The organism is Anaerolineales bacterium, from assembly GCA_015075725.1.
In the GTDB taxonomy this organism is placed as follows: Bacteria; Chloroflexota; Anaerolineae; order Anaerolineales; family Villigracilaceae; genus Villigracilis.
The window spans coordinates 980,418-1,441,790 of record JABTTV010000001.1 but is presented as its reverse complement, the minus strand read 5'-3'; the positions used below and the strand labels follow the sequence as shown (position 1 = coordinate 1,441,790).

At 53.5% G+C, this 461,373-nt stretch carries 429 protein-coding genes, 4 tRNA genes and 1 pseudogene (1 of these 434 cut by a window edge); 223 read left to right on the top strand and 211 right to left on the bottom strand.

Annotated elements, in window-relative coordinates; translation table 11 throughout:
- The 9 genes from HS100_06895 to hypE all read left to right on the top strand — a co-directional run.
- Positions 1–228, top strand: partial view of a hypothetical protein gene (locus HS100_06895; protein MBE7433625.1) — the 3' portion only. 24 nt of this gene lie to the left of the window's left edge; only the last 228 of its 252 coding nucleotides appear in the window; its start codon lies off the left edge, out of view; the stop codon is at positions 226–228.
- Positions 229–291: 63 nt separating this feature from the next.
- The gene (locus HS100_06890) at positions 292–1,758 is read left to right on the top strand and encodes a Ni/Fe hydrogenase subunit alpha (protein ID MBE7433624.1); all 1,467 of its coding nucleotides are present in this window, start codon (positions 292–294) and stop codon (positions 1,756–1,758) included.
- Positions 1,759–1,800: 42 nt separating this feature from the next.
- On the top strand, positions 1,801–2,304 hold the full coding sequence (locus tag HS100_06885; protein MBE7433623.1) for a hydrogenase maturation protease: 504 nt from the start codon (positions 1,801–1,803) through the stop codon (positions 2,302–2,304).
- 49 nt (positions 2,305–2,353) lie between these two features.
- The gene (hypA, locus tag HS100_06880; GenBank protein ID MBE7433622.1) at positions 2,354–2,686 is read left to right on the top strand and encodes a hydrogenase maturation nickel metallochaperone HypA; all 333 of its coding nucleotides are present in this window, start codon (positions 2,354–2,356) and stop codon (positions 2,684–2,686) included.
- Between the two features lie 15 nt (positions 2,687–2,701).
- The gene (gene hypB, locus HS100_06875) at positions 2,702–3,367 is read left to right on the top strand and encodes a hydrogenase nickel incorporation protein HypB (protein ID MBE7433621.1); all 666 of its coding nucleotides are present in this window, start codon (positions 2,702–2,704) and stop codon (positions 3,365–3,367) included.
- A gap of 2 nt (positions 3,368–3,369) precedes the next feature.
- Positions 3,370–5,721: a carbamoyltransferase HypF gene (gene hypF / locus HS100_06870; protein ID MBE7433620.1), complete on the top strand. Its 2,352-nt coding sequence runs from the start codon at positions 3,370–3,372 to the stop codon at positions 5,719–5,721.
- 48 nt (positions 5,722–5,769) lie between these two features.
- Positions 5,770–6,012, top strand: coding sequence for a HypC/HybG/HupF family hydrogenase formation chaperone (locus HS100_06865; protein ID MBE7433619.1), 243 nt, complete (start codon positions 5,770–5,772; stop codon positions 6,010–6,012).
- Positions 5,999–7,099 carry a hydrogenase formation protein HypD gene (gene hypD / locus HS100_06860; GenBank protein ID MBE7433618.1) on the top strand — a complete coding sequence of 367 codons (1,101 nt, stop codon included), beginning with the start codon at positions 5,999–6,001 and terminating at the stop codon, positions 7,097–7,099. The genes HS100_06865 and hypD overlap by 14 nt, the downstream gene beginning before the upstream one ends.
- Positions 7,092–8,147 (top strand): hydrogenase expression/formation protein HypE, encoded by a 1,056-nt coding sequence (gene hypE, locus HS100_06855; GenBank protein MBE7433617.1) that lies wholly within the window; start codon positions 7,092–7,094, stop codon positions 8,145–8,147. Before hypD ends, hypE begins: the two co-directional genes overlap by 8 nt.
- A 134-nt stretch (positions 8,148–8,281) precedes the next feature.
- Here hypE and HS100_06850 read toward each other — a convergent pair whose 3' ends face one another.
- Entirely contained in the window at positions 8,282–8,881 is a 600-nt protein-coding gene (locus HS100_06850; protein ID MBE7433616.1) for an isoprenylcysteine carboxylmethyltransferase family protein, read from the bottom strand.
- Positions 8,882–8,946: 65 nt separating this feature from the next.
- Entirely contained in the window at positions 8,947–9,537 is a 591-nt protein-coding gene (locus tag HS100_06845) for an ankyrin repeat domain-containing protein (GenBank protein ID MBE7433615.1), read from the bottom strand.
- Positions 9,538–9,794: 257 nt separating this feature from the next.
- Between HS100_06845 and HS100_06840 the strand changes: the two genes are divergently transcribed.
- The 59 genes from HS100_06840 to HS100_06550 all read left to right on the top strand — a co-directional run bounded on the left by HS100_06840 (position 9,795) and on the right by HS100_06550 (position 75,310).
- Entirely contained in the window at positions 9,795–11,420 is a 1,626-nt protein-coding gene (locus HS100_06840; protein MBE7433614.1) for a hypothetical protein, read from the top strand.
- Positions 11,421–11,454: 34 nt separating this feature from the next.
- Entirely contained in the window at positions 11,455–12,423 is a 969-nt protein-coding gene (gene gmd / locus HS100_06835) for a GDP-mannose 4,6-dehydratase (protein MBE7433613.1), read from the top strand.
- A gap of 90 nt (positions 12,424–12,513) precedes the next feature.
- Positions 12,514–14,358, top strand: a complete 1,845-nt coding sequence (locus HS100_06830) for a glycosyltransferase family 39 protein (GenBank protein ID MBE7433612.1) — start codon at positions 12,514–12,516, stop codon at positions 14,356–14,358.
- Complete coding sequence (locus HS100_06825; protein ID MBE7433611.1) at positions 14,355–15,308, top strand: glycosyltransferase family 2 protein; 954 nt, start codon at positions 14,355–14,357, stop codon at positions 15,306–15,308. The genes HS100_06830 and HS100_06825 overlap by 4 nt, the downstream gene beginning before the upstream one ends.
- Positions 15,301–16,200, top strand: coding sequence for a flippase-like domain-containing protein (locus HS100_06820; GenBank protein ID MBE7433610.1), 900 nt, complete (start codon positions 15,301–15,303; stop codon positions 16,198–16,200). The genes HS100_06825 and HS100_06820 overlap by 8 nt, the downstream gene beginning before the upstream one ends.
- A 45-nt stretch (positions 16,201–16,245) precedes the next feature.
- Complete coding sequence (locus HS100_06815; GenBank protein MBE7433609.1) at positions 16,246–18,279, top strand: hypothetical protein; 2,034 nt, start codon at positions 16,246–16,248, stop codon at positions 18,277–18,279.
- Position 18,280: 1 nt separating this feature from the next.
- Positions 18,281–19,408 (top strand): glycosyltransferase family 4 protein, encoded by a 1,128-nt coding sequence (locus HS100_06810; protein MBE7433608.1) that lies wholly within the window; start codon positions 18,281–18,283, stop codon positions 19,406–19,408.
- 84 nt (positions 19,409–19,492) lie between these two features.
- Positions 19,493–19,957: a winged helix-turn-helix transcriptional regulator gene (locus HS100_06805; GenBank protein ID MBE7433607.1), complete on the top strand. Its 465-nt coding sequence runs from the start codon at positions 19,493–19,495 to the stop codon at positions 19,955–19,957.
- Between the two features lie 14 nt (positions 19,958–19,971).
- Complete coding sequence (locus HS100_06800; GenBank protein MBE7433606.1) at positions 19,972–20,910, top strand: Gfo/Idh/MocA family oxidoreductase; 939 nt, start codon at positions 19,972–19,974, stop codon at positions 20,908–20,910.
- Positions 20,911–20,912: 2 nt separating this feature from the next.
- Positions 20,913–21,494, top strand: a complete 582-nt coding sequence (locus HS100_06795; protein MBE7433605.1) for an N-acetyltransferase — start codon at positions 20,913–20,915, stop codon at positions 21,492–21,494.
- Entirely contained in the window at positions 21,491–22,591 is a 1,101-nt protein-coding gene (locus tag HS100_06790; protein ID MBE7433604.1) for a DegT/DnrJ/EryC1/StrS family aminotransferase, read from the top strand. The genes HS100_06795 and HS100_06790 overlap by 4 nt, the downstream gene beginning before the upstream one ends.
- A gap of 21 nt (positions 22,592–22,612) precedes the next feature.
- Positions 22,613–23,455 (top strand): ABC transporter permease, encoded by an 843-nt coding sequence (locus HS100_06785; protein ID MBE7433603.1) that lies wholly within the window; start codon positions 22,613–22,615, stop codon positions 23,453–23,455.
- A gap of 3 nt (positions 23,456–23,458) precedes the next feature.
- Complete coding sequence (locus tag HS100_06780) at positions 23,459–24,751, top strand: ABC transporter ATP-binding protein (GenBank protein MBE7433602.1); 1,293 nt, start codon at positions 23,459–23,461, stop codon at positions 24,749–24,751.
- On the top strand, positions 24,748–26,139 hold the full coding sequence (locus tag HS100_06775; GenBank protein MBE7433601.1) for a hypothetical protein: 1,392 nt from the start codon (positions 24,748–24,750) through the stop codon (positions 26,137–26,139). The genes HS100_06780 and HS100_06775 overlap by 4 nt, the downstream gene beginning before the upstream one ends.
- Positions 26,132–27,154 (top strand): N-acetylneuraminate synthase family protein, encoded by a 1,023-nt coding sequence (locus tag HS100_06770; protein ID MBE7433600.1) that lies wholly within the window; start codon positions 26,132–26,134, stop codon positions 27,152–27,154. The genes HS100_06775 and HS100_06770 overlap by 8 nt, the downstream gene beginning before the upstream one ends.
- A gap of 5 nt (positions 27,155–27,159) precedes the next feature.
- On the top strand, positions 27,160–28,320 hold the full coding sequence (gene neuC / locus HS100_06765) for a UDP-N-acetylglucosamine 2-epimerase (hydrolyzing) (GenBank protein MBE7433599.1): 1,161 nt from the start codon (positions 27,160–27,162) through the stop codon (positions 28,318–28,320).
- Positions 28,321–28,329: 9 nt separating this feature from the next.
- The gene (locus tag HS100_06760) at positions 28,330–29,037 is read left to right on the top strand and encodes an acylneuraminate cytidylyltransferase family protein (GenBank protein ID MBE7433598.1); all 708 of its coding nucleotides are present in this window, start codon (positions 28,330–28,332) and stop codon (positions 29,035–29,037) included.
- Positions 29,034–30,044: a class I SAM-dependent methyltransferase gene (locus HS100_06755; GenBank protein ID MBE7433597.1), complete on the top strand. Its 1,011-nt coding sequence runs from the start codon at positions 29,034–29,036 to the stop codon at positions 30,042–30,044. The genes HS100_06760 and HS100_06755 overlap by 4 nt, the downstream gene beginning before the upstream one ends.
- Positions 30,045–30,047: 3 nt before the next feature.
- Entirely contained in the window at positions 30,048–30,731 is a 684-nt protein-coding gene (locus HS100_06750; protein ID MBE7433596.1) for an acylneuraminate cytidylyltransferase family protein, read from the top strand.
- A 5-nt stretch (positions 30,732–30,736) separates the two neighbouring features.
- The gene (locus HS100_06745) at positions 30,737–31,693 is read left to right on the top strand and encodes a hydroxyacid dehydrogenase (GenBank protein ID MBE7433595.1); all 957 of its coding nucleotides are present in this window, start codon (positions 30,737–30,739) and stop codon (positions 31,691–31,693) included.
- A gap of 30 nt (positions 31,694–31,723) precedes the next feature.
- A complete protein-coding gene (locus HS100_06740) occupies positions 31,724–33,100 on the top strand; it encodes a hypothetical protein (GenBank protein MBE7433594.1) in 1,377 nt (458 codons plus the stop codon).
- 25 nt (positions 33,101–33,125) lie between these two features.
- Entirely contained in the window at positions 33,126–34,178 is a 1,053-nt protein-coding gene (locus HS100_06735) for an N-acetylneuraminate synthase family protein (GenBank protein MBE7433593.1), read from the top strand.
- Positions 34,179–34,276: 98 nt separating this feature from the next.
- Positions 34,277–35,803 carry a glycosyltransferase family 39 protein gene (locus HS100_06730; protein MBE7433592.1) on the top strand — a complete coding sequence of 509 codons (1,527 nt, stop codon included), beginning with the start codon at positions 34,277–34,279 and terminating at the stop codon, positions 35,801–35,803.
- 276 nt (positions 35,804–36,079) lie between these two features.
- Positions 36,080–36,679 carry an N-acetyltransferase gene (locus HS100_06725; protein MBE7433591.1) on the top strand — a complete coding sequence of 200 codons (600 nt, stop codon included), beginning with the start codon at positions 36,080–36,082 and terminating at the stop codon, positions 36,677–36,679.
- A 4-nt stretch (positions 36,680–36,683) separates the two neighbouring features.
- On the top strand, positions 36,684–37,760 hold the full coding sequence (locus HS100_06720; GenBank protein ID MBE7433590.1) for a DegT/DnrJ/EryC1/StrS family aminotransferase: 1,077 nt from the start codon (positions 36,684–36,686) through the stop codon (positions 37,758–37,760).
- Positions 37,754–38,755: a Gfo/Idh/MocA family oxidoreductase gene (locus tag HS100_06715; GenBank protein MBE7433589.1), complete on the top strand. Its 1,002-nt coding sequence runs from the start codon at positions 37,754–37,756 to the stop codon at positions 38,753–38,755. Before HS100_06720 ends, HS100_06715 begins: the two co-directional genes overlap by 7 nt.
- Position 38,756: 1 nt before the next feature.
- Positions 38,757–39,509: a class I SAM-dependent methyltransferase gene (locus tag HS100_06710; GenBank protein ID MBE7433588.1), complete on the top strand. Its 753-nt coding sequence runs from the start codon at positions 38,757–38,759 to the stop codon at positions 39,507–39,509.
- 60 nt (positions 39,510–39,569) lie between these two features.
- Complete coding sequence (locus HS100_06705) at positions 39,570–40,316, top strand: glycosyltransferase family 2 protein (protein ID MBE7433587.1); 747 nt, start codon at positions 39,570–39,572, stop codon at positions 40,314–40,316.
- Between the two features lie 30 nt (positions 40,317–40,346).
- Positions 40,347–41,420, top strand: coding sequence for a UDP-N-acetylglucosamine 2-epimerase (non-hydrolyzing) (gene wecB / locus HS100_06700; protein MBE7433586.1), 1,074 nt, complete (start codon positions 40,347–40,349; stop codon positions 41,418–41,420).
- Positions 41,421–41,491: 71 nt separating this feature from the next.
- Positions 41,492–42,952: an aldehyde dehydrogenase gene (locus HS100_06695; GenBank protein ID MBE7433585.1), complete on the top strand. Its 1,461-nt coding sequence runs from the start codon at positions 41,492–41,494 to the stop codon at positions 42,950–42,952.
- Positions 42,949–43,698: an acylneuraminate cytidylyltransferase family protein gene (locus HS100_06690; protein ID MBE7433584.1), complete on the top strand. Its 750-nt coding sequence runs from the start codon at positions 42,949–42,951 to the stop codon at positions 43,696–43,698. The genes HS100_06695 and HS100_06690 overlap by 4 nt, the downstream gene beginning before the upstream one ends.
- A 66-nt stretch (positions 43,699–43,764) precedes the next feature.
- The gene (locus HS100_06685; protein MBE7433583.1) at positions 43,765–44,631 is read left to right on the top strand and encodes a methyltransferase domain-containing protein; all 867 of its coding nucleotides are present in this window, start codon (positions 43,765–43,767) and stop codon (positions 44,629–44,631) included.
- Between the two features lie 25 nt (positions 44,632–44,656).
- Positions 44,657–45,640, top strand: coding sequence for a hypothetical protein (locus HS100_06680; protein MBE7433582.1), 984 nt, complete (start codon positions 44,657–44,659; stop codon positions 45,638–45,640).
- The gene (locus HS100_06675) at positions 45,628–47,604 is read left to right on the top strand and encodes a 1-deoxy-D-xylulose-5-phosphate synthase (protein ID MBE7433581.1); all 1,977 of its coding nucleotides are present in this window, start codon (positions 45,628–45,630) and stop codon (positions 47,602–47,604) included. Before HS100_06680 ends, HS100_06675 begins: the two co-directional genes overlap by 13 nt.
- Before the next feature lie 3 nt (positions 47,605–47,607).
- On the top strand, positions 47,608–49,017 hold the full coding sequence (locus tag HS100_06670; protein MBE7433580.1) for a hypothetical protein: 1,410 nt from the start codon (positions 47,608–47,610) through the stop codon (positions 49,015–49,017).
- A gap of 30 nt (positions 49,018–49,047) precedes the next feature.
- Positions 49,048–49,683, top strand: a complete 636-nt coding sequence (locus HS100_06665) for a hypothetical protein (GenBank protein MBE7433579.1) — start codon at positions 49,048–49,050, stop codon at positions 49,681–49,683.
- Positions 49,680–50,666: a glycosyltransferase family 2 protein gene (locus HS100_06660; GenBank protein MBE7433578.1), complete on the top strand. Its 987-nt coding sequence runs from the start codon at positions 49,680–49,682 to the stop codon at positions 50,664–50,666. Before HS100_06665 ends, HS100_06660 begins: the two co-directional genes overlap by 4 nt.
- A 55-nt stretch (positions 50,667–50,721) precedes the next feature.
- On the top strand, positions 50,722–52,494 hold the full coding sequence (locus HS100_06655; GenBank protein MBE7433577.1) for a hypothetical protein: 1,773 nt from the start codon (positions 50,722–50,724) through the stop codon (positions 52,492–52,494).
- Between the two features lie 18 nt (positions 52,495–52,512).
- Complete coding sequence (locus tag HS100_06650; GenBank protein MBE7433576.1) at positions 52,513–53,190, top strand: class I SAM-dependent methyltransferase; 678 nt, start codon at positions 52,513–52,515, stop codon at positions 53,188–53,190.
- Between the two features lie 13 nt (positions 53,191–53,203).
- Positions 53,204–54,037, top strand: coding sequence for a glycosyltransferase family 2 protein (locus HS100_06645; protein MBE7433575.1), 834 nt, complete (start codon positions 53,204–53,206; stop codon positions 54,035–54,037).
- Positions 54,034–54,822 carry a class I SAM-dependent methyltransferase gene (locus HS100_06640; protein ID MBE7433574.1) on the top strand — a complete coding sequence of 263 codons (789 nt, stop codon included), beginning with the start codon at positions 54,034–54,036 and terminating at the stop codon, positions 54,820–54,822. Before HS100_06645 ends, HS100_06640 begins: the two co-directional genes overlap by 4 nt.
- 16 nt (positions 54,823–54,838) lie before the next feature.
- Positions 54,839–55,807, top strand: coding sequence for a glycosyltransferase family 4 protein (locus tag HS100_06635; protein ID MBE7433573.1), 969 nt, complete (start codon positions 54,839–54,841; stop codon positions 55,805–55,807).
- Between the two features lie 323 nt (positions 55,808–56,130).
- Positions 56,131–56,901, top strand: a complete 771-nt coding sequence (locus tag HS100_06630) for a glycosyltransferase family 4 protein (protein MBE7433572.1) — start codon at positions 56,131–56,133, stop codon at positions 56,899–56,901.
- A 15-nt stretch (positions 56,902–56,916) separates the two neighbouring features.
- The gene (locus HS100_06625) at positions 56,917–58,053 is read left to right on the top strand and encodes a glycosyltransferase family 4 protein (GenBank protein MBE7433571.1); all 1,137 of its coding nucleotides are present in this window, start codon (positions 56,917–56,919) and stop codon (positions 58,051–58,053) included.
- Entirely contained in the window at positions 58,053–58,943 is an 891-nt protein-coding gene (locus HS100_06620) for a glycosyltransferase family 2 protein (protein MBE7433570.1), read from the top strand. Before HS100_06625 ends, HS100_06620 begins: the two co-directional genes overlap by 1 nt.
- The gene (locus tag HS100_06615) at positions 58,940–59,860 is read left to right on the top strand and encodes a GDP-mannose 4,6-dehydratase (GenBank protein ID MBE7433569.1); all 921 of its coding nucleotides are present in this window, start codon (positions 58,940–58,942) and stop codon (positions 59,858–59,860) included. The genes HS100_06620 and HS100_06615 overlap by 4 nt, the downstream gene beginning before the upstream one ends.
- Positions 59,857–60,846 (top strand): SDR family NAD(P)-dependent oxidoreductase, encoded by a 990-nt coding sequence (locus tag HS100_06610; protein MBE7433568.1) that lies wholly within the window; start codon positions 59,857–59,859, stop codon positions 60,844–60,846. Before HS100_06615 ends, HS100_06610 begins: the two co-directional genes overlap by 4 nt.
- Position 60,847: 1 nt before the next feature.
- The gene (locus HS100_06605; GenBank protein ID MBE7433567.1) at positions 60,848–61,561 is read left to right on the top strand and encodes an NTP transferase domain-containing protein; all 714 of its coding nucleotides are present in this window, start codon (positions 60,848–60,850) and stop codon (positions 61,559–61,561) included.
- Between the two features lie 195 nt (positions 61,562–61,756).
- Positions 61,757–62,809 carry a glycosyltransferase gene (locus HS100_06600; protein MBE7433566.1) on the top strand — a complete coding sequence of 351 codons (1,053 nt, stop codon included), beginning with the start codon at positions 61,757–61,759 and terminating at the stop codon, positions 62,807–62,809.
- Positions 62,810–62,813: 4 nt separating this feature from the next.
- Positions 62,814–64,700, top strand: coding sequence for an asparagine synthase (glutamine-hydrolyzing) (asnB, locus tag HS100_06595; GenBank protein MBE7433565.1), 1,887 nt, complete (start codon positions 62,814–62,816; stop codon positions 64,698–64,700).
- On the top strand, positions 64,697–65,317 hold the full coding sequence (hisH, locus tag HS100_06590; GenBank protein MBE7433564.1) for an imidazole glycerol phosphate synthase subunit HisH: 621 nt from the start codon (positions 64,697–64,699) through the stop codon (positions 65,315–65,317). Before asnB ends, hisH begins: the two co-directional genes overlap by 4 nt.
- Complete coding sequence (gene hisF, locus HS100_06585) at positions 65,314–66,072, top strand: imidazole glycerol phosphate synthase subunit HisF (protein MBE7433563.1); 759 nt, start codon at positions 65,314–65,316, stop codon at positions 66,070–66,072. The genes hisH and hisF overlap by 4 nt, the downstream gene beginning before the upstream one ends.
- On the top strand, positions 66,073–67,197 hold the full coding sequence (locus tag HS100_06580; GenBank protein MBE7433562.1) for an N-acetyl sugar amidotransferase: 1,125 nt from the start codon (positions 66,073–66,075) through the stop codon (positions 67,195–67,197).
- Positions 67,198–67,274: 77 nt separating this feature from the next.
- The gene (locus HS100_06575) at positions 67,275–68,291 is read left to right on the top strand and encodes a glycosyltransferase (GenBank protein MBE7433561.1); all 1,017 of its coding nucleotides are present in this window, start codon (positions 67,275–67,277) and stop codon (positions 68,289–68,291) included.
- 102 nt (positions 68,292–68,393) lie between these two features.
- The gene (gene wecB, locus HS100_06570) at positions 68,394–69,455 is read left to right on the top strand and encodes a UDP-N-acetylglucosamine 2-epimerase (non-hydrolyzing) (protein ID MBE7433560.1); all 1,062 of its coding nucleotides are present in this window, start codon (positions 68,394–68,396) and stop codon (positions 69,453–69,455) included.
- A 4-nt stretch (positions 69,456–69,459) separates the two neighbouring features.
- On the top strand, positions 69,460–70,614 hold the full coding sequence (locus HS100_06565; GenBank protein ID MBE7433559.1) for a glycosyltransferase: 1,155 nt from the start codon (positions 69,460–69,462) through the stop codon (positions 70,612–70,614).
- Positions 70,615–70,636: 22 nt separating this feature from the next.
- Entirely contained in the window at positions 70,637–72,775 is a 2,139-nt protein-coding gene (locus HS100_06560; GenBank protein MBE7433558.1) for a hypothetical protein, read from the top strand.
- Positions 72,776–72,779: 4 nt separating this feature from the next.
- A complete protein-coding gene (locus HS100_06555; GenBank protein ID MBE7433557.1) occupies positions 72,780–73,667 on the top strand; it encodes a hypothetical protein in 888 nt (295 codons plus the stop codon).
- Positions 73,667–75,310: a phospholipid carrier-dependent glycosyltransferase gene (locus tag HS100_06550; GenBank protein ID MBE7433556.1), complete on the top strand. Its 1,644-nt coding sequence runs from the start codon at positions 73,667–73,669 to the stop codon at positions 75,308–75,310. Before HS100_06555 ends, HS100_06550 begins: the two co-directional genes overlap by 1 nt.
- Positions 75,311–75,379: 69 nt before the next feature.
- Here the strand turns inward: HS100_06550 and HS100_06545 are convergent, their stop codons facing one another.
- The 12 genes from HS100_06545 to HS100_06490 all read right to left on the bottom strand — a co-directional run bounded on the left by HS100_06545 (position 75,380) and on the right by HS100_06490 (position 93,864).
- Positions 75,380–76,024: a class I SAM-dependent methyltransferase gene (locus HS100_06545; protein MBE7433555.1), complete on the bottom strand. Its 645-nt coding sequence runs from the start codon at positions 76,022–76,024 to the stop codon at positions 75,380–75,382.
- Positions 76,025–76,126: 102 nt separating this feature from the next.
- Entirely contained in the window at positions 76,127–76,774 is a 648-nt protein-coding gene (locus HS100_06540) for a class I SAM-dependent methyltransferase (GenBank protein ID MBE7433554.1), read from the bottom strand.
- An 87-nt stretch (positions 76,775–76,861) separates the two neighbouring features.
- Complete coding sequence (locus HS100_06535) at positions 76,862–78,298, bottom strand: glycosyltransferase (GenBank protein MBE7433553.1); 1,437 nt, start codon at positions 78,296–78,298, stop codon at positions 76,862–76,864.
- An 18-nt stretch (positions 78,299–78,316) separates the two neighbouring features.
- A complete protein-coding gene (locus HS100_06530; GenBank protein MBE7433552.1) occupies positions 78,317–80,752 on the bottom strand; it encodes a hypothetical protein in 2,436 nt (811 codons plus the stop codon).
- 112 nt (positions 80,753–80,864) lie between these two features.
- Complete coding sequence (locus tag HS100_06525; GenBank protein MBE7433551.1) at positions 80,865–83,330, bottom strand: hypothetical protein; 2,466 nt, start codon at positions 83,328–83,330, stop codon at positions 80,865–80,867.
- A 6-nt stretch (positions 83,331–83,336) separates the two neighbouring features.
- Positions 83,337–83,693, bottom strand: a complete 357-nt coding sequence (locus tag HS100_06520) for a DUF952 domain-containing protein (protein ID MBE7433550.1) — start codon at positions 83,691–83,693, stop codon at positions 83,337–83,339.
- A gap of 30 nt (positions 83,694–83,723) precedes the next feature.
- Positions 83,724–88,643 carry a glycosyltransferase family 39 protein gene (locus HS100_06515; protein MBE7433549.1) on the bottom strand — a complete coding sequence of 1,640 codons (4,920 nt, stop codon included), beginning with the start codon at positions 88,641–88,643 and terminating at the stop codon, positions 83,724–83,726.
- 48 nt (positions 88,644–88,691) lie between these two features.
- On the bottom strand, positions 88,692–90,881 hold the full coding sequence (locus HS100_06510; protein MBE7433548.1) for a glycosyltransferase family 39 protein: 2,190 nt from the start codon (positions 90,879–90,881) through the stop codon (positions 88,692–88,694).
- An 82-nt stretch (positions 90,882–90,963) separates the two neighbouring features.
- Positions 90,964–91,677, bottom strand: coding sequence for a methyltransferase domain-containing protein (locus HS100_06505; GenBank protein MBE7433547.1), 714 nt, complete (start codon positions 91,675–91,677; stop codon positions 90,964–90,966).
- Positions 91,678–91,726: 49 nt separating this feature from the next.
- Positions 91,727–92,485, bottom strand: a complete 759-nt coding sequence (locus tag HS100_06500) for a class I SAM-dependent methyltransferase (protein ID MBE7433546.1) — start codon at positions 92,483–92,485, stop codon at positions 91,727–91,729.
- A gap of 1 nt (position 92,486) precedes the next feature.
- Positions 92,487–92,702 carry a PLDc N-terminal domain-containing protein gene (locus tag HS100_06495; GenBank protein MBE7433545.1) on the bottom strand — a complete coding sequence of 72 codons (216 nt, stop codon included), beginning with the start codon at positions 92,700–92,702 and terminating at the stop codon, positions 92,487–92,489.
- Position 92,703: 1 nt separating this feature from the next.
- Positions 92,704–93,864: a glycosyltransferase family 4 protein gene (locus tag HS100_06490; protein MBE7433544.1), complete on the bottom strand. Its 1,161-nt coding sequence runs from the start codon at positions 93,862–93,864 to the stop codon at positions 92,704–92,706.
- Between the two features lie 107 nt (positions 93,865–93,971).
- Here HS100_06490 and HS100_06485 point away from each other — a divergent pair, with 107 nt between their 5' ends.
- Positions 93,972–94,391: a hypothetical protein gene (locus HS100_06485; protein ID MBE7433543.1), complete on the top strand. Its 420-nt coding sequence runs from the start codon at positions 93,972–93,974 to the stop codon at positions 94,389–94,391.
- An 84-nt stretch (positions 94,392–94,475) separates the two neighbouring features.
- Here HS100_06485 and HS100_06480 read toward each other — a convergent pair whose 3' ends face one another.
- From HS100_06480 to HS100_06440, 9 genes are all read right to left on the bottom strand, one after another.
- A complete protein-coding gene (locus HS100_06480) occupies positions 94,476–95,495 on the bottom strand; it encodes a GDP-mannose 4,6-dehydratase (protein ID MBE7433542.1) in 1,020 nt (339 codons plus the stop codon).
- An 18-nt stretch (positions 95,496–95,513) separates the two neighbouring features.
- Positions 95,514–96,167: a rhomboid family intramembrane serine protease gene (locus HS100_06475; protein MBE7433541.1), complete on the bottom strand. Its 654-nt coding sequence runs from the start codon at positions 96,165–96,167 to the stop codon at positions 95,514–95,516.
- Positions 96,168–97,187 carry a flippase-like domain-containing protein gene (locus tag HS100_06470; GenBank protein ID MBE7433540.1) on the bottom strand — a complete coding sequence of 340 codons (1,020 nt, stop codon included), beginning with the start codon at positions 97,185–97,187 and terminating at the stop codon, positions 96,168–96,170.
- Positions 97,188–97,225: 38 nt separating this feature from the next.
- The gene (gene lepA, locus HS100_06465; protein ID MBE7433539.1) at positions 97,226–99,025 is read right to left on the bottom strand and encodes an elongation factor 4; all 1,800 of its coding nucleotides are present in this window, start codon (positions 99,023–99,025) and stop codon (positions 97,226–97,228) included.
- A gap of 55 nt (positions 99,026–99,080) precedes the next feature.
- A complete protein-coding gene (locus HS100_06460) occupies positions 99,081–99,608 on the bottom strand; it encodes a GNAT family N-acetyltransferase (GenBank protein MBE7433538.1) in 528 nt (175 codons plus the stop codon).
- Between the two features lie 3 nt (positions 99,609–99,611).
- Entirely contained in the window at positions 99,612–102,365 is a 2,754-nt protein-coding gene (locus tag HS100_06455; GenBank protein MBE7433537.1) for an adenylate/guanylate cyclase domain-containing protein, read from the bottom strand.
- 154 nt (positions 102,366–102,519) lie between these two features.
- On the bottom strand, positions 102,520–102,891 hold the full coding sequence (locus HS100_06450; GenBank protein ID MBE7433536.1) for a hypothetical protein: 372 nt from the start codon (positions 102,889–102,891) through the stop codon (positions 102,520–102,522).
- 90 nt (positions 102,892–102,981) lie between these two features.
- Complete coding sequence (locus HS100_06445) at positions 102,982–106,125, bottom strand: caspase family protein (protein ID MBE7433535.1); 3,144 nt, start codon at positions 106,123–106,125, stop codon at positions 102,982–102,984.
- A gap of 20 nt (positions 106,126–106,145) precedes the next feature.
- The gene (locus HS100_06440) at positions 106,146–110,306 is read right to left on the bottom strand and encodes a tetratricopeptide repeat protein (protein MBE7433534.1); all 4,161 of its coding nucleotides are present in this window, start codon (positions 110,304–110,306) and stop codon (positions 106,146–106,148) included.
- Between the two features lie 97 nt (positions 110,307–110,403).
- Here HS100_06440 and HS100_06435 point away from each other — a divergent pair, with 97 nt between their 5' ends.
- The 5 genes from HS100_06435 (at position 110,404) to HS100_06415 (ending at position 114,373) form a co-directional block, all read left to right on the top strand.
- Positions 110,404–110,547: a hypothetical protein gene (locus tag HS100_06435; GenBank protein ID MBE7433533.1), complete on the top strand. Its 144-nt coding sequence runs from the start codon at positions 110,404–110,406 to the stop codon at positions 110,545–110,547.
- A gap of 173 nt (positions 110,548–110,720) precedes the next feature.
- On the top strand, positions 110,721–111,650 hold the full coding sequence (locus tag HS100_06430; protein MBE7433532.1) for an ABC transporter ATP-binding protein: 930 nt from the start codon (positions 110,721–110,723) through the stop codon (positions 111,648–111,650).
- Between the two features lie 29 nt (positions 111,651–111,679).
- Positions 111,680–112,408 (top strand): ABC transporter permease, encoded by a 729-nt coding sequence (locus HS100_06425; GenBank protein MBE7433531.1) that lies wholly within the window; start codon positions 111,680–111,682, stop codon positions 112,406–112,408.
- Positions 112,409–112,496: 88 nt separating this feature from the next.
- Positions 112,497–113,720, top strand: coding sequence for a sensor histidine kinase (locus HS100_06420; protein ID MBE7433530.1), 1,224 nt, complete (start codon positions 112,497–112,499; stop codon positions 113,718–113,720).
- Positions 113,721–113,737: 17 nt separating this feature from the next.
- Positions 113,738–114,373 (top strand): response regulator transcription factor, encoded by a 636-nt coding sequence (locus tag HS100_06415; protein MBE7433529.1) that lies wholly within the window; start codon positions 113,738–113,740, stop codon positions 114,371–114,373.
- Positions 114,374–114,402: 29 nt separating this feature from the next.
- On the opposite strand, the gene HS100_06410 is transcribed toward HS100_06415, so the two are convergent.
- The 13 genes from HS100_06410 to HS100_06350 form a co-directional block, all read right to left on the bottom strand.
- Positions 114,403–114,900, bottom strand: coding sequence for a GNAT family N-acetyltransferase (locus tag HS100_06410; GenBank protein MBE7433528.1), 498 nt, complete (start codon positions 114,898–114,900; stop codon positions 114,403–114,405).
- Between the two features lie 11 nt (positions 114,901–114,911).
- Positions 114,912–115,406: a DUF2269 family protein gene (locus HS100_06405; protein ID MBE7433527.1), complete on the bottom strand. Its 495-nt coding sequence runs from the start codon at positions 115,404–115,406 to the stop codon at positions 114,912–114,914.
- Positions 115,407–115,476: 70 nt separating this feature from the next.
- Positions 115,477–116,175: a DUF4386 family protein gene (locus tag HS100_06400; GenBank protein ID MBE7433526.1), complete on the bottom strand. Its 699-nt coding sequence runs from the start codon at positions 116,173–116,175 to the stop codon at positions 115,477–115,479.
- A 33-nt stretch (positions 116,176–116,208) separates the two neighbouring features.
- Complete coding sequence (locus HS100_06395; GenBank protein MBE7433525.1) at positions 116,209–118,929, bottom strand: adenylate/guanylate cyclase domain-containing protein; 2,721 nt, start codon at positions 118,927–118,929, stop codon at positions 116,209–116,211.
- A 169-nt stretch (positions 118,930–119,098) separates the two neighbouring features.
- On the bottom strand, positions 119,099–120,406 hold the full coding sequence (locus HS100_06390; protein ID MBE7433524.1) for an FAD-dependent monooxygenase: 1,308 nt from the start codon (positions 120,404–120,406) through the stop codon (positions 119,099–119,101).
- A 164-nt stretch (positions 120,407–120,570) separates the two neighbouring features.
- A complete protein-coding gene (locus HS100_06385; GenBank protein ID MBE7433523.1) occupies positions 120,571–121,803 on the bottom strand; it encodes a ferrochelatase in 1,233 nt (410 codons plus the stop codon).
- 14 nt (positions 121,804–121,817) lie between these two features.
- Positions 121,818–122,543, bottom strand: coding sequence for a glycerol-3-phosphate acyltransferase (locus HS100_06380; protein ID MBE7433522.1), 726 nt, complete (start codon positions 122,541–122,543; stop codon positions 121,818–121,820).
- A gap of 3 nt (positions 122,544–122,546) precedes the next feature.
- A complete protein-coding gene (locus tag HS100_06375) occupies positions 122,547–124,886 on the bottom strand; it encodes a hypothetical protein (protein ID MBE7433521.1) in 2,340 nt (779 codons plus the stop codon).
- A gap of 14 nt (positions 124,887–124,900) precedes the next feature.
- Complete coding sequence (locus HS100_06370) at positions 124,901–125,494, bottom strand: hypothetical protein (protein MBE7433520.1); 594 nt, start codon at positions 125,492–125,494, stop codon at positions 124,901–124,903.
- 12 nt (positions 125,495–125,506) lie between these two features.
- On the bottom strand, positions 125,507–126,109 hold the full coding sequence (locus HS100_06365; GenBank protein MBE7433519.1) for a HupE/UreJ family protein: 603 nt from the start codon (positions 126,107–126,109) through the stop codon (positions 125,507–125,509).
- Positions 126,110–126,364: 255 nt separating this feature from the next.
- Positions 126,365–129,097: an aconitate hydratase AcnA gene (gene acnA, locus HS100_06360; protein ID MBE7433518.1), complete on the bottom strand. Its 2,733-nt coding sequence runs from the start codon at positions 129,095–129,097 to the stop codon at positions 126,365–126,367.
- Between the two features lie 164 nt (positions 129,098–129,261).
- Positions 129,262–130,299, bottom strand: coding sequence for an adenosine deaminase (gene add, locus HS100_06355; GenBank protein MBE7433517.1), 1,038 nt, complete (start codon positions 130,297–130,299; stop codon positions 129,262–129,264).
- An 8-nt stretch (positions 130,300–130,307) separates the two neighbouring features.
- On the bottom strand, positions 130,308–134,324 hold the full coding sequence (locus HS100_06350; protein ID MBE7433516.1) for a hypothetical protein: 4,017 nt from the start codon (positions 134,322–134,324) through the stop codon (positions 130,308–130,310).
- A 55-nt stretch (positions 134,325–134,379) separates the two neighbouring features.
- Between HS100_06350 and HS100_06345 the strand changes: the two genes are divergently transcribed.
- A complete protein-coding gene (locus HS100_06345) occupies positions 134,380–134,988 on the top strand; it encodes a nucleotidyltransferase family protein (GenBank protein MBE7433515.1) in 609 nt (202 codons plus the stop codon).
- Between the two features lie 375 nt (positions 134,989–135,363).
- On the opposite strand, the gene HS100_06340 is transcribed toward HS100_06345, so the two are convergent.
- Both HS100_06340 and HS100_06335 read right to left on the bottom strand, forming a co-directional pair.
- Positions 135,364–137,175, bottom strand: coding sequence for a threonine--tRNA ligase (locus HS100_06340; protein MBE7433514.1), 1,812 nt, complete (start codon positions 137,173–137,175; stop codon positions 135,364–135,366).
- Between the two features lie 410 nt (positions 137,176–137,585).
- A tRNA-Val gene (locus HS100_06335) sits at positions 137,586–137,659 on the bottom strand.
- A gap of 109 nt (positions 137,660–137,768) precedes the next feature.
- Here HS100_06335 and trxA point away from each other — a divergent pair.
- The 13 genes from trxA to rdgB all read left to right on the top strand — a co-directional run bounded on the left by trxA (position 137,769) and on the right by rdgB (position 148,369).
- On the top strand, positions 137,769–138,092 hold the full coding sequence (trxA, locus tag HS100_06330) for a thioredoxin (GenBank protein MBE7433513.1): 324 nt from the start codon (positions 137,769–137,771) through the stop codon (positions 138,090–138,092).
- Positions 138,093–138,144: 52 nt separating this feature from the next.
- Complete coding sequence (locus HS100_06325) at positions 138,145–140,601, top strand: alpha/beta fold hydrolase (GenBank protein MBE7433512.1); 2,457 nt, start codon at positions 138,145–138,147, stop codon at positions 140,599–140,601.
- A gap of 107 nt (positions 140,602–140,708) precedes the next feature.
- Positions 140,709–141,278 carry a translation initiation factor IF-3 gene (locus tag HS100_06320; GenBank protein ID MBE7433511.1) on the top strand — a complete coding sequence of 190 codons (570 nt, stop codon included), beginning with the start codon at positions 140,709–140,711 and terminating at the stop codon, positions 141,276–141,278.
- Positions 141,279–141,365: 87 nt separating this feature from the next.
- Entirely contained in the window at positions 141,366–141,599 is a 234-nt protein-coding gene (locus HS100_06315; protein MBE7433510.1) for a 50S ribosomal protein L35, read from the top strand.
- 122 nt (positions 141,600–141,721) lie between these two features.
- Entirely contained in the window at positions 141,722–142,063 is a 342-nt protein-coding gene (gene rplT, locus HS100_06310) for a 50S ribosomal protein L20 (protein ID MBE7433509.1), read from the top strand.
- Between the two features lie 60 nt (positions 142,064–142,123).
- A complete protein-coding gene (locus HS100_06305; protein MBE7433508.1) occupies positions 142,124–142,708 on the top strand; it encodes a macro domain-containing protein in 585 nt (194 codons plus the stop codon).
- A 35-nt stretch (positions 142,709–142,743) separates the two neighbouring features.
- Entirely contained in the window at positions 142,744–143,520 is a 777-nt protein-coding gene (locus HS100_06300; protein ID MBE7433507.1) for an RNA methyltransferase, read from the top strand.
- Positions 143,521–143,889, top strand: coding sequence for a two pore domain potassium channel family protein (locus HS100_06295; GenBank protein MBE7433506.1), 369 nt, complete (start codon positions 143,521–143,523; stop codon positions 143,887–143,889).
- Positions 143,886–145,109 carry a DUF711 family protein gene (locus HS100_06290; protein MBE7433505.1) on the top strand — a complete coding sequence of 408 codons (1,224 nt, stop codon included), beginning with the start codon at positions 143,886–143,888 and terminating at the stop codon, positions 145,107–145,109. Before HS100_06295 ends, HS100_06290 begins: the two co-directional genes overlap by 4 nt.
- A gap of 163 nt (positions 145,110–145,272) precedes the next feature.
- A complete protein-coding gene (locus HS100_06285; protein ID MBE7433504.1) occupies positions 145,273–146,010 on the top strand; it encodes a hypothetical protein in 738 nt (245 codons plus the stop codon).
- Between the two features lie 14 nt (positions 146,011–146,024).
- The gene (locus HS100_06280; protein ID MBE7433503.1) at positions 146,025–146,660 is read left to right on the top strand and encodes a hypothetical protein; all 636 of its coding nucleotides are present in this window, start codon (positions 146,025–146,027) and stop codon (positions 146,658–146,660) included.
- Positions 146,650–147,723, top strand: coding sequence for a tRNA epoxyqueuosine(34) reductase QueG (gene queG, locus HS100_06275; protein MBE7433502.1), 1,074 nt, complete (start codon positions 146,650–146,652; stop codon positions 147,721–147,723). Before HS100_06280 ends, queG begins: the two co-directional genes overlap by 11 nt.
- 37 nt (positions 147,724–147,760) lie before the next feature.
- Positions 147,761–148,369, top strand: coding sequence for an RdgB/HAM1 family non-canonical purine NTP pyrophosphatase (gene rdgB, locus HS100_06270; GenBank protein ID MBE7433501.1), 609 nt, complete (start codon positions 147,761–147,763; stop codon positions 148,367–148,369).
- A gap of 67 nt (positions 148,370–148,436) precedes the next feature.
- On the opposite strand, the gene HS100_06265 is transcribed toward rdgB, so the two are convergent.
- The 8 genes from HS100_06265 to HS100_06230 form a co-directional block, all read right to left on the bottom strand.
- Positions 148,437–149,192, bottom strand: a complete 756-nt coding sequence (locus tag HS100_06265) for an alpha/beta hydrolase (protein ID MBE7433500.1) — start codon at positions 149,190–149,192, stop codon at positions 148,437–148,439.
- Positions 149,193–149,197: 5 nt separating this feature from the next.
- Positions 149,198–150,952: a GAF domain-containing protein gene (locus tag HS100_06260; protein ID MBE7433499.1), complete on the bottom strand. Its 1,755-nt coding sequence runs from the start codon at positions 150,950–150,952 to the stop codon at positions 149,198–149,200.
- Between the two features lie 69 nt (positions 150,953–151,021).
- A complete protein-coding gene (locus HS100_06255) occupies positions 151,022–151,753 on the bottom strand; it encodes a sulfotransferase domain-containing protein (protein MBE7433498.1) in 732 nt (243 codons plus the stop codon).
- On the bottom strand, positions 151,750–153,216 hold the full coding sequence (locus HS100_06250; GenBank protein MBE7433497.1) for an O-antigen ligase family protein: 1,467 nt from the start codon (positions 153,214–153,216) through the stop codon (positions 151,750–151,752). The genes HS100_06255 and HS100_06250 overlap by 4 nt, the downstream gene beginning before the upstream one ends.
- Positions 153,217–153,231: 15 nt before the next feature.
- The gene (locus HS100_06245; protein MBE7433496.1) at positions 153,232–153,840 is read right to left on the bottom strand and encodes a hypothetical protein; all 609 of its coding nucleotides are present in this window, start codon (positions 153,838–153,840) and stop codon (positions 153,232–153,234) included.
- A 90-nt stretch (positions 153,841–153,930) separates the two neighbouring features.
- A complete protein-coding gene (locus HS100_06240) occupies positions 153,931–154,713 on the bottom strand; it encodes a glycosyltransferase (protein MBE7433495.1) in 783 nt (260 codons plus the stop codon).
- A gap of 52 nt (positions 154,714–154,765) precedes the next feature.
- Positions 154,766–155,701, bottom strand: coding sequence for a sulfotransferase (locus HS100_06235; protein MBE7433494.1), 936 nt, complete (start codon positions 155,699–155,701; stop codon positions 154,766–154,768).
- Positions 155,682–157,124 carry a hypothetical protein gene (locus tag HS100_06230; GenBank protein MBE7433493.1) on the bottom strand — a complete coding sequence of 481 codons (1,443 nt, stop codon included), beginning with the start codon at positions 157,122–157,124 and terminating at the stop codon, positions 155,682–155,684. Before HS100_06230 ends, HS100_06235 begins: the two co-directional genes overlap by 20 nt.
- 211 nt (positions 157,125–157,335) lie before the next feature.
- On the opposite strand from HS100_06230, the gene HS100_06225 reads away from it, so the two are divergent.
- Positions 157,336–158,871, top strand: a complete 1,536-nt coding sequence (locus HS100_06225) for a sulfatase-like hydrolase/transferase (GenBank protein MBE7433492.1) — start codon at positions 157,336–157,338, stop codon at positions 158,869–158,871.
- Between the two features lie 46 nt (positions 158,872–158,917).
- Here the strand turns inward: HS100_06225 and HS100_06220 are convergent, their stop codons facing one another.
- From HS100_06220 to rlmB, 11 genes are all read right to left on the bottom strand, one after another.
- Entirely contained in the window at positions 158,918–160,483 is a 1,566-nt protein-coding gene (locus HS100_06220) for a glycosyltransferase family 39 protein (protein MBE7433491.1), read from the bottom strand.
- Between the two features lie 77 nt (positions 160,484–160,560).
- Positions 160,561–161,766, bottom strand: coding sequence for a glycosyltransferase (locus tag HS100_06215; protein ID MBE7433490.1), 1,206 nt, complete (start codon positions 161,764–161,766; stop codon positions 160,561–160,563).
- Positions 161,763–163,085 (bottom strand): oligosaccharide flippase family protein, encoded by a 1,323-nt coding sequence (locus HS100_06210; GenBank protein ID MBE7433489.1) that lies wholly within the window; start codon positions 163,083–163,085, stop codon positions 161,763–161,765. Before HS100_06210 ends, HS100_06215 begins: the two co-directional genes overlap by 4 nt.
- A gap of 77 nt (positions 163,086–163,162) precedes the next feature.
- A complete protein-coding gene (locus HS100_06205) occupies positions 163,163–164,134 on the bottom strand; it encodes a GDP-mannose 4,6-dehydratase (GenBank protein ID MBE7433488.1) in 972 nt (323 codons plus the stop codon).
- Between the two features lie 56 nt (positions 164,135–164,190).
- Positions 164,191–165,510 carry a nucleotide sugar dehydrogenase gene (locus tag HS100_06200; GenBank protein ID MBE7433487.1) on the bottom strand — a complete coding sequence of 440 codons (1,320 nt, stop codon included), beginning with the start codon at positions 165,508–165,510 and terminating at the stop codon, positions 164,191–164,193.
- Between the two features lie 14 nt (positions 165,511–165,524).
- The gene (locus HS100_06195) at positions 165,525–166,166 is read right to left on the bottom strand and encodes a uracil-DNA glycosylase (protein MBE7433486.1); all 642 of its coding nucleotides are present in this window, start codon (positions 166,164–166,166) and stop codon (positions 165,525–165,527) included.
- Between the two features lies 1 nt (position 166,167).
- The gene (rimI, locus tag HS100_06190) at positions 166,168–166,644 is read right to left on the bottom strand and encodes a ribosomal protein S18-alanine N-acetyltransferase (GenBank protein ID MBE7433485.1); all 477 of its coding nucleotides are present in this window, start codon (positions 166,642–166,644) and stop codon (positions 166,168–166,170) included.
- Between the two features lies 1 nt (position 166,645).
- The gene (gene tsaB / locus HS100_06185) at positions 166,646–167,311 is read right to left on the bottom strand and encodes a tRNA (adenosine(37)-N6)-threonylcarbamoyltransferase complex dimerization subunit type 1 TsaB (GenBank protein MBE7433484.1); all 666 of its coding nucleotides are present in this window, start codon (positions 167,309–167,311) and stop codon (positions 166,646–166,648) included.
- Between the two features lie 2 nt (positions 167,312–167,313).
- Positions 167,314–167,838 (bottom strand): tRNA (adenosine(37)-N6)-threonylcarbamoyltransferase complex ATPase subunit type 1 TsaE, encoded by a 525-nt coding sequence (tsaE, locus tag HS100_06180; GenBank protein MBE7433483.1) that lies wholly within the window; start codon positions 167,836–167,838, stop codon positions 167,314–167,316.
- A gap of 54 nt (positions 167,839–167,892) precedes the next feature.
- On the bottom strand, positions 167,893–169,269 hold the full coding sequence (locus tag HS100_06175) for a glycoside hydrolase family 1 protein (protein ID MBE7433482.1): 1,377 nt from the start codon (positions 169,267–169,269) through the stop codon (positions 167,893–167,895).
- A gap of 67 nt (positions 169,270–169,336) precedes the next feature.
- On the bottom strand, positions 169,337–170,062 hold the full coding sequence (gene rlmB / locus HS100_06170; protein MBE7433481.1) for a 23S rRNA (guanosine(2251)-2'-O)-methyltransferase RlmB: 726 nt from the start codon (positions 170,060–170,062) through the stop codon (positions 169,337–169,339).
- 71 nt (positions 170,063–170,133) lie between these two features.
- Between rlmB and HS100_06165 the strand changes: the two genes are divergently transcribed.
- Both HS100_06165 and HS100_06160 read left to right on the top strand, forming a co-directional pair.
- Positions 170,134–171,528 carry a hypothetical protein gene (locus HS100_06165; protein ID MBE7433480.1) on the top strand — a complete coding sequence of 465 codons (1,395 nt, stop codon included), beginning with the start codon at positions 170,134–170,136 and terminating at the stop codon, positions 171,526–171,528.
- Positions 171,529–172,194 carry a response regulator transcription factor gene (locus HS100_06160; protein ID MBE7433479.1) on the top strand — a complete coding sequence of 222 codons (666 nt, stop codon included), beginning with the start codon at positions 171,529–171,531 and terminating at the stop codon, positions 172,192–172,194.
- Between the two features lie 85 nt (positions 172,195–172,279).
- Here the strand turns inward: HS100_06160 and HS100_06155 are convergent, their stop codons facing one another.
- Entirely contained in the window at positions 172,280–173,533 is a 1,254-nt protein-coding gene (locus tag HS100_06155) for a hypothetical protein (protein ID MBE7433478.1), read from the bottom strand.
- A gap of 250 nt (positions 173,534–173,783) precedes the next feature.
- Complete coding sequence (locus tag HS100_06150; protein MBE7433477.1) at positions 173,784–174,941, bottom strand: ethylbenzene dehydrogenase; 1,158 nt, start codon at positions 174,939–174,941, stop codon at positions 173,784–173,786.
- A 210-nt stretch (positions 174,942–175,151) separates the two neighbouring features.
- Between HS100_06150 and HS100_06145 the strand changes: the two genes are divergently transcribed.
- From HS100_06145 to HS100_06135, 3 genes are all read left to right on the top strand, one after another.
- Entirely contained in the window at positions 175,152–175,481 is a 330-nt protein-coding gene (locus HS100_06145) for a helix-turn-helix transcriptional regulator (protein MBE7433476.1), read from the top strand.
- 79 nt (positions 175,482–175,560) lie between these two features.
- The gene (locus tag HS100_06140; protein MBE7433475.1) at positions 175,561–176,775 is read left to right on the top strand and encodes an MFS transporter; all 1,215 of its coding nucleotides are present in this window, start codon (positions 175,561–175,563) and stop codon (positions 176,773–176,775) included.
- Positions 176,776–176,824: 49 nt separating this feature from the next.
- The gene (locus HS100_06135; GenBank protein ID MBE7433474.1) at positions 176,825–177,148 is read left to right on the top strand and encodes a cupin domain-containing protein; all 324 of its coding nucleotides are present in this window, start codon (positions 176,825–176,827) and stop codon (positions 177,146–177,148) included.
- Between the two features lie 51 nt (positions 177,149–177,199).
- Here the strand turns inward: HS100_06135 and HS100_06130 are convergent, their stop codons facing one another.
- The 3 genes from HS100_06130 to HS100_06120 are packed head-to-tail and all read right to left on the bottom strand — an operon-like array spanning position 177,200 to position 179,929.
- Positions 177,200–178,093, bottom strand: coding sequence for a quinate 5-dehydrogenase (locus tag HS100_06130; protein ID MBE7433473.1), 894 nt, complete (start codon positions 178,091–178,093; stop codon positions 177,200–177,202).
- 31 nt (positions 178,094–178,124) lie between these two features.
- Complete coding sequence (locus tag HS100_06125; protein MBE7433472.1) at positions 178,125–178,760, bottom strand: MBL fold metallo-hydrolase; 636 nt, start codon at positions 178,758–178,760, stop codon at positions 178,125–178,127.
- A gap of 29 nt (positions 178,761–178,789) precedes the next feature.
- The gene (locus HS100_06120; GenBank protein MBE7433471.1) at positions 178,790–179,929 is read right to left on the bottom strand and encodes an MFS transporter; all 1,140 of its coding nucleotides are present in this window, start codon (positions 179,927–179,929) and stop codon (positions 178,790–178,792) included.
- A gap of 375 nt (positions 179,930–180,304) precedes the next feature.
- Between HS100_06120 and HS100_06115 the strand changes: the two genes are divergently transcribed.
- Complete coding sequence (locus HS100_06115; protein MBE7433470.1) at positions 180,305–182,065, top strand: amidohydrolase; 1,761 nt, start codon at positions 180,305–180,307, stop codon at positions 182,063–182,065.
- A 283-nt stretch (positions 182,066–182,348) separates the two neighbouring features.
- Here the strand turns inward: HS100_06115 and HS100_06110 are convergent, their stop codons facing one another.
- From HS100_06110 to pdxS, 7 genes are all read right to left on the bottom strand, one after another.
- A complete protein-coding gene (locus tag HS100_06110; GenBank protein ID MBE7433469.1) occupies positions 182,349–183,398 on the bottom strand; it encodes an acyltransferase family protein in 1,050 nt (349 codons plus the stop codon).
- Positions 183,367–184,593 carry a hypothetical protein gene (locus HS100_06105; protein ID MBE7433468.1) on the bottom strand — a complete coding sequence of 409 codons (1,227 nt, stop codon included), beginning with the start codon at positions 184,591–184,593 and terminating at the stop codon, positions 183,367–183,369. The genes HS100_06110 and HS100_06105 overlap by 32 nt, the downstream gene beginning before the upstream one ends.
- 21 nt (positions 184,594–184,614) lie before the next feature.
- Positions 184,615–185,268 carry an HAD family phosphatase gene (locus HS100_06100; GenBank protein MBE7433467.1) on the bottom strand — a complete coding sequence of 218 codons (654 nt, stop codon included), beginning with the start codon at positions 185,266–185,268 and terminating at the stop codon, positions 184,615–184,617.
- 1 nt (position 185,269) lies between these two features.
- Positions 185,270–185,587 (bottom strand): hypothetical protein, encoded by a 318-nt coding sequence (locus HS100_06095; GenBank protein MBE7433466.1) that lies wholly within the window; start codon positions 185,585–185,587, stop codon positions 185,270–185,272.
- Positions 185,584–186,495 carry a hypothetical protein gene (locus tag HS100_06090; GenBank protein ID MBE7433465.1) on the bottom strand — a complete coding sequence of 304 codons (912 nt, stop codon included), beginning with the start codon at positions 186,493–186,495 and terminating at the stop codon, positions 185,584–185,586. Before HS100_06090 ends, HS100_06095 begins: the two co-directional genes overlap by 4 nt.
- Positions 186,496–186,534: 39 nt before the next feature.
- Complete coding sequence (pdxT, locus tag HS100_06085) at positions 186,535–187,113, bottom strand: pyridoxal 5'-phosphate synthase glutaminase subunit PdxT (GenBank protein ID MBE7433464.1); 579 nt, start codon at positions 187,111–187,113, stop codon at positions 186,535–186,537.
- 113 nt (positions 187,114–187,226) lie between these two features.
- Complete coding sequence (gene pdxS / locus HS100_06080; GenBank protein MBE7433463.1) at positions 187,227–188,114, bottom strand: pyridoxal 5'-phosphate synthase lyase subunit PdxS; 888 nt, start codon at positions 188,112–188,114, stop codon at positions 187,227–187,229.
- Between the two features lie 269 nt (positions 188,115–188,383).
- Between pdxS and HS100_06075 the strand changes: the two genes are divergently transcribed.
- The 6 genes from HS100_06075 to HS100_06050 all read left to right on the top strand — a co-directional run bounded on the left by HS100_06075 (position 188,384) and on the right by HS100_06050 (position 193,205).
- The gene (locus tag HS100_06075) at positions 188,384–189,859 is read left to right on the top strand and encodes a PLP-dependent aminotransferase family protein (protein ID MBE7433462.1); all 1,476 of its coding nucleotides are present in this window, start codon (positions 188,384–188,386) and stop codon (positions 189,857–189,859) included.
- A gap of 142 nt (positions 189,860–190,001) precedes the next feature.
- Positions 190,002–190,424: a GntR family transcriptional regulator gene (locus HS100_06070; GenBank protein MBE7433461.1), complete on the top strand. Its 423-nt coding sequence runs from the start codon at positions 190,002–190,004 to the stop codon at positions 190,422–190,424.
- Between the two features lie 24 nt (positions 190,425–190,448).
- Positions 190,449–191,384, top strand: coding sequence for a slipin family protein (locus HS100_06065; GenBank protein ID MBE7433460.1), 936 nt, complete (start codon positions 190,449–190,451; stop codon positions 191,382–191,384).
- Positions 191,385–191,448: 64 nt separating this feature from the next.
- On the top strand, positions 191,449–192,099 hold the full coding sequence (locus tag HS100_06060) for a DUF1648 domain-containing protein (protein MBE7433459.1): 651 nt from the start codon (positions 191,449–191,451) through the stop codon (positions 192,097–192,099).
- Between the two features lie 70 nt (positions 192,100–192,169).
- Complete coding sequence (locus HS100_06055) at positions 192,170–192,394, top strand: hypothetical protein (protein MBE7433458.1); 225 nt, start codon at positions 192,170–192,172, stop codon at positions 192,392–192,394.
- Positions 192,395–192,404: 10 nt separating this feature from the next.
- Positions 192,405–193,205, top strand: coding sequence for a YhfC family intramembrane metalloprotease (locus HS100_06050; GenBank protein ID MBE7433457.1), 801 nt, complete (start codon positions 192,405–192,407; stop codon positions 193,203–193,205).
- Between the two features lie 76 nt (positions 193,206–193,281).
- On the opposite strand, the gene dnaN is transcribed toward HS100_06050, so the two are convergent.
- From dnaN to HS100_06035, 3 genes are all read right to left on the bottom strand, one after another.
- Positions 193,282–194,415 (bottom strand): DNA polymerase III subunit beta, encoded by a 1,134-nt coding sequence (dnaN, locus tag HS100_06045; GenBank protein MBE7433456.1) that lies wholly within the window; start codon positions 194,413–194,415, stop codon positions 193,282–193,284.
- An 88-nt stretch (positions 194,416–194,503) separates the two neighbouring features.
- Positions 194,504–196,417: a hypothetical protein gene (locus HS100_06040; GenBank protein ID MBE7433455.1), complete on the bottom strand. Its 1,914-nt coding sequence runs from the start codon at positions 196,415–196,417 to the stop codon at positions 194,504–194,506.
- 57 nt (positions 196,418–196,474) lie between these two features.
- Positions 196,475–196,948 carry a hypothetical protein gene (locus tag HS100_06035; GenBank protein MBE7433454.1) on the bottom strand — a complete coding sequence of 158 codons (474 nt, stop codon included), beginning with the start codon at positions 196,946–196,948 and terminating at the stop codon, positions 196,475–196,477.
- 215 nt (positions 196,949–197,163) lie between these two features.
- Between HS100_06035 and HS100_06030 the strand changes: the two genes are divergently transcribed.
- Entirely contained in the window at positions 197,164–197,511 is a 348-nt protein-coding gene (locus HS100_06030) for a rhodanese-like domain-containing protein (protein MBE7433453.1), read from the top strand.
- A gap of 125 nt (positions 197,512–197,636) precedes the next feature.
- A complete protein-coding gene (locus HS100_06025; GenBank protein MBE7433452.1) occupies positions 197,637–197,951 on the top strand; it encodes a cupin in 315 nt (104 codons plus the stop codon).
- Positions 197,952–197,986: 35 nt separating this feature from the next.
- On the opposite strand, the gene HS100_06020 is transcribed toward HS100_06025, so the two are convergent.
- The 4 genes from HS100_06020 to HS100_06005 all read right to left on the bottom strand — a co-directional run bounded on the left by HS100_06020 (position 197,987) and on the right by HS100_06005 (position 202,102).
- The gene (locus tag HS100_06020; GenBank protein ID MBE7433451.1) at positions 197,987–199,186 is read right to left on the bottom strand and encodes an acyl-CoA dehydrogenase; all 1,200 of its coding nucleotides are present in this window, start codon (positions 199,184–199,186) and stop codon (positions 197,987–197,989) included.
- 178 nt (positions 199,187–199,364) lie between these two features.
- Positions 199,365–200,663: a Glu/Leu/Phe/Val dehydrogenase gene (locus HS100_06015; protein MBE7433450.1), complete on the bottom strand. Its 1,299-nt coding sequence runs from the start codon at positions 200,661–200,663 to the stop codon at positions 199,365–199,367.
- 227 nt (positions 200,664–200,890) lie between these two features.
- Entirely contained in the window at positions 200,891–201,685 is a 795-nt protein-coding gene (locus HS100_06010; protein MBE7433449.1) for an enoyl-CoA hydratase/isomerase family protein, read from the bottom strand.
- A 51-nt stretch (positions 201,686–201,736) separates the two neighbouring features.
- Positions 201,737–202,102, bottom strand: a complete 366-nt coding sequence (locus HS100_06005; GenBank protein MBE7433448.1) for a hypothetical protein — start codon at positions 202,100–202,102, stop codon at positions 201,737–201,739.
- A gap of 121 nt (positions 202,103–202,223) precedes the next feature.
- On the opposite strand from HS100_06005, the gene HS100_06000 reads away from it, so the two are divergent.
- Positions 202,224–202,853, top strand: coding sequence for a hypothetical protein (locus HS100_06000; GenBank protein ID MBE7433447.1), 630 nt, complete (start codon positions 202,224–202,226; stop codon positions 202,851–202,853).
- Positions 202,854–202,920: 67 nt separating this feature from the next.
- The gene (locus tag HS100_05995; GenBank protein ID MBE7433446.1) at positions 202,921–205,002 is read left to right on the top strand and encodes a protein kinase; all 2,082 of its coding nucleotides are present in this window, start codon (positions 202,921–202,923) and stop codon (positions 205,000–205,002) included.
- Here the strand turns inward: HS100_05995 and HS100_05990 are convergent.
- The 8 genes from HS100_05990 to HS100_05955 form a co-directional block, all read right to left on the bottom strand.
- Positions 204,950–206,065 (bottom strand): quinone-dependent dihydroorotate dehydrogenase, encoded by a 1,116-nt coding sequence (locus tag HS100_05990; GenBank protein MBE7433445.1) that lies wholly within the window; start codon positions 206,063–206,065, stop codon positions 204,950–204,952. The genes HS100_05995 and HS100_05990 overlap by 53 nt on opposite strands.
- The gene (locus tag HS100_05985; protein MBE7433444.1) at positions 206,065–206,529 is read right to left on the bottom strand and encodes a DUF1905 domain-containing protein; all 465 of its coding nucleotides are present in this window, start codon (positions 206,527–206,529) and stop codon (positions 206,065–206,067) included. The genes HS100_05990 and HS100_05985 overlap by 1 nt, the downstream gene beginning before the upstream one ends.
- Positions 206,529–207,137: an orotate phosphoribosyltransferase gene (locus HS100_05980; GenBank protein MBE7433443.1), complete on the bottom strand. Its 609-nt coding sequence runs from the start codon at positions 207,135–207,137 to the stop codon at positions 206,529–206,531. The genes HS100_05985 and HS100_05980 overlap by 1 nt, the downstream gene beginning before the upstream one ends.
- A gap of 2 nt (positions 207,138–207,139) precedes the next feature.
- Positions 207,140–207,976, bottom strand: a complete 837-nt coding sequence (locus HS100_05975) for a hypothetical protein (GenBank protein ID MBE7433442.1) — start codon at positions 207,974–207,976, stop codon at positions 207,140–207,142.
- Entirely contained in the window at positions 207,973–208,806 is an 834-nt protein-coding gene (gene pyrF / locus HS100_05970; GenBank protein ID MBE7433441.1) for an orotidine-5'-phosphate decarboxylase, read from the bottom strand. The genes HS100_05975 and pyrF overlap by 4 nt, the downstream gene beginning before the upstream one ends.
- A gap of 54 nt (positions 208,807–208,860) precedes the next feature.
- Positions 208,861–212,175 (bottom strand): lamin tail domain-containing protein, encoded by a 3,315-nt coding sequence (locus HS100_05965; GenBank protein MBE7433440.1) that lies wholly within the window; start codon positions 212,173–212,175, stop codon positions 208,861–208,863.
- Positions 212,176–212,296: 121 nt separating this feature from the next.
- Complete coding sequence (locus tag HS100_05960) at positions 212,297–212,587, bottom strand: stage V sporulation protein S (GenBank protein ID MBE7433439.1); 291 nt, start codon at positions 212,585–212,587, stop codon at positions 212,297–212,299.
- Positions 212,588–213,159: 572 nt separating this feature from the next.
- Entirely contained in the window at positions 213,160–214,317 is a 1,158-nt protein-coding gene (locus tag HS100_05955; GenBank protein MBE7433438.1) for an amidohydrolase family protein, read from the bottom strand.
- On the opposite strand from HS100_05955, the gene HS100_05950 reads away from it, so the two are divergent.
- Both HS100_05950 and icd read left to right on the top strand, forming a co-directional pair.
- On the top strand, positions 214,286–215,293 hold the full coding sequence (locus HS100_05950; GenBank protein ID MBE7433437.1) for a fatty acid desaturase: 1,008 nt from the start codon (positions 214,286–214,288) through the stop codon (positions 215,291–215,293). The genes HS100_05955 and HS100_05950 overlap by 32 nt on opposite strands.
- 135 nt (positions 215,294–215,428) lie before the next feature.
- A complete protein-coding gene (gene icd / locus HS100_05945; GenBank protein MBE7433436.1) occupies positions 215,429–216,946 on the top strand; it encodes an NADP-dependent isocitrate dehydrogenase in 1,518 nt (505 codons plus the stop codon).
- A gap of 72 nt (positions 216,947–217,018) precedes the next feature.
- Here icd and HS100_05940 read toward each other — a convergent pair whose 3' ends face one another.
- The 5 genes from HS100_05940 to HS100_05920 all read right to left on the bottom strand — a co-directional run bounded on the left by HS100_05940 (position 217,019) and on the right by HS100_05920 (position 221,075).
- Positions 217,019–217,867, bottom strand: a complete 849-nt coding sequence (locus tag HS100_05940) for a hypothetical protein (GenBank protein ID MBE7433435.1) — start codon at positions 217,865–217,867, stop codon at positions 217,019–217,021.
- On the bottom strand, positions 217,857–218,291 hold the full coding sequence (locus HS100_05935) for a DUF4383 domain-containing protein (protein ID MBE7433434.1): 435 nt from the start codon (positions 218,289–218,291) through the stop codon (positions 217,857–217,859). The genes HS100_05940 and HS100_05935 overlap by 11 nt, the downstream gene beginning before the upstream one ends.
- A gap of 134 nt (positions 218,292–218,425) precedes the next feature.
- Positions 218,426–219,811: a c-type cytochrome gene (locus HS100_05930; protein ID MBE7433433.1), complete on the bottom strand. Its 1,386-nt coding sequence runs from the start codon at positions 219,809–219,811 to the stop codon at positions 218,426–218,428.
- A 3-nt stretch (positions 219,812–219,814) separates the two neighbouring features.
- Positions 219,815–220,474 (bottom strand): cytochrome b N-terminal domain-containing protein, encoded by a 660-nt coding sequence (locus tag HS100_05925; protein ID MBE7433432.1) that lies wholly within the window; start codon positions 220,472–220,474, stop codon positions 219,815–219,817.
- Positions 220,475–220,577: 103 nt separating this feature from the next.
- On the bottom strand, positions 220,578–221,075 hold the full coding sequence (locus HS100_05920) for a ubiquinol-cytochrome c reductase iron-sulfur subunit (protein ID MBE7433431.1): 498 nt from the start codon (positions 221,073–221,075) through the stop codon (positions 220,578–220,580).
- 244 nt (positions 221,076–221,319) lie between these two features.
- On the opposite strand from HS100_05920, the gene HS100_05915 reads away from it, so the two are divergent.
- The 6 genes from HS100_05915 to HS100_05890 all read left to right on the top strand — a co-directional run bounded on the left by HS100_05915 (position 221,320) and on the right by HS100_05890 (position 226,643).
- Positions 221,320–221,694: a hypothetical protein gene (locus HS100_05915; protein MBE7433430.1), complete on the top strand. Its 375-nt coding sequence runs from the start codon at positions 221,320–221,322 to the stop codon at positions 221,692–221,694.
- Between the two features lies 1 nt (position 221,695).
- Entirely contained in the window at positions 221,696–222,130 is a 435-nt protein-coding gene (locus HS100_05910; GenBank protein ID MBE7433429.1) for a hypothetical protein, read from the top strand.
- A gap of 98 nt (positions 222,131–222,228) precedes the next feature.
- Positions 222,229–224,022: an FAD-binding protein gene (locus tag HS100_05905; protein ID MBE7433428.1), complete on the top strand. Its 1,794-nt coding sequence runs from the start codon at positions 222,229–222,231 to the stop codon at positions 224,020–224,022.
- A gap of 55 nt (positions 224,023–224,077) precedes the next feature.
- The gene (locus HS100_05900) at positions 224,078–224,785 is read left to right on the top strand and encodes a succinate dehydrogenase iron-sulfur subunit (GenBank protein ID MBE7433427.1); all 708 of its coding nucleotides are present in this window, start codon (positions 224,078–224,080) and stop codon (positions 224,783–224,785) included.
- A gap of 89 nt (positions 224,786–224,874) precedes the next feature.
- Complete coding sequence (locus tag HS100_05895) at positions 224,875–225,708, top strand: PhzF family phenazine biosynthesis protein (protein ID MBE7433426.1); 834 nt, start codon at positions 224,875–224,877, stop codon at positions 225,706–225,708.
- A gap of 92 nt (positions 225,709–225,800) precedes the next feature.
- Positions 225,801–226,643: a sulfurtransferase gene (locus tag HS100_05890; protein MBE7433425.1), complete on the top strand. Its 843-nt coding sequence runs from the start codon at positions 225,801–225,803 to the stop codon at positions 226,641–226,643.
- Between the two features lie 11 nt (positions 226,644–226,654).
- Here HS100_05890 and HS100_05885 read toward each other — a convergent pair whose 3' ends face one another.
- The 10 genes from HS100_05885 to HS100_05840 form a co-directional block, all read right to left on the bottom strand.
- Positions 226,655–227,872, bottom strand: a complete 1,218-nt coding sequence (locus HS100_05885; GenBank protein ID MBE7433424.1) for a glycosyltransferase — start codon at positions 227,870–227,872, stop codon at positions 226,655–226,657.
- Between the two features lie 4 nt (positions 227,873–227,876).
- A complete protein-coding gene (locus HS100_05880; protein ID MBE7433423.1) occupies positions 227,877–228,485 on the bottom strand; it encodes a class I SAM-dependent methyltransferase in 609 nt (202 codons plus the stop codon).
- A 30-nt stretch (positions 228,486–228,515) separates the two neighbouring features.
- Positions 228,516–229,184: a TVP38/TMEM64 family protein gene (locus HS100_05875; protein ID MBE7433422.1), complete on the bottom strand. Its 669-nt coding sequence runs from the start codon at positions 229,182–229,184 to the stop codon at positions 228,516–228,518.
- A gap of 105 nt (positions 229,185–229,289) precedes the next feature.
- Complete coding sequence (locus HS100_05870; GenBank protein MBE7433421.1) at positions 229,290–230,360, bottom strand: hypothetical protein; 1,071 nt, start codon at positions 230,358–230,360, stop codon at positions 229,290–229,292.
- A gap of 171 nt (positions 230,361–230,531) precedes the next feature.
- On the bottom strand, positions 230,532–232,262 hold the full coding sequence (locus tag HS100_05865; GenBank protein MBE7433420.1) for a hypothetical protein: 1,731 nt from the start codon (positions 232,260–232,262) through the stop codon (positions 230,532–230,534).
- 85 nt (positions 232,263–232,347) lie between these two features.
- Positions 232,348–232,677: a nucleoside triphosphate pyrophosphohydrolase family protein gene (locus HS100_05860; GenBank protein ID MBE7433419.1), complete on the bottom strand. Its 330-nt coding sequence runs from the start codon at positions 232,675–232,677 to the stop codon at positions 232,348–232,350.
- 3 nt (positions 232,678–232,680) lie between these two features.
- The gene (locus HS100_05855; GenBank protein ID MBE7433418.1) at positions 232,681–233,082 is read right to left on the bottom strand and encodes a VOC family protein; all 402 of its coding nucleotides are present in this window, start codon (positions 233,080–233,082) and stop codon (positions 232,681–232,683) included.
- Positions 233,083–233,166: 84 nt separating this feature from the next.
- Positions 233,167–234,198, bottom strand: coding sequence for a TIGR03617 family F420-dependent LLM class oxidoreductase (locus HS100_05850; protein MBE7433417.1), 1,032 nt, complete (start codon positions 234,196–234,198; stop codon positions 233,167–233,169).
- Positions 234,199–234,317: 119 nt separating this feature from the next.
- The gene (locus tag HS100_05845; protein MBE7433416.1) at positions 234,318–235,358 is read right to left on the bottom strand and encodes a M42 family metallopeptidase; all 1,041 of its coding nucleotides are present in this window, start codon (positions 235,356–235,358) and stop codon (positions 234,318–234,320) included.
- A 92-nt stretch (positions 235,359–235,450) separates the two neighbouring features.
- Positions 235,451–235,870, bottom strand: coding sequence for an acyl-CoA thioesterase (locus HS100_05840; protein ID MBE7433415.1), 420 nt, complete (start codon positions 235,868–235,870; stop codon positions 235,451–235,453).
- Between the two features lie 45 nt (positions 235,871–235,915).
- Between HS100_05840 and HS100_05835 the strand changes: the two genes are divergently transcribed.
- Complete coding sequence (locus HS100_05835) at positions 235,916–236,146, top strand: DUF951 domain-containing protein (protein ID MBE7433414.1); 231 nt, start codon at positions 235,916–235,918, stop codon at positions 236,144–236,146.
- A gap of 20 nt (positions 236,147–236,166) precedes the next feature.
- A complete protein-coding gene (locus tag HS100_05830) occupies positions 236,167–237,468 on the top strand; it encodes a glycosyltransferase (GenBank protein ID MBE7433413.1) in 1,302 nt (433 codons plus the stop codon).
- A gap of 3 nt (positions 237,469–237,471) precedes the next feature.
- Here the strand turns inward: HS100_05830 and HS100_05825 are convergent, their stop codons facing one another.
- The 6 genes and pseudogenes from HS100_05825 to HS100_05800 all read right to left on the bottom strand — a co-directional run bounded on the left by HS100_05825 (position 237,472) and on the right by HS100_05800 (position 240,506).
- On the bottom strand, positions 237,472–238,377 hold the full coding sequence (locus HS100_05825; protein ID MBE7433412.1) for a GNAT family N-acetyltransferase: 906 nt from the start codon (positions 238,375–238,377) through the stop codon (positions 237,472–237,474).
- A 51-nt stretch (positions 238,378–238,428) separates the two neighbouring features.
- Positions 238,429–238,785 (bottom strand): hypothetical protein, encoded by a 357-nt coding sequence (locus HS100_05820; GenBank protein MBE7433411.1) that lies wholly within the window; start codon positions 238,783–238,785, stop codon positions 238,429–238,431.
- Positions 238,780–238,878 (bottom strand): annotated as a pseudogene (locus tag HS100_05815) (chitin deacetylase). The gene HS100_05820 and the pseudogene HS100_05815 overlap by 6 nt, the downstream one beginning before the upstream one ends.
- Before the next feature lie 120 nt (positions 238,879–238,998).
- Positions 238,999–239,358: a DUF86 domain-containing protein gene (locus HS100_05810; protein MBE7433410.1), complete on the bottom strand. Its 360-nt coding sequence runs from the start codon at positions 239,356–239,358 to the stop codon at positions 238,999–239,001.
- A complete protein-coding gene (locus HS100_05805; GenBank protein ID MBE7433409.1) occupies positions 239,355–239,657 on the bottom strand; it encodes a nucleotidyltransferase family protein in 303 nt (100 codons plus the stop codon). Before HS100_05805 ends, HS100_05810 begins: the two co-directional genes overlap by 4 nt.
- Positions 239,658–239,672: 15 nt before the next feature.
- Entirely contained in the window at positions 239,673–240,506 is an 834-nt protein-coding gene (locus HS100_05800) for a pantoate--beta-alanine ligase (protein MBE7433408.1), read from the bottom strand.
- Between the two features lie 101 nt (positions 240,507–240,607).
- Here HS100_05800 and HS100_05795 point away from each other — a divergent pair, with 101 nt between their 5' ends.
- From HS100_05795 to rsmI, 4 genes are all read left to right on the top strand, one after another.
- Positions 240,608–240,826, top strand: coding sequence for a hypothetical protein (locus HS100_05795; GenBank protein MBE7433407.1), 219 nt, complete (start codon positions 240,608–240,610; stop codon positions 240,824–240,826).
- A 141-nt stretch (positions 240,827–240,967) separates the two neighbouring features.
- Positions 240,968–241,360 carry a single-stranded DNA-binding protein gene (locus tag HS100_05790; protein MBE7433406.1) on the top strand — a complete coding sequence of 131 codons (393 nt, stop codon included), beginning with the start codon at positions 240,968–240,970 and terminating at the stop codon, positions 241,358–241,360.
- Between the two features lie 116 nt (positions 241,361–241,476).
- A complete protein-coding gene (locus HS100_05785) occupies positions 241,477–242,946 on the top strand; it encodes a serine/threonine protein kinase (protein MBE7433405.1) in 1,470 nt (489 codons plus the stop codon).
- A gap of 64 nt (positions 242,947–243,010) precedes the next feature.
- Entirely contained in the window at positions 243,011–243,835 is an 825-nt protein-coding gene (gene rsmI / locus HS100_05780; protein ID MBE7433404.1) for a 16S rRNA (cytidine(1402)-2'-O)-methyltransferase, read from the top strand.
- Between the two features lie 366 nt (positions 243,836–244,201).
- Here rsmI and HS100_05775 read toward each other — a convergent pair.
- The 4 genes from HS100_05775 to HS100_05760 form a co-directional block, all read right to left on the bottom strand.
- A tRNA-Ser gene (locus HS100_05775) sits at positions 244,202–244,288 on the bottom strand.
- A 57-nt stretch (positions 244,289–244,345) separates the two neighbouring features.
- Positions 244,346–244,433, bottom strand: a tRNA-Ser gene (locus tag HS100_05770).
- Positions 244,434–244,713: 280 nt separating this feature from the next.
- Positions 244,714–245,895 (bottom strand): glycine C-acetyltransferase, encoded by a 1,182-nt coding sequence (locus HS100_05765; protein MBE7433403.1) that lies wholly within the window; start codon positions 245,893–245,895, stop codon positions 244,714–244,716.
- Between the two features lie 62 nt (positions 245,896–245,957).
- Positions 245,958–247,586 carry a helicase-associated domain-containing protein gene (locus HS100_05760; protein ID MBE7433402.1) on the bottom strand — a complete coding sequence of 543 codons (1,629 nt, stop codon included), beginning with the start codon at positions 247,584–247,586 and terminating at the stop codon, positions 245,958–245,960.
- A gap of 68 nt (positions 247,587–247,654) precedes the next feature.
- On the opposite strand from HS100_05760, the gene HS100_05755 reads away from it, so the two are divergent.
- A complete protein-coding gene (locus HS100_05755) occupies positions 247,655–248,161 on the top strand; it encodes a DUF1772 domain-containing protein (GenBank protein ID MBE7433401.1) in 507 nt (168 codons plus the stop codon).
- 168 nt (positions 248,162–248,329) lie between these two features.
- Here HS100_05755 and HS100_05750 read toward each other — a convergent pair whose 3' ends face one another.
- Together HS100_05750 and HS100_05745 are read right to left on the bottom strand one after the other, a co-directional pair.
- Positions 248,330–249,253 (bottom strand): diacylglycerol kinase family lipid kinase, encoded by a 924-nt coding sequence (locus HS100_05750; protein ID MBE7433400.1) that lies wholly within the window; start codon positions 249,251–249,253, stop codon positions 248,330–248,332.
- 66 nt (positions 249,254–249,319) lie between these two features.
- On the bottom strand, positions 249,320–250,615 hold the full coding sequence (locus tag HS100_05745; protein ID MBE7433399.1) for a GGDEF domain-containing protein: 1,296 nt from the start codon (positions 250,613–250,615) through the stop codon (positions 249,320–249,322).
- A 100-nt stretch (positions 250,616–250,715) separates the two neighbouring features.
- On the opposite strand from HS100_05745, the gene HS100_05740 reads away from it, so the two are divergent.
- Genes HS100_05740 through HS100_05730 form a run of 3 tightly spaced genes read left to right on the top strand, consistent with a single transcriptional unit; the run spans position 250,716 to position 253,784 of the window.
- Positions 250,716–251,528: an SDR family NAD(P)-dependent oxidoreductase gene (locus HS100_05740; GenBank protein ID MBE7433398.1), complete on the top strand. Its 813-nt coding sequence runs from the start codon at positions 250,716–250,718 to the stop codon at positions 251,526–251,528.
- Positions 251,529–251,577: 49 nt separating this feature from the next.
- Positions 251,578–252,972 (top strand): FAD-binding oxidoreductase, encoded by a 1,395-nt coding sequence (locus HS100_05735; GenBank protein ID MBE7433397.1) that lies wholly within the window; start codon positions 251,578–251,580, stop codon positions 252,970–252,972.
- A gap of 38 nt (positions 252,973–253,010) precedes the next feature.
- On the top strand, positions 253,011–253,784 hold the full coding sequence (locus HS100_05730) for a lipoyl(octanoyl) transferase (protein ID MBE7433396.1): 774 nt from the start codon (positions 253,011–253,013) through the stop codon (positions 253,782–253,784).
- Here the strand turns inward: HS100_05730 and HS100_05725 are convergent.
- The 3 genes from HS100_05725 to HS100_05715 are packed head-to-tail and all read right to left on the bottom strand — an operon-like array spanning position 253,760 to position 254,735.
- Complete coding sequence (locus HS100_05725) at positions 253,760–254,083, bottom strand: hypothetical protein (GenBank protein ID MBE7433395.1); 324 nt, start codon at positions 254,081–254,083, stop codon at positions 253,760–253,762. The two genes, HS100_05730 and HS100_05725, sit on opposite strands and share 25 nt — an antisense overlap.
- On the bottom strand, positions 254,070–254,351 hold the full coding sequence (locus HS100_05720; GenBank protein ID MBE7433394.1) for a BrnT family toxin: 282 nt from the start codon (positions 254,349–254,351) through the stop codon (positions 254,070–254,072). Before HS100_05720 ends, HS100_05725 begins: the two co-directional genes overlap by 14 nt.
- 36 nt (positions 254,352–254,387) lie before the next feature.
- On the bottom strand, positions 254,388–254,735 hold the full coding sequence (locus tag HS100_05715) for a DUF1304 domain-containing protein (GenBank protein MBE7433393.1): 348 nt from the start codon (positions 254,733–254,735) through the stop codon (positions 254,388–254,390).
- Between the two features lie 153 nt (positions 254,736–254,888).
- On the opposite strand from HS100_05715, the gene radA reads away from it, so the two are divergent.
- The 12 genes from radA (at position 254,889) to HS100_05655 (ending at position 267,105) form a co-directional block, all read left to right on the top strand.
- Positions 254,889–256,298 carry a DNA repair protein RadA gene (gene radA / locus HS100_05710; GenBank protein ID MBE7433392.1) on the top strand — a complete coding sequence of 470 codons (1,410 nt, stop codon included), beginning with the start codon at positions 254,889–254,891 and terminating at the stop codon, positions 256,296–256,298.
- 56 nt (positions 256,299–256,354) lie between these two features.
- Positions 256,355–256,573, top strand: coding sequence for a DUF2277 domain-containing protein (locus HS100_05705; protein MBE7433391.1), 219 nt, complete (start codon positions 256,355–256,357; stop codon positions 256,571–256,573).
- Entirely contained in the window at positions 256,570–257,157 is a 588-nt protein-coding gene (locus HS100_05700; GenBank protein MBE7433390.1) for a DUF998 domain-containing protein, read from the top strand. Before HS100_05705 ends, HS100_05700 begins: the two co-directional genes overlap by 4 nt.
- An 85-nt stretch (positions 257,158–257,242) precedes the next feature.
- Entirely contained in the window at positions 257,243–257,698 is a 456-nt protein-coding gene (locus HS100_05695; GenBank protein MBE7433389.1) for a MarR family transcriptional regulator, read from the top strand.
- The gene (locus tag HS100_05690; protein MBE7433388.1) at positions 257,695–258,033 is read left to right on the top strand and encodes a DUF5519 family protein; all 339 of its coding nucleotides are present in this window, start codon (positions 257,695–257,697) and stop codon (positions 258,031–258,033) included. Before HS100_05695 ends, HS100_05690 begins: the two co-directional genes overlap by 4 nt.
- A gap of 1 nt (position 258,034) precedes the next feature.
- Positions 258,035–258,931, top strand: a complete 897-nt coding sequence (locus tag HS100_05685) for an NmrA/HSCARG family protein (protein MBE7433387.1) — start codon at positions 258,035–258,037, stop codon at positions 258,929–258,931.
- 129 nt (positions 258,932–259,060) lie between these two features.
- A complete protein-coding gene (locus HS100_05680; protein ID MBE7433386.1) occupies positions 259,061–260,263 on the top strand; it encodes an aminomethyl transferase family protein in 1,203 nt (400 codons plus the stop codon).
- An 80-nt stretch (positions 260,264–260,343) separates the two neighbouring features.
- Entirely contained in the window at positions 260,344–261,966 is a 1,623-nt protein-coding gene (locus tag HS100_05675) for an NAD(P)/FAD-dependent oxidoreductase (protein MBE7433385.1), read from the top strand.
- Complete coding sequence (locus HS100_05670; protein ID MBE7433384.1) at positions 261,963–263,441, top strand: NAD(P)/FAD-dependent oxidoreductase; 1,479 nt, start codon at positions 261,963–261,965, stop codon at positions 263,439–263,441. Before HS100_05675 ends, HS100_05670 begins: the two co-directional genes overlap by 4 nt.
- Before the next feature lie 54 nt (positions 263,442–263,495).
- A complete protein-coding gene (locus HS100_05665) occupies positions 263,496–265,148 on the top strand; it encodes an FAD-dependent oxidoreductase (protein MBE7433383.1) in 1,653 nt (550 codons plus the stop codon).
- A 144-nt stretch (positions 265,149–265,292) separates the two neighbouring features.
- Positions 265,293–266,696, top strand: a complete 1,404-nt coding sequence (locus tag HS100_05660; protein ID MBE7433382.1) for a cyclic nucleotide-binding domain-containing protein — start codon at positions 265,293–265,295, stop codon at positions 266,694–266,696.
- Positions 266,686–267,105 carry a CoA-binding protein gene (locus HS100_05655; GenBank protein MBE7433381.1) on the top strand — a complete coding sequence of 140 codons (420 nt, stop codon included), beginning with the start codon at positions 266,686–266,688 and terminating at the stop codon, positions 267,103–267,105. The genes HS100_05660 and HS100_05655 overlap by 11 nt, the downstream gene beginning before the upstream one ends.
- Here HS100_05655 and HS100_05650 read toward each other — a convergent pair.
- Complete coding sequence (locus HS100_05650) at positions 267,100–267,699, bottom strand: class I SAM-dependent methyltransferase (GenBank protein ID MBE7433380.1); 600 nt, start codon at positions 267,697–267,699, stop codon at positions 267,100–267,102. The two genes, HS100_05655 and HS100_05650, sit on opposite strands and share 6 nt — an antisense overlap.
- Positions 267,700–267,999: 300 nt before the next feature.
- Here HS100_05650 and HS100_05645 point away from each other — a divergent pair.
- Together HS100_05645 and HS100_05640 are read left to right on the top strand one after the other, a co-directional pair.
- A tRNA-Arg gene (locus HS100_05645) sits at positions 268,000–268,071 on the top strand.
- Positions 268,072–268,110: 39 nt separating this feature from the next.
- Entirely contained in the window at positions 268,111–268,404 is a 294-nt protein-coding gene (locus HS100_05640) for a hypothetical protein (GenBank protein ID MBE7433379.1), read from the top strand.
- 39 nt (positions 268,405–268,443) lie between these two features.
- Here HS100_05640 and HS100_05635 read toward each other — a convergent pair whose 3' ends face one another.
- The 4 genes from HS100_05635 to ablA form a co-directional block, all read right to left on the bottom strand.
- Complete coding sequence (locus HS100_05635) at positions 268,444–269,067, bottom strand: hypothetical protein (GenBank protein ID MBE7433378.1); 624 nt, start codon at positions 269,065–269,067, stop codon at positions 268,444–268,446.
- Between the two features lie 32 nt (positions 269,068–269,099).
- On the bottom strand, positions 269,100–269,975 hold the full coding sequence (locus HS100_05630) for a M23 family metallopeptidase (GenBank protein ID MBE7433377.1): 876 nt from the start codon (positions 269,973–269,975) through the stop codon (positions 269,100–269,102).
- Between the two features lie 165 nt (positions 269,976–270,140).
- Positions 270,141–270,767: a hypothetical protein gene (locus tag HS100_05625; GenBank protein MBE7433376.1), complete on the bottom strand. Its 627-nt coding sequence runs from the start codon at positions 270,765–270,767 to the stop codon at positions 270,141–270,143.
- An 80-nt stretch (positions 270,768–270,847) separates the two neighbouring features.
- Entirely contained in the window at positions 270,848–272,173 is a 1,326-nt protein-coding gene (gene ablA / locus HS100_05620) for a lysine 2,3-aminomutase (GenBank protein MBE7433375.1), read from the bottom strand.
- 219 nt (positions 272,174–272,392) lie between these two features.
- Between ablA and HS100_05615 the strand changes: the two genes are divergently transcribed.
- The 6 genes from HS100_05615 (at position 272,393) to HS100_05590 (ending at position 276,448) form a co-directional block, all read left to right on the top strand.
- Positions 272,393–272,986: an RNA polymerase sigma factor gene (locus tag HS100_05615; protein MBE7433374.1), complete on the top strand. Its 594-nt coding sequence runs from the start codon at positions 272,393–272,395 to the stop codon at positions 272,984–272,986.
- The gene (locus tag HS100_05610; protein ID MBE7433373.1) at positions 272,983–273,753 is read left to right on the top strand and encodes a hypothetical protein; all 771 of its coding nucleotides are present in this window, start codon (positions 272,983–272,985) and stop codon (positions 273,751–273,753) included. Before HS100_05615 ends, HS100_05610 begins: the two co-directional genes overlap by 4 nt.
- Positions 273,754–273,769: 16 nt before the next feature.
- Positions 273,770–274,234, top strand: a complete 465-nt coding sequence (locus HS100_05605) for a hypothetical protein (protein MBE7433372.1) — start codon at positions 273,770–273,772, stop codon at positions 274,232–274,234.
- A 55-nt stretch (positions 274,235–274,289) separates the two neighbouring features.
- A complete protein-coding gene (locus HS100_05600) occupies positions 274,290–275,159 on the top strand; it encodes a c-type cytochrome (GenBank protein MBE7433371.1) in 870 nt (289 codons plus the stop codon).
- A gap of 85 nt (positions 275,160–275,244) precedes the next feature.
- On the top strand, positions 275,245–276,144 hold the full coding sequence (gene speB / locus HS100_05595; protein ID MBE7433370.1) for an agmatinase: 900 nt from the start codon (positions 275,245–275,247) through the stop codon (positions 276,142–276,144).
- The gene (locus HS100_05590; GenBank protein MBE7433369.1) at positions 276,137–276,448 is read left to right on the top strand and encodes an N-acetyltransferase; all 312 of its coding nucleotides are present in this window, start codon (positions 276,137–276,139) and stop codon (positions 276,446–276,448) included. The genes speB and HS100_05590 overlap by 8 nt, the downstream gene beginning before the upstream one ends.
- Before the next feature lie 53 nt (positions 276,449–276,501).
- On the opposite strand, the gene HS100_05585 is transcribed toward HS100_05590, so the two are convergent.
- Both HS100_05585 and HS100_05580 read right to left on the bottom strand, forming a co-directional pair.
- On the bottom strand, positions 276,502–277,422 hold the full coding sequence (locus HS100_05585; GenBank protein MBE7433368.1) for a hypothetical protein: 921 nt from the start codon (positions 277,420–277,422) through the stop codon (positions 276,502–276,504).
- A gap of 21 nt (positions 277,423–277,443) precedes the next feature.
- Entirely contained in the window at positions 277,444–279,000 is a 1,557-nt protein-coding gene (locus HS100_05580; protein MBE7433367.1) for a hypothetical protein, read from the bottom strand.
- Between the two features lie 26 nt (positions 279,001–279,026).
- On the opposite strand from HS100_05580, the gene galK reads away from it, so the two are divergent.
- Entirely contained in the window at positions 279,027–280,187 is a 1,161-nt protein-coding gene (gene galK / locus HS100_05575) for a galactokinase (GenBank protein MBE7433366.1), read from the top strand.
- Here galK and HS100_05570 read toward each other — a convergent pair.
- The 12 genes from HS100_05570 to HS100_05515 form a co-directional block, all read right to left on the bottom strand.
- Positions 280,124–282,406, bottom strand: a complete 2,283-nt coding sequence (locus HS100_05570; GenBank protein MBE7433365.1) for a hypothetical protein — start codon at positions 282,404–282,406, stop codon at positions 280,124–280,126. The two genes, galK and HS100_05570, sit on opposite strands and share 64 nt — an antisense overlap.
- Positions 282,387–282,674: a hypothetical protein gene (locus tag HS100_05565; protein MBE7433364.1), complete on the bottom strand. Its 288-nt coding sequence runs from the start codon at positions 282,672–282,674 to the stop codon at positions 282,387–282,389. The genes HS100_05570 and HS100_05565 overlap by 20 nt, the downstream gene beginning before the upstream one ends.
- Positions 282,674–283,189: a hypothetical protein gene (locus HS100_05560; protein ID MBE7433363.1), complete on the bottom strand. Its 516-nt coding sequence runs from the start codon at positions 283,187–283,189 to the stop codon at positions 282,674–282,676. The genes HS100_05565 and HS100_05560 overlap by 1 nt, the downstream gene beginning before the upstream one ends.
- Before the next feature lie 110 nt (positions 283,190–283,299).
- Positions 283,300–283,719 (bottom strand): response regulator transcription factor, encoded by a 420-nt coding sequence (locus tag HS100_05555; protein MBE7433362.1) that lies wholly within the window; start codon positions 283,717–283,719, stop codon positions 283,300–283,302.
- A 96-nt stretch (positions 283,720–283,815) separates the two neighbouring features.
- Positions 283,816–284,835 carry an ATP-grasp domain-containing protein gene (locus HS100_05550; GenBank protein ID MBE7433361.1) on the bottom strand — a complete coding sequence of 340 codons (1,020 nt, stop codon included), beginning with the start codon at positions 284,833–284,835 and terminating at the stop codon, positions 283,816–283,818.
- A 441-nt stretch (positions 284,836–285,276) separates the two neighbouring features.
- Positions 285,277–286,083 (bottom strand): WYL domain-containing protein, encoded by an 807-nt coding sequence (locus tag HS100_05545; GenBank protein ID MBE7433360.1) that lies wholly within the window; start codon positions 286,081–286,083, stop codon positions 285,277–285,279.
- 81 nt (positions 286,084–286,164) lie between these two features.
- A complete protein-coding gene (locus HS100_05540; protein MBE7433359.1) occupies positions 286,165–287,001 on the bottom strand; it encodes a DegV family protein in 837 nt (278 codons plus the stop codon).
- Positions 287,002–287,097: 96 nt separating this feature from the next.
- Positions 287,098–287,634 carry an HD domain-containing protein gene (locus HS100_05535; protein ID MBE7433358.1) on the bottom strand — a complete coding sequence of 179 codons (537 nt, stop codon included), beginning with the start codon at positions 287,632–287,634 and terminating at the stop codon, positions 287,098–287,100.
- A 64-nt stretch (positions 287,635–287,698) separates the two neighbouring features.
- Entirely contained in the window at positions 287,699–288,586 is an 888-nt protein-coding gene (locus tag HS100_05530) for a universal stress protein (GenBank protein ID MBE7433357.1), read from the bottom strand.
- A gap of 11 nt (positions 288,587–288,597) precedes the next feature.
- Positions 288,598–289,119: a chromate transporter gene (locus HS100_05525; protein ID MBE7433356.1), complete on the bottom strand. Its 522-nt coding sequence runs from the start codon at positions 289,117–289,119 to the stop codon at positions 288,598–288,600.
- Positions 289,116–289,637, bottom strand: coding sequence for a chromate transporter (locus HS100_05520; GenBank protein ID MBE7433355.1), 522 nt, complete (start codon positions 289,635–289,637; stop codon positions 289,116–289,118). Before HS100_05520 ends, HS100_05525 begins: the two co-directional genes overlap by 4 nt.
- Positions 289,638–289,649: 12 nt before the next feature.
- Positions 289,650–290,174, bottom strand: coding sequence for a methylated-DNA--[protein]-cysteine S-methyltransferase (locus tag HS100_05515; GenBank protein MBE7433354.1), 525 nt, complete (start codon positions 290,172–290,174; stop codon positions 289,650–289,652).
- A 244-nt stretch (positions 290,175–290,418) separates the two neighbouring features.
- On the opposite strand from HS100_05515, the gene HS100_05510 reads away from it, so the two are divergent.
- Together HS100_05510 and HS100_05505 are read left to right on the top strand one after the other, a co-directional pair.
- Positions 290,419–291,408: a prephenate dehydrogenase gene (locus HS100_05510; GenBank protein MBE7433353.1), complete on the top strand. Its 990-nt coding sequence runs from the start codon at positions 290,419–290,421 to the stop codon at positions 291,406–291,408.
- A gap of 22 nt (positions 291,409–291,430) precedes the next feature.
- A complete protein-coding gene (locus tag HS100_05505) occupies positions 291,431–291,673 on the top strand; it encodes a GIY-YIG nuclease family protein (protein MBE7433352.1) in 243 nt (80 codons plus the stop codon).
- 27 nt (positions 291,674–291,700) lie between these two features.
- Here the strand turns inward: HS100_05505 and HS100_05500 are convergent, their stop codons facing one another.
- Complete coding sequence (locus HS100_05500) at positions 291,701–292,252, bottom strand: adenine phosphoribosyltransferase (protein ID MBE7433351.1); 552 nt, start codon at positions 292,250–292,252, stop codon at positions 291,701–291,703.
- 164 nt (positions 292,253–292,416) lie between these two features.
- Here HS100_05500 and HS100_05495 point away from each other — a divergent pair, with 164 nt between their 5' ends.
- From HS100_05495 to HS100_05460, 8 genes are all read left to right on the top strand, one after another.
- Positions 292,417–292,653 carry a hypothetical protein gene (locus HS100_05495; protein MBE7433350.1) on the top strand — a complete coding sequence of 79 codons (237 nt, stop codon included), beginning with the start codon at positions 292,417–292,419 and terminating at the stop codon, positions 292,651–292,653.
- A gap of 17 nt (positions 292,654–292,670) precedes the next feature.
- Positions 292,671–293,300 (top strand): hypothetical protein, encoded by a 630-nt coding sequence (locus tag HS100_05490; GenBank protein ID MBE7433349.1) that lies wholly within the window; start codon positions 292,671–292,673, stop codon positions 293,298–293,300.
- Positions 293,301–293,314: 14 nt separating this feature from the next.
- The gene (gene cas4, locus HS100_05485; protein MBE7433348.1) at positions 293,315–293,827 is read left to right on the top strand and encodes a CRISPR-associated protein Cas4; all 513 of its coding nucleotides are present in this window, start codon (positions 293,315–293,317) and stop codon (positions 293,825–293,827) included.
- A 42-nt stretch (positions 293,828–293,869) separates the two neighbouring features.
- Positions 293,870–294,733: an NAD(+)/NADH kinase gene (locus HS100_05480; GenBank protein ID MBE7433347.1), complete on the top strand. Its 864-nt coding sequence runs from the start codon at positions 293,870–293,872 to the stop codon at positions 294,731–294,733.
- Positions 294,730–295,251 carry a hypothetical protein gene (locus HS100_05475; protein MBE7433346.1) on the top strand — a complete coding sequence of 174 codons (522 nt, stop codon included), beginning with the start codon at positions 294,730–294,732 and terminating at the stop codon, positions 295,249–295,251. Before HS100_05480 ends, HS100_05475 begins: the two co-directional genes overlap by 4 nt.
- Positions 295,252–295,254: 3 nt before the next feature.
- The gene (gene recN, locus HS100_05470) at positions 295,255–296,994 is read left to right on the top strand and encodes a DNA repair protein RecN (GenBank protein ID MBE7433345.1); all 1,740 of its coding nucleotides are present in this window, start codon (positions 295,255–295,257) and stop codon (positions 296,992–296,994) included.
- 205 nt (positions 296,995–297,199) lie between these two features.
- A complete protein-coding gene (locus HS100_05465; GenBank protein ID MBE7433344.1) occupies positions 297,200–298,492 on the top strand; it encodes a hypothetical protein in 1,293 nt (430 codons plus the stop codon).
- 2 nt (positions 298,493–298,494) lie between these two features.
- Positions 298,495–300,369, top strand: a complete 1,875-nt coding sequence (locus HS100_05460; GenBank protein ID MBE7433343.1) for an ATP-binding protein — start codon at positions 298,495–298,497, stop codon at positions 300,367–300,369.
- Positions 300,370–300,496: 127 nt separating this feature from the next.
- Here the strand turns inward: HS100_05460 and HS100_05455 are convergent, their stop codons facing one another.
- The 5 genes from HS100_05455 to moaA form a co-directional block, all read right to left on the bottom strand.
- Positions 300,497–302,140, bottom strand: coding sequence for a hypothetical protein (locus tag HS100_05455; GenBank protein MBE7433342.1), 1,644 nt, complete (start codon positions 302,138–302,140; stop codon positions 300,497–300,499).
- A 2-nt stretch (positions 302,141–302,142) separates the two neighbouring features.
- The gene (locus tag HS100_05450) at positions 302,143–302,577 is read right to left on the bottom strand and encodes a DMT family transporter (GenBank protein ID MBE7433341.1); all 435 of its coding nucleotides are present in this window, start codon (positions 302,575–302,577) and stop codon (positions 302,143–302,145) included.
- A 51-nt stretch (positions 302,578–302,628) separates the two neighbouring features.
- Positions 302,629–303,978, bottom strand: a complete 1,350-nt coding sequence (locus HS100_05445) for an NAD-dependent malic enzyme (GenBank protein MBE7433340.1) — start codon at positions 303,976–303,978, stop codon at positions 302,629–302,631.
- Positions 303,979–304,180: 202 nt separating this feature from the next.
- Positions 304,181–304,897: an HAD family hydrolase gene (locus HS100_05440; GenBank protein MBE7433339.1), complete on the bottom strand. Its 717-nt coding sequence runs from the start codon at positions 304,895–304,897 to the stop codon at positions 304,181–304,183.
- 65 nt (positions 304,898–304,962) lie between these two features.
- Positions 304,963–305,967, bottom strand: a complete 1,005-nt coding sequence (gene moaA / locus HS100_05435; GenBank protein MBE7433338.1) for a GTP 3',8-cyclase MoaA — start codon at positions 305,965–305,967, stop codon at positions 304,963–304,965.
- Between the two features lie 145 nt (positions 305,968–306,112).
- On the opposite strand from moaA, the gene HS100_05430 reads away from it, so the two are divergent.
- The 3 genes from HS100_05430 (at position 306,113) to HS100_05420 (ending at position 309,029) form a co-directional block, all read left to right on the top strand.
- On the top strand, positions 306,113–307,192 hold the full coding sequence (locus tag HS100_05430; protein ID MBE7433337.1) for a TRAM domain-containing protein: 1,080 nt from the start codon (positions 306,113–306,115) through the stop codon (positions 307,190–307,192).
- A gap of 121 nt (positions 307,193–307,313) precedes the next feature.
- A complete protein-coding gene (locus HS100_05425; protein ID MBE7433336.1) occupies positions 307,314–308,711 on the top strand; it encodes a cysteine--tRNA ligase in 1,398 nt (465 codons plus the stop codon).
- 96 nt (positions 308,712–308,807) lie between these two features.
- Positions 308,808–309,029: a YtxH domain-containing protein gene (locus tag HS100_05420; GenBank protein ID MBE7433335.1), complete on the top strand. Its 222-nt coding sequence runs from the start codon at positions 308,808–308,810 to the stop codon at positions 309,027–309,029.
- 23 nt (positions 309,030–309,052) lie between these two features.
- Here HS100_05420 and HS100_05415 read toward each other — a convergent pair whose 3' ends face one another.
- Positions 309,053–310,234 carry a glycosyltransferase family 4 protein gene (locus HS100_05415; GenBank protein MBE7433334.1) on the bottom strand — a complete coding sequence of 394 codons (1,182 nt, stop codon included), beginning with the start codon at positions 310,232–310,234 and terminating at the stop codon, positions 309,053–309,055.
- Positions 310,235–310,301: 67 nt separating this feature from the next.
- Between HS100_05415 and HS100_05410 the strand changes: the two genes are divergently transcribed.
- From HS100_05410 to HS100_05395, 4 genes are all read left to right on the top strand, one after another.
- Positions 310,302–310,691: a response regulator gene (locus HS100_05410; GenBank protein ID MBE7433333.1), complete on the top strand. Its 390-nt coding sequence runs from the start codon at positions 310,302–310,304 to the stop codon at positions 310,689–310,691.
- A gap of 81 nt (positions 310,692–310,772) precedes the next feature.
- A complete protein-coding gene (locus HS100_05405; protein MBE7433332.1) occupies positions 310,773–312,068 on the top strand; it encodes a UDP-glucose/GDP-mannose dehydrogenase family protein in 1,296 nt (431 codons plus the stop codon).
- A 43-nt stretch (positions 312,069–312,111) separates the two neighbouring features.
- Complete coding sequence (locus tag HS100_05400) at positions 312,112–313,011, top strand: class I SAM-dependent methyltransferase (protein MBE7433331.1); 900 nt, start codon at positions 312,112–312,114, stop codon at positions 313,009–313,011.
- 20 nt (positions 313,012–313,031) lie between these two features.
- Positions 313,032–314,462: a hypothetical protein gene (locus tag HS100_05395; GenBank protein ID MBE7433330.1), complete on the top strand. Its 1,431-nt coding sequence runs from the start codon at positions 313,032–313,034 to the stop codon at positions 314,460–314,462.
- On the opposite strand, the gene HS100_05390 is transcribed toward HS100_05395, so the two are convergent.
- The 8 genes from HS100_05390 to HS100_05355 all read right to left on the bottom strand — a co-directional run bounded on the left by HS100_05390 (position 314,444) and on the right by HS100_05355 (position 325,607).
- A complete protein-coding gene (locus tag HS100_05390; GenBank protein ID MBE7433329.1) occupies positions 314,444–314,689 on the bottom strand; it encodes a hypothetical protein in 246 nt (81 codons plus the stop codon). The two genes, HS100_05395 and HS100_05390, sit on opposite strands and share 19 nt — an antisense overlap.
- A gap of 105 nt (positions 314,690–314,794) precedes the next feature.
- Positions 314,795–315,265, bottom strand: coding sequence for an SRPBCC domain-containing protein (locus HS100_05385; GenBank protein ID MBE7433328.1), 471 nt, complete (start codon positions 315,263–315,265; stop codon positions 314,795–314,797).
- Positions 315,266–315,306: 41 nt separating this feature from the next.
- Entirely contained in the window at positions 315,307–315,642 is a 336-nt protein-coding gene (locus HS100_05380; GenBank protein ID MBE7433327.1) for a winged helix-turn-helix transcriptional regulator, read from the bottom strand.
- Positions 315,643–315,763: 121 nt separating this feature from the next.
- Positions 315,764–318,961 carry a substrate-binding domain-containing protein gene (locus tag HS100_05375; GenBank protein ID MBE7433326.1) on the bottom strand — a complete coding sequence of 1,066 codons (3,198 nt, stop codon included), beginning with the start codon at positions 318,959–318,961 and terminating at the stop codon, positions 315,764–315,766.
- A gap of 109 nt (positions 318,962–319,070) precedes the next feature.
- The gene (locus HS100_05370) at positions 319,071–321,089 is read right to left on the bottom strand and encodes an immune inhibitor A (protein ID MBE7433325.1); all 2,019 of its coding nucleotides are present in this window, start codon (positions 321,087–321,089) and stop codon (positions 319,071–319,073) included.
- Positions 321,090–321,197: 108 nt separating this feature from the next.
- Positions 321,198–323,672, bottom strand: a complete 2,475-nt coding sequence (locus HS100_05365; protein MBE7433324.1) for an AAA family ATPase — start codon at positions 323,670–323,672, stop codon at positions 321,198–321,200.
- Between the two features lie 149 nt (positions 323,673–323,821).
- Positions 323,822–324,397 (bottom strand): hypothetical protein, encoded by a 576-nt coding sequence (locus HS100_05360; GenBank protein ID MBE7433323.1) that lies wholly within the window; start codon positions 324,395–324,397, stop codon positions 323,822–323,824.
- A gap of 286 nt (positions 324,398–324,683) precedes the next feature.
- Complete coding sequence (locus tag HS100_05355; protein ID MBE7433322.1) at positions 324,684–325,607, bottom strand: branched-chain amino acid transaminase; 924 nt, start codon at positions 325,605–325,607, stop codon at positions 324,684–324,686.
- Positions 325,608–325,948: 341 nt separating this feature from the next.
- Between HS100_05355 and HS100_05350 the strand changes: the two genes are divergently transcribed.
- Both HS100_05350 and HS100_05345 read left to right on the top strand, forming a co-directional pair.
- Positions 325,949–326,488 (top strand): DUF2087 domain-containing protein, encoded by a 540-nt coding sequence (locus tag HS100_05350; protein ID MBE7433321.1) that lies wholly within the window; start codon positions 325,949–325,951, stop codon positions 326,486–326,488.
- A gap of 46 nt (positions 326,489–326,534) precedes the next feature.
- Entirely contained in the window at positions 326,535–327,116 is a 582-nt protein-coding gene (locus tag HS100_05345; GenBank protein ID MBE7433320.1) for a metalloregulator ArsR/SmtB family transcription factor, read from the top strand.
- A 56-nt stretch (positions 327,117–327,172) separates the two neighbouring features.
- Here the strand turns inward: HS100_05345 and HS100_05340 are convergent, their stop codons facing one another.
- The 10 genes from HS100_05340 to trmD all read right to left on the bottom strand — a co-directional run bounded on the left by HS100_05340 (position 327,173) and on the right by trmD (position 339,126).
- Positions 327,173–328,441: a hypothetical protein gene (locus tag HS100_05340; GenBank protein MBE7433319.1), complete on the bottom strand. Its 1,269-nt coding sequence runs from the start codon at positions 328,439–328,441 to the stop codon at positions 327,173–327,175.
- 95 nt (positions 328,442–328,536) lie between these two features.
- A complete protein-coding gene (locus HS100_05335; protein ID MBE7433318.1) occupies positions 328,537–329,487 on the bottom strand; it encodes a hypothetical protein in 951 nt (316 codons plus the stop codon).
- 90 nt (positions 329,488–329,577) lie between these two features.
- Positions 329,578–330,477 carry a hypothetical protein gene (locus tag HS100_05330; protein MBE7433317.1) on the bottom strand — a complete coding sequence of 300 codons (900 nt, stop codon included), beginning with the start codon at positions 330,475–330,477 and terminating at the stop codon, positions 329,578–329,580.
- 129 nt (positions 330,478–330,606) lie between these two features.
- Positions 330,607–331,869, bottom strand: a complete 1,263-nt coding sequence (locus HS100_05325; GenBank protein ID MBE7433316.1) for an ABC transporter permease — start codon at positions 331,867–331,869, stop codon at positions 330,607–330,609.
- A 10-nt stretch (positions 331,870–331,879) separates the two neighbouring features.
- Positions 331,880–333,055 (bottom strand): ABC transporter permease, encoded by a 1,176-nt coding sequence (locus HS100_05320; GenBank protein MBE7433315.1) that lies wholly within the window; start codon positions 333,053–333,055, stop codon positions 331,880–331,882.
- Positions 333,056–333,067: 12 nt separating this feature from the next.
- Positions 333,068–334,597: an ABC transporter ATP-binding protein gene (locus HS100_05315; GenBank protein MBE7433314.1), complete on the bottom strand. Its 1,530-nt coding sequence runs from the start codon at positions 334,595–334,597 to the stop codon at positions 333,068–333,070.
- Between the two features lie 182 nt (positions 334,598–334,779).
- Positions 334,780–335,838, bottom strand: a complete 1,059-nt coding sequence (locus tag HS100_05310; protein ID MBE7433313.1) for a BMP family ABC transporter substrate-binding protein — start codon at positions 335,836–335,838, stop codon at positions 334,780–334,782.
- Between the two features lie 109 nt (positions 335,839–335,947).
- Positions 335,948–336,979 (bottom strand): BMP family ABC transporter substrate-binding protein, encoded by a 1,032-nt coding sequence (locus tag HS100_05305; protein ID MBE7433312.1) that lies wholly within the window; start codon positions 336,977–336,979, stop codon positions 335,948–335,950.
- Positions 336,980–336,999: 20 nt separating this feature from the next.
- The gene (locus HS100_05300) at positions 337,000–338,286 is read right to left on the bottom strand and encodes an MFS transporter (GenBank protein ID MBE7433311.1); all 1,287 of its coding nucleotides are present in this window, start codon (positions 338,284–338,286) and stop codon (positions 337,000–337,002) included.
- Positions 338,287–338,370: 84 nt separating this feature from the next.
- On the bottom strand, positions 338,371–339,126 hold the full coding sequence (trmD, locus tag HS100_05295) for a tRNA (guanosine(37)-N1)-methyltransferase TrmD (protein ID MBE7433310.1): 756 nt from the start codon (positions 339,124–339,126) through the stop codon (positions 338,371–338,373).
- 112 nt (positions 339,127–339,238) lie between these two features.
- On the opposite strand from trmD, the gene HS100_05290 reads away from it, so the two are divergent.
- The 7 genes from HS100_05290 (at position 339,239) to HS100_05260 (ending at position 346,942) form a co-directional block, all read left to right on the top strand.
- Positions 339,239–340,495 carry a tetratricopeptide repeat protein gene (locus HS100_05290; protein ID MBE7433309.1) on the top strand — a complete coding sequence of 419 codons (1,257 nt, stop codon included), beginning with the start codon at positions 339,239–339,241 and terminating at the stop codon, positions 340,493–340,495.
- On the top strand, positions 340,492–341,916 hold the full coding sequence (locus HS100_05285) for a tetratricopeptide repeat protein (protein MBE7433308.1): 1,425 nt from the start codon (positions 340,492–340,494) through the stop codon (positions 341,914–341,916). The genes HS100_05290 and HS100_05285 overlap by 4 nt, the downstream gene beginning before the upstream one ends.
- A gap of 203 nt (positions 341,917–342,119) precedes the next feature.
- Positions 342,120–342,416 carry a co-chaperone GroES gene (gene groES / locus HS100_05280; protein MBE7433307.1) on the top strand — a complete coding sequence of 99 codons (297 nt, stop codon included), beginning with the start codon at positions 342,120–342,122 and terminating at the stop codon, positions 342,414–342,416.
- A gap of 120 nt (positions 342,417–342,536) precedes the next feature.
- A complete protein-coding gene (gene groL / locus HS100_05275) occupies positions 342,537–344,195 on the top strand; it encodes a chaperonin GroEL (protein ID MBE7433306.1) in 1,659 nt (552 codons plus the stop codon).
- 155 nt (positions 344,196–344,350) lie between these two features.
- The gene (locus HS100_05270; protein MBE7433305.1) at positions 344,351–344,773 is read left to right on the top strand and encodes a TIGR03667 family PPOX class F420-dependent oxidoreductase; all 423 of its coding nucleotides are present in this window, start codon (positions 344,351–344,353) and stop codon (positions 344,771–344,773) included.
- Between the two features lies 1 nt (position 344,774).
- On the top strand, positions 344,775–345,449 hold the full coding sequence (locus HS100_05265; protein ID MBE7433304.1) for an HD domain-containing protein: 675 nt from the start codon (positions 344,775–344,777) through the stop codon (positions 345,447–345,449).
- On the top strand, positions 345,446–346,942 hold the full coding sequence (locus tag HS100_05260; protein MBE7433303.1) for a M1 family metallopeptidase: 1,497 nt from the start codon (positions 345,446–345,448) through the stop codon (positions 346,940–346,942). The genes HS100_05265 and HS100_05260 overlap by 4 nt, the downstream gene beginning before the upstream one ends.
- A 31-nt stretch (positions 346,943–346,973) precedes the next feature.
- Here HS100_05260 and HS100_05255 read toward each other — a convergent pair whose 3' ends face one another.
- On the bottom strand, positions 346,974–348,518 hold the full coding sequence (locus tag HS100_05255; GenBank protein ID MBE7433302.1) for a glycosyltransferase family 39 protein: 1,545 nt from the start codon (positions 348,516–348,518) through the stop codon (positions 346,974–346,976).
- A 444-nt stretch (positions 348,519–348,962) separates the two neighbouring features.
- Here HS100_05255 and pheS point away from each other — a divergent pair, with 444 nt between their 5' ends.
- Positions 348,963–350,021 carry a phenylalanine--tRNA ligase subunit alpha gene (gene pheS / locus HS100_05250; protein ID MBE7433301.1) on the top strand — a complete coding sequence of 353 codons (1,059 nt, stop codon included), beginning with the start codon at positions 348,963–348,965 and terminating at the stop codon, positions 350,019–350,021.
- A 139-nt stretch (positions 350,022–350,160) separates the two neighbouring features.
- On the top strand, positions 350,161–352,683 hold the full coding sequence (locus HS100_05245) for a phenylalanine--tRNA ligase subunit beta (protein ID MBE7433300.1): 2,523 nt from the start codon (positions 350,161–350,163) through the stop codon (positions 352,681–352,683).
- 262 nt (positions 352,684–352,945) lie between these two features.
- On the opposite strand, the gene HS100_05240 is transcribed toward HS100_05245, so the two are convergent.
- Positions 352,946–354,439 carry a hypothetical protein gene (locus HS100_05240; protein MBE7433299.1) on the bottom strand — a complete coding sequence of 498 codons (1,494 nt, stop codon included), beginning with the start codon at positions 354,437–354,439 and terminating at the stop codon, positions 352,946–352,948.
- An 83-nt stretch (positions 354,440–354,522) separates the two neighbouring features.
- Here HS100_05240 and HS100_05235 point away from each other — a divergent pair, with 83 nt between their 5' ends.
- Complete coding sequence (locus tag HS100_05235) at positions 354,523–355,389, top strand: helix-turn-helix transcriptional regulator (GenBank protein MBE7433298.1); 867 nt, start codon at positions 354,523–354,525, stop codon at positions 355,387–355,389.
- A 101-nt stretch (positions 355,390–355,490) separates the two neighbouring features.
- Positions 355,491–356,714, top strand: coding sequence for an MFS transporter (locus tag HS100_05230; protein ID MBE7433297.1), 1,224 nt, complete (start codon positions 355,491–355,493; stop codon positions 356,712–356,714).
- 9 nt (positions 356,715–356,723) lie between these two features.
- Here HS100_05230 and HS100_05225 read toward each other — a convergent pair whose 3' ends face one another.
- Genes HS100_05225 through HS100_05205 form a run of 5 tightly spaced genes read right to left on the bottom strand, consistent with a single transcriptional unit; the run spans position 356,724 to position 360,583 of the window.
- Positions 356,724–357,377 (bottom strand): response regulator transcription factor, encoded by a 654-nt coding sequence (locus HS100_05225; GenBank protein MBE7433296.1) that lies wholly within the window; start codon positions 357,375–357,377, stop codon positions 356,724–356,726.
- Complete coding sequence (locus HS100_05220) at positions 357,374–358,528, bottom strand: sensor histidine kinase (protein MBE7433295.1); 1,155 nt, start codon at positions 358,526–358,528, stop codon at positions 357,374–357,376. Before HS100_05220 ends, HS100_05225 begins: the two co-directional genes overlap by 4 nt.
- 54 nt (positions 358,529–358,582) lie before the next feature.
- On the bottom strand, positions 358,583–358,981 hold the full coding sequence (locus HS100_05215; protein MBE7433294.1) for a nuclear transport factor 2 family protein: 399 nt from the start codon (positions 358,979–358,981) through the stop codon (positions 358,583–358,585).
- Complete coding sequence (locus tag HS100_05210; GenBank protein ID MBE7433293.1) at positions 358,978–359,736, bottom strand: CPBP family intramembrane metalloprotease; 759 nt, start codon at positions 359,734–359,736, stop codon at positions 358,978–358,980. The genes HS100_05215 and HS100_05210 overlap by 4 nt, the downstream gene beginning before the upstream one ends.
- Positions 359,737–359,740: 4 nt before the next feature.
- Positions 359,741–360,583 (bottom strand): CPBP family intramembrane metalloprotease, encoded by an 843-nt coding sequence (locus HS100_05205; GenBank protein MBE7433292.1) that lies wholly within the window; start codon positions 360,581–360,583, stop codon positions 359,741–359,743.
- Positions 360,584–361,028: 445 nt separating this feature from the next.
- Between HS100_05205 and HS100_05200 the strand changes: the two genes are divergently transcribed.
- Positions 361,029–362,093, top strand: a complete 1,065-nt coding sequence (locus tag HS100_05200) for a hypothetical protein (protein MBE7433291.1) — start codon at positions 361,029–361,031, stop codon at positions 362,091–362,093.
- A gap of 180 nt (positions 362,094–362,273) precedes the next feature.
- Here the strand turns inward: HS100_05200 and HS100_05195 are convergent, their stop codons facing one another.
- From HS100_05195 to HS100_05155, 9 genes are all read right to left on the bottom strand, one after another.
- Positions 362,274–363,836, bottom strand: a complete 1,563-nt coding sequence (locus tag HS100_05195) for a hypothetical protein (protein MBE7433290.1) — start codon at positions 363,834–363,836, stop codon at positions 362,274–362,276.
- Positions 363,833–364,711 carry an ABC transporter ATP-binding protein gene (locus tag HS100_05190; GenBank protein MBE7433289.1) on the bottom strand — a complete coding sequence of 293 codons (879 nt, stop codon included), beginning with the start codon at positions 364,709–364,711 and terminating at the stop codon, positions 363,833–363,835. The genes HS100_05195 and HS100_05190 overlap by 4 nt, the downstream gene beginning before the upstream one ends.
- Positions 364,712–364,744: 33 nt before the next feature.
- Entirely contained in the window at positions 364,745–365,692 is a 948-nt protein-coding gene (locus HS100_05185) for a ketopantoate reductase family protein (GenBank protein MBE7433288.1), read from the bottom strand.
- Positions 365,689–365,973, bottom strand: coding sequence for a hypothetical protein (locus HS100_05180; GenBank protein ID MBE7433287.1), 285 nt, complete (start codon positions 365,971–365,973; stop codon positions 365,689–365,691). The genes HS100_05185 and HS100_05180 overlap by 4 nt, the downstream gene beginning before the upstream one ends.
- A gap of 19 nt (positions 365,974–365,992) precedes the next feature.
- Positions 365,993–366,790, bottom strand: a complete 798-nt coding sequence (locus HS100_05175; GenBank protein ID MBE7433286.1) for a CPBP family intramembrane metalloprotease — start codon at positions 366,788–366,790, stop codon at positions 365,993–365,995.
- Positions 366,791–366,828: 38 nt separating this feature from the next.
- On the bottom strand, positions 366,829–367,602 hold the full coding sequence (locus HS100_05170; protein MBE7433285.1) for a CPBP family intramembrane metalloprotease: 774 nt from the start codon (positions 367,600–367,602) through the stop codon (positions 366,829–366,831).
- A 31-nt stretch (positions 367,603–367,633) separates the two neighbouring features.
- A complete protein-coding gene (locus tag HS100_05165; protein ID MBE7433284.1) occupies positions 367,634–368,524 on the bottom strand; it encodes a CPBP family intramembrane metalloprotease in 891 nt (296 codons plus the stop codon).
- 116 nt (positions 368,525–368,640) lie between these two features.
- The gene (locus HS100_05160) at positions 368,641–370,626 is read right to left on the bottom strand and encodes a beta-lactamase family protein (GenBank protein MBE7433283.1); all 1,986 of its coding nucleotides are present in this window, start codon (positions 370,624–370,626) and stop codon (positions 368,641–368,643) included.
- Between the two features lie 117 nt (positions 370,627–370,743).
- A complete protein-coding gene (locus tag HS100_05155; protein MBE7433282.1) occupies positions 370,744–373,482 on the bottom strand; it encodes an AAA family ATPase in 2,739 nt (912 codons plus the stop codon).
- A 180-nt stretch (positions 373,483–373,662) separates the two neighbouring features.
- Here HS100_05155 and polX point away from each other — a divergent pair, with 180 nt between their 5' ends.
- From polX to HS100_05125, 6 genes are all read left to right on the top strand, one after another.
- Positions 373,663–375,390 carry a DNA polymerase/3'-5' exonuclease PolX gene (polX, locus tag HS100_05150; GenBank protein ID MBE7433281.1) on the top strand — a complete coding sequence of 576 codons (1,728 nt, stop codon included), beginning with the start codon at positions 373,663–373,665 and terminating at the stop codon, positions 375,388–375,390.
- Between the two features lie 248 nt (positions 375,391–375,638).
- Positions 375,639–375,908, top strand: coding sequence for a hypothetical protein (locus HS100_05145; GenBank protein MBE7433280.1), 270 nt, complete (start codon positions 375,639–375,641; stop codon positions 375,906–375,908).
- A complete protein-coding gene (locus HS100_05140; protein ID MBE7433279.1) occupies positions 375,905–376,372 on the top strand; it encodes an isoprenylcysteine carboxylmethyltransferase family protein in 468 nt (155 codons plus the stop codon). The genes HS100_05145 and HS100_05140 overlap by 4 nt, the downstream gene beginning before the upstream one ends.
- A 42-nt stretch (positions 376,373–376,414) precedes the next feature.
- The gene (locus HS100_05135) at positions 376,415–376,789 is read left to right on the top strand and encodes a DUF1232 domain-containing protein (GenBank protein ID MBE7433278.1); all 375 of its coding nucleotides are present in this window, start codon (positions 376,415–376,417) and stop codon (positions 376,787–376,789) included.
- A 164-nt stretch (positions 376,790–376,953) separates the two neighbouring features.
- Entirely contained in the window at positions 376,954–378,840 is a 1,887-nt protein-coding gene (locus HS100_05130) for a HAMP domain-containing protein (GenBank protein MBE7433277.1), read from the top strand.
- Positions 378,837–380,246: a hypothetical protein gene (locus HS100_05125; protein ID MBE7433276.1), complete on the top strand. Its 1,410-nt coding sequence runs from the start codon at positions 378,837–378,839 to the stop codon at positions 380,244–380,246. Before HS100_05130 ends, HS100_05125 begins: the two co-directional genes overlap by 4 nt.
- A 128-nt stretch (positions 380,247–380,374) precedes the next feature.
- On the opposite strand, the gene HS100_05120 is transcribed toward HS100_05125, so the two are convergent.
- The gene (locus tag HS100_05120; protein ID MBE7433275.1) at positions 380,375–382,087 is read right to left on the bottom strand and encodes a hypothetical protein; all 1,713 of its coding nucleotides are present in this window, start codon (positions 382,085–382,087) and stop codon (positions 380,375–380,377) included.
- A 103-nt stretch (positions 382,088–382,190) separates the two neighbouring features.
- Here HS100_05120 and radC point away from each other — a divergent pair, with 103 nt between their 5' ends.
- Positions 382,191–382,898 (top strand): DNA repair protein RadC, encoded by a 708-nt coding sequence (radC, locus tag HS100_05115; GenBank protein ID MBE7433274.1) that lies wholly within the window; start codon positions 382,191–382,193, stop codon positions 382,896–382,898.
- Here radC and HS100_05110 read toward each other — a convergent pair.
- The 5 genes from HS100_05110 to miaB all read right to left on the bottom strand — a co-directional run bounded on the left by HS100_05110 (position 382,891) and on the right by miaB (position 388,395).
- Positions 382,891–384,534, bottom strand: coding sequence for a diguanylate cyclase (locus HS100_05110; GenBank protein MBE7433273.1), 1,644 nt, complete (start codon positions 384,532–384,534; stop codon positions 382,891–382,893). The genes radC and HS100_05110 overlap by 8 nt on opposite strands.
- Positions 384,535–384,538: 4 nt before the next feature.
- Entirely contained in the window at positions 384,539–384,841 is a 303-nt protein-coding gene (locus HS100_05105; protein ID MBE7433272.1) for an acylphosphatase, read from the bottom strand.
- Positions 384,822–386,072 carry a hypothetical protein gene (locus HS100_05100; GenBank protein ID MBE7433271.1) on the bottom strand — a complete coding sequence of 417 codons (1,251 nt, stop codon included), beginning with the start codon at positions 386,070–386,072 and terminating at the stop codon, positions 384,822–384,824. Before HS100_05100 ends, HS100_05105 begins: the two co-directional genes overlap by 20 nt.
- Positions 386,073–386,074: 2 nt before the next feature.
- Entirely contained in the window at positions 386,075–386,995 is a 921-nt protein-coding gene (locus HS100_05095; protein ID MBE7433270.1) for an AEC family transporter, read from the bottom strand.
- A 62-nt stretch (positions 386,996–387,057) separates the two neighbouring features.
- The gene (gene miaB, locus HS100_05090; protein MBE7433269.1) at positions 387,058–388,395 is read right to left on the bottom strand and encodes a tRNA (N6-isopentenyl adenosine(37)-C2)-methylthiotransferase MiaB; all 1,338 of its coding nucleotides are present in this window, start codon (positions 388,393–388,395) and stop codon (positions 387,058–387,060) included.
- A 766-nt stretch (positions 388,396–389,161) separates the two neighbouring features.
- Between miaB and HS100_05085 the strand changes: the two genes are divergently transcribed.
- The 5 genes from HS100_05085 to HS100_05065 all read left to right on the top strand — a co-directional run bounded on the left by HS100_05085 (position 389,162) and on the right by HS100_05065 (position 393,258).
- The gene (locus HS100_05085) at positions 389,162–389,566 is read left to right on the top strand and encodes an HU family DNA-binding protein (GenBank protein ID MBE7433268.1); all 405 of its coding nucleotides are present in this window, start codon (positions 389,162–389,164) and stop codon (positions 389,564–389,566) included.
- Positions 389,567–389,766: 200 nt separating this feature from the next.
- Positions 389,767–390,660 (top strand): site-specific DNA-methyltransferase, encoded by an 894-nt coding sequence (locus tag HS100_05080; GenBank protein ID MBE7433267.1) that lies wholly within the window; start codon positions 389,767–389,769, stop codon positions 390,658–390,660.
- Entirely contained in the window at positions 390,629–391,369 is a 741-nt protein-coding gene (locus tag HS100_05075; GenBank protein MBE7433266.1) for a cytosolic protein, read from the top strand. The genes HS100_05080 and HS100_05075 overlap by 32 nt, the downstream gene beginning before the upstream one ends.
- A gap of 235 nt (positions 391,370–391,604) precedes the next feature.
- On the top strand, positions 391,605–391,808 hold the full coding sequence (locus tag HS100_05070; GenBank protein MBE7433265.1) for a hypothetical protein: 204 nt from the start codon (positions 391,605–391,607) through the stop codon (positions 391,806–391,808).
- A complete protein-coding gene (locus HS100_05065) occupies positions 391,789–393,258 on the top strand; it encodes a hypothetical protein (protein MBE7433264.1) in 1,470 nt (489 codons plus the stop codon). Before HS100_05070 ends, HS100_05065 begins: the two co-directional genes overlap by 20 nt.
- A gap of 264 nt (positions 393,259–393,522) precedes the next feature.
- On the opposite strand, the gene HS100_05060 is transcribed toward HS100_05065, so the two are convergent.
- The 23 genes from HS100_05060 to HS100_04950 form a co-directional block, all read right to left on the bottom strand.
- The gene (locus HS100_05060; GenBank protein MBE7433263.1) at positions 393,523–394,146 is read right to left on the bottom strand and encodes a uracil-DNA glycosylase; all 624 of its coding nucleotides are present in this window, start codon (positions 394,144–394,146) and stop codon (positions 393,523–393,525) included.
- 72 nt (positions 394,147–394,218) lie between these two features.
- Positions 394,219–395,283, bottom strand: coding sequence for a DUF2270 domain-containing protein (locus HS100_05055; GenBank protein ID MBE7433262.1), 1,065 nt, complete (start codon positions 395,281–395,283; stop codon positions 394,219–394,221).
- Positions 395,284–395,455: 172 nt separating this feature from the next.
- Entirely contained in the window at positions 395,456–398,443 is a 2,988-nt protein-coding gene (locus HS100_05050) for a molybdopterin-dependent oxidoreductase (GenBank protein ID MBE7433261.1), read from the bottom strand.
- Positions 398,444–398,535: 92 nt separating this feature from the next.
- Complete coding sequence (gene nrfD, locus HS100_05045; GenBank protein MBE7433260.1) at positions 398,536–400,176, bottom strand: polysulfide reductase NrfD; 1,641 nt, start codon at positions 400,174–400,176, stop codon at positions 398,536–398,538.
- Between the two features lie 105 nt (positions 400,177–400,281).
- A complete protein-coding gene (locus HS100_05040) occupies positions 400,282–401,367 on the bottom strand; it encodes a lipoate--protein ligase family protein (protein MBE7433259.1) in 1,086 nt (361 codons plus the stop codon).
- A gap of 132 nt (positions 401,368–401,499) precedes the next feature.
- Positions 401,500–401,946, bottom strand: a complete 447-nt coding sequence (locus tag HS100_05035) for a glycine cleavage system protein H (GenBank protein ID MBE7433258.1) — start codon at positions 401,944–401,946, stop codon at positions 401,500–401,502.
- A gap of 78 nt (positions 401,947–402,024) precedes the next feature.
- Positions 402,025–402,462, bottom strand: coding sequence for a glycine cleavage system protein GcvH (gcvH, locus tag HS100_05030; GenBank protein ID MBE7433257.1), 438 nt, complete (start codon positions 402,460–402,462; stop codon positions 402,025–402,027).
- A 133-nt stretch (positions 402,463–402,595) separates the two neighbouring features.
- On the bottom strand, positions 402,596–402,886 hold the full coding sequence (locus HS100_05025) for a hypothetical protein (GenBank protein MBE7433256.1): 291 nt from the start codon (positions 402,884–402,886) through the stop codon (positions 402,596–402,598).
- A gap of 116 nt (positions 402,887–403,002) precedes the next feature.
- On the bottom strand, positions 403,003–405,078 hold the full coding sequence (locus HS100_05020; GenBank protein MBE7433255.1) for a 4Fe-4S dicluster domain-containing protein: 2,076 nt from the start codon (positions 405,076–405,078) through the stop codon (positions 403,003–403,005).
- A gap of 95 nt (positions 405,079–405,173) precedes the next feature.
- Positions 405,174–406,121, bottom strand: coding sequence for an electron transfer flavoprotein subunit alpha/FixB family protein (locus HS100_05015; protein ID MBE7433254.1), 948 nt, complete (start codon positions 406,119–406,121; stop codon positions 405,174–405,176).
- 67 nt (positions 406,122–406,188) lie between these two features.
- The gene (locus HS100_05010; protein MBE7433253.1) at positions 406,189–406,944 is read right to left on the bottom strand and encodes an electron transfer flavoprotein subunit beta/FixA family protein; all 756 of its coding nucleotides are present in this window, start codon (positions 406,942–406,944) and stop codon (positions 406,189–406,191) included.
- A 96-nt stretch (positions 406,945–407,040) separates the two neighbouring features.
- Complete coding sequence (locus HS100_05005) at positions 407,041–407,403, bottom strand: GIY-YIG nuclease family protein (GenBank protein MBE7433252.1); 363 nt, start codon at positions 407,401–407,403, stop codon at positions 407,041–407,043.
- A gap of 177 nt (positions 407,404–407,580) precedes the next feature.
- Complete coding sequence (locus HS100_05000) at positions 407,581–408,861, bottom strand: (Fe-S)-binding protein (GenBank protein ID MBE7433251.1); 1,281 nt, start codon at positions 408,859–408,861, stop codon at positions 407,581–407,583.
- 160 nt (positions 408,862–409,021) lie between these two features.
- Positions 409,022–409,798 carry a hypothetical protein gene (locus tag HS100_04995; GenBank protein ID MBE7433250.1) on the bottom strand — a complete coding sequence of 259 codons (777 nt, stop codon included), beginning with the start codon at positions 409,796–409,798 and terminating at the stop codon, positions 409,022–409,024.
- 77 nt (positions 409,799–409,875) lie between these two features.
- Positions 409,876–410,931, bottom strand: a complete 1,056-nt coding sequence (locus HS100_04990) for a CoB--CoM heterodisulfide reductase iron-sulfur subunit A family protein (GenBank protein MBE7433249.1) — start codon at positions 410,929–410,931, stop codon at positions 409,876–409,878.
- A gap of 51 nt (positions 410,932–410,982) precedes the next feature.
- Positions 410,983–411,366, bottom strand: coding sequence for a hypothetical protein (locus tag HS100_04985; GenBank protein MBE7433248.1), 384 nt, complete (start codon positions 411,364–411,366; stop codon positions 410,983–410,985).
- A 10-nt stretch (positions 411,367–411,376) separates the two neighbouring features.
- Positions 411,377–411,808 carry an SRPBCC family protein gene (locus tag HS100_04980; GenBank protein MBE7433247.1) on the bottom strand — a complete coding sequence of 144 codons (432 nt, stop codon included), beginning with the start codon at positions 411,806–411,808 and terminating at the stop codon, positions 411,377–411,379.
- Positions 411,809–411,823: 15 nt separating this feature from the next.
- Positions 411,824–413,032 carry a heterodisulfide reductase subunit B gene (locus tag HS100_04975; GenBank protein ID MBE7433246.1) on the bottom strand — a complete coding sequence of 403 codons (1,209 nt, stop codon included), beginning with the start codon at positions 413,030–413,032 and terminating at the stop codon, positions 411,824–411,826.
- A 2-nt stretch (positions 413,033–413,034) separates the two neighbouring features.
- On the bottom strand, positions 413,035–413,742 hold the full coding sequence (locus HS100_04970; protein ID MBE7433245.1) for a 4Fe-4S dicluster domain-containing protein: 708 nt from the start codon (positions 413,740–413,742) through the stop codon (positions 413,035–413,037).
- Between the two features lie 98 nt (positions 413,743–413,840).
- Complete coding sequence (locus HS100_04965; GenBank protein MBE7433244.1) at positions 413,841–414,242, bottom strand: DsrE family protein; 402 nt, start codon at positions 414,240–414,242, stop codon at positions 413,841–413,843.
- 22 nt (positions 414,243–414,264) lie between these two features.
- Complete coding sequence (locus HS100_04960; GenBank protein ID MBE7433243.1) at positions 414,265–414,603, bottom strand: STAS domain-containing protein; 339 nt, start codon at positions 414,601–414,603, stop codon at positions 414,265–414,267.
- Between the two features lie 69 nt (positions 414,604–414,672).
- Positions 414,673–415,197: a DsrE/DsrF/DrsH-like family protein gene (locus HS100_04955; GenBank protein ID MBE7433242.1), complete on the bottom strand. Its 525-nt coding sequence runs from the start codon at positions 415,195–415,197 to the stop codon at positions 414,673–414,675.
- Positions 415,198–415,230: 33 nt separating this feature from the next.
- Positions 415,231–415,461 (bottom strand): sulfurtransferase TusA family protein, encoded by a 231-nt coding sequence (locus HS100_04950; GenBank protein ID MBE7433241.1) that lies wholly within the window; start codon positions 415,459–415,461, stop codon positions 415,231–415,233.
- A gap of 162 nt (positions 415,462–415,623) precedes the next feature.
- Here HS100_04950 and HS100_04945 point away from each other — a divergent pair, with 162 nt between their 5' ends.
- Both HS100_04945 and HS100_04940 read left to right on the top strand, forming a co-directional pair.
- Positions 415,624–417,291 carry a sensor histidine kinase gene (locus HS100_04945; GenBank protein MBE7433240.1) on the top strand — a complete coding sequence of 556 codons (1,668 nt, stop codon included), beginning with the start codon at positions 415,624–415,626 and terminating at the stop codon, positions 417,289–417,291.
- Positions 417,284–417,928 carry a response regulator transcription factor gene (locus HS100_04940; protein MBE7433239.1) on the top strand — a complete coding sequence of 215 codons (645 nt, stop codon included), beginning with the start codon at positions 417,284–417,286 and terminating at the stop codon, positions 417,926–417,928. Before HS100_04945 ends, HS100_04940 begins: the two co-directional genes overlap by 8 nt.
- A 27-nt stretch (positions 417,929–417,955) precedes the next feature.
- Here the strand turns inward: HS100_04940 and HS100_04935 are convergent, their stop codons facing one another.
- The 4 genes from HS100_04935 to HS100_04920 all read right to left on the bottom strand — a co-directional run bounded on the left by HS100_04935 (position 417,956) and on the right by HS100_04920 (position 420,720).
- Positions 417,956–418,651 carry a hypothetical protein gene (locus HS100_04935; protein ID MBE7433238.1) on the bottom strand — a complete coding sequence of 232 codons (696 nt, stop codon included), beginning with the start codon at positions 418,649–418,651 and terminating at the stop codon, positions 417,956–417,958.
- A 95-nt stretch (positions 418,652–418,746) separates the two neighbouring features.
- Positions 418,747–419,442 carry a glycerol-3-phosphate acyltransferase gene (locus tag HS100_04930; GenBank protein MBE7433237.1) on the bottom strand — a complete coding sequence of 232 codons (696 nt, stop codon included), beginning with the start codon at positions 419,440–419,442 and terminating at the stop codon, positions 418,747–418,749.
- Between the two features lie 56 nt (positions 419,443–419,498).
- Positions 419,499–419,906 (bottom strand): M67 family metallopeptidase, encoded by a 408-nt coding sequence (locus HS100_04925; GenBank protein MBE7433236.1) that lies wholly within the window; start codon positions 419,904–419,906, stop codon positions 419,499–419,501.
- A gap of 1 nt (position 419,907) precedes the next feature.
- Positions 419,908–420,720 (bottom strand): hypothetical protein, encoded by an 813-nt coding sequence (locus HS100_04920; protein MBE7433235.1) that lies wholly within the window; start codon positions 420,718–420,720, stop codon positions 419,908–419,910.
- Between the two features lie 43 nt (positions 420,721–420,763).
- Between HS100_04920 and HS100_04915 the strand changes: the two genes are divergently transcribed.
- From HS100_04915 to HS100_04905, 3 genes are all read left to right on the top strand, one after another.
- Positions 420,764–421,756, top strand: a complete 993-nt coding sequence (locus tag HS100_04915; GenBank protein MBE7433234.1) for a hypothetical protein — start codon at positions 420,764–420,766, stop codon at positions 421,754–421,756.
- A 22-nt stretch (positions 421,757–421,778) separates the two neighbouring features.
- On the top strand, positions 421,779–423,713 hold the full coding sequence (gyrB, locus tag HS100_04910; GenBank protein ID MBE7433233.1) for a DNA topoisomerase (ATP-hydrolyzing) subunit B: 1,935 nt from the start codon (positions 421,779–421,781) through the stop codon (positions 423,711–423,713).
- 128 nt (positions 423,714–423,841) lie between these two features.
- A complete protein-coding gene (locus tag HS100_04905; GenBank protein MBE7433232.1) occupies positions 423,842–424,807 on the top strand; it encodes a hypothetical protein in 966 nt (321 codons plus the stop codon).
- A gap of 72 nt (positions 424,808–424,879) precedes the next feature.
- On the opposite strand, the gene HS100_04900 is transcribed toward HS100_04905, so the two are convergent.
- Entirely contained in the window at positions 424,880–426,073 is a 1,194-nt protein-coding gene (locus tag HS100_04900) for an alkaline phosphatase family protein (protein MBE7433231.1), read from the bottom strand.
- 169 nt (positions 426,074–426,242) lie between these two features.
- Between HS100_04900 and HS100_04895 the strand changes: the two genes are divergently transcribed.
- From HS100_04895 to HS100_04755, 29 genes are all read left to right on the top strand, one after another.
- Complete coding sequence (locus HS100_04895; GenBank protein ID MBE7433230.1) at positions 426,243–427,889, top strand: GAF domain-containing sensor histidine kinase; 1,647 nt, start codon at positions 426,243–426,245, stop codon at positions 427,887–427,889.
- Positions 427,882–428,556: a response regulator transcription factor gene (locus HS100_04890; protein MBE7433229.1), complete on the top strand. Its 675-nt coding sequence runs from the start codon at positions 427,882–427,884 to the stop codon at positions 428,554–428,556. Before HS100_04895 ends, HS100_04890 begins: the two co-directional genes overlap by 8 nt.
- Before the next feature lie 191 nt (positions 428,557–428,747).
- Positions 428,748–428,978 carry a hypothetical protein gene (locus HS100_04885; protein ID MBE7433228.1) on the top strand — a complete coding sequence of 77 codons (231 nt, stop codon included), beginning with the start codon at positions 428,748–428,750 and terminating at the stop codon, positions 428,976–428,978.
- 228 nt (positions 428,979–429,206) lie between these two features.
- The gene (locus HS100_04880; protein MBE7433227.1) at positions 429,207–429,578 is read left to right on the top strand and encodes a response regulator transcription factor; all 372 of its coding nucleotides are present in this window, start codon (positions 429,207–429,209) and stop codon (positions 429,576–429,578) included.
- Positions 429,579–429,755: 177 nt separating this feature from the next.
- Entirely contained in the window at positions 429,756–430,355 is a 600-nt protein-coding gene (locus HS100_04875) for a TetR/AcrR family transcriptional regulator (GenBank protein ID MBE7433226.1), read from the top strand.
- 22 nt (positions 430,356–430,377) lie between these two features.
- On the top strand, positions 430,378–431,217 hold the full coding sequence (locus HS100_04870) for a CPBP family intramembrane metalloprotease (protein ID MBE7433225.1): 840 nt from the start codon (positions 430,378–430,380) through the stop codon (positions 431,215–431,217).
- On the top strand, positions 431,214–432,107 hold the full coding sequence (locus HS100_04865; GenBank protein MBE7433224.1) for a CPBP family intramembrane metalloprotease: 894 nt from the start codon (positions 431,214–431,216) through the stop codon (positions 432,105–432,107). The genes HS100_04870 and HS100_04865 overlap by 4 nt, the downstream gene beginning before the upstream one ends.
- 38 nt (positions 432,108–432,145) lie before the next feature.
- On the top strand, positions 432,146–432,586 hold the full coding sequence (locus HS100_04860; GenBank protein MBE7433223.1) for a hypothetical protein: 441 nt from the start codon (positions 432,146–432,148) through the stop codon (positions 432,584–432,586).
- 27 nt (positions 432,587–432,613) lie between these two features.
- Positions 432,614–433,825: an MFS transporter gene (locus tag HS100_04855; GenBank protein MBE7433222.1), complete on the top strand. Its 1,212-nt coding sequence runs from the start codon at positions 432,614–432,616 to the stop codon at positions 433,823–433,825.
- A 104-nt stretch (positions 433,826–433,929) separates the two neighbouring features.
- Positions 433,930–434,775 carry an SDR family oxidoreductase gene (locus HS100_04850; protein ID MBE7433221.1) on the top strand — a complete coding sequence of 282 codons (846 nt, stop codon included), beginning with the start codon at positions 433,930–433,932 and terminating at the stop codon, positions 434,773–434,775.
- Between the two features lie 78 nt (positions 434,776–434,853).
- Positions 434,854–439,125, top strand: a complete 4,272-nt coding sequence (locus HS100_04845) for a hypothetical protein (protein MBE7433220.1) — start codon at positions 434,854–434,856, stop codon at positions 439,123–439,125.
- Between the two features lie 27 nt (positions 439,126–439,152).
- Entirely contained in the window at positions 439,153–439,410 is a 258-nt protein-coding gene (locus HS100_04840; protein MBE7433219.1) for a hypothetical protein, read from the top strand.
- Positions 439,411–439,636: 226 nt separating this feature from the next.
- Positions 439,637–441,265 (top strand): hypothetical protein, encoded by a 1,629-nt coding sequence (locus HS100_04835; GenBank protein MBE7433218.1) that lies wholly within the window; start codon positions 439,637–439,639, stop codon positions 441,263–441,265.
- Positions 441,266–441,277: 12 nt separating this feature from the next.
- The gene (locus tag HS100_04830) at positions 441,278–441,715 is read left to right on the top strand and encodes a nuclear transport factor 2 family protein (protein MBE7433217.1); all 438 of its coding nucleotides are present in this window, start codon (positions 441,278–441,280) and stop codon (positions 441,713–441,715) included.
- 12 nt (positions 441,716–441,727) lie between these two features.
- Positions 441,728–442,549, top strand: coding sequence for a GNAT family N-acetyltransferase (locus HS100_04825; GenBank protein MBE7433216.1), 822 nt, complete (start codon positions 441,728–441,730; stop codon positions 442,547–442,549).
- A 34-nt stretch (positions 442,550–442,583) separates the two neighbouring features.
- Positions 442,584–443,357 carry a hypothetical protein gene (locus HS100_04820; protein ID MBE7433215.1) on the top strand — a complete coding sequence of 258 codons (774 nt, stop codon included), beginning with the start codon at positions 442,584–442,586 and terminating at the stop codon, positions 443,355–443,357.
- The gene (locus HS100_04815) at positions 443,354–443,539 is read left to right on the top strand and encodes a hypothetical protein (protein ID MBE7433214.1); all 186 of its coding nucleotides are present in this window, start codon (positions 443,354–443,356) and stop codon (positions 443,537–443,539) included. The genes HS100_04820 and HS100_04815 overlap by 4 nt, the downstream gene beginning before the upstream one ends.
- Positions 443,536–444,456, top strand: coding sequence for a hypothetical protein (locus HS100_04810; GenBank protein MBE7433213.1), 921 nt, complete (start codon positions 443,536–443,538; stop codon positions 444,454–444,456). Before HS100_04815 ends, HS100_04810 begins: the two co-directional genes overlap by 4 nt.
- 2 nt (positions 444,457–444,458) lie before the next feature.
- Positions 444,459–445,508 carry a linear amide C-N hydrolase gene (locus tag HS100_04805; GenBank protein MBE7433212.1) on the top strand — a complete coding sequence of 350 codons (1,050 nt, stop codon included), beginning with the start codon at positions 444,459–444,461 and terminating at the stop codon, positions 445,506–445,508.
- A 5-nt stretch (positions 445,509–445,513) separates the two neighbouring features.
- Positions 445,514–445,894 (top strand): hypothetical protein, encoded by a 381-nt coding sequence (locus HS100_04800; protein ID MBE7433211.1) that lies wholly within the window; start codon positions 445,514–445,516, stop codon positions 445,892–445,894.
- Between the two features lie 36 nt (positions 445,895–445,930).
- Positions 445,931–446,368, top strand: a complete 438-nt coding sequence (locus tag HS100_04795; protein ID MBE7433210.1) for a hypothetical protein — start codon at positions 445,931–445,933, stop codon at positions 446,366–446,368.
- 134 nt (positions 446,369–446,502) lie between these two features.
- Positions 446,503–447,672 carry a hypothetical protein gene (locus HS100_04790; GenBank protein ID MBE7433209.1) on the top strand — a complete coding sequence of 390 codons (1,170 nt, stop codon included), beginning with the start codon at positions 446,503–446,505 and terminating at the stop codon, positions 447,670–447,672.
- Positions 447,656–448,990: a DUF2029 domain-containing protein gene (locus tag HS100_04785; GenBank protein MBE7433208.1), complete on the top strand. Its 1,335-nt coding sequence runs from the start codon at positions 447,656–447,658 to the stop codon at positions 448,988–448,990. The genes HS100_04790 and HS100_04785 overlap by 17 nt, the downstream gene beginning before the upstream one ends.
- A gap of 18 nt (positions 448,991–449,008) precedes the next feature.
- The gene (locus HS100_04780; protein MBE7433207.1) at positions 449,009–449,308 is read left to right on the top strand and encodes a hypothetical protein; all 300 of its coding nucleotides are present in this window, start codon (positions 449,009–449,011) and stop codon (positions 449,306–449,308) included.
- Positions 449,309–449,352: 44 nt separating this feature from the next.
- Positions 449,353–449,529: a hypothetical protein gene (locus HS100_04775; protein MBE7433206.1), complete on the top strand. Its 177-nt coding sequence runs from the start codon at positions 449,353–449,355 to the stop codon at positions 449,527–449,529.
- Positions 449,530–449,637: 108 nt separating this feature from the next.
- Positions 449,638–450,222 carry a helix-turn-helix domain-containing protein gene (locus tag HS100_04770; GenBank protein ID MBE7433205.1) on the top strand — a complete coding sequence of 195 codons (585 nt, stop codon included), beginning with the start codon at positions 449,638–449,640 and terminating at the stop codon, positions 450,220–450,222.
- A gap of 58 nt (positions 450,223–450,280) precedes the next feature.
- Positions 450,281–450,946, top strand: a complete 666-nt coding sequence (locus HS100_04765; protein MBE7433204.1) for a DUF998 domain-containing protein — start codon at positions 450,281–450,283, stop codon at positions 450,944–450,946.
- Positions 450,933–451,208 (top strand): hypothetical protein, encoded by a 276-nt coding sequence (locus HS100_04760; protein MBE7433203.1) that lies wholly within the window; start codon positions 450,933–450,935, stop codon positions 451,206–451,208. Before HS100_04765 ends, HS100_04760 begins: the two co-directional genes overlap by 14 nt.
- Positions 451,192–452,016 (top strand): hypothetical protein, encoded by an 825-nt coding sequence (locus HS100_04755; GenBank protein MBE7433202.1) that lies wholly within the window; start codon positions 451,192–451,194, stop codon positions 452,014–452,016. The genes HS100_04760 and HS100_04755 overlap by 17 nt, the downstream gene beginning before the upstream one ends.
- A gap of 94 nt (positions 452,017–452,110) precedes the next feature.
- On the opposite strand, the gene HS100_04750 is transcribed toward HS100_04755, so the two are convergent.
- From HS100_04750 to HS100_04740, 3 genes are all read right to left on the bottom strand, one after another.
- Entirely contained in the window at positions 452,111–452,338 is a 228-nt protein-coding gene (locus HS100_04750; GenBank protein ID MBE7433201.1) for a hypothetical protein, read from the bottom strand.
- A 98-nt stretch (positions 452,339–452,436) separates the two neighbouring features.
- The gene (locus HS100_04745; protein MBE7433200.1) at positions 452,437–455,562 is read right to left on the bottom strand and encodes a PAS domain S-box protein; all 3,126 of its coding nucleotides are present in this window, start codon (positions 455,560–455,562) and stop codon (positions 452,437–452,439) included.
- Positions 455,563–455,934: 372 nt separating this feature from the next.
- Positions 455,935–458,109, bottom strand: coding sequence for a diguanylate cyclase (locus HS100_04740; GenBank protein ID MBE7433199.1), 2,175 nt, complete (start codon positions 458,107–458,109; stop codon positions 455,935–455,937).
- A gap of 529 nt (positions 458,110–458,638) precedes the next feature.
- Between HS100_04740 and HS100_04735 the strand changes: the two genes are divergently transcribed.
- Both HS100_04735 and HS100_04730 read left to right on the top strand, forming a co-directional pair.
- Positions 458,639–460,609 carry a PAS domain S-box protein gene (locus tag HS100_04735; protein MBE7433198.1) on the top strand — a complete coding sequence of 657 codons (1,971 nt, stop codon included), beginning with the start codon at positions 458,639–458,641 and terminating at the stop codon, positions 460,607–460,609.
- 49 nt (positions 460,610–460,658) lie between these two features.
- Entirely contained in the window at positions 460,659–461,285 is a 627-nt protein-coding gene (locus HS100_04730) for a response regulator transcription factor (GenBank protein MBE7433197.1), read from the top strand.
- Positions 461,286–461,373: the final 88 nt, after the last annotated feature.

The following is a 461,373-nucleotide window of genomic DNA, read 5'->3' as shown; positions in this document are numbered from 1 at the left end:
GCCGAGCCCGCCGAGGACCCCAATGCCCTGCTGGAAAGGGCGCTGATCGAGGAATACCTCAAGACAAAGGGCTACACTCATGAAGACCTGAAGAAACTGCCCGCCGATCTTGTCGAGAAATTGATGAAGGAAGCCTCGCAATACGCCTCGCTGAAAATGGAAGAGGTCGAGGCGCGGGCGCACTTCGTCAAGGAATTGCACGACGACACATCACCGCTTGAGAAATGAAAAATGATGAGTGGAACGTGAAGGACAAAACTCGCGTTCCACGCATCACCGACAGGAGTTCCCATGACCCAACGAATATCCATCGATCCCGTCACCCGTCTTGAAGGTCACGGCAAGATCGAGATCTTCCTCGACGATCAAGGCAATGTCGCCAACTCGTATTTTCAGATTCCGGAACTGCGCGGCTTCGAACGATTCGTGGTCGGGCGTCCGATCGAGGAAATGCCGCTTCTGACGAACCGCATCTGCGGCGTGTGCCCCGAGGCGCATCACATGGCGGCGGCAAAAGCGGCCGATGCGGTCTATCACGTCGATCCGCCGCGCACGGGAAAGATGCTGAGGGAATTGCTTTACTCTGCGTTCTACTGCACCGACCACACGACTCACTTCTACGCGCTCGGCGGACCCGATTTCGTAATGGGACCCGATGCGCCCGTCGCCGAACGAAACATCCTCGGTGTGATTCACAAAGTGGGTTTGGAGATCGGCGGCAAGGTCATTCAGATGCGGAAATACGGGCACAATGTCGTCGAGATGATCGGCGGAAGGAAAGTCCATCCATGCACGTCCATCCCCGGCGGAATCACAAAAGGCATCACCGAAGAGCAGCGCAAAGAGATCGAAGAGATGGGACGCTGGGCAATCGAGTTCGCGCAGTTCAGCCTGAAGCTCTTCAATGACATCGTGCTTTCCAACAAGAGTTACGTGGATCTGATCCTCGGCGACGTCTATACCCATCGCACCTACTACATGGGACTCGTGGACGGGAATAACAAGGTCAACTTCTACGACGGCAAAGTGCGCGTGGCGGACCCGAACGGAAAAGAATTCGTCAAATACGAGCCGAAGGATTACGCTCAACACGTTGCCGAACACGTCGAGCCATGGACCTATCTCAAATTCCCGTATCTCAAGAACGTCGGCTGGAAGGGCTTCGTGGACGGGATCGACTCCGGCATCTATATGGCGACCCCGCTCTCGCGCCTCAATGCCGCGGATGGAATGGCAACGCCTCTTGCGCAGGAACAGTACGATAAATTCTATGCGACCCTGGGCGGAAAGCCCGTGCATCAACGGCTTGCAATCCACTGGGCGCGCCTGATCGAATTGCTCTATGCCGCGGAACGCTGGGTGGAGCTGGTCACGGATCCCGAGATCACTTCGCCGAACGTTCACACCAAACCGACCCAGAAACCAACGGAAGGGATCGGCATCGTCGAGGCGCCGCGCGGGACGCTCACGCATCATTACTGGACCGATGAACTGGGGCGCGTGACCAAAGCGAATCTCATCGTCGGCACGACCAACAACTACGCGCCAATCCAAATGTCCACGAAGAAAGCGGCGGAGAGTCTCATCAAAGACGGCAACGTGAATGAAGGCTTGCTCAACATGGTCGAGATGGCGTTCCGCGCCTACGACCCGTGTTTCGGGTGCGCCACTCATTCACTGCCCGGTCAGATGCCTTTGGAGATCACGATCCGGGACGCGGACGGGAATCCGCTCGAGGTGTTGAAACAGTTTTGTTGAGGAGAGGCAGGTTCAGGTCGCTAAAGAACCGGAGGCTTCATCATGAAAACGATCATTGTCGGGCTCGGAAATCCGATCCTGGGCGATGACGGGGTCGGCTGGAAGGTCGTCGAAGAATTAACCCGGCAGATGCCAACGGATTTATCTGTGGGGCTTGAATGCCTTTCGGTGGGCGGCATCGGTTTGATGGAGCATCTGATCGGATACGACCGCGCCATTATCATCGACGCTTTCATCGCCGACAAGGAAGATCTGGGCTCGATCCTGATCCAAAAGCTCGACAACCTGCCGAACTATTCCGCCTTCCATATTTCCAGCGCGCACGACACATCCTTGCAGAACGCGATCGAACTCGGCAAACGCATGGGCGCGCAATTGCCCGTCGACGTGACCGTGATCGGGATCGCCATCCAACGCATCAGCGAATTCGGCGAGAACCTATCGCCGCCGGTCGCGGAATGCGTGCCGCAAGCCGCGCATATCGCATTGAATTTGTTGAAAGAAAATGTAACGAATTCACGAGAGGAAAGTCATCCGCACGGGTGACTTTCTCATCTTGGATGTAACCCGTATTGGGATTAAGTTAAGGGTGGATATGCATGAACTTTCAGTGACACAGAGCGTCCTTGATATTGCCCTTGCGAATGCCGGTGCAAGAAAGATCAAACAGGTTAACCTGGTGATCGGGCAATTCTCATCCATCGTGGATGATTCGGTTCAATTCTATTGGGACATGATTACGAAGGGGACGCCTGCGCAAGGTTCATTGCTCCATTTCGAGCGTATTGCCGGTGAGATGACTTGTCGGAGATGCGGGCACGTTTTTCACCCGACAGATGAGACCTTCGATTGTCCGTCCTGTTCGAGTCCGCTTGTGAAGATCAGTAAAGGTGAAGAATTTCAGGTCGATAGCATCGATGTTGAGTGATTTATCGGAGACCGAATGACCACGCGCATTCCTATTGTTGAAAATATATTATCCGCCAATGATCGCATCGCGGACCGTAACCGCGTGCTGCTCGATGAGAAAGGTGTGTACTCGATCAATATCATGGCCTCGCCCGGCGCAGGCAAGACCAGTTTCATTCTCAAAACCCTCGAAGCCTTGAAGGGACGCCTGAAACTGGGCGTGATCGAAGGCGATCTTGCCACCTCCATCGATGCCGAGAAGGCAATGGCAGCGGGTCTTCCTGCGGTGCAGATAAACACGGGAGGCGGGTGTCATCTCGATGCGGTCATGCTGGCGGATGCCCTGCCTGCGCTTCCCCTTTCCGACCTAGACCTGGTGCTGGTCGAGAATGTGGGGAATCTCGTCTGTCCGGCGAACTTTCAAATCGGCACGCACTTGAACGTCTTGATCGCCTCCATCCCGGAGGGGGATGACAAGCCCTATAAATATCCCGGCATGTACCGGGGCGTACAGGTCTTGATCATCAACAAGACCGACCTCATGCCGTACGTAACGTTCAACATGAGTTATTTCATAAAAGGCGTGGAGGCGCTCAACCCGGATGTGACGATCTTCCCGGTCTCCTGTAAATCGGGGGAGGGGATGGATGCCTGGGCGGACTGGCTTACTGAAAAGGTCCGTGCAGGAAACCAGGGATGATAATGAACCGCCATATCTCCGTCACCGGTATCGTGCAGGGGGTCGGTTTCCGCCCGTTCATTTACGGGCTCGCGAAACGGCTCGACTTGCACGGCTGGGTGCGGAACACATCCGGCGGCGTGGAGATCGTGGTTCAAGGGAACGAGTCGCAGGTTGAACGTTTCGTTCGCAGCCTGAAGACGGAAGCCCCCCCGCTGGCAAAGATCGATTCGATCTCAATTCGATCGGACCTCCCCAATGCAAACTTTAAAAGCTTCAACATTCAACCTTCAACCCGGATCGAAGGCGCATTCCAGCCGGTTTCAGCGGATATTGCCATCTGCCCGGACTGCGAACGCGAACTCTTCGACCCGAGAGACAGGCGGTACCTCTATCCGTTCATCAACTGCACGAAATGCGGTCCGCGTTTTACGATCATCACCGACCTGCCCTATGACCGCCCCGCCACCACCATGGCGGAATTCGAAATGTGCGCTGAATGCCGCGCCGAATATACCGATCCCTCGAACCGCCGCTTCCACGCCCAGCCGGTGGCTTGTCCACAGTGCGGACCCTGCGTCCATCTCGAAGAGCCGCCGTCTCAATTTCAAGACCTATCCACGATCGATCTGCGCCTCGCCGCAATCCTGAAAACAAGAAAATATCTACGGGAAGGAAAGATCATCGCCGTCAAAGGGATCGGCGGTTTTCATCTTGCCTGTGACGCGGAAAACAGGATGGCGGTCGATGAATTACGGCGGAGAAAAGGCAGGCAGGGCAAACCGTTCGCGTTGATGGCGGCGGACCTTGAAATGATCCGGCGCCATTGCGAAGTGAACGAAGCGGAACGCGAATTGCTCACCGGCAGGGAAAAGCCCATCGTCCTCTTGAATAAAAGGGAAAACTCCGCCCTGCCCGACGAACTTGCCCCCGGCATGGACACGCTCGGTTTCATGCTGCCCTACACCCCGCTCCATCATTTGCTCCTCAATCGAAGCGACCCCGTTCTCAATCGAGAACCCGTCCCGCCGATCCTCGTGATGACCAGCGGCAACTTCAGCGAGGAACCCATCGCCACCGGTAACGAGGATGCGCTCGAACGCCTCGCCCCGCTGGCGGAAGCTTTCCTTCTACACAACAGGGATATTCACGTGAGATGCGACGATTCAGTAGTAAGAGTGGATGGAAGAAAGAAGAAAGAAAGCCCGGCTCTTTCCTCTTTCATCTTCCTTCGTCGCTCCCGCGGCTATGCTCCGTATCCCGTTCGTCTTCCCTTCGATGCGATTCCAACTCTCGCCGTCGGCGGCGAACTCAAGAACACGTTTTGTCTTGCGCGCGACCGAAGCGCCTTCCTCAGCCACCACATCGGCGACATGGAAAACGTCGAAACCTTCCAGTCCTTCGAGCAGGGAGTCGGCCATCTCAGCCGTTTGTTCCGCGTGAAGCCCGAACTTATCGCCTGCGACATGCATCCCGGTTATTTCACGACAAAATATGCACAGGGCATCCAAGATATTCCCCGCATTGCCGTCCAGCATCATCACGCGCATATCGCCTCCTGCATGGCGGATAACGGATTGGAAAACAGGCCGGTGATCGGACTGGCATTCGACGGAACCGGATACGGAACCGATGGAACCATTTGGGGAGGGGAGATCCTTCTCGCCTCCTGCGCAGACTTTGAGCGGTTCGCACACCTCGAGCCTTTGCCTCTCCCCGGCGGCGACTCTGCCATCCGCCATCCCTGGCGAATCGCGGTGGGATACGCCCACGCCCTGGGAATCGACATCGATGATCTGCCATTCCTGAAAAATCTGGACATGCTGGCTGTCAACATCGTCAGACAGCAGGCGGACAGAAAACTGAACGCGCCGCTCACCTCCTCGATGGGCCGCCTCTTCGACGCCGTTGCAAGCCTGATCGGAATCCGGAATGACGTTACCTATGAAGCGCAAGCCGCAATCGAAATGGAAGTATTATCCAAGCCGTTCCTGAAAGCCAAACCGTATCCATATTCGGCGGATAAATCCATTCTGCTCGAAGAACTTCTTCAATCCATTGTTCATGACGTCCGCACAGGCAAACCTGCCGGGATGATCGGCGCAAGATTCCATAAAACGATTGCCGATATAACAATTGATGTTTGCAAACGTGCCCGCGTTCAAACGAGTCTCAGTGAGGTCGTTCTCTCAGGCGGCGTCTGGCAGAACCAAATTCTCTTGTATCTTGTCCGTGACGGACTTGAGCGCGAAGGCTTTACTGTTTATTTCCACAAGCAGGTCCCCTGCAATGACGGCGGCTTGGCGCTGGGTCAGGCTGTGGCAGCGAATGCGATTGCGAGCCGCGAAGCGGCGAAGCAATCTCCCGTCGTATGAAGGGGGTTGCGTTTGAGAACGCAACCTGCACAACACAAAGGATGAACCATGTGTCTCGCCATTCCCGGAAAGATCACCAAAATCTATCAAAAAGATGACCTCAGTATGGCAAAGATCGACTTCGGAGGAATCGTCAAGGAAATCTGCCTTGCGTACACCCCCGAGGCAAAGGTCGGCGATTATGCGCTGATCCACGTCGGCTTTGCGATCAGTCTAATGGACGAAGAAGAAGCCCAAGAAACCTTGAAGTTGATCAAGGACGTGGCGGATTTCGAGAATGAAATTTCTTGACGAGTACCGCAACCCCGCAAAAGTAAAATCGCTTCTGCGTGAGATCGAATCCATCGTCACCCGGAACTGGGTCATCATGGAAATCTGCGGCGGGCAGACTCATGCCTTTCTGCATCACGGCCTCGATGAGATGCTCCCGCCGCAGGTCGAACTCGTGCATGGACCGGGCTGCCCGGTGTGTGTCACTCCTCTTGAACAGATCGATAAAGCAATTGCCATCGCTTCGCGCCCGGATGTCATCTTTACCTCCTATGGCGATATGCTGCGCGTGCCGGGTTCGTCGAAGGATTTGTTCTCCGTCCGTGCCAATGGCGGGGATGTGCGCGTGGTGTATTCGCCGCTCGAAGCGGTTCAGATCGCGGAAGCAAATCCTGATAGGCAGGTTGTCTTCTTCGCCATCGGCTTCGAAACCACAGCGCCTGCCAATGCGATGGCGGTCCTGCAAGCGAAGAACAAGGGCGTAAAAAATTTTTCCGTGCTGGTCTCGCACGTCCGCGTGCCGCCCGCGATGGAGGCGATCTTGAGTTCGAAGTCGAATCGCGTGCAGGGATTCCTCGCAGCGGGGCACGTCTGTGCAGTGATGGGATTCCACGAATACCCGCCCATTGCGGAGAAATATCATGTGCCGGTTGTCGTGACGGGCTTCGAGCCGATCGATCTGTTGAACGGTCTGCTTGCGGCGGTCAGGCAACTCGAAGCGGGCGAAGCGGTGGCAGAGAATCAGTATCAGCGGGCTGTCCGCTTCGAGGGGAATGCATCAGCCCAAAACACGATTCGAAGCGTTTTCCAATCCGTTGACCGGAAATGGCGCGGCATTGGTCTTATCCCTCAAAGCGGCTGGGGCTTGCGTCCAGAATTTATTGAGTTCGATGCAGAGAAAAGATTCGATGTCGAAAATCTTCTTGCGCAAGAATCTCCGTTGTGCATCGCGGGTGAGATCCTGCAGGGCTTGAAGAAGCCGACGGGATGCGCCGCGTTTGGAAGAGAATGCACGCCGCAAAGCCCGCTCGGCGCGCCGATGGTTTCCGCCGAAGGCGCGTGCGCGGCGTATTATCGGTATCACCGCGAATTGGTAACTTATGAATAACGAACTTGATTTCGAAGGCTATACCTGCCCCGTGCCGATCAGGCCGAACGATACGGTCGTGCTCGGTCACGGCTCCGGCGGGACCTTGAGCCATGACCTGTTGAAACGATTATTTCTGCCTGAGTTGGGAAAAGCCGCGCCGCGCGCATTGGATGATTCTGCTGTGATAGTGATCGACGGCGAACGATATGCATTGACGACTGACTCGCACGTCGTCTCGCCGTTGTTCTTTCCCGGCGGTGACATTGGTCGGCTCGCAATTTGCGGAACCGTGAACGACCTTGCCATGATCGGCGCGAAACCGATCACTTTGACCTGCGGATTCGTGATCGAAGAAGGTTTATCGTTCGATATTTTGCAAAAGGTCGTCGCTTCAATGAAGGAAGCGTCAGATGAAGCGGGAGTTTACATCGCGGCAGGAGATACAAAGGTGGTGCAAAAAGGCGGCGCGGACAAGTTGTTCATCAACACATCGGGAATCGGGAAAATTACCGAGGGGATAAATATCTCCGGCGTGAATGCAAGCGAGGGAGATGTAATTATCCTTTCTGGGACAATTGGGGATCACGGCATTGCAGTTTTATCGGCGCGGGAGGATCTGGGATTTGAAACGACTCTCGAAAGCGACGTTGCCCCGCTCAATCGTTTAATGGAGGCGATGCTTTCTGCCGGTGACGTTCACGTTTTGCGCGACCCCACCCGCGGCGGACTGGCAACTTCGCTGGTTGAAATCTCCGAACAATCCAATGTGATCATTGAGATCGTAGAGGAACGATTACCGGTCAAGCCTGCCGTCAAAGCCGCGTGCGAGATGCTGGGATTCGATCCGTTATTTATCGCCAACGAGGGAAAGTTGGTCGCGTTCGTGAAAGAAAGCGACGCGGATAAAGTTTTGAACATGATGAAGAAAACAAAATACGGCAAAGACGCTGAAATTATCGGAAGAGTAATTGGGGCTGGAAAGCCGCAGGTGAGATTGAAAACCACCATCGGGGGTACGCGGTTGGTGGATATGCTCCCCGGTGAAATGCTGCCGAGGATTTGTTAGATTTGGGATAGTCGAACAGTTTTTATCACACACGCTGAGATGGACCGTTTTCCTAAAGGCGGTTTTATCTCTTGACTTTCAAGACGGACTGTCCTGATGATCTTACGGAGACACAGTATGCTGTTTTGGGGGTTTTAAATGTATCTCCTTACTTTCTTTTTGTAATTGAAATATTCATCCCCAAACCGCTCTTCCAAAAACTTCTCTTCGCCGAGGATGATCCAATGATATGTAATAATGCTGTATGTTCCAAGCAGGAGTAAAACGATATTTATGGAATAAACCATTGCCGCGATCGTTAGTAAATTGAATCCGAAATACATTGGATTCCTGCTAAAACGATAGATCCCATTCGTTTTTAGGGCGGTATTCTCATTTGGCAATCCCAATCTTGTCGATTTTCCCAAATTTACCAAACTAACGCCAACCAAACACAGGCCCATGGCCAAGATGAACGTTGAAGCCGATTTTAAAAATGAATTGTGAAATCCTGAAGAGGGAACAAGATCAAGAAGGTATCCCAGGAGAGTAATCCAAGTAATGTATCCGCTGATTTTTCCCGTATAGAATATCAATGGATTTATTGTCGCTTTGCCAATAAATTTCATAATTACTCCTGGCATGAAAAGCGCCCCAAAGCTTGCGCCTTGTCCCTGAGCCTGTCCTGACTGGCGAAGTCGCGCCGAAGGATCAGGCCTTCGCCCTGCGAAGCGAAATCGAGACGGGGCGCGCATATCATCTTGGCTTTATCGGGACGCCTTGTTGGGCAACGGGAGGTACTTCTACTTTATCCGGACACTCATTTTTTTGAATCATACTCTTCAAGTAACCTGATCATTTGCGTCTCTCCCAGATCGCGTGCCACTTCTATCACCGTCTTGCCCTGAAAGTTCTTCCAGTTCAAGTCTGGGTCACAATGTTCTAATAACCAGCTTGCCATTCTAAATCGTTTTTCGCTGACGATATTGCTAAGTGCTTCGGATGCTCCAGCATATGCACCTTGCTCCCAAATCTGTTGTACCAAACTAATATTGTCGCTCCAAACCGCGTGTGTTAACAGCGGAATGGTATGTGCTCCTACGGCGTAAATCTGTGTGGGGTCTTGGGCAAGAAACTGCTGCACAGCGTCGCTGCGTCCGAGCATTGCTGCTGAGCATATATCTAAAGGCGCGCCCTGACTTAAAAGATACTCAGCAATGGCTGGCTGTCCCATATGTGCCGCTGCCTGCAAAGCTGTTTCAATGTCTGTTGGATCCCATTCATATCCCTGGTTCAGAAATTCGGGGTATTCCGCTAATAGTTGTTTGACTTTATCTAAATCACCCGGAGAGCTGCCATGCGCGGCAATCACAAATTCTTGAAGGGGTTTGATTTCCCTTGGTAGGTTCATGATCGAGATTCTCCTTCTTTATAATATTACATGCTTTAAAGGATTGAATATCCGTCTGAATATTAGCGTTATCCACAATATTTTAATGTAATTCCTGTTCCAAGAGGCGGGCTAACTTTGGTTTATACAGACGGTTGTATAAACGTCCAATTTTGGGTGTATAACAGCCATTTGGTTGTATAAATCCTATATCCCCGGAAATTATACGCCCCAAAACACGAAACTAATCCCCTCGTTTTCATGGTAAAAGTGGGGATATGAACTTCTTTCAACGACGCGATCTGGCTTGGGGGCTTCCGCTGTCCCTTGTGCTCGGCGCGGGACTCTCCGCACTCCAGCCGGGGAATTGGCTGATCGGTTTCCTCGGTTTCTCCTTCCTTTTTTTTCTTTCCTTCTTCCTTCTTTCATCTGCCGCTCGCTGGGGTGGTCCCGATACCGACCACCGCAAATCTCTTGCATGGATGGTTGCGCTGGCTTTCATTCTGCGATTTGCGGGCGGGGTGACGACCCATCTAGCTTTGCCGGTTTACGGTCACGCAGGCGATGAAGAGCAAAGCGCGGGCTTCACGTACACGGATGCCTACCGCCGCGACGGTCAAGCCTGGGAACTGGCTTCGTCCGACCGCCCGATCCTGGATGCCTTCAACAGCCGCTTCGCTTCGGACCAGTATGGCGGGTTGCTGGCTCTGTGTGCTTTTATCTACCGTTATCTTTCCCCCGACGCGCATCGGGTCTTGATGCTTGTGCTGATGTCGGCATTGATGGGCGCGTTGGGAGTCCCGTTTTTGTGGAAGGCGGTGAATCTGCAATGGGGCGAAAAAGTTGCGACGGCATCAGGCTGGATCTTTGCGCTTTATCCTGAAAGCATCCTGCTGGGCGGAGTTCCCATGCGCGAGCCGTATCTGCTGGCATTCAGCGCGTTTTGCCTGTGGGGATTCGTGAGGTGGCGTGGTCTCCCCCTTCGGGGACTTCGCGATACGCGGCGCGAAGATCGCGCGCCGCTACTCGACCACCCCTTGATTTGGCTTGCGCTTGGCATTTTGGGGATGCTGCTCGTGTCTCCGTCCATTGCACTCGTCACGCTCGTCATCCTCGGCGGGTGGATGTACTTTTCCAGCGAGCGCGGTCGCTTTCCATGGTGGGTTGCGGCTTTATTGGTGACTGTTTTTCTTGCCGGACTATTTCTCCTCTCCTCCGCGTTGGACAAGCAGGGAAATCTCGGGGGTGGCGGTCCGCTCGGGGTGATTCAAACCTTCATCCGCGAGTCGTTCAAATGGAACGCCTATAAGATCGAAGAAGGTTCCGGCTGGGTGCAGAAACTCTTCGATGAAATGCCGGATTGGATGGAACTGCCCTTCGTGATGATCTACGGGGTGCTGCAGCCAATCCTTCCGGCGATTCTTATCGCGCCCACCAATCTCCTTTGGAAGGCGATCGGCATCTTTAGGGCGATCGGTTGGTACGCGCTGCTTCCGGCGTTGATTCTCTCTTTTGGGTTGGGGTCAGCCAAAGGCGGAGCAAAGAGCCGAAGCATCATCCTTTGGTTGAGTTTCATTGTCTGGGGTTGGATCCTTTTTACGGCTTTGCGCGGGGGCGGCGATCAATGGGACAATCCGCGCTATCGTTTGATCCTATTTATGTGGCAGGCGATCCTTGCCGGTCATGTGTGGGTTTGGTGGCGGGAAACTCGCAATGCCTGGGTCGGCCGTGTGGTCGCCATGGAACTTGTACTGGTGGTGGTCTTCACTCAATGGTATTTGAACCGATATTTACATTTCGGCGGTCAATTGCCTTTTGTGTGGATGGTGGCGCTGATCCTCGGTTCATGGATCGCGATCATCGGCTGGGGCGTGTGGCGTGACCGCAAGGCGCATGGTGTATAATTCAGCGACTGAATTTTGAACGCAAGGAGAAATAATGCCGACAGCACTCATTACAGGAATCACGGGCCAGGACGGTTCCTATCTGGCTGAACTCCTGTTATCGAAAGGTTACAAAGTGGTTGGGATGGTGCGCCGTTCCAGTACGGTGAGTTTTGAACGGATCGAACACATCCTCGACGATGTGACCGTCCTTCAGGGTGACCTGCAGGATCAGGGTTCCCTGCTCTCGATGCTCGAAGAGTACAAACCCACTGAAGTGTATAACCTGGCGGCGCAGTCGTTCGTGCCGACTTCGTGGAATCAACCGGCGCTCACCGGCGATGTGACCGCGCTTGGGGTGACGCGCATGCTGGAAGCGATCCGCTTTGTAAACCCAAAGATCCGTTTTTATCAAGCCTCATCGAGCGAGATGTTCGGCAAGGTGTTGGAAGTGCCGCAGAAGGAATCGACGCCTTTCTATCCGCGCAGTCCTTACGGCGTGGCGAAGGTGTACGGGCATTGGATCACGGTCAATTACCGCGAGTCGTTCGATATCTTTGCGACATCGGGAATATTATTCAACCATGAAAGCCCGCGCCGTGGGTTGGAGTTCGTAACAAGGAAGATCTCCGACGGTGTTGCGAAAATCAAACTTGGAAAGGCGAAGGAACTGCGACTCGGCAACCTCGATGCCCGGCGCGACTGGGGCTTTGCAGGAGATTACGTCCAGGCCATGTGGCTGATGCTCCAACAAGACATGCCCGATAATTATGTGATCGGCATGGGTGAAACCCATTCGGTCAAGGAGTTCTGCGAGGTCGCCTTCTCCCACGTCGGGCTGGACTACAAGGACTACGTGGTGGTGGATGAAAAATTCTACCGACCCGCCGAAGTGGACTTGTTGATCTCCGACCCAAGCCTCGCGCGTAACAAATTACAATGGGAACCCGCCGTCACGTTCAGGGAACTCGTGACGATGATGGTGGATTCAGACATGGCGCGGCATAAAAAAATAACCGCGTAGGGCGCACGCCAAAGGCGTCTAATGCGCCCGCGGCGTAAGAGAACGCCGACTACGCGGTAATATGTTTGGTTTATGGTAGCCCACCATCCCGTGAAAAACAAAGAATTGCCCTCCTGGCTTCCGCTTGTTGTGGCGGGCTTGGGAGCGGTTCTTTATTTAATTCGGGCGGTGAATTACGCGCACACCACTGTCAGCAGTTTGGATGAAGGCTCGTACCTCATCAAAGGCATATTCTATCTCAATGGGACCTACCAGCCCTTCGAGCCTTATGGTCCGCTGACGAACAAGGCTCCCTTCGCGTTTCTCATCCCCGGAATCGCCGAATATATTTTCGGCGCAGGTTTGCGCACGGGACGGTATTTCTCGATCTTTCTGGGTCTGCTTACCGTTTTAGGCGTATGGATCACAGCACGCCGCTGGTCTGGGGGTTGGATGGCGGCTTTGACCGTCTGGGTCTTTGCGCTCAGCCCAATGATCGTCAAGCTGCACGCGCGCGCAGTCTCGGAGGTCATCATCGCCTGCATGCTGGCGTGGATCTGCGTGCTTATCCTCGACGAAAAACGCCCTTTATGGAAGATCGTTCTCGCCTCGGTCCTTGCATCGGTTGCAATTTTTACCCGACAGAACATGGCTCCCCTTTTGCCGTTCCTGATCCTTTACGTTTATTTCCAACACGGTAAACGCGCCGGGATGTGGTCGTTCGCGTCAGGTTCGATGGCCTTGCTCGTCTTCCATCTCATCTACTGGCCCCGCGTCATGACGATCTGGACGCCCTGGCTTCCTGAATCGCTCACGCCTTTTCTCGATTCATTCCGAATCCCAACCGACTCCGTTCCGATCTGGGACCCGAACATCGATTTTTGGAATCGACTCAATGCCTTCTTTCAGGGAATCCGCTATCACTTCATCCCGATCATCGGCGGACTCTTCGGCTTGATCCTCCTCCCGCCTCGCGCGGACTGGAAGTCTGTTCACGCCATGCGGGCGGCTGTTTTTCTCGCCGTGAGTTTTTTCACTCTTGTTCTGATGCACGGCTGGGCTGCGATCGCCAGCCGCTATGAAAGTTATTCCTGCGTTTTTTGTTTCTCGAACTATCTCGGCTTCTTCGACCCTCTGGGAATCCTCTTTTTCGTCGTCGCGTTCGCACATGCATGGAATCAAAACCCACACCGCGCAGCAAGGATCATTTCCGTCCTTGTGGTCCTACTCGTTGCGACAGGGATCGGTTTCTCGCTCTTCGAGTTCGTCGGGAACGGATTGCTCAACCTGCCACTCGTTCCCCGCGTTCGCTCCGGCGGTTTTGGCTTCATCGCCATCGTGGACGCGTTGACGCAGGGGCTTGATATGTCGCTCGTCCAGGTCAAACGCTGGATCAGCTCCTCGCTCGGGTTGCTCGCCGGTCTTGGCGTTTTGTTCATTGCCTTTCTCGTTTGGAAAAGAAACCGGAAAACAGACATCACCCTCACCTTCGTCAACTCTTTCCTCATTACAGGTTTCCTGCTTTCTCCGATCCTCCATCTCGGTGAAAGCAGGCCCGACTGCGCGGAGACCGACATCATCCGCGACCATGAACAGCTCGGCGCGTACCTGGCTTCGGTCATACCCCCTGATAGTCTGGTATATTGGGATGGCGGAAACGCCTTCACGCCGATGATCTACGTCCCGCAGGCGCGCATTTTCCCGCCGCAGATCAACGACGGTTACACCTTCCACATCGGCGGCGACCCGGATGTGCTCTATTTTTTCAGCCATTGGAACGGTGAGCTTGCACAACGCTGGCGCGCCGAAGCGGATGTTTTCATCATCGAAGCCAAACGCTACGCAGACTGGAAGGACTTCCTCACGCCCTCGGAATTCCAGGAATTTGCCAAGCCCCCGGCTTCACAATCCTGCAATGAAGGCGCCGAACTCAGGATATTTCAACGACTGCCATGAACATTTCGCTCATCATTCCTGTCTATAACGAACAGGATAACCTCCCCATGCTTTTCGAAGCCGTCGCGGATACCATGAACTCCCTCGGCAAAACCTGGGAGGTCATCTATGTCGATGACGGCTCCCGCGACAACAGTCTCTCCCTGCTCGCCGCCCACGCAGAAAAAGACGCTGAACATGTGCGCGTCATTTCCTTTCGCCGCAACTTCGGGCAGACGGCCGCCATTGCCGCCGGGCTCGATCACTCCCAGGGCGACATCATCGTCCTGCTCGACGCAGATTTACAGAACGACCCGCGCGATATCCCCATGCTGTTGGAAAAACTCGACGAAGGCTACGACCTGGTCAGCGGCTGGCGCAAACAACGCAAGGACAACGCCATCACGCGAAACCTCCCATCGATGATGGCAAACAAACTCATTTCGTGGGTCACCGGCGTGGAATTGCACGATTACGGCTGCACGCTCAAAGCCTACCGCCGCGAAGTATTGGAGGGATTTCGACTCTACGGCGAGATGCACCGCTTCATCCCTGTATTTGCAAACTCGGTTGGCGCGCGCATCACAGAGGTCATCGTCAACCATCACCCCCGCCGCTTCGGCAAGACCAAGTACGGGCTGGAACGAACCGCGAAGGTCATCCTCGACCTGTTCACGGTGAAATTTCTCGTCAGTTTTGCTTCCAAACCCATTTATCTCTTCGGCGGCACAGGCGGATTATTGATGATCATCAGCGCCGTCATCATGGCCTATCTCTTCATCCGGCGCATCTTCTTCCTCGTCGGTGTGACGGGCTCGCCTCTCTTCCAGACCAGCGTGATGTTCTTCATCCTCGGCTTTCAATCCATGCTGATGGGTTTGATCGCGGAATTGCTGGTGCGCACCTATCACGAATCCCAGCGCAAGCCGACATACACCGTGCGAACGAAAATCAACCTCAACGATGACTAAGTGGCTGCGGGAAAATCGCCAGACCCTTATTCGCGGGTTGGGCAGTTTGCTGGCATTAAGTCTATTGCTTATCTTGATCCGTGAAGAGGGCGACGGCGAATTGTTTTCCGCGGTTCGCCGGGTTGCTTTCGAGTTTTTCCTGCTCGCCGTACTAGCGCTTTTCATTTCCCGGCTTTTCGCGGTGGGAAGATGGCACATCCTTTTAAGATCAGCGGGAGTGCATGTTACCTTCCTACGCTCTGCGCAACTGACCTTCACCGGAAATTTTGCTTCGAACTTTTTGCCGACCACAATCGGCGGGGATGTGGCGCGCCTGGCGGGAGCGATGCAATTGGGTTACGACCGCGCGATTTGTCTCGCCTCGCTTGTCGCGGACCGGTTGATCGGGATGGCCGGAATGGGGCTTGCCCTTCCTTTGGGCTTGATTCCCGTTTTTTCTCTCGATACCGGCGTTTCGCAAGCAGCTGCAGTATCCGCCCTTTATCACAAGGTCGTCGATTTCGTGAAACGAACCTTCGAATCGCTTTCAATCTGGCTGAAGAGACCGGCGACGCTGATCTCTTCCCTTCTCTCCACCCTTGGGAATCAAGCCTTTATTTACCTTGCCATTTATCTCCTGCTCCAGGGGATCGATCATCATGTTGATTACTGGCTTGTGGCAGGTATGTACACCCTGACGTATTTCGTCACATTGATTCCCATCTCGATCAACGGGCTGGGCGTGCAGGAACTTTCGATGACCTTCCTGCTCGTTCACCTGGGCGGCCTGACCTCCTCCGAAAGCGCGACGATCGCGCTATTGACCCGCATATTGTTCATTATTGCCAGCCTGCCCGGCGCGTTCTTCCTGCCATCCATTTTGGCGGCGATGAATGAAAGAAAAGAGGCGTAGTCGACGTCCACTAACGTCGACTGGCGCATACGCCTGGGTAATCTTATGGAAACCGTTTCTGCGAAAAAATTTCTGCAATCATGGCTATGGGCGCAGGCGGTCGTCAGCCTGCTTGCGATTCCCCAGACCATGCAGCGCACAGTGGAGTTGGAAATCATCCTTCTCCGCTCGAAGTGGGTCGGGCTGGTTGGGGTGTTCGCATTGACCGCCGTGTTTGCATTATGGCTTTCTTTTTCGCCGCTCCTGAACCGGGTCGCTGATTTCTTCGAAAGATCACGACCTGCCACACCATTACGTATTACGTGTTACGTTTCACTTATTGTCTTTTCCTTCCTCTTCGTCTGGATCGCCCGCCTTTACGTCTTCGGCTCCATCCTCCCTCACGTGATGCCGATTTTATGGGTCTTCATGTGGGCGAGTCTGGTTCAAACCCTTGCACTGAAACAACTTGGGAAAATGGAATGGGCGGCCGCCTTTGCAATCGTGGTCCTGGCACAGGGGATGATCTACCAAACCTGGGGTATTTTTTCAGCAGCGTCAGCCAACCCATTCTCGATGGGATATTCCGAAGCAGGGCGGCATTACTACGCTTCTTTGTTCTTCTCTGAAAAGCTTTACGGGATGGAGTTGGCGCTTCCCTTCCTTCATCCGTCACGTTACATGCTTCTCTCCATTCCCTTCCTCATTGACGATTTGCCATTGTGGTTCCATCGTTTCTGGCAGGCGCTCCTGTGGTTCGGTTTGACGCTGGCATCCGCATATCTGCTTGCCCGGAGAATGAAACAAGGCGCGGGCATGACGATCCTTATCACCGCCTGGGCGTTTTTGTTCTTCCTTCAAGGCGCGGTGTATTATCACTTGCAGGTGATGGTGATTTTGATTTTGGCGGGCGTATCGGTTAAACATCCCTGGCGTTCGCTGGCGTTCATCGTCCTTGCTTCGCTTTGGGCGGGGATCAGCCGCGTGAATTGGTTCCCCGTCCCTGCCATGCTGGCGGTTGCGATTTATATTCTTGAAGTGCCATTCGAGATGCGTGGGCGACGTTCTTCAACGGCGCCAGATACGTTAGAGAACGCATCTAACGCAGGTATTGAATGGAAGTATTGGCTTACCCCATTCCTTTGGGGAATCAGCGGAGTTGCCGCCGCGCTCGTCTCGCAATTCGTTTATATCCAAATCTCCGGTAACGCAGACCTAGCCGCGTTCGGTTCGAGTTTTACTTCGGAGTTGATCTGGAACCGCCTGCTGCCGAACGAGACCTTCCCGATGGGAATCCTGCCGGGTATATTGCTCGTATCCGCGCCTGCGTTGGTTGCAATTTATCAAATGCTGCGCGGTATGGCGAGGTATTTGCATCCACTTCGCTGGCTCGTGCTGATTTCCATGTCGATTGTTTTATTCATCGGCGGGGCGATCGTCAGCACAAAGATCGGCGGCGGCGGTGATCTGCATAACATGGATGCATTTCTGGTGATGTTGTCGGTGTTGGTCACGGTTTTTTGGGCGGGACAGGCTTGCCCTGAACTCAGTCGAAGGGTTGCGGCCGTGTCCGAACCGAAGCCGATGATGGGGAGAGTCGGCTGGGGAGTGGTGATGGCGGGTTTGTTGATTCCACTCGGGTTTGCAATTCGGCACATCGGCTTTTATCCAAGCTTCGATAAAACAACCGCTGAGAGGGACGTTCAGACCTTGCAGGAAGCGCTTGAAAGCGGCGGCGATATATTGTTCGTCACTGAAAGGCAGCTGATCACCTTCGACTATTTGGACGGGATAACGCTCGTGCCCGAATACGAACAGATGGAATTGATGGAGATGGCAATGTCGCGCAACCGCCCGTATCTCGAAGCGTTCTACGAAGATTTGCATGACCGGCGCTTTGCGTTGATCGTTGCCGAAGACCAGAAATTCACACAACAAAAGGAAGGCGCATTCGTGGAGGAAAATGTGGCCTGGGTCCGTTTTGTTGGCGCACCGTTGTTGTGCAATTACAAACCCGTCGTTACGCTGACATCGAATAACCTGCAAGTATTCGAGCCGCGCCCCAAACAGTCGAAATGCAAGGACCCCTTCGCAGATTGACATGCGCATTCTGACGGTGATCTATGAATTCCCGCCCATCGGCGGCGGCGGAGGCAGGGCCGCGTATGATATTTGCGCCGAACTAGCGGCGCGCGGCCATGATGTGATCGTTTTGACCGCGCACATGAACGACCTGCCGCGCGACGAAACACTGGATGGATTTCGCGTCGTGCGGATTCCGTCGCGGCGGACCGAGGCTTTTGTGGCAAGTTTCGAGGCCATGCTGTTCTACATCCTCGCCGGGTTTTCGAAAGGGCTGGAGTTGATCCGCCATTCCCGCCCCGATGTGATCCATACCCACTTTGCTGTTCCATCGGGCGCGCTGGCATGGATGCTTTCGGTCATCACAAATATTCCTTTTATTCTTACGGCGCATCTCGGTGACGTGCCCGGCGGTGTGCCGCAAAAGACAGCGCACTGGTTCCGCTGGTTGAAGCCATTCACAATTCCGATCTGGAGGCGGGCAAAGTACGTTGCGGCGGTGAGCGAGTTCACCCGTCAACTCGCGTTGAAGCATTATACGGTGGAGATTCGCGTCATCCCCAATGGCGCAGATTTCACCCATGTCGTCACCGATAAAGTGGAGGTAAATGCAACCCCGCGGATCGTATTTGCGGGGCGGTTCGTTTCACAGAAGAATCCGCTGGCAATCGTTCGCGCCTTGTCAATGCTCAAGGATTTGGATTGGGAGTGTTCGATGTTGGGGGATGGACCCATGTTCGAGGAAGTCAAAGCCGAAATAGAAAAACATGGCATGCGCGAACGTTTCCACCTCACAGGCTGGGTCACGCCTGCGGATGTTTTGGATGAATTCTCCCGGAGCGATATCCTGTTCATGCCGTCGCTTTCAGAGGGACTGCCTGTCGTCGGCGTGGATGCGCTTGTGAAAGGACTCGCCATCGTCGCCAGCAGGATAGGTGGATTCCTCGACCTGGTGGACCAGGATTCGAACGGCTGTTTGATCGAAGTCCGGGATGAGGCGGGTTTTGCATCCGCTTTGAGGGGGCTGCTTTCAAACCGGGATCGCCTGCTGAAATTCCGGCTTGCGAGCTTGGAAAAGGCGAAGGATTTCGACATCGGAAAGATCGTGGATCAGTATGAAGGGATGATGCGGGAAGCAATAGGTTAGTAGGGGAATCGTAGGGAATCTCAGGCGGGGCACGGCTTGACTCATTGGGGGAATCGTGTCAGAATTCAAAAACTGAACGCTCACATGAATACAAAGATCAAACCGCACGAATATGCCCTGCTGGACGAGATCGCACAGGATAACCTCGTCACGCAGGCGAGCCTTTCAAAACGCCTCGGCATTGCTGTTGGGAGCGTCAACTGGTACATCAAACGTCTCATCTCCCGCGGCTGGGTCAAGGTCTCGCACCTCGACCGCACCCGCCTGCAATACGATCTGACCCCCGAAGGCATGAAGGTTTTTACCCAACGCGCCATGAACTATGCGCGGGATTCACTCAAAGTCTACGGTGGGCTGCGCGAGAAAGCAAAAGCGCTTGCCCTAGACCTGAAACAAAAAGGTGTGAAAAGCGTGTACCTGAATGGCGATGATCCGATGATGGATATTTTGCGCCTGACGTGCATCGAAGCCGGGCTGAGAATCAGCGACCTACCCGAGGACTTCGTTCTAGAATCCGATGGGCACGGGTATCGAATCCGTTCGAGTTAACAAAGGAGAACATGATAAATAATTTTGCCGTGATCGGCGTCGGCGGTTACATTGCGCCCCGTCACTTGAAAGCAATAAGAGATACGGGTAATCGGCTCGTTGCGGCCGTCGACCCGAAGGATTCGGTCGGCATCCTCGACCAGTATTCCTACGATGTGAAGTTCTTTACCGAGATCGAGCGCTTCGATCGCCATCTGGAAAAACTTCGCCGCGGATTCGAAGCCGAACGCATCCATTATGTTTCGATCTGTTCGCCGAACTATTTGCATGATGCACACTGCCGCCTTGCCCTGCGCGTGGGCGCGGATGTGATTTGCGAAAAGCCCTTGGTGATCAACCCCTGGAATTTGGATGCCCTTGAAGAAATCGAAGCAGAGACGAAACACCGCATCTTTACGATCCTGCAGTTGCGCGTCCATCCCAGCCTGATCAAACTCCGTGAGACTCTGCGATCCGCGAAGGATATCCACGATGTGGAACTTACCTATATCACCAGCCGCGGTCCGTGGTATCAAGTTTCCTGGAAGGGCGACCACGATAAATCCGGCGGCGTGGCGACGAATATTGGCATTCACTTCTTCGACCTGCTGATGTGGTTGTTTGGATCGGTGAACGGCATCAAGGTCTATCACACTGACAATGAGCGCATGTCCGGTTTCATCGAACTTGAGCGCGCCCGGGTGCGATGGTTCCTCTCGGTGGATAAGAACGATCTGCCCGAGCAGGCAAATACAAATGGCAAGACCACGTATCGCTCGATCACAGTGGACGGAAAAGAAATCGAATTTTCCGAAGGTTTTACCGACCTGCATACGAAAGTCTACGAGGAGACACTCGCCGGCCGCGGGTTTGGCATCAAGGAAGCCCGTCCCTCCGTGCAGTTGACGCATGATATCCGGCAATCCCCACTCTCTCCCATCGACACGCTGGCTCATCCTTTCTTGAGGAAATGACTATGAGCGATTATTTTGTTCACGAATCAAGTTATGTCGATGAAGGCGCCGAGATCGGCGCGGGGACGAAGATCTGGCATTTCAGTCACATCATGTCACGGGCCAAGATAGGCGAACGCTGCAACATCGGGCAGAATGTGCTTGTTTCTTCTGATGTGACCATTGGGACGAATGTGAAGATCCAGAACAACGTCTCGCTGTACACCGGCGTGATCGTGGAAGATGATGTTTTTCTTGGACCCTCGATGGTGTTTACGAACGTCATCAATCCGCGCAGTCATGTCAACCGCAAGGACGAGTACAAGACCACGCTGGTGAAGAAAGGGGCTTCCATCGGCGCAAACGCGACCATTGTGTGCGGGACGATACTCGGACGGTATTGCTTCGTCGGCGCAGGAGCAGTGGTGACGAAAGACGTTCCTGATTACGCATTGGTGTACGGCACACCTGCCCGCGTCCGCGGATGGGTGTGTCAATGCGGTGAACAGTTAACTTTTATGGATGAGCGTGCCATCTGCTCGATGTGCGGAGACGCTTACAGGAAACAGGATCAAGTCGTAATCCCCGAAAGAGGCGATAAATGATTTCATTGGTCGATCTCACTGCGCAATATCATTCCATCAAGAAGGAAATCGACGCGGCGGTTCTATCCACGCTCGAGTCGGGTCACTTTATTCTTGGTCCGCAGGTGGTGAAGTTCGAGGAAAGCATCGCTTCATATTTGGGAGTCAAACACGCGATAGGTCTTGCTTCCGGCACGGACGCGCTTGTGATTGCAATGCGCGCCTTGAATATCGGCGAAGGCGACGAGGTTATCATCCCGGCATATACTTTTTTTGCCACGGCTGGCACGGTCATGTCTGTGGGCGCGAAACCGGTGATCGTGGACATTGATCCGCAGAGCTATCAGATCGATGTGGGCAAAATCGAAGCCGCCATCACGTCAAATACGAAGGCGATCATCCCCGTCCATTTGTATGGGCATCCGTCCGAGATGAATCCGATTTTGGAGATCGCGCGCAGGTATGGATTGAAAGTCATCGAAGATAATGCGCAAGGCTATGGCGCGGAATATCTTGGAAGGAAGACCGGCGCGATGGGCGAGGTTGGTTGTTTGAGTTTCTTTCCCACCAAAAATCTCGGCGCTTATGGCGATGGCGGGATGGTGGTCACCAACGACGAGGCTCTTGCCGAACAGATGCGCATGCTGCGCGCGCACGGCTGGAAGAAAAAATATTATTCCGAGATGGTCGGCTATAACAGCCGTCTCGATGCGATACAGGCGGCAATCTTGCAAGCCAAGTTTGCGCACCTGGATGAATGGAACGATAAACGCCGTGAATTGGCGAAGCGGTATAACGAACATCTCGCGCCGCTTGGGATCGTCACACCGGTGGAACGTGAATGGGCGAAGCATGTTTATCACCTGTACATCATCCGCTCTGCGAAACGCGATGAGTTGCAGGCATTCTTGAAAGAAAAGGGAATCGCTTCGGAAGTGTATTACCCGATCCCGCCGCATCTATCAGTGCCATGCCGCAAGTATGGCTACAAAGAAGGCGACTTCCTGCACGCTGAAAATGCAGCAAAAGAAACATTGGCGCTGCCGCTATATCCGGAATTAACTTTGAAACAGCAGGATGAAGTGATTGCGGCAGTGAAGGAATTTGTGAGTAAATAAATGACGACGGATTTGAAGGCAATGGGAGAAAACTGGTCGCTGGTCATCCGCCCGCAGCGCGCGTGGTGGGATTTGCGGCTGGGCGAACTGTGGCGCTACCGCGACCTGGTGTGGCTTTTCGTCTGGCGAGATTTTGTGGCGTATTACAAGCAGACAATACTGGGTCCGCTCTGGTATCTCATCCAGCCGATCATGACGACCGGGGTTTTCACCATTATTTTCGGTAATATTGCCCAACTATCCACTGATGGATTACCGCCGTTCCTCTTTTATCTTGCAGGCAATACTGTGTGGACGTATTTCTCTGCGAGTCTCACCAGCACTTCCAGCACGTTTACAAGCAACGCGGGCTTGTTCGGCAAGGTGTATTTCCCACGGCTTGTCATTCCACTGTCTATTGTTATCTCCCAGATTATTTCGTTTGGGCTTCGATTCCTAGTGTTTCTGGGGTTCCTCATTTATTTCATGTCCGCCGGGTCGGACGTACGCCCGAACTGGTGGATCTTGATCCTGCCGGTTCATATCGTCATCATGGCGGGATTGGGGCTGGGACTTGGAATCATTGTGTCTTCGCTTACCACCAAATACCGCGATCTCCAGCAACTGGTTGCATTTGGCGTTCAGTTATTGATGTATGGCACACCGGTCATATACCCGCTCTCTTCCATAACGGGCGGGTGGCGCTGGCTGATCCTTGCCAATCCGATGACCCCCGTGGTGGAAACTTTTCGCCTCGCGTTTTTGGGGACGAGCGCGATGTCTCCTGTGTACCTGCTTTACAGCCTGGCGTTCACATTCCTCGTGCTTCTGATTGGCGTGTTGATCTTCAACCGCGTCGAGAATAATTTCATGGATACGGTTTAAGTCATGTCCGATACCGTTATCTCCGTGGAAAATCTTTCCAAGACCTACCAATTGGGCGTGATCGGCACCGGCACGTTTTTCGGCGATGTGAATCGTTGGTGGGCGAAGAAACTCGGCAGACCCGATCCGTACGCCAAGATCGGTGAAGCGGATCACGGCAACCGCATCGGTGAATCGATCTGGGCGTTGGACGACGTCAGTTTTACGCTTCGTCAAGGCGAGGCGTTGGGAATCATCGGGCGAAACGGGGCGGGGAAAAGCACGCTCTTGAAGATCATGTCGCGGGTCACCGCCCCGACTTCCGGCGAGGTCAAGATCAAGGGACGCATCGCCAGCCTGCTCGAAGTCGGAACTGGATTTCATCCCGAATTAACCGGGCGTGAAAATATTTATCTCAACGGCGCGATCTTGGGCATGAGCCGCGCGGAAGTGACCCGCAAGTTCGACGAGATTGTGGATTTCTCCGGCGTGGAAAAGTTCATCGATACGCCAGTCAAACGTTTTTCGAGCGGGATGTACGTGCGCCTCGCCTTCGCCGTCGCGGCTCATCTCGAACCCGAGATTTTGGTAATCGACGAAGTCCTGGCTGTGGGCGATGCGGAGTTTCAGCGAAAATGCCTCGGCAAGATGAGCGACGTGGCACATGCTGGGCGGACGGTGTTGTTTGTAAGCCATAACATGCCTGCTATCCTGCGGCTTTGTTCGTCAGCCATCATGTTGGAACGTGGGCGGCTCGTCAAACAAGGCTCGGCTGAACAGGTGACAAACTTTTACTTGAACAGCAACGAAAATACGGAAGGCGCAGTGGCTTGGTCTGGCGAGGATGCGCCGGGTACTGATGAAGTCAAATTGACAGGAATCCGACTCGTGGACAGCGAAGAAAAAGGAAAGTCGCTGGTGGAGATCAATGCGCGTTCATTTTTAGAGATCGAGTACGATGTGCGCCAGCCCGGCTTGAAGTTCCGCGTGGCGGCAGGATTCAATACGCAGGGTGTGGTTGCATTCACATCCAACGAGCCTTATGAAACACAACACGACCGGGTCGGGCTTTATGTTTCGCGCGTCGAGATTCCGCCCAATCTTCTGGCGGAAGGCGAATACACAGTTTCGGTTTCGATCTTCGCCTCCAAAGGAATGAAAATCCGCTACGTGCGCGCCAAGAACATTTTTACCTTCCAAGTAGTGGATTACATCACGGGGGATTCGTCGAGGGGCGATTTTACCCAGAATGTCGCGGGCGTTTTACGTCCCGCTTTATCCTGGAAAAAGTCGTACGCGGGAGAGATGCAATCGTGAAGATCGCTTTTGTGCTATCCGGCGCGCCGCACTATTTTTTCTTCGACCGCGTCGTGCGCCTGTTGTACGCCTTGGGACATGAAGTCCGCGTGGTGTGCAGGCCAGGCTTCAAAGCGGACGGGAACAAGTCGGGGCGTGCGTTGCTCCAATTGCTTAAGGATGAGCCGCGCGCGAGATTCGATGAAGGCATCTTTCGAGCAAAGGGTGCGGGATTTGCCGTGACAATTCGCGAACTGGCGAATTATGCCAACTTTTTAAAGCCAGATCACCCCATGCCGCCTTCCCAGCCATGGGAATACATCTACATGAGGAACCGCCTGCATCCCAAGTTGTATTGGGCGATCAAGACCCGCATCGGCTCCATGATCTTTTCCACATCTTTCATGCGCGGATTGTTGAGATGGATCGAATCGTGCATCGAACCGGACCCGAAGGTTTTGAACTGGCTGGCGGAATTCCAGCCGCAGGTTCTCTTTGTTTCGCCGTACATCATGTCTGCGGACCTGGAAGTCGAGTATGTCAAAGCTGCGCAAAAACTTGGAATTCCAACCGTGGCATCCGTTTTGAGTTGGGATAATCTTGTGAGCAAGGGAACATATCTTGTCAGACCGGACTGGCTCCTCGTTTGGAATCAGAACTTGATGGAAGAGGCAATCGCCATTCATGAATTCGCGCGTGAAAAAGTATTTATAACCGGCGCGCCCGTCTATGACCCCTGGTTCGACCTGAAGCCATCCCCTGACCGTGAGGCATTCTGCGCTGAATGCGGATTGAATCCAAATAATCCTTTTGTGTTGTTCCTCGGCTCGTCGCAGACCATCACAAGCTTGGATGTCGAATTCATCAAGGCATTGATCGCTCACTTCGAGACAATGGACGCAAAAAACCGACCGTCCATTCTGATTCGCCCGCATCCTTATGCCCCGTTCGACATGACGACCTACGAAAGTGATTGGGTGAGAGTTTATCCAAAACAAGGCGGACGCCCCGATATGGATGAAACGCGCCAGGTTTATTTCAATACCCTTCATTACAGCGCGGCGGTGGTCGGTGTGAATACAACCGGGTTCTTGGACGCCGCCATCGTGGACAGACCTTGCGTCACCCTGATGGACGACCAGATGCGCGCAGGACAGGGCGCCCATTTCGATTATTTAATCGATGCCAATTTCATAGAAGTCGCAAAGGATCGTTCCGAGGTATTCTGCGCCATCGACCGCATCGTCGCGGGGACGGATTCAAGGAAAGACGAGCGCCGCGAGTTCATCCGTCGCTTCATGCGCCCGCAGGGAATCGAAATCCCAGCGTCCGAAGTGATGGCGAAGGCGATCCTTGCCGTCGGGAACGGGATGAAGCCTGGAGATTGGAACGGGAAGAAACATGAATAATTTTCTCGATCCCAAACGCTGCTTCGTCATCGGCGAGGTCGCTCAATCGCACGACGGCAGCCTCGGCATGGCGCATGCCTTCATCGATGCCATCGCCAAAGCCGGCGCGGACGCGGTCAAGTTCCAAACCCACATCGCCGCCGCCGAGAGCACGGCCGCTGAACCGTGGCGCGTCAAGTTCAGCAAACAGGACGCTTCACGCTACGACTATTGGAAGCGGATGGAATTTACTCCGGAGGGATGGCAGGGGTTGGCGGATCATGCAAGAGAAAAAGGGTTGCTCTTCCTGAGTTCGCCGTTTTCCATCGAGGCTGTGGAATTGCTCGAAAAGATCGGTATGACCGCCTGGAAGGTCGCCTCGGGAGAGATTGGCAACAAGACCCTGCTCGATAGAATGCTCGAAACCGGCAAGCCCATTCTTCTATCCACCGGCATGAGCAACTTTAAGGAAATTGACGATGCCATCGCTTACATCCGTCAAAGGAACGTCGAACATGCTGTCATGCAGTGTTCGACCGCTTATCCCTGCCCGCCGGAAAAAATCGGCTTGAATTTGATTCCCGAACTACGCGAACGCTACAAATGCGCGGTGGGACTTTCCGACCATTCCGGCACGATCTACCCCGGTCTTGCCGCGGTCATGCTTGGGATCGAGATTCTAGAAGTGCATGTAGCCTTCAGCCGCGAGATGTTTGGGCCTGACGTTCCCGCTTCTGTCACGACCAGGGAGTTGAGTCAACTTGTGGAGGGTGTCCGCTTTATCGAGCGGATGCGCGCCAGCCCCGTTGGCAAAGACGATTTCGCGGAAGAGGTCCTGCCGTTGCGCAAGCTCTTCACGAAAAGCATTGTGGCGGGAATGGAATTGTCCAAAGGCACCATCCTCGAAGAAAGGCATCTACGGCTCAAAAAACCCGGCAGCGGACTTCCCGGCGAACGGATGAATGACCTGATCGGTAAAACACTCCTGCGCGATGTCAAAGTAGACGAGCAGATTTTGGAAGGAGATTTTTCCTGACCATCATGAAAAGAAAGATATGCGTCGTTGTCACGGCGCGACCGAGTTACAGCCGCATCCGAACAGCATTGCACGCCATCAAAGCCAACCCGGACTTGGAACTGCAACTGGTCGCCGCAGCATCCACCCTTCTTGATCAATATGGCAACGCCATCCGCTACATGGAGCAGGATGGCTTCGAGATTTCCAGCAAAGTCTATATGGTCGTCGAAGGCGAAAACCTGACTACCATGGCGAAGACCACCGGGCTGGGCTTGCTCGAACTTGCCACCACCTTCGACAACCTCAAACCGGACCTGGTTGTGACTATTGCCGACCGTTACGAAACCATCGCCACCGCCATTGCCGCCTCTTATATGAACATTCCGCTTGTGCATATTCAAGGCGGTGAGATCACCGGCACAATCGACGAGAAGGTGCGCCATGCGGTTACGAAACTGGCAGATATTCATCTCGTTTCCACCCAAAAGGCGGCGGAGAATGTCATCCGCATGGGTGAAAATCCCGAGTCGGTCTTCGTCACCGGTTGTCCGTCCATTGATATTGCCGCCAATGTCTTGAAGAATCCCGCCATTGACTTCGATCCGTTTGAGAAATACAAGGGCGTTGGCTCGACCTTCGACGTGCGGGACAGGGATTATCTCGTCGTCATGCAGCATCCGGTCACCACCGAATATGACCGCGCCCGCGCGCAGATTCTCGAGACCCTGCATGCGGTCAAGGAGATCGGACTGCCCGCATTCTGGTTCTGGCCCAATGTGGATGCAGGCTCAGATGGCACCTCGAAAGGCATTCGTATGTTCCGCGAGAACGAACGCCCCGATAACATTCACTTCTTCAAGAACATGGAGTCGGAGGATTTTCTTCGTCTCGTCTATAACAGCCGCTGTATCGTCGGCAACTCGAGCGTTGGCATCCGCGAAACTTCCTTTCTCGGTGTTCCATCGGTCAATATCGGGACGCGCGAAGCGGGACGTGAACGGGGAAGGAACGTTTTGGACGCGGACTACAACCGGTTCCAGATTCAAGAGACGATCCGCAAACAAGTCGCGAACGGCAGGTATCCCTCTGATCCGCTTTACGGAAAAGGCGATGCGGGATTGCAGATCGCGAAGATTCTTGCGGACATCCCGCTTCGTTCAGAGAAAAGGTTGTTTTACCAGTAGAGGCATGTCGTGACGAAGATTCTGGGAATCATTCCTGCCCGCGGAGGTTCCAAAGGCATCCCCGGTAAGAACATCCGCATGTTGGGCGGCAAGCCTTTGATCCATTACGCCGCCAAAGCTGCGCGGGACTCCGGCTTGGTGGACCGCCTTATCCTGACCACCGATTCACCGGAGATCGCGGATGCTGGAAAGAGCCTTGGGATCGAAGTCCCGTTCATCCGCCCCGCACATCTTGCGCAGGATGATACTCCCATGTTCCCGGTGATTGATCACGCTCTTCAATTTGTCGAGAACGAGGGTTGGCAGGCGGAAATCATCCTGCTCTTACAACCGACCGCTCCCTTGCGAAAAGCGGAACATCTTCAAGCGGCAGTAAGAATCCTGATCGGGACGAAATGTGACGCGGTTGCCAGCGTGGTGGAAGTACCCCAGCATTATGCGCCTGATTTCGTGCTCAAACTTGAAGAAGGCAAACTCAAACCATTTTTGGAAGGCGGCGAAAGAGTCACACGCAGGCAGGATACGCGCCCTGCCTACTCGCGCGATGGCACCATCTACGCCTTCCGGCGAGATGTGTTTATCCTCAAGCGCAGCATCTATGGCGACGATTGCCGCCCGCTTATCATCCCAAGAGACCAATCCTGCAACCTCGACACCCTTGAAGACTGGGAAGAGGCTGAAAAGAGGATTACGGATCAAATTCAGGAGAAACCATGAACAAGAACTTCGACGACGCCACTGGAAGGGCGAAATTCTTCGATAACGTAAACAAGGAACTCACCAAACTGATCGACCCCGCAACCGGCAAAGTGAAGGCGGATCTGGTCGAGCATGTCAACTGCCCTGCTTGTGATGCAGACTCGTACGAGCCATTGTTTGCCAAGCAGGGATTCGAATTTGTCCGGTGCAAGAACTGCAACCTTGTTTACGTCACTCCTCGCCTGCTCGAAAGCGCCACGCTCGCTTATTACGGCGACGCCGTCGACCAACAATCCATGACGGATTGGCTGAATGTGCTTGCCAATCCCATCAACCAGTCCTGGCAGATTCCGTATTTTCAGGAAGCCGTGGACATACTTGCAAAATTGATTCCCTCCAAAGGGCGCATCCTCGATATCGGCTGTTCCATCGGCTTGTTCATGGAGATCGCGCAAAAATCCGGTTTTGAATGTGTTGGTCTCGAACCCGAACCGAAATCGCGTGAATATGCCCTCAAACGCGTGCTGGACGTGCGCCCGCAGCTCTTCAACGACGCGGGTTTTCCTCCCGCCTCTTTTGACGCCATTACGATGTTCGGAGTTCTCGAACATCTCAGCAAGCCGAAGCAAATGCTCGCCGATATTTGGGATACGCTGAAGCCCGACGGCGTGGTAATGGTCATCGTGCCGAATGTTTACAGTTTTGCCAACGGCACGCTTCACGAACAGGCGCGCACCTTTACCGGCAGGAATCATCTTAGTTACTTTGCCTGGGATACCCTCTCAGACCTTTTTAAACGCTCCGGTTACGAGATCGCGCATCTCGACACCGCGCTTGGCGGTCTCGACGCCGTGTTGAATCATTGGCAATTCAAAAATCCGCATTCTGGTCTCTCGATCGATTTGTTGCCCCCGAAATTGCGCAACCTCCTGCAAGACCCCGAAGGGCGAGCGCAGTTTGAAAAACTCATCCGCGATTGGGACATGGGTTTGCGCCTGCGCCTTGCCGCGAGGAAACCGAAATAACACATGATGCAAGTTCTGGGAATCATTCCCGCTCGGGGCGGCTCCAAAGGGGTGCCGCGAAAAAATATCCGTGAAGTGGCGGGGCGCCCGCTTATTGCCTATACCATCGAAGCCGCGCGTGCCAGCCACATGCTCACGCGCTGCATTGCCTCCACCGAGGATAAGGAAACCGCAGAAATTTGCGCCTCGCTTGGTTGTGAAGTAATAAACCGTCCTGTTCAGTTGGCTCAGGATGATACGCCGACCATCGACGTCATCAAACACGTTTTTGGCGAATTGGAATCTCGAGGCGAATCATTCGATTATGGACTCGTACTGCAACCCACCTCTCCGCTTCGCACCGGATCCGATATCGACTCAGCGCTTCAAGCCTTGAACCAGTCTGAAGCGGATTCCATTGTCAGTGTCTATCAAGTCTCGGACCATCATCCCGCGCGGATGTACCGCATGGAAAGCGGCTGCCTTGTATCGATCGATGAAACATTTGCCAGCGCGCGCAGGCAGGACCTTCCTCGTGTTTATCACCGAAACGGCGCGATCTACGCCTTCCGCCGCAAGTTACTCGACCAGAACACGCTCATGGGAAACAGAATCCTTCCCTACATCATGGCGGAAGACCGCTCGCTTAACATCGACACCGAATATGACCTTGTGCTGGCGGATTATATTTTGAGCAGGAAACGGTGACAGCGATGCTGAAGATTTTGAACGTCGAACCGGATGAATACAGCGACGAGGCGCGTTCCATCCTGAAGGGGATCGGAAACCTGGTCGAACAGAATATGGAACGGCAGGAACTGCTCCAGCGCATCCATGAATTCAATGCGCTCATCGTGCGTTTGAATCATCAAGTGGATGTTGAACTGATGAACGCGGCAAGAGACTTAAAAGTGATCGTTTCCGCCACCACCGGACTCGATCACATTGATATGGAATACGCTGCTAAAAAGAACATTGCAGTGCTCAGCCTGCGCGGTGAAACGAAATTTCTGCGTTCCATTCCCGCCACAGCCGAATTGACCTGGGGACTGCTGCTGGCGTTGACGAGAAATATCCCATCCGCTCATTTTTCAGTTTTAAATGGGGAATGGAAACGGGATCGCTTCAAAGGGCACGAACTTGCCAGGATGCGTCTTGGTATTTTGGGTTTTGGCAGGATCGGCGAAAAGGTCGCCCGCTATGGATCGGCGTTTGGCATGAAAGTCATGGCATATGACCCCTACCGAAATGATGCAAACTCCGGTGTTGAGATGAAGGAATCATTGGCAAATTTGCTTGGCGAATCGAATATATTGAGTATCCATGTGCCTCTGACTCAAGAGACTGAAAACCTGATCAGCGCTAAGGAGTTGAACATGATGCCGCGCAGATCGTGGTTGGTCAACACAGCTCGCGGCGCAATTGTGAATGAACCCGCCCTGCTCGATGCACTCAAATCCGGTCATCTTGCCGGGGCGGCGCTTGATGTTCTTTCCGGCGAAAGAACAAAGGAAAATTCGCTGCTGATCGAATACGCCCGCATGCACTCGAATTTATTGCTAACGCCGCACATCGGCGGGGCGACCTATGAGTCCATGCGCGCAACGGAAATATTCATGGCAAATAAATTGAAGGATCATTTCAAAAGACTTATCTCCAGCATTGCGTAACTGCGTAAGACGGAGAAGGCAATTCGAAGAATGAAGATAATTTTTGCGCTCGACAACTACCTGAAATACTACTCGATAGACGACGCTGTCCGAGAGCTATATCGGCGAGGTCATGAAATCGTTGTCATTCTCGGACAGGACAAGGAAAGCCACATCCCGGATGATGCCTTACAAAAGGCTGCTGCTGAACTTCCAAACCTGCGCATCGAAGCGCTGGTTCGAAGGAAGTTCCTACCGAAAGTCGTCAGGTTCATCCGCGAGTTGTTGAATTTTGCCTACGTCCTGAACCGGGAAGAAGAACGCCGGTGGGATGCGAAGAATTGGGGACGCTTCTTCCATCACTCTGCCTGGAAGGTCATTTCGAGCGCATCCGGGAAAAAGGTTTTGAAGAACCCCCTGTTCCAGAAAACCCTGCGTTTTATCGAGAACATGATCCCAGTCGCTCCGGAAATCAAGCGGCATGTAAAAGTTCATAAGCCTGATGTGCTGGTTGCGCTTCCTCTTATCAGCGGGGATTCGCGTGAAAGCGAATACGTCCAGGCCGCTGCTGCGCTTGGAATCCCCGCCGTGTTTTCGATGTTTAGTTGGGATAATATCTCCGCCAAAGGCACATTCCATTCCCAGCCGGATCATCACCTTGTTTGGAACAAGCCATTGGCTGAAGAACTTTGCCGTCTTCACAACATCCCGCGCGAACGCGTACACGTTACCGGCGCGCCGCGTTTCCATCGTTTGATCGGAGGCGCTAACGGGTTAATCCTGCCCAGGAACGAGTTCTGTCGCATCGCGGGAATCGACCCGGCAAAGAATTACATCCTCTATGCGGGTTCAACTTACCTTCTGGATAGCAACGTGCAGAAATCCTTGAGCGAGGATGTGCTCATTGTAAAGATTGCCGATGCGCTGGCCGAATATAAACAAACGCGGGATGTTCATATCCTCGTGCGCCCTCACCCCGTCAACACGCGCATCATTCCCGCCTTGAAAGATGCCAGCCGCCCCAATGTTACAATCTACCCCTCTCCGGGCGAATTGCCAGACACCGAGCAAAAAAGGCTTATGTTCTACAATTCCATTCATTACAGCATTGCCGTGGTTGGGGTTAATACGACCGCATTTTTGGAATCGTCTGCGCTGGACAGACCTTGCATTACGATCATCTCGAAGGAATACGGCGAAACCCAGCAACTGGTCCATTTCCATCACCTCGAAGAGGGGGGGTTTTTGGAGAAGGCAAAAGATGCGGAAAATGTGGCAGGAATTGTCGGAAGGATTCTTGAAGGGACAGATGTCTTATTCGCCCAACGCCGTGAGTTTGTAAAGAATTTCATCATGCCGCTTGAATCAAAACGCTCCTCCATCGAGGTCTATGCCGATCTGATCGAACGGTTCGGCTCAAAACGATGAATCCCCGGTTCTGAATTGGAGAATCATGAAACAAGGAACATTGAACGTGAACGGTCTCGAAATTTCAGATGACAGCGATTGTTTTGTCATTGCAGAGATTGGCAATAATCACCAGGGCGAACTGGAAAAAGCCAAAGCCCTCTTCAAAGCCGCCAAGGAATGCGGCGTGGATGCGGTCAAACTTCAGAAACGTGATAACAAGTCTCTGTTGACCAAAGCAGCGTACGAAAAGCCCTACGACAATGAAAACAGTTTCGGCGCGACCTATGGCGAACACCGCGAGGCATTGGAATTTGGTAAGGCTGAATATATCGAGTTGCAGAAGTATGCCGAAGAACTCGGCTTGGTCATGTTCGCCACAGCTTTCGATATGAATAGTGCAGACTTCCTCGCTGAACTCGATATGCCTCTCTATAAGATCGCTTCAGGCGATCTGAAAAATACCCCGCTCCTCAAACATGTCGCCAAGATTGGCAAACCGATGATCATCAGCACCGGCGGCGGAACAATGGAGGATGTCCAGCGCGCTTATGATACGATCATGCCGATCAACAAACAATTGGCCATTCTGCAATGCACTGCATCCTACCCCGCCGAGCCGCAAGACTTAAACCTGCGTGTCATCTCTACATATCGTGAAAAGTTCCCCGATGTGGTGATTGGTTTGTCTGACCACGAAAATGGGATTGCCATGGCAGTGGCTGCCTATGTGCTTGGCTCGCGCATGGTAGAACAGCACTTCACGCTGAACCATACCTGGAAAGGAACGGATCATGCCTTCTCTCTCGAACCGATTGGCATGCGAAAGCTCGTCCGCGACCTGCGCCGGGTAAAAGTGGCAATGGGTGATGGTGAGAAGAAGATTTACCCAAGCGAGGTCAATCCAATCCACAAGATGGGAAAGAAGCTCGTCGCGGCTCGTGATCTAAAAGCCGGTCAAGTTTTGACCCTTGCGGATATTGCCATCAAATCTCCCAGCGACGGCATCCCGCCGTATGAGTTGAACAATATCATCGGCATGATCCTTCTCCGCGATTTGGCGGCGGATGAAAATTTTACTTTCGAGTTTTTACGCTGATCTTCTGTTATAAGCAGTATATTGTTTAGGAAAATTCGTTTTCTATGAACCGGGCGTAAGGATGCCGGAGCATAAAGACAGCATACGGAGTTAGAATCATGAAGACAATACCTGAAAAGAAGCAGATGGTATTTCTAGTGCTATTGATATCGGGAATTATTGCTTCGATCTACTGGCGTGTGATTTTTTTTCCATTCATCTCGGATGATTGGTGGTTCCTGAGGCAAATTCAATCTTTAGGGCTTACCAACTCCTTGCAGCATTCCTTTAATCCCAACGGAAAAACAGTCTATGCCCCCTTAGGCGAGGCATTCATGGCATTGATGTATAAGATTTTTGGTTTTGACTCAGTCCCAATGCGATTTCCCAACCTCTTAATTCATGTAGTGAACTCATTATTGATAGTTTTTATTATGGATCACATATTGGAGAACAAATGGGTGGGATATCTTTCAGGTATTGTTTATGCTTCCGCCATCGCGGTTCATCTTGATGTTTTTGCCTGGGCATGGGCGACTTATGGCGATATGGGCGGTACATTATTCTTTTTTCTTTCAATCTGGTTATACCTGAAGGATAAGACATGGTTAAGCGCTTTTTCTTATCTCCTAGGCAGTCTTTTCAAGCCGACCATTATTTTCCTCCCGGCTTTATTGTTGCTACATTCCCTGATTTTACCAAGAGAAAAAAAGGTGGATTTGCATCCAGACCGGTTGTTTATTAAATGGCTTCCCTTTCTGGCATTTGGCGGGCTGTTGACAGGATTAAAACTACTAGGAGGCATGCCCACTGCTTATCATGAAGATCAACCTTATTTCATGGACTTTTGGGGAAGGCACCTGGTCACAAACACTCAATGGTATCTGACCTGGATGTTCCAGTCCATATTTCCTGTTGCGTCATTGAGATCGACAATATATAAAATAATCGCAGGTGTTTCAACTTTAACCTTTCTGGCCGGTTCCTTTGCCTCGCTGCTTGCAATAAAGCGGGATAGTGTGTTTCGCCAGATCGTTTTTCTTTCTGCCTGGCTGGCTGTAGGGCTTCTGACGGTGATTTTCCTGCCCAATCATACATACAGGTATTATTCAATCTATTCACTGCCCGCTTTTATAGCATTGTTTTTTTACAGTGTTCACTATTTTTTTAGGTTTCTAAAATTTAATCACAAGATTGTTCCTGTGTTTTTTTTGTTCATGGGGTTCTTTGCCGTATTAGGCTCTGCGTATCAAAGCCATCGAATTTTCGACGAAAAATTGCGTCAAAGCACTTTTGCGGATGGTACCAATATGTTGATCCGGCGGGCGGCCACGGCGGAACTCGTTATAGCAAAATTACAGAAGGATTTTCCGACCCTACCGCCGGGATTTGTGATTGTACTTGGCAATGCAGATCTAGGCGCATTCAGCAATAACAGCGCCATTCATTATCTGTACGACGACGACACGATCGATCTCTATCCACCCTCAGCCATCAGTTATGAGAATGGAGATTGGCATGTCCATGCTGTAGACTCCGACCCGCAGTACCTTGACCCGTCGTTGGTCGCCGTATATGAATTGGAAGAAGAAAGCATTGTACGAACGGACCTGTTTGATCTACTTGAACCTTCGATTGAGCCATAGATTATTGCCAGTATGCGTCCAACGACGGATATTTTGTAGACTAACCGTCCGTATAGTAAATGTGGATATTGTATTTTGATGAACAGGCCTTGAATTTGGAGAAGGTAAAAGTAGTGTATCGGCAAAAGCATGAAAGTATTCTTTGAGACTCCAACTATTCCCATCGCGGAAAGACTCTCTTAAATGTTCGACAAGTTACAAAATTCACTGGATTTTTCATTAAAGTTGCGTTATACCAAAATTAGACAGACCATATCAATTCAACGTGGAGCACTTATGACAAGTCTAGATAATACAAATACGTCTTCAACCATTAAAATACATCCGACTGCATCCGTATCCTCAAATGTAAGAATCGGCGATGGAACAAGCGTATGGAATAATGCTCAAATCCGCGAAGGTGTTGAGATAGGGGAGAATTGCATCCTTGGCAAGGATGTGTATGTGGATTTCGATGTCAAGATTGGCAGTAATGTAAAGATCCAAAATGGCGCTTTTCTCTATCACGGATTAACCGTCGAGGATGGGGTTTTCATAGGGCCACGCGCCGTATTTACAAATGATCTTTACCCCCGCGCTATAACGCCAGACGGAAAGCTGAAAGGCACGGATGATTGGGAGGTGGGTCCCATCCTTATTAAATACGGCGCTTCAATTGGCACAGGCGCTATTATCATCCCCAATGTGACGGTTGGAAGATTTGCCTTTGTAGCCGCAGGTGCTGTTGTCCCCCGCTCGGTGCCGGACCATGGTTTGGTCATGGGCGTACCGGCTCGCTTGGTTGGATACGTATGCCGATGCGGTCTGAGAATGCAGCCACTAGGGGACGAGTATTACTGTTCAAAATGCAATTGGTCGTACAAACCCACGGAGTAACGACATGATTAATATATCGCGTCCGCAAATCGGTGATGAGGAAAAAAGGGCGGTTCTGGGTGTCCTGGATTCTGGGCACCTAGCTCAAGGGCCAAAGGTTCGGGAATTTGAAGAAGCGTTTGCCAAATGGACTGACACAAAATACGGGATTGCCGTTTCATCCGGCACCACAGCGCTCCATGTGGCTCTCCTTGCTCACGGCATTGGTCCTAGCGACGAAGTAATCACCACTCCATTCAGTTTTATTGCCTCTGCCAACTGTATCCTTTATACAGGTGCACGACCGGTCTTTGTGGATATTGAGCCTAATTATTTCCTGCTCAATCCAGATAAAATCGAAGAAGCAATCACTCCCAGGACAAAAGCAATCATCCCTGTCCATTTGTTTGGTCAGATCGCAGACATGGATGCCATTGCGGAAATTGCCAAGAAGCACAACCTGGTGATTATCGAAGATGCCTGTCAATCACATGGCGCAATGTATAAAGGGAAAAAGGTCGGCGCTTGGGGTACTGCATGTTATTCCTTTTATCCCACAAAGAACATGACAACCATCGAAGGAGGCATGATCACAACCAATAACCCCCAAGTGGCGGAACAGTCGCGTTTACTCCGTAATCATGGGAGCCCAAAACGCTATCTGCATGACACTTTGGGTTTTAATTTTCGGATGACCGATATTCAAGCCGCAATTGGGCTGGTACAACTCGGAAAGGTTGATAATTGGAACAGGCAACGCCAAGATAATGCCCGCTTTTTGACAGGGAAACTCTCTCCGTTGAGCGGAGTTAAAACCCCCAAGGTACGCCGGAATAGTGAACACGTGTTTCATCAATATACGATCTGTGTTGAGAAAGACCGCGACAAGATGGTAGAGGGCTTGAACTCGGCGGGTATTGCGGCAGGCGTATATTACCCAATACCGATCCATCGCCAGCCTTTGTATATGGGAATGGGGTATGAAAAGGATATGCCGATTACAGAGAAACTGGCGAAGCAGGTAATTTCATTGCCAGTACACCCGGCTCTTATTCAAAATGAATTAGAAAAGATCGTAGCGGAAGTCGGTGCGCGATGCTAAATGTTGGCGTCATTGGCATAGGCGCCATGGGCAGGAACCATGTGCGGGTCTATTCAGAAATGGATAGCGTCCGTTTGGTCGCGGCAGCGGATACTAACCCTGTAAGCTGCAAGAAATTTGCCGAACAATACAATCGGCGAGCTTATACAGATTATCGCGAAATGCTTGCTCAAGAAAAGCTGGATGCAGTTTCAGTGGTGGTCCCCACTTCCCTGCATCGACAGGTCGCAGAAGAAGTGATGGCTCATGGTATACCTATACTGCTTGAGAAACCAGTTGCAACAACCCATGCTGACGGACGTGCGATCATCACCGCGGCGAGAAAAGCGGGCATCTTACTTGCAATTGGTCACATAGAGAGATTCAACCCGGCCATTGTTGCATTGAAAAAAAGGCTTGAAGTAAACGAATTGGGGAAATTATTCGAGATTAGAACCCGGCGGCTCGGTCCCATCCCCGGGCGGATTGAGGATACAGGTGTTGTGGTTGATCTTGCTACTCATGACATCGATCTGATGCAATCCTTGACCAATTCGCCCATAAATCGTCTGAGCGCAGAGACTCAAAGACGCGTGCATCTTTCACATGAGGATTCCTTTTTCGGCATGATTAAATTCGAGAACGGCATGAACGGGCTTTTAGATGTTAGTTGGCTGGTACCCACAAAAGTGCGCCAAACACTTGTAGTCGGCGAACGCGGCATGTTCGTCGTTGACACATTGACTCAAGAGTTTTATTTTTATGAGAATGATTACCCCGTGGGCTCTGGACTGCCAGGAGCCCATATTATTGAAGGCAACATGACCAAAATCAAAATCGACCGAAGGGAACCTTTGCGTGTCCAGTTGGAAAACTTTGTCAATAAAGTCGCTCAGAATGAAGGTACGATTGTCACGGGCGAAGAGGGCTTGCTGAATTTGGATGTTGCACTTGCGTTCATTACCAGCGCATCCGATGGGAGAGTCGTCCACCGTTCGGAATTCACGAAAGAATAAAATGAAAATCGATGTAACCGGGTTGACCGAGGAACAAAAATACGAGCTTGATATATACCATAAGACCGATTCAAATTTTGACCGTCTTAAATTGGAAACTTTTTATGGGTGTATAGCCTGGGAACAGAATGAATTTATTATGCGCAAACTCACGGGAAAAAAAGTTCTGGATGCGGGAGCCGGGTATGGGCTCCTAACCCGAATGCTATTGGATGCCAGTTTCGAGGTAATTGCCATCGATCCAAATGATGAATGCGGCCAACTGGCTAAAAAATGGTTTGACGTCGATGTCCTTCGCCAGGAAATTTACAAACTTGAGTTCCCGGATCGCTACTTTGATACTGTAATATTAAGAGAGGTCGTTGAGCATCTCGATTTTGAACGGGCGCTGAAAGAGATAGTTCGGATAAACGCCAGCGAATTGATAATATTCCAGTCCAATATGAATTTCATCCTTCATGTTAGCCGATTCATAACACGGCACAAAGAGTTCAATGAGAGAAGCATGGATTATTATGTCCACGCTTTACAAAATGCTGGATACGCCGTCGACAAGGTTATCTATCGTGATGTGATTGCCTTTCCTCTATCTGGAGGGTTTGTCACCCGCCAGTGGTGTCCCGAGAATCGGTTGTTGCAATATTGGCTGATCAAAGTAGATGACCTGTTGAACCGGTTTCTGGAAATGATTAGTTTGCAAAGATTTTTTTGCTGGCGATTCCTGATACGTGCTTCAAAGGAAGGAACATGGTAGAAACAGCCCTGATACCCTGTTCTTTCCCAATGATACAAATTCTTGATTTATAAGGTGAGCATGCATACAAGATTATCGATTGTGATCCCTTGCTACAACGAAGTCGAAAACATTCCCAAAATGAGAGACGAACTTTTACCGGTGCTTGCCAGGCTGGCAGAGGAATATTCGGTTCAAGTCGTATTTGTGGATGACGGCAGCAATGATGGAACATTAGATTCTTTCAAGGAGGCTTTTACAAGCACCCTGCTTCCGAATGTTGAGTTTGACTATCTTCAGCATCAGATTAATTTGGGTTTGGGCGCGGCGATACGGACGGGATTAGCTGCTTGCCAAGGCAGCATGATAATTACTACAGACAGCGATGGTACGTATCATTTTTCCAGTATGATGGGTATGTTGAAATATTTGGAGGGTGCGGATATTGTCACAGCATCACCCTACCACCCTGACGGCAATGTCGTTGGGGTTCCGAAATATCGCCTGTTGCTAAGCCGCGGCTCCTCTATGATTTATCGCTTATTAGTGGAATGGGATATATATACCTACACCTGTCTATTCAGAGCATATCGCCGTGAGGTGATCGACTCTGTTCCTTTCGAATCAAATGGATTTCTTTTCAATGTAGAGTTGCTTGTGAAAAGCAGGTTTAAAGGCTTCCGAGTCGTTGAATTTCCAGCTGTTCTTTACCGCAGGGCTTTCGGAGTCTCGAAGGTGAAACTCATCCAGACCATCCTTGATCATCTAAATTTTCAAGGCCGAATTATTCTGTATCGGCTTGGCGTAAAATCCACAATTTCATTATAGTGTCGAATTCCTGTTTAATCTTCTTATAAAATGAAAATCTTGTCCATGGTTGGCGCGAGGCCGGAATTTATTCAATCTGCTTGTGTTAGCAGGGAATTAAGAAAAACACACAAGGAGATTTTAGTTCACACCGGTCAGCACTATGATTACCTGATGTCCCAAGCGTTCTTTGATGAGATCGGACTTCCCGCCCCGGATTACAATCTGGAAGTAGGATCCGGTTCTCATGCCCAACAGATTGCAAATACCTTGACTAAATTGGAAGAAGTTCTTCTTGTTGAAAAACCAGATTGGGTTGTGATACGAGGCGATACTAATTCCACCTTGGCGGGGGCTATCACTGCAAGCAAGTTGAACATCCCGGTCGCCCATATCGAGGCGGGGGAGCGGAGCTTTGATAAACGCATGCCGGAGGAAATCAATCGTCTGGCGGCAGACAGATTATCCGATTTGCATTTTTGCGTAAGCCAGACAGCTGTAAATCACCTTGCCAAAGAAGGTATTTCCAAGTCTGTCCATTGGGTCGGGGATGTAATGTATGACGCAATGCTTGCCAACCTGCCCCTTGCAAGGGAGAAATCAAAGATTCTTTCAAAATTCGGGCTTCAACCGAAGTCGTACGCCCTGGTGACAGCGCATCGGGTTGCAAACACCGACAATGCCGAGCGCTTAAGAAATATCGTTGATATCTTGAACAATGCCCCAGATCCGGTGGTTTTCCCAGCGCATCCCAGGACCGTGGCTGCCCTGAAAAAATTGGACCACGATCTTTCTGCTAATGTTCGAACGATCGATCCAATAGGATATTTTGATATGTTGGTATTGGAAGAAAACGCCCGCATGATCGCAACAGATTCAGGCGGCGTTCAACGAGAGGCATATTTTATGTCGATACCCTGCCTGACCTTGCGGGATGAAACCGAATGGCTGGAAACTGTTCATACAGGATGGAACAAACTTGTTGGAGTCGAACAGAGTCGGGTATTGCAAGCTTGGAAGGATTTTTCTCCGCCTCAGGAACATCCGCCCATTTTTGGGGATGGTACGGCAAGCCATAAAATAGCCTCGATCCTGTCTCCCCGCTCCAAAAGCAGTGATCGATAAGTGTAAAATAGAATGGAATTTATGTTCCAAAAAGTGTTTTGCAATGTAGATCCATTCTTTGAAGTGATAATATGATACTTAAACAAATCCCCAACTGGATTGGCACCCAAGAACAACCTACTCAATTGAATGAGTGGTTCGAGAAAATCAACCCCGCGAACGGACAGGCCCTCTTCAAGGTGGCGCGTTCACGGCAAGCGGATATTCAACAAGCCATTGAACTGGCGAAGAAAGCTCAGCCAACTTGGGCGGATACACCTGCGGTGCAGCGGGGTATGATTCTACACAAGATCGTTGTGGGGATGCAAAACCGTCAGGGTGAGATCGCTGCCATTGTCGCTGCAGAAACTGGAAAGTCCATGAAAGAGGCGTTGGGCGAAACGGGCGGAGCGATCCAATGCGGGTTGTTCTATGCCAGCGAAGGTCAGCGTTTGTATGGTCGCACCACCACGAGCGGCACGGCGAATAAATATGCAATGACGATTCGTCAACCCATCGGAGTGGCAGGACTCATCATCGCCGCGAACACGCCAATCGCGAATGTGGCGTGGAAGGTTTTCCCTGCGCTCATCTGCGGTAATGCCGCCATTTTGAAAGCTGCCGAAGATACGCCAGCCACGGCATGGATCTTTGGTCAGATCGCAAAGGAAGCGGGTTTGCCTGATGGCGTGCTAAGCATCATGCAGGGATTTGGCAAAGAGGCGGGTGCTCCGTTGGTTGCGCATCAGGATGTGGGCGTGATCAGTTTTACCGGTTCGACCGAGGTGGGGCGCATCATCAACCGTTCAGCGGGGGAACGCTTCGCGCGCATCTCGCTGGAACTGGGTGGGAAGAATCCTCTCGTAGTGTGTGACGACGCCGACTTGGAGAACGCCGCCAAGTGGGTGCTGCTCTCAGCCTTCAGCAATGCAGGACAGCGCTGCGCATCCACCAGCCGGATTATTGTTTTTGAGTCTGTGTATGAGAAGTTCCGCGATATGCTCGTGGAAAAAACGAAGAAGTTGAAAATCGGCACGGCAGATGATTGCGATTTTGGTCCTGTCATCAATGAAGGACAATTGCTCAGCATGGTGGCTGCCGTGCAAAAGGCAAAGGAGAACGGCGCGACCATTCTGTGCGGCGGCGAACGTATGACCGATGCCGAACATAAAGACGGCTATTACATGGCGCCGACTCTGATTGAGAATGTTGATCCGCACGATGAAATTTCGGAATGTGAGTTATTTGGCCCTGTGGCGTTGTTATTCAAGGCGAAAGATTTTGAGTACGCGCTTCAAATGGCAAACGATACGCCGTATGGTTTGAGCGCCAGCATCCATACCAGGAGCATTCATCGCGCCACGCGGTTTTATGACAAAGTGCAGACAGGCGTGGCGGTGGTCAATGCAGGGACGTACGGCTCCGAGCCGCACATGCCCTTCGGCGGACGCAAACTTTCGGGCAATGGTTCACGTGAACCCGGTACGGAAGCGCTCAACATTTATTCGGAATTGAAGGACGTGTATATCAACATCGACCCGACGCAGGTATGAGCAAAGAGAATCCTTCCATCATTGCTTTGATTCCCGCCCGCGCCGGTTCAAAACGCGTGCAGGGAAAAAACATCCGCCCGCTGGCGGGGCATCCGCTGATCGCGTACACGATCTGTGCCGCCAAGCAAAGCGGAATCTTTGCCGATATTCTCGTCTCAACCGACTCGGAAGAGTACGCTGAGATCGCCCGTTCGTATGGCGCGGAAGTTCCCTTCCTGCGTCCGGCTGAAATTGCAGGCGACCTTGCGCTCGACATCGAATGGCTGGACTTTACGCTTCACAAACTGAAAGAGATGGGACGCGAATATGATTGTTTCAGCATTCTGCGCCCAACCAGCCCCTTTCGTTTGCCGAGCACCATTCAACGAGCATGGAATGCGTTCAAAGCCGAAGAAGGTGTAGACTCGCTCCGCGCTGTGGAAAAAGTAAAAGAGCACCCTGGCAAGATGTGGGTGATTCGCGGCAAGCGCATGATGCCATTGCTGCCGTTCGGACCGAAGGAACAGCCCTGGCACAGCACGCCCTATCAAAGCTTGCCCGAGGTCTATTCGCAGAATGCCAGCCTTGAAATTGCCTGGTCGCGTGTGGCCTTCGATGGGCGAACCATCGCGGGCGAAGTGGTCATGCCGTTTGTTTCGGAAGGCTATGAAGGCTTTGATGTGAATCATCCCTACGATTGGGATTTGGCGGAACGTCTCGTTGCAAGCGGCGAGGCGCAACTGCCAAGGGTAGAAAAAATTTCATAAAGAAGGATCAAGCACAAGCGCGGAATGAGGCGCAGCATCTGGAATGGATAGAAAGAGAAACCACGAATGACTCCAATAGAATCTGAATCTAGAAATTTATATGATGTGATTTGGGGTGTTCGCCGCGATACTTCGGATTGGAGCGTGGGACGTTTTGAAAAGCTATACGATTTGATCGGCACGTATAACATCCGCGGCAAGCGTGTGTTGGATGTGTGCTGCGGCATGGGTTCAAAGACGTATGCTGCGCTGGAACTTGGCGCAAAGGTTTGGGCGCATGATGGATCGGTGGAAGGTCCGAATCTTTTGAAACAGCATGTCGAAAACCAGAATGCCGTTCCTGAAAATTTGAAAGGTTGGAATCGGTGGCGGTACCGGCTTTCCAAACCTGAGGCGAAGAACCTTACCCTTGCGCCGGGTATTGATATTACCGAGATATCAAACCATTTTGGTGATAAGAAATTTGATGTGGTTTACATGGGATGGGCGTTGATGCATGTGGAAAATCCAGCCCGCGCGGCAGCTGACCTTCAAAAACTAACTGTGCCTGGTGGGTTAATCGCGATTTCGTATTTTAACCAGAATTCCACTTCGCAGATCATCAAGGATATTCGTGAGTATACGCTGGGACTTCCCATGGAAGAGGCAGCAGACATCACCGCAAAAATCGGCAAACGCTGGGGCTTCGATAAGAGCGTCAGTCTGCGCGACCTGCTCGAAGGTACCGAAGGTAACCGGACCCTCACTGCGTTAAAGAGGCTGGCTGAGGAAAAAGGGTATACACCTGAAGAGATCGAGAAGGACCTTCATTTCGAGGATATGCAGACCCCATACCTCTATAATTTGGATGACGATGTAGTAGCGGGATATTTCGAAGAATCTTCGAAGATCATTTTCCGCCGCCCGGGTTTGATTCGCGCAAGAAAACTATAAGGCAGGTTAATCTGACAATCGATTTATGAAGACCTTTCAAGAAATTCTCTCATCCGTGTGGATGAAAATCCCCAAGCCTTATCCCGCCCTCGCACAACTGGCGGCAGATTACGATTCTCGATGGACGGCGGGTTCGGACATCCTTTATCTTGGCGATTCGGTGGTGGAGCGCATCTCGTGGCACGACACGGATAAGCGGACTCTTGACCGCATGGTTGCCGATGGACTTTCAGGTGAAAAAAAGCTGCTTTGTATCGCGCAGGCCGCATATCATTTCCGACTTTACTTTCATCTGCTGGAAGTACTTCGGTCCATGCGGAACAAACCGGGACTTGTCATCCTACCCGTCAATATGAGATGCTTCTCGCCTCAATGGGACTTGAACCCGGCGTGGCAATTCGAGGAAGAGATTCAAGCGTTGGGAGCATATCCGCAAACCAAAAGAATCCCCGCCATTCGCGGCAATGCCGATGCGCTGACATATTCAGAAACAGAGCGCAATCTTGCGCTTGACCTCCCGTTCACGGAATTGAAATGTCTCGGTCAGTTCCTCGACATTATCAAAAATATCCCGACCGACCTGCAAGGGAAGTTTTACCGCAGAAAGCAGATCTATATCCTCCATTATCTCAACATGCTGCAGCACAATCACCGCAGGCTGGAGTATCTCGGCAAAACGCTTGACTTGCTGAGCGAACTGAATATCCGCGCATTATTGTATATTACTCCGATCAATTATGAGGGCGGAACAAGACATGTTGGTCAAGGGTTTATGGATATCGTCCGCGCCAATGCAAAAGTCGTGCAGGACTATATTTATCCCTGGTTAGGAAAAGATCGGGTTTGCTTCTTGAATCTTCAAGAGTATTTAATATCTGATCACTTTTTTCATGCTGACGAACTCACCGAACATTTGAACCAAACCGGGCGGATGATGGTAGCGCAGGCACTCGTAAATGAAATCGAAGGAGTTATGAAAGTTAACAACGAGGAAACATGGTCGAACTAAAGCTGATCCCCGTGGAAGAATTTAAGCGCGTTCGCAATTCATCCGCCGACAAATACAAGAAACTTCAGGTCATCGCGGATATGTGCCGCGCCAACACGCTCACCGAAGTGAAGCGCGCGGGGTCGGGGCATCTCGGCTCGAGCTTCAGCGCAATGGATATTGTGGTGTGGATGTATTATGAAGAGATGAACACCATCAAGGTTGGCTTCGACAGTCCCGACCGCGATATTTATTTTTCATCGAAGGGACATGATGTGCCGGGCTTGTATGCCGTGCTGCATTCGCTTGGTGAAATTCCCGATGCCATGCTCATGTCACTGCGCCGCCTCAATGGGTTGAATGGTCATCCCGATATCAGCAATCGCGGCATGGAAGCCAACTCGGGTTCGCTCGGCATGGGCATCTCGAAGGGGCGCGGCATGGCGTGGGCGAAGAAGTACAACAACCATGGCGGGCATGTCTTTGTGATGACCGGCGATGGCGAATTGCAGGAAGGGCAGAACTACGAAGCCTTGCATGTTACTGCGCATCACAAGGTCGATAACCTCACCGTCATCGTGGATGACAACAAGGTGCAATCTGATAAGCCCGTTGCCGAGATCATCGACCTGCGCAATCTTGTCGAAAAATTTACTGCCTTCGGTTGGCATGTCATTTGCATCGACGGGCATGATTTTCGTTCCATCGAAAAGGCGCTTGCCGAAGCCAGGCAGGTTAAGGGCAAGCCGCAGATTATCATTGCTGACACCATCAAAGGTCGCGGTATCTCGTTCATGGAGCATCCTGCCGCGCTTGAAATTGGAAAAGGACTTTATCCCTGGCATTCGGGCGCGCCGGATGATGCTGCCTTTGAGGCAGGTTATTCTGAACTGATTCAGCGCATCAATGCGGACCTCGCGGCTGTGTCGCTCGACCCGTTGCATTTGTCTCCCGTTGAGCCGGAAGTGAAAACCGCAAGCCCGTCCATGTTGGAAGGTGAACCTCTCAGCCAGGCTGCTTTGGATCATCTCTCTGTGAAGCCAACTGATGAATATGTTTCGCGTGCATACGGTCAAGCCTTGGTGGAACTCGCAGCCAAACGCAAAGACATCATCGTCCTCGATGCTGACCTTTCTTCTGATTGCAAAGTCCGCGATTTTGAAAATACCTACCCAGATCGCTTTATCGAAAACGGTATTGCCGAACAGGATATGGTTTCGATGGCTGCGGGACTTGCTCGTCAGGGACTGTTACCAGTTGTCAATTCTTTTGCCAGTTTCCTCGCTTCGCGTGCCAATGAGCAGATTTATAATGCTGCGGGAGAAAAGTCCAAGATCATTTATGCCTTGCACTATGCGGGCTTGATTCCTGCTGGTCCGGGCAAGTCTCACCAATCCCTGCGCGATATTTCGCTCTTCTCTGCCTTGCCGAATTGCACCATCCTGCAACCTTGCAGTGCTGAAGAGACTCGCATGGCGATGGATTACGCCGTGAACAAGACCGATGATGTGATTGCTCTGCGCCTCATCATTGGGCCAAGTCCACGCCGTATTACGCTCCCGGCTGGGTATGAGTTCAAGCCAGGGGTGGGCTGTCAACTCACAGCAGGGAAAGATGCGGTCATGTTTGCCTACGGTCCCGTCATGTTGCACGAAGCGCTCCTCGCCAGTGAACTCCTTGCCGAGCGCGGATTCGGCTTGAACATCATCAATATGCCCTGGCTCAATCGTGTGGATGTGAAGTGGCTGACCGAAGTCCTCAAGTCGTATTCCACCATCTTCATGCTCGAAGATCATCACCCCGCTGGCGGTTTGATGGATAACATTCTTACTGTGTGCAGTGAACATAGCTTGCTCAACGGCAAGCAGATGATCAAGTTCGCTGTGGAAGGCTATCCCGCCTGCGGTACGCCACAGCAGGCGCTTGCGTTCCATGAGCTGGATGGGTTGTCGTTGTCCAAGCGTGTGATGAAGTATTGTGGATAAAAAATGAACGATATCAAAATCGGTATTCCCCTCGGCGGAAAGATGGCGACCCGCGTATTGCATCAGCCGTCTTTTCGGGCGCGGCTTGCAAACAACGGATTCATACCCGTCTATTTTATGTGGTCGCAGTATTTTCGATCCTTTGAATTCGACCCGGAACAGTACCGCGAACTGCGCGTGGAGGAGTACGACAAATACGATCAGGCGCGCAGGCTGTTACGCACGATGAAGAAACTGCGCCGCTTCGTTATCATCACCGAGACGACCGACCTGCGCTTCCGCGAGGAAGTGGAAAGCACCCTGTATGACTCGCCCGCTTCGCAGGTGGGGTCGTACATCTTCTTCACCGACATCCTGCGGCACACACCGGGAATGGGAAACCTGTTGCTCTGGCTGGAGTCGACCTTCTACCAGCCGCGATTCCATGAAAAGGACATCCGCGAGAGTGGATTGAAATGTGTGTTGACCCCCGGCATCGGAAATTATGGTTTTGGTCATGCGGGGAATTTTGCCCGAGAGGGACAAAAACAGAATCTTCCTGTTTTTGCCAGCATTACCAATTACGACAATATCGTCAACATGGGGTATCGCGGATACACGCCGACGTGTCTCGCCGTCTGGAGTCAGCAAATGGCGGATGAGGCGATCCGTTTGCACGGCATCCCGGCAAACCGCATCGAGATCACAGGACCGTTGCAGTACGATAGATTCATTCAACCGCTCCCCATCGGCAGGGACGAGTTCCTGAAATCCATTGGTCTCGACCCGAAGCGGAAGACGATCTTCTTCGCTGGCGGCGTGAATATTACGCGCTATTTCGAGATCTACAAATTGTTCGTCGAGCAAAAGTCGCGCGTCTGCTCCGAGCCGTTCAATTTCGTCGTGCGCCCGTATCCACACGGCAAGTTGTTGGAGTCGCCGGGCTGGCAGGTGCTGGAGGAACTCTTCCGCAGGGAGGGCGTATATCTCTCCAACCCAGGCTCCATCGAAGCGGCGGGCGACCGCCGGAGCGAAATGCTCGAAGACTTGAACTTTGACGAGGGACCGGATGAACTGGCGTATCTCCTACATTACAGCGATGTGATGATCAACTACTTTTCCACCATCAGCCTCGAGGCGGCGATCTGCAATCTGCCCGTGATCCATTTGGGGTACGACGTTTACACCTACGGACACCGCTTCCACATGACATCCGCATTTTTACAACGCCAGACTCACAACCGGAGAACGCTGCGCCTTGCCGCCTCGCGGATCGCAAAGAACGAGGACGATCTGATCAAATATGTCAACGTGTATCTTGCAGACCGGGCATTGGAGCGCGAGGCGCGTCATGAGTACGCCGCATCCGAATGCGGCGAATTGGACGGCCGGGCGGGGGAACGCCTCGTCCAGATGATCAAGAGCCGCATGTAAAGGATTTACGAGAGAACGATGCAAAGAATCATGCAAACATTACAGACGCACGCCTATTGGATTCCACCGCTTCAGCGTCGGCTCGATCGAAGACGCCAGGAGGAGCAATTGTCCTGGTGGCGTGAACAGAAGCCGCGCTTCCTGCCGCTTCCGCACCTCATGAAGCAGGAAATATTGAAGCGATACGCAAAGGAATACAACCTGCTCATCCTGATCGAGACCGGGACATACATGGGCGAGATGGTCGAGGCTCTGCGCGAATCCTTTGAGAGGGTCTATTCCATCGAACTGAGCGAAAGGTTCGCCAGGCGGGCGCGAAGATACTTCCGCGGGCAAAGGAATGTGACAATCTTGCAGGGCGACAGCGGCGATGTGATCGGTAACTTGATGAGAGAGGTTGACCGTCCGGCGCTTTTCTGGTTGGACGGGCATTGGTCCGCGGATGAAACGGCGCGGGGGAAGAAAAGCACACCCATCATGGAGGAACTGAGTCACATCCTGCGCGCCGAAGACCTGCGTCACGTCATTATGATAGACGACGCGCGCGCCTTTGGGAAATCCGAGGATTACCCGACAATGAATGAACTGGAAGCCTTCGTCTTTTCGCTTCGCAAAAACGTGAAGATTTATACCGAAGACGACATCATCAGGATTTTGCCGCAATGACGAACGACCTGCCCCTGCTGACCATCGGCGTCTTGAGTTGGAATCGACTTCACTATTTACGCGCCACGCTCGAGTCCATGAGATGCTGTATCCAATATCCGAACATTCAATGGATCGTGCTGGATAACCTCTCTACAGAGAGCGGATTGGCGGACTATCTCAAAAGTTTGGGCTGGGTAGACGATCTCATCTTCATGAAATCAACCCACGTAGGTGCGATGAACGAGATCGTTTCGCGCGCGAAGGGCGAGGCGATATTGTTGTGGCCCGACGACATGCAGTTCGTGGTCGAAGGCGATTGGATGAAGGATTGTGTCGAAGTATTGCTGGGGAATCACTGGATCGGGAGCGTGAGCCTGAACTTCCAGCGGAGAGAGACGGTTCGGCGCATTTGGGGAAGGCAACGGCTCGACCGGGCGGGACTCAAGGAAGTATGGGACGAAGCCCGACGCCATAAGACGGGATTCCGCTTCCCTAAAAAATTATCCTCCACACGAGGCTATCCGATCCGGACGTACGGCTGGAGGGAGGATGGTATTATTGGCGCGGGAATCGCGTCGCTGACGCGCACCGACCTCTGGAAGACACTGGGTCCGTGGAAAATAGACAGCCGGGACCATAACATCGTCGATTCGAGCGGCGGCGGTGAGGCGGAGATGCTCGAACGCTGGCGAAACTCCGACATGCCGTTGCAACGCGCCATCCCTGTCCTGCCGGTCAGCGCGGATATCATCACCGACAGTTTGGGTACGAAGGCAAAGGTGCGCGGGGATAAGCGTTATGGCGATTACAGATCCCCCACTCAAGGCGATTTCTATTATCGCATTCGCAAGCATGAAGATGTTGCGGATCTCTGGAAAAACGACCTACCCGTGGCTTTCGAGGATTTTGTTGAGCCGGTCGGGTTTAATTTGCCTCTGGATGAGCACGGCAATTTGCTCAAAGGCGGCTTGAACATGTCGATTGTTTCCTCCATCGTTTGATGGACGTTGAATCAATTCAATAAATTATTTCTAAAGAATGATCGGAGATCAAATTATGAAAAGCGTGTTGGGCGTTACATTGGGTCACGACACCAGTTTTGCGCATGTGGTGGACGGCAAGGTGGCGGCGGTGATGGAGGCGGAGCGTTACTTCCGCCAGAAGAGATACAAACTGCATTGCCTGACGATGGAACCCGGCAAGCATGTCAGCGGGTATCAATATGTCTCGTTGGACGACATGGAATTGTTCCTCGGCATGGTGGCAAAGGAATGGGGTAAAAAGTTCGACGCGCTGGCGGTACAGAACCAGGGACGGGTGGAGGAGTTCAAGAATTTTCAAGACATCCTCGCCAAAAACGGGTTCGAATTCGGCGCTGCGTATCATATAGACCACCACCTGAGTCATGCCGCGCTGGCGTTCTTCACCTCCCCGTTCGATGAAGCCTTGATCCTGAGTTACGACGGTGAAGGCAACGACGGGCAGACGCTCATCTTCGGCGGAAGCGGCAGTAAGATCGAATACCTGCACAACGACCCGATGCGCTTCGGGCAGAGTTACAACAACATGGGCTACATTGCCGGGATCAAGCCCGAGATCGAAGGGACGACCTCGGGCAAAGCCATGGGTCTCACCGCCTACGGAGAAGTCATTCAAGAATGGATGCCGTACGCCCGCGAGTATGTCAAAAAGTACATCAAAGCCGCGCCGCGCCGGATCGAGGGATTGAATAAATACGGTAAGGCACATCGTATCAACGATGTCGCCTTGCGCGATATCCCCGACCTGAAAAAATTTCTCGTACAGGATGATGATCATGATGGCGGCGTGAAAGGGATGGTCAAAAACCTGATTGGCGACGGTAAAGTTCTTCGCCTGAACGGGCCGGAAGACAAAACCGCTCAAAACTTTTCACACACTGTACAGGCAGCATGGACCGAAGCGGTCGTTGATCTGCTCAAACCATATTTCGGAAAACATGAAAATCTTTGCGTCGTCGGCGGCTGCGCTCTCAACGGCATCACCAATTACGAGATCCAGCAGTTGGGCGTCTTCAAAGGCACGCACTTCGTCCCCAACCCCTCAGACTGCGGACTTTCCGCCGGGGCGGCTTTGTATGTTTATTGGACGCACGGAGATAACGGCACTTTCAATGGCTACGGCGAATATTTCTCGCCGTACTTGGGATTAGAAGCCTTCGATAAGAATGACCTTCCCTCAATTCGAGACCAGTATCCGCATATGGATTTGACAGCCGGGGAAACACCCGCGCTTTTGGCGAGACTGGTGTTTTCGGATTACATCGTCGGCGTGATACGCGGCAGGTATGAAGTTGGTCCGCGCGCGCTGGGCAACCGTTCCATTCTCTGCAATCCGTTGAACAAGGATATGAAAGATATCGTCAACCGCAAGGTCAAACATCGCGAGTGGTATCGTCCCTTTGCGCCGATCGCGGCGGCGGAAGACGCAAAAAAATATTTCACAAACATCGAAGATATACCCTACATGTCCGTCATCTGCTACACAAAACCGGAATACCGCGACGTTCTGCCTTCCATCACGCATGTAGACGGCAGTTCGCGCCTGCAAACGCTGCGCGAAGAGGCGCATCCCTTCATGCACAGGACTCTGAAGGAATTCGAAAAACTCTCTGGCATACCCATCATGTTAAATACATCGTTCAACCCCGGCGGCGAACCTATCCTCAACTTTTACGCTGTCGGTCTCGAGATGTTGAAGACCACCGAACTCGATTTCGTGTTGATCGAAGACACCCTGTTCTGCAAACCGGGGCGCGAGGAGATATTCGCTTCGATCAAAAAAGCATAATTGGATAGGCTCGACTCGATGACCTCCATCACGCCATCCCGCCGCGACTACTGGAACGCAGAAGGTTACATCACCTACCGTCGCTTGTGGCTCGATTCCGCGCTCGAGGCGTTCGCGCACGAGATGCGCGGCGTGGTGGTGGATGTCGGCGGCAAACGCGAGAACAAGCGCGGCGCATTCCAGCCGCCCGAAGGTCAGGCAAAGTCGTGGTGGTACGTCAACCTTGATATGTCCACAAGGCCGAACGTGTACGGTGACGTCCAGCGGATTCCTTTAAGAGGAAAAAGCGTGGACTGCATCATCTGCACCGAAGTGCTGGAGCATCTTCCCCGTCCGGGGCGATGCGTGGACGAAATACGCCGCCTCCTGCGTGACGGGGGCTTGGTCCTTGCTTCGGTCCCCTTCCTCTACCCGGTCCATGCCGACCCATTCGACTACCAGCGTTTCACCGAAGACGGCTTGCGGAATTTATTCAAAGAATTCAAGACCGTCGAAGTGCATCGCATGGGCGGTTATGCAGGTTTGCTTGGGTTGATGCTTGAACTGGGCATCATGGGTATCGAGAACAGATTTGCGCGCTGGGCGATGAAATGGGTTTCACGCTGGCTGTGCCGCCGCGACCTTGCCTCTTTCGGCAACGAGAGCGAAGCTTGGAGTAAATTCACCACCGGGTATTTCGTGCGCGCGGTACGTTGAGGAGATTCGAATCATGCCGCAGTTTCAGATCGTTGGGAGCGTCCAGGTGCGCAACGAGGATGTTTATGTAAAACAGGTTGTCTTGAACATTCTGGATTTTTGCGACAAGGTAATCATCACCGACCATCGCTCCACCGACCGCACCTTCGAAATATGCAGGTGGCTCGCGGACGAGCATCCGAAGATCGAGTTGTCAAGCATCGAGTCTCCTCGCGAGGCGGCGATTGCCATTGAACCGTACTTCGGTACCGATACGTGGATCTTCGGCGTAGACGGGGACGAGGTGTACGACCCGCAGGGCTTGAAAATCATGCGCAGGCAATTGCTGGATGGCGCTTTCGCAAAGGATTTCTGCGTCTTTGGAAACGTGCTGAACGTGACATCGCTGGATATGAAAAGGAAAACCGCGTGCGGACACCTCGCCCCGCCTTCGCGTTCGATGACCAAACTTTATAATTTTTTCATGATCGAAAGCTGGGTGAACTGCCCCGAACGCCTATTGGGCGACGGCTTGACCTTCAAGGACGGCTTCGACGCGAACCTGCGCCGGTATCTTCACGAAGAACTTGATTGGGACGCGTCACCCTTCCGCTGTTTGCACATGCCGTTCATGAAGCGAAGCTCCACCCAAAAAATCCGCCTGAGCCGCACACGCCTGAATCCCGATGAGATCAACCGCATCGCCAACGAGACCGGCGGGATGACGAGGCTGTTCAGGACGATCCAACTTCACCTGATGAATCTTCTCGGCAGGGATTGGAAGAACCGGAAGTATCGGCGCGGTCCCCGCGTGGAAAAGGATGTATCCGCGTTCTTTCAGGAGTATCAGCTGGGAGGCGACGTATGAAGAATCACGACGCGGGACGGCGGGTGGAGGGGGAGCGCCTTGTCTATTACAACAAGACCGCCGACCAGGGCTTCTGGGAGGAGGTTTGGCTCAACGACCTGACTGACAGCTTTTACAAACCTTTTCGCGAAGGAAAGCTGTTCACGTTCGAGAAGATCTTCAAGCGGCATCTTCCCAAACGCGGTTTGATCCTCGAGGCGGGATGCGGCACGGCGCAATTAGTCGTCGCCTTGAACGCGCTCGGCTACAATTGCCTCGGGCTCGATTATGCGGTTAAGACATTGCGCGCAGCGCAACAACTTGCCGGCCCCCTTCGATTGATGTCCGGCGACCTGACCTCGCTCGGTTTCAGGGATAATGCCTTTGATGCGATTGTGTCCATCGGCGTGGTTGAGCATCGGCGCGAAGGACTGGAACCTTTTCTGGATGAAAAAATGCGCATCCTCAAGCCGGGCGGCGTTTTGTTGATCTCTGTGCCGTATTTCAACCCCCTGCGGCTCTGGCGCGCTAAACGCGGTGCATATGCTGCGGATGTGAGCGGGCTCGATTTTTATCAATATGCCTATGGACGACGTGAATTTATACAGTTCCTGGAAAATGCCGGTTTCGACATCGAAGCCTCATATTCCTATGCCCACCAGGATGCGCTCGTACAGGAATTGCGCTGGCTGGATTCTGCGCCGGAGCCGTTGAAGAAACTCATCCTGCGGGTGAGTAAATATGTCCCTTATGTCAATTCGCAGCTTGGTCACATGTTCATGGCGGTGACGCGAAAGCGCGCTTGAAAAATATGTAGTTTGAATGAAGATCGGTATTGTAAGCGCTTTAAGGGATGTCTATGCGATGGGTGCCGGGTGGTTTACAACGGCAGACCTTTCGCTCTTCCATGATTTCGAGCCGCCTCCCACCGGTGGCGGGCATCAATTCTTGCGTGCTTTCATCCGGGAGGCGGAGGCGCGCGGCTTGAAAATCGAAAACAACCGGATATCGCGCGCATCCCGCGCATGTATGTTCAATTCGTTCAATTTCGACGAAAGGCGGCTGGGACGTTTGAAGTCGAAATCCCTCTTGTCCGTCCACCGCGTGGATGGACCCGTGGACGTATACCGAGGCTGGGATGACGGCGTGGACCGCTATGTTCAAACTTTGAATGAAAAATTTGCGGATAGGACCATCCTCCAGTCGCGGTACAGCCTGGAGAAGCACGCCGAACTTGGATTTCGCTTCCGCAATCCCGTTGTAATCATGAACGCCGCCGACCCGCAGGTCTTCCATTCAGACGGCAAGATTCAATTTTCATGGAAGCGCAAGACCCGCTTGATTGCATCCGCCTGGTCCCACAACGTCAACAAGGGCACACCGGTCTACGAATGGCTGGATGAACATCTCGATTGGCATCGATATGAGATGACGTTTGTGGGGCGTAGTCCGGTGACATTCAATCACATTCGAATGATCCCGGCGGTGGATTCAAATCATATGGCGGGATTATTCCGTGAACACGACATTTATATCACCGCGAGCAAAAACGACCCGTGCTCCAATTCGCTGATCGAAGCGCTCGCCTGCGGACTTCCGGCCATTCACTTGCAGAGTGGCGGTCACCCCGAGATCGTGAAGCAGGCTGGGGTGGGGTTTGAGGCGGCGGAGCAAATCCCTGAATTGCTGGAAAAGATCATCAACGATTACGAATCGTTTCAGTCGCTTATCTCCATCCCGTCCATTCAACAGGTTACGGAAGAATATCTGAAGGTTCTGGAATTGTTGTGATGAAATCGGTTTTTCAAGGCGTTGCAAAAAGCATCATCCGCGCGGCTTCATGGAATTGGAAGCCGTATTCGCGTTTGATCCTGTACGGCGATAGCGTGGGCTGGTCTTTGGATTGGGATATGCGCGAACTGGCGCGTATTTCCCGCAGGCTGGGTGTTCGACTCGCGTCCCCTTTATGGAAACATGCCGCAACGCCGCAATCATTTTTCTTTGCCAGCCAGTTTTTTCTTGAAAGCGAATATTGGTTTCGCTTTTTACCGGGGCGGATTGCCTTTTCCTACTTTCATGGTTTGCCGAACACCGGCGATGAACTTATGGATCGTGTGTACAACGGGTTGCGCACTCATCACAAACATGTCGCCCGTATTCAGGTGACTCATACCGAGATGCGGGATGTCGCTGTAAGCACAGGCATTGACCCTTCCAAAGTTTTTTTGATTCCAATCGGAATCAACCTTGATTATTTTCCAATACAGACAGCGGAACGAAAAAAAGCAAGTCGCGAGAAATTGGGCATTCCCCAATCCGCTTTCGTGGTCGGTTCGTTCCAAAAGGACGGTGTCGGCTGGAGCGACGGGTTTGAGCCGAAATTGATCAAGGGACCGGATGTGTTTCTTGCGACGATCCGTTTGTTGAAAAAGGACATCCCTGAACTGTTCGTATTGCTGACGGGACCCTCGCGCGGTTATGTAAGGCGTGGGCTGGATGAGATGGGCGTGCCATATAAACATGCCTATTACAAGCATTATCCCGAAATGGCGGGAATGTTCGCCGCGCTTGATCTTTACATTGTCGCTTCGCGGCAGGAAGGCGGACCGAAAGCCATCCTGGAAAGTATGGCGAGCGGCGTGCCGCTGGTTACAACGCGCGTCGGACAGGCGATGGACATCGTGCAACACGGCGTCAATGCGTGGATGACGGATGTGGAGGATGCGGAAGGGCTGGCAGCTTTTGCCTTGCAGGTTTATCGCTCAGATTCCGATTCTTTGAACGCGGTTTTGAATGCCGGGCGTATCACTGCTGAGGCGAATTCCTACGATTCACAAACGAAGATGTGGGCTGGTTTCATGGATGGGTTTGTTGAACGCGGCTAAAACATGAAGTATGAAATGTTCAACTCTCTCAAGCGCACATTCCCGAAATTCTTTCGGGCTGTGTTTGCTTTGCGAGATTGGGTGGAGACCATCCCTGCCCGCTTGCAACTTTCAGCGCTTCAAAAATCCGACACATTTGCAGCCGCCTATCTCAGTCCGCAATTTCCCAACCCTCCTGCGCAGCGCAGTGAATTTGCCCACGGTGGCGCTGTCAAGTTGACCTATCTTGCAGAGAATTTTCCGCATCATTTTCCTGCCGCCAATTTGTTGTATGCGGTTAGCAGTGTGGCTCATCCTTTGCACATCGAAATTCTTGAGCGGGCAAAGCGCAAAGGATTAAAAATAATTGTTAATCAAAATGGCGTAGCTTTCCCTGCATGGGATGGCGATAACCATGAAGGCTCGAATCGCTCATTGAAACAAATCATCAGCTTTGCAGACTTTATCGTTTATCAAAGTCAATTTTGCAGAGATAGCGCGGAACGTTATATCTCCCCTCCGGATGCCCCAAGCGAGATCGTCTGCAATCCAGTGGATACCCGCCTCTTTTCGCCCGAGGCTTGTCAGGCAAAACCTGAAATCTTGACCTTACTTTTAGGCGGCAACCAATACGAAAAATATCGCCTTGAACTGGCGTTGCAAACGCTCAAAGCATTGCATCATGAAGTACCAAATGCAAAGCTGATCGTTACTGGCAACCTCTGGCTTCCGCGTGATGAAGCCGAAGCATGGACGAAGCAAGCCCTGCACGATATGAACCTGACCGAATATGTGACCTTTACCGGAACTTACGCCCAAAGCGACGCGCCGAAACTATATTCACAGGCGCATCTCTTACTGCATACTAAATATGCTGATCCATCGCCAGGGCTGGTTGGAGAAGCAATGGCGTTGGGAATGCCGGTTGTCCACTTGGATAATGGAGGTGTGCCAGAGTTGGTCGGTGATGCAGGGATTGGTGTGCATGTGCAACACGATTGGAATAAGATCAACCTGCCAGATCCGCAAGCAATGTCAGATGCGGTAATGCGAGTTTATGCCCGCCGAGAAGAGTATTCACAAAAAGCACGTCAACGGGCTGTAGACTTATTCTCTTTGGAAAAGTTTGTGGCTAAGCACAAAGAGATATTTGAGAAGGTTTTAAGTTCATGATGAAAATTGCTGTCATTATTTGCACTCGAAATCGTTTTGACGACTTCATAAAGACTCTGCCTTCCATTGTGGCACAATCTCGCCCGCCAGATGAGTTGATCGTCGTCGATTCTTCGGACGAAAAAAAACTTGAAAGCTATTTTGGTTCAGTTGATCTGTCATTCCCCATACGCTACTTTCACACCCAGCCTGGCTTGACCTTGCAACGTAATCACGGCATCAGTGAATGTTCAAACGATCTGATTTTTTTCTTCGATGATGATGTGGACTTGAACAAAAACTATCTTGCCGAAGTGGAGAAAATTTTTGTCAGTGATATACACTGTGAGATCGGCGCCGTGGGTGGCAAAATTATAAAGAACATACCGCCCACACCCCGGTTAAAATTTGAAGTTGCACTCTTTGGTTTTATTCGCCTCATCTTCGGTGTGGTAGGAACTCGTAATGGAAAATTCTATCCATCTGGTATGCCATCGCATCCACGCAGAAACCAGCCAAGCGGATATATCGAATGCCTCTCTGGTTGTTGCATGGCATTTCGACGCGAGGTTTTTGAGAAAGCAAAATTTGATGAAGCTCTGGCTCATTATGGTCTGATGGAAGATGTGGACATTTCAAAACAGACTCTCGATGCCGGGTATAAAATCTACTATCAAACTTCTGCCATTCTCATCCACAACGAAAGCCCGATGAACCGTCTCAAAGTTCAGCAATGGGCTGAGATGAGTGTGGTCAACTATGATTATCTCTTCCGCAAGAGTTGGGCGCAGGAGAAATGGCGCTGGCTTTTTTATTATTGGGCTTTGATTGGTTTGTTTGCCGTAAATTTTCACAGCCTCAAAGGCTTGACCGGCACGTTCAACGGAGTGAAGAAGGTTTTTAGTAAATGAAACGCGCATTGATTACGGGTATTTCTGGTTTTGTTGGCAGACATCTGAGAGATGAACTCATCCGCGAGGGATGGAATGTTTATGGATTCGACATCCGCCCGGCGGGAGAGAATGTTTTCGTGGGTGACCTCTCTGACCGCGCGGCTCTGACTCGTGCCGTAGCAGATTGCCAGCCTGATGCCGTGTTTCACCTTGCGGGCATTATCAAATCACAAGACCCGCAAGCTTATTACACTTCTAATCTGTTTGGGACGCTGAATCTTCTTGATGCGGTTATGCAAATGGAGAAGCGACCCAAGGTGGTGTTGGCAAGTTCTAGCGCGGTTTATGGCTTAACCAAGAGCGCACGACCCATTACAGAACGTTCCCCTTTGCGACCAGTGACAGAGTATGCCGTTAGCAAGGTGGCGCAAGAGAATGCGGCTCTGCGGTATCATTATGCGTTCGGGTTGGACGTGGTCATCGTGCGGATGTTCAACTTGCTCGGTCCCGGACAATCGCCGGATCTGGCTTGCTCGGCGTTTGCGCGCCAGATCGCGTTGGCAGAGATTTCGGGGCAAAATGAAATTGTCACCGGCAACCTCGATGCCAAACGTGATTTTGTAGATGTGCGAGATGCTGCACATGCCTTTGCCATGCTCGCAGAAAAAGGCAAAGCCGGTGAGACTTATAATGTTTGCTCAGGAAACTCGGTCGCGATTCAGCAATGTTTGAGTGAGATGCTGCTCAGGTCGAAGAAGCAGCTATCGGCTAGGGTTGATCCGGCGCGAGTTCAAAAGAACGATGTTCCCGTGCAGGTTGGAAGTTTCCAGAAGCTGCACAAGGCTGCGGGTTGGAATCCGCGCATTCCTCTAAATGAATCTTTAGCAGACTTGCTCAACGATTGGCGTGAGCGGGTCAAAGTGGAGTTGAAATGAATTGGAACGGTAAAAAAGTTTTGGTCACCGGCGCAGGCGGATTTATCGCCAGCCATTTGGTGGAACATCTTGTGCGTGAAGGCGCGCAGGTGCGCGGGTTTGTGCGTTACAACTCGCGTAATGATCTCGGTATGTTGAAATGGCTCGCGCCTGAAATTCTTTCGCAGGTGGAGATCATGCAAGGCGACCTGCGCGATAACGAAGCGGTGCGCAACGCTGTGCGCGGCGCGGACACTGTCTTTCATCTTGGCGCGTTGATCGCGATTCCATATTCGTATGTGAACCCGCGTGAAGTGATCGATGTGAATATCATGGGCACGCTCAACGTGCTGATGGCGGCGCGAGATTTTGGAACGCGCCGTGTGGTGCATACTTCCACAAGTGAGGTGTACGGCACAGCGCAGTATGTGCCAATCGATGAGAAGCACCCGTTGCAGGGACAGTCGCCCTACTCTGCCAGCAAGATTGGCGCGGACCGCATTGCTGAAAGTTTTTATCGCTCGTTTGAAACGCCGGTGGTTACGCTGCGCCCCTTCAACACGTTTGGTCCGGGTCAGTCCATGCGTGCGGTCATCCCGACCATCATCGTGCAGGCGCTCACACGTGATGAAGTCAAACTCGGCAGCCTTGAGCCTTCGCGCGATTTCACCTTTGCAAAAGATACCGCCAACGGTTTTGTGAAAGTCGCCGAAGCCGAAGGTGTGTTGGGCGAAGAGATCAACCTCGGCAACGACAATACCATTCGTATCGGTGACCTTGCCGAAAAGATTTTCAAACTCATCGGCAAGACCCCAAAAATTGTGGCTGATCCCCAGCGTGTGCGACCGGGCAAAAGCGAAGTGATGAAGTTGTGGGCGTCGAATGAAAAAGCCAAACGCATGATCGGATGGGAACCCCGCATCTCTCTCGACGAAGGCTTGCGCGCCACCATCGAGTGGATCTCTGCTCACATTGATCTCTACCGACCCGACCAATACACGGTGTAATATGCGAGCAGTCATCCTTGCGGGCGGCAAGGGCGCCCGCCTTGCCCCGTACACAACCGTTCTCCCCAAGCCGCTCATGCCCATCGGTGAAATGCCGATCCTTGAGATCGTGATTCGTCAATTGCAGAAAAAAGGTTTCGACGACATTACGTTGGCAACCGGCTACCTCGCCGAATTACTCATGGCATACTGCGGTGACGGGAGCAAATTCAATACTCGAATTGATTACTCCCGCGAAGAACAGCCCCTCGGCACGGCGGGACCAATTGCCCTCGTCCCGAACTTGACCGACACCTTCTTAGTGATGAACGGTGATTTATTAACTACCATTGATTACAGCGCCATGCTCAACTATCACCGTGAACGCGGCGCACTTGCCACGGTGGCTTGCTATCAGCGCGATGTAAAAATTGACCTCGGCGTGATCGAAGTAGATAACGATAACTGGATTTCGAACTACATCGAAAAGCCTACCTATCATTACTCGGTCAGCATGGGCATTTACCTCTTCGAGCCGGAGATTTTGAACTACATCCCCAAAGGTGAGCGGCTGGATTTACCCGAACTGGTCTTGAAGTTGATGGGCGATGGGAATAAGGTCAACGTCTTCCATTTCGATGGCTACTGGCTCGATATCGGCAGGCACGATGATTATGAACGTGCCATTGAAGAGTTTGCGAAGCATCGTGAAGCGTTTTTGCCTAACGAAAAATAACGAATGATCGTTCTCCTTTTCTCCAATTCCTACCCCTATGATTACGCAACCGAACAGACCTTTCTCAAAGGTGAGGTGGAGTTTCTCCGCAAGCGATTCGAGCATGTGATCCTCGTCCCACGCATCGTACAGGGAAATTTACTTCCCGTCCCTGATGGTGTGGAAGTGGATACGAGTTTTGCAGAATCTTTTACGATGGCTAGACGATTGGCTGAAAGCGTATTGGCAGTTTTCTCGAAGGATTTTTATCTTGATATAAAGCATCGCTTACCTTCCTCGCTCAAGCCTTCCTATTTGCGGAGAGTATTTTCTTTTGTTGCAGGTGCAAACCTAACCCGCAAGTGGATGGAGAATTGGTTGCAGTCCAACCGTGTTTCTGCAGATGAAGTGATTTGCAATACTTTCTGGTTTGACGAACTTGCAATGGGAATTGGTTTGGCGAAGAAGAAGTATCCTTCTTTGCGTGTTATCTCGCGCACTCACGGCTATGACCTATACGAGGAACTCTATGGCGACTGGCCCTGCCGTCTGCGGGCGATAGAGTTGATCGATGGTTTATTCCCCGATTCTGATATTGGCGTGAATTATTTGCGGGAAAAATATCCCCAGTTCAAAGAGAAATATGAAGCGGCGTTGCTTGGCGTAAAAGACCCGGGTGGAGTTGCCAGACCATCTGAAGATGGTGTGCTGCGATTTGTCTCTTGTTCCAATTTTCATCCAGTAAAACGCATTGATTTGCTTTTTGAAAGCGTCATGACTGCCGCGAAAAAACGACCCTCGCAAAGAATCGAATGGACACACTTTGGCGGTGTGGGAGAAATCAGGCAGCAATACACGCAACGGGTTATAAATGAATTCCCAGCCAATGCTAAGGCGAGTTTTCCCGGTTACAAAAGCCAGCATGAATTATTGCAAACTTACCTTTCTAACCCTGTGGATATCTTCCTCAATGTCAGTTCCACCGAAGGGACATCGGTTGCGATGATGGAAGCTGTTAGTTGCGGAATCCCTGTCATTGCCACAGCGGTGGGAGGGAATGTGGAAGTTGTCCGCGAGAAAAATGGATTGTTGCTCAGCGCAAACCCTACGCCAGATGAAATTGCAGATGCACTATTGAGTGTTTGTGATAATCGTGAGGCATGGCTAAAGAAACGCCAGGGCAGCCGTGAGGTTTGGCAGGAACGATATAATGAAACGACCAACTTTGAGGCGTTTGCCCAAAAACTGGTCGAGATAAGGAAGCGTTGATTTTATGTGTGGAATTGCTGGCTTTTGGAATCTGGACGGTAGACCTGTCAATCGTGAGGTGTTGATTCGCTTTACAAATCAACTCGCGCATCGCGGACCCGATGACTGGGACATCCATGTAGAGGAAGCTGCCAACCTTGGATTTGGTCACCGCCGCCTCGCCATTATCGACTTGAACACCGGTGACCAGCCCATGTCTTACATGGATGGGCGTTATTGGATCGTCTTCAACGGCGAGATCTATAACTTTGTTGAATTGCGTGCAGAGCTTGAATCACTGGGATATTCATTTAAGACCGATTCAGATACAGAGATCGTTCTTGCCGCTTACGATAAATGGGGCGAAGATTATCAGTTCAAACTTAATGGCATGTGGGCATGTGCGATTTGGGATAGCCATGAGCGCAAGCTATTCGTCTCGCGTGACCGTTTTGGCGTGAAGCCGATGATCTATCTTTTCGATGGCAAACGCTTTGCATTTGCTTCCGAAATGAAGGCTTTTCTTGCGCTTGATAATTTCCGCGCTGAATACAACCCGACCGTGCTTGCCAACTCGTTGGAAGATGCAACTCTGGTCGAAGGCGCGGAAGATTGTTTATTCCAAGGTCTCAAACGTTTATTAGGCGGGCATTGCCTTACTCTCAACGCGAATGGCGATATGAAGATTCGACGTTGGTGGCACACGCTTGATCATCTGCCAACCGTCCCTGAAAAATATGAAGACCGGGTCGCGCAATATCGCGAGTTATTCCTCGATGCCTGCCGCATCCGCATGAGAAGTGACGTGCCGATCGGCACTGCCCTCAGCGGTGGCTTGGACTCAAGCTCAGTGCTATGTTCGATGAGCCACATCCGCAAATCGGGTGATGCCACCATGCGCATGGCACACGAATGGCAGAAGGCATTCATCGGCACATGGCCCGGCAAGGTCATTGATGAGCGTCATTATGCCGATGAGGTTATCAAAAAGACTGGCGTCAACCCGATCTACTGCGAAATGAACGCGGACATGTATCTCGAACACTTCGACGAAATTCTTTATCAATTCGAAGAACTGTCCGACATTCATCTTGGTCCGTGGTTTGTTCACAAGATGCAGCGCCAGCACGGCGTGGTCGTCACCATCGACGGACACGGCGGCGACGAAGCGCTTGGCGGCTACACCTGGCATGTCTTCGCCGCCATGCGCGACGCCAACCCGATACGTTATGCCGAACTCGCATTGATCCGAAATAGCATGAGCCTGACTCATGGACTCGACACTTATATCAACGCCGTCAAGAATCGTTTGACTGGAAAAAAATCCGCCTCAAACGGGACCTCATGGCTGGCCCCCCAACCCAAGCCCTTCACTACGCCCGCAATGGAGCAAGATGCTCCACGTCTTGCCGGACGGGATGAACTCTTTAAGGCGCTCTACACCGACTTTCACTTTACACACCTGCCCATGAACCTGCGTGATTTTGACCGCCTCTCCATGGCGCACGGAGTTGAAGTCCGCTCACCGTTCATGGATTGGCGTTTGGTTACCTTTGCCTTTGCCATCCCATCCGCTCATAAAATTGGCGGCGGCTACACCAAGCAGATTCTGCGCGATTCGATGAAAGGTATCTTGCCCGACTCGATCCGTACCCGCACGAAAAAACTCGGCTTTCCAAATCTGGATGAAGGCTGGGACTCCCCGCGCGGGCATCTATTTATCAAGGATGCAGTTTCTTCTGCTGATTTCAAATCATCCCCATTCTGGGATGGCAAGCGTGTGAATTTTGATTTGGAGTCTGCTTTCCAAACTGGTGACAAGAATCGCATCCACAAAGCGTGGCGGTTGGTTCAGGCACAGTCTTTACTGAACATGTTCCGTGAGAAGACTGAGAAAGTGAGCGCGGCATGATCGTCGTTGTGGATTATGGCGTTGGTAACCTCGGTTCCATCGTCAATATGTTTAAGAAAGTTGGCGCAAAAGCTGTCGCTTCTTCAGACCCGGTGGTGATAAAAGATGCCGAAAAATTGATCCTGCCCGGCGTTGGCGCGTTCGACGCGGCGATGCGCAAATTCCATGAGACGGGTTTGGTTCCTGTTGTAGGTGAACTTGTTTTGGAGAAGAAAATCCCTGTGCTTGGTTTGTGCGTGGGACTCCAACTCATGACCAAGGGCAGTGAAGAGGGACGCGAAGCAGGCTTGGGATGGTTCGATGCGGAGACCATTCGATTCAAGTTCGACGGCGAGAATGCCCATCTCAAAGTCCCGCACATGGGTTGGAATGGAGCGCATGTTGTGCGTGAGCATCCGCTCGTTGCGGATTGGGATTCTGAGTCGCGCTTTTATTTTGTCCATTCGTATCATGTGGTGGCAAAGGATATGGATGCGGTCTTGGCAGAAACAGATTACGGTGTGAATATTCACTCTATTCTTGGGCGCGGCAATATCATGGGTACGCAATTTCACCCGGAGAAAAGCCATCGCTTTGGAATGCGTCTGCTCAAAAATTTTGCGGAGAATATTCGATGATCCGTCCACGTGTGATTCCTGCTTTGCTACTGAGGGGACAGGGCTTGGTCAAAACGGTCAAGTTCAAAGAACCGAAATATCTGGGCGACCCGATCAACATCGTGCGCATTTTCAACGACAAAGAAGTAGACGAACTCGTTCTACTTGACATCACTGCCACACCTGAAAATCGTGGACCACAATTTGATTTGTTGAAGAACATCACCAGCGAAGCGTTTATTCCGCTGGCGTATGGCGGCGGAATCCGCTCGATGAATGATGTACGGAAACTGCTCAGCATCGGCATCGAGAAGTTGATCATGAATACTTCTGCGGTGGAGAATCCCTCCCTGATTCGCGAAACCGCAGACCATGCGGGCAGTCAGGCGGCGGTCGTCTCGATCGATGTCAAAAAAGGGCTTCTTGGCAAGTATGAAGTTTTCACGCATTGCGGACAGAAGAAGACCTGGCTTGATCCTGTAAAGCACGCTGTCGAAATGGAAAAGATGGGTGCAGGTGAGATCATCATCAACTCGATAGACCGCGATGGTACGATGCAAGGCTACGATGTTGAACTCGTCCGCAAGGTGGCGGATTCGGTTCAAGTACCAGTCGTCGCCTGCGGAGGAGCCGGGAATTTATTCGATGTCTCCGAAGTCATCAAACAAGGTCACGCTTCTGCGGCGGCAGCAGGCAGTATCTTCGTCTTCCAAGGTCCATTGCGTGGTGTGCTGATCAGTTACCCCACACCGAAAGAATTGAAGGAATTTATCTAAATGACCGAATACCGAATGTGCAAGCGCTGTGTGATGGACACCAGCGATCCTGAGATTACGTTTGATAAAAATGGTGTATGCAATCATTGCCATACGTATGACCGACTCGTCCGTGAACATATTGTTGATGGAGAGGCGGGGCGTCAACGCCTTGAGAAGTTGGTGGCGGATATTAAACGCGCCGGGCAGGGCAAGCAATACGATTGTGTGATTGGAGTCAGCGGAGGTGTCGATAGCACCTATGTAGCATATCTCGTAAAGAAACTTGGACTGCGCCCACTTGCCCTTCATTTGGATAACGGCTGGGACTCAGAACTCGCCGTCAAAAATATCGAAGAGACGCTCAAGCGGTTGGAGATCGACCTGTATACCGAGGTCCTTGATTGGGAAGAATTTCGGGATATTCAATCTGCCTTTCTCAAAGCCTCCACGCCTGACTCTGAAATCCCCACAGACCATGCCATCGTTGCCATCCTTGGCAATATGGCGGCGAAACTCGGGGTGAAATACATTCTCATTGGGAATAATGTGCGCACAGAAACCCATCTTCCCAGCGCCTGGTCCGAAGGACATTTCGACTGGAAATATATTCGTGAACTGCACAAACGCTTCGGAACACGCCCGTTGAAGACCTTCCCACATTTTGGCTTTTTCACCTACTACATGCGCATGATCACCCAGAAGCGCATTGCAATTTTGGATTATGTTCACTATACCAAGAAGGAAGCCCTGCGCGTTTTACAAGAAGAACTTGGCTGGCGTTATTATGGCGGAAAACATTATGAGTCGATCTATACGCGTTTTTATCAGGGTTATATTTTGCCGGTAAAGTTTGGTTATGATAAAAGGCGTTGCCATCTATCGAGTTTGATCTGTTCTGGTGAAATGACCCGCGAACAAGCTCTGGAAGAATTAGAGATTCCCACCTATTCACCCTCCATGCAGGAGGAAGATCGGGAGTATGTAGCGAAGAAGCTTGGTTTTAGTGATGAAGAATTTAATACCGTGATGAACGCTCCCAAAAGGAGTTATTGGGACTACCCCTCTTATGGACATTTCATGGAGCAGCCCATTATTCAAGCCATGATTCCATCTGTCAAGAAAGTGATGGCGTTGTTTCAATAATGCGTATTGCCTATGTAACAATCCACGTTGCGCCGGGGATCATGCAGGGCGGGGTGGGGAAAAAGATCAGGACGCAAATGAACATCTGGCGTTGGCTGGGTCATGAAGTAACCCTATTTAGCCTCACGCCAACGGATATTCCCTTTCCGGATGAACGTCAATTTATCTTCGATGCAAAGACCAATCTCCTAAAGCGCGAGATAAATCGCGCCTCTGGTCTGATGCAGATGTTGGAATCGATCCGCGAATATAAGCCGGATGTGATCTACCTGCGTTTTGGGCTGTATTCATACCCGCTGCATCGTCTCTTTGAAATTGCGCCTGTCTTGTTGGAAACGAACTCCGACGACCGGCAGGAATATCATAAACGCGGCGCGTTCTTCTATTGGATGAACCGCCTCACACGCAATCTGACGTTTGGTCCTGCCTCCGGAATCATTTTCCCCTCCCATGAGTTGGTGGACGTGCTAATGCCGAAGCGCGACAAGCCGTTCCGCGTCATCTCCAACGGCATTGACCTGAGCCAGGCGGAGATGCTGCCACCGACAAATAACAAGCAGCCGGTTATCACCATGGTCTGCTCGCCCGGCATGAAATGGCACGGTGTCGATAAATTGATGGAATTTGCAGAGAAGACGCCGGATGTATTTGTGAATTTGGCTGGTTACTCTGAAAAGGACCTGCACATGCCCGCGCCATCCAACATAAAACTGCACGGTTTTCTCGACAAAGAAGGCATACGAGATGTATTGATGCAAACCGACGTTGCACTTGGAACGCTTGCCTTGCATCGCAATCAAATGCAGGAGGCATCTGTGCTGAAAGTCCGCGAAGCGCTGGCGTATGGGATCCCGGTCGTGATCGCGTATCACGATACAGATCTGCACGATGTTGAACTCGATACGATTCTCCGCATCCCGAACACTGAAAGGAATGTGGCAGAGAATAGGGAGCGCATCCGCCAGTTTGCGTATAACATGGTCGGCAGGCGGATAAATATCAATACAGTCGCGCCGCATCTCGACCAGCGTAAAAAAGAAGAGACTCGGTTGGAGTTCTTCGAGCAAATTTGTAAAAAGCAATCTTCCAGCTAATCCTTAGATTGCTTCGGGCGGAAGAACACCGCCCTCGCAATGACAGGAATTGCTTTTGTTATAATCCCGTCGCTTTTCAAATCGAAAAATGGAATATCTTTTATGAGAATTCTCACAGTGGTAGGGGCGCGTCCGCAGTTTGTGAAGGCAGGGGCCGTCAGCCGCATCCTGCGCGAAAAACATGTCGAAGTTCTGGTACATACGGGCCAGCACTATGATGAACGCATGTCGGAAGTCTTCTTCAAGGAATTGGATATTCCGGAACCGGATTACAACCTTGAGGTCGGCTCGGCAGGGCATTCTGTGCAGACGGGTGAAATGCTCATCCGCATGGAGCCCATCTTCGAGAGGGAAAAGCCAGATTGGGTGCTGGTATATGGCGACACGAATTCCACCCTGGCAGGCGCATTGGTCGCTTCGAAACTGCACATCCCTGTCGCGCATGTCGAAGCGGGATTGCGCAGCTTCAACCGTGAGATGCCGGAAGAGATCAATCGAGTGCTGACTGATCATGTCGCAGATCTATTATTTTGCCCGGCGCAAAAAGCAGTGGATAATCTCAAACTCGAAGGCGTGACCTCAGGCGTGCATATCGTCGGCGACGTGATGTACGATGCAGTCTTGCGCCACTCTAAAAGAGCGGAAAAGAAATCCACGATCCTAAATTCATTAAATTTGAAATCAAAACAGTTCCTTTTGGCGACAGTCCATCGCGCCTCAAACGTGGACAATACAAATACATTGCTGAACATCCTTGAAACATTTTCGATGTTTGGCGAAACCGTCCTCTTCCCGGTCCATCCGCGATCGCGCAAGGCGATTCAGGTGGCAGGAGTTACTCCCGGCGTGAATATCAAATTAATCGAGCCGGTTGGTTATCTTGACATGCTCTGGCTGGAAAAGAACGCCCGCTTAATCCTGACAGATTCAGGCGGTGTACAAAAAGAAGCTTATTGGTTTGGTACGCCTTGCGTCACTTTACGCGAAGAGACCGAATGGGTGGAAACTGTGGAAGCTGGTTGGAATGTGGTCGTTGGAACAGAACGGGGGAGGATCTTGAATGCGGTTAGAGATTTTGCCGTGCCTGCCACCCGCCCAAATCTTTTTGGCGATGGCAAGGCTTCACAAAACATAGTCCGTTTGTTGGAAAATGAGCGCAAGTAAATCAATGCCGTCATATTCCATCGTTCTTCTCGGCACACAAATGGCGGTGGGAGGCGCGCAGAAACTTCTGCTGGAACAGGCTCTTTGGTTCCAATCTCGTGGACATAAAGTGACCGTCCTTTTTTTCTACGACCGCGACAACCTGCATGAAAAATGGACGAGGGTCTATCCTTTTGAAATTCGAAATCTCGAAGCCTTCGATAAAAAAGCGGGCGACCTTCGTAGCCTGCCAAAATTATTCTCTGGTCTGATGAAATTATGGCGCGTTCTTAAACACGGGAACTATGACGCCATCATTACCTTCACGCACGACAGTAATTTGCTCGGAATGCCGCTTGCCAAACTGGCAGGGATTCGCGCCCGCGTGGGTACGCATCTCGGTGAGATTCGCGGCATGTCCGGATGGCGCGAGGGGTTGCATACTTTCCTCGTCAATCGCGGTGTGATTCAAACACTTGTGGCTTCCTCTGCCCGCACAAGGAAAAATGCCATCGATGTCGGGGTTAACCCGAACAAAATCGCCACAATTTACAATGCCATCATGCCCTTTGGGGTAAGCCACATCGACCGGGATTCAGTAAGGCAGAAGCTAAATATAAACCGGGATGAAATATTTCTTGTAGCAGTCGGGCGGCTCGTTTTCGAAAAGGGGCATGAATATCTCGTCGAAGCCATGACCGTGGTTGCAAAGGAAAATCCGCGCGCCGTTGCAGGGATATGCGGCGCGGGCCCGCTGCATGATGAATTACAAGCGCAGATCGAAAGATTGAATCTGCAACATAAAGTCAGGCTGCTAGGTCAATGGGATGAAATCCCCGAACTGCTCGCGGCTTCTGATGTTTTCGTCCTGCCTTCGCGTTGGGAGGGACTGCCGATGGCCCTGCTCGAAGGCATGATGGCGGGGCTTCCCGTGATCGCAACGCGGGTCGAAGGCGTGGACGAAGTCGTCCGATCAGGTGAACATGGACTCTTGGTGGCGCTTGAGTCTCCGGTAGAGTTGGCTCAGGCTATAATCCAATTGCTCCGCTCGCCGGAAGACCGTCAACGCATGGGCAGGGCGGCGCGTGAACGAGTCTTGAGCACTTATACGACCGACCGCATGTGCGAAGCATATTTGCAGGTCATCGAACAAGGCTTGGGCGAGGGGAAAGTCGCGTAGCACAGTCAGAAAAAGGTTAAGGATGAAGCGTTCGTCAATCGATTTTGGAAAATGGATCGCGATCACTGCCTCCGCATGGATTCTCGTCGGCGCATGTATCGAGTTCCATGACGTGGCGTGGGGTACAGGTAGGGCAATCGGAGAATTTTCTCTTCGGTGGTTTGCACTATTCGGGTTTTTTGTATTATTTTCCATTGCGCTTTATACTGTGACCGGGCTTGCAGTTCTCGACCGCGAAGAAATATTCCCCGCCTTTCAAAAACTGATCTCGTTCCGAAACAAAATCTCCGCACTGCGCTGGTTGTTCATTGCCGCGTTCCTAGTCCTTCCGTCGTGGTTCCTGCAACGCACCATGTGGGGCATTGTCTTCGATGGTATATATTTCCGCTTGTTATTGTGGGCGGTATCGGTCTTTCTTCTTTCTTATTTCATTACGCGCGGCGACTCTTTGATCGATTGGAAGCCGCTTCTTGCATCCCTTATCCTTGCATCGAGCGCATTCACGATCGCCGTTTCCCTGCAAAATGTAACGGATTATCCGTTCTCGCTGGGTTGGTCCGAAGGCAACCGCATTTGGGATTACTCCATGCGTTTTGGGCGTGACCGCTATGGCATTGCTGATGATCAGGATATTTATGTTTTGCTTGATTCGGGGCGCATGTTGGTGGGTGGTCTTCCATTCATAATACCCAATGTCACCATTGAGACCGTCCGCATGTGGATTGGTCTTACGCTTATTCTCCCGTATTTTTTGGTCGGGCTTGCCGCCTATATTGTTGCCGATAAAAACACCCGCATCTGGGTGTTGATGACTCTATGGGTCTTTCTTTTCTTACGGCAGGGTCCCATTCATTCGCCGCTAGTGCTCGCCGCAGCACTCACGATCTTTCTCTGGCGTAAACCATTGTGGATGGCAATCCCCTTGATCATTTATGTGGGATATTTTGCCCAGTCGAGTCGATTCACCTGGCTGTTCGCTCCCGGTTTATGGATCGGGATGCTCGAACTGGCAGGCGCCTCCTTGCGTGACGGGAGGCTGGATCGGTCCCATTGGGTTCGGGCAATCGCTTTGGGCTTGTGCGGCGCCTTTGGTGGATACCTCCTCCCGAAATTGATGCCTCTCCTTCACATCGCCGCTTCTCCGTCAGTCGCGCCGAACATCGCCGATGTGACCGAACAGATCACCAGCACGGGTGTTACATCCGAGTTTGTGGCGTACGCCGTCACCGACCAACCGTTGTTGTGGTACCGCCTGCTTCCCAACCCCACCTATGGGACGGGGATATTGCTCGGCTTGCTCATCGCTGTCCTGCCAGTGACAATTATCCTGACATGGCTTTCGACGTCGAAAAAATGGCGGTTGAATATCTGGCAGAAACTTGCCATTGCCGGTCCCTTGCTTGCCTTTCTCGTCGTCGGGCTGGTCGCCAGCACAAAGATCGGCGGAGGCGGCGACCTGCACAACATGGATATGTTCCTGATCGGCATGGCATTCACGGTCTTCATTGCATGGATCAACGGCGGGAGGGAGGCGGTGCTGAACAACGAAATGCCCGGCTGGGTACGATTTACCCTAATAGCCACCCTCGTCCTACCCTCCGTCACTCCCGCCATGCAGTTACGTTCCTACAATCACGGCGATGAAATCGAAACCCTGCTGGTATTGACCGATAAAACAGCAATTGAAGCCAAATCCTTCGATATGCTGCCGGACAGCGCCACCGTCAAAACAGCCTTGACGGAAATGCAGGAGGCTGTGAATGAGTATCAAGCGAAGGGCGATGTGCTTTTCATGGATCAGCGCCAGTTGTTGACGTTCGGCTACATCCATGAAGCGAAGTTCATTCCCGAGTACGAGAAAAAGGTTTTGATGAACGAGGCGCTCAGCACGAATTATGAATACTATTCGCCATTCTACAGGGATATTACCGGCCAGCGTTTCTCACTTATCATCACCGAGCCTTTACGAACCCCCGTCAAGGACAGTTCGTTCGAATTCGGTGAGGAGAATAATGCCTGGGTCAATTGGGTATCGATCCCCGTGCTTTGTTATTATCAGGAAATCCAGACGTACAAAGAAGTCAACGTGATGCTGCTCGTCCCCAAACCTGTGCCGGATGAATGTTCGCAATACATCCCGCCGAAACCGCCAACTGAATAACTCCATGAACATCCGATACCTCCTCCTTCGGCTCGTCCGTCACTTCATGCCAGAGGGATTGGCCCGCTTCCTTCTCAAACGCCGCTGGATCATCAAACCCGGGCTGGAATCCACCGACCCGTTCGCGGCGTCGCAGAGATATATCGAGGCCCTCTCTGCGCAGGGAGTGGATATTAAAGGTAAACGAGTTCTTGTCTTCGGTTATGGCGGCCGTTTTGCCGTCGGCGTGGATCTGCTCAAGCGCGGCGCGGCGCATGTGGTTTTGTGCGACCATTTTGTCCTATTGGATACAGAACGAAATCGCGAACTACTGTCAGAGTATGGAAGTTACCTGAAAGTGGAACAGGATGAGGTCCAGCCGCGAAGCGAATACATCAGCCTGCTTCATGGAGATATTCGGGAGGAATCCATCCAAAGGCAGATCGCGCAGGCAGATATCATCCTCAGCACCTCAGTCTTTGAGCATTTGGACGATGTGCCGGGTATCACCAATGCCCTGGCGAAGTTGACCGCGCCCGGCGGCATCCATTTGCATTTTGTGGATTTGCGCGATCACTTCTTCAAGTATCCGTTCGAGATGTTGAAGTATTCGGAAAAGACCTGGAGGAATTTTCTCAACCCGACCAGCAATTTGAACCGCTATCGTTTGAACGATTACAAGCGCGTGTTCGAGGCGAATTTTGTAAAGGTCGAGATTACGGTGTTGGAACGGTTGATGGGGGAGTTCCGCAAGGCAAAGGACAAGATTCACGCGGAGTTCAAGACCGGCAAGGACGACGTGGACGCGATTACGCTCATTCATGTGATTGCGCGCGAGCCATACGGAGTGCAGCGTCTTCAGACCTTGCAGATGAAGATCGATAGACGCTCGGGCAGCAAAGAGAAACGTTAATGCAAAACAAAATCAATATGTTCTTTTCTAGGCGCGAATTTCTTTTACCGTTGACCCTCTTCGTATTATTCCTTGTCGCATCCCTGCCCGGCATTCAATGGGGCGCGCCTGCGTTATGGAATCCCGATGAACTGGTCTGGCGCGTGGACATGGCGCTCAACGGCGCAATGCAGTTTGACGTGACCGAACCGGACTACAACTATCCCTCCCTGCCCAAGTATGTGATGTACGCCATCGGCTCGATCACCTACGGCACGGGACGCTCGTCTTTTGCGTTCATCGTGGCGGCGCGGTGCTTCTCGGCTTTTCTCGGCGCAATCGCGGGCGTATTGATCTATTATCTTGCGCGGAAAATCGGCGCGCGAAAGCGCATTGCCTTTCTCGCCGGTCTCCTCTACATAGCCAGCGGGGCGGCAGCAGAAAATGGCCGGTTCGCCCACAACGATATGTATTTGCTTGTGTTCACTATCCTTTCGGCATTCTTTGTCGTTCATTACCAGAAAACCCTTTCGCTTCGCTGGCTGTACCTCTCTTTCCTGATGGTCGGTCTGGCGGCGTCATGTAAATATACGGGAGGGAGTCTGATCATCCTGCCAGTCATCGTTTATCTTGCCGCAAATTGGAAAAGCATCAAAACCCAATGGCTCTCCATGATCGGCAAACTGATTGCAGGCGGGGTCATATCCTATCTTGGTTACGGGTTTGGAACCCCGAGAGCCCTTATTTCGCCGGTGGATTATTTTTCGAGCGTCTTTCCTGCCCTGAGGAACCTTACGAATTACGGCTTCAACACGGGAACGCCACTCGGTCTGATCGGTCAATGGCCTGTCCTCAAAGAAACGGTCGGCATTTTCTGTTATTACATTTTCCTCGCAGGCATCGTTTGGTTTGCCCTACGCTGGCTTCTTTGGATATTTGGAAGAACCACTTTCGCAAACGGCTTGGGGTCAACCATCGGCGCGTTTCTGCTCATCCTTCTCATCTTCGACCTGCCCTTCATGATCTCGATCAACTACATCGGAAGATATTTCATCCCTTTCATTCCCTTCATGGCGATCCTCAGTTCGTTGATGATAGATGAAGTTCTCCGCCTCACCTCGGACAGGAAACTGGTCTTTGTCCATCCGGTGTTGATCACGCTGTTGGTTCTCGGCCTCGGTTATTCCGCCCTGCGCATTGTGAGCATCTCCCTGCTGTTCCTGAACGACTCCCGCATCCCCGCCACGGAATATATCGCTTCGATTCGCGGCTATCAAAAAAGCATCGAATACACGCTTTACCCCCCGATGGTCGAGAAGCGCAGGTTCGAACGCGCGCATAACTATCCGATCTATTTCATCGAATGGGAAGGGGATGAAGTGCCAACCGGCGGGCGGTTCGAGTATAACCAGGCAGAAAAGGGATTGCTTGAACGCGATACGGATTATTTCGTGATCGATAGTTTTACTTACGGGCGTTTCTACTCCGACACGATCTGCGCCACCACGCCCGGGGAGTGCGACTTCTTCAAGCGTTTAATCGCCGGTGAAGTGGAGTCATTCCGCCTGCTGAGGGAATTCACCTATCGACTGCCGCCCTATCTGCCGCAGGTATCGCTCACCGCCGTCAACCCGGATATTTTAATCTTTGAACGGGTGAGATAACGCCGATGAGAGAACACGCCCTATAGGCATTAGCCTGTCCTGAACGGACAATCCAGGAAGAATGCCAGGCTACGCCTTCTTCTCCAACACAACCATTAATCGCGTGGCGAACAACGCCGGGAAGGGTTGAAGCGACTTTTCGATCCATTTGATCAGGGGATACACCACAGTCGGGTAGAGTTGCGGTCCCGAGTACCCACCGGATGCGGCGTAGGCGAGAGCCGGAATCTGTTTCACTTCAACAATATTCCAACCATTCAAACGATCCGTAAATCGTCTCCGGACAAATATGCGTGCGGCATTGCCCTGTGCCGCGTAATAATCCGGATCGTCCCCGTGCCAGCCATCGGGGGCGAACCAAGTGATTTCCCTGTTCCAAGCAATCGGTTCGACGTGGAAAATCCCATAAACGAGCCTGCCAAGCAAACCCATCCCGGGTTCCATGATGATCACCCTTCCGCCTGGAACAAGAACGCGGAGGAATTCGGTCAGCGCGGTGCCGGGATAACGCAAATGATGAAATACATCCGTCATGAGCAGGTTGGAGATTGAATTATCGGCAAAACTCAGGCGATAAGCATTTTCGATCTGGTCTATCCAGGGATAGGGGAAAAGGTCGGTACGGATGCATTCCGGGATGATTTCATGAATGCTTCCCATCCCTGATCCAAGCTCCACCGTCTTCCCTGCAGCGGCGCTAAGATATCCGCTCATTTCACGATAAAGCTCCATATAGACCATATGCAACAATGGTTTACGTTTCCATAAGTTATGATTCTTTTCGATCAGTTCGTTGTGAAGCTCGATGCCCATGAACTATACCGGTTTGATGAAGTTACCGATTTCGTAAACATTCCCGAAAAACGAGGGGATGGACTTCATCGCCTTGACGGAAATCTTCCGGAGCATTGTTTCCGCAGCATGCTCCACGTCCCTTTCAGTGGAGAAATGATGCTGGCGGATATCGTATCCCAACAGGCGGAACATGAAGACCATAAAAGGGCGCTCCACTGGCACGCCGTATACGACCTGTCCGCCCGGTTTGAGGACGCGATGTATTTCTTTGAACGCCTGCTGGAGTTCGTCCGGTTTAAGGTGTTCAAGGATACTGATCAAAAGGACAGTATCGAACTGACCGTCCTCATAAGGCATTTCCAACACATTTCCATTACGGAGGTCCGGGAAAAGACCATGAGGGGCAAAAACCCCTTTTACGACATTCACGTCGCAGGTCAGGTCGAGCCCATGAATCTTTTTATACATGTCGTTCAGGTTAAGAAAAGTCAGACCACTGCCGAATCCGACCTCAAGGATGCTGTCCCCGCCTTTGCATTGTTCGATGCACAACTCCACGCGGCGGCGATACATCGCACCGAAGACGGGCAGGTAATAGAAAATCACAGAGTAGATTTTCTCGACGCCTTTGTATTCCTTGTATGGCAATAATCGAAGTGTTGTTTCCATGGATTCCTGCTTCAAGAATTGTCACCCTACGCAAAGCGAAGGGTCTCTGCGATGCTGAGTGGCGCAAGGCACCACTCAGCATGATATTTAGACAAATTTGATTCTCCTGGCTGCGAAGGAGACCATCCTCAACAGGAGGACGCCGTGCTTCCAGCGGGAGATGTTGGTCGTGCCGTAGGTCCGCTCGCGGTAACGGATGGGCAGGTCGACGATCTTCAGGTTGAGTTTTGCCGCGCCGAAGATCAGGTCGAAGTCGCCAAAGGGGTCGAAATCGCCGAAATAGGAACGGTTGGCGGCGATATCCTCGTAATCTTTCCTCCACATGACCTTGGTGCCGCAGAGCGTATCCTTGATGGACTGCCCCAATAACCACGAAAACGCCATGCTGAAGAACTTGTTGCCGATGAAGTTCAAGGTGCGCATCGCCTCCTTTTCCATCGGGTAGACAAGCCTCACCCCATTGATGAACTCTCCCTTCCGCGAGACAATGGCCTCGTAAAAGCGCGGAAGGTCTTCGGGAGGAACGGTCAGGTCGGCGTCGAGGATCATTAGAATGTCGCCGGAGGCTTTTTCGAAGCCGAGACGAATCGCATCAGCTTTGCCAATGCCCGTTTGTCGGAAGAGCAGGTTCGAGGTCCGGGGGTGAAGCGGCATTTCCTTCTCGATGGTCTCGTAGGTCTTGTCTCGCGAGTGTCCTTCGACGAAGATCAGTTCGGTCTTCGATCCCATTACAGGCACGCGCTCGAAAATACTTTTGATATTGCCCTCTTCATTACGTGCCGCAACGACGACCGAAACGCTTGGATTTGTTTTTACCGGCTGTGGCACCGGGCGGGCGATCACAAAATTGGAAAGGGCAAATTCGCGGAAGGGCCAGAGGCGCACAAGATAACGATTGGCAAATCCGCCGAGCGGCAGGGGCCAGAGGATCTCGTTCGAATTGCGGATCGTCTCGAAGCCCGCCAGGTTCAAAAGGTTGGTCACATCGGGAACGGTCAGCCAATTCTGACTCAGAATGGGCGTGGCAAGGTTCAGGTTTTGCGCGATGGCAAGCGGAAGCTGCCAGAGATGGCTGTAAAAATTCATGACCAGCCGTGTGTGTGGAACGCAGAACTTCCGGACCTGTTCGAGCGCGCGCTGGACATCCCAAAGATCGTTGATGGCGTCGGAAAAGATGATGATATCGAATTCGCCTTCGAGGCCTGAAAGGTCGTGGGCGTCGAGTTGATGAAACTCGAGATGCGGGTGGCGTTCCTTTGCCCGCGAAATGGCTTCGGCGGAAAAATCCACGCCGACGCCGCGCGATGGCTCAAGGCTTGCGACCAGATCACCAAGTCCGCATCCGACCTCCAGGATGCGCTGTTTGGGACTGACAAGAAACTTGTAACATTCAGCAAGGCGCTTGTGATACCAGCCGCCCATGCCTTTCCAGGCATCGCGTTTGACGGCGTTCCTGTCCCATTGCATCATGCGCGTGCGCTGATATTCGTTCCCGGCTTCGTCGAACAAGGGTTTGGAATTCATAGCGGCGGTGATTTTACCTTAACCATCCTTGCGGTGAAGGTCCGGCTTGCGAATGAGGAAATACATGAAAAGCCCCGCCAAGCCGGCACCAAAGCCAAGCCATTGATAGCGCAAGCGGATTCGAGCTGGATATTCGAGTTCATACTTTCTGCCGTTCGTCTCCGGGTCGCTGTTGTCGGATGCGGAGAAAAACAGGAATTTTTCCTTCAAGATGTAACTGCCCCTTCCCAGTTCGATGATGAACGACTGGCTTTCATGCGGCTGATAGAGCAGAACCCCATTTTCATACAAATAGGTAGGGTAATCCCTGTAGTTCGTGTCGCTGATTCGGCTGTCGCCTGTGTTGTATGCGTACATAAATCCATCACGGTGCTGGATCTTTTCCGGCTCGATGATTCTCCGCTCCCATGCAAGCGGAAGGAGGCCGGTCATATGCAAAATCATCAACAAACCGCAAGCCATAAAAACAGCCGACACAATGCCCAACGGCATTTTCCGGGCGGGAAGTTTCCAGAATCCGATCATCGATACATAGAGAGTGCCGAAAACAAGCCACAATCCTCCCGAGCGGAGAGACCGAATGAGCGCTTGCGCCGAAGCCGATAGTGAACCCGAATCCACAACCTGATATTCAGGTTCAGGCGCGGTGTAAAAACCGGGATATTGCGGTTCCTCCACACACCAGGTATAAACCCCTGCCTTCGGTATCCCTTTTGTGATCACAAAACTGCTCACGGATAAAGGCGGAGTATCGAAATCATCAAGTACCATCCTTGGTATTGTGATGGTCGTCCCCGGTTCCAGTTGGAGCACCATTTCCTTTTCTTCCGGCGTTAATTGCTGTTCAGGGTTGACGAGCTTTCCATAAAACCGGAGTTGGTCGAGATTGGGAACAATCGAATTTTCTCTTTCAGACTCAAGCGTAATACTTGACCCTCCTGCAATCACAAACACAAGTTTTTGCCTGCCAACCACGCAATCGATGACCGGGTTGGGCTTGGGAGGCTGTCCCGTCATTTTTATCAAAACTGGCAGGATGAAAGAGGAGGCAAGGATGATCACGCTCAACACCAATGGGATGGAAAGCCCCGCCTCATTCCCCGCCGAAAGCTGGTCCTTCGCTCCCGGCAGGAATTTCCCCGGTAATGCGACTCCCATCGCGACAATGTAACAGGTCATCGGAATGGTTGCGGCATAGGCGCGCATCTGGGTCGAATCGGCGGGCGGGACCAATGCCACCGAAAACAAGATGCCGAAGAAAAAAACAAACGAGATACTATACTCCGATTGCTGCCGGTGTATGAGCCCGGAAATCAGACCGGTGAAAGTCAATATCCACAGGACAGTATTTGCAATGTCATTGCGGTCGTGCTTCATCAAAAGAAAACTGAACGCGCCCTTCGAAGCGATAAAAAAATCCGCATATGCTCCGGCAACGCCGCGGGCGAAGAGAGACGGGTTCTCGCGTATGGACCGGAACGCAAGCTCATAAACCTCAGCCGGGCTGGCATCTGGGTGGTCGATGCCGGCCTGTTCCCAGCCTTTATTTCCAACGGCGATCCCGTACAACGTGTATGAATAGTTCGAGAATGCCGCAGACGGCGCCGCGCTGACCAGTCGATTCAAAACCGAGTTTGCCGCCATGCCGATGACAACAACCAGCATACCAAGGACGAATGGTCGCCAAAATCCGTTCAACTGGCGAAGAGACAGCCCCATCCATAACGCCAGCAAGGGCAGGACCAAGTAAGCGCCTGCCCGGGCATTGAGCCCGGTTGTCAAAAGGAACAATCCAAAAAGAAGATGTTTCAAATTTCTTTCCGCTGCGCCGCGGACCAAAAATACGAGGGCAAATGCCCCAAGGCAAAAACCGAGGTTTTCAGTCAAGAGAGTCCCGCCGAAGCGGCGGTAGAACATGTAACCGATGACAACAAAAACGGCGGATGCGATTCCGCCATTGAATATGCGCCGGATCTCGCGCGCCGCAATATATACGCCAAGCCCATTCAGGATGACAAGAACGAATAGAGCCGATTGCAAATTGCCGTTCACCACCCTCATGACAGTTGCAAGAAACGACGTGTAAACGGGCCGGAAGGATGCGCTCCCGGTGAAAGAAAATCCGTGAATTAGATTCTGCGCTTCCTGATAATACGAATTGGCATCGCGCATTGGAATCAACCCGCCGAGGGCTGAATAATAATCCGCGGTCTGCCATTTATAGAGCAGGGGCATGCAGAACAAGGCAAGGACAAATGTGAAGGTCAGCGCCTTTCCGGCAAATCCTTTCAGTTTGAAAAGCATCGTAAAAATAACGAGGAGAAACAGGATGCGATCCAGACCAAACTCAAAAAATCCCCGGACGAATTCGACGCCGGGCGGTGCGACAAACAGCGATGCGATGAATGCGATGGATAACATCGCGACAGCGATCCACTTAAGGAGGCTTGTCATTTTAGAGTTGCTGCTCAGAGGAAATTGCATGACTGGTTGATTCTCCCGCCCGCTCGACATTGGGCGGCGCGCGACAGCCACATTTTACTTGAAGCAGGTTTGGAACGAACGGTTACGGTGCTTCGTAAATGACCGTCCCGCCCTGTTGGAAGACCGGCGTAAGATTGATCGCGAACTTTTCCTCGTTCACCGGCATGGAATTCCTTTCCAGATTCCCGATGAAGATATAACGGATATTATATCTTTCGATGATGGTCTTAGCCTCCTCCCAACGGGCAGTGGCGTAAAGGGTCAGGATGTCGTTTTCGCGAGAGCCGTGTAACTCGTAGCCGCCTCTCCATTGCGCTTCGTGACCGGGCCAACCAAGAACGGTGGGATATCCCGTGAACGTCGAAATGCGCCCATAATAGCTGTAGCTTCCCCCCACCGCTTCGGCAACCACCCCTTCAGGTTGGGTCATGAGGAATTCGATCCCCGCCGCATCGTCGGGGTTTTCGCGCTGGATGCGGGCAAAGTCGTCGAGGTTGTATCCGAAGTACGGGTTGAAGTTTTCCGTCTTGGTCATCAAGCCAAAGACGGGATAAAGCAAGCCGCAGAAGACCACCAAACCGGTTGCGAGGCGAAAACCGACATTTGCAAAGGTGAATCCGCGCAGGGATTGCGCAAGATATCCGACCCCGAACGCAGCGACGAGGCTCCAAAGCATCCATGCCTGGTAGTAGAACTTGAAAACAGTGTTGATCCGATAACCGAACTGGTCCCGCAGGAATACGAATTCCGGTGCGAGGATGAGAACTGCTCCAAGGACAGTAAGAAGCAGCACAAAACCCAAACCGGAAAGCGAACGGGGATCACCGCTTGTCTCGGGTCTTTCATCTGCGGGATTGGATTTGGAGAAGAGGAAAGCGACCGCGGGAATCAACACTGCAAGCAACGTTATTAGACTCCCGATATGCCTCAGCCGCCGGAGGGAGGTTGCCGCGAGGAACTGCGAGGCGGTCATGTTATAGGAGGCAAGCGTGGCGTCCACGAGGCCTTTCTCGACGATGGAACCGATGAGTCCGAGCAGGAAGGTGAGCAGACCGAGGACAAAGGTAAGACCAAGCCCAATGGTGAATCCCAGTTTCCAGTTCGGACGAGCCGGGCTCTTCCTCCACAAATAAAGAAGAAAGATAAAGATCGGGATGAGCAGAGTCCCCCACATTACCCAAAAATGTGTTCCGCGCGTGGGGTACATGAAGTTCGGCAGGATGCCGCCTGCCTGGGAAGAGAAACCGAGATAGAAGGGAAGGTAAAGAAGCAGGGAGAATACTCCCAGTGGAATGCCGAGGATGAATATGTCCTCGAAACGCGAGCCGTTCCAGCCATTTTCATTCGCGCGCCAAAGAATGTATGCAAAGACTATCAACGCAGCGGCGATGAGAATATCCCAGGTGTTGAGGAAGGCGAGGCCGCCAAGGACAAGCGCGGCAAAGAAAAACCCTGCCGGTTTGAAGTCCAGCCGCGCGGCGATGAACGATGTATTGCGGTCCTTCCAGCCGCCAAGAAAGACGTTCAATGCCACGGAGATGGCGAGCAGGCCAAAGGGAATTGCCAGGACATGCGGATGCAGGTCGCCGAGCAGGAAAGAGAAGAAGGGGAATTCGTCGATCACTTCGCGATGGACGCCGATCATGTCGTAGTCTTGAATCACGCGCGACGCGCGCCACCACCAGAGATAACGTTCGGGGATCCAGCCGAACGGTTCGACCGGCGGCTGAGAAAGTTCCTTCATGTCGAGCCAGGTCCAAAATGCGCTGGTGAACGTTCCGTCGGAGTTTTTGCTCCAAAATAGTCCGCGACGATGGAGGACTTCGAGGACGGTCTCGAAATTGGATACAAGAAGGAGAAAGAGAGGCGCCAGCAGACCATGGAAAATGGACGATGGACGGTGGATCGCTTCACCGTCTTCGGTCTTTGGTCTTCGGTCTAAAAGATTGTAGACGATGCCAAACGAGCCGATCGCTCCGAGGGCAAAGACGAGCGACGTCATCAGGTTATGCGCCAGACTGCCCGGAATGGATGAGAGGCTGGCAAGCATGGCGGTCATCACATAGCCGAAGTAATAATAGGAAATGGCGTATCCCGAAAGCCAGGCGTCCTGCGGCGGGAAGGTTTCAGAGCGCATAATGGAATTTATGAACATCAACTCCATCGGTTTTTCCGTGCTGGCCAGTTCGGCATTGGCCGATCGGGCAAATGCAAGGAAGGCGAACGCTATAAGAAACAGGATTTCGGTTGTGAGAATGAGGGGAATATTGGAGCGTACGAAATTGACGAGTGATGAGTAATGAGTGATCAGCGACCAGATGCTGAGCGCGATAAGAGTTGCAAGGGCAAAAAGAATGCCACCAGGGTCGTTGCGGGTAAACCCGAGAGATGTGAACAACCAGAAGGCGTAACCCCAGATCAATAATCCTGCCGTGCGGGCGAGGGTGTAGCCGCGGTCCGTGAGAGCAGGGAAGAGATGGTAGACCAAGGGAAAGGTCAACCAGCCAAGCAGGGTAAGGATGAGATACCAGGAGAGGAAAGCGGTCATCAGGAGTTAGAGATTTGGAAGGGTGAACGTTCCGGTGGCGGGATCGGGCTGAAAGTCGAGGACGGAGGCGACGGCGTTCAGGTTGAGAGGTCCGTAGAGATGCGGGAAAAGGTCTGCTTCAGAGATATTCTCCGCCGGAGGTCCGGCGGGCGCTTCCCATTTGAGTTCGGCATCGAGTTTCGTTTCATCCACCACCAAAAGGATCAGATCGGTTCGTCCGCGATAGAAGGCGTTCGCGACATTGACCGCCTGTTTATCGGTCGAAAAATGGATGAAACCTTCTGCGGAAAGGCTTGGCGAGGTGTATTCGCCTCTCGACTGCGCGGCGGACCATTCGTGTTTGGAGGTGATGTGGAGAATCATGATGGTTCCTCGCTTGAGTGATTACGATCGCTACTTGACTTCATAGATTGTCGTGTTTGTGTCTTGATAGACAGCGTCCCAATACGTGCCTTCATATGCAGGGAACTTCTCCAGTCCATCCGGGATATCGGGCAGGGCAGAATAGACATTCCGTTCCAACTGGCCAACGACGATGTATTGAACATCATACTTATCGATGAAGGCGAGTGCAACAGCAATGTCGGGGTTTGTATAGAACCCGCTGACCTCGCGCACGCGTTCCTCGACCTGCGGCGCAAAAATTCCGCGCTGCTGGCGCTGATGCCAATTCCAGCCGATGACGCCCGGCAGGCCCGTGTAAATGGTAAATCGCGTGCACCAGCGGTATTCCGTGCAATTTGCCTCGGCGATGACAGGCGAACCCTGCACGTTATCCTGCATCCAGCGGATGGCGCGATAATCTTCAACCAGATCCATCATTTGCCCATCCCAGTGCTGGGAGTGCGCCATGAATTCCATACTATCGAGGGAATGCGGCGCGTCGGGATTCATCCGGTCGCTGATCTTGTCGGTGGCGGCGGTGAGGGTAAACATGAAGGCGCAAGCCAGCAGGATGTACACCCCGGTCTGATAAACGGCGCGCCACTTCAAACGCCATTGCGAAAAAGCGGGCAGGAGCCAGCCAAACGCCGCAGCCGCGCTGACGGCAAACATCATCCACGCCTGCAAATACAACTTGAAGATGGTGTTCATGCGCCCGATGTCGCCGACAAGCGCGATAAACTCAACGGCGATGGTGATGGTCAATGCCGTGCCGGTGAGAAAGAGCACGAAACGCTTCGCGTCGTTCTGGTCGGGGCGCAGGATGAGAAGCGCAGACCAGAAAGCCAGTGGAAGAGCGAGAAAGCCGATGACCGCCTTCTCCACGATGAAGAATACGAACAACGCGATGAACGCCGCAAGAGCGATCTCGAGCAGGACGGCATACCGGCGCAGGCGCTTCAAATGCGAGACAGGCGTTGCCGCCATCCACTCGCGGGTCTCCCAAACCAGCCAGGCTGTGATGATGAACAGGAACAGACCCCACTGAGTGAAATACGATGAAAGAGAGGTCCGCGAAGCCTGCCAGAAGGAAACCGAGTTGTACGCCTGCCCGAACCACTGAGTGAATGGCAGATAGAAAAGCGACCCGAGAATATACAAAAGAGCAGATGCGGCAAGCGCCAATCCGGTTTTGACCAGCCAGGCGTGAGCGTTGAGATCGCCCTTCAAGTTGAAATAACGGATGATCGTATACGCGACGGAAATTGCGGCTAAAAGAAAATAAGTATACAAATCCCAAGTGTTCGTTGGCTTCAATGCGCCGATCATCAACGCACCAATGGCAAAGGACGCGAACCACTCGCCGCGGGTCAACTGCGCGCGTCCGCGTACGAATGCCAGCGCCCAGGCGATGATGAACAACGCCAGCGGCATCACCAGCATATGCGCATGCAGGTCGCTGTACAGGAACGTGAACAGCGGGAATTCCGTGATCTCGTTGCCGGGTCCCGGCGGGATGACGCGGCTGGGGAACCAATACCAATCTCCGCGCGCGATGGGCAGAGTCACATTTTCGGTTATTACTTTCCATGCCCCCTGGAATGCCCAGGACCAACGCTGAAAGAAACCGGCACCGGCAGGAATGACCCCGCCCGGCGCTGCAACGCGTTGGAACGCGCTGAACAATAATTGGATCGTCCCCAGATTGCCGAGCAGGACGGTCAAAAGAGAAGCGGCAAAACCGGTTACAAGTTGAAGGTTGAAGGGTGAAGGTTGTCCACTTCCAACTTCCAACCCGCGGTGTTCAACCGCACCAAACCCGATCATAAATGCGCCCAGTGCCACCAGCGCGAACCACGTCGGTAAAATCAAATTGTGGGCAATCGAAGGAACGATACCGAGCAGTTTCACCGGCGTCCCTGCCAGTACAAAGCCGTAATAGTAATAGTTGATATATCCGCCCGCGTACCAGGGATCGTACGGCGGGAAACTCGTGCTCTTCAAGACCGCGTTGAAATACGAGAAATCCATCGGACGTTCGCCGCCTTTGGACGGGTGCCACATATCCGGATTTCCCAGCCGGATGAGCAGGTCGATCAGGAAAAATACCAGGAAGACGATCTCCACCATCACGAAAAACTGACGTTGAGAATTCCAATCCTCTTTGAATTCCGCCCTGCGCCTCATCCATAAGCCGATGCCTGTCACTGCCACCAGACCGAATGCCACGCCGATACTGATCCGCGTGTACGGCACACCGAGCGAACCGCCCATCCATGCCAGCCACGCAAGCAGGACCAGGCCGACAATCCTGCCCAGTGCATACGAATATTGCCTCAAGCCCGGCAGAGCCAATCTCGCAATTGGATAGGCGAATACGCCAAGGACGAAGAGGAATGTGTACCAAAGCAACACACCCAGAAGCGGATATTTGTTCTGAAGCCAGTCATAATCGAACAACTGCGACCACGTCCCGCCCGCGCGCTGACTCGCCAGGCGCGACTCCGGCAGCATCAGCGTTTTGAAATCGCTGAACTGGGTCGGCGTGAGCGGAACGACCTTGGACAAATCCACCGAGCCGAGTATTGCGCGAACCCGGTCTGTGGTGAACGTATCCGTTTTCCTGAAGATCATCACCTTCGGGTGGTCGTAAAAAGTGAAAGCTTCCTCCGCCCGCTGGTCGTTAATGACGATACCGCCCAATGTCGGGTACGACTCAAAAACCGACGCCAGTTCGAATCCAAGCCTGCCTTCATACGTTCCAGGCTGGGCGACACGATAGCATTCGATGATCTCTTCGCCTTCAGGACAACCGATCAATTCGCGGTAATAGAGTGTCGTAAGCGGATAACGCTCCGGCAAACGTGTGATCTGCCCGTATTGATGGTTGGTGGGAATGACAATGTAATCCGCTTTTGACAGGATTTCGACGAACCGGTTAAGTTTATTGGCGTCGTCGGGCCAATAGACCTGCAAAACAAGGTCGTCGTTGCTGTACATCCCGCCGTAGGGATCGTGTCCGTCGATACGGAACGGCAGGCCCCAGTCGTAATCCGATTCGTTGACGACAGCCGAGCCTTGGATGAAGAGAGCCTGACCGAGTGTTTCGATACTGATGGTGTAAGACTCTTTCGTGGAAAGCGGGATGACCTTATCGAAAGTAAACGTCAACGGCACGCCGCGCGGATTCGTCGTCCGAGAGGTATCCAACATCGTGGAGGCGCGACCCAGCACAAGGTCCGGTTGTGAGGCGGAAGTGAGGGTCAGGTTGACCGGGGCGGGTATCCCGGAATCGTCGCGGGCATATGCAAAAGTCACTTCGGTCAATGCGCCGTCCTCTTTCGGGATGAAGGGAATTGTGTAGGGAGTCCCGTTCACGATTGGAAAGCCCGGTAATACTGCCAGAGGCTGGCTGTATGCATTGTGGCCTGTTTCGACGACAAGGTTGACCGATGATGGCACGTTCTGGAACATCCAACGCGAGGCCGCCATGCGAGTCTCGTCGCGCAGGTAAATGCTTTGGAAGGCGAACGCCCAGATGGCGGTGAGGGCGAGGACAACCGTGCCAACCCCTGCGGTTAAATAACGCATTACGGAATATGTATTACGGAATTTAAACTGTTTCGGGAACTCGAACAACACCCAAGCTGCCATCATGCAAAGCAGGGGATAGATCGGCAATTGATAACGCATGGTGGCGTTGAACTGAAGCGATTGCCAGGTGAAATAGAATGCCGTCCAACCCCAAAGTAGAAGATGGCGGTATTCGCCTTTGAAGACGCGCCAGCCCATATACAGGAATCCCGCCCACGCCAGAATGCCGAGCGGAAGCCCAAGCCCCCACAAGGTGAGATTCTCGAATGAATACAGGTGCGAACGGCGCGCCCATTGAAGATTCCATGGCAGGTCTGCCCTTCCGGTGGCTTGCAGGCGTTGTTCCGAGATTCCCGCGATCCATCCCTTGTCGAGCATCAAGCCGTCGAAGGCGTAAGGCTGGAAGATGCGGAAGGAAAGGATGCAGGCGAGTCCGCCAGCCACAAGCGATAGAATGATCAACGACCAGTATCCAGTCGTCAGGTTTTTTTTACGGTCGTGAACCAGCCAGCGGACGAAGAACGCGAACGGAAGAACGACCGCCATCGCCGCGGCATTGATCTTGGACGCCATCGCCATGCCGAGCGCGAAGCCAAAGCCCGCGGAGAGATAGAAAAGCGGTTGTTTGAAAAGACTGGTGATCAAAGACAAGCGGGAAGCAACGCGCAAAGGCTGGATATCCCCGCCATCCACGATTCCCTTTTCACGATCAACTATTTCCTCATCACTTCCCGCGCCCTTCCATTCCAAAATCCCCACAGCAAAACACAGGGCAAGGAAAAGGAACGAATTCACGAAAAGGTCGGACGTAAAATAATGCGATTGTTGAATCTGCATCACCGCCAGCGATGAAAACAAAGCAGCCAGCACCCCCACTTTGCGCCCATACAGACGAGACACCAACAAGTACAGGAAGAAGATGGAGAACAGGTCGGCAAGGGCGGACACCTGCCGCGCAAAAAATTTCGATGTGCCGATTTCATCATTCCCCGTCGCTTCCAGGAGGATGCGCGTGAGCGTCATCGGCAGGTTGCCGTAGACGAAGAATGCATATCCGCGGTTATAGGGATTGAGCGTCGATTTCGAGCTGTCGAAATATTCGCCGGGATTCATCCAGCGGCGATCCTCGGGCGGGCAGGCATCCACGGGAATCTCCGCTGGTTGTGCGCAGACTTTGGCGCGCAGGTTATCGAGAACGCCCATCAAAAATAATTCGTCGGGGTGCTGATGATAGCCTTCACCCCAGTTGTTGCCGCCGAGTCGCAAAAATCCCGCCAGGAGCAGGACGAAAATTAGGAGTACGTCGTACAGCCACGAGTGTTTTTTGCTGGTCATGATGTTTTGCATAAGTGACAGTCACTTTGAAAGTGACTGTCACCTGATTCACTGCTCCACTAAAAAGATAAAAAAGTCTTTGCCGGGGAACGCCGAAGTATAGCGGGTGACTTTGCCGTTCGGGTAGAGTTCCCTGAGAAGCCTCTCAGTTTCCGTGTCCGCATTCCAATAGATGAACATCTTGGGCGGAGGGTAAGCAAGACTGTCCGAGAAACGATCGGGCCAAATGGCAAAATCTCGATCCGGCACGCCTGCGTAAATGCCCGGCAGGCGGGTATCCACCCAATATGGATAAGGCACGATCCAGACCGTATCTGTCCCGCCGTATTTGTTCCTGAAATCGGTAATGACCTCGCCCATCTCGGACGAGTTCCAATGCGCCGCCGCAAACGATGTCGAAAATTTATTGAAGACGATATCGTAATTGGAATACGCAACGCCTGCGAATAGGATTCCCACCATACTGTAGGCGATGATCTTGCGCTTCATCCCGGACCCGATACTGGTCACCAATCCATCGAGCGCCATCGCCGCCATCACGAACACCACCACCGAAGCGCCTCCGGCGCGGTTCAAGGCGGGATTCTCACCAGGGAACGCCAGCGAAAGCACGGACGGCAGAATCAGAATTGGAATGGATGCCAGCAAGAACAGATCGCGCCAATCACGCTGGCGGATGTAACGCACAACGACAAAGACCAGCCCTATCAAGAACAAGGAGGCCGTGATCACATCCAATGCGGGGCGGTGCGTGACGGAATGCGTGCCGATCTCGCCGTCGTCCCAGTTGAACATCAACAATCCTTTGTACATGTTCGAAAGGAAGATCTGCCATGCGGGACCGGGCAGCGGAGTTTCCACGCTGCTCAGGCGTGTGAAAGCGCGATATCCAAAATGGTCGGGGTGAGCGATCCAATATCGCAAGAGCGGCGAAAAAACAAAGACCGAAACGACGACCACCAGCAGGAACCAGAAGAACGCGCGGCGGCGGTCTTCGCCGGATTTCGTATGAAGAAAGTAAAACAAAAACGCAACGACCACCAGGATCGGGACAATGCGGAAGGGGCTGTAACCGTGCAAACCGAGTCCGAGAAAGAGACCGGCGAGGATGAAGTCGTTACGGTTCTGGGTCCGCAGGCCGCGGATGAGATAAAGAAGCGTGGGCGCGGCGAACAGCGGGTATAGCGGGAAGCGCAAACCGATCCGTGAAATGATGTTGGGCCAGCTGGCTACTCCAAAGAGGAAAAGCACAAAGAGAGCGACGCGCGCATTCCCGAATTCCCTTCCAAGCATGTACATGAAGGGAAGGGTGAGAATGCCGAGCAGGACCGTGCCCAATTTAAGGCTGAAGAAGGTATAGCCTGTATTAAAGACGTTGAGGACCAGCAGGGTCCAATACATTTGAAAGGCTTCGCGACCCGTGTTGCGCTCGAAGAAAATATTGGTATTGCCAAGCGAAGTGATCTCGTATACGTCGAGGATTTTTTCGGCATGGTCGCTGAACGGCTCGATGGGAACTTCGTTGAGTTGATGCAGGCGGAAGAAAACCGCAATGACGATCACAGCCGCAAGCAGGCCGTAGCGAAGCCATTTGTTGCGAACGATCTCGAAGTTTTGTATTTTGAGTTCGGCTCCGCCCCAGGTCCAGACCTTGGTCGGGCTGACTGCGTTTTCTTCCCGGATCAGAACACTTGGCGTTCGCACCCAGAAGCTGTAAACCAATAGCCCCAAGGATAAAAGCCACAAGGAAGTGTTGGTGGCATTGAATTTTTCCTCCCCGAATGCCAGAAAGGCAGAGACGCCCAATATCGCCGCCAAAATCAGTGGAACCAGTCGAACGGAAAATGGGTCGGCCATGCGCCAGGAAGCGGGCATCTCGGGCAGATGCCATTCGTTGGAACGATACGACCATAAGCCGACACCGATTGCGGCGAGATAGATCACTACTGAGATCATCCCGAGGCGGAGCGGCGGCTCGACCATGGCCTGCGCGCATAGCGCCAGGCCGAACGCCAGCACAGCCCGCCAGGGGAAGGTCGTGAGGCGGACCGGTTCGAGGACTTGTTCCGCGGCTGCGTTCTGAGCCGCCTCGTACGCCAGCGCACGGTCGAATTCCTCGCGGCGGCGGGCATCCCATAGCGAACGGATGAACGTGAAGAACGTATTCCAGTCCTTCGTAAGGGATTTATACAGATCGAGAACGGTGGGTTCTTTTTCGGGAGCGGGTTCGTGTTCCATATTGTTCACGGCGGGCGTCATTATGAATTACGGATTACGCAATAGGACGCGTAATCCGTACCGCGATTCTATACCATTTTTATCATTTCTTCCTTGCAATCACGATAATGCTTTCCCCCCAGCGCATCGGCAGAAAGACCCAGCCGGTGACGGCTTGGAAACCGCCAAGCGACCCGAAGAACAATTTCTGTATCTGCTTCGGCACAAAGCGAACATAGGGCACATCCCAAAATCCGTCGGAAAAGACGCGGATGAATTCAAAACCCGCTTCTTTTATCAGCCTCAGCCATTCTTCCGGTTCCTTCAATGAAATATGGGTCGGGTCCTGGTAACCGATCCATTTATCACCCTTCCAAGGCTTGAGCAGCGAGCCGAGGTTTGGCGTGGCAAGAATCAGAACGCCGCCTTTCCCTGTGACGCGCCCAATTTCCTTCAGCGCTTTTTCCGGGTCGGGCAGATGTTCGACGATATGTTTGATGATCACGGTGTTGAACGCGCCATCGCTATAGGGCAATTCCTGCGCCGATGCCACTTGCAGCGACGCCCCCTCCGCCGCGTCTTTGGATTTACTCACCGCCCAATGATTCAAATCCATGCCGTACGCCTCGAACCGCGACGATAACTGACCGACGAGATGCCCCATGCCCGATCCCACCTCGAGCAGACGCGCTCCGCGCCGCCCATATCGCCGCGCCAATGTGGCGAAGAATCGATTCGACCACCAATACATGCTGTATTTGGCGAAGGTAATGTCTTTGTAAGTATGCGTGGAAAAATAATGTTCGTCGAAGGGCATGGGGGAAACCCGATATTCGGTTTAGGTTATTCGAAGAACGAATAACAAATTATCGCTTTCTAGCAATATAAAAAGTGAACGTTCCATCCTCAACCGCTTGAGGCGAGGCGTATTTTTTGACGTACGCTTCCGTCGCGGCAAGGTTCCATTTGGTGGGAGAGATGATCCATTTTCCGGTGAGCGCTTTGGCAAGGACAGACGGCAATCCAAAATAATGTCCCCATTCTAACACCCGCATCGCGGCGGGCGAGAAGTAATGCCACCATCGTTCGAGGGCAAACCCTGCATCGCTCAAACGATTTTCCCACACATCCGGCTCATCCGCATGATGGACGCGCGAAATTTTCCGGAACCAATTTTCGTAGGGTCTGCCAAAAACTTTGGTCAGTGAGAGGGCAGAGAAGTAACGGGGGTTCGGCACACAAAAATAGAAAGGCGCGCCGGGTTTGAGCACGCGGGCTGTTTCTTTGAGAACGGAGTCGATGTGAGGAATGTGCTCAAGAACGGAATTGCTCAACCCGCTGGCGAAATAATTTGAGGGAAAGGGAGTCTGCGCGCCATCGGCCTCGACCAGGGATTCATATGCGCCAAATTCCTTCGCTTCGCGCATCGAATAACGCCACGGGTCGAGACCGACGTCGAGTTTTCTGTCGAAAGTCAGCGAAGCAAAATGGCCGTCGCCGCAGCCTACATCATAGACCGGTGACGGCAGGGGCAGGTCCTGATAGTAGGACGACTCGATTGCGCGGAGAAAAGCGCGAAAGTAGGGAAGGTCGCGGAGTTGGAGGAAGAGAAAATCCTTGGGCAAATTATTCTCTACTTTCAACGGAAGGTTTGACGATCCAGTATGCCAAAGCGCCAAGAACAGGGATAAGGCAAATGGTTAGCGCCCAGACGGCCGTGGGCAAATTCCCGAGTTTCTTTTTGCCGAGATCGATCAAGGCGCTGACGGGCAGCAAAAGCAGAAAAAGCGCAGCCGCCAATTGAACGATCAAGAATCCCATATTGATCCCTAATGCATCCAAGTTATTTTCCCTTCTTTAATCTTTCGAATAATCTTTCGTATTCCTGCGCAATCGAGTCGGGATCGTAGGCGGTTTTGATGGCGTCCACATCTCCGCGATACTTATCCTTGTTATCCAGCACTTCGAGGATGGCGGCTGCAAGACTCGCGGCATTGCCGATCGCAGAGACGGCCCCCATGGCGTGCATCTTCACCGGCTGACGCACGCCCGGCAGGGCCGATGGAACACTGGGCACGCCGTTCATCATCGCTTCGATCTGAACCAGCCCAAACGCCTCGGTCGAATTTAGCGATGGAACGGTAATGACATCCAGATTTGGATATACAGCAGAAAGCTGAACCGGGTCGAGGTTGCCGAGGAAGGTCCATTGTCCCTTCAGTTCGTATTCGCGAATGCGCGGAATCAGGCGGTTGAAATACGCCTGTTCGCCCATCACATTTTCATGCTGGCCTGCATATAGGACCTGGGCATTCGGGTATTTTTCCAGGATCATCGGCAGGGCATCGAGCAGTACTTCCACTCCCTTCTCGGATGCGAAACGCGTGACCATGCCGATGACGGGTTTGCGTTCCTTTGTGTGGAATCGCTCCGAGAACGCGGAAACCGCTTCCGGCTTGGCATCCGGCATTTGAACAGGCGGCAGGATCGGGGTCAGTTTTGAGGCGTATTTCGACAGGTAGGGGGAGTGATCGGCATAATCCCGTGTGTAGGTGACGATGTGATTCGCGAGGAGTCCGGCCATGTGGTTTTGAAAATCCAGCACGGTATTCACGACGCGGTTGAACATCCCTTGCGGGAGCTGCACGTCGCAGTGATAGGTAAGGACGGAGGGTTTGCCAAAGAGACGGGCGCGTAATGCAACGCCAGGCGCGTCGAACTGGGGCAGGTGAAGTTGAACGACATCGTTCTGCCAGACCAGTTTTGTGGCGACGAGACCAAAGGTCGGCGCAAGCACCCCCTTGCTGACGCGCGCGAGGACAGGCACGCGGAGGATGCGAACGCCGTCCATTGTTTCTTCGAGCGGAAGGGACGGGTCGTACTGCGTGGTCATCACCGTGACCTGGTGCCCGCGCTTTGCAAAGGCGCGCGCGAGGCGCTCGGCATATATGGTCAACCCGCTGGTGTGCGGACGGTAATACGTGAGGACGGTGAGAATTTTCATTAAGCGAGGGGATTATAACCCACGCAATTTTCCTCAATAATGAGGAAACCATCGGGTTGGGGAGGTGTTTTCATAGGTAACAGGTTCCATTCAAAAAGGAGAGAAAAATGGCAACAAGTAAAAAATCCCAATCCAAAGCCCCGGCAGCCAAGGCATCGACAACATCTTCCGACAACAGCATGGAGATGGCCTGGAAATGGCTGTACGTGGGCGGTATTCTCGTCGCCAGTTTGTTGGGAGCGCTGCGAGCGATCGGCGTTTTTGGAAATGCGGATTTGAGCTGGCTGGCGATCGTGTTCGCGGTCATAGGCTTCCTAGTCGGCCTCTTTTACTTCGACTCATCCGACCTCATGAATTTCGGTTTGCGCTTTTTGATTGTGTCCGCCGCCGCGCCCTCCCTGAACGTGATCCCGGTGGTCGGGCTTTTTCTCACGGGTTTCTTCACCTCTTTCGCCGCCTTCCTGGGACCTGTGGTCCTCGGCATGGTTATCGTTTACTTCTGGAAGAAATACTTCGGAAGTATGTAATACGCAGACCGGGAGCCGCGGGGATTGCGGCTCCCGGTCATACACCAAATCTCTTCATTTCTGGGGGTTTATTTCTTCGCGTCGTTAGAAAAGATTCCTGTTGGCCTTCACCCATTCGAACAACATAGTCACCCCTTCCTCCACGTTGATCTTCGGCTCCCAGCCGAGTTCGCGTTTTGCCTTTGAAATATCGGCATAGAAAACCTTTTGGTCGCCGGGACGCCAATCGCCGCGCGTCACTTCGATCGTGCCGCCGAGCAGTTTTTCGAGCCGCTGACCGAATTCCGCCCAGATGGACATGACATTTTTGGGTCCGCCGCCGAGGTTATAGACCTGACCTCTGGCGATGTCTATTTTTTCAACGGCAAGGTCGTAGGCATTGATCAGATCGTCGACGTATAAGATATCGCGAACTTGTTTACCGTCACCATAAATTGTGATATCCCGTCCCATCACGGCGGCGATGATGAACCATGCCACCCAACCCTGGTCTTCGATGCCGAACTGGCGCGGACCATAAATGCAGGACTGGCGAAAGACGACAGTGGGCAATCCGTAGATCCGCGCATAATCGCGCGCATATTGGTCCCCCGTTCCCTTTGAACATCCGTAAGGCGAATGGAAATCGAGCGGCTGGGTTTCGGGGCAGCCATTCAGCAGATCCTTGTACCGCCAGCGGGTGGGCTCTTCGAACAACTCCACTTCCTCCATGCCGCCGTATACTTTATTTGTCGAAGCATAAATGACGATGGGATTTCTTCCCGATAAACGCGCGGCTTCCATGACGTTGAAAGTACCCAGCGCATTGGATTCGAAATCGTCCCGGGGATTCGTCACGGAAGTGGTCACCGCAACCTGCCCCGCCAGATGCGCGATCACATCGGACCTTGAAGCGGCTTCAGCGATTCTCGAAGCGTCTCGCACATCCCCAACAACCAAATCGAAAGTGTTTTCCCCGAATTCATTCCTCAGCCATTCGATATTGCGCTTCGTGCGCGAAAGATTGTCATAAATGGTAACCTTTTCCCCGCGCTTCAACAGGCGATGGACATAGTTCGAACCGATAAACCCGGCACCGCCGGTGACTAGATAATTCCTACTCATGAGTTCTCCTGTCTTTTTTTAGTAACGCCTTTGCACAAACAAGCTGACGGTGAGCAAGCCGAATACGAAACCACCGATGTGCGCCCACCAGGCGATGCCGTTTGAAACGGCCCCCTGCAGGGCGAGCCAGCCTGAAAATAATTGCGATACGAACCAAAAGCCCAGGAAGATGACGGCTGGCAATTCCACAAGGGTGAAAATGAAAAATATCGGCACGAGGCTGGCAATCCGCGCCCTGGGGTAAAGGATCAGGTATGCCCCCAGCACGCCGGCGATCGCGCCGCTCGCGCCGATCATCGGGACCCCGCTGGAAGGGAAGAAAAAAGCCTGCAAGTACGCAGCTGAAGCGCCGCCAAGGAGATAGAAAACGAGATAACGCACGCTTCCCATGCGGTCTTCGACGTTGTCGCCGAAGATGATCAGGATCCACAAGTTGCTGACGATGTGGAACCAGCCTCCGTGCAGGAACATGCTGGTGAGGACCTTGAGCCAGCCATCGGGGGAGTCCCATGCCAACCGGGCGGGAATCAGCCCCCAGTCATGGATGAAGCGGACAAGTTGCGATTCGCCCAGCGTCAGTTCATAATAGAACACCAGGCTGTTCAGGATGACAAGCGTCCAGTTCATCAACGGGAAACGGCGCGACCTGGCTGTGTCGTAAAGAGGGAACATCTAACTGAATTCTTTGTCCTTTTCCTTAGTTCTAAAATTCATCAATTGCCGGTACACGCCCGAAAGGGTTTGCCCTTCGCTGGCAAGACCAAGCATGCCGATCACGGTGCTGTTGAGATAATTATATAAACGCATGGTGAGCGCGGCTGCAAGCGCGGTCGATTCATCGGCGGTGAAGCGGGTGAGCGCAAATACAACGGCGCCTTCGAATGTTCCCACGGCTCCGGGCGCGGAGGGGATCGCCCCGCCGAAAGCCGCCATGCCCAGACCGAAAATCGCCCAAAGCAATTCTGCATCCGGAAAGAAGGCAAGGACCATCAAGTAGTATGCGACCAGGGCACTGATCCAATTAAGGATCATCCAAAAAAGAAAGCGCAGGAACAGCCAGCCATCAGTAAGCACGCCCAGACCTTGAAAAAACGACTCGAGAAAACTGCCGCCAACCCTTTGCAAGGCCGTGAATCGAGCGCTGAGTTTATGGAACAGGTCCAATGCCCATTGGTTGTTGCGGGCGAGGATGTACAGGAGCACCAAACCCATAAGCATCACGCCGCCGATTACGTAGCCAAGCGTGGGAGAACTCTCGGAATTGACCACGTAAGGAAGCGCGCCGAGAAAGATAACCGCTGAAATGATCAAATCCACGACGCGCTCGATGACAATGGTGGGAATGATCTCGGCAAAGGTCAGACCGCCGGATTTGCGGCTGAGTAAAAACGCGCGGCCGATTTCACCCAGGCGAAACGGCAGGAAGTTGTTGAGCAGGTAGCCTTCACCAGCGGTATAGAACACATCCTTATATGTGGGCTTGTTGCGCAGCAGGGTGCGCCAGACGATGGCGCGCACCGCCAGCCAGACAAAGGAAAGGGAAGCGGCAATTGCAATCAGCCCATAATTTGCATTACGCATGGCGGTCAATGTGGTCTTGATATCCACGAAGTAAAGGATGACCGCAATCAACACAATGCTGACGAGAATGCCGGGGAGGATTCGTTTTATGGTGTTTCGAGATTCGGACATTTGATTCCCTGCGTTTGCGTTTTGCGCATTACGCAAAACTATTCGTCTTCCAGTTTCAAGACCGCCATGAAGGCGTCCTGCGGGATTTCCACATTGCCGACCATCTTGAGCCGCTTTTTGCCGCGTTTTTGTTTTTCGAGCAGTTTTTTCTTGCGGGTGATGTCGCCGCCGTAACATTTCGCGAGCACGTCCTTGCGCGTCGCTTTGACGTTGGCGCGGCTGATGATGCGCCCGCCGGATGCAGCTTGGATGGCGACATCGTACAACTGACGCGGAATCAAGTCCTTCAGTTTGGTAATGAGTCGTTGACCTTTGTGGTATGCTTCCTTCTCGTGGACGATGGCCGCGAGCGCATCCACAGGTTCACCATTGACAAGGATTTCCAATTTCTGCAACTTGTCGGGGCGGTATTCCAAAAACTGATAATCGAGCGAGGCATACCCCTTGGTGCGCGATTTGAGATGGTCGAAGAAATCAACGATGATCTCGGAGAGCGGGATCTCGAAATCGAGCTGCACACGGTGCGGGGCGGGATGCTCCTGCTGTTTGAAGATGCCGCGCCGCTTGGTGACCAGATCCATGATGGGACCATAGAACTCCGTCGGCGTGATGATCTCGATGTTCATCCACGGCTCGCGCACTTCGACAATCGTGCCGGGGTCGGGCAGTTCTGCGGGCGAATCCACTTTGACTACTTCATTCGTATTGGTCAATACTTCATATTCGACCGACGGTGCCGTGAACAACACATCGAGCAGGTATTCGCGCTCGATGCGTTCCTGAATGATCTCCATGTGGAACAAACCGAGGAAACCCGCGCGGAACCCGAAGCCAAGTGCCTGCGAGGTTTCGGGTTGGTAGGTCAATGAAGCGTCGTTGAGCTGTAATTTTTCGAGCGAGTCGCGCAGTTCGGTGTAATCATCCGCTTCGACGGGATAGATGCCCGCGAAGACCATCGGCTTGGGAAGGAAGTATCCGGGTAAAGGCTCGGCGGTGGGAGACGAGGCAAGCGTCATCGTATCGCCGACGCGGCACTCATGCACGGTTTTGAATCCTGTCGCCACATATCCCACTTCGCCGGACCCAAGCGAATCAACGGGTTTCATCCCCGGCGAAAAGATTCCGATCTCAACCGGACGCAGGTCATTCTTCGTCGAGAACATGCGCAGGTTGTCCGTCGATTTGATCCTGCCTTCAAAGACGCGAATGTATGCGACCACGCCCTTGTATGAGTCGTAATGCGCATCGAAGACCAGAGCGCGCAGAGGTGCATTGTCTTCATCTTTGGGCGGCGGGACCCTTTCGATGATGGCTTCGAGGATTGCTTCGACGTTGATGCCTTCCTTGGCGGAGACTTGCAGAACCGTTTCCGGCGGGACCCCAAGCAGGGAGCCGACATCCTCAGCCACTTCGTCGGGACGAGCCGAGGGCAGATCGATCTTGTTGATTATGGGAATGATCTCGAGGTCGGCATCCAGCGCTTGATAGAGATTCGCAAGCGTCTGCGCTTCGATGCCCTGTGTCGCGTCAACGACCAGGATCGCGCCTTCGCAGGCTTTCAACGCGCGGCTGACCTCGTAACCGAAGTCCACGTGACCCGGCGTGTCGATCAGGTTCAATTCATATTTTTGCCCGTCTTTCGCCGCGTAGAACATGCGTACAGCCGACGCCTTGATGGTGACTCCCTTTTCGCGTTCGAGGTCCATCGAGTCGAGCGCCTGCTCGGTCATGTCACGCTCGGATACCGTCCCCGTCAGTTGAAGGAGGCGGTCGGCAAGCGTGGATTTTCCGTGGTCGACGTGGGCGATAATGCAAAAGTTGCGAATATGGTCGGTCATTGCGGGGCGAAGTATACCCGATTATAAAAGAAGAAAAACGCCGCTTGGGCGGCGATCAGGCAAGATGACTTTTCTCTTTTATTATCGAGTACACCCAAAACGGTCCATATTCATCACTGCTTTCTTTTTCGAATTTCATCCCGATCTTCTCCGCCACTCTCTGCGAAGGGATATTCTCCGGGTCGATCAAACAGATGAGACGCGATAGATTCAATTTCTCGAACCCATATTTCAGGATGGCTTGCGCCGCCTCTGTCCCCAAACCATGGCCTTGATACGCCCCCGCAATCGTATACGCCACCTCAATCTCATTCTGCCCATCGATCTCCCACGGGAGTAACCCGCAGCGACCGATGAATTTCCCCGTCTCTTTGTGAATCGTCGCCCACAATCCCAACTCTCGATTCCTGGGATGTCCATGCATGTGCCATTCCAATTCCTCCTGCGCTTCTTCGCGTTTGTGCGGCGCATCGGGAATGTATTTCGTGATATCGGGGTCTTGATACAACGCCCAAAGGTCATCAAGGTCTTCGATAAGTTGATGACGTAAAACAAGCCGCGGGGTTTCGAGAATGACCGCCACAGTCTACCCCACCGCCAGCCGGATTGCCTCGTCCATTTCCATGGCGCGGCCCCTGCTCCATGCTGCATTGAAATCCTTCTCGTTCATGTTACCCATCAAATCCGCCACCTCGCGGTCATATTCCATGCGCTCCATCTCGGTCATTTGAATATTGATCTTTTCGCGCAGCGCCTCCGCCGCACCGAGGAGGGTCGCGGCAAGTTCGGGTTGTTCCTTTGCCTTGGCGATGAAGCCAAAACACTCCAGTTGATTTGCCACCGCCGCGCGATGACCAAGCCGCTTCCATTCGACGATGGTCTCGCGGTACATGGTTTCGGCTTTGACGTGCTTTCCTTCCGCCCGGTCCATGTGAGCCAACTCGCTTTTGACCATGTTGGCGCGGTGATGATCGCCCATGCTGAGGAAGACATCCATGAGCGGCGTGAATTGCGCCCTCGCTTCTGTGAAGCGACCATTGTATCGCGCCGCCATGGCTATCCCAAACAACATCATGGTGTGACCGAAGATGTTATCGTCCCCTTTTAATACCTCGAGACCTTTTTTCAATAGATCCCGGGCTTTCTCGTCGTCCTGACCCAGCATCATCATGCGCGTCCCGACCGAACCATAGAACATGCCCAAGGCAAAGGGATTGTTCGAACCTTCGACAAGACCCTGTATTTCCTCCAAAATGGCATCCACTTCATCGAAATGCCCCGACATCATCTTGGACTCCGCTTCAAAAGTCAGTACGAATGCCAGCAGGGGAATGTCATCGATCTGGCGCGCCAATGCCGCGCACTGTTGTGCCGCTTCGCCTGCAGCAGGGACATCGCCCTGGCTGAAAAATAAAAAGGACATCGCCTGCCAGGTCCTGGCAATGATCCTTTTCCTTTCCCTTCCTTCAGCGTCATTTCGTTCGGGCAGGTCCTTTGCGTGTTTCAGCGCTTCACGCAGTAATTTCAAAGCTTCCGCTTCGTAGCCGCGCCTGAACCAGAAATACGGCAGCGCCCCGCCCATCCGCAGGACCAGTTCGATATCCCGCTCCATGCCCCACTCGAACGCGGCGCGGATGTTATCGTAATCCGCTTCCAGCCGATTCACCCAGCGCAAGGCAGTGGAACTGTAAAGTTCCTTTTCAGCCTTTTCCGCCAGTTCGACGTGATATTTCAAATGGCGGTCCCGCATCTCCTCCGCTTCGCCCGCTTCGAGCAACTTGTCCCGCGCATACTGACGGATCGTTTCGAGCAAATGATAACGCGGTTCATCGCCTTCCTCGTCCATCACCACCAGCGACTTGTTCACGAGCTGCGGCAACAGTTCCAGCACATCCGTGTCATTACAAACTGTTTCAGCAGCTTCGAAAACCCAACCACCTGCAAAGACCGACAAATGCCGCAGCAGTTTGCACTCGGGTGCGCTCAGGATGTCGTAACTCCAATCGATCAGCGCGCGCAGGGTCTGCTGACGCGGCAGGGCCGTCCGCGAACCGCCTGTCAACAATTTAAAGCGGTCGTCGAGTCGTTTTGCGATCTGTTCGGGGGTGAAGGCGCTCACGCGCGACGCCGCCAGTTCGATCGCCAAAGGGATTCCGTCGAGGCGGGAACAGATCTGGGCGACATAAGAAGCGTTATCATCCGTCAGATTGAATTTGGGATTTGCCGCCGAAGCCCGGTCCGCGAACAATCGGACCGATTCGAATCCCAATCCCGCCTCCCGCGTGACGTGGTCTTGGTTCGGCATCGAAAGCGATGGCACCCGGTAGACCGTTTCTCCGTTGATCCCCAACGCCTCGCGGCTGCTCGCAATGATCTTTATGTTCGGCGCGTTGTGAAGAAACTCATCCACGAGCGCGGCGCTGGCTTCCACAAGATGTTCGCAGTTATCGAGTATGAGCAGAAGATTCTTGGCTCGCAGGTAATCGAGAACGAAACCTATCAACGGCATGCCAGCCTGCGCGCGGACGTTCAACACCGAAGCCACCGCCTGCGGGATCAACCCTGGATCGGCAACAGGCGCGAGTTCGACAAGCCAGACTCCATCCACAAAGTGCGGAAGCAAATGTGCGCCGAGTTCAAGCGACAACCGGGTCTTGCCCGTCCCCCCCGGACCGATGAGAGTCAACAGGCGCGCGCCTTCGAGTCGTTTGACCGCCTCCGCCATTTCGCGATCGCGCCCGATGAAGGATGTGAGTTGTGCCGGGAGGTTGTTCGTTACGATCGGGATCGAATTGAGCGGCGGGAAGTTCTTGAGCAATTCAGCCGCGTTGACCTGATGGATCTTCTCTGCCTCGAACAGTCCTTTCAAATAATGCTCGCCCAGATCGACCAGGGAAACGTCATTGGGCAAATGTTCCCGCGCCACCTGCGCGGTAAGATCCGAAAGCAAAATCTGCCCGCCGTGCCCCACAGACATGATGCGCTGCGCGCGGTTGAGCGTCTGCCCGTAATAATCGCCGTCGCGCAATTCCGCCTCGCCTGTGTGAAGTCCCATGCGGATTTTGATCGGCAATCGACCGTTGTTGGTCGAGGTTTGGAATATTTTTTGCGCCTTGATGGCGGCATTGACCGCATCGACCGCTTTTTCGAAGACTGCATGAACGCCATCCCCCGTGGTTTTGATGACGTATCCCAGGTTGTCTATAATTGCTCCCCTCAAGACAGAGTCATGTTCTGCCAGCGCAGCTTTCATCGCCTCGGGGTGCTGTTCCCACAGCATGGTCGAACCTTCGATATCGGTGAATAAAAATGTGACTGTGCCGGAGGGATAACCGTTCATAAAGGACTCCATCCTTCATAAAATATGTCTAAAGCCAGGAAGGGCAAGCCCGGAAATATCTGCCAAGTTTACACCCAATTCGGATGATTTAACGCGAAAAAAAACGCGCCAGTCGACCTGACGCGTTCAAACGGTTTGGCTTGTACGTCTTGAGCTAGTTGCTGGCGTCATCTCCGCCGCGAGTGGCATCGCCACCACCACGGGTCGCATCGCCGCCGCCGCGGGTGGCGTCACCTCCGCCTTTTTCCTCGCTGTCCTGGGTAAAGGTAAGCGGCATGCCGGACCCCATCGGGGTTTCCACTTTTTTGGGGGCGATCTTCTTCGGCGCCCGCTTTTTCGGAGCGGCTTTTTTGACGGTCTTCTTCTTAACGACCTTCCTGACAACCTTCTTTACAGTCTTCTTTACAGCCTTCTTCGCCGCGCTCTTGCGGACGGCTACCGCCTTCTTCAGCTTGCCCTTCTTGAGCACCTTCTTCGCCTTGCTCTTCTTGGGAGCGGCCTTCTTCTTTTTTCTTGCTGTTGCCATGGGTTTTCTCCTCTCGGTGAAAAATGAATGGACTTGTAAATCAAGAATACCACAAAATCACGCGGATGCAATGCACTTGCGCCCTGCCTGTCATTTTTCGTACACGACCAGGGGCAGCAGGTCGCCGTACATGCGAAAGACGGGCGTCTGGATGCCATTCGTATAATGCAGCACACGGCGCTGGACCGAAGCCATGATGTTCAGCATGCTGAAATCGCTCTCGAACTCCAGCGCTTCGAGGACCGCCTTGGTGAACACGCCATGCCCAATCGACGGGTGCTCCCGGGCAAATTCCTCGCTGCGGGCGGCGTTCAGGATGTAGATTCCGCGTTCGTTGATCGCGTAGATGCGCTTTGCAAGTTCATTCGGGTCCACGCCGCGGACAACTTCGCTGCCCGCCATGCCGGAATGGCATGCGTCCGTCGCCAGGATCACATCCACCGGCAGGGCGGTGATCTTTTCCCCAAGTTCGATGAACGACAGCCCGGTGGCGCGCGTGCTGGTCTTCAACAGATCGTAACACCAGAAATACAATTCGCGTTCCTTCGCGTCGCTCCGCCTCACACCGTGACCGGAAAGGAAGACCATGAGGACATCCCGCCGGGAATCGTTTTTCGCCTTTCTTTTCCTGATCTTTTCGCAGATCGCGTCCACCTCTTTGAAAATGGCTTCTTTCGTCGCCTGTTCGTTCAGCAGGATGGACGCCTCGACAGACTTGAACGCCTTGTTCTTCAATGCGCCCTTGTTCTTCAAAGTACCTTCCAGCATGGAACGAGCGAAGGCGTTGTACATGCTTTCAGCGTCGTCGTCTGCATAGGTCAGCGATTTGAAATCGTCGGTCTCGTTCTTTAGTTTCGAAACTCCCACCGCCAGCAGGTACAGAGTCCCGTTCTCCCGTCCTTCGAGGAAAATGTTCGCCTGGGATCGCGCCGCCTCCTCCGCCTCGGGTGCGCCGCGCGCGGTTCCCATCCTGCCCAGGGCGGTCTGCTCCACACCTCTGCTTGTGAATGGAACCAGAAAACTGTTCTTTCGCTGTTTCTGATCCGGTCCCGGTCCGATTGCCTCGAATTGAAGGGGGATCGACTTCGCGGCATCATTTTCCGCCAGAATTTTAAATCCGTTCCAACCGGGCTTCAGCCGAAGTTTGACCGTGTAATTCTTTGCGATCTTTTTCGCCTCCCAGACAAAACCTTCGTTCTGGACGATCCATACGCGGCGGACTGGATTCTTCGGGCTCAGGTTCTGAACCGAGAACCGGAAGGTGACTTCCCGTTTGGTCCGCCTCACTCCGCCCTTTAGAAATTCCACAATGGGCGGCAGGGCATCGATGACATCCACCTTGCCAATTTGAATGCCCTCTTTAGCCAGTTCTTCCAAGGCGCGCTTCTCGTTGCCGTGCTCCACAATGGCTTGAATGATATCGGGACGATAAAAGGTCTTGCTCAGGCGGTCGCTGGGGATGAAGACGGCCTCCATCTCGGGACCGCGGTTCAAATGATAGCCGAAGCGCATGTCTCCGTCCTGGCTGGCGTTGTAGTAGCCGCTTTCACTCCAGATCACCCATTCATCGTCCGCGCCGACGAATAAATTCAAGGCGGGGCATAAATGTTCACCGGTATCATTCTCGGCATCTTCCAAAAACCACAGACGCATCACCTGGTCCGCGCCGGCAGTGACCAGCCATTTTCCACAAGCCGCATGGTCGATAACGGATGCCTCATGCCCGACGAGAACACGTTCGGATAATTGATACGTTCCCTCCGGGCTGCGAGGCGCGAAACGAAGTTTACCGTCCTGCGAGCCGATCACCACGGAACCTTTTTCGGTAAACCCATACGTGGACACGTTGTACCAATCGCCGGAAGGAACAGGAAAGTAACTTCCGTTCGGCAGGAGTAATAAATTCCAATTGCCCTGCTCCGAGAAATCCAGGCTTTGTTTGCCGAATGCTTTTTCGGCGCGGCGGAACTCGGCCGCTTCATGAAACGGAAACGATCTCAGCGTCATGGTGCGCAGGTCGAAGACGCGCTGCAACACGATCCTACCATCATCCAAACGCAGGGTATCGCGCGTGCCAAAACCGATCTGTTCATTCGGGCTGACGCCCACGACATGGACGACCCTTCCCACGCCCTTGCTTTCGGCGATGAATTCACCTTCCATGTGTTCCGTGCTCCAAAAATGGAGCGCATTCTGGTCGCCGCCCGCGCTGACGGCAAGGTCTCCACCCGGCAAGGCCACGCCGAAAACCTGGGAGTCGTGGCCGAAATAAACGCTCTTCAGCGGGAATTGACCAAAAGCCGTGTCATATACTTTGATCTGGACAATGGAACTATCCCGCCTCTGCCCGACGATCAGCCGGTTTCCGTCGGATGAAAAAGCGGGGTTCGCCGGAGGGGATTCCGAATCGACGACGTTCACCAACTTTCCATCGAGATCGTAGCAATAGAACTTTTTATTTATATTCTCGTCGAAATCGGCGGGCGAGATCACAATGAATTGGCGGCTTACTGCAAGAGAGTCCGGCGCAATCCATTCTTCCAAATCCCTGCTGAACAGTCCGGTCAATTTTTTCGAGATGGAAAATGAAAAAGAGGAAAGCCTGCCCGGCCGATATCCAAACGGCTCCCAGGCAGAGGCAATGATGCGATAGTCGCCGCCCTTGCCGGGCTTTTCCGGCACAAAGCGGACATAGGAGGGAACCAATCCGCTTTCATACAAAACCGTCGAAGCGAACGGCTCCGGTTTTTTACCGAACCCTTTGAGAAGATCCTTCGTCTTATGGACCATCAAGAGTCCCCGGCGGGATTGGTTCGGGTTGCCAGCCAAAGCCAGGTATTTGCCATCCAGGCTGAAGTCCAGGTCTTGAAGCGTGCCCGGATAGCGGAATCCGGCTTGAAGGTTGCCTGTCGCAAGTTCGTACACGCGCAATTCTGTTTCGCGTTCGTTCTGGTCCTGCCGGTCATCGGGGTACATCCACGCGAGGGAAACGATATATTTTCCATCGCGGCTGAACGAGAACGCCTGTATCGCTCCTTCGTTCCCTGCGCCCATCTGCCCGAGCAGCATGCCTGTTTGTTTTTGTGCAGGGACATCCCAGAGCCGGATGGTCTTATCGATGCTCGAGGAAGCGAGGGTTTTACCATCCGGCGAGGCGCGCAACTGATTGATAAACGCGGAATGCGTCCCCGTTTCCAGTTTTAATTTGGCAGTGAAGTTCGGCTTTTTTGGCATGGAGACCTCCGGGCGAGAGACTATGAATTGAAGCCGCCCGCGAACTCCGCGATGGCGCAGTGCTCGGGGATGTTCAGGTAACTTGCGCGAAGCGCGGAATCGGGGATTCGGTCACTGCGCGATTTCATCAACCAATTGGCGCGGGCGATGATCTTTTCGGCACGCGGATCGTTCCGCGCGAGCAGAATGCGAATACTTGCAAGATATAACCCCATCGGCAGGATAAGGGATTGTTGTGTGGGCGGATCCTGAAGAATTTCATCGGCAAGCGCCTGGATACGAGCCATCGCCCTTTCGGGTGAGTCCGGCCCGCCGCGAGCCAACGCAACCTGCGCCAGCCCGGCTTGGATCTCGAACATGGGAATCGGTTCATTGAGTTCCCGGCCGATCTCCTCCGCCTCGCTCAACGCGCTTTGAGCGGCGTCGAGTTGCCCCATTTCGAGCCGAAACATTCCGATGCGGGTCAGTACGCTGGTCTCGACCCGCCGCGAAGAAATTTCCCGCGCGATTGCCAGGGCAGCTTCGGCATGTCCCATCGCCCGCTCATGATCTTCTTGTGCAAACTCGATCATGGCGATGTTTTCCAGAGTATCCGCTTCGCCAGTCTTGTAACCGGAAGCCAGCGCCATCTTCAACGCTTCTTCGGCGGACTCTTTGGCTTCGGCATACCGCCCCAACAACCTGAGCGCTTCGCTGCGGTTATGAAGCGCGATGCCCCGCACAGCCGGTTCGTTGACTTCAGCCGCGAGTTGAGCAGCTTGCACGCTGTAGGTTTCCGATTGAATGTAATCGCGGGCGACCAAGCAGGCACGCCCCATATTCGCGAGCAGGCTTGCCTCGCCGGAGCGGTCCCCGATCTTTCTTGCGATCTTCTGGGCGGCTTCGTAATACGCCAGCGCTTCGTCAAATTTGGACATATCCTTGCTGACGATTCCGAGATTGTTCAAAATATCAGATTCCCGGCGGATGTCGCCTGCCTGGCGGATCAATGCCAGGGACTGTTCCATCAACTCAACGGCAGATTTGTTATCGCCGTTATACCAGTTCCACAACCCCAGGCCTGCCAGCGCATTGTATTCCCCGCGCAGGTAGCGATGTTCGCGGGAGCGCTTCAGGGCATCCTCCAACTGAGGTTTTGCAGCAACCGCCTGCCCGGCGAGGAACATGGCGCGCGCTTCCAACAAAAGAGCGTCCACGATTAGATCAGCAGACCCTTCGTCGTCTGCGCTTGATTCGCGGATCGCCGTCTGCGCATTCGTTTTTGCAGCGGCAAAGTCGCCTGTATCGATCTCCAGCCTCGCTTTGCGGATGAAGAGTCCGGCACGAAGGTTCGGCGCGTCCTCGAAAGAGTCGACAAGGCGGGAAAGAGTCTCCAGGTCCTGACGTTGTTCGAGTCGTTTGCCGAGCAGGTCATAAATGCGTTCGCGTTTCCATAGGATGTCGAAGTGCGCCCGCGTTGCTTCCCCGGTCAGGTTTTTCAACGCCCGGTTGAAATACGAAAGCGCCTCTTCGTTGGCATAATTTGCCGCCGCCTGGTCGCCTGCCTTGGTCAGGTAGTAAGCCGCTTTCTCCGGAATTTGTGCCCGGTCATAATGGTGCGCCAGCGACGCAGCGATCTGTTCCATCCTTTCAGGATGTGTCCTTTCGAGATATTCAGCGTACATTCCATGTAACTGCACACGGGTGGCATACGCGATGTTTTCGTAGCTGACTTCGTGGGTGAGGAGATGTTTAAAAATATAAACAGCTTCCGGTTCCGAGGGATCAGGCAGGAGCAGGTCGGCCTTTACAAGCTCCTGCAAATCTGAGGTGATGTTCTGCGAGAGTCCCTGCCACGGATAATATTTGAGCAGATCCTCGAGCCGGAATGAACGACCGATGATGCTTGCCACCCGAAAGGCAAGCTGCTGGGCGGGAGTCAGCCGGTCGATGCGGCTGAGTATGAGACTTTGCAAACTGCCGGGAAGTTCGAGGCGCGCGAGCGCCTCTTCGTTGTGAGGATCGAAGCCGCTATCGCGCAGGAAGTTCAGCAGCTCCTCGGCGTAGAACGGATTGCCCTGCGCGCGTGCTGTGACGCGTTCGATCAGGGAATGTGGAATGCCGCCGCGTTGTTCGGGAAATAATTGCTGGAGCTTTCCGCGGATGACCTGTTCCGACTCCGCCTCGGTCAGATCGGTGAGCCGAACTTCAGTGAAATGAGCCAGGGCGCGCAGGTTGCTTACACCGGGGTCGAGCGCGTCGATCTCCGGCAGGCGGTAAGACAGCAGAATCAGAATCGGAAGGTTTTCGACGGCGCGCGAGATCAAGTCCAGCAGATTTGAAGAAACAGGGTCGATCCAATGCAGATCTTCCAATACAAGCAGCAAACCGCCGCCCGTCCCGGAGGCTTCGCGCGCCGAATATTCAAGACAATGCAGCAACAATGCCTCGAGCTGGCTTTTACGATCCTTGGGCTGCAGTGCGCGGGTATATTCATTTTCGGTCAGCGGCAGACCAAGGACCGAACCCAGCAATGGAAGCGCGTCCAAATTCTCCGGCGCCTGGTCTTCCAACTCACGTTCGATGGAGCGGATCTGTTTTCGCAAAGGCATGGCGGGATCGAGATCGAAGAAGGCGTTCCAGATTCCGCTCCACACGAGGTAGGGCGTGTCGACTCCGTCCGACTTGCATGCGCCGCCGTAGCCGGTCAACTTTCCCCGGCGCGCGAGGCGGATTCCTTCCGCGATCAACCGCGACTTGCCCATCCCCGCTGCGCCGGTCACGCCGACGATCTGTCCCTTCCCTTGAATTGACAGGGATAGTTTTTCAGAAACAAGCCCCAATTCCTTTTTTCGCCCGATCATCGGGAGCGCATACGCCGGTTCCTGCAAACGGACGGCGCGTTGTTGTTTCACCGAAAGGATGGAATATACAGAGAGCGGTTCGGTTTTGCCTTTGACGTTCATCGGCGCGTGGGCTTCGTAAACGAATTCATCGGGGAGCGCCTTGCGGACACGGCCCGAGACCAGGATCTCTCCCGGCGCGGCGGTTGTCATCAAACGCGCGCACAAGTTGACATCATCCCCCAGCGCCCCGAAGGTTTTTCTTGATTCGCTTCCATACGGACCGACGAACATGGTCCCCTGCGTGATGCCGATCTGCAGGGACGGTTTGAATCCGTCCGACCCAAGCGATTCCCGCAGGCTCAATGCCAGTTTCACCGCCCGGCGCGGACCGTCTTCATGCATGCCGAGCGCGCCGAAGTTGATATAGGCATAACTGCCCTTGTCTCCCACCGTGATCTGCAACAATGCACCCCCGAATTCCACCACCCGTGCCTGCATCGACCGGATCAAATTATTCAATTGATCCCCAGCTTCGTCAGAGTCGTAATCGATCCCGCTGAAACGAACGAAGAGCGCCAGGCAAGGACGAAATTCCGTCATCAAGGATCCCTGCCCCGCTCTTTCCCTTTCATAGACGGACCGGTGGATCCATGTTTTTAATTCTTCATCGGATGGCAGTCCCGCTCTTTCCAAAGGCGTAAGGGAGAGTCCCTGGGTTTTGAAACCTCTCACTACCGCAAAAGGGACGGAATCCGGTTCCGGACTCGCGCGCCATTCTGAAATTGTCAATGCGTTGCCAAGCGCATCCGCTGTGGCTTTATCGACCAGCACATCGCCTTTATGCGAAAGTTTCTCACCCAGAGAAGTGCGCGCGATGGTCTCCCCCGCAAGCACGTCGATGTAGTTCACCGCCGGGTCGCCAACGATGAAGCGCCGAGCCGGTCCGCTTGTGACAGCGACCTTGACCGCCATCGTGATCGATTTCCCATTCGGCAGAGAGATGGGTTTAAAAGCAACCATCACTTGCTGTAACGAGAGGGCGCAGGAGACCGCCCGGACCTCCGTCGAGCCGTGAGTACCGTCGAACCAGCACATGATCGCATCGCCCGCAAAATCGATCACGCTCCCGCCAAAACTCTCCACTTCGGCGATCAATGCGTTATACACGCGGCTGAGATGTTTGGTCATTTCCTCCGCGCCGCGCCGCGCGCCCAGTGAATCGCCGAGGGATTCCGTCAGTGGAGTGAAGCCGGAGATATCGGCAAACAACGCCGACCCGTAAGTGCGGTCCGGCATTTTTCCCCTGCGAGCCAACGCGCGCAGCCGATCCTGAGGCAGGTAGGTGTGGAGGGTCATTTGTTCCATTATATGACAGGTATGAAGCGACAAAAAAGCCCTGGAAAATCCCGGGCTTTTTTCTCCTTTCTCACTTCACCAAATTCCTCAACACCGTATGGAGAATGCCTCAGTTGTAGTAGTAGCTCACTTCCACATCGGTATTCAACAACGCGGCGACTTGGAATTCGACAACCGGGCGTTCAAGGATGATGCAGAGACGAAACGTTTGCAGGATGAGTTCTTTGGACGGGTGGGCTGATTCTGGTGTTCAGCTCGTACCCCTGTAACACATTTCAACGAGACCGGCTTATCGCCGGTCTCGTTGTTCATATCCGGCAATATGACTTTCGACATAGTCACAATCCTGCTTCCGGGACTGGGGCGATGCCCGTCTTTTTTGTATCATGAAGCTATCAACAAAGGAGTTTAACCATGTCTCAACCGATTATTGACGTACAAAGTTTGACAGCTGTTTATGGTTCCACTCAGGCGCTGAAAGGCGTGAACTTGAAAGTGGAAAAAGGCGAGATCTTCGGCTTGCTGGGACCCAACGGCGCGGGCAAGACCACCCTGCTCGCCGTTGTGGAAGGCCTGCATAAACCCAAAGATGGCAGCGTTCACATTGGCGGAATTAATGTCCAGGCGGACTCAGCCGCGACGAAACGCCAGTTGGGTATCCAACTACAAAAGACCGCCTTGATGGACGACCTGACCGTCACCGAGCTGGTGGAAGTCTACGCCGCATTGTATGAAGTCTACCTTACCTCTGGGCAGATCAACGATCTTCTGGCTCGCTTAGATCTTGTTGAGAAGCGCAATGTACCAGCCCGTCGCCTCTCCGGTGGACAGCAACAACGCCTGGCACTGGCGGTTGCGATTGCCAACGACCCGCAAATCGTTCTGCTCGATGAACCGACCTCCGCGCTTGACCCGCATGCCCGCCGCGCCGTCTGGGACATCGTCCGCCAGTGGCATGATGAGGGCCGCACCGTTGTCCTCACCACCCACGCAATGGAGGAGGCAGAGGCGTTATGCGGGCGCATCGCCATCATTGACCGCGGCGAGATCGTAGCCTGCGACAGCCCGAGCGCCCTGATCGCCAATCTGCAATTGAATTCGATGCTGAAAGCAACCGTTGAATTGCCATTGGATCAAGTACGGTCGTTGCCCAGCGTGAGCAATGCGCGTTACACCGGTCAGCACCTGGAAATGGAAACTGCCAAGCCCGAACTGACTTTGACAGCCCTCCACGCCTTAGCCGCCTCCGCCGGGCGCTCTGTCCGTGACGTGATGCTGCGCCAGCCCAACCTGGAAGATGTCTTCCTGAAATTGACCGGACGCGCGCTGTCTGAATCCAATTAACTGATCTGCACTCTGAAAGGAATTACCCCATGAAAAGATTTTTGATCCTCACCAAAGCCATATTCCTCATGCACTTGCGAAACGGCTTTGTGTTATTCTGGAACTTTGCCTTCCCAATTCTGTTGATGCTCATCTACGGAGTCGTCATGAGTCAGTACATGGATTATATGACCCCCGGCGTCATCGTGTTGAACGCTTTGAGTTTCGGGCTGGTCGGCAGTTCCAACATGATGCTGGAGATGCGTGAGAAGAGTATCCTGCGCCGGTTGCAAGCCTCGCCTCTGCCTGCCGGACAATTGATCGGCTCGTATCTCCTTGTCAACCTGCTGATCGGCATTTTGCAAAGCACGTTGATCATCATCGCCGGTGTTCTGCTCTATAAAGTCCCTGTCAGTGGGTTGAGTCTCGCGCTGGCGTATCCGATGATCCTGGTTGGACTGCTGGCGTTCATGGCACTGGGCGGCATTATCAGCGGAGTCGCGGCAAAAGCCGGCACAGCGACAGCGGTTGGGATGACCATCTATTCTTCGCTCATGTTTATCAGCGACATGGTCTTTCCCCTGGATATGCTGCCGAACTGGATGCGAAATATAGTGCCATATCTGCCCGCTTATCCTGTCGTTCAACTCGTACGTTCCGCCCTGTTGGAAGCCACACTCGATCCCAAATGGCTGTCGCATCTGTTCCTGCTCGCCGTCTATGGCATCGGCGCAACCTTTATCGCCGCAAAGTTATTCCGCTGGGAACCGAAGGCGTAAGGTAGTAACGTCCCGCAGGTTTTCCAACCTGCGGGACGTTGAGCCATGATTACTTTTCACTTTCCTTCTTCCAGAGTACACTTTCCACATGACGGAAACTCGCCCATCTCATCTGGCTGATAGCGAACTCCCGATACCTGCCCAATACTTTAAACTCTATGGCAGATTTTGGGATGTGGCATCCATATTGATATTCAGCCTTGCCGCCGCCGCGGTTCTCATTACCAATGCAAATGAACTAACCTGGCGCGAGTGGACGGTTGCAGCCTTGTGTATTGGGCAGGGGCTGTCATATTTTTTCTGTATCACGCGTGGCGGCTGGCCTATTTCACGCCGAAATCTTGCCTTGTATTTCATTGGTGGAATTTGTATGTGGGGGGTGGCGTGTTGGCTCGATCCATTTCCATGGTGGCTGGGTTTCACCTACTTTGGACAAATGTTTGGATTATTGCCGCTTCGGGCCGTCATGCCCGGGACAGCCATTGTCACCTTTCTGATCGCCCTGATCACTTCGGATTGGAACCTCAGGCAGATTCCGCTCGGCGCTGTGATCGGATTTACGTTCCAATGGCTTGGCGGCATGACGGTCTTTCTCTTCATTTCTGGCATCATACGTACCAGCGGAGAGCGCGCCAAACTCATCGCCAAATTGGAGTCCGCTCAAAAGGAATTGGAACTCGCTCATCAACGCGACACCGAACTTGCGACTCTCCAGGAACGCGAGCGGCTCGCCCGAGATCTGCACGATAGTCTTGGTCATGCACTGGTTGCCCTTTCCGTTCAATTGGAGGCGATTCAACGCCTTTATAAAGTAGACCCCGAACGTGCCTCCGCGCAAGTGGACGAACTCAAGACCCTGACGCGCGCGAGCATGGACGATTTGCGCCGTTCCCTCGCGGGGTTGCGCGCGCCCGGTTTGGGCGAACGGCGGTTGAGGGAGGCGCTACAAACCTTAAGCGTGGAAGTGGGTCAACGTGCGCATCTTGCCATTGCCTGTCATATTCACGATGATGCGAATCAACTTTCGCCTGCTCACGCTGAAACGATCTGGCGCGTCGCACAGGAAGCGCTGACCAACATTGAACGTCATGCCGCGGCGCACACCGTTCAACTTCAACTCAGCATCACATCCAACGCCGCGCTTCTTTCCATTCAAGACGACGGGCGCGGTTTGCCGCCTGATGCGGAAAAACAACCCGGTCATTATGGATTGCGCGGCATGCGCGAACGTGTGGAAGGACTTGGCGGCACATTGACGTTGACTGGCAACGGCAACGGCTCACGCGTCGACGTGAAACTGCCCATCCTTTAAAAGGTTTTTCTCCGCCCATGCCTGATCCCATCAAACTCCTGCTTGTCGAAGACCAGACTCTGATGCGTCAGGGGCTGAAAACGATTCTCGATCTCGAACCAGGCTTGCACGTAGTCGCTGAAGCGGGAGATGGTGAAAGCGGCATCCGCCTGGCGCTGGAACTCCGCCCTGATGTCATCCTCATGGATGTGCAGATGCCCATCCTCAACGGCGTCGAAGCAACCGCCAAATTGTGCCATGAATGGGCGCAGGCAAAGGTCATCATCCTCACCACTTTTGACCGTGACGATTACGTGTATCAGGGTGTGCGCGCGGGCGCGATGGGATATTTGCTCAAAGATACCCCCGCGAACAAACTGATCGAGACGATTCGACGCGTATACGAAGGCGAAGTTTTCATCCAGCCTGAGATCGCCTCGCGCGCCCTGCGCGAAATGATGCGCCCCACGACCTCGACGATTGAGTCGCTTTCCGAACGTGAAAGGGAAGTGCTGGTTTTATTGGCACAAGGCGCCTCCAATAAAGATATGGCGGAGAAATTGTTCATCACCGAAGGCACGGTCAAGAACCATGTCTCGAACATCCTTGCCAAACTTCAAGCGGAGAACCGCACTCAGGCGGCAGATATTGCAAGGAAGCAGGGATTGGTGTGAAATCAAACTTTTGAAAATAGTATGAACGGCTAATTGGATTTCAGTCTCGCCATACTGTATACATCCACATATTCCCCCGCGCGGAAGGCGTAGCCTTTCAATGTACCTTCGATTTCGAATCCAAACTTCTTATAAAGTTTTACCGCAGGTTCGTTATCACAATAGACTTCCAGTTCGAGTCGTCTCAAGTTGAGCCAGTTATCAGCCAGGTCTGTCGCGGCTTGCATCAATGCCGAGCCAACGCCCTGACCTTGAAAGTCGTCCCGCACTGCCATGCCGATCTGCCCCGTGTGCCTGCGACGCGGATGGTTTGGGGAGGTAAACAAATCCAATTGCCCTGCCATCTCGATTCCCACCATGGCTACGAGCCTGAACATATCGTTGGGAACTTCCGCGATGCGATTGCGCCAGATTTCGACAGATGGATACGGGAGTTGAAGTGTTCCCCAAACCACTTTTGGACCCGCGAAGATCTTTTGTATGGCTTCGTAATCGTTCGGTTCCAAACGGCGGATGGAGATGTCCATATTGAGTTCCTTTAGAACGGTTTGAGCACCATCAACGCTGCAATGACGAGGGTGATGATCTCCTCCACATGATGCGCCACTTTATTCTTTTGGTCATTAAGCATCGCAGTCAATTCAGGAGTGACGTTTCCTTTTGAGAGCGCGTTTTGCAGAACCGCCTCCACCCTTTTGTTGTGAGGGATGAATACTGCAGGGATCAAGGACAGCATGATGATCAACAGGATATTGGAGACCAGCAGCCAGTTCTGAGAAGCGCCTTGCAGAAAGCCAAAAATGGGCCACTTCATCATCACTGCCAGGATGACGCCAAAGATGAGGATGGTGTTACTCCATGGGATGACCATCATGCGGTCAATTCGATGTGCAACTTGCGTGAGCGCTGCAACGGTCTTTACATCGTCGCTTTTCTTTGCCATACCGCGCACCAACTGCCGCGCGAACATCCCGCCTGTGGTGATGGTGACGGCGAGAATGTGTAAATACTTTACGAATAAATACCAGCTCATTGCTATTCTCCTCATTACTTTTGGATATGGATGGTCTACTCCAACGCCAACTGAATCGCCTGCTCCATCGTCATGGCGCGATTTCTTGAGCTTTATTCCAAAGCCACCAGCCCATCCAGCCATAGCCAATGGGAGCCAGAACAGCGCCAATACCAGAGACGGCGATTAACACACCTGAAAGATAAAGATCAGGAATGACCGAGGCGGCGAGCGACATGAAATAAGTCAACGCGCCAATGATCCACAAATAGGCTAAGCCTTTTGGAAAGACCTTGCCGCGTAATGCCAACAGACCAATTACGAATACCCATAAACCAACTCCGCCGCTCGCAAGCCAACCCTGAACATCAAGGATCTGAGGCTCACCAGGAATTGATAATGCGGCGCGGACCGCCTCGCTGCCAGTCGTGTAAATTGCGGCGCGGGCGGGAGTTACTACAATAGCCCAATAGTTATCAAGGATTGCTACCGCAAAGCCGAGCGTTGCCAGTGACGAAGTCCAGCGCACCCAGCCCTCGTTCAGATGTTGAACCGTCGCTGATACTGCAGGGATCATTGCCAGTGCAAAGATCGCTCCGATGGTGAATGACCAATATTGGGTCATCAGCAAGCTGCGGTTGGCTTCAAAAAACATAAAAGGTGACTGTGCCTCGGGAACGCCAGCCAGGTTAGGCGGGAGGAGTACGGTGGTAATCCCAATAACGACATATGAAATACCTACTATGATTGAGGCGAACCCGCCAAGTTTGTACAGTGAATTATCTTTCATGTTGTTCTCCTTTTAAAAACAGGAAATTTGGTATCAACCCAACGCCAACTGGATCGCCTGCTCCATCGTCATGGACTTGCCTTCTGCCCAGAGTATGTTGAACTCCGTATCAGATAGCATCGCATGGAGTCGGGTTATGAATTGCGCTTCTTCCGCTTGCTCTTCATCAGTGGGTTTATGACCCGTTGCCTCACGGATGGCATCTGCCGCGCCGAATAATTTTGCAGCGCGTTGCGGTTCTTCCTCCACCACCGCGATCATCGCAAAACATTCCAGTTGATGTGCCACGGCGGGACGATTGCCATAATTTTGATAAGCCTTGATGGTCTCAAAGTAGGTTTTCTTGGCTTCCGTGAAATTACCCAGGGCGCGTTGTGTGTGCGCCATCTCGGATGTCATCCCCATGACCATACCTTTGTGCCCCATCTGACTGAAGATCCTGAGTCCTTCAGTAAAGTGACGTTGGGCACGGTCAAAGTGACCCCGCGCACGTGCGCCGATCCCCAGCCCCAAATTGGTAAAACCCGACTGCAAAGAGATGGGCGTATCTTTCATATGCGCCTGAAGCAAAGCCACATATTTTTCTGCCTCCTGATAATTGCCGTGGATCGATTCCCAGCGCGCCAGGTTGCCATACGCCATCGCCATCCCAGCGCTATCATTGATCTCTCTAAAGATTTCAAGACCCTCCTGTGTGGCGGCAAGGGTATCCTCGGCTTTGATCATGGCAGAGGCGTTCGCGTACATTTCCAGAGCCATGCCCAGCATATGTCTATCACTGAGTTCACGGGCAATGGCAATGGCTTCCTGCAAGGTACTGCGCGACAACATAATTTCATTCGTGCCCTGCAGCAGCATCCCCATGTTAAAACATCCATGAGCATATATTTCTTTTCGAACACGTTCGGCGTCGCCACCTGCGGCGGGCGGCAGAGCGCGAAACTTCTCCATTGCCGCTTTGAGGACCGTGATACCCTCCAGCTGCCCCCCAGTCATGCTCATGCACATTGCAATGTTCGTTGCCAGATCCAATGCATCCTGCGCATCATTTTGCAAACCCCATTCGAATGCCGTGCGCAGGTTTTCCATTTCCACTTGCATGGCTCTCAATCTTTTGATTTTAGACTCGCTTGATACGAGACTGACATCCCATAATCCGCTCGAACTATTTTTATAGTGGATGAAGTGCCGATCACGCGCTGCCGCAGCCTGCTTCGCTTCTAACAGCTTTTCCCTCCCGTATTGCCGGATCGTCTCCAACAGGAAGTAACGCATCTGCCCTGCGTGTTCTTCCGTCACCACCAGCGACTTGTTGACAAGCTGCTCCAACAACTCCAGCGTGGACGGTTCTTCCGCGACGAACTCCAGCGCTTCCAACGTCCACCCGCCGACAAAGACCGACGCGAATTGCAACAGGCGTTTCTCTTCATCGTAGAGTAAGTCGTAACTCCAATCGATCAGCGCGCGCAGAGTCTGTTGACGTGGCAACGCGGTTCGACTACCGCCGACCAGCAAACGGAACATATCATCCAGCCGCGTGGCGATCTGTTCCGCGGAAAGGAGTTTCGTCCGTGCGGCGGCGAGTTCTATCGCCAAAGGAATGCCGTCGAGACGGTGGCAGATTTGTGCGACGGAAGATGCGTTTGCATCGGTCAGCTTGAAGTTGGAGTTCGCCGCGTGGGCGCGATCCACAAAAAGTTGAGTCGATTCCGAATCCGCAAGCGATGGAGTCCGATAAGCAACCTCACCTGCAATCCCCAACGCCTCGCGGCTGCTCGCAAGAATCTTGAGTCCCGCGCATTGATGGAGCAAATGATCCGCAAGCCGCGCACAACCTGCGATGAGATGCTCGCAGTTATCGAGAATGAGCAGCAGCTTTTTATCGCGCAGATAATCTTCGACAAGTTTCGCCAACGGATTGAACGGCAGTTCCTGCAAACCAAACACCTGCGCCAATGCAGGGATGATCTGCGCCTCATCGCTGAGCGGCGCGAGTTCCACGAACCACACGCCATGCTGAAAAGATGTTAGTAGTTGCGCGCCAACTTCCTGGGAGAGACGCGTTTTGCCTGTTCCGCCTGAACCAGTCAGCGTGATGAAACGCCCCGAGTTGATCGCGTCCTTTATTTCTCCTATTTCCTTCCCGCGCCCGATGAAGGATGTCAATTGGACAGGCAGATTGTTTGGAAGCGAGTTGAGCGACTTGATCGGTGGAAAATCCAGTCTAAAATCTGCATGGTTAACTTGATAAATGTGTTCTGGCCTTGCCAAGTCTTTGAGGCGATGCTCATTTAAATCCTGCAGTGTGATGGCTGGAGACAAGTCATCGCGGATGACTTCTGCGGTGGCATTCGAAAGCAAGATTTGCCCGCCATGCGCCACGGACATGATCCGAGCCGCGCGGTTGAGGGATTGACCATAGTAGTCGCCGTCGCGCAGTTCCGCTTCCCCCGTGTGGAGCCCCATACGAACACGCAATGAGATCTCGGAGTTCTTGAAAAATTCCGAGGTCTGTAAGGCGCGCTGCGCTTCAACAGTCGCGTGGACGGCATCCTGTGCTTTTTCAAATGCCGCATGGACTCCGTCGCCAGTGGTTTTGATAATGTGTCCGTAGTTGGATTCGACAGCCGCCCTCAAGATTGAATCATGCTCTGCCAGCGCGGTTTTCATCGCTTCGGGATATTTCTCCCAAAGCGTGGTCGAGCCTTCGATGTCGGTAAAAAGAAATGTTACCGTGCCGGAAGGGAGAGCCATACACATACCTCAATTTCCGAAAAACGATTGGCCCCATTATATGACAAGAACACTCCAAAAATAAAAGTTTCCCTTTTTCACGAGTCGCTTTTTACGCATTACGCTTTACTACTACTTCACCAAATTCCTCAGCACGGTGTTCGGATGTCGCCGTTGCAATGAAGCAACTTTATAAAATTTGAAACTGGTATAGTATGATCATTACGAACAACAGGACCGGAATGCTGAAAACCAGCAGCCTGCTTTTTATGATATCCCTTCTATAGGCTTTCATGTAACTGGAAATCTCAAATCCGTCTTCATAAATTCCAAACAGGGTGGGATGGCGTTTGGCAAGTCCCAATCTCGATGCGAATTCGATCGATCCCACTTCAAATCCGATCTTTTCTTTGCTTCTGCGGTAGGAAAAATCCGCATAGAAGCGCAGGTCTTCGCCGATCGTGCGGTCATACTCCTGCAAAGCGGACTTTATATCCACGTGCCGGGTGAAGATTTCATGAAAGGAACCGATGGAGGCGATGCCGAGATTGATCAGATCGCCGGTGCTCTCGAACCCATGCGCGGCGTCTCCCACAAGCAGGACATTATTCAGTGTGAACGTCGGTGCGTAAACCTGCTCGAACTTTCCGGCATATCCACTTTCCCAAGCCGCGTCCAACTCCTCTTTCGATTCCACGAACGGACCAAAAAAAACCTCGTTCAATTCCTTCACACGTGGCAGGCTCACTTCCGCCCCATGCTTGATCAGGATACTGATCTCCTCCTCCGGCTGCCGCATGCCTGTGGTAACGACGCGGAATTTCTCGCTTGGGTAGTCTGCCAGATTATCGACGAAGACATTCGATGCTAGAAAACGCCTCCCCCCGGCGAAGTTTTCGCGCAGGGCCCCTTTGGACGGGAGGCGATAGGCATACCAGTTATCCAAAAATGTCTGACGGAATTCATTTTCATCAAAATCTGGATGCGCTTTTGCCATAAGCCCGCGGATTTGACTGTTGATTCCGTCCGCGCCCAGCAAGAGATCAAAAGGCAGGTCGCCCAAGGTAGCTTCCCTGCAAATATTTCCTTCAAAATCAATGCTTTTCACCTGGGTATTGAAGTGAATTTGAATTCCTTCTTCAATCACCTTTTGATAGAGTTTTGTGATGGCATGATTTCTCCAGTGTGAATACACCTCCTCTTTTGAAGAGACAATTTTAAACTCCCTGCCAAAGATGCGCTTATGGATTACCACACCAAAAAATTCAGACCGTTGTGAATGAATTCCATCCCAAATACCGATGCTTTTGAGTATTTCGATCGAAGCCGGCATAAATACAATTGGAAATGTGAAGCCATGAGTTTGGAGGAACCCCTCCTTCGACTGACGCTCGAGCAGGGTGACCTTCTCGAAATGTTTCTTAAACATCAATGCCGCAACCATCCCCACCGGGCCCGACCCGACAATGATCAAATTGTTATATTTATTTGACTCCATCTCTTCACATATCCTCGATTGTCCTCTCGAAATCCTATCATCCAATAAAACAATCTTAATAAGCGCTTCTGTTTCTGGCGGGAAAATTTACATGGACCTTTGCGCCCTTTTCCCTTCGGATATTTCAGCTTCCTGTGGTCATGAAAACGGCGGACAGTCCTTGATTAACGCTCCATGGCGGCATGGACTTTTTCCTTGATTGCCTGGATGGCGATGGGGTCGTCGTTCCATGCCCCGAGGTTGATGATGGGGATATTGCGAGGATTGTGCGCTTTCGAGATCAGGTGCGGCACATCCCATTGACTGTGCAGTGCGTCAGCGCTGATGGCGGCGGAGAAGTAAAAGATCTTTTCCACGCCATTGGCGGTGAACTCCTCGATCTTGGGTGCGGGTTTGGGTTCCTTGAACTCCATCCATGCCAGGCTGAGATTTTCGCGCGCGAAGCCTGCCTCCTCGAAACGGTCCAGGATCTTGTTGCGGAAAAGCAACTCGTGTTCGGTCTCGGTGGCGAACTCGCGGTCCCATTCATCGGGTTGCCCATGTCCGACCAGCAGGACGCCGACCTTTGACTTATCGGTGCCGTTCATGTGAGCATGGACGCGTTCCACGAACATGGAATGCATGATTTCGGAGTCATACATTGGTCCCGTATAAATGACTGGGACCCCCAGATCATGAGCGCCTACCTCTTCGATCAGATGCTTCCCTTCAAGCGTATGGTTCGAGTCGGATACAAAGATCTCCGCCACCACGATCCGGCTGGCGCCCTCGTTGAGCGCGTGGATGAATGCCGCATCGGGACGGGGATTATCATCCAGGAAGCTGATGTAGAAACGCGTAGTTGTGTCCCCGCCCTTGCGGATCTCATTCTCAAGCGCCTTGACCATCCGCAGGTGAGTCCGGCGATGTTCACTCCGCCCAACACTCAGATAGCTGCGCCGCAAACTATAAATAAAGAAGGGACGCGCCACCAATGGCACAAAGGGAATCTTCTGCTCGTCAAATTCGTTGAATTGATTGATCCAGCCGATCGGATCATAGGTCTCCGGCTCGCCGTGTGTGAAATAGATGACGGCGGTATGTCCCAGCCCAGGATCGTCCTTTTTGCGCCTCAATGCCGGGATGGGACGCGGATCCTCGCGCGCAAGGAGGCGTTTGGTCATCCAGATATATCCCGCCAAAAAACCGACAAACGCCAGGACGGAGGCGCCTGCGATCTCCCATCCGTTGAATTGAACGGCAATCAGGATGATATCGACCGCGAGAAACAAGGTGGTAAAAAACATGTACCAACCCATTCGTAGGGGATGGACTGTGAGAAAGCGTACGTATGTAATTCCCATCAAGGTCGAAATAACAGCAAGACCAAGTAAACTAACCATATCGATTGTGTCCATTAGAAATGCTCCTTTTAATTGTTATCCGCTCTGTCCCAAAACCGCACGCGCCTGGCAAGATCTTTCATCATGCGGGTCTGCGGCGCGGAGTTGAGAATCATCTTGTTGTATTCGTCCATTCTGCCTTGTTTCCGGTATTGCAGCGCCAGTCGTATTTCCGGGATCTCGGCGATCATAAACAACGCAAGCAGCACAATTGCATAGACTGCAAGCGCCCAGTCATCGTTAATGAACCATCCCCATAATCCGATAATGGGGAACCAAAGGATGAGCGAAGTATGCGGTTGATTAATAAGGATCGCCAACAGGACACCGATCACCATGCAGACGATCATGCCCAGCGGTTCGATGACCAGCAGACTGCCCACCATCGGAGAAAGTCCGCGCCCGCCCTGAAAGCGATAATAAACGGGGTAGTTGTGCCCAAGGATACAGAGAATGCTAAAGACGAAGTGATAGATCCCGTCGGGGAAGTAAAGCCGCAGCGCCAGGATCGGGATGAAGGCTTTCAGGATATCCAACAGCGCGACGATGCCGCCATATTTTTTCCCGAACGCAACCGAAGCCGTGGATGCGCCGATCCCGCTTACGGTTCCTTCCAAGCCCTGGTCTGAGTGGTGCCTGCGTGCCTCATCCAGGCTGCGAGTCGGGTTCACCCATCGGGCAACGACCCGAGCAAACGAGATCGACCCGATCAAATACCCTGCAAGCGCAACTACGATAAGAGTTGAAGGTTCCATAAACTATCCTAGCACACGAACGGCGCCCTGATAACCATCCACGATAATGACGCTGCCATCGGATAGGTTGCAGGCGCCGTTGACCGAAACAACGCAGGGGATGCCGTATTCGCGCGCGACGATAGAGCTGTGAGACAGGATCCCGCCCGACTCCGCCACAACAGCCCCGGCTTTGGCAAAAAGAGGCGTCCACGCTACATCAGAATACGGGATGACGATCACATCTCCTTTTTCCACCCGATGAAAATCTTCGTTTGAGCGTACAACCTTCAGGCGTCCCTGGTAATATCCTGAAGAGGTGGGAATGCCCGTGAGTCTTTTGGCATCGCTTTTCAAAAGATCAAGCGGCGGGGCGGCATTGCCATAGATGATCTCGGGCAGCACAATGTCGCGGCTGCGCTCGATGTTGTCCTTGTGCGCCTGAATCTTTTTCTTCAACTCCTGCACATTGCCCGTACCTTCCACCAGCGAGCCGACTTCCTGCCGGGTGAGATAGAAAATATCATCACGGGCATCGAGAGCGCCATTCTTTGTCAGCCTCTCTGCCAGTTCATTGAAATACACGCGGAACCAGCCATAAGAGGAAGTGTACATGGAGCTGATCTGCTCGCGCAGCAGGCGGAAGATGCGGGCACGCCGATAGACCGGTCGCATCCGGATGCGCAGGAAGGCGGATGCTTTCAACGTCTGCCATGTTGTCTTTTGACTGTCCCTTGCAGATACGGCATGATCCAGCGCCATGCGAATGACCTTGTCCGGCTCTTCGCGCCAGGGCGTTTTCGAAAAATCGTTCCCGCTTTCGCTTAAGTGTCCGAAGCGTTTGATGAACTCATCCACCAATTGCAAAAAGGAACCCGCTTCGGGCACAGATTTTAATTCCCGATAGCTCAGCGAGCGGATCTTCTCCTGCACAGGCATTGGAAGTTCATTGAAATTTTTAAGCATTTCATCGAGGTAATGGTTCGGGTCATAATCCTCCACCTGGGGCAACCCTTCGGTCAGGTTGAAATCCACGAACTCGACTCCAGCCCGCTTGAGCTGCGATTTCAAAACTGCGTTGTATATGCTCATCAGAATCGGGATGACGATATTTTGATATGCCACCAATGTGTTGAACTTGAAATGTTCGTCTATCTTTGCCAGCAGTTCGCGCGAGGAGAGGGACTTGATATTCTCTGCCTGCGTTTTTTGAATATGCGTTTCGAATTCGGCAAGTTCGGCTTTCACGTTTCGGTCATACGTCCATGCCCGCACGGCGAACGAAAGAATACGCGGGATGTGCCGAAACGTCTTCAGGGATGGACTGAACGGCGGGCGTTTGCTCTCGCGTTTGAAGCCGAGCAGCATCTCCAGGCCTTCACGCGGAAAGCCGAGGATTTCGAAGATCGTGCCGATCGCCCCCATGTTGAAATAAGCTCGGTAATGAAAAAGGGACGTCAGGTCTTCAGGTTTGAGATGGGTTTTGCCCATCAACGAGTCGAACAGACGGATCCATGCAGTATTGACCAACGGAATGTTGACCGACGCGATCAGCGGCTTGATGATGCCCGGCAGCACCTCGCGTGATATCCTATTGGAATACAGCGGCACATTCGTCAGGGCAGTGATGGGGCGGATTTGCAGCCAATAAACATTCTTTCCGTCGTACGCCCATTCCAGGTCGACGGGGGAGCCGTAGAGTTTTTGGATCCGGCGCGCTTCATTGGCGATCCCACGAATCACTCGCTCGAATTCCGCTTCAGACTCAGGTTTGGCTGTGAACTGACCCCAGCGGTAGATCCAACGCGCAGGCGTGATTCCCTCCTGCATCAACGATTCGCCGAGACCATGCACTGCTTCAATGACGACCTCATCCAAACCTGTGGTGGGATTTTTACTGAACGCCACGCCGGAGATCTGCGGCACGACCATTTTCTGGATCAGCACCGCCATCTTCAACTCTTTGCCTGCCTCGCCAAGTTTTTTCATATATGGCTGGAGGGTTTCAGACTTGCTGGAGTTGAGCACATCCTGTATGGCGCTCATCACAGCATCCAATCCCTGCACGTTCGTCCGAGTGAGAAATTGACCCGCGAACGAGAGTTCCTTGTCATCCTCAAGGTTAGCCGACGAGCGAACTGCGTATGGCTCTGTAAATTCCAGCCTGTCTTTCAGCGCGTCTTTTAGTTTCGCAGACCCCGCCTGTGGATCATGCTCGATCATTTCACTTGCGGAATAGGTCACGACCAGCGTGTCAGGAGTCAGCAAGCGATGTTTTACGAGCCAGTGAAGACCGGCACCCTTTTTGCCGAAGCCATCCATGTGGCGCGTATCTGTAATATCCGCAAGAAAGGAATGATCCATAAATCTAAGCTCCGTCAGGGCGCAGGGGTCGGTGTTGGGGCGGTCAGATAGCGGATGTTTTCTTCCATGGGCAGGATGCCGTACAACCCCGTATCTTTCAGGTCAAGATGTTCGAAGAGAAAGATATTTGGCGGGTAGAAAGTGAACGCGGAGAAAGCCGCAAACAGGATGAAAAAGACAACGATGGCAGTCCGGGTGTAATTTCCTTCAAGAGGCGGGCGGGTTAATATCCTGTAACTGACCACCTGCCCAATAAAAACCGCCAGATAAAAAAGGAACAGGTCTGCCGGAAAATAACTGCGTCCCAGGAGCGGGGCATAGATATACCAACCCACTGCGATCACCAGTGGCATGATCAAAAGCCCCGCAACCTTGGCGACGAGATAATTATTGACCACATCCCGCACATAGGTGTACTGGATCAAGGCAAAGACCAGTCCGGGGAAGAACACCATCTTAAGATGCTCCCAGGTGCTTTCGTTGACCGCCGAAAAATAAGCGACTTCCATGCTGGAAAAATTACTCATTTCGAAGGTGAAGTGCAATGCCGCGCCGATCAGCCCGATAAAAAAGAAGCCCCCGATTTCCCATTGTAACAGTTTGGTCATCATGGAAATTCCCTATAGGAAGCCAAAAATGAATAACACGCCTATCAGTGAGATTAACGCGCCGCCAACTCGTAAGGAGATCTTCCCGCGCTCATAGTGACGGGCAATATCCCCAATCACCACGCCGGTGATGTGAATAAGAGCTGTTCCAATTAAAAAACCCAGAGCATACAGGAATGGTTCCGCTGTCTCCGGAACCTCCGCGCCGTGGGCATACCCGTGAAAAATGGCGAAGAACCCCACCCCGATCATCGCTACCAGAATGGAGAGACGGCGCTCGGCGGCGATCACCGAACCCAATATGACGAGCGATAATGCAATGCCCAATTCAGTGGCAGTCAGCCCAATATCGATCAAGCCCAACAATCCACCCACAGCCATGACACTCACAAATGTGGCTGGAACCGTCCAAATGGCACGCCCACCGATCTGTGCGCTGAGGATGCCCACGCTCAACATGGCAAGCAGGTGGTCGTACCCCAATACCGGGTGGACGAGTCCGCTCAGGAATCCGCCCAATGCCAGGTTTGTACCATCGTGCGCATATGCGACCCCCGGTATGACGGCAAACGCGGATGCAAAAATGAATGACAACAAAACTTTATTTTGCGACATAGCAGCAACCTTTCTGAATAAATATTTTTCCAATTACATCGTTTAACATATTACTATGAGGAACCTCAAATTCCCGTCAACTTTTCGGCTTGAGTCTCTTTCAAAAACTATCAGACTTTTGCTTAAGCAATTCTTAATTTATATTCCTGCTGGTTGATTTCCTGTTCCTGAATAAGATTCCCGCCTCCCTTAAGATCATAATGACAGGAAATAAAAAAAGCCCCGAGAAAATCTCAGGGCTTCTATGACGATTATTTACTTCACCAAATTCCTCAACACCGTGTGCAGGATGCCGCCGTTACGATAGTAGTTCACTTCCACGTCGGTGTTCAGCAGCGCGGTGGCTTTGAACTCGATCACCTTGCCGTCGGCTTTTCTGGCTTTCACCGTCAACTCGGCTTTGGGTTGGATGCTGTCGGTCAGACCTTCGATATCAAATACTTCACTGCCATCGAGCCCAAGTGATTCAGCGTTCTGACCTTCGGCGAAACGCAACGGAAGCACACCCATGCCCACCAAGTTGGAGCGGTGGATGCGTTCGAAGGATTCCGCGATGACGGCTTTGACGCCCTGCAGCATGGGACCCTTCGCCGCCCAGTCGCGGCTCGAACCGGTGCCGTATTCTTTGCCTGCGAGGACGATGCTCCCCACACCTTCAGCTTGATATTTCATCGCCGCATCGAAGATGGACATCACTTCGCCGGAAGGCTGGTGCTTGGTCCAGTTGCCTTCCTTGGGTGCGACCATGAGGTTCTTGAGGCGGATGTTCGCAAAAGTACCGCGCGCCATCACCAGGTCATTGCCGCGGCGGGTGCCGTATTGATTGAAGTCTTTCGGCTGCACGCCGCGTTCTTGCAGGAACTTGCCAGCGGGAGAATCTGCGGCAATGTTACCGGCAGGCGAGATGTGATCGGTGGTGATGGAGTCGCCGAACACGCCGAGTACACGCGCATTCTTGATGGGTTGAATGGTCGGCACATCGAGGGTGAGGGATTGGAAGTAAGGCGGGTGATGAATGTAGGTGGATTCTTCGCTCCACTCGAACAGGTCGCCTTCCTTGACGCTGATGTTCTGCCACATATCCGAGCCGGAGAAGACATCAGAATATTTCTCTTCAAACATTTCAGGGGTGATGTACTTGGCGACGGATTCCTGAATTTCTTTCTGGGTGGGCCACAAGTCTTTGAGGAAGACTTCCTTGCCATCGGAGTCAGTGCCTAGCGGTTCATTGTTCAAATCGATATCGACGGTGCCAGCGAGGGCATAGGCCACCACCAAGGGAGGCGAGGCGAGGAAGTTCGCCTTCACGAGCGGATGCACGCGTCCTTCGAAGTTGCGGTTACCGGAGATGACCGCCGAGGCGACGAGGTCGGAACCAGTCACAGCCTTGGCAACTTCACCGGGCAGCGGACCAGAGTTACCGATACAAGTTGTACAACCGTATGCGATGACGTTGAAACCAAGTTTGGAGAGCGGGTCGATCAAACCAGCTTTCTTAAGATACTCGGTCACCACACGCGAGCCGGGGGCGAGAGAGGTCTTCACATACGGCTTGACGTTCAAGCCTTTTTCAACCGCCTTCTTTGCAACAAGTCCCGCCGCGACAAGCACGGACGGATTGCTGGTGTTGGTGCAGGAAGTAATGGCAGCGATAACAACTGCGCCATGTTTCATCTGAGTCGAGCCGCCGTTGGCTTGCCCCGACGAAGTAGGGGTTCCGAAGGTCGCTTCTTTGGCGAGCGCCTCCGGTGAGAGTTCGAAGCCGCGATCTTTAACCGGGGCGGTCAAGGCTTTTCGGAAGGTATCCTTCATATCCGTAAGCGCGACGCGGTCCTGCGGGCGTTTGGGTCCAGCCAATGAAGGGACAACGCTTCCCAAATCCAGTTCGAGCGTGTCGGTAAATTCCGGTTCGGGGCTGTCCGCTTCACGGAAGAGTCCTTGCGCGCGGAGATAGACTTCAGTGCGGGCAATGACTTCTTCGGAGCGACCAGTAAGGCGCATGTAGCGAAGCGTCTCTTCATCCACAGGGAAGTAGCCCATGGTGGCGCCGTATTCAGGAGCCATATTGGCGATGGTGGCGCGGTCGGTCAGTGACATGTTGTCCAGCCCTTCGCCGAAGAACTCGACGAACTTATCCACCACGCCCTTCTTGCGCAGCATTTGGGTGACAGTCAGCACGAGGTCGGTGGCGGTCACGCCTTCTTTGAGTTTGCCGTAGAGTTTGAAACCGATCACATCGGGGAGCAGCATGTCCATGGGCTGACCGAGCATGACGGCTTCGGCTTCGATACCACCCACACCCCAACCCACCACGCCGAGGCCATTGATCATGGTGGTGTGCGAGTCGGTGCCGACGAGCGTATCAGGGAAGGCCAAGACCTCCGAGGTTTCGGAAACCTCTGAGGTCTCCTTCACCATCACCACATCAGCAAGATATTCCAAGTTGACCTGATGCACGATACCGGTCATCGGCGGCACAACGCGGAAATTACTGAAGGCTTTTTGTCCCCACTTGAGGAACTCGTAGCGTTCGCGGTTGCGCTGGAATTCAACTTCAGTGTTGCGGTTGAGCGCTTCGGCAGTGGCGAAGAAATCCACCTGCACCGAGTGGTCGATGACCAGGTCAACCGGCACGAGCGGATTGATCTTCTTGGGGTCGCCGCCCAAACGAGCCACGGCAGCACGCATCGCGGCGAGGTCTACTACTGCAGGCACGCCAGTGAAGTCTTGCATCACCACGCGACCCGGCAGGAATGGAATGCCCGGGCGAGCGCCTTTGGGAGTCCACGCGGCGATGTTCTTCACATCCTGCTGGGTGATCTCGCGGTCATTGCACTGGCGCAATGCGGCTTCGAGCACGATTCGAATGGAATAGGGAAGTTTGCTGAGTTTGGTCAGCCCGGCTTTTTCGAGGGCATCGAGCCGGAAGTAGACGTATTTTTTCCTGCCCACGGTCAATACGTCACGGGACTTAAATAGATCGTTCATCGTGTGTCTCCTTTGGAGTGTGAAATTTTGCGGGTAAAAGCCGCATCACTCACACCACAAAACTACGAAGAACACAAAGGAGCGCCTTTGATATCCTTGATACTATGTGGTGGGGTAAATCAGACCGGAATTATACTAATTTACGTTCAGTTCAGGAAGAGCGGCTAATTAGCCAACTCGGCTTTTAATGAGCCGACCAATTCCGCCCTCTCCGCTTCCGGCAGGAAGGACGATTCCGCCGCGGTCAGCACGGTTTTCTTCAAGGCGTCGATCGGCATCAACAATTTTTCATGAGCGATCTGGAACTCATGCGCCAGTGTGATGCGCGATACGCTCGGGTCATCGGTATTGACCGTGACCTTGAGTCCCTTTTCGAGCATGTGCGGCAGGGGATGTTTTTCCAATTCATTGACCACGCCCGATTGGAAGTTGCTGGTCACACAAACTTCGAACGTCGTGCCGCGTTCCTTCGCCAATGCAGTGATGGACTCATCTTCGAGCACACGCACGCCGTGACCGATCCGTTCCGCGCCGAGGTTCTCGATCGCATCGCGGACGTTCTCCGCCGGTCCCCACTCCCCGGCATGGATGGTGACGCGCAAGCCGGATCCCTTCGCTTCCTTGAAAATTTCATGGAACGGCGCCGATTTGAACTCCGCCTCGTTCCCAGCCAGGTCCAGCCCGCGCAAGCCGCGCTTCTGATGTTCCACCGCCAGCCATGCCACCTGCTCGGCAAGTTCCGGGCTTTCGTGCCGGTTCACCGAAGCGATCAACCCGACCTTGATCTTGAAATCCTTCGCCGCTTCTCCCGCGCTGGTGATGACCCAATCCATCACGTCATGAAGCGGAAAACCTTCCGCGCGGCTCAACGCCACCGGCGTGAAGCGCAGCTCGAGATAGCGCACGTTATCCCTGGCCGCATCCTCCACCGCTTCACGCGTGACGCGATGAATCACATCCGGCGACTTGTAGAACAGCCTCAGCGTCTTGAACTTTTCGAGAAAATTGGAAAACGTCAGCGGGTCCTTATCCTGCACCTGCACCAGACCGCTCAAATTCAACATCGAGACGGGAACCGTCACGCCATGCTTTCGCGCAATATCCAGCATTGTGGAGAGACGCAAAGACCCTTCCAAATGGCGGTGAAGTTCCACCTTCGGAAGGGTGATGTATTTGTTCAAGGGAGTCGTATCGTCTGCCAAACGCTTCCTCAATTGCGGCGGCGTCTTTTCTTTTTACCGCCGGGTGTTGCGCCGATCTGCACCGAGGTCTCGCCCGGTACGGAAGCCGTCTCAGCGGTTTCGATCGGTGTGATCTCCACGCGCCTTGGCCTTGCAGCAAACGCGCGGCTGATCACAAGTCCGCGCACCTCTTCGAGCAATTGCGCGAACATTTCCGATGCGCGTCCTTTGTATTGTACCAGCGGGTCACGCTGGGCGTAAGCCTCGAGCCCGATCGATACTCTCAACGCTTCGACCTTGGTCAAATATTCCACCCACAACTCGCTGAACGCGCCCAACAGCAACTGGCGATGGACTTCGTTCAACACATACTTGCCCAACGCAGAGGATAGCTGCGCCGCCTCTTCCGCGCCCAGGCTGGATACAGCGTCATTGAGTCTCCCCTCCCCGAAAGCGATTCGCGCCGCCGGACCGAAATCCGCAAGTTTTGTCGCGTTCTGACTCAAACGCGTAAACTCGCTCTGACCCCAGGTCTCGCGCAAGGCTTCCTCCGCCGCCTCGAGATGATTCATCACCTCGTCGGCGATATCTTCGGCGTCGCGTCCTTCCAATAATTGCGCCGCATGGAACGCATAGGCGAAGCGTGTGAAGACCTGTTTCACCTGCCGGTGAGTCTTCTGGTCAAAAGCAGTCCGCGTACCCTGCGCGAGCGTGATCAGCAGGCGTAATTTTCCGGAATCCGTCGAAACATCCTCGCGCTGCAATAACATGTCGATATCGCGCGCGATCTGGCTGTTCAGGCGTTCCCGCTTTTTTGACAGCGCGTCGCGCGCCGTGTCGAGCAGAATATCCGAGAGATCATCCCAATCCGAAGGGAGCGGGCTCTGCCATTGAATCTGCTCGCCAACGCGAGTCTGAATCGCGCCGATGACCCTTGTCGCGCTGATGATCGTCAACTGGCTGGAGAGCAATTCCTGAACATCGTCTTTTGCATCGTCAGGGTCATCCGCCAGTTTTTTCAAAAGGTCGTTGTTCGGTTTGATGGCAAGCCTCGCAAGGCTGTTGATCTCTTCGATCAGTTTTTGCGGCTTGGCGTTATCCTCACGATCCCCAAGCGTTTGAAAGAAGGCATCCAGCGCCTCTTCGCGTTCGGAGATCTGCAGTTCGAGGGTTTCGCCTGTTCGTTCGATCAACTGCTCGATGGCGCGCAGGGCGTGGGCATATTCGGTTTCGATGGATTTGGAGATCAGGTCCAAGGTTGCATTTTTTATGCTCCCCGCGGCGGCTTGCGCGTTAATTTCATTCAATAGCAACTTGAACCCATACGAAGGGAACAAACCGTTCTTTGAGTCGAACGCAGGCTGGACCTGGTCCAACCACGCCAGCAAACGCCACGGACCTTCTTCATCCGCCAGCCCGGCTTCGACGCGTTTGGCCACCTCGGCGTCGAGCATTTCCGCCACGTCGGCGCTCAAATCCTCTTTGACGAATATCTTGTCGCGCTGTAAATAAATCTGCTGACGCTGCGTGTTCAGGACATCGTCGTATTCCAGGAGATGTTTGCGGACATCGAAGTTTGCGCCTTCGATGCGATGTTGTGACTGTTCGATGACGCTTGCAACCAGGCGCGCTTCAAGCGGGAGTGAGTCGTCCACTTTGAGACGTTCCATCAATGCGCTGACCTGCGCCCCGCCCTGGATGCGCATCAGGTCGTCTTGCAGAGAGAGATAAAAGCGCGAAGAACCGGGGTCGCCCTGGCGGGCGGCGCGTCCGCGCAGCTGATTGTCGATGCGGCGGGCTTCGTGCCGTTCCGAGCCGAGGACGTGCAAACCGCCCAGTTCTTTCACGCTTTCCATATCGTCGAAGTAACCAAGGAAGTTTTTGACTTCGGCTTCGTACAAACCATAGGCGGACGGATCGAGTTTCTTAAGGGCTTCGCGGCGTTCGTCGTGAGTCATGTCGAACGGGTCTTTGTAGCCGGACTTGCCCAGCACGCGGTTGACCGCGGAGATGATTTCTTCCGCCAACTCACCGCCGAGTTTGATGTCCACGCCGCGGCCTGCCATGTTCGTGGCGATGGTCACCGCGCCGAACGCGCCCGCGCCTGCGATGATCTGCGACTCTTCCGTGTGGCGGCGGGCGTTCAAGACCTGATGCGCAACCCCGCCCTGGAAGATCTTCTTCAATCGTTCCTTTGCGGTTTCAGGCAGGCGCAATAATTCAAGCAGGGTGTTGAGATTCGTTTCGTCGTCGAGGCTGATGTTGGTCATGCCGTGCGGCTTGATGAAGGCGCGCAAGGCATCGGGGGAGATTTTGTCGATGGGCTCGTTGAAAGGCACGAGGTCCGCAATGAGGCGCCCGTCTTCTTCGATATTATTCGCGCGCACGTAGTGATCCCGCACCAGCATATACTGCATCAGACGACGCACAGGTTCGGCTTTGAGCCGGTTGGAAAGTCTTTCGGAGGATTCAACGGAAGTCGTGCCGACGAGCATCGGCCGCCCGAGCGCGTTGAAGCGCACGATCTCCTGAACAATGGCGCGCAGTTTGGCTTCGACAGTGCGATAGATGACATCGGGATAATCTTTGCGGCGATAGAAGAGCGGGGCCGTATTGCCTGTCTTTGCAAAGTAGGAATAGGCATAACCGTCTTCATCTTTGGTTTTGATCTCGACGAGGGAAGCCTTCTCGCCATATGCAAGATATTCGAGGTTCGGCGGGATCGGCGCGACTTCGAGTTTATAGATCTTGTTGAACTCTTCGGCTTCGGTCAGCGCGGTGCCGGTCATGCCTGCAAGTTTTTGATACATGCGATAGTAGTTCTGCAATGTGACCGTGGCATACGTAACCGACTCCGGCTCGACCTTTACGCCTTCTTTCGCTTCCACGGCTTGATGCAGACCATCGCTCCATCTCCGCCCGGGCATGAGGCGCCCCGTCGATTCATCGATGATGATGACCTTGCCGCCCTGCACGAGATAATCCTTGTTGCGATGAAAGAGGAATTGCGCGCGCAAGGATTGCTGCAAGTAACCCATGAGACGCGCCTGCTCGGGGTTGAGGTCTTCGGGGCGGTCGGGGTCGATCAGTTGAATCCCCAGCAGCGACTCGACGCGGCTCACACCGATCTCGGTCAGGTTGATCGAGCGGGACTTTTCGTCCATCTCGAAGTCTTCGGGTTTGAGCTGCTTCGCGATCTGCGCCATGCGCCCGTACCATTCCAAATCACCCGAGGCGGGACCGGAGATGATGAGCGGGGTGCGCGCTTCGTCGATGAGCACGTTATCGACTTCATCGACCATGGCGAAGTAATGTCCCCGTTGAACTCGGTTTTCGAGTTTCATCGCCATGTTGTCGCGCAGGTAATCGAAACCGAATTCCGAGTTGGTGCCGAATGTGACATCCGCGCGGTAGGCATCGACCCGGTCCACCATCTTGAGGTGACGCTGGTCTTCCTGCGGGGCGTCGCGCTCGAAATCCACGATGAAGGCTTTCTTTCCGTTCTCGGTCACTGCCGCCATTTGCAGAACGCCCACGCTCAGTCCGAGCGCATGGTAGATGGGCGCCATCCAGCGCGCATCGCGCCGCGCCAGATAATCATTGACCGTGATGAGATGCACTCCGCGTCCAAGCAGGGCATTGAGGTACACAGGCATGGTGGCGACAAGAGTTTTGCCTTCGCCTGTGCGCATCTCCGCGATGGAGCCGCTATGCAGCGCCGCTCCACCGATGACCTGGACATCGTAGTGCCGCAAGCCAATTGTGCGCTTGGACGCCTCGCGTACCGCGGCAAAGGCTTCGGGCATGAGTTGATCCAACACATCTTGTTCCGCTTTGAATCGTTCCTTTTCCTCCAAGCCTTCGAGGTTGCCGGTCAATTCGCTTATGCGCGCCTTGAATTCATCCGTTTTGGCGCGCAGGGCATCGTCGCTCAATGCCTCGAATTCGGCTTCGAGCGCATTGACCTGCTCCACGAGCGGACTGTATTGTTCGACGGTCTTCCTTGTGGGGTCGCCGCTGAATAGTTTTACGAAGTTCTTGAGCATGAAATCCCTTTCAGGGAAGGGATTATAGCATGGCTATTCGAGATATAATCAGGGCGTGGATACCATAAAGTTACGCCCGGCAGATGAAATCCTGCGCGAGTCGGAGGCATTCTTCATGAGAGAAGGCAAGGTTCACCACACGCTTAAACGACTGACTCAGGCTCTCGAAGAGGAATCGATTCCCTATGCGATCCTCGGCGGGATGGCTTTAAATCTGTTCGGGTATACCCGTGAAACCGTTGATGTTGACATTCTGTTGACGCAAGCGGGATTGGAACGGTTCAAGGAACGGTTGGTAGGCAGGGGATATGTGATGGCGTTTGAGGGGGCATCAAAGAGTTTTCGCGATGCAGAAACTCAGGTCAAAGTGGAAGCGCTCATTACCGGTGAGTATCCCGGCGACGGAAAACCCAAGCCGGTGTCCTTCCCAGACCCGGCATCCGCACATGTGGAACGGGACGGCTATCGCGTCATCTCCCTTGAAAAACTGATCGAACTGAAACTCGCCTCCGGCATGAGCGCTCCCCACCGCTTGCGAGACCTCGCCGATGTGCAGGACTTGATCTCGGCGCTGGATTTGCCGCTAGAGTTGGAAGTCCATTTGGATGAAAGCGTTAGGGAAGAATACCGGCGATTGTGGGAGTCCGTGCAAGGAAAAGATTGACCTGCTCCACGAGCGGACTGTATTGTTCGACGGTCTTCACTTCGACAGTGTTTCGGCACGGCTTCGCCAGTCAACATACCAGCTCAGTGCAGGCCTTGTGGGGTCGCCGCTGCCTGTCCTCGCAGGGAAATAGCGCCGCCTTGAGCTCGCCGAAAGGTTTTACAAAGCGTCGCCCTGAGTGACACCGAAGGTTTCTTGAGCATGAAATCCCTTTCAGGGAAGGGATTATAACAGGAGGGATATTGGAGGAATGTAAGAGGAGGAGATAAGGAAAAGTTAAAATGAAAAACCGCAGGGACATTCGAGCCATCTGAAACCCGAACATCCCTGCGGCTTGAAGCTCTGTGATTTACAACTCCCAAATCAAATCTTTCCCTACAACTCACTCGCTCTTCTCTGAATCCGATCTTTTGCCCGCGCGATGAACTCGCCCAGTGCAAATCCGTTCTGCTGGCTGCCGTCGCGGACTCGTAACGAGACCTGACCGGCTTCCATCTCGTTCTTGCCGACCACGATCATATACGGGACCTTCATCATCTGCGCGTTGCGGATCTTGGCGTTCATGCGCTGGGACGAGAGGTCCGCGCTGGCGCGGATGCCGTTCTCGCGCAATTCCTTCGCGATACTTTCGGCATAATCGTTCCGCTCGTCCGTGATCGAGATAACGCGCGCCTGCTCCGGCGAGAGCCAGACCGGGAAGTTGCCCGCGTAATGCTCGAGCAGGAATCCCACCATGCGCTCGTGCGTCGAGAGAGGCGCGCGGTGGATGCACAACGGCATCTCGTCGTGACCGTCCTTGTTCGTGAATTTCAGGTCGAAACGCGCGGGCTGGGCAAAATCCACCTGGTTCGTGGCGAGCGAAAACTCGCGCCCGATCACGCTCCAGATCTGCACGTCGATCTTCGGACCGTAGAACGCGGCTTCATCCTCAACCTCCACAAAGGGGATGTTTCCGTTCGTCATCGCGCGGCGTACCATTTCCTCCGTTTTGAGCCACAGGCGCTCGTTGTCCACATATTTCTTGCCGAGCCCCGCCTTGCTGTGTTTGGAGAAGCGCATCACATACTTCTCGATGCCGAACAGGTCGAAATATTTGAGATACAGGTCCACCACGCCCAGGAATTCCTTCTCGAACTGTTCCTCCGTCACATAGATGTGGGCGTCGTTCATCTGCATCGAGCGGACGCGCATCAAGCCGAAGAGTTCGCCCGATTTTTCGTAGCGGTAACACGTCCCGTATTCGGCGAGGCGGATGGGCAGGTCGCGGTAGGAACGTCCCTTCGAGCCGAAGATCTTGTGGTGCATCGGGCAGTTCATCGGCTTGACGTAATACTTTACGCCTTCCAACTCCATGGGCGGATACATGCTCTCGGCGTAGTAGGGCAGGTGCCCCGAATGCAGGAAGAGGTCCTCTTTCGAAACGACCGGCGTGCGGACGCGCGAATAACCGGCTTTCTCTTCCATCTCCTTGGCGAGTTTCTCCAGTTCTTCGATGATGATCCCGCCGTTCGGCAGCCACAAAGGCAGACCCGGACCGACCTCTTCATCGAAGACAAAGATCTCCAATTCCCTCCCGAGTTTGCGATGGTCGCGCTTCTTCGCCTCCTCGAGCTGGTGCAGGTATTCCTCGAGCTGTTTCTTGCTCTCCCAGGCTGTGCCGTACAGACGCTGCAACTGCTTGTTGTTCTCGTCGCCGCGCCAGTACGCGCCCGCAATCGACATCAACTTGAACGCATCCGGCTTGATCTCCTTCGTGTTCGCCACATGCGGACCGCGGCACAGGTCCGTGAACGTATCGTGCTGATAGATCGAAATCTCCGGCTTCTCCTTGAGCGGATTGCCGTACTCGTCCGTGCCGCCTTTTTCCAAGCCTTCGATCAACTCCAACTTGTAGGGCTGGTCGGCAAAGATTTTCTTCGCCTCCTCCGCCGAGATGACCGTCTTCTTGAACTCATGCCTGCCAGCCACGATCTGGCGCATCCGCTTTTCGATTTGTTCCAAATCTTCAGGCGTCAGGTTGCGCGGCAGGTCAAAGTCGTAATAGAACCCGTTCTCCACAGGCGGACCGATAGTGATCTTCCCATCCGGGAACATCTCCAGCACCGCCTGCGCCATTACATGCGCCGCCGAGTGACGGACCTTATAAAGATAAGACTCTTCGTATTTCTCTTGTACTTGTTGTGCCATTTTTACATCCTTTCTATCTCCCCTCTCCCTTGGGAGAGGGGCTGGGGGTGAGGTCAGGGTTAAAACAAAAACTCGCCCGAAACACGGGGCGAGAATTCAATTCACGCGGTTCCACCCGATTTGCTCCTTTGGTGGCCGAGTAGGGGGTGATCTTCCGCCATATCGGGACCACATGAAGAGCATCTCTTCGGCTTATAACGAAGCCATCCGCTCGACTTACTGACTGATCACTGAAAACTGATCACTGTTCTGTCTCACGCTCGCGAGTGGTTTTCTGTGATTTTCCCTGGAAGAGACTCTCAATCTTGATCTCTTCTCCCTGTCAGGTATTTGACCACATACTCGTCTCGGTCAATGCGCTTACTTTTTTCACTGGTTACTGGTCACTGATTACCGGATCACTGACCAAGTGGGCGAGATAGGGCTCGAACCTACGACCTTCGCGATGTCAACGCGATGCTCTAACCAACTGAGCTACCCGCCCGGACGGATGGACATTATAACGAGGGTGGGTCGATTTGGCAATCCTATCTGCTCCGTGCCCGTTGAGTAATTAATGAAGTGGACGCCTCGTCCAAGCCCCGGAGGCAAACATGAGTTCAGTCAAATACGTAACCGAGCAGGACTTCCAGGAGGAAGTCATCAGCGCAAGCACCCCTGTATTGGTGGATTTCACGGCGGATTGGTGCCAGCCGTGCAAGATGATCGCGCCCATCGTCGATCAACTGGCGGGGCAATGGGATGGAAAGGTCAAGGTCGTAAAACTCGACGCGGACCAGAATCCCAACATCATGATGCAGTACGGCGTCATGGGCATTCCCACCCTGATGCTCTTCAAGAGCGGCGAGGTCAAGGAGCGCATTACCGGCTACCTGCCAAAGGACAAGATCGAAGCCAAAGTCACCCCGCACATGTAAAGGTATAATGGAGCCGAAACATCGGCTCCATTTTTTTTCAAGAGGGATGCGCATGTCGGAACAGGAACTTATTCAAGCGGGGATCTCCGCGCTCAAAGTGAACGACAAAGGACGGGCAGTCTCGATCTTTTCGCAGCTTGTCCGGCAATATCCGCATTCCGAAGGCGGATGGTATCTGCTGGGCATGAGCATCGACGACGCCCAAAAACGCGCCTATTGCTTTGAACGTGTGCTGGAAATCAACCCCAATAACCCGGATGCAAAAAAACAACTCGCGCTTCTTTCCCCGCCCGAGCCTGCCCCTCCCGCCCCGGTCATCACCCCGCCGGACCCCCCCCTTCTGCATGTCCCTGCCTTCCTGGAAAGTCAAGCAGAGCAACAAGAAATCCCCGAAGACTCCCAACCTGAAACCCCGGTCAAAGCCCCGAAGCGAAAACAAAAGAACAACAATGCCATTCTCATCGCAACCATCAGCGGACTTTGCATCCTTGCCTGCACCGCCCTGGTGGCATTCAACCTGCTGGCTGGAAGGCTCACAAGCCCTGTTTCCGCGCCGCCCGTTCTCGATCCGACTTCGACTTCCATTCCCATAACGAGCGATTCCGCCGCGATTACTTCCACCCCGCCCCCTGCCACACCTCTCGCAACTGCCGCGCCTACCTTGGCATACACGCCCGCATACGAATCAGCGCCTTGCATGTTCGAGGCGCCCCCCGGCGTGCGTGTTTCATGCGGATACGCCATCGTGCCGGAAAACCGAACCAGCAGTTCCGGTCGGACTTTGAGACTGGCGGTCGCGGTCTTTCACAGCACGAGTCAGAATCCCGCGCTCGATCCGATCCTTTTTCTGCAAGGCGGTCCCGGCGGGCAGGCGGTACAGCTCAGCGCGGATGGATATTCCGTGCTGGTCGAGCCGTTCATCTCCACGCGGGATTACATTACTTTCGACCAGCGCGGCACTGGTTATTCCGACCCGCAAATGGATTGTGACGAACTGGAGAAAGTCCATCGGCAGGATATCTACGGTTCGATCGCGCCCGAATCAAGGGAACTGGTCTATCAGAACGCTTTCCTGGATTGCGGCGGACGTTTGCACGCGCAGGGTATCGATCTGTCCGCCTACTCCACGGTGGAAAGCGCCGCCGACCTGCGCGATATCGTCCGTTTGCTTGGTTATGAAAAGGTTAACTTGTACGGCGTCTCGTATGGGACCCGTCTGTCATTGGTGACCATACGCAACCACCCTGAAGTCGTCCGTTCGGCGATCCTGGATTCGGTCGTGCCGGTTGAATCGAACGTGATCGAAGAATATCCGAGGTCGGTCGATTCGGCCCTGTCGCAAATGTTCACCAGCTGCGCCGCCGACCCGGAATGCGCCGGCGCGTATCCCGACCTCAAAGAGGTGTTCCGAGCGCTCATTCAGGAATTGGACGCCAACCCCATCACCCTGACCACATCCGCTTATCCCATGGGCACCGTCACTGAAACCGTGGACGGTTCATATCTTCTTTCTGTTACAACCGGTCTTCTGCGCTCACCAGGTTTCATCATCACGGCGCCGCAAACGATCTATCGAGTCAAGAACGGCGATTACTCCACATTGATCGCGGCGCAATATTCCCTGCCGTATGAATTCGAAGGCATCAGCCCGGGCTTGTACATTTCCATGATGTGCCGCGAGCATGTGCTGGATTCCACGCCGGAGGAATTAAGTCTCATTTCAGAGAAGGTTGGCGTTGAAGAAAAAGTGTTCCGCCCGTTCTACGGGGATTTTGGGGATATGTTTTCGGGGTGCAGGAACTGGGGCATCCCCGGACCCAACCTCGGCGAGAAGGATGCGGTCGTGAGCGACATCCCCAGCCTGGTCATCGAAGGATCGTTCGATCCCGCCACGCCTCCCTTCTACGGGAAACAAGTTGCAGAACGGCTGGCAAACAGTTTTTATTACGAATTCCCCGCCATGGGGCATGTCCCAACCACTGACGATGCCTGCGCCCTCAAGATCGCGCTGGATTTTATTGCCAATCCGCTTTTGCGGCCGGACGATTCCTGTCTTGCCGTTTCTTCCCCCGCTGATTTCCTGGTTCCATACACAGGGACGCCTGCCCTCGAGTTGAACCGTGAGCGCATCTCCGGGGTGACGGTGGATGTCCCCGGCGACTGGGAATTAACAATCGATGGATTTTTCTGGCGGGGAGCCTCCGTCTTTGATATCACCCAGGTTACAGCCTTCCGGTCCGATATCACAGCGCAGGACCTGGTGGATTATTTTTCATCCAGTTTGAACGGCTATCGCGGCCTGGACGGTCCGCCTGCGGAGGCTGGCACGCGCCGGGCAAATGGGTACGAATGGATTTTTTACTACGCCACTTCGAACCAGAGGCCTGTGGATATCGCCATCGCGGAAGACGGCGATTCGTCGCTCGTGATCGTGCTTTTCTCCCACCCGGATGAGCACGACGCCCTGTATCGCACTGTCTTTTTACCCATGGTGGATTCGGCGCGATAGTCCGGGCATTTTCGTTGACGACTCCCCCGCCTTCATGGTATTATTCGCCCGCTAAAAACCAGCCAAGAGCTGGGTTTGTTTTTGTCTAAAAGCAAGAGGAGAAGCATATAAGCGCCAACGAGTTTCGAGTAAATGAGGGCATCCGCGTGGCGGAGGTGCGCCTGATCGGTCCGGATGGGGGCAACGTGGGAGTCGTTTCCATCAAGGAAGCCTTGAAGATCGCACGTGAAGCGGAGATGGACCTGGTAGAGGTCTCGCCCGGTGCGAACCCGCCCGTCTGCCGCGTGATGGATTTCGGTAAATTCATCTACGAGAAGGCGAAGAAGGAACGCGAAGCAAGAAAATCACAAACCAAGATCGAGGTCAAGGAGATCCGCCTGCGCCCCAAGACCAATTCCGCCCATCGCGGCTTCAAAGTGGACGATGCCCGCCGCTGGCTTGGGCAGGGACACAAGGTGCGGGTGACGGTCAAGTTCCGGGGACGCGAAATGGATTACCCCGAGATCGCGCTCGAAGACTTGAAAGAAATTGCCGCCGACCTTGCCGATATCGCCGTCATCGAAGTCCCGCCGCAAATGGAGGGACGCACCATGCTGGTGGTGATGGCTCCCGCAAAAGCTGGGGCGGCGAAAAAGAAAGAGAAACCCGAACAGGCTGAGGCGAAGACCGAGGCGTAGTTTGGGCGAAGAGCAAGACCCAAAGATGTTGATTCGTCCGCGGGCAGAAATGTCCGCGGATTATTTTGTCTGAAAGGAGTCTATGCGATGCCACGCAAAGCAAAACCCGGCAAAAAATATAAATTGAAGACCCATAAGGCGACTTCCAAACGTTTTCGCCTGACGGGTTCCGGCACCCTTGTCCGCACCAAAGGCGGCAAGAGCCACCTGCGCCGACGCACGTCGGACCGCACCAAGGCGCTTTTGAGCGAGATGGTGACAGTGCAGGGCCGCAAGTACGTGAAGCGCATCAAGCGCCTCGCGCCCAACATGGAAGAGTAATCTTCCTGAAGGTCGAGTTTATCGAGACCGGTCGTCGTAAATTTTGATTTGCGGCTTTCGGGTGTGCGCAACTGGCGGTTAGACCCGCCGACGCCCGCGAGTTTGCAGGAGGTAGAAATACAATGCGCGTTAAGGGAGGCCCGCAAGGGCACTTACGTCACAAGAAAGTTTTGAAGATCACGAAGGGTCAACGCGGGGCAAAGCACTTTTTGTTCAAGCGCGCCAACGAGGCGATGTTGAAAAGCCTCTGGTATGCGACCCGCGACCGCCGCGTGCGCAAACGCGATCTGCGCAAGTTGTGGATCGCCCGCATCAACGCCGCGGCCCGGCTGAACGGCACCACCTACAGCCGTTTGGTGGCAGCCATGAAGAAGGCGAACATCGAGATCAACCGCAAGATGCTTGCCGATATCGCAGTGAAAAATCCGCAAGCCTTCGCCGCCGTGGTGGCGCAAACGAAATAATAATGCGTAGGGGCGGGGTTACCCCGCCCCTACAATATTTAACGGGGGTAAAATATTCACATGAATTCCGTTTTGATCGAAAAAACATTTTCATCAGGTCAATTGCTGCAGATCGTGCAGGGCGACATCACCATCGAGGAAGTGGATGCCATCGTCAACGCCGCGAACGAGCATCTTGCGCACGGCGGCGGGGTGGCATGGGCAATCTCGAAGAAAGGTGGACCAGCGATCCAACAGGAGAGCGAGGATTGGATCCATAAATACGGGTTGGTTTCCCACGCGCATCCTGCATGGACCTCGGGCGGGAATCTGCCTGCGAAATACGTGATCCACGCTGTGGGTCCGGTATGGGGCGATACCCACGATGTGGGCACAAGCGGGGACGAGGATTCCAAATTACATGATGCTGTGACGGGTTCTCTGCAAGTGGCGGACGAATTAAAGTGTGAGTCTATTTCCTTGCCTGCGATCTCCACCGGCATCTTCGGTTTTCCAAAAGACCGCGCGGCGGGAATTATCTTCAAGGCGATTACAGATAATTTTGAGAAGAATACGAATTCCAGTGTGAAGCAAGTTCGCATCGTGCTCTTTGACAAGGCAACGATTGACGAATTTATGAAGATTTGGAAACTGGAAATCGAATAGTTATTACCGTTCACTATTCAACGTTCACTCTCCCCATGATCACATCCAACCAAAACCCAAAAATAAAGCTCGTCCGCGCTCTACTGGGACGCCCCAAAGAACGCCGCGAAGCTGGAGCCTTTGTAGTGGAGGGAGTGAGATTGGTGGAAGAAGCAGCGAAGGGAGATTGGAGATTTGAGATTGTCTTGTACGATGAGACGTTGAGCGAGAGGGGCAGGTTACAAATTGAAGGCTTAAGGTTGAAAGGCGTGGATGTGGAAGAAGTCTCCCCCAGTGTGATGAAATCCATTAGTGAAACGGAGGCACCACAGGGTATTCTCGCGGTTGTTGAATATCTCCAATTACCAATTCCCCAATCTCCCAATTTCATCCTCATCCCAGACCAGGTCCGCGACCCGGGGAATTTGGGGACATTGTTGAGGTCTGCGGCGGCATCGGGCGTGGACGCGGTTCTCATTCCGCCCGAAACGACGGATGCATTCGCGCCAAAAGTCCTCCGCTCCGGTATGGGCGCACATTTTCGTCTTCCAATTCACGAAATGAGTTGGGATGAAATTGAAAAAACTGTAGCCGGAATGAAGGTTTACATCGCAGATATGGACGGTCAACCGTTCTGGGAAACCGATCTAACAAAGCCAATCGCTTTGATTGTCGGAAGCGAAGCGGAAGGGGTCAGCGATAACGCGCGGAAGGTGGCGAATGGAAAGATCAGTATTCCCATGAAAGGGGAGACCGAATCCCTCAATGCCGGGGTGGCGGGATCGGTTTTGATGTTCGAGGTCATCAGGCAAAGGAATCAAAAGGAGAGTTAAATGCCCGCGTTCTTCATTCTGCTCTATCGTTTTTTTCGAAGTCTTTGGCATGGTTTACAGGACAGGGAATTTCGCGCCCTTTTCTATTGGGTCGTTGGCATTCTTCTGCTCGGCACGTGGTTCTATTCGAAAGTGGAAGGCTGGCGCGCGCTCGATTCGCTGTATTTCACGATCACCACTCTCACTACCGTAGGTTATGGGGATTATTACCCCAAAACGGACGCGGGTAAGATATTCACGATGATCTACATTTTCGTGGGGATCGGCCTGCTCTCCGGCTTTATCATTCTGATGGGCGAGCGCTCCGGGCTGATCAAGCCTTTGACAAAACAGGGCGATAAGAGAGACGACGAAAACAAGCTGTCATGAAGATCCGCTCAATCACCTATTTCTGCAATCCCGGTTATCCCTTGAAAGAAAATATCCTGCGTGAAGCGGGAGATTTTTTATCCGGGGCGAAATCCGCGTATGAGGCGGCTGGCTACGAAGTGCAGACCGTCCGCGTGGCGACGGTTTCATTCGCGAAACTTCTGGGCGAAAAGCATATTGACGAGTTGCCAAAATATGCCGGGAATTTTGCACAGGTGATGAAACAGAATGGCATTTCATATGCAGCGCTGGGGCCCGCCCTGCCGGAACTGCCTCGCAGTTATCAGGTCATACCGGATGCGATCGCGGCGAGTGAAGGTGTTTTCTTCAGCGGTGTGATGGCAGATGCGCAGACGATCCACATGGCACGGGTCAAGGCTTGTGCAGAGATCATCGTCAGGTCCGCGCCGCTCGACCCTGACGGGTTTGCCAACCTGCATTTCACCGCGCTGGCAAATGTCGGCGCCAATGCGCCATTCTTTCCGGGGGCATATCACACATCCGACCAGCCTGCTTTTGGCATTGCGGTTGAATGTGCGGATCTGGCAGTAAATGCATTTCATGGACAGAAGACAGTAGACGGTGGACGGAACCTGCTCATTGCAGAGATCACCAAACATGGGCAGGCAATCACCAAACTTGCGCAAGAGCTTACGCATCATGCTTCACGCATCACGTTTAAGGGGATTGACTTTTCTCTTGCGCCCTTCCCCGATGACGCTTATTCGCTTGGGAAGGCAGTTGAGAATATGGGTGTTCCCAAAATCGGTCTGCACGGTTCACTCGCCGCCGCCGCAGTTCTCACCGATGCAATCGAACGGGCGGACTTTCCGCACATCGGCTTCAACGGTTTCATGCAACCGATTCTTGAGGATACGATTTTAGCGAAACGCGCGGCAGAGGGTGTGCTTACTGTGAAAGATGCCTTGCTTTATTCGGCAGTCTGCGGCACCGGGTTGGATACGGTTCCGCTGGCGGGCGATGTGACTGCGGAGGAAATCACGCCGCTTTTACTGGATATTTGCGCCCTGGCTTTGCGCTTGAATAAGCCGCTCACTGCAAGGCTGATGCCCATCCCTGGAAAAAAAGCGGGCGACGCCACCACATTCGATTTTGCCTTCTTCGCAAACGGCCGGGTGATGGCATTGGAGTCGAGTCCGCTGGCAGGGGCGTTTAACCACGATTCGGGTTTCAGGCTGAATCCCAAACGTCCGGAATGAGGCGGAAAGGCGAGCACATTCCGGATGGTAGAGTCATTGCACGGGGGAATATTCAATCAATCCGCATGAATGAGATTAAAACGGCGTAAGCAGATTAAAACCCCGGCTAAATTTGGATGCGCGGCGGGTTATAATTAAGTCGATGAGTAACGGAGGTTTCACCATGAATTTTCGTAAGTTCCGCTGGCTGGCAGGTTTTGCCGTTGCGGCTGTGCTTCTAAGTTCGTGCAATGTCGGAGCCACCCCGCCGCCTGCGCAGGATGTCGGCGCGATCCAGACCCAGGCTTTCTCACTGGTCTTGACCCAGGCCGCAGATCAGGCGACACAAACCGCCGCCGCAGTTCCTCCAACGCCGATTCCGACCAATACGATTGCGCCGACCAACACCGTTGCAGTTTCCACCACAGATCCTTTCGGGATCTCAACGAATACGCCCTTCACTTTCAACACCCAGCAGCCGGGGTTTACCCCCCAGGCGGGACTGCTTGTCACACCAACATCCTCGCCGGGCGCGTATAGCACGGTCACCACCAAGAATGGCTGTAACGACGGGTATCTTGTCGGCGAATCCAACCCCTACGATGGCAAGACCATCCTGATCGGGGAAGAATTCACCAAAAACTGGGAATTCCTCAACACTGGCACATGCGCATGGGATGAAGGTTATTCTTTTGTATTTATCGAGGAGTTTTCCACGGGTCCGTTGTACGTCCTGCCGAAGACTTACACAATACCCAAGGATGGACCTTTTACCAAACCCGGCGAATACCGAACGTTTTCCGTCCCAATGAGGGCGCCCAACAAACCCGGGGATTACACCTGGTATTTCAAAATCCGGGATGACGCCGGTCAATACTTCGGGTCTCTCGTCTGGGTTCGGATCATCGCAGTATTGAAATAGAAAGCAGGGAACTCATGAAAAAAATCTTTGCCCTTCTTGTGCTGGGAGCGTTTTTTTCCGCCTGCGCCCCCGCCGTCCCCATCGAGCCGACAGTGGATGTGAACGTCGTCCGCACTTCGGCGGCAAGCACTGTGATGGCTGAATTTACGTTGACAGCTGCATTCGCCACACCCACATCCCAGCCTCTCCCTTCCGAGACGCCCACTCCGGAATTCCTTCCGCCTACTGAAACCGCCGTTCCGCTTTTCACCCTCGACCCGACACAGGCGGCTCTGACACCCGACGCCCTGTGCGACGACTACTCGTTCGATCTCGCCACCCTCGATGTCACCATACCCGACGGCACACCCATGACGCCCGGACAGGAATTCGTCAAGACCTGGAAGATCAAGAACACCGGCATCTGCACCTGGGATACAAATTACAAACCCATTTTCTCCTATAGCTCGCCTCCCAACGAACGGATGGGCGCCCAACCCGTTCCGCTTGCATCCCTCGTCGCGCCGGGCCAGGAAGTGGATGTCTCCGTCCAGTTCAAAGCCCCCTCCACGGCTGGCGAATACACCGGCTATTGGCAAATGGTGAACGCCAAGGGCATTCCTTTTGGGAAGAAAGATTTCATTCTTATCGTGAAGATCGTTGTCCAATAAAAACGAACTCACCCGACACATAAAAGACAAAGCGCGCCAGCTGGGATTTATCCTGGCTGGCGTTACTTCTTGCGAGCCGACCGAACACTTTGACATCTTTCAGAAATGGCTGGATTCGAATCATCACGGCACGATGAATTACCTCGCCTCGGAACGAAGCCGATTGCGCCGCGCCGACCCGAAGCTGATCCTCCCCGGATGCAAATCCATTCTCGTGCTGGCGTTGCCTTATGCCCCCGCCAACCAACCATCCCTCACCCTTCCTACTTCCTCCTTCCAAATCGCCTCCTATGCCTTGGGAAACGACTACCACGACATCATTCCCTCTCGATTGAAAGATATCGTCCAATTCATCGAAGAACAGATCGGGCGTCCCGTTCCCAATCGCTGCTACACGGATACCGGTCCGATTCTCGAACGTGAACTGGCTCAACGCGCCGGTCTCGGCTGGATCGGCAGAAACTCCATGCTCATCAACCCAAAAGCCGGTTCGACCTTCCTGCTCGCAGAAATTTTTCTCGGCATCGAGCTCGAAGTTGATGAGCCATCCCGAACCGATCACTGCGGGACCTGCACCCGATGCGTCGAAGCCTGCCCCACGAATTGCATTCTCCCAAACCGCATTATTGACTCGCGGCGCTGCATTTCCTACCTCACCATCGAAAACAAGGATGATATCCCTGAAGAATTGCGCCCGAAAATGGGGGATTGGATCTTCGGATGTGATATCTGTCAGCAGGTCTGCCCGTGGAATCGATTCTCGCCGCCGGGTGATCCCGGGCTTGAACCGTCCATTCCGCTCCCTGTTTTATCCGACGATTTGACCATGACATCTTCAGAATTCAATCAAAGATTCAAGCGTTCCCCAATCAAACGCGCCAAACGCCGCGGCTATTTGCGCAATCTCGCGGTGGCTGTTGGGAACGCTGGAAATGAAAAAGACCTGCCGGTTCTCGAAGCTGCGGCAAAAGATGAGGAAACCCTAGTCAGCCAACATGCGGAATGGGCAATGAATAAAATCAAAAGTAGGTCAGGCTTTCAACCCGACAATTCTCATTCATAAAATCGTCACGCTAAAAGCGTGACCTACAATAGAGAAAATGAACAAACTTCTCATCGCCACAAACAACAAGGGCAAGGTCGTTGAATTCAAGGAACTGCTCGCAGGCTCCGGCATAGAATTCGTTACGCCCGCACAAATCAACCTGCAACTCGAAGTCGACGAGGACGGCTCCACCTATCGGGAAAACGCCGCCAAGAAAGCAATCGCCTTCGCTCAAGCCAGCGGACTGATCTCCCTGGCAGATGATTCAGGCCTCGAAGTGAATGCGCTCGACGGCGCGCCCGGTCTTTATTCGGCACGATATTCCCCTAAACCGGGGGCGAACGATAAAGACAGACGAATCTTTCTTTTGGCGAATCTCAATGGCAAACCGCGCCCATGGACGGCACATTTCCATGCCACAATTGCAGTTGCAAAGCCGAATGGAGAAGTTGAATTTGCCGAAGGGGATTGTTACGGCGAGATCATCCCCGAAGAACGCGGCATGGGCGGGTTCGGGTACGATCCGATCTTTTTACTGACAGGTTTGGGAAAAACGATGGCTGAATTGGATGCGGCGGAAAAGAATCGACTCAGTCACCGGGCAAGGGCGGTGATGGCGGCAATGCCATTATTGAAAAAGATATTATCAGTGGAAAACTCGTAGGTCACGCTGGAGCGTGACCTACAGTTTCAGTGTGAAAAAAAATCAAATGGGCGGTACCAGCCCAATGTCAGGAAAGAGGCGGGAGACTCTCCAAAAATTCCTTCAATAATCTTCCGACAACATCCGGTTGTTCGAGCGCGATCATGTGACCGGCTTCCTTGATCAGATGCAAACGCGCCCCGGGTATCTTCTCCGCGAGGAATTCGGAATACTTTGGCTGGGTCATTACATCCAAGGTGCCGCAAAGGATGAGGGCTGGAACCTGGATCGAGTCGACACGATCCGTCACATCGAACGAATCACAGGCGAGAAAATCGCCCAGCAGGGTTTGCGGATCGGTCTTCATCATATTCTGAGTGGATAACCGCAAAAGGTCTTTCGGAACATCCGGGCTGAAACTATATTCGTTGATCAAAGCCACCGCGTCGGCAAATGTAGCGGGATTGCGAGCTTTTTTGAGGATCATAGGCGAGACGCGAAGTCTCGCCCCAGCTCCAAGCAATGCAAACCCCGAAAGTTTTTCAGGCGCATCCAGCGCAATGGTCAAGACAATGGCGCTTCCCATGGAATGTCCCGCAAAGACCGGTTTGTGAATCCGTCTTTCTTCCATGAATTGCAAGACATCCGATGCATACTCGCGGACGGATGCCCGGCCCGCGCCTTGTGATTCACCGTGACCGGGCAGGTCGAGCGTGTAAACCGTTTCACCTGCGAGCCTTCTGAGAATTGGATGCCAGGATAAAAAGCTGCCGCCTGCGCCATGAATGAGGATCAACGGCGGCCGGCGGCTCGGAATCCCGGGTGCATGATGGATGTGATGCAAGAGATTTATTTTCTGCGGGCGTGATGCAGGCGGTCGGCAGCTTCCTCGGTGAGCGGAATGTACACTTGCACATTCGTACCCCTGCCCGACTTCGATTCGATATTGAGCAAGCCGTTCACCAGTTCGGCCCGCTCACGCAGGTTCACCATGCCCAGGCTGCTGCTGGAACGTTTTTCGTAATTCTGTGTGATGGCTTTCACGTCGAAACCCACGCCGTTATCGATGATTTCCAAAAGAACGACCCCCGTCTCCACCTGCCGCAAACGCACGGTGATCGTATCGGCCACGGCGTGCTTGCGCGCGTTGTTGACCGCCTCTTCGATGATGTAGAAGATCACGCCCTGCTTGCCCATCTCCAACTGCTGCGCCGCGTTCTGGTCGATCTCCACCACGACGCGCTGGGCGAAGGTCTCCATCATCTTATCCGCCATGGATTGAATTGCTGCGGCAAGACCCTGCGACTCGAGGATGAGCGGCCTCAGGGTAAAGAGCATGTGCCGGATCTCCTTGGTGGTGCGATGCGCCAGATCCTCCAGCTTGACCAGTTCTTCATTGGCGCCTTTGGGGTCCTTTGAAAGCATGCGGCGCGAGATGTTCAAACGCATCGCCATGGCCGCCACCGATTGAGTGGGGCCGTCGTGCAGGTCACGCGCCAGTTTCTTGCGCGCTTCTTCGTACACATCCGCGAGGCGTTCTTTTTCCTCCACCAGGTCCTGGTAAAGGCGCGCGTTCTGAATGGCGATGACCGCCTGGCGGCCGATGATATCCAAAAGGTTCGTACGTTCGGTGGTGAAGTAATCGGGTTCGGGATGGGCAAAGATCAGCACGCCATAGACGTTGAATCCGCTGCGCAGGGGGAAGATGTATCCGCTGGTGCAATTGCGGAGCGCCACCACCCGCCCCAATTCCTGGTCGTAGCCGATGTCATTGAATTTGACGGGTTCGCCCTCATCGATCGCTCTCTTGAGTATTCCCTCCGTGCCGTCGAAGGTGATCCGCATATCGGCGTTGGTAAAACGCCTCGCAGAACCGACCCGTAGTTTTCCGGCGTTGAAGAGCATCACCGCGCCCACCAGCGGATCGCTGGTCGTCTGCTCCGGTTCCAGGTTCGGGTTTAGAGCCGAGGCGCTCATATCGAGGGCGGAATCGAGTACGCGTTTATAACTGAGGGTGGTCGAAAGCGTGGAGGTCAGTTCGTAAATGGCGCGCATGCGCTCGTTTTGAATGGCGCGTTTTCTCTCCTCTTCGTCCCCCCAGATGGATCGGTTCTTGCGCATATGGTCCATCAACCTGCGCCCAAGAAAACCGAAGAGGATGCCCAGCAGACTCATGATTCCTGCGATCAGGACCGCAAGGAGCAGGTTGCCTTCATTTCGCAGGCCGGTATAGATCACAAGCCCCGAAAAGATCAGTGAAGTGACGACCGCGCCGATGATCTCGAAATAAATGGAGCCTGTCAGGATCGGAAGCAAACCCGCCCAAAAAGCCGGACCGCGCACGCCGCCCTGCATCCAGAAAAATGCGCCCGCCAGGATGATGTCCACTGCAATATTAAGCCGTCGATGATACGAAGTGCGCACGTTCAAGCCCGCCAGCGCCGTCATACCCAGATTCCAGAAAATTAACAAACCCAGGGTCCAGGTGGAGCCGATATCCAGTTTCTGCCCGAGACCCAGCGAAACGATCAAGCCCACCAACATGATCCAGCGTAATGATATGGCGAACCAGTCCGCCATGTATGGGGTGTCGAATCGTTTCATCATTGCCTGCCAATAATAACGAAAAAGACGGGGTTCGACAACATCCCCGACGTTACAGTCGAATTACACCTACACCGTATCGTACCCCATGCGCTCCAGATAACCGACCAGTTTGGTCAATATGAACCTTTTTTGTTCGGTTGTATAGGCATCACGGAAACGCCCGATCTGGCCTTTGTAGTAGTGCAATCCCTGTTGAGAGTCGTTCGCGCCGGGACGATATTGCTCGATCACCGCGCGGACCTCCGGCTTGGCCGCATCCAGGTTGAGATATTTCAACAGGCGTGCCGATTCTACCTCGTAATTCGTTAAGAGATCCTCGTAGCGTGCGACAAGCACATTCTTCTCCGCAGTCCATTTCTCCCAAATGCGGACGTACTCCATGATGAAGTCCATGCTTTTATCGAAATCCGACAGGTGGGAAAATGCGTTGGGGCGTCCCTTGGCAAGCGCGCGTTGACCGAAATCGAATGCCGAGAGCATGGCGTCACGCGGGTCGCGATAGATGTAGGTCATGCGCAACAAACCCAGCTTTGCCAGAATACGCGACGCGCCGGATGGCGCCGCATGGGCTTTGATCACAAAAGTATTGCCCATCAGCGCGGGTATGGCCACCATCGCGAGCCTGCGCGCCGAAAGTACGCCGATGTTGCAATTGACCTCCGTAAGAATCTTCTGTAATTTGTATCTTTCGCGGATGTCGCGCGCATCGGCGCATCCTGTCGTTTTCATCAGGTCGTGGATGAGGTTATAGTGCCAGCCCGACCCCGCGCGCGGCATTCCAACGGAAAGGACGATCATGAAACTTCCTTATTCGATAGATTAACGGCAATCCCAGCCATGATCCCCGGCACGATCCAAATGTTCGGGGTGGTCAGCGAATCCTGGGTGAAATTATACAAGGCGATGGCAACCCACGCAAATACACCGGCGATCGCGGCAAACCGCGCCCAGGCTGGCCCACGCCGGTAAAGAGAAAGTGTTTCACCCAACAGGTAAAGTTGAAAAGCAATGAAAAGGAAGAAGCCGATCAGACCGGTCTCGGAGAGTAAACGCACATAGAGATTTTTCGGGTTGGGATACAACCTATTGGATGGATCGAGTTGTTTTGCAATTTCAGGGACGGTGGTTAAAGCCCAATCGGGCAGGTTCTGGTAGATGTAGAACCCGCTTCCTCCCAAGCCGACGCCTGTCAGCGGATATTCTGAAAACGCAGACAACGCCCCGACCGTGTACGCTCCGCGCGCACCGGCGTTGATGTCCACGATGTATTCGTTCAAGCTCTCGGCATTGACCTCCCACAGGCGGCGGAAGTAATTCTTTTGGCTAAGAAAAAGAAACGCGCCTGCGATAACTCCGACAAGAGCGACAATGATCGAAAGGCGAAAGATGAAAGATGTAAAGCGCTGTTCTTTAAAGCCTTTGATATACCAAGCCCATATGCCTTGGAGAATGTCGCGCCCGAATATAAGCGTCATCAAACCGGAGACGCCGATGGTGATGAGCAAGCCTCCGCGTGAGTAGGTGGCAAACAATACGAGTGTGGATAAAGTCAGAAGCACAGGCTCAAGCCAGGTCAGCGAAGTGAGGCGGAACTTCGTCAATACAGCGGCAAAGAGAAATGGAAAAAATATCGTCGCAAGTTGTCCCGCCAGCCATGCCGGTTCATATGCCAGGCCCGAGATGCGGTTCGTGCGCACGAGTTCGCGCATCGAAAATGCAAGCTGCCAATGCGTGACCATTTCCTTTTCAAGCAGACCCGTGTAAAACGTGACGGCTTGCAGTCCGCTCCAGGCAAGGTCGAGACATAGCCCGGCGAAAATCCACTGGACGGTGAAACGCAGATCGGCTTCGTCCTTGTTCATCCAGACGGCAGCGACAAAGAAAGCGACGCCGATGAAAAGCGTCACAAGAGCGCGAATGACGCGACCGTCGTAGGTTTGTCCGCGCAAGGGGATCGGGTCTATCAATGCGCCGATGCTGGATGAGAAAAAAGCGTATAAAACAAACACGCCAAGCGCGATGAACGCGCCAGAGAATGTCAGCGATATTTTTCTGCGCCATGCCTGAATCAGAAGAAGCGGTAACAAGATCGCAAGCGGATACAAAGCCAGCGGGCGGACAAGCGTGCTTTCGCCCAAACCGGGAAACCAGCGAAAACTGGTGACAGGCAGGGTGAGCAGGGCAAGACCCCAAAGTAATTTTATGGCGGACTTCAAAGTCTCCCGGCTTTGGAATTTATTCGTGGAATTGCCTTGCGCCATAAAAATATTCCAACATCAGGAGATGTTGGAGTCCTTTCGACGGATGAACAAAACGAAGAAAACTGCCAAAAGAAGAAATCCGCTTGCGCCTGCGAGAAGGTAATCGCTCAATGGTATGCTTCGTTCCCTTGGCAGGTCCGCAGACTGGGTCACTTCGAGTCTGATGAATTCATTCAGGCCGCCTGCTTGTCTTTCTGCTTGAACTTTTTCTACAAACGCGTTTGCCCACGCGGATGCGAGCTCTTCCGCTTTTTTGGCGTCTTGATCGTCGGCATAAAAATGCCAGCCTGCTTCGGCAGGTTGGGATAGGATCAACTTCCCGTTGCGCAATTGATCGATCGGCACGTTCAATCGACCCAACACGTCGTCAGACCAGGCGAGTTCTTCCATTTTGCGGGTTTCACGCTCGAGGTAATAAAAGTCCTGCCGGTCGGTGTTGGTCGGGAAGGCTTCTTCGAAATTAAAATCCACGTTGACGGTGGCTTTGGCGCGATACGGCGGAGGGACGATGGCATGGAACGCCGCGCCGATGGCGGAACCGATCAACGCGCCCAAGACCCAAAAGCGCCAGGCTTTCAGAAGACGGATGAGATCGTCGAGGGAGGGAGGAGAGAAGAGATACATTTTCGAATTACGATTTTTTATTTACAATTTTGATTGGATGATGCGTAATACGTGAAACGTAAACGCGAGACGCAAAACGCAAATCACGGATCACGCATTACTTTTGATCTGCCATTTCCACAGTGGACCGATGAGCTTTCTTAGATAATATTTTGCCACAATCGGCGCGAAGAATGAACCGCCGTCTCGGTAATGGATCCTGAGCATTTCCTTCCAGCCGCGTTCGTCGTCCACATTGGTCTTGCTGGAAGTGTGAATGCGGAAGTTCGACCACGTCCTGCCCGGAAGATATCGAATCGGCGCGATTTTGGCGATCCTCACCCACAGGTCATAATCCATTGCGAAATAGAAAGACGGGTCGAGCGGACCGAGTTCCTTCCAGTATTTGGCGCGGAAGAACATCGTCTGTTGGGGGATGTGAACGTAGCCGCGGCGCAGCCTTTCGTAATCGGTCTGGCGCGAGGCAAACTTGCCGATGACCTTTCCTTCTTCGTCGATGAAATTGCAGTCCGCATAAACCATCCCCACATTGGGATTCGCGATCAGGAAGTTGACCGCATCCGCGACGGCGTGGGGAGTGGCATACGTGTCGTCGGAATTGATCCAGGCGAGGATGTCGCCTTTGGCTTTGGCAAACCCTTTGTTGATCGCATCCGTCTGACCTTTGTCCTGTTCGCTGACCCATAAAGCGATCCGTCCTTCATGCTTTTTGATAATGCCCGCGCTGCCATCGGTCGAGCCCCCGTCGATGATGATGTATTCGATATGGCGATAGGTCTGCCCGAGCACAGATTGGATCGTCGCTTCGATAAAGTTCGCCTGGTTGAACGAGGGAGTGACGATGGATACGAGAGGAAGGGCGGCTGGTTTCATTCAGTTTGCTCAAGGCGGCGTCTCGCCGCCGAGGACGGCGGCTGGGCAATACTTATTTCCATTCCTCTTCGGAATAGAAGAATTCAGAAACGCCTTCCGTGATCTTGCGGACGCGGGAGATTTCTTCGGGAGAGAGGATCTTCTTCCAGTTATCGAGGTTGGCGCGGCTGTCTAGTTTGACGGAGTGGGTCCTGTTCCGCGCCAATCTCACCGGGTTCTCGGAACTGCTGGAGTTCTCAATGATCTTCCGGACGCGTTCGGTAAAGTCCAAACCGAGGGATTTGTATAAAATTTGGAAACCGTTCACGGGGTCGAGGGAAAGGTCTTCGTGGCGGACAATGCCAAATTGCGGGAACGACTCACGGGTCCCATGAACGAAGCGATAGATGAACTTCCACAACAAAGCCGCTTGACTCACGATGTCATTTTTGTCGATTGCTTGCATCGCCGCGCGATCCGCCTCGAGATGGTCGCGCATGAAAAGCGGCTGATTAAGCAGGTTGTTGAAATCGTAGTTCCACCCGAGACGTTTGAGACTGCCGGTGAATCCCGCCGGGTGCCTGGCAGTGATGACGACCTTGCAGTGCAATCGATTCGCAAACCAGGGTGTGGAGAAGACCGCGAACGGGTCTTTGATGAGCGCGCGCTGGCCGTACATGCTCCCGTTGAAAAAGATGCGGAAATCGCGCCCCATGCGCAGGAAATCTTTGAGCGAACGGAGGGATTTGATCTCGAGCCAGGTATGGTATTGAAAGTCCAGCAGTTCACGGTAGGCGGGCAGGTATTCCGCTTCATTCTCTTCTGTAATGTAGGTGTACCAATATTTGACCGGCACGCGGAAGATGCCGGGGCGATGCAAAACGTTAAGCGGCTCGCTGATATAAGCGGTATCCGCGGCGGCGGCGAGCATTTTACCGACCCAGGTGGTGCCGCTGCGATGCGACCCGGTGACGAGGATGGGAGTCAGTTCATTGGCTGAAATATTCAAGGATGTGTTCCTCTTCGATGGATACGGCGCTGATGGAATGAACATCGTACAACTGCGCGGCACAACCGTTCAGCCAAAAAAATGGCCGGACGTCCAGTTCCTTTACGCCTTTATAGCCATCCAAACCGGGGATGATCAGTTCTTGCTCACCGCGAGCCTTCATATCGTAGATCATCCGCTCCCGTTCATCCCAGCGCAGGGCAAAAAGGCGGCGTTCTTCGTAGGTGGAGAGAGGCTGGCGCGTCATCCACAAGGGATAGAGAAAAGCAAGGAACGCCAGCGCAAGGGCGGCATTTTTCACGAAGACCGGGGGTTTTATAAAGGACAGTACATATCCGGCGCAAATCCCCAGTGCCATGATGGCACCCATGAGCAGAAAATATGCCGGGAACCGCACCCGCTCCAACGGGTAGGACTGCCCATACGCGCTGGGAGCAAAGGTGGCGAAGATCAATCCGTAGAGCAGAACCGGAATGAGAAGGAATATCCAGTAAAATCGCGTTTCGATTTTTTTGGTGCGCTTATCCAAAAAGAACTGGTACGAGAACAAGCCGGAGATCGCCAACAACATAAAGAGGGGCAGGGGAAGGTTCGTCACTGCGACGCGCAGGAAAAGGAATGAAAAATTCACGTCGCGGATGAGGACGGTTATAAGCGAGGGCGGACCATTCTCTTCGTTGATACGAAACTCATTGGCGGGGGAAATAAACATTGCAAACAGTGCCGCCAGCGCGCCAATGAGCATGGCGGTCAGCAAAGTCAGCGCCGGTTGGCGGCGGGCGGATGTGTCGAAATAATAAACGCAGGCGATCGCGAGCGAGAGAATAGAAATGTGCAATGCGCCCAGGGTCTCGGAAAGTCCCCCAATGAAAAATGCCAGGAAGGCGAAGAGAACCGCCATGGGAAGGGAGGCTTTTTGCAGGCGGACGAGCCTCACCATCCATGCTGAGAGGAGTGTGAAGAAAACGATGGGGGTCAGGTAGGATACCTGCCCGGGCCGCCAGTAAAGGACCTGGAAGAGGTTCGGTGTGGTAAAAAAGGAGAAAAGGATAACCGCTTCGGCGGCGAGCAAACGGACCGGCGCTTCAAGTTTTGTCTCCAGCATTTTGTTCAACTCGGCCGACAGCCAGTACAAGCCGGTCCCCCAGAGCAGGATGTGCAGGGCAGGAACAAACGCGATGTTGCGGGGGAAGAGTTCCCAAAAGCCAAGGACGAACAGGTTGGAAAACCGGTTGGATTTAAGAAGATATTTGTTCCAACTGTTGGTGAAGATATCGCCAAATTTCACCTGGGCAAGCAGGCAGTAATCGTCGCCCATGTAGCGGGTGAAGATCCCAAGATAGGCATATACGGCAAGCGCCGCCATCATGGCAAGGACGCCAAACCAGGCAAGATAGGTCAGTGATTTGTTGGAGGAGGACATTGTTTACTTCATCAAATTGCAGTTAAATACCCGTCCACTTCGGCAGGACGGGATGGCGTTCGAATGAATGCCATAAACCAAGTATAATTCATCCAATGAACCGAGAATAGGATGTGCGCTCTCAGGCACCCTAGGGACTCCAACAACCATTAGAATGAACCCGACTGGAACGTTTCCTGGGGCAGTTATCAACCCGCCGGCACGGTGACAAATGAATCGAAAGATAAATCGGCGTGACTTTCTCAAACTCGCAGGCCTGTTGCCTTTAAGCCTTGCGGCAGAACCCCTTACAAGATTTGCCAGTTCCACAAATGAGAAGCAGTCAGAGCAACAGAATGTGCTTGTGGTGGTATTCGACGCATTTTCCAGCTACAACATATCCCTTTACGGCTACCCCCGCGAGACCACGCCGAACATAAACAGGCTTTCTGAACGGGCGGTTCGATATCACAACCATTACGCAGGCGGGAACTTCACCACACCGGGAACCGCTTCCTTATTAACCGGCGTCCTGCCCTGGACACACCGCGCCTTTCAACCGGCGGGGACGGTGACTGAACGGTATGTGAACCGCAACCTTTTCAGTGCATTCAAAGATTATTATCCGATAGCCTACAGCCATAACGGTTGGGTGAATATCCTGCTATATCAATTTCTGAGCCGGTCCGATGAATTAATACCTAGGGACAAACTTTTGCTTGGATCGGACGAACTCCTTCATATCCTGTTCAGGAATGATGACGACATCGCCTCCGTCAGCTGGCTGAGGGATATCAATGTCGAGGAGCAGGGATACGCCTATTCCCTGTTTCTCTCCCGCCTTTATCAGGAGTACCAGGAAAAAAAGTTCAAAGACCTCAAGCATTTATTCCCCCTGGGTCTGCCCACGGCCGGTTCGGCCGGTTCAGACAACATTTTCTTATTGGAAAATGCAGTGGATTACCTCGCCAACCGTCTCACGGCGATCCCACAGCCTTTCGTCGGCTATTTCCATTTTCTTCCGCCGCACGATCCCTACAGGCCGCCGACGGAATTCTACAAGCACTTTCACAATGATGGTTTCAAGCCTCCCAAAAAGCCGAAGGATATTTTTGCAAAGAGACCGCCAAAGGATATTCTTGCAAAACGCGCGGAGTATGATGAGTTCATCCTCTACGTGGATAGGGAGTTCGGACGGCTGTATGAAAAATTGGAATCCGCAGGGTTGTTGGAAAACACCTGGCTGGTCCTGACCTCCGACCATGGGGAGTTGAACGAACGCGGGATCACCGGCCATAGCACGGAAGTGCTCTACGAGCCAGTTATCCGCGTTCCGCTGATGATCTTCGAGCCGGGGCGTAAAACCGGCATGGACATCCTTGAAAACACCAGTGCGGTGGACGTCATCCCGACGTTGACCCATGTCACTGGACAGCCCTTCCCCGACTGGGTGGAGGGAGGAATCCCGCTCCCGCCTTATGGGTCAGGAACGGAGCCAACGCGCAATATTTTCACAGTGCGAGCGAGCAAGAACGGGCAATACGACCCTCTTTCCCAAGCGTCGGTGATGATGGTGAAGGGAAACCATAAACTTCATTATTACTTCGGTTATTCTCTTCTTCCGGAAATGCATCAGGTAAAACTCTTCGACGTAAAGGCGGATCCCGAGGAACTAAACGATCTATCCCCGTCACAAAAGAATCTTACCGATACCCTTTTGGATGAAATTATGGCTAAACTGGATGAGGTTAACAAACCTTATCAATAAGGTCGACCGGATGGCCTTTCTTTGACAAATCAAAAAGCCGGATGGTTTACTTCATTAAATTGTAGATGACGTAGCCATCCCCTTCGGCAAAGACGGGATACGGTTCGAGTTTTTCCATCAGGAAGGGTTGGCGCTCAAAGTCGTCGAGATCGGTGACGATGAACAAATCTTTTTTGGCAATGAGTTCTTCGAAATAACCTTCGAAGTCGCGTCCCGGTCCGCGCTCGTCGCCGTAAAGCAAGTCACCGGAGGTGGGCCAGGAACTGATATTACGCCAACCCCAATATGCCATGCGCGCGCCATAGTCCTGGGTCAGGCCTGCCAGGTTGTATCCGTCCGTCTTTGCGCGGATTTCCTCCCACATGGCAGCTTGGGGGCGGTAATCCACGGCGTTGAGTTGATTGCGGACATTCCAGAGAGAGGCAACAAGGCCAATAAAAAGAAAGAGAAAAGAAAAAAGGCGAAGAAGTTTTGTTTGAGTAAGTTGGGCAAGTTTTGAAAATAAAAAATCCGCAAGCGGCGCAAGCGAAAGCGCAAGGATGGGAATCAAAGGCAGGGAGTAGTAATCGTGGGTGGAGATGTGAAAGTTAAAGTAAAGCCCAAAGAGGACGTACCCGGCCCAAAGTCCAAGAAGGAAGCGGAGTTTTTTATCCGCAAAGAAAAATAGTCCCAGCAGCGCAAGCCCGAGCACGAATCCGCCCGCGACCAAATTCAACATATTCAACCAGCCAATATAATAGGACGGTTTGAAAAACAGCGAAGGGATGAAACGGCCGGCGAATTGCTGACCGAGATAATCTTCTATGAAAATTCCATAGATGAGATATGCCGCGCCAGGGAGGATTCCCAAGAGACTCATGACATATATCTGCGGATTCTTCAGCGACTCTTTCATGGACCTGTGACTTAACACCGCGCCCAAGCCTCCGCCTACAATGAAGAATACTGCCGGGAATTTGATGAAGATGGCAAGCCCGCCAAAGATGCCGGTGAGAAAGGTTTTTAACCACGAAGGGTCACGACCCCCATTCTGGGGGCTTGGGGCCACGAAGGTTTTCCTTTGTGTGCCTTTGTCTTTCTGGTGGTTGAAGGGTTTTTCACCCGCCCATTCCCAGACCGCCCACAAAAACATCATAATGAGCATCGTCATCAGCGGATCGGGTTGGAAACTGCGGCTGGCGATGATGGCGTATGGAAGAAAAAGATAAATTGCTGTTGACACAATTGCGCCATCATCAGAGACAAGACGCCGTGCAAGCATGAATAGAAATATCCCGCCTATCAGCCAGAACGCGGAGGAATAAATGCGCGCGACCCAGACCTGCTCGCCGGTGAAGCGATACGTCCATGCGACAATTCTTTCGAAGACTTCCGGCTCGACCGATGCGCGGAACTTCCATTGCTGGACGGCGAAAGCGCGTTCCTCGGGAGAAACATCGAAGCGGGTCTCGTAATACATTCCGCGCGCCTTGAGCGCCGATACCAATTGGCGGGTGGAATGAAATTCGAGCGGCAGATCGGTCAGATCGTACAGGCGGATGGCAAGCGCAAGTACAAAGATCACGACCAGGGCAACTGTCTGCGCTATGCGGGTGGGGAAAAATCTTTCCATGATGGAGGAGTATTGTAACGTATAGCGTGACTTATCTTCTTTTAATTCGCGAAGTATTAACGCAAAGGTGCAAGAGTTTATGACACATCTTTCCGACGCAAAGATTTAATCATTGATTGAATTGAATCCATCACCCGCTCTTCGCGCTTCACCCAAGTCAACTGCTCCACATCCTTGCGGGCTTGTTTACCCAACGCCAATCGGTGCGGCTCATCAGCAAGCAGTTTCTCAATTTCCACTTTCCACTCACCAACTTGGTCTCGATCCGCCGGCGAAAGAACACCGCCGTCTACTCGACCAGCAGGCTCAACCAACATCGCATTGCCCTCATTCAATACTTCCCGTATCGAAGGCAAGTCCGCAGAAACGATTCCCCGTCCCGCCGCCATGTACTCGAACATCTTCATCGGGTTGATCACCTCGGCAATGTCTTGTCCGCTCGAAGCTTCGATCGAACGCGAATACGGCATCAGCAGCACATCCGCCGCCGCCTGATACAGCGGGATCGACTCATGCTTCACGAAGCCTGTCATCGTCACATTGGTCATGCCTGCCTCGGTCAGTTTGCCGCGCCAAAAATCCACCAACTCGGGCGTGCCGCCCACCCACAAAAAATTGACATTGGGCATTTGCCGCGCGAGTTCGAACAAAAGATCAGCACCTCTGCCAGGGTAAATGTGACCTGTGAATCCAACAGTCAATCCCTCTTTCAAATTCAATTGACGACGCGCCTCGGCAGGACTTGGCAAATCCGCATACTTCTCCAACTCGACGCCGTTCGGCGCGAGCAGCAGCGCTTCATTCGGGAATTGGAACCTGGTCGAGCGCTCCAAAGCCTTTCTCAACGCTGACGTGGTGACCGTCATCACCTTGGGCGTGTTCTGCCTCCAAAATTGTTGCATCCACCACACGCCAAGTCGACCCGAATTGTCCGCATGCATTTCGAGCACAACGGAATACCCCATCCATGCGCCCAACGCCGCAGACTGGGGCAGCCAGGTGTAGATCAACTCCGAACCGAATTTCTTCGCAGCACGCTGGGCATGGACGATAAAGTCGAGGCGTTTGAGTCCGCTGATGGATGGGAGCAGGTCGAGGTCCGGGGCGAGGCGCAATCCATAATGGGCAAGTAGTAATTGGTAATTGGGTAATTTCGTCTCCGCAGGCGCGAACATCTTTATGTTATGCCCCAGTTGCATCAAGGCTTGAGCAACCTTCATTGCCTGAATCGAATTGGCAGTGAGAGATGGAATGTGGGAGTTTGTAATAAGTGCGATCTTCATACCGATTCCCGATTCCCAATTTCCACAATTCCTCTCACCACCATCACCCCCACCGAAGCAATGTAATAGAACGACAGCAACCCGCCCGCCGCCGTCACGCCATAGACAGGCACGAGCCAAAACGAAAGCGCGAGTTTGATGACTCCCGCCGCAAGCGTGACATAGACGGGAAACTCCGGCAAGCCGAGTGCGAGCAGGAGCGGGCGATTCCAAAAGAGGATGTAATTGAAGACCAAGCCGATGGTGAGCGCGACGAGGGCGGGATAGGCGGCGAGATAGTCCGCGCCGGAGTAGATGCGAATGACCCACTGACCGAAGAGAATCAAACCTGCGCCGATGGCGATGTTATAGGAAAATGAAAACGCCGTGATTCTTTTGAGAAAACTTTTGAGTTTACCCCATGCCCTTTCAACTGCAAGTTTATTGATCTCGGGGAAGGTCGTAGCGATGAGCGGGTCGGCAGGGATGGCGAGGAAATGCGTTATGGTGTAGGCAACGCGATAATAACCGACAGCAGTGGTATCGAGGAAGAAGCCAACCCAGATCAATTCGCTCTCACGGAAAAGTTTGATGATGGTCGCGCTGATATTTGAGCTGAACGCAAAGCGGAAAATTTCTCTGCGGGTTGTGAGTTTCGAGAAAGGCGTGCGCCACCATCCGCCGCCGAGTTTTTCACGGAGTTGTATTTGAGCAAGTGTAAAAAGCCCAAGCCCGAGGATTGATTTTCCGATGAGATACGCGATAAGTACAATAGTGACATTGCCGCCGAAGAAGAACGCACCCGCAATGATCAGTGTGGTGATAATGGCTTGAATCAAATTGACCGTGCCCTGCAATTTGATTCTTTCAGTAATTTGCAAAATACCTGTGGAAGTTTCGGTATTGAAGTTTGCCAGCAGGTTAATCGCAAAGAAAGTGAACATCCATGCAATGTCGGGAGTCTTGGCAAGGTTGGTTTCGGCAAGTTGTGCTGTGGCGAGCACCACCAGAAACGCCAACAGCGAAACTATTGCTTCGGTCAGACTGGCTGCTTTGAGCAAGGCAGAGGCTTGTTCTTTTTCCTGCTTGTTGAGGTATTCGCCGCCGTAGCGCACCACCAACTCGCCCATGCGGAATGAGAAGACGCTGTTCACTGTCGAAGCGAACGCCATGACCACGCCGATGAGACCGAACCCAGCTGGACCTAACAGGCGCGTCGCCATGATGCCTTGCACCACGCTGAGTCCGAGTGCAAGGGTGTTGTTGCTGAATAACGATCCGCTGGAGCGCATTACTTTGGCAAAGAGCGGGTCATTTTTGAATTTCGAAAGAAGGGACATGAAAATTTACCAGCTACCACTTACGATTATAAGGGTGTAAAAGGTAACCGGTAATTGAAAGTTTTGCACGAGGTCGTTTACGGTGTGAGAATTTCTTTCGCCCAGTCACGGTTTGTGTTATACCATTCAACCAGTTTTGTGACCCCGGTCCGCATGCTAATCTGTGGTTCCCATCCAAGTAACTTTCCAGACTTGGTCACATCCGCCTGGTTTGTCAGCATATCCGCAGGGTTGGCGGGACCATATCTTACGTCCGCTTTTTTGCCGATGATTTCTTCCATCAGCCGGATTAGGTTAATAACAGTGATGACCTCATGTCCGCCAAGGTTGAACACCTCAAATCCCACTGGCTTAAGCGCCAAAATCGTGCCGTGAGCAATATCGTCAATGTATGTAAAGCCGCGCGAGTGATTTCCATCCCCATTGATGCGCACAGGTCTCCCTTCGCTGATCCATTGTACAAAACGGAGATGAGCAAGGTCGGGTCTGCCTGCCGGACCATACACTGTGAAATATCTCAAGATGCTGATATCGATCCCATACAGGTGATGATACGAATGAGCAAGCACCTCTGCGCCTTTCTTACTTGCGGCATAAGGCTGCATCGGCTCGCTGCTGGAAGCGGTTTCGGGCGTGGGATAAGGCGGATTCTCGCCATAAATGCTGGAAGTTGATGCCATGATAAATTTCTTGCATGCGAACTGGCGGCAAACCTCGAGCATGTTCAATGTGCCGATCACATTTGATTCCACGAATACCCACGGGTTCTCCACGCTGTAACGCACTCCGGCTCGCGCCGCAAGATGGATGACAGCATCGAACTTTTCATCCATGAACAGATCTATGCAGGATTTCTCGGAAATGTCGCGCCGGTGGAATTTGAAACCACCCAAACCCTGAAGTTTTTTCAAGCGGTATTCCTTCATGCGCGGGTCATAAGCATCATTGACGTTATCAATGCCTACAACAGTATGGCCCTGCGTAAGGAGCATTTCCGAGGTCCGCGCGCCAATAAAACCAGCCGCGCCAGTAATGAGATAATGAGCCATTATTTTCCCTTACGCATCACGGATGATGCAACACATTCTGCTGATGCGCAAAATAACTAGAGCCGTTCCACCTTTTCAAACTTGCCAATTTTCCCGGTTGCATTTCGCGAATCAAACACAAACTTTGCAGATTCGATGATCGCTTTGTAATCATACACAGCATGATTGGTTACGATCAGCACCGCATCCGCCTCGCGGACCGAATACATCAGGTCCTGCACGCTGTCCATATGCCACCCCTCGTACTCATGATGAATATGCGGGATATACGGGTCGTGATAATCGACCAGCGCGCCTTTCTTCTTCAGCAAACCGATCACATCCAACGACGGGGACTCGCGCACATCATTGATATCCGGCTTGTACGCAGCGCCCAAAACCAACACCTTTGAGCCCTTCAACGTCTTGCCGAGGTCATTCATCGCCTCCAGCACGCGGCTGACTACATATCGCGGCATGTTGGTATTGATCTCAGATGCCAACTCGATGAAACGCGCGTTGTAATTGAACGAACGCATCTTCCACGAAAGATAAAGCGGGTCGATCGGGATGCAGTGTCCGCCCAAGCCGGGACCCGGCGTAAACTTCATGAAGCCGAACGGCTTGGTTGCTGCCGCATCGATCACCTCCCACACATCCACGCCGAGGTATTCGCACATGATCGCCAGTTCGTTGACCAGGCCAATATTGATCATGCGGAAGGTATTTTCCAGAAGTTTCGACATTTCCGCCGCCTCCGCCGTGGAAACGTGATGCACGATTTTGATCGCGCCTTCATACCAAACGGTTGCCACCTCGCCGCAGGCATGCGTGATTCCACCCATCACCTTTGGGGTATTGATGGTTGTGAAATCTTCACGCCCCGGATCCACACGCTCAGGCGAGAAAGCAAGGAACCAATCCTCACCCACAGTAAGATTGTGTTCGGTACCGAGCTTGGGTAGAAGCAACTCACGGGTCGTGCCGGGATACGTCGTTGATTCCAATACCACAACCATCCCCTTATGCATGTACTTGCTCAGTTCTTCCATTGCAGACATGATGAACGACATATCCGGGTCGCCGGTCTGCCGCAGCGGAGTCGGCACACAAATGCTGACCGCATCCATGTTCTTTAGCACAGAAAAATCCGTAGTGGCGGTCAACATCCCGCTTTTGACCAGCTTTGCCACTGCTTCAGTTTTCACATCCGGGATATAGGACTCGCCTTTATTCAGCGCATCGATTTTACCCTTGTCCGGATCCACGCCTGTGACGTGAAAACCAGCCTCCCCGAAAACGACCGCCAGAGGCAGTCCCACATATCCCAAACCGAGGATCGCCACCTTGGCGTTCTTCTCCTTCAGCTTTTTGATTAGATCTGTCTTTGTCGTCATAGGTTCCTCATTCATCAAAATAGACTTAACTGTCGCGGCGAATCGATTTTTTGATGCGCCGCGGGTTTATTCTTCCTGACCACATGCCTGCCCAGGACTGCGCGGGCTTCATTCAACTGATCCGGCAATTTAGCAAAATCCGCCAGAATGGATGGTCTCAGGGCGGGTTGGTGCAGCGCCGCCGCCGGGTGATACATGGGAATGATAAACCTTCCGTCGATACTTTGCATCTGCCCGTGAATGGCGGTGATCTTCGCACCGGGAAAATAGGTTCCCATCGAAATGCGTCCCAGGGTCACAATGATACTCGGGTTTATCGATTCGATCTGCGCATGCAAATACTCACTGCACGCCCCAAGTTCTTCGGGCTGCGGATCGCGGTTGCCCGGCGGGCGGCATTTGACGACATTGGCAATGAACACCTCTGAACGCGTCAACTCTGCCTGCTCGAGCAATTGGTCCAAAAACCTTCCAGATGCCCCCACGAACGGACGTCCCTGCTCGTTCTCATGGAATCCCGGAGCCTCGCCGATGAACATGATCTCCGCATCGGCGGGTCCCTCCCCCGTCACAACCCGTTTGCGCGACTCATGCAAAGCGCACTTCGTGCAAACGGAAACCTCGCTAGCAATCCAGTCAAGTATCTCGATGGTCAATTCAAACTCCCTGGATATGCCCCAGATCGTTCAGGGACATGAGGATGGCATCCTCATTGTTATCCTTGTAATATTCAATCCTTCTTCCGTCTTCCGCAAAACCCAAATTACGATACATGCTCAAAGCAGCATGATTCCCCTCGCGTACTTCCAAAAACGCGCGGGTTACACCCTCGGCTTTTGCGGCGCGCAGGGCGTGCAACAACAACTTTTTCCCGATGCCGCGCCTGCGGTAATCAGGATGGGTTGCGATCGTTGCGATGTGCAATTCATCCATGATCAGCCAGCCGACCATCATCGCCGCCACACGCCTGTCCATCTCCGCCACCCAGGACCGCGACGAAAAATTATCCTTCAATTCGTAAATGAAAGAACTGGAGGGCCAGGGCAGGGAAAACGAAACCTGATCGATGGCGACCACCTGCTCGAGATCGGCTTCGATCATCTTTCGAATAAAAAGGCCTGTCAGGTCTTCCATTTCACGAAATCGGCGTTCCTGCCACATGCAAATAGATCGGCGCAAGGGCTGCCGCATCGTCCACATCATGATTCCGCCAGCGGTTCCAAGCCAGTTCTGCAAGCACAGCAGGACGTCTTACACACAATGCAGGCGAAGCCAAGTGCAGTTTCTTTGCCTTGGATATTTTTTTTCTTTCTTCGGATGTCAATTCGCCCGCGATGGATGCAGGCGAATCGATCCCGGCGATGAGTTCTTCGAGCGTTCCGCTTCTAATCGGACCTTCCGCCTGCCACTGCTTCCCGGTATTTTCATACACACTGAAAGCGATTCGCGTCCGCCCGGCTTGAATGATCGCAATGAGCGGATATTCCGCCAACGGCTGGGCTGTTGCGATCACATCCAATGTGGGAATTCCCATCACAGGCAAATTGCGCGCCAGCGCAATTCCCTTCACCAAGGACAGCCCAACTCGCAGACTCGTAAACGAACCGGGACCAACGGCAACGCCCAAAGCGTTGACCATGCCCATCGAAACGCCGCACCGACTCAAAAGTCCGGAAAGAGCCGGGGAAAGTTCTGCCGTGTGATGTTGCCTGGTTATCCACGTCATCTCGCCGAGGACCTGGACTCCATCATACAACGCCAGGCCTGTCAGCGAAGTGGATGTATCGACTGCAAGCAGCATGGTCATCCTCCCACCACAGACTGGCGGATTTCGTCGAGCAGTTCGTCGTAGTGTTTCCCGTGCGCACGAAAGCCCAGCCTGCGGTGTTCTTCCGAGATATGCTCGAGTTGGATGCGCAGATGATCGTTGGGAATTAGATTTCCGAGTCGTTCGGGCCACTCGATGATCAGCGCGCCTTCATTGAGCATCGAGTCGAGATCGAGTTCCTCCGCTTCCGGCACGGAGTCGAGGCGGTAGGCATCGAGGTGAAAAAGTTTTCCGCCATCGGCGCGCCGATATTGGTTGACAAGAATAAAGGTCGGGCTGGAAACGGCATCGAGTGAACCCCATCCTTGCGCAAGGCCCTGTGCAAACGTGGTCTTGCCTGCGCCGAGATCGCCCTGCAAACAGATCACATCGCCCGGCTCGAGGAGGCCGCCAAGGCGGATTCCGATGCGCCGCGTTTGCTCGGGACTGCGGCTGAAGAATTCCAACATGTGGGCATCGAGAATTGGCATCGGGTTGAAATTATACCGCCCTGTTGCCATGGACTCCAACGTCTCCCACGTTGGAGTCGAAAGTCTGGAGACTTTCGCGTCGGATCACGAAGGAAATAACTTTTCAAACGATTCGGGGCAATACTTTTGCACCATCTCGCTGGATATGCCGTTCTCTTTGCAGATCTCAGCATACAGGTCCACGCTGGGACGTTTGATTCGTTTCTGGGTGTCCACATCCAATCCCCAAAGCCCGAAGCGGTACTTCCATCCAAAACTCCACTCGAAGTTATCCACCAAAGACCAATGGAAATATCCCTTGATGGGCCAGTTGAAATTGACCGCCCGCCACATCTGGTGGATGTGTTGAACGGTATAGCGCGGACGCATCGAGTCGTCTGCCGAGTTGACGCCGTTCTCGGTCACAAGGATGGGCAGATTGGGGAAAGTGCGCACGACCCACTTCAATCCATCGAACATTCCATCCGGTTCCATGGCAAGAAAACCATCGTCGCTTAATTCAACATCCTTGCGATAAAAGTGACGTCCAAATAAGGTGCTGGCATGGCGCAGGTCGAAGGTGACATATTCGCGCGTGTAATAATTGAACCCGAAATAATCCTGCGTGCCTTTAGCCTCCGGAATTTTTATCGAACCGAGCGGTGAACGCATCACGCCATCCGCCAACGTCAATGCAAAACTATTTACCGTGGTGTTAAAGGCATTTGTCAAAAACCGGTCGAGCGGGGACCAGGTGTGATATGGCATCATCGGGCGAAATTGATGCGCAATGCCCACCCGCGCTTCCGGCTGAAGCAAATGAATGGCGCGATAGGCGGCGGCGTGCCCGCGGATCAGGTTCGCATGGACCTGCATCGCCAGTTTCATATTATTTTTACCCGGCGGGAACGAATCCACGCCGGTGATGACGTATCCATTCAAAGCATAGCCCGTCGGCTCGTTGATCGTACACCACAACGAACAGTATTCTTTCAATGCGTCCACTGTTTTGCGAACAAACTTCTCAAAGAGCGGGACGACGGCCTCTGTTTCCCAAGAGCCATAGTTGCCCAACCACAACGGATCGGTGAAATGATGCAGTGTCACCATCGGCGTCAAGCCGCGTTCTTTGAGTCCGCGCAGCATGGTGCGATATTTTTCAAGCGCTTCTTCGTCCCATGTGTCCGGCGTCGGCTGGATGCGGCTCCACTCCACCGAGAGGCGATGCGCGTTCTGTCCAGTTTCGGCGGCGCGGTCGAAATCCTCGCGCCAGCGTCCGCCCCACCAATCGGCTGCCACCGCCGCAGAACCGTCCGTGTGGCCGTCCCGCTCCCACTTCCACCAATTGTTATTCGTATTATTGCCCTCGACCTGATGCGCGGCAGTCGCCGTCCCCCATAAAAATCCCTTTGGAAAATGATAGGTGCCTTGAGGCATGATGTTCTCCGTGATCATGTCATTGCGGGTGGCGTATCGTGCCACAAAGCAATCTCCCAATTATTTTGAGGTTGCATCGTCGGGCAAAAATCGCCCTCCTCGCAGCGACATGTTATTTACGTTTTAAATATGCCAGATACAACGCCACCGACCCCGCCACAGCGGCATTCAATGATTCGATTCTTCCGCGCATCGGCAGTTTCAAAACGATGTCGCACTTTTTGCGCGTCAACTCATGTAAACCTTCGCCTTCCGAGCCGACAATGAGTCCGAGCGCGCCTTTAAGATGACGAGACCCCGCCTCGATCTCCGCTCCGGCCTGGTCCAACCCAACCAGCCAGATGTCTGCGTCCCGAAGCGCATCCATCGCCTGCGAAAGATTCGATTTGGCGATCAGCATGTACTCGCTCGCCCCTGAAGACGCATTGACCACGGATGGAGTCACCTCCACCGACCTTGCCAAGGGGATGATGATGCCATGCACACCGACCGCTTCCGCGGTGCGGATGAGCGTTCCGAAATTCTGCGGATCTTGCAGTGAATCGAGAATGAGGATGAAAGGTTGTTTATCTTTGGCATTATCGAGGATTTCGACAACATCTGAATATGGGTAGCCGCTGACTTCCGCCGCCACGCCCTGATGGTTCTGGTTGATCTTATCCAGTTTTCCGCGCGGCACGCGGTTGACCTTGATTCTTTGCTGCCCCGCCAGTTTGACGATCTCTGCCAGTTTGCCTTTCTCCTGCGCCCCTTCGGCGATTTCTATCGAAAATATCTGTCTGCGTTTTGCCAGCAGGGCTTCATGGACGGCGTTGCGGGAATAGATGAACTCTTTCATATACAGGCGTATTTTACCTTTTTAATCCACCGATGTATATAATACTTTCACGATAAAATCAACCTCCAACTATGATTTCCCTCCCTGAATTCTTCGAACGAAACCGCGAGATTATCTTCTTCGTTTACGGGCTGGTGTTCTTTCTGCTTGGGTTTGCGATCATCCTGCAAACGCGCCGCTCCTCGCGGCTCGAACTGGCGCGCAGTCTGCGCTGGCTGGCAGGATTCGGCATCACCCATGGGTTGTATGAATGGGGAGACTTGTTCATTCCCATTCAAGCCGAGTACCTGGGTGCCCCGACCATGCGCGTGTTATATCTGGTCCACAAAATCCTGCTGGCGTTTTCCTTCGTCTGCCTGCTGGAATTCGGTATCTCCGTGCATCCTTCCAGCAAAAAAGCGCGCGGGGTCCATCGATTCACCATTGTCATCTTCGTATTCTGGGCAATCCTCGCCTTTGGCATTTTTCCAGGCGCGTTCGATGATATCGAATGGCGCAGGCAGTCGAATGCGTTTGCGCGGTACTTGATCGGTTTCCCGGGGAGTCTTCTAGCAGCCTACAACTTGCGCGTCCATACCTATCAACGTATCAAGCCCTTGAATGTCCCCATGATAGTGCAGATGTTTCAAGCCGCCGGAATTTCGCTCGGCGTATATGCAATCGTCGGCGGGATTTTCGTCCCGCCTGTGAAGTTCTTTCCCGGCAATGTCTTGAATACGGATACCTTTACAAACCTTGTCGGTGTCCCTCCGCTGGTCTTCCGGTCACTTGTTGGTACAGTTATTGCCTTTACCATCATCCGCGCGTTGGAAATCTTCGACCTCGAGACCGAGCGGCGCATCGAGCAACTGGAGCAGCAGCAGATCATCAACGCCGAACACGAACGCCTTGCGCGCGACCTGCACGACGGCGCCATCCAAAAAGTGTACACAGCAGGGCTATTGGTTGAATCCGCTGAACGCGTTGCCGACCCGGAGAGTGAACTGGGCAAGCGCCTCAAACGCGCTGTGGGCGTGCTCAGCGATTCGATCCTGGACTTACGTCGAAACCTTGCCGAGTTGCATGCACATACGCAAATTTCCAGCAAGTCACTAAATACCCTTTTGCAGGAGATCGCGGAAAACCCAAACTATAAATCAATGGTAAAAGTTTCGGTGCAGGCAAACCTCCCCGAAGAAAAGACCATGTCGGATAGGCGCATGGGGCATTTGCTGGCAATCGTCAATGAAGCAATGGCGAACGCTGTAAGACACGCGCAGGCGGAGAGCGTGGGTATCTTTGTCCGGGACGATGGCGAAACGCTCAATGTAAGCATCCACGACAACGGTAAGGGCCTGCCTGCGGATTTGAAAGATGGTTACGGCCTTCGCAACATGCGCGATCGGGCGCGCCTGCTCAACGGTAAAATCGAATTTCAAAATATTAAAGGCTTGCTTGTAACTCTCAACGTTCCCTGGAAGGATTAGATGACAAAGACCCGCATCTTATTGGTGGACGATCACGACATCGTCCGTTTGGGACTGATGACCCTGCTTAACGACCGCCCGGATATGGAAGTGGTCGGCGAGGCTAGCACGGCTGCCGAAGCCGTGCGCCAAACTGGGGCGCTTTCACCCAACGTCGTATTGATGGATATCCGCCTGCCCGGCGAGGGTGGCATTGAAGCCACGCGGCAGGTGACGGCGAGATTTCCAAAGGTCAAGGTGGTGATGCTGACCTCCTTTGCGGACGATGAACTTGTGATGCGAGCCATCAGCGCGGGAGCGGTGGGATACGTGCTGAAACAAGTTGGGAATGAAGAGCTTATAAGGGCGATCCAAGCCGCGGCGAGGGGCGAGGCGCTGCTCGATCCCTCGACCACGGCGCGATTGTTGAGTCGAGTCCGCGAGGCGGAGAGAATAGCCGAGGAGGACGCCTTCCGCGAGTTGACCGACCGAGAAATGGATGTGTTGACACATCTTGCAAAAGGAAAGACCAACGCCGAGATCGCGTCGCTGTTGCATTTGAGCGAAAAGACGGTCGGGAATTACGTGAGCAACATGTTAGAGAAACTCCACCTGAACAACCGTATCGAACTGGCGGCGTATGCCTACAATCATCATCTGTTCGAACGCATTGGGCGAGATAGATAAAATTGCAAACAAGCCCCGGAGATCGATCTCCGGGGCTTGCTATTCGCCAGCCCGGACGCCTCAAGGCTGGCATGTAATTGGCAGATTACGGGGCGGTATGGAAGTCGGTCGCCTCTTCCTGCAAACGGGCGTCGTCGTATACGCCTGCAAATGGATCAGCGCTGTTATGACAAGACTTGCAGGCGAAGTTGAGACCGAGTTGTGAGAGCGAATAGGACTTCTCGACGTCGCCCTCCTTTACAGTGTAGAACTGGTCGAAGGTGGTTACGTCAATCGCCATCAGGTGAGTGCGCACATCCCCGCGGAAGGTGTCGGCGTTGCCCCAGGCGCTCTTGCCGACGAAGGGCATGTGGCAGTCCACGCATTCGACTTTCTCCATGCTCTTGCGATACTTGGCTTCCTTGAAGTGGCAATTCTCGCATTGAGTGCGGGTGGTTTGTTTCTCCGCCTGGCGAAGTTGCTCCACGCCGGTATGCGGATCGTGGCAAACCACGCAGTCAACAGCGATGTGCTTCGACTGGAACAGTTCTTCATATTGCTCGTGATGCTCGATGAAGCCGCCTTTGGCGTCCACGAACTCCTGCGCGCCCCGGTCGTGACATTCGCCGCACAGCGCCGAGGAGCGTTCGACTTCAAGTTTGAATCCGCGGGGGTCGGACACGTGCAGGCTGGCGGGTCCATGGCAGGCTTCGCACTGGATGCCTGGTTCCGCCCAAGTGCCTTTGATGCCGGGCATGTCGTCCTGATGAGAATCGGGGGGCCATGAGGAATAACCGGTGGTATGGCAGGTTCCGCAGTCGTAGATCAAACCGGGCTGGTCTTTGGTGGTCTTGCCGGAGTTGTACAACACAAAGCCGGCGTCCTTGCCGACGTACTCATTGGCATAGTTCCACTGGTTCAGGTATTCCTTGTGAGCCTCGGCATCGGGCGCTTCGCCCTTGGGCGAAGTGATGATGAAGCCGTTCTGGTCCATGAAGCGGGCTTTCCATTTGTAACCGCCGATCACATAGGAAATATCCGACCATTCATAGCCTTCGGGTAGTTGCAGATCGCCATTCTTATCCGCGAAGGGATAGGCGGGCGGTTGCCCGTCCACCACCTTGTTCAACTTCCAAGGGTGACCGGACATCATGAAGGTGTTATACAGCGATTCATGACATTCCTTGCAGGCAGTTGAACCGGCATACTCGGCGCCTTTCGGTTCGGCAAGATCACCCGCAGGCCCGGCAGGCCCGGCAGGTCCGGCGGGCCCGGCAGGTCCCTGAGGACCGGCGCACGATACCAAGGCAACGGTGAGCAACAGAATTCCTGCCAGCAGGAAAAAGAGTTTCTTACTCATTACATTCTCCTTTCAGAGTAATTTTCAACTCTGCAGGCAGGGACGTAATTCAGGCGTCCTCCCTGCCGCAGAAACTTGCAGGTTTAGCATAGATTAATCCCCGGTTTATCTAATTCTATAAAAACTGTTGAAGCATGGTTAGGGGAAAAATCCCCTAACAAATTAGGGGATAATGTCATGTCTTGCAAAATTAAAGTTTGCGGGCTGGAGGTTGGACCTCCAGCCCGTTTTCAAAGGAGAAATACTTGTCTTAGCGGGGCATGAAGACCATGCTCGAGACGCCGTTTTGATAGGCATGGCGCACTTGCGCGTTCTCGAAGACTGCAATGCCGAAGAAATACTGGGCGGTCAGGTCGTCGAACTGCACGTCGGTTTCGGAGCCGGTGACGAGCGCGCGGCTGAATTCGATGGTCCATACGCCGTCTTCCCATTTCCACGCGGCAGAGATCTGACCGCGGTCGCCGGTGAATTCAGATGAGACGATGGAGGGGATGATGGAGCCAACAGGCATGGCGTCGAGTTCTTCCTTGGTCACGGCAATTTTTTCGCTGTCGAGGATGAAGCCGGGGAAGCCGGTGGTCATGTCAATGCTCGGGGAGATGAAACCGGGCAGGGATTTATCGGGGACGGTCTTGGTGGCGTCGGCAGGGTCGGGCATGGAGGCGAAGTTATCCACATAGCCGCCGCCATCCTTGGCGTCACTCTTGCGTCCGGCGCCGGGGGTATCAGCGCTATATCGGGTCGCGTCGAGATATTGATCATCAATCTGGTTCAGGTTACGGACGGATTTCCAGTGCCAGATATCGCCGAATTCGCCTTCGACCGCGGTGTATTTGTTGCCATACGGTTTTACATCTTCATTTTCGCCGAAGTGGCAGGCAACCGCGCAGCCCTTTTCGTTGAAATCGGCGATGCTGTTGTTGATGTTCCAGATTATGGAGAACTTGTCTTCATAGGTCAGGTTGTTGTCGCCGCCCTTGTCATCGGGGTCTTTGTCCTGTTTCCACGTGCCGTCTTCCTGTTTCACCCACGGTGAACGATACCAAGATTCGGTCGGGTCTTCGTAGGTCAACAGGAAGTAAACAGTATCTTCAGTGTATACGGCTTTAAGTGCAGTTACGGTTTCATAGCTATTAAAGCCGCCATCCACTTCGATTTCGATGGCTTCAGCGCTTTCCCAGGCGGCGTCATCGGCGATGCCGTCGAGGGTCGGCGCGGCATCCACCGGATACGCGACGAGCGCGCCTTCAGGTCCAACAAAGGGGGCTACCGTGGGAACAACTTCGGTTGGGGCTTCGGTGGCAACAGGTTCTTCGACAACCGGCGCTTCGGTGGCGGGGCTTCCACACGCTGTCAGCAGCATGGATGCCAGAACGATGAGAGACAAAACGGACATCAGTTTTTTCATGGTGATACTCCTCTTATGTAAGATTGAAAAAGATACACGAAGCCTTCTCATGGTTTATTCATATATCCAGCCTTAGTTTATGTAAGTTCGTGTTTTACAGTTAGAGGAGTCTTCCCCTGATTTTCCAGGGGATTTAGGTTTGTGTTTTAGCCGGACCCAAGACCCCGTTTTATATTTGACAATGGATGATAGGGAGAGTAATATTATCGTATGTCGATAACGAAAATCGATAAATTAAACCGCAATTTCTTCCTGGGTTTCATCCGCTTGCATCTCATGCATCACGCCTCGGTTGAACCCATCTTTGGGTTGGATATGATCCGTGAATTAGGAAGGCACGGTTACGAACTAAGTCCTGGTACCCTGTACCCCATCCTGCATGGTCTCGAGCGGGATGGGTTTCTCAGATCGCAGAAAAAAGTGGTGGAGGGAAAAGCCCGCAAGTATTACACCCTTACGAATTCGGGAAGCGCCGCGCTCCATCAGGCATTAGGCAAAATCCGCGAGTTAATGGAAGAAATTACGCCTGTTTCCCGCTGAATTGGCAACCCATCAATCACTTTGACATCTTCAACTTATTAATAGCGCCTCGCGTCCAGTGAAAATGGAGACAAATTAAATGAAGCCCACACTCGACATTCCCCTTCTTTTTACCACGCGCATCATCCGCATGTTCTGTTACGGATTTTTATCCGTCGTCCTTGTGCTGTATCTCTCTGAAGCCGGGCTGACCGAACAACAGGCGGGCTTGCTCTTCACCTTCACCCTTGCCGGCGATGCGTTCATTTCGCTCTACCTCACCACCCACGCCGATGGTTTTGGACGGAAAAAGACCCTCATCATCGGCGCTTTGCTCATGCTGGGTGCGGGCATCGTCTTCTTGCTGACGAACAATCTCATCGTTCTCATGCTTGCCGCCATCATCGGAGTAATCAGCCCGAGCGGAAATGAGATCGGTCCCTTCCTTTCGGTGGAGCAGGCCGGACTTACCCAGCTCATTCCGAACAAAATGCGCACGAAGGTTTTTGCCTGGTATAACCTCGCCGGTTCGTTCTCCACTGCCATCGGCGCATTGACAGGAGGCTGGCTGGCTCGATTTCTGCAAATCAGCGGCTGGTCGGCGTTCGACTCTTATCGTTACATCCTGACCGGATACGCGATAGGCGGTTTCCTGATCGCGGTCATGTTTCTACAGGTTTCCCCCGCCATCGAAGTTCGTACCGAAGCAAACGATACGAAAAAAGTTCTGGGCTTGCACAAATCGCGGAGCGTCGTATTCAAACTCTCGTCATTCTTCGCGCTCGATGCCTTCGCAGGCGGGCTGATCGTGCAAAGCATGATCGCCTACTGGTTTCATGTCAAGTTCGGCGCGGACACGGGCATCCTCGGCAGTATTTTCTTCGGCGCGAACATTCTGGCGGGCATTTCATCCCTGCTCGCCGTCAAGATAGCAGAAAAAATCGGGCTGATCAACACGATGGTCTTTACCCACATCCCATCCAACGTCCTCTTGATTCTCGTTCCGCTCATGCCGACTTTACCCCTCGCCATCGGACTTCTGCTCCTGCGCTTTAGCATCTCTCAAATGGATGTGCCCACGCGTCAATCCTACACGATGGCTGTTGTGGACCCCGACGAACGATCCGCCGCCTCAGGTGTGACCGCCATTGCCCGTTCGGTCGGCGCGTCTTTATCCCCTGTGCTGACCGGTGTTTTCTTCGGCATCCCAGCCTTGCTCAGCATGCCCTTCTTTCTGAGCGGAGGACTCAAGATCGTTTATGATCTATTACTCTGGCGCGAATTCCGCATGGTCAAGCCGCCGGAAGAGAATTGATTTCGTAGGGGCGACACATGTGTCGTCCCTACAATGAATTGGAGAATCGATGTCCACAGCCCCCAAATCACAAGTTTTGAATCTCGCCGAAATGGTCAACTTCCAGGAAGGCTCCGTCGTCAGCCGCCAGGTCACCAAAGCGGAGGCTGGCAACGTCACCTTGTTCGCCTTCGATAAAGACCAGGGCTTGAGCGAACACACCGCCCCCTTCGACGCGCTTGTCCACATCATCGAAGGCGAAGCCGAAGTGACCATCTCCGGCACTCCGTATCAATTGAAAACAGGCGACGCAATCATCATGCCCGCAAACGAACCGCACGCGCTCAAAGCCATTCAAAAATTCAAGATGCTGTTGACGATGATACGGGCATAATGGACGGTGGACGATGGACGGTAATAATGGTCCATGGTCTACCGCCTACGGTCAATGCAACTGCATCACACTCGGTTTCAACCCTAATTCGTCGATCAATCCATTGAGTTCGTCATCTGTCAAGCGCCGACCTTTGCCTGCATAGGCGGTGAGCATGGCTTCGGTGGTATTCGTTCCAAAAGAGCGACCGTCGTATCGTGGCGTTGTGGTGATAACTGTTTTCACTCCGCGTTCTTTGAGTAAATCCATATTTTCTTCAGTGGTGGTGTTCGTCACAACAGTCTTACCTTCCAACCGATGCGGCATGTATTTGCGCATGAAGAGGAAATCACCCGCTATCAAATCTGACTCTTCGAAATATTTGACGTACTTCGGCTCGTGCTCGGCTCCGTCGCTGCCGTAGAAGATCATGGACATGGGGAAGTGACTGACGATGGGAAGCATGATCCGCGCAACGCGCTTGAAGGCGGGGATGCCGTACAAAGGAATTGGAACGCCAAGCGCAACCATCAGATCGCCTGAGACGATTTTGTCCGAGACTTCGGCAACGGCTTGCGCCAGACCTAGGCGATCCACTGCGACGGGGATGAAGGCTTGCCTGAAGCGCACATCGCCCAATTCCGCTTTCACCAGTTCGAAGACCCGCCGCTCGAGCGTGTGTTTGAGTCCGCGGCCGTCACAGAGTGGAGTCTGTTTGACACCAGAGACAAGTTTGAGCGCGGCATGAAGCGGATATTCCCTTTCGTCCAAACGCAGATATAGATCCACGCCGCCGACGCCGAAGGCATCCACTTTGCCGTCAAGGTCAAGATACATTTGGCGGGCTTTTTCCACATCGCCGTCGGTGCCGATGCGCTCGACTTGAATTTCGACGCCGTTGAGATTGACGACAACTTTCTTATCGCGCTTCGAACTCCCCAAACTGATGCCAACCGCCCGTTTCATATCTTTCCTCTTTGTTCTTTCTTCGCAAACCTTATTCCCTCACAAACGGATTGTATTTCTTCTCATGCCCCACCGTCGTTTGCGGACCGTGACCTGAAAGCAAAACCGTTTCATCCGGCATCGTAAATATCTGCTCGCGGATGCTTTTTTCCAGAATATTCCAATCGCCGCCGGGTAAATCGGTGCGGCCAACGCCTTCGTTGAAAATCAAATCGCCGCAAAAGCAAATGTTTTCCTTCTCCGCGTACAACACGCAATGTCCCTTCGTGTGCCCCGGCGTGTAACGGACTTCGAATATGTTCGAGCCAAGTTGAAGGTTCATGCCATGAATAAAATCGATCGTCGGTTCCGGACCCGGGTCGATATCGAATCCAAAGAACGCGCCTCCCCCGCCCGCGCGCCAAAGCACGTGATCGTCGGGATGCAAAGCCACGTGCGGCAGAGGATTCAACGAATCGGCAATTGCCGCCGCGCCGCCGATATGATCGAAATGCGCGTGCGTGTACCACATATGACCGATACGCCATCCGCGCTTCTGCGCTTCGCCGAGGATGACACGGCCATCCCATGCAGGATCGATCACCGCCGCTTCTTTGGTTTCAGGATCGGCAATCAGATACGCATTCGTGGATGCGGGTCCGAGGGTAAAGGAGACGATTTCGAGCATGGGAGACCTTTCGGGTTGCAAGTTGCAGGTTACAGGTTGCGAATTGCGGACGGTTCAGGGCGCGGGGAGAAGATGTAGCTGATCAGAATGGAGACGGCGATCAAGCCGATGGCAATCGGGTAGATAATGAACGGGTCGCGTTCGAAGATGAAACCGGCGATGGGAGGCGCGATGATGAAGATGATCGCGCTGACCGTTTCCATCATGCCATAGGTGAGTCCCATCTGCGAGTTGTGGACGAGGACGCGCGCCTGCGCCATCGCCATCGGTCTCGCTGCGCGGAATCCGCCCAACAGAAAATAGGCAATCATGAAGATGGGCAGTCCCAGCCCGAGCCACATGAACGCGGCAAAGAGCGCGACCATGAACTGCGCGATCAAAAACCCCCAGCGCGGTTTGAAGCGGCTGATCCCCAGCGCCAGCAGGGAATTACCCAGCGCGCCAGCCGAGAAGACCCAGCCTGTCTCGGTCAGCGAGAGATCGCGGACGCCTTCGAGGAAATTCGGCGTGAGCGGCTGGGCGAGATAGAGTGCAAAAACTGCAAAGGCAAAGATCAACAGGAAGTTGACGAAGCGGGTGTTGTTCCATAATAGGGTCGGCGGCGATTCGGGGTCGTGTTTATCTATCGGTTGAGGTTCGATGAAAAGGATGAACAATGTGGAAAGCACGAACGCGCCGAACGCCACAAGATAGCTGGCGTCCATGCCGTAACGCTCAGCCACCCAGCCGCCCGTCACAGGTCCAAGCGACATGCCGATGTTGAAGGTTGCCGTTGTCAACGAAAGCGCGGTTCCGATCTCCCATTTACCGCGCGCGGCGGTGACATAACTGCCGAGCGGCGAAGCCACGAATGCGGTGATGCCGTAGGCGAACAATCCGACCAGGTAGAGCGGCAGGCTTTTTGCGAGTCCCATCGCCAGCGTTGAGAACATGCCTAAAAGCCAGGCCGCAATCAGAAGCGGGCGGCGTCCGATGCGGTCCGCGAGATGGCCGCCGGGGATGTGCGTGATCGCCATCGAGAATCCGAATGCGCCCAGCGCGAACCCGATCTCCTGTTTTGTGAGCAGGAAGTCGGTCTCCAAACGAATGGGAACAAAATTGAAGAACAGCCCCTCGCCGAAACCCCACAACAGGAGCGCGGCGGCGATGAAGAAAAGATTACGATTCAAGAATCCTCTTTCCAGAACGGTTTGGCATATTTATCCCTTCGTTAGATTTTACCGGATAAACCCGGTTTCTTCCTCCATTCGTGATAATAAAGCCAAAATCCATTCCCGGCATCAACGTCCTTTGAAGCAGGCGGCATGACTTGTCTGCATATGACCGGATTTATCAGTTGAATTGGAGTGTCCTTGGGAAAATTCCAATTCGGGAGCAGGTTTACGTTCTCACAGACTTTTTTTGAAAATCACTATTGTTTTTAACAGGCTGCGGTTGTATAGTGAATTTGTGCCCAAGGTCTTTTTGTTTGAAGCATGTTAGGCAGAGAAAGTGTGTCGCCCTCCTGGGCGCGCACCCGGGAGGGCGGAGAAAGGAAAAACGCAATGCACCACAACCGTAATCACCGATTGTCCCGCAGGGATTTTCTCAAGTTAAGCGGAGCCGCGCTGGGTGGAGCGGCGCTGGCTTGCGGCGGCACGGAATTGATTGAGTTAACAGCAATACCGACCGCGGTAAGCACTGTCAAACCGCCGACATTGGCTCCAGGTGAAATCGTCGATGCGATCCTGGTCAATGGCAATGTCGTGACCATGAACGCGCAACACAGTGTTGCCAGGGCGGTGGCGATAAAAAATGGGATCATCCAATTCGTCGGTGACGATCAAGCGGTTCGGAATTTATCCGGGGACGGGACGCAGATCTTTGATTTGAACGGGCGCACCGTCACTCCCGGGTTGATCGATGCTCATTGTCACTTGAGCGCCTGCGGCTTGCTTGGAAGCGCATACGTGGACGTCAGCTGGCCCGCGGTTCTCACCGTGGAACAGATGCAGGAGAAGATCTCTGAACGGATCGCGATAACGCCCCCCGGCGAATGGGTGGTCGGCGCGGGATGGGTGACCTATGAAGGGCGCAGCCCAACCAAGCATGACCTTGATCCCGTTTCGCCAAACCATCCCGTCATGTTGATCAATCAAGGCGGGCATATGGCAGTCGTCAACAGCCTGGCATTGGAGATGGCAGACGTAACAGCGAAGACAAAAGACCCCGGCAATGGGCGCTTCCTTCGTGAGGCGAATGATGAACCGAACGGTCTGGTCCTGAATCATCCCGCCATGGATGTTTTCCGCAAATTATGGCCCGCCGACCTGCTGGACCTGAAGACATATGAAGCAAGCGTCATCGATCCGCAAGCCAAGTTTGCGTCGATGGGAGTTACCAGCTTCCAGGACGTTTACGCGCGCGACATGGACCGCATGAAGGCATACTTCAACGTTGCCAAACGCGGCGAGATGACCATCCGCGGACAGGTGATGAATGTGTTGGAATATATCCAGGAGTTGGATGGGCGCATCGATGAGATCGAGGCCGTGCGCTATGAAGATGATTTCATGCACTTTGGCGGCGCGAAATTCCAGGCGGATGGCGGATTGGAAGGCTCCTACACGCTCGAACCTCATAACGGAATCGCCTGGGACATCCCCATCTGGAAGCCCAGGGATCTGAATGAGGCGGTGCGCGCCTTCCACGATGCGGGATATCAGGTCGCCATTCATACAGGCGGCGATGCGGCTGTTGCCATGGCATTGGACGCGATCGAAAACGCGATGAACAAGAATCCGCGCCCCGATCCGCGTCATCGCATCGAACATTCTGTTCTCAACACAGATAATGATTTGCAGCGGGAAAAAGACCTCGGCGTGATCGTCTCCACCCAGCCGACGCTCATCACAGCCTTTGGCGAAGGGATGTTCCGAATCTGGGGAGAGGAACGCACCCAGCGCGTCATCCCCACCCGCACCTGGCTGGACATGGGCGTTCCGCTTGCTCTCAGTTCAGATGCCCCCTCCATGCCGTGGTGGGATCCGCAAAGCACTTTGTATGCCAGTATCGCGCGGATCACCGTCACCAAAAAACTGGTCGGACCCGAACAGGCAATGACCATCGAAGAAGCCATGTACGCTCACACAATGGGAAGCGCCTATGCAGACTTCGCCGAAAACAAGAAAGGCTCGCTCGAGCCGGGAAAATTCGCGGACCTCATCGTCTGGCATGACAATCCCTATACGGTTGCAACGGAAGATCTCCTCGACCTGACGATCGATCTGACCATGGTTGGCGGAAAGGTGGTGCATCAGGTTTAATAGAGCTCTTGCATAAGTGCTCCCGCCGAAGTCCCCGGCGACGGGGACGCCGCCTTGAGCAAGGTAAAATTTTGACTATTGCAAGAAGTCCATTGAAAAAAAATCCTTTGAAAACACGACTCACCCCGAAATTAAGGTTTCGTGGGTGAGTACGTTCTTAAGAACAAATGGGACGCTGATAAACACTGAAACGCGGATTTTTAATACCTTTTCCGCGTAAATCTGCACTCGTCCGCGTCCCAAATTAAATTCGGGGTTAATTATGTTTTCATTTTTTGACCATCTAAAATATGGCGCGTAATCCCGGCACTTTGAGAGTCAGATAAACGATCAGCCAGGAGATCAGGAATGCCATGAGCGCGATGATGGGAATTATAAGCAGCGAATACCCGGCATAGGGATCGTACCCCAGCGAATCCATTCCGAGCGCCAGCCAGCGCAGAAGCATGGGATGGATGAGGTAAATGCCGAAGATGACCGGGCTGGCTTTCGACGACAAGCGAATCCACGAGTCGGGGACGCGCGCCGCAGCATGCTTGATCAAAATGAATGCGCCAAGCGACATGAGGACAATATTCAGGCTGGGATAGTCGCGCAGGACAGATTCGTTATTGGTGGGCGGCAGGTCGTAATAGAAAATGAAAAAGGTGAGGATAAAGCCAAGGATAAAAACAAAAAAAACCAAACGCAGGAGGCGGGGCGTGATCTCCATTCTTCCCAGGTAATAACCGAGCAGAAAATAACCCACATAGCCAGCCGCATAATAAACATCGAAGCCAACCTTGACCGGGGTGAATGCTTCGACGATCATCAGAACCGGTTTGACGAGGAACCAAAGCGCAATGAAATAAAGAAGTTCTGATTCCTTCGCATTGGCAACAAAGACGCGTAACACGGGTGTGATCATATAAAGACCGATCAATGAATAAAAGAACCAGAGATGCGCCTCGCGCGGGACGCTCAAGATGCGGACGACCATTCCGGCGACTGCATCAACAGATAAACCATCCACAAAGGGGCGGCTGTTCTGAATATCATAAAGCACAGACCAGACAATGAAGGGAATGGCGACCTTTGCGAGGCGCTTTCGGAAAAACGTCCACAGGTCCTCTTCTTTGGAAAGAAGCAGGAAACCGCCGGTGAGAAAAAAGAAGGGCACAGCGACTCGCGAAAGCGTGTAATAGAATGCGCCCCACGACCAGGGCTCATGCCCCCAATCGCAGACGTGCGCAAGCACCACCAGAAATGCAGCGAGAAAGCGCACGAAATCGACCCAGCCAAGTTTTGATGAATCCACCGGTTCACCTGCCTGCAAAGAGGCTTTGATATTCAAGGTATAGCGTCAAACCATTCACCCAGTGTTGGATCCCATCCACGCGGATGGAAGGATCTTCGCAACTGCCGAATAGCCCGCCTTTGTACTGTCGGATGGCATCCGCGGCAAGATCGAAATTGCAATCGTTCCCGGGTAATTGGCGCGCCCGGACGAAAGTGATGAAGGCGCGGGTTTCGCGGTCGAGCCATTCATGATCCGCGCCTGAAAGGAAAAAAGCCTGCGCAATCGACGCAAGCGCTTCGATCTTCGTCGCTGTCGAAATGCTTGAATTGGCTGGGTTCAACGAACGCACCTGACCGGCAATGATCAAGTCGGCGACCTGTTTTGCGTATGCTTCGTCTTTCTGGTTCAGTTCATCCAGCCGGGCAAACAGGGCGAGCGCATGGCTGTGACCGTTATCCTCCGTGACAGGCTGGGAAACCAGGAAATCATTTATCTCGCGCGCCTGTTCGAGCCAGAACCCGTTGCCGGTCATTTCATAAAGTTGAAGAAGAGCCGCGGCTCCTTCGCCGTTGAAACTTGGGTCGAAGTAATCGGGGTTCACCGTCCCCCCGACATGCGGATCGAACGAATGATAAAACCCTCCCTCGGGCTTGCGCATGGAGACAATGAAGTAACCAAGGTTTACAGTATCAACGAGTAAGTCGTGTCCATCGAGAAGGACATTACCTGTTGCCTGCCAGCGTTTGTAAACAGCGTCGACGGTGACCGCCGCGCCGCCAAGCGGACAGGCTCCGTTGGTATAGAGACACGTCCCTTTGAAGCGGTCTGCGTCTGAGAGCAGATTGGGCAGATAATGTTCCAGCGCGCGGTCACCCGCCTCGCAATAGGATGAATCCTCCGCAACGCGGCAGACGATGTATAACGCGGAGACCCCGCCCATCAAACGGATATAAGAAGGTGTGGATGAACGGTCACTTGTAAGGATGTTGACCTGATAAGGTAATTCCCCATTCGCAAGTTGTTGTCGCACCAGATAATCTCCTGCGGCGAGAATGGATTTTTTCAGCGGATCATCCCTGAGCGGAATGACCTCGGGCGCATGGGCGGAGATCGGTGTTGGGGTTGGTGAAGGAACGGCGGTGGATTCCGCCGGAGGCTGAAATCCTGAAAAGACGGGGTTCATCCACAAATAGGCGGCAAAGGCAATGATGAGGAGGGCGATAAGGACCGGGATGATTTGTTTCCGCATAATCTTAATAAATTGATCTCACTATCTCATCAAATCCTTCAAGGATAATTCCGCGAGGGAAGAAACGGTCATGTCACCCTGCACGTTCATCTTTGCCGTGAGTGGATTGGGGACTGCCACCACGAAGACTCCCGCGCGCTTCGAAGCAAGCACACCATTGGGAGAATCTTCGAAGACGACCGCCTCATCATTATTGACATTCAATTTCTCCAACGCTTTCAAGAAAATATCGGGATGAGGCTTCGTCCTGCCGGGCGCAACGTCGTCCTGACAGATAATATGCTCGAAGTGATGATGGATGTCGAGCCGCTGCGTGTGAGAATCCACCCAGGAGTGCGGAGAGGATGAACCGATGGCAACCTTCAAACCATTTGCCTGCGCATCGTGGATCATATCCATGACGCCGGGCATGATGGGATTGGAGTGAATGATCGCATCCGCCTCCCGCCTGTAGCGGGCTTGAAGGGAAACAGGGTCCAGCGTCCCCTGCGAAAGATGCGAAAGATGTTGGGCGGGATCAAAGTTCGAGATGCCGTATCCGCCCACGGTCTTTTGCCACTCCTCCACCGGAAGTTCGAATCCATGTTCTTTATAGATGTTCTGCCAAACCAAAACTTCGGGCGTCTCGGTGTCGAGGATCAGCCCGTCGAAATCGAAGATCAACGCTTTGAGCATATTAAGGAAACCGCCTTACGAAGTCGGAGATTGCCTCCCATATTTTTATGTCACGCACCTCTTCGGTGCCGATGATTTCCAAAACCGTGATCGCGGCTGGTTTCATGGCACGGTATTCGCGCATGGCATCGGCGTCGTTATTGAAGAAACGCGTGTGTTCCATCCAACCGTAGATGTTCAACGAGACCGAAACGAATCCCTTGCTGCGTTTGAGCGTGATGCGCGCGCCGTGATTCTCCTCATCCGAAAGGATCAGGCCGCCCTCGGTGCTGACCGACCCGATGGTGCGTCCATGGTTGTAAATCGTCCACGGATTCATTCGCCGCCGCCTCTCATTTGTGAGGGTTGAATGCGCGCATTTGAAGGCGGAACGCGCGCGGGCTGCGCTTCTTTCACCAGGCGTGCAAGGTGTTTCACCATCACCGCCTGTCGCGGCGACGCCTTCGCGCCAAGATCCTCCAGCACGGGCTCAAGCCAGGCCTGATAGGAACGAACATTCAAATAAGCGGAACGACCGCGGCGGTCCGGCAGATGGGTAACGAGCGACCGGATCTTTTCACTGACTTCATTTTCATCCGGCAGGATGAGCGGCGTGAGCGCCACACCATACACGCCGTAATTGACGTTGGCAAAACAACGCCGCTCGGCATGGATCAAACCGTTCGGGCGATTCGGCGCGGGCTCGATCGGATGCAGCAACTGAGGCACGATCTGATAATGGAGACTTTGCACAGCGGGCAGGTCGACGGATTGAACCCGCCTCCATGCCGCGCCGGAGCTTGATTCTGTTTTCCCGATCCCGCTCACATCCCAGACCCTTTGCCATGCATAGACGGAGAATCCGGACTTACGCAACGCCGTAAAAACTTCGCTGGTCTCATCCACTTCAGCGATGACATGAAACGCCTGCCATACCCCGGCCTGAGCCGCAAGGTGTTCGATCAGCTCAGGAAGGTTCGGGTCGTCCAACCTGGAAGAAGGCGCAAGATATAAAAGTTTCGCAAAAGTTTCACCGCGTGTGTGGATGATTCCTCCCAGCAAGGTCGAACCGTTGCTGTTGCGGAGCGCCGCATACAAATGCCGCGCGGGGTTAATGTATGCCAGCAGTCCCATCGCGCCTAGCGGATGTCCGCGGGTAAGCGCACGCGTGGTATCGAGGGTCAGCACATCGTTTCGATAACGCGCGATTATGGGAAGATCGAGCAGGTCTAGGGGACGGATAGTCATATCTTTGCAGGGGCGCGGTGACTGCGCCCCTACAATATATCACGATGCCAACGAAATGAAATACTCGTGGAAGCGCGGATCATCGGTCAATTCGGGATGAAAGGAGGTGGCCAGCAAATGCCCCTCTTGTGCAGCGACGATACGACCGTCTTCCAAAGCCGAAAGCACCTTAACGCCCCCGCCCACCGATTCAATAATGGGCGCGCGGATAAAGACCGCATGATATGGATGTTCCGTGCCGGTGGCTTTGAACAATTCATCGATCTCCAGGTCGGTTTCGAAGGAATCAACCTGGCGCCCAAATGCATTGCGCTTGACTTTTATATCCATTAAACCGAGCAGGGGCTGGTCCCGCCCGATGTCATTTGAAAGAAAGATGGCGCCAGCGCACGTTCCCCAGATTGCATGAGATTTCCCGAATTCGCGCAGGGGTTCGATGAGCTTATATGCTGTTGCCAGCTTTCCAATTGTGGTCGATTCCCCGCCGGGGATGATGAGCCCATCCAGGCCCTGCAGGTGTTCCGGCAACCGCACTTCCGCGGTTTCCACCCCAAGTTTTTTCAGCATGGAGATATGTTCTGCAAAGTCGCCTTGCAGGGCAAGTACGCCGATTTTCATAAATACATTTTGATGTCATTGCGAGGGCGATGATCTTTCGCCCGAAGCAATCCACTACTGAACAGGAGATTGCTTCGTCGTGCTAACGGCCCCCTCGCAATGACATAATAATTCTACCAACCCCGTCCTGCGATCTTTTCCGCCTCGGGCATCTGCGAGACGTTGCGTCCCACCATGGCTTCGCCGAGATTCTTGCTCACTTCCGCAAGGATGGAAGCATCCTGATAGTGCGTCACAGCTTTGACGATGGCTTGGGCGCGACGCGCAGGATTGCCGCTCTTGAAGATGCCGGAACCGACGAACACACCGTCCACACCGAGCTGCATCATCAGTGCCGCATCGGCCGGGGTCGCCACGCCGCCCGCTGCGAAGTTCACCACAGGCATGCGCCCAAGTTCTTTTGTTTCCTTCACCAGTTCATACGGCGCGCCGTTGTTCTTGGCGAACGTCATCAACTCTTCGTCGCCCATGGTCTGCAATTGACGGATCGCACCGATCACTGTCCGCGCATGGCGCACAGCTTCGACCACATCGCCGGTCCCCGCTTCACCCTTGGTGCGGATCATGGCTGCTCCCTCGCCGATGCGGCGCAAGGCTTCGCCGATATTTCGGCATCCGCAAACGAAAGGCACTTTGAAATCGTGTTTCAATATATGATGTTCTTCGTCCGCCGGGGTCAGCACTTCGGATTCGTCAATGTAATCCACGCCGATGGCTTCGAGAATCTGCGCCTCGACGAAATGACCGATGCGGCATTTCGCCATCACGGGAATGGACACCGCATCCATGATCTTGAGAATCATCTCCGGGTCAGACATGCGCGCCACGCCGCCATCCGCACGGATATCGGCGGGCACGCGCTCCAACGCCATCACGGCGCAAGCGCCCGCCTCCTCCGCGATCTTCGCATGCTCGGCGTTCACCACATCCATGATGACGCCGCCTTTCAACATCTGCGCTAAACCTTTTTTCTCGGTCCATGTACCAGTTTTTGCCTGCATGATTTCACTCCTGATTCCAAAACGTTTTTGATTTTATCATTCTGGTTTCGCCTGAAATCCGGCGAACCCGCAAGTGAATCCGATTAGACGGGATCCATTTTTCTTCTTCAAAACCAATTCTAGGTGAAAATTGGCAGGTGTTAAGAGCCAATAAATGCCATTAACTGACCATCCACTTTTGGGGTATAAATAATTGAGAGAAGGAATTGACCCGGCTCTCGGGAAGAATATCGAACACCGCACCATGCCAATGCGGTTGAGGAGATAAAATGCGCATCCCTCTGGACCGTCATAGCGGAATCCCCCTTTATCAGCAAATCGAATCCCACCTCCGGCAGGGAATCCTATCCGGCAACCTTCCATCCGATACACGCCTGCCCGCATGCCGTCAACTTGCGCGCGACCTTGGCGTCAATCGCACGACCGTTGAAAATGCTTACTCCGCATTGGAAGCGGATGGGTTGGTTTTTTCACGCATGGGCAGCGGCACATATGTGCTTCCCGTATATCCGCTCCCCGCCATTCCTAAAAACTACGCTGATGGACCCTGGCCCCTCTGGCAGACGAACTTTCAAACGCACGACGCCTCCAATTCGGACCTCGAGGATGATGTGCGTCAATTTGGCAAACATCCGCACCCGATCAGTTTCGCCAGCGGAATCAGCGATTCGCGCCAGTTCCCGGTCGAGGAGTTTCGCAAAGTGCTTCAATCCGTAATGCGGCGCGACCAGATCGACTCGCTCGAATATGGGGAACGGAGAGGTTACGCTCCGCTGCGCAGGGGAATCGCCCAAATCCTTGCCAGCCAGGGATTGCAGACCCACCCCGAGAATGTCCTCATCACAGCCGGATCACAGCAAGCCATTTTTCTTGTCGCACAGGTTTTGTTGAAAGCGGATGACACTGTGTTGGTGGAAGATCCCACCTATTCCGCAGCGATCGAACTATTTCGCACGCTCGGTTTGCAGATCGTCGGCATTCCGGTCGACGATCAGGGAATGCAGGTCGATAAACTGGAAAAACTCCTGCAACTCCACCATCCCAAACTGATCTACACGATTCCAAATTTTCACAACCCCACTGGGACATGTCTCAGCAGCGCGCGCCGTCGCGAATTGATCCTGCTTGCGGGCAGATATAACGTTCCAATATTGGAGGATGATTTCGTGGGCGATTTACGGTACGAAGGGCACACCCAGCCTTCGCTCAAATCCCTCGACCCGGGTGGGCAGGTGATTTACGTCGGCACTTTCTCGAAAATGCTGATGCCCGGTTTGAGAGTCGGTTTCATCGTTGCCGACGGTCCCGTCTATGACAGCCTGCTCAACTTCAAACGTCTCAGCGACCTGGCCACGTCTACATTGATACAACGCGCATTGGACGCTTATATGACCGTGGGACGTTATCAGTCATATTTACATCGTTCCTGTCAGGTGTTTCGAAATCGGCGCGATGCGATGGTACAGGCGATCGGGCGACACCTGCACGGCGTTTCCTTTGAAATACCCAAAGGCGGCTTGTTCATCTGGCTCCGATTACCCAAGTCTCTTTCAGCGGATGAATTGCTGCCCGTTGCGCGCAAGGAGGGAGTCTCCTTTGTGCCTGGCAATTCGTTTTTCATCGATGGAACGTGCGGCAGAGAATGGCTCCGCCTCAACTTTGCCTCCCAGCCGGTGGAGGATATCGAAGAGGGAATCAAACGATTGGGGCTGGCAATTCTCAGGATAAAGGGTAAAAAGAGGTAAAAGATCGCCTCGCACAAGCGATCATGAAACGGGCAGGCTGGAAAATATCCAGATGCCCGTTTTCATTTCCTGTGGCTTGACATTAAAATAAAACATGCTACAATTTATACAATGATACAATTAGTACAATTTTGGCGGACGCATGGCTGAAAAGAAACCCTCCCTCCATCTCGATTTTCATTCAGGGTTACCAATCTATACCCAGATCGTCAACCAGATCCAAAGCCAGCTGGCGAATGGAATTTTGAAACCAGGCGACCAATTGCCCACCGTGCGCGCACTGGCGGAAGAACTGAGGATCAATTTCAATACCGTGGCGCGCGCGTACCGTATATTGGATGATGCACGGATCATATCCACACAACAGGGACGCGGCACATTTATTACAGAAATCCCGCCGCCGGAGGTCACAGAGAAACTGAGGCGCGAGTCTCTCTTCGAACTTACGCAACGCTTTATCGGTGAAGCGCATCGGCTGGGCTTCTCGGAGCGTGAGGTCAGCCGGATGGTGAGAGACAGGCTCAAGTCCTGGAAAGAAGCGAAGCAAGTCCAAAAATATGTTTAGGTTTGACAAGAAGGAGAGCATCGAATGAACACAAAATTCTTAAAGTCATTTTCACAAAGGAAAAAGGACGATCAGCATATTCCGCCCATCGCATGGTTCGTCTTTGCGATTATTTTGATCGGAGCGGTCAAGGTCGCCGTCTTGTTGGATATGATCAAGGTATCTGACCTTGTGATCGGTGCGGCTGTACTGGCGCTGACCGGCATTGCCACCTACTTGTTGTTTGCGATCAAGGTCGCGCCGCAATGGGAAAAAGCTGTTGTGCTGCGGCTGGGAAAATTCAAAGCCTTGAAGGGTCCCGGCTTGTTCTGGATCATTCCCATCGTGGATACCACGCCAACATGGATCGATCATCGCGTGATGGTCACGCCGTTCGCCGCGCAGAAAACGCTCACAAAGGATACCGTGCCGGTGGATGTGGATGCCGTGCTTTTCTGGGTGGTGTGGGACGCCGAAAAAGCCGCGCTGGAAGTTGAAGATTACCGCGCCGCAGTGGATTGGGCAGCCCAAACCGCTTTGCGCGACATCATCGGCAAAAAGATGCTGGCGGATATCCTCGTCGGGCGCAGCGCCATCGATAAGGAATTGCAGGCGGTGATCGATGAACGCACCACGCCCTGGGGTGTGACGGTGCAATCGGTGGAGATCCGTGACATTGTCATCCCGCAGGATCTGGAGGATGCCATGTCCCGCCAGGCGCAGGCGGAGCGTGAACGTCAGGCGCGTGTGATCCTTGGCGAGTCGGAGAAACAGATCGCCGCATCGTTTGCAGAAGCATCGCGGGCATACGCCGACAATCCGACCGCCCTACATCTGCGCGCAATGAACATGCTGTTCGAAGGATTGAAAGAGAAAGGCGCTCTGGTGATCGTGCCGTCCTCCGCTGTGGATACGATGAATCTCGGCGGCATGAGCGGCATGATTTCGCTGGCGCAGAATAATCTGCCGAAAGAGAAGTGACACAGTCATCAGCGACCGGTTATCAGTGGATGTTTCACATGAAACATCTCGAAAGGAAAAAAGCATGTCGACAAGCACCACATCCATCATTGTTCTGTCCCTGATCGCAGTCGCCGTCGTGGCGGGAGCGGTCTTGTGGAATCAACTCCCTGAGCAGATGGCTTCCCACTGGAATGCCAACGACCAGGTCGATGGTTATATGCCCAAATTCTGGGGCGTGTTCCTCATGCCGATGGTCACACTGGGAATGTTCGGGTTGTTCCTTCTCCTGCCGAATATCGATCCTCTCAAGGCGAACATCGCAATATTCCGCGGCGCATTCAACCTGTTCATCCTGCTGATCACCGTCTTCATGCTTTACATCCACGCCTTGACGATTGCATGGAGCCTCGGCTTTCAGAACTTCAGGATGAGTTCCGCCATGCTGCCTTTCCTCGGCGTGCTGTTTATTTTCATCGGCTATATGCTCAGGCAGGCGAAGCGCAACTTCTTTATCGGCATCCGGACTCCCTGGACTCTCTCAAGCGATACCGTCTGGGAGAAAACGCATCAACTCGGCTCGATCCTGTTCATTGCATCGGGAGCGCTGGCCATCCTCGGAAGCTTCTTCGGCGGGATGGTTGCCTTCTGGTTATTGTTCATCCCGTTGATCGGCTCGACTCTTTTCCTCGTCGTCTATTCCTACTTACTGTATCGGAACGAGACGAAATCCTGACAAACGAAATAGGCGCGTCTTTTACGGACGCGCGCTTTTCGTTTCACGTGAAACGAAAGGAACCCTTAGAATGAACGACGAACTCAAAAAATGGGAATATCGCGTGCTGACCATAGGCAGCATCTTCGGCACAAAGGACGAGGCGATCGAAGCCACATTGAACGAATGGGGCGAGGAAGGCTGGGAAGCCACGAATGTATACACGCCTGAAAACAGCGGCAAAGTGACCATTGTGGCGAAACGCCCGCTGACGCGCGAGACGATGCGCAGGCGCTCGATGCCGCAGACGTTTTGAGGAAACCCAAATGCTTGAAACCATGTTGGTCATCAATTTTCTGGCGATGATCGTCATCCCCATCCTTGCCGGTTTTTACTTTGCGCGGAAGTTCAAACTCTCCTGGAAGTTGTTCCTCGCAGGCGGATTGACCTTCATCGCTTCTCAAATCCTGCACATCCCGTTTGTGCTCGCGTTGACGCCGACATTTCAAGCCTGGGGATTGATCGCATATGCGGCGATACTGGGATTACTGGCGGGATTATTCGAAGAGACCGCGCGTTACATTTTATTCAAATACATCCTGAAGAATCGTAAAACCTGGAACGAAGGCGTTTATGTCGGCGTCGGCCACGGCGGGATGGAGGCGATTCTGCTCGGCATCGCCGTCGCGTTGACCTTCGTCAACATGATGGCGTATCGCAATATTGATCTGGCAACGGTGCCAAGCATCCCGCCGGAACAACTCGAATTGGCAAAACAACAGATCCAAGCGTACTGGTCCGCGCCGCCATATCTCGCGATCCTTGGTGTCGTGGAACGCATCTTCGCGATGTGTTTGCATGTGTCGCTATCGGTTATGGTGTTGTATGGATTGGTGCACATGAAAGCGCATTGGTTTTGGCTGGCGGTCTTATGGCATGCAGCCGTGGATGGAGTTGCAGTGTATCTCGGTCAGCGTCTGAGTCCGCTGGCGGTAGAAGGAGTACTCGCGGTTTCTGCATCCGTCAGCATTTGGATCACGTTACGAATGAAACCAAAGTTAGCGATGAAAAATATCGAAACGGAGAAGCCGCTTGAAGTGGCGGGACAGGGAACAGGTCGGGAATGATGCGTTAGACTGAATAGAACAAATGTTCTGTATTGTTGTAAAAAAATTTGGGCGATGGTGAGTCGCCCAAATTTTATTATCCCAAATGCATCGGCATGATGACATGCAGGAAGTTATCGTCACCCACCGGCTTGACCACGCCCGGCGCATTTTGCGCAGTCGTTTCCAATGCGACGTTCGGAGTCTTGATGACTTCCAAAGCCTCGCGCAGAAACTTGACATTGAACGCGATCAACACGCCGCCGCCGTCAACCGTCGCTTCGACGATGGTCTCATTCTTGCCGGTCTCTTCCGAGGTCGCGGAAATTTCCACCTCGCTTGGCTGCATTTCGCCGTTGGCTTGTTTGATGTCGAGCCGCGCCACGTTCGAACCTTCGCGCGCGAAGATCTCCGCCTGCTTGCAGGCTTTGAGCAAAGCCGCCGTCGAGACCAAAGTGCGCGATTTGTAATTACGCGGAATGATCTGATGATAATCGGGGAACGTGCCGTCGATCAATTGCGAGACCACTTCCACATCTTTTACGCGGAATAAAACTTGTCCGCGTTGTTTGGGCACGACCATATAGATGGGTTCTTCGGGATCGTGCGCCACACGCGCCAATTCGTTCAACGCACGTGCGGGGATGATGATGTTGATCGAGTCTTTCACCGAATGTGCAAGCTGGCCCTTCCGCACCGAAAGACGGAATCCGTCTGCTGCAGCCATCGTGACCTTATCTTTTTCCACGTTCATCAACACGCCCATCAGCACCGGGCGGGCTTCATCGGTCGAAGCGGCAAACACGACCTGCTGGATCATTTCTTTAAAATCCGCCACGTTCAATTGCACGGCATCCTTCATCTCCGGCGTGGGCATCGGCGGGAATTCCTGTGCATCGATGCACTTGATATCGTTGTTCGAAGAGCCGCACTTCACGTGCAGGTTTTGAGTCTTCACATCCAAAGAAAGCTGCACCTGGTCTCCCGGGAGGGTGTTCACTAGGTCGTAAAATGTACGCGCCGGGACGGTGGTCGAGCCGTTCTCGTCGATGCGTGCTGGAATCCAGCAAGTGATCCCCAATTCCAAGTTGGTTGCTGAAAGTCTCAAGCGGCCCTCGTCGGTCGCGATCAAAATGTTCGATAAAACAGGCAGGGTACTGCGCGAGGAAACCGCGCGCGAAACAGTGCTCAAACCACGGGCCAGATTCTCTTGAAGGACAGTCACTTTCATGGTGCGCCTCGCTTGATGGGTTGCAATTTTTTCAAAAGTATATCATTAAGAAACAAGCAGGTCACGCGTATTGCGTGACCTGTTCAAATCAGAAGCCTGTCACCAGCGAAATCCCGAACATCAACAACCCGAACAACAACTGGCATGCGAACAGTGCCGCGAACACATATGCCACATACGTCCATATGGAAGTCGTCCGTTTGGAGGATTGCGGGCGGAGGTCCTGCCCTTCCGCCAGGGATTTTGCCGTATCCGCCGCCTGCTCGAGATCATTCATCCAAAATACGCCCGCCGCCTCATCGCTGACGATGAGCTTGTTCCCGTTGAATGACCGAATCCACGCCTCGACGTTTTGCGGCGTATTCACGGCCATTGAACCGGGCAGAATGACCACGTCTGCTTTTAGATCGCCGGAAATATTTTCATCGACCTTCAACACTGTGACAGGAACGCTCGTCGCGCGTTTTGCAAAGGTGGCTCTCACACTTTCGCCGAACCTGCCATCCTGGTCGAAGACAAGCACGTGGTATTGCGACTGTTTTTCCGCGAGCACGTCAGAGCGGGCAGTCCCATCCTTGCGCAGGGCTGTGAGATGATATGCCAGCAAAACGACGAACACGATCAATGCAGTCAGTTCATTGAGAGTATCCCGCAGCAACGAGCCGGTTTCCACGCCCAGCGCCGCATTGATCAGGTTGAATACCAGCATCCCCGCCGTCACCATCCCGCCGATGACGGAAGCGAACAACACAAGATACAAGTAAGACTTGCGGACAATCGAACGACGCGCGTGATCGCCCAAATCGTTGTTCTCCAATGCGCGTATTTGTGAAGGCTGCCAGGTCAGCAGCCAGACAGGCAATCCAACCGCCAGCGTGGCTATGGAGCCGGAAAATGGTTCGACGATCCCGCTCGTGCTCAGGTAACTGAAATCCAACACGAGATCGATCAGGACGGAGAAGAGCGAGATCAAACCCGTCACTGTCGCGGCAAGACCAAGGAAAGACAGGATGTAGTCGAAGAGTCTCCGTTTGCCTTCGCGGCGCGGAGGGCTTTCGTCGAACGAAAACTGATTATTGAGCCACTTGCCGTAATATGCCCAGATCACGCCCAGCGGCACGCCGATGGAAATGGGTCCGCCAAGCCGGCGCACAAATTCCAGCCAAGATCCGCCTTCGCCTAGCACCTGCAAAAGGATGAGATAGATCAGGTTTCCGCCTGCGACGAGGGTAACGATCACACCGCCGAGAGTCAATAAGTAGAGAAGCCCAAGGCGAAGATAAGACTCTCTTTCAGCGGAATCAGGCAGCGCGTCCTGCAGGAGCCGCCAGGAGTAATACCAGATCGGTGAGCCGATCAGCATCAAGGCAATCGCATTGACGGCCGTCTCACGTCCAATGTCCCCAAGCACGGCAGTCGGGAAGGTGAACACGTAACTCAGTGCTTGTTGAATGCCATAGACAACCAGTAACAATCCGTACAATACCCAGATGAAACGATACAGACGGCGAATCTCGGAAAAATTTTCCGCGTCAGGGACGCCCGACCAACTGGTTTTGAGGACATTCCAGAAATAAGCGGCGATGAGCAAATTGACGACAATGGCAAGAAGATTATCCACCCAGGTCTGACTGCCCCCGACCACGGCGCGGTATTCCGAAAGATTCGCGGTGAAAAGGATCGTGCGGTTGATGAGCGCAAGAAGATTCTGAACCACGGGAATCAACGTGCCGAGCAAAATTCCATACAGGAAGACCGCGCGAATGCTTGCGGACCGTTCCTCCGGATCCGACGCGGAAACACGCTGCGCCCAAAACCAATGAATGAGAAAGATCGGCACGCCCACGAAAATGAGCGCCAATGCGGATGCCAGATTTGAGGCGTTGTTGGATATCTCCTGCGTGTTGAAGATCGAACGCAGCAGACCAATGATGCCCCACAGCACCACTTCGATGCTGATGAAGGCGACGGCATAAAAATAAAGTCGGCGGATGGTTTTCATAAATATCTTTCCGTCATTGCGGGGACGGCGATCCTTGGCACTCGCAATGACACGATGTTACGGTTTATACGGCTCCTGGTACCAACTGTAATCCCAAAAGTTGTACGGCATGGAACTGACTTTCCATTTGCCTTCCTGTTCCACAAGCAGGGCACGGTCGGGCGAACCGGTGCGGGTGCTGAACGGATCGCTGTACGAATAATAGATCGTCAATTCCACGACCGCCTCATCGCCGTGAATCTCCGCTTCGCCCACATCCAGCCCGGTATTCCCCGGGTTGACCATGCCGTTCAAAAAGGATTGGCGGAAATCTTCATAGGTGGGTTTGTATTTCAGATCGGCAAGGTAACCGTAAGCCTTTTCGTAATCCTTCTCGAGCACGGCGAGGACATAATTGTGCGCCACGCCTTCGGGCGAATCTTCGGGAAGATAGTCGCGGCTGTCCTGCCGGGTGAAGAAGAGCGCCAATGCCAAAAGGACCAGCGCACCGACGCCGATAAGAATGCCGGTGAGAAATTTATCCTGTTTCATGAGAGAGCCTCCACATTTAACTTTACCCCAAAATAGACCGGCGAAACGATTCAAAAGTTCCCTTCTGTGGATGAGACTCTCCAAAAATCAATCACGGTATACTTGGCTGACCTTTGGCGCAAGAGAAAAATGCATGTATCCGCGCCGGGTATGACAAAAGAATATCATCGCCTCACCCAGAGCAATTGCAACCTTCCATGTTTTTTGGAGGAACCATGAAATCGAAAAGAATCATTTTGGCAATTTCCATCCTTGCCCTTGCCGCGCTCGCCTGCCAGACCCTTCTCCCAACGGCGGAGCCGGTTGCGGCTCCAACCCAACCTTCTCAATTCCAAAATAACAACGCGCCCCAAACCGAGGACGACGTTCCCCGGATCGGCGTCAAAGAGGCGAAAGCCGCCGTGGACTCAGGTCAAGCCATTCTGGTGGATGTGAGAGGCGCGGATATCTATGCCGAGCAGCATGCAGATGGCGCGATGTCGATCCCATTGGATATTTTCGAGTACGACTTTGCCAGCATCTCGCTCGAAAAAGAGCAATGGATCATCACCTACTGCACCTGACCGAACGAACATACGAGCGCCCGTGCGGCGTTCCTGCTCCTGCGCAACGGTTATGAAAAAGTGGAAGCCCTGCTCGGCGGACTCCAAGCCTGGATGGATGCCGGTTATCCCCTCGAACCTTAACGATGGAAAACGCGCCTCGAGTAACGCCCTGGCCTGATTCAACACCTCCAACCCGCACTGCGCTCTGGCAGTTGATGGTGGAAGAAGGTCTCGACCCATACGCCTGGTCGAATGGACCATTCGATATCTATTCTGCTCACTCGCACAGTTTTGATAAAGTGATCTATGTCGTGCAGGGCAGCATCACCTTCGGTTTACCCGAACTGAATCAGTCGCTGATATTGAAGCCAGGTGATAAATTGGATTTACCCGCCGGGGTTGTACATGACGCGCATGTCGGCGAGGAAGGCGTGGTCTGCTTGGAAGGGCATAAATAAGCTGTATGGGCGATGTTTGCATCGCACATACAAAATTACGAAAACGCCTGAATACCTGTCTGCGCCCTGCCGAGAATCAACGCATGGATATCGTGCGTGCCTTCGTAGGTATTGACCGCTTCAAGATTCATCACATGACGGATGACGTGATACTCATCTGAAACGCCGTTGCCCCCGAGCATGTCTCGCGCCGCCCGTGCTATCTCCAGCGCTTTGCCGCAGGAATTGCGTTTGACCAGCGAGACCATTTCGGGGGCGGCTTTGTCTTCGTCTATCAAACGTCCCACACGCAATGCGCCCTGCAAACCCAGCGTAATTTCCGTCATCATGTTTGCCAGCTTCAACTGAATGATCTGGTTCGCCGCGAGCGGACGCCCAAACTGCGGACGGTCCAGCGTATACTGCCGCGCCGCATGCCAGCAAAATTCGGCCGCACCGAGCGCGCCCCAGGCGATGCCGTAACGCGCCTTGTTCAAACACCCGAACGGACCTTTTAAGCCCTTGACCTCGGGGAAAATATTCTCTTCTGGAACAAACACTTCGTCCATGACGATCTCGCCGGTGGAACTGGCGCGCAAGCTGAACTTGCCTTCGATCTTCGGTGCCGATAAGCCCTTCATCCCCTTCTCTAAAATAAAACCTCGAATCTCGCCTTCGCTCCTTCCGCCGTCCTCGGCGGGAAGCTTAGCCCAAACCACAAAGACATCCGCTATCGGGGAGTTGGTGATCCACATCTTGTTGCCATGCAGGATATAACCGCCATCCACTTTTTTGGCGCGGCTTTCCATGCTGGCCGGATCGCTTCCATGGTTCGGCTCGGTCAATCCAAAACAACCCACAAGTTCTCCGCTGGCGAGTTTGGGCAGATATTTTCTGCGCTGTTCCTCCGTGCCATAGGTAAAGATCGGATACATCACCAGCGAACTTTGCACGCTCATCGCGGAGCGGTAACCGCTATCCACGCGCTCCACTTCGCGGGCGATCAAACCGTAGGCGACATGATTCAACCCCGCGCCGCCGTATTCTTCGGGGATGGTCGAGCCGAGGAAGCCCATCGCGCCCATTTCGTCCATGATCTCGAGGTGGAAGATCTCCTTACGGTTTGCTTCGAGGATGCGCGGCATGAGTTTGTCCTGGCAATATTTCCGCGCCGCATCACGGATCATGCGCTCTTCGTCGGTCAGTTGATTGTTGAACAAAAAGGGATCATCCCATTTGAAGGTTTGTTTGGACATAAGACCTCTGGAAAACAGGAAGTGGGCGGCGGATCGATAAACGCAAAATGATTGTATCAAATATCAGCGGATGAAAAACGCTGGAAAGCTGAATCAGTTCACAAGTCCAGAAAGAGGCGGCAATAAAAAGAGGACACGCCTCCCAGCGCATCCTCTTCTGTTTTCCATTTTCTGCTTGCTACGCCGAACCCGTCAACCAGCCGCGGAGTTCCATCGCCTTCACCACGCGGTCGATGGCGACCATGTACGCAGCATCGCGCATATAGACCTTCTCTTGCGTGCTGCGCTCGAGCACGGCATTGAAGGCGGAGGTCATCTTGGTGTCAAGGCGTCTGAGCACGGCGTCCTTTTCCCAGTAATAGTTGGCATCGTTCTGGACCTGCTCGAAATACGAAGTAGTCACACCGCCGGCGTTGCAAAGGAAGTCCGGGATGTTGAAGACGTTGTTCTTCTTGAACACTTCATCGGCTTCAGGCGTGGTGGGACCGTTGGCACCTTCAGCAACGATGCGCACGCGTTTGGAAACCTTCTTGACCGTATCGGCATTGATCTGGCCCTCGAGCGCGGCGGGGATCAACACATCGGCTTCGAACTCGATCCATTTATCGCCATCGCTCACATCATAACCGGCGTCCTGCGCCTTCTTCTTATCGATGGTCCCGTATTCATCCACGATGGAGAGCAGGAAGCGCGGATCGATGCCGCCTTTCTTGCTGTAGGTGTAGGCTTTTTTATCGTGGCGGTCGTAACAGGAAACGCAGGCGACCGTGCCGCCGAGCATTTCGACAAAACCGATGGCCGCATACTGCGAAACATTGCCGAATCCCTGCAACGCAGCAACCGAGCCTTTCGGATCGATGCCGAGATGTTTCATCGCCTCGCGCACGGTATAGATCACGCCGTAACCTGTCGCCTCGGTGCGCCCCAATGAGCCGCCGCCGCCAATGGGTTTCCCTGTGAATACGCCAGGCGTATATTGACCGACGAGTTTGGAATATTCATCCATCATCCAGCCCATCATCTGCGGGGTCGTGCCGACATCCGGCGCAGGCACATCATTGCGCGGACCGATATTCTTCCACATCGCATGCACCCAGCCGCGGCACAGGTCTTCCTTTTCCCGTAAAGTCAGCGTGGACGGATCGACAATAATGCCGCCTTTTCCGCCGCCGAGCGGAATATCTGCAACTGCGCACTTCCAGGTCATCCATGTCGCCAGGGCACGGACGGTGTCCATCGTCTCAGCCGGATGGAAGCGGATGCCGCCCTTGTTTGGTCCGCGAGCATCGTTATGCTGAACACGGAATCCCTGGAAAACCTTGAGGGAGCCGTCTTCCATGCGCACTGGAATGCGGAAGGAATATTCGCGCATCGGCCAGCGCAACGTTTCCGCCACGCCGGGATCGAGTTTCAATTGTTTGGCGACCGCATCGAACTGCTTCTGCGCCATTTCAAACGCGTTGATTTGTCCTGCCATGATTACCTCCAGAAAGGATTGTTATAGAAAAACATAAGCGGGCATCCCGGATGGATACCCGCTCCAAACAGCCTATGTGAATTTGCTGGTTCATATCGAAGAAGAATCCAGAAAACTGCCATAAAACTTTACACGATTATGACAGCACAGTCAATATGACAAAAGTACGCGGATTTCCGGCAAAAAATGATGTTTTAAATAACCCGAACACCCCCAAATTGGATACGCTAGTCATATTTCGGCAAGCGTTTTTCAAAGAACGCCCTCACCGCCTCTTGATGACTGGACGACTTTCCCAAATCCTCTTGCAGGATTCCCTCTCGATTCAGCGCCTCCTCCAGGTTTGGCAGGATGGCATCATTGAACACCTTCTTCCCCGCCGCAAACGCCTCGCGCGGACCTCGAGCCAGGTCCTCCGCAAACTGCCTTACCACACGCCGATAGTTGAATCCACCCACTCTGTTGACCAGACCCCACTCACAGGCCAATGATGCGGGAATCTGTCTATTTGAATAGAAATACTCCTGTGCGCGGCCCAAGCCGATGAGTTTTGGCAACAACAGCGAAACCCCCGAATCCGGCGCGAGCGCGATACCACTAAAGCCAACCACGAAATACGCGCTCGAATGCGCAATGCGCAAGTCACACGCCAAAGCGATGCCAAATGCCGCGCCCGCGCAAGGTCCGTTAACTGCCGCGATCACCGGTTTGCCCATCTTTCGAATCTGCAGGATGAGCGGGTTATAGGTCTTCTCCAGGTGTTCGCGATAGGAGATCCCGCCGCCGGCCTGTTTCATCTCGGTAATATCCTGCCCGGCGCTGAAGACCTTGCCTGTTCCTGTGAGGACGATGCACCGCACCTGCGAGTCTTTCTCCGCGTCGATCAGGGCGGTTTGCAAAGCCTGAGTCATTTCAAGATTGAAGGCATTTGCGCGTTCGGGGCGGTGAAGTGCCAGGGTCAATACAGCGGATTGAAGACTTGCCCTGAGCGCAGCCGAGTTGAGGGAGGGAAGCGTGGTCATTTGATTAAAAAAATACAGTCACTTGTGCAGTGACTGTATTTGAATCCTTTCTTATTCGCCGGGGTAGTCGTCCTGCGCCTCGTCGTCGCCTGAGTCGGTTTCGTATTCCACTTTCTCTCCGTCGAGGTAGACCCAAAGGAGTAAAACGTGCCCGTCGCTCGTTTCCACATTGCGCGCGGCAAGGATGGGAGCGGTCTGCTCCATTCCGGTCTCGTTGCGGTAATGCAAGTGGATCGAGTTCCGGTTATGCCATGCGTTGTAACAACGTTCGACGAGCGCCGGTCCGTTGAACGTCCGCAGGCGGGTGAGTGCAGGGATGGAAAGATGCGGGCTTTCGTTCAAGCCCATGGCCCAGCCGTCATTGACATGCTCGAAGATCGGGGGCGGTCCTTCGATGATCGTGATTCTGTCGTCCATAAGATTTACCTGAATGCGAATATACCACAACTGCGCATGAGAATCGTTTCAGAATTTTGTCAGAATCGTCAGGAAAATTACTCGTGGAATCGGGTTTCGGGCGGGTAAGTATAATTACAGCATGCCCAAACTCACCCCAAAGATCATCCTTGAAGGCACGCGCCTGACCTTCAAGACCGACATCGCCTTTGCTCTCAACGAACACCCCCGCATTGTCGGTCCGCGCAAGTATAAGTATCACTCGCCGCTCATCTCCGGGGAGTGGTGCGCATTCACCAACGTCCCCTGGGGGCGCGGCTTGATCAACTTCGAACCGCAGGAGGAGGCTCTGGCAATTGAAACCTACGAAACATGGGCCAGGCTTTTTGAGTTGCAGCGGTATTACTCCTGGATCATAGACCGCTTTCACATCTCAACGCGCATGTATCAATTGATGACATATAACAAGGATTACGATTTCCGCTGGCTGGAAGAACGGCTGTTGCCGCTCAACTTCCGATTGGTGTTGCTCACCCGTTCAGCCGATTCCTTCACAGCCGCCCGCGCGGAACGCTTGAAGGTTTCGGGGAATCCCTCCCAATACGACGATCTGAAAGTGTTCATCGAAGAGCAGAAGGTGATCCGCAGGCTGTTCGATGATTCGATCCTGACAAAGGTCGAGTTCGATGTTTCGGATAACAGCATTGCCTCCATCGTGGAACGCATTGCAGACTGGATGGAATCCACCGGCGGGTTGTATATGGCGGACTGAGTCAGATTACCGATTTTGAATCCCCGCCTGCTTGCGTCGAACCCTTTGAATAGGTATACTTGCTCTCATGACCATTCCAGAGAAGATCGGGCGCTATGAAATCAAGGGGGAGCTGGGTCGCGGAGGTTTCGCCACCGTCTATCGCGCCTATGATCCGCGCTTCGAACGCGAAGTCGCCATCAAATTCCTGCCGCCGGAGTTGATCCACTCCGATCCACAGTTCCGCATGAGGTTCGAGCGCGAAGCGAAGATCATCGCCCAACTGGAGCATCCCGCCATTGTGCCGGTCTATGACGTGGGAGAGGAGAACAACCAGCCCTATTTCGTCATGCGTTACATGAACGGGGGCTCCCTCTCCGAACGTATCAAGGCAAGGCAAAACTTCGGCATCGAAGACGCTGTCAGGATCCTGGAGCAGATCGCGCCGGGGCTGGACGAAGCGCATTCGAAAGGCATCGTTCATCGCGATCTCAAGCCTGCCAATATCCTTTTCACCAACAAGAACGTCCCGCTCATCTCCGATTTTGGCATCGCCAAGTTCAGCCAAGGCGAGGCGAGCGGTAACATGACCGGTTCTGCCATCATCGGCACGCCCGCCTACATGGCTCCCGAACAGGCCTCCGGAGACGCAATCGATGGACGCGCCGATATTTATGCGTTGGGCGTCATTCTCTACGAAATGGTGACCGGGAAACAACCCTACCAGGCGGATACTCCGCTTGGACTGGCGATCAAGCACATCACTGAGCCGGTGCCGCGCATCCTCGAAGCCAATCCCAACCTGCCCGTATGGATGGAAAAGGTCATCTCCACTGCCATGGCAAAAAATCCGGATGACCGTTTTTCCACCGCCGTGGAATTGGTGGAAACAACCAAAGCCTTCCTGCGCGGAGAGAAACCGCCCGACCGCACCGCCAACGTCACCTCGAAAATTTCTCCATTCAACAAGACCACCACCGTCCGCAAACAACACGCAGTGGTGGAATCGAAACGGCGCAGTCCCGCTTTCGCCATTTTTACCGGGCTCTTCCTTCTGGTGGCAGTGATCGGCGGCGGACTCTATTTCATGGGCGGGGATATCCTCCAATCACTCTTCGCGCCGCCTGCCACCGTAGCGATCACAAGCGGACCGCCCGTCGATACACCAACGCCCATCATCATCCAATGGACAGCCACACCCGCGTCCGCCTTGCCGACTTCCACCGCGACCCAGCCCGCGTCCTCGGGACTGCCCGTCGTTGGCGGCGCCGACAAGATCGCCTTTGTGCGCGAAAACGATATCTGGGTCATGAACGTTGATGGAAGCGATAGAAAACAATTCACCAACGACAACCTGCCCAAGTTCAACCTGCAATGGCTGCCCGACGGCAAGACCCTGCTTTTCATGTCCGGCAAAACCGTCAAGACCGTGAATGTCGAAACCGAAGTGCAGGAAGTCATCATCAATTATGTTTCCGCCGAGTATTTCGAAGGGTTCAGCGTCTCTCCCGACGGCAAAAAGGTCGCCATCAGCGTCAACCGCGAACTCTTCATCGTGCCTTACGATCTGATCAAACTGCGCTTCGCAACCCGCCGCAGCGCCCTGCTCGAAATGAACGGATGCCTCTTCAACAGCCTCCCGGTCAAGGATATCCAATGGTCGGACGACGGCACACGGATCGCCATCGAATATGTTGCCAATGTGAACGGCGTCCATGCAGATGCCATCCGCATCGTGGATGCGCAAAACTGCGAAGCGATGCCAAATTCAAACCTGGACGAATTCCCGACCGGGCGTTTCCAGTTCGGGAATGAAATCGTCAATTTTGACTGGGACGGCGACCTGCTCTTCTTCCTAAACAGCAACGTCCGTAATAACGGCTTTGGGGATATGGTCTTCTACAGCATATTTACTCATCGGGCAGATCCCGCCGTTCCGTATGAGGGAAATTGTTGCTACCGCGACGCATCATTCAGCCCGGACAGCAGTCATGTGGTATTCGCGTTTCAAGATATACGACTCGGGAGTACCAGCCCCATCGACCTTTACCTGATCCCGACCGACTCGGTCACCACATCGCGCAAACTCGAGCCCCTTCCATTGCCCGACGGATTCTTTACAAATCGGAGCGAAGCGCCGCAACCCGTCCTGCGTCCGGCACAACCGTAACGATTGCTTTCACCAGACCGGGCCCGCGATAGATCAACCCGGTATAGATTTGAACCAGCGCCGCCCCCATCTCGAGGCGGCGTTTTGCATCGTCGGGATTCATGATTCCCCCCGCGCTCACGACAGGGATTCTTCCATTCACATGTTTCAATGTCTGACGAAGAACCGCCTCACTCTTAACCCTGAGCGGACTCCCGCTCAACCCGCCCGTTTCTCCCCGATCATTCGACCTTAATCCCTCCCGCCCAAGGGTCGTGTTCGAGACGATGATTCCATCCATCTCTGTGTTGAGAATCGCTTCCACCGCGTCATTGAGCTCGGATTCGGATAAATCCGGCGCAAGTTTCACTAGGATGGGAATGCGTCGTGCAAGGGCCTGCTCTTCGAACAGGCGCTGCCGGTGCAATTGGGCAAGCAAACCCTCCAGGGCTTTGCGTCCCTGCAAATTGCGTAACCCAACCGTGTTAGGCGAACTGACATTGATGGTCAGATAATCCGCCAGGCCGGCAAATATCTGAAGCAGGGCAAGATAATCCAACACTGCATCCTCGTTCGATGTTTCCCTGTTCTTCCCAAGGTTGACTCCCAAAACAGTGTTCCATATTCTGCGTTTCTCCAGTCTTTCGTTTACGATGCCCATCGTGTGTCCAAGCCGGTTCGTTTGCATGGCCGGACTCAACCGCCCCTGCACGAACTCCGATCCGCGCGAAGGGAATCCCATGCGGTTGATCACAGCTTCATCCTCCGCCAAACGAAACACGCGCGGACTCGGATTTCCCGGCTGCGGCTTTGGTGTGACCGTCCCAATTTCCACGTGACCGAATCCCAAAGTGGCAAGCCCGCGGATTGCAACCCCGTCTTTATCGTATCCCGCCGCCAGCCCGATCGGATTCTTGAAAGTTAAACCAAAAACATGTACCGGTTTTGGCGGCGACTTATAAATGAATTCAAGCAGTTTACGTGAGGGGGGAAAATTCCCGGCGATGCGTAACGCGTGAAGCGTGAGCGCGTGAGCGCGTTCGGGGTCGAGGCGGAAGAGAAGCGGACGAAGAAGGGAGTACATCACACTCCCTTTTGCCCCTTTTTCAACATCGTTATGGTCTTCAGGATTCGATTGGCGCGCGTCTCGTCTTTCTTCGCCTCATTGATCCAATTCACATATTCCCGTTTATGGGTAAAGGAAAGTTTCTCGAAAATAACCCGCGCTTCCGTATCGTTCTTCAATTCTCTTTTCAGGTCTTTGGGGATCTTGATCACGCGCAGCTCGACATCCAGTTCCACCGTCACTTTCACCTTGTCACCGAACGTTTTGCCAATGCTCTCCCGGATATCCTTCAGAACGATCAGAATATGGTTCTCGCCGCCCATCCGGGCCAGCAAACCGCGGTAGGGAACGCCGTCGAAGGTTGCCTTCACCTTCGGGCGCTTCGCGCCGAAGTCTTTCTCTACATCAAAAGGCACTTCCACAAAAGCGCCGCCCCCGCCCGCATTTTGGATGACCGCTGTAAAGGTATGTTTTTTTGGCATTATCTGTTTTCCAAAAATTTCCGTGTCTCTTCGATCTTTTCCTTGGCGGCCTTTCCATTCGCCTCCCAATGATCCAATAACTGCGTAATGGTCAAAACTGCATGGAAGTGATACCCTGCCTGCTCCAGGGATTCCTTTGCGCCGGATTGACGGTCCACGAGAACGACAACATCCTTCACGAACAGCCCGGCGCCGATCAGTTTTTCGATGGCTTCGAACTTGCTCCCGCCGGTGGTGGCGAGATCATCGATAACCACGACCGTCTCTCCGGCATGATATTCGCCTTCGATCTCGGCTTTCGTGCCGTAAGTCTTCGCTTCCTTGCGCGGATAGATCATCGGATAATTACCCGCAAGGGAGATGGCTGTTGCAATGGGAATGGCGGCGTAGGGCAATCCGGCAATGCGGCTGAACTTCAATTCTTTCAAAACAGGTAAATAAGCAGCGCCGATCTGCTCCAATAATTTCGGAAAGGAGATGATGTAACGCAAGTCAATGTAGATCGGTGATTTGAGTCCCGACTTGAGCGTAAACTCGCCGAACTTGATACAACCGGCTTCGAGGAGTCCGTCTGCAAGAGCTTCTTGAGATGAATTAAATTTAGTCATTTTTATTTTCCCTTGTAAGTTTCCATCCATTTTTCAATTGCATTTAGCAAAACAGGGTTTCCTTCTTTTATTTTTTCGATTACTAGCTGCCTGCCATTTTTTAGTTTTATATGAACCGGGTAGGATATTTCATTTTTGCCCATCTGTTGTTCAAGCTCAACAGAGTTAATATCGTTGACATGAATCCTATATTCCCAAGCAATATATTTCACAACAAGAATATCCATATCAAATGTAATTTCTCTAATTTTTATACCCTGCCATAATAGTACCCCTCCTATAACTAACCCTATCATCAGAGTTAAAATATCTTGACTAAAAGAAATACCATTCTCTAAAGATATAACTATAGTCAGATAAATGGCAGGAAACCCCAAAACTCCAAAAAGCGTTGCCTCAATAATGTTTTGATGAAAAGCTTGGCTATCCTCAGATTTCCATAAATTAGGGCATTGTTGTTGAACAAACTTTATAACAAGAGGATAATCATCTATCTGTTGATTTATAAAAACTTTCACAGTACTATCAGCGTTAAACAGGAACAATCCTTTTTTACTGGCTTTAATTTCAAAAATTTCATTCCATTCAAGTGTTCTTTCTCCGAATATACTAATAGATGAAATAGCTTCGTTTGACACTATAAGTTTATATGTAAATGGAAAAAAGAGATAAATTGCAAAAATACCGATTGCTCCAAAGCAAATGGGAGGTGTTGGCTCATTATCAAATATCATCATGCCAATGATGATTATGATTACTAATGACGAATAGCCTAAGCGATATTTTGAAATACTATATGCCTTTGGCTCGTCGAATTTTTTTTCGTCTTCCTTGATCATTTTTGATTTTCCCTTTTAATTCGCAATATATCATCCCGTATCTCCGCCGCCGCCCTGCCGGGATCATCCGCCCGCGAGATGGCGCGGGAAATGGGCAGCAGCAATCCTTTTCCATCTTCTCTCAATCCCGATTTCAGCGTTATCTCCAATTCGCCGCCCTGCGCGCCGACTCCGGGAGCGAGGAACCACAAGTCCGGCGCGGCGGCGCGGATCATTTCCATGATTTGCGGATGGGTCGCGCCGACGACGACACCGACATTATTCTTCTCATTCCACTGCTGGGCAAGTTTCGCCACATAAATATACAATGGCATGGGCGTATCCGAACCCATCGGCATGACCAGCAGGTTTTGCAGATCCATCGAACCGGCGTTGGACGTTTTGCACAAAATGAAAATGCCTTTCTCCGAGCTCTTGATGAACGGTTCGACCGAGTCTTTGCCGAGATAGGGATTCAAGGTGATGCAATCCACGCCAAGATTTTCAAACGCGGATTGTGCGTACGCTTCGGCCGTGGATGAAATGTCGCCCCGCTTCGCATCCAGGACGATGGGAATGCGCGAGCCCATCCGGTGGGATTCTTCGCCGATGGCTTCGACGACCTGCTTGAGCGCCGTCCAGCCTTCCGCGCCGAAGACTTCGAAGAAGGCGGCGTTGGGTTTGAATGCCGCGGCGTAGCGAGAGGTCTGCTTGACGAGATTCAGGCAAAAGTCCCGGGCAGATGCGGCCGTGGGGCTTGGGAGGTCGGAAAGGTGCGGGTCAAGTCCCACGCACAGAAGGGAAGAGCAGTCATCGACCCGTTTTTCGAGAAAAGTGAAGAAAGATTCCATGTTATTCCTTGGAAAGAAAAACCCTAAAGGTCTTAAAGACCTTTAGGGTTTATTTTACTCAATGAACGTGCGCCATTTTTCATTCGTTTGTTGAATCCACAATTTATCGATCCAGTTCGTGAAATCCCAATAGAAGGGATTCCAAATATCCGCACCATAGCCGCGGCATTCGGGGATGAAGAAGTCAAGCGGGATGGTATCGGGCAGGTTGCAAACGGGGGATTCGACGCCGCCTATGGATTCGGGCGCCTGCCCTTCGCGCGTGTTAGCTAGATTCGGCGTGGGTGTGCAATCTTCGAACCAGGAATCGCCGGGGTTGCCGTCGGGCAGGCGGCAGAAGGACGCGTCTTCGGCGCGGGCGACGTTGTAGGTGTAGGCGTCATAGATCTTGCCGCTCGAGTTGATCAGGCGCACGGTCTCGCCGCCGTCACTGAGCAGCAGGTTGGTCTCTTTGCTGTAGAAAACGATTCGTTCGCCGGGCTTGAGCGTGACCGCAGGCAGGGAGAATGATTTTTTACCGTTCACGCCATCCAACTTCCAGCCGCTCAGGGAGATATCGATGGAGGTCAGGTTCTTGATCTCGACGAACTCGTCGAAGACATCGGCTTTGCCGTCCTGGTTCCAGTCGAAGCCGGGGCGCGCAAGGATTTCGTTGATGATCGGGCGCGGGTCGATTGGGATGGGAGGGGGAATCGGAGTGCCTGTGGGAGTTGCTTCGGGCGTTGGGGTTGGAGTGGGGAGGGGCGAGTTGCCGCTCTTTGGCGTGCCGATGATGTCGCCGCCGTTCGCGTTCTTCCCGTTTCTCGTTGAACCGGAATTGGTCGACCAATTGCTGTCGCTGTCGGTGGATGTGCTTTTGCGCTCCATGGTGCCATAAGTTGACGTACTGCCCGCGGGCCAGCTCCCGCCGTTGCCATTGGCGGTATCGATCACTTTATTGGCGGAGTCGTACAAAGTCAGCGCTTCGCCGCTGTTGGAAAGTTCTCCCGTGTAAACCTGGTCCGCCGGGATATCGGAGACTGTGCTGTCGTCATCGCGCTCAAGAAGGAAATACCCCCCGGCGGGAATGTTGCCGTTGAGCGTGATGGACGGAGTGCCGTCCGCGGCTCTCAACGACCAACCGGTGATGTTGATGGTCGCGTTGGTTGTGTTATACAACTCGATCCACTCATCGCCGGGCAGGCTGGAGACGGTTCCCGCCCACGCCACTTCGTTGATGATGATGGAACGGACGCTGGATGCGGCAAAAGTGACTGAATTATCGGTGGAGGTGCTTGCAGCGTTATTGTTGCCGGAGAGATCAGTGACGCGGTTGATCGCGATCGAAGGGACGATGGTTCCATACCCCGAGGATGTGGCGGAAAGAGTGAAAATCCTGTTATCGCCGGAGTTGGCGATATTCCAGACCACGCTGGAGGCTGTGCCGGATTGAGTAATGTCTGCAGCGGTGAAGGTGGCTGTGTTGATCGGTTCGGAAAACTGGACCGTGAAATTGATGGGTAATGCATTGGTCGGGTCGAGTTGAGAACCAGATTGGTTGATGGTGACAGTGGGCGGAATGGTGTCGTTGAATTGGACGCAATTATTTGGCTCAGGGAGAACACACCCAGGATTGTTTGAAGGGAAATTATGATTTCCCGCCCTATCTCTTACAACCGGTGCGGCATCTGAGCCCGCATTGAGGCTTGGGACAATTGTTCCCGCGCTGGAAGCAATCGCAGACAGAGTGAAATTCTGGTTGTCGCCTGAATTGATTATGCTCCAGGTAATCCCTGTGGCCGTGCCGTTTTGTCTGATATCTGCGGTAGTAAATGTAGTTGCGTCTATCGGTTCATTAAATGCGACTGTAAAGTTAATGGGCAGAGCGCTTGCTGGATCAACCTGGGTCAATGACTGGTTGATGGTTACAGTGGGAGGGGTATTATCTACATTATAGGTTTCATCAGTTGCTGGTTGGGTATCTGGAAGGGAGTTTCCACCTATATCAGTAATGCTATGTCCTACATTTAAATTTATATCAACTGTACTGTTCAGGTTGACCATGACCGCACCTGATAGTCTCAGATCATATAGTCTTCCATTTTCAACCTTTGTTAATCCAGGGGTTGCCCCGAGGACACCGTTGACAGCAAAGTCAGCTACATCCACCCCGTTTACCGCTTCATTGAAGGTGATCCTAAACACAATTTCATCTGCATTTGTAAATTGAGAGGTCGGACTCTGTCGCGTGAAAGACAAAAGCGCTGGCGTAACTGACGTATTATCAATCTGAATATTTCGTGTCGCGCTCAAAGTACCCGTGGTCCCCGGCTTGGGCAGGATCAAAGTCGCGTCCCCGCTTGCGCCCACGATCGTTCCTCCATTCAATGAGAGGGCGTTATATCCGGCGTAATCAAGATCATTCGTATTATCCCCCGGTTGGATCGTGTAATTGAAAGTCAATGTATTTGTACCGCTTCCGCCTGCATAAACAGCAGGTCGGTCGGTCAAGCCGGTTTCGATCGACAATGTGGGCGACCCTGTAACAGTGACAATGTTGCTGAAGGTTAATTGAATATCAATAACGAGACCGCTCGTATCAAGGTAAACGCCGTCGCCAATGGAAGAACTTGTACTTATCACAGCCAAACACGGTACTGCCGCGCTGGCAAAGTTCTGCGGGTTGCTGGTGGAGGAATTTAAAATAAAATCCGTTGCGTTGTTATCAGTATCTCTGCAACTTCCTGCACTGCCGCCAAACCTGCGTTCATAACTTTGATTGGCGGTTCCGCTCATTGCGGAAAGCTGCGTTCCCTCCCTATACGCTGTCGTATTGCACATTCCTACTTGATCGATAATAATACCGGCATTATTTATCAAGGCAATTCCGCCGTCATCCGCGATACCTGTGGAGGCGTAAGATAGATCAAGAGGCATCGATCCTGTGTATTCCGGAGATTTACCGATCAGATAATATTGTCCGGGCACAAGGGTGGTATTTATCGTCACGAGAGGTCCGCCTGCAGCCACGCCTCCACAACTTGTAGATCTTCTTAATACCCAATTATTTAAAGTAACCGAATTCCCGCTCGCATTGTAAATTTCCACAAACTCATCATCCGCCCCGCCTGGTCCGCGCGTGCGAAACTCGCTGATGAAGACGCTCAATTCATCGAAAGCCGCCACCGGCTTTGCCTCCACCACCCCGGCGCGCGGAGAGAAGGTCCCTGCGCACAAGGCGAGGATGAAAACCAGCACGAGAGCAATGCGGGGAAAACGATTCCGTTTGGACATGGGAAGGCTTGGGCGTGGAACCGGCTGTAAGATGCGGATCAGGTCTGGGCGGGGGTTGAGGCGCATTTCGACAGGCTCAATGCGTAGCGAGTCCACGCACGAAAATTATACCCTTAGCAGGGCACAAGTACCCTTCGCGGGCGCATATATTCCACCCTATTAAGTAAGTCAGGTGACAGTCATGGCGCCGCGGCGTCGAGACTGTCACCTCTGAAATCTATGAACCGGCTGGAGCTGGCGGCGCAGGATTACGCGGCTCGACCACCAATTTGATGGCGGTGCGCACCTTATCTTCGATCTCCACATCCACGAACTCGGGGACACAAACCACATCGATCCCGTCGTTCTTGAGATAACTGGAGGCAAGCACGAGAGCCTTCACTGCCTGATTGACGGCGCCTGCTCCAATCGCTTGCACTTCGGCCCGTTTATGTTCGCGAATCACCCCCGCGATCGCCCCGGCGACGGCAGAGGTACGGGAGTTGGCTGAAACTTTGATCATATCCATGGCAACCTCCCAGGGTTGGCAAAGGGGGGACAGAACTTATTTGTGGATTGTACAGGAATACCATAAGAGATTCAATTGGTATATAAGTATGATAATGGATTCGTAATAATAGTAGGGGCTGTGGATGATGTGGATAAGATGAATCAAGCCCCACATCTGGACGAAACCCGCACGCCTCCCCCAGACTTGAGGTTGACTCACCGACCCACGCCTGACTCTCGCTGTGGATTTTTTTCGGATAACTTTTCCGCAGGAGCATTCAGGAATTTATAACTTCAAGTCGATTTTCCATATATTGGATTTATTGAAATCAGCCCCCCATATTTAGGGGTGCCATATTTCTAATCAAAAACTAAAAAGCCTCGGCAAGGACGCTGTTGTCCACAGGGGAGGGGACTTTTCCACAGATTACTGGCACTTATCCACAGAAACAAGGGTCGGAATCGTATAGTTGTCTAAACAAATAATCCGAAATATGGGAGGCAGATGGGATTTTTCGGATAGGAATGGCTGGAATTGTGAAAAAATATACCATTCACCAGACCCGACAGGTTTCTGAAACCTGTCGGGTCTCATCTCACATTCCTGCCAGAACCTGGCTTTGCCAGGACTTTCCCATCTTCGAATGCGGTCTTTCCACGTAAAACAACCTTGCGAACCTTCCCCTTCACCTTCCAACCCTCGAAAGGAGTCCAGCCGCAGCGCGTGAATTGATCCGCGGCTTTGATCTCATAGATGGCGTTTTCATCCACTTCCACCCAGGTTTCAGGCTGGTCGGGCAGGTGGAAGATGCGTTTTGGGTTGGTAGAGAGCCTTTGCACTACATCGTCAATCGTCAACCGTCCATCGTCCACAGCCGTAAGCAACAAAGGCAGCAATGTCTCCAGACCGGGGAAACCCGGCGGTGGATTCTCGCCGTCCTTTTCAGCCAAAGTATGCGGAGCGTGGTCGGTGGCGAAGCAATCGATCACGTCCAGATTTATCCACATGCTATCCACATCCTCTTTTGTCGCGAGCCGCGGGCGGACTTCGGTTCTACCGGCGGGCAGACCTGACAGGTCTTTATCTAAGAACAGGTGATGCGGGCAAACTTCGCATGTGACCTTGATGCCCTTTTCCTTTGCGGCTTTGATGAGCAGGATCTCTTCTTTCAAAGATACATGCGCGATATGAACAGGATGATCGTAAATGGCGGAAAAAAGGATTGCCGCCGCCATCGTGCGGCTCTCGGAGTGCATCACCATGGGCGCCGACTTGGGGAATTTTTGAAAGTGCGGGGTCCACAGCGTCATGTCGTCGAGGCGCAATTCGCCAAAGGTGGAATCAAGGTACATCTTCAGCCCGGCAGCCCTCGGCGCGAGCGAAGCGGCGACATCCGGATTATCGGGACCCGCGCCGATGTATTGACCGTAGTCACAGCGGGATTTGGCTTTCGCGGCACTTAATGCCAATTCAAGGGTCGCTTCATCGAAGATGGGCGGTTTCGTATTCGGCATCGCGAGGATGGTCGTCACTCCACCGGCAAGCGCGGCTTGGGTGGCGGTGTCCCAATCCTCTTTGTGAGTTTGGCCTGGTTCGCGGACATGCACGTGGGGGTCGATCAAACCTGGGAGTTTCAACATGAGGAAAGTATACGGCTTTTTTAATCGTTCTGCATTATCATAAGCGGAAAAGATCAACCCATTTCGGAGGGCTTCCATGAGCATCGGACAGATCAAATGGCAATCCATCGTTGCCAAGTATGCATACCCCGAAACCTGGCGCAGTCTGTGGCAGGTCTTCAATTCGGTCATTCCATTTTTTGTGCTGTGGTATCTGGCATATCTCAGCCTGCAAGTCGGCTACTGGCTGACCTTGCTTCTCACCATCCCTGCCGCCGGGTTCATGGTGCGGATGTTCATCATCTTCCATGACTGCTGTCACGGCTCGTTCTTCAGGACGAAGCTGGCCAACGACCGCCTCGGCCTTCTCCTCGGTGCGGCGGTGTGGACTCCCTATTTTCACTGGAAGCATTCGCACGCCATCCACCACGCCACAGCCGGGGATCTCGACCGGCGCGGAATCGGCGATGTGTACACGATGACGGTGGAGGAATATCTCGCCGCTCCCTGGTACAAAAAATTCGGCTACCGCGTGATGCGCAATCCCTTCATCCTGTTCACCATCGGCGCGATGATCGTGTTCGTTTTCGCTCATCGCTTCTGGGACCGTGGCGCGGGGAAGCGCGAAAAGAACAGCGTGGTGTGGACGAACCTTGCCCTGATTGGTTTTGTCGGTTGGGCGATCCACATCATTGGCTGGCAGGCGTATCTGCTGGTGGAACTTCCCATTCTGCTGATGGCTTGCGGGGCGGGCGTCTGGCTCTTTTACGTCCAGCATAACTTCGACCCGACCTACTGGGAGCGCCACAAGGATTGGAACTTCTTCAACGCCGGGATGGATGGCAGTTCCTACTATAAACTTCCAAAGGTCCTGCAATGGTTCACGGGCAATATCGGCTTCCATCACATCCATCACCTCAGCCCGAAGATTCCCAACTACAAACTGGAGCAGTGCCACGAGGAAAACCCGATGTTCCAGATCGAGCCGCTGACGGTCCGCGACAGTTTGAAGTCGCTGTACTTTCGCTTGTGGGACGAGAAGGAAAAGATGCTGGTCGGCTGGAAGGCGTTGAGGAAATACAAACTGCAGACGCAGAAGACGTAAATCAAGGTGACTGTCACGTTCAAAAGTGGCAGTCACATTTTTTAAGATGAAAGTCACAGAAAGCCGGGGCAGGCGTCGGCGAGGAAGAGGCGGATGTTATAATCCCGCCAACATTTTGCTAGGAGATTCGGAAAGATGGCATATCAAAACGTAAAAGTCCCCGCGGGCGGGGCGAAGATTTCAATTCAAAATGGGAAGTTGAACGTCCCCGATAACCCGATCGTCCCGTTCGTGGAGGGCGACGGGACCGGGCGCGATATCTGGCGCGCTTCGGTGCGCGTGTTCGATGCGGCGGTGGAGAAGGCATATGGCGGCAAGCGCAAAATCCGTTGGATGGAAGTGTATGCGGGCGAGAAGTCGTTCAAGATGTTCCAAAGCTGGCTGCCCGATGAGACCACCGAAGCGTTTAAAGAATTTCTGGTGGGAATTAAAGGTCCGTTGACCACGCCGATCGGCGGCGGCATCCGCTCGTTGAACGTTCAACTCCGCAAATTGCTCGATCTGTACGTCTGCCTGCGCCCGGTGCGCTGGTATAAGGGCGTTCCTTCGCCGGTTAATCATCCCGAATACGTGGATATGGTCATCTTCCGCGAGAATACCGAGGACATTTACGCCGGTATCGAATTTGCATACGGAACCGAAGACAACAAGAAGTTCAAGGAATTGTTCAAGGAAGCCTTCCCGAAGGAATATGCCAAGATGCGCTTCCCGGATACTGCGGGCATCGGCTTGAAGCCTGTATCGGTGGATGGCACCGAAAGGCTCGCGCGGGCGGCGATCCAATATGCCCTGCTCAACAAACGCAGGAGCGTGAACTTTGTCCATAAAGGTAACATCATGAAGTTCACCGAAGGCGCGTTCAAGGACTGGGGTTACGCCCTCGGCAAGCGCGAGTTCAGGAACGACGTGGTGACCGAGCGCGAGAGTTGGATCCTCGGCAACAAAGAGAAGAACCCGAATTTGAGCGTTGAAGACAATGCCAAGATGGTCGACCCCGGCTTCGACATGATGTCCCCCGCCCAGCAGGGCGATATCAAATCCGAGGTGGAAGAAGCGTTGAAATTGTGGCCCACTCACGGCGACGGCAAATGGAAAGCGAAACTACTGTTGAAAGACTCCATCGCCGACGTCACTTTGCAATTCGTCCTCATCCGCCCGCGCGATTACGATGTGATCGCCACGATGAACCTGAACGGTGACTATCTCTCTGATGCGTTGGCGGCGCAGGTGGGGGGAATCGGCATCGCGCCCGGCGCGAACATCAACTATGTGACGGGTCACGCCATCTTCGAGGCGACTCACGGTACGGCTCCGAAATATGCCGATCTGGATAAAGTGAATCCCGGCTCAGTCATCCTCTCCGGCGAGATGATGCTGCGCTACATGGGCTGGACAGAAGCCGCCGATTTGATCGTCAAAGGCATGGAAGGCGCGATTGCGGCAAAGACTGTGACGTACGATTTTGCGCGTTTGATGGACAAGCCGACCGAGGTCAAATGCTCGGAGTTCGGCGATGCGATCATCAAGTGGATGGATAAGAGTCCTGAGCTGAAAGTTGAAAGTGGAAGGTCGCAGGTTGCGGCGAAGAAGCCTGCCAGGAGAGTGGCAAAGAAGGCTGCGCCTAAGAAGGCGGCGAAGAAGAAAAAGAAGTGATCGATGATCAAAGACCTCGGAGGTTTCCAAAACCTCCGAGGTCTTTTTTTAACTCAAGTCCGCTTTCTGTTTTCATTTGTTCTCCATTTTGTTTTTTGTCTGGAACGCCAACCGGACCTGCAAGGCTCCCAGGACTCCCGTTGCAAGAAAGAATAGAAAGAAGATCCATGTGCCAAGGCTTCCAAAATCTACTTGACGTTCCGGGGGCACATTAAGATGCGTGAGAAGCGTTCCGAGGATGGGCAGTATACCGCCCGCGAGCAGGTTCAGCCCAAAGGTCAGGTATTCCGAGGCGGCGCCGCGCCTGCCGCTCAGGATCCACGCGCCGACAGCTGGCGTGACGAAAGCGGAAGCGTAGATGCGGGCATGGAAGGCATCCACGGGCCAGGGCCAGAAGCGGGTCAAAGTTTCAGGAGCAAAGAACAATCCAATGCCGTATATTCCCGTGAGCAAGGCGAATAACTTAAGGATGGTTTTCCAGGTTGGGGAAAGATCATCCTGGATTCTAAGTTCGACATTGCGGAACTTGTATAGAAAGATGGCCGAGTTGATGGGCAGAAAAATATAAAGAGGCCAGAAGACCAGAAAGGTTGCGGGGCGGTCCCAGGCGAACGAATCGACGTGAAGGAACATGGCGATCATGATCAAAGCAGTGAACACAAAGATCATCCAGAGCACCAGCCTGCCGGGGGTCCAGCGCGGGTTGAGCCAGAAGAGGATCAATGGAATGTACGCCGCAAAATAGACTGCGCCGACGAAACGCGCGTTGAACGGGGGAATCGCCCATGACCAAACAGACTCAGAAAAGGCGGGCAGGAAGAACAATATGAATGCCGCCGTGAAAACAACACAACATTCAACGGCGGTGACGAATCTCAGATATGACGGGATGGCTGGATTCTCCGGCGACTTATCGAACATGACCTGCCTCCGTTTGATTTTGACTCGGGAAGAATCCCAGATACAGCCCGATCACCGCCTCCAGCCCGTGAAGCCAGATATCATGGCCGTACAAAGGCAAATAGCCAAATGTTGTATGAAGTTGGGGAATCAAACCCATGACGGTGAAGATTCCCAATGTCACGCCGAGGAAGCGGGAGAAGAACCGCGACATGACGTAATTGCGATAAGCATAAATGCCAAAGACGCCGACCGAAAAATGAAAGATGCTGTGGAGTGTGTTGACCGGGAACAAACCGAGCAGCAATCCATAATTCGAGTTCAAAATCAGATGAGGGGCGTCTGCATGGGGCGGCGGGGTGAAGAAGGGGATGAAACCTGCGATGCCTGCGAGGACAAATGCAAATCCGACCACAAGCGCAAAATACCGGGTAATGTTGTTCATACCTGACATCGATTTCTCTCCTCATGAATTGTCGAATAACACAAATTAAATTTTCCCGATTATAGTTTATCTTCAACGCGATATAAACAGACCGCATCGAGCGATGCGGTCTGTTGGTTCTTAAGGGATGTTTATTACGGCGCCGGCGTGGGTGTCGGCGTTGTGGAGAGCGCGGCAGCTTCCGCGGCGGTTTGCGGCATGCCGTTCATCACCCAGCGGACGAAGACATCCACCACGTCGGGTTTGAGCGCCTTGGTGGGCGGCATGACGCCGATCAGTTCTTCATCGGGTTTCTCAGGATTCATGATGGACTGTCCCTGTATGGTTTGCAGAAGGTATGATTTTTCGTCGCCCGCGATGACGTTGTTCGCAGCCTGATCGCCTGTAGTGAGGATTTCTTCGTAGGTGGTCATCAGGTAATTGTTGTTGTCTTTTCCTGCGCGATGACAGGAGATGCAATAACGCTTCACGACGGGCTGGATGTGAACGTCATATGATGGGACTTCGCCGTCTGCGAGGGGCGGGAAGAGCGGCTTGATGACCGGCGCTTCGAATCGGTCATCCCACAGGTAGCGCATGAAGATAATGATGTAATCGATCTCGCTTTTGGTAAGTTCGCCGCCGTAGGTCTTGCCGAAGGGCGGCATGCCCGCATTAGGGCGGCCATAGGCGATGACTTCGTTCATTGCGGAATCGGTGATGGTATAAAGCACATCGCGGCTGTTGATGGGCGTGATCTTTTCGCCCTCGAGTCCTTCCACGCCTTCGATGACGGCGACGGACCCGTCGTCACCGTGACATTCGGTGCAGTGAATGGAGTACAGGTCCTGCCCGGCGACGATCTGGTCCGGCAATGTGGTGGCGACTTCGGTCTCTTCCGCTTCTTTCTCCGGCGCGAGCGTGAGCACCGTCCCTGAGACGAGGATCATCGAAGCAGCCGCCAGTCCCGTCGTCCAGAGCATGAGGCGGGTGTTATTTTTGAAAGCGAATAACAGGATGTATGCCGCCAGGGGGATGAAAATCCCCGAAATGGTTTGCAGCATCCCAAGCAACGCAGAGCCATCTTCAGAAACGGTCGGGATCTCGGACATCAACGTCAGCAAGACGATGCCGACGACCATGATGGTCATGATGGCGATGGGGAGGACTCGCTTGCTGTAATGGCGGTGCGGACTCTTCTCGATGAATGGGATCAGGGTCAGCACAGCGACGGCAATGCCGGGGATAAGCACCGTGGCAAGCCATTCTATCTTGCCAATGATGGGCAGCTGACCATACAACGCCAGGAATTTGAAAAGGAAAAGGAAATACCATTCCGGGCGCGGGATGTAAGATGTGTCGCTCGGGTCGGCTTTGGGTTCGGCAGGCACGCCGACGAAGGTCGCCAGCAGGATAAGCAGGAGGAAGATGCCCAACGACATGACCACATCTTTGAAGATGGTATCGGGCCAGAAGCGTTCACCTTTATCGAGTTCGCGTTCGTACCGTTCGTTGATCTGTTTTTTGGTTTCGTCGTTCATGGCTTAGTCTTCCTTTTTGGGCCAGTGCGATTCGCCGTGCTTGATGATGAGGAAGAGATGGACGCCGATCAAGGCGGCAAGGATGGCGGGGATGATCCAGATATGAGCGGAGAAGAAGCGTTGGAGCGTTAGGGCGCTCAGGTCGGGTCCGCCGCGCAGGGCTTTGAGAATGAATTCGCCAATGTAGGGAGCCGTCCCGGCGATCTGCGTGCCGACGGTGGTCGCCCAAAAGGCTTTTTGATTCCACGGCAGCAGATAACCGGTGAAACCCATGCCAAGCGTGGTGAGGAACAAGCCGATTCCGATGAGCCAGGTCAGCTCGCGGGGATATTTGAAGGAAGCGGTGTAGAACACGCGCAGCATGTGGACGAAGACCAGGATCACCATAAGAGTGGCGCCCCAATGATGAATGCCGCGGATCAACCAGCCGAAAGCGACGCCTTCCATGATGTAGTTGACGGAGTCATAGGCATGGTCGGGCGAGGGGGTGTAATACACGGTGAGAAAGATGCCGGTCAGCCCCTGCAAAACAAAAAGGAACATGCTGGCTGAGCCGAGCGTGTTCCACCAGGAGGTTTTGGGTTCGGGGCGGTCGAGCAAATTTTTATAGAAGTCGTTGAAACCGATGCGTTCATCGAGCCAAAGGTAAATGTTTTTCCACATAGATTTACTCCGATTTGTCACTCTGAGCTGTGGCGAAGAGTTTCCAAACTGGTCATAGAGATGCTTCGTGGCGCCTCGCGCCTCTCAGCATGACACGCTCCAGTTATGCTTCCTTGAAGAAGATCTCTATGATGCCGTCTTCCGTGATGCGGTGTTCTTCATAGATATCCAACGCGCGCGGGGGAGGTCCATCCAGCACTTCGCCCTCCATGCTGAACTTGGCGTCGTGACAGGGACAGATGAATGCATTTGCGTCCGCCGACCAGTTCACGGTGCAAGCCAGATGCGTACAGCGGCTGTTGAGGATGAGCAGCCCGTCCGGATCATCCGATTTGCGGACGGCGTATCCGCCGAAGGAACTTGCGGTTCGTTCCCAGCCGTTGACCTGTACCCGTGTAAACGAGAAGGGATAGGGCATTCCGACCTGCATATCTTCGAATTTGCCGATGGGAATCCACGCTTCCTTGCCGCCCTCCTTGAATGCGGGATCGATCAAATAGAAAACGGAGGGAAGACCGATCATGGCACCGATCAATCCTCCAACAATACCCGTCGTTACCTTTATGAAATCCCGGCGGGATAACTCGTGTGAGTCAGACATGGACGCCTCCAGGGGAAATGTGCTGCGCTTGCCGTTGATTGTCGGATTAATATGGAAAACCGCGGTTTTCCAAGCATTGGAATTGGATTATAAGGGTCTTTGTACCCTGATTGTGTAGGACGGCAGGAATGAAATTGACAGGATTTTCGTCACGTTTCGATATGCCCGCCTTTTCACTTAAACTTTTAAGAGATAGCGGGTAAAATGAGCGCTCGTAACAATTTTCACCACGGAGGCTAATCACATGGGCTTGAAACGGGATGTCAGCCTATCCACGGGTCTGCGCTACCGCGGACCGGCGGGGTACCTGACTTTTATCCTGCACCGCATCGGCGGGTTGGGAATGGCGGTCCTCATTGCGGTGCATATCCTGGCATCGTTTATCGGCGGGAAGCTTGGGGCGGGGATCAACAACATCTACGAAAATTGGGCGTTCCAGGCATTTGTTTTCTTCTGCGCGCTGTTCCATGCCATCAACGGCTTGCGGATCACGCTTCTCGATCTTTTCCCGAAGATGCTCGAACATCAAAGGGAAGCCATCTGGATCGAATGGGCGGTATTCATCCCCTTGTATGGATTGTGTCTGTACGTCATCTTGAGCACGGGGTTGGGAGGTTAGGATGAAGACGAAGACGAAAACCCTTTCCCTCAAAGAACGCGGGCTGACGAACTTCGAATCCATCATGTGGGTCTTCACCCGCCTTTCCGCGCTCGGAATGTATGCTTTGATCCTCTTTGCCCTGATCGGGGCGCTGGTGATGGGCGCGCGCAACAATATGAACCTTGCCGACGTGATGCGCTGGTCCTTCATGCCGAATGTGACCCATGTGGAAGGCACCGATTTGCAGGACATCGAACCGTGGGCGACTCCCTTCTGGAAGTTGACCGCCAGCGCGCTTCTGCTGCTTGCCACAGCGCACGGTGTGCATGGTCTGGTGGTCATTGCGGACGATTACATCGTAAGTTCAAAGGGACGCAATTTTGTGCGCCTGTTGAGCGTCGTTTTTATGACTGCAATGATGCTCATGGGCTTGTGGATCCTCTGGACTTCTTAAATCCATTAACCACAAAGGACACGAAGTGTCGCAAAGTAGGAAAAAAACTTTGTGCCCCTTTTTGACCCGTTGTAGTGAAAACTAGGAGCAGTAAATTCATGCCGAATGTTCATCAATTCGAAGTGATCGTGGTCGGCGCGGGTGGGGCGGGGCTCATGGCGGGGTTGTACGCCTCCAAGTCCGCGAAGACGGCGGTCATCAGCAAGTTATATCCCACGCGCTCGCACACGGGCGCGGCGCAGGGCGGCATCTCCGCGGCGCTGGGAAACTATGAGGAAGACAAACCCGAATGGCACATGTACGATACCGTCAAAGGGTCGGACTATCTCGGAGACCAGGATGCCATCGAGTTCATGTGCAATGAAGCCATCGATGCCGTTCTTGAGTTGGAACACATGGGACTGCCTTTCGACAGGACTCCCGAAGGCAAAATTTCGCAGCGTCCGTTCGGCGGGCATACCAACAACGAAACGGGCAAACCCGTCCGCCGCGCCGCTCATGCCGCGGACCGTACCGGTCACATGATCCTGCAAACGCTGTATCAGCAGTGCATCAAGAACAACGTGACCTTCTTCGATGAATACCAGGTCGTGGACTTCATCATGGTGGACGGCAAGGCTTCGGGCATTGTCGCGATCGAATTAGCGACGGGAGAGCTCCACACTTTTCATGGAAAATCAATTGTCTTTGCCACAGGCGGACACGGGCGCATTTTCGAAGTGACATCCAATGCCTATGCCTACACGGGCGACGGCGCAGCCATCCTGTATCGGCGCGGCATTCCGCTCGAGGACATGGAGTTCTTTCAATTCCATCCGACGGGTATTTACAAACTCGGTATTCTCATCACCGAAGGCGTGCGCGGCGAAGGCGGCGTGTTGATCAACGGCATGGGCGAGCGCTTTATGCCGAAGTATGCGCCATCGGTCAAGGACCTTGCTTCGCGCGATGTGGTCTCGCGCGCGATATTGACCGAGATCAAGGAAGGGCGCGGCGTGGATGGGAAGAATTATGTCTGGCTGGATATCCGCCCGGAGACGGTGAACAAGTTTGCGGCGGAGGATGGAAGGAAGAATCCGGACGGCTCTCCCTACACCATCACCGGGGATACCGTCTTGAAAAAGATTCCCGACATCATCGATTTCTGCCGCGTCTACCTCGGCGTGGACCCGATAACCCAGATGATGCCCATCCAGCCGACGGCTCATTACACGATGGGCGGCATTCCCACCAATAAATTCGGCGAAGTGGTCGTGGACGATGAAGGCTCAAAAGTCCCCGGTTTGTATGCGGCGGGCGAGTGTGCGTGTGTCTCCGTGCATGGAGCGAACCGGCTTGGGACAAACTCCCTGCTCGACCTGGTCGTGTTCGGAAAACATGCAGGACTCAAAGCGGCGGAGTACGCCAAATCCGCTGAATGGACCAGGCTGCCTGGGGACGCAGACTCAGCCGCGAGGTCCGAATTTGAGGCGCTGCGCAATGGGTCGGGAAAAGAGAACGCGTTCGACCTGTCCAACGAGATGAAGAGCGTCATGTTCCGCGATGTGGGCATCTACCGCAGGGAGAATGAGATGCAATCGGCTCTGGAGAAGGTGCGTGAGATGCAGGTGCGGTACAAGGATGTCCGTGTGAGCGACACGGGTACGATCTTCAACACCGAGTTGTTGAATGCGTGGGAACTCGGCAACATGCTCGAAGTGGCGGAGGTGATCGCGATGAGCGCGTTGAACCGCAGGGAAAGCCGCGGCGGCCATTCGCGCGAGGATTATCCCGAACGCGACGATGAGAACTGGTTGAAACATACGCTGGTGACGAAGAAGAACGGCAAGGCGGAGATTTCGTACAAGCCGGTCGTGATTACGAAACACCAGCCTAAGGCGAGAGTGTATTAAGGTTTCAAGTGTCAGGTGTCAGGTATATGCACCATGCACTTTAGAGGAGTCATTTATGGAAATTACGGTTAAGATTTTCCGTTACAACCCCGAGAAAGATATGCGCGGCAATTATGTGACCTACAAGGTCGAAGCCGACCCGAACGACCGCATCCTGGATCTGCTCGAATACATCAAGGGCAAGACCGACGGCGCGTTATCGTTCCGTCGTTCGTGCGCGCACGGCGTCTGCGGCTCGGATGCGATGCGCATCAACGGGCGGAACCGGCTGGCTTGCAAAGTACTCGTGCGCGATGTGGGCGAGAATATCACCATCGAGCCGGTGCTGGGCATGAAGGTCAAGAAGGATTTGATCGTGGACATGGAACCCTTCTTCGATAACTACAGGAAGATGCTGCCGTACCTGATCAACGACTCGCCTCTTCCTGAAAACGGACGCGAACGCCTCCAGTCGCCGGAACAGCGCGCGCGCTTCGATGAGACCACCAAATGCATTCTGTGCGCGGCTTGCACCACCTCCTGTCCATCGTTCTGGGCGAGCGATCAATATTATGGTCCGGCCGCCATGGTGACCGCCCACCGTTTCATCTTCGACAGCCGCGACGAAGGCGCATCCCAGCGGCTCAGAATCCTCGCAGAGACAGACGGCATCGCCCGCTGCCACACGGCTTACAGCTGCACGGAAGCCTGTCCGCGCGAGATCCAGGTGACGAAAGCCATCGGCGAGGTGAAGATGGCGATCATGACGGGGAGGATCGATTAAGAGCAGTAACCAGCGATCCGTAAAATAGGGAACAGGAAACCGCGTCTGAAAAGATGCGGTTTATTATTGAAAACTTTGGAGGTAATAGGATGACAAACGTTTTACGACTCGCAGCCTTTTCCCAGAATGGACTTGGCGGCAACCCGGCTGGCGTCGCGTTCTACGACTCGATGCCGACGGACGAAGAGATGATGGCAATTGCAAAGGAAATCGGTTATTCGGAGACAGCTTTTCTTGTTAAGCAGAATGACGGCTGGAGAGTCCGCTATTTTGCGCCGGAGCTGGAGGTGCCGTTTTGCGGTCATGCCACAATTGCGCTCGGTGCGGCTCTTGGTGAACGCTTCGGCGAAGGGACGTATAAACTGATCCTGAACGACAGCGAGATCAGCGTCAGCGCGAAAAAGTCTGGGCAGAGAATGTCTGCCACGCTTCAATCACCTGAGACCTGGTCAAAAGATGCGCCAACGGATTTTGTGGATAAAGTATTGGCTGGCTTCCACATGGATCGCAGTCAACTCGATTCGAGTTTCCCCATTCGGCTTGCAGGCGCGGGTGCAAAGCACTTGATCCTTTTCGTCAAAGACCGCGCCACACTCGCGGATATGAAATATGATTTTGAATCCGTCCGCGCTTTGATGATGGCGGAAGGACTCATCACCATCAGCTTGTTATGGCAGGAATCGGATTCGGTCATCCATTCGCGCAATCCCTTCGCGGCGGGCGGAGTCTACGAAGACCCGGCAACGGGCGCGGCGGCTGCGGCATTGGCGGGTTATCTGCGCGATATTGGCTGGAAAGGTAAAAATGAATTTACCATCTTGCAGGGTGAAGACATGGGCGTCCCTTCGCGGTTGAATGTTTCCTTTACACCGAAGGCGGGGGAAAGCATTTCGGTCAGCGGCGAAGTGAGGCATATCGAGTAGGTGATGGAAAGTGAAAAGTTTGGAAAGGTAAAAGAAGAAAGAAGTCGTATCTGTGAGGATGCGGCTTCTTTTTTAGGCGGTAAAATATCGGCATGACAAAAGTAACCGTCCCCAATTCGCTTGTCTCTGCTCAATGGCTGAAAGAAAATCTTCTTGCTGAAAACCTTATCGTCCTCGACGCCAGCATGAAACCGGTGGGGAATGTTGTTGCATCACAAACCATCGCATACATCCCCGGCTCGCTGCGATTCGATTTCGATAACGAAATTTGCGAGAAGAACACTCCGCTTCCGCATATGATGCCCACCGCAGAGTTCTTTACCGAAGAGATGCAAAAACTTGGCATCGATGAAGACAGCGCGATTGTTGCTTATGATAACGTGGGTGTGTATGCCAGCCCGCGCGCGTGGTGGATGTTCCGCGCGATGGGGCATGATAATGTCGCCGTTTTGGATGGAGGTCTGCCTGCATGGATAAATGCGGGTTATGAGGTTTCGTCCACGCTCGCAACTCCATCTCTTCGAGGAAACTTCGCCACACATCCGCGCCCGGAGTTGATCGTTGACTCTCAAGCAGTTCTTCACGCCTTGAATGATTCCGCTTTCAGCGTGATGGATGCCCGGTCGGCGGGACGGTTCACAGGTCAGGAGCCTGAGCCGCGCGCAGGGCTGAGAGGCGGACACATGCCCGGGGCGGTCAATATTCCCTTTGGGGAGACTCAAGTGGACGGCGTAATGAAATCCCCTGCGCTTCTCCAGGAAATGTTTGCGCAATATAAAAATAAAAAATTGATCTTTAGCTGTGGTTCCGGCGTGACGGCTTGCATTCTCGCGCTGGCGGCTGAGCAGGCGGGGCTTAGAAATCTTGCAGTGTATGACGGCTCGTGGGCGGAGTGGGGGCGAGAGGACTCGGGGTTGCCGGTTGTACGAGATTGAGTACCCCTGTATTAGTTTTTCAATGCCATAAACTCTTGCTGCTTTACCCGTTCGAACCCATGGCCCACGGATTGTAGATAGAAGATTTCGTGTTTTTCGTTCGAAGGTTCGAGCCCATACTTTTCTGCCAATTTGCGGCATTCGATTTGCATCTGCCTTTTTTCCACTGATCGTTCCAATAATTTTTCAATGGCTTTGCCCAGTGCTGGAATGTTACCGGGTTGTGCAAGATAGCCGGTTTTTCCATCTTGAACGACTTCAGAGATGCATGTAGCATCGACTGCTGCACTTGGTAAGCCGCAGGCTGCCGCTTCGAGGAGGACAATCCCTTGCGTTTCGATCTCAGAAGCGGTTACAAAAACATCGGCGCTTCGGTATATTTTTGCCAGTTCGCTCTTTTTCGATATGAATCCAACCAAGTGGGTAGATGCCTCAATGCCAAGGGACGTGGATAGCTCGATTAAGGCTTGTTTTCGGCGTCCATCGCCGACGATCAGTAGATGCGCATTTGATTTTTTGATCACGCTCTCTGCTGCCAGTAGAACACGTTCCACATTCTTGTCAGCGTCCAACCTGCCGACATGCAGGATGATGGGCATATGATCTGGAATGCTGTAGCGCGTATGTATTTCAGTTGCTTCATCCACTGCTGCGTTCAGGTTGAAGGTTTTCAAGTCAATACCATAGGGGATCGTGGTTGGGTAAAAACCTGTCTTTACCTGAATGACTTCTGAGATGGTCAGTGTGGGCGAGATGATGGACGAAAAGTTTCCCGTCAGCCAGCCTGCGTATGTCCATGCCAGGCGTTCAACGATTGTTTTCAACATGGGGATGTCTGGCAGGTATGGCGTAATGAACCAGGGCAGCTGATGCGCCGTCAAGATCACGGGGATTCGGGTGGAGCAGGCATACTTGAGTCCGAGAAAACCCATTTGTGCCGGTTCATGGGTGTGGATGAGGTCCGGTTTAAACTCACACAGGGCTTTCATAATGGTTCTGTGCGGGAATGCCAATAGCCGTTGCCGGACGCGCAAAGGGTTGTTGAAGGATTTCAACCGCAGAACGGTTAAATTCTTTTTGTGGGTTTGATACGCCTGCCCGGTATCGCTAGCGGCGATTACCAATATCTCGTGTCCGCGCTCTGCCATGCCCTTTGCCAGTTGCTCGGCGGCAATGGACGCGCCGCTGATCATTGGGGGATAGGGTTGAGTAAGGTATGCGATGCGCATGGCGTTATCTCTTTCTTGCCACAAGATAGAAATCGGTTAGCAGGTACAGCATGGAGTGCGGGCGACAGACGAGAATCTCGAATCCTTCTTGTTGCAGGTAATCGAGAAATTCGTCTTTCTTGAACATGTTGTCGTAGGGATGCTCGACGAAGCGGCGGGCGATTCTTCCGAACGAAGACTCGAATGTGTCAATCGAGAGTTCCTTAATGATGAGTAATCCGCCCGGTTTGAGGACACGCTGAATCTCATCGAGCGCCTCTTCCCAGTTGGGGATGTGATGGATTACGCTCAAGCCCATGACTGCATCGAAATCGCCGTCGGCAAAGCGCATGTCTGCGGCGTTGCCCGCCTCGAACCAGACCTTTGAGCCTTTGTTCTTCGATTGAGCGATTTCCACCAGCGACTCGTCATATTCGGTGGCGATGAATTCAGATGGCTTGAAGTATTCGTCAATGAAGCGCGTGCCGATCCCATTGCCGCAGCCGATCTCGAGGATTTTTTTCCCCGCAGGCAGGTTGGAGAGTTCCTGCAATTCATTGACAATCCCTTTTAGATATATGTTCCTGCCCAGATCGAAGGTCATCAGGAAAGTTTCGAATTGATTCATTTTCATGGCGATTCTCTTATGGTTGGTTTGTAGCGATCAGATATTGCATTGAACATTCAATGCCTGCGGGAGGTTTGTCTTTTTGTAGATGAACCAACCCGCAACGATGGCGATGATCCCAAGCGCGGCAACGACCAGGAACCAGACGGGCGGGTGTGTGCCGTACATGCCGAGCAGGGTGACGAAGACCGCGCAACAGGTGCGTCCCATCACATTGGAGACGAAGAAGCGGCGCGGAGGGATGGTTGCCAGACCCGCCACATAGCACATCAGGTCGCTGGGGAAGATCGGCAGGACGAAGGCGAAGAAGTAGAAAAGGATTCCCTGATGACGGGCGGTCTTGTCCCATTTTTCGATGACGGCCGGGGAAGCAAGTTTGTAAATCAGGTTCCGTCCGTAGCGGCGGGCGATGGTAAAGGCGATCTGGCTTCCGAGGATGGTGCTGGCGATGACTACGATCAAACCGATATTGCCGTATACATATCCCGCAGTGACCATCAGCGCGTGACCCGGGATCACCGCAACAAAGACCTGCGCCACGAGCAGGCAGAACAGCACCACCGGTCCGAGCGGACCAAATCCCCGCAGGTAGGTCGAAACGGATTCCTGATCTGTGATGATCTCGAGGTAATTCCCGATGGACTCGCGATAGATCAGGGCAAGGGTTACAAGAACGATGACAGCGGTAATTTTAAGCGTTTTCATTTCAATTCTCCTTTGTGTCACATTGAGTGGCGCCTTACGCCACAAAGGTGTCTGAGACAGTCGTAGAGATTCTTCGCCGCAAGCGGCTCAGAATGACAAGAAACACTATAACCACGGCGAAGCCAGATTGCAGGCGTGGGTGATGGCTTTGTCGGCGAAGGGGCGGCACAGGTGCGATTGAGCCGTTTGTCGAATGCCAGACGCGAGGTCACTGTAGTAGGCGTGACGCAGTTCCCAGGTCAGTCTCGCGTCGTTGATCTGCAAACAAGACTCGAAGTTGATCTTCATCGAATGAGCGTCGAGGTTTGCCGAACCAAAGAGGATATTGTTATGATCGTTCCATGCGGCTTTGCTGTGCATGTATTTTCCTGCGTAACGGTGGACATTTCCACCCGCGCAGACCAGCTTATGGACGTGGATGTAATTCGCAAAATCCACCGGGCGCACACGGGTCTCGTGCGAAAGCAGTACGTTCACCTGCACGCCTCTACGCGCCTGTTTGCACAGGGCGGCAAGTATTTCATCATCCGGCAGGAAATACCAGGTACGGATGAAGATGAATTTATCGGCATCGGTGATGAGCTTGAGCAATGCCTGGCGGATATCGTATTGGTGGCGGGGGACGGTCAACCATATCCGGTCTGTACCCGCATACAGGTCCGAGACGTTCAACAAACGCGAAGCGAGATCTCCATTTTGGGAAAAGCCACGCAGAAAATCGTAGAGGTCGTGGAACACAGTTCCTAGTTCGCCGTCCACGCGCAGGTTCGAGTCGCTCCAGGTGGTATAGTAGTCGCCGATGTTCGAGCCGCCGAGGAAGGCAGTGCGGTTGTCGACCGCGACGATTTTGCAGTGCAGGCGGTTGTTGATCTTCAAAGGAGAGACGGGGCGGTAAACATCCACCTGAACGCCGTGCGAACGCAAGTGGTCGAAGAGGACAATGTTTTTAAAGGCGTGCGCAGGTTTATCGAAGACCTGCCCAATCTCATCCACCATCAGGCGCACGCTCACACCCTGCGCCGCTTTCGCGATCAGAACCTCGGCGATCTTTTCCGCCCAAATGCCGCTATCGAACGCAAGGAAGGTCATGGAAATTGCATGTCGGGCGGTGACAAGCTCTGCAACCAGGTTTTGGTAATACTCTTGAACGTTAGTGAAAAGAAGGTGTCGGTTCATGGCGATCTCCTTTGGTGTCCCTACTTTCGCATTTTCGAACTGCCAATCACAGAGAAGGAACTGCCAATAGACGCCAATCTTATAAACTTTCATTGTGAAAAAAATCTCACAAAGAACAAAAAAGCCCCTGAAGGTTATAACCTTCAGGGGCTAGGGTATTTGAGATCTGGATTATTTTCTTGTATTATATTTTTCCATCAACAACCGTGCCAAGCCGCGGATGGCGTTACGGCGTGTGCGATTGAACGTGCCTTCAGAAATGTACAGCCGCGCCATAATCTCGCGGTTGGGCACGCCTTCCACGTAGGCATCATGCAATACGGCATGGTTATACCAAACGCGCGGAAGCGGTTCGGGCGGGCGTTTTTCGGCAGGGCGCAGCAATTCAATTGCCCCGATTATCACCTTTTGCAATTCCCGTCCGCGTTCAATGTGCGAACCAGCTTGGATGCCGAGTTTATCTGCCAGTGCTGATTGCCCCAGTGTGATGTAATCTGAAAGATGGCGCAGTCCTTCTTCCACGATCTTGATAAAGTCCGGGTCAGGGTTGTGCTCGATGGCATCTATCAGCTTGCTCGACTCAAGATCAGAATCCACTTCGTCGATCTGGGATTGAGCCTGATCATTTTCTCGGGAGTTCGCTAGCGATATCAACGTGCCCACCTGGTCGGCAACTTCGGCAAGCAGCTCAAGGTCGCCTGTGGAATATTCCAGTTTGGTGTTTGGCTTGCCAATGCCCACCACTGCAATCTGAGTCCGTCCATCAAAAGAAGGTGCGATATGCAAGATGCCCGGGAGACTCTCCTCTGGAAGTTTGGATAGCTCATCGAACGCCACAAGGGATATGGGTAACTGGCTCTCTACTTCGACCGATTGCCTGCTCGCTGCTACGACGAATTCCTGCCCCGACCGAACCGCGATTATTCCGCTGGGTGCATCCAATGTATGGCACAACGTTTCCAGTCCCTTGCTGAGGCGCAGACGCAGGGTGTTCTCAGGGCTTTCGGCTTCGAGCTTGTACAATTCTTTTCGAAACTGACGTTCCTTGCGGGCGCGTAAACGTTCGAGATATTCGCGGGCAAGATCATAGAGGGCATGTGTCAGCACCACGAACGCCGCAATGGGACCGACCAAATGCAGAGGGAGTCCGAGGCGCAGGGACGCAATCGCGTAAATGATGACGAGGACGATGGTCACTACGCCAGTCACCGGGAATTCCTGCAGCGAGGTACGTCTTTCGACGAGTACCTGCTGGTTTGTCACCGAGAGCCCCATGACAAAGACACCGCTAAAGACGAGTAGATCCTGGACCAGGCGGGGCATGGGCGGGGAGAGCGCAAGCGAGACGATCCCGTATGAGACCCCAAATAGTGCGAAGAGAGAAGCGAAAAGGAAATATCTACCTTCCGGCTTGAGCCCCACTCGCTTGTATGCAAGCAGGTTGTAATGGATGCCGGTTAATACCACAATTTCGAAAACCCCATACATCATGTAAGGCAGTCCGATGCCCATGCGTGCCACATAAAGGACGTTGCCCACTTCGCCAACAAAAGCACCTTGTGTGCGAAGTAATAATGTGACTGTGACAATCGCTACGATATATACAATATACGTCAGCGGGCGGCTGCGATAACGCGCATGTTCAGGCAGGAGATGCAGAGTGATGTGATACCACTGGGTGAGGCCCGCGATCAGGAAAGCGGCGCGCCAGGCAGCCGTGCCGGGAATCTGGATGAAGAGGTTGTTGTATGCGCCGAAGAAAAATGCCCCCAGGGCTAGCAGCAAGACGGCTGCGCGCATGGCAATGGCGCTCGGGAAGCCGCGCGCGAATAAATAGAACGCCATCCACAAGCAGATGGACATCGCGATGAGGTCAACCAGTAAAGTCGCCTGGAACAGCATACTGCCTCTTTTCTGCCAACCGATACCTTTCCAATGAGAACACCCCTGTCCCCAATTGGTGACTGTCAATGCGCCGGGGGGGTTATCAGCGGTTATCCCCGTCCCCTTTTATCTTTCCGCGCGCCTGCCTATCCAGAAGTTTCGCAAGGTTTTCTTCCGCAATCTCATCGAGCGGAAGGTTCAACTCGGTGGCAACTTGAGCAATGTACCAGAGCACGTCGCCGAGTTCGGCTTTGAGCGCCTCCCGCTCTGCCTCGCCGATGTTCCACTGTTTATCCCTGAATATCTTTTTGATCTTTCCCGCGACTTCGCCTGCTTCGTTGACCAGTCCCAGCGCCGGGTAGATGACCGGATGCCCGATAGCAGGGTATTGCGCCGTAGCGCGTGATTTTTGCTGGTAGTCGTTGAAGTCCATGAGTTAGTCTCTTTTCAAGGGTTGGTTGATCTCGATCAGATGCCCATCCGGGTCGCGGAAGTGGGCGGTGCGGATGCCCCAATCGGCATGGTCGGTCGGTTCGGTGAGCAGGGTTACACCATGAGCGCGTAAATCCTTGCAGAACTCATCCACGCTTTCGACGGAGAAGGTCAGGCAGACGGTGTCTTGGATCTCGGCTTGTACGGGCTTGGAGGATGTGCCAAGTGTGGCGCTCATTTCGGCTTTGTCGAATAACGAAATATTGACCGCGCCGATCTCGAAGTCGGCGTAGGTATCGTCTTCGGTGCCGAAGTTGGGCTTGAAACCCATCACGTCGCGGTAGAAGCGGAAGCAGGTTTTGAAATCTGTCACGAGCAGGCGTGTGAATTCGTATTTCGGGATCATAGGTGAAATCCTTGTAAGCAGGTTTGCCTGTGTTGCAAACAAATTGCCCTCAAATTATTGGATGTGTCCGGCTAAAAGCCGGACCTACTGGTTGAATACCACCGCCAAATTCTTCCACCACTCATCCTTTTCGCCGGGGACGAAGGGTGTGTAGAGCGTAATTCTATCCGCGATGCCGCCGAAGCGTTTCTTCAAATCAGAAGCGAGGTTTTCCTGCGTGGTCATCAAACAAAATTCGTTGAGCATCTCGTCTGTGATGAGCATTGGCATCTCGGCCCACTCACCTTTGGCGGCGAAACCGGAGAGTTTTTCCGCGGTCGCGCCCCAGCCATGCAACTCCATCACGGGCTTGTAGGATGGCGTCGAAGCGTAGAAAGAAATCTGCATCCGCGCGAAGCCTTCTTCTTCCGGCGTGGTGGCGACAAATGGGGTCATCGAGACGGAAATTTCACTGCGTTTGCGTCCGCTTTTTTGAAGTCCCTCTTCGATAGCGGGCAGGAGCACCTCATTCATGTATCGCGGACTGTTGAACGGGTGCGCGTGGAATCCTTCGCACATTTCGCCAGCAAGTCTCGCTAAGCCTGTGTTGACTCCTGCAATGTATATTGGAATATATGCTCCCCTCTCCTTTAGGAGAGGGGTCGGGGGCGAGGTCAAAGGACCTGGGTTGAAAAACGGCGACATCAACGTGATCTTGTAGTGCTCGCCGCGAAAATTTAACTTCGTTCCATTCTGCCAGCAATCCCAAAACGCGCGGATGACCTGAATCTGCTCGCGGAGTTTTCCCGTCACCGACTCGGGCCACGGCATTCCGAAACGCCTCTCGATGTGCGCCTTGACCTGCGTACCCAGACCCAAAATGAATCGTCCCCCAGACTGAGCCGCCAAATCCCATGCGACATAAGCGAGATTGGCGGGTGAGCGTGCAAAGGACACGGCAATTGCTGTCCCCATTTCCATTTTTGACGTGTGCTCTGCGATCAATGCGCAAGGCAGGAATGGGTCGTGCTGGGTTTCCTGAGTCCACAACCCCGCAAAGCCGATCTCTTCCGCGGCTTTCGCGATCGCAGAAACTTCATTCAACTGTACGAGAGGCATTGCCGCATCGAGTTTCATTATTCCTCATAACAGTGGTCGAGTAGGCGGCGGGTCTCGTTACGCCCTTCGGTTTCGATACGCCACTGCGTGGCTACTCAACCATCGGGCTACTCGACCGACGCCGTATCGAGACCACATTATTCCATCAAATACGCCATGATCCAATTCGTCGTCGCGTTCAAACCGTCCATGTGCGCGCGCTCGTAGTTGTGCGACGCATCGATCCCGGGACCGATCAACGACAAAGCCACATCACCGCCTGCCCGCCAGAACGCTTCACCGTCCGAGCCGTAGAAGGGATAGACATCCGTCTTGTATGGAATTGCATGCTTCTCGGCAATTTCGCGAAGTTTTTTATTCAAGCCTTCATGATACGGACCGCCGCTGTCCTTGATGCATAGCGTCGCATGAAACTCGTCCGACTCCTGTCCTTCGCCGACGACAGCCATATCCACCGTGACCAACTCAGCAACTTCCTCTGGGATTCCAACCGCCGCGCCATGACCAACCTCTTCATAGTTCGAGATGAGGAAATACGCGCTTCTTGCTGGACTTTGACCCGCATCCACCATTGACTTGATCGCCGCGACCAGATTTGCCACGCAAGCCTTGTCGTCGAGAAAACGCGAGCGGACGAATCCATCGGTCACTTCGGTGCGAGTATCGAACGCTACGCAGTCGCCGATGTTGATTCCCATCGCGCGGGTTTCTTTTTCAGAGGTTGTCTTTGCATCAAGGCGGACTTCCAAATGTTTTTCGTCGCGCGGGAGGTCCGGTCCGCTGTGGATGTGACCCGATGCCACGTCGATGAGCACCGAGCCTCGTATCTTTTTACCTTTGGAGGTGAACACCCACACGCCTTCGGTTTCGATTGTCGGCCACTGAATCCCGCCGATGCGGCTGAGTCGCAACCGTCCATTACCTTTGATCTCCTTCACCACCGCACCGAGTGTGTCCGCGTGGGCGGTCAATGCGACAGGGGGCAGATCACTTTCCACTTTCCACTTTCCAACCAAAGCCCCTTTTTTCGTCCTTGAAAGTTCCAATTGCTTGTATCTGGACAGTTCTTTTTCAACGAAGTCAATTGCCGCGCCTGCAAAACCCGTTGGCGAGGGGATGTTGAGAAGGTCAACGAGGAAGGTGGTGAAATATTTTTCGTCAATTTTTGGAAGGGACATGGGGCACCTTTTGTTGTAGGTTGAAAAATTCAGGTTACCGGTTGGTCAAGGGTTTCAAATTGCAACCTTCAACCTTGAACCTTAAACTCTTTTTACAACCCTTCAAACTCCGAAATCTTCTTCTTCCAATCCTCCGGCACAGGGATGGTCTTCATACTCTTGTAATCGAACGTGACCAAAATCACCTCGCCGCTTGCCATTACTTTTCCGGAATCGGCATCCATCACACATTGCTCCACTGTTATGGATTTATTACCGATCTTCGCGACCCTTGCGCCGGTTTTGATATTGTCGCCGTAATGAGTGGGAGACCTGTACTTGATATGGATGTCAGCCACAATAACGCCGATCTCCATAAAGGATTGATCCTTGCTGAACAAGCCCATTTTCATAAAGTGATAGACGCGCGCCTGCTCGAAGTAGGTCAGGTATTTGGCGTTGTTGACGTGTCCCTGCGGGTCCAGGTCTCCATACCGGACTTCGGTGGGGTGAAAGAATTTGTATCCAGTCATGGGGTGATTATAGCCGAGTAAATTTGCGGCGGTATAATCCTTTCCATGCTTCCAAACCTGCAAATGAACGATCACCTGCGATTGCGAAAACCCCATCCATGCGGCTCCTACGAATGGACCGTGGTGCGGCTCGGCGCGGATATCGGTCTGGAATGCAAAGGCTGCCGGCATCGCGTCATGCTCACCCGCCGCGAACTGTCGAAACGGATGAAGGCGAACCTTTCGCAACAGGAACGGGAAAAGAATCGCGACCCCAATGTTTCCGGGGATTTTTAGGGTCTTTGTTTGGAGAATCCATGACCTCGAACAATACAGAACTCCCCATCGGTTCGCTGCGCATCGGTTTGTTTACAGACACGTACGCCCCGCAGGTGAACGGCGTATCGGTCTCTTTACAGATGATCTCGGAGGGACTGAAAAAACGCGGACATCAAGTGACCATCTTTGCTCCGCGTTTCCCCGGTTATAAAGACAACGAACCGAATGTGATGCGCCTGCCTTCGTTAAAATATCTCAACAATCCGCCCATCTATGTTGCCGTGCTGGGAACTCCGCGCTCAACGTGGAAGTTGACGCGCAAGCATTTCGATGTGCTTCATGCGCACAGCCCGGCAAGTGTCGGGTTGCTGGCGTATCTCACTGCTTCCACCAAGAGATTGCCATTGATCTACACTTATCACACGTCCATTACCGATTACACCCATTACATCAAGTTCATCGGGAATACGGGTATTATCAAATATGCGGCGGCGTGGTTTAGCAAGGCATCCACGGATCTGGGGGATCAAATCATTGTCCCTTCGCCGAAATTCCATCGTTTGCTCTTGAATCAAAAAGTAAAACAGCCCATCACGGTCATCCCGAACGGAATCGATTTGAGCATGTTCAAGGCGGTCAAAACCCCCGGGGCGTTGCGAAACAGGCTTGGGCTGGGTCCCGATGCGCCGATTCTTCTCACTGTCGGGCGCATGGACCCGGAGAAGCGGCTCGAATTCATCGTGGAAGCCTTTGATTTGATTGCAGACCGCATTCCCAACGGCCATTTGGTTTTTGTCGGGGATGGCAGTGCGCGCAAACAAGTGGAAGAAAAAGCAAACGTCACCCGTGCCAGGGACCGCATTCACTTCCTTGGCATGATCGACCGCGCGGACCTGCCCGATATTTTGCACGATGCCGATGTGTTTCTCTCTGCATCTACCACCGAGGTTCATCCCATCTCGGTCATCGAAGCGATTGCCTCCGGCCTGCCATTCGTTGCCGTGCAAGATGAAGCCTTCGAAGGCATGCTCGAAGATGGACGGAACGGATATGCGGTTCCGCTTGACGTGAAAAAATATGCCGATGTGCTTGCAGACCTGCTCCCAGACCGTGAGCGGAGGAAGCGTTTCGGCGAACATTCGCTGGCATTGAGCGAGAAGTATTCCATCGAAACGCAGGTCCGTTCGCTGGAGAAACTTTACATGGAGGCCATCCTGCAGAACTGGCGCGGAAGTTTGTTCAAGCGTATTCTCCCCAGGCAGATCAACCAGATCCCCACCCGCATCAACAGGGCGATCCGCGCTGAAATTGGAAAGTTGATTCCCCGGAGGAGAAAATAACCTTCACAGAAAATATGGGGGACTGGTTAACAGATAATTTTCGAACTTCCCGAACGGCGCATCAGACATGATCGAGCCCATGAATCCTTCTAGGCGATAGCCGCGTTTCAGTAGATGATCGATGGCGACAGTGTTTATGGTTGGAACTTCGAACCCGACCGCGGATGCGCCCATCTCCAAGGATTCATTCTCCGCATGGGCAAGCACGGCGGGAAAATCATTCTTGTCCAGCAGCGCGAACGGACCGTACAAATCCTTGTGGATATATCCATACCCGACGATCTCCCCGGCACGTTTGTAGATATGAAGTTTGCGGTCGCTCATCAAATAGCGGTGATCCACATCGCGGCGGTGGCCGATGATCTGCAAGTCAATATCGCTGATTGCTTCAACGGGGGCGGTTGACATGGATGGCGTTTCGATGACGAGGTCGGTTTCAACGACCACAGGTTCAGGCTTGCGTTCGAGATAGAACTCGGTCAGGAAGGGATAAACTCCCGCCTTGAGATACCGCGCCTGGGCGCGCAGGTCCGGCGTTGCGATGATGGAGCGATGAGGCGCATCGTTCGGGAAGGCGCGCTGGAGCAGCTCCCTGCCCACGCCCGCGGATTGATTTCCCGGCAGGACGAAAAACTCGGTCAACTCGCGGTGATCTCCACGCAAAATGCTGCGTGCATAGCCGATGCCTTCCCCGTCCTTTTCAGCGATCCAAAAATTGTCGCTGGTGTTCGTGAGATGTTCCCAGAACGGTCGGCGGCTTTCCCAAAGTTCCCGCATTTTTTGCGGGTCGTTACCGCCCGTGATGGCTTGCACCCCCGTGCGCTGGCTGAAATCCTCCAGCGAATTGCGAAAAATCGTGAAAGTCGTAAAGTTATCCGCGGATGTGGCGCGGCGGTATTTAATAGGCATAGGAAATCTCCCGAAGCTAAATCGAGCCAGTTACGATTCAAAGTCTTTCGTTCATGGATTGGTCAAGATGGGTGTTGTCCCTTTAAAGCTTGGAAAGACGCCATATTCAACTTCGTCTATGTCGAATGTGACTTGAACAAACTGAATTCCATCTGCATTTTCATATACCACATAACCCATTCCAGGTTCTGATGGCACAAGAAGAAATCCGGAACAGATTATAGGTGAACTGAATGGGAAGAATGGATCACTTCGAATAACAAAAGGTTGAACGCTCATCCCTTTGATATCTATACCCGTAATATTTAACCTAGGAATAACATCGTCCCAGATTAGACCAACTGAACAAGTTTCCTTGATCTCCTTAACATCAAGATAGAAGGATTCTATAAAATCCTTGCGTGCCATTGGAGTCGCCGTTGGCGTGGGCGTCATCGTAGCCGTAGGCGTTGAAGTCGGAGTCAGCGTTCTGGTGGGAGTATGTGTAGAAGTTGGTGTCGAGTAAAAGTTGGAGTTGGGATAGGCGCGAACAGGCTTTCTACGCTTGCGCAACCAGAAAGCAAAAGAGCAAATGCGGTTAGAAAGAAAATTCGTCTCAGTTGATTCCCTCCATGAATTTGTTCAGGCGTCATCTTGATCAGGATCCGCTTGCCCAAGCGCATTTTCCAGCGGTCCAATCAATGCAGGCAAATCCTCCTGTATCGTCTGCCAGACAACTTCCATATTGATCCCGAAATAATTATGCACCAGTTTGTTGCGCATTCCCCTTATTTCGCGCCAGGGCAGTCCGGGATATTTTGCGCGAAAGTCTTCGGGCAGTTTTGAGGCGGCTTCCCCAACGATCTCCACTGCGCGGATAACGGCGTAGACGGATTTTTCGTCCCTGATAAATGCCTCATAACTCATATCTTCCGCAAAGCGAATGGCGCGGCGTGCATTGTCGAGCATATCCTTGAGGAAATCATGATATACGCGGTTCATACAGGCACGACCTCGCGCAGGATGTTTTTACCGATTGCAGGCTTGAGGGAATCTTTCATGACCAGGTCCACCTTAACCCCTAAAAGGTCTGAAAGGTGGTTTTCCAAACGGATCAGTTTAAATAGACTTGGCGGCTTTGTGAATGTAACCAATATATCCAGGTCGCTGTTTTTACGCTCTTCGTGACGGACGTACGATCCGAAGAGTTCCATTGTGGCGACATGATATTGTTCCGCGAGGAAAGGACTCTGCTCGCGGAGGATTTCCATGAATTTTTGCAAACGAGTTTTACGCGGCATGAGTTAATTATACAACTATCCCAACACGAAATTATCGATCAGCCTCGTCTTTCCTATGAACACTGCCATCGAAAGCAAAGCTTTGTCTGAGACGATATCCAATTCTTTCAACGAGTCATAATCGGCGCAGGAGACGTATTGAACCCGCGCAAGCGGTTCAGAATTCAATACTTCTTTCATCTTTCCTCTTAGCTTTTCCGCGTCCCTCCCGCCCGCATCATACATTTGCTTTGCCGCACTCAACGAACGGTACAAAACCGTCGCCGCCTTGCGTTCCTCTTCAATCAAATATTTATTGCGGCTGGACATTGCCAACCCATCCGCTTCTCGCACCGTAGGGCAGACGATCACTTCCAGCGGGAAGTTCAAGTCGACCGCCATGCGCCGGATGACCGCCGCCTGCTGGGCATCCTTTTGACCGAAGTAGGCTTTATCGGGCTGCGTTGCGTTGAACAATTTCGCCACGACGGTTGCCACTCCCCGGAAGTGACCGGGCCTCATCGCGCCTTCCAGCCCCTTCGTCAGCGCTTCGACCTCCACCCAGGTTTGGTAGCCGGGCGGATACATCACCTCCGCTGTTGGCATCCAGACCAAATCCACGCCAAGGGGCTCAAGCAGTTTCAGGTCGCGGTCAAGGTCGCGCGGATACTTGGAGAGGTCTTCGCTTGGACCGAACTGGGTCGGGTTGACGAAGATGGTGACGACAACATGGTTGCATTCCGCCTTCGCCTGGCGGACAAGCGATAAATGCCCCTCGTGCAGGTAACCCATCGTGGGAACAAGACCAACCGTCCCGTCGAAAGAGAGGCGGACCTCCCTCATGGAAGCAAGCATCTCGGCAATCTTCATACCATCCTCGAAATTTGTATATACAACAACTGTTTTCCTACTTGACAGGCTAGAAACTTTGTTCTACACTTTTATTACAATTCAGGAAAAGGAGCAATTGAATGGCTTACGGATACACCAACTCAAAAGGCACGACCTATTACCTGCACGCGAAGGGCAAGATGTTCTTCTTCGCGAAAGAGGTCAAGGAAGGCGCCCTCGACGCCGTCCCCGCCGGATACAACGTGGTTGAAATGAAGACCGGCATGCCCGTCCTCAAGAAGGCTGAAAGCGCGGCAACCACGTCCACTTCATCCAATACGGAAAGCGCAGGGTCGTAACCAAGTATAACCCTGTTAATTCTCGCCCATGCGCGGCTTGGGCGATCTACAACTTAATAGCCTGTTCTTTTAGAGAAAAAGGAGACCAAAAATGACACGTAAACAGCATCTAAAAGTAATCGAAACGAAAGGGGAGCCGGCATGCCAACACTAAACCGCGTTCAACTGATCGGGCGGCTCGGCCGCGACCCCGAAACCAAGTTCACCCCCACCGGCAAGAAAGTCTGCCATTTCAGTCTCGCCGTCACCAATCGCTGGAAGGACAAGAACGGCGAGACGCGGGACTCCACCGAGTGGATGAATATCGAAGCGTGGGGGCGGCTCGGCGAAGTCTGCCAGGAATACCTGAAGAAAGGCAGCCTGGTCTTCGTGGAGGGCCGGTTGAAGACCGACAAATACGAGGCCAACGGTGAAACGAAATACTTCACCAAAATCGTCGTCCAAAGCCTGCAATTCCTCGACCGCAAGGAGAAGGAAGAGCCGGTAATGGCAGTGGACGAAGATCCCGGCGAGTACGAGTTGGCCGGCGAGTAAACAACCAGGTAACAGTCACCGCAGGGTGGCTGTTACTTTTTAATATCATTCCAAAACCATAATACGCCCGTTAAATCTTCTTGCGCCGATGTTTTGGCTGGTTTATACTAGCGGGCATGCCACTCCCTGAAAAGATCGGACGTTACGAAGTCAAGTCGGAATTGGGCCGCGGCGGCATGGCAACTGTTTACCGCGCATTCGACCCCAACTTCGACCGCGAGGTTGCCATCAAGGTCCTGCCGCGCGAGATGCTGCATGACCCGCAGTTTCGTTCGCGCTTCGAGCGTGAGATCAAGATGATCGCCTCGCTCGAGCATCCGTCCATCGTGCCGGTGTACGATACGGGGGAATTCAACGAGCAACCCTACTTCGTCATGCGCTTTATGAATGGCGGCTCCCTTTCGGATGTGATCGAAAAAGGGGGCATCTCGATTCAGGACACTGCAAAGATCGTCGAAAAGGTTGCCCAGGGACTCGCCTATGCCCATCGCAAAGGTGTGATCCACCGCGACTTGAAGCCCGATAACATCCTGTTCGATGAGAACGGCGAACCTTTCATTTCCGATTTCGGTGTTGCCAAACTGACGGAATCCACCAGCAACCTGACCGGCTCCGGGGTGATCGGTACTCCCGCCTATATGAGTCCCGAACAGGCTCAGGGAGTCGAGATCGACCAACGCAGCGATGTGTATGGATTGGGAGTCATCGTTTACCAAATGTTGAGCGGACACCAGCCCTACAGCGCGGATACGCCCATGGGGGTGGTGGTCAAGCATATAACCGAACCCGTGCCTGAAATCCTTAAAGTCCTGCCAGACTTGCCGCCCGAGGTGGATGCGGTCATTAAGACCGCCATGGCAAAGGATAAGAACCAACGCTACGAAAACACCATCGAGCTGGCAAAAGCCATGAACACGATCGCGTTCGGGCATTCGGGAAACCTTACCTTCAATACGAATAGCGGCATTACCTCGCGGCTGGGCGCGACAGGCAAACCGGCTTCCCGTAAATGGAATACCGGCCTGATCGTTACAGGCGTTGTGGCATTGGTTGCCGTGATCGGCTTCCTCCTGCTTCGCAACCAACTCCTCGCGCCGGATGTCACGTCAACAGCCCCGGCTGCCGGTGAGACACAATCGGACGAACCCCCGGCTCTTGTCACTGTGGTGGTCACAGCCACGCTCGAACCGACCGCGACCAGTCCCGCATTTGCTCCCGCGTGCTCGGCGGATATCGCCTTCCCCACACCCATTGCAAGGTTGACGGATAACTTGTGCAATCAGAAGATCCCATACGCCTATGCAATGATGGAAGAAAACGCAATATTTACCGTATTGAACACCGATGGGAGCAAATGCCGCCAGGAAGCCGTCAAGAACGGTGAAAGGATTGTCTCCTGCACCGGGCCAAGTTTTGCCGTGGTCCAACTTCAGGTTTGCAAAGTGCCAGAGTTGTCCGAACAGGAACTGGCGCAATGTTCACCGGATTCGACTTTCAATGCCGAAAACGGATGCTGTATTGCCATTCCAAAAGAAGAGGCGGGCTGCCGGGTGATCGAAATCCCGCTCAAAGGATGCGGCGGATAAAATGAAATCGGGCGTATTCAAACGCCCGATTTTTATTTCAGAACCGGGATGATAAAATTACAAAATGGGCACCCTGTTTCTAGTTGCCACGCCGATCGGCAATCTTGAAGACATCAGTCCGCGGGCTTTGAACGTCCTGCGTAATGCGGTTCTGATCGCGGCGGAGGATACGCGTCACACGGGGAAACTTCTCGAGCACTTTGGCATCGATACCAGGATTACCAGTTATTGGGAACAAAATAAACTGGATAAACTCGATTTCATCCTCGAACAACTTTCGAAGGGCGATGTGGCTCTGGTCTCGGATGCAGGGACTCCCGGGATAAACGACCCCGGATATGAACTGGTCCGAGCCGCCCTCGCCGCCTCTTTCGACGTTATCCCTGTCCCCGGACCCTCAGCCCCCATCGCCGCCTTGAGCGCATCCGGCTTGCCCACGGATTCCTTTCTTTACCTCGGCTATCTTCCGCACAAATCCACCGAACGCCGCAAGGCTTTGACTCAAGTCTCCGACCAGACCTACACTCTCATCTTTCTCGAAACCCCGCATCGGATCATTAATTCGCTTGAAGATATACTCTCAACATTGGGCGACCGTCGAATCTGCGTCGCGCGTGAAATGACCAAACTGCACGAGGAATACTGGCGCGGAACGGTCACCGGTGCGGTCTCGCATTTCAGATCGAAGGAATCGCGCGGCGAGTTTACTTTGGTGATCGAAGGAAAGGGAAAAATGGAAAGTGGAAAATGGGGGAAGGATGAATTGCTGAGAGCCATCAGGAGGGGACTGAAAGCGGGAAAATCCGCCAAGGAACTATCAAATGAATTGGCAGAGCAAAGCAGTTGGAATAAAAAAGAAATCTACGCTCTTATCAATTCAATAAAATAGCGGGTGGTATATGTCATGAAAAAACTTCGCGTCCTTGCGCCTTTGCGGTAAGAATCTTGATTGTCAGTTGCGCGCGACCGTGAAAATACACCGGCTACAGGAAATATAACCGCCAGGCACGCCAAGTTTTTGAGCTTCTTTGCTTACTTTGCGATAACAACAAAAACGCACTCTTGCGAATGCGTTTTCAGCGGAGAGGGCGGGATTCGAATGTCATCCCCTCAATGGGGGCCCGCAACCGGACAAAACAAAAACGCACTCTTGCGAATGCGTTTTCAGCGGAGAGGCGGGATTCGAATGTCATCCCCTCAATGGGGGCGCGCGACCAGACAAAACAAAAACGCACTCTTGCGAATGCGTTTTCAGCGGAGAGGGCGGGATTCGAACCCGCGACCGGTTTTACCCGGCACTCACTTAGCAGGCGAGCCCATTCAGCCACTCTGGCACCTCCCCGATTTGATTTACGAATTTATTTTAATCGCAAATCGTCAACCGTCAATCGAAATCGGCTGGCGGAGGGAGTGGGATTCGAACCCACGTTGGTGTGACCCAAACATGTTTTCAAGACATGCGCCTTCAGCCGCTCGGCCATCCCTCCAATTTCCATTTTTTTCGGAAGCGGATGCGATTTTACCATAACAAAACCGTCGACCTGAAGTTTGACGGTGAGGAAGAGAATATTGAGCAGGAAATGGGAGCGACAGATTCACTTGCGGAAATGATCATAGATGGCGATTGCAATGATAATGCCGATCACTGCCAAGACGATCCAGATAAGAATCATAGAGTGCTTCTTCTTCTGATTACAACTATCATAGTAAAGATGGCGCCCCACCCGCGCCGTCTAACTATTCAACCATTTACTATTCACTGCTCGACTAAATCACACCCAACTTCTTCCCCACGTTCTTGAAAGCCTCCAAGCCTTTATCGAGATCATCCTTCGAGTGCGCGGCAGAGATCATCACGCGGATTCTCGCTTTGCCCTGCGGCACGGTCGGGTAGCCAATGGACATCGCGAACACGCCTCCTTCGAACAACTCGCGGCTGAACTGTTGTGCGAGCGGCGCCTCACCAAGCATGACCGGTGTGATGGGTGTTTCGCTCATGCCGGTATTGAAACCAAGGTTCTTCATTTCGGCTTTGAAGTATTTGGCGTTCTCCCAAAGTTTATCCACCAGTTGAGTCGAATCTTCGAGCAAGTCAACGGCAGCCAGACAAGCCGCCGCATCTGGGACGGTCACTGCCGAAGAGAACAGGAAGGGGCGTCCACGCTGGCGCAACCATTCGATGATGACCGCTTTGCCCGCCACGATCCCGCCCACCACGCCGAAGGCTTTGGACATCGTGCCGACTTCCACGTCTACTTTGCCGTGCAAGCCGAAGTGATTGACGATGCCGCGTCCGCCCTTGCCGAGCACGCCTTCGCCATGCGCATCGTCCACCATTAGAAGAATGTCGTACTTCTTCGCCACTTCGTAAATATCGGGCAGGGGCGCAATGTCGCCGTCCATGCTGAAGACGCCGTCTGTGATAATGAGCGCGCGGCGGTAATCTTTCAGGTTGGCTTTTATCTGCTCTTCGAGCGATCTCACGTCGTTGTGTTCATACGCGATGATCTTCGCGCCGGAGAGGCGGCAGCCATCAATGATGGATGCGTGATTCAATCTGTCCGAAAAGATCACATCTTCCTTCCCAACCAAACCGGGAATGGTGGCTAAATTGGCGGTAAACCCGCTTTGGAATGTGATCGCCGCTTCCACCCCTTTGAACTGTGCCAGGCGTTTTTCGAGTTCCACGTGCAAGGTCATCGTCCCTGCGATCGAGCGCACCGCGGCGGGACCCACGCCCATTTCATCCGTTGCCTTTTTTGAAGCCGTAACCAGGGCAGGGTGATTGGCAAGCCCCAGATAATTGTTCGAACAAAAATTCAAAACATTTTTGCCATCCACCAGGAGCCATGCGCCCTGCGGCGAACCAATAGTGCGGATGTTGTTATATAACCCCTGCGATTTCAAGCCATCGATCTCCTGCTGGATCCAATCGATTTTCGACATGATATCTCCTTGTTGAACGTTCGGTTTCATTATAGCGATTTCAAATGACGCGGTGTGTCACGAATCTATTTGTCACTTATCACTTCCGCCAGCACTCCCAGCTCGGCAAGTTCCGCCAACACTTTATGGATGGCTCCGCTTTTGACAACCACTGCGGTCGGGCTGAGGAGTTCGCCAAGGAATTTCCCCGCCTTCGACTTTCGCATCTCTTCCATAATCTCGGGCCTGCTGACTCTTAGCACATGCAGACTCTCCACCCGGGCTTCGGATCCGTTCGCATCCCAGCGCTTCAATGCCTTGACCAATGCAGGCGGGACCGAGCCGTTCGTGTACTTGACCAGCATCGCAAGTAACTGCTCGGCTTTCAATCCCTGTTCGCTGGCGCGTTTCAATGATTCAGCCGAAATGCGGTAAAAATATTCATCTCCCTTTGGCTCATCCCACTCGCAGAACCGCGCCAGTTGATAGCGCACTGCGCGCGAAAACAAACGCGGGACGGTGATTCTTCCAGTGGAAGTGGTGATGATCTTGTTGTCTTTGCTCCCGCTGTCGTCCCCGGCGCCGCCATGAGCAGGGCGAAACGCCGTCGCTTCTTTGTCCTCCTCCGGCGATGCCAGGTCAGCCTGCCCCAGCCAATGAAGCGTTTGAATGACATATTTCACCAACGCGCCATCCACTGAATCCCAATACGCGAATCCCCGCAGGTAGGTGCCGTCCGATTCGCGCCTGATGAACCAGGAGTCGTAATCCCCGGCGGGACGTTGGAAATCCGGGTATTTTTCCTTGACTGCTTTAACGAAGGCTGGAATGCTCCACCACTTGCCTTGTGGGATGTCGCTGATGAGATTTGTCAAGAAATCGCGCGTCACTTGCGGCTGATTCTTCCATTCGCCCTCACAGACGATACCGGGGATCAAACGCAATTCATCGAAGGTGGTAGAGTCGAGCCAGGCGTTGTAGAGCATGTCCAAAGCTTCTGCGCGGGGGACTTCGAGAAATTTTTTGACGGCTTCGGGATGCAATCCCTTGTCTTTGATAAGGCCGGCCGTTTCAAGTAATTTTTGCAGGTCGGGCTTCAAGTGCAACGCGCTTTTTTCTTCGCCAATACGCAATGCAGCCAGGTAGGTGGTTGCATTGTCGAGGATGTGGTCGGTGGCGGGAATCTCGAAGGCTTTTTCAATGGGCGTGGCTGGGCGGCCCAACGGCTCGTTTTGACTCCTCCCCCTCTTCGGCGTGATTGCGGCGGCATCCTCGTCATGCCCCTCCCCGCCAATGATCTCGAGCAAATCCTCGGGGATGTAGGCGAATTCCTGCGCGCCCTTTTCGGTATCGAAGAATGCTTTGGAGATCAAGCCGCGATAATACAAAACTTCTGCGATGGAAACAGGCTTAAGGTGCGGACGTTCGCGGTCGCGTTTGCCTGAACCCATCTCGCGGATCTCGCCGTATTTGCGTGTGAAGATCGTCCATTCGATTTTTCCATCTGCGGCGGCGAGTTCGTTCAGCGCGGAGCGGGCGTCGGCGGGGAGAACCTCCAGGGTTTCGGAGACAGTTTCAAGGTCCAGCAAAGAGGCGCAGAGTTCTTCAAGTGCCGAATCAACGCCGGCGGATTCCAATTCCAATCTCCATAGTTCAGCGATGATGCGTAGATGTCCGATATCAGCTCTTTGAAGACTTTGCTCGAGGGTGGGCATGGCTGGATTCTAACATCCTGCGTAGCGAATTTGCATTTCAGGGTTTTTACTGGCAAAGGAGATATACCATGACTTTATTGTTTTCGATACTGCGGGTTCTTCATATCATATCCGGCATTCTTTGGGCGGGCGGGGCGGTCGCGATGTATTTTTTCATCGTCCCGACCATCGGCGCGACGGGCGATTCAGGCAAGCAGTTTGCCGGGCATTTAATGGGCAGGACGAGTTTTACCCCATTCATGATGATCGTGGGCCTGACTACGGTCCTTGCGGGGTCGGTTCTTTATGGAATTGATTCAAGCTGGTTCCAATCCGCCTGGATGCGGACGCCGACAGGCATTGGGTTCGGGACCGGCGCGACAGCCGGCATACTGGCTTTCATCTTTGGTGTGATGGTGGGTAATACGAATAAGGCGTTGGCGGCTTTGGGGGCGCAGATCCAGGGAAAACCCACCCCAGAGCAAATGTCCGCATTGCAGGCGCTTCAGAAGCGCCAGGCGCTGGTTGGCAGATTAAATGCATACTTCATCATGATCTCGATCTTTTTCATGGCATCAGCGCGCTTGTTTGGATAGCCACTCACAAAACCCACCCCGAAATTAAGGTTTCGTGGGTGAGTTCGTTTATAAAGAACAAATGGGACGCTGATAATCGCTGAATACGCGGATTTTTAATACCTTTTCCGCGTAAATCTGCGCTCGTCCGCGTCCCAAATTAAATTCGGGGTTGATTATGTTTTTTATTTAACCGTGAACCACTCTCAGGGCTTGGGGCAATATTTCGAAACTTGCCTTTTTGAGGTTGCTTCCGAAACTGGTGAAGATCTCCCCGTCGGCATGGATGTAGAGCGGCAGGCTCGAGGTGATGGACATTTTTTTGAATTCGCCCATGCGAATCTGTTTGAAGCGCATGTGCGTTCCGCTCATGAACTCGGGCACGAGGCGGAACATCATGGCACGCGAAACCCTGGTGACGGCAACGCTTTCCATTTTGCCGTCGTCGTTCTTTGAATCGGGAGAGAGCATGAAGCCGCCGCCTTCGCGCGGACCGTTGCACAGCGTGAGCATGAGCAGTTCGTCGTCCCAGTTCCCGCTGTCTGCTTCGACATGCATGCGCGCCGGGTTGTGGTTGAGGAGGATGGTCTGGATGACTGCCGTGAGGTACATCAGAAAGCCTTTGACGACGGGCAGTTTATGCGAGCGGATGGTCACGACCGCGTCGAAACCGATGCCGAGCGTGTTGTCGAAATATTCCCTGCGTCCGTGCTCGTCGGTCATCAAGCCAATGTCCACGGGTTTGACGACTTCCGCTTTGAGGGCATGCGCAAGCGCATGGTCGGCTTTTTGTGTGATGCCGATGGAATAGGCAAAGTCGTTGCCTGAGCCGATGGGGACGACGCCCATCACGGGTCGTTTCTCCACTGGGACCTGCATCAGGCCATTCGTCACCTCATGCACCGTACCATCCCCGCCCATGGCGATGACCATGTCGCACCCTTCCTCTGCGGCTTGTTTTGCCAATTCGATGGCGTGTGTGGGATAGACCGTCCCGCTCCAGGTGAGTTCGCCCTTGAATTCCTGCGCAATGGGGCGCAGGTCGTTGGCGGTCTTCCAGGCGCGGCCCATGTCTGCCATGGGATTGAGAATCAACTTGACTTTGCGGGGCATCGGCGTTCTCCTGAACTTGTTTATGGATATAACCCCGGCTTTGGGGCTTTGTTTCCCCAAAAAAACTTATGCCGTTTCCTTGGCCTTGAGCGGATTTAACTTTCCTGTGACGCCCTTGGCAAGGGTAAACTGACCCCGGTTGTATTTCTTGGCGTGGTATAAAGCCGAATCTGCGGCGCGGAGCAGGTCGCTTGGATTAAGCGCGTGAGTCGGATACACGGCAATGCCCGCCGTAATGCCCAGTTTGATTTCCTTACCCGTTGGGAACGGGAAGCGGTATTCGCTCATCAATTCGATCACTTTCCTTGTGACCGTTTGTGCCGCCTCGATGTCCGTGCTCCGCATGACCAGAGTCAGTTCGTCGCCTCCGTATCGCGCCAGGAAATCGGAACTGCGCATGCGTTGGGCGAGGAAGTTGAAAAGGGAATAAAGCAATTCGTCGCCCACATTATGACCGAAATTATCGTTCACCCCCTTGAAACCGTCCAGGTCCATCATCACCACCGTGAAGGGCAAACCGGTCTGTTGGGCAAGCCGCCACTCTTCCTGCAGGCGCTCGTCCAGGGCGCGGCGGTTGGGGAGCCCGGTTACGCTGTCGGTGTTCGCCATTTGACTCAGGCGCTTATAGAGGCGGGCATTGTAGATCGCCACCGCCGCCTGGTCCGCCAGCAGATTGATCAAACGCAATTCTGAACGGGAAAACCTGCCCGTTACGGTCCGTGACAAGTTCATGACACCCAGGATCTCATCTTTGAATTTGAGCGGGATGCCGATGATCGAACCTGCCCAGCCAGCCGGCCTGTCTTTGTAGATTGGATGGGTGGATATATCTTCGACGATGATCGGTTTGCCCGTCTTGACGACGGAATGGGTCAGCCCTTCCTTGCGCGGTGTGGAAATGGGTTTATTTCTTTCCCCATTGACGTTCAGGGATGCGCCGAATTCGAGTGCGCCGCGATCGAACAGGTAGAAATGCACCGCGTGCGCGTTTTTGACCAGGTTTATGGCTTCCGTCACCATGGCATCCAGCACTTTTTGCAGGTCCAGGTTCGAGGTCAGGTTGAGGCTGATGCGCTGAAGCGCATCCAGTTCGTCCGCCTGATGTTTGACGGTGGACATCAGCGAATGTTTCGAGATGATCTCCTGTGTGATCGGCTTGACGTTATCGCCTTCGGTTTTCTGCGGATCGGGGAATCGTTCGCGCGCCTCGATCAGGACCTGGATCAACTTCAGGATGGCTTTCTTTTCCTCGGGCGGGATGGAATTATCGTGAGAAATGATCTCCCACGCGCGTGAGAAAACCGTCTCGTTTTTTTTCTGATTTCCGTCCATTTCGTTAAGTGATACATCCAGGAATGGCATACACGAGCCCTTTGGGCTATTATACACTTTCAATCTCGATGGCGAGCGCCGAATATGGTCTGTGTTAGAATGACTTTAATTCGTTTTCATTGAGGTTCATGTGTCTGATTCATCCAAATCCGTCGATGCAGCGCGGGGGAAGCCTGCTCCCGCCACGCCTCTCAGTGCCCGCCGCCGCGCTCTGGTGATCGGCGCTTCGGAGGGGATGGGCGCGGCTCTTTCCCGGAAACTTGCCGGGGAGGGATATTCAGTGGCGTTGGTGGCCCGCCAGAAGGAAAAGCTGAACGCCTTGTGCGCGGAGATCAACACGAACGGCGGGATGCGCGCGCTGGCATATCCCCATGACGTGACCAAATACAAGGAAGTTCCGGCTTTGCTTCGCCGGATCGTCGCCGACATGGGCGGGTTGGATGTCGTCATCTTCCTTGCGGGGGTGAACTATCCGCCCGGCGGAATGGATAAATACAATTTCGAGAACGACCGTCAGATGGTGGAGACCAACCTCATCGGCGCGATGGCGTGGCTCACACCGGTCGCCGAAATGTTCCAAAACGCAAAAACCGGGCAGATCGTCGGAATCGGTTCCGTCGCAGGCGACCGCGGACGGGTGGGCAACCCCGGCTATAACACTTCAAAGGGCGGCTTGCATGTATATCTCGAAGCGCTGCGCAACCGGTTGACACGCCACGGCGTGAATGTGCTGACCGTCAAACCGGGGTTTGTCAAAACGGAAATGCTCAAAGCCGCGGTTGGACCAACCCCCTTTGCCATCCCTGCCGAAAAAGCGGCGGATGACATCTACAAAGCCATGCGCAGGCGGAGGCAAACCGTTTATACGCCTTTCTTCTGGTCGTATATCATGTTCGTCATCCGGCATATTCCATCTTTCATTTTCAGGCGGATGTCTTTCTAACGATAAAACCTGACAGGTCTTCAACACCTGTCAGGTTTCATGAACAACCATGTTCAATACATTCAAACAATTCGACAACTTCGGTCATTCATTGAACGCGCCCGGGTATCACATCCAGGCGCGCACTGCCGACGATATCCTTTCCGCGTTCGAGCTTGCCAAAAAACACGGGCTCACCGTCACCGCGCGCGGAGCGGGGCGCAGTTACAACGACGCCGCGCTCAACGGCGGCGGCATCGTGCTGGATATGTCGGCGATGAATCTGATCCAGTCTTGGAATCCCACAACCGGCGTGGTGCGAGCCGAGTCCGGCGTCACGCTCGAGCAGCTCTGGCAGAAAGTCGAACCCGACGGCTGGTGGCCCCCCGTCGTCTCCGGGACGATGAAAACGACGCTGGGCGGTTGTTTATCGGCGAACATTCACGGTAAAAACAATTTCAAAATGGGCACGTTCGGCGAACACGTCATTGAGTTCACAGCGATCCTGCCCACCGGCGCGGAGGTGACCTGTTCCCCAAAATTCAACGCGGACCTTTTCCACGCGATGATCAGCGGATACGGGTTGCTCGGCATCTTCACTTCTGTGACCATGCAGATGAAACGCCTCCATTCCGGACTTTTGACCGTGGATGCGTTCCCTGTGCCGAATCTCAGCCGACACCTTTCCGCATTGCATGACGGCGCGCCGAACAACGATTACATCGTCGGCTGGCTCGATACGTTTGCAGGCGGGCGTTCACTTGGGCGCGGACAGATCCATGCCGCGCGATATTTGCACGAAGGTGAGGATAAGAATCCGGGCGAGTCAATGAAGTTGAAGAACCAAATTTTGCCGCCCTATATCTTCGGCGTCTTTCCAAAATCCCTTCTTTATCACTTCATGAAACCGTTTGCGAATAATTTGGGCTGGTCGCTGGTGAACCTGGCGAAGTATGCCGCGTCATTGCGGACTCACACCTTCCGCCAGGCGCATGCGGCGTTTCACTTCCTTTTGGATTATGTGCCGAACTGGGAACTTTCCTATGGGCGCGGCGGGTTGATCCAATACCAGTCTTTTCTGCCCAAAGAGACCGCCGAAGCCGCATGGACGGAGATCATCACGCTCTCGAAGAAGCGCGGTATGCCCTCCTACCTCGGCGTGACCAAACGCCACCGCCCCGATAGATTCCTGCTCACCCACGCCGTGGACGGCTTCTCCTTTGCGATGGATTTTAGAGTAACGCGCTCGAACCAAGCCAAAATGCGTGAGATGCTTTTCGAGTTCGACAGAATCGTCCTTGCACATGGCGGACGTTTCTACTTCGCCAAGAACAGCGAAACCACCGCCGAAACCGCGCTCGCCTTCTACGGTGAAGAGACTGTGAAAAAATTCAAGCGCCTCAAGAAACGCTGTGACCCGAACGGGCTGCTGGAGTCGGATCTATATAGAAGGATTTTTGGGTAGGGGCGAGGTTACCTCGCCCCTACAGGTTTATTATCGGTATGAACATCGAAATCCAAGACCTCGGTTTGATCGATTACGAATCTGCCTGGAAGCTGCAAGACGAATATGCGGCGCAGATCGCGGAAGGGAAACGTCCGCCGACCTTGCTTTTGCTCGAACACCCGCACGTCTACACATTCGGGCGGAAGGGCAACGCGGATAATTTACTCTGGAATGAAACTCAACTAAAAGAAAAGGGGATCTCCACTCACTGGGTGGACCGCGGCGGCGACGTGACCTATCACGGACCTGGTCAGTTGGTGGGGTATCCGTTGATTCCCTTAAACCCAATAAAACCTGACAGGTCTCACGAAGAATTGTCTGATTTGGAGAATTCCGCTGGGAGACCTGTCAGGTTTACAGCCGATACACCTGTCAGGTCTGATTACGTTGGCTACATTCGCAAACTAGAGGAAATGCTCGTTGGGGTATTAATGCAATTTGGAATCGCATCAGGACAAATCCCCGGAAAGACCGGCGTATGGGTTCAAGCCGACGTTCACTCGCGCTGTCCGCGCTGCTCACCTGAAGACCGCAAGAAGCCCGCCAAGATCGCCGCCATCGGCGTCAAAGTGGATGTGAACGGTGTGACCCGCCATGGCTTTGCGTTGAATGTGAACCCGGATATGGATTACTGGAACGGTATCATCCCCTGCGGCTTGCCCGAGCCGGTCGTTTCATTGGCAGATTTGCTCGACCCTGTGCCGACGATGGAAGATGTGAAGGCAAGGTTAAAAGACGCCTTTTTTCATTTCTTTCCTTCAGCCACCTGAATTGAAACCGATTTTTTCTGTCTGTATTTAATGGCGGGCTTGGCGTTCATCAACCGTATCAATGTCCGCAAGGCTTCATTGACCGATTCGGAGTCGGGGAAATATTCCATCACATCGGGCGCAAGCACAACCGTTCCCGCCGTAATAGCGTAGTGATTGACAACCACGCTCCCATCTCGCTTTGTGACACGGGTTGTATAGCCCTTGTTCAACGGACGGTAAAACTTGCCGCGCTCGGCTTTGCTGAAATCGTATTCCAGGCGCATATCTTTGCTTTTCTTTTTCTTAGTAGTTTTCATATCGTTTCTTTTCGACCTTCGTAGCCTTTCTTGCGCTGATCAATCGAATTCGGGTTTTGCGAAACGTGTGGATTACAGTCAACAAACGGGCGATGACAGAGCTGCCAATGGAAACAAATCTTTCTTCATGTTCTGAATGGTCCGGGTCTAATATGGTGGCGATGTTCGGATCGTTGAAAATCGTGGCGGCCTCATCGAAACTTACGCCGTGCTTCTTGAGGTTGCTTTCCGCTTTTTCGTTATCCCATTCGAATTCTGTATCTTCCATGATGTTTGAACCCTTGAATTATACCTTCCAAAATTGCTAAAACACCAGAAAAATCACCAACGCCAAAATAGCGGGGACGGCTTGAATGTAAAAGATGCGTTTGCTGACTGTGAACGCGCCGAAAATCCCCGCGATGATGACGCAACTCAAAAAGAATATTTTCACCGCGTCGTCTGCAAATAATCCCCATATCAGACCGGCGGCGAGGAAGCCGTTGTATAGTCCCTGATTCATGGCGAGTGTCTTTGATTGCTTGGCTTGCTCCTCCGTCATGCGAAAAGACTTCATCCCGCGCGGCTTATCCCATAGGAACATTTCGAGGTAGAGAAAGAAAAAGTGCAAGAGGGCAACGATCACGATAAGAATATCTGATACGAGTTTCATGCGGTTCTCCTTTGGGTAGGTCACGCTTTTAGCGTGACGTCACGTTACAAACGTGACATACAGTATAGCAGGGACAAAACAGAACAAAAATTCTGTTATACTGACCGCAATGATTTGTATGGGCGAGGTCACCTCGCCCATACGAGAGGAATTATGGCAAAAACCAAAACCCACACCCGATTTGTCTGCCAGCAATGCGGACGAGTCTCCGCATCCTACATGGGCAAATGCCCGCAGTGCGGAGCGTTCGACAGCATGGTGGAGGAAGTCATCCACGATGAGCCTGTGGCGAAGAAAGGCGCGGTCAACGTCCGCGGGCTGACGGGCCGCTCGGAGCCGCGTCCTATTTCCGAGGTCAGCGGTGAGGCGGAAGACCGTGTCCACCTGCCCATCGGCGAGTTTGCGCGCGTCCTCGGCGGAGGCATCGTCCCCGGTTCCATCGTACTTGTGGGCGGCGACCCGGGCATCGGCAAATCCACGTTGATGCTGCAAATGGCGATGGAGATGGCGAAGGTGCAGCGCGTGCTGTATGTTTCGGGCGAAGAGTCGGAACGGCAGATCAAGATGCGCGCTTCACGTTTGTTCAACGGCGGGAAGGATTTGCCCAAGGATTTGCTGTTGGTGACGGAGACCAACCTTGAGATCATTTTGAATCACGTCCGCGAATCAAAACCGGACCTGTTGATCGTTGACTCCATCCAGACCACGTATCTCGCTGAATTGGATTCTTCGGCGGGCTCGGTTTCGCAGGTGCGCGAATGTTCGTCGCAGTTGCGCGAGTTGGCGAAATCCACCGGCTTGACCGTTTTCATGATCGGTCACGTAACGAAGGAAGGTTCCATTGCCGGTCCGCGTGTGTTGGAGCATATCGTGGATACGGTCTTGTATTTGGAGGGAGATCGTTTTCAAGCGTATCGTCTGTTGCGCTCGGTGAAGAACCGCTTTGGCGCGACATCCGAAGTGGGCGTGTTCGAAATGCGCGAAGGCGGCTTGAATGAAGTACTGAATCCATCCGAGGCATTTTTGGCGGAGCGTTTGGTCAATGCCGCAGGTTCTGCCATTGCAGTGACGATGGAAGGCACACGTCCCATTCTCGTGGAAGTGCAGGGATTAACCTCGCCGACTCAATTTGGCAATGCGCGCCGCACCCCGAACGGCGTGGACTTTAATCGTCTGCTATTGATAACGGCTGTTCTCACACGTCGTGTCGGGTTAAAACTTGCCGAGCAGGATGTCTTCGTCAACGTGGTGGGCGGTATCCAGATCGACGAACCCGCCGCAGATTTGGCTGTCGCCGCCGCCATTGCTTCTTCATGGAAGGATGTTCCCATTCAAGCCAATCTTGTTCTCATCGGCGAGATCGGCTTGGCGGGCGAATTGCGTATGCCTGGGCAAATGGTGGCGCGTCTGCGTGAGGCGCAGAAGCTTGGTTTCAAAACTGCCATCGTCCCGAAAGCGATTCGCAAAGGCGAAGAATATCCGAAAGGAATCGAGATCATCGAAGTCCGCTCGGTGGACCAGGCGTTGGATAAGGCGTTGAAAACCACAGATAAACGCGGATAAACGCAGATTCACCCCACCAATTTATCTGTGTTCATCTGTGTGAAAAGAGGAAAGAAATGTGCCGAAGTATCAAACCCCTTAGAAATATGGATCACCCCGTCACCGAGCAGGAGATCTACGAAGCCGCTTTGCAATATGTGAGAAAAGTCAGCGGGTATCGCAAACCGTCCAAAGTAAATGAAGAGGCGTTCAACAAAGCCATCGAAGAAGTCGCCGCATCCACGCGCAAAATGTTGGGGTTATTGACAACGAAGACCCTTCAAGAAAAATCATGAAGCGGGTCATCCTTCTTGGTCCGATTCTGTTCGCAAGCGTCCTCACCATTCTCACCCTCGTCAATTACGAATTCCTCCTCAGCCTCGGCTGGCATCCCATAAACGATCCCACATTCGACTGGCCCAGCGGGCTGGCGCTCGGTCGCTTCGGATGGATCATGACCCTGACCTTTATCGCCACGGGATTTATCATGACTCTCTTCGCCCGCCGCCTCTTTCTGGACCTCAAGCCTGGCATTGCTTCCAAACTTGGTGCAACGCTGATGGCGTTCGCTGGTCTATTCCTCGCCGCCTTAGCCTTCACCACCGACCCGACGATTCGAGACTATCCCGCCACCTGGCATGGACGTTTGCATGACCTCTCATTTGTCTTGCTTGGTCTAAGTCTCTTTCCCGCCATGATCGTCCTCGGCTTCGCCTTCCGCGCCGATGAGCGTTGGAAGAACTTATCTCTTTATACATGGGGGACACTCGCTTTAGCAGGACCCGCCTTCTTCATCAAAGGCGCCGCGTTCTACCTCTTCCTGCTGGCGATTTTGGTGTGGAATGAGATCGCGGCGATCCGTTTGAATTCCCAATCCTAACCTACCCAAATGGCTAGATTGACCCTGGTCGTAAAATATACTATTATTTCGACATCGAAATAATTGACGTCAAAGGAGTTTCGATATGCCCACCCATTATTCTGGAACCCGCGCAGAAATGCGCACCCTCGACACGTTCATAAAACTGACCCGTTGTACCAATTCCCTGCTGGCGCGGTTGGCAGAACGTAATTCGATCGGGGACCTGACCTATTCGCAGTTCGCAGTCTTGGAGTCGCTGTATCACCTGGGGCATATGACCCAGGGCGAGATCAGCAGCAAGGTATTGAAAAGCGGCAGCAATATGACCACCGTCATCGATAATCTCGAACGCGATGGCTTGGTCCGCAGGGAACGCGATGAAAAAGACCGCAGGGTGATCCATGTTCATTTGACAGAGGCAGGCACGAGTAAGATCGAGGCGGTGCTTCCCGGTCATGTGGCGGTATTGGTGGACGAGTTCAGCATCCTGACGGTGAAGGAACTGGAGACATTGGGTGAACTGTGCAAGAAGTTAGGTAAAGGAAGGGCGTCTGAATGAGCATCAAAGGCGCACAGGAACGGATCACAAAGGCGGTCACATCCTGGGCAGGTGTGACAGTGCAACCGCATCGTTTCGGCGGCGTTGAGTATGTGATCGGCAAACGTGAAATCGGGCATATTCACGGCGACCACATGGTGGATATTCCCTTTCCGAAGAAAGTGCGCGATGTGCTCGTCGCCGCAGGACGTGCGCAGCCGCATCACCTTTTGCCGGAGACAGGTTGGATCAGTTTCTACCTCCAACAGGAAGACGATGTGGAAAAGGCAATAGCATTATTTCGTGAAAGTGTTGAGATCGCACAAAAACAAAAACCAAAAACTATAGAGGTATAAAATGAGCAACAAACTTATCGCGGTAACAGGCGCCACCGGGCAACAAGGCGGCGCTGTAGCAAGAAAACTTTTGGCAGAAGGCTGGCAGGTCCGTGCATTGACGCGTGATATCAACAAGCCTGCGGCACATGAATTGAAATCGCTCGGCGCAGAACTCGTCGCAGGCGATATGGAAAACCGAGCCAACCTCGATGCCGCCTTCAATGGCGTCTACGGCGTCTTCAGCGTGCAGAACTTCTGGCTGCCGAACGTCGGCTTCGAAGGCGAGATCAAGCAAGGCAAAGCCGTTGCCGATGCCGCCAAAGCCGCAGGCGTGAAGCACTTGGTGTACTCTTCGGTCGGGTCGGCGCACCGCGGCATGGGACAGAAACATTTCGAGAGCAAGTGGATCATCGAACAATACATCCACACCCTTGGCGTGCCTTACACCATTTTGCGCCCTGTGGCATTCATGGACAACCATAACTGGAGCCGCGCGTACATTTTGAGCGGCACGTTCTCGGGCAATGGTACCCGTCCCGACAAAGCCACCCAGATCATTGCGGTTGAAGATATCGGCGTGTTTGCCGCCCTGGCATTCGCGAACCCCAAAGAATATCTCAGCAAGACCCTTGAACTGGCGGGTGATGAACTGACCGAGCCGCAACTTGCCGAGATGTTCACCAAGATGATCGGACGTCCTGTAACGCTGACCGCGCCAACCGGTGGATGGGGCAACGCCTCGGAGGAAGAAATGAAAGCCGCCTATGAATTCTTCAACGGCAAAGGCTACGATGCGGATATTGCCGCGCTTCGCAAACTTCACCCGGGTTTATTGACCTTTGAACAATATCTTCTCAAGAATGGCTGGAAGAACCAACAGCCGATCCCCATCCCTGAAAAGAATGGTTGGGGATAACAAATTAAAAAATGCACAAAGCAGGTCAGAGAATATCTGACCTGCTTTGTCTTTAATCCTAAAAATTCCTGATTGTCAGCAAATTATATATAATTTACAATCCGCGCCAATTCAAGGAATCATTCCCCCATGCTAAATCTCAACCTCAAAAACACCCCCTTCCACGAACGGACGTCCGCGTTGTGCCAGCCGCAGAATTGGCGCAAGTGGGCGGGCTATTTTGTCGTCGGCTCGTACGAGCATGTGCTCGACCGCGAGTATTGGGCGATCCGCAACTCGGCGGCGCTCATTGATGTCTCGCCGCTGATCAAGTACATCATCAAAGGCAAGGATGCGGCGGCTCTCCTTCACCGTGTCACCACCCGCGATGTCCACAAGATGAAAGTGGGACAAGTCGCCTACACCGGCTGGTGCGATGAAGAAGGCAAGATGATCGACGATGGCACGATCTCACGCCTCGAAGAGCAGACCTTTCGCCTGACTGCTGCGGAACCGAATCTGCGCTGGCTGATGATGAATGCGGTTGGCATGGATGTGTCCATCACCGAAGTAACCGATGACGTGGCGGCGCTCAGTTTTCAGGGACCAAATACCCGCAAGGTGCTGAACAAGGTGGTTGAGAAACCAGTGGACGAGTTGAAGTACTTCCGTTTGATGACCAACAAAATCAAAGGCGTGGAAGTGACCATCTCGCGCACCGGTTACACCGGCGACCTCGGCTACGAGATTTGGATGGACGCCAAAGATGCGCTCAAAGTATGGGACACCCTCATGGAGTCCGGTTCTGATTACGGCATTACCCCCGTTGGCATCCTCGCCATGGACATGGCACGCGTGGAAGCGGGTCTCTTCATGCTTGATGTCGATTACACCTCCGCTTCTCATGCATGGATCGAATCGCAGAAATCCTCTCCCTTCGAGTTGGGGCTCGATTGGACAGTTGCCCTCGATAAACCCGGTTACTTCGTCGGTCGCCGCGCGTTGGAAAAAGAAAAGCGCGAAGGCTCAGCCTGGAAGATGGTCGGCTTGGCAGTGGATTGGGTCGGCATGGAAAAATTATTCAGCAAGGTCGGCTTGCCGCCGCAAATCCCTGGCTCGGCAGTCCGCGCCAGTCTGCCTGTGATGGTGGGCGGTGTGCAGGTGGGGTATGCCTCCACGTCCACATGGTCGCCATTGCTCAAGACCTATATCGCCCTCGCGCATTTGCAGAAACCATATTACGAAATCGGCACCGATGTAACCATGGAAATCACAGTGGAACATCACCGCCGCCAAGCACCTGCAAAAGTGGTCAAACTGCCGTTCTACGAGCCGGAGTGGAAAAAACGTTAGCAAGTTACAGGTTTGAAAGTTGAAAAGTTAAAACCTGTAAACCTTCAAACCTGCAACCTTCAAACAGAAAAGAAGAACTTATGACATCAAACAATTATGACGCAATCATCATCGGCGGCGGTCACAACGGACTTGTGGCTGGCGCGTACCTTGCCCGCGCAGGCAAAAAAGTGGTCGTGCTCGAACGCCGACCCATCGTCGGCGGCGCGGCAGTGACCGAGGAAATTTTCCCCGGCTACAAGTTCACTGAATTTTCCTATGTGGTGAGTTTGCTGCGCCCGGAGATCATCCGCGATCTGGAACTGCCCAAGCACGGATTAAAAATCCTGCCGCTGCCTTCCACCTTCACTCCCATAGAAAATGGCGACTACCTCGCCTCCTGGGATGACCACGACCTGACCCGCCGCGAGTTGTATCGTCACTCGCCCAAAGACGCCGAAGCCTACGACGAGTACGCCCGCGTCATGGCGCGCGCCGCAAAAGCCATCAAGCCGATCATCAACCTCATCCCCCCCGATCCCTCATCCCTGAGTCCTCGTGACTTGGTTGGCTTGCTCAAAGTCGGTCAATACGCAGCGGGACTCTCCGAAAAAGAACTCTACACCATCGCCAAACTCGCCACGCAATCTTCCGCGGACTTGCTCGAAGAATGGTTCGAGACCGACGCGCTCAAAGGCACCAAAGCCGCCAGCGGCATCATCGGCACCTATCTCGGACCGCGCTCTCCCGGCACGGCGTATGTCTTGCTCCATCACTACATGGGCGAAATTGACGGCGCCTTCCGCGCCTGGGGTTTTGCCAAGAACGGTTCCGGCGGAGTCAGTGGCTCGATCTATAACGCGTCGCAAGCGCTTGGGGTGGAGGTCAGAGTCAACTCAAGCGTGCAGCAGGTCAAGGTCAAGGGTGGACGCGCTGTAGGTGTCATCCTCGAAAATGGCGATGAACTCGATTCCAAAGTCGTGATGTCCGCCGCCGACCCGAAGCGCACCTTCCTGCAATTTGTCGAGCAGAAACATCTGCCCGATGATTTTGTCACCTCGATTCAAAACTTCCGCACACGCGGTTCGTCGGGCAAGGTCAATATTGCTTTGAGCAAACTGCCGAACTTCACCGCGCTGCCATATGGCAACCCCGCAACAGGTGCGGGGCACGGCGGCGCGAACTCGGTTCTGCATCGCGGCGCGGTTTCGATCAGCCCGAGCATTGATTACATCGAACGCGCTTATGACGATGCGAAGTACGGGCAGATCTCGAAACGTCCCTATCTCGACATGATCTTCCCCTCGATGATCGACCCCGACATGGCGCCTCCCGGACATCACGTGATGTCTTGCTTCGTGCAGTACGCGCCCTACGACCTCGAAGGCGGCTGGACAGACCAACGCCGTGACGAACTCGGCGAAGCGGTCATCGCCACCATCGAGCAATACGCGCCGAACATCCGCGAGTGCATCGTGGGTATGCAGGTCATCTCGCCGAAAGACATCGAACGCATCGCGGGCATCACCGGCGGCAACATCTTCCACGGCGAACTGCTGCTGCACCAAATTTTCTTCCTGCGTCCCACCCCGCAATGGGCAGACTTCCGCACCCCGCTCAAAGGCTACTACTTCGGCGCGAGCGGCGCACACCCCGGCGGCGGCGTGATGGGCGCGCCCGGCATGTTGGCGGCAAAAGAAATTCTCAAGGACGGTATGCTATGAGCCACTACGACAACATCATCATCGGCGCGGGGCACAACGGACTTGTCGCTGCCGCCTATCTCGCCAAGCAAGGCAAAAAAGTTTTGGTTCTCGAACGCCGTTCCATCGTCGGCGGTTCGGTAGTCACAGAATCTTTTGGAGATAATTTTTCTGTGGACTCTCTCCACACCGGCGGGACTCTCCGCCCAGACATTATCAAAGACCTGAAACTCGCCTCTCACGGACTTCAGCCTGATTCTGCTCCCCAGCCTTTCATCACCCTGTTAGCGGATGGTTCCCCCCTCACGCTCGACGCCGAGTCCATCAAACGCATCTCCGAAAAAGACGCGGCGAGCTTCCCTGAATTTGTGCGCTTCATGAACAAAGCCGCGCAGATCATGGACGTGACCTACTCCACCATCATGCCGCGCCTGCCGATGAACTTTGGCTTCAAAGAAGGCTATGGCTTGCTCGAATGGGCACTTGAATTAAAACTCGCCGGTCGCAAAGACATGCTCAACTTCATCCGCGCCCTGCCGATGACCGCGCAAGAACTCGTGGAGGAATACTTCGAGTCCGAAGTTGTCAAAGTCGCGATTTGCGCCGTTGCCATTCACGGCTCGACGCTTAGTCCAATGGGCGCAGGCACCGGCTACACCCTCATCCACAATTGGATGAATCGCGGCGGGCTGGCTCACAAGAATGTTGGCAAAGCAGGCGAGATCACAACGGCTTTAGCGAATGCTGTCAAAGCCTTTGGCGGTGAAATTAGAACTGAGGCAGAAGTAACGAGTATCCGAGTGGAAAACCAAGTGGCGAAGGGCGTTGTTCTTGCCAACGGTGAAGAGATTTCCGCGAATGTCATTCTCTCCGCCGCAGACCCGAAACATACCCTGCTCAAACTCGTCGGTCCGCGCGAGTTGCCGCCCGAATTCGTCTGGCATACCCAGTCCATCAAAATGCGCGGATCGGTGGCGAAAATCCACTTACAGACCAACGGCAATCATGGCATCCCCGCAGGGACAGTCGTCCTCGCCCCATCCATCAAATATCTCGAAAAAGCCTACGACGCGGCGAAGTACGGCGAAATTTCCGAGAAACCCTATTTGGAAGTTACTACGTCGGGCAATACTGTTTCTATCCATTTCCAGTTTGCGCCGTATGCTTTGAAAAAGAGCAGTTGGCAGGTTGAAGGTTCGAAAGTTGAGAAGTTAGCGATTGACATACTTTCAGAACATTTCGTAAATCTGAAATCGTCAATCGTAAATTCAAAGACCATCACTCCTCAAGACCTAGAGGACACCTACGGTCTCACCGAAGGCGACCTCAACCACGGTCAACTCATGCTCGACCAGTTCCTGTTCATGCGTCCGATACCGGGCTGGTCGAACCACAAGACACCGATTGATAATTTGTATTTATGTGGCAGCGGAGTCCACGGCGGAGGCGGGGTCAGCGGCGCGGCGGGACGGAATGTGGTCCGAGCCGTGAAGTAAGCCAGACATCCCGGGCATGGCTTCGGATGTTTTCTTTGATGATAGAATGCAAAGATGGCAAAGCCAGCGATCCTGACCGTTGATGACGATCCATCAGTTCTCAACTCTGTTGAACGCGACTTGCGCTTGAAGTATGGACAGGACTATCGCATTCTCCCCGTCAACTCCGGCAAAGCTGCATTGGAATATTTGATTAAACTCGAACAGCGCGGCGAAACCGTCGCGCTGTTTTTGGTCGACCAGCGCATGCCGGAAATGAGCGGCACGGAATTTTTGGCTGAGGCGATGAAGACCTTCCCGCATGCCAAACGGGTCTTGCTCACTGCATATGCAGATACAAAAGCAGCAATTGATTCGATCAACGAAGTGGGGCTTGATTATTATTTGATGAAACCCTGGCATCCTCCCGAGGAAAAACTGTATCCGGTTCTCGACGAGTTATTGGAGGATTGGAGGATTCATGTTCGACTGCCGTATGAAGGCATCCGAGTCGCCGGGACGTTATGGTCGCTTGCAAGCCATGAGGTGAAGGATTTCCTCACGCGGCATCAGATTCCCTATCAATGGCTCGATATCGAAAAGGATTCAAACGCGCGAAGCCTGGTCGAAAGCGCGACCGGTGAAACAAAACTTCCCGTCATCTTCTTTCCCGGTGGGACAACTCTCATCCAGCCGGACTTGAAATCGCTGGCGGATAAAGTCGGATTGCAAACGCAGGCGGAACTTCCGTTTTATGATGTGATCGTGATCGGGAGCGGTCCCGCCGGGCTGGCAGCGGCTGTGTATGCAGGCTCCGAAGGCTTGAAATGTCTCGTCATCGAAAAAGCCGCGCCGGGCGGGCAGGCGGGCTCGAGCCCGAAGATCGAAAATTATCTCGGCTTTCCGGCTGGCATCTCGGGCGATGATCTCACGCGCCGCGCGGTCTCGCAGGCAAAACGATTCGGCGTGGAAATTTTATCGGCGCAGGAGGCAGTTCAGGTCGGAGTCAAAGAGGCGTATCGGATCGTCAAGTTAAAGGATGGGACGGAGATTTCGTCTCATGCGGTATTGATCGCAACAGGCGCGTCGTTCCACACTTTGAAGATGCCCGGCGCGGAGAATCTTACCGGTGCGGGAATCTATTACGGCGCGGCGTACACCGAAGCGATGAACTACATGGATAAAAATGTCTTTGTCGTGGGCGGCGCGAACTCGGCGGCGCAGGGCGCGATCTATCTCAGCCGTTTTGCGAGCAGGGTCACGGTGCTGATCCGCGGACACGCCCCCACTGCGTCGAAATATCTTGTCGATGCGCTGAAAGAAAACAAGAAGATAGAGATGCTGACGGATACGGATTTGATCGAGGTGAAGGGTACGAACACGCTCGAAGGGATCGTCGTCACGAATACCAAGAGGAACGAAACGAAGTCTTTCGATGCCGCGGCTTTGTTCGTTTTCATCGGCGTGCGTCCGCAAAGCCAGGTCGTTTCGGGATTGGTGAAGTGCAGCGACAAGGGATATATCCTCACGGGACCCGATGTGATGGAAGAAAAATCCCCGCCTCGCGGCTGGACCCTCGACCGGGATCCGTTTCTGTTGGAGACATCCACACCGGGGATTTTTGCCGCAGGCGATGTGCGCTATGGAACAAACCATCGGGTCGCTTCGGCGGTCGGCGAAGGCGCGATCGCCTATGCGTTGATCAAGGAATATTTGAAGGGATTGTAAATAAATTCCGCTGGTTGAGTAGTCGCGCTGCAAGCGCCACGTATCGAAACCAGCGCGTTGAGATCAATCAAGAGATTATATGGAAACATGGTGGTCTCGTTACGGGCTTCTCCCCACCCGACCACCGGTTTATTTTTGAGATATATGAACTTAAACGACCTTCGCAAATCCCCCCTCTTTCAGGGACTCTCCGACGATGAGTTGCAGCGACTCGTGGACATGGCGGAGCCTCTTTCCCTGCGTGCTGGTGAGTGTTTGATCCGGCAGGGAGATATGGGCGATGCGGCTTTCGTCGTTCTGGGCGGGGAATTGGAGATTCAAAAACAGACCGGTAAATCGTTGATCAAAATAGACGTGCGCAACCCCGGCGATGTGGTCGGTGAAATGGCGCTGCTTTCGAACGCGACCCGAAATGCTTCGGTGATTGCGAAGAGCAATGTCGAGGTTTTGCGGATCCCGCAGGATGCCTTCGTCTCCCTGCTGACCTCCAGCCCCGGCGCGGCAATGACGGTCCTGCATTGGGTCATGGCGCGGCTTCAGCAGAATGAGGCGCTTCTGCATCAACAGGAAAAGATGGCGGCGCTGGGCACGTTGAGCGCGGGGCTGGCTCACGAGTTGAACAATCCCGCCGCGGCGGCTCAGAGAAGCGCCGCTGAGTTGAACCGCGCGTTGATCAAATGGCAGATGTTGACACACGAAGTCGAAGCGGCGGCGTTGAAGGAAGAAAAGATCGAATGGTTGACCGGACTGATGAATGAAGCGACACGGCATTATGAGTCGCCGGTCAAACTCGAGGCGTTGGATAGGCTCGACCGGGTGGAATCGCTTCAGGACTGGCTCGAGGCGAACGGAGTCGAATCCGCCTGGGAGTTTGCGCCCGCGATGGTCAATTTCGGGTGGGATGGTCCGTCGCTGGAAAAATTGAAAAGCACAACGTTTTTTACAACCGCCGTGCGATGGCTGGGAATAAGCTGCCTGGTGATGGGGTTGCTCTCCGAAGTGCGCGAAACGACGGAACGGCTTTCGGGCATCGTGCGCGCGATGAAATCTTATACCTATCTCGATCAGGCGCCCCTGCTCGAAGTGGATTTGCATGAAGGTTTGGAAAATACGCTCACCATCCTCCAGCATAAATTGAAACAGGGCGTGACGATAAAACGGGAATATTCGCCAAGCCTGCCGCGCATCGAAGCTTATGCCAGCGAGTTGAACCAGGTCTGGACGAATATCATCGATAACGCCATTGATGCCATGAGTGGTAAAGGTGAGATCATCCTGCGGACGTATCAATTGGATGATAAGGCAATGGTTGAAATCATGGATAACGGACCGGGCATTCCCGGAGAAATCCAGCCGCGTATCTTCGAGCCGTTCTTTACCACGAAACCGCCCGGGAGCGGCACAGGATTGGGACTCCACATCTCGCACGACATCATCGTCAACCGCCATCACGGGCAGATCAAGGTCGAATCCAAACCCGGCGAGACGAAATTCAAAGTGATATTACCGGTGAGAATCACCAAAGGAGACGGAAGCCATGAACAATGAACAGTTGAGGGAAATCCTTTTATCTGCAAAGACGATCGCAAGCGTGGGGCTGTCATCCAGCGATGAAAAGGAAAGTTATCACATCGCCGCTTATCTGCAGGAGCAGGGCTATCGCATCATTCCTGTCAACCCGACAGCGAAGGAGATCCTCGGCGAAAAGGCGTATGCGAGTCTTTCCGAGATTCCCGATAAGGTGGATATCGTCCAGTTGTTCCGCAAATCGGAGGATGTGCCGCCGTATGTGGACGAGGCGATCCGCATCGGCGCGAAGGTCGTCTGGATGCAGGTGGGAATCGAGAACGAGCAAGCCGCGGCGAAAGCGCGCGCCGCGGGCTTGCAGGTTGTGATGAACGCCTGTCTGCGCATCACGCATCGGACCTTGATCGGTCCAAAGCCGGTCAGTTTATAGGCGCGCGCATTTCAGCATCATCGCGTGAGGGTCGCGCCCAAAGGCGAGTCGTTTTGCCCATGTGCTGGGGAAATTGCGCAGGGATGTTGAATCCATCGTTTCGGATTTCCTGATGAGCCAGCCTGCCCGACTCAAATTCTCGCGCACCCGCTCCGCGCCGTCTTCGAGAGTCCAGCCTGCTTCGGATAAAGCGCCTCCGTTCAAGCGGACCTCGAGCCGGGCACCCGAACCCAAAATGGATTCAAGCCCGAGCATAAGCCTGGCATCGTCATTCAATAAACTGTCCAGCAGGCTGCCCCATGGAAAATTGATGGTGACCTGCGAGACCAGCCCGGTCAACTCATGCGGCAGGGATTGCGCGCTGGCAATGACGTAAAGCAGGTTCGGCAGACTCGCGCGTGAATGCTCACGCAGGTTCTCGCGGCACGAGTCCACGCCGATGACGAAGTGGCCGGGAAAATTATCAGCGAGATTAAAGGCAAATTTGCCATCGCCCGTTCCCAGGTCCAGGATGATGCGGTTGTGATTCGCGATCCGCGCGCGTAATTGATCCAAATCCATATCAAGGGACGTTTTGCCCCGAATCGTTTCCATTTGAAACCTCCAATTTGTCGAATGTGGGAATGTCGGCAAATTGGAGCGGGGCGGCGCGCGGGCGCGATTAAATGCAAACGGACGGCCGCGTCAGGCGCCGTCGAGATCGTCGGGCGTTGGTTTTTTACGGATCAGGATGAAGCATGAATTTACCCCTTGGGCTTCATAGGTTAAGACTTAGCAGGGAGGGCGGGTCCTGTTCATGAGATCGATGATAGCACAGCCGGTTGCAGAGCGCATTAATTTTTTCTATGAGCGGGGATGGATGATTTTTTGCTTTTGGGTATAATTCGAGTCAGCGCCCTGATAGTTCAATGGACAGAACAAGGCACTCCTAAGGCTTAGATGTAGGTTCGATTCCTACTCAGGGCATGGTTGTTGAAATATATCTTCCTTTTCAAGGAGAAAACCATGAACAATAAGAATACCGGTCTCATCGCAACCATCGCTTCGGTGGTTCTGTGCGGCTGCCCCGGGCTTTTCATGTGCTTTTTCGGAGCGGTCTCCACATTTGCCAGTTTCGTGCCGGGAGCGGATATCAACGTGGGCGGCAGTACCGACCCTGCGGCCGCCACCGCGATGGGGATCGGTTCGATATGCGCTTCGATCATCTTGATCGCCATCCCGATCGCAGTGTGGTACTTTATGATGCGCAGGAAACCTGCTGAACCTTCAAGCAACGAACCGCTTCCCCCTGCTTCCTGATAAAACATTCTCCGGGCTCAACACCCGGAGATTTTATTTTTAATTGACCTTGATCCTGAGTTCCATCGGGCAGAAGCGCACCTTCCCGGCGTTGATGCGCCATCTGGTGTAGTACTCCCCCGGTGAGGCCGGCGCCTGCATATCCACTTCGAGTTGGACGGTCGAGCCGGGCTGAACCGTCGCCGGAAAGTCGTAAATGGATTGCAGATGGAGTTTGTCCCCATCCACGTATTGATAGTCCAGATTGTTCGCGTCCCATGTGACCTTGCCTATGTTCGCGATCAGCCATTTGCCGAAGAATCTGGAGGATGCGGCCACCAATTCCTGCGGCTCGAACGAAAGCACCTGGCATTCGAAATCGAGGTTGGAACTTCCGAGCGGAATTTGTGTGGGAGGGATGAAAAGAGTGGGGACCAGAAATAAAAAGGTCGGTGTCGATGTCGGGGTATCCGTCGGCGTCATGGTGGGCAGTGGTGTGGCCGTAGCGGTGGGAGGCGCATTAAGCGCGGTTTGGGTGGCGGCAACCCCGGCCGTTTGGGCGATGGCTGTCAGGGGAGCGTTTGCATCGAAAGTGGGCAAAGGGTCAGGTCCCAGCGTGGGCAGGCAGGCGAGTGTGATCACTGCCGCGATCAATATCAATGAGATTCGGTGACTTTGCCGCATGGTCTTCCGGAAATTACAAACGCGTTTGCCTGTTATTGGGGCGGGTTCGTCGAAAGGTAGGATTCCTTGCCATCGTTCCTTCGAATCGCAACCCATTGCCCGTTGAACTCCCCGCCGACGATCGGTCCCCAAGTGAGAGTGGCATCCTTGCGTCCATTCTGCACATCCACGGTCACTTTCGTGCCGCGCGGCAGCAGGGCGGATTTTTCCGCATTCGTGCTTGGGTTTTTATAGACTTGAGCGCCTTTCGGATCGATCACAAACCAGGTCGGGAGCGGTTTCGCATCCTCTGGTTTTCTCCCGTCGGTTGTGCCGCTTCCTGCCCCGCCCGAAGCGGATGCGCCGCTCGGCAGAGTCTCCGCTGTTGCATTGAAGTTCTCGCGAAGCCAATCGCGCGGGTTGACGAAATGATGCTTGGTCCCTTGCAGGTCCAGCCCTGGCCAATAGGTCGGCGATTTATCCAATTGTTCGGTGGTGGAAATGTCAAAGTGCAGGTGGTATGGGAAACGTCCGAATTGGTTTCCAACCTTGGCGATCGGGTCGCCCACCTTCACCGCCTGTCCCTTCGTAACGACGATATCTTCGACATGCCCGTACCGGCTGAAGAGCGGCTTTCCATTCACAGTGCCGTGGTTGATCACGACCAGGTTCCCCCAGGATGTTTTGGAAACCAAGTGGGCGAAACGGACGACCCCGTCTCCGATGGAATAAATCTGCGCGAGGCGGTCCTTATCGCCGGGCAGGTTCAAATCTGCACCGGTGTGAAAGGCAAAATTACCGGGTCCCAATTGATATTTGGGCGGATTATTCCCCGTCCAGGCGTTGGCGTCAAGCCAGGAGCCGGGCCAAATATTGATGGGCATTTTATTCCGTTCATCTTCGGTACCAACAGGAGATCGAAAAGCCATGAGGTTGCTCCTTTGTCGATGGTTCGGGATGGGTAAGATTCCATCGATTATAACGATAAAAGAATCAGTAATTTACCAGACCTCTTGCATAAGTGCTCCCGCCGCAGTCCCCGGCGGCGGGGACGCCGCCTTGAGCAAGATAAAATTGTGACTTTTGCAGGAAGTCTACTTTACCATGATCGTCACACTGGCGTAACAGATGGGACCGTCCACCTTCCAGGACATGTACTTGAGTCCGCTATTAGCCGGCGCTTTGCCCGTCAGAACGATCTTGTATTGATCGCCCGGGTTCATTGGGACCGGGATTTCTACGCGTGAGGGACCTGTCAGATTCACACCCCCGGCAAATTTAACATCGACACCCGCGTTCCATCGCGCTGTGCCGGTGTTAACCACGATCCACCTGATCTCGAAACTGTCCCCGGGGTTCACTTCCAGTCCGCTCTTGGGGCTGAGCGTACTGATGTAACAGGAGTATGGGGGTTGTGTCCTGGCAGGGGCAGGCGTGTCGGATGGGAATATCAGCGGGGGAAACGGCGTATCGGTATCGATAATCAATGGTTCGAGCGTATCGGTTGCGGCGGGAGTATCGGTAGCGACGGGCGTCGGCGAAGCGATGGGCGCCAGAGCCGTGAGCGTGTTTGAAACGTTCCGCGCCACCTGCTCGTTGACCTGCATGGTCAGGGCAATTGCCGTTTGGACGCGCGATTCGAATTCCGCCTCGTTCTGCCCAGGAAGGCAGGCCGTGATCAGAAATACAAACACCGCACCGATGATCAAATTTTTGCGCATGATATTCTCCTTTGTGCAGACCTGACAGGTATTGGAAACACTTCGACTGGCTCAGTGCATCGCCTGTCAGGTCCTATATCTTAATCCGATTCGCCGGAGCCGATGCCCAGCGGCTTCCACTTGTTTTCGTCCTTCAAGCGGTGCTGGATGCCGTCGCGGTTATGAAGTTCGTCGAAGCCTTCGGGCTTGATGAACATCTCCTCGCCGTCGAGCAGGCCTGTCAGTCCGGTTTGACCCGGTTCGGGTCGTTTGAGTCCCTTATACTGCGCCGCATCCGAGGGGAGGTAATCGGTCGGTTCCTCGTAGGTGGTGATGTAGCCTTCGTAGTTCCGCAAAAGAATCTTGTGATCGGACATGCTCAGCAGATAGTTCGGCATGAGCGGAATCTTGCCGCCGCCGCCGGGCGCATCCACGATGAACTGCGGCACTGCGTACCCGGAGGTATGTCCGCGCAAGCCTTCCATGATCTCGATGCCCTTTGCCACCGGCGTGCGGAAATGACCCGCGCCTTCGACCAGGTCGCATTGATATAAATAGTACGGGCGCACACGGATGCGCACAAGGTCATGCACCAATTGACGCTGGATGTGGACGTTGTCGTTGATGCCGGCTAGTAGAACGGCCTGGTTGCCCAGCGGGATTCCCGCGCGGGTGAGGCGGTCGCAGGCTTCGGCAAGTTCCTTCGTGATCTCGTTCGAGTGATTGACGTGAATGTTCAGCCACAACGGATGATATTTTGCGAGCACGTCGCACAGTTCCTGCGTGACGCGCATCGGCATAAAGACGGGTACGCGCGAGCCGATGCGGATGATCTCGATGTGGGGAATATCGCGCAGACGCGAAAGCAATTCTTCGAGAATCTTGGGCGCAAGCACGAGCGGGTCGCCGCCGGAAAGCAGCACGTCGCGCACCTGCGGCGTGCGCTTGAGATATTCGATCTGCATTTCGAACTCTTCGCGCTTGAATGTCTGACCGGGGTCGCCCACGATGCGCGAACGCGTGCAATAACGGCAGTACGAGGCGCATTGGGTCGTCACCAGCATCAACACCCGGTCCGGGTAACGATGCACCAGCCCCGGCACGGGAGAGTGCCGGTCTTCTGCCAGGGAATCCTCCATCATGGCGGTGAAGGACTGCATCTCCTCGGCGCGCGGGATGATCTGTTTGCGGGTCGGGTCGTTCGGGTCGTCCGGGTCGATCAGGGAAATAAAGTAGGGCGTCACATCCACGCGGAAGATGCCCTGGGTTTGAAGCGCTTTACGTTCGCTTTCAGTGAGCGGAATGACCTTTTCGATCTCTTCCGCGGTGTTAAGCCGGTTGGATAGCTGCCAGCGCCAATCGTTCCATTTTTCGTCGGGAACATCGGCGTAAATCTTTGCGCGTTTGGATACAAACTCGGTTTTCATGGTTCCTCCAGTGAACTGTAAATGGTGGGGTCAATAAGAAAAGATTGCCGCTCCCCTTGGAGGGTCATGGTCGGGAAGGTAAAAGCCTGCGATACCCGTTCCGGGCACTTTCTTCGTCATGAGTTCATTTTACGGGCAAACGAAAAGCGGGTCAATGACCCTTTAAATAATAAGCCGGATTATCCCGCATGGAACCGGCGAGATCCCGCCGGTGTATAAATGACAAAGGACCATCTCTCCGGAGAGGCGCGCTTGGATGAAATTACCTTAATCCGTCAAGCCGTAAACGGCGACGCGGCATCCTGGGAACCGCTGATGCTTTCGCACCAGCAGGCGGTCTTCCGGTTTGCCTATCTGCTCCTGGGCGATCCCGACGAAGCGGAAGACATCGCCCAGGAAACCTTTTTGCGCGCCTGGAATCATCTCAACCGGTTCGATTCATCGCGCCCGCTCCGTCCCTGGCTCTTGAGCATCGCCTCGAACCTTGCGAGCAACAGGCGTCGTTCCGCGGGCAGGTATCTCGCTGCGCTCACGCGCGCCTTCCGAGACGAACCCGGCGAAGCGGAGGTCGAAGAAAGAAGCGCGGAACGCATCGAATCCGACTCGCTCTGGCAGGCTGTGAAAAATCTCGATTCCGCCGACCAGCAGATCATCTATTTGCGCTATTTCCTTGAACTTCCCGTCGAAGAGACGGCGCAGGTTTTGAGTGTGGCGGAGGGTACGGTCAAATCGCGCCTGAGCCGCGCGCTCGAAAAACTTCGCAAGGTCATCCAGCAGGACTTTCCCCTTCTCGTCGAAGGACGCAACGCATGAACGAATTTGAGAATCGTCTGATCGATATTGCAAAAGGGATGGACTATCCGCCCACGCCCGACATTGCCGGATTCGTATCCGCGCGCCTGCGCCCTGATAAATCACCGCGCCTCATGTCCAGGAAATTGGCTTGGTCGCTGACCATCCTGTTAATTCTACTCTCCAGCCTTTTGCTCATCCCGCCCGCCCGCGCCGCCATTATCGAGTTCATTCAAATCGGCATTGTTCGCATCTTCCCACAGCCCATCATACCGACCGCAGAATTTCCACGCACAACCGTCCCTGAAATTAAAACGCCCGCAACCGCCGCGCCAGAATCTGCCCTGCCGTTCCTCGATACCATCGCAGGCGAGACCAACCTTGCGGATGCCCGGCAGATCGCGGACTATCCCATTCTCCTTCCCGCCTATCCCTCCGGTATTGGCGAACCCGATTTCGTTTATGTTCAAGACGCCGCGGGGACCATGACCATCCTCATATGGATGGATTCGCAGGATCGAGTCTGGTTGAGTTTACACCTCATCCCGGCGGGAAGCTGGGCAATTCACAAATTCGAGCCAGCGGTAATCGAAGAAACCGGTGTGAACGGGAATCGCGCCTTCTGGGCGGAGGGTCCTTATCCACTGCGTCTGATCGATGGAGACTTGCAGGTCACACGCCTGATAACCGGCAGGGTTTTGATTTGGGAAGAGAGCGGCATCACGTATCGGCTCGAATCCGATCAACCGCTCGATGAAGCGATAAAGATCGCGGAGTCGCTGCGCTAATCGAAAGGACATAAACATGATTCGCCAAAAAAGACAAATTTCATTTGCCATACTGATGGCGATCCTCCTTCTGAGCGGATGCGCCTCGAAAGACGATTGCCCCGTCACCGAACCTGCGTGGGCATTATCTCCTGAAGACAGCGCAATTTTGAACCCGCCAGCTTACGAATATTTCTTTATCAACGAAGACCAGTCGATCTGGGCGTCTGCATGGTGGGTTGAGCCGGATATTGATTATCGGTTGATTCTCGAGGAAGGCATCAAAGTGGGCTGGTTTCGCCCTGAAGGCGCGGAGTTGGTCATCACAGGCAGAAGATTGGATGCGGACGCGCCACCGCTCGAGTCTCACGTGCCTTGTTGTTATCCAACCCGGTTCCAGGCAACCGGCTTATATTTTCCCGCGGAAGGATGCTGGGAAGTGAATGCAAAAGCGGCGGATAAAGAACTCACCTTCGTGGTCTGGCTCGAGCCGTCGAAATAAACGGGAACCATTCATCTCCGGGCGGTGTATTTTCAAAAACCATTTGGAGGTTGACATGTTTACCCGTAGTCGTCTTTTCATTGGGATGGCGCTGTTGCTGTCCTTTATCATCGTTCCCGCAGTCTTTGCAGGCGGATGGGCGGTTGTTGTAGTGGATGATCTGCCGGTCACTGCCAAAGCGGGGGAAACGCTGACGATCGGATTCACCGTTCTGCAACATGGAAGAACGCCTGCATCCGGCTTGACTCCCACCATCACATTTACGCTGCCAAAGGAGGAACAATTCACTGTTAATGCCGAAGGAACCGACAAAGCGGGGCACTACTCCGCAATAGTGACATTTCCGAGGGAAGGCGAATGGAACTGGTCCATCGATGCATATACCTTTCCCCAGGCGATGCCGGTGATCTCAGTCGCTGCCCCGGTGGCGGCTGTTCAACCTGTGGACGCGAAAGCCATTCCCAGTCCGATCCTTTTACGTGTTGCCGCCTTAGCCATTGGACTTGTCGGCTTGATCCTCCTGTTTCGAACGAAAAGTCGAATCGCGATGGCTTTCACAACAGTCTGCCTGGTGGTTGGAGTCGCCACCTTCATACCAGGAGTCGCTGTCCCCAAGGCTGAGGCGCAGAATGATTTTCCCGTCAAAGCCGCAGATGAATCATCCATCTCACAAGTGGAGTTGGGTCGGCGGTTATTCATCGCCAAGGGCTGCATTACCTGCCATACGAACAGCAAAGCCGCAGCGTCCGGCTATGTGACCATCGATATGGGCGCGCCGGACCTGACGGAATTTTCCGCCAGTCCCGAAGTTTTGCGATTGAGGTTGAAAGACCCATCCTCGGTCAAGTCGGATACGGAAATGCCGAATTTGGATTTATCCGAAGCGGAGATCGAGGCATTGATCGCATTCATCAACTCGAAATAAGATAACTTTGCCGCGCACGATTGCGGACAGCCAATCGCTGTCCGCTTTTTTCTTAAAACGGTACAATCGTGATGAGGAGATAATCATGGCAGAGGAAGGCAATCACGGCTACTGGGGCGACTTGCACCGCCCGGATATGACACCCGAACAGGCGGATTTTTCTGTGATCGGAATCCCATTTGACGGCCTTGCCAGCGCGAGGAAGGGAGCGGCTCTCGCCCCCGAACGCCTGAGATACTGGTCCAGGCATGTGACTCCCTTTAGCGAAGACCGCACCCGTTTGAAGGATATGACCGTCTGCGATCTGGGCGATATTCGAATCACAAACCCTGAAACAGATTTTGTGACCGTGCGCCAGCGCGTGGCTTCCCTTCCAAACATGCCGATCCTGATCGGCGGCGATCATTCGGTGACCATTCCCGTTTTGCAGGGACAGCGCGAACGATATAAAGATCTGCGCCTCGGCGTGCTATGGGTGGATGCGCACCCGGACCTGTGCGATTTCTTCGACGGCTCGCGTATCTCTCACGCCAACACCATGCGCCGCGCGCTGGAGTTCGGCATCGAGCCGCACGATGTTTGCATGGTGGGACTCCGCTCGTGGGAAGATCAGGAGATCGATCTGATCGAAAACAGTGGCATTCACGTTTACACCGCCGCCGACATTGCCGAACGCGGTATGAGAAAGGTGGCAGACAGCGTCTACAACATACTCAACGACTGCGACGCTGTCCACATCTCGCTCGATATCGATTGTCTCGATCCATCCGCCGCGCCGGGGACGGGTATTCCCGAATTCGGTGGTTTGACCTCACGGGACGTGCTGACTCTCATCAAATCCACCCAGGATTTGTCCCTGGTCGGTCTCGATGTGGTTGAGATCGCCCCGCCGCTCGACCCGTCCGAGTCGACGGTCTTCGCCGGCTTGAAGATCATCATGGAATATATTGCGGTTATCGCAAGGAAAAAGCAGAAAAATGGCTGAAACTCAAATTCATATCGATAAACTCGAAGTCACCCACAATCCGGAAGAAAACCGGTTTGAAATTCAACTCGAGGACCTGCTTGCAAAGCTCGATTATATGGAGGATAAGGACTCCATCATGATGATGCATGTCGGCGTGCCGGTCGAATTCCGTGGACATGGCATCGCCGGGGTTATCACCCGCACGGCGCTCGAATACGCAAAGTCCAAATCTCTGCGCGTGATTCCCATGTGTTCGTATGTCAGGGCGTATATCAAACGGAATCCCCAATACGCCGAGCTGACGAAGATTCGCAATGGCTGATTCGTAAGGTTTGAAAACAAAGACGCTCCGGAATTCTCCGGAGCGTCTTGATTCTATCCTTTCGCTTCGCCGCTTTCTCCGCCCCCGCCTCCTCCGCTTTTGGATGGAGAGACGAGTTTCTTCAACAAGTCATACCAGAAGGAAGACCCTTGCGAGACGGCCGCCATCGTCAAGCCCAGCCCCGCCAACTTCATTAAAACAAACTTGACCCAGTCCATCGCGTCGGCAGGCTTTTCCGGGCGCTCGTTTAAAAACCATCCGATATTGATCACTTTCAATTCGCCCAGGTCTGTGAACAGTTTTTCGATATCCTGTTTTTCCTGCTCCTGCTGAACGGCTTCCTCGGCTTTGGCCACCACCAGAGCGCGAAGCCCGGCGTTCTCCCACAAAGCCTGCGCCATTTGGATGCTATCCGTTCCGAGCAGGAGGGTCAGTAAGATGGAGAGCATGATGACAAAACTGCGGGCGTTCGAACGGAATGTGGCGGCGGCCTGGTCCATCAAACCGGTGAAATAAGCGGTGGTCCGCTTGCGCAAGTCCTCGACTTTGGTCACACCCTGGCTGACCCATTTCAACATCGCTTGTTTCCCCTCCGACTCGGGGAAGGCATTGATGAGCATCTTGAGTTCATCCAATTCGAATTCCTTTGAGACGGTCAGACCCATAAAATCAAAATACGACTCGACCAGCGTGGCGGCGGGAACTTTTTCGAGTTTCTTCGGCTCGGTCGCCGAGGTGAGGAAGCTGTACCAGTTCTTGTATCGAATTGGACGCAAAGACTGCAATTGCGGCAGTTTCACGAAATCACCCACGTTCTTGTCGCCGACGATCTTGATCAGATGCTTTTCCAGCGACTTCCCGCGGGTTTCGAGGGCTTCGTTGATCCATTGCGTGAAAAGCGAAACGATAGAGCCCAGGACGTAATAGATGAAGATCAACCCGATGACTACTTCAAGAGCTTGTGAAAATGACATGTTGTTCTCCTTTGGTATGCGTTAATGTGCGTTCTTTTCCAGGGTTGCAAGCCAATCCAGCGGCTTTTCCCAACGAACTCGTCTGCTCACTCTTCCTTTTTTACCTTTGGGTTTGTCCCATTTGGGTCCGGGCGGACCCGACTCTTCACCCAACATGCTTTTTACGCCCCACAATCCCTTATATTGTACCCATCCCGGCTCGGAATTCAAGAGCATACACTTCCATTCCTTCACCGTCGGTAGCGATACCTTTCTATCAGACATGACCCGCCTCAAGTAACTCGCGGATTTCAATAACGGCTCTTTGGAACTCTTTCCCTGGAACCCGATTCGCAGGCCGTCGCCCGTCGCGATCTCCATCGGCAGGCGGACGACATAGTGATCCGTTTCGTCGCGCAGTTCGTCGAAGACATGCTCCTCGAACAACTGGCCATATTTTGCGCGTATCTCCTCCAGGGCGATGTGGCGCGCCTTCTGGCTCGGGTTGAATAAAAGGAACAGGTAGTGGATCAGACCGTCGAACCAGAAAAGGAAGCGTTGGAGGCGCCCCGGGTTGTACATCGCGGGCGAACGGATCACATCCGGTTTGCTGTAATTGGCGTGCGAACCAAGCGCCGCATAAATGACCGGATGCGTTGTCTCGTTCCCGTCCTTATCCCTCGCCTTGATCATGTCCTCCCACTTTTCGAGATCCCCCGCGCCGTGCTGTGAAAGCAGGACGGCATGCGGCGAGTCGTTTTTGAGATAGACGGCCGCCATCTCCCAATCGCCTTCATGATGGTTAAAACCGTTTGCCGCCAGCCGCCAGTCGTTGAAGGCGTAAAAGAAATGGTACTGCAGGACCGTCCAGCGGTTGCCCTCCTTGTCGGTTTCGTTCACAACCCTGCCGTAATAGACAGGCTGGGGATGTTTTTTTAGAATTTCGGCGTAAAGATCTCCCGCCTGTTTTGCGATGGTCTCGGTTGCCTGCGAAAGCATATCCATCACCAGGCCCGGTCCTTCCGGCAGGATTCTTTCAACGATGAATTTCAAGGTCCGCATCAGGAGATAGAACAACAGGAATATATAGATCGGCAGGAAGATGAAATATTCGACCGCGATGCTGATTCCGGGCATGGGCTTGAAGAACAGCGCCACCGGCGCGCTGCCAAGCGCGAGAAAGAATAAGACCGCCAACAAGCCGGGGATGATTCGCAACCGAATGGGCGATGCCAGCATGAAAAGAACCAGCGCGGCAGAAAGCGAAGCGCCGGCGATGATCTCGATCCCAATCCACCCGAGCGTGAACCAGCCTGTTACAAGGCCGAGCGCAGAACCCGCACCCCACCAGAGCCACGCATCGAAATCATTCAGGGGCTTGTTCACGAAGCGTAAAAAATATTCATGGCTTTTCAAGCCGCCGATCCTGCCGATCAACGGCTCGTTGAAATGACCGAATAATTCCGCCGCCCCGGCCGGTCCGCTTGGGAAGAGCATGCATTTTTCCAGGTACGGTTCCACCGCCATGGGAAAGAAGCGTTCGCTTTTTGCAAAGCGCAGAACAGGCTCGTACTTTTTTAACAGTTCAAGTTCGTCCATGAAGTCTCTGTGGTATAAAAGCAAATATGATCCCGGCGACTCTCGTTCGAAAATTCCAGTCTGATTTTAACGCCAAACCGGGTTTTATCGTCCGTGCGCCGGGGCGGGTGAATTTGATCGGCGAACATACCGATTACAACGAAGGCTTCGTCCTGCCGATGGCGATCGACCGCGGGGTGTGGATCGCGCTCAAACCCCGGCGGGATTCAACCGTCCGCATCGCCTCGCTCGAACTTGAAACTGAATCAGCCTTCGAGTTGACTTCTCTCACCCCAGGCAGCGGCTGGATCGAATATCCCAAAGGCATTGCCAATAAGTTGATGAATGCCGGTTATATCTTGAAAGGCTTCGACGCCGTCATGACCGGCGATGTGCCTCGCGGGGCCGGGCTTTCCTCCTCTGCGGCGGTGGAGTTGGCTGTCGCGCGCGCCTTCGCATGTTCCTCCGGCTTTGAATGGGATGCCGTGGCGATGGCGAAACTCGCGCAAAAAGCGGAGAATGAGTGGGTCGGCGTCAACAGCGGCATCATGGACCAAATGGCAAGCGCTGTTTGCAGGGAAGGTCATGCGCTCTTTTTGGATTGCCGTTCGCTGGAATTCCAGCACGCGCCCCTGCCAAGGGGGGGGTCCGTTGTCATTCTCGACACTTCCACGCGGCGCGGATTGGTGGGCTCTGCTTACAACGAAAGGCGCAGTCAATGCGAGGAGGCGGCGCGCTGGTTTGGTGTTAAGGCGTTGCGGGATGTGGGGATGAAGGAGCTTGGAAAGTGGGGAGTGGAAAGTGGATTAAGCGAGATTGCCTTCAGACGCGCAAGGCATATCGTGACTGAAAATGCCCGCGTACTGGAAGTGATTGAAGCGATGAAGAATGTAAATTTAAAGCGATTGGGCGAATTGTTCAACGCCAGCCACGTCAGCCTGCGCGACGATTTCGAAGTGACGAACGACGCCTTGAACATCATCGTTGCCTGCGCGCGGGAACAGGAGGGTTGTTACGGCGCAAGGATGACGGGCGCGGGATTCGGCGGGTGTGCCGTGGCACTCGTTGCAGAAGAAAAAGCCGAGGCTTTTACCAAGACCCTTTCGGCGGCATACAGGCAAAGGTCCGGACTCGAAGCGGCGGTCTACGTCTGCAAGGCAAGCGAAGGGGCGGGAGTCGTCCAATTCGAAGAAGGCGGCAGATCGTAGGCAAGTTGTTTCGCGCCGGTCAACCAAAATGTTTCATCATCGATGAACGGCTGCAGGATGGTCTCGAGCGCGCGGTCCAACATGCGGCGATAACGCGGAAGGTTCACGCGGCGCAGGTCGAAATCCCCCGGCGCATCCCAGGCATGGGCGCGCGGCATTCCCAACGTATGGATCAGTCGAATCGTCTGCCCGGGTCGAAGCGTTTTACCCGCGCTTTCCAATTGTTGTAACGCGCTGAACGCAGGCACGGGCGCGCGATATTCGTTCAAGGTCCGGCTCACGGTTTGATGCACCACCAGTTTTTCAGGCGGGACTCTCCCGCAGCGAAGTTCATTCTGTTTTGCGCGGATCAACGTGCGGATCTCCGGCAAATATTTTTTCGCATCTTCTTCATCACAAGCCTTCGCGAGGATCTCCAACACCTGCATTTGCGTTTCGCGGATGAAGGCGGGGGTATCATGTCGGCGCGTTTCGATTCCGCGCGTTTTTATTTCGCCATCCTGAAAGACTCCAAAATATCGGTTTGGCACGGCGATGCGTTTACTGCGGCGCGACGGTAAAAACGCGACCCATTTATAAACTCCGTCCAATGCGATCGGCAGCCCCGTGCGCCTCTGGACCTCCTCGATCAGGGGCGCAAAATCTTTGGGCTTTTTACTCCCCGGTTTTTTTACCCACATCCCATCCACGTATAGATGCAAGACTCGAAAGCCCAGGTCTTCCGCGGCCTCCTTGGCGCGCAAAAGGACCTCACGCCCATAGGCAGTGACGGCTTCATGCGCCTCGATCCTCCCGAAGCGGGCGTTCTTGTATCCGAGATAGCCAAAGCAGGTGACCAGCAGCCATTTATGCGCGGCGGCGTTCGCCTTGTACGTTTTGTACCTGCAATCCATGCGCGAAAGCGCGGTCAATTGCTGTTTAAGTTTATAACGCTTTTCAAGCAGGGGCGCGAGCGTCTGAGGGATCAAGCCCGATTCTTTTTCTTGTGTCATGTTTTCCAGATCGGCGACCAGGTTTGAAGTGGGGCTTCTTGTATTCACGGTTTCAGGCGAGATGTTGAACTTCACCATGATGCTCGGGTACATCGAAAAGAAATCCACTTCTGCCACGTCTTCATGCAGGCCGATGATGGGGTCGTATACCGTCCCGCCCATATCTTCGCGGAATAATTGTGAAGCGGTCTTGGGGCGTTCGATCTGTTCCTTTCGCAACGGTACAAGGATCTCATTTTCCAATGCTTTGACGATCTGCATGGCTGAGACTCCCGTGCCCGGCGAGACTCGCGCCGCGGTTTGAATCGGAAGCGACGTAACACGCGCCATTTCGAATACTCCATCCACGCCGTAATCGTGATACATGACCGTATTGTTGATATCGAGATGCAGTCTGCCTGCAAGATGAAATTGCTGCCCGCGATAGATGATCTGGTTATATGCAAAATAACTTCGCTCCTTCTTGTAATGAATCTGCGCAGCAGGATCGCGATTGAAGGATAGCGATCGATGCTGTTCCTCTGCAAGACTCAAAAGCAAAGGCAGAAGCCATGTATCTCCGCATGAAGTGATGATGAGATCGGGATCATCTTGCTTCAAAAGATAATCGATCAACCCAAGATTCGATTTTGCCTTCGCCAGATCCAGCGTGATGCAATTCCGTTTGCTTCGAAAATGGATCCGTCCCGGCTTGTCGTGCATCGGGTCCACATCGGTTTCCATCGTAAGGATGTTCAACGGCGGGGCTTCATGATCGAACTCCCATTTCGAGCTCAATACATCGAAGTCACGAATAAGACCCTGTTCGTCCACGGCGACATGGCAGCGCGCCAGCGGGAACGTCCCGTGTCTTGCGGCGTGACGAAGCGCCACGTGCAGGTCGGCATCGTAAAAGGTCAGGTCCGGAAAACGATTTGTCAATTTCAGAAAGAGTTCCGGCAGAAGCGCGGGCGCATCGAGCGAAGCGGACAGGACGACAACCGAACCAAAAAACAGATCCTTGCGCTCCTCACGCGCCAGGTCGATTCGCATCGGCTGGCAGGCAAGGAATTTCCACAAATCCCGCAGGCGGTGCGGCTTCCCGGCGGCGTAGAACGTAACGGGGAATTCCTGCTGCAGGCAGCGTCGTTTGCCGTCGTCACACAACAGCCACAATGCAACACCGCGCCCGGGATGTGGGTACATATCCAAAAGCCAGCCGGTGTATTCATTCATCTTTCTTTGCATGGAAGGCTTCCAGCAGTCTTCTCAGGTTCCGAATCTCTTCGCGCAGATGCATCACTTCCTTGTGATCTTCGATCTGCATGGCAAGCAGAAAGGTCTCGAAGGGCAATAGATGTCCTGCATACGCGGCCGCAGCGCGATGTTTGTATGCGGCGGCAAACAGGTCATCGAACACGAGCTGGTCTTCGCGGCGCAGCGCCCTGCGGAACTTTGCCAGGTTGGCTTCCTCGGCGTGTAAAAGATCGGTGATGGTGGGGGTTACATTTCCCATTATAAGAATCTCAATTGTCCTGGCGGCTGCGGGTTCGATTCATAACTCGACACATTCGGTGCGGCGGCTCGCAGCCGCTCGAAGAGATGGATCGAATCAGGGGATGGGGACGGCGAATCCACACTGACAGCCAGCCCTGCTCCGCGGCTCAAGCGTTGAAAATGGCGGATCGAAACCTCCAGAAGGTAGCGTCGACTCTGCGTCTTCACGTTCTCGTCCTGAAAGGTCGAAAGGAAATCGAGAACGATGACCGGCGCATTTGTGCCCGGCAGTCTTTCGATCAGCTTTACGGCTTCATAGCAAGTGAAAGCCCGCTGGACCTTGATACGATCGATCACGTCGTGCCGTCCCCTTGCGGCGCGCGCCACAACTGACGAGTCGAATTGCCTGCCGCAATCCAATATCGTCAACTCCGCGTGATATGCGATATGGGCAATGGCGATCAACATCCGTGTGTGAGGCGGGGAGATGATCAGGTTCCATTCTTTGGGGCGCAGAACGGGCAGGGTATTCACTTCCCAACATTAGCTCATGAATAAAAACGAAAAAACCCCTGTTCGGGGGAATGTATTCAGGGGAAGGTGTTGGGGGGTGGCAGATGTGGGGGAGGCGAAACGGGAAATGCCTAGCGCTGGGACTTCCTGCGCTCCCATGCGCTGAAATCCCAACCGGCAAAAACCACCCTTAAATCCGCTTTGCTTTGCAGTCCGAGTTTATTCAGTACTTTTTGCAGGTAGGTCTTGACCGTTTCCTTCGACAACCCCAGGCGCGCGGCGATCTGCGGGTTGGTGAATCGCAGGCAGGTCAATGCGGTTACATCCTGTTCCCTTGGGGAAAGCAGGAGCCAGCGTTGTTGAAGATCGTCTTGTTGTGGGAGATACGGTGAACTTACAGCCGGAAAATCGTGCTCGATTTTTTTTCGTTTTTCTTGGGCGGCTGAATTCTCTTGTTCGGCGGGAAAAAGGTTACCCAAAACATAATGATAGGTTCTGTTCTTTTGCTGCAAGCCCGTCCGCCAATTTTTGATAAATTGCCAGATGGACATATGCAGGACTATAACAGAACAAATGTTCTTGGTCAAGGGGAATGTAAAAACGCTCCTGCAATGGAGCGTTTTATTTTACGAAACGAAATTATCCGGTTATGTGTACGCCATCTGCTCGACCGGCACACGTTTGCGCTGCTGGCGTTTGATGATGCGTTCGGCTGCGACGCGCGTCTGGCGGTACTGCGCATTGCGGATGATCAGCTTCATGAACTTGGTGTGATTGGTGGTCGGATCATTCAGCAGCGAGAAATCGGCGGAACCGGGCTCGGTCGGCGGATAGAAGATGCCGCAGTTGGGGTTGATCTCAAGCATGTGGATCGCGCCGTCTGCATCCATTCGATAGTCACAGCGGGCATACCCATTACCGCCGAGTTCCTTGAAGACGCGCACGGTCTGTTCGCGCAGGGTCTTTTCGATGCGCGAATTCTTCACCACGGCAACGGACATCTTCGCATAATCCACCCACTTCATGTCATAGTGCTTGAAGGATTCACCTTCAGGGAAGATGAATTCGACCGGCGTGAACGTATATGGTTTGTTCGGGTTGGTTGGATTCTCCGCCACGAGACAGGTAAACTCGCGACCTTCGACGAATTCTTCGACCAATGCGCGCCCGAATTCGGCGACGGCGAGTTTCAATTGTTCGCGCAATTCCTCGACATTAACGACGCGCGAGTTGCGGCGGATGCCGACACTGGCATATCCGTGCGGCGGTTTGATCAGCATGGGGAATTTCAGTTTCTTTGCGATCTTTTCGGCATCTTCAGCGCGGTTGGCAAAAGCCCAACTCGGCGTTGGAACGGAGACGCGTCTGGCGGCATTCTTCATTTCGTCGCGCGTGGGGTCGAAAAATTTCGAATCGGCGCCGGTGAATGCTGCGTTGAGTTTTTCAAGGGTCTTGACCAGGGCGATCCCCGAGACCGCATCGTCCGGCGTGCCGTCGCATAGATTGACGAATACATCCACCCCCTCGCTCATCAACTGCTTGATCTGTTTTTCAAGTTGTGCTGGCGCCACGAGATGCTGCTTCCAACGATATCCGTTCATATAATGCGACGGATCGTAGGGGATATCGTCCGCATCCGGCGTGCTTGTCAATACGCAGATATACATGTTTTTTCCTTTGTTATATCTCTCTTTGTTTTCATTCCTGTTCTACTGGCGTAGCATTGGATTGATTTGACGTTTCATCATCACGGCATTCAACATATAACGATGTAAACAACATATAAAACATAATTTATCGTAGTTTACATTATTATTTTATACGACAATTCGTTTATGTAAAGGTTTTTGAACACGTTTTTATCTTAAAATATTTGAAAGTCTTGCATGAGATATTGCTTAGAAAACGCGTTGTAAAGCCATTAAGGTCTTTAAGGACTTTAACGTCTTTAAGAAATGAAGTGATTCTGTACAGGCAACAAGATTGTTGTCTGGTGTGATTGAACTTGAAAAGATGCATTGACATGCAGGATCATGCATTGCATCTTCGCGGCCGTGTTATTACTTGTAACTTGTTTTTATATTGGATCCCGTTATGGTGCTGATTCTTCAATCCCCCGCTTCAAATTTCATGATTCGATCGAGGCGAAAGGTGCGCTCGGCTTCGCGTGTATGGCAGTATGCTTGCAGGTAGAGGTAGTCGGACAACCCGATGACCTCTTTCGGTGTGACCCAGCGTTCGGATATTTCGCCTTCCTTGTCGATGTATTGAATGAAGAGGTTTTTATTGCTGTAAATGGCTTCACTCAACTCGGTGGGGAGGTAAATGCCCTCCGCTGGCCAGGCGGGCGAGTTGTATATTCCGATCAAGTCGTCCAGGGACCTGTCGACGGTTTTGAGCGAATCCGCCATGGCGAAGAAAAGATTCTTCATGGTAACGGCATCGGCAAAGGCGCGCGAGCCCTGAATATAAGTGGTGAGTTGAAAATCCCGCGCGAGATGACCCAGGCTATAAGACGGCAAATCAAAATACTCGCGCGCCAGCAGGAGCGTGTCGATCAGGTTGGGGAGTTCAATGACGCGGCCCAGTTTCCGATACTCGTTGTCGAGGAATTGGATATCGAACCTGGCGTTATGGCAGACGACGACCCCTTCGCTCAATGCCATGCCGATCTCGTCAGCGACGTTTTCAAAACGGGGCCTGCCTTTCAATGATTCGCCATCCAGCCCATTGACGTGAACCGCAGACGGCGAAAGTTCCCGCTCGGGGTCGATGAGCAGGTCGAGGGTCCGTTTGATGCGTTTCCCTTCGGTGACGATCACAGCCACCTGGCAGATGCGATCTCCGAACCAGGGGGAAAGCCCGGTGGTTTCGATATCCAAAAATGCGAATCGCGTGTTGGAAAGTTCAAGCATGCGGTTTTCGACGTCAGCCGCAAGTATAACAAGAAGGCCTCAGATAATTATCTGAAGCCTTCCTGGATGAAGCATTTTTGTTTATATAAAAAATCCCACTCCCATTGCGCGCGGACCGGCATGAACGACGATGGCGGGCGGCAATTCATAGATGGGAATGTGCGGGACATTGACCTTCGATTTCAATTCCTCGACGAGAGCCTCCGCTTCTTTCTCCGCCTCGACCTGTAACACACACAAGTGAGCCGACTCCCCGCCGGGACATTGTTCGGTCACCACCTCCACGAGCCGGGCAAGGGCGCGTTTCTTTGTCCTTTGCTGCTCGAACGCCTCCACCTGTCCATCCTTCACCTGCAATATCGGCTTGACCTCCAACAACTCAGCCACAAGCCGCTTTGCCCCGCCGATGCGCCCGCCTTTTGCGAGATATTCAAGCGTATCGACCAGAAAATAGATTCGTCCGCGTGGAATCATCTCATTGAGCTTTGCCACGATCTCATCGGCAGATTTCCCAGCCTTTGCCATGTCGTCTGCCAACAGCACGAGCGAACCGAGGTTGCATGAGATGGTCAGTGAGTCCACGACGCGAATATCCACACCCGGATATTCCTGCGCCGCCGTCTGCGCCGAACGCACCGTCCCGCTGGCTTTTCCCGTCGGGGCTACTACAACGACGCTTTCTCCCTTCTCTTTCGCTTTTTCGAAGATGGGAAAATACAAAGGCGGCTCGGGCGCGGCGGTTTTCGGAAGCGTTTTCGAGGCTTTGAGTTTTTGAAGAAATGCCGCGGTGTCGAGGTCCTTGTCGTCATGGAAGGACTCTTCCCCAAAGATCACAACCTGCGGGACGGTCGGAATCCCTCGTTTGACGAGCAGGTCGCGCGGCAAGCCGCAGGTGGTATCGGCGACGATGATTGTCATGTCAGCCTCCTGGCTTTATTGTATTCGCATTCGGGAGGCAAAAGAACTGTAGAAAGAAACGATTTTTTTGTTACAGACCTCGCCCTTGGGGGCGGCTCAATCCATCCCCATGCTTTTCTTCCCTTTTTTCAAAACCTCGTCATAGAGAGTTTCAAGTTCCTTGTTCGATCCGCGCACCCCTTTAATGACTTTTTCCGTCCAAAGCAGGTATTCCTGCCTGCGCTTCAACGGCCAATCGGCGGGCGGCGAGTTGACGATGTCTTTCACATTGCAGATCTTATCTGCCAATTTCAGGAGTTTTGCCCGCGGCGATTTGTGCGCCGCCGTCTCGATCTGCAATTGTTTGCGGACCTCTTTTGGCAGGCTTTTATCGTCGGTCACTTCGAGCACCAGGTTCAGCACCTCCCCGCCAAATTCCCGTCCGAGCTCTTCCGGTGTGGCATCGGTGTCTTCGATGGTGTCGTGCAGGATGGCGGCGGCGATCAATGCCTCATCTCGCACACCGCCCACCGTCCACAACGTCTCGGCCACCTCGATGGGATGGTTGATATACGGCGAGGATTTCGAATCCTTCCTGCGCTGGTCGTTGTGTTTCTCCGCTGAAAAACGCATCGCCTTCAAGATCATTCCGATTGTATTGTCCATTCATTGTCCTTGTTGTGAAAGCCGCCGATCGTGCGCAAACAGTATTCGGACATTACACCTGCCCCGGCGGAGGGTGCCAGGGGAGGACGTCTGCTGCGCTTCTAAACCTTGCCGTCATCACCGGGCAGACAGCGTGATCCATGATCTCCGCCGTGACGTTCGCCGAATACATCTGCCGCAGGGAATGCACGCTGTAAGACGACCCCATGCACAACAGATCATGATTGCCGTTTCGCATTTCGGCAAGGATCTCCTCGATCACATTTCCATGCCGGACTTTGACCGAAGCCGCCAACCCTGCGCCGCGGGCATTCTCCAGCGATTTCCGTAAACTCCGCCCGACAGGCGTATCGGTCTCGGTCAGGTTCTGCCAGTTCCGGCTCATCGCCTTCGCGGTCGGATAATCCAGATCGATGGGCGGCACGATATGCAGAAACGCAACCTCTGCGCCGCACTTCGCCGCCACCTGCATGGCGAGATGTTCCGCGGTCACGTCGTAACCCAGCCCGCCCACACTGATCAGAATCTTTTTTACGGGCAGTTTCGTCTCCGGCACGTAAAGAAGCGGCTGCTCGATATCTTCGATGAACGTGCGGATCGAACGTCCCGTCATCCAGCGCTGAAGTTGCGGACGTCCCAACGGTCCCAACACCACAATGGAATCATTCTTCTTTGCTTCCATTGCGACGATCTTCTCCGCGCTTCCATTGCGGACCTCGAGCTGGTATTTCAATCCCTGAGCCTCAAACACGCCGACGGCTTTTTCGAAAACGTTCTCCAAAGGGTGGATCGAATCAATCGCGGCCGGATCCTGCCTCTCGGTCACGCCCAGAAGCGTGATGGGCGAGTCGAGAGTCGCCGCAAGCCACGCCCCCTGCTCGATGGCGGGATAACTTTCCTTCGTTCCATTGGTGACGATCAAAATATCATCAGTTGGCATATAAAGTCCGATCAACGGAAAAGGATCACGCCGAAAACTCCTGCGCCCAATAAAACCAGCGGCGAAGGGACATTCAGCCAGAGGGCGATCGCGCTCAGGGCGGCGATGAGAAGCGTGCGCTTGCCGATGCTTTTGGTCTGCCCCACGCGGAACAACTCCCAGGCCACCAGCACGATCAATGCCGCCACGGCGGGACTCATCCCTTTCACAAAACCTTCCAGCCAGCCCTCGTGTTGAACCTGTTGAAGGATGAGAGCCACCACGAACATCATCACGGTTGGAGGCAATACCGCGCCAAGCAGGGCGACGAACACGCCCGGCACGCCGCCTGCGGCATAACCGACGAACATCGCCAGTTTCAATGCTTCGCTCCCCGGCAGGAAGTTCGAGAAGCCCACCGCCTCTACGAATCTTTCTTCGGTCATGATCCTCCCGACCGCTTCCTTGTACAACAATCCCACCGAGGCGGGACCCGAAGGCGAAAGCAGGTTCACCTTCAGGAACATCCAGAATAATTGAGTCCACTTGTTCATGATGCCGATAGAAAGATCACGCCGATGATTCCGGCAATGATGATCACGAATCGCTCGGGGACCTTGAACCACATGGCGGTGAAACTTCCCAGGGCAAGCCCCCATCCCATCCAGGTCAACCCGCCGCCTTTATCGAAGATTTTCCAGGCAGTGAAGACCATTAACACGGCAATGGCGGGGGTTAATCCTTCGACGAAACTATTTACCCATGCTTCGCGGCGAAGGCGATGCAGTACCATCGTCACGCCGAGGATGATGAGGGTCGGCGGCAGGATCGAAGCAGTAAGAGCCACCAACCCGCCCGCCACTCCGCCCGCCGCGTAGCCGATGTACATTGCCAGTTGGAGCGCGTCGCTCCCCGGCAGGACGGATGAAAACCCCACCGCCTGCACGAACTGCGCTTCCGTGACGAACCGCCCAACGGCTTCGTGATACAACAATCCCACCGAGGCGGGACCGGAGGTGCTGAGTAAGTTGACCTTTAGAAATGTCCAAAAAAGATGAAGGAGAATTTCCATCCTTCGAGTTTATCACGCGATAACCGCCCCTTCCAATTTCAACAACCATTCCTTTGTCGGGAGTCCATCCCCGCCGCCGTAGCCGTGGAGTTTGCCATCCACGCCGAGGACGCGGTGACAGGGAACGATGATGGGCATTGGATTCATGGCGTTGGCGGCGCCAACGGCACGATAAGCATGCGGACGGTCGATCTCGCGCGCAATGTCAATGTAAGTGCGGGTTTCGCCGTATGGTATGCGGAAGACAGCTTGTAGAGCTTCTCGCTGGAAAGGTGTGAAAAAAGTCCAATCGATGGGGATGGTGAAGGCGGTGCGCCTGCCGTTCAGATATTCTTTCAATTCCTTCGCGTACGGAGTGATTTTCCTCTGGTTCGGCTCTACAGGGCGCTTCAATTTCGCTAGGTAGGCATCAAACTCGAGCTGGGAATCTGCCCACTCGACGGCGACCAGGCCCAGGTCCGAGGCGGCGAGGCGGAAATCTCCGAGAGGGGTGTCATTCAATTCGCCCAGGTAGATTTTGGGAGGGGAGGATGTCATCGGGAATCCTTTGTCAACAAAAATACTCGAAAACCGCTTACAGAACGGTTAGTTGTTCGACAAACGTAGGGCAATCGTAGGGTTTGCGTCAAGTAGGTTTCGGATAACCATGATAAAAATACGCTCGTAAGGTGATTTCTCTTCTCCTCCTTTCAAAGGGAACCGCGGTCGGCGTCCGCGGTTCTCGCATTTTAAGGGAGCGGCTGGCGTATAATTCGGTCATAATCCAAGTTTCGAGGTTGACATGCCTGTAAAAATCACCATCATCGGTTTGGGTCAGATCGGCGCTTCGATGGGGTTGGCGCTCGCGGCGCACAAGGACAAGGTGGTCACGACCGGCCACGACAAGGAATACAGTGTGGAAGGGCGGGCGAAGAAACTCGGCGCGGTGGATCAGACCAGCCACAACCTGCCCAATGCGGTGGAGAACGCCGACCTGGTCGTACTCGCCCTGCCCCTGACAGAGATACGTGACACATTCCATTATATAGCGCAAGACCTCAGGAAGGATGCTGTTGTGGTGGATACTTCCCCGGTCAAGGCGCAGGTTGCGAAGTGGGCGCAGGAACTTTTGCCCGAGTCGGCTCATTACGTGGGAATCGTCCCCGCGATCGGGGCGAAATACCTGGCCATGACGGAAACGGGTCTGGACTCAGCCCGGGCGGATCTGTTTTCAAAAGGCATTTTCCTCCTCTCAGCCCCTCCCGGCACTCCCGGCGAGGCGGTGAAACTCGTCTCTGATTTTGTCGAGTTGCTCGGCTCCACAGCGATCCTGACGGATTTCGTCGAGTCAGACGGCTTGATGGCTTCGACCCATCTTTTGCCGCAGCTGCTCTCTGCAGCTTTGCTCAACGCCACCATTGGCCAGCCCGGTTGGAACGACCTGCGCAAAACGGCGGGCCGAAATTACTTTACCGCCACATCCACATTGACGGATTCAGACGGCGCGGAGGCGCTGGGCATGGCCTCCGTGCATGACCGTGAGAATGTGGTGCGCGCGTTGAACGCGGTGATCACATCGCTTATTGATCTGCGCGACGATCTCGAAGGGAACGAGGACGCCTTCCGCAAACGTCTCGATTCTGCACGCAACGGACGGGTAAACTGGATTCTCGAACGCGGCAAAGCCGATTGGACGAAAATGCCCGACGATAATTTCGAAAAACCGTCCCTGATGGAAACCCTGCTCGGTTCGAAACTTGGGAAGATGGGCAGGGCGAAAGACAGGGGATAGTGAATTGTATTTGGGTGGAAGGATGAGTTGTTTTTGCTACATCCTCGAGTGTTCGGACGGGACGCTTTACACCGGCTGGACGAACGATCCCGAGCGCAGGATGGCGCAGCACAACAAGGGACTTGGCGCGCGTTACACCAAAACCCGCCGTCCGGTGAAGATGGTCTATCTCGAAGAACTGCCGGATAAGATCGCGGCGTTGAAACGAGAGAGAGCCATCAAGGCTCTCCCACGAAAAAAGAAAATGGAATTATTTTCAGCGTAGGGGCGGGGTTATCCCGCCCCTACACGTTTAATCGGTAAACAACGGCAAATGCCCCAACGCGTGGATATGCATCCATTGGGCGCGGTCGCCTTCGGTGAAGATCGCCGCTTCGCCCGCCACGCTCGCGCGGGCTTTATCGAGGATCATGCGCATGCCTTGAAGCGTCGAGCCGGTGCTGATCACATCGTCCACAAGCAAGACCTTTTTGCCCTCCAGCGCGTCTTTATCCTTCTCATCCAAAATCAAAACCTGCGGCTGACCTGTGGTGATCGAAAGTGTTTCCGCTTTGACGGCGTCGCCCATGTACGGCTTGTATGTCTTGCGCAAAACGATGTATGGTTTCCTTGTCTCAACTGAAAGCGCGTGGGCGAGGGGGATGGATTTCGCCTCTGCTGTCACGATCAAATTGAAGTCCACATCCTTGACCTTTTCAGCCAGCCCGCGCGCGCAGGCTTGCACAAGTTCGGTGTCGCCCAAAATGTTCAAAATGGCGATGCGCAGCCCGGGCTTGATCTCGAACAGCCGCAAGTCGCGTTTGATTCCAGCAATTTCGACGGAATATGTTTCGCGTTTGGTCATATGATTTCCTCGCAATAACGCCGAAAGTTTATCACGGTTTTTCATGTCATTGCGAGCGCCTGCAAGGCGTGAAGCAACTTCCGGATTAATGGGGAGATTGCTCCGACAGTTCCGCGGTCCCGCAACGACATCAGCGATTAGAAAATTTGTGCTATACTGTCCCCATGCGCGCCATCCGTTCCTCTGAGATCGGCAATTACCTGTACTGCCGCCGCGCCTGGTGGTATCGCAAGACCGGGACTCCTTCGGAGAATCAAGCCGAACTCGCCTCCGGGACAGAACTCCACCGCCGCCACGGACGGCAGGTCCTCGCCGCCTCTCTCACGCGGACTTTGGGCTGGCTCCTGCTCCTCGCGGCGATCCTTACGCTGGTGGCGTATCTCGCCTTTCAATTGATCTAAATAATGGATTTCACTCCATGACCGTTCTGAATCGACTTGCCTCCGCATTGAAGCGCCGCGACGAAGTTCCCAACCAGGAACTGGCCCGCGAACTCGCCGTGAAAAAAGACAGAGCCGGGATTCGCGAAGTCGCGGAAAATTTATGGAACAAGGATAAGAACATTCAAACGGACTGCATCAAGGTCTTGTATGAGGTCGGATACATCGAACCAAGGTTGATCGCTCCTTTTGTGGATGATTTTGCAAAACTTCTCAAAAGCAGGAACAATCGACTCGTCTGGGGCGGCATGACCGCGCTCGCCGAAGCCGCCAAAGCGAATCCCGATTCGGTGTTCGCTCATCTGGACGCGATCAAGAAGGCGAAAGAAACCGGTTCCGTCATCACCGTGGATAATTCCATCTCCGCGCTGGCAATCACCTCTTCGGCGCATAAAAAATATTCCGAAGTGATCTTTCCTTACTTGCTGAAACATCTCTCCACCTGCCGCCCCAAGGAGGTGCCCCAACACGCCGAGCGGACTCTGCCCGCCGTTAACAAATCGAACAAAGACGCCTTCATCAAAGTTTTGACCGGACGCCTGGAAGACTTGAACGGAGGCGGGTTGGCGAGAGTCAAGAAGGTGATGAAACAAGCTTCCAGTCTTTGATCTCTTTACCACGCATGTTATACGTTTTTTTTCTTCTTTTCCTCCTCGCGTTGATTTTCTTCTGGCGGTCCAACCGCCAGCGAAATGCGGCCGGACTTCCCGGCGGGCGAATCGTATACACCGATACGCGCGGCTGGGGCAAAGTGGAGAAGCCCTTGTACTACCCCGCGCTTGCGTTGACCGGCAAGCCGGACTACCTGATCGAAAAGAACGGACAGATCATCCCGGTGGAGGTCAAATCGGGGCGCGCGCCCGAGGCGCCCTACGACTCGCACATCTATCAACTGGCTTCGTATTGCCTGCTCGTGGAGAAGACCTACGGCAATCGTCCGCCGTATGGGATCATCCACTACGAGAACCGCGACTTTGCCGTGGATTACACGCGGGAATTGGAATCGGCGTTGATCGAGTTGATCGCCGATATGCGTGAGGATGACGTCCGCGGAAACATTGCCCGCTCGCACGAACAGGCATCCCGCTGCAAAGGATGCGGATTCAGGAATATCTGCGAGCAAAGTCTGGCGTAAAAGCAGGCGCGTCGCACATTATCAAAAGGTATAATTTCCCGCATGTCATCGCCCTTCATTCCGAAGCGCATTGTCATCACGGCTTACCCGAAGATCAACGAGGCGTACTCCGAGGCGGAAGCCATGCGCGCATTCCTCGGGGAAAAGGGCTTGGATGTGCTTGTCGGTTCCCTTTATGATGAGGGAATCCGCCAACGGGTCAAGGAGGGCGAGTTCGATCTGCTGATCGCTGTCGGCGGGGATGGAAGCGTGCTGCGCGCCGGTCATTTATGTGCGCCGGCGAAGGTTCCCATCCTTGGCGTCAATCTCGGCAGGCTCGGCTTTCTCATCCAGATCGACCGCAGGGAATGGCGCGGGTACTTCGAGCGTTTGCTCGACGGCGAGGCATGGATCGAAAACCGCATGATGCTCCGCACGGAACACGTGCGCGCGGGCGAAAACCTGGGCGTATTGATTGCGTTGAACGAGGCGGTGGTCGCGCGCGGTGAAAACCTCAGGCCGGTGCGATTGACCGCCTTCGTGGATGCTCGTGAGCTATCCAGCTATGTTGCAGACGGGTTGATCGCCGCCACGGCGACCGGGTCCACGGCGTATGCTCTTGCCGCAGGTGGACCGATCCTGCCGCCTGAACTTCGCAATATCCTGCTTGTGCCCATTGCGCCTCATCTTTCTGTTGACCGCGCAGTTGTCCTTTCAGAAGGTTCGTCGGTGGGCATCGTAATAAAAAGCGAAAATGCCGTGTTGAGCGTGGATGGACAACCGCCCACACCGTTGATGGAGGGCGACCACGTCAATGTCACCGCCGCCGACGTGACGGCTCAATTCATCCGCTTTGGTGACCCGGGATATTTCTACCGGAATATCACCATGCACATAAACGAAAACTCTTTAGGATTTCCACGATGACCGAACCTGCGATCCAGTACTGCTACGCCCATCCGACCCGCGAGACTTCGTTGCGATGCAAGCGGTGCGACCGTCCCATCTGCACTTCGTGCGCGGTGAGCACCCCCACCGGTTACATTTGCAGGGACTGTATGCGCGAGCGGCAAAAGAGTTTCGATACCGCCGTCTGGTACGACTTCGTTTCGGGCTTTATCATTGCCGGACTGCTTTCAGGGCTGGCTTCTTTTCTTGTGACCTTTGTCGGAGGGATTGGTTTCATCGGATGGCTTTTGATTTTTCTCGGCTCTTCCGCAGCCGGGGGCATTATTGCCGAAGCCGTTCGAGCGGTCACCCGCCGACGCCGTTCACGCGCCCTGTTTCTGACGATCGGCGCGGGCGTTGTGTTCGGAGCCCTGCCCATGCTTTTATTGCAATTATTGAGCGGAAATATTTTTGGTTTAATCTTTCAGGCAATCTACCTTGTCATTGCCGCTCCAATGGTATATGCCCGGCTCTCCGGCATCCAACTTTCCAGGTAGCCCATGCTTACCGAACTTCACATCCAAAACTTCGCGATCATCGACAAGCTCGACCTGCGCTTCGGACCGGGACTCATCATCCTGACCGGCGAGACCGGCGCGGGCAAATCCATCATCCTCGACGCCGTGGTCATGCTCATCGGCGGCAAAGCGGATACCACTTTCGTGCGCACGGACTCCGAGGCGGCATTCGTCGAAGGCGTGTTCCAACTCAAAGGTCCCGAACGCGAAGCGGTGCATGAGATCCTCAAGCGCGAAGAACTGATGGATGATCCCAATTACGTGGTGTTGATGCGTGAAGTGAGACGCGAGGGACGAAGTGTGGCGCGGATCAACGGGCGGACGGTGAACGTCGGTCTGCTGAAAGAGATCGGCGCGTTGTTGGTGGATATTCACGGGCAGGCGGAACATCTTTCCCTGCTCGATCCGCGCGCGCATCTTGGACTGCTCGACCGTTATGCGGATGTTTCGAAGCCGTTGAACGATTACCGGCAGACGTACCATTCTTTGCTCGCCCTTCGCAATGAATTGAATTCCCTGCGCAAAGCCCAGGCAGATGCAGACCGGCGCACCGAAATGCTGACCTATCAAGTGGAGGAGATCGACGCCGCGAAATTGAAAGTGGGCGAGGATGAAGAACTAAAAAAGGAACGCGACCGGCTTGCCAATGCCGAATCGCTTGCAAAGAATGCGCAGGAAGCGCTGGCGATCCTTGAGGAAGGCTCGCCCGATACGCCCGCCGCAACCGATTTGATCGGTCAGGCGGCGCAGGCGCTTGCGGCGCTCGCGAAAATCGATTCGGGCCAGGCGGAATTGTCGAATCAAGCCGAAGTGATGCTCGATTCACTCTCGGATATCATCCATGAATTACGCGGGTATCTGGATGAGATCGAATTCAACCCGAAGCGGCTCGACGAAGTGGAGGAACGGCTTGACCTCATTCATTCGCTCACGCGCAAATACGGTGGCAGCATCCCGGCTGTGATCGCCTACGGCGAGGACGCGCAAAAACAACTCGAGACCATCACCGGCGCGGCTGACCGAATCAATGAACTGGAAATGCAGGAAGCAAAACTGCTGGAAAAACTTTCCAAACAGGGAACCGACCTTTCGGAGAAGCGCAAATCTGCCGCGACGAAAATGGGCAAGGGCATCGAGACCGAACTCGACGATCTACGGATGGCGTCTGCAAAATTCGGAACGGACTTCCAGACCAAGCCCGACCCGAATGGTATTCCACTTGCGGACGGGACCCGCCTCGCCTTCGACCAGAGCGGAATCGACCGCGTTGAATTTCTCGTCGCCCCGAACCCCGGTGAAGGACTCAAACCGCTGGCGAAGATCGCATCCGGCGGCGAGACCTCGCGCCTGATGCTCGGATTGAAAAACGTCATGGCGCGCGCCGATGAAGTCCCGTCCCTGATCTTCGATGAGATCGACCAGGGCATCGGCGGGCGCGTGGGCATGGTGGTCGGTCACAAACTTTGGAATCTCTCGCGCAGTCACCAGGTTTTCTGCGTGACGCATCTTCCGCAACTGGCTGTTTTCGGCGACTTGCATTACCAGGTGCAAAAACTCGTGGACAAGGGCCGTACCCTCACCCGCGTCGAACCGCTCGAAGGGGAGGCGCGTTTGCTGGAACTTTCGCAAATGCTCGGCGAAGTGGGAGAAGGAACACTGCGTTCGGCGCACGAACTTCTGCAGACCGCACGGCAAATGGTCAAGGAAAGTACGAAGAAATAAGAAAAACATCCCGATGAGATCATCGGGATGTTCGTTCCCGGCGTTCCATGCGATTGGGGCGGCTGCGCTGCAACTGGTGTTACAGGGTATCGCATAATGCAGTCAGCAAAAACTTCGATGAAAACGCGCTTTTTGGCGAACCGTTACCTTAATTTCATGACAAGAGATAAAATAACGCCACTTCAATTCAAAGGCGCATCGAATTATGTCACCAGATAAACAAGCCGAGCCGAAACCGACCGTAACCAAAGACTCCTCCGAATTCAACAAGGACGCCTACGCCTCCATCCCGCCGGGGGAACTGGTCGTATTTGCCGTTCAGGTGTTACAAGCGGACGGCTCTCCCGCCGCGACCGAAGATATCGTCTCGATCTGTTTTCGCTTCTTCCCGCACAGTTTTTCGCTAAAGAATTATTTCTACTGGCCCGACTCTGCCCTGGTGACCCGCCGATTGCATGACGCCAAAGAAAAGGGATTGCTGAAAGGCAACGCGGCCGACGGTTTTGAAGTGAAGGTTCAGGGCAGGCGGGTGGCTAAGCATGTAGCGAAGGCATTGGGTGTTGTTTTCCCCGCCCCGCCCAAAGTGGAGGTTCCGCCCGCGCCCGTTGAAGAGAAGAAGGAAGAGCCCAAAGCGCCAGCAAGAGCCGAAGAGAAGGTTGTCGCAACGCCGGTCAAGCCGCAAAAGAAAAAATCCGCTCAAGGCGGCAGGGGCAAATTGCAGAAAAAGAAAAAAGTTGTGAAGAAGTCGCCGGTCAAAGAGATAAAGCAGGTAAAGAAGCCCGCAGTCAGGAAGAAACCAGTTGTTATCAAGATGGCGGTTGTTAAAAAGCCAAAGCCGAAAGTCGTAAAGCCGGTTGTCTTAAAGAAGAAACCTGCTCCAAAACCGAAGGCAGGCAGGAAACAGGCGAAACTTGTGAAAAAGGTAAAAGCGCCTGTTAAACCGATTGCAAAGGTCAAGTCAGAGCCTCAGCCGAAGAAACAAGCTAAAGCGCCGAAGGTAAAGGTTCAAAAGCCGAAGCCGCAGAAAAAGCAAAGGCAAATTGCAAAGCAGGCAAAAGCGACTCAACTGACGGTGCTGCTCGCTCCGCCAACGGCGTGGAAAAAGGCTGAAGTTCCGGCGATCAAGCCAAGGGTCAGGGTTGAGGCGCCCCCCATTCCGGAAAAGAAGCCGGTCAAAAAAGAAGCGGCGGTTCCGGTCGTTGCAACGAAAGAGGAGAAGGTCAAAGCCGCAAAAGTCGTCAAACAGATCGAACATTCGGACGCGTACCGGTCGTATCGGCGCAGCGGCAGGCGGGCGATCATCGGTGAGTTCGATTTCCGCAATATGCTCTTTGCGACGATGGAATCTTCGGCGGAGACGTTGAAACGCAACATGGATCTGTTCAAGCGCTACGCAGGCATTCATTTCCGCGCGGACCTGATCGCGTTCCTCGATTTTTGTGAAGAGAAATTCTCCGTTTTATTAATATCGAAGGCGAAAGTTAAAGGTGGAAGATAGGCATGGCAGGCACAAGAAAATTACAGTACGCCGACCGCGTTGCGATCCAGCAGGCGGACCAGGCGATCCGCAAGGATGTGCTGCGCGCGCTGGTGGAGGTCATCACCAACAGCAACGACAGCTATTCGCGTCTCGAGCAGGCGGGCTGGTCGGTCGGCGGCGAGATCTTCATCCATGTTCACCGCAAGCACAAGAATTCGACCATCCGCGTCTGGGACCATGCCGAAGGGATGAACGACTCACGCATGGATAAAGTGGTCGGCACGTACGGCGAAGCGACCAGCGGCATCAAGGAGGATAAGCACGTGCGCGGCATGTGGGGGCGCGGACTCAAGGATTCCATTTTTGGTTTGGGTCACGGGTATGTACATTCGTTCAAAGGCGGGAACTTTTATTCGTGTTCCCTGCTCATCAAGAACGGCGTGCCGACCTTTACGCTCGAAGAGCCTGTCAGGGCGTTGGTTCCCGTGCGGCAGCAATACGACATACTCGAAGGCAACGGGACGATCGTGGATATCATCGTCTCGCGCGATGATGTCAAGGTGCCTCAGTTCGACAACCTGCGCAATTACCTGCAAAGACATTTCGAACTGCGGCCCATCATGAGCAATCCCCGCAGAAAAATCGTTTTGCGCGATGTGGCGGCGGATGGAACGGTGCGCCAGGAATACACGTTAAGTTACAAACCGCCCAAGGGCGAAAAGGTCCTGAGCGAACGCATCAAAATACCCGGATATCCCGCCTGGGTGAAGCTGGAGCTTTTCCGTTCGGCGATCCAGCTTTCCACGCGCGGCGAGGAAGGCGATTACGCCGACGGCGGCCTGCTGGTCATCAGCAAAGGCATGGTGTTGTCGCTGACCATGCTCAGATACGAGAATGATCCGGTGGCGGCGTATTTCTACGGGACGATGCAATGCGACTTCCTGCATGAACTGTTGAAGAAGGACGAACCCGTGTTGACCGCTACGCGCGACGGCATCAACTGGTCGCATCCGTTCGCGAAGGCGATCAGGACCGCGGTGGAGTCGAAACTCGAACCGCTGATCGAAAAGGAACGCAAACACGCCCTGCGCGAGGAACAAACCAAGCTCGACAAAAAGTTAAGGCAGAAGATCGACCGCGCCTTGCACGAGTTGAATCACATTGCGCTGACCGAATTGAGGGAACGCAGGGATGGCGACGCGCGCATCCTCCTGCCCGAGACCGGCATGGCATTCATCCCCGAACGCGCCTACGTGCAGACGGGCAGGGTGCTGACATTGACGCTGCGCGCCGATATCGCAAAGAAAGTGAATCCGAACGCCGTGATCCAGGTCGCTTCCAACAGCGGAGAGGTGATCGTGCTTACCCCGCAAGTGACGTTGAAGCCGCACAAAGCGGATCCGTCCGTGGGCGAGGCGCAGGTGAGAGTGGAAGGCAGGCAGGTGGGCGAGGAAGGCATCGTCACCGCCTTTATCGGAAAACTCCATGCGCAGGCGATGGTGCAGGTCCACTCGAAGAAAGAAACACTGGTTGAGCCTCCCACGCGCGGCAAGAGCGCGCTCTTCAACGATATCCGCTTCGACGACCGCATGGACCCGCGCCAGCGCGTTTACTTCGACCGCGTCAATTCGAGCATTGTCATTGCGACGAACGCGCCTTCGGTGAGAATGTATTTGGATGAAAACAACCGCCTCGACACGTCTGTGACGGGTCAGGTGCTGTTGGCGGAACTCGTCACCGAAGCCGTGTGCCGCGAGATCGCCCGCGAAGGCGTGGAGAAGGGACGCTTCCTCGTCCTCGAAGGCTCCGAGGCGGATGCGATCCAGAATCACTTCATTCGTTTGCAGAACCGCTATTCACATTTGATCCACGAGCATATTGTGACGATGGGGTGAACAAGGAAAGAGGAAAGAAGAAAGACGGCAGGTGGGGGCTGCCGTCTTTTGGTTTTGCAAGGATGTGGTTTTGATCTATTCGACTTATGACTCGCAGTATTTCTGGACAAGTTCGGAATTCTCAAAGCTACTTACAACCGCTAATTGTGAGAAAATCTGATTGAAGCACAAACAAGCCATTTTCGCTATCAGTAATGTAAATATACGGACATACAATCGTAAAACTGGATATAAAAGTACCCGTTACATAAGACCCCACCACGGCGGGCGACTTTGGATTCGAAATATCTATAACGAAGAACCCGTCCCTTGAGGCAGTCGCGAAAAGAAAACTATCAACAATATGCAAGTCATCAAGCCATTTACCCGAATCGTAAACCGTGATCAAACGAGGATTCTCAGGATCGGAAAAATCCACGATTTCCAAATTACCGACCCGATCAGATATATAAGCTATTTTATCTTTCACAACAAGATCATTAACGCTTTCCCTTGTTGACAATTTATAATGTCCAATCGGATCTGGATAAGGGTAGTGCTCCACCCAAGTAAAGTTGGATATATCCTTGATATCTACATGGCTATAAAAAGAATAAAGAACATCACCTTCTATAAACATTCCATTTGGCAGGCGGGTTACTTCGCGCCCTTCTATATCAATAAAGCTGGGAGAAAACCCGTGTTTCCTCTGGCTGATTTCGGCAAGGTCAGGAGGAATCGCTGTTTCATCGCTTAGAGTCGGGTTTTGAAGATCAATTACTTTCATACTCTTCGTTTCACCATCCTGCTCTATAAAGCCATAATGATCAACAACGGCTACAAGCCGCGAACGGGAAACCAGATGGCCCACGTCTAATGGATTCTCAGGGTCTAAGATATTAATAAGGTGTAAATCCCAATATAGATTTGGAGGATCGTGAGAGACTTTGGTGATAAATGCGTTTGAACCATAAATCATTACATCTACAAGCTCGAGTGGCGGGGAATAAGAATAAATCGCCGTCGTCTGAAGCATTGGTGGAGCATCAAAAACTTGAAGTCCCTCCTTTTCCGAAACGGTATAAAACAGTCCATTGGCTTCGTCGTTTTTTTGAAAATTATCGACCAGTTCCCGACTAGCTCCCAATGCTAATCTAAGCAGGCTGCCAGGAATTCCACCAATGCACCATGTTGCTCTCTCAGGATTTAAGATATTCACAATGTGGAGCGCCTTTCTGCATCCAGTTGGAATTCTAGACCCAAAGCCAATGGAAATATATTCACAATGCACTGTGGTAAGAAATGCGCTGTTGTTTACTATCTTGATGCTTTCAATATACCCTTGCGGGTAAGATACATGCGCAGCAGACATATTGGCAGGGTCTGAAATATCAACCTTCCACAATCCTTTATGGTGAACATAGGCATATTGACGGTCTTGATCAATATATATCAAATCGCCGGGAATTAATAAATAACCATCTCGATGAATTCGAGTTGGATTTGAGACATCGAATGCTGCCAATTCAAGCCCAAATTTTACAAACACATGGTCTACGCTCGTGAAAACCGAAGAGGCTTCCCCTCCAATATGCCCAACAGTATGAACCCGATTTTCAACTGGCTCAACTTCGCTGATATCCAAAAGATTCCAGTCACCTCTTTGTTCCTTTGTACATACTTTTGGAATGGGAAGGAATAATCTGCTAAATGCATACGCAGAAAGCCAACAGATTGAGATAAAAATGATTGTACTTAACAATTGCTTGGAGACAGACTTCTTTTCTTCCATCCTCACCTCACCGTCAGCCACACTCCCAACATCACCACCCCAAATCCAATCACCCGCTGGAGATCGATCGCCCGCGGAGCCATGCCGAGCAGACCGAAATGGTCGAGGATGGCGGCGACGAGGATCTGTCCCGCCATGAGGGTGATCAACGCGCCCGCCGCGCCGATGCGGGGAATCATATATCCCATGCCCATGATGACGATCAAGCCGAGCGCGCCCGCGCTTAAGGCATACCATGGCACGTTCTTCCATTGCCCGAGTCTCGAGCCAAGGAACGCCATGGGAATCAAAGCCGCGATCGCGCCGCCGATGTGAACGATAAAGACGCTTTCAAGAGGTCCCAGTTTTTGGGTGATGAGACTCGATAAAGGTCCCTGCACGCCAATTGCCATTCCACCCGCCAGACCGACAAGGATGATGATAAAGAGGGTATCCATTCGATTCCTTTTGTTTTGTAGGGGCGACTCGCGAGTCGTCCCTACGGATGATTATTCTTCCACATACGGCACGTAATCGGCGCGGGCGATGCCCTGCCTGATCGCAGTCTCCGCCACTGCTCTTGCAACCGCGCGATGGACTTTCTTGTCGAGCGGGCTGGGCACCAACTCGCCGGGCGGGGTCATCGAAGCGATGGTCTCCGCCGCGGCAACCAGCATCTCCTGCGTGATTCGAGGCGCGTTCGCATCCACCGCGCCGCGGAAGATGCCCGGAAAGCCCAGCACATTATTCACCGATTTCCCGTCTGCTGCAAAGACCGCGCCGTGTTCCATCGCCACATCCGGGTCGATCTCCGAGTTAGGGTTCGAGAGCGCGAGGATGATCTGTCCCTTGCGCACCATCTCCGGTTTGATCAAATTTGGCGCGCCGGTCGTTGCAACAACAATATCACAGTTCGCCATGATGTCTTTCAAGTTGGATTTGACCCCGCCCGCTTTTTCGAAGCGACTCAACGCCTCTTGACTCAAGTCCGCGCCGTGGACCGGATTCCCCGTCAGACGCATCAACATCTGACCGATGGCCTGTCCCGCCGCCCCAAGCCCGACCTGCCCGATGACGGCTTTCTTCATGTCCATGCCCGCTTCGCGCGTGGCGACCATCAATGCCGCAGTGGACACGACCGCCGTCCCATGCTGGTCGTCGTGCATGACGGGCTTATCCAGCATGGATTGCAAACGTTCTTCGATCTCGAAGCAGCGCGGCGCGGAAATGTCTTCAAGTTGTATCGCCGCGAAGGTCGGGGCGATCGCCGCAACGGTATTGATAATTTCATCGGTATCTTTGGTGTTCAATAGAATCGGAATCCCCGAAAGCCCCACCAATGTTTCCATCAACATGGCTTTGCCTTCCATGACGGGCATCCCAGCCACCGCGCCTATATCGCCCAATCCCAATACAGCGGTTCCGTCAGTGATGATTGCAACCATGTGGCTGATGCTCGTGTACAAACGCGCTTGAGAAGGCTCCTTGGCGATCCGCATGCAGACTTCCGCCACGCCGGGCGTGTAGACGCGGCGCAGGGTTGTCAACGAATCGATCGGGTAGCGCGAGCGGATGGCGATCTTCCCTTTTTGATGCAGTTCCAGCACTTCATCGCGCACTTCGATGATTCTCGTGCCTTCGTTCGCTTCCATTGCAGCAAGAACGGCGGCGAGGGTCTTTTCGTCATCTGCGGTGACGGTAATATCGCGCACCACATGCCGCGAGGTTTCGGTCAACAGCACCATACTGCCGATGCTCCCGCCCGTGTCTGCGATGGCGGTCAATAGTTTTGCCAGCACGCCCTTCTTCTGTGAATTTCTCACGCGCACGATGCGCAGGATCTTTTGGTCCCAAGCCATGGGGTCTCCTTTACTGAGCGGAGGATTGACTGTCCTGCCTGCACTGTGCCGCAGGCACACGCGGACGGACAGTCCAGGGAGAACGTCCGCTGCGCTTATCAAGCCCATTTTAACGCGAATACCGCGGAGTTTTCTCCGCGGTATTTCCAACAATGCATGGTCGGCAATTTATTATGCCAGCGGACGCATGAGAGAACGTGTCTTACGCGATCAGCAACCCGTGCAGTTCGTCGAACGAGCGGATGACGTCACATTCGGCTTCGGGGAAGAGTTGCCCCGGGTCGTAGAGAACAGGCGTCAGCCCGGCGCGAAGCGCTCCGACCACATCCGCGAAGTAATTGTCGCCCACATAAATGGTTTCATCGGCGGAGGTCCCTGCAAGTTTCAGGGCATGCGCGAAGATGAGCGGGTCGGGTTTGAAAGACCGCACCTCGCCGCCTGCAAGCGAAAACTTGAAATAAGACTTCAAGCCGAGCGAATCGAGTTCTTCATGGAAAGGGTCCTCGCGGTTCGAAACAACTCCGAGCACATAACCCGTTTCCTGCAGTTTCTGCAGGACGGTTTGAATCCCATTGGGAAGTTGGGACTGGGGTTTATAATTCGCCTCCATGCAGTTGGAAATGTGCGGGGCAATTTCATCCGCCTTCCCGTTATGAAGCCCCAGCGCGATCAAGCGCCGTTTGGTGAAGTTGACCCAAAAACCCTTCTCGTCATCCTTGTAGGTCTTGCTGTCTGCCTGGATCTCGAACGAGTTCGCGAAATAAAAATGTTCCCAGCGTTCGGCGCGGGTGTGGTCCTCTCCCGAAGCCTCCACGCCCATGCCTTTGAGACAATCGGCAAAGACATCGACGGAATTGGGAACGTTGAGACGCAGGGTCCCATCGAGGTCGAACAAGACTGCCTTGATATTTTTTGACAAACTTTTCTCCATGATTATCAGACCCCAAAGGTTTCCAAAACCTTTAGGGTCTCTTGATTATCCGATTACCCGCCGATGTGAGACATTTCAACTTTGGGGAGCGGGACGGTATTTTCAGAACGGATCTCGGAATAACGGTCGGCGCGTTTGCCCCATACGCTTTCGATCTTGTGCGAGATCTCTTCGTCGCTTGCGCCATTACGGAGCAATTCACGGAAGTCATGTCCCTTGACTGCGAAAAGGCAGGTGTAAAGTTTTCCCTCCGCAGAGAGGCGCGCGCGGTGGCAGTCGCGGCAGAACGCCTGCGTGACCGAGGCGATCACGCCGATCTCGCCGCCGCCGTCTTTGTAGCTCCAGCGTTCCGCCACCTCGCCGCGGTAGTTCGGGTCGGCGGGTTCGAGCGGGAATTCCCTGCCGATGATGTTGACGATCTCTTTTGCCGGGACAACATCGTCCATGCGCCAGCCGTTGGTGTGGCCGACGTCCATGTACTCGATGAAGCGCAGGATGTATCCCTTTTCGCGGAAGAAACGCGCCATCGGCAGAATGCTGCTTTCATTGACTCCGCGCTTCACCACCATGTTGACCTTGATCGGCTCCAGCCCGGCGGCTTTGGCGGCGTCCATGCCTTCGAGCACTTTCTCGACCGGAAAATCCACATCGTTCATGGCTTTGAAGATCTCGTTATCCAATGAATCGAGGCTGACGGTGACCCGCTTCAGCCCTGCCTTTTTGAGTTCATCTGCAAAACGCGGAAGCAGCGCCCCATTGGTGGTCATCGTCAGGTCGAGATCGGGAATCTGCGCCAGCATTTCGACGAGTTTCGGAAAGTCCTTGCGGACAAGCGGCTCGCCCCCGGTGAGACGAATCTTCCGGACGCCGAACCCGGCAAAAATACGGGCGAGGCGCGTGATCTCTTCGAAGGTCAGCACCATGTCGCGGTGCAGGAATTGATAACCCGGTCCGAAGACTTCCTTCGGCATGCAGTACACACAGCGGAAGTTGCACCGGTCGGTGACGGAAATGCGCAGGTCGCGCAGGGGTCGATTTAACGTGTCTAGCAGATTCATAGGATTCACAGTTTCGGCGTCCATCGACTGCCGTGAGAGGGGCGATTATATCAATTTTATTAGACGGCGCTTAATTGAATTGACGCAGGATAGCAGCCATGCTATTATGACGTTGTCATTATTCTTTTTATTTCAGGAGTTATTCATGAGTTTCGAATTTATTCTTCGCATCATTGGCATGATCATGTTGGGGATCGCCGGAGGGGCCTGGGGATTTCAACTTTCGCAGTTCACGCCCGAAGACGCGTTCCGCACCACGCTTGTGTTCGCCTTGTCCGGCGCGCTGGCGGGGTTGATCCTCACGCCATACTTTACCACCCGCCCGGCGCGCGCCATCCGCTCCCTGTTGGCACGAATGACCGCTGAATCCCTGTTCGCCGGGTTGACCGGGCTTGTTGTCGGTCTGTTGATCGCCGCGCTGCTGGCATTTCCGCTTTCGATGCTTCCGGCCCCTTTTAGCCAGATCCTGCCTTTCATCGGCGTGTTGATCTTCTCCTATTTCGGGGTTTCTCTCTTCGTTATGCGTCAGGGCGACATCATGGGTTTGCTCAGCGCGCTCAGCGGACGAAGCGAGGGCGGCTCCTCCTCTTCGTGGACCAATCTCAACCGCAACATCCTGCTCGATACCAGTGTGATCATCGACGGGCGCGTGTCGGATATCGCCAAGACCGGCTTTCTGCCCGGCACTCTTCTCATCCCGCGCTTCGTTCTGAACGAATTGCAGTACATTGCCGATTCTCCCGACGGAGTCCGCCGTCAGCGCGGGCGGCGCGGCATGGAGGTGCTCGCCGAATTGCAGAAACTTCCCAATGTCCTCGTCCGCATCTCGGACATCAACGTGGACGGCGTGCGCGAAGTGGACGATAAACTCGTCGTACTCGGCAAACAGCTCAAGAGTCCCATCCTCACCAACGATTACAACCTCAACCGCGTTGCCGAATTGCAGGGCGTGACCGTGCTCAACATCAATGAACTGGCGAACGCGGTCAAGTCGGTTGTGCTGCCCGGTGAAATCCTGCGCATCAACATCATGCAGGAAGGCAAGGAACACGGACAGGGCGTGGGCTACATGGACGACGGCACGATGGTCGTGGTCGAGAACGGACGCGACTACATCGGCGAATACATGGACGTCAACATCACCAAGGTCCTCCAAACCGCAGCCGGGCGCATGATCTTCGGGCGGGTGGAGGAGGAGAACGGGAAGAGGGGGAAGAGCAAGTAAAAAGTGAATAGTGAGAGTAAACAGGGCGTCGAGAGGCGTCCTGTTTTTTTATGCGGTAAAATAAAACTGCCTATAAAAAAATCCTTTTTGCTCCTTCGTGACGCTTGGTGGTAAAACGAAAATGTTGAAAATATACAATACCCTCACACGCAAAACCGAGGAATTCCAGACCCTCGAACCCGGCAAGGTCAAAATGTACGTCTGCGGCGTGACGGTCTATAACGACGCGCATGTCGGGCATGCCATGTCCGCCATCGTGTTCGACATCATCCGCCGCTACCTCGAATATCGCGGATACGATGTCAAACACGTGATGAACTACACCGATGTGGATGACAAGATCATCAACCGTGCCAACCAATTGGGCGAAGACCCGCTTAAACTTTCGCAAAGATACATCGAAGATTATTCGCGCGACCTCGCAAACTTGAACGTCATTCCTGCCACGTCCAATCCGCAGGTCAGCAAAACCATGCCGCTCATCATCAAATTCATCGAAGGGCTGATTCAAAAAGGTCACGCCTACGCTGCTGCCAACGGCGATGTTTATTTTCGAGTGACCAGCGACGACGATTACGGCCGTCTTTCCGGGAGGAAGCTCGAAGACATGCAGGCGGGCGCTCGCATCGAAGTCGGTGAGCAGAAAGAACACCCGATGGATTTTGCGTTATGGAAAGCCGCCAAACCCGGCGAGATTTTCTGGGAAAGCCCCTGGGGCAGGGGCCGTCCCGGCTGGCACATCGAATGCTCTGCCATGAACCTCGCCGAACTCGGCGAACAGATCGACATCCACGGCGGCGGCAACGACCTGATCTTCCCTCATCACGAAAACGAGATCGCGCAGACCGAAAGTTATACAGGCAGGGAATTCTCGCGTTATTGGATTCATAACGGCATGTTACAGCTCGGCGGCGAGAAGATGTCCAAGTCGCTGGGCAACATCATCAGCATCAAGGAGTTTCTCTCCCAGCACTCCTCCGATGTCATGCGTATGCTCGTCCTGAACGGGACCTATCGCGCGCCGCTGATGTTCAACGACGAAACGCTTGCCGCCGCGGAACGGAACGTCGAGCGCCTCAAGTCCGCGCTCAAGCCTGCCTCCCCCTCCGCAAGCGGACTCAACACCGATAGTCTCTCCGCGCTTTCCACCGCCATCGAATCCGCGGGCACCAACTTCACCGAAGCCATGGACAATGACTTCAACACGGCGGGAGCCGTCGCCGCGCTGTTCGAACTCTCCAAGTTCATCAATACCGCGCGCGATAACGGCGCAACTGCTGACCAACTCAAATCTGCGCAGGACACTTTCAAACAACTCGCCGGCGTGCTCGGGCTGAAACTCGAAGAGAAAAAAGGCTCAAGTGAAGATGAAGCCCAGGTGGAAGCTTTGATCGCCGAGCGCACCGAAGCCCGCAAGCAAAAGAACTGGAAGCGTTCCGATGAGATCCGCGACCAATTGAAAGCGATGGGTGTCTCCATCGAAGACAGCAAAGACGGCACCACCTGGAAATGGAGTTAAATTTTGTAGGTCACGCGAACCGCGTGACCTACTTTTTACAGACAAATTTCAGATGTATAATTCAAACATCACAACGACTTTTCAAGGAGACTCTCCATGCAAAGAATGTTCGGATTTTTGATCGGCATCTTTACCGGCGCGCTGGTCGGCGCTGTGATCGCTCTACTTCTCGCGCCTGAATCTGGCGAAGCCCTGCGCGGACAGATCCGCGAGCGCGGGCAGACCTTCCTCAACGATGTCCGGCACTCGGCAGACGCGCGCCGCATCGAACTGCGCGGTCGGTTGGAATCCCTGCGGGCGCCACGGAGCGAGTTCTAATACGTAAAACCGTAAGAACCACATTACGAATTACGAATTACGGAATAGAACCCTTCCACCCTCTTCATGCACGCCCCGTACTCTGCGCGAGCAGAGACGATCTTCGCATTGAGACCTGCGGCTTCTGCCCGCAGGTCTTCTCTTTCCAAGCCCAGAAGAATCGCATCCGCAATCGATTGCGGGTCATTTGAGTCGAACAGCAAACCGTTCTGCCCGTGCGTGATCCACTCGCGGATGGACTCCAGATCGCCCGCCGCGGGGAAACATCCGCACGCCATCGCCTCGAGCAGCGTATTCGGCGTCCCGTCGTGAACGCTGGGCGAGACCACGATCTGCGCCCCGCGAAAGACCTCTCCCATCTTTTCATGAGCAAACGCGGGCAACAACTCAACGGCGTTTTCGATCTTCAATTCTCTCACCCAATCCATAGCCTGCGGTTCGGCTTGCATCCCCGTGCATAAAATTTTCGCATCCGGTCTTTTCGCCAGCACGAGCGGAATCGCCTTGAAGAACGAATCGTTCCGCACGTAGGGGCGCACCCCGCGCGGATTGATGACGACCGGACTCTTTGTCAATTCTTTTGGCGGATAAAAAACATCGCCTCTCACTCCGCCGTTGCCGGGCGCGACCAGAGTGGGCTTGTCCACGCTCAAGCCCCACTGATGCGCCAGCCGCACATCTCGTTCGGAATCGGCATGCAAACCGTCCGCATATTTCATCACTTTCCGGGTGTAATATCTCATCAACGGCGTGGAAGGGGCGTGCAGGGTAAAATCGTTGCCCCAGATGGAAACAAGGAACGCCGGTGGTCTTGATACGCCTTCGGCTACTCGACCACCAGATATTGCAACCGCCGCCAACATCCCTTCGTATGGGATTCGCATCGCATGAACGATCTCAGGTTCGACTTCTTTTATCAATGCCCGCAACTTGCGCGCGGACGCGGGAACGGTCAGGGGACCAAGCCACTGCCTGATCCTGGTGCGCAAGCCCAGGGTTCGCGAAGAGGCGCTGGAGGGGGCGGAGGTCCGTTTTTTGACGGCGCTAAAAGCCACAGGGACGAATTCCATCCGCTCGATGGGGAAATCCAACTCATCCGATTCGAAAGTGGAGGCGATGAAAATTTCGTCCCCGCGCCGGGAAAAGTAACGCATCCAATTGCGGGAAATGGGCGAGCGGGCGTCTGTGACAAATAGCAGGCGCATGTTTTAATTATACTCATCGGCTCGAAATGCCGGGAAACTGCCATCCAGTTTGTAGTATATTTAAGCCATGTCCGCAGGTCGTATCTTGATTGTCGAAGACAACATGGATACTTATGAATTGGTGCGTTTCATCCTGGAGAGAAACGGGTTCGAAACGTTTCTTGCCATGAACGGGCGGGACGGGGTGAATGCGGCCGCCAAACAACAGCCGGACCTGATCATCATGGATCTCTCGATGCCCGAGATGGATGGCTGGACTGCAACCCGCCTGATCAAAGGCAATTTGCTGACCTCATCCATTCCGTTGATCGCGCTTACCGCGCATGTCTTGCCCAGCGACCGCAAACGCGCCTACGATGCGGGCTGTGATGAATACATCACCAAACCCATGGACCTGCTCGACCTGCTCGAAACCGTGAACGAATGGATGCAAAAGGGGAAGAAAATTACCGGGTGATCTTAAAAACACTGGCGTGCCTCCTGCGCTTTGACCGGTCAACGGACGGCAAGCCAAAACTATCAATCAAGAGGAAACAATATGAAACAAATTTGTGTCGCCGGCGTGGGTTACGTCGGCCTGGTAACAGCGGCGTGTTTTGCCGACCTGGGCAACCGTGTGACCGCGCTGGATGTGGACGAGAGGCGCGTGGAAAACCTCAAGAAGGGCATCATGCCCATCTACGAGCCGGGGCTGGATGAACTGGTCAAGCGCAATTTCAAGGCGGGGCGTATTTCGTTCACCACTTCATACAAGGAAGCCCTGAAAGACGCGGAATATGCCTTCATCGCCGTCGGAACGCCTTCCGGTTCGGACGGCTCGGCGGATCTGCAATATGTCGCCGCCGCCGCAAAATCCATCGCGGAGAATATGACCGCGCCGCTGGTCATCATCAATAAATCCACGGTTCCGATCGGGACCGGCGACTGGGTCGCCGACATCGTAAAAGGCGCCCAGCCGAAGCCGATCGATTTCTCGGTCGTGTCGTGCCCTGAATTTTTGCGCGAAGGTTCCGCCATCGGCGACTTTATGAATCCGCACCGCACAGTCATAGGTTCGCTCGACCGCGACGCCGCGAACAAGGTCGCTCATTTGCACCTGCCGCTGCGCGCGCCCATTGTCATCACCGACCTGCGCACGGCTGAGATGATCAAGTATGCCAGCAACGCTTTTCTCGCCACAAAGATCTCTTTCATCAATGAACTCGCGGATTTATGCGAGCGGGTCGGCGCAGATGTAAAGGAAGTGGCGGCGGGCATGGGTTACGATGCGCGCATCGGGCGCTACTTTTTGGATGCGGGTCTCGGCTGGGGCGGTTCATGCTTCCCCAAGGATGTGGAGGCGCTGGCGTTCATGGCAAAAGAAAAGGGACTCGAGCCGAAGATCCTCAACAGCGTGATGGTGGTCAACTACGACCGCCGCAAGGAAGCTGTGAACGTGGTGGAGCAAATGCTGGGAGGCAGCCTGAAAGGCAAGACCATCGGCCTGCTGGGTCTGGCGTTCAAGCCCAACACGGATGACATGCGCGATGCGCCGTCCATCGATATTTCGGAAGAATTGATCGAAGCGGGCGCAAAAGTCCGCGCCTACGACCCGGTGGCAATGGACGTGGCGCGTTCCATACTTCCGGCGGTGGATATGTTCGAGGAACCGTACCAGATGGCGGCCGGGTGCGACGCGCTGATGGTGATCACCGAATGGAACGAGTTCAAGCAGCTCGATCTGGATAAAGTGAAAGGCCTGCTCAAATCGCCGGTCGTTTACGACGGGCGCAATATCTACGAGCCCGCGCGCATGCGTGAAATGGGATTCACTTATCGGGCAATTGGACGGTAATGAAAACAAGTAGGTCACGCTATTAGCGTGACCTACAAGCTTTATGAACACTCCACCTGTCTGCAATTACGAAGGCTCCGATTACCAGCGCTCCTTTTGGGAGGAGGGCGGGCGCGCGTATGAAGATCGAGCCGAAGCCATCGCGCTGAAACGATTGCTTCCCAAAGGCGGGAGGCTCATGCTCGAACTCGGCGCAGGCGCGGGCCGCAACACGCCGCGCTATGCGGGCTTTGATCGAATCGTCCTATTGGATTATTCGACGACTCAGTTGGCTCAGGCTCAAGAGAGGCTTGGCCGCACCGATAGATACATCTATGTCGCGGCGGATGTCTATCGCCTTCCCTTCCGCGCAGGCCTGTTCGACGCCGCCACGATGATCCGCGTCCTGCACCACATGGCAGACGCGCCCAAGGCGCTCGTACAGATCCGGGGGGCACTACAGCCGGGAGGAGTTTTCATCCTTGAATTTGCGAACAAATTGAACCTCAAAGCGATTCTGCGTTACTGGTTGGGAAGGCAATCGTGGAACCCGTTCGATTTGGAGCCTGTCGAGTTCGTCAAATTGAATTTCGATTTTCATCCGAAAGCCATTCGGCAGTGGCTGGGCGGACTGGGCTATTCCATCGAAAAGATGCTGACGGTCTCTCACTTCCGGCTCCGACTCCTGAAACGTATTCTGCCTGCCAGGTTCCTCGCCGCGCTGGATGGCTTATTCCAACCGACAGGCGCGTTTTTCCAGCTTACGCCGAGCGTGTTTGTAAAGGCGAAACTCCCGGGCAATGCGGATTCTGCCATGCCTATCAACATCATCGAACTCTTCAAATGCCCGGACTGCAACAGCGGAAATTTGATCGGGAAGGAAGACCACCTCGCCTGCCCCTCGTGTGGGGCGAAATGGTCCGTGCGCGATGGAATCCATGACTTCAGGGAACGGATGAAATAAAAAACCACAGCGTATTCGATATGAATGATTCGGCAAAGAATGAGACCACGCTTGGCTTTGTGACCCTGCTCCTCGGCATCACGATGGCGGCTGTGTTCCATTGGCTGATCCTCGCCTTAAGAATCCCGGTTCTGGATTCGTTCCCCGATTGGAAATATAAGCTTCAACCGATCCCGGTCTTCCATGCATGGATCGCCCTGGCATTCGTCGCTTTCGGCGCAGCGATCCTTGTATCGTTCATCAAGCTGGATTATCGAATCAAGATCGCCGCATTGATCCTGCTGGGCACGGCGCTTCAATTCAGTTTTGCCTATTCCAAGGGAAAGGGACTCGACGGGATACGCGACCGAATGGTCACGCTGGGGCACGGGGAATTTGCCAACGTCGCCGCCGAACAAACGGATACCTTATCCGCCCTGCGGGACTACGAAACCCTGGCGAAAAAGAAACTATACGGCCATATCCCCAGCAAGCCGCCAGGCACCTTGCTTTTTTACATGCTGACGGAAAGAGTCTCTCATGCGCTCTGGCATGGATCGACGACCGCGGAGCGCGGGGATGACCTGCGCACCTTTGCCAGCCTCACATGGCCTTTTATTTCATATCTCGTTCTCATCCCGCTCTTCTACCTTGCGCGCGAGTTGACGGGAAACAATGAAACGGCTGTCCTTGCATGCCTGACATATATCGCCATTCCGTCCGTCACCCTGATCACGCTTCACACAGACCAGGTGATCTACCCATTCCTCACGGTTCTTCCCCTGCTGTTGGCGGTATACGCGGTCAGAAGAAAAAATTTCTGGCTGGCGGTTCTGTGCGGAATCATAACCTATATGACGGTTTACTTTTCCTTCGGTCTGGCCGTGGTTGCATTTCTTTTCCCGCTCCCACTCTTTTTCCAGACCGGGGATAATCCGCCTCGTCCTTTCATCCCGGCTTTGAAATGGATCGGAGGCTTTGCCGCCGGGTGGCTGCTCGCCGACAGACTGGCAGCCATCGCCTTGAATTACGATATCTTTCTTCGCTATAGATTGGCGATCGAGCACCATGCAAATTGGAAGGCTTGGGAGAATACCCTGGGGACGGTCCTGCGTTTCGGATTGACCAACATCGCAGAGTTTTCCGCCTGGATCGGCCTGCCGGTTGCCTTATTGTCCTTTGTTTGTTTGGGCGTCGCCATCCATCAATTCATTAATCGAAAGCCCGGTACAATTTCCCTATACACCGCCATCCTCACAGGGATTTTTGTCTTCCTGCTTGTGTTTGGAAAGACCAAAGGCGAAACGGCTCGTTTATGGCTCTTTCTGGTTCCCTTCCTTTGCATTAGCGCGGCAAACATCATCCAAACCAGGGGCTGGTCGGCCCGCAGTAAGACCGTGTTTTTTGTGACGGTACTCTTTCTGGAGTTTGGCACCACGTACTTCACCCTGCATTACCAGGATTTCAGCTGACCGGCTTTGCCGCCATCCCCCGCAAGATTCATCGATCCGATATGCGCATCATTCGCGTGCCGTGCTTGGAGCCCCTCCCCGAGCTTGACCATGCCTGCCCCAAGCCTCGCCAGCCAATGCCTGGCGTTTAAATTTCGAAGTATGCGCCGCACCCGAATATCCGCCATGTCTTCACGGTGTTTGCGCTGGGCAAGTTGCAATAGATCAACCGGGTGGATATTGTCCATTCTGAATCTCCTTCCAATAAAACCGCGAACAATCACAACCTTTTGAGTAAGCAGTTTTGTTTGATGGAAGGAAGCGGCGAATTACCGCCGCTTCCTTCCATCCCGCTACTGGGAATCTGCGGCATCCAGGTATTTCCCCAGGACAAAATCCCAGCCGGTCACATAGCCGTTGCGTTTCTCGAGTGCCTGTTCGCCCAGGGTTTCCCATCCGGTGTGGATCAATTCGAGGCGCGATCCGCCGGCTGTTTCAGTGAACATCACCGTCACTTCCTGCGCGGTTTCTGGAGTCCGGTCTGGGTACCATTGAAACGAAACCCTGGTGTACGGCTCCCAAACCAGAACCTTTCCCCATTCTGATTCTTCGCCATGTTTCGAGACTTCGACGATCCTGCCGCCCACCCATCCTTCGAAGTAACACGACTCTGCTCCCTCACCCCAAACGGAATGGGTCATCAGGGGCCACCATTTGTTTATCCCCTCTGTAAATAATCGGAACGCATCTTCTGCGGGAAGTTTTACCTCCAATTTTTTTCGGACGGGTTCGATCTGTTCGTGCTTAACCTGCTGTTTCATCATTTCATTTCTCCTTTTGCGAATTGTGAAAAAATCGTTACGGGTCATCCCGCTGAATTCGACTCCTGATCCTTGCCGGATGCGAGCCTGGACGCTTCCTCTTCGAAGGCTTTGAATACATCGGTCCACATTTCCTCCACGTACTGCCTCAACTCCAGCAGACCGACGGGGTTTATCCGATAAATACGCTGTTGACCTTTTTTTTCCATACGGACAAGCTGCGCCTCCTTTAGTACCTTGAGATGCTGGGATACAGCCGATTGACTCACTTCCACAGTGTGGACGAGTTCAGTAACAGAGCAGGGACCTTCGCGCAATCTCTCGAAAAGTTTGCGGCGGGTGGGGTCTCCAAGTGCATTAAGTGAATTTATATTAGTCATAACTAATATAAGTATAAACTAATATATATTTCTTGTCAAGAGTAAAATGCGCTTGAAAAGCTAGATCAAATGATATTTCGCGGTGTTTCCCTTACGCAAACAAATACCCCCATTTACCGGTTTATTCCTTCTTCAAGGGCAATCGAATGAAAAACGTGCTGCCGGGATATTTTTCTTCATCCCGCCTGGGGCTTTCCACCCAGATGGTTCCCTGCAAGGCGCGGACGATGCCTGCGGCGATGGCGAGTCCCAACCCGGCTCCGCCGCCTTTGAAGTTTGTGCGGCTGGACGAATGCAGTTGCACTTCCCCCATTTGATACAACTTCTCGAAAATGACCTTGTGATGTTCCGGGTCGATGCCGATGCCGGTGTCCTTGATGGCGACCTCCGCCATTTTTCCGCGATTGGTATCCTCCACCACCCAGGCAGAGACCGTGATCGAGCCCCCGTCGGGCGTGAATTTGATCGCGTTGACGATCACCTGGTCGAGCGCCTTCTTCAGTAATTCCGAATCCGCCAACAGCGGAGGGATCGTATTGATGGACTCGTCCAGGTTGAGGGTCAGGTTGCGAGCCGCCAGGTCTTTCACGTAATCCTTATGGACGAGTCTGAGGATCAAACCCAGGCTCACCGATTCAAAATGCGGCGTGATGACCTGGCTTTCAAGGCGGACCATATCCAGCATGCTGTTCACGATCTGATGCAGGCGGTTCGTGCCGCGCTGTACGCCCTGGATCGCCTCGGACAACGTGGGATTTGTCTGTATCGTTTCATCGTTCAAAAGCATGCCAATGAAGCCTTTCACCACCGTCAATGGCGTGCGCAGTTCGTGCGCCGCGACCTGAATGAACGCGGATTTATTCTGGTCGTGTTTTTCCAGTTTTTGGTAGGCTTTGTTCAATTCCTCCACCCGTTCCGCCACCATGCGTTCCATCACCTGGTTGATGCCGGTTACTTCGCGGTAGAGGCGCGCATTTTCGATGGCGATGGTCGCCTGGTGAGCAAATGTGTCTGCCAGCAACCCATCGTCCTGGGAGAACGATCCTTGCGCGCGGCTCATCAGCAGAAGCCCCACTACATTATCTTTCGAATATAACGGGATTCCCATCCATGACTTGTCGCGCGGAAGCCATTCAGGCTGGGTCCAGTCTTCCGCCGTGTCGATATCGTTGATCAGCAGGGTTTCACCCATGCGTGAAACAGCGGTGTACAAATTGCTTCCCTTGAGTCCGAGGCGAAAGCCGGACATATCCGTACCGGCAGGCATGCCGCGATGCGCTTCGATGCGCGGCTCGTTGTTGACATCCTCCAGATAGAAGACGCCGCGGTCATGCGGGATCACCTGGCTCAACTGATCGAGGATTTGTTCGGGGAGCTGCTCGATGGTTTTCAATGAGGATAATTGGCGCAGGGAACGAGCCAACGCCTCGGCTCCGCGGCGCCGTTCCTGTTCGGAGGCAAACAATAGGGCATTTTCGCTGGCGGCTTTTTCAGCCATATCCTTCGCGCCTCTGAGTTCCTCGGCGCGTTCGCGTGCCTCGCCCAGCAGGCGTTCCACTTCGCGTTGAGCCTTTTCCCGCTGGGTGACAAGCATCACACGCAGCAACGCGCTCGAAAGCAGGTTTCGCACGCGTACATACACATCCCAATCGTCCTGCCCCATCTCCGCCCACATAAAGCCGAACCGGTTGCCTGCCAGTGAAAGCGGCATGACCACGGCATCGTACCGACGGTCGGTCGGCGTCTTCCCGCGGGGTGTCAGTTGACCCGTAACCAGCCGCGTGCGTTCGCCCGGCATGGCGAATCTTTTTTCATCATATTGCATCAAGAGCCGGTAGTATTGCGGCGGCGGAGACGATATGGATCCCGGTGAATCGGCATCGTCGTAATACATCACATACCAGGACCCGATCCCCAGGAGAGGAAAATGCGAAGCGATCGCTTCGCCGATGGCGTCGAAGGTCACAGCGGATGCCATCGAAAAACTGAAATTATTGAGCAGCTCCTCCTGCTTGACGAGCAGGAGCCTGCGGTATGCCTGCGTCCTTTGCGATAATTCACCTGCCAGCATGCGCGCCTGTTGAAAAAGGTTTTCGGCGTTGAGCATGGTGGTGTTGCTCGAAAGGCCTCCCAAGGCATAACGGCGGAACGTGGTAAGCACATTCTGCCATGTGTTCAGGTCGTAACCGTGTTTTTCGAGGAGTCCCATCAACTTCTGCACAGATTTTAGAAATTCCTCGCTTTTTCCCAGTTCGCGCAGCCCGGTCAGGAAAGTGTCCCAGGTGCGGCCTACCGCATCGATATACTCTTCCCGCGCCGGGTCCCCCTCTTTTACACCGACAGAGCCCAACAGGGCTTTGATCGCCGCAACGCGTTTGTTTTCAAGCCTGCCCGTGTGAGCCACTTCGCGCGGAAGGACTACCGCGCGCTGGATGCTTTCAGGAAGGCACCCGCAGGACCAGCGCACCACCAATTCTGAAGGAAGTGATTGGATTTCACCCGCTTCCACGCCGTTGATGCGTTTGACCAAAGAGTCAAATGCCAATGCGCCCGCATCGTAAAAGGATTGCCTGACTGTCGTCAACGGAACCCCCATGGATTGAGACTCGCTCACATCGTCGAAACCGGTCACGGCGATCTGGTCCGGCACGTGTATGCCGCGGTCCTGCAGCGCTTCCAGCACGCCGAACGCCATGCGGTCATTGGCGGCGACAATGGCTCGCACCGACATGCCGCGCTCGTCCAGCAGCGTCCGCACGGCTGCCCGTCCGCTTTCCGCTGAATAATCCCCTTCGAGAACCAAATGTTTGTCGAAACGGATCTTGCGGTCTTTAAGTTCGTCGAGGAAAGCGTTGTAACGCGCTTCAGCTTCCACTTGTCCTGCGGGTCCGCGCACGAAGGCAATCCGCTCGTAGCGGTGTGTTTCGATCAAATGGCGGACGATGGAGCGCATCCCGCCCTCGTTATCCGCCATCACCGAAGGGATGCCTTTTCCCGGAACAGCAAAGGATGCGATCGGCGTCGGTGATAGGTAACCGATAAAATCTTCGATTTCTTTTTTGGGAAGACCGTGCGCAAGGTCCGCCGAGAGCAGGACGCCGTCGAATTTACCGGATTTGATCAGGTCATATAAACCAAAGGAACTCCCATTATCCAGTGCGGCGGGTTTCCCACCCACAAAGCTGACCACGTTGACATCCCCCGCCCGCGCAGAGTCCAGCACTCCCGCCATGAATTCATTCCCCCAGGCGCGGTTCAATTGCGCGCTCAACACGGCGATGGTCTTGCGTTTTCCTGCTGGTTTTTCGGATTTTTCCATGAATGAGTTGTAAAATTATACGGCAGGTTGTTTGAGGGGAAAATTGCAATTTTGCAAGAATAATTGATAAAAAAAACAGGTCGGATTGTAGGTCCGACCTGTTGCATCCTTATCGTATTTCTATCTGGTAATTGGCAAGTTCGCGTGTGAACCGGGTCGTGCCGGAAACGACCAGATAGGCCGTCTCGCCAGAATTCAGCGAGACCGGGATCTCCGCCGTCTGGTCGGGATTCACGGGAATCATCGTCACGCTGGAGTCGCCCGAATGGATCAACGCCAATCTGAAGGTCTGGGGCAGGACGTTTTGAATTCGCACAAAGCCTTCAGCGGCCCAGCCGCCGTCGTCCGCCTCGAAATCGGAACTGTAGCCTGCCGCCTCCACCCGGACATCATCCACCATGAAACCTTCTCCATTGACCGCCGCATCGGTGACATATTCGAATCGGATCAAAACCTTTTTGCCTGCATAATCCGAAAGATCGACCGTTTCCTCGATCCAATCGCCCGACACGCCAGTATATCCCCAGCCGTAGGAATTTCCGCTCGGGTCGGTGCCCGTGCCGGAGGGTGTGGTGAGGATTTCCCAGGTCTCGCCGTTTTCAGAAACTTCCACGTAGACATAATCCCAATCGGTCTCGATGTCGTACCAGGTGCGGAAGGACAACTCGATGGGTCTGCTCGCATCCGTGAAATCGAACTCGCGAGTCAGGGTCATGTCCGATTCATCGCCCTTGTTCGACCAAAAGGCGTAGTCCCCCGAATAGGGGTCAGCGGGCAATAACCCGGTCACGGTGGAGCCGGTGAAGTGGATCGTAAAATTCCCGGCGCATTCGAAGGCAATGTAATCCGCGCCATATTGGTGAACGGTACGGGTGAAGGGCTCCTGTGGGCAGTTGAATATCGTCTCGGTCGCCGAGGCGCGCAGCGCGTCGGGATAATTGGTGTAGATGTAACGTCCATCACCGATGGAAGGATCAAGCACGAAGTTGGTTACAACCCAATCCATGAAAAAATCATCGGCGGTGATGGGCTGACCCGTCAAAGGATCGGTTGCGCCGACCTCTTCAAGGACATCCTCCACGCTGTCCAACCCGTTGGCGGGGTCTTTGACAAGCAGTTGAGTTGCCTCTTCGCCGAAGCGGTCGAGGAAATAGGTCATGAACAGGAAACCCGCCCCGTAATGCGGCGACGTGGCGTCCTGGTCGTTGGGCCAGTCGTTCAATTGCAGGTCGGGGTCGGCAATGTAAAGCATATCGAAGCCGCCGGTGTCATAACCGTTGAGCAGGACCGCCAGTTCCGAAGAGCCTTCGTTGAGCCAGGAAGTTTCGTTCAGGTCGTTGTTCCAGTGGATCATGTGTTGGAACTCATGCGCCAGCACCGCGTAGGCATAATCACCGCCCAGCGGGGTGTTATCGGCATTGAAGAGGAACATCTCATGCGCGTTCGAATATTCCTGTATCAATGGGTGCGTGGAATCCGAAGTGGAAAAATATCCCGCAACCGAGAAGCCCAATCCGCGCGAATATAAAATGTAAATGTGCTCATCGCCGTCAATGCCCGGTGACCATTCACTGCCGAAGAACTCGCGGTTTGTCGGGTAGATCTCGTTTTCGAACGCTTCCACCAATGCCTTGACTTCATCCTCGTCCACATCCACGCCGTCCTGCACCCAAAAATATACATGCGGGGTGATATAGCGCAGAGTGGCTTGTACTTCATTGTTTTCATTCGAATCCAGATCGTGAACCCAGAAATTCTTCTTGTCGCCCAATGCGCGCGGCACGGCGGATTCAGCAATCACTTCGGGTACGTTGCATTTGCCATCCAACCGGCATGCCAGCACGCGCGGATCATTCTCAGGGACAATGGTGCTCTCCAGTGTTTCCAGCGTTTCATTGGAGATTGACTCGACCGGCGGCCGGATAATCTCTCCTTCATCCTGCGGCACATCCGGATTGAATGGATCGGCAAATACGGGAGAATCCTGCGAAGGGGTGAAGCCGCTCAGGGTGTAAAACGCATATCCGCCAACTCCCAAAAGTAGCAGGCAGAAACAACCCAATAAGAGGACGACTCCCACAAAGATGCCGATCGTCGAGCTTGAGGAATTATTTTCCGAATTGTTCATGAAGGTTCCTTTTACGAGAGAATGCCCGATGGTACCCCAGCCCGCTGAAAAATGGATGAGGAAATTCATGTAAAAAAGGTGCCCCAGTTTCCACCGGGGCACCTTTGCCTATGCTTCCACTTCCTGTTTGGATTTCTTCTTTTTGACGCCGGTCGTGGAACTGAAGATGATTTTGTTCTGTTTCGAATCCACATCCACGACCACTTCAGCGCCGTCCTTGAACTTGCCGCTGAGCAATTCCACCGAGAGCGGACTCTCGACGTGCTTCTGGATCGCCCTGCGCAAAGGACGCGCACCAAAGGCGGGATCATAACCTTCCTTTGCAAGCCACGAGCGCGCGGCATCAGTCAACTGCACGGTGATGTTGTGTTCGTTGAGCCGATCCTGCACTTCCTTCATTTGCAGGATGACGATCTGTTCCATTTGCTCGAGCGAGAGCGGCGAGAACATGATGATCTCATCGATACGGTTGAGGAACTCGGGACGGAACGCGGCTTTGAGCGCCTTGTCGATCTTGTCGTGGGCGTCGCGTTCTGCGTCGTCCGATTTTTGCGGAAGGAAGCCTAGGGTGCCGCCTCTTCTCACATACTCGGTGCCCAGGTTAGAGGTCATGATGAGAACCGTGTTGCGGAAGTCCACCACGTTGCCCTGGCCGTCGGTCATGCGCCCATCGTCAAGGATTTGCAGCAGGGCATTCCAAACTTCCGGGTGAGCCTTCTCTATCTCGTCGAAGAGCAGCACGCGGTACGGCCTGCGGCGGACAGCTTCCGTCAGTTGACCGCCTTCCTCGTAGCCGACGTATCCCGGAGGCGCGCCAAAGAGTCGACTCACCGTATGCTGTTCGCGATACTCGGACATATCGATGCGCACCATTGCATCTTCATCGTCGAACATGAACCAGGCAAGCGCCTTTGCCAATTCGGTCTTGCCCACGCCGGAGGGACCGATGAAGATGAACGAGCCAATGGGACGCGCCGGGTCCTTCAGACCGGAACGCGCGCGGCGGATCGCATCGGAAATGGCGTGGATGGCTTCTTCCTGGCCGATGATGCGCTCGTGCAAACGCGCCTCCATGTGCAGGAGTTTTTCCGATTCCGTCTCGAGCATTTGCGTCACGGGAATGCCCGTCCACTGATGCACGACCGCGGCAATATCGTTCACATCCACTACTTCATCGAGATGATGCTCGGCTTCCCACTGGTCTCGTTTTTCGTGATATTCCTGTTCGAGCCGCAGACGCTCGGCTTTCTTTTGCGCGGCGCGTTCGTAATCGCGGTTCAAACCGGCTTGTTCCTCTTCGGCTTGCAGTTTTTCGATCTCGGTTTTCATCGCCTTGAGATCGGGCGGCATGGAATACAAAGCCACGCGCAGTTTCGCGGCGGCTTCGTCCATCAGGTCGATGGCTTTATCGGGGAGGTGGCGGTCTGTGACGTAGCGATCCGCCAAATGGGCGGCGGCAGATAATGCCTCATCCGAGAAGCGCACTTTGTGATGCGCTTCGTAACGGTCCCGCAAGCCAAGCAGCATTTTGATGGTATCGTCAACGCTCGGCTCATCCACATAAATGGGCGCGAAGCGGCGCTCGAGCGCGGCATCCTTTTCAATGTGTTTGTGATACTCGTCCAAAGTCGTCGCGCCGATGCATTGAAGTTCTCCGCGGGCAAGCGCGGGTTTGAGCATATTGGACGCATCCATCGCGCCCTGCGCGGCTCCCGCGCCGACGACCGTGTGCAATTCGTCGATCATCAATATGATGTCGCCCTTCGCGCGTTGGACTTCCTCCATCACGGCTTTGAGTCTCTCCTCGAACTCGCCTCTGAATCTGGACCCGGCGATCATCGCACCCAGGTCGAGCGCGACCACCCTCTTGCCTGAGAGGATCTCCGGCACATCGTTGCTGGCGATCTTTTGCGCCAATCCTTCAGCGATGGCTGTTTTACCAACGCCCGCTTCGCCGATGAGGACCGGGTTGTTCTTCGTGCGGCGGGACAATATCTGGATCAAGCGCAAGATCTCGTTATCGCGCCCAATGACCGGGTCGAGTTTGCCTTCGCGCGCGAGTTGCGTTAAGTCGCGCGAATATTTTTCGAGCGTGCGATACTTCGTTTCCGCCTGCGGATCGGTCACGCGTTGACCGCCGCGCAGATCCTGAATCGCGTCATACACACGGTCGCGCGTCAAACCAGCGGATTCCAAAATGCGCGCCGCGGGTGTATTGCGCTCGGTAAGAATCGCCAAAAAGATATGCTCGGTGGAAATGTATTCATCCTTCAAGCGGTTGGCTTCTTCGTTGGCAAGGTCGATGATCCGTTTGACGCGCGGCGTGATGAAGATCTGCCCTGCGCCGCCGCCGAAAATATTCGCCTTCGGGCTGGCGCGCAGGGTGGCATCGAGTCGTTCGGTCAACGCCTGGGCGCTGACGCTCATTTTTTCCAAAATTTGTGGAATCACCCCTCCGGGCTGTTCGATCAATGCAAGGAGGATGTGTTCGGTATCGATTTGGTTGTGACCATAGCGCTGGATGATCTCCGCCGCGCGCTGGGCAGCTTCCTGCGCTCTCTCTGTAAATCGGTCAAATCGCATCATAAGAATTTCCTCTTTCTGAAAAAAGACCCCAAAGGTCCTCGAGACCTTTGGGGTCTTTACTGACTAGGGGCATTATAACAAACGCCGCGTCGGCGAACTGTCAACGCGGCGTAAGAGGAGTGTTGGAATTCAAGGACAGCAGTCGTTTATGGCGTCGGCGTGGAGACAATCTGTTCGATCAGCCCGCGCTCTGAACCAATTCGAGTCAACCGAATTGTCGCATAAGGAGAACATTGATAACATTGCACCGCCGCATTGCCGGTAATCGTATCGCCGCCATTGTGTGTAAAGTAATAATATGCGCCGTCAGATTCCAGCGGCAGTCCGTCATTCCACATGGGCAGGTAAGCTTCTATTTCAAAATAGATGGTGTTTTTTTCAAGAGTGGGATAGACAGCAAACCACGCTTTTCCCTCGCCTCCCTCTCTATAAAACAAAATGGTGCCGGGAAACTGATTTGTGCCGGCAAACCTATCCTCAAAAACTTCGAGAACAACATCGAGCCGCTCTCCGTTGACATTCTCATACACTCCCTTCCACGTCCCGGCAAGGAGGTAGACAAGATGAACATAAGTCGGCGTGGTGGTAAAAATGGGCGTGAAGGTCTCCAACGGTTCGGGGGAGATCGCTGGCGTCGCTGTGAATGTTCCGGCGGCAATGGCTGGCAGGCCGCAGGAAAGAGAGGCTAGCAAAAGTACGAAATAAAGGGTATTGCGCGGCATGACGTTTCACCTTGACCAGAGAAGTGGATTTTTTACGTGGGCGGATTGTAGCAGAACACATAAATCAACGACTGTCCCATAAACATCCCACAAAATGATCGATCCGGCGTAAGAGATTGTTATAAAAGTCACCGGAAATTACAGATAAACACAGAAGAACACTGATTTTCTTGATGAACAGCTTTCTCTTAGTCGCCCAAATCTCTTTTATCTGTGTTCATCTGTGTCTGATTTGAGTTCTAAATCCCTCTTTAGGGGGAATGTTGGAATTCAGGCGGATGAGAACCTATACCTCCACATTCCAACTCGAATATTTCGTGTTCTTTCCCCGCACCACGTCATCAAACATCATCCTCAGCTTCGTTGTCACCGGTCCCATCGAACCGTTCCCCACCGGGCGGTGGTCCACCTTTGTCACAGCCACCACCTGCGCGGCTGTTCCGGTCATGAACATCTCATCCGCGATGAAGACTTCGGTGCGGTCGATCGAGCGTTCGACCACATCCAAACCGATTTCTTTCTTAGCAAGCTCGATGATCGAACGGCGGGTGATGCCTTCAAGGATATTATCCGTGACAGGCGGGGTGACAAGGACGCCATCGCGCACCATGAAAACATTCATCGCCGACCCTTCAGAGATATGTCCGTGCTGGTCCAGTACAAGCGCCTCATCGAAACCCGCGCGGTTCGCATCCGTTTTGATCAATGCCGAGTTGGCGTATGCCCCGGCCACCTTGCCGCGCGCCGGGATGACGTTATCGTCGATCCGCCGCCATGAAGACACGGTCACATGCGCGTTCGTATCGTTCTTGACGTACGGCTCGTACGCCATCACGAACATGCAGAACTCATCCTTTAACTCGTGCAATCTCACGCCGATGCCCATATCCGCCTTGTAGATCGTGGGGCGCATGTAAATATCCTGCCGCCAGTTGTCCGTACGCAAAAGGTCAACGGTTAATTGAATCAGGCTTTCCTCATCGTACGGAATACTCATCGCCATCATCCGCCCCGAATTCAATAAACGGCGGAAATGATCATAGGGACGAAAAACGAAGAGACGTTTCTTCTCTTCGTTCCAGTAACCGCGCACCCCGCCGAAGACGGCGGTGCCATATAAGAATCCATGCGTGGCAATGTTGATCCTTGCCTCGCTCAAAGGGACAGTCTTACCCTCGAAGAACGCGTGCTTCGAAAGATCCACGTGCACCTCCTCTATGCTGAATTGATTAAAAGGATTATACCCGCAAGCAGGTATCTGGTAATGTATATAACCCTGACGGGATTTCATCGCTTCGTCTTTCCAATGAGAACCATTCCGCGCCTCAGACTCCGCCCCGGCCTGCCTCGTTTATCCAGGCCTCCTCCCGGCCGCAGCCGATCAGCCGCGCAACATGCCATCTCATCTTAGTGGAGGCGCGGGTGGATCAGATTGCATCCATCAGCGACGGGGGATCCAAAAAATGAGGCGCGATCATCCCTTGACAAACCCAGGATTCGGTTCTAAAATCTAATTCGATAAGCATCGAAATAAATCTACGGAAGTGAACCATGAACGAAATGCTCGATTACGTCAAAGCCCTGTCCGACCCGGTCCGTCTGCGGATCGTCGGATTGCTATCGCAGGGAACTGCCACCCGCAAGGAAATAGCTGACCGCCTGAACCTTTCCCCAAAGGACTCGCTCACCCACCTGGGATTCCTCGAATATGTCGGCGTTGTCACCCAGACCGACGGCGTTTTCACATTGGACAACGATAAACTCGCCACGCTTGGAAAAGAAAAACTGGCCGGAGAAGTGAAAAAATTTACGCCGTCAGAGGACCTGGATGAGTTTTCGAAAAAGATCCTGCGCGACTTTCTGAACGCAGACGGCACGATCCGCCAGGTGCCGGAACAGAAGAAGATCGGTCCTGTTCTGGATTATCTGATTCAATATTTTGAATTCGATAGAACCTACACCGAGCGTGAAGTCAACACCGTCATCAAACGATTCAACGAAGATACCGCCGGTCTGCGCCGCGACCTGGTCGATGCAAAGATGCTGGCGCGCGAGAGCGACGGATCGCGATACTGGCGGGTGAAGGCATGATGGACAAGACCTTTGTGACCCTTTGCTTCCTTTGTGGTAAAGAACAATGAGTGAAGAACTTGTAGCCTTCTTCAAAGTCCTTTCGGATGCGAACCGCCTCAAGATCGTCGGTTTGCTTGCCCAAAAACCCTACAGCGTGGAGGAACTTGCCGCGCTCCTCGATTTGAAAGCATCCACAGTGTCGCATCACCTCTCGAAGCTCTCGAAGGTTGGGCTGGTGCATGCCAGAACCGAAAGCTATTACAACATGTATCAGCTCGACCAAAAAACGCTGGAGGAAAGATCTCGCAGCCTGTTCTCGCAGGAAAAAATGACCGCCTCCGTCGCGGACGTGGACACGGATGCCTACGACCGCAAGGTCATCAGCGATTACACGCGCAAAGACGGCAGTCTCAAGACCATCCCGGCTCAACGAAAGAAACTGGAAGCGATACTGCGTTATGTGGTCAAAGCCTTCAAGGTCGGCAGGCGCTACAGCGAGAAGCAGGTCAATGAAATCCTGGGTGGCTATCATGACGACACTGCCACCCTGAGGCGCGAATTGGTCGGATTCAAGTTAATGAAGCGCGAAGGCGGCGGCGGGGATTATTGGAGGGAGGAGCAAGAATCTCGCCGAAGTGATGAATGAAAACCCGACCGTGAAATTCTTTTCACGGTCGGGTTTTTTATTGGTTTGTCAACTCCCTATGGCGTCGGCGTGATGGTGGGCGTTTCGGTGGCGGTCGCTGTCGGTGTAAAGGTGGGCGTGAAAGTCAGCGTGGGGGTGAAGGTTATCGTCGGCGTGAAAGTAATTGTCGGTGTGAATGTAGTTGTCGCGGTGGGCGTATTGGTCGGCGTGGGCGGATTTCCCTGCCGGACGATGTGCGGGTTCAACCAAATGGCAAAGTCCTGGTTATTGCCGCCGTTCGCGCTGACCACCAGGATGAATTTCAGCGTTTCGCCTTTGAGACTGCTCAGATCGAGATCGACCGGATAATATTTTCCTTCATAGACCTCCGCCCAACTGGCAAAGGTCTTGATCACGCCGTTGTTCAAATAATCGAGCCGGAAGATGACATTGCAGTTCGAAGCGTTGCGCTGGCAGTTGACGATCGTGCGGAAGCGGTCGCCCGCCTGAACGGTGATCGACGGGAACTGCGCGCTGATATACCCATTGCGTACGTCCTGCGGAACCATCAGCAAGCCGGGTTCGTCCTCCGTGACGCCATTTTCCATCACTGGCGCGCTCAAGCGGATGATATATCCGTTCGGGTCGCCATTCGTTCCCGGGCACGGCAGATTGCCCGCGCCGCTCACCCAATTGGCGGAGCAGTAATTATCGGCAAAGTTATACGCGACGAACGAAGGACCCGTCACGCGGATATCCACCCAGAAGGCGGTATCCGCCGCCGAGCCGATCCCGAACAAACCGCCCGATGCGTTGCGCAATTTCCAATAGCCGCGATATTTGCCGTCCGTGTTCGGCGAGACCAGCGTGACGGGAATCTCGATGTACTGGCCCGGCGCGACGCTGCCCGGCATTTGGACAAAAGATGGCGCGCCCATGCTGTCTCCGCTGGCAAAGATGATCGAATAGGATGTGTTCCAGGTGCAGGTGCCCACGTTGCGGATGCGCCAGATCTTGACGAAAGTAGTGCTGCGCGGGACGATGCTCCCATCGGGATAGGTGACGTCCGCGAGGAATTGCGCCGCATCACACCGGGACACGGGAGCGGGCACAAGCGTCACGGGCTGATTCGTCGCTGTGGGCGATCCTGCGAGGGTCACTGTCGGCAAGGGGAGGCCCGGGGTGGACGTGCCAGCCGCGGCGAGAGTTTGAGCCGAAGCGGTGTAGAGTCCGTTTAGGGTGGCGAAGGGATCCGGGGTGGATGAATCCGATGGAAGGTTGCAGGCAAGCTGGACGATCAACAAAACGATGATCAAAAACAGGAGGGGTGAATATTTTCGAGGCATGCTTCTCCATTCCTTTCAAACAATAAAGACGAATCGCATGACCGGGAAGTTCCCAATAAAAAGAAGCCGGGCGAACCGGCTTCTTTTTATTGCTGCTATGGGCAAAAGAATTCGAACCCCACCTTTTGATATTCCCGGTAAAAAGGTTCTTTGATAAGGAATTGCATCCAGCGATTGTCGTTCTGAGAGTTGGCGCGACCCACCCTCCAGCGATGGTCTTTCAGCACTATCTTGGATGCTTCCTTGAATTCCAGCCACTGCGCTGAGGAGTTTCCGCCGTCCGAATGGATGTATTGATATCTAATCTTGATCGGTCCATTGCTGGTGATGGTAACCACAGCCCAATAGTCAATGTTCGCGGGCGCGCAACCATAATCGGGCTCGCGGTCAATCTCCAGCACGACACTGGTGATGTCGTACACCGGCTTTTCCTCGGCGGAGACGGCGATCTCGGTATAGAAGGACGCCTGGTAGATGCCCACACCGAAGTTGATATTATCAGGCGTTTGAAGTTTCCATTCGGAGCGATAGGTTCCGGCCGTGGTTGGGGCGGTCAGGACCAGTTCGATGGGCACGGTCTGCCCTGGAGGTGTGACCCGCGGCAGGTTATAGACGTAGCCGCCGCCGAGCATATCACCGGACCAGAAGATGATCTTGTAGGTGGTATCCCAAGTGCAGGGGCTGGTGTTTTTGATGTACCAGGTTTTCACGAATTCCACCCCCGGTTTGAAGATCTTGCCGTCCACTACGGTCTCATCTTCGAGGCTGGCGCTTGCGCATTGCGCTTTCGACCCGGCGGGAGTGAACGAAGTGGGCGAAGGGATCGGCGAAGGAAGCGGTGTGAGAGAGAATGGGGTCTGGGTGGGGATCGAAGTAACGGTGGGGGTTTGGGTAACGGGAGCTTCGGTGGGAGCCTGCGCTGTAAAGGTTTGAGCGATGGAGGTCTGGATGAGCGCCTGTGTTTCGGCATCGCTTCCGCATGCGGTGATGAGCAGTGAAATGATAAAGGTCAGTGTGATCAGGATATTTATTTTTTTCTTGAACATTTTCTTCCTTTCGTGTTGCTCGTAAAATTATACTGTTAAATGGAGACGCCCGCTTTCACGGGCGTCTCTGGATTAATGGACTATTATTTTCTACGGACAGGTGATTTGCGCCCGCCCGAACTGCTGGTTGATTGGGCTGAGGATTTGAATATCGATCCAATGCGTTCCGGCTGCGCCCACACTCCAGGTATAACTGCGCGATTGAGTCCCGGCGGCGGCGAAGTTCAGGGTTTCGTTCGGCACGGTTGCGCCGTCGCTGAACTTCCATGTGTATGTGACGGTGCCGGGTCCGTTGGTGGTGATATTGGCAGTGGCGGTAAATCCGCCGCAAGCGCCCGAGGTGGTGACGGTCACATTCGTGACGGTGAAAGGCACGGAAGTGTTTGTCGCTGTGGCGGTGGGAGGCGCCTGGACTTTGATATCCACATAAAACGATCTGCCCTGATATCCATTGAGCATGGGCACGAGCACATTATTGTTCGAAACGATGCGCCAGTAACCGCGATAATTCCCGGCTGTGGTTGGGGCGGTGAGATTCACTTCCAGGTCGATCTCCTGCCCCGGATTGATAACGCCGATGGGCTGTGAGGCGGGTCCGCTCATGGAATCGCCGCTGTCGAAGACCATGCTATAGCCGCTCCAGGCGCATGTCCCGGTATTTCGGATGCGCCATTTCTTCGTGAAGGTTTGCCCCGGGTTCATGATCGTCCCGTCGGGGATGGTCACATCGGTAACGAATTGTCCCTGCGGACAGACCGGGGTGGCGGTGGGGACGGGTGTATTTGTGTTTGTGGGAACCGGGGAGTTTGTGGGCGGTACAACAAAGGTGGATGTGGCGGTGGGGGTTATTTTTAGAAGAGCTTCCACGGTTTGCGCGGCAAAGGTGCTGCTTGCTTCAGCGCCTTCCGGCTCGTCCGCAGGCAGGTTGCAGGCGCCGAGAAACAAGGCGCAGATGATGAACAAATGAAACATGCGTGTAAACTTTTTCATTGCTTCTCCTCTTTTTACGAAAATATTTTACCGCAGTAGTGCAGGTCTGCAGGCTTGTCCCACGAAATAAAAACAGGAGTTGGTAAAACTCCTGTTTTGCGGATCAAGCTAAAGGTCCGAGTGAGGGGCTTACTTCTCGTACGGCTGGCCGTCTGCTGCGGGTGGAATGGCACGCCCGACCACGCCGGTCAGGATGATCATGGTCACGATGTAGGGAGCCATGAGCAAAAACTCAGAGGGGATCGGCACGCGCAGAATCTGTAATTTGACCTGCAACGAATCCGCGAAGCCGAAAATGAGCGACGATGTGTATGCGCCGATGGGATTCCAGTTGCCGAAGATCATCGCGGCAAGACCGATGAAGCCCTTGCCGGCCGTCAGGATCTCGTCGAAACGTCCGACTGAACCGATGGTGAAATATGCGCCGCCGAGACCCGCGATCATGCCTCCCAGTGTCACATTGACGTAGCGCGTGAGGTAAACGTTCACGCCCAGTGTGTCTGCGGCTTTGGGATGTTCTCCCACGGCTCGCGTGCGCAGCCCCCAGGGGGTATAGAACAGCATGATGTGCATGATGATCACAAGGATGATCGTGAGATATACGATCAGGTTGTTTTCGAACAGCACCGGTCCCAATATGGGAATTTTCGAAAGCCCGGGAATGGCGATGATGGGGAATGTGCCGGAATTGTTCAACGTGTCTGTTGCGTGCGCCATGAAGCGCGAACTGATGAAAGAGGTCGCGCCGGCGCCGAAGATATTGATGGCGACGCCGCTGATGATCTGGTCCACCTTGAAGCGGATGACGAGAAAGGCGTGGAAGGCCGAAACCAGTCCTCCCATGAGGATGGCCGAAACCAATCCGACGTATAGATTGCCTGATACGGTGGCGGTGACGACCGCCACCAATGCTGACATGAGCATGATGCCTTCGATGCCGATGTTGATGACCGCCGAGCGCTCGCTGATCACGCCGCATAGCGCCGCCAGGGCGATGGGCGTGGCGCGCACCAGCGAACTTTGTAACATACCGGTCAGGTTGAAGGATTTATCCTGCGCCGCCCACATCAGGAATGCAAATACGAACGTGAATGCCAGAATGCCGATCAGCAAACCGTTCGAACGCACGCCGCGCGCCAGTTGATAAGCGCCTACGAAGACCGCGATCGCCGCCATGAAATAAATGGCAGGCAGCGCGGGCACCACCAGGTCTGGAACTTCCATGGCCTGCGAACCGAGCAGGTTCAAGCCAAAGGTTGTCATGGTGCCAGGCACGGTGTTCAAGCCGAACAATAGGTAAATGACCAGTCCGACTACAATCAATGTAATGCCGAAGGAAATGCGACGACGTTTTTCCGCCGCCGAACTGATCTCAAGAGTTGAGTTTGTCATGGATGCCTCGTTAACTGCCCCAGCCGCGGGTGAGCACAGTCTCATCACTCTTGACTGCGCGGATGCGGTAGAACCAGCGAATGATGGCCGGAGCGGCAATGAAAATGATCACCATGCCTTGAATGATAGAGATGATGTCGATCGGAATTCGGGCAATGGATTGCATGTTTGTAGCGCCGCTGCGGAGAAATCCGAACAAAAGCGCTGCCATAACGACCCCTGCCGGGTGGCTTTTACCGAGCAGGGCGATCGCAATCGCATCGAATCCGTACCCGGCTGAGAATCCCTGCCCGACCCAGTGATCCACGCCGAGAACCTGCGCTGTGCCGGCCAACCCGGCCAGCCCGCCCGAGAGGACCATCACCAGGACAAAGTTGCGCACGATGTTCATGCCCGCGTATTTGGCGGCATCGGGATTTGCGCCCACCGACCGGATTTCAAATCCCAGTGTGGTCTTGAAAAGGAACCAATAGACGAGATACGCGACTAGCAGGGCGATGAAGAAACCGAGGTTGAAGCGCAGCGGGTCCGGGAAGAAGCGTGGAAGTTCGGCGGTCGCCATTACATTCGGGGTGACGGGCCTGAAGCCGGAAGCTTTCATCGGTCCGTTCAACAGCCAGTCGCTCAACTTGAAGGCGATCCAGTTCATCATGATGGTGTTGACCACTTCGTGCGCGCCGAAACGGGCTTTGAGGTAGCCGGGCACCATGCCCCAAATCGCGCCGCCCAGCGCTCCGCCGAGAATTGCAAGCGGCAGGTGGATTACCATGGGCAGACCTGAAATGCTGTAACCGACAAATGCGCAGCATAACGCGCCGATGAAGAACTGCCCTTCCGCGCCGATGTTGAATAGCCCGCAACGGAAGCCAATCGCCACCGAAAGCCCGGCAAAAATGTACGGTGTGGCAGTGACAAGGCTTTCTGTAAAGGGGTAGAAAGCGCGCAACAACAGGCGGGTCTCGCCGGTGGAGAAGTACGCTTGAAAGCCATCGATGAATCTGGCGGGAGAGCCGAAGGAACCGGTGAACAGGGCGCCGTATGCGCGGATCGGATTCTCGCCGCTGACAAGGATGACAATCCCGCCGAGGATCAATCCCGTCAGTACAGCAAGCGCAGGGACCGACAATTCCTGCCAAAAGGAACTGCGTTTTCTTTCTTTCTTTTCGGGAGCGGCTGTATTACTCACAGATTCAACTCCTTAATTCTTCGAGGTTTCGGCGGGGTGAACACCGGCCATGAGCAGACCCAATTGCTCCCTGCTGGCGCTACCCGCGTCCAGGATATCCATGATTTGCCCTTTGTACATTACGGCAATGCGGTCGGAGAGGGCGAGAATCTCATCCAACTCGGAAGAGACGAGCAGGACCCCGGAGCCATCGTCGCGCTTCTTGATGATCTGTTTGTGGATGTACTCGATGGAACCGACATCCAGGCCACGGGTCGGTTGTGAGGCGATCAACAAATCGACGGGGCGGGAAAATTCGCGCGCCACGATCACCTTTTGCTGATTACCTCCCGAGAGGGTCCCTGCGTTGACATAAATGCTGGGTGTGCGCACGTCGAACTGCTTCACGAGTTCCTCGGCGTTGTTGAAAATGGAGGTTGGCTGGAGCGAGATGCCCTTTGCAAACGGGTTCTTGTAATAGGTGCATAACATCAGGTTATCGTGGATGGGAAATGATAGGATCAAACCATGGCGCTGACGGTCTTCGGGGATGTGAGACACGCCTCTTTCCAAGATGTTGCGCGGTGTGGTGTGGTGGATCGGTTCGTCGAGCAGGCGGATCGTCCCGGACTCGAGCGGGAGTAAGCCCGTCAAAGCGTAGACGAGTTCGGTCTGACCGTTTCCCTGAACCCCTGCCACGCCCAATACCTCGCCTTTGCGCACGTTGAACGAAACTCCCTGTACGGTCAGATGCTGGCGTTCGTTGCGCACATACAGGTTTTCGACGACCAGAACAGGTTCAGCGGGTTTGGCGGGTCCCTTTTGTACAACCAAACTCACATCGCGGCCCACCATCATGGTGGCGAGGACCTCGGAGGTGGCATCCTGCGGCTTGATCGAACCGGCCACCGTTCCCAATCGCAGAACGGTGATATCGTCGGCTATCGCCAGGACTTCCTTCAACTTGTGCGTGATGAAAATGATGGACTTACCCGCCTTGATGAGCGTTTGAATGATCTTGAAAAGACCTTCCACCTCCTGCGGCGTGAGCACGGCGGTGGGCTCGTCGAGGATGAGGATATCCGCTGCCCGGTAAAGGACCTTGATGATCTCCACGCGCTGTTGGATGCCCACAGGCAAATCCTTGATGTATGCGTGAGGGTCCACTTCGAGACCGTACTGGTTTGATATCTCCTGGATCCGCTTCGCAACCTTTTCCCTGTCCAGGAACACGCCGTTCCTCACCGGTTCCACGCCGAGCATCACATTCTCGGTCACGGTCATCACCGGCACGAGCATAAAGTGCTGATGCACCATGCCGATGCCCTGGGCGATGGCGTCGTTCGGTTCGTTGATCTCCACCTCTTTGCCGCGCACGATTATCTTTCCCTCATCGGGTTTGTACAATCCGTACAGGATGTTCATCAATGTGCTTTTGCCCGCGCCGTTCTCCCCCAGCAGGGCAAGGATCTTCCCCTCCCGCAGGCTGATATCGATCTTGTCGTTCGCCAATACGCCTGGGAATCGTTTGGTGATGCCGCGCAATTCGAGAACGTTCGTCATGCCATGCCCTCCATGCTCATGGGTTCGATAGATCCAAAAGGTCTTTTTTACACTGTCCCATTATAAGGATGGTCTTTGTGACAAAGGAGGTGACGAAAACACCTTTGGGATCTAACGAAACAGGACAGAAAAAGCCGGGGGAGAACCCTCCCCCGGCTTTCCTTGGTGTGTTTACGGGTGAACTATTGAGAGGCGATTGAACCGTCGCTGATGCCCTGACGAATCGCATCGAGTTCAGCCTTGAGTTCGTCCGAAGCGCCCTTCACATCGGCAAGACCCACACCGTTGTTGGCAAGCGTTCCGACATACACGCCACCCGCGAAGGTGCCATCCTGGACGGCTTTGATCGTGTCGAACACGGCCACGTTCATGTTCTTTAGAACGCTGGTCAGGATCACGTCGCTGTATTCGGAGGCAGAGACGGTCCAGTCGGTGTCCACACCGATGACCATGCAGGAGCCGGATTCAGCACAGTAGGCGGCGCCGCCCAAGCCCGCAGGACCCGCAACCGGCATGACGATGTCGGCGCCTTCCTGAACGAGCGATTCAGTCACGGAGCGGCCGTCATCGAGGGATTCGAAGTTCCCGATGAAGGAGCCATCCGCAGCGTCATTGCTCCAGCCCAAGACTTCCACATTCGCGCCTTTTTGCTCGTTGTAGTAATTCACGCCGTTCTCATAACCGATCATGAAAGAGACCACAGGCGGGATGTTGATACCGCCCCAAGTGGCGACTTTGCCGGTCTTGGTGCTGGCAGCTGCGGCGTAGCCAGCCAGGAAACCGGCCTGGTCGATCTGGAAGGTCAGACCAAGCACGTTGGACAATTCAGTGGCGGAACCGCAGGATTGTCCTTCCACCGCATCGCCGAAGCAGTCGGGATAAGCATAGTCCACGATGGCGAACTTGGTTTCGGGATTGGCTTTCGCGGCGGTGGCAGTATCCACGCCGAGGAGGAAGCCGACGGTCACGATAAGATCGGTGTCCTCATCGAGGTACTGCTGAATGTTCTTGGCATAATCAGCCTGCTGGGTGGATTCGAGATACTTGCCCTCGATACCTAGCTCGTCGATCGCCTGTTGGACACCGGCATACGCGGTGGCATTGAAGGACTTGTCATCAATACCGCCCAAGTCGGTCACCATGCCGACCTTGAGACCGCCGCCGCCCGCCCCGCCGCCACAGGCGGTAAGGACCATGGAAGCAACGATCAACACAGCCATAACGAAATGGAATTTCTTCATGGTATTTCTTCTCCTCTTTAGAAGATATTTTGGAAAGGCTTTTGTTCACAAAGCCTTACGACAATGTTAAGTATAAATCCACTCCATACATTGTGCAAGCCTGAACGAATTAGGGTTTTTCCTTTGTAACATTTGGGACAATTCCACCCTTTGACAACAAAGAGATCAAAGCCTCCAAGCCTGTGATTGAAGAAGGGTCGACGCCTGGATGCGGGACCGAAAAATGGATTTTGCCGACACGTTCACCGCTAAATTCACCGTTTTTTGCCCGACGGATCGCTTCCTGGACCTCGAACCGGGCATCCCCATAAAAAGATGTCACCAAACCTGGTCCGGTTCCTCCCAAAGCCGCCGCCTGATTCCGCTCCGCTCCGATCGCAAACACGTCGAACTCCAAAGCCGCCCGTAGTGCTCCCTGACCCGTGACTCCGCCTGCCGCGAAAATCACATCCGCGCCGCGTTGGATCAAACTCGAACCGGTTTCATATCCCCACGCTTCATCCAGAAATAATTTTTCCCTGTCTCCATCATCGCGATAGATCACCGCTGCCTTGACCGTCCCATCCGCAAACTCCACGCCCGCGCGAAAGCCCTCGCAATAGCGCCACATCGAGTCGATGCCGGAGGTTTCACATATGGCTCCCACGGTCCCGGTTTTGGTTAATTGGGTTGCCACGACCCCGGCGGCGAATCCCATCTGGTCTTCGGGAAAAATAATGGAGACCAGGTTGGGGCGGCTCTCTTCATAGGATTGATTGAAGCCAATGAAGATCGGGCTTGGACTCCCTTGCGTTTGAGCTGCAAAATACTGTGTTGCAACCTCGAACGTGGCGTTTCGCAAACCGATGCCCGCCGTAAAGATCGCATCGTATCCGCGCGAAGCAAAATAGACGATGTTCTTCTCGTAATCTCGGGAATCGACTGACTCGATGTAATCCACCTTGTCTGCCAGCCCGTTCTCCTGCGCTTCGAGCATTCCCGCCCAGGCATCCTGATTGATCCCGTGATCTTCCATCCCAAGCGTATCCGTCACCAACGCCGCGCAGAAAACATCTTCGCGAAAACAATCTGACGAGGACAGGCAGGCTGTGAGCGCCAGACCCGTCATTGCCAGAAAAATGTAATGCGTAATCCGTAACACGTAAAACGAATCTCTATCCTCTAATTCTCTGATCTTACAACTGCTTCCCCCCGCTTCACCCCCATCATCAATCCCAGCGCGATGAGCATGAAGAACGGGGCGATCAACATGATGATGTTGTAATTTCCTCCGGTGAGTTGAACCGCCCAGCCGTTGACATTCGGGCCGACAATGGCGGAAAGGGTGGAGAAGAGATAGTAAAGACCTGTGAAGGTGCCGATGCGGGCGGCGCTGGTCAAATCCACGATCATGGGCAGGGAGTTGATATTGATGAACGCCCAGCCGATCCCGCCGAGGATGAGCAGAACGCCGGCGAGCGTGAGCATGCGCGCGCCGCCTTCCACGAGCGGAATGCCGACAAGAGGCAGGGGCGCGATGCCCGTCAGCAAGGCTTCGGCAGGCGTGATGAAGAGTAGGACAAGCATGATGACGAGGATGATCAAACCGGTTGCAATGGTGGTGCGCCGCCCGATCTTCCCCGCGACGAATCCGGACGGAATGGCCGACAACACAAAGAACAATGGCAGGACGGAAAGCAGGGTTGCCCCATCGCCTTCGTTCAAGCCCAGATGATTTTTAGCATAGAGGGTGAAGAAGGTCTCGACTGCTGAAAAACCGAGGAACCAGAAGAAGATGGCGGATAAGATGCGCAAACCGCTTTTGTCCGGGTCGCTGATGACTTCCTTCAGGCTGGCGAACATACCGGGTTGCTGTTCCGCCGCTTCGTATTCCTTCGGCTCTTCGATGAAGAGATAAACGACCAGCACCGCAAGTAAAACCAAACCCGAGCCAAGCCAGAATGGGAAATTGGGACTCATCTTATAAAGCATGCCGCCCGTTTGCAAAGCGACGATTGTTCCTACGCCGCCCATGAAATTGATGATGCCGTTCGCCTGCGAGCGGAATTCTGATGGCGTGATATCGGGCATCAGCGCCACGACCGGGGTTCGCCATAAAGCTGCGCTTAGGAGGAGCGTGCTGGTGCAGGCAACGAACAACGGCAGAATTGCCGCAATGGGGATCAACCCGAATGCAACTGCCGAGATCGGCGCGCCAATCAATATGAAGGGGATGCGGCGACCCAACGGCGTGCGGAGTTTATCCGACCACGCACCCACCGGCGGCTGGATGAACAGCGCCGCAATATTGTCGAGCGTCATGAAGAAACCGATCAGGACAGGGGAGAGATCGAATTTATCGGCGAGGAAGATGGGGACGAAGGCATTGTACACGCCCCAGATCACACTGACACCGAAAAAACCGAACCCGAGCAGGAAGGTCTTGCCGTAATTCAAACGCGATGACATGATAGCCTCCGATTTTCGATTGACGATTTGTGATTGCCTGACTCGTGATACGCGTTTCGTAATCCGTAACTTCCGCATCACGTATTACGAATGGCGAAGCGACTCGATAAACTTCAAATCCTCTTTTGTTAATTCCGCCTTCTCCAGCATATCCGGTCTTTTTCTGAAAGTGCGCTCCAAAGCCTGTTCCCTGCGCCACTTGTCGATCTTTGCATGGTCGCCGGAGAGCAGGACGTCGGGCACTTTGCTTCCGCGAAACTCAGGCGGGCGGGTGTAATGCGGATATTCCAGCAAGCCCATCGCGTGAGAGTCATCCTCCGCGCCTGTGGGGTCGCCGAGAACGTCGGGCAGGAGGCGGGCAACAGCGTCGATAACGATCAATGCGGGCAGTTCCCCCCCTGTCAGCACGTAGTCGCCGATGGAGATTTCATCGGTGACCAGTCTCTCGCGGATGCGCTCGTCAATGCCTTCATAACGCCCGCAGATGAGCGCAATGAGTGGATGCTGTGATAATTCAGCGGCGATGGTCTGGTTGAAGACTCGTCCCTGCGGGGTGAGGAGAATGATGGGGATGTTTGAAACAGGTTCGGGCGGAGTCTGCGGCGAAACAAGTCCCAGAACGGATTCGACCGCCTCGAAAACCGGCTCCGGTTTCATCACCATACCGCCGCCTCCGCCGTAGGGTAGATCGTCGGTGGTGTGATGCCTGTCGTGCGTGTAATCGCGGATATTATGAATGCGCACATCGATGAGCCCCCGTTCGCGTGCGCGCTTGAGTATGCTGGTTTCGAGATAGGAGGGAAAGACTTCGGGCAGAAGTGTGAACACCTCGAATTGCATGACGGGATTGTAGCATATAAGAGCCGAATAAGAACTCCGGCATCCCTGCTTGACGACGGTTTCTCGCGGATGGTAATATGAATTTATGTATTTAAGAGGAAGCAAGTGGAGCATGAACAAGAAAAAGCGGGACCGGCCGAACTGGTTCCGCATCATCGTCCTCTGTCTGATCGTGCTGGCGGCGGCGTATATCAACCGATTCGTCGTCGCGGATATCGAGCCGCTGGGCGTCCCGTCTCCCACGCCCACCATTTCGGCTGAGACGCTTATCGCTGAAGCGCAAAATCTCTTCGGTCAGGGGAAACTCCTGCCCGCCATCGACACGTATCAACAAGCGATCGTCTCCCAGCCGGACAACCCCGCCACGCACATCATGCTGGCGCGCGTGCTTGTGTTCGCCGGAAAGTATAAGGAAGCACAGACCGCAGCCGAAGATGCGCTCCTGCTCAACCCCGATAGCTCGATGGCATTCGCAGTGCGCGCCTGGGCACTGTCGTTCCAGGGCGAATACCTCGAAGCAGAGACGGACATCAAGCGCGCCTTGGAACTCGACCCGAATAACGCGCTGGCTCACGCATATTACGTGGAAATTCTCGTCGATTCGTTTTACAACGGTCTTGGTTCGTTCGAAGGAGTCGAAAGAGCCATCGAAGAATCCCGTGTGGCGCAGGCGCTTGCGCCCGACCTGCTCGAAACCCATCGCGCGCGCGGGTACGTTCTCGAAGCTACCGGCAACTATGAAGAAGCCATCCGTGAATATGAAGCCGCCATTGCCATCAATGCCAACATCGCCGACCTGCACCTGGCGATCGGACGCAACTACCGCATCCTTGGGATTTACGACAAAGCGGTGGATTCCTTTACCCGCGCCGACGCGCTCAACCCCCAAGACCCCAACCCTGATCTGCTTTTATCGCGTACCTACGCCACCATCGGCGAATACGGCAAAGCCATGCAGTTCGCCGAATCAGCGGTCGCGAACGATCCCGCCGACACCAACCTGCGCGGCAATCTCGGCGTGATGTATTACCGCAATTCCTACTGGCCCGAAGCCGTGAAGGAACTTTCCTATGTGGTCAAGGGCGGTCTTTCCGACGACGGTCATGAAATGGAGTTCATCAACCTCGTGCCCGATTCGCCGCGCATCGCCGAATATTATTTCACCTACGGGCTGGCGCTTTCCCGCACGAACCAATGCGGCGAGGCTTTGCAGATCGCGCAGTTGATCATCTCGCGCATCCCTGCCGACGAACTGGCGGTGGACAACGCGAACGCGATCGTCAACCGCTGTCAGGAAAACCTGAACGCGCCTCTTTCCACGCCGGAGGCTGAGTCCACGCCTCAAGCAGAATCCACCCCGACCCCATGAACATCAACTATCGCCGCAGTATCTTTCGCCGCCGGGATGACTCGAGCGTTTACCGCATGTTCCTTTTCGTCATCTTGATTCTGGCGGGCATCTGGCTCATCCGCTCGGTACAACAGGGAGATATCAAGCCGCTGTTTTTGCCCACGCCTACCCCCACGCGTTTCGCCGCCTCTTACACCCTCGAAGGCGATGCGCACTTCACCGCCGGGAAATTGGACTCTGCGATCCAGGCTTACCGCGAAGCAACACGGGTCGACACGAGCAACGCGGACGTCTGGGCGCAACTCTCGCGCGTGCAGACCTATTCCACGGCGCTCATCGTAAAGCAGGAAGATATTCTCGCGAGGTTGGATGAAGCCATCGCCTCCGCTGAAAAGGCGGTTGAAGTCAACCCGGACAGCAGTTTTGCCCATGCCGTGCATGCCTTTGCATTGGATTGGAAAGCCTCTTACACATCCAACGAACGCGAGCGGCAGGCGCTCCTGCAAAAATCGGAGCAGGAGGCTGTGCGCGCGATCCAACTGGATAACACCAACGTGCTCGCGCAAGCCTTCTACGCTGAAGTGCTGGTGGACCAGCAAAAATGGACCCAAGCCCAACAGGTCATCGAGCAGGCCGTGGCGCAGGACCCAAGCCTGATGGATGTGCATCGAGTCAACGCCTATGTGCTTGAATCTTTGGGCGAGTATGCGCTTGCCATCGAATCCTATGACCGCGCCATTGCCATCACGCCAAACCTGACCTTCCTTTACCTGCGCGCCGGCGCGGGATATCGCCGCCTCGCCTTCGAAAGCCCCAACGAGGATGTTCAACGGCAGTTGTATGAAAAGTCACTGGAATATTTCGCGCAGACTGCCCGCATCAACCAGCAGTTGGGTGTGCAGGACCCTGTTCCCTATCTTTCCATCGCCAAGACCTATTCTCAAATGGGCGAGTTCTTCATCGCCATTCGCAATGTGCAAAGGGCGATAGAGTTCGAGCCGTCCAACCCCGTGTTTTATGGCGAGTTGGGGGTTTTGTATCACAAGAACCGAAATTACGAGACGGGCATCCTCGCGCTGGGTTGCGCGATCAACGGATGCACGCCCGAAGAATCCTGCGATGGGCGCGGCGGGTGCGGTCCCAACGATGAGCCTGCCGAAGTGATCGGTTTGCCCATCTCAGCCAGCACGGTTTATTACTACGATGTGTATGCCTCCGAATTGGCGGCGTTGAGCACTCCAAAGGTCAATTACTGCCCGCAGGCATTGGAGGTTGCCGCCATTATCGAAGCTTCGGAATATATCCAGGACCCGAACATCGCCGCGGATATGACCGTGGTGCGGACCATCTGTTCCTTCAGCCCGGGGACGACGGGCTCCGGCTCATCCCCAACGCCGACAACTGAACCGTCCATGACCGAGCCTGCGCCTACGCCGTAAACCCGCTTCCAGAGTAGGTACGTTTGGGTCGGCGAGTGAGGTATCAGGTATGAGGAGAGGCGGGGAACGAGAGTCAGAGAATTGTAAGAATTTTTATATTCCCCTTGACTTTGAAATTCTAAATGGGTAAGATAGCAATTAGCACTCAGAAGTTTTGAGTGCTAATTCTATGGTTAATTAGAAAATCCACTTGGAGGCATCATATGGCAAAAATCTCGTTCAAACCCCTCGGTAGCCGCGTGCTGATCGAGCCCATTGAACAGGAGGAAACGACAGCGAGCGGAATCATCCTCCCCGAAACGGCAAAGGAAAAACCCCAGCAGGGCAAGGTCCTTGCGGCGGGACCCGGCGACCGCAACGAAAAAGGCGAGCGCGTTGCGATGGACGTGAAGGTCGGCGATACGATCCTGTTCGCAAAATATTCCGGCACTGAAGTGAAGATGGATGGCAAGAAACTGCTCATCCTGCGCGAGAGCGACATCCTCGGAATTGTTGGATAAAACATGTCGCTGCGAGACGCGGAGCGGCGAAGCAGCCTCCCGGTATAACGTAGGAGATTGCTTCGTCGGGAACCCCGCCCTCCTCGCAAGGACATAACATTCTAAAAAGGAAGTGAAACTATGGCAGCGAAACAACTGGTATTTTCCGAAGAAGCCCGCCGCAAGCTCAAGAACGGCATGAACGCCGTTGCGAATGCGGTATCCGCCACGCTCGGTCCGAAGGGACGCAATGTGGCTGTCGATCGCAAGTTCGGCTCCCCCACCATCACGCACGACGGCGTTTCCGTGGCGAAGGAGATCGAACTTGAAGATCCGTTCGAGAACATGGGCGCGCAGCTCCTGAAGGAAGCCGCCACCAAGACCAACGATATCGCCGGTGACGGGACCACCACCTCCACCGTGCTCGCTCACGCGATCGTGAACGAAGGTTTGAAGGCTTTGGAAGCGGGCTATAACCCGATGCTTCTGAAGCGCGGCATCGAACTCGCCACCGAGACCGTCGTTGCGGAATTGAAGAAGAACTCGGTCAAGATCGACACCAAGGAAGAGATCGCGTCCGTCGCCACCAACTCCGCGGCGGATGAAGAAGTCGGCCAGCTCATCGCGGACGTGATGGACAAGGTCGGCAAAGACGGCGTGATCACCGTCGAAGAATCCAAGACCATGCAGTTCGAGACGGAATTCGTCGAAGGCATGCAGTTCGACCGCGGCTATCTTTCCCCCTACTTCATCACTCACGCCGACCAGATGGAAGCCCAGATCAGCGAGCCCTATGTTCTGATCTACGATAAGAAAATTTCCGCGGCGGCCGACATCGTGCCCCTGCTCGAGAAACTCGTCCAGATCGGCAAGCGCGAACTGGTCATCATCGCCGAGGATGTGGATGGCGAAGCCCTCGCCACCATGATCCTCAACAAGATTCGCGGCATGTTGAACGTGCTCGCCATCAAAGCCCCCGGCTTTGGCGACCGCCGCAAAGCGATGCTGCAGGACATCGCCATCCTCACCGGTGGACAGGTCGTTTCCGAGGAAATGGGCCGCAAGCTCGAATCCGTCACCGTTCAGGACCTCGGCAAAGCTGAGAAGGTCGTCTCCGACAAGGAGAACACCACCATCATCGGCGGCAAGGGCAAGAAAGGCGATATCGAAGGACGCATCAAAGAGATCCGCATCGAGATCGAAAAGTCCACCAGCGACTACGATAAGGAAAAACTGCAGGAACGCCTTGCCAAATTGAGTGGCGGAGTCGCCATCATCCGTGTGGGAGCGGCGACTGAGACCGAAATGAAGGAAAGAAAGCACCGCGTCGAAGACGCCCTTTCCGCCGCGCGCGCCGCGGTGGAGGAAGGCATCGTTCCCGGCGGTGAGATCTCCCTCATCAATGCCTCTGCCAAGCTCGACAAACTCGCGAAGGAAAACGCCGAAGACGGCGAGGAAATTCGCGTGGGCATCAACATCGTCAAAAAGGCGCTCGAAGCCCCGATCCGCAAACTGGCTTCCAACGCCGGCCAGGACGGCTCGGTAATCATCGATACCGTGCGCCGCACCGCCGCCGAAAAGAAAGACAAGAACATCGGCTACAACGTGCTGACGGACAAATACGTGAACATGATCGACGCCGGCGTGATCGACCCGGTCAAGGTCGTGCGCGGCGCGCTCGAGAACGCCGCCTCCATCGCCGCGATGATCCTTACCACCGACGTGTTGATCACCGACATGCCCGAGAAGGAAAAGGCTCCTGCCATGCCTCCGGGCGGCATGGGCGGCATGGATTACTAAACCTTGCCGTAGGGTAATTTCCAGCAAAAGAGTGGCGTCTTCACCCGAAGACGCCATTTTTGTTCTTCGATTCCCTCCAAGAGGAGCGGGCAATTCGAGAAACAAGCGGGTACAATTTTATTTGGTCATTGTCATTTCGGAGCAAGGAGACTCTTATGATCGATTTCAAATCCAAACTTGGGCGCAAGGCGATGCGTCATCTCAAAAAGGAATATTTCATCTGGCTTACCACGGTCGACTCGACCGGCAGTCCCCAACCCCGCCCCGTTTGGTTCGTATTGGAAGGCGACTCCCTGCTGGTTTACAGCCAGCCAGGCGCGTTCAAACTCAAGCACATCATCAACGACCCGAATGTCTCCCTGCACTTCAACACCCCGGATGAGAAGGGCGAAGAGGATGTCATCGTTTTCGGCGGGAAAACGAAGATCGATCTCAAAGCCGAGCCGGCGGACAGGAACGGCATCTACATGCGCAAATATCGCTCAGGGATAAAAGGGCTTGGAGCCACGCCCCGGAAATTTTCCGAAGAATATTCCACAGCGGTCCGCATCAAGCTCACGTCCCTGCGCGGATGGTGATATGAACCGGGACCAGATCATTCAAAAGACCGCCGAATACATCAAGCGGGAATTTTCAGGCGATTCCTCGGGCCATGATTGGTGGCATATCCACCGCGTCTGGAAGAATGCCATTGCCATCTGTGAGATCGAAAAAGCGGACGATTTCATCGTGCAACTTGCCGCCTTATTGCATGACCTCGACGATTGGAAATTCAACGGGTCGGGGGACGAAACCCCGCTCCGTGCCCGTGCCTGGCTTGACTCTTGCTCCGTCGACCCTTTCGTCGCGGAAAGCGTGTGCCGCATCATCGCGAATATTTCCTACAAAGGCGCGAACGTCGAAAATATGATGGAGTCACTCGAGGGTTTCATCGTCCAGGATGCCGACCGGCTCGATGCCATCGGCGCGATCGGCATCGGCCGCGCCTTCGCCTATGGCGGGTACAGGAATCGCCCATTGTACGATCCAGATACCCCTCCTCAAATGCATGCGAGTTTCGACGAATACAAGAACAGCAAAAGCGCGACCATCAATCACTTTTACGAGAAACTTTTATTATTGAAAGACAAAATGAACACCCCAACCGCCAGGCGAATCGCCGAAGAACGCCATGCTGTAATGGTGAAATTCATCGAGCAGTTCATGAGCGAATGGGAAGGCAGGGATGTCATCTCTGCACCGGAGAATCCATGAAACGAACCCTGCGAATCATATCAACCGCGATTTTTGTAATGCTGGCTTGCAAGACACTCACTCCCACATCCCCCACAGAAATCCCAGTCATCGAAGTTCCACCCACAAAAACCCCCGCACCGACAGAGACGGTCATCGATGAACCGGTTGACCCAACAGCGGGCTCTTCCGGCATGGGTGATTCGCTGTATCCCGGGTTCGGCAACGGCGGCTATGATTCCATTTCCTACACCTTGAATATCACCGTCAGCGATGTAGCCACAAGCGATCTTTCAGCTTTTACCGCCATCGAAGCCGTTGCAACCCAGGAATTAAGTCGCTTCAATTTGGATTTTGCCGGGTTCGAGATCACCGGCATCACGGTCAACAGCGAAGCGGCGGAGTTCGATAGAAAAGGACAGGAGCTGACGATCATCCCCTCCCAGGTGCTGTCCAAGGATGAATCATTTACGGTTGTTGTTTCTTATCAGGGCATCCCGAATCCCATGCAATCGCAAGCCCTGCCTTTTCCCACCGGCTGGATCGTGTATGACGGCGGTATCTTTGTCCTGAGCGAGCCGGACGGTTCCGCCAGTTTCTTCCCCGTGAACGATCATCCACTCGACAAGGCGACTTATACCATCATCGTCACCGTGCCGGAGCCGTATGAAGTCGCCGCCAATGGCGTCTTGCAGGATGAAGTCGATAACGGGGATACCACCACCTACACCTTCACCGTCCGCGACCCGATGGCGAGCTATCTCACCACCATCAACATCAATGACTTCGATGTGGAAACCATGGAATCAGATGGCGGCATTCCGATCCGCAATTATTACGCTGCCAGTCTGCCCGACGATGTCAATAAACCGTTCGCCCGCCAGGGTGAGATGATCGACTACTTCAGCGAACTCTTCGGGCCGTATCCGTTCGAAGTGTACGGCGCGCTTGTCATGGATACCTACTTCGGCGCCGCGCTCGAAAACCAGACCATGTCCATCTTCGGCGTGGATATGGTGGACCTCGACGACATCGAAGGCACGGAATCTGTCGTGGCGCATGAGCTCGCTCATCAATGGTTCGGCGACAGCATCAGCGTTGCCGATTGGAGCGACATCTGGCTCAATGAGGGATTTGCCACCTACGGCGAAGCCTTGTGGGTCGAATACGATTACGGCCGCGAAGGTCTCGATGACTGGGTCGCAAGCGTGTACACAGAGGTTAATGAATATCCCGAATATTATCCTCCGCCGGGCAGCCCGAAACCCTATAATCTTTTCAATGGCGGCGTGTACCTGCGCGGGGGATTGACCCTCCATGCTTTGCGGCTCGAGGTCGGCGACGACGCATTCTTTGAAATCCTCCGAACCTATTATGACCGTTACAAATACGGCAACGCATCCACGGAAGATTTCATCGCAATCGCCGAGGAAATTCACGGAAAGGACCTGACCGACCTTTTCGATGCATGGTTATATGACGAAGACCTGCCGCCCATGCCAGGAATTGAGTAAGACAAAGTGACTGTCGCCCTTTTGGTGACGGTCACTTTTTATATTCGAAGATCAGCGCATTCGCGGACTCGTAAACAATGACATGAGCGGCTGACGCGCGTGCAGAAAGCCCCAGGCTTCTCAACGACTCCGCCATTTCGCCTTCCGCCAAATCGGGGGGTATCAACACGATCAAATAATCGTAAGCCCTGCCGTTGCGAATCGACCATTCATTCAAGCAAGCCACATTTGGGCATTTTTGGAATTCGGTCAACTGCTCATACCAGGGAAAGAAATCACCGGCAAGGGTCCATTCCATTCCTTGAAGGGTGGTCAGGCTCGTCTGCCCCGTCAGCGCTGGGAACCATTCCTGCAGCGGGTCGGTCATTGAAAACTCGCGCCCGGTGGCGAGCGCAAACGTTGTACCCGCGTCCGAATTTTCATTCACCCATTCGATCATCGCCAGGTCTCCCGCCTTCAGGCTCGTGTTGACAAGGCGGAAATCAGTGATGACTGCCACGAGGACGAACCAGACCAGCATACCCACCCCGACGAAAAGCAATCCGCGCCTCACTGCCGGACGTTTGACCGATCCGTCCTTCCCGGGGTCGATCCACGCCCAAACCTGGATCGTTCCCATGGCGGCAAGCACAGCTTTGGGAAAAAGCGCAATTCCATCCGCGCCCCGCGGGTCGGAAAGATACGCGGAAATGATCCACACTATATAAATGAAATTCCGCTCCCTGAACGAAACCAAAAGACCGATATAAAACAGGATCAAAAATGGAATGGCGGGAATATTCGACGGCAGATGCAATTTGAGGACGATCAAATAAAACTCGAGGCTGCGCTGGCTGGTCTGCCCCGCGGAGAGGAAAGTGTCGAGACCGTGTCTCTGCAACACGATCAGCCACCAGGGCGATGTCAGGATTCCCACCCCCAGCGCGACGATAAACGCGGAAAGAATTCCACGCTTGTTTCGTCCATAAAATAGAAAGATGATCAGCCCGCCCAACGCGGCATGGAAGGCTGTCTGCGGATGGCTCACCACAGCGGCGGCGCCAAACAACATGGTCAGGATCAACCTGTGGAGGCGGTACTCCTTGAACAACTGGAGCGCCTGCCAAAGCATCAGCAAAAGGAAAACCACGCCAAAGGAACGCGTGATGCCCCCGCCCATCACCAGCCAGAGGAAAGATCGCGGCTCGAGCGCATAGATCAGGGTTGCGATTGCCGCGACGACCCGGGAGGACGAAAACCGCCTGGCGAAAAGATAGAAGGCCGGGATGGCAAGTGAGGCGATGAAAGCCGGAAGGTAGAGAAAGATGGATAGGTCCGAACCCGGCACGAGCGTGGAAAGAAGCGCGGCGACGTAAAATCCGAGCGGCGGATAGGCGAAAGGGATTTCCGCATTATTGTAGGTCGTAAAATCCGGCAGGGCAAAGCCGTTCGCCCGCAAATCCTGCGTCATCACAAGGAACATGCCGCCGTCGTTAAGTGGGAATCCGTTTGCCATCGCCGGGTAGACGCGGACAATGACCCCGAAAAGCAATGCCGCTAGCAGAAGAAGAGCGGGGAGGTCGGGTTTGCGATGCATGGGCGAATTATAAGCCTTGACATTGCGGTGGTTTTGCGGATAATTCAAGACAACAGGCGAGCCATAAGACTGTGACAGAGGAAAGTAGGCTGACGGAAGCCGCCAGAGACGTGCAAAGCAAGCGGTGAAATTGCACCCGACCGAAATTAGTTGAAGTTCCCTCTCGAGTCGTTCGTGTGAAGAACATGCTATGCGTCATGTTTGGTAGTGCGAGCCGCAATCCCAGCGTTAACAGGGAAGTCGATACTCGAAATTCGATATTCGCGCAACGAATATCGAATGGCGAACGTCAGACGCTGAGTGAGTTGTCCGGAGTGAAATCGAAGGATGGCTAATTTGGGTGGCACCGCGGGAATCTCCCTCCCGTCCCATTGTGGACGGGATTTTTTATTGACCGCGAGGGAAAAACTTTGTGATCTTTCGCGGCAAACAAAGAGGTGAAACATGCAGGATAAACTAAGTGAGATCGAAAAAGCGGCGCTCAAGTCATTGGAGTCCGTGAATGATCCGTCTGCGCTGGAAGCGTGGCGTGTGGCGAATCTTGGACGCAGTTCGGCGTTGATGGATGTTTTTTCCGGGCTGGGCAAACTTTCGAAAGAGGAGCGGCCCGTGATCGGCGCAGCCGCGAACCGTGTGAAGGCGGCGTTGGAGTCTGCATTGGAGGAACGCTCCAGGCTGGTCAAGGCTGTCGCGTTGGCAAGGTCGCTGGAAGAAGACCATATCGACGTAACGCTGCCCGGCCGCAGGAAACATGTCGGGCGTCTGCACCCTTCCACGCAGCAGCTTCGCCGCGTTCTGGACATTCTGGCTGAGATGGGTTTCCAGGTCTTTACTTCGCGGGAAGTGGAGACGGACGAATACAACTTCCAGTTATTGAACTTCCCGCCGCACCATCCTGCGCGCGACATGCAAGATACACTGTTCATTGAAGCAGAAGGGCGCGGAGACAATCCGATCATCATGCGCACCCATACCTCGCCGGGCCAGATTCATGCCATGAGGCAGTTTGCCGCGACGAATCCGCAAGACCCACCACCGATCCGCATTGCTTTGCCGGGAATGTGCTTCCGCTACGAACAGATCACGGTGCGCTCGGAGGTGCAGTTCAATCAGGTGGAGGGTCTCGCCGTTGGAAAGAACATCACCTTCGCGGACCTGAAGGGCACGCTGACCGATTTTGTCCGACGCATGTTTGGCGAAGGAACAAGGCTGCGGTTCCGCGCCTCATACTTCCCGTTTACGGAACCAAGCGCCGAAGTGGATGTGGAATGTTTCGTCTGCGGCGGGAAGGGCTGCCAGGTCTGCAAGAATTCCGGCTGGCTGGAAATCCTCGGGTGCGGCATGGTGCATCCCGTTGTTCTGCAAAACGGCGGCTACGACCCGAGGGTCTACTCCGGCTATGCCTGGGGCATGGGACCCGAACGCCAGCTGATGCTGCGGCACAAAGTCAGCGACATCCGTTATTTTTGGGGTAACGATGTCAGGTTTTTGGAGCAATTCTAGATTCAGATATTAGAGATTGGAGAATTGAGATTGGTAATTCGTAATTGGTAATCGATGGTGGTCGAGTAGCGAGCATTCGTTGCGAGCGTATCGAGACCACGGTTTCCTGTCTCAAGTCTTTCCTAACAAGGATACGCATATGAAAGTACCTATTTCTTGGTTAAAAGATTTCATTGATTTGGATGGCTTGTCTATTGAAGATATAGCCCGCAAATTAACTTTGGCGGGTCTGGAAGTGGATGAGATTCTCTACGTCGGCTTGCCGATGCCTGTTTATAAGGAAGACGAGAAACACGAATTCAAAACGGGTGGCATCGGCTGGGACAAGGAAAAGATCGTCGTCGCGGAGATCCGCCAGGTGAACCCGCATCCCAACGCGGACAAACTGACCCTGCTCGATCTTTTCGACGGGGAGAAGGAGCAGGTCGTTTTGACAGGCGCGCCGAACATCTTCGACCTGAGAGGGAAGGGCAAATTGCACAAGCCGATCAAGGTTGCCTACGCCAAAGAGAGCGCGACCATCTACGACGGTCACGCCGAAGGACTGGTGTTGATGACGCTCAAGCGCGCCAAGATTCGCGGGGTCGATTCCTATTCGATGGTCTGCTCCGAGAAGGAACTGGGCATCAGCGGTGAGCACGAAGGCATCATTCTGCTGGACGACGATGCGCCCGTGGGCATGCCGCTCGCCGATTACATGGGCGATGCCGTGCTGGATATTTCCATCCTGCCGAACATGGGGCGGAACGCGAACGTGGTCGGTGTGGCGCGCGAACTGGCGGCGATGCTTGGGCGTGAGCTGAAGAAGCCCCAGACGAAATTGAACGTCAGCGGACAATCCGTCAGGGAACTGGTCGAGATCGAGATCGCCGAGCCCGAACTCAACCCGCGCTTTGTGGTCGGTCTGATTCGCAATGTGGAACTCAAGCCTAGCCCATATCAAATCCAGCGGCGACTCAAACTCGCAGGTGTGCGTCCCATCAACAACGTGGTGGATGCCACCAACTACGCCATGATCGAATACGGCGAACCCTTGCATGCCTTCGATTATGATGTTTTGAAGAAGCGTGCTGGCGACAAGAAAATTAAGATCAACACCCGCACCGCCAAGGATGGCGAGAAACTCAAAACGCTCGACGGCAACGAGCGCGCGTTGACTTCGAATAATGTGCTTGTCTGCGATGAGAAGGGATCGCTCTCGCTGGCAGGTGTGATGGGCGGCGAAGAATCCGAAGTGAACGATAAAACAAGGAACGTCCTGCTCGAAGGCGCGGCGTGGAACTTCATTAATATCCGCCGCACGGCTAAACAACATAATCTTCCCTCGGAAGCGTCGTTTCGTTTCTCCCGCGGTGTGCATCCCGCCATGGCGGAAGGCGGCGTCCTCCTCGGTTTGAAATACATGGCGGAATGGTCCGGCGGCGCGGTCGCCCCCGACCTCGTCGATGTGTATCCGCTCCCGCCGAAAGATGTAGTGGTTGACATCACTGTCCGCGATATTCATCGCTGGCTTGGCATCGATCTCACGCTCGAAAGGGCAGCCGAGCTTCTCTCGCGCCTCGAATTCAAATGCGAGGTTAAGGGCGAAATTTTGCGAGTCACCGCGCCGGATCATCGCATGGATATCGGCGAAGGCATCGTCGGCATGGCGGATGTGCTCGAAGAAGTGGCGCGCAGTTACGGCTACGATAATATCCCGACCACAAACATGGCAGATGCGCTCCCGCCGCAAGTCGGCAATCCCATCCACGAATGGGAGGAAGCGCTGCGCGACCTGCTCGTCGCGCTTGGTTTGCAGGAAGTTGTCACCTACCGAATGACCACGCCGGAAAAAGAATCCCGCATCGTAAAGTATGACGAATACGTCCGCATCGCGAATCCCATCACGCTCGAGAAAAACGTCCTGCGCCGCAGCCTGATCGCCTCCGTGTTCGACTCGCTCGAAAAGAACATCCGTTACAACGAAGCCTTCTCCTTCTTCGAGATCGGACCCATCTTCGAACCCGTTAAGAACGACCTGCCGCGCGAACCGCGCAGGCTGGTCATTGTGATGACGGGCTTCCGGGATGCGACAGCATGGGATGTAAAGGAACCGGCGACACTGGACTTCTTCGACATGAAGGGCCGCATCGAACTCATGTTGGGCGGTCTGCGCCTCACGAACGTTTCCTACACTGCGACCGAATCCCATGCCTACCTTCACCCTGGCAAAGCCGCCGAAGTCAAAATTGGCGGCAAGGCCATCGGCGCGTTCGGCGAACTGCATCCGGTGGTAAAGGAACAATACGAGTTGGGCGATTTACCCGTGCTGGTTGCCGAGTTCGACCTCGATGCAATACGCTCCATCCCGCTGGCATACGAGATCAAGCCGATTCCCGAAACTCCGCCCATTTATGAAGATATCGCCCTCATCGTGGATGAATCAGTGAAGGCAGAGACCATCGAATCATTGATCCGGCAAACGGGAGGGAGAAGCGTGACAGGCGTCCGCCTGTTCGACCTCTATCGCGGAGACCAGGTCGGCGCGGGCAAAAAATCCCTCGCTTATGCATTAACCTATCAAGCCGAAGACAAGACCATGACCGATGCTGAAGCCGCGGCGATTCGCAACAAGATCGTCAAGAGGCTGGAAAAGGAAGTTGGCGCGAAACTGCGAAATTAACAGAAAGCGCCGCTGAACCTGTGATGGAACAATAATTCGGAATCCGTTTTTGTGCCCGCCTGCCGAGATTAGAGTATCTTAATGCTCGAAGTTAACCGCTTGACATTTAACTGACCGGGGTGTATTATTGCAATCGATGATTGCTAGGGTGCCCCCCTCACCCTAGCAATCATCATTTAATCTCCCGGATGAAGGAAAAATGGACAAATTTAGGGGTGTTATTAATAACAAGGCGGGCCGAGAGATTTCGATTCATTGTCAATCAATCATTACTTGTATATTCAAATATCCGCACGTTGTTTCCCTTGTCTTCAAAGACCAGTTCGAATCGACCCGGCAACGCCTGGATCTCGGCATCGATTTGGCTTACCTCTTTGCTCAGTCCTGTGCTTCCCGGCGATTGCAGCAGCGGCGCGACGACGATGTAGTCCACCCCCTGATTCTCAAGGTATTTTTCCAGGTCCTGGTCGTTCTTTGGGAAGTTGATCGTCCTGCGTTTGACGTGAACGTAAGCAGGCACCGGCTCGTTGACCATGACGATCGCATCAGCCGGGGCATGTTCGGCGATCCAGCTTGTTCCTATCGAAATGTCAGTCATCTGCTCGCGGATGGGATTGCGCCAATCCAAAATATTCCTTGCCAGCAGGATGATGGAAATAATACACGCGACTACAATAAGTCCGCGCTCTGCGAAGCGGGCGTTGAGTTTTTCAGCTGCCCAATTCAAACCGGTTAGAAAATAGAAATAGAAGAAAGGCAGGATGGGAATCAAGAAACGCGCCTTCACACTCCCCACTTTTGGGTTCCAGAACGCCAGAATGCCGATGAGATAAATGGCAAAATACAGATGCATCCATTCAAGTTTTGGTTTTGCTGCAAAGAGCCCACCGGCGATGGTTAGAAGGATCGCAAGGTTCAAAACAAAGAAAATAGCGGGAAGTATTGAATCCAGCCGCGTGCCGAAGATGGGAATCAGCGACCCGGCGAGGATCTGGTCGAAATAGCCTGAGACATTCGACCCTACCTGGCTTATTTTCTCCATGGCTGATCCACCCAACACTTGCGCTTCATAACCGGACGAGATGACGCTTCCCCCGTTGCTAAGGTTGAACCAGGCTTGGAGGGAGAATCCAAGAATAAGGATGAACGATGCGATTCCAAAGTCCCGAAAGCGGCGGGTGCTCGCAAGGTAAATCAGAAGGGAAGCGGACAATGCGATCCCGATCGTGCGAATCTGCTGGGAATAAAAAGCGAGGATGGCGGCAAGGATGAGCCATCCGACCTTTTTATCATCCGTTTTGTCGAAAACGACCAAAGCCAGTAACGAGAAAAACACATACGCCGACTCGGACATGACCGAAACGGACGAACCTATGAGCAGCGGGTTTAATGCAACGAATGCGGTGAGAACTTCGAGTCCGGGAGAATTGAGCCGCTTGGAAAAAAATTTATGAACGAGAGGGATCGAAGCCAGCCAGAGGACGAGCGAAACGAGTTTGAGCGCTTCGAAATTTTTCTGGAAGACGAGTGTGAAGGGCGCAAGCAATATTGGAAATCCCGGCGGGAAATTCCTCTCGATCTGCGGGCGCGGAAAGTTGATGAGTTTGTAGCCCTCACCGCTGACCAGGCTTTCGGCGAGGATGATGTAATGCGCATCGTCATAGGAGGTTCCGAGTTGGAGCGAGTCGAAACGCAGAAGCGCCAGAAATGCGCTGGCGGGGATCAGGATAAGAAGGAACAGACATGAGGGTTTCATTCGGTGAGTGCAATCATATCATTGTGGTAGGATGTGAAATAAATCCTAGACAGGGAGCGTCTAACCACAGGGTGACCGAAGCGATGTCTCACATTCGAACCTTGTTCCGAAGCGATCTTATGCGTGTCTTCGATTATCGCTGCACGGGTCACGACGGCCGGGATGAGATTCCGCAGGGACATGAGATCGCCCTCTCCCGCGCGGGAGCGTTTCAACGCAAGGATGCGCACGGCACCTTCCTTGCCGACCCGAACCATATCCTGTTTTACAATAAAGGCGAGCCGTACGATATCAGTCATCCGGTCGGCGGCGGGGACGCCACGACGGTCTTTATCTTCGCGCCTTCGTTGCTGGTCGAATTGATGCGAACTTACAACCCTGATGTCGAGAACAACCCCAGCAGGCTATTCCACCGCAGCCATATCACCATCCCCACCCAACTTCAAGTATTGCAATACCGGCTTTTGCAGGCGCGCGGCCACGACGATCCGCTCGAAATTGAGGAAAGAATTCTCGCCGCTGTGAGCGGCGTCATCCACGCTTTGTATCAGGGTCGATCCATAAAGCGGAGAAACTCTTCATCACACACATTGCGGGCGCACCTCGAACAGGTGCAGGCGGTAAAGACTTTTCTCAACGCGCGTATCCATTCTTCCCTGCAACTTGAACGGATAGCATCTGCTGTTTATCTTTCCCCCTACCACCTCTGCCGTATTTTCAAACAGAACACGGGTATGACCCTTCATCTTTACGTCAAGCGATTGCGCCTTTTCAATGCTGCCGAAAAAATGCTCGAAAATCCAAGATCGCGCCTCGACCTGCTTGCGCTTGAATACGGATTCTCGAATCACGGTAACTTTTCCACGGCATTCCGACAGACTTTCGGGATGAATCCCTCCGAACTTCGCGGCGCGCAACTCCAGCAGATGAGCAAGAATTTAAAAGCCTGACGCGGCGATATCCCCTATCATCACAACCTAAAAAACGAAAAGCCGATCCCGCCAGCGCAAGCGGAGAGTAGATGCACTTTTGGAATGAAAAGGAAATCGACATGACACAACTTCAACTCACCTCCTACCGCGATATTCTGCGGAACAAAAATTTCCTTACCTTCTGGTCGGGATTCACGCTTTCCTCTCTCGGCGATTCGCTCACCCGTGTTGCGCTGACATGGTACGTCTTTGAAGAGACCAAATCCGCGCAGGCGTTGGGCATCCTCGCCATCGCATATACCGCCCCGATCCTTATCGGCGGGTTCATTGCCGGTACTCTGATCGACCGCTTCTCCGCACGCAAGGTCATGATCTGGGATAACTTGATCCGCGGTTTCGCCTTTTTCATTATTCCCGTCCTTCACATGTTGGATTTGTTGGAAGTCACTCATATCTACATCTTTGCCGCAATCTATGGAAGCCTGATGATGATCTCGCTGGCAGGCGGCCCGACCTTGATTCCCTCCATTGTCAAGGAGGAACAATTGGAAACAGCCAACGCCATGGAGACGTTGATCTACACGTTGAGCGGGGTGATCGGCTTGCCGCTTGCCGGGTTCCTTGTCGAGTGGATCGGGATCGCCAATGTGGTGGTCATCGACGCGATTTCGTACATCGTTTTTGCGCTGGCGCTAGCGCGCATCTCTGTGGCGGAAGCGGGTCATCATTCTGCCGAAAAACAGACCACGTCGTTCAGTGTGATGGACGCGGCTCGTTTGATGGTCGTGAACAAGGTGATTCTCTCCACCACGCTCATGTTCATGGCGGCGAACATCGGGCTTGGCGTGATGACGGTTTACCTGCCTCTCGTTTCAGATCAGATCGCGCCGGACAGTTCAAGTATGTACGGGACCTTGCTGGGATTCATGGCGCTTGGGGAGGTCATCAGTTCATCGCTGGCGGGCACGCTTGTGACAAGGACGACGTTGGGCCTGCGGATCGCCTTTGCACAGGTTCTCTCCGGATTAAGCATCGCCTTTTTGCTGGCGGGATCCGCATTCTGGGCGGCGGGAGCCGGACTTTTCCTCCTCGGTTTTTTCAGCGCGCCTCTCACCATTTGGGCGCAGACACTTCGGATGCAAGTCATCCCAACCGAGTTGCGCGGCAGGACGTTTGCGTTATTGCGCACTATCATGCAAGGCGCGACACCCATCGGCGGTGCGCTGGGAGGATTTTTATTCCCGCTCGCAGGATTGCCCATGATGATCGCCATTTCCCTGTTGGTGATCGGTCTGCCCGGCTTGGCGGGTTTGCAGGTGCGTGAGTTAAGAGAAGCGGGTTGAATTTAGAACCTATTCTTTTCGGACGACCCCCTCACGCCAGGCATACACGGCCGCCTGGGTTCGGTCCGCGAGATGCAGTTTGCCCAAAATATTGCTCACGTGTCCCTTCACGGTTTTTTCGCTCAACACGAGCTGCGACGCAATTCCCGCATTGGACATCCCATCCGCAATCAACTTCAAGACTTCCAACTCGCGTTCGCTCAATTCGGTGAATGGATTCAACGTGCCTTCGCGCCTGCCCTGCAATTCCTTGATAACGCGCGCCGCCACACGCGGATGAAGAACCGCCTCGCCCTCCGCGGCTTTCCTCACCGCCGACGCCAATTCCTCCGCGCTGACATCCTTGAGAATATAAGACAGCGCGCCCGCCTTCAAGGCAGGAAAGATATGTTCATCTTCATGATATGAAGTGAGAAAAACGATTTGCGAACGCGGACTTATTTGCTTGACGCGGCGCGTCGTCTCGACCCCATCCATATCGGGCATGATAAGGTCCATGAGAATCACATCGGGGATTGACTGCGCTGCAAGTCTGATCGCCTCTTCGCCCGAACCCGCCTCGCCCACAACGGTTATATCGGGTTGCGTTTCCAAAAACGTTTTCACACCCTGACGCACCACCGCATGGTCATCCACCAGTAGGACCGAAATCGATTCGTTCATTCCAACCTCCTCAACTTTGCAGTAATTTTTGTGCCATGCCCTTTTTCGCCCACCACTTGAAAAACTGCTCCAATTTGAGACAACCGCTCTTGCATGGATCTAAGGCCAACGCCCTTTTGCAAATTATCCACGTTAAATCCCATTCCATTGTCCACAACACAAAATAATATATGGGAGTCTTCATAAACCAACTCAATGTCCACTTGCGTAGCTCGGCTGTGGCGGGCAATATTCGATAGCGCCTCCTGAATGACACGGAAAAACGCCTGCTCTTCATTGACATTCAAAGGCAGATTGTCGCCCACCCTGAGATTGGTTGCCATATTGTTTTGCTTCGACCATTCGTTGACATATTCCTTGATTGCGTCGGTCAGTGATTTACTCTCCAACACGGGCGGCCGCAAGGCGTTGATGAGCGTGGTCAGCTCTGCGCCTGCCTGTTGGGCGAGTCGTTCGGCTTCGGTTATCGATGAATACGCTTTATCCGATTCGGACAACGATGTCCGCGCTGCGCTCAATTGCATCGAAATGGCGAAGACCTGTTGCTTCACCGAGTCGTGCAGTTCGCGGGCGAGGCGGTTGCGTTCCTCCACCACAGCCAGTTCCTGCAGCTTCTTCTGCGTGGACTGCAACTTTTCCACCAGTTGCTGGTTGTGTTCGCGTGCCAGTTCCGCCTGTTGCAGGATGTGACCGAAAACACCCGAAACGGCATACGTTACAAGGTAAAACGCCGCCGCAAAGAAACCTTCCGTGCCATGGGTGATCAACATTGCCGCACTGACCGTGAAATAATATGCGGCGATCCATAAAACGGCAGCGTTGCGCGTCAGGACCAGCGCGGCATGGATGGCGATAAACAGGAAGATGAAATTGATCGGGTCAACTGAAGAGCCCTGCGCGGCAATAAGCATCAGGGCGAGCACGGCAAATTGCGACCCGAAATAGAGAACCGGATTCTTTTCGTAGCGTCCCGCGCGAAACACAAAGCGATACAACAAACCGCATATCGCGCCCAAACCAAGCAGGGCTGACTGGGCTGGAAGGGATTGCAATCCTCTCACAGCCAACAGCGACATTGCCCCGATGCTGATATACGTAGCGACATCCAGCGAGGCAGGGATGCGGACGCGGACGACGGTGGAACTGAGCATGACGGGATTGTACTCCCATCCCCCGCGCGTTGACCTCATGTGGTGCTCCGACATTCACCCATCGTTTCTTTCTTGAATGTGCCACCACTCGCGGAATATCCGACACAGCCCTTCATCATCGAACTCAACGACGAAAAGGCAATCCAGCGCGAGACGTTTGCCCGATTCGATGACGGTGAACTTCGATTTCCAGCGCGCGATGCCGCAGGTTCCCTTTACAGAAAGGATTTCAAAGTTGGATTCTTTATCTTTCAGGGTTTGTGCGCCTTTTTTCCAATAGCGATGGATCGCGTCGCGTCCCGTAATGGGTTCATCGAATGGATTTTCGTAATAACGGGCGTCCGAAGCGAAGAGAGCGGTGGAGGCTTGCGGATCGTTCTCTGCGCTGGCGCGGCAATAGGATTCCATCCATCGCTGGAATTGCATGCGAGTCAATCCGTTTATGGGGCTCATGGCGCATATCCCAGTTTGAATTTCGATTGCCAGATGATCATCAGCGCGGCGAGACAGGCGGAGACGACAAAGAGGATGTAGTACATTTCACGCGCCCCGCCTGTGAACGCCTGAAGCATCATGTTGCCCGTCAGGAGGTTGGAGGCAAGATGGAAGACCATGACGGCGGGGACGCTTTTGCCCGATTTATGATAAAGCCAGGCAATGATGAATTGAAACGCGAAACTAAAGAACGCCGCATCGTACCAGGCGATACCGCCGTAAAGCACCAATGGCAGGTGCCAGATCGAACGGAAGAATCCGGTCAGGAGCGCAGCGGCAAGCGTCCCGTAGGAATGAGGCGCAAAGCGTTCCTGTAATTTCACGAGCGCGTAACCCGTCCAACCCGGTTCTTCCCATTGTCCGCCCATCAATAGGAGCATGATGAGCGTGCCGGTCGTGGGAAACGGAAACGGATTCACCGCCTTCGCGCCTAACAGAAGGCTGGCGACGAAGGCTGCCAGCAGATACGCGAGGATGATCGCGGGACCGGCGAAATACCACCAGCCCGCGCGGAAGTTTGTCAACCGCTTCCAATACTCGCGCAAGCCTGCCCTGTCCGAAGTCAGCCAAATGACGATGACCGCGGCGAGCGCCGGACCGTGAGGAAGCAAACCACCATTCGCAAATGGTGCGGACGACCAACTCAGGGTGTATGCCAGCAAAAGGAACAATGGAAGTTCGTACGTTTGAAGGAAGGTTCTTTTGGTGTTCATGCGATCACACCTGCACCTGTTTTTCTTCCGTGCGCGAGAGCCGCGCAGGACCTGCAACGACGGTTATGACAATTGCCGCGAGGGCTTCGAACAAAACGTAGAAGATATATGCGCCCATATTCCCGCTCGATACAGTGTTCGCCATCGGCATGAACACGCCGACTGCATTCGAGATTGCATGACTGACAGCGACGATTAATAAGCTTCCTCGCGTGTTGTTATATAGCCAGGTCTGGATAACGGCAAACGCGAGGAAATGAAGCGCCGCCCAGCCAAAGGCGGTTGCGTTGAAATGGGTGATGTACTTCGGCAGGTGCCAAAACGCCCAGATCGCGCCGAGGATCAGCGTGGAGGTCAGGGCGTTATATTTTGACTGCAAGCGCGGCAGGACGTATCCTCGCCAGCCCATTTCCTCCCCATTGGTGATGAGGTCAAAGAGAAAGAAGACAGGGAAAAAGACCAGCGGGGAGGCGGACGCGCCGAAGATTTGATACGCCATCGCCTCGCTGAAATCGGGGGGAATTCGAGCCAATGCGGCATTGAGATAAACTCCCGCGATAATGCAGAAAGGCTCGAGCAGGAGCGCCGCAAGGAACCACCTCCAGCCGACGCGCCAAAGGAGGAAGCGTTTGAATAACCTGATCATTTCATCCCTGCCGAGGGTCAGCCACGTCATCAAGAGGGATGCGAAGATGAATCCCCAGCCGAGAGTGATATAGATCGGGAAGGGAACTTCGAACGGCATGACGCCCGAGTTCGAGAGGTCGATCGTCCACGTGTAAACGAACATCAGGACGAGACCGATAATCAGCGAGTGACGCTTCAAAAAGGCAGTCGTCAAATTCATTGAAATCTCCTTTGGTTGATGTCCCAAGGATATCGAAATGCCTGTGGTTTGAGAAGCGCCCCAAGACCGTTTCCCGGCAGGTCTTAAGGCGGTGTCTTGGTAACGGGTGTTCGGCCTCTCTGGATAAGAGCGAATATTTAATTTGCGGGGTTGTATCAGGCGGAGATTTTTTGTGGTTTGGCAATGGTTAGAGGGCTGGACGAAAAAACTAGGTACTCCCCCGACTTACAACTAGGTATTTTCCACGATGGCACGCCATCGTGTCTTTGATTTAATGCAGCCATCGACGCAGGGCATGCCTGCGAGATCAAACTCAAACAGGAAAAATAATGAGCGTATAACTTTAGAAAAGACTGGAGAGGTGCCCCCTGAATTTGAAGGATAGACATCGGTATAAACATTTGGCTTGCAAGACATACTCAATTTTATAGAAAAGGAAATACGAATGAAAACTTTTACCAATGGAACCAATATTTTGTTGATCGTTATGTTTGTTTTGGTGCAGGCATGCGGCGCTTTGCCCGCGTCGAGCGAGGGGTTTGCGACTGAACAACCTTCTGTCGCACAGCCTACACAACCACCAATTGATGAACCCGAGGAATCGGTTCTGCCTGTTCCTCAAAGCAATGTCGTCCCTGTAAGTCTTCCAGAATCTGTGAGCGGACATGCAGGCGATCAAGTCTCCGCCCTGGACAAGGCGATTTCCGGAGGCGACCGGTTCACCTACGGTCAATTCGAGCGCCCGTTCAATCCCGGAAGCATGGATGTATATTTCCCGAGCCTTGATATCGTGGACACCCTCGTTCATCAGGATGAAGCCTGGATCTACGGTTCAATCCAACTCAATGCGCTTGTAGGTGCGGACGTGTCAGCCGATAAATATGCCCTCGAGCTCGACACCGACCGCGACGGCAGAGGAGACTGGCTTGTCATCGTCTCGAATCCCGCCTCCGCCGATTGGACCGTCCTGGGTGTGCAGGTCTACAACGATGCAAATGATGATATTGGCAGCCTTACCCCGATGTTCACCGACGAGGGCGCAACCGGCGACGGATTTGAATCCATCGTCTTCGACCAGGGTGCAGGTTCAGACCCGGAAGGCGCGTGGGTTCGCATCTCGCCCGATAACCCGAATCTAATTCAGATTGCCGTCAAACGTGCCGTGGTCGGGAATCCACAAACCTATATGATCAGCATGTGGGCGGGTCATTCCCTGCTCGACCCGGCGCTCTTCGACTTGAACGATGCGTTTTCACATGAACAGGCAGGCGCCGCAAACCCCGGTTATGAACTGTACTATCCGATCAAATCCGTCTTCGAACTGGATAGTTCCTGCCGCATGGCTGTAGGTTTCCAACCGGCGGGTACCGAACCTGGGCTTTGCAATGCTCCCATTCAATATACGATCGATGAACCTCCAGCAGAAGTTTACAACCAGCCTGCTTGTCCCCCATGCCCTCCCGGAACGAGCCTGGTCAAGGACTATCCGGATTGCGAATGTGTCGGATAACACCCTCTCTGTATCGATAATTCCTTCAAAACAACATAAAAGAATCCCGATCATTTGTTCGGGATTCTTTTCTTCAGCGTAAAGAAGTTTCTCGTTTACCAGAATTTCAAAATTATTAATCGACTCATCCGCCGCGCCAGGACAAAGGTTACGAGAGGAGGCCAGAAGACGAAACAGGTTTCACTTCGTAAACTTCCATCCCGTTAACTGCGAGTGACGGACAAAGGCAGCGAGAGCAAGCAGGGCAAATGAGGATATGGCGTAAAACTGCCAGGGGCTTTCGGGCGTGACGCCGACAAAATCCAGCGTGGGCACAGCATTGAGGATGAGATACATCCACGTGACGTAGATGACTTCGAAGGGTTTGCGGCTGGAGGTCAGCACACCGAGGGCGAGCGCGAGGGAGGGGATGAACAGCGCGCCGCTCATCCATGCGAGGAGGCGGGTGATTTCACCATCGAGGAGGTGGCGCAGGAACGCGCCCGACCCCATCAGCGCAGTGACAGTGAAGGCGGCAAGCCACGCAGCGGGTAGTTGGTTAAGCGTGGGTCTCGGTGCGGAGAAGACAATTTCACTTGTATTGTGCAAGGCTTCGCGGTTACCCAACGCGCTTAGAAGCAGAATCATCCACAGCCAGGCAACGGCGAGCAGGAAGGCAGTCGTCCCTTGCGGCACGGCGACTTGGGCAATGACCAGCCCAAGCGATGTCAGATACCACCACCAGCGTCGCCCTTTGAGGAGCATTTTCAATTCGGCGAGATAGAGTGCGCCAAAACGGAAGCGCCGCGTGTTTGGGAGCAAGGTCAGGTGAATGTTGGGGAGTGGGGAAGGCTCGGAAGCAGAATCCCGCGCGGGGTTGGGATTGAGGCGTTTCTTCCCGCGTAGAACTTTCGCCGTGTTGAATCGGTCGAAGAAAAGGGCGGCAAGCACAGCGAGTCCAATCGCCATCAAAACGAAGGCGAAGCGCGGCAGGAGGATGTCGGCAGTCCACGCGAAACCGTTGTACAGAAAGTATTTGACTTCGGCGGCGCTGGTCACGATTTGAAATGCAAAATCGCCTTCACTTTCGGGGTAGATCATTTTTGCGGCTTGCGCGATGCGGTCTCCGATGAGACGGAGACCTGTCGGGTCGAGCATGGGCTGGTAGGATTCGGCTTCTAAGCCGGGAATGAGCCCCATGAAAAAGAGGAAAAAATAAACGACGTTGCCGAAGCCGCCGCGCAGCCAGCCGACGGTTTCAAAGAGAACGGCAAGCGCGGCAACGACCGCCATGCACGGGAGCGCGAGGAAGAGCAGCGGCGCGGTCAATGCCCACAGATCGAGCGGCGCGCTGCTGAAAAAGAGATTCATGGCAATGCCCGCGAACATGAGGATGACGACCATCACGCCCAGCACGGCGAAGTTGCTCAGCCATTTGCCGAGCGCATACAGCGGACGCGAAAGCGGCGTGGTGGCGATGATCTGCCCAACGCCCGTCTCGTAATCGCGCGCGACCGAACCTTTGACGAGATAAAAACCGAACCAGCCGAGAAATATCGTGACCGTGACGGTCATCAACGCGCCGACCCACGGTGAGTTGACTTCGCCCACGTAGTTGGGCGGCACGCTCATCACCAGCGCGCCTGTCGCGGAGAGATACCCAAGCCAGACCACCAACCCCAACATGACCAAAAAACTATAACGACGTGTGCGCTCGAAAAAGTCCGCGCGCGCCATGTGGAAGAGCGTTCGCAGGCTGTTCATTGCGACGCTCCATTTTGCGAAACGAGTTGGAGATACACATCTTCGAGACTCGGCGGGACGGGCTGGGCGTTGGACGCGGGAGCCGCTTCACTCACCGCCCGAACCTGAATCCCATCCTGACGGCGGATGACTCCGCTGATGATGTGTTTCTGCTTGAGCGCGGGCAGGGCATCGGAGGGAATGACCCACTGCCAGACTTTCCCTTCAAGAGTCTGCAATAATTTTTCAGGCGCGGCGTGCTGGAGTTTGCGTCCTTTGTTGATGACGACGATCTCGGTGGCGGTCGCTTCCACGTCCGAGACGATGTGCGTGGAGAGGAAGATGATGCGCTCGCCCGAAAGGTCGGAGAGCAGGTTGCGGAAGCGTACGCGCTCTTCGGGGTCGAGTCCCACCGTCGGTTCGTCCACGATGAGCAGTTGCGGATCGTTGAGCAATGCCTGGGCGATGCCGACGCGCTGCTTCATCCCGCCCGAATAGCCGCCCAGCGGTCGCTTCGCGGCGTGGACGAGGTTGACCAGCACGAGCAATTCTTCGATGCGGCGGCGCGCGGACTTGGCGTCCAAGCCTTTGATGGCGGCGATGTATTCGAGAAATTCCAGCGCGCTTAAATTGGGATAGACGCCGAAATCCTGCGGCAGGTAGCCGAGCGTGGAACGCAGTGCGTCGGGCGCTTTGACCACGTCCACGCCGTTCCACTGGATCGTCCCTGCGCTGGGCTGGGTGATGGTGGCAAGCATGCGCATGAGCGTGGATTTGCCCGCGCCGTTCGGTCCCAGCAAGCCGATGACGCCGGGCTTCACTTCGAGGTCAAAATCGCGCAGACCCCAGAAGTCGCGGCGGTATTGTTTGGAGAGGGATTGGATGGTGAGGTGCATAAGAGTTTCCTTTTTAACTTTCTTTCAATATGATTAATGCAATGCAGGCGGATTATCCACATACGGTTTCAATGACTTGAAATGCGGCATGGGGATACCCCGTTCCTCGCCCGATTTCAATACGTCGCGGTAGATGACTTGCAGTTCGTCCACCGCCGTGTGCGTTTCCATGATCTTGCGGGCGGGCAGGTTGGTTTTCATCATGTACCACACGCCCACCGCCGCGAGCCAGACGGGAAGATAGAAGGATTTCGCGTCTTCGAAGGAGTCCACGTTCACGCCTCTTGCGCGACAGACTTCCAACGCTTCGCGCCCCGCAAGGATTCCTTTTCGCAAAAGCGGAATACTGTTCAATAGTTTCTGCGCACTGCCTGCCTTGAACGCCGCGCCGATGATTCCGCTGTTGATGGCGAAGTGAACCCACAGCCAGTGCTGCATGTTGAACTGCACATCCACCTTGATGTCCGCGCCCCGAAACACGTTTGCAATGCGCTCCAGCCGCGACGTGGATTTGCCGTCCAGTTCGCCGAGCCGAATCTCGTCGAGCAATGCGCCGTCAAGAGTCATCCCATTGTAACCGCCACCCGCGACGGGGAATCCCAAGAGGTATTGTGAGCGCGGCAGATATTGGTCGAGATTATCGATGCCGTCCCAATTGCCGTTGAAGATGAGAATGTCGGTGTTACCGATTTTATCCCTGATTACGGGCATAACCGAATCGAGTTGATAATGCCGTACGCTGACAATGATAAGTTCATAACCATCCGCGCTGGAGAATTCTTCGACGATTTTCACCGGATAATGCACGGATGCCTGCTTCGGCGGATTTTCGCGTCCGTCCAGGAAGTTGAGACGGATCCCGTTCCCGAACATTTTCTTCTTCCCAGGGCGGACGTAATGCGTCACGTCATTGCCCGCCTGTGCCAGGGCATAACCATAGAGGGTGTTGATAACACCTGCTCCGAACATGAGGATTTTCATGATGCCTCCCCTTTTGGGTACTCTTTCACCGTTGTTCTTCCCAGCATTTCGAGTTGGACGGATATCAACACGATCCCCAATCCGTGCAAGCGGCGTATTAAACCGACCAACCCGGCTTGATCCATGACGATGTTCGAGAACGTGGTCACCTGCGTGTCGTCAGCCAGAGTATCGGAACGGACATCGGCTTGACCGAACCAAACCAGCCACGAGGCGTCCGGCTGACCGTAAATATGAATCTCGTACTTATTTTGCGAATTCAAACTGATGGATTGCGTCATATTCACTCCATGGCAGGAGTTACGCCAGACCAAGAACGAGTCCCAGGATCAGGAAAAGGAGATATACGCTCTGCCCCGAGTGCAGAATGATCGAGAACCAGGTCGTGCGGAATCGTCTGGCGGGAAAGGTATACATCCAACCCGTCAGAACGGACGAGAGGATGCCCCAGGGCTGGTGAAGATGATAGAAGCCGAAGATCACACCATTGGCGACCCAGTCCCATTTGCCGAACACGCCTTCCATTTTGGGGAGCAACACGCCGCGGAACAGGAACTCCTCGCCGAGGAACGTATTGAACAGCGCATTCACAAAGAGCACCCCGAGTAATCCCCACGCGCCGACCATCTGCGCGCGCAATTCAGGAGTGAACATTGCGGACGCATCGTAGCCTTCCCGCTCGGCGAAGAAGGGGAAGATCCCCGTCCACAAGTTGACAAGCGTATCCCGAAAACCGATTTCCACGAAGGCAACAAGCAGGATCAGCGGAATGATCCACCACCACAAGGATTTCTTCGTCTCCCCGCTTCGCGCGGACTTTGGGTGGTTCAGCCAGAAACGACGGCTGATCGTCCCCAGACGGATGTTTCCCTCTTCGCGATAGAGAATGATCATCGCCAGCGCAAACTGCCAGATCAGCCCGACAGTGAGCAATTTGTAGCGCAACAGACCTGCGTCCAATGGCGGGAGTCCGGCGCTCAGGGTGGGATAAGCCACCCAACTCAACAGCCACATCGGCGCGCCGCCTGCAAGCCAGATTCCGAGGATCTGCCAGAGAGTGTATTGATCTTTTTTAGATGTTATTTCCTGTGTTGACATGAGATTTCTCCTTTATTGAACAACCTTGTCATTCTGTTCTAAACCAATCCCATGATAGCCATGATGAACATGAATATCAGACCCAGGGCGTCAAACCCATGAACGATGGCTCCCATCCAATAGGATTTGAAGCGTTTTGCGGGCAGGGAATAGGTCCAATCGAGGAGCAGGCGCGCGGGGGTATTCCAGATGAAATGCAGATGGTATGCCGTGAACAGAAGGTGGTTGGCGAGCCAGTCCCACTTTCCGAACACGCCGTTCATTTTGGGCAACAGGATTCCACGGAAGATCAATTCTTCACCCAAAAGGTAATTGAACACGATCTGCACTGCCAGCAAGCCCAATAACCACCACTGTCCCACGGCGGGTCCAGCCAGGTTTTGGATGACCGCATAGGGACGCGGCTCGAGAAACGGTAGAGCCTTCAACCACAGATCATCAAGCCATCCAAGGTTCGAGAACCCGATAACGGAAATCGCGATGAGTGGGATCGTCCACAGGAAAAGCCATTTCGAGGGAATACCTGTCCTGGGATCGGAAGGGGTGTATAGCCATAATCTGTCCTCCACGCCCTGCCAGGTGAATGGTTTCACTTCGCGCCTCAGCAGGATATAGGCAAAGACTCCCTGCCAGATCAATCCGGCATTGATCAAAAAGAGAAACGCGAATGGACTCACGCTCCCGCGTGAGAGCAGGATGGGCATGACCACCCAATAGCTGATTCCCATCGGCAGGGCGGCGCCTGCCCAAATGCCGAGGATCTGCCATAGTGTATATTGGTCTTTATTGGATGTTATTTTTTGAGTAGACATGAAATCTCTCCATTTCGTAACCAAAAGATCCTTATTGCGAGCCTGAGGGTTGCGCAATTCCTTCTTTTGATGGCTGAACGGTATCAGGCTGTCCATTCTTAATTTCAAGCACGTTTCGATTGAATGCGCGGGAGAGATTCTCTGCTCCAGCCAGCGGGACGACGACAGCGGTGATTAGCACAGATAAACCCGCAAGGGTGAGAATCCCGCCAAAGGGGACATTGCCCATGCCGAGATATCCAGCCCATGCATTGCTTGCGCCATGGAAAACCGCCGCCAGCAGAACACTGCCTTTGGTGTTGTTGAACAGCCAGGTGAATTGGACCGATTGGACGATCACAAACATTGCGTAGCCGAGAATAGCGGGGAGCATTCCGTTTGCCAATCGCTGTTCGTACTGGTTTGTCCCCTCGATGAAAAACAGGGGGACATGCCAGGTGGCCCAGGCGACTCCGACAATGAGACCTGAAACCAGCGCGTTATGGCGGGATTGAAGCCGCGGCAGGAGAAATCCTCTCCAGCCAAACTCCTCGCCGATCCCTGCCGCGAGGGTGAGAAAGACGAACGCGGGAACGATTTGATACAGCGGCTGAAGCCCGCTCCAATCCACAGACGGTCCGCCCAACAAGTGATACACGTAGAGGGCAGCCACAGATGGGACGATCATGAAGAACAATGCAAAGATCCACCAGCGGATACCGACCCGCCAGATCAGGGCGCGGCTGAGCAATTCACGCAGTCCGCCCTTGCGACCTTCGATCAGAACGAGCACAACCGCTGCCACACTGGAGCTAAGCGCCCCAAGTTGGATCCACGCCGGGGGAAGTAAACCAGCAGCCACGGCAAGCGCAGGCGCAAAGCCAAGAATCATGGCAAGGACAAGTAGGGATATTGCAGGGTATTTCTTAACGATTGTAGACATTTCATTTTCTCCTTTTCTCATGATTGGCTGGCGGGGACGGATGGCGCACCCGCCAGCGTTGAAATAGTCTCCGTGTAGTCGGCGCTCTCTTGCACCGACTACACATGTGAATTGTTTTAATACCGCCAGCCCAACCAGTTCCAGTAATGCAGGAACCAGACAAAAGCGGCCGCCGCGATCGTTGCCAACGTGTAATAGATACGATAGGCGACGCCCCAATAGCGATCCTTCCAAGCTAGCGCGGTGTAGACCAGCGAGGCGGGAGTCAGCAAGGCAGACAAGACGCCCAACCCCATCACGATCTCAACGATCTGTGGAATGTCGTGCAATTCCGACGGGCGCATGGGGCGGAACCACAGCGCGAGACCGACCACGAACAACACATTCAGAAGGCTGATGCCGAAGAGGATCGAGTCCGCTGTGCGGGCGGATCGTGAAGCGGGGGCAAAGCGGCGATTCCGAATCGCGCGCACCAACGCCACCGGGAACATGGACAGGAACATCAGGATGCAACCCAGGGCTAACAGCATATTGAAGCCGGTCGTTTCATACCAATCCATTTTTACGTAACCATAATGAGGGCTGAGGTCGAAAAACAAGTTGGTAATACGACCCTGATCGTCCTCTCGGAAAACGATGGAAAGCGAACCATCCACCTGGCGGAAGTAAAGCGGCTCCACTTCCACAAAGCGCAGCTCGTGCCCTCCCCCCATGGGAACAACCAGCGTGCCGTCACCGCCATCACGGATTTCCAGCGCGCCATCGCCGAAAAGCCGGGCTACTTTTTCAGGGGTGGTGGAGTGGTTGTTGGCGGCTTTGTAAAAGCCCGCGAACCGTTCCGCGCGTTGAGCAAAATCCGCCGGGGGTTGGATGGGAGAAACCGCCGGGGCGGGATAGTAATGGTCAAAAAACGCCCTTTGGAATCCAAAATGTTGGAAAATCAATGCCCCCTCCCTGGCGCCCAGGCTGTTGTAGGTTACATATACACCCAGATGCTGGTCGGGCAGCAGCAGTAGTTCGCTTACCATCACTGGCGCATACCCTGTGTGACCAAGAACCAACTGACCGTTATCGCTGAAATCGAACAAGCCGTACGCCGTACCGCGCAGGCGCGGGTCGGGAGTGTACAGGGTGGTCAGCATTTGCCGCGCCGTGTCTTCTTCCAAAATGCGAACCTCAGTGGAGGCATTGCCGTAGAAGCCGCCTTCAAGGCGCGCGATCATGAACCGCGCCATGTCTGTGACGCTGACCCAATGAAAGCCCGACGCCAGTCCCGCGGGCTGGGGAAAATAATCAGGGAACGGTTGGAAGGCGTCATCAACGAACGTATAACTCTTGGAGGCAAACGGGAACAGGTTCCCCGGCATTTGCGGTTTGACGGTTGAGTGAGTCATGCCCAGCGGGTCAAAGATATGTTTCTGGATGTACTCCTCATACGGCTCGCCCGATACCTGCGCCACGATATATCCGCCCAACATGGCGTTGTAGTTCGAGTAACCTGCTATTTCGCCGGGCGGACGCACCCGACCCGGGAAATTCGCGATCATCCATTCGCGTTCGGGAACCAGTTCGCTGGCGTCCGGGGTCAAACTTCCGACCCAGCGGTCTTCGATACCCGACGTATGAGTCATCAAATGCTTTAGCGTGATCGGCTGTGGATAGGTATCCGGGATGCGAAAATCGAGATAGGTGTTGATGTCCGCGTCCAAATCCAATTTGCCCTGCTCGACGAGTTGCATCACCGCCGTCCAAGTGATTGCTTTGCCGACCGAGCCGGTGCGAAACATTGTTGTTTCAACGTCAACGGGAATTTTGTTTTCAAGGTCAGCGTACCCGTAGCCTTTGGCAAAGAATAACTGCCCATCCTTGACGACTGCGACAGCCGCGCCCGCGATGTGATTCTCGTCCATTTGACGCGCGAACAACTCGTCCATGAACGCTTCCATCTCCGCCGCATCGGTCGGACCCTGTGCCTGATTCGGCGAAACAGGCATTTCCTCCCCTTTTGCGACTCTTCCCACCCCCGCCGCAACAGGCACGGCAATAGTCAACATGAGCAAGACGGAAATCACAAGACTGATCGAAAGTTGTTTTGTGTTCATTGTCGGGTCTCCTTCTTGGGGCGAATACATTGCCTGCATTCTAGGGCTAAAGGTAAAAAAAAGAACCACATAAACATGTGGTTCTTCGGTGGAAAAATATGTGGTCTGGATATCTGGTTAGATCAACCTCATCTCCCGTGCCTTCTCGATCGCCTGCATCCGTTTGTTGACCAGCAATTTGCGATAGATACTCTTGACGTGGAATTGCACCGTGTTCAGGCTGAGGAAGAGTTTCTGCCCGATCTCTTTATAGGATTCCCCCGCTGCCAATCGTCTCAACACATCGAGTTCCCGGTCGCTTAATATATCCTCCGGCACGGAGGCGGATTTGACTTCGATGGATTTTCCTGGCATCGCCTCCAGCAGGCGTTTGACGTAGGCAGAGAGATCGTTGTTTTTCAAATGCCGAAGCGTGGATTCAAGCAGAGGGCGCAGGAGGTCGGCTTCATCAAGAAAGATGCGGAAATATCCCCTTGGGGCAGCCGCCTCGAGCGTGGGCTGCATCAAGCAACGCGCCTCCTCCGCATTTCCCTCCACATGATACATCAGCGCTCTGAGAAGCCAAATCTCGATCAGCCAGTCGTAGAGCTCATGGGTATTCGCAAACTTTTCCTGGCGGGCAAAGTATTTATGAACGTCGAGGAAAGAATAAGCTTTTTGATTTCCTGCAACTGACTTTGTCAGGTTGTAGGCATCGCTCAGGTGAGTCTGAAATCGGATTCTACTCATTAAGTCAATACCGGTTATGTCGGGTAAGGCGCTAAACCTGGCTGCGGCTTGTGTCACCGAGATATGCGCTTCCTCAACATTGAGCTTATGCTCCTCCGGATCGTACACCGAAAAACGCTGCCGCAACGTCTGTGCATAAGGGGCGCTTTCCGGTCGGGTCTCTTCAAGGAACTTCAGGCTTTCAGCGATTCCTTCCCGGTCACCTTGAGCGGAGTGCAATCGCGCCAGGGCGGCATAGCCTTTCATGTGAGTCCGGAACTCACCGGTCCAGCGGATAAGACTCAGACCTTGAGTCAACGCCTGTTCCGCTTCTGCCAGAAGATTTTTCTCGAGAAGGACGCATCCTTTCAGGATGTAAAGCGCGCCAATGGGAGGAAATCTTTGTCCAGCAAGGAGTCGGTTGAACCGATCAATATTCGCCTCAGAAAGCTGCAGGGCAAGTTCCAACTGTCCTTTTATCATCGCGATCAGGATAAAGTTTACCGGCCCATAAATGGCGGCATAAAAATTCCCGCCAGCCACGCCATCCTCAAGGGTTTCTTTGAATGCTTTCTCAGCGGCTGGCAGGTCGGCAAGCGCCAAATAACCGTTACCGGCAACCATGGCATTAACACTGCGAATGGCTTTTTCATTTTCCGGGAGGAGGCGCTGGGCGTTTCGGGTCGTTTCGATCAATTTTCCAGCCCCCTCTCGCGTCAAGCCCGGCGTTCCCATAACAAATGCTTGAATGGTCGCGATGTGCCCAGCCACCAGGTTTCGCAGGGCTTCATCCGAGTTGACGTGGTCCAAGGCATCCCCGGCGGCTTGCAATGCCTGTTCCGCTTCCCGTATGCGCATTGTTTTTCGTTGCATCAAGACCAACGACCAAGCCTTGCAGACGCATAGCATGGGAGAAACTTGAATGAGCGGTTCCGGGAGTCTGTCGAACCAGCCTGCAACCGTCGAAACCTCGCCCTGATAGATCATCGGCAGGGCATGTCTCTCGATCAATCTGGACACTTTGCCGCCATCCGATATCTGGAAGGCATGTTCGACCGCCTTCTGGATGAAACCGTTTTTCTCATACCAGTCCGCGGCGCGTTCGTGCAACTCGGACACGCGTTCCGGTTCGACCTGCAAAAGTTGGTTCTTCAATAGTTCGCCGAACAGAGCGTGGTAGCGATACCAGTTGCGCTCTTCATCAAGGGAAACCAGAAACAGGTTGTTGCTTTCCAGATATTGGAGAATTTTCTTGCTTTCCCGTTGTTCGGTCACGGCTTCGCACAGGGGAGCGGATAACTGGTCCAAAACGGACGTTCGCCGCAGGAATTCCCGCATCTCCTCCGACTGGCTGTTGAGGGTTTCTTCGATAAGATAATCCAGAACGTGACGGTGAGTTCCGCCAAACGCCTCGACAAATTTTGCCGTGTCCTTGTTTTCCTTCAATGACAATGCCGCCAGTTGAAGACCCGCAGCCCAGCCTTCCGTCTTGTCTTTCAGGATCTCCGTTTCCTTTTTGGAAAGATTGACTCCCATCACGTCCGCGAAAAATTCGACCGCCTCTTCGAGGGAGAAGCTCAAGTCCGCCGCGCGAATCTCGGTGAGTTGATTTCGCACCCGCAGGCGCGTCAGCGGCAGGCTGGGGTCTTCACGGGTTGCGATGACCAGCCGCAGGCTGGCAATGGATTGAGTGAGCAAGTATTCGACAGCCTGATCTATCATCTCGTTTTCGATCAGGTGATATTCTTCCAAAACCAAAATGATCGGCTGATCCAGACCGTGCAGGTCATTGACCAACAATCCAAGCGCAGCAGTAGGATTTATCTCCTGCGCGTTTTCCACCATCTCCAGCGCGGACTGACCGAGATCGCTTACCGCCCTGCCCAAGGCAGTAAAAAGGTAAGCGAGAAATTGTTTGAGGTCGTTATCCGATTTTTCCAGCGTGACCCAGGCCACCGGGCATCCCGCCTGCTCCACCCACATGCGAATGGTGGTGGTTTTTCCATATCCCGCCGGGGCGGATACCAAAGTAAGCAAATGTCCATCACGCAATCCGTCGTTCAATTGCTCGAGGACTTTTCTTCTGGGAACCAGAATCTGGCGCAAAATCGGCAGACTGATCTTGGTCGCCAGCAAGGGATCGGACATTTGTGTGTCTCCGGAGAAATATCATTCCTATTTTACAACAAGCCCGGGATGTTTTGCAGTATCCACAATTTGGAGATCGCTGGAAGGAAATTCATCTTTGATCCGGAGATCAATACATTGATAATGAAACAGGAGCGACAGATTGTTTGCGCGTATAATTCACACAAAAGGATTACCGGTATGAACAACAAACAACTTGCCGATACATTCACGCTGATCGCCAACCTGCTCGAGATCAAAGGCGAGATCATTTATAAAACGCTGGCATATCGAAAAGCCTCCGAAAGCCTGATGGGCCTGGGGCGCGAGGCGGAGGAATATTGGAAAGAGGACAAACTCGAGGATATTCCCGGCGTTGGCAAAGCCATTGCGGAAAAGATCGACGAGCTGCTTTCCACGGGAAAGCTCCAATTCTTGGAGAAACTGAAGAGGGAAGTGCCCGAAAGCCTGGCAGGCTGGCTGCAGGTCCCTTCGCTGGGACCGAAAAAGATTTCACTGATCTGGAAAACGTTGAATATCACAACACTTGCGCAGCTTGAAACGGCGGCAAAAAAAGGCAAATTGCGCGACCTGCCCGGCATGGGCGCGAAATCTGAAACCGCAATTTTGGAAGGCATCGCTTCATTGGCGCGGAGGTCAGGCAGGCTTCCGTTGGGGAGGGCGTATCCGCTCGCGCAGGAGATCATCCGAGTCCTCAAAGGCGTGAAGGGAGTCGTCGCCGTGGAACCCGCCGGGAGTTTAAGAAGGATGCGCTCCACCATCGGCGATCTCGACATCCTGGTTGCATCCAAAGATTCTGCAGCGGTGATGGAGGCATTCGTCAATCTAAAAGGCGTGGAACGCGTGCTGGGAAAAGGCGATACGAAATCAAGCATCGAATTCTTCGACGGTGTGCGCGCGCAAATTTGGGTGCATCCGCCGGAGGAATTTGGAACGGCGCTTCAATATGCGACCGGCTCCAAAGATCACAACGTTCAGCTGCGTCAGATCGCTTTGGATAAAGGTTTGTCCTTGTCGGATCATTCGTTCAAAAAGGTCAAGGGCAAAGGTGAGATATTTTGCTCAACGGAAGAGGAGGTGTACAAGACTTTGGGCTTGCCGTGGATACCTCCCGAGTTGCGCGAAGGGCGTGGCGAAGTTGAAGCGGCGAAGAAAAATAAACTACCGAAACTGATCGAGGTGAAGGACATTAAATCGAACCTGCAGACGCACTCTACCTGGAGCGACGGTAAATTAAGCATGTTGGAGATGGCGCGCGCTGCGGCGATACGCGGCATGAAGGTTATCGCGTTCACTGATCATTCTGCAAGCCTCGGCGTGGCGGGCGGCATGAAGATCGAAGATCACAAAAAGCAGGCTGCTGAGATCAAAAAGATACAAAAGGAACTCGACAATGAGATCCTTGTGCTTCATGCAACGGAGGTGGAGATAAAAGCCGATGGCTCGCTCGATTATCCGGATGAATTTCTCGCCTCGCTCGACCTCGTACTTGCATCCATCCATTCCAGCCTGCGCCAGCCGAGAGAGAAGATCACGGAGCGTATGCTGAAAGCCGTGAGAAACCCGCATGTGGATATCATCGGTCACCCGACGGGACGCGAACTTATGCCGGATAGGGAAGGGGCGGATATCGACATGCAAGTTGTTTTGCAAGCCGCGGCAGAATCCGGTGTGGCGATGGAGATCAACGCCCATCCCTCGCGCCTCGACCTCGACGATGCGTTTGCGAAGCGCGCCAAGGAATTGGGTGTGCTCATCAGCATCAACACCGACGCGCATTCCGAAGGCGATCTGGACATGCTCCATTACGGAGTCGCCATTGCCCGCCGCGCCTGGCTGACAAAAGATGACGTGATCAATTGCTGGTCAACTGAGAAGCTCTTGAAGTGGTTGAAACAGAGGGGATGAGCAATTGGAGAATAAAAACGCAAAACGAACTGCGTTATTGATCGCAAGCGGCACGGATATTCTAATCGGCGCGCTCGGGCTGCTTCTTTATTTTGGATTCATTCCCCTGGACATAGAGGGCCTGGGGATTCCCCGGTGGATTGCGGGAATGGTTGGTGCCGCGTTGTTCTTTTCCGGTCTTGCTGTTTTCGCCCATAACTTTTCCAGGCCGGGTTCACCCGAGTAAGAAATAGGGAGAAACGACTTCCATGAAAAGCATGTTGAAGCCAACATTCCTAAAAATCCTGCTCACTGTAATCCTGTTCGTGATATTTAGCATCGTGTGGAGCCTGGTAGTCCCTTTTGTCATCTCGGATACGTTTCCGCTTGGGTTTCCCTTCCCAATCATCCTTGCCTGGGGACCATGCCAGCCGGGGGAGAACTGCTCGGAGTTCAGCACAATAAATCTGATCGTGGATGTCGCTATCTGGTATTTCATCGGCGCATGGACCGGGAGCCGATTCCAAAAACCGCGATGACCAGATTAAAGTCGATTCTGTTTTTCATGCTTGCGCCGGGTATGGTTGCAGGCTTGATTCCATTGGCGCTGTTTCGAATCGGTCCGAGGCTTGAAACCGGATTCCTCACTTTCCTTGCCTTTCCATTATGGGTAAATGGAATCGCGATTTTGGTCTGGTGTTTTTGGGATTTCCTCGTCAAGGGAAAAGGCACACCCGCCCCGATCGATCCGCCGAAGCAGTTGGTGGTTTCAGGTTTGTATCGATACGTCCGCAACCCGATGTATATGGGCGTGCTATTGATTCTTATCGGTCACTTCGCATGGTTTGGGTACTGGGGATCATTGATCTATGCAGCCGTTGTATGGATTGCATTCGATCTCTTTGTCAGGTTTTACGAGGAGCCGAATCTTCGTTCCAAATTTGGGGCAGACTATGAAGGTTATCTCAAGCGTGTACCTCGTTGGATTCCGCGCTTTCGATGATTCCAAGCCCTCGCATCAATTGCTTATAATGCGGGTTCTTCGATGCTGGAAAAATTGAAAGCCCGCGCTCGAGCATTGAAGCAGGAAGCGTATGCCGTCTACCTCGGGTCGAAGGATCCGCGCACGCCGTGGTACGTAAGGGTGCTGATCTTTTTGGTTGTTGCTCACACCTTTAGCCCAATTGATCTCATCCCGGACTTCATCCCAGTGTTGGGGTATCTAGACGATCTGATTATCACTCCGGGCGGATTATGGCTGGCAGTTAGGTTGATTCCGCCAGAGGTGATGGAAGAGGCTCGCAGGGAGGCAGCAAGCCGGGGCGAAGTGGGAGGCGCGGGTTGGGTTGGGGCGGTATTGACCATCCTGATTTGGATCCTCCTTCTGATCTGGCTGGTTAAAATTCTGGCTAAGATTTGAGATTCGGCTGGCAAATTTGTAAAGTAGCTGTAAGCAGGGCGGGCGGGGCTGGACAAATATCACTTAAATTTCACCCCTTCTGACATTATAATAGTGTTGCATTTCCACGAGGTCCGAGAACCGCCCCTTTATAATGCCTTTGGCAATATTGTACTGGTTTTCACATGAGCATCCGCCTAAAGGTCGCCCTGCCGTTTCTTTTGTTGACCGTGGTCGTATCGGTTATCGGGGTCTATGTTGTAACGCGCCTCGTGACCGGCTCACTGACGGAACGTCTCACCAATCAACTGCTCGAGGCGGGCAGGGTGGTTTCCGATAGTTTTGTGCGGCAGGAGGGATATCATGTAGGCGAAGCGCGGCGCATTATCTTCACGGACGGGTTTGCGGAAGCGGTGATAAAGGAAGACCGCGATGGGGTGTTCCAGATCGCGGAGCCATTCTTTGGAACAAGTTCGGTCGAAAACCTGATCATTGTTTCGCCGCAAGGGACGGAGATTCTGCATCTGCTAAAGGATGGTGAAGGAAAGTCGATCCGCGTGGAACAGGATACGGGAGCCGGGCAGATGCCTTTCGTCGAATCGTATTTGCGGAATCGGAATCCACAAGACCCTCCGCATCGCACACTGGGCGGGAACCTGGTCGACGAAAAGGCATATTATTACACGTTCATGCCCATCAGCGTGGACGATGAATTCGACGGGGTTATCATTCTCGGCACTTCAATTAATACTCTTCTCCCGACCTTCAAACAAATCGCCCTTGCAGATATCGTCCTTTATGGAATGAACGGCGATGTCATTGCAACGACCTTCGGTTCCGCCGGGACGGATAACCTCGATCCCTTGAACATCACCGCCGATCAGTACCAGGAGATCATCAAAACTTCCGAAAAACTCGTGCGGGGGGAGAACAATGTGGAGATCGCAGGCCGCCCCTACACGATCGGGCGTGCGCCGCTCCAGGTGGGGAACGATCGCATCGGCGTCTTTGCGGTGGCATTGCCCACGGAATTCGTCCTTCAGGTCAGTGAGAATAACCGGACGACCTACGTGATCATCTTTTCCATTTTGATGCTGGCGGTGATCGTCATCGGCTATTTCGTTTCGCGCAAGATCATCGTTCCCTTGTATTCGCTCGTCCGCACTTCGCAGGCGATCGCGGGCGGCGACCTGGACCAAAGGACCGGCATCGAAACCGGCGATGAGATCGGCGTCCTGGCGAACAGTTTCGACGACATGACCGCCAAACTCCAGAAGAAGACCCATGAACTCGAAGACGCGAACGAGACTCTCAGAAAGATGGACAAGACCAAGACCAACTTCATCTCGATATCGGCGCACGAACTGCGCACGCCGCTGACCTTGATCATGGGTTATTCGCAGATGCTCGAACAGGATTTGAAGAAAGACTCTGAGATGCAAAAACTCGCGACCGGCATCCTGGAAGGCGCCGAACGCATGACGGACGTGGTCGAAAGCATGCTGGATGTTTCCCGCATCGACAGCAACGCGTTGATCCTGCGAAAAGCGAACATTCAATTGGAGCCCGTCATTCGCAAGGTGCAGAAGGAATTTTCTCCAGCGTTCGAAGAACGCAATATCCATTTCAGCACCGAAGGGCTGGAGAAACTTCCGCCCGTCACTGCCGACCCCGATATGATGCAAAAGGTCTTCTATCATTTGATGATGAACGCCATCAAATTCACGCCCGACGGCGGCAAGGTGAAAGTCTCTGGCAGGTTTGTGAACGGCGCGGAGCCACCCCAATTGGAGATCACCATCTGTGATACGGGTGTGGGCATCGACCCGGGCATGCACGATATCATCTTCGAGAAATTCTCGCAGACCGGCGAGGTGCTCATGCACTCATCGGGTAAGACCAAGTTCAAAGGCGGCGGACCCGGCCTTGGGCTTGCGATTTCACGCGGCATCGTACAGGCACACGGCGGCCGCATCCGGGTGGAAAGCCCCGGACACGACGAGGAAAAATTCCCCGGAAGTAAGTTCATCGTTTCCATTCCAGTCCCGCACAGAAAGGACAGTGGGTCATGATTCACGATCAAAAACGCGAACGGCGCGACTGGACGCTCCTCATTTTCATCATTCCCATCGGCATCTTCTTGATCATCATCGTCGGGCAGATCGCCATCCGCCTCATACCGATCTGGAGCGTGAACGCGGATATGAACTCGAACCTCGAGCCGGATCCGAACTCAGCAAGACCCTTTGCCCTGCTCGAACCGATCCTGCCGCAGATTCTCACGCCGATGGCATGGATGGAGTATTACCTCACGCCTGGAGCGGATGTTTACTACCCGCCCTTCCTGACCTTTTCTCCCACCGCCTCACCCCCGCCAACAGAGGCAACGCCCACCGCAACCGAATCCCCGCCGACGCAAGCCACACCCACCAGCACCCCTTCTGCTACATCCACTTCTGCTACAGGGACGGCATCTCCAACAAATACTCCTGAAGAGACCGAACCTCCGGATGGCAGTTCGACTCCTCCGTCAACCTGCACAGACCCCAATGCAAATAATCAGGGACAGCCTCTACCCTGCACGTACGACCCCACTACTTGCGAAGACCCCAATGCAAACAATCAGGGGCAGCCATTACCCTGCACGTACGACCCCACTACTTGCGAAGACCCCAATGCAAACAATCAAGGGCAGCCTTTGCCATGCACGTATGACCCGCCTCCCCCGGTTTGTCCTGGCGCACACAACCCTGACGGACCCGAGCCTTGCGATTATGGCGATATTACAACAACAACTTACACGCCGATTGCACCTGCACCCACACAAATCAACGTGGGCGCTCCGCCGGATAATACGAATATCTATAATGACGCCAACACAGCAAATATCAATGAGGGATTTTATGTTGTTCTCGGGTTAAATGTTACGGTCGAAGCCACCCCGGATGGCAATTATGACCTGGCGGTGTATGAATTCCTAAATATTAATGTTATCTACCTTGACTGGTTCGTTGTGGGAATTACCAATGACGATACCGGGGCAACGTATTACGAAGTGTTTAACTGGGGAAATGGCATTCCTGATGACAACTCCAACGTTGGCGATATAGCTGTAACCACCGGCGGCGAAGCGGATAACGAAATAGTCGACCCAAGCCAATTGTACGACTCAGATGGCGCAGGACCCGCTCCTGGAACAGGCATTCTGATCGATGTCGATGATGGCACAAGCGGGCGACCTCCACCCGGCACCTATGGTTTTGTAGTGATTATCAATCCGACTGGCGGAGCCGATGCTGTTCAGGTGGATGCAGTCCAGACTGTCGAAGTACCGATTTCTGCGCCACTTGCGCCAGCCGTAAATCAAGCAGCGTTGGAACCAGTCATGGAGGCTTCAATTCAGGTGGAAGAACCAACAACAGAGGAGCCTGCCCAAACGGAAGAAGCCTCAACAGAAGAAGCGCCACCCACCCCCTAAAACAAGACCTGACTTACTCTCGAAATCAAGTTTTCGAGAGTAAGTTTTTATGAACAAGAATACTGCATATTGGGGATGTATAGAATTGGCAGAGGTCTTCGCATTCAACGGCGCTATCAGGCACCTTATTAAGGGCCGGTAATGTCATATTGCGTCATTAAAATTTTGATCGCTTCCCCGTCATCGAATGCGGGGTTAAGCTTTTCCATCCGGCCGCTCTCGCTGGTGACAGAGAGCAACAGGCTGATGGTGAGGGTGATGACGATAAGTAGGTTCGCAAAATATAGGTATGCTTTGGGGAATCTTCGAACAACCGTCCAATAACCGAAGACAGCCAGCAGGGTGATCTGTGAGATCACATCCACAAGGAAGCGCATCTGCCCGTAGTAGTAAAACAGGATGCTGGTGAAACCGATCAGGAAGGGACCGCCGAGAAGGTACAGGATGAATCTTCGCAAATCGGAAACCTGCGCCTCTTTTCCGCCAGGCGGTTTTGGTTTGACAAAAGGCAGGAATGCAAGAAGCAAAAAAGGCGCGAAGAAGAGCATGCCGGTCACGTTGCCTGCCGCATAAAGACCCGGGGCGGTGATGCCGTGGTCTTGGATCAAGCCAGTGTAGCCAACAGGTCGTATGAATGGGAATCCTGAAACGAATTGAAAAGGCTGCAACACGTAAGCCGTGAAATTATACGGCAAATACTCCAGTTCGAAGGCGAGAGGCATGTCGCGGTTCATGTTTTGGACCGTGATCTGGTAGCGGAGTCCGAACTCGAGCGGATCGTCGAAGCGCGCGTAGTTGTACCATCCGATCAGGATCGCGCCAAGCACAAGCGGGGTCAAAAGCGGAGCGGTTGATTTAATCCAATCAATAACGCAGGTTTTCCAGATCCAATATAAGGTAAATGCTGTCAGAAAAAATATCGAAAGGACGTTGATCGCGCGCGAACCGACGGAACACGCCCAGAAGAGACCGGCGAGAAATAATAACAACCCTGCTTTTGGCGGCATCCCCTCCGCCGGGGAGGGTGGCTTGAGCAAATATTCGAATGCCAGGATGACGAAGTAGATGCCGCCAATGAGGAAAAATTGACCCGCGCCAATTGCCGCTTCATATACGTCCGGGATGGAAAGCGACCACGGGATGGGCAGGATCAAGCCAAGGACAAGGAGAGAGGCGGTTACATTCCGCATGGGGATGTCTGCGAAGAAGAGCCGCCGCATTTTTAGCGCGATCAGTGAGTTTAAGATCAACAATCCGCAAAAGAAAAAGAAGACAGGGTATATATCCGCAAGGTCTTTATTTAAGACGAGTTGAATTGGTGTCAGGAGCAGGGCGGGGACGGGTCCCCAATACAAATAAAGTTTTCCCTTGTAAAGGGACAAATCCCAAACGTCGTCATCGAAGGGTGGGCGTCCTTCGTTGTTGTAGGGATCGTCTGCAGCGAGAAGCGCCGCGCCGGGTTCCACATCCACGTGAAGTTGACCCTTGCTGAATGCATCTGCAAGCAGTGAATAATAGCGGGTGGAGGCGCGCCATTCTGTGAACGTGCCAAAGGTGATGAACCATACGTAAATGACGAGAATGACCGCCCAGGTGTGCCCGATAATCGTAAAGGTCTTTGTCGCATCCGAGGAGATGAGCGCGGGATTTTTCCTGCGCAGAAATATCGAGAGCGCAAGCAGCGAACCGCCGAAGAGAAAAAGAAAAATGCGCGAACGTCCCCAATCAGGATTAGGATCGATGCCGAGAGCATGTGCGAAGATCGCGCAACCGATGGCGATCAGCCCGTCGATAAAAAGTAATACGGAAATGGCGCGGACGGCTTTGGGGGATATTTGCATGCAGGAGATTCTAATCGAACTCGTTGAAGAACAAGTCTTGAAACTTGTACTGCTTGCCTTGAAATGGTTGTAAAATTAGCCAACCCATTTTCAGGGAGAGAACATGACCGAACCCAATCCGAAACCGACCTATCGAATCGCAGACCTGCACCAGGCGGATCGCCCGCGCGAACGGCTGGCGATGCTCGGTCCGCAGGCATTGACGAACGCCGAATTATTGGCGATCCTTTTACGAGTTGGCGTTCAAGGCGAGAACGCCGTGGATGTGGGGCAGCGTCTTTTGCAAAACTTCGGCGGCTTGCGCGGACTGCACCGCGCGCCGTTCAAGGAATTGATGGACCAGCACGGAATGGGGGAAGCCAAAGCGTCGCAGATCAAAGCCGCCATCGAATTGGGCAGGCGGCTGACCTTCGAAGCACCGGAGGAGAAACTAGCCATCAACAGCCCGGCGGACGCAGCGGCGCTTGTGCAGTATGAAATGTCCGCATTGGAGCAGGAGCATTTGCGCGTGATCCTTTTGGACCGGCGCAATCGTGTGCTTGCCATCGTGGAAGTCTATAAAGGTTCGGTCAATTCGTCGCAGGTGCGTGTTGGGGAATTGTTCAAGGAGGCGATCCGCACAAATGCATCGGCAGTCATCGTCACGCATAACCATCCCAGCGGCGACCCGACTCCCAGCCCCGACGATGTGGCTGTCACGCGCGCCATCGTCCAGGCGGGGAAACTTCTGGATATCGACGTACTCGATCATTTGGTTATCGGTCAGGGGAAATGGGTATCTTTGAAGGAAAGAGGGTTGGGGTTTACATAGGGTTATTGGCCCAGGGTCTTGCCATGCTGACCTTGTTTTTTCCCCCATGCTTGGAAAGGTAAAGAGCCTCATCGGCAAGTTTAATCACTTCATCGCTTGTGCGTCCCTGATGCGGGAAGACCGCCACGCCTAATGAGAGCGTGGTGGATAATATTTCGCCATCGAACTCGATCCTCGACTGTTCGAATATACTGCGCCAGTCTTCGGCGCGGCGGGCGGTGGTATCCAGGTCCGCGCCCGGCATGAGGATCAGGAATTCCTCGCCTCCATAACGGCAGACCACGTCCGCGGCGCGGGAATGCGTGGTAAATATCTCTGCAAGCGTTTTTAAGACCAGGTCCCCCGCCTTGTGCCCGTGCCGGTCATTGAAGGATTTGAAGTTATCGATGTCTGCCATGCAGACGCTGAGCGTGGTCTCTTCGCGAATTGCGCGGGCAAGTTCCCGTTCGAAGGTTTCCTCAAGGTATCGGCGGTTGAAGAGCCCTGTGAGCGGATCTCGGATGGATTGTTCGCGCAGTTCCTCCTGGAGCAACTCGATCTCCTTCAGATGAAGCCTCATGCGGTCGTGTGCGTCGCGAAAGGCTTTTTCAGCCATTTTTTGCCTGGTGATGTCGCGGAAGACGATCAGCCGCCCTGTCATCATTTGCTTTTTGTCGGTGAGGGGTTCCACCCGCAGGTCGAAATACCTTTCGGGCTTGTCGGTGGTATGCACTTCCGTTTCTATATACAGATTCGTGGGGAAGATGGTGATCTGGTTGTACCAGTCGCCGAGAATTTCCTCCATATCCCTGCCGATCGGCGAGTGCTGATTCCATCCGAGCCAGCGCAAGGCGGAGGGGTTGACATCCACCACGCGGTTTCGCGCATCGATCAAGATGACACCATCCTGCATGGTTTCGATCAGCATGTGGCGGGCAATTGGCGCCATGTCGAACAAGCGGTGTCGAAACAATCCATAGGCGTAAAAGACCCCCATCACAGTGAAAAGGAGAGGTGTGGGGTCGATCCCGCCGTTTCCCATGCCGAGAAGGAATGTGTAAACGATGTTCCCGATGAATGGTATCAACGTGCCAGCCAGTATCACACCAGCCTGCGACCGATATTCTCCTGCCGATTGGGAAAAAGCCTGCGCGAGAATTCCGACCGTGAAGATCATAACCGAATAGGAGTAGGCGACATAAACCCAATACATGATACCCGGGACGAGATTCCATTGTCCGTTCGGAAGCCGGGTCCCGAAATCGAAGACCTTGTAGAACAGGTCGTGGTATCTCGCCGTCCAACCGAGCAGCACGGAGAGGATTGGAATAATGCTAACAAGCAGGATGTTGCGCCGGGTAAGCCAGTGATCGCGGCCGGTGTATTGCACGCCGAACGCCCAAAAAGCGGGGGTTCCCATCAACGAACCAAAAAGGAGGAAATTAAACCAGTAGTATCGGCTTTCCGAATTCACGGCTTCATTGATCAGGACGCCCGCGCCTGACCAAAGGATTGTCGTTATCAGCATGAGGAAAAGAGGTAATGCCCCCGGCGCTGACCGGCGGCGCCAGGTGATCACTGCCATGATCGATGCGACCAACGTGGATGCCAGGAGGTAGGGCGAGTAGGGGTTGGTGAAGGTCTTTAAGACTTCCACTACGCTATGTGCTCCTCATAACCCGAAAATCAGTGAACGAGTTTCCGACCATCTCTTCCCACTCGATTCTTGATTCATCGACCCGCGACATTCGCGGACCTTCCTTTACCGCCTCGAGAAACCGCTCGACATCTGCGCGCCGCCCCTCGGCGACGGCTTCCACGGTATCGTAGCCGACATTGCGCACCCAGCCGGTCACCCCGATCTGACGCGCATAATATTCCACATGAGCGCGAAAGCCAACCCCCTGTACGCGGCCCTTCACCCAGACATGCGCTCGCACAATTTCATTTGGATCGGGGGGCATGTCTCCTCCTCTGGCGGGCAAGGTCGATGGCGCCCCAAATGGGAACGACGATGACGATGACCAGCAAAAGCAGGAAGGGGAGCAGATTAAGGAACGCCGCCCCGCCCCGGTTCAAACCAAGCACGGTCTCGCGCCAGCGCGAGTCGAGTTGACCGAGCGATGCGCCGAGCGCCTTCGTCGCGCCGAGATCGCAATCGAAGCCGTCTCCGTATGTGGCGATGAGGCGGGAAAGGCCTGAAACGCCGAACGAATCGCGGATGTAGGTGACAAAGGATTGAGACTGGGCATATGCCAGGTACGCTGACCCGGAGTCGGCGGGGAATGAGGCGCACAATTCCGTGAATGGGATCAAGGTATCGTTGGCGCTGGCGATCTCCAGCGCGCGGGTGTAATCCGGATTCGGATAGCGTTCCACCATCGAAGCGATGCCTTCGATCAACCAGGCCGGCTGTTCGTGGTACGTATCGCCGAGGGTGCGGTACAACATGACATGTGCGAGTTCATGGGGAATGAACGTGTCCATCTCGGTGGATTGATTTGCCCCCGGAGGGACCGCGACAAGAATTACGCCGAGGTCGGCATGAGCATGTCCGCCCGCCCATTCACGCCCGCCGAGCAGAAAGGTATCGTTGAGGTCTTCCACGTTGGAATAAATGTAAATATTAACCGGCTCGGTGAGCGACAAAGGGATGAGATCCCTCATTGCGAAGAGTCCCGCCCCGGCGCTGTCGAGGGCGGCGGAACCGAATGCATCGTCGCCCGCGTACCAATGAATCGTAACGAGCGATTGCGAAATCTCGCGCCAGGGAAAACGATTATCGGTATATTGATATGTCTGTGGTTCGCTGGTGTAGATGTTGCCGTCGTTCAATGTCGCTTGAAACCAATAGATGATCCCGCTGAAGGGCGGGAATACATTGAGCGACGCGTCGTAAACGAAATTCGCCGAGCCATCCTCCGCCACTTGCAATGTTTCCACGCGCGTCACCTGCTCGTTGACGCCGCGAAACAAAAGCGACGCCTGTTGGATCGGGCCCGGTGTTTTTATGATTGCATCGAAGGTGATGGATTTGCCGAACTCATGCGTTACCTGCGCTTCCACCTGGATTCCGCCCTGCGACTCGGGGCGGCTCGAAGATTCCGCCCGGGCTTGATCCGATTTCAGGGAAAGGGTCGACACGAGAAGCACGACCACAATAAAGCGAAGAATCCCTGGGTGTGAAGCGGACATTTTCAATTTCCCGCAAGGTAAACGATCAACGGAGTCAGCGTCAACGGGCTGAGGACGGTCCCCAAAAACACGATGGCGGTGACAAGTGAAGGCTCCAGTTTATATTCCGTCGCCACAACGGTGGTCGCCACCGCAGCCGGCATGGCCGATTCGATGACGTTTCCCTGCCGCGGGTGACCCTGCAATCCGAACCAGGCTGCAAGAACAAGTCCAACCAAAGGACCCAGCAATAGTTTTGTGGCAACGCCCAGACCTACAGCGCGCAGGCTGTGCGACCATTCGATGCGGGTCAATTCCAAGCCGAGCAGGATGATCATGGCGGGAATGGCTCCATTGGCGGCGATCTCAATGGTGCGGGCAATGGGCAGGGGAATCTCCACGCCCGTGCCTTTGATGAGCAGGGCGACCGCCACCGCGTAAAGGATCGGGAGGCGGAACACCCCCAGTATAGCGGATTTCAAGTCCAAATGGCCAAGAGATGCGATGACGACGCCGACCGTGTTGAAGAGGATGGTGGTGGTGACATAGAAAATGGACGCGACCGCCAATGCTTCATCGCCAAACGCGAATTTGACCAGCGGCAATCCATAATTGCCCGTATTGCCGAATGCCACTGTGAGAATGACCGCAAGCAGATGGGCGCGCTGGAGTTTGAAAAGTTTCCCGAGGATGAAAGCCATCGTTCCCATGACCGCAATGACGGCCGTTGTGTATCCGACCGTATTGAAGGCCTGGCTCAGATTCAACTGGCTCGTGATCATTAGATTGAAGACCAGCAGGGGACTGAAAATATAGAAGACAATCCTGCCGATGGTGCGCGAATCGACGGTGAGGGTTTTGCCTAGAATAAATCCAGCCGCCGCGATGAGCAGGATGGGCAGGAGGTTATTGGCGAAGGTACTGAAGAGTTCGGCAATGGACATGGTGATGAGATTATAAGCCCCGCAAACGCGTAGGGGCGGGGTTACCCCGCCCCTACCACGAATTATATTGAGATCAATTCAGGTTGTTTCAGCAGACCTGCCTGCATCGACCACGGTCCCGTCCAGGTGACGGTGACGGGCAAAAGTCTGCCGCGTAGATCGTCGTCCGTTTCGATAAAGACCAGTTTGTTGGTGGGGGTGCGGCCTTTCCAGCGGTTCTTGACCTTATCTTCAAACAATACTTCTACGGTCTCGCCGAGATATTTCCTGTTGATCTCCGCGACGATTCCCTCCTGCAATTCCTCCAACATGCGGAAGCGGCGCATCTTTTCCTCGTCGCTGACGTTATCCTCCATGCGGCGTGCGGCGACGGTCCCTTCGCGGACGGAGTAGCGGGCTAAATGGGCAACATCCAGCTTGAGGTCCGACAGGAGGCGGTAAGTTTCCATGAATTGTTCCTCGCTCTCGCCGGGGAATCCGACGATGATGTCCGTCGCGATGGAACAATGAGGGATGCGGCCGCGGATCTTTTCGATCAAGTTGCGGTAATCCCTTTGGGTGTATCCGCGTTTCATGTTTTCGAGAATATCGTCATCGCCCGCTTGAATGGGTAACTCGATGTGCGGCATGACGCGCGGCAGCTCGGCGATGGTATCGATGAGTTCATCGTCGAAGTAGTTGGGGTGCGAGGTTAGGAATCGGATGCGCTCGATGCCTTCCACGTCATGGACAATGCGCAGCAGGGCGGCAAGGTTGGGTCCATCGGGGATATCTTTGCCGTAACGGTCTACGATCTGACCGAGCAAAGTAATTTCCTTCACGCCCTGCTTTGCCAGTGAACGAACTTCACTGACGATATCGCCAACCGGGCGCGAGCGTTCCACGCCTCGCTTGTAGGGGATGATACAGAAGGTACAGGCGTGCGAGCAGCCATAGACGATGGGCACATGCACACTGACGGTCTTGCCTTGCTCGGCAACCGGCAGTTTGAGGTCTTCATCCATCATCAGGAAACGACGGGTTGTTTCGGCATCTTCGAGTGACTGCACTTCGCCCTGCGTGAGATGCGAGATCAACGGACCCGGGTCGGAGGGCGGTGAGAACACGTCCACGTAGGGGAGTTTGGCTTTGAGCTTTTCCGCGCCGCGCACGCCGACGAGACAGCCCATCAGGTTGATCGTAAGGTCCGGGTTTTTCTCTTTGAGTTTCTTGAACGAGCTGACGCGCCCAATCGCCTTGTCCTCGGCGGATTGGCGCACGACGCAGGTGTTTAAAACAATAACGTCTGCTTCTTCGGGCATGTCGGTAAAAGTGTAACCGAGGTGCTCCAACGACGAGCCGACCCGCTGTGAATCGGCGACGTTCATTTGACAGCCTTCGGTCCAGATGTGGTATTTCATAACGGGCAGGATTATACCAAGAGCGGTTTAGAATCATAAAGTGACTGTCACTTCGCCACCCGGACTCACTTTTTCTTAATTGAAAGGGAGCTTTTGCTCTGATAAAGTTTCTATATCATACGGACCGGACTTGCTCTGCAAGCGGACCAGTCTCTGCGTGAAAAGTATGTAGATTTGTCAGACCTTTTTTAGGAAACAAGATTTCCCTATACCTGACGGCGCTTTGCAGTATAATACCCACAAGGTAGAAAAAAGAATGCCACTGCGCCAGCAGTGACATTCTCCTTGCTGGGGCTCACGATTTATTTCAGAAATACGTCAATGACGGTGCCTACGAGAAGCAGGATGAACGTGACGGCGTAAATCTCAATCGTGAGCCCCTTGTATTTAATCACGATGGCGGGCAATCTCACCACCTCCTTTCTTTGTTATTTTTGCATGGATTTCGATTCCCGCCCAATCCCGCTCAGATCCCGACGAAAATCGAATTTCTGCAGGAACTATTATGGCACGGTTTTCTTGTTTTGTCAGAAGTTCGTGCGAAATTACAGTCAAGTTGTTGCCAATTTTATTGAGAAATTCGCATTTTATGGGGTTTTTTCCGGTATGGGATCCAAGGTGTCGGAGGTTTCGCTTCACGGGCTGTCGCACATCCCGGCTAGTACCAATTTCCTAGTTGACTCCGCCCTGTAAATTTTATAGACTAATTCCATAGCAGGGGGATACGGATGTCCTCCTGAAAAAAACAGCCAAGGAGGATTGTCTCATGAGCGTCAAATTCAATGTTGTGGAACGCGGCAAGCCCGGCGACCCAGCCGCGCCGAAGAAATACTACCCTTCCATTCAATCGAGCGGACGGGTGACCCTGCGCCAGTTGTCGCAGTCGGTGGCGCAGATGTCCACCATCTCCAGCGCCGATACGCTGGCGGTGCTGGAAGCGCTGTTGACCGTCATCCCGCAGGAACTTTCGCGGGGGAACATCGTGGAGCTGGGCGATTTCGGCAATTTCTGGCTGAGGACGGACACCGAAGGCGCGGAAACCGCCGAAGAGGTGCGCGCCAGCCAGATCACGGGCGTCCTGCCGCGCTTCAACGCCGGTAAGGAATTCAAGAAGGTGCTGGATGCCATCGAGTTCGTGAAGACGGCGGAACCGCCCGCCAACCCTGACTAATTGTAAAAAATGTCGTGATATTTTCCCAAAAATGTCACGACATTTTCTTAAAGATGTGCTGACATTTTTAAAATAGATAGACCTGCCAAAGCATGATTTTCAGGTTCTCCCCTTTGAGGTACCTAAATCGTGGATCGAATCATTAGCAAGAGAAGGCAAGTCCTATGTTAGATAGATTCTTGACAGGTATAATACAGAACATGAAACAAATCGAATCCCGCCTCATCCTTGGTGATTGTCGAAAAGAATTAGTAAATCTCAAAGATAATTCCATTGATTTAATTTTCACCTCCCCTCCATACGCCGATAGCCGAGTTCATACTTATGGAGGCGTCAACCCAGATAAATACGTAGACTGGTTTCTTCCCATTTCTAAAGAATTACTCAGAGTTCTAAAGCCAGATGGAACCTTTGTATTAAATATCAAAGAAAAAGTAGCAAATGGAGAACGCCATACTTATGTTATTGAGTTAATACTTGAAATGCGTAAGCAGGGATGGCTTTGGACAGAAGAATTCATTTGGCACAAAAAAAATTCCTATCCAGGAAAGTGGCCTAATCGTTTTAGGGATTCGTGGGAACGTTTGCTCCAATTCAATAAGACACGAAAATTCAATATGCACCAAGAAGAAGTTATGGTACCAATGGGAGATTGGGCAAATAGACGGCTAAAGAACTTAAGCGATACAGATAAAGTGCGCGACCCTTCCCGGGTGGGCAGTGGATTTGCAAAAAACATATCAAACTGGATTGGTCGTGAAATGGCATATCCAACGAATGTTCTTCACATGGCAACTGAAACAAGAAACAAAAACCACAGTGCTGTGTTTCCTGAGGATCTACCCGAATGGTTCATCAAACTTTTCACAAAACAAGGAGATTGGGTTCTCGATCCCTTTATGGGCTCTGGAACAACGATTCGAGTAGCCCAAAGAATGAAAAGAAACGGCATAGGAATCGAAATTTTGCCAGAATATTTCAATTTGACTCAACAAGCGATTTCTGAACAAACAAGGTCAAACAAAAACAATCAGCTTACATTATTAGATAAGAAGGGAAAATATGAAACAACTAAACCCAAACGACGTAGTTGAGTTTGTAGAAAATAATATTGGCACATTTCACAAACGGCGAGCAGATAATTTACAAAAGTTAAAACTTTCTCAAGTTTTAGAACGGAAAAATCCATATCTATTTAAGGCAAAAAATATATCGTCTGCCCAAGATTTTGTTAAATTATTGCTTGAAGCCCACTTATCCTCCCAAGAAGAAGCAATTTTCGGAGAGTTTCTTGAAGAATTGGCTATTTTCATCTGTAACAAGGTCTTTAATGGCAGAAAATCTTCAGCAGAAGGAATTGATCTTGAGTTTGAGCGCGAAAATATCCTCTATATTGTCTCAATTAAGTCTGGTCCTAATTGGGGTAATAGTAGCCAGATAAAGAAAATGATCGACAACTTTAAGAAAGCCCAACGAATTTTGAGAACTAGCAATTCCGATCCTAGAAGTATTCTTGCAGTAAATGGGTGTTGCTACGGCAGAGATAACCAACCGGATAAAGGAGATTACTTTAAATTATGTGGACAGGAATTTTGGGAATTTATTTCAGGAAACAATAACTTGTATACAGAAATTGTAGAGCCCCTTGGTTATAAAGCTAAAGAAAGAAATGAAAAATTTTCAGAAGAATACGGAAGAATATTAAATCTTTTCACAAATCAATTTTTTCAGGATTACTGTACTAACGGGAAAATTGATTGGAACAAATTAGTAAAATACAATTCTGGGAAGAAAGACAAATAAGGTACAAAAGGCTTTCACGATTGCGGCTGTTTAACTTAACACACCCGAGTCGCCACCTTCAACGCCGAGGAACGAGTCGAATAAGGTTCCAATGAAACTTATCAGATCTAAGGAAGAAGGAGGTAGAAAATGGGCATGCACGAAATCGAGTCCACGGATCGGGGGATCGATGGTCTGGTCTATGAGTTGTATGGGTTGAGTGAGGAAGAGATCAGGATTGTGGAGGGAGAGTAGGATGGAAGAAAAAAAGAAAAAGGGCAATAAGGATTTGAAATATATCAAGTCTGTTTGGCACAAACTACCTTGGTGGTTACAGATCAAGATTGCTTTTATTACTATGTGGTATGCCAAAACCTATTGGATACGTCAAATTCCCATGAGGTGGATTAAGTACCAGATAGAAAAAGAAAGAGGGCAAAATGAAGATTTACTTCACTGACTTTTTTGAAATTTCCCCAAAATTATTAGAACAGTATGGGGCATTCAATATATCCCTTATAAATGACTTACCCCTCTTTATCGACCCTTTTCTTTTATTCAACAGCAAAAAACTTGAATATCAAAAGCTTCATGCACACATCATAAAGTACGTGAAATTCTTACGTGACAAATCGGCAGATATTAATTTAGAAAAGGGCTTATTACAGGCTTGGTTCTATTTTCCTGAAGTCAAACAAAACTGGCTTGGGTTTTCTGTTTCAGGGAACAGAGGGTCGGGACTTCGGGATGATTTCGCAGAATCGCTTCATAAAAACTTAAATAAAATCTTCTCTGGCTTCGGAAAAGAAAGGATAACCACAGGCAGTCATCTTGAAAAATTATGTCTTATTAAAGGCGGCGTTGGCAGAGATAAAATCAGCGATTTCACAACAAATTTAATAAAAAACCATCTTTTAGAATACACTCAAAAATTTGCAAAACAACACCTTTCAAGAAATTTAAAAAAGCGTGTTGTGATAAATAAAGTTAATTTCAATTACAAAACAGAAACTTGGGAAAGCAAAGCTTTTACACTTCCTTACATCAACGGAGATTATATTATTCTCACGCCCAAGAATTTATTAACGCGCCATGACCTATGGATTAACAAAGTAGACTTAATTGATGACTTCGAGAAAATTCCAGATTCCATTCCAGATGCGCAACTTCGGGCGCAAATAAACAATTACTTTAGAGCACTACTTCCGAAAGATCCTGCAAACAAAGATATTATTAAAGCAAGACAAGAGACAATCCATGCTTTCCCACAATTACTTGATTACTATATTCGGTATAAAGAGAGGAATGGGTATAAAGCAAGTGCTTCCAGTTCATACAAAGTCAAGGAAGCTGAAATTCAGTACATCAAACAAATACAATCTTTAGCCGAAGAATTAAGAAATCAATCAGATTTTTACAATACAACGGGTAAAACATATGAAGAGGCAATGAAAAGGGTTAAGTTTTTAAAAGACGTTATCGAAAACAAGGATGGATATAAATTTCTGTATCATCAAGGCAAATCTATTGAAAACGAAAACGATCTGCAAATCCTTTATAGATTAACCTGGTACGCCACAGAACTTGATGTAAACAGAGAGGTAAATAACGGTCGCGGTCCCGTTGATTATAAAATCTCTAAAGGCGGCAAAGATTCTACTCTCATAGAGTTTAAGCTGGCAAAAAACTCCAAACTTGAAATGAATTTAAAGAACCAGGTAGAAATCTACAAAAAAGCAAATAACACTAAGAGCGCCATCAAAGTTATCCTGTATTTCAACGAAACCGAGAAAATTAAAGTCGAAGAAATACTAAGAAAACTTAGAATTAAGCGCTCACCAAATATAGTATTAATTGACGCGATTAAAGATAACAAGCCATCAGCTTCAAAAGCAAAATCAATGTTTTAAAAATACTTTTTGGTAATTTTACGTATTTGTTTTCGTCCATACACACTGCAGAGTAGGAAATCCTCCAGCACGAGATCGAGTCCACGGATCGGGGGATCGATGATCTGGTCTATGAGTTGTATGGTCTTACCGAGGAATAGATAAAGATTGTGAAGGAAATGAAATGCTCCACATAGGGTGAGGGGGGCACCCAATGTGGAGCAACCTTATTTTACACAAAAATGGTATCTGCACAAGAGTAAAAACGGGGAAGAAAAATGCTGTTTACGTTACCAACAATTCTTCGTACTTCCTTCTCACCTCGCGGATGTCCTCCCACATCAGGGATTTGGGCGAACCAGGCTCGCGGGATTGATTGCGGAGAAGGTAGGAAGGGTGAAAGATGGGCATCAGCCAGCGCCCGTCCATCTCGGTCCACCTGCCGCGCAGGGTGGTGATGCCTGTTTTTTGTAACACAGACTGACAGGCGACATTACCCGTTAACAGGATCACCAGTGGGTTCATGAGGCGGATGATCTCGAAGACGAATGGGCGATAGAACTCGATCTCCTTGTCGTTGGGTTTGCGAAAGGATTTTCCATCATCCCCCGGCGGCATGCGAAATACCGAGTTGGTGATGTAGATATCGGTTTCGGGGTCGAAGTTCGCGGCTTGCAGGATCTTATCCAGCAGTTGACCGGCGGGACCGACGAATGGTTTGCCCTTGATGTTTTCCTGCGGTCCCGGCGCCTCGCCGACGAGCAGAAGTTTTGCGTTCGGGTTTCCGCGGCTGATGACGATGTTCGTGCCTGCGTTCGCCAGCGGATCGTTGTTCAAAGAGCGAAGCGCTTCGAGAACTTCATCCAGTGAATTGAATCGGGGGGAATCGAACAGACCGGGTTGAGCCATGGCGCGTTCCTTTTGCAGGAATGAGGATGCCGTTATTTTACGTCATCTCACGCCCAAGTAGGAACGCGAGATCTATTTCTCTTCGAGAGGGGCAAACCCTCCACCGAGGATCTCCTGGGCGGGTGAAACGATGACAACGGCTTTCGAGTCCTCCTTTGCGACCGCGGCTTTGAGATTGTGGACTTCCGTGATGGTCAACGCGCACATCAAGATCGAGCGTTCCTTCCCGGTATACATGCCTTTGCCCTGCATGGATGTCACGCCGCGCTTGAGGTCGGTCATGATCCGGCTGGATACCTCTTTGGCTTTGTCGGTAATAATGAGCGCCAGCAACTGCCTGCGTTTTCTGCGCGGCACAAGCAGGGCGCGCAGCCCGGTATGCTTTCCCTCCATGGAAGGCGCAGCAGGTGCGGTCTCGTCGCCAAAACGCGGCAATATCTCGCCTGTCGCGCGGGTCATGGTGATGGTGGCAACCGCGAAGACTGCAAGGAAGACATAGAACAAGATGCCCAAACCGATCATGACCTGACCAGGAACGGGTCCGACGGAGGCGCGTTCCAAAAATTCAGCCAAGTCGTTGGGCGCTTTGGGAAAGAGCCATACCTTCGCGATCCACGATGCGAGCAGGATCAAAAAGATCCAATAATAATTTCGCCGCAGTCTTCTGCCGAAGGCTTCCCACATCGAAATAGGGAAGCTTGGTGTAAGCAAATTTTCCGCGAGGTTTTCCGCCCATTCGGGGGAAGGGTGAAACGGCGGCACGAGCATCGCGGCGTAAAAGTCCGTTTCCATTAAACGAACGCGGTAACTCCATAACTCATAATAGCGATAGCGCCGCGCTTCGATAAATAAAAACCACAATACCAGCAACGTATTCAACAAGATCACAGAATGATGAACGCTCGATTGACCGAATGCGATCGATAATGTTGCGCCCGTCGCAACGACCGCCCAGTTTGTCGTGGTATCCAATCGCTGCCGCCAGACATTCGCGCGTTGAATTTCGGCACGGAAGAAATGCACCATCGCCGTGACGAATTCACTGGATTTAAGTTGATAACCCCGATATGTCCACACCGGCTCTTCAGGCACTTCTTTTTTTGTTTTTGGTTTTGCTTTCGTAGATTTCACTGCCATTTGATCTTCTTTCTGAATGACGAACACGCATCAAACTTAGCTGAATATTGATTCTGTTTTCTGGAAATTTTTCCTACGCTGCTGGCAAGTCTACATCCGCAGCGGACTCTGCATCGTTATTCTTTCATTACTTAGACCTGATAGGCTTTGGAAACCTGTCAGGTCTTCTTTTTTACTTCGGCAACTTATATGCTTCCTTCGTCGGCTTGAGCGGACGTGCCAGCCACATCGGACGACGATTGCCATCGGGGCTGACTTTGTCGGCGGGACGGGTCATCTTCAACCACTCACGATACACCTGCATGGACTTGTTCGTATCCACGAACAGGTCGCCTGCTTTTTCGCCTGCTTCGGCTTTGCTAACCTTGTACACCTTTTGCAGCCAACAATGCACTCCGCTAATCGGATCGGGGTGAACCCCATGAGCGAGGTTTTGGTTCACGCCGACGTTGCTCCACCAAATACGGCTGGTATCGGGGTCGGAGGATTCCCACGAAGTTGCCCCGTGAATAACACGCATGAGAAAGCCGCCTTTGCCATCGTCGTGGAGTTCCACGAGGTTGGATGAACCTTTGCTCACACCTTTATCTTCGTTCAAGCGCCAACGTCCGAGGTGATGGCTGATGGCAATAATGCCAGGCTTGATTCCTTCCGTCACCCAGATCGTATCCACGAAGTGACCGATTTCCGTCTCCACTTTGGCGAGGTCACCTGTGTCGAGCCCAAGGCGTTGCGCGTCTTCGGGATTCATCCAGATGGGATTCTTATGCGAGATCTCATACAACCATTTGGCATTTGCGCTGCGTGTGTGAATCAGAGTCGGCAGACGGAAGTTCGGCAATAGAATCATCTCGCCTTTTTCGCGGCTGATGTTTTCCTGATGGACATGACTCTTCACCGCCCATGGGATGACATTTTCTTTTTCGCTCCAGCCCCAGTTGGCGAGCGTGTCGCTGAAGAACTCAAGTTTCTTTGACGGCGTATCGAAGCCCGCCTTGGGTTGTCCATCCACCATCAAGCCGAGGACAGCACCGTCTTTTAGTAATCTGTCGTGGTTATCAACTTCAAAGGTAGATTGGGAATCGGTAGATTGGTCGTTGCTCTGAACCAATTTCCCATTAACCAATGTACCAATCCCCTTATCAAAGGGAGAATAATTTTCCTTCTTCACTTCGAAGACTCCGTACTTGCGCATGTATGCCAGCGGAGTCAATCCTTCTTTTGCGGCGGCCTCGGGCAGGCCAGGCACAGAGTTTTCAAAAATCCATTGATAGTATTCATCCACCGTGATGATCTCGCCAGGGCGATATGGACTCTCGAACCACTGACGAATGCCGAGCGAACCATCGGGGTCCATCTTCGCAGAAAGTTGAATCCAGAACTCGTTCTCTTCCCACACTTCGCCAGGGTTGGCTTGATAGGTGAAATCCACCTTCATGCCCGCGCGTTCCATCGCAACACGTCGCACAGGTTGGCGGAAGGCAATCCACTGACCCGCGTGAGTTTCCTGACTCATCAGGTCGTGACGCTCAGGTCCGTGACCAGTGGGCAGAACATAATCGGCAAACCATGCGGTTTCATTCCACGTGGGCGTGAGCGCAACATAGCATTTGATTTTCGATTCGTCTTTGAGCGCCTTGAGCCACATGAAGCCATCGGGATTGACCCACATCGGGTTGTAGACGCGCGTGAAATACACGTCGATGTCGCCGCGACCTTCTTCGAGCATGTGCGGCAAAAGAATCGACATCTCATAATGCGCGAGCGGATACTCGATGGGGTAATGCAGTTCGTTCCACGTTTCGGGCGCGGGCGCACCTTTGAACGGCTTGGGCACGAACTTGTTCCAACCCGTCATCGATGTGCCGCCTTTATTGCCGATACTGCCTGTCAACACATTGAGAAAGAACAGGCAACGCGCTACTTGCCATCCACCTAAATTACCAACGCTTGCAGAACGCCACACATGTGTGGCGAGTTTGCCTTCGCAGTTCGCGATGAGTCGCGCGGTTTCTTGAATGCGCTCAATTGGCACTTCCGATTCTTGTGCGGCACGTTCGAAGGTGTATTCGGCGTAGAGGTCTTTGAGTAATGCGTCGAACAGGTTGAAGAGTTCAACGTCGAAGGTCGAAGGTCGAAGGTCTTTGGGTGTTGCCAATGCAGTGCGAATCTTTTCTGCCAACTCACTACTGTTCACTGTCAACTGCCCACTGACCACTGCACTTAATGTTTCCTTCCAGTTGACCCATTTGCGCATGAAGTCTTTGTTGTACAAATTATTTTGAATCAGATGATTCGCAATCGAAAGCAGGATCGTATTTTCACTGCCAGGGTAAGTCGGCAGCCAGACATCACTCATGGACGCGGTGTTGCTTAAGCGTGGGTCGAAGGTGATGAGTTTTGCACCGTCCGTTTTGGCTTCGATGATACGCTGCGCGTGCGGGTTGAAGTAATGTCCCGTTTCAAGGTGACTTGAAATCAGCAGGATGACGCGTGCATTAGCGTAATCGGGACTCGGTCTATCTTGCCCGATCCAGAAGTTGTATCCCGCACGCGCCGACGATGAGCAGATGTTGGTATGGCTGTTGTGACCGTCCATGCCCCAGGTCTGAACGACACGGTTGGCGTATCCATCTTCGCCTGGTCGCCCCACGTGATAGACGATCCCATTCGGGCGGCGTTTCTTGCTCTCGCGCATTTTCTCCGCGATTTCGGTCAGCGCCTGCTCCCAAGAGATTTGCTCCCATTTGCCTTCGCCGCGCTTGCCGACTCGCTTGAGCGGATACAAGATTCTTTCGGGGTCATACACCTGATTATGGGTCGCGGGTCCCTTGGCACAGTTACGTCCGCGCGAGCCAGGGTGGACGGGGTTGCCTTCGAACTTGCGAATCTCATAGGTGTCTTTGTCCACATAGGCGAGCAATCCGCACGCCGATTCGCAGTTGAAGCAGACGGTCGGCACGAGCGTATATCTCCGCGCGACTTTGCGAGGCCACTCCTTGCCGTCCCATTCCACCCATTCATCCCACACGTCAGAGGGCGGATATTGACTGATACGTCCATCAGGGTGGACGACTTCGGTCAGTTTGATGGGCTTGCGGTCAGAGTCCGCGAATTGCGGGACAGCGGTGCCTGCGGAGGTTTGAGGGATTTTTGTCATAGGGTATCAGGTTCCAGGTGTCAAGTTTCAGGTTGAAGGTTGAAAGTTATAGGTTTAGAACCTTCAACTTTCAACTTGTAACTTTCAACCGACTAAGAATTCGGAATATGCTGCGGCGCCATCACGAAGGCGTATTCATAGAAGAACAAGCCAATCAGTGTAGCGATCACAGCCACAGGCAACGCGGGAGCGAAGGCGATCATCAGCACGAGCGGAATGACGTGACCGAGTGCAATGCCGCCCCACCAGTAATGGTTACGGAATTTGCCGTGGGTCATCTCGCGGGAGGCAAGCATGGCAGTGTCTGTCGGGAAGGAGTTGAGTTTGCCCGCGAAGGTCAGCAGCAAGTTGATGGCGATGCTGGCAGGGAACAGAATAGTCAGCAAAGCGGTCAGGTCGGCGGGGAAGTCCACGAAGAGATTCAGGACAAAGAACACGCCGCTTGCCACCATGGCAGATTGCGAAAGCAATTGAAATGGAAGCAGATTGCTCTGCCACATGTCGCGCCCTTCGGCTTGACCGAGCAGGAAGGCGGTGTAAATCACCACACCCAACGCAAAGGGGAAGATGATCCACGCGGCGATGGTGCGGATGCCCGCGACAAACTCAGCAGGGAGAATATTCCAGAACGCGCCTGCTTCGAGCAGCCACCACAGTCCAGCCACGGCGGTGAATGTGACCATGATGTATGCGCCGCGTGCCACCCATGACTTCCACTGTGGGCGGAGCAAAATATTCAAGAAGCGTTTGGGCTGCGACAAGTCCTTGATGAGCAGGATGGTCGTGATGAGCATAAAGACCATCGCGGTGAAGCCTGTAGCAAGGAAGGTCCCGGAGTCGAATGCAAATATATTGAACATCGAGCCGAGACTCAAGAGCATGAAGAGTCCGCCCGCGATGTTTTTGGTGACGAGATACGAAGGCAATTCCCAATGCCAGTTGATCTTATGCTGAGCAGTGTAGGCAGTCTGCACCATGTGCTCGGCGACACGTCCGCCAAATTGGATGGGACCGTTGAGCGGCTCACCTTGAGTCTGCGGGGTGCGGATGGGTGTACCCGATTTGGATTTCAAGACAGGCAGGGCAATCGCGCCGCGCTCAAAAGCGGTGACGTTCTGCTCGGTGACTTTATCTGCCCACACATATGAGTCGTGAGTTTGAGTCGCAGAAGGATGCAGCGACCAATCATTGCCGTTGATGTAGAACAGTTTGGGACCCGTCCCCTGCTCAGGCTTGCGAACGCTCACTTGCGCAGTGGACAACTTTCGGCTTATTTCCGAAGCGGGGTCGTTCAAGTCCCCAGCGAGAATCGCATGTTCGGGGCAGACCACCACGCAGGCAGGTTCGAGTCCCACATCCAAACGATGGGCGCAGAAATGACACTTCGCCGCGGTGTTGGTTTCGGGGTCGAGATAGATCGAGTCGTAGGGGCAGGCTTGCATACAGGATTTGCAACCAATGCAGATGGACGGGTCGAATTCGACAATGCCATCGTCACGCTGATACATCGCAGTGACGGGACAGATGCGCACACACGGCGGGTTGGCGCAGTGGTTGCAGCGCGTCACCTGAAAGCGGCGGCGCACATCGGGGAAGGAGCCTGTCTCCACATACTTGACCCACGTGCGATACACACCCAACGGCACTTGATTCTCGGACTTGCACGCAGTGGAACAGGCGTGACAGCCGATGCATTTGGATTGGTCAATGAGAAAGCCGTAGTTTTGAGTCATTAAGTGAAAAACCTTTTAGCCACAGATAAACGCAGATGAACTGGATATGTTCGAAAAATGTTCATCAAACATCTGTGTCAATCTGTGTTCATCTGTGGTGAAGCATTAAGCGGCTTGCGGAGGAGTGACCGCATTCATAATCGCCGTTGTGAAATCGGTGGGCGTGACGCCAGGCGATTGGATGTTGAGGCGGTAATACGCTTCTTCGATTTTGGATTTGAGATTCTCTGGCGTGGCAGCCACACCGCGCAGGGATTGTTCGAGCGCGCCAACGGCGAAGACGGGCAGCAGGGTGAAATCGCCAGAGATGGTGACGTCGTCAATGCGACCTTCGCGCAAGCGGGCGATGATACGGATCAACCCGCCCTGAGCCTTGAATGCCGCTTCGACGATGTGTACATCCTGATGAATTTTCACACCCTGTTGTTTGAGTTGACCCTTCTGATACAGCCACTCGTCGGAAGTGAAGCGCGCGTCAATTTCCTGCGCCATGGCTTCTTCCTCGGCAGTCCATTCACCTTCGTAAATTTCCGCGCCGAGTGCTTCGGAGACTTTCTTCAGGTACAGGTCTTTGACCATCGCGCGGTCGGGTGTGGAGCCGAGTTGTTCGGTCATGGTGGTCATGTAGGCTTCGAGCGACTCGAAAATCTTGTCGCGCATTTTCTCGGAGGGGACTTTCAACACCTGCGACATGGTCTTCTTGTCAAAGGTATACATCAGGCTGCCGACGAGAATTTCCGCAATGCCCATCTGCGCCGCGCCTGTGCCGCCGATCTTCTTTCCGTTCACATGCACATCGTTTATGGGACGCAGGTTGGCAGGAATGCCGAGTTCCTGATACGTCGCTACGAGCGGGTCAATATAAAGCTTGAAGCGTTCTTCAAGCGTGGCGGGCAAATCTTCTTTATGGAAGATCCACTGCGTGAAGAGTTGACCGTTATCCAAAAACACCGCGCCGCCGCCGACCTCACGACGATAGACAGGCAGGTTATGTTTTTCGCAGTAATCCAAGTCCACTTCTTTTTGGATGTCTTGATGGTAGCCCACGCACACATACGGCGCATTCGGCGAGACCATGATGATGGTGTTGGGGGTATCTTTGGTCATTGCATACCCAACCGCGTGATAAACGGTCTGCGAACGGAGCGGGGATACGCCTTCCATGTAAAGTAAGCGGATTTTTTTGGACATTGGGGAGTCTCCTCTAAGTTGGTTTTCGTCATTGCGAGGGCGGTGTTCTTCCGCCCGAAGCAATCTCATAAAATGATTGGGGATTGCTTCGCCGCAAAGAGTAAGAGCGCGGCTCGCAATGACAGATTCGGTCTAATCAATACATCTCAAACAATTGACTTTCAATTCCTTGATTCTTTCCTTGTACTTTTCTGCCGCCGCTTCGCCCGTGACAAGGTGGCTGGATTCTGCTGCGAGATTCGTTGGCTTTACTTTGACCAGCCAGCCATCAGTGTACGGTTCTTTGTTGGCAAGCAAGATATTTTTTGCAAACGCTTCTTCGTTGGTTACCACGATCTCACACGAGAACGGCGCGGGGAACGGTCCCACCCACTTGGCGGATTCAATCGTCACCAGCGCCTTGCCTTGCGCCACCTTCTTGCCGACTTCCCGAAAACTGAGCGCCGCGAATTTTCCACAGCGAGTCTGCGCGACATCGGTCATGCCAAGCGTGGCGATCTCGCCATCAAAGCGGATCCATACATCGCGCTCGATGTCGTAGGTCAGGTCTTCGGGGATATCACAGGCGTAGAAGATCATGGGGGAAGATATTAGAGAATAGAGACTAGAGAATAGTCTCTTGATCTACTACTCTCTAGTCATCTAATTATCTACTCTCTATTCAAAATTTAAATTCTGTTCTTCCATAAACTTCTGATACGCCGCCACTGCCGCTTCACCAGTGAGCAGGGAAGCACTTTCTCCAGCCCAGTCATTCGGCTTCACCCGAACAAACCAGCCATCGCCATACGGGTCAGAGTTGATTAAAGAAGGCTTACCCTTCATCATCTCGTTGACTTCGACGATCTCACCAGTGACAGGCGATGTCACAGGTCCCACCCATTTGCCGCTTTCCAACGTCCCAGCGGACTTGCCCTTCTGCACGGTGCGTCCCGCTTCCTTTGGCGTGGCATTGACAATGCCCTTCGCCAAATTCTGCGCCACATCGGTGATCCCGATCTTCACTGTGCCATCGTCCATGGGCAATGCCCAGGCGTGTTTCTCCACCCAGTAGTAGAGATTTTCAGGAATGTTACATCCACGAACTGTTGCCATTTTTATTCTCCTTTGAATTCATCGTTGGTCGAGTAGCCGCGCTCTTGTTCTTTGCGGCGTATCGAGACCAACATGTGCCAAGAGTATTTTTGTTAGTGGTGGTCTCGATACTTCCCTCAAAAAGCATTCGGGACTACTCGACCACCGAGCCTAAACCATGTTCACCTTGCAGGTGATACAGAAGTAGATCGAAAACAACCAACCGAATCTCGTATTCATATTCTGACACAAAACTCGGGTCGCGGCGTGCTTTCTTGGTGACCTGTTCATAACTCGCGCCGCAGACAGGACAGGTGATTACATAAAACGTGTGCTTCGTAAATTCATCCACGCGCACACCCAGCGTATCGCCATGATTCTCCGCCAGATGGTTGTGGACTTCGGAACGCTTACCGCTAAAGTCGCAATAGGGACATTTGAACATTTAATCACCGTATCTCGTCATTGCGAGGGCGATAGCCCGAAGCAATCCCATGATTAAGTCTGAGATTGCTTCGTCGGGAAGAACACCCTCCTCGCAATGACGAAATAACTATTCGACTACGCAACTACTGGACTAACCTCTTCCACACCGACGGCTTCCGCCACCAACTGAATGATATCGCGGACTTCGATCTTGCCTTCGTTGCCTGTGGTCTTGACCGCGTCGGAGTACATGATCATGTCTTTGGGACAAGTGACGATGAAAAGTTGCGTCTTGGTATTCGCGCCTTCGCCGAAGGTGGTCAACGCTTCTTTGATTCTGTTCTCGGCAGGGCGTTCACCAGGCGCAACCTTGCCCATCCAAATTTGACCGCCGCCCGCGCCGCAGCAGAATGAGTTCTCGCAGTTGCGCGGCATTTCGACAAATTCCACACCGAGCAATTCAAGCAACTTGCGCGGAGCGGTGAATCCGCCGTTGTAGCGTCCGAGATAGCACGGGTCGTGGAATGTGACTTTGTAATTCGTCAACTTATTCTTGATGGTGAGTTTGCCTTCTTCGATCAACTTGAGCAATGTCACGGTGTAATGCTTGACTTCAAACGTCCCGCCGAATTGCGGATACTCGTTCTTGAGCGTGTTGAACGAGTGCGGGTCGGTGGTGACGATCTGCTTGAATTGTGCTTTGCCAAATGCCGCCATGTTCTGCTCAACGAGTTGCTCGAACAGACCTTCTTCCCCCACGCGGCGCACATCGTTCCCAGAGTTGGATTCGTTCTGGTACATAATGCCAAAGTCCAAGCCGCCTTGATTGAACAGCCGCGCCACCATCTTGGTATTCGGGATGACACGTTCATCGAATGAAGCGGTATCGCCGACAAACCAGAGATGTTCGACGGGTTCTTCGGTCGCGTTCTTGACGGGGAACTCCATCTCCTTCGCCCAGCGTCCGCGCAGACGTTTGCCTTTGCTCATCCAGTTGCCGTTGGTCGCGAGAGACTGCAACGCGTTCTGCACGCCGCTGTCAATTTCGTAGCCATCGATCAACATGCGGCGGCGGATGTCCACGATGTCCGCCATTGGTTCATTGCCGACAGGACACACACGGACACAGGCGTAACACGTTGTGCAAGACCAAACAGCCTCAGGGGAGATCACTGTCTCAGTAAGCGGAAGCAGCAACTTCTCGGGGTGAGAGCCGAAGGTCGCTTCCTTGAGAAGATAACGCTTGTTCACTTCCAATGCCGAAGGGGAGAGCGGTCGCTGGTAAAAATTCGCGGGGCAGACATCCTGACAGCGGTTGCATTGCACGCAGGCGTAGGCGTCCATCACGCGCGTCCAGGCGAGATCGTAAATGACCTTCGCGCCAGGGTCGAACTTTTGACCTTCGATCATCTTCAATGGAATCGCAGGGTCGAGTTGACCGCGCGGATTCTGTTTCGCCAAACCGAGATTGACGGGCGACATGAAAAAGTGCGTGTGCTTGCTGCGCGAAAGATACGGGATGATGAACATCACCCAGCCGAGACTGATCCACCACGCGACATGCACGCCCGTTTCTGATGCGCCGAAAATGGAATTGAGAAAACTTGCGATGGGCATGAACGGGTCAGCGCCTTCGGTGAGGCGGAAGGCTTGACTCATGAGACGCGCGCCAACGTGCATAATGACGAACACGCCAACGGTGAGAGAATCACGCGCCTGCCCGCCCGCCTTGACTTTCGGATTCAGCAAGACGTTATCACGAAAGGTTAACGCCTTGTCTTTGACGATGAAGCGGCGCACTAGGAACGTGGTGATGGCAATTAACAAAAATCCGCTCATCACATCGGCGATGAGGTTGAAGGCATTGATGAGTCCTGTCGGCGCGTTGGGTAAATTCTTGCCGCCATAAACCAACTCAAAGCCTGGGATAAGTCCTTCGAGCACATCCACAAGATTCACAATCGCATATGTGATGAGACCGAAGAAGAGTCCCATGTGAATGGCGCTGAGCACTTTGCGCGCTTTGAAAATTGTCTGCTGAAACAGAACCGCAATCGCGGCTTTGATCAGACTGCCAGTCACATCCTTCAACTCAGGCGCAGGGCGCCCCTTGCGAATCGAGTCGATGATGGTCTTGAACCCATGAAATGTAAACCCCGCCGCCGTAATTGCCAGCACAATGAAGATGATTTTTTCAATCGTAGTGAGCAACGTACCCTCCCGAAAAAAAATAGGAATTATGAATGATGAATTAGGAATTATGAAAACCACAATTCCTAATTCCTAATCACCTAATCCCTAATTATCTAAAGCAACTCCAACATCGCCTCAGCAACTTCAAACAGATCCGCCGTTGCACCGTAATGCGCCACGTTGAAGATCGGCGCTTTCTTATCGGTGTTGACCGCGATGATCAACTCGGCGCTCTTCATGCCTTCGAGATGTTCAGGCGCGCCAGAGATACCGAGCATGAGATACAACTTAGGCTTGACCTTGAGTCCCGACTTACCGACCTGCCTTGTGCGCGGCAACCAGCCCGCGTCCACCACAGGGCGAGAAGCAGAGACCGTCGCGCCGAGCGCCTTTGCCAATTCTTCGGCGAGTTCCACATTTTCTTTGCCGCCGATACCACGACCGATCGAAACCAACTTCGCCTGTGCCGTGATGTCCACATCGCCGCCAGCGGGTTTGATCGCTTCGACAAATTTCACTTTCAACGAACCCGCGTCAATCGGTGAAGCCATCGTCGTCGCAGCCGTCGAGCCCTGCCCCGCTTCCACAGGGAACGAACCCGCCAGACACGCCACGATCGCCATGTCGCCTTCGGGCGCAACTTCCGCCATCAACTTGCCGCCATAGACCTGGCTGCTGACCACAATGCCGCCGCCTTCGACGCGCACATCTTTCGCGTACGCCGCCAACGGCGCACCCGTCCGCGCAGAAAGCCACGCCGCCACATCCATGCCCGTCACCGTCCAGCCGAACATCACAACCTTCGGCGACTTCTCCTTGACCAACGCTTCGATCACTTTGCCATACGCTTCAGGATTGAAGTTCGACAGCGCTGCGTCATCCACATGGAACGTGGAATCAGACGCGAAACCATTGGATGAAACTCCGCCTCCGACTACGACCGCAACTGCCTGCCCTCCCAAAGCGGACGCCAACTCTTTAGCTTTTCCTACCATTTCAAACGACACATCAGAAAACTTGCCATCCATGTGCTCGGTGATTACGAATACATCATTACTCATTTGCGTGTCTCCTCAATTGACCATAGACCATTGACCACAGACCATAAAATCCATCGTCAATCGTCTGCTATGCCAATCCCTTGCTCTTCAACAATTCCACGATCTTCGCCGCCACTTCCTTCGACGAACCTTCGATCATCTCGGCATGACCCGTCACCACGGGCGGAGCCATCTTCTTGAACGCCAGCCCCGAAGAAGCGTCACCCGACGGGGCGACTTTTTCCACCGTGGCAGATTGCGCCATCTGTCGGACTTTGCTCACAGGCGCATAACGCGGCGGCTTGGGAGCAGCCTGCACACCCGCCACGAACGGCATGGACACGGAATACTTCGCGCCCGCGCCACCTGCAAATTCCTTGTTGACCGTGGCAGAGTCGCCATTGGCTTCGACAGAACTCACGCCACCGATGTAGGGCATATCCAAATGCGCCGCGATCATCGGGCCAATTTGTCCATCAAGATCGTTCGACGCCTGCACACCCGCGAAGACCATATTCGCGCCCATGCCCTTGATCGCTTCCGCCAGCCACTTTGCTTGCATGTGCGAATCCGCGGCGGGGTCGTCAGCGGTGATCTTGACCACTTTATCGGCACCCTTTGCCAGCGCGAGATGAAGCGCGTTATCCAACTCCCCGATCAAGTCCACGCCGACCACGGTCACCGTCCCACCGACGGCTTCCTTGATCAACACGGCTTGCTCGATGGAATGCTCGTCCCATTCATTGAGGACAAAATCCACCGAGTCGAAATCCACGTTATTGCCTTTGACGGGCACGTCATCGGCAATGCTGGGGATATGTTTGATGGCTACTACAATGTTCATGAAATCTCCTGTTTCAGATTTACTCGGTGGTCGAGTAGCCCCGAGTGCTCTTCGAGGGGCGTATCGAGACCACCAGTGATAGACATACTTTCAATTTCAGGTTTGCTCTTCAGTGTTGGTCTCGGTACGAACTTCGCTATCGCTCAGTTCTACTCGACCAACGGTTACTTCTTTATTCTTTTCAATTTTCTTCTTCGCCAGCGTTGGCAACAATTCAGGAGTTCCTTTTATCAATGCTTCGCGCTTTGCTCGACTCCAATTTTGAACTTGCTTTTCTCTATTGAAGGCGTCTGTCACTCTTTCGTATTCTTCACTGTACACAAGTTTTACAGGCAACCGTCTTGCTGTATATCTTGCGCCTTTACCTTCTTGATGTTGCTCTAACCGAAGTTTCAGATTTTTTGTTGAGCCTACATAGTAAGAATCATCCGCGCACTGAAGGATATACATCCATGCCATATAAACTCTTGTTTCATCCATACTCGGTGGTCGAGTAGCCGCGCTCTTACTCTTTGCGGCGTACCGAGACCACCTGTCATCAAAAGCACTTCCATCCACTGATGGTCTCGATACGGCGGCGGAGACAAGATGACTTGCACAGGCAAATTACTTCCCGCCGCCTACTCGACCATCGGGTTATTCACCACGCATAGACTTGTCTAAAAGTTCCAAAATATCCAACACATCCACGTGCTCATTGCCCGTGGACTTGACCGCGTCGGTGAAGCGTGAGACTTCGAAGGGGCAAGCCACTGCCAGCACGTTCGCGCCCGTGGATGCGGCTTCCATCGCGCGTTTTTCGGAGAGGCGCATGGTGGTGTGTTTGGCGGTGAATGAGTCCATCCACATGCCGCCGCCACCACCGCCGCAACAATAACCATTCTCGCGGTTGCGTCCCATCTCGACCAGTTCCACGCCAGGGATGGCTTCGAGCAGTTTGCGCGGCGCTTCGTACTCGCCGTTGTGACGCCCGAGATAGCAGGGATCATGATAGGTGATCTTCTTTTCTACAGAGTGCTTCAACATCGGCTTGAGTTGGTCAAGGTAACGCGCAAGGAAAGTGGTGTAGTGAACGACAGGGCGTTCAAAGCCATACTTCGGGTACACGTTCTTGAAGGCGTTCAATTCATGCGGACCTGTGACAACGAGTTCGTCCCATTCATATTTATTGAAGGTCTCGATGTTGTACTCGGTCATCATCTCGAACAGACCCTTCTCGCCAGCCAAACGCTGCGAGTCGGCGTCGTCTTTTTCTTCCTTGCCGAGAATGGCGAAGTCAATGCCGAGCGCGTTGAAGATTCGCGCCGCCGCTGCTGCCGCGTCGATGCCGCGCGGGTGGTAGGACGGATAGGAACCGACATACCAAAGCACACTCACTTTGCGACCGAGATCTTTGATGATCGGCACAGGCACGCCCGCGGACTGGATCCACGCGTCGCGTTTGCGTTGCGGTTGACCAAGCGGATTGCCCGATTTGGCAGTATTCTCGAACGCCTGCTGTAATTCAGGCGGGACAAACTTGCCATCAAGAATCGCCTGCTCGCGCGCGGCGGGCATGATCTTGACCATGTTCACTTCTTTGGGGCACACCCGCAGACAGTTGGCGCAGGTGGTGCAGAGCCATAATTCAGGCGCTTCGGTCAAGTCCATGCCTGTTTGGGCATAGCGATACAACTTGCGCGGACCGTAATTCCCGACCACATCCACAGGGCAGACGGCGACGCACTTGGCGCACTGATAACAATTCGCAAATGATTCCGCATTGGGGATGTCTGCAATTTTTTCGATCAGTTCAGGCGTGTATTCGGTAATGACCCGCTGTTCGAACATGCGGTTCCAGTGACCCGAAACATCAATTCCGTCCACAACGATATTTTCTTTTTCTATCGCTTTTGCTTTTTCAAACTTAGGTGCCATGAAGGATGGTCTCCTGTTTTGTGTTCAACTCGGTGGTCGAGTAGCCGCGTTCTTGTTGTTTGCGGCGTATCGAGACCACTTGGAGTTGAAAGTACTCTTGTAAAGTGATGGTCTCGATACGGTGACGACGAACACGTCACCTACTCGACCATCGGAATAACTATGAACCTGACTTCTTCAATCCAAGTAGCCGTCTCGCCATATTCGGCAGTGTGGGCAGCAAGCCATTGAACTCGCGGCTCAAACGCCAACTCGTTGTGCCATACAGATAGACACTGTACGCGCAAGCCAGAAAGGCACTATTTGCAAACGGAGCGCGCTTCTCGTTACTCGTCAACTCACTGACAAACAACCCCGTCCCTTCGCCGAACTTGACGCTCATCGCAGTCACCGCGCCGACTCGAGCATATCCATCCGCGAGATTTTCGGCGTTGAGGTTGTGGGTGCTGCCTGCCAACAATGGCAGAATGCCCGTGCCAACGGTGGGATCCCACAGCCAGCGAGTCCATAGCCAGTGTTGAGAGGGGAAGGTGTTGTGTAAAAGTCCAGTAGCGAGTTCGAGCGCGAGTCTTGTATCGAGCGCGTTGAACTTTTCAACGAAGGTCGCCACTCGCACAGAGACAGGCGCTTCACCATGAAGTAATTGGTCGAAGAGGGAGTAATCGCCTTGGGCGAAGTAGTTGGTGATGGTTCTGGCGTTCGCTTTGGTGTGCGCGACAGCGGAAGCGATGTCAGCGAAGGAAGATTTCAACGAAACTGAATCAACTTTCAGGTTAAGAAAGAGGCGGGCGTGACGTTCCGCCAATTCGTCTGCTATCGCGATCACATCCTCAGGCGCGACTTGTCCCAACGCCTCTTGCAAATTGCTTTGCAGTTCGGGGTCGTCGGGTCCTGTCTTTTGCTTGATGATGTGACTCTGTCTTTGTGGCAATGTCATATGTTATCTCGCTGGTCGAGTAGGCGGCGGGGTCTCGATACGCAAAGAACGCTACTCGACCGCCGCCGTATCGAGACCTACGCCATCACTTTGCGAGTCAGCGCAACAGCACGTGCTGCAGCAAGACCAGCACGCGAAATCGAATCGTCGAGATCAGCTGGACCCGCCGCAGCGCCCGCTACATAAACACCATCCACCGAAGTGGCAACAGGGTCAAGACCGCCTTCGCCGCCTGCCTCGATGAAGCCATATTTATTTTGTTGAACGCCAAGTATTTGCGCGATGGCGCGTGTGCCTGCGCTCGGCTCCATACCAACAGACAAGACAACCATATCCATGGTCACTTCCATCGAGCGGCTCATCGTGGTGTCTTCGCCGCGGATCAAAAGTTGATCGCCCTTCTTGAGGACTTCACTGATGACGCCCTTGATGTAATTCACTTTGTACTTCTCTTGCGCGGGCCAATAGATTTCATTTTCCCAATACCCATACATGCGCATGTCGATGTAGAAGATCATCACTTTGCTGTCGGGTAATTGTTGGCGCAACTCAATGGCTTGCTTGCTGGCGATGCCGCAGCAAACCTTCGAGCAATATTCGTTTCCAATCTGGCGGTCACGCGAGCCCACACATTGAATGAACGCGATCTTCTTTGGCGCCTGTCCATTCGATGGTCGCACGACGTTGTGTTCCTTCAACATCTTCTCAAGGTCGGTCAGCGTGACGACATCGGGGAACGAATAGTAGTTGTAATATTGCGTGGCGCGACCTGGATCGAAATGTTGGAAGCCCGTGGCGATGATGACTGCGCCCACATTGAGGGACTCGGCTTTGCCGCCCGCTTCGATCTGGACTTCAAAGTTGCCAGCGCTCCCAGACATTCCCTTCACTTCGGCTTGATACTTCACTTGCACATTGGCGTTGCTGGTGACAGCATTGGAGAGTTCCGCCATCGCTTCAGACGCGTCGCGCCAGTGATGGGTAAGTTTGGCGTAGTTCTCACGGTCGGGCGTGCCGCCAAGGCGTTCACGCTTTTCGATAAGAATGACTTCCCCGCCGAGTTCAGCCGCAGACCGAGCCGCTTCCAATCCCGCAGGTCCGCCGCCGATGACTAACACTTTGTTGGATGCCATTGATGTTCCTCCGAAAGTATTCAGTGATCGAAACCACCAGTTATTTCAAAATCAACCTGCCATAAGGCGAATGTACCCGCCCGCAGATTGAGTCTTCATCGTAACGTTTGCTCCTGGAATCATTTTCAACATCGAATCCAGAACCATCTTGCTGGGCGTTCCATACACATCGAATCCGACAATTTCCATGAGCGAGAATGCTTTTGCTCCAACATTGCCCAGATTTTGCATATGCTTCTCCATTGCTTCGATATCGGGGAAGATGTGAACGACACTCGCTTCTGTGCCATCTTCGCTGATGTATGCAATGTGAGCCGCGGTCTGAGGCTTGTTCGCCTTCATCCATTCTCCAACTTCCTGATAAACCTTTTTGTACTCTTCGGCTTTGCCCTGTTTGACCTTTTGGTGTGCAATGAAAATGATCGGCTCAGACATGTCGCTTCCTCTAAATCTCTGATTCCATCATTTGCTTCCTGAGTTGAGCGGCATGTTCCAAGCGGCTGTTCAGAAAGGTTTTGTCCGCATTTTCATCCATCCAGGGAATATCAATAATGGTGGTGAGTCTGGTTTGGTTTTCGTTGAGCGCTTCGAAGGTTGTTCTGCCATACATGACAGCGGGACCGTCGTAAATCTCCATTGCCATTACGCGGTTCGTTTCATACTCTATAACCTTCATTGTCCCTTCGACAACTTTTCCGCTGCGTTTGTTGCGTCTGTGGATGACTGTCCCAATAGCGAGCGGAGCGTCATCATCGAGCCAGAGTTCAATATCTGAATCCCAGCGCGGATGATTGCGGACATGCTCCACCGCGTAGAAGTGGAATACTTTGTCAATCGGGCGGTCTATCACTTGCGATGATTCGAATTGTAAAGCCATCGTTTTGTCCTTGGATTACGCATACACAACAGGTTTATCCGCATCTTCCCAAGTGATTCCAGACTTCTGCCCAGCGCGGATCAGTTCAAGGTCGTTCTGGAATTCGTCCCAGTATTTTTGCCAGTTGATTCCCAACTTATCTAGGAAGGGACGCCAGTCGGTCGAATGCCAGTGGAACTGCACCACGCGGAAGGGATGAGCGCCCATCGCCAGTGCCGCAACCTGCGCGTCTGAAAGAACGGGAATTCCCACATTGCGGTCATGGGCTTTGGCAGAGAATTGACTCTTATCGAGCGTGGTCACACAACCTGTATCATGAGTCACGGTCAGATCGGGATTGACTTCGTTCTTCATCACTTCGATCTTGCGCAGTGTGGAGAAGGAACGAGTGAAGTCGCGCTGAACCAACACATGGCGGAAGCCGAAACCGCAGCAGTCGAACCAGGTTGAATAGTCGGCAACGTCAATGCCGAGTGATTCGAGAGTCGCGGTCACGGTGGCTGTGCGTTGACCACCGTAGATTTCGGGGTCATAGATCGCGTCTTCCGCGACGATCTTGTAGTAATGGCAGGCAGGGTGAACCGTGGCGCGTATCATGCTCATGTCCACGGTTTGTTTTTCCGCGAACTTCTTGCGCATGACATGCACCCACTCGCTGTAGTGGACGAGTTCTTCGGGGATGACCAGCGGCTTGCCCATCTTGTCTAAGATGCGGCGAACTTCATCACGCAGTTCTTTGTGATGAACCAGTTGCTCGCGGATTTCCTTGTAATGTCCGTAAGATGTTCCGCAGTGGATGGTGGGGAAGTAACCCGTCTCATAGGCGGCAGCGAAATTGCGACTCATCACCGCAGCCTGCGCAGCCGCATTGGACGTTGCCGAAGCGTAGTAATTCCAACCCGTGCAGGAGGTTTGGTCGGTGGGGTCGAGATAATCCAAATTGAATTGACGGTGAAGCCAATAAATAGACGAAGTGTAGCCAGGAATATGCCCGCACTGACCGCAGGATTTGTGGTGCCAGGTGTGGTCGATGGGAATCTTCTTGGTGCGCCCATACTTTGTGGTCACTTCGACATGGTTCTCAGGTACACGCTGGACGACGATCTCGCCCTTCGCTTCAAGCTCGAACAACGCTTCGCGAATATCGTGCGTCGGCGCGACTTCTGCATCACGCGTCACTGCATGGGATTTACGTTCAAGGATTTCTTCTACAGTTGTGGTCATAGTTAACCTTCTTCCAATTCTTCCTGCATCACATCTGCCAATAAATCGAACAAACCTTCGTCAATTTCCTTGATGATGTCCATGTTGCCTGTTTCGAACCAGATGGTATAGAGTTCGAGCAGGGTCTTTCTATCTGTTTTCCACGCCGCATCGGTCACGCCGCGCAGGGTGTCCACAGGGATGGCTTTGCGCCAGACAGGCATGTTCTTCGAGAACTCTCCCACCCACGGACCCCAATCGGGGAAGAAATCGGGCTGGAGCATATCGGGCGAGACCTGGTTGCCCTTGAGCATGACCTTGTAGATCACGCGGCTGTAGCCTTGCAAAACGTCTTTCGTTTCCTGCAAGCCGTTCTTGACCGCCACTTCGCGCAGCAGAGTCACAAGTCCGCCAGGGTTGTTTCCACGCGGACAGCGTAAGCAAGAGAAGCATTGCGCGCAGTTCCAAATATCTTCCGAGATGATGTCATACACGCGCTCGATGTCTTCACGCGCCATCGCCTGCGCGATCACCCGCGGAGAGTAGTCATAGAAGCGCGCCGAAGGACAGGTCGAAACACAAATGCCGCACTCGTAACATCCATACAGGAAGTCTTCGTAGCGCGGATCATTTTTCACCTCAAGGAAGAGGCGCTCTTTTTCTTCGTATGAAACTTCAGGGTGGCGGTTATCCGACTTGCCGGGATTCCAGTTTTCTTGTGTGGTAGGCATAAGCCTCCTAAATTCGCTAACCGCGAAGCACGCTAAGAACGCGAAGAAAACCTTTAAATAATCTTTGCGCCCTTCGCGGTCTTAGCGGTTCAAAGTTCTTAGAAACCAATCACCGCATCCGCATCGCACGCCATGTCGTTGAACGCCGCGCCGCCGATCATCTCCACGCCTTCGATCATGTCGTCCATGGTGTAGCCGTGCAGGTCAAGCGATGGCTGGCAGACGAGAAAGCGCACACCGATCTCCTGCGCCTGTTCGATGAAGAACTTCAACTCCTTGCCGCCGCCGCCCTTACGAGGAATGATGATCTTCTCGCCGTTGCCCTTCGCCACGCACTGCGGTCCGTTCATGGTGAAGTAAATGCAGACTTCGTTATCCATCGCCGCGCCAGCCGTCGCCAGAAAGAACGGCGTCGCGGTCCGCTCAGGGTCTTTTTCCCCATGCGTCTGCACGTATAAAATCTTTTTTACATCCGGGTCGTTCGTCTTCCAAACGCTCATGCTGCCCTCTCCATATCAGGAACTAGAAACTTGCTATTGCTTCTTCAACGCTCGCAAAGGACTCGAGCTTTTGATTAAGACCGACAGTGTACATAACTGAAGTGATTTCCTCGGGGACGGATGCGAGTTTGACGGAACCGCCATTTTTTTCTGCGGCTTGCGAAGCTTTGATCGCAACGCGCAGCCCGGCCGATGACATAAACTCCACGCCTTTAAGGTTAACCACCAGTTTTGAAGTGCTGCCTGTGATTTTGGTCAGTTCCGCATCCAACGTAGGCGCAGATTCGGAGTCGATCCGTCCGCTCACCGTCACAACCGCCACATCGCCTTTCGTCTCGGTCTTGATGGTCAGTGTTTCCATTGTTTTCTCCATCGTTAGTTAATTTTCGGCGGTCAATAGTGACCGCCGAAACGCCAGGACATGGATTGGTCAAATGAACAATTGCACATCGGCATCCGCGGCATATTCGAGGAAAGTTGCCGCCCCGCCAATCTCACATTCCTTGATGAAATCCTCACGCTTGAAACCAAAGACATCCATCGTCATCTGACAGCCGATCATGCGGACATCCAATTCGACCGCCATATCACGCAACTCTTCAACGGAAGCGACGCCTTTGTTTTTGAAGGTCTGCTTCATGAGGGTTGTGGCCAGAGCTTCAAACCCCGGCACATTTGCCATCAGCAAATTCGGCATGGGCCAGGCGATGTTTTGGAAGCCTTCGGGGCCGAAGGGCATTTTCATCGGCATGGCTGGGTTGCCTAATGGGGAGACCGAGGCCGAGAGGTCCGGTTTGAGAAGCGTGAGACCGTAGAAGGTAAAGAAAACGCCCACCTCCCATCCCATCGCGCCTGCGGCGGTCGCGAGGATGAACGGTGGGTAAGCCCAGTCGAGTGTTCCCTTGCTTGCGATCAAGGCAAGCCGTTTCGGGGCATTCGGATCAGATTTTGACATATCAACCTCTTTTCCAAATTATGGAATGAATATTTATTTCTTCTTCAAATAGAAGATGAACTTGCCGTTCTCGGTCATCGAGCGCAGCAGTTCATTGCCGGTCTGGCGGCTCCATGCTTCCATGTCTGGGGGCGCGCCGGGGTCGGTCGCGATCATCTTGAGAATTTGCCCGGCTTGCATCTCTTTCATTGCCTTGGATGCTTTGACCACAGGCATGGGGCAGAGCATTCCGGAGCAATCCAACACCTGGTCTTCCTTGATCACATCTGTCATTCGAGCCTCCTTTGAACCTCTCTAATGATAATGAATTGGCCCGTCCCTTACCATCCCGCACGCAAGGGATTTTCCCTCCCCCGCACGGGGGAGAAAGTCAATTCGGATATAATAATTCTACGCCTAAACCTTCGAAAACAAGACCGAATATCCATGGTTGAACGTATAGAGTCCCTCTTCCGCGCGAATCGCGTTTTTATCATCCTGATAATTTACCGCTGGGCTTCTTTGATTCCAGCCCTGTTCGCCCTGAATGCGGCGGCACAATTCGTCATACCTCCCCTGGCATTGTTCGGGATCTCGCTTGGCGCGAATGCTTTTGTTTCCGTTTTCAACCGTCAATTGAACCGCCAGGTGGTGGAACGTCCCGTTCTGCTTGGCGTGGATATCATCTTCTCGGCATTAATGCTGGCATTGAGCGGCGGCGCAGGCAGTCCCTATTTTCTCTACGCGCTCAGCCCCCTGCTGGCAGGAGCGTTTTTCTTTCAGATGCGCGGGGCGCTGCTCGCCTCACTTTTCTATACGCCGTTTTATCTCCTTGTTGTCATGATCGGTCCCGCGGTTCGAGGGGATCCTGTGACTCTCGCCACGGCGCTTGCAGGCATCTGGCTTTTGCCGCTTCTCTTTTCCTATCCCTCAACCTTGCTGAAATCGGTGAATGAAACAGCGACCGAACTCTCTGCGGCTCACCGCCAGTTGGAGATCATTCACGACCTCACGGTCCTTTTGCAAGCCGCGCCCGATCTTCTCTCTGTGCAGGAGCGGGTGCTGGGCGCTGTGACAACCGAACTTGGATTTTCAAAAGCCGTTGTTGCGCTTGTTGACCCTGCGCGCGAAGAACTGGGCGGCTGGATGGTATACCCCCGCGAAGATTCCTTCCCGCAAACCAAGCCGCTTCCATTGAAATCCGGGAACGGCGAGGTGGTCAAAGCCTTGCTCAACCACAACACGTTCATATCGGACGGGCAGACCCTCATCGGGGATTCCAATCTCAATGGCTGGTTGATGCAAAACAAGTGGTTTATCACGCCGCTTTATTTGAGGGAACATCCCGTAGGCATTCTTCTCGTCGATGAAGCGGGATGGAGCCGCGAAAAGGAATCTACGCTGATGACGGTCGCGAATCAAGCCGCGCTCGCGCTTGGCACGACCATCCTGTGCATCGACCGCGCCCGACGCCTCGCCGTCGAAACCGAACGAAACCGCATCGCGCGCGACATCCACGACACAGTCGCGCAATCGCTCTTCGGCATTGTCTATTCTCTCGACGCCTGCATTACCATGCTCCCGCAAAAAGCGGACGATGTTCGCAGCGAACTGATCGAACTTCGTTCGCTTGCAAATAACGCCCACGATGAAGTACGCCGTTCGATCTTTGATCTGTGGCCCTCCGCGCTGACCATCGAACTCTTCATGGCGGACCTGACGAATTACGTCAGCAGTTGCTGCCGTCCGAAATCGTTCAGCATCGTCTTCAGCAACAACGGGGATTTCAATTCGCTTTCAGCGGGCATGCGTCGGACGATCTACCGTATGGCACAGGAGACGCTTGCAAATTCGGCGCGGCATTCCGGCGCGAATTCTGCGCGGCTGTGCCTAACAGTATCGGATCATGAGGTCTTTCTCGTCGTCACCGATGAAGGAAAAGGCTTCGACCCTGCCGTTGCATTGTCTCGGAGTCAGAACCGCGAACATTTTGGTTTGCATGGAATCCAGGAACGTGTTCATGCCCTGGGCGGTGAATTCGATATCGCATCACTACCCGGCGCAGGAGCGCGGGTCATGATCACTCTGCCGATCAACGGGCATCATCATGGTTGATTCAATCCGTATCCTGATCGTTGACGACCATGCCGTCGTCCGCAAGGGATTGGCGATGGTCCTTCGCCTGGAACCGGGTTTGGAGGTGATAGAGGAGGCGGAGAACGGGCGGGAGGGGCTGGATGCGGCGCAGAAATTAAAGCCGGATATCGTCCTCGTGGACCTGATCATGCCGGAGATGGACGGGCAGGAGATGGCGCTCTCGCTGCGCAGATCGAATCCCGAAATCAAGATCATGATGTTAACCGGCACTGAAGTGGACGACCGTGTGTACGATTTGCTTGCAGCGGGAATCGAAGGCTATGCGTTGAAGAACATCGAACCGGCGGAGCTGATGCGCGGAATCCATGCCGTGGTGCATGGGGAAACCTACCTGCATCCCGATGTGATGAAAAAGGTATTGGAGCGCATGAAGCCCCAGCCCGCCCCGGCTGTCTCGTTGACACAACGCGAGATGGAAGTCCTTGAATGGATGGCGACACCGAATACTTATAAGCAGATCGCCTCCCAGCTTGGCGTGGGAGAGGAGACCATCCGCACACACGCCAAAAACATTCTCGAGAAAATGCATCAACCCAACCGCGCGCAAGCCGTCCTCGCGGCGATGAAAAATAAATTGATCAAAATGAGCGGGTGAGCCGTTTGAATCTTATGGGGGAAAAGTTCACTGTCCCAACTTGAAAAGCCTGAAACCGACCAAAAAATACCAAACCATCGTAAGCAGCGAGGCGAGGATGATCGTCATCCCGCTTATGGAGTTTGAGAAGAACGAACTTGCCACTGACACGATCGCACAGACTCCTGTGGCGATGCCTGTATAGGCTGTGGCTTTATTGAATACCCCGTTTTGCATCACAAGGCCGGTCAGGAGAATCCCAACCGCGAGGGTGAAAGAGTTATAGATAAAGATCAGGTTTGAGTCGGCCACCGATGATGGGGCCATTGCCGCCGTTACGATAACCGCTCTATCCGCTTCGTTCGCGGCTGTCGCATATTGTTCGCCCAGGGTAATGAGCGAGCCAATGTTCGTCCAGGTAAGCGCCAGATCCAACACAACAAACAATCCGACAAAGGCGGTGGCGATCAGCATCGCATTTCTTCCGAACTTTTTCAGCGCGAGGTAAAGCGAAAGGGAAATGGGCACAAGCAGGAAGTCCGTCAGCACGGAGAGACCAAGGATGCCCCACCATGACGAACTAAATTCAGCTGTTTGAGAAAGCCATGCCTCCGCTCCGGTGGGTTTGCCCCCGAGTGGTAGATAAAGTGCCATGATCGAAACATAAGCGATTCCGAAAATAATCGCGGCAATGCCGCCTGCGCGATGCACCCATGTTTCTTCCGGCGAATTCGTATTATCCATTTCTTCTCCTTGACTGGTCGATGCGGGAATATACGTCGAACAGAATTTATCGTCTCAAAGCGAATCCCCGAAACCTGCCTGGCTCCGGAGGTTCGTCAATTTTCTTTTTTCTCTTCCTGTTTTTCCTTCCTTGACCTCAACCAGCCATTCAAGCTGTATTTCACGACCCTCTCATTGCCTTCGAACAATTTCCTGATGTTCGGCCTCAGCGCCCAAATGAGCAAAATCTCGGCTCCGACGCCGTACAACACGTCTGCCCAAGGCATCAGACCCTGCGAAGCGCGGATGGCGAAGGCGATGGTCGCAAACAACGCCACCGCCATGGTCGTGATCGAAGCGATGCCGATGGTGAAAAACGTCAACATGCCCAAGGGTAGGATGATGAGGATCGAACCGGGCCATAAACCCATTGCGCCGCCCACAGAAGGCGCTCCACCCGCCCCGCCGCGCAGACGGATCAGCTTCCCGTTCTCGTCGCGTTCGGGCAAAAAGATCGAATGGTTATGCCCAACGATGGCCGCCAGCGGGGCAAGGACATGCACAAGATGATGGTCTGGCGTGATCCATTGCGCCAGCCATACACCGACAGCCCCTTTTAAAATATCGAGCATTGCCGTTGCAAATCCCGCCCAGAACCCGGCAGCGCGCATCGCGTTTGTACCGCCCGTCCGCCCGCTTTCCACCTGGCGAATATCCTTCCCGGTTTTAAGTTTGACCACCACCAAACCGAAGGGAATCGAACCGATGACATACGCCAACGCGATTGCCGCAAGGTCAAAAACGATTTGCATTAAAACTCCTCCACGGGCTGGGTTTTCGTTGAAAGCAAAGATAAAAACACATAATCCTATCCTTGGTTGCTTACTTCCAATGGAACTTCCCGATGCCCTTCATCTTCGATCCAAAAGGCGCGGGCGCGCCATTCCCCATGCATTCTGGAAAGGACGACATGCACAACCGAATAGGCGGAGTCTGCAATGTCGGTGGGTGAGACAGTCTCGGGTCCGGTGGGATGCGAATGAAAGATGCCGAGGAGTTCCAACCCCTGCGATTCGATCCACTCGAATGCCTTGAGCTGTTCAATGGGGTCCATCACGTATCGCACCGGACTTTGCGCCCGATTCGTCACTTCGATCAAGGATTCGACCCTTGAGCCGCGTCCAGCCAACAACCCGCACGCCTCGAGCGGCAGTTGAGAGTCGACATGTGCGATCATCTTATTCAGCTGTTCGTTTGTTATGGTGAGGGATTGCATGTTACAGGAAAATTGCCGAACCCCATGCAAGGAGCATCATCAGCGCAGGACCCACAACCGCGCGGCGCAGGGGAACATTCTCTGAGAGGCTGAGGGAAAGCATCGTGAGCGCATAAAGGGGACCGGTGAGCGCCAGTCCGAATTGAATCGCTGAGAGGGGCCAATAATGCAAGCCTGCGCCGATCTGTGCGCACACCATGCCGATGCCGGCCGCCCAGGGAAAATCCCAGCGGTCGGTGCCGTCGAGATGCAGGATGCGCAGGCTGATCAAACCCGCAACGATGAAAGTGGATGGGATGACCACGACCATCCGCGCGCCTGAAAAGCGAAGGGACGTAACTAGGACGAGGAACAGCGCGTATGCAACAGCGGTAAGCCCTGCGCGGGCAAGTCCATATAAAGGGGTGGATGGGTCGATGGTAATGTATTCGGCGACACACACTGCAGTGAGAAGAATTGCGCCGAAAATAAACCCCGACCACCACGCCTGACTGTCCGCCAAAATCGCAAGCGGTGTTCCCATCACGAAGGCGGTGAGGGTGGGCAGGAGCAGATGCTCGCGGGAGGCGCGGTCCTCTGAGGCGGGATGTTCGTGCATGAGCCAATCCATCCCGGCCGACGTCAGAGCCGCGGCAAATAACGTCATGAACGAGCCAAGAGTGATGGGAAACGCATAATAGAAGCCGGGCAGGCTCAGGCTGAGGGTGAGCCCGGGGGTTTGGATCAAGCGCGAGAGGGCAAATGTCAGCAATACCGAAGCGATCAACATCCCCATGCGGTCTGCGGAGGGCAGAGAAGAGCGGCTTTCCAGCATGGGCGCATTGTACCAAGAATCGGTATGGTAGAATCACGCAGTTATGGAAGTTTCAAGCATCGAAAACCTGCCGCCCCCGCCCGGCATCATCAGCTCCATCAAGGCTGGTTTCGACGCCATTGCAGCGCGAATTACGGCGATTCTCCTGCCTTTACTGCTGAACTTGTTGTTATGGCTGGGCCCGCGCCTGCGCATGGACGAGATGTTCAAATCCATGGAAGGCGACCTGGTTTTGTTCTGGCAGGCAAGCCGGATTCCGGCGGAAGAGATCCAGAAGATGCTCGACCTTTATGAAGGGATGGCGCAGTCGATCAACCTGCTTGGGTTGATCCGCACGCTTCCCATCGGGATCTCGAGCTTGTTCGTCACAAACCAAAACACGGCGGTCACCCCATTGGGTGGACCCGTTACCTGGCAGGTCGATGTGTTGACGTTTCCCTTGTGGATGATGATCCTTGTGTTCATCGGCTGGATCGGCGGCGCACTGTATTTTCGGGATGTGGCCTGGGCTGCACTCGCTGAAAAGATCAATACCACCCGGCTTTTCCGGGCGATCCTGCAAACGATCCTGATTTCCATCTGTTGCAACATGATACTTATGGCGATCAGCATACCCATCCTGCTTATCCTTATCGTGGCATCCCAGATCAGCGCCCTGCTGGCGAATTTGATCGTTTTGTTCATCGCACTCGGATCGGTCTGGATCATCGTACCGATGTTCTTTTGGGCGCACGGGGTTTTCCTGAACCGCCAGAATGTGTTGACCTCCATGCTGAGCAGCCTCCAGTTGACGCGCTTCACTCTCCCGACAAGCAGTCTCTTCGTGCTAGCGGTCTTCCTGCTCTCGTACGGGCTAGCGTATCTGTGGCGGATCCCCGCCCCAGATTCGTGGATGACCCTGGTTGGAATCTTCGGTCACTCCTTTGTGACCACGGCGCTGCTGGCTGGTAGTTTCATTTATTATCATGACATGAATACATGGGTTCAGGCTGTGCTGGAAAAATTGAGACCGAACAATACCGTAAAACAGGCTTGAGCATGGGCTGCCATCGCTCGCTTTGGAGGATTTTGTGGCTGAGAAAACGAAATATGATGTAAGTTCAATTCAAGCGCTGGAAGGCATCGAGCACGTCCGCAAGCGCCCCGGTATGTACGTGGGCGGCACGGACATCAAGGCGCTGCACCACCTCGTTTATGAAGTTGTGGATAACGCCATAGACGAAGCCCTGGCCGGGTTCTGCACGCGCATCGACATCACGATTAATAAAGACAGCAGTGTCGCAGTAACAGATAACGGGCGCGGCATCCCGGTCGGTCCGCATCCCTCGAAGAAGGACGCCAACGGCAAGCCGATGGAAACGGTGGACGTGGTCATGACGATCATCGGTGCGGGCGGCAAATTTGGCGGCGGGGGATACAAGGTCTCCGGCGGTTTGCACGGCGTCGGCGTCAGCGCGGTCAACGCGTTATCCGAATGGATGACGACCGAGATCAAACGCGACGGAAAATTGTGGCGTCAGGAATACAAACGCGGCATCCCGCAGGGGAAGATCAGGCAGGTCGGCAAGGTCGAGAAGGATGAAACCGGCACGACCCAGACTTTCAAATTCGACAAGCAGATCTTCACCGAAGATATCGATTATCGCTTCGACACCCTGGTTCAGCGCTTCCGCGAAATGTCCTTTGTGACCCGCGGCGTGACCATTCGGTTCGTGGATGAGCGCGCCGACCGCGAAATGACGTTTTATTTCGAAGGCGGTATCACATCCTTCGTTCGCTATCTGAACCGCAACCGCGAGAACTTGCATCCCGTGGTTCACGTCGAAAAGGAGATCGAAGGCGTCGGTATCGAAGCCGCCATCCAATACACGGATGCATACACCGAGTCGGTTTACTCGTTCGCCAATACCATAAACACCATCGACGGAGGAACGCATCTGACCGGTCTTCGGTCTTCGCTGACGCGCGTCATCAACGATTACGCCCGCAAGAGCGGCCTGCTCAAGGACGCCGACCCGAATTTCTCAGGCGACGATACCCGCGAAGGTCTCACTGCCATCGTTTCGGTAAAGCACCCGGGTCCGCAATTCGAGTCGCAGACCAAGGTCAAACTGATGAATCCCGAAGTGCAGACCTACGTCACCCAGGTGGTGGGCGAGTCGTTTGCGACCTTTCTCGAAGAGAATCCGCAAGCCGCGAAGTCAATTGTCGCGAAATGCCTCACTTCGGCCCGGGCGCGGGATGCTGCGCGCAAGGCGCGCGATCTTGTCATCCGCAAATCGGCGCTTGAGTCATTGACTCTGCCCGGCAAACTGGCGGATTGCTCCGAACGCGACTCGAACAGGACCGAATTGTATATCGTGGAAGGCGACTCGGCAGGCGGCTCCGCCAAACAGGGACGCGACCGCCACTTCCAGGCGATCCTTCCGTTACGCGGAAAGATCCTCAACACCGAACGCGCACGACTCGATAAGATCCTCGGCAACAACGAGGTCAAGGCGCTCATCTCCGCGCTGGGGACAGGCATTGGCGATAATTTCGACCTCGAAGGCTTGCGTTACGGACGCATCATCATCATGACCGATGCCGATGTGGACGGCAGTCACATCCGGACGCTGTTGCTTACGTTCTTCTTCCGATATATGCCACAGTTGATCGAAGAGGGACATTTGTATATTGCCCAACCCCCGTTGTATCGTATCGCGCACAAGAACAACGTCAAGTACGTATACAGCGACAAGGAAAAGGATAAGTTGCTTAAGGAGATCGGCGATAAAGCGTCCCTCCAGCGATACAAAGGTCTCGGAGAAATGAATCCGGAACAACTTTGGGAGACGACCATGAATCCCGCCAACCGCACACTTCTTCTCGTGACCGTGGACGACGCCGCCGAAGCCGACCGCACCTTCGATATGCTCATGGGCGACGCCGTGGATCCGCGCAAGAAGTTCATCCAGACCCACGCAAAGAGTGTGAGGAATTTGGATATATAAATTTGCTTCGATCCCAAAGCCGCCGTAAATCCGGCGGCTTTTTTTAATTCAGTACCAGGGTACTGGATGGGAAGGGGAACTTTTCAGGCAGCTGTGTCGTTCTAGGCAGGCAAATGAAAAGAGGACCCATGAAATTTACAACCAACAACATCATTATTATCTTTGGGCTTATGGTCTTGTGCCTGCTGGCGCTCATCCCCATCAGCGTTTTCGCCATGCCTTTGCTGGAGTCAGACCGGAGTGAACCGGACCCGCAAGCCACCGTTGAAGCGATGGTTGTCCAGACCATGATCGCTTTGACTCAATCCGCCCCGAGTCAACCCTCGACGCAAACTCCGCTTCCTTCCACGGCGACGGCTGTTCCTGCCACGAATACACCTGTGCCAACGCTGACAGCGGTTCCCAACACCCAGGTCGTGTACTGCGATTGGATGGCTTTCGTCAAGGATGTATCCATCCCGGATGGCACAATCCTCCAACCCGGAGAGACGTTCGTCAAGACCTGGCGGATCAAGAACCGCGGCACATGCACGTGGACTCCCGATTACACCTTTGTCTTCAACGGCGGCGACCAGTTGGGCGGCACAACTTCCGTGCGCCTGCCCGGATATGTGGCTCCCGGTCAAACCGTCGATATTTCAGTGACGTTCACCGCGCCCAGCACCGCCGGGTCTTACAAGGGTTACTGGATACTGCGGAACACTTCCGGTGCTCTCTTCGGTTCCGGAGACAAGGCGAATGCTCCCATCTATGTCGATATCCGGGTCAGGCAGCCTGAGAGCCCACAGCATGGGACAGTAAGCGGCAACCTATGCTACCCAAGTGAGTTCAACCCGCGCATGACCCTCTACCTTGAGAATGCCCATACGGGAGAACGTTTCTCCTTCTTCATGCCGGAGAACGAATATGTCTACACCGTGCTGGTCCCGGCTGGACGATACTATGCCTACGCCTGGGCGCCCGGTTACAACCTCGAAGGCGCGTACACCCACGATAACGGCTTGATGAAATCCTTCTTCGTCGAAAGCGGGCTGACCACTCCCTTCATCAACTTGTGCAACTGGAGTCCCTATCCTCATGCAAAGGGAGAATAAATTAATGAAAAATGCGACCTGCCCAAGGTCGCATTTTTCATTGAAACAATGATTTCATTGCACCTCTCGCAATCATCCCACTTCAAGCGAATACAACACTGTGTCCATTTCCTGCGGCGTCAACCCGCCGTGGTGACCGAGGAAATTCATTTCAAACTTGTCCTTTTCGTACCACCAAACGGATTCGTAACGATAGGGGAGGATGACGAGATTCCCAACCCGTTCCAAAAAACGCTCTGATACTTCCGGTCCGAAATAGCCTTCCCGGATCAGTGCCTCAGTCTTGACCACGTCTGCTTTGCCCTCCAGACGTTTTGCAAGGAATTCTTGCGCCTCATCCAACATTTCTTTTTTTAAGTAGAGGAACATATCCCTCGCCGAACCTGCAGGGACGAGCAGGTTTCCGCGCCGGTTCGTGCGGATGAACCGTTCGAAACCGGAGAAGGACCAATCAGTGTTGAGATACACCGTCGATTGGGGGTCAACCTCACACATGCCGTGATCCGCGGTCATCATAAAAAGGATTCTCCCCCTGCCGCTGAAGGTACGGTCAAAGAAATAATCCATCATCATCAGAAAGGTCAGGATCTCGGCTTCGGTCTGCGGCGCTTCGGGGCCGTATTCATGTCCCATCCCATCGATGCGGTCGAAGTAAAGATGAATGAACGTCGGGGCAGACCGCCTCTCCAACTGCGAACCGATATTGATCAGCGCTTCGGAGAGGGTTTTGTAGGGGATGATCTCGGAATCCCGCATCACGACCTTCGAGTAAGTGGAAGGGGTATGGTCGCGGTGGCCGTAATTGAACGACTCCACGCCCAAGCTTTTTAACTCGGGGTAGAGTAAACCCTTCGGGTAAAGCGCCTCCGGCTTGACCTTTTTGACTGGAAGCGTATCCCGTTCCTTCTCACCCGAATAGGAAAACAAAAGCGGAGCAATGATGCGGTCCAGAAGCGGCTCGTAGTAATACCATTCGTATATGCCGCTCTGCCCGACGTTCAAGCCGGTGTGGATCGTCGTCACATGCGCGGCAGTCGTGGATGGAAATTGCGAGGTGATCTTTTCAACCCTGCCATGTTTTGCGAACCGCTGAAGGAAGGACATCCGCTGGAATTTTTCGAAGAAACTCCAGCCGAAGGCATCCACGAAAAAGAGTACGACGGCGTCGTATTTCCGCGATGTGAACGCTTCCTTGATTCGGTTCGGGATACCGGCAAAGCCGCCGGAGTCGTACCGTGGTTTGACAAAGGATGGATTCAGGTTCATTACTTTTCACAATCCAAACGGCATGGCATCGAACAAATTGAATGGAGGGATTATAAAACAGGAGCTTTTGGAGATAAAAACTCCCCGTCATCCGGGGTATACCGGTCGAATCGGGCATATAATAGAAGCGGTTCTTTGGTCGTCGGGTATGGCGTGGGAAGGAACCGTCATGCAAACAGATCGCGCGGGACCGGATGAGGATTCGCGGTTTCGCATCCTGACAGAGATCAGCCAGCAGGTCACATCCATTCTGGATATCAATGAATTATTGGTCCAGGTGGTCAGACTCATCCAACGCACCTTCGATTATTATCATGTGGGGATCGGGCTGGTCGAGAAGGATGAGATCGTTTATCGGGTGGGAGCGGGAGAGCTTTGGGACGATCCCAACTTTCAGTTCAAACCACAGCGATTGAAAATCGGCGCGGAGGGGATTACAGGCATGGTTGCATTTACAGGCAGGGCCATTCTTGTCCCGGATGTTTCGCAAGATCCGTATTATGTCTGGATGCAGGGGAGCCTGACGAGGTCCGAGCTGACCGTTCCGATCACGGTTAAAGGGAAGACCATCGGTGTGCTGGATGTACAGAGTAAGCGGGTCGACGATTTTAAACAGACCGATCTGGAACTCATACAAGCCATTGCCAATCAAACCGGCGTCGCCATTGAGAACGCGCGTCTCTTTTCTCAAATAGAACGCCGGGCGGAGCAATTCCGCGTACTGGCGGAGGTGAGTCAGCATATCATTTCCCTGACGAGCGCGGATGAATTGGTGGAAAAAATCGCGCGCACGGTCAGGGAGACTTTCGGATATCTGCATGTTGGCATCGGGTTGGTGGAGGATGACTTTGTGGTCTCCAAAGCTGAAGTGGGGGAATTTCAGGAACCCTATCGCGGCATTCGCGTTTCAATGGGGAACGAAGCATGGGGATGGGTTGCCCAACATGGGCAGGCCCTGATCACCAATACCGATACGCCCAGTGACACGAAATCCGGCATCCTTTGCCATCTCTGCGTGCCTCTCAAAGTGAAGAATCAAGTGATTGGAGTAATCAGCGCAGAGAGCAACCAGGTGGACGCGTTCGATGAAAGCGACAAAACCATCCTGCAATTGGTGGCAAACCAGGCCGGTGTGGCAATCGATAATGTACGGCTGTATGAACAATCCAAGCATCTGGCGGTATTGGACGAAAGGCAGCGCCTGGCACGCGAACTGCACGATTCGGTTACGCAGTCATTGTATGGGATCAGCCTGTACGCCCAGGCGGCGACGGGCAATATCAACGCCGATCAGATCGAACAGGCAGGCCGTTACCTTGAGGATATACAGAATACCGCGCAGGAATCCCTGGCGGATATGCGCCTGCTCATTTATGAATTAAAACCCCCGGTCCTTGATAAGGAAGGGTTAATCGCCGCTCTTAAACACAGGCTGATTTCGGTGGAAGACAGGGCAAGGATCAAAACCAGTATCGAGACCAACCTGACCAACCGCCTCCCCTCCAACATGGAAGAGGGGCTTTACCAGATTGCACGTGAAGCGCTCAACAATATCATCAAACATGCCCATGCGAAAAGTGTTTCGATTAATATTCGACGCACACCCACTGATCGGATTCAGTGCAATCCTGCCTTAATCTCGATGGAAATCTCAGATGACGGGGTCGGATTCAACCCTCGGTCCGCTCGACGCGCCGGCTGCCTGGGGCTTGTTAACATGCAGGAGCGCGCCCAGTCACAGGGCTGGCAGTTGGAGGTCTCGAGCAGTCCGGGAAAGGGGACCCGGATCAAAGTGGAGATAGTGAACCATGAATGAGAAACAAACAGAAAAAACTGCGTTCATCCGGGTGCTGGTTGTGGATGACCATGCCATCATCCGCAAGGGGATTCGAGCGATGCTGGACCTTGTCCCTGATATTGGGCAGGTAGGCGAGGCTGAAAATGGAATACAGGCCATCAAACTGGCGTCTGATTTGAAACCAGACGTGATCCTGATGGATTTGATGATGCCGGAAATGGACGGGATCGAGTGCATCAGGCAGATCAAAGCACAGCAGCCAGAGTCGCGCATCCTGGTATTGACGAATTTCGCGGGTGAAGACATGATATTCCCGGCGATCAAAGCCGGGGCAATGGGGTATCACCTGAAAGATTCAAGCCCCGAGGCGCTGGTCGAGGCGATTCGGCAGGTGAATCAGGGCGTGGCGGCTCTGCATCCGACCATCGCTAAAAAGGTGCTGGAGGAATTCCATCACCCCGAAAAACAGCAGTTTTCCAGTGAGCCGCTCACCCAGCGGGAAGTGGAAGTCCTGCGGCTCATCGCGCAGGGACACGAAAACAGGGAAATCGCCGACCACCTGGTCATCAGCGAGGCGACTGTTCGCACACACGTCAGCAACATTCTAGGGAAACTGCACCTAGCCAGCCGGACACAAGCCGCCCTTTACGCGCTGCGGGAAGGCCTTGCAAGCCTGGACCAGTAGGGATCCGCCGTCCGCTTTTTGTGTAGTCGGGGGGTAGTCCAATCGCGGAAAAGACCGTCCAAAAACGGTCTTTTTGTTTTTCGAAACCTCCACGCGAAACCGATGCGCAATTTCCCATTCAAGGATAAGCTATGGACAGTCGGCGCCGTTGACTTCATGATACATGTCAATCACCAAGAAAGGAGGTACTCATGAACGCCTTTTACACCTGGGACAACGATGAGATCGTGGTCACAGAAAGAATGAAGGATATCCAGCGCGAGGCTGAGACGGTCCGCCGGTTCCATCAGGCAGGCCTTTCCAAGCCGGGTCTGTACGAACGTGCGGCAGCCGCGTTCGGGAGTATCCTCAGCAAACTGGGTCATCGCCTGCACCGGAAGGATCTTCATCCACAATCCACCAGCGGCAAGTATGCTGTGTAAGAATCCTCTCCTCTCAAAAATCAAGGCTTTCATTCCACGGAATGGGAGCCTTGATCGTTTACCATGTGTCGCCGGCATCATCAATCTACGCAGGCGATCTCATCCGGCAGGATGATAAATTACAGTCGTAATCTCAATCTGTTGCGGATGCGCTTTATGAGGTTTGCCAGTATTCTTGATTCGACGCAAAACGCCGCTAAACCAATTTTGCATGCCTTGAGGACCAATATGGATGAAATTTCGAAATTAATGATCGTGGAAGACAGCCCGCGCGCCCGGTGGGCGTTGAAGGCTTTAATCTCGCAACAGACCGGGATCATAGTAACCGCCGAGGCATCGAACGGGGAGGAGGCAATTCGGAACATCGAGAAACAGGTCCCGGACATCGTGTTGATGGATGTCCAGATGCCGGTCATGAACGGATTGGAAGCGACGAGGATCATCAAGCAGAAATGGCCCCAGATCAAGGTCGTTGTCCTCACCATGTACCCGGATTATCAAACCGATATAGTACCCGCCGGGGCGGACGCCTTCCTGCTCAAAGGCTGTCCCGCAGAGGAGATCACCGGGTCAATCCATAGACTTCTCCGGGGGAATTGAAGCGGGCATATGTAATCGTGCGGACGGGGAAATCTCAACAAATTGCGTAGTTCATCCCTTCAGGTTGATTAGGAAAAATACATCTCGCTGCGGATGTAATAGCGACCGTAATTCGCTACACTGAAAGCGAACGATGGTCGCTTTTCGACTATTCCAATCCGATTTATGGAGTACGCCATGCCCAAAGGCATTCCGCTTACAGAAGAAGAACAGGAAAAACGCCGTCATGAGATCTTTCACCAGGTTGTCAACATCTTCCTGAAAAAAGGCTTTCAGGAAACCTCCATGCGCGAGATCGCGGAAGCTGCGGGGCTGGGCAAGTCCACGCTGTACGATTACTTCAAGACCAAGGAAGACATCCTGGTCTATTTCTTCGAAGATCAGTTGAGCGACATGACCGAAGAAGCGCAGAGGATCGCCATGCAAAATCTTCCGGCAGATAAACGACTGCGCCAGGTGATGGAAACGTATATCGAAAACCTGCAGGCAAATAAAAGCCTGTTCTTGAAAATGTCCTTCGAATCACAAAGGCTGAAAGCGGAAAGCCAGAAACAGATCCAGGATAAGCGACATGCCTACCAGGACATGGTCCGCGCGCTGATCGACGAAGGCATCCGTGAAGGCGTCTTTCGCAAAGTGAATTCGCTGCTTGCCGCCCGGATGCTGGTCAGCGGGATGGCACCTATTGTTTTCGGCTCTCGATTTACCGGCACGCCGCAGGAAATGCTGAAAGATACGCTGGATATTTTTTTCAAGGGCATCGAGGTGTGTAAATAGTAATGCTCTAAAGAGGAATGAAATGATCGCATCCAAACCCAATTTCCCCTGGCGCTATCTCCTCCTCGCCTATGGCTTGACTTGGATATTTTGGATTCCCGTCGCGCTGACAAGGCAGGACTATCAAGCGTCGCCAATTTTGCTTGCCGTGATGTTCCTCGGTGTTTTCGGGCCAGGCATGGCGGGGATCCTCATGACCTACCGCGAGCAAGGTCGGGAAGGCAGGCGGGATTTCTGGCACCGCGTCGTTGACTTTCGCCGGATCAACATCAAGTGGTATGTATTGATCCTCCTTCTCTTCCCAATCCTGCACTTCATATCCATAGCGGTCAATCATTGGCTGGGAGGTGATCCACCAGAGTTTGCGTTTGTCAAAGAAGCGCTGGCAATGCCTGCTGGCATATTGATCGTTGTGATCCTCTATCTGCTCCAGTCCGCGCTCGAAGAACTCGGCTGGCGCGGTTACATGCTCGACCGCTTGCAGGTGATCTGGAAGCCGGTTACTGCTTCCCTCGTCCTCGGCATCTTCCATGCATTCTGGCATTTTCCGCTGTTTTATATCGTTGGGACAAATCAAAGCAGATACCTGTCAGGTATTGATTTCACGGTCTTTGTCGGTTTTGTGCTCGCTGGCTCGATTTACTCAACCTGGTGCTACAACGAGAATCATCGCAGTACGCTGGCAGTCATCCTATTGCACACAGTCGCAAATTTGTCTTTGGACACTTTCCTGCTGCCTGAAACAGGGGAATACATTTTCAAGATCGTGACGGCTTTCGGCGCTGTGATGATCATCATTGCCTGGAGTCTGCCATCCTGGAAGCGGAAACAAGTTCAATCCATTCGATGGAGATCACCATGAATGCTCAACTTGCAGGTTCAAATCTTCGTAAAGAAGGAACTATCCAAACCAACTGGCTTCAACGCCTCGGCTTGTTCATCCTATTCCTGTTCTGCGAAGCTGCGATATTTATCTTCGGCTCGTACTACTTCGATATCCTCCGGACGAACAAGAACCTGACCTTCAATCTGGCTGCCTCTGCCGTGTTCCTGGCCGCCACGCTGTGGTTCAGATGCGACCAACGCGTGAACAGTCATTGGCAAATCGCGTTCGCGTTTTTCATCGCTTCAGTCGCCTATCCTTTCTCGGCGATCTTCGATGGGTGGATCCGCGCAGTGCTTGACTGGTTTGCCGTGACCGCGGACACCTCGCAGGGACTCGCCATCGAAAAAGTATGCGAAATGCTGTTGAAGGTGATACCCATCCTCGCACTGGTCAAACTCTCCGGCGCGGACCTGGGGTCGGTCTTCATCAAACGCGGAAATTTGAAACTCGGTCTGGGGATCGGCGCGCTCGTAATCTTCTTCCTTGGCACAGCCACGTTCATGTTCGCCGTGGAACGCTTCACCAGTGTGGATGCGCTTGTCGCGGCGGTTGTGTGGGGACTGGTCTTTTCCGCTGTCAACGGTTTCATGGAGGAACTCTGGCTGCGCGGCATTTTCCTCAAACGCTTTGCGCCGCTGATTGGCGTCAATGGCGCGGTCTGGGTCACATCCCTCATCTTCGCCTCGATGCACAGCTTCGTCTTTTATTTCGATCCCTTCGCGCTGACTTTCTTTTTTGTGAATACCCTTGCGCTGGGATTGGGATGCGGCTACCTGATGATGAAATCGGACAACATCTGGGGCGCGACCATCATCCATGCCGCATCAGATTTTTTCCTGTTCGTTGCGGTGCTGGCAAATGTTTAAAGAAGTGGAGCAAGGTTCCATTGGAAAGAAGGTCCACCATGTTGGAAAGAACAAATCTCATTGGAGCTGTCACAGCAATTGCATTTTTTATCTCGGCGATCCTGGTCTTCGTATTCAGGCTTCTGGGCAAGCCGCAATACGGTCACTGGATCGGCTACTTCGAATTCCTGCTTGCCATCCCATTGATCTACCTGCTCATACAAGCCCCGCAGTTGGAACGGCCGGCCCTGTACTACATCCAGATCGCCTGCATGCTGGCATGGCTATTGGTGGAAGCTCTGCTCGATTACATCCTGAAAACTGACTTCCGTCAGGTGCGGTGGATGGTGATCAGCTATGTTGTTCTATTCTTTGCGGGTGCAGGAGGTCTGCTGGGTGTGGCAACAAATGCCGGGCGAAATTGGAGCATCGCGGCAATTGTTCTCTTCCTTGTCATGGCGGTCCTGACCTTCGTTCAGCGTGCCGTCACTGGTATGTGACCCAGGAAGAGTGGAAAAGGATCGACCATGAAAACGACCAACCGCCGAAATCTTTTCATCCTGGTCTTTGCCCTGCTCGTGGTCATGCTGGGATTCGGCATGGTCATTCCCGTCTTCCCATTCCTCATCGACAAGCTCGGCGCTAGCGGCAGCACATTGGGCCTCCTTGTCGCCACCGCCGCGCTGACCGAATTCCTCTTCGGTCCCATCTGGGGCAGCATCTCAGACCGCATCGGTCGCAAACCCATTCTAATGATTGGCATGTTCGGCTTTGCGCTGGCGATGTTCCTCTTCGGCATCGCCGATCAGATCTGGATGTTGATCGTATTCCGCGCATTCTCGGGCATACTTTCCTCCGCCACCATCTCGACTACGATGGCATACATCGGCGACAGCACCTCTGAAAAATCGCGCGGCGGAGGGATGGGCATCCTCGGCGCGGTTGGCGGAGCGGGAGCCGTGATCGGTCCGGGCATCGGCGGATTACTGGCAGGTGGTTCCCTCTCGACGCCATTCTTTGTCTCAGCGTTATTGGCCTTATTCTCCCTTTTGCTGGTTGCCCTGCTCCTCCCCGAATCATTGCCTGTCGAAGCCCGCGCCTCAAAGGGACAAAAGATTCAACTCATTCGCTTTGGCGAACTCTGGCGCGCATTGACGGGTCCCATCGGTTTGCTTCTCCTCGTGGCGTTTCTCGCAACCTTTGGCACCAGCAACTTTGAATCGGTCTTCGGCTTGTACATGCTCAAAAAACTGGACTACGGTCCCGAACAGGTCGGCGGCATCCTCACGTTGGTCGGTGCCATCGCCTTGATCGGGCGCGGATTGCTGACCGGTTACGTCACCGAGCACTGGGGCGAACCGACCGTCATCAAGACATCGTTGATCGTCGGTGCGGTGGGCTTCATCCTCCTGCTGCTGGCGAACACCTACCCAACGGTTTTGCTGACCACAGGCATCTTCACCTGCTCGATCACCTTCCTGCGTCCATCGATTCACTCGCTCACATCCAAACGCACAACGGTTGGACAAGGCGCTTCGATGGGGCTGAGCAACTCTTTCGTCAGCCTCGGGCGTGTGGCTGGACCTATTGTTGCGGGCATTATCTTCGACATAAATCCGAACTTTCCCTACCTCGCAGGTGCGTTGATCTTATGCACAGTCTTTGTGATGAGTCTGATCTGGATCAAGGAAGAACAATCATCACCTGCTGAGTTTGGAACCGCGAAGGAGAAATCATGAACGCTCATGTTATTTCCGTTTCTGACCCTCCTGTCGATTTTGGAACGGTCAGCGGGATGACGCTTTGAATCGTTGACGCGGCTTTCGTGCTAAAAGGAGATCGTATGAAATCAGATGCTTTCCGTGATCAAGCGGTGATCATCACAGGGGCTTCGTCTGGTATTGGAAAATGGCTGGCGCTGTTGTTGGCGAGTCAGGGTGCGAAGGTGGCGATTGCGGCGCGGCGTGCAGAGCGACTGGAAGAGGTCGCGGCTGAATGCCGGTCACGCGGAGGCGAAGTGCTGACTGTCCCGATGGATGTCAGCAACGAAGCGCAATGTAAGGATCTAGTAGAGAAAACAGTTGCCACGTTCGGCCGGTTGGACATGCTCATCAACAATGCGGGACTGGCTGTGGTGGCGTTGTTACGCGAGTACCCCGATCTGCATTTATTTCGCCACGTGATGGATGTCAACTTTTACGGCGCGGTCCATTGCACGTATTACGCCCTGCCTCACATTATGCAAAGCAAGGGACGCATCGTGGCGGTATCAAGCCTGGGCGGCAAGGGAGGGCTTCCTTTCAACACATCCTATACTGCCAGCAAATATGCGCTGCACGGATTTTATGATTCTCTGCGCATGGAAATGCACCCGCACGGCGTCAGCGTTTCGGTGATTTGCCCTTATTGGGTGGTGACTGAATTTCACGAAGCGTATCTGGACAAAAACGGTCAGCCGCGCGGCAAACAGGGGCGGGCACTCTACACCAAAAAGATGATGACCGCCGAGCGTTGCGCTGCGATCACCCTCGAGGCAGCATACAAACGCAAGCGCGAATTGCTGATGGGACCGGGCGGTTTGCTGGTCTGGCTCAAACTGATCGCCCCCAATTTCCTGGATCGAATGGCCATCAAGATGATTCTTGAGCCGATCGCCAGGCGCACCAGGGCGGAAAAGATCGAGGCGTAAGCATGACGATAGAACCTCAACTTTATTTAGCGGCTATCGTTTCGGACCTGCTTTGCCTGTCTGTGAAAGGAGAACATCATGCATGTAAAAATTAAATCCACGTTGAGTCTTTCAGACCCTTCTGCCACCCTTGAAAATGTCGGTGGGAAAGGCTTGTCATTGGCAAAAATGATCGGTGCAGGATTCCCCGTCCCGGATGGATTCCATATCACTACCGAAGCCTATCGCCAGTTCGTCGCCGAAAATGAATTACAACCAAAAATCCTTGCCGCATTGCGCATGGCGGACGCCTCGCTTCCCGCCACGCTCGAGACAGCTTCGAACACGATCCGCGAATTCTTCGATCACAGCCACATCCCAGCCGATCTGAGCGAAGCTATCGTAGACGCATACCTGACGCTTGGAGAGGAACACGCTGTGGTTGCAGTCCGTTCCTCCGCCACCGCCGAAGACTTGCCCGAAGCCTCGTTTGCAGGACAGCAGGAGACCTACCTGAACATTCACGGCATTGACGAGGTGCTCGACGCGGTCAAAAAATGCTGGGCGTCGTTATGGACAGCACGCGCCATCGCCTACCGAAACAAAAACAACATTGACCAAAGTGTTGTCGCGCTTGCTGTCGTTGTTCAAGAAATGGTCAACGCGGAAGCCGCTGGGATTTTGTTTACGGCGAATCCCATCAACGGACGCCGCGACGAGATGGTCATCAACGCCGCCTGGGGACTCGGCGAAGCCATCGTCGGCGGACTCGTTTCACCTGACACGATTGTTGCGGATAAAGCGACGGGCGAAATCAAGCAGTACGATGTCGCGGAGAAGACCGTCATTACGGTGTTGACGGAAAAAGGCACGAGGGAGGAAAAACTCGAAGAAACGCGACGCCGCTCAAAGGTCATGAATGAGGCGGAGGTCGTCGAGTTGGTCAATATCGCTCGCCGAATCGAATCCTATTATGGCAAGCCGCAGGATATCGAGTGGTGTCGTGCGGATGGCAGATTCTTTATCGTGCAGTCGCGTCCCATCACCGCGATGGCTGAGTCGCCCATCGAGTGGACGCCGCCAAACCCGAAAGGTGTCTACATGCGCACCAGTGTAGTGGATTTGATGCCCAGCCCTCTCAGCCCGCTGTATATCACGTGGGCGATACCTGTATTGAGAGAGCAAATGAAGCCGCTCAGCGCGCGCCTGGGGATGGGTCTGCCGGTATTGCAGGAGGATTATTACATCGCCATCAATGGTTACGCTTATATGAACGCGGCGTTTCCTGCAAAAGCCTGGTGGTGGATTCTGACTGGTATGCTGCCTGCCTATCCAAGATTGCTGCGGAGGATGGTTCCATTTTGGCGCGACGAGTTGCATCCCGAATATCAAGCGGCTGTCGCAAAGTATCAAGATAGGGATTGCGAAAAAATGTCGGCGGGCGAACTCTGGCAGGAGGCACAGGAAATTCTGACCGCCGCCATGTACTATGCCACAGGCTTACTGTTCGCCACGATGGGCGCGTCGGCTGGCTCGGAGGGATTGCTGACACGGGTCTATAACAAATATGCCAGACAAGAAGGCGACCCCGATGCCACTGCCCTGTTGATGGGCTGGGACAACATCCCCGTCCGTTCGGAGAAATCGTTGTATGACCTTGCGATGTGGGCGCGGGAAAATGATGAGTTGGCAAAGTACCTGCTGGAAACGCCAACAGGGGAATTAACCGCAAAGTACGCAAAAAGCGCGAAGGAAAACCAAATTAAAAGACTTGGCGATCTTAGCGGGATTAGCGGTTCAAAAAGCGATTGGGATGAATTCGTTTCCCGCTTCGAATCTCATCTCGACCAGTTCGGGTACCTCGTCTTCCAAATGGACTTCGCCGAGCCTCTCCCTCGCGATCATCCTGAATTGCTTTTGGAAACAATCAAGATGTATCTGCGCGGAAAAGGAACGAATCCGCACGAGCGCCAACGCGCCAGCGAAGAGAAACGCATCCAAACGGCTGAAACCATGCGCAACCGCCTGAAAGGATTCAAACGCTGGACATTCCTCAAGGCGCTCAATTGGGGACAATCCCTGGCGGAGGTGCGCGAAGACGCCTTGGCTGAAATCGGTTTGGGATATCCCATCCTGCGCGCCATGCTGCGAGAGTTGGGAAACCGCTTTGTCGCAGCGGATGTCATCGGCTTATCCGATGACATCTACTGGCTGGAGAAAGTGGAAGTGGAGACTTGCGTTCGTAAACTTGAACACGGCGACCAATTGGAAAACCTGTCGGCGTGCGTGGCTGAACGCAAAGCCTTCAGCAAGAAAGCAGGACAAGAGACGCCGCCGCCCATGATGCCGATGAAGAAAAAATACATGGGCATCGATACCTCCGTCTGGCTGGCGGAAGCCGAGAGCAACCGCACGGGAAATGTACTCAAGGGCGTACCCACCAGCGCAGGAAAAGTCACCGCGCCCGCCCGCGTCTTGCGCGGTCCCGAAGATTTCGAGCAAATGCGACCTGACGAGGTGCTCGTCGCTGGCACCACCACCCCCGCCTGGACTCCACTCTTCGCAATGGCATCCGCGGTCGTCACCGACATTGGAGGTCCGCTCAGTCACGGGAGCATCGTCGCGCGCGAGTACGGCATCCCGGCTGTGATGGGAACGGGAGTCGCCACGAAGCGCATCCAAAGCGCACAAGTCATCACCGTGGATGGCACGAAAGGCGAAGTCATTCTCGAAACCGCCAGAGAAGGTCAAACCGAACACCCCACTGCGCGAATCGAATGGAAGTTGCCGCATCCAAAAGCCATGTTGGCGCGCGGCAGTTTCGCAGAGTTCGTACCGGAACCGGTTTCGCCGTTATTCGCAACGCTGGCAGTTCCCATCGCGCGCAGGGAAAGCCTGAAGCTGATGGGCAGTATCGGTTTTGGAGGCGAAGATAGTTATCTCTTCTCCGTCCTCAACGATTATGTCTATGTCGGCTTTATCTTCACGCCCAAAATGATCTGGGCGATGACGAAAGCCAGTTTCACGATGATAGGTCCCATGATGAAGAGCGTACGTCAACGCGCCATGACAGCGCGTGAAAAGTTTTTGACCACCGTGCAAAAATGGGAGGTGCTGGAACTCGAGTCGCTCGCGCCGTCCGAACTGCTCGCAGGTGCTCGCGAGATCTTCACCGAGACCGCCGCGTATTACACCATGGCGCAATCTGGAACCATTCCCGTCGCGATGATGAGGGAAGCATTCTTCGGCGCCTTTTACAACCGGCTGATCAAACGCAAAGGCGATCTCGAAGCCTCCAAATTCTTGTTCGGTACTGAGAACCATGCCATGCGCGCAGAGAAGGCGCTGTTCGATTTGACAATGTGGGCAAAGGAACAACCCGAACTGGCAGATTATCTGACGCGCGCTTCTGCGGATGAAATTTGCGCGGCGCTTCGTGCCGACCTGCCACCTGCTCCTGTTTCAAAAGAATTTGTTACCCGCTTTGAGCAGTATCTACATCAATTCGGTCACGCCATATACGACCTCGACTTTTCCAAACCTACTCCCGCAGATGACCCCGAGCCACTGATCGAAACGATGAAGGTGTACCTGAGCGGAAAGAACAATCCGTACGAACGCCAGGGAGCCGCGTTGAAATTGCGTGAAGAGGCGATGGGAAGCATTTCCAAACGACTTGGTTCATGGCGCCGCGGGCAGTTCCTGAAACTGCTGAATCAGGCGTTGGACGCCGCACCCCTGCGTGAAGACAGCATCGCCGATTTGGGATTGGGGCATCCGCAAATCCGCCACTTGTTGGGCGAACTCGGCAAGCGGTTTGTTGCTGGAGGCGCGATCCCCACCGTGGAGGATGTCTACTGGCTGGAGGCTGAGGAAGTTGATGCGATGGCAATCGCGCTTGAAAAAGGCGAAGTGTTGAAAAACTTCTCTGAAGATATCGCGCGTCGCAAAGCCAAATGGGAGGCGATGCGACATGTCATCCCGCCAACGACACTGCCAAAGGTGAGTTGGATGGCAAAGTTCTTCCCGAGCAACGAAGGGACAGGTAATACCATCAAGGGCTTTGCTGCCAGTGCAGGGAAGGTTACAACGCGCGCGTGTGTCATGCTCGGACCCGAAGATTTTGACAAGATGCAGTCTGGCGACGTCATCGTGGCGGGCATCACCACCCCCGCGTGGACTCCATTGTTTGCGCGCGCCTCTGCCATCGTCACCGACATCGGCGGACCGTTGAGTCACAGTTCAATCGTGGCGCGCGAATACGGCATCCCTGCCGTGTTGGCAACCGGCGTCGGCACACGCCGTATCCGCGATGGTCAAACCATCACCGTGGATGGCAGCGCGGGGACGGTAACACTTGCTTCGATATAAAGGATTATTAAATGAAAGGAGTTTCCAATGAATAAAAATCAAAAAACCTGGTTTTGGTTATCCGCTATCGCATCATTTATTGTGGGGTTCATGCTCGTCTTGAACGACAGCGGCGCAGGATGGTTTCTCATAATAATGGGAATAGTCTATATCAGCGGCACGACACGAGCTGGTCAAGCGTGGGCAGAATCCAATCCCCGCCTCACACGGTGGGGGCTCATTGGAGTTTCTGTATTGCTTGTCCTCCTCGCCATTGTTGCTAGTGCAGTCCTTTTGTTTAGGTAACCATCTCGTCATACACAGCATTTCTTGCTACCACAGATATATATAACAGAGCAAATTAGAAGTAAAGCACAGAGCATCATCCATACTATCCCTGAATATGTATCGGTACGCACAAAAACTAGGATGGTCGACCATCACGTTGGATGGCGGCGCTGGAATCATATCGTTGAATTAACATCCGAGGCGCGCCGGGCAGCGTGCCCATTACTACAAAGTTGAGGCTTTTATGAAACGCGTATTTCCAAAATCTGGTTACGACCCTGTTACAGGCGAGTGGAATGACAGCCTTACCGGCGGGTTCCTCTGGTCGAATGTCAACGTCAGCGAAGCTGTGCCGGATGTGATGACGCCCAGCACCTGGTCGTTGTGGCGGATTCATCATTACGACGCCAACCCGATCAAGATGCCGGGCAGGATTCCGTTTTGCGGAAACATTTGCGGGCGTCCCTATCTCAACCTGAGCCTGCTTGCCTCTTTGTTTCGAGCGATCGGAAGAGATGTCCGCAGGGAGATGCAGGGCGATATGATAGGCTCCGCCCCGGATGAAATGAACATTCCACTCATTCGATTTTCCCCCATCACAGTCGTCGTGAAGGTGTTGCCCGGGATGTTGACAGCGAAACGTGATGCGCATCAGAGCCAGAAAGCCGTCTCGCAAATTACAGCGTCCATGCCTCAGTGGTGTGAAGGGATGCTCAAGGTCATTCAAGCAATACATGACAAATCCAGTCTCTTGGTCCTCTGGCATGAAAGCATCCGTCCAAAAATTTTCGAGATATGCCGGATGGTACGCGGCGCGACCATGGCGTTTGCGGATCCCGCCACGAGTCTGCGGCTCGAATTGACAAAGGCGGCAGGAGAAGCCGATGCAAATACCATCATGTCGAACTTGTCCGGGGCATCTGCCAATCTGGAAAGCCTTGGTCTGACGGTGGGTTTGTCACGCGTCGCAAACGGGAAAATGAGTCGGGGGGATTATCTCAAGAGGTACGGGCATCGCGGTCCGCATGAAATGGAATTGTTCATTGCAGGCAATGAGGAGGAAAAGGATTGGCTCGACCGCCAATTGGAAGCTTTTGCCAGATCACCTGTGGATGTGGAGGAGTTGCTGGCAAGTCAACGCGCGGAGTTTGAAAATGCCTGGGAGCGGTATCAGGCAAAACATCCGCGTGAGGCGAAAACAATCCAGAGGAAATTAAATGCCGTTGCGATGGCGGCTCGGAATCGCGAAGCAATTCGATCCGAATTGACGCGCCTCGCGCGGCTGGTCCGTCAATACCTATTGCGCGTGGGCGATATCACAGGCTTGGGCGATGGCGTCTTCTTCCTGTCGTTGCATGAAATGGCGAACACGCTGGCAGGCGATGAAACTGCAAAGGCATTTATCCCGGCGCGGCGCGAGACGTATCTGAAGTATTCGGCGCTGCCGCCGTATCCATCCATCATCATTGGAAGATTCGATCCATTCCAATGGGCGGCTGACCCGAACCGCCGCAGCGATTACTTTGACTCGCGGATTACTGCGACGAGGATCGAAAAAAGCATCAAAGGGTTTGCGGGTGCGGCGGGTTGCGTGGAGGGAATCGTCCGCCGAATTGATTGTGCAGAAGATGGAAACCAAATTCAACCCGGTGAGATTCTGGTCACGGTCACAACCAACGTTGGCTGGACACCACTCTTCCCGCGTCTCGCCGCGATTGTCACCGATGTAGGCGCGCCTCTGTCTCATGCCGCGATTGTAGCCCGTGAAATGGGCATCCCCGCCGTGGTGGGATGCGGCAACGCGACCATGCTTTTGAAAACCGGCAACCGCGTCCGCGTGGATGGAAGCCATGGTACGGTGACAATTCTTTAGAAAGGCGGAACCATGAACACGAAAATCGCACAGCTAATGGAAGAGGCTGACAGGACAGAAGTCGAAAAAGTCATCCATGATTGCATCGGCTGGGCATTGACCAAGAACATCGACAGGTTGTTCTCCATCGTGGCGCAGGATGATGATTTCTTCATCTTCCATCCCGATTCAAAATCAACCATCGTCGGCTTCGAGGCGTTCAAAAGTCTGGGTGAGCGTTTCTGGATGAAGGACGCGTTCAAGGCCACGGACTATTCCATCAAAGACCTGCGTGTCAAATTTTCCGAACTTGGAAATGTCGCGTGGTATTCGTGCTTTCTCGATGACCACGCCGAGTGGAACGGTCAACCAACGGGATGGGACAACTGTCGTTGGACAGGCACGCTCGAAAAGCGAGGCGAAAAGTGGGTGACGGTTCAAATGCACTTCTCGTTCCCGAAGGATGAATAAAGGAAAACAATCATGATCTCCATACATCCAAATCAAGTCACACCCAAATTGAGATCCATGTTCGACTTGAATATGCCCACTGGTATTCGCGCGTTCGCCGTGCTTGCGGGCGGCAACGCGGGCAAAATCTTCACCAACGATCCCGCGCGCCCGCGCTGGTGTCTCGTTTGGGAGGCGGATGATGGGACTCTCTATCGCGGCGGCGAATTCGACGAGGATGTTTTATCCGAAGCGATCCATTTACTCAGGCAGGATGAGGTCGTCGCGTTGGGATTCCGTGATGGAGATTCGGATGTGAACCGCTTCCCCTCCGACCCTGATGCTGGCGCGGAATGCCTGGAGTTTGATCGCCCCGTTGGTGGTTCCGACCTCACCCCGTATCTTGGCACGTTGCCCGACGGATTCTCCATTCATCGCATGGACCGCGCGCTTTGGGAACGTAGTCCCAAACTTGATGAAAACCTGAATCGCTACGGAAGCATGGAAAACTTTCTTGAAAAGGGAATCGCTGTTTGTATTTTGCACGGCGATACAACAATCGCAGAAGCCTACGCGGACATGGACATCATGGGCGTGCGCGAACTCGGCATAAGGACACACGAAGCATATCGAAAGCAGGGTTTCGCGACCATCGCCTGCGCACAACTGATCAAACTCTGCGAAGAAACAGGCTCAAGCGCCTATTGGGATTGTGTCAAATCCAACGCGGGTTCTATTGCGTTGACCCGCAGGCTGGGCTTTCAAAACAAAAGAACCTACAAATTGCTGGCATGGTTTGAACCAAAGGAACAACCGTTGCCAATCAGACAACTTGCTTCGGCATCGCCGCGCTGAAACCGGTATATCGAAAAAGAAACCAGGAGGAACCATGGACTCACAGGTTTTTCATAAATTTCTTGAAGAGAGAAAATTCCCGCCCGAACGCATTGATACATTCCTCGCGTTCGCGGAAAAATTCGTCGCAGCCTGTGATGGGAAGTCCCTCGCGGAAGCATTCCCTTCCTTTTCCGCACGAATGATCGCCGAGGGGCTCAACGCGTTCGATAATTACTATGCCATTGCGTTATATGGCAGGTTCTTGAAAGATAACGCGCTCCTGCTTGCCGCGCTCGAGTTGATTGACGGCGGCGAGGTGCTCGACAACCTGTACAAAAAGACGGGCGAAGTATTGGGCGAAACGCGGCGCGACGAAATTTTTACAGGCGTGGAACTCGTCCCGTTGGGGACGCCCAATGCGGAGAAACCAGCCGCGATGCAGGTCATGATCGAGAGGCTGGAACGCGCGGAACCACAAGCCTGCAAACAAATCCTTTCGAGCGGATTGCGCGACCTGCCCGATGAATACTATGCGGGGACGAAGAAAAAGTTCGAGGAGTGCGCGAACATTGACGAATACCTGCTTCTCAAAAAACAGGATTTGATCACCGAACTCGAAACGGTCCGGCGCGAGGGCAGGCTGTATTTCAACCAGGAGATCACCGATGAAGTGATCGAATATGTCCGCCGCGAGCCGGAGATCGGGCAGGGTGTGCGAGTCGGCAATATCATCCACGAGACGAAGATTCCCCATCAGGCAAGGGAATATCTTGCGGAGACAGATGAGGATAAAAAGCGCTATTACTATGCCACTGCCCATGGGTGAAGGAATCGCTGAAAGCGGGCAGGTCGGATATCTCACCGACGTTTTGCAATTGCTCCGCCGCGTTCCACAAAAAACCGTGGGAGGTCATCTTCGGTCAGACCCTGCAAGCCGATGTGCTGGAATCCGTTTTGCAAGGCAATCTGCGCTGCCGCTTCGCCATCCACCTGCCGGAGAAAATATGAACGCACAGAATGATTGGAAAACGTTTTTCGGTTTTGCCCTGCGCGTGATTGTCGCACATATGGCGACCTACTTCGTCTTCGGCATCATCATGTCCAATGTGTTCGATTACGGGGAAGTCTTCAAGCGCGAGGTCATCCGTGACTATATGCTTCCAATGGATGAGCACAACATCGTTCTCGGTCCCTTGATGCAACCCATCCGCGGATTGATCTTCGCCATTGGGCTGTGGCCCCTGCGCGGTCTCCTGATCGAAAAGAAACGCGGTTGGCTCATCCTGTGGGGACTGCTCGTCACCATAGGAATTCTATCCACACCCGCGGCTTCGCCCGGCTCCATCGAAGGGATGCTCTATTCAAAACTGCCGATGTGGTATCACCTGATGGGCTATCCGGAGATTGTATTGCAAACATTGGTCTTTTCCATCTGGCTGGTCTGGTGGGAGAAACAGTCGGTGAGAAGCCATGGGACAGAAATACGAAAGGAAGATTCGCTGTTCGCTGAAATCGTAAAAGCGGTCATGACTGCCTGTTTTGCCTACATCGGTTATGCCCTCGGCGGAATCCTGATGGCATTGGTGGCAAACGCCCGTGCAACCGCAACCGGCACAGGTGGTGTGGATTTCGCAACCGCAGGCGCGGACTTCAAAATGCAGTTCATGTTTGTGGTGGCATTTATCGTCAACATCATTGCTATTTTATGGGTCGCGCGCCGGTGGCAGGCGAATCAAATTACCTTGCGTGGCACCTTCCTGCTTTTCTGGTTCATCGACGCGCTGGTTCCCTGGCTGTATCAAACCTTCGTTTTAGGCGGTTCATTCATCCCGACAGCCATCCTTCTGGGACTCTTCCCCGCTGCGATCATCGCCCTCAGTGTACGGATGAATTACCGGAGGACTGCAATACAAGAAGGCAGGTAAGAATGAAATGGATTTGGACTCTGACAGCGATCCTAATTCTATTGACATCCTGTTCAGCGCCTGCTACAGACATTTCTCAGGCTCAGCCTACACTAACTCCGAATGAGGCGGAGACAGCTACTCTTCGATCTCTGCAGCAGGTGGATGATTATCCGCTCTACGCGATGCGCTATTACGGGACTTACCCCGAATTGACATTCTCTTACGAATTGCCGGATCTTTCCCAGCCGATGGCTGTTTCTGCACAAATGTCCTGTCGCGTCGCCTGGGGCTGTTCCCTCTTCGCCGCGTTGGGAAATGAGGATGACCGCCTCTTCGGTCGCAACTTCGACTGGCGTTTCAGCCCCGCCCTGCTTTTGTTCACCGACCCTGTGGATGGATATGCCTCCGTTTCCATGGTGGATATGGAGTATCTCGGCTTCGAAGGGGACCGCTCGAAGAATCTGACCGACATTCCCCTCGAAGAGCGACGCGCGCTTCTGGATGCTCCCTCCCTGCCGTTCGACGGTATGAACGAAAAGGGATTGGCAGTCGGAATGGCGGCTGTCCCGGAAGAGGATATGCCTTTTGATCCCCGGAAAAAAACGCTCGATGAATTGGAAGCGATTCGTGAAATCCTCGACCATGCCGGAACGGTGGACGAAGCGATTGAAATCCTTGGCAGCTACAACATTGACATGGGCAGCGTCCCGATCCATTACCTGATCGCAAGCGCGTCCGGGGAATCGGCTTTGGTGGAGTTCTATCTAGGGGAGATGGTTGTGTTTCATAACGAATCTCCCTGGCAGGTCGCCACAAACTTTTTATTTGCCTCCACAAAAGGCAATGCGCAAGGTCATTGTTGGCGGTACGACCTTATCGAGCAACGTCTCGATGGGCATGATGGTCGAATATCTTCCAGGGATGCGCTTCGTCTACTCGAAGATGTGTCCCAGGATATTACGCAATGGTCGATCATCTACCACATGACCAGCGGCGAACTGGAGGTTGTCATGGGACGTGGCTATTCAGGGAAAGCTCACATCTTTAATTTGAAACAAGCGATACGGTAAGACCTATGACAAAGAAAATTGTCATCACTCTCATTGCTCTGTCCGTCGCCGCGCTCCACTTCTTGACAGGTGAAAACTATCGCGGACCGTTTCCCGCATTCGTGAACAGTTATTTGATTGATATTCTCCTGCCAATGACATTGTTCCTGCTGATTGGCCTCTTCCAAAACAAAATCGTTAGCTCAACTATCTTCCGCGCTTGTGCGGTATTTGGAATCGGCTGTCTTGTGGAAGCATCGCAATATTTCGGTCGCCCCATCTTTGGTAGTGTCTTCGACCCGTTTGACATTCTTGCTTATGCAGGCGGCGTGGCGCTCGGCGTTTTGCTCGATCTCGTCCTCTTCCCGCGCATCATCTTGAGTTGGATGGAAGCGCGGGGACGGTGACGTTCATAAGCTGACATCCTATCAAAAGGAGAAAAAATGGATCACGTTGTATATCTCGATGCACAAGCGGAGGAACTTGAAAACCTGCTGGCTGGAAGGAAAACCATGATCATCCGCGGCGCAACGGGACGCAAACTCCCGCACGGGCGCGTGGACGCGGGAGACATGCTGTACTTCATCAACAACAACGCGGAAGGAGCGGTACGCGCGAAAGCCAAAGTGAAGAACGCCTTTCATTCCGAGAAAATGACCGAAGATGAGTCTCGCGCGCTGGTGAAAAAGAACCAGCCCAAACTGAGTCTGACCGAGAAACAGATGAAACGCTGGGCGGGCAAGCGTTACATTGTCCTGATCGAAGTTGCCGATGTAAAAGAAATCCCGCCTTTTGCAATTGATAAAAGCGCTTACGGCAACATGGACGACTGGCTGCCTGTGGGAAAGATCGAATCGGTGATTGTTGAAAGGAAAAAATGAAGAGAGACCGTTCTTTTCCAATGCTATTCCGATCGGCTCTAAATTGGCTTGCGGGTTCATCGGGGCGCGCTTTCGTTTTTATCTTCTTCCTGGCATTTGGAGTCAGGGCTTATTCCTGGATAAGAAATCCCCCTTTGCTTCCAAATCCCGACAGGGAACTGGGAGCAATCGCCCGCTCGCTGGTTGAGACTGGTCAATTTGCAAATCCCTATATCATTGAAACGGGTCCCACCGCGCACCTGCCGCCGATTCCTCCGGCTATCCTGGCATTGATCCTGTCCGTGTTTGGAAACACATGGTACGCAGGGTACGTATTCGCGATCTTCACGGCAATGATCATCGCCGCGGCGTACGCGCTGATTCCCTGGGTGGCCAACAAACTTGGAATGGAAAAACCGGCAGGACTCATCGCAGGCTTGGCTGGCGCGCTGACCCCGGAGTTGGAAACACTCAATCATGGTGAGGGACTGGCAGGACTCGCGCTGGTCTTGATGCTGGCGGCTTTCCTAAAAAGATGGAGTCATGAACGAAGTTCGTTATTCGGTTCATTCCTGCTTGGGTTGGGAATCGGAGCATCCTTCCATGTCCAGCCCCCCATTCTGCTTGTTTTTCTGGGTTACTTTGCCTATGAAATTGGATGGCGCCGCATAAACAGGAAGTTGGCAATGAGCGGTATGTTGGCGCTGGGAGTCGTACTCGCCTGTGTGCCGTGGGCGTGGCGGAACCATAACGTGCTTCACGGATTCTTTTTCATTCGAAGCAACCTGGGGTTGGAACTACGCATGGGCAATAATAATCATCCGGGCGTTGCCGCCACCTTTGCCGAGATGGATAGAGAGGGATTTTTCTACCAACATCCTCGTCTTATTGCCACGGAAGCGCTAAAGGTCAAACAACTGGGCGAAGTGGAATACATGCGGCAGGCTTTGGATGATGCAGTGAATTGGATAAAAGAAAATCCAGGTGAATTCCTCAGGTTGACCTTCCTGAGATTCGTCAACTTTTGGTTTATTCCTCAACGCCTCTCATCCGCCGCCCTGTTTCTCGCCGTTTTTACGATTCTCGCAATCCTCGGCGCCTGGAGAATATTTCCAAGCCAGTCGCTTCCCCAGCGAATCGCACTCCTGACCCCGTTGATCGCATACCCGCTCATCTATTACCTTGTCCCATTTATGCCCCGCTATCGCTCGCCCATCGACTGGCTGGTTTTCATGCTCGCCGGCGTTGAAATCTGGCATGGGCTTCTTCTCAAATGGGTGCTTCCGAATCCTAACACGCGAGTTTCACATGTCTACAAACACTGACAAGCCCTCCAAAGATCGCTGGATGAATGTAAGACAAAGCATCGGTATTGTTGTGATCGCGCTTCTACTCTTTGCCTACTATGTTTACACCTGGCGAGGCACGGGCAATTTTAGAATCGCCATTGATAGATGTTCGCAAACCTTCTGCGACTTTGCAGATTATTACTACCCCATGGGCGAGTCGATTCTCCAAACTCGCGAGCCCTTGACAGGTTTTGTCTACTCGCCCTTCATCGCCTTTCTGTTTGCCCTCTTCACGCCATTGGGAATCGACTCAGCGCTTCTTCTCTGGGGACTCCTGCAAGGCATCTGCATTCTTCTTTTTATTGGACTCTTTCACCGCCTCATTCCAACGGGATGGTGGATTCAACTTCTATTCATTTTCCTCGCCTTATCCTCTTTTCCCCTCCTGCACAACCTCGTGTGGGGACAGGTTGGCATCATCACGACAGTTTCGATTCTAGGCGCGCTGTTCTTATACGAACGTGGTCAACGAGCCCTTGCCGCGGTTCTTCTCGCTTTTGGAATCAGTTTCAAGTTTTTCCCTCTCATCTTCCTTTTGCCTTTTGTGATTCGCCGTGACCTCCGCTTCCTTCTTTACTCTTTTATTGCGTGCGCCGTATTCCTCATCGTGATTCCCGCCGCCCTCCTCGGCATGGACGGCGCGACGCGTTTCTATGCCGCATTATTCGACTCGTATCGTCACTTCGATTGGGTCATCGCCAATTACAACTCTCAACACTTCCCGCACGTCATACTTCGCCTGGCAAAGGCGACGGGGATCGATGACGCAATGCTTCGACTGGCAATATCAGCGGATTTCAACCCGAGCATGTATCTTCAAATACTACGCTGGTTTTCATACAGCATTACGGCATTGAACGCGGGACTCGTTTACTGCATTCAACGTGCCCGCCTGCCCCATGCGAATCTCCGGAGTTTTCACATCCTTTTCCTGACGGTCCCCTTCGTCCTGCTGACGTCCTGGCCCGTTGACCTCGTTTACATCTCCTTCGCGCAGGGACTGCTTGCCTGGCAACTTGTGGAGGAACAGAAGGTAATCCGCGCATCGCGAATTACATCTTCAATTTTGCTTCTAGCTTCGATCATTATTTCAAACATCGTCTTCTTCAACCTCCTTGGCAACCGTAACCTCTATGGCTCGAGCGGCATCACCTTTTGGTCTAATGCGCTCCTTCTGGCGGCTTCGTACGTGGAACTCCTGCCGATCGCATTCCGACAGATTCGCATTGCAACCAATAGCAACATCCTGCCAAGCAGGTCTGCCAGCGTGAGGACAGTAAATCTGAATAGTTGAAACAAGAAGGAATATGATATGTCTAAAAATGAAAAAAAACATCGACAAGGATATTGGATGGGAATCGGTATAAGCATTGGAATAGCGTTCGGCGCGGGACTCGGACCGATCTTCGATAACTTCGGCGTTGGCATCGGTGTCGGAATTGCCTTAGGCGCCGCCATTGGTACGGCGCTGGAACAAAGGCATAAGGATGAACTCCGTCCGCTCACGGAGGAGGAGAAGAGAAGACGACGAAGAGGCATCCTCATTGGCGTGGTATTGACAACCTTGCTTGTCGCAATCACCATCGTGATATACCTCCTTAAAGCTATTTAACGATGTGCTCAACTCTCAGACATAGTAAAAGATAGGAGTTCGACATGTCGGCAAAATATCGCGTCCATCGTTTTAACCTCCGCATGACCGCCGATCAAAGCAAGTTGGAACAATTCCTGAACAGTTTGGAAGGCGAGATCATCTCCATCATCCCGAACGTCACCTGGTTCCCGAGCGGCGCTTTGGTGGATTTTCTGCTCATCGTCGAAAAGATTGTCTGAATGAGAGTGTCGTGTATAAAAGGTATATGTCGTATGGATGTCGTGCGCACGACGTTGTAATTTTGGGTCCTGTTCCTGATAATGGCGTCAAACCAGTAAGGAGTAATAATGAACCAACCTCAACTCGGACTCAAAGTCTCGGAACTGCGCCAGCAAAAAAACCTGACGCAGGAACAACTGGCGGAACGCTGTGAAGTCAGCGCCCGCACCATCCAGCGCATCGAAAGCGGAGAAGTGGATCCGCGCGCCTACACCCTTCATTGCCTCGGCGAAGCGCTCGACTTCGACTTTGGCGGGGAGAATCCAACCAACGAGAATCTCTGGCTGACGATTCTGCACCTCAGCAGTGTGTTCTGCATCCTCATCGTCCCGCTGCTGCTGTGGTCGTGGAAGAAGAACCAATCCTACAAGATTGACCAACATGGACGCCACGTGCTCAACTTCCAGATCACCATGACGCTGTCGCTCTTCGCCGCATTGTTCTTCATGCTTGTTGGCCTGCCCGCATTGCTCCTGCTGAGCATGGATAAGGGAGAGGGATTTGTGGTATTGGCTTCAACTATTGGAATATTCAGCATCTTTCCCTTCATTTTCATCGGGATATTCTGCGCCTATCAGGGTGTGGTCAATGCCATGCGCGCGTTGTCGGATAAACCCATCCGCTATGCGCTGAGCATTTCATTTGTAAAGTGAAACCAACAAGGTGACAGTCATCTGCAAGATGGCTGTCACTATAAAAAAGGAGTCATTTATGTCCGTGCAAACTGTAAGAAATATGACAATCCATATTCCCTCCGCGTTGAGACTGGTCGGCATCCTCGGCGGGACGTGGGCAATTCTGATCACTGTCGGAATGGTCATCGCCTATCTCCCCGATCACCCCGATTTTTCGCCCTTGACTACTTACCTCAGCGACATGAGCGATACGCCCGGCTGGTCGCAGATTATCTGGAATTCGGGCACGCTCATCGCGGTTCCCATTCGTTATCTTGTGCTGGTGTTGCTGGTCATGCGGCTCCAGCAACTGGGCGCAGGCAAAGCATTCGCCATTGCAACCCTCATCATCGGCTTCTTTTCCACCGCCGGAACCGCGTTGATGACCGCCACTCCTTTTAGTGTATCTCCCGTCGTCCATAAAACGGGCATCGGCTTGTATTTCTTCGGCGTGGTGGTGCTTCAAACGATCATCTTCATCAAGGAGTGGTCGCTGAAAAGCATCCCCCGGGGCTTGCCGCTGTTGAGCCTGGCGATGGTCATTGTCTATTTCGTGTTTGTGACTCTGGTGGTGCTGCTTGAGCAAGGCGTGGTGAGCCGGGCAACACCGGTCATCTGGGAATGGCTGGCGTTTTTCACCTCAATTACCTGGGTGCTGGCGCAGAGCATTCTACTCGGGAGAACAGATCGTGTCCAATCGTAGGCGGCTGACGCTTGAGCGGCTCGAATATTATTTGGTTTATCTCATTCTGATGTATCGTCGTTTGATCTTGATCGTTGGGTTGTTTTTTCTGGCATCTGCCGTTATGACCATATCAGCAAATCGAATAGCAGGTTTCGCGGCTTTGTTTCCCGCCGTCGTCCTGCTCCTGTTGGGAAGTTCATACAATGTCGTCGTCTACACTGCCCGACTTGGAGCATGGATAGGAACACTCTGGAGAAGCGATAATGAACACAAGGAATGACCAACTCACCCTGCTCATCAAGGGCAAACTTGCGCCATACTACATCTTTTCATTCATCATCGCCATTTTGATGTTGATCGCCTCGGTGATCGGTCTTCAATACAACACCATCATCTACCCGACAGAGGAGTTGGCGCGAACGTTCATTCCCAATGATGTGGTAAACCTTCTTGTCGGGTTGCCCATCCTGCTCGGCTCGATGTGGCTGGCATGGCGCGGCAAACTCATCGGCTTGCTGTGCTGGCCCGGCGCGCTGTTCTTCGTGTTTTACAACTACACCGCCTACGTTTTCGCCATGCCGTTCAACTGGATGTTTCCAATGCATCTCATCCTGATGATGCTTTCCGTATACGCGCTTGTTGCCCTCGTCGCGCTCATTAACGGGAAAGCCGTCCAACAAAGGCTCAGCGGCTCGGTCCATGAACGATTCGGAGGCGGCGTCCTTGCTGGGTTCGGCATCCTTTTCCTTTTACGTGTGATCGGTGTGATGGCCGGAGCGCTTACCAGCGGAACCCCGCCCGCAGAAACGGAACTCGCCGTCAATATCGCAGATTTTCTCACCACGCCCGCCTGGGTCATTGGCGGCATCATGCTTTGGAAACGCAAAGAATTGGGATATGTCACAGGTATGGGATTGCTCTTTCAGGGCTCTATGTTGTTCATCGCATTGATCGCCCTCCTGCTATTGCAGCCATTCCTTACCGGTACGCCATTTGCGTTGGTTGATGTCATCGTGATCTTCGTGATGGGGACGATCTGCTTCATCCCGTTTGCACTTTTTGCGCGCGGGGTGTCGGCAAAATCATAACAAGGATGCTTTAACAATGAAACTGACATTACGCAACTATCGGAACGAAGAAGACTATTGACGTCATCGCGAGTTTTGCTCCGCGCGACGATCCTTAATCAGCGCCGCTGGCGCAGTTGGCACGTTTCACGCCTGGATTATTGGCGGTGGTTTGCGATCCCCAACCCGGAGAAACTCGACCCTGACAGCCGAAGGCATCCATGAAGAAGGGTACAACGGTGTCGCATTTACGCGATGCGAACGCTTCCTTGATTCGATTCGGGATACCGGCAAAGCCGCCGAAGTCGTACCGTGGTTTGACAAAGGATGGGTTCAAGTTCATAGTTGGCTTCTCACTCTGGGTTGGATGACTCGATTGACCTGTTGGTAGAACTGGTGAGTGTCACTTTCGAAACTACAGTCACTTGCAGTGAGAGGATTTTATACATTCCCGATGATTTTGAAAAACTCCTCAACCACCTGGGGGTCAAAGTGTTTCCCGGATTGTTCCCGAATGTATTCAAACGCCTGTTCACGACTCCAGGCAGGGCGGTAGGGACGATCGCTGGTGAGGGCGTCCCACACATCTGCGATGGCGAAGATTCGCGCAGCGAGGGGAATCTCGTCGCCTTTCAGCCCGTGCGGGTACCCCGTGCCGTCCCATTTTTCGTGGTGGTAATGGGGAATATCCAGCGCGGGGCGCAGGTATTCGATTGGGGCGAGCATCTCGTAAGCGTATTCCGGATGGCGGCGCATGACGCTCCATTCTTCGTCGGTTAGCGGACCGGGTTTGAGCAGGATGTCATCGGGAATGCCCATTTTGCCGATGTCGTGCAGGAGCGCGCCGCGGCGGATGTGAATCATGTCGGCTTCGGGAATACCCATTTGGCGCGCCAATTTTATGGTCCGATCAGAGACGCGCTGGGTATGTCCTTCGGTTTCCCTGTCGCGCAAATCCATCGCGTGGGACCATCCTTCGATGGTGGAGTCGTATGCCTGCATCAACTCGGCGTTCGCACTTTCCAGGTCTTCCAACAATCCGGCATTCTCGAGGGCAATGGCCGCCTGCCCGGCGATCATTTCAATGAAATTGAACCATTCCTTGTTGGGCGTGATCGTACTCCGTTGATAGGTTTCAAGAACGCCGATCGGGTGGCCTTTTGCGATCAACGGAACAGCGTAGTAGCTGGAGAATCCCTCCCTTTGCCAAAGATGGTAAAACTCGGGAACGCGGCGGACAGTTTCCATGTCGGCGTTGACTGCCCGTTTTTCCGAGACAGCGATGCCCGCAAAGCCCTCACCAATCGGGACATATACTAATTCGTCCAAAGGGTTGGTGAAGCCTTGATAGGCTCCCAAATGCATTGCATTCACTTTGGGGTCGAGCATAAGAATATCGGCGGCACTGACTTCAAGTTGCGAAATGACCTGGGTGAGAATGGTTTCAAGAGTGGTACGGCGGTCAAAACTGCCGGTGATAGCCATATCGATCTGACGCAATGATTGAAGTCTTTCCAGGTGAAGTCGCACCTCTTGATTCAGGCTCATGCGATGTAAGGTTGTTCCAGCCATTTCAGCAAGCGTTTGGAGGAGGCGGAGATCTTCCCGGCGAAATGCACGTTGGCTGGGAAGGGCCAGGGTCAACACGCCCAGGATTTTCTCATTGGAACGGATCGGGAGGCATGCGCCTCCCCACCCAGGGTGAAGAAGCGGGCGGGACTCAGGCAGTGTAAGCGGATCACTGGCGAATTCGGTCGAAACGTGGGTTTCCCCGCTGGCGAAAACAATCCCAAAAATCCCTTCTCCAGATCGAATTGGGCGTTCTGTTATCTCTGCAAGCCAGCCGCGGGCGATCACCTGATTCAATCGTTCAGTTTCTGGATCCCACAAACTGATGACCCCGTGGCGTGTGTCGAATACGTTAATAATTTCTTCGAGCAAAATGGCCAGAGCATGTTTTTGATTGCTCGACGCCCGCAAGGCAATGGAGATACGATTTACAGTCTCCAATTCGCGAACACGCTGGCGGATCTCAGCTTCCGTCCGTTTGCGCTCGGTAATATCCTGCTTGATGGCGATGAAGTGCGTGATCTGTCCGGTCGAATCGATGAGTGGGGTAATGAGTTGTTCTTCGTGGTAGAGCAAGCCGTCCTTGCGTTTGTTGGTCAACTCGCCATGCCAGGGTTTGCCGGCATGGATCGTATCCCAGAGTTCCTTGTAAAACGCTTCGTTTTGTGTGCCGGATTTTAAGATGCGTGGGTTCTTGCCGACGGCTTCCTCCATCGAATATCCGGTCAGGCGGGTGAATGCCGGGTTGATCCATTGTATGATTCCCTCTGTATCTGTGATGACGATGGCATTGGCGGCAGCTTCCAGTGCGGCTCCGCGCAGGCGCAGGGAGGCTTCGGCCTGTTTACGCGCAGAGATGTCACGGTAATTGACAACGACCGCTTGCACGTGAGATTCTTCGAGCAGGTTTGTGGCGGTGGCTTCGATCCACCGCCAGGAACCATCGTTGTGGCGCAGGCGGAAGATGCCCTCTTTGCTCTCGCCCGGCGTTTGCACGACCTGCTCGAACATGGCTTGGGTCCATGCAAGGTCTTCAGGGTGCATGAGTTCGAAGATGTTCCGTCCAACAAACTGGTTGGGCGCGAATCCGAGCGTGCTGGAGGCGGAAAGGCTTTCCCACAGCAATTCGCCGCTTGCCGACAACAGGGAAATATTATCGCGCCCGTGCTCGATCAGGGCTCGAAAGCGTTCCTCGTTGTTTTTAATTTCCTGTTCTGCCCGTTTCTGTTCGGTCACGTCGCGGGCGATGTGAAGGGTTTCAACGAGTTTTCCATCTTTGTAAATGGCGCGTCCGCGTATCTGTACGATGAAGGTTTTTCCATCGAACGTTTGAATGGGGAGTTCGACTTCTTCAATGGATTCCCCGACCCAGATGCGTTGCAAAGCATGCGCAATCTCCGCCCGCCACTCGGGAGCAGCCAACTCCAGCGCGGACTTGCCCAGCAACTCCGATTCAGTACAGCCGAGCTTTTCGTACATTGCCCGGTTTGCGCTGGTTATCCTCCCGTGGAGGTCGAGTGTAAAAATGTTGTCATTGGCGTTTTCGATATAAGAGCGGAATCGTTCCTCGCTCTCGCGTAGAGCCTTTTCCGCCTGTTTTCGCTCGGTTACGTCCATGGCGACTACAAGTTCGGCGTGGCGGCCTTTGTATTCGAGAGTGTGCGAGACGATCTCCACAAAGATGAGGCTGCCGTCTTTCCTGATGTGCCGCCAGACTCCCGCCTCATCGAGACCTTCCGTGACGTGTTCGACATTTTCGACCAACCGGGGAACGTCTTCGGTCGGGCGGATATCCTTGATGGTCATGGACAGAAATTCGGCTTCGGACCACCCGTATTTTTCCACTGCCGCATGGTTGACCTCCAGAAACTGGTATGTTTCCAGGTCATAGACCCACATCGGCAGGGGATTGTGGTTGAAGAATAGATTGCCGGGTCCGTCACTCATGGCAGAGCCTGTTATCCGGTTTGCCCTGAAGCGAGCATTTCTGTTGGTCATAAATAGACCTGTTCTCCATCAAAGGCCTCCAAGATGCAAACCCAGCATCTTCGTTTTGTCATTGCCTGCGGAATAAATCGCCAGTACTAAAGTCAAGGGAATCAATGTCTTGCTCCTATCGGATATTCGCAAGGAGCATCCGCACCGACTCGCAGGGCGGTGACGCGCGATTTCCCTCGTTTCCCATCGAAATTCGAGCAGGCTTTACTATCATCATTGCGCTTTGTCTTGAATGGCATACCAGCTTGGTGTGTCAGGTTTCTGTTTATTTCATTTTAACGTAAGTACTGTGCTGCGTCAGCCAAGGACATGATTCCTTGATGTTCAAAAGAAGCCTTCAGTAAATCCGCCTCCTACGGTGAAGGCGATCCATTACGCATCGTAGACCACAGTCCGGTTGCGCCCTTGTGCTTTGGCGGCATAAAGCGCTTCGTCTGCGCGTTGGATGACGCGCTCGACGTTCTCGTCTGGCGGTTCGCGCACCAACTCGGCGATGCCGATGCTCAGTGTGATCTCGGGATTCTTCTCCATCCCCTCGATGCGCAGGGAAGTCACGCTGGCACGAATGCGCTCCGCGACCGGAAGCGCCTGTTGCGCGCTGGCGTGGGGAAGCAGGGCGATGAATTCGTCCCCGCCGTAGCGCGCGATCACATCGGAGGCGCGCACTTGCGATAAGGCGGCGCGCGCCACCTGCGACAGCAGATCGTCTCCCGCGGCGTGCCCAAGCGTGTCGTTGACCTTTTTGAAGTCGTCCATGTCGAACATCAGGAAGGAGAGCGGGCGTCTATGCCGTAAAGCGGCATGAAATTCGCGCGCGGCGAGTTCGAAAAAATGGCGGTGATTGTACAGCCCGGTCAATCCGTCGGTGCAAGACAGACGTTTTTCGCGCTCTAGTGAATCCTGCAGTTCGCGGTTGGCTTCTTCTAGCGCGTCCCTTGCGCGACTCAAATCCTCCTCGGCTTGCCTGCGCGAAGTGATGTCAGTGACAAAGCCTTCGTAATATAAAATGTTCCCCTGAGAATCCCTCACTGCTCGGGCGCTTTCCTGTGTCCAGATCCGCCCGCCGTCTTTGCGTTTGTTCTCGCTGATCAACCCATGCACCTCGCCCTCCTCTGTAATCCGCCGTTGGAATTCCCTCCGGTCAGCCGGGTCTACGTAATAATCCGCTTCCATGCTCGATATGCCTTCGATGAAATCCTTGGGTGAATCGTAGCCAAAGATGCGGGCCATCATCGGGTTGGCTTTCAGGGACTTCCCCCCGGGTGTGGATTGATATATGCCCACGGTTGCGTATTCGAAAATGGCGCGATAATTCGCCTCGGCGGTCCGCAGCGCCTCCTCTATTTCTTTGCGATGTGTGATGTCGTGCGCCACCCACAACGTGCTATCCGCATCCAGCGGTGAGATGGTGGCTTCAAACCACAAGGGCTGGCTGTTGATGAGCAGTTCGTATTCGATGTGCGCGACCTGGTTCGTTTTCAGGACCCTTTCCACGACTGTGCGAAAAAGTTCCGCTTCGCCCGAAGGAAAGACGTCCCGTAGATTTTTCCCGAGCAGTTCCGCGGGCGGGCGGACCAGTAAGCCGGGATTCGTCGGACCGATTTTGCGGTAGACCCCTTCCCGGTCAATGACCAGCACCACGTCATGCATCGAGGCAAACAAGGCGCGCAGTTCCGCCTCCGAAGACGCCAGCGCGTTCTCGATCCGTTTGCGGTCCGTGATCTCGCGCTGGATGCCGAAATGCCCGGTGATGCGACCAGCCGCGTCGTACATACAAATGTAATCGCCCTCGATCCACATCTGCGTTCCATCGAAGCGGCGTTCGTCTGTTTCAATATGCAGGCGCCCCTCATTGAAGAACTTGCGCCAGACGCTTTTTCCCTGCGCCGGATCGTGGGCGAAGAAATCGTTGGGGGTCAGCCCGAGGAACTGTTCCTTGGTTGCGCCATATTGATGGAGCATGGCATCGTTGACCCTGGTGATGCGCATATGCGAGAAGGCATAGTCGAGGGCGCGCTCTTTGTCAGTGCCGTCATCCCACCGCAGGGGTTCGTCCAGCATCATGAAGAAAAAGCCGTCGAGGGATTGCGAGAAGAAAAGTTCCAATCGTTCCTCAGCCTCCCTTGTTTCTTCCTCCGCCCGCTTGCGCTCGGTGATGTCACGAAATGACCAAACCCTGCCCTGCAATCCGGATCCATCCAGAAGCGGGCGCGACAAACGCTCGAATATCCTGCCATCCTTGAAATACAGCGTGTCGAAACTCTCAACCGCCGAGTTGTACAATTCCCGCACCTTGTAGAGGAACTCCTGCGGATCGGACAATTGATCGAGAACGGATTCGAGCAGAAGCGCATCGTCCTTCCTCTTTAGCAACTCCCGCGGGATGCGCCACATCTCAACGAAGCGTTCATTGGCAAACAGGACTTCGTTATCCAGGTTCACCGCAAGAATACCGTCCGAGGAGGCTTGCAGGATCCCTTCGAAGAAACGGGGCTTTCCCATCTGCTTCTCGCGATTTGTGCGCACTGGTTTGCGATTCGTTTTCATGGCGATCGCCTTTCGGGATGGACGTCCATCCATTGAACGATGGATTCATTTATACAACGAATCCATCGTTCATAACAGGGCAGGCATATTGCAAAACTGTAACTACAATGCCCAATCATGGATGGATTCCCAAACTCATGATTGGTGGAAAACTGGAGGGGGTTTGGGTTGGAAAACGACTGAGAAATTCGGAGTTGGAACCATAATGTGGGTATCAAAAGGTATCCGCATGAAACTCCTCCTGCTTGGCGCGTTCTTCATCAAATTCATATTTCCCAGGATGTCGGAATTATCCCTCTTGATTGCAGAACTGGTCTTTCCGCCCCCGGTGATTTATTCTCCCGCGTTTCGTTAGGATGAAATATGGGAGAGACGATGACGTCATTGTTGAACATGTAGATGTCCCGAAAACGAATGCCGGGAATCGCGTCATGAACATCGTCCTTTCCTGCCTGCGGAATGTCATCATTATTGTCGGATTCGGAAGAACGGATGCTAGAATGATTAAGATGCGTGCAGGAAACCGACCATGCAAAATAAATTGTTGACCGAGTTGCAGGAAGCTGAGGCGGGTTTCCGCGCCATGTTCGAAAATTCCGCCATTGGCATTGCGTTGGTGGGGTTGGACGGCTTCCCGCGCATGGTCAACCCGGCGATCGTCCGCATGACGGGGTACAGCGAGCGGGAGCTGCTCGATATGCCGGGTCTGGCAATGAGTTATCCCGAAGACCGCAGCCTTGCGCTCGCCCCCATGCAGGAATTGCTGGAGGGAAAACGCAATACCTTTCGATCCGAAAGCCGCTTCGTGCGCAAGAACGGCGAGATCTATTGGGTGCGGCAGACGATATCCGCAGTGACTGGGCAGGGAGGAAAACCGCGCGAGCTGGTCATTATGGTCGAGGATATCGATGAATCCAAACAAGCCACGCTGGCATTGCAGGAATCAGAAGCCCGTTTTCGCGCCATGTTCGACAGTGCGGCGATCGGCATTGGGATGATGGACCTGAAGCGGCGGGTCATTCGGGGAAATTTGCAAGCCAGGGGTCTGCTCGGTTACAGCGAAGACGAACTTCGGAATCTTGATGTGATCGAACATACCCATCCGGAAGACCGTGATATTGATCGGATATTGTTCTTGGAACTGATTTCTGGCGAACGCGATTCGTATCAGGTGGAAAAACGATACAAACATAAGGACGGCCACTGGGTTTGGGCTCGTTCGACACTTTCAGCGGTCAAGGGTTTCGACGGCCGTCCCATGTACATCCTTGCCCTGGTCGAGGATATCAGCGAACATAAGCGGACGCTTGCCGAATTGAGCGAATCGACCGAACGCCTGCGGTCATCGGAGGCGCGTTTCCGCGCCATGTTCGATAACGCAGCGGTCGGCATGGCGTTGATGGGCATGGATCGGAGAATATTGCAGATCAACCAGGCAACCGAGCGCATCACGGGCTACCCCCTGGATGAATTGATGACGATCGATCCCACCCAGTTGGCGCATCCCGATGACCGTTTTCTCGACAATGAATTGTTTGCGAAACTGACCCGGGGAGAGATCGACCGGTATCAAATTGAAAAAAGATTTATCCGCAAGGATGGCACCCTTTTCTGGGGTCGGGTGACATATACGAATGTCCGCAATGCCGGTAAAAAGCCCGAATATCTGATAGGCATGATCGAGGACATCACGGAACAAAAACATACAGCGGAACGATTGGCGGAACAGGAAGCGGAATATCTTCTCACCCTTCAAAAGCGGGTAACTGAACGAACGCACGAACTGGAGGAAACGAATCAACGATTGCACAAGGAGATCGAACAACGCCTTAAGATCGAAGAGGAGCTTGCCGAAAATGCCGCAGACCAGGCCGTGACCGCGGAACGGACCCGCCTTGCCCGGGACCTGCACGACGCAGTGACCCAAACATTGTTCTCTGCCAGCCTTACAGCGGAGGTACTGCCCGAGTTGTGGGAAGTGGATGTGGAGGAGGCGAAGAAGTCCACGGAGGAACTACGCCAGTTGACGCGCGGCGCTCTGGCTGAAATGCGGACGCTGCTTCTCGAACTACGTCCCGCCACACTGACCCAAACGCGGCTTGTCGATCTCATCAAGCAATTATGCGAAGCGTTCATCGGCCGTTCGCGGTTACCGATCAAATTGACCGTCGAAGGCGAGTCCGAACTCCCGCCGGAGGTGCAGGTCGCTTTTTATCGTGTAGCCCAGGAAAGTCTGAACAATGTGTTCAAATACGCGCGGGCAACCCAAGTGGATGTTAAATTATTCGTTTCACCCTCATCGGTGCATTTCGAAACCTGCGATAACGGCATCGGCTTCGACATGGCTGCCAGCAAACCGACCAGCCTCGGCATGCGCATCATGCACGAACGCGCTGAAGCCATCGGAGCCGACCTGTCCATCTCCAGCACCATCGGTTCGGGGACCTGCGTGGAAATGACCTGGAACAAGAATCCGAATATCAAATTGCGAGTTTTGTAAACCGCCTGCGCGAATCGGAAAAGTCGAAGCAAATACCCAAGGAGTAAGAATGGCCATCAAAATCCTTCTCGTGGATGACCATGCCGTGGTACGAAGCGGCCTGTCGAAATTTCTCGGCGTCAACAAGGACCTTAAACTGGTCGGCGAAGCGTCCGATGGGGAGGAAGCGCTGCAAAAGGTGTCGCTGTACAAACCCGATGTTGTTCTCATGGACCTGATGATGCCGGGCAAGGACGGCGTCACTGCCACGCGCGAGATCATTCAGAAATATCCGCAGACCAAGGTCATCGCGCTGACCAGTTTTGCCGAGCAGAACATGGTGCAGGGCGCATTGCAAGCCGGCGCCATTGGCTACTTGCAGAAGAATGTCACCGCCAGGGAATTGGGGAACGCCATCCGCTCCGCTTGCCAAGGCCGCATGACCCTCTCGCCCGAAGCCACACAAGCGCTGGCAAATTCCGTTGCCCAACCACAGATTGCAGGCGAACAGCTGACAGACCGGGAACGCGATGTGCTCAAATGCATGGTGGATGGACTCAACAACAATGAGATTGCCGAAGCGCTGGTCGTGAGTCTCGGCACGGTGAAATTCCATATCTCGAACATCTTTCACAAACTCGGCGTGGATAGCCGCGTGGAAGCCGTCAAGGCGGCGATCGAACAAAAGCTGGCCTGACATGCCCCGGCGTTGGGATGAGGCGCACTATCCACTAGGCTAGGTAAAGACCATACCATCGTCGGTTTCTCATGAGCCTCGCTTGTCA

What these genes read in the sequence shown, in the direction of transcription:
- HS100_06890 (MBE7433624.1), top strand. Translation starts at nt 292, where the DNA reads ATGACCCAACGAATATCCATCGATCCCGTCACCCGTCTTGAAGGTCAC.
- HS100_06885 (MBE7433623.1), top strand. Translation starts at nt 1,801, where the DNA reads ATGAAAACGATCATTGTCGGGCTCGGAAATCCGATCCTGGGCGATGAC.
- hypA (MBE7433622.1), top strand. Translation starts at nt 2,354, where the DNA reads ATGCATGAACTTTCAGTGACACAGAGCGTCCTTGATATTGCCCTTGCG.
- hypB (MBE7433621.1), top strand. Translation starts at nt 2,702, where the DNA reads ATGACCACGCGCATTCCTATTGTTGAAAATATATTATCCGCCAATGAT.
- hypF (MBE7433620.1), top strand. Translation starts at nt 3,370, where the DNA reads ATGAACCGCCATATCTCCGTCACCGGTATCGTGCAGGGGGTCGGTTTC.
- HS100_06865 (MBE7433619.1), top strand. Translation starts at nt 5,770, where the DNA reads ATGTGTCTCGCCATTCCCGGAAAGATCACCAAAATCTATCAAAAAGAT.
- hypD (MBE7433618.1), top strand. Translation starts at nt 5,999, where the DNA reads ATGAAATTTCTTGACGAGTACCGCAACCCCGCAAAAGTAAAATCGCTT.
- hypE (MBE7433617.1), top strand. Translation starts at nt 7,092, where the DNA reads ATGAATAACGAACTTGATTTCGAAGGCTATACCTGCCCCGTGCCGATC.
- HS100_06850 (MBE7433616.1), bottom strand. Translation starts at nt 8,881, where the DNA reads ATGCGCGCCCCGTCTCGATTTCGCTTCGCAGGGCGAAGGCCTGATCCT.
- HS100_06845 (MBE7433615.1), bottom strand. Translation starts at nt 9,537, where the DNA reads ATGAACCTACCAAGGGAAATCAAACCCCTTCAAGAATTTGTGATTGCC.
- HS100_06840 (MBE7433614.1), top strand. Translation starts at nt 9,795, where the DNA reads ATGAACTTCTTTCAACGACGCGATCTGGCTTGGGGGCTTCCGCTGTCC.
- gmd (MBE7433613.1), top strand. Translation starts at nt 11,455, where the DNA reads ATGCCGACAGCACTCATTACAGGAATCACGGGCCAGGACGGTTCCTAT.
- HS100_06825 (MBE7433611.1), top strand. Translation starts at nt 14,355, where the DNA reads ATGAACATTTCGCTCATCATTCCTGTCTATAACGAACAGGATAACCTC.
- HS100_06820 (MBE7433610.1), top strand. Translation starts at nt 15,301, where the DNA reads ATGACTAAGTGGCTGCGGGAAAATCGCCAGACCCTTATTCGCGGGTTG.
- HS100_06815 (MBE7433609.1), top strand. Translation starts at nt 16,246, where the DNA reads ATGGAAACCGTTTCTGCGAAAAAATTTCTGCAATCATGGCTATGGGCG.
- HS100_06810 (MBE7433608.1), top strand. Translation starts at nt 18,281, where the DNA reads ATGCGCATTCTGACGGTGATCTATGAATTCCCGCCCATCGGCGGCGGC.
- HS100_06805 (MBE7433607.1), top strand. Translation starts at nt 19,493, where the DNA reads ATGAATACAAAGATCAAACCGCACGAATATGCCCTGCTGGACGAGATC.
- HS100_06795 (MBE7433605.1), top strand. Translation starts at nt 20,913, where the DNA reads ATGAGCGATTATTTTGTTCACGAATCAAGTTATGTCGATGAAGGCGCC.
- HS100_06790 (MBE7433604.1), top strand. Translation starts at nt 21,491, where the DNA reads ATGATTTCATTGGTCGATCTCACTGCGCAATATCATTCCATCAAGAAG.
- HS100_06785 (MBE7433603.1), top strand. Translation starts at nt 22,613, where the DNA reads ATGGGAGAAAACTGGTCGCTGGTCATCCGCCCGCAGCGCGCGTGGTGG.
- HS100_06780 (MBE7433602.1), top strand. Translation starts at nt 23,459, where the DNA reads ATGTCCGATACCGTTATCTCCGTGGAAAATCTTTCCAAGACCTACCAA.
- HS100_06770 (MBE7433600.1), top strand. Translation starts at nt 26,132, where the DNA reads ATGAATAATTTTCTCGATCCCAAACGCTGCTTCGTCATCGGCGAGGTC.
- neuC (MBE7433599.1), top strand. Translation starts at nt 27,160, where the DNA reads ATGAAAAGAAAGATATGCGTCGTTGTCACGGCGCGACCGAGTTACAGC.
- HS100_06755 (MBE7433597.1), top strand. Translation starts at nt 29,034, where the DNA reads ATGAACAAGAACTTCGACGACGCCACTGGAAGGGCGAAATTCTTCGAT.
- HS100_06750 (MBE7433596.1), top strand. Translation starts at nt 30,048, where the DNA reads ATGATGCAAGTTCTGGGAATCATTCCCGCTCGGGGCGGCTCCAAAGGG.
- HS100_06745 (MBE7433595.1), top strand. Translation starts at nt 30,737, where the DNA reads ATGCTGAAGATTTTGAACGTCGAACCGGATGAATACAGCGACGAGGCG.
- HS100_06740 (MBE7433594.1), top strand. Translation starts at nt 31,724, where the DNA reads ATGAAGATAATTTTTGCGCTCGACAACTACCTGAAATACTACTCGATA.
- HS100_06735 (MBE7433593.1), top strand. Translation starts at nt 33,126, where the DNA reads ATGAAACAAGGAACATTGAACGTGAACGGTCTCGAAATTTCAGATGAC.
- HS100_06730 (MBE7433592.1), top strand. Translation starts at nt 34,277, where the DNA reads ATGAAGACAATACCTGAAAAGAAGCAGATGGTATTTCTAGTGCTATTG.
- HS100_06725 (MBE7433591.1), top strand. Translation starts at nt 36,080, where the DNA reads ATGACAAGTCTAGATAATACAAATACGTCTTCAACCATTAAAATACAT.
- HS100_06720 (MBE7433590.1), top strand. Translation starts at nt 36,684, where the DNA reads ATGATTAATATATCGCGTCCGCAAATCGGTGATGAGGAAAAAAGGGCG.
- HS100_06715 (MBE7433589.1), top strand. Translation starts at nt 37,754, where the DNA reads ATGCTAAATGTTGGCGTCATTGGCATAGGCGCCATGGGCAGGAACCAT.
- HS100_06710 (MBE7433588.1), top strand. Translation starts at nt 38,757, where the DNA reads ATGAAAATCGATGTAACCGGGTTGACCGAGGAACAAAAATACGAGCTT.
- HS100_06705 (MBE7433587.1), top strand. Translation starts at nt 39,570, where the DNA reads ATGCATACAAGATTATCGATTGTGATCCCTTGCTACAACGAAGTCGAA.
- wecB (MBE7433586.1), top strand. Translation starts at nt 40,347, where the DNA reads ATGAAAATCTTGTCCATGGTTGGCGCGAGGCCGGAATTTATTCAATCT.
- HS100_06695 (MBE7433585.1), top strand. Translation starts at nt 41,492, where the DNA reads ATGATACTTAAACAAATCCCCAACTGGATTGGCACCCAAGAACAACCT.
- HS100_06690 (MBE7433584.1), top strand. Translation starts at nt 42,949, where the DNA reads ATGAGCAAAGAGAATCCTTCCATCATTGCTTTGATTCCCGCCCGCGCC.
- HS100_06685 (MBE7433583.1), top strand. Translation starts at nt 43,765, where the DNA reads ATGACTCCAATAGAATCTGAATCTAGAAATTTATATGATGTGATTTGG.
- HS100_06680 (MBE7433582.1), top strand. Translation starts at nt 44,657, where the DNA reads ATGAAGACCTTTCAAGAAATTCTCTCATCCGTGTGGATGAAAATCCCC.
- HS100_06675 (MBE7433581.1), top strand. Translation starts at nt 45,628, where the DNA reads ATGGTCGAACTAAAGCTGATCCCCGTGGAAGAATTTAAGCGCGTTCGC.
- HS100_06670 (MBE7433580.1), top strand. Translation starts at nt 47,608, where the DNA reads ATGAACGATATCAAAATCGGTATTCCCCTCGGCGGAAAGATGGCGACC.
- HS100_06665 (MBE7433579.1), top strand. Translation starts at nt 49,048, where the DNA reads ATGCAAACATTACAGACGCACGCCTATTGGATTCCACCGCTTCAGCGT.
- HS100_06660 (MBE7433578.1), top strand. Translation starts at nt 49,680, where the DNA reads ATGACGAACGACCTGCCCCTGCTGACCATCGGCGTCTTGAGTTGGAAT.
- HS100_06655 (MBE7433577.1), top strand. Translation starts at nt 50,722, where the DNA reads ATGAAAAGCGTGTTGGGCGTTACATTGGGTCACGACACCAGTTTTGCG.
- HS100_06650 (MBE7433576.1), top strand. Translation starts at nt 52,513, where the DNA reads ATGACCTCCATCACGCCATCCCGCCGCGACTACTGGAACGCAGAAGGT.
- HS100_06645 (MBE7433575.1), top strand. Translation starts at nt 53,204, where the DNA reads ATGCCGCAGTTTCAGATCGTTGGGAGCGTCCAGGTGCGCAACGAGGAT.
- HS100_06640 (MBE7433574.1), top strand. Translation starts at nt 54,034, where the DNA reads ATGAAGAATCACGACGCGGGACGGCGGGTGGAGGGGGAGCGCCTTGTC.
- HS100_06635 (MBE7433573.1), top strand. Translation starts at nt 54,839, where the DNA reads ATGAAGATCGGTATTGTAAGCGCTTTAAGGGATGTCTATGCGATGGGT.
- HS100_06625 (MBE7433571.1), top strand. Translation starts at nt 56,917, where the DNA reads ATGTTCAACTCTCTCAAGCGCACATTCCCGAAATTCTTTCGGGCTGTG.
- HS100_06620 (MBE7433570.1), top strand. Translation starts at nt 58,053, where the DNA reads ATGAAAATTGCTGTCATTATTTGCACTCGAAATCGTTTTGACGACTTC.
- HS100_06615 (MBE7433569.1), top strand. Translation starts at nt 58,940, where the DNA reads ATGAAACGCGCATTGATTACGGGTATTTCTGGTTTTGTTGGCAGACAT.
- HS100_06610 (MBE7433568.1), top strand. Translation starts at nt 59,857, where the DNA reads ATGAATTGGAACGGTAAAAAAGTTTTGGTCACCGGCGCAGGCGGATTT.
- HS100_06605 (MBE7433567.1), top strand. Translation starts at nt 60,848, where the DNA reads ATGCGAGCAGTCATCCTTGCGGGCGGCAAGGGCGCCCGCCTTGCCCCG.
- HS100_06600 (MBE7433566.1), top strand. Translation starts at nt 61,757, where the DNA reads ATGGCTAGACGATTGGCTGAAAGCGTATTGGCAGTTTTCTCGAAGGAT.
- asnB (MBE7433565.1), top strand. Translation starts at nt 62,814, where the DNA reads ATGTGTGGAATTGCTGGCTTTTGGAATCTGGACGGTAGACCTGTCAAT.
- hisH (MBE7433564.1), top strand. Translation starts at nt 64,697, where the DNA reads ATGATCGTCGTTGTGGATTATGGCGTTGGTAACCTCGGTTCCATCGTC.
- hisF (MBE7433563.1), top strand. Translation starts at nt 65,314, where the DNA reads ATGATCCGTCCACGTGTGATTCCTGCTTTGCTACTGAGGGGACAGGGC.
- HS100_06580 (MBE7433562.1), top strand. Translation starts at nt 66,073, where the DNA reads ATGACCGAATACCGAATGTGCAAGCGCTGTGTGATGGACACCAGCGAT.
- HS100_06575 (MBE7433561.1), top strand. Translation starts at nt 67,275, where the DNA reads ATGAACATCTGGCGTTGGCTGGGTCATGAAGTAACCCTATTTAGCCTC.
- wecB (MBE7433560.1), top strand. Translation starts at nt 68,394, where the DNA reads ATGAGAATTCTCACAGTGGTAGGGGCGCGTCCGCAGTTTGTGAAGGCA.
- HS100_06565 (MBE7433559.1), top strand. Translation starts at nt 69,460, where the DNA reads ATGCCGTCATATTCCATCGTTCTTCTCGGCACACAAATGGCGGTGGGA.
- HS100_06560 (MBE7433558.1), top strand. Translation starts at nt 70,637, where the DNA reads ATGAAGCGTTCGTCAATCGATTTTGGAAAATGGATCGCGATCACTGCC.
- HS100_06555 (MBE7433557.1), top strand. Translation starts at nt 72,780, where the DNA reads ATGAACATCCGATACCTCCTCCTTCGGCTCGTCCGTCACTTCATGCCA.
- HS100_06550 (MBE7433556.1), top strand. Translation starts at nt 73,667, where the DNA reads ATGCAAAACAAAATCAATATGTTCTTTTCTAGGCGCGAATTTCTTTTA.
- HS100_06545 (MBE7433555.1), bottom strand. Translation starts at nt 76,024, where the DNA reads ATGAGCGGATATCTTAGCGCCGCTGCAGGGAAGACGGTGGAGCTTGGA.
- HS100_06540 (MBE7433554.1), bottom strand. Translation starts at nt 76,774, where the DNA reads ATGGAAACAACACTTCGATTATTGCCATACAAGGAATACAAAGGCGTC.
- HS100_06535 (MBE7433553.1), bottom strand. Translation starts at nt 78,298, where the DNA reads ATGAATTCCAAACCCTTGTTCGACGAAGCCGGGAACGAATATCAGCGC.
- HS100_06530 (MBE7433552.1), bottom strand. Translation starts at nt 80,752, where the DNA reads ATGACAAGCCTCCTTAAGTGGATCGCTGTCGCGATGTTATCCATCGCA.
- HS100_06525 (MBE7433551.1), bottom strand. Translation starts at nt 83,330, where the DNA reads ATGACCGCTTTCCTCTCCTGGTATCTCATCCTTACCCTGCTTGGCTGG.
- HS100_06520 (MBE7433550.1), bottom strand. Translation starts at nt 83,693, where the DNA reads ATGATTCTCCACATCACCTCCAAACACGAATGGTCCGCCGCGCAGTCG.
- HS100_06515 (MBE7433549.1), bottom strand. Translation starts at nt 88,643, where the DNA reads ATGACCAGCAAAAAACACTCGTGGCTGTACGACGTACTCCTAATTTTC.
- HS100_06510 (MBE7433548.1), bottom strand. Translation starts at nt 90,881, where the DNA reads ATGGAACACGAACCCGCTCCCGAAAAAGAACCCACCGTTCTCGATCTG.
- HS100_06505 (MBE7433547.1), bottom strand. Translation starts at nt 91,677, where the DNA reads ATGCCCTTCGACGAACATTATTTTTCCACGCATACTTACAAAGACATT.
- HS100_06490 (MBE7433544.1), bottom strand. Translation starts at nt 93,864, where the DNA reads ATGAAAATTCTCACCGTCCTCACGTATTACCGTCCGCACACCAGCGGG.
- HS100_06485 (MBE7433543.1), top strand. Translation starts at nt 93,972, where the DNA reads ATGGCAACAAGTAAAAAATCCCAATCCAAAGCCCCGGCAGCCAAGGCA.
- HS100_06480 (MBE7433542.1), bottom strand. Translation starts at nt 95,495, where the DNA reads ATGAGTAGGAATTATCTAGTCACCGGCGGTGCCGGGTTTATCGGTTCG.
- HS100_06475 (MBE7433541.1), bottom strand. Translation starts at nt 96,167, where the DNA reads ATGTTCCCTCTTTACGACACAGCCAGGTCGCGCCGTTTCCCGTTGATG.
- HS100_06470 (MBE7433540.1), bottom strand. Translation starts at nt 97,187, where the DNA reads ATGTCCGAATCTCGAAACACCATAAAACGAATCCTCCCCGGCATTCTC.
- lepA (MBE7433539.1), bottom strand. Translation starts at nt 99,025, where the DNA reads ATGACCGACCATATTCGCAACTTTTGCATTATCGCCCACGTCGACCAC.
- HS100_06455 (MBE7433537.1), bottom strand. Translation starts at nt 102,365, where the DNA reads ATGAACGGTTATCCCTCCGGCACAGTCACATTTTTATTCACCGATATC.
- HS100_06450 (MBE7433536.1), bottom strand. Translation starts at nt 102,891, where the DNA reads ATGGCAACAGCAAGAAAAAAGAAGAAGGCCGCTCCCAAGAAGAGCAAG.
- HS100_06445 (MBE7433535.1), bottom strand. Translation starts at nt 106,125, where the DNA reads ATGCCAAAAAAGCCGAACTTCACTGCCAAATTAAAACTGGAAACGGGG.
- HS100_06440 (MBE7433534.1), bottom strand. Translation starts at nt 110,306, where the DNA reads ATGACCCTCCACACCTACCTGCCTCAGGATCGGCTGCGCGCGTTGGCT.
- HS100_06435 (MBE7433533.1), top strand. Translation starts at nt 110,404, where the DNA reads ATGGAGAATGCCTCAGTTGTAGTAGTAGCTCACTTCCACATCGGTATT.
- HS100_06430 (MBE7433532.1), top strand. Translation starts at nt 110,721, where the DNA reads ATGTCTCAACCGATTATTGACGTACAAAGTTTGACAGCTGTTTATGGT.
- HS100_06425 (MBE7433531.1), top strand. Translation starts at nt 111,680, where the DNA reads ATGAAAAGATTTTTGATCCTCACCAAAGCCATATTCCTCATGCACTTG.
- HS100_06420 (MBE7433530.1), top strand. Translation starts at nt 112,497, where the DNA reads ATGACGGAAACTCGCCCATCTCATCTGGCTGATAGCGAACTCCCGATA.
- HS100_06415 (MBE7433529.1), top strand. Translation starts at nt 113,738, where the DNA reads ATGCCTGATCCCATCAAACTCCTGCTTGTCGAAGACCAGACTCTGATG.
- HS100_06410 (MBE7433528.1), bottom strand. Translation starts at nt 114,900, where the DNA reads ATGGACATCTCCATCCGCCGTTTGGAACCGAACGATTACGAAGCCATA.
- HS100_06405 (MBE7433527.1), bottom strand. Translation starts at nt 115,406, where the DNA reads ATGAGCTGGTATTTATTCGTAAAGTATTTACACATTCTCGCCGTCACC.
- HS100_06400 (MBE7433526.1), bottom strand. Translation starts at nt 116,175, where the DNA reads ATGAAAGATAATTCACTGTACAAACTTGGCGGGTTCGCCTCAATCATA.
- HS100_06395 (MBE7433525.1), bottom strand. Translation starts at nt 118,929, where the DNA reads ATGGCTCTCCCTTCCGGCACGGTAACATTTCTTTTTACCGACATCGAA.
- HS100_06390 (MBE7433524.1), bottom strand. Translation starts at nt 120,406, where the DNA reads ATGGAGTCAAATAAATATAACAATTTGATCATTGTCGGGTCGGGCCCG.
- HS100_06385 (MBE7433523.1), bottom strand. Translation starts at nt 121,803, where the DNA reads ATGGACACAATCGATATGGTTAGTTTACTTGGTCTTGCTGTTATTTCG.
- HS100_06380 (MBE7433522.1), bottom strand. Translation starts at nt 122,543, where the DNA reads ATGGAACCTTCAACTCTTATCGTAGTTGCGCTTGCAGGGTATTTGATC.
- HS100_06375 (MBE7433521.1), bottom strand. Translation starts at nt 124,886, where the DNA reads ATGGATCATTCCTTTCTTGCGGATATTACAGATACGCGCCACATGGAT.
- HS100_06370 (MBE7433520.1), bottom strand. Translation starts at nt 125,494, where the DNA reads ATGACCAAACTGTTACAATGGGAAATCGGGGGCTTCTTTTTTATCGGG.
- HS100_06365 (MBE7433519.1), bottom strand. Translation starts at nt 126,109, where the DNA reads ATGTCGCAAAATAAAGTTTTGTTGTCATTCATTTTTGCATCCGCGTTT.
- acnA (MBE7433518.1), bottom strand. Translation starts at nt 129,097, where the DNA reads ATGAACGATCTATTTAAGTCCCGTGACGTATTGACCGTGGGCAGGAAA.
- HS100_06350 (MBE7433516.1), bottom strand. Translation starts at nt 134,324, where the DNA reads ATGCTCAAGAACTTCGTAAAACTATTCAGCGGCGACCCCACAAGGAAG.
- HS100_06340 (MBE7433514.1), bottom strand. Translation starts at nt 137,175, where the DNA reads ATGGCACAACAAGTACAAGAGAAATACGAAGAGTCTTATCTTTATAAG.
- trxA (MBE7433513.1), top strand. Translation starts at nt 137,769, where the DNA reads ATGAGTTCAGTCAAATACGTAACCGAGCAGGACTTCCAGGAGGAAGTC.
- HS100_06325 (MBE7433512.1), top strand. Translation starts at nt 138,145, where the DNA reads ATGTCGGAACAGGAACTTATTCAAGCGGGGATCTCCGCGCTCAAAGTG.
- HS100_06315 (MBE7433510.1), top strand. Translation starts at nt 141,366, where the DNA reads ATGCCACGCAAAGCAAAACCCGGCAAAAAATATAAATTGAAGACCCAT.
- rplT (MBE7433509.1), top strand. Translation starts at nt 141,722, where the DNA reads ATGCGCGTTAAGGGAGGCCCGCAAGGGCACTTACGTCACAAGAAAGTT.
- HS100_06305 (MBE7433508.1), top strand. Translation starts at nt 142,124, where the DNA reads ATGAATTCCGTTTTGATCGAAAAAACATTTTCATCAGGTCAATTGCTG.
- HS100_06300 (MBE7433507.1), top strand. Translation starts at nt 142,744, where the DNA reads ATGATCACATCCAACCAAAACCCAAAAATAAAGCTCGTCCGCGCTCTA.
- HS100_06295 (MBE7433506.1), top strand. Translation starts at nt 143,521, where the DNA reads ATGCCCGCGTTCTTCATTCTGCTCTATCGTTTTTTTCGAAGTCTTTGG.
- HS100_06290 (MBE7433505.1), top strand. Translation starts at nt 143,886, where the DNA reads ATGAAGATCCGCTCAATCACCTATTTCTGCAATCCCGGTTATCCCTTG.
- HS100_06285 (MBE7433504.1), top strand. Translation starts at nt 145,273, where the DNA reads ATGAATTTTCGTAAGTTCCGCTGGCTGGCAGGTTTTGCCGTTGCGGCT.
- HS100_06280 (MBE7433503.1), top strand. Translation starts at nt 146,025, where the DNA reads ATGAAAAAAATCTTTGCCCTTCTTGTGCTGGGAGCGTTTTTTTCCGCC.
- rdgB (MBE7433501.1), top strand. Translation starts at nt 147,761, where the DNA reads ATGAACAAACTTCTCATCGCCACAAACAACAAGGGCAAGGTCGTTGAA.
- HS100_06260 (MBE7433499.1), bottom strand. Translation starts at nt 150,952, where the DNA reads ATGAAACGATTCGACACCCCATACATGGCGGACTGGTTCGCCATATCA.
- HS100_06255 (MBE7433498.1), bottom strand. Translation starts at nt 151,753, where the DNA reads ATGATCGTCCTTTCCGTTGGAATGCCGCGCGCGGGGTCGGGCTGGCAC.
- HS100_06250 (MBE7433497.1), bottom strand. Translation starts at nt 153,216, where the DNA reads ATGGCGCAAGGCAATTCCACGAATAAATTCCAAAGCCGGGAGACTTTG.
- HS100_06245 (MBE7433496.1), bottom strand. Translation starts at nt 153,840, where the DNA reads ATGTATCTCTTCTCTCCTCCCTCCCTCGACGATCTCATCCGTCTTCTG.
- HS100_06240 (MBE7433495.1), bottom strand. Translation starts at nt 154,713, where the DNA reads ATGAAACCAGCCGCCCTTCCTCTCGTATCCATCGTCACTCCCTCGTTC.
- HS100_06230 (MBE7433493.1), bottom strand. Translation starts at nt 157,124, where the DNA reads ATGTCCTCCTCCAACAAATCACTGACCTATCTTGCCTGGTTTGGCGTC.
- HS100_06225 (MBE7433492.1), top strand. Translation starts at nt 157,336, where the DNA reads ATGAATCGAAAGATAAATCGGCGTGACTTTCTCAAACTCGCAGGCCTG.
- HS100_06220 (MBE7433491.1), bottom strand. Translation starts at nt 160,483, where the DNA reads ATGGAAAGATTTTTCCCCACCCGCATAGCGCAGACAGTTGCCCTGGTC.
- HS100_06215 (MBE7433490.1), bottom strand. Translation starts at nt 161,766, where the DNA reads ATGAAGATCGCACTTATTACAAACTCCCACATTCCATCTCTCACTGCC.
- HS100_06210 (MBE7433489.1), bottom strand. Translation starts at nt 163,085, where the DNA reads ATGTCCCTTCTTTCGAAATTCAAAAATGACCCGCTCTTTGCCAAAGTA.
- HS100_06205 (MBE7433488.1), bottom strand. Translation starts at nt 164,134, where the DNA reads ATGGCTCATTATCTCATTACTGGCGCGGCTGGTTTTATTGGCGCGCGG.
- HS100_06200 (MBE7433487.1), bottom strand. Translation starts at nt 165,510, where the DNA reads ATGACGACAAAGACAGATCTAATCAAAAAGCTGAAGGAGAAGAACGCC.
- rimI (MBE7433485.1), bottom strand. Translation starts at nt 166,644, where the DNA reads ATGGAAGACCTGACAGGCCTTTTTATTCGAAAGATGATCGAAGCCGAT.
- tsaB (MBE7433484.1), bottom strand. Translation starts at nt 167,311, where the DNA reads ATGCTGCTTGCAGTCGATACATCCACTTCGCTGACAGGCCTGGCGTTG.
- tsaE (MBE7433483.1), bottom strand. Translation starts at nt 167,838, where the DNA reads ATGGCAACAGGGCGGTATAATTTCAACCCGATGCCAATTCTCGATGCC.
- rlmB (MBE7433481.1), bottom strand. Translation starts at nt 170,062, where the DNA reads ATGAAAGAGTTCATCTATTCCCGCAACGCCGTCCATGAAGCCCTGCTG.
- HS100_06165 (MBE7433480.1), top strand. Translation starts at nt 170,134, where the DNA reads ATGATTTCCCTCCCTGAATTCTTCGAACGAAACCGCGAGATTATCTTC.
- HS100_06160 (MBE7433479.1), top strand. Translation starts at nt 171,529, where the DNA reads ATGACAAAGACCCGCATCTTATTGGTGGACGATCACGACATCGTCCGT.
- HS100_06155 (MBE7433478.1), bottom strand. Translation starts at nt 173,533, where the DNA reads ATGAGTAAGAAACTCTTTTTCCTGCTGGCAGGAATTCTGTTGCTCACC.
- HS100_06150 (MBE7433477.1), bottom strand. Translation starts at nt 174,941, where the DNA reads ATGAAAAAACTGATGTCCGTTTTGTCTCTCATCGTTCTGGCATCCATG.
- HS100_06145 (MBE7433476.1), top strand. Translation starts at nt 175,152, where the DNA reads ATGTCGATAACGAAAATCGATAAATTAAACCGCAATTTCTTCCTGGGT.
- HS100_06140 (MBE7433475.1), top strand. Translation starts at nt 175,561, where the DNA reads ATGAAGCCCACACTCGACATTCCCCTTCTTTTTACCACGCGCATCATC.
- HS100_06135 (MBE7433474.1), top strand. Translation starts at nt 176,825, where the DNA reads ATGTCCACAGCCCCCAAATCACAAGTTTTGAATCTCGCCGAAATGGTC.
- HS100_06130 (MBE7433473.1), bottom strand. Translation starts at nt 178,093, where the DNA reads ATGAAACGGGCGGTTGGCATCAGTTTGGGGAGTTCGAAGCGCGATAAG.
- HS100_06125 (MBE7433472.1), bottom strand. Translation starts at nt 178,760, where the DNA reads ATGCTCGAAATCGTCTCCTTTACCCTCGGACCCGCATCCACGAATGCG.
- HS100_06115 (MBE7433470.1), top strand. Translation starts at nt 180,305, where the DNA reads ATGCACCACAACCGTAATCACCGATTGTCCCGCAGGGATTTTCTCAAG.
- HS100_06105 (MBE7433468.1), bottom strand. Translation starts at nt 184,593, where the DNA reads ATGCGGAAACAAATCATCCCGGTCCTTATCGCCCTCCTCATCATTGCC.
- HS100_06100 (MBE7433467.1), bottom strand. Translation starts at nt 185,268, where the DNA reads ATGCTCAAAGCGTTGATCTTCGATTTCGACGGGCTGATCCTCGACACC.
- HS100_06095 (MBE7433466.1), bottom strand. Translation starts at nt 185,587, where the DNA reads ATGAATCCGTGGACGATTTACAACCATGGACGCACCATCGGGTCGGTC.
- HS100_06090 (MBE7433465.1), bottom strand. Translation starts at nt 186,495, where the DNA reads ATGACTATCCGTCCCCTAGACCTGCTCGATCTTCCCATAATCGCGCGT.
- pdxT (MBE7433464.1), bottom strand. Translation starts at nt 187,113, where the DNA reads ATGAAAATCGGCGTACTTGCCCTGCAAGGCGACTTTGCAGAACATATC.
- pdxS (MBE7433463.1), bottom strand. Translation starts at nt 188,114, where the DNA reads ATGCAGGCAAAAACTGGTACATGGACCGAGAAAAAAGGTTTAGCGCAG.
- HS100_06075 (MBE7433462.1), top strand. Translation starts at nt 188,384, where the DNA reads ATGCGCATCCCTCTGGACCGTCATAGCGGAATCCCCCTTTATCAGCAA.
- HS100_06070 (MBE7433461.1), top strand. Translation starts at nt 190,002, where the DNA reads ATGGCTGAAAAGAAACCCTCCCTCCATCTCGATTTTCATTCAGGGTTA.
- HS100_06065 (MBE7433460.1), top strand. Translation starts at nt 190,449, where the DNA reads ATGAACACAAAATTCTTAAAGTCATTTTCACAAAGGAAAAAGGACGAT.
- HS100_06060 (MBE7433459.1), top strand. Translation starts at nt 191,449, where the DNA reads ATGTCGACAAGCACCACATCCATCATTGTTCTGTCCCTGATCGCAGTC.
- HS100_06055 (MBE7433458.1), top strand. Translation starts at nt 192,170, where the DNA reads ATGAACGACGAACTCAAAAAATGGGAATATCGCGTGCTGACCATAGGC.
- HS100_06050 (MBE7433457.1), top strand. Translation starts at nt 192,405, where the DNA reads ATGCTTGAAACCATGTTGGTCATCAATTTTCTGGCGATGATCGTCATC.
- dnaN (MBE7433456.1), bottom strand. Translation starts at nt 194,415, where the DNA reads ATGAAAGTGACTGTCCTTCAAGAGAATCTGGCCCGTGGTTTGAGCACT.
- HS100_06040 (MBE7433455.1), bottom strand. Translation starts at nt 196,417, where the DNA reads ATGAAAACCATCCGCCGACTTTATTTTTATGCCGTCGCCTTCATCAGC.
- HS100_06035 (MBE7433454.1), bottom strand. Translation starts at nt 196,948, where the DNA reads ATGAAACAGGATAAATTTCTCACCGGCATTCTTATCGGCGTCGGTGCG.
- HS100_06030 (MBE7433453.1), top strand. Translation starts at nt 197,164, where the DNA reads ATGAAATCGAAAAGAATCATTTTGGCAATTTCCATCCTTGCCCTTGCC.
- HS100_06025 (MBE7433452.1), top strand. Translation starts at nt 197,637, where the DNA reads ATGGAAAACGCGCCTCGAGTAACGCCCTGGCCTGATTCAACACCTCCA.
- HS100_06020 (MBE7433451.1), bottom strand. Translation starts at nt 199,186, where the DNA reads ATGTCCAAACAAACCTTCAAATGGGATGATCCCTTTTTGTTCAACAAT.
- HS100_06015 (MBE7433450.1), bottom strand. Translation starts at nt 200,663, where the DNA reads ATGGCAGGACAAATCAACGCGTTTGAAATGGCGCAGAAGCAGTTCGAT.
- HS100_06010 (MBE7433449.1), bottom strand. Translation starts at nt 201,685, where the DNA reads ATGACCACGCTTCCCTCCCTCAACTCGGCTGCGCTCAGGGCAAGTCTT.
- HS100_06005 (MBE7433448.1), bottom strand. Translation starts at nt 202,102, where the DNA reads ATGGACGACAGAATCACGATCATCGAAGGACCGCCCCCGATCTTCGAG.
- HS100_06000 (MBE7433447.1), top strand. Translation starts at nt 202,224, where the DNA reads ATGCCCAAACTCACCCCAAAGATCATCCTTGAAGGCACGCGCCTGACC.
- HS100_05995 (MBE7433446.1), top strand. Translation starts at nt 202,921, where the DNA reads ATGACCATTCCAGAGAAGATCGGGCGCTATGAAATCAAGGGGGAGCTG.
- HS100_05990 (MBE7433445.1), bottom strand. Translation starts at nt 206,065, where the DNA reads ATGTACTCCCTTCTTCGTCCGCTTCTCTTCCGCCTCGACCCCGAACGC.
- HS100_05985 (MBE7433444.1), bottom strand. Translation starts at nt 206,529, where the DNA reads ATGCCAAAAAAACATACCTTTACAGCGGTCATCCAAAATGCGGGCGGG.
- HS100_05980 (MBE7433443.1), bottom strand. Translation starts at nt 207,137, where the DNA reads ATGACTAAATTTAATTCATCTCAAGAAGCTCTTGCAGACGGACTCCTC.
- HS100_05975 (MBE7433442.1), bottom strand. Translation starts at nt 207,976, where the DNA reads ATGATCAAGGAAGACGAAAAAAAATTCGACGAGCCAAAGGCATATAGT.
- pyrF (MBE7433441.1), bottom strand. Translation starts at nt 208,806, where the DNA reads ATGGAATCTTTCTTCACTTTTCTCGAAAAACGGGTCGATGACTGCTCT.
- HS100_05960 (MBE7433439.1), bottom strand. Translation starts at nt 212,587, where the DNA reads ATGGATATGATCAAAGTTTCAGCCAACTCCCGTACCTCTGCCGTCGCC.
- HS100_05950 (MBE7433437.1), top strand. Translation starts at nt 214,286, where the DNA reads ATGAGCATCGGACAGATCAAATGGCAATCCATCGTTGCCAAGTATGCA.
- HS100_05955 (MBE7433438.1), bottom strand. Translation starts at nt 214,317, where the DNA reads ATGGATTGCCATTTGATCTGTCCGATGCTCATGGAAGCCCTCCGAAAT.
- icd (MBE7433436.1), top strand. Translation starts at nt 215,429, where the DNA reads ATGGCATATCAAAACGTAAAAGTCCCCGCGGGCGGGGCGAAGATTTCA.
- HS100_05940 (MBE7433435.1), bottom strand. Translation starts at nt 217,867, where the DNA reads ATGTTCGATAAGTCGCCGGAGAATCCAGCCATCCCGTCATATCTGAGA.
- HS100_05935 (MBE7433434.1), bottom strand. Translation starts at nt 218,291, where the DNA reads ATGAACAACATTACCCGGTATTTTGCGCTTGTGGTCGGATTTGCATTT.
- HS100_05930 (MBE7433433.1), bottom strand. Translation starts at nt 219,811, where the DNA reads ATGAACGACGAAACCAAAAAACAGATCAACGAACGGTACGAACGCGAA.
- HS100_05925 (MBE7433432.1), bottom strand. Translation starts at nt 220,474, where the DNA reads ATGTGGAAAAACATTTACCTTTGGCTCGATGAACGCATCGGTTTCAAC.
- HS100_05920 (MBE7433431.1), bottom strand. Translation starts at nt 221,075, where the DNA reads ATGTCTGACTCACACGAGTTATCCCGCCGGGATTTCATAAAGGTAACG.
- HS100_05915 (MBE7433430.1), top strand. Translation starts at nt 221,320, where the DNA reads ATGGGCTTGAAACGGGATGTCAGCCTATCCACGGGTCTGCGCTACCGC.
- HS100_05910 (MBE7433429.1), top strand. Translation starts at nt 221,696, where the DNA reads ATGAAGACGAAGACGAAAACCCTTTCCCTCAAAGAACGCGGGCTGACG.
- HS100_05905 (MBE7433428.1), top strand. Translation starts at nt 222,229, where the DNA reads ATGCCGAATGTTCATCAATTCGAAGTGATCGTGGTCGGCGCGGGTGGG.
- HS100_05900 (MBE7433427.1), top strand. Translation starts at nt 224,078, where the DNA reads ATGGAAATTACGGTTAAGATTTTCCGTTACAACCCCGAGAAAGATATG.
- HS100_05895 (MBE7433426.1), top strand. Translation starts at nt 224,875, where the DNA reads ATGACAAACGTTTTACGACTCGCAGCCTTTTCCCAGAATGGACTTGGC.
- HS100_05890 (MBE7433425.1), top strand. Translation starts at nt 225,801, where the DNA reads ATGACAAAAGTAACCGTCCCCAATTCGCTTGTCTCTGCTCAATGGCTG.
- HS100_05885 (MBE7433424.1), bottom strand. Translation starts at nt 227,872, where the DNA reads ATGCGCATCGCATACCTTACTCAACCCTATCCCCCAATGATCAGCGGC.
- HS100_05880 (MBE7433423.1), bottom strand. Translation starts at nt 228,485, where the DNA reads ATGAAAATGAATCAATTCGAAACTTTCCTGATGACCTTCGATCTGGGC.
- HS100_05875 (MBE7433422.1), bottom strand. Translation starts at nt 229,184, where the DNA reads ATGAAAACGCTTAAAATTACCGCTGTCATCGTTCTTGTAACCCTTGCC.
- HS100_05870 (MBE7433421.1), bottom strand. Translation starts at nt 230,360, where the DNA reads ATGAACCGACACCTTCTTTTCACTAACGTTCAAGAGTATTACCAAAAC.
- HS100_05865 (MBE7433420.1), bottom strand. Translation starts at nt 232,262, where the DNA reads ATGCTGTTCCAGGCGACTTTACTGGTTGACCTCATCGCGATGTCCATC.
- HS100_05860 (MBE7433419.1), bottom strand. Translation starts at nt 232,677, where the DNA reads ATGGACTTCAACGACTACCAGCAAAAATCACGCGCTACGGCGCAATAC.
- HS100_05855 (MBE7433418.1), bottom strand. Translation starts at nt 233,082, where the DNA reads ATGATCCCGAAATACGAATTCACACGCCTGCTCGTGACAGATTTCAAA.
- HS100_05850 (MBE7433417.1), bottom strand. Translation starts at nt 234,198, where the DNA reads ATGAAACTCGATGCGGCAATGCCTCTCGTACAGTTGAATGAAGTTTCT.
- HS100_05845 (MBE7433416.1), bottom strand. Translation starts at nt 235,358, where the DNA reads ATGTCCCTTCCAAAAATTGACGAAAAATATTTCACCACCTTCCTCGTT.
- HS100_05840 (MBE7433415.1), bottom strand. Translation starts at nt 235,870, where the DNA reads ATGACTGGATACAAATTCTTTCACCCCACCGAAGTCCGGTATGGAGAC.
- HS100_05835 (MBE7433414.1), top strand. Translation starts at nt 235,916, where the DNA reads ATGCTTCCAAACCTGCAAATGAACGATCACCTGCGATTGCGAAAACCC.
- HS100_05830 (MBE7433413.1), top strand. Translation starts at nt 236,167, where the DNA reads ATGACCTCGAACAATACAGAACTCCCCATCGGTTCGCTGCGCATCGGT.
- HS100_05825 (MBE7433412.1), bottom strand. Translation starts at nt 238,377, where the DNA reads ATGCCTATTAAATACCGCCGCGCCACATCCGCGGATAACTTTACGACT.
- HS100_05820 (MBE7433411.1), bottom strand. Translation starts at nt 238,785, where the DNA reads ATGGCACGCAAGGATTTTATAGAATCCTTCTATCTTGATGTTAAGGAG.
- HS100_05810 (MBE7433410.1), bottom strand. Translation starts at nt 239,358, where the DNA reads ATGAACCGCGTATATCATGATTTCCTCAAGGATATGCTCGACAATGCA.
- HS100_05805 (MBE7433409.1), bottom strand. Translation starts at nt 239,657, where the DNA reads ATGCCGCGTAAAACTCGTTTGCAAAAATTCATGGAAATCCTCCGCGAG.
- HS100_05800 (MBE7433408.1), bottom strand. Translation starts at nt 240,506, where the DNA reads ATGAAGATTGCCGAGATGCTTGCTTCCATGAGGGAGGTCCGCCTCTCT.
- HS100_05795 (MBE7433407.1), top strand. Translation starts at nt 240,608, where the DNA reads ATGGCTTACGGATACACCAACTCAAAAGGCACGACCTATTACCTGCAC.
- HS100_05790 (MBE7433406.1), top strand. Translation starts at nt 240,968, where the DNA reads ATGCCAACACTAAACCGCGTTCAACTGATCGGGCGGCTCGGCCGCGAC.
- HS100_05785 (MBE7433405.1), top strand. Translation starts at nt 241,477, where the DNA reads ATGCCACTCCCTGAAAAGATCGGACGTTACGAAGTCAAGTCGGAATTG.
- rsmI (MBE7433404.1), top strand. Translation starts at nt 243,011, where the DNA reads ATGGGCACCCTGTTTCTAGTTGCCACGCCGATCGGCAATCTTGAAGAC.
- HS100_05760 (MBE7433402.1), bottom strand. Translation starts at nt 247,586, where the DNA reads ATGCCCACCCTCGAGCAAAGTCTTCAAAGAGCTGATATCGGACATCTA.
- HS100_05755 (MBE7433401.1), top strand. Translation starts at nt 247,655, where the DNA reads ATGACTTTATTGTTTTCGATACTGCGGGTTCTTCATATCATATCCGGC.
- HS100_05750 (MBE7433400.1), bottom strand. Translation starts at nt 249,253, where the DNA reads ATGCCCCGCAAAGTCAAGTTGATTCTCAATCCCATGGCAGACATGGGC.
- HS100_05745 (MBE7433399.1), bottom strand. Translation starts at nt 250,615, where the DNA reads ATGCCATTCCTGGATGTATCACTTAACGAAATGGACGGAAATCAGAAA.
- HS100_05735 (MBE7433397.1), top strand. Translation starts at nt 251,578, where the DNA reads ATGTTCAATACATTCAAACAATTCGACAACTTCGGTCATTCATTGAAC.
- HS100_05730 (MBE7433396.1), top strand. Translation starts at nt 253,011, where the DNA reads ATGAACATCGAAATCCAAGACCTCGGTTTGATCGATTACGAATCTGCC.
- HS100_05725 (MBE7433395.1), bottom strand. Translation starts at nt 254,083, where the DNA reads ATGAAAACTACTAAGAAAAAGAAAAGCAAAGATATGCGCCTGGAATAC.
- HS100_05720 (MBE7433394.1), bottom strand. Translation starts at nt 254,351, where the DNA reads ATGGAAGATACAGAATTCGAATGGGATAACGAAAAAGCGGAAAGCAAC.
- HS100_05715 (MBE7433393.1), bottom strand. Translation starts at nt 254,735, where the DNA reads ATGAAACTCGTATCAGATATTCTTATCGTGATCGTTGCCCTCTTGCAC.
- radA (MBE7433392.1), top strand. Translation starts at nt 254,889, where the DNA reads ATGGCAAAAACCAAAACCCACACCCGATTTGTCTGCCAGCAATGCGGA.
- HS100_05705 (MBE7433391.1), top strand. Translation starts at nt 256,355, where the DNA reads ATGTGCCGAAGTATCAAACCCCTTAGAAATATGGATCACCCCGTCACC.
- HS100_05700 (MBE7433390.1), top strand. Translation starts at nt 256,570, where the DNA reads ATGAAGCGGGTCATCCTTCTTGGTCCGATTCTGTTCGCAAGCGTCCTC.
- HS100_05695 (MBE7433389.1), top strand. Translation starts at nt 257,243, where the DNA reads ATGCCCACCCATTATTCTGGAACCCGCGCAGAAATGCGCACCCTCGAC.
- HS100_05690 (MBE7433388.1), top strand. Translation starts at nt 257,695, where the DNA reads ATGAGCATCAAAGGCGCACAGGAACGGATCACAAAGGCGGTCACATCC.
- HS100_05685 (MBE7433387.1), top strand. Translation starts at nt 258,035, where the DNA reads ATGAGCAACAAACTTATCGCGGTAACAGGCGCCACCGGGCAACAAGGC.
- HS100_05680 (MBE7433386.1), top strand. Translation starts at nt 259,061, where the DNA reads ATGCTAAATCTCAACCTCAAAAACACCCCCTTCCACGAACGGACGTCC.
- HS100_05675 (MBE7433385.1), top strand. Translation starts at nt 260,344, where the DNA reads ATGACATCAAACAATTATGACGCAATCATCATCGGCGGCGGTCACAAC.
- HS100_05670 (MBE7433384.1), top strand. Translation starts at nt 261,963, where the DNA reads ATGAGCCACTACGACAACATCATCATCGGCGCGGGGCACAACGGACTT.
- HS100_05665 (MBE7433383.1), top strand. Translation starts at nt 263,496, where the DNA reads ATGGCAAAGCCAGCGATCCTGACCGTTGATGACGATCCATCAGTTCTC.
- HS100_05660 (MBE7433382.1), top strand. Translation starts at nt 265,293, where the DNA reads ATGAACTTAAACGACCTTCGCAAATCCCCCCTCTTTCAGGGACTCTCC.
- HS100_05655 (MBE7433381.1), top strand. Translation starts at nt 266,686, where the DNA reads ATGAACAATGAACAGTTGAGGGAAATCCTTTTATCTGCAAAGACGATC.
- HS100_05650 (MBE7433380.1), bottom strand. Translation starts at nt 267,699, where the DNA reads ATGGAAACGATTCGGGGCAAAACGTCCCTTGATATGGATTTGGATCAA.
- HS100_05640 (MBE7433379.1), top strand. Translation starts at nt 268,111, where the DNA reads ATGAACAATAAGAATACCGGTCTCATCGCAACCATCGCTTCGGTGGTT.
- HS100_05635 (MBE7433378.1), bottom strand. Translation starts at nt 269,067, where the DNA reads ATGCGGCAAAGTCACCGAATCTCATTGATATTGATCGCGGCAGTGATC.
- HS100_05630 (MBE7433377.1), bottom strand. Translation starts at nt 269,975, where the DNA reads ATGGCTTTTCGATCTCCTGTTGGTACCGAAGATGAACGGAATAAAATG.
- HS100_05625 (MBE7433376.1), bottom strand. Translation starts at nt 270,767, where the DNA reads ATGCGCAAAAATTTGATCATCGGTGCGGTGTTTGTATTTCTGATCACG.
- ablA (MBE7433375.1), bottom strand. Translation starts at nt 272,173, where the DNA reads ATGAAAACCGAGTTTGTATCCAAACGCGCAAAGATTTACGCCGATGTT.
- HS100_05615 (MBE7433374.1), top strand. Translation starts at nt 272,393, where the DNA reads ATGACAAAGGACCATCTCTCCGGAGAGGCGCGCTTGGATGAAATTACC.
- HS100_05610 (MBE7433373.1), top strand. Translation starts at nt 272,983, where the DNA reads ATGAACGAATTTGAGAATCGTCTGATCGATATTGCAAAAGGGATGGAC.
- HS100_05605 (MBE7433372.1), top strand. Translation starts at nt 273,770, where the DNA reads ATGATTCGCCAAAAAAGACAAATTTCATTTGCCATACTGATGGCGATC.
- HS100_05600 (MBE7433371.1), top strand. Translation starts at nt 274,290, where the DNA reads ATGTTTACCCGTAGTCGTCTTTTCATTGGGATGGCGCTGTTGCTGTCC.
- speB (MBE7433370.1), top strand. Translation starts at nt 275,245, where the DNA reads ATGGCAGAGGAAGGCAATCACGGCTACTGGGGCGACTTGCACCGCCCG.
- HS100_05590 (MBE7433369.1), top strand. Translation starts at nt 276,137, where the DNA reads ATGGCTGAAACTCAAATTCATATCGATAAACTCGAAGTCACCCACAAT.
- HS100_05585 (MBE7433368.1), bottom strand. Translation starts at nt 277,422, where the DNA reads ATGTCATTTTCACAAGCTCTTGAAGTAGTCATCGGGTTGATCTTCATC.
- HS100_05580 (MBE7433367.1), bottom strand. Translation starts at nt 279,000, where the DNA reads ATGGACGAACTTGAACTGTTAAAAAAGTACGAGCCTGTTCTGCGCTTT.
- galK (MBE7433366.1), top strand. Translation starts at nt 279,027, where the DNA reads ATGATCCCGGCGACTCTCGTTCGAAAATTCCAGTCTGATTTTAACGCC.
- HS100_05570 (MBE7433365.1), bottom strand. Translation starts at nt 282,406, where the DNA reads ATGCAAAGAAAGATGAATGAATACACCGGCTGGCTTTTGGATATGTAC.
- HS100_05565 (MBE7433364.1), bottom strand. Translation starts at nt 282,674, where the DNA reads ATGGGAAATGTAACCCCCACCATCACCGATCTTTTACACGCCGAGGAA.
- HS100_05555 (MBE7433362.1), bottom strand. Translation starts at nt 283,719, where the DNA reads ATGTCCATCTGGCAATTTATCAAAAATTGGCGGACGGGCTTGCAGCAA.
- HS100_05550 (MBE7433361.1), bottom strand. Translation starts at nt 284,835, where the DNA reads ATGTATATCTGCGTATTGACAAGCACGCCGGATGCGGACGATATCCCC.
- HS100_05545 (MBE7433360.1), bottom strand. Translation starts at nt 286,083, where the DNA reads ATGCTTGAACTTTCCAACACGCGATTCGCATTTTTGGATATCGAAACC.
- HS100_05540 (MBE7433359.1), bottom strand. Translation starts at nt 287,001, where the DNA reads ATGACAATCATCGTCGCCGATACCACCTGCGGCTTGCCGCGCGACCTG.
- HS100_05530 (MBE7433357.1), bottom strand. Translation starts at nt 288,586, where the DNA reads ATGCCAACTGATGATATTTTGATCGTCACCAATGGAACGAAGGAAAGT.
- HS100_05525 (MBE7433356.1), bottom strand. Translation starts at nt 289,119, where the DNA reads ATGAACAAGTGGACTCAATTATTCTGGATGTTCCTGAAGGTGAACCTG.
- HS100_05520 (MBE7433355.1), bottom strand. Translation starts at nt 289,637, where the DNA reads ATGGAAATTCTCCTTCATCTTTTTTGGACATTTCTAAAGGTCAACTTA.
- HS100_05515 (MBE7433354.1), bottom strand. Translation starts at nt 290,174, where the DNA reads ATGACATCCTCCCCTCCCAAAATCTACCTGGGCGAATTGAATGACACC.
- HS100_05510 (MBE7433353.1), top strand. Translation starts at nt 290,419, where the DNA reads ATGCCTGTAAAAATCACCATCATCGGTTTGGGTCAGATCGGCGCTTCG.
- HS100_05505 (MBE7433352.1), top strand. Translation starts at nt 291,431, where the DNA reads ATGAGTTGTTTTTGCTACATCCTCGAGTGTTCGGACGGGACGCTTTAC.
- HS100_05500 (MBE7433351.1), bottom strand. Translation starts at nt 292,252, where the DNA reads ATGACCAAACGCGAAACATATTCCGTCGAAATTGCTGGAATCAAACGC.
- HS100_05495 (MBE7433350.1), top strand. Translation starts at nt 292,417, where the DNA reads ATGCGCGCCATCCGTTCCTCTGAGATCGGCAATTACCTGTACTGCCGC.
- HS100_05490 (MBE7433349.1), top strand. Translation starts at nt 292,671, where the DNA reads ATGACCGTTCTGAATCGACTTGCCTCCGCATTGAAGCGCCGCGACGAA.
- cas4 (MBE7433348.1), top strand. Translation starts at nt 293,315, where the DNA reads ATGTTATACGTTTTTTTTCTTCTTTTCCTCCTCGCGTTGATTTTCTTC.
- HS100_05480 (MBE7433347.1), top strand. Translation starts at nt 293,870, where the DNA reads ATGTCATCGCCCTTCATTCCGAAGCGCATTGTCATCACGGCTTACCCG.
- HS100_05475 (MBE7433346.1), top strand. Translation starts at nt 294,730, where the DNA reads ATGACCGAACCTGCGATCCAGTACTGCTACGCCCATCCGACCCGCGAG.
- recN (MBE7433345.1), top strand. Translation starts at nt 295,255, where the DNA reads ATGCTTACCGAACTTCACATCCAAAACTTCGCGATCATCGACAAGCTC.
- HS100_05465 (MBE7433344.1), top strand. Translation starts at nt 297,200, where the DNA reads ATGTCACCAGATAAACAAGCCGAGCCGAAACCGACCGTAACCAAAGAC.
- HS100_05460 (MBE7433343.1), top strand. Translation starts at nt 298,495, where the DNA reads ATGGCAGGCACAAGAAAATTACAGTACGCCGACCGCGTTGCGATCCAG.
- HS100_05455 (MBE7433342.1), bottom strand. Translation starts at nt 302,140, where the DNA reads ATGGAAGAAAAGAAGTCTGTCTCCAAGCAATTGTTAAGTACAATCATT.
- HS100_05450 (MBE7433341.1), bottom strand. Translation starts at nt 302,577, where the DNA reads ATGGATACCCTCTTTATCATCATCCTTGTCGGTCTGGCGGGTGGAATG.
- HS100_05445 (MBE7433340.1), bottom strand. Translation starts at nt 303,978, where the DNA reads ATGGCTTGGGACCAAAAGATCCTGCGCATCGTGCGCGTGAGAAATTCA.
- moaA (MBE7433338.1), bottom strand. Translation starts at nt 305,967, where the DNA reads ATGAATCTGCTAGACACGTTAAATCGACCCCTGCGCGACCTGCGCATT.
- HS100_05430 (MBE7433337.1), top strand. Translation starts at nt 306,113, where the DNA reads ATGAGTTTCGAATTTATTCTTCGCATCATTGGCATGATCATGTTGGGG.
- HS100_05425 (MBE7433336.1), top strand. Translation starts at nt 307,314, where the DNA reads ATGTTGAAAATATACAATACCCTCACACGCAAAACCGAGGAATTCCAG.
- HS100_05420 (MBE7433335.1), top strand. Translation starts at nt 308,808, where the DNA reads ATGCAAAGAATGTTCGGATTTTTGATCGGCATCTTTACCGGCGCGCTG.
- HS100_05415 (MBE7433334.1), bottom strand. Translation starts at nt 310,234, where the DNA reads ATGCGCCTGCTATTTGTCACAGACGCCCGCTCGCCCATTTCCCGCAAT.
- HS100_05410 (MBE7433333.1), top strand. Translation starts at nt 310,302, where the DNA reads ATGTCCGCAGGTCGTATCTTGATTGTCGAAGACAACATGGATACTTAT.
- HS100_05405 (MBE7433332.1), top strand. Translation starts at nt 310,773, where the DNA reads ATGAAACAAATTTGTGTCGCCGGCGTGGGTTACGTCGGCCTGGTAACA.
- HS100_05400 (MBE7433331.1), top strand. Translation starts at nt 312,112, where the DNA reads ATGAACACTCCACCTGTCTGCAATTACGAAGGCTCCGATTACCAGCGC.
- HS100_05395 (MBE7433330.1), top strand. Translation starts at nt 313,032, where the DNA reads ATGAATGATTCGGCAAAGAATGAGACCACGCTTGGCTTTGTGACCCTG.
- HS100_05390 (MBE7433329.1), bottom strand. Translation starts at nt 314,689, where the DNA reads ATGGACAATATCCACCCGGTTGATCTATTGCAACTTGCCCAGCGCAAA.
- HS100_05385 (MBE7433328.1), bottom strand. Translation starts at nt 315,265, where the DNA reads ATGATGAAACAGCAGGTTAAGCACGAACAGATCGAACCCGTCCGAAAA.
- HS100_05380 (MBE7433327.1), bottom strand. Translation starts at nt 315,642, where the DNA reads ATGACTAATATAAATTCACTTAATGCACTTGGAGACCCCACCCGCCGC.
- HS100_05375 (MBE7433326.1), bottom strand. Translation starts at nt 318,961, where the DNA reads ATGGAAAAATCCGAAAAACCAGCAGGAAAACGCAAGACCATCGCCGTG.
- HS100_05370 (MBE7433325.1), bottom strand. Translation starts at nt 321,089, where the DNA reads ATGAACAATTCGGAAAATAATTCCTCAAGCTCGACGATCGGCATCTTT.
- HS100_05365 (MBE7433324.1), bottom strand. Translation starts at nt 323,672, where the DNA reads ATGCGATTTGACCGATTTACAGAGAGAGCGCAGGAAGCTGCCCAGCGC.
- HS100_05360 (MBE7433323.1), bottom strand. Translation starts at nt 324,397, where the DNA reads ATGCCGCGCAATACCCTTTATTTCGTACTTTTGCTAGCCTCTCTTTCC.
- HS100_05350 (MBE7433321.1), top strand. Translation starts at nt 325,949, where the DNA reads ATGAACGAAATGCTCGATTACGTCAAAGCCCTGTCCGACCCGGTCCGT.
- HS100_05345 (MBE7433320.1), top strand. Translation starts at nt 326,535, where the DNA reads ATGAGTGAAGAACTTGTAGCCTTCTTCAAAGTCCTTTCGGATGCGAAC.
- HS100_05340 (MBE7433319.1), bottom strand. Translation starts at nt 328,441, where the DNA reads ATGCCTCGAAAATATTCACCCCTCCTGTTTTTGATCATCGTTTTGTTG.
- HS100_05335 (MBE7433318.1), bottom strand. Translation starts at nt 329,487, where the DNA reads ATGTTCAAGAAAAAAATAAATATCCTGATCACACTGACCTTTATCATT.
- HS100_05330 (MBE7433317.1), bottom strand. Translation starts at nt 330,477, where the DNA reads ATGAAAAAGTTTACACGCATGTTTCATTTGTTCATCATCTGCGCCTTG.
- HS100_05325 (MBE7433316.1), bottom strand. Translation starts at nt 331,869, where the DNA reads ATGACAAACTCAACTCTTGAGATCAGTTCGGCGGCGGAAAAACGTCGT.
- HS100_05315 (MBE7433314.1), bottom strand. Translation starts at nt 334,597, where the DNA reads ATGACGAACGTTCTCGAATTGCGCGGCATCACCAAACGATTCCCAGGC.
- HS100_05310 (MBE7433313.1), bottom strand. Translation starts at nt 335,838, where the DNA reads ATGAAGAAATTCCATTTCGTTATGGCTGTGTTGATCGTTGCTTCCATG.
- HS100_05300 (MBE7433311.1), bottom strand. Translation starts at nt 338,286, where the DNA reads ATGTCATCGCGTTTGAATTACGGCAAGACCTTCCTGCTCGGGTTCGGT.
- trmD (MBE7433310.1), bottom strand. Translation starts at nt 339,126, where the DNA reads ATGCAATTCGAGGTGTTCACACTTCTGCCCGAAGTCTTTCCCTCCTAT.
- HS100_05290 (MBE7433309.1), top strand. Translation starts at nt 339,239, where the DNA reads ATGAACAAGAAAAAGCGGGACCGGCCGAACTGGTTCCGCATCATCGTC.
- HS100_05285 (MBE7433308.1), top strand. Translation starts at nt 340,492, where the DNA reads ATGAACATCAACTATCGCCGCAGTATCTTTCGCCGCCGGGATGACTCG.
- groES (MBE7433307.1), top strand. Translation starts at nt 342,120, where the DNA reads ATGGCAAAAATCTCGTTCAAACCCCTCGGTAGCCGCGTGCTGATCGAG.
- groL (MBE7433306.1), top strand. Translation starts at nt 342,537, where the DNA reads ATGGCAGCGAAACAACTGGTATTTTCCGAAGAAGCCCGCCGCAAGCTC.
- HS100_05270 (MBE7433305.1), top strand. Translation starts at nt 344,351, where the DNA reads ATGATCGATTTCAAATCCAAACTTGGGCGCAAGGCGATGCGTCATCTC.
- HS100_05265 (MBE7433304.1), top strand. Translation starts at nt 344,775, where the DNA reads ATGAACCGGGACCAGATCATTCAAAAGACCGCCGAATACATCAAGCGG.
- HS100_05260 (MBE7433303.1), top strand. Translation starts at nt 345,446, where the DNA reads ATGAAACGAACCCTGCGAATCATATCAACCGCGATTTTTGTAATGCTG.
- HS100_05255 (MBE7433302.1), bottom strand. Translation starts at nt 348,518, where the DNA reads ATGCATCGCAAACCCGACCTCCCCGCTCTTCTTCTGCTAGCGGCATTG.
- pheS (MBE7433301.1), top strand. Translation starts at nt 348,963, where the DNA reads ATGCAGGATAAACTAAGTGAGATCGAAAAAGCGGCGCTCAAGTCATTG.
- HS100_05245 (MBE7433300.1), top strand. Translation starts at nt 350,161, where the DNA reads ATGAAAGTACCTATTTCTTGGTTAAAAGATTTCATTGATTTGGATGGC.
- HS100_05240 (MBE7433299.1), bottom strand. Translation starts at nt 354,439, where the DNA reads ATGAAACCCTCATGTCTGTTCCTTCTTATCCTGATCCCCGCCAGCGCA.
- HS100_05235 (MBE7433298.1), top strand. Translation starts at nt 354,523, where the DNA reads ATGTCTCACATTCGAACCTTGTTCCGAAGCGATCTTATGCGTGTCTTC.
- HS100_05230 (MBE7433297.1), top strand. Translation starts at nt 355,491, where the DNA reads ATGACACAACTTCAACTCACCTCCTACCGCGATATTCTGCGGAACAAA.
- HS100_05225 (MBE7433296.1), bottom strand. Translation starts at nt 357,377, where the DNA reads ATGAACGAATCGATTTCGGTCCTACTGGTGGATGACCATGCGGTGGTG.
- HS100_05220 (MBE7433295.1), bottom strand. Translation starts at nt 358,528, where the DNA reads ATGCTCAGTTCCACCGTCGTCCGCGTCCGCATCCCTGCCTCGCTGGAT.
- HS100_05215 (MBE7433294.1), bottom strand. Translation starts at nt 358,981, where the DNA reads ATGAGCCCCATAAACGGATTGACTCGCATGCAATTCCAGCGATGGATG.
- HS100_05210 (MBE7433293.1), bottom strand. Translation starts at nt 359,736, where the DNA reads ATGAACACCAAAAGAACCTTCCTTCAAACGTACGAACTTCCATTGTTC.
- HS100_05205 (MBE7433292.1), bottom strand. Translation starts at nt 360,583, where the DNA reads ATGAATTTGACGACTGCCTTTTTGAAGCGTCACTCGCTGATTATCGGT.
- HS100_05200 (MBE7433291.1), top strand. Translation starts at nt 361,029, where the DNA reads ATGAAAACTTTTACCAATGGAACCAATATTTTGTTGATCGTTATGTTT.
- HS100_05195 (MBE7433290.1), bottom strand. Translation starts at nt 363,836, where the DNA reads ATGAACAGCCTGCGAACGCTCTTCCACATGGCGCGCGCGGACTTTTTC.
- HS100_05190 (MBE7433289.1), bottom strand. Translation starts at nt 364,711, where the DNA reads ATGCACCTCACCATCCAATCCCTCTCCAAACAATACCGCCGCGACTTC.
- HS100_05185 (MBE7433288.1), bottom strand. Translation starts at nt 365,692, where the DNA reads ATGAAAATCCTCATGTTCGGAGCAGGTGTTATCAACACCCTCTATGGT.
- HS100_05180 (MBE7433287.1), bottom strand. Translation starts at nt 365,973, where the DNA reads ATGACGCAATCCATCAGTTTGAATTCGCAAAATAAGTACGAGATTCAT.
- HS100_05175 (MBE7433286.1), bottom strand. Translation starts at nt 366,790, where the DNA reads ATGTCAACACAGGAAATAACATCTAAAAAAGATCAATACACTCTCTGG.
- HS100_05170 (MBE7433285.1), bottom strand. Translation starts at nt 367,602, where the DNA reads ATGTCTACTCAAAAAATAACATCCAATAAAGACCAATATACACTATGG.
- HS100_05165 (MBE7433284.1), bottom strand. Translation starts at nt 368,524, where the DNA reads ATGTCTACAATCGTTAAGAAATACCCTGCAATATCCCTACTTGTCCTT.
- HS100_05160 (MBE7433283.1), bottom strand. Translation starts at nt 370,626, where the DNA reads ATGAACACAAAACAACTTTCGATCAGTCTTGTGATTTCCGTCTTGCTC.
- HS100_05155 (MBE7433282.1), bottom strand. Translation starts at nt 373,482, where the DNA reads ATGTCCGATCCCTTGCTGGCGACCAAGATCAGTCTGCCGATTTTGCGC.
- polX (MBE7433281.1), top strand. Translation starts at nt 373,663, where the DNA reads ATGAACAACAAACAACTTGCCGATACATTCACGCTGATCGCCAACCTG.
- HS100_05145 (MBE7433280.1), top strand. Translation starts at nt 375,639, where the DNA reads ATGAAAAGCATGTTGAAGCCAACATTCCTAAAAATCCTGCTCACTGTA.
- HS100_05140 (MBE7433279.1), top strand. Translation starts at nt 375,905, where the DNA reads ATGACCAGATTAAAGTCGATTCTGTTTTTCATGCTTGCGCCGGGTATG.
- HS100_05135 (MBE7433278.1), top strand. Translation starts at nt 376,415, where the DNA reads ATGCTGGAAAAATTGAAAGCCCGCGCTCGAGCATTGAAGCAGGAAGCG.
- HS100_05130 (MBE7433277.1), top strand. Translation starts at nt 376,954, where the DNA reads ATGAGCATCCGCCTAAAGGTCGCCCTGCCGTTTCTTTTGTTGACCGTG.
- HS100_05125 (MBE7433276.1), top strand. Translation starts at nt 378,837, where the DNA reads ATGATTCACGATCAAAAACGCGAACGGCGCGACTGGACGCTCCTCATT.
- HS100_05120 (MBE7433275.1), bottom strand. Translation starts at nt 382,087, where the DNA reads ATGCAAATATCCCCCAAAGCCGTCCGCGCCATTTCCGTATTACTTTTT.
- radC (MBE7433274.1), top strand. Translation starts at nt 382,191, where the DNA reads ATGACCGAACCCAATCCGAAACCGACCTATCGAATCGCAGACCTGCAC.
- HS100_05105 (MBE7433272.1), bottom strand. Translation starts at nt 384,841, where the DNA reads ATGCCCCCCGATCCAAATGAAATTGTGCGAGCGCATGTCTGGGTGAAG.
- HS100_05100 (MBE7433271.1), bottom strand. Translation starts at nt 386,072, where the DNA reads ATGTCCGCTTCACACCCAGGGATTCTTCGCTTTATTGTGGTCGTGCTT.
- HS100_05095 (MBE7433270.1), bottom strand. Translation starts at nt 386,995, where the DNA reads ATGTCCATTGCCGAACTCTTCAGTACCTTCGCCAATAACCTCCTGCCC.
- miaB (MBE7433269.1), bottom strand. Translation starts at nt 388,395, where the DNA reads ATGAAATACCACATCTGGACCGAAGGCTGTCAAATGAACGTCGCCGAT.
- HS100_05085 (MBE7433268.1), top strand. Translation starts at nt 389,162, where the DNA reads ATGAGCGTCAAATTCAATGTTGTGGAACGCGGCAAGCCCGGCGACCCA.
- HS100_05080 (MBE7433267.1), top strand. Translation starts at nt 389,767, where the DNA reads ATGAAACAAATCGAATCCCGCCTCATCCTTGGTGATTGTCGAAAAGAA.
- HS100_05075 (MBE7433266.1), top strand. Translation starts at nt 390,629, where the DNA reads ATGAAACAACTAAACCCAAACGACGTAGTTGAGTTTGTAGAAAATAAT.
- HS100_05070 (MBE7433265.1), top strand. Translation starts at nt 391,605, where the DNA reads ATGGAAGAAAAAAAGAAAAAGGGCAATAAGGATTTGAAATATATCAAG.
- HS100_05065 (MBE7433264.1), top strand. Translation starts at nt 391,789, where the DNA reads ATGAAGATTTACTTCACTGACTTTTTTGAAATTTCCCCAAAATTATTA.
- HS100_05060 (MBE7433263.1), bottom strand. Translation starts at nt 394,146, where the DNA reads ATGGCTCAACCCGGTCTGTTCGATTCCCCCCGATTCAATTCACTGGAT.
- HS100_05055 (MBE7433262.1), bottom strand. Translation starts at nt 395,283, where the DNA reads ATGGCAGTGAAATCTACGAAAGCAAAACCAAAAACAAAAAAAGAAGTG.
- HS100_05050 (MBE7433261.1), bottom strand. Translation starts at nt 398,443, where the DNA reads ATGACAAAAATCCCTCAAACCTCCGCAGGCACCGCTGTCCCGCAATTC.
- nrfD (MBE7433260.1), bottom strand. Translation starts at nt 400,176, where the DNA reads ATGACTCAAAACTACGGCTTTCTCATTGACCAATCCAAATGCATCGGC.
- HS100_05040 (MBE7433259.1), bottom strand. Translation starts at nt 401,367, where the DNA reads ATGTCCAAAAAAATCCGCTTACTTTACATGGAAGGCGTATCCCCGCTC.
- HS100_05035 (MBE7433258.1), bottom strand. Translation starts at nt 401,946, where the DNA reads ATGATCTTCTACGCCTGTGATATCCCCGAAGACCTGACCTACGACATC.
- gcvH (MBE7433257.1), bottom strand. Translation starts at nt 402,462, where the DNA reads ATGGCAACAGTTCGTGGATGTAACATTCCTGAAAATCTCTACTACTGG.
- HS100_05025 (MBE7433256.1), bottom strand. Translation starts at nt 402,886, where the DNA reads ATGTTCAAATGTCCCTATTGCGACTTTAGCGGTAAGCGTTCCGAAGTC.
- HS100_05015 (MBE7433254.1), bottom strand. Translation starts at nt 406,121, where the DNA reads ATGAGTAATGATGTATTCGTAATCACCGAGCACATGGATGGCAAGTTT.
- HS100_05010 (MBE7433253.1), bottom strand. Translation starts at nt 406,944, where the DNA reads ATGAACATTGTAGTAGCCATCAAACATATCCCCAGCATTGCCGATGAC.
- HS100_05005 (MBE7433252.1), bottom strand. Translation starts at nt 407,403, where the DNA reads ATGGCATGGATGTATATCCTTCAGTGCGCGGATGATTCTTACTATGTA.
- HS100_05000 (MBE7433251.1), bottom strand. Translation starts at nt 408,861, where the DNA reads ATGGCACCTAAGTTTGAAAAAGCAAAAGCGATAGAAAAAGAAAATATC.
- HS100_04995 (MBE7433250.1), bottom strand. Translation starts at nt 409,798, where the DNA reads ATGACATTGCCACAAAGACAGAGTCACATCATCAAGCAAAAGACAGGA.
- HS100_04990 (MBE7433249.1), bottom strand. Translation starts at nt 410,931, where the DNA reads ATGGCATCCAACAAAGTGTTAGTCATCGGCGGCGGACCTGCGGGATTG.
- HS100_04985 (MBE7433248.1), bottom strand. Translation starts at nt 411,366, where the DNA reads ATGTCTGAGCCGATCATTTTCATTGCACACCAAAAGGTCAAACAGGGC.
- HS100_04980 (MBE7433247.1), bottom strand. Translation starts at nt 411,808, where the DNA reads ATGGCTTTACAATTCGAATCATCGCAAGTGATAGACCGCCCGATTGAC.
- HS100_04975 (MBE7433246.1), bottom strand. Translation starts at nt 413,032, where the DNA reads ATGACCACAACTGTAGAAGAAATCCTTGAACGTAAATCCCATGCAGTG.
- HS100_04970 (MBE7433245.1), bottom strand. Translation starts at nt 413,742, where the DNA reads ATGCCTACCACACAAGAAAACTGGAATCCCGGCAAGTCGGATAACCGC.
- HS100_04965 (MBE7433244.1), bottom strand. Translation starts at nt 414,242, where the DNA reads ATGAGCGTTTGGAAGACGAACGACCCGGATGTAAAAAAGATTTTATAC.
- HS100_04960 (MBE7433243.1), bottom strand. Translation starts at nt 414,603, where the DNA reads ATGGAAACACTGACCATCAAGACCGAGACGAAAGGCGATGTGGCGGTT.
- HS100_04955 (MBE7433242.1), bottom strand. Translation starts at nt 415,197, where the DNA reads ATGTCAAAATCTGATCCGAATGCCCCGAAACGGCTTGCCTTGATCGCA.
- HS100_04945 (MBE7433240.1), top strand. Translation starts at nt 415,624, where the DNA reads ATGGTTGAACGTATAGAGTCCCTCTTCCGCGCGAATCGCGTTTTTATC.
- HS100_04940 (MBE7433239.1), top strand. Translation starts at nt 417,284, where the DNA reads ATGGTTGATTCAATCCGTATCCTGATCGTTGACGACCATGCCGTCGTC.
- HS100_04935 (MBE7433238.1), bottom strand. Translation starts at nt 418,651, where the DNA reads ATGGATAATACGAATTCGCCGGAAGAAACATGGGTGCATCGCGCAGGC.
- HS100_04930 (MBE7433237.1), bottom strand. Translation starts at nt 419,442, where the DNA reads ATGCAAATCGTTTTTGACCTTGCGGCAATCGCGTTGGCGTATGTCATC.
- HS100_04925 (MBE7433236.1), bottom strand. Translation starts at nt 419,906, where the DNA reads ATGCAATCCCTCACCATAACAAACGAACAGCTGAATAAGATGATCGCA.
- HS100_04920 (MBE7433235.1), bottom strand. Translation starts at nt 420,720, where the DNA reads ATGCTGGAAAGCCGCTCTTCTCTGCCCTCCGCAGACCGCATGGGGATG.
- HS100_04915 (MBE7433234.1), top strand. Translation starts at nt 420,764, where the DNA reads ATGGAAGTTTCAAGCATCGAAAACCTGCCGCCCCCGCCCGGCATCATC.
- HS100_04905 (MBE7433232.1), top strand. Translation starts at nt 423,842, where the DNA reads ATGAAATTTACAACCAACAACATCATTATTATCTTTGGGCTTATGGTC.
- HS100_04900 (MBE7433231.1), bottom strand. Translation starts at nt 426,073, where the DNA reads ATGAACCTGAATCCATCCTTTGTCAAACCACGGTACGACTCCGGCGGC.
- HS100_04895 (MBE7433230.1), top strand. Translation starts at nt 426,243, where the DNA reads ATGCAAACAGATCGCGCGGGACCGGATGAGGATTCGCGGTTTCGCATC.
- HS100_04890 (MBE7433229.1), top strand. Translation starts at nt 427,882, where the DNA reads ATGAATGAGAAACAAACAGAAAAAACTGCGTTCATCCGGGTGCTGGTT.
- HS100_04885 (MBE7433228.1), top strand. Translation starts at nt 428,748, where the DNA reads ATGAACGCCTTTTACACCTGGGACAACGATGAGATCGTGGTCACAGAA.
- HS100_04880 (MBE7433227.1), top strand. Translation starts at nt 429,207, where the DNA reads ATGGATGAAATTTCGAAATTAATGATCGTGGAAGACAGCCCGCGCGCC.
- HS100_04875 (MBE7433226.1), top strand. Translation starts at nt 429,756, where the DNA reads ATGCCCAAAGGCATTCCGCTTACAGAAGAAGAACAGGAAAAACGCCGT.
- HS100_04870 (MBE7433225.1), top strand. Translation starts at nt 430,378, where the DNA reads ATGATCGCATCCAAACCCAATTTCCCCTGGCGCTATCTCCTCCTCGCC.
- HS100_04865 (MBE7433224.1), top strand. Translation starts at nt 431,214, where the DNA reads ATGAATGCTCAACTTGCAGGTTCAAATCTTCGTAAAGAAGGAACTATC.
- HS100_04860 (MBE7433223.1), top strand. Translation starts at nt 432,146, where the DNA reads ATGTTGGAAAGAACAAATCTCATTGGAGCTGTCACAGCAATTGCATTT.
- HS100_04855 (MBE7433222.1), top strand. Translation starts at nt 432,614, where the DNA reads ATGAAAACGACCAACCGCCGAAATCTTTTCATCCTGGTCTTTGCCCTG.
- HS100_04850 (MBE7433221.1), top strand. Translation starts at nt 433,930, where the DNA reads ATGAAATCAGATGCTTTCCGTGATCAAGCGGTGATCATCACAGGGGCT.
- HS100_04845 (MBE7433220.1), top strand. Translation starts at nt 434,854, where the DNA reads ATGCATGTAAAAATTAAATCCACGTTGAGTCTTTCAGACCCTTCTGCC.
- HS100_04840 (MBE7433219.1), top strand. Translation starts at nt 439,153, where the DNA reads ATGAATAAAAATCAAAAAACCTGGTTTTGGTTATCCGCTATCGCATCA.
- HS100_04835 (MBE7433218.1), top strand. Translation starts at nt 439,637, where the DNA reads ATGAAACGCGTATTTCCAAAATCTGGTTACGACCCTGTTACAGGCGAG.
- HS100_04830 (MBE7433217.1), top strand. Translation starts at nt 441,278, where the DNA reads ATGAACACGAAAATCGCACAGCTAATGGAAGAGGCTGACAGGACAGAA.
- HS100_04825 (MBE7433216.1), top strand. Translation starts at nt 441,728, where the DNA reads ATGATCTCCATACATCCAAATCAAGTCACACCCAAATTGAGATCCATG.
- HS100_04820 (MBE7433215.1), top strand. Translation starts at nt 442,584, where the DNA reads ATGGACTCACAGGTTTTTCATAAATTTCTTGAAGAGAGAAAATTCCCG.
- HS100_04810 (MBE7433213.1), top strand. Translation starts at nt 443,536, where the DNA reads ATGAACGCACAGAATGATTGGAAAACGTTTTTCGGTTTTGCCCTGCGC.
- HS100_04805 (MBE7433212.1), top strand. Translation starts at nt 444,459, where the DNA reads ATGAAATGGATTTGGACTCTGACAGCGATCCTAATTCTATTGACATCC.
- HS100_04800 (MBE7433211.1), top strand. Translation starts at nt 445,514, where the DNA reads ATGACAAAGAAAATTGTCATCACTCTCATTGCTCTGTCCGTCGCCGCG.
- HS100_04795 (MBE7433210.1), top strand. Translation starts at nt 445,931, where the DNA reads ATGGATCACGTTGTATATCTCGATGCACAAGCGGAGGAACTTGAAAAC.
- HS100_04785 (MBE7433208.1), top strand. Translation starts at nt 447,656, where the DNA reads ATGTCTACAAACACTGACAAGCCCTCCAAAGATCGCTGGATGAATGTA.
- HS100_04780 (MBE7433207.1), top strand. Translation starts at nt 449,009, where the DNA reads ATGTCTAAAAATGAAAAAAAACATCGACAAGGATATTGGATGGGAATC.
- HS100_04775 (MBE7433206.1), top strand. Translation starts at nt 449,353, where the DNA reads ATGTCGGCAAAATATCGCGTCCATCGTTTTAACCTCCGCATGACCGCC.
- HS100_04770 (MBE7433205.1), top strand. Translation starts at nt 449,638, where the DNA reads ATGAACCAACCTCAACTCGGACTCAAAGTCTCGGAACTGCGCCAGCAA.
- HS100_04765 (MBE7433204.1), top strand. Translation starts at nt 450,281, where the DNA reads ATGTCCGTGCAAACTGTAAGAAATATGACAATCCATATTCCCTCCGCG.
- HS100_04755 (MBE7433202.1), top strand. Translation starts at nt 451,192, where the DNA reads ATGAACACAAGGAATGACCAACTCACCCTGCTCATCAAGGGCAAACTT.
- HS100_04750 (MBE7433201.1), bottom strand. Translation starts at nt 452,338, where the DNA reads ATGAACTTGAACCCATCCTTTGTCAAACCACGGTACGACTTCGGCGGC.
- HS100_04745 (MBE7433200.1), bottom strand. Translation starts at nt 455,562, where the DNA reads ATGACCAACAGAAATGCTCGCTTCAGGGCAAACCGGATAACAGGCTCT.
- HS100_04740 (MBE7433199.1), bottom strand. Translation starts at nt 458,109, where the DNA reads ATGAAAACGAATCGCAAACCAGTGCGCACAAATCGCGAGAAGCAGATG.
- HS100_04735 (MBE7433198.1), top strand. Translation starts at nt 458,639, where the DNA reads ATGCAAAATAAATTGTTGACCGAGTTGCAGGAAGCTGAGGCGGGTTTC.
- HS100_04730 (MBE7433197.1), top strand. Translation starts at nt 460,659, where the DNA reads ATGGCCATCAAAATCCTTCTCGTGGATGACCATGCCGTGGTACGAAGC.